The 450,730-nt window shown below is 71.5% G+C and carries 414 protein-coding genes, 3 tRNA genes, 2 pseudogenes and 1 riboswitch (1 of these 420 cut by a window edge); of the genes and pseudogenes, 176 read left to right on the forward strand and 243 right to left on the reverse strand.

Annotated elements, in window-relative coordinates; translation table 11 throughout:
* From AMK11_RS06085 to glgB, 4 genes and pseudogenes are all read left to right on the forward strand, one after another.
* A pseudogene (locus AMK11_RS06085) lies at positions 1-390 on the forward strand (alpha-1,4-glucan--maltose-1-phosphate maltosyltransferase); the annotation flags it as partial.
* The gene (gene treS / locus AMK11_RS06090) at positions 387-2,087 is read left to right on the forward strand and encodes a maltose alpha-D-glucosyltransferase (protein WP_073724014.1); all 1,701 of its coding nucleotides are present in this window, start codon (positions 387-389) and stop codon (positions 2,085-2,087) included. The pseudogene AMK11_RS06085 and the gene treS, both read left to right, overlap by 4 nt.
* 109 nt (positions 2,088-2,196) lie before the next feature.
* Complete coding sequence (locus tag AMK11_RS06095) at positions 2,197-3,597, forward strand: maltokinase N-terminal cap-like domain-containing protein (RefSeq protein ID WP_073724016.1); 1,401 nt, start codon at positions 2,197-2,199, stop codon at positions 3,595-3,597.
* 73 nt (positions 3,598-3,670) lie between these two features.
* Positions 3,671-6,067: a 1,4-alpha-glucan branching enzyme gene (gene glgB / locus AMK11_RS06100; RefSeq protein WP_073724018.1), complete on the forward strand. Its 2,397-nt coding sequence runs from the start codon at positions 3,671-3,673 to the stop codon at positions 6,065-6,067.
* Here glgB and AMK11_RS06105 read toward each other — a convergent pair.
* The 4 genes from AMK11_RS06105 to AMK11_RS06120 form a co-directional block, all read right to left on the reverse strand.
* Complete coding sequence (locus AMK11_RS06105) at positions 6,064-8,328, reverse strand: HelD family protein (protein WP_073724020.1); 2,265 nt, start codon at positions 8,326-8,328, stop codon at positions 6,064-6,066. The genes glgB and AMK11_RS06105 overlap by 4 nt on opposite strands.
* Positions 8,329-8,447: 119 nt before the next feature.
* A complete protein-coding gene (gene trxA, locus AMK11_RS06110; RefSeq protein WP_073724022.1) occupies positions 8,448-8,780 on the reverse strand; it encodes a thioredoxin in 333 nt (110 codons plus the stop codon).
* Positions 8,777-9,175, reverse strand: coding sequence for a MerR family transcriptional regulator (locus AMK11_RS06115; RefSeq protein ID WP_073724024.1), 399 nt, complete (start codon positions 9,173-9,175; stop codon positions 8,777-8,779). The genes trxA and AMK11_RS06115 overlap by 4 nt, the downstream gene beginning before the upstream one ends.
* Before the next feature lie 132 nt (positions 9,176-9,307).
* Positions 9,308-10,705 carry a cation:dicarboxylate symporter family transporter gene (locus AMK11_RS06120; RefSeq protein WP_073724026.1) on the reverse strand — a complete coding sequence of 466 codons (1,398 nt, stop codon included), beginning with the start codon at positions 10,703-10,705 and terminating at the stop codon, positions 9,308-9,310.
* Positions 10,706-10,859: 154 nt separating this feature from the next.
* Between AMK11_RS06120 and AMK11_RS06125 the strand changes: the two genes are divergently transcribed.
* From AMK11_RS06125 to AMK11_RS06150, 6 genes are all read left to right on the forward strand, one after another.
* Positions 10,860-12,656 carry a sensor histidine kinase gene (locus AMK11_RS06125; protein ID WP_073724028.1) on the forward strand — a complete coding sequence of 599 codons (1,797 nt, stop codon included), beginning with the start codon at positions 10,860-10,862 and terminating at the stop codon, positions 12,654-12,656.
* The gene (locus AMK11_RS06130) at positions 12,653-13,357 is read left to right on the forward strand and encodes a response regulator (protein ID WP_073724030.1); all 705 of its coding nucleotides are present in this window, start codon (positions 12,653-12,655) and stop codon (positions 13,355-13,357) included. The genes AMK11_RS06125 and AMK11_RS06130 overlap by 4 nt, the downstream gene beginning before the upstream one ends.
* A 100-nt stretch (positions 13,358-13,457) precedes the next feature.
* Positions 13,458-14,834, forward strand: coding sequence for an extracellular solute-binding protein (locus tag AMK11_RS06135; RefSeq protein ID WP_198941309.1), 1,377 nt, complete (start codon positions 13,458-13,460; stop codon positions 14,832-14,834).
* The gene (locus tag AMK11_RS06140) at positions 14,831-15,775 is read left to right on the forward strand and encodes a carbohydrate ABC transporter permease (protein WP_073724064.1); all 945 of its coding nucleotides are present in this window, start codon (positions 14,831-14,833) and stop codon (positions 15,773-15,775) included. Before AMK11_RS06135 ends, AMK11_RS06140 begins: the two co-directional genes overlap by 4 nt.
* Position 15,776: 1 nt before the next feature.
* Entirely contained in the window at positions 15,777-16,652 is an 876-nt protein-coding gene (locus tag AMK11_RS06145; RefSeq protein ID WP_073724066.1) for a carbohydrate ABC transporter permease, read from the forward strand.
* A 99-nt stretch (positions 16,653-16,751) separates the two neighbouring features.
* Complete coding sequence (locus AMK11_RS06150) at positions 16,752-17,456, forward strand: helix-turn-helix domain-containing protein (protein WP_198941310.1); 705 nt, start codon at positions 16,752-16,754, stop codon at positions 17,454-17,456.
* 20 nt (positions 17,457-17,476) lie between these two features.
* On the opposite strand, the gene AMK11_RS06155 is transcribed toward AMK11_RS06150, so the two are convergent.
* The gene (locus tag AMK11_RS06155; RefSeq protein WP_073724068.1) at positions 17,477-18,502 is read right to left on the reverse strand and encodes an ATP-dependent 6-phosphofructokinase; all 1,026 of its coding nucleotides are present in this window, start codon (positions 18,500-18,502) and stop codon (positions 17,477-17,479) included.
* Positions 18,503-18,698: 196 nt separating this feature from the next.
* Here AMK11_RS06155 and pta point away from each other — a divergent pair, with 196 nt between their 5' ends.
* The 3 genes from pta to pyk all read left to right on the forward strand — a co-directional run bounded on the left by pta (position 18,699) and on the right by pyk (position 23,529).
* On the forward strand, positions 18,699-20,792 hold the full coding sequence (gene pta, locus AMK11_RS06160) for a phosphate acetyltransferase (protein ID WP_073724070.1): 2,094 nt from the start codon (positions 18,699-18,701) through the stop codon (positions 20,790-20,792).
* Positions 20,789-22,024, forward strand: a complete 1,236-nt coding sequence (locus AMK11_RS06165; protein WP_073724072.1) for an acetate kinase — start codon at positions 20,789-20,791, stop codon at positions 22,022-22,024. The genes pta and AMK11_RS06165 overlap by 4 nt, the downstream gene beginning before the upstream one ends.
* A 74-nt stretch (positions 22,025-22,098) precedes the next feature.
* On the forward strand, positions 22,099-23,529 hold the full coding sequence (gene pyk / locus AMK11_RS06170) for a pyruvate kinase (protein ID WP_073724074.1): 1,431 nt from the start codon (positions 22,099-22,101) through the stop codon (positions 23,527-23,529).
* 79 nt (positions 23,530-23,608) lie between these two features.
* Here the strand turns inward: pyk and AMK11_RS06175 are convergent, their stop codons facing one another.
* The 4 genes from AMK11_RS06175 to AMK11_RS06195 all read right to left on the reverse strand — a co-directional run bounded on the left by AMK11_RS06175 (position 23,609) and on the right by AMK11_RS06195 (position 27,944).
* Positions 23,609-25,021 (reverse strand): hypothetical protein, encoded by a 1,413-nt coding sequence (locus AMK11_RS06175; RefSeq protein WP_073724076.1) that lies wholly within the window; start codon positions 25,019-25,021, stop codon positions 23,609-23,611.
* Entirely contained in the window at positions 25,011-25,583 is a 573-nt protein-coding gene (locus AMK11_RS06180; protein ID WP_073724078.1) for a DUF6114 domain-containing protein, read from the reverse strand. Before AMK11_RS06180 ends, AMK11_RS06175 begins: the two co-directional genes overlap by 11 nt.
* A gap of 117 nt (positions 25,584-25,700) precedes the next feature.
* On the reverse strand, positions 25,701-26,333 hold the full coding sequence (locus AMK11_RS06185; RefSeq protein WP_073724080.1) for a DUF6230 family protein: 633 nt from the start codon (positions 26,331-26,333) through the stop codon (positions 25,701-25,703).
* A 633-nt stretch (positions 26,334-26,966) separates the two neighbouring features.
* A complete protein-coding gene (locus tag AMK11_RS06195) occupies positions 26,967-27,944 on the reverse strand; it encodes a tetratricopeptide repeat protein (protein WP_073724082.1) in 978 nt (325 codons plus the stop codon).
* A 248-nt stretch (positions 27,945-28,192) separates the two neighbouring features.
* On the opposite strand from AMK11_RS06195, the gene AMK11_RS06200 reads away from it, so the two are divergent.
* Complete coding sequence (locus AMK11_RS06200) at positions 28,193-28,825, forward strand: TetR/AcrR family transcriptional regulator (protein WP_073724084.1); 633 nt, start codon at positions 28,193-28,195, stop codon at positions 28,823-28,825.
* Here the strand turns inward: AMK11_RS06200 and AMK11_RS06205 are convergent.
* The 5 genes from AMK11_RS06205 to AMK11_RS06225 form a co-directional block, all read right to left on the reverse strand.
* The gene (locus AMK11_RS06205) at positions 28,822-30,522 is read right to left on the reverse strand and encodes an acyl-CoA mutase large subunit family protein (RefSeq protein WP_073724086.1); all 1,701 of its coding nucleotides are present in this window, start codon (positions 30,520-30,522) and stop codon (positions 28,822-28,824) included. The genes AMK11_RS06200 and AMK11_RS06205 overlap by 4 nt on opposite strands.
* 93 nt (positions 30,523-30,615) lie before the next feature.
* A complete protein-coding gene (locus tag AMK11_RS06210; RefSeq protein WP_073724088.1) occupies positions 30,616-30,957 on the reverse strand; it encodes a DUF3817 domain-containing protein in 342 nt (113 codons plus the stop codon).
* 56 nt (positions 30,958-31,013) lie between these two features.
* Positions 31,014-31,523 carry a MarR family winged helix-turn-helix transcriptional regulator gene (locus tag AMK11_RS06215; RefSeq protein WP_073724090.1) on the reverse strand — a complete coding sequence of 170 codons (510 nt, stop codon included), beginning with the start codon at positions 31,521-31,523 and terminating at the stop codon, positions 31,014-31,016.
* Positions 31,524-31,600: 77 nt separating this feature from the next.
* Positions 31,601-31,894 carry an MTH1187 family thiamine-binding protein gene (locus AMK11_RS06220; protein ID WP_073724092.1) on the reverse strand — a complete coding sequence of 98 codons (294 nt, stop codon included), beginning with the start codon at positions 31,892-31,894 and terminating at the stop codon, positions 31,601-31,603.
* The gene (locus AMK11_RS06225) at positions 31,891-32,235 is read right to left on the reverse strand and encodes a DUF3817 domain-containing protein (protein ID WP_073724094.1); all 345 of its coding nucleotides are present in this window, start codon (positions 32,233-32,235) and stop codon (positions 31,891-31,893) included. The genes AMK11_RS06220 and AMK11_RS06225 overlap by 4 nt, the downstream gene beginning before the upstream one ends.
* A 186-nt stretch (positions 32,236-32,421) precedes the next feature.
* Here AMK11_RS06225 and AMK11_RS06230 point away from each other — a divergent pair, with 186 nt between their 5' ends.
* From AMK11_RS06230 to AMK11_RS06245, 4 genes are all read left to right on the forward strand, one after another.
* Positions 32,422-33,054: an AIM24 family protein gene (locus AMK11_RS06230; RefSeq protein ID WP_073724096.1), complete on the forward strand. Its 633-nt coding sequence runs from the start codon at positions 32,422-32,424 to the stop codon at positions 33,052-33,054.
* Between the two features lies 1 nt (position 33,055).
* Positions 33,056-33,706, forward strand: a complete 651-nt coding sequence (locus AMK11_RS06235; protein WP_073724098.1) for an AIM24 family protein — start codon at positions 33,056-33,058, stop codon at positions 33,704-33,706.
* Positions 33,703-34,479 (forward strand): AIM24 family protein, encoded by a 777-nt coding sequence (locus tag AMK11_RS06240; RefSeq protein WP_073724100.1) that lies wholly within the window; start codon positions 33,703-33,705, stop codon positions 34,477-34,479. Before AMK11_RS06235 ends, AMK11_RS06240 begins: the two co-directional genes overlap by 4 nt.
* 101 nt (positions 34,480-34,580) lie before the next feature.
* On the forward strand, positions 34,581-35,057 hold the full coding sequence (locus AMK11_RS06245; protein ID WP_073724102.1) for a MarR family winged helix-turn-helix transcriptional regulator: 477 nt from the start codon (positions 34,581-34,583) through the stop codon (positions 35,055-35,057).
* A gap of 19 nt (positions 35,058-35,076) precedes the next feature.
* Here AMK11_RS06245 and AMK11_RS06250 read toward each other — a convergent pair whose 3' ends face one another.
* Together AMK11_RS06250 and AMK11_RS06255 are read right to left on the reverse strand one after the other, a co-directional pair.
* Positions 35,077-36,492 (reverse strand): sensor histidine kinase, encoded by a 1,416-nt coding sequence (locus AMK11_RS06250; protein ID WP_073724104.1) that lies wholly within the window; start codon positions 36,490-36,492, stop codon positions 35,077-35,079.
* Positions 36,492-37,157: a response regulator transcription factor gene (locus AMK11_RS06255; RefSeq protein WP_073724106.1), complete on the reverse strand. Its 666-nt coding sequence runs from the start codon at positions 37,155-37,157 to the stop codon at positions 36,492-36,494. Before AMK11_RS06255 ends, AMK11_RS06250 begins: the two co-directional genes overlap by 1 nt.
* Positions 37,158-37,291: 134 nt before the next feature.
* On the opposite strand from AMK11_RS06255, the gene AMK11_RS06260 reads away from it, so the two are divergent.
* Positions 37,292-38,017 (forward strand): PepSY domain-containing protein, encoded by a 726-nt coding sequence (locus tag AMK11_RS06260; protein ID WP_073724108.1) that lies wholly within the window; start codon positions 37,292-37,294, stop codon positions 38,015-38,017.
* On the opposite strand, the gene AMK11_RS06265 is transcribed toward AMK11_RS06260, so the two are convergent.
* From AMK11_RS06265 to AMK11_RS06275, 3 genes are all read right to left on the reverse strand, one after another.
* Complete coding sequence (locus AMK11_RS06265) at positions 37,974-39,245, reverse strand: MFS transporter (protein WP_073724110.1); 1,272 nt, start codon at positions 39,243-39,245, stop codon at positions 37,974-37,976. The genes AMK11_RS06260 and AMK11_RS06265 overlap by 44 nt on opposite strands.
* A gap of 352 nt (positions 39,246-39,597) precedes the next feature.
* Entirely contained in the window at positions 39,598-40,554 is a 957-nt protein-coding gene (meaB, locus tag AMK11_RS06270) for a methylmalonyl Co-A mutase-associated GTPase MeaB (protein ID WP_073724111.1), read from the reverse strand.
* 55 nt (positions 40,555-40,609) lie between these two features.
* Positions 40,610-41,833: an acetyl-CoA C-acetyltransferase gene (locus AMK11_RS06275; protein ID WP_073724113.1), complete on the reverse strand. Its 1,224-nt coding sequence runs from the start codon at positions 41,831-41,833 to the stop codon at positions 40,610-40,612.
* A 149-nt stretch (positions 41,834-41,982) separates the two neighbouring features.
* On the opposite strand from AMK11_RS06275, the gene mce reads away from it, so the two are divergent.
* From mce to AMK11_RS06310, 7 genes are all read left to right on the forward strand, one after another.
* Positions 41,983-42,423, forward strand: coding sequence for a methylmalonyl-CoA epimerase (gene mce / locus AMK11_RS06280; RefSeq protein WP_073724115.1), 441 nt, complete (start codon positions 41,983-41,985; stop codon positions 42,421-42,423).
* Positions 42,424-42,658: 235 nt separating this feature from the next.
* Positions 42,659-46,642, forward strand: coding sequence for a polarized growth protein Scy (gene scy / locus AMK11_RS06285; RefSeq protein ID WP_073724117.1), 3,984 nt, complete (start codon positions 42,659-42,661; stop codon positions 46,640-46,642).
* A gap of 207 nt (positions 46,643-46,849) precedes the next feature.
* Complete coding sequence (locus tag AMK11_RS06290; protein WP_073724119.1) at positions 46,850-47,785, forward strand: DivIVA domain-containing protein; 936 nt, start codon at positions 46,850-46,852, stop codon at positions 47,783-47,785.
* A gap of 96 nt (positions 47,786-47,881) precedes the next feature.
* Positions 47,882-48,850, forward strand: coding sequence for an ABC transporter ATP-binding protein (locus AMK11_RS06295; protein ID WP_073724121.1), 969 nt, complete (start codon positions 47,882-47,884; stop codon positions 48,848-48,850).
* Complete coding sequence (locus AMK11_RS06300; RefSeq protein WP_073724123.1) at positions 48,847-49,623, forward strand: ABC transporter permease; 777 nt, start codon at positions 48,847-48,849, stop codon at positions 49,621-49,623. Before AMK11_RS06295 ends, AMK11_RS06300 begins: the two co-directional genes overlap by 4 nt.
* Positions 49,624-49,757: 134 nt before the next feature.
* Positions 49,758-51,002 (forward strand): ABC transporter ATP-binding protein, encoded by a 1,245-nt coding sequence (locus tag AMK11_RS06305; RefSeq protein ID WP_073724125.1) that lies wholly within the window; start codon positions 49,758-49,760, stop codon positions 51,000-51,002.
* Positions 50,999-51,868, forward strand: coding sequence for an ABC transporter permease subunit (locus tag AMK11_RS06310; protein ID WP_073724127.1), 870 nt, complete (start codon positions 50,999-51,001; stop codon positions 51,866-51,868). Before AMK11_RS06305 ends, AMK11_RS06310 begins: the two co-directional genes overlap by 4 nt.
* A 7-nt stretch (positions 51,869-51,875) precedes the next feature.
* On the opposite strand, the gene AMK11_RS06315 is transcribed toward AMK11_RS06310, so the two are convergent.
* Entirely contained in the window at positions 51,876-52,208 is a 333-nt protein-coding gene (locus AMK11_RS06315; RefSeq protein WP_073724129.1) for an ATP/GTP-binding protein, read from the reverse strand.
* A gap of 253 nt (positions 52,209-52,461) precedes the next feature.
* Between AMK11_RS06315 and AMK11_RS06320 the strand changes: the two genes are divergently transcribed.
* Complete coding sequence (locus AMK11_RS06320) at positions 52,462-53,490, forward strand: LLM class flavin-dependent oxidoreductase (protein ID WP_073724131.1); 1,029 nt, start codon at positions 52,462-52,464, stop codon at positions 53,488-53,490.
* Positions 53,491-53,566: 76 nt separating this feature from the next.
* On the opposite strand, the gene AMK11_RS06325 is transcribed toward AMK11_RS06320, so the two are convergent.
* Positions 53,567-53,959, reverse strand: a complete 393-nt coding sequence (locus AMK11_RS06325) for an SCO5389 family protein (protein ID WP_073724133.1) — start codon at positions 53,957-53,959, stop codon at positions 53,567-53,569.
* 278 nt (positions 53,960-54,237) lie between these two features.
* Between AMK11_RS06325 and nucS the strand changes: the two genes are divergently transcribed.
* Positions 54,238-54,909 (forward strand): endonuclease NucS, encoded by a 672-nt coding sequence (gene nucS, locus AMK11_RS06330; protein ID WP_073724135.1) that lies wholly within the window; start codon positions 54,238-54,240, stop codon positions 54,907-54,909.
* Between the two features lie 65 nt (positions 54,910-54,974).
* On the opposite strand, the gene AMK11_RS06335 is transcribed toward nucS, so the two are convergent.
* From AMK11_RS06335 to AMK11_RS06350, 4 genes are all read right to left on the reverse strand, one after another.
* Positions 54,975-57,632 carry an ATP-binding protein gene (locus AMK11_RS06335; RefSeq protein ID WP_073724137.1) on the reverse strand — a complete coding sequence of 886 codons (2,658 nt, stop codon included), beginning with the start codon at positions 57,630-57,632 and terminating at the stop codon, positions 54,975-54,977.
* 323 nt (positions 57,633-57,955) lie between these two features.
* On the reverse strand, positions 57,956-58,279 hold the full coding sequence (locus tag AMK11_RS06340) for an STAS domain-containing protein (protein ID WP_003973611.1): 324 nt from the start codon (positions 58,277-58,279) through the stop codon (positions 57,956-57,958).
* A gap of 197 nt (positions 58,280-58,476) precedes the next feature.
* Entirely contained in the window at positions 58,477-59,325 is an 849-nt protein-coding gene (locus AMK11_RS06345) for a 3-hydroxyacyl-CoA dehydrogenase family protein (protein ID WP_073724139.1), read from the reverse strand.
* Positions 59,326-59,461: 136 nt separating this feature from the next.
* Positions 59,462-60,103 (reverse strand): TetR/AcrR family transcriptional regulator, encoded by a 642-nt coding sequence (locus AMK11_RS06350; protein WP_073724141.1) that lies wholly within the window; start codon positions 60,101-60,103, stop codon positions 59,462-59,464.
* Between the two features lie 80 nt (positions 60,104-60,183).
* On the opposite strand from AMK11_RS06350, the gene AMK11_RS06355 reads away from it, so the two are divergent.
* The 3 genes from AMK11_RS06355 to AMK11_RS06365 are packed head-to-tail and all read left to right on the forward strand — an operon-like array spanning position 60,184 to position 62,321.
* Positions 60,184-60,966: an ABC transporter ATP-binding protein gene (locus AMK11_RS06355; RefSeq protein WP_073724143.1), complete on the forward strand. Its 783-nt coding sequence runs from the start codon at positions 60,184-60,186 to the stop codon at positions 60,964-60,966.
* Positions 60,967-60,985: 19 nt separating this feature from the next.
* Positions 60,986-61,735, forward strand: a complete 750-nt coding sequence (locus AMK11_RS06360; protein ID WP_073724145.1) for an ABC transporter permease — start codon at positions 60,986-60,988, stop codon at positions 61,733-61,735.
* 13 nt (positions 61,736-61,748) lie between these two features.
* Positions 61,749-62,321 (forward strand): cob(I)yrinic acid a,c-diamide adenosyltransferase, encoded by a 573-nt coding sequence (locus AMK11_RS06365; RefSeq protein ID WP_073724147.1) that lies wholly within the window; start codon positions 61,749-61,751, stop codon positions 62,319-62,321.
* Here AMK11_RS06365 and AMK11_RS06370 read toward each other — a convergent pair.
* Complete coding sequence (locus AMK11_RS06370) at positions 62,318-62,515, reverse strand: DUF5708 family protein (protein ID WP_073724149.1); 198 nt, start codon at positions 62,513-62,515, stop codon at positions 62,318-62,320. The two genes, AMK11_RS06365 and AMK11_RS06370, sit on opposite strands and share 4 nt — an antisense overlap.
* The gene (locus AMK11_RS06375; RefSeq protein WP_073724151.1) at positions 62,512-63,102 is read right to left on the reverse strand and encodes a hypothetical protein; all 591 of its coding nucleotides are present in this window, start codon (positions 63,100-63,102) and stop codon (positions 62,512-62,514) included. Before AMK11_RS06375 ends, AMK11_RS06370 begins: the two co-directional genes overlap by 4 nt.
* A gap of 152 nt (positions 63,103-63,254) precedes the next feature.
* Between AMK11_RS06375 and AMK11_RS06380 the strand changes: the two genes are divergently transcribed.
* From AMK11_RS06380 to AMK11_RS06390, 3 genes are all read left to right on the forward strand, one after another.
* Positions 63,255-64,451, forward strand: coding sequence for a sensor histidine kinase (locus tag AMK11_RS06380; RefSeq protein WP_073724153.1), 1,197 nt, complete (start codon positions 63,255-63,257; stop codon positions 64,449-64,451).
* A complete protein-coding gene (locus AMK11_RS06385; protein ID WP_073724155.1) occupies positions 64,448-65,089 on the forward strand; it encodes a response regulator in 642 nt (213 codons plus the stop codon). Before AMK11_RS06380 ends, AMK11_RS06385 begins: the two co-directional genes overlap by 4 nt.
* A 134-nt stretch (positions 65,090-65,223) precedes the next feature.
* Positions 65,224-67,047, forward strand: coding sequence for a glycoside hydrolase family 18 chitinase (locus AMK11_RS06390; protein WP_073724157.1), 1,824 nt, complete (start codon positions 65,224-65,226; stop codon positions 67,045-67,047).
* Positions 67,048-67,063: 16 nt separating this feature from the next.
* On the opposite strand, the gene AMK11_RS06395 is transcribed toward AMK11_RS06390, so the two are convergent.
* From AMK11_RS06395 to AMK11_RS06515, 25 genes are all read right to left on the reverse strand, one after another.
* Positions 67,064-67,510 (reverse strand): DUF2550 domain-containing protein, encoded by a 447-nt coding sequence (locus AMK11_RS06395; protein WP_073724159.1) that lies wholly within the window; start codon positions 67,508-67,510, stop codon positions 67,064-67,066.
* Positions 67,511-67,652: 142 nt separating this feature from the next.
* Positions 67,653-68,027 (reverse strand): F0F1 ATP synthase subunit epsilon, encoded by a 375-nt coding sequence (locus tag AMK11_RS06400; protein WP_073724161.1) that lies wholly within the window; start codon positions 68,025-68,027, stop codon positions 67,653-67,655.
* A gap of 130 nt (positions 68,028-68,157) precedes the next feature.
* Entirely contained in the window at positions 68,158-69,594 is a 1,437-nt protein-coding gene (gene atpD, locus AMK11_RS06405) for a F0F1 ATP synthase subunit beta (protein ID WP_073724163.1), read from the reverse strand.
* Positions 69,594-70,511 (reverse strand): F0F1 ATP synthase subunit gamma, encoded by a 918-nt coding sequence (locus AMK11_RS06410; RefSeq protein WP_073724165.1) that lies wholly within the window; start codon positions 70,509-70,511, stop codon positions 69,594-69,596. Before AMK11_RS06410 ends, atpD begins: the two co-directional genes overlap by 1 nt.
* Positions 70,512-70,532: 21 nt before the next feature.
* On the reverse strand, positions 70,533-72,122 hold the full coding sequence (gene atpA, locus AMK11_RS06415) for a F0F1 ATP synthase subunit alpha (protein WP_073724167.1): 1,590 nt from the start codon (positions 72,120-72,122) through the stop codon (positions 70,533-70,535).
* A gap of 183 nt (positions 72,123-72,305) precedes the next feature.
* Entirely contained in the window at positions 72,306-73,121 is an 816-nt protein-coding gene (locus AMK11_RS06420) for a F0F1 ATP synthase subunit delta (protein ID WP_073724169.1), read from the reverse strand.
* The gene (locus AMK11_RS06425; RefSeq protein WP_079187284.1) at positions 73,118-73,678 is read right to left on the reverse strand and encodes a F0F1 ATP synthase subunit B; all 561 of its coding nucleotides are present in this window, start codon (positions 73,676-73,678) and stop codon (positions 73,118-73,120) included. The genes AMK11_RS06420 and AMK11_RS06425 overlap by 4 nt, the downstream gene beginning before the upstream one ends.
* A gap of 42 nt (positions 73,679-73,720) precedes the next feature.
* On the reverse strand, positions 73,721-73,945 hold the full coding sequence (atpE, locus tag AMK11_RS06430) for an ATP synthase F0 subunit C (RefSeq protein ID WP_030545783.1): 225 nt from the start codon (positions 73,943-73,945) through the stop codon (positions 73,721-73,723).
* 73 nt (positions 73,946-74,018) lie between these two features.
* Entirely contained in the window at positions 74,019-74,858 is an 840-nt protein-coding gene (gene atpB, locus AMK11_RS06435) for a F0F1 ATP synthase subunit A (RefSeq protein ID WP_073724171.1), read from the reverse strand.
* A gap of 210 nt (positions 74,859-75,068) precedes the next feature.
* Positions 75,069-75,503, reverse strand: coding sequence for a hypothetical protein (locus AMK11_RS06440; protein WP_073724173.1), 435 nt, complete (start codon positions 75,501-75,503; stop codon positions 75,069-75,071).
* Positions 75,504-75,805: 302 nt separating this feature from the next.
* Complete coding sequence (locus AMK11_RS06445) at positions 75,806-77,101, reverse strand: MraY family glycosyltransferase (protein ID WP_073724175.1); 1,296 nt, start codon at positions 77,099-77,101, stop codon at positions 75,806-75,808.
* 130 nt (positions 77,102-77,231) lie between these two features.
* Complete coding sequence (glyA, locus tag AMK11_RS06450; protein WP_073724177.1) at positions 77,232-78,488, reverse strand: serine hydroxymethyltransferase; 1,257 nt, start codon at positions 78,486-78,488, stop codon at positions 77,232-77,234.
* Between the two features lie 238 nt (positions 78,489-78,726).
* On the reverse strand, positions 78,727-79,407 hold the full coding sequence (locus AMK11_RS06455) for an arsenate reductase/protein-tyrosine-phosphatase family protein (RefSeq protein WP_073724178.1): 681 nt from the start codon (positions 79,405-79,407) through the stop codon (positions 78,727-78,729).
* A complete protein-coding gene (locus tag AMK11_RS06460; protein ID WP_030187245.1) occupies positions 79,404-80,051 on the reverse strand; it encodes an L-threonylcarbamoyladenylate synthase in 648 nt (215 codons plus the stop codon). The genes AMK11_RS06455 and AMK11_RS06460 overlap by 4 nt, the downstream gene beginning before the upstream one ends.
* A gap of 50 nt (positions 80,052-80,101) precedes the next feature.
* Positions 80,102-80,947 (reverse strand): peptide chain release factor N(5)-glutamine methyltransferase, encoded by an 846-nt coding sequence (gene prmC / locus AMK11_RS06465; protein ID WP_073724179.1) that lies wholly within the window; start codon positions 80,945-80,947, stop codon positions 80,102-80,104.
* 51 nt (positions 80,948-80,998) lie between these two features.
* On the reverse strand, positions 80,999-82,075 hold the full coding sequence (prfA, locus tag AMK11_RS06470; protein ID WP_030402743.1) for a peptide chain release factor 1: 1,077 nt from the start codon (positions 82,073-82,075) through the stop codon (positions 80,999-81,001).
* Positions 82,076-82,183: 108 nt separating this feature from the next.
* Complete coding sequence (gene rpmE, locus AMK11_RS06475) at positions 82,184-82,408, reverse strand: 50S ribosomal protein L31 (RefSeq protein ID WP_018571447.1); 225 nt, start codon at positions 82,406-82,408, stop codon at positions 82,184-82,186.
* A gap of 123 nt (positions 82,409-82,531) precedes the next feature.
* Positions 82,532-83,680: an LCP family protein gene (locus AMK11_RS06480; RefSeq protein WP_073724180.1), complete on the reverse strand. Its 1,149-nt coding sequence runs from the start codon at positions 83,678-83,680 to the stop codon at positions 82,532-82,534.
* Between the two features lie 370 nt (positions 83,681-84,050).
* Positions 84,051-86,123: a transcription termination factor Rho gene (gene rho, locus AMK11_RS06485; RefSeq protein WP_073724181.1), complete on the reverse strand. Its 2,073-nt coding sequence runs from the start codon at positions 86,121-86,123 to the stop codon at positions 84,051-84,053.
* A gap of 410 nt (positions 86,124-86,533) precedes the next feature.
* Complete coding sequence (thrB, locus tag AMK11_RS06490) at positions 86,534-87,463, reverse strand: homoserine kinase (RefSeq protein ID WP_073724182.1); 930 nt, start codon at positions 87,461-87,463, stop codon at positions 86,534-86,536.
* Between the two features lie 337 nt (positions 87,464-87,800).
* The gene (thrC, locus tag AMK11_RS37330; RefSeq protein WP_073724183.1) at positions 87,801-88,859 is read right to left on the reverse strand and encodes a threonine synthase; all 1,059 of its coding nucleotides are present in this window, start codon (positions 88,857-88,859) and stop codon (positions 87,801-87,803) included.
* Between the two features lie 6 nt (positions 88,860-88,865).
* Positions 88,866-90,158, reverse strand: coding sequence for a homoserine dehydrogenase (locus AMK11_RS37335; RefSeq protein WP_073724184.1), 1,293 nt, complete (start codon positions 90,156-90,158; stop codon positions 88,866-88,868).
* Between the two features lie 192 nt (positions 90,159-90,350).
* Positions 90,351-91,742: a diaminopimelate decarboxylase gene (gene lysA / locus AMK11_RS06505; RefSeq protein ID WP_073724185.1), complete on the reverse strand. Its 1,392-nt coding sequence runs from the start codon at positions 91,740-91,742 to the stop codon at positions 90,351-90,353.
* 19 nt (positions 91,743-91,761) lie between these two features.
* Positions 91,762-92,796, reverse strand: coding sequence for an ArgS-related anticodon-binding protein NrtL (nrtL, locus tag AMK11_RS06510; protein WP_073724186.1), 1,035 nt, complete (start codon positions 92,794-92,796; stop codon positions 91,762-91,764).
* A gap of 103 nt (positions 92,797-92,899) precedes the next feature.
* Positions 92,900-93,364 carry a response regulator gene (locus AMK11_RS06515; RefSeq protein ID WP_073724187.1) on the reverse strand — a complete coding sequence of 155 codons (465 nt, stop codon included), beginning with the start codon at positions 93,362-93,364 and terminating at the stop codon, positions 92,900-92,902.
* A 227-nt stretch (positions 93,365-93,591) separates the two neighbouring features.
* Between AMK11_RS06515 and AMK11_RS06520 the strand changes: the two genes are divergently transcribed.
* Positions 93,592-93,663, forward strand: a tRNA-Arg gene (locus tag AMK11_RS06520).
* 156 nt (positions 93,664-93,819) lie between these two features.
* On the opposite strand, the gene AMK11_RS06525 is transcribed toward AMK11_RS06520, so the two are convergent.
* From AMK11_RS06525 to AMK11_RS06545, 5 genes are all read right to left on the reverse strand, one after another.
* Entirely contained in the window at positions 93,820-94,518 is a 699-nt protein-coding gene (locus AMK11_RS06525; RefSeq protein WP_241846909.1) for a hypothetical protein, read from the reverse strand.
* 45 nt (positions 94,519-94,563) lie between these two features.
* Positions 94,564-95,208, reverse strand: coding sequence for an Imm7 family immunity protein (locus AMK11_RS38375; RefSeq protein WP_241846910.1), 645 nt, complete (start codon positions 95,206-95,208; stop codon positions 94,564-94,566).
* Between the two features lie 191 nt (positions 95,209-95,399).
* Positions 95,400-95,756 carry a hypothetical protein gene (locus AMK11_RS06535; protein ID WP_073724189.1) on the reverse strand — a complete coding sequence of 119 codons (357 nt, stop codon included), beginning with the start codon at positions 95,754-95,756 and terminating at the stop codon, positions 95,400-95,402.
* 32 nt (positions 95,757-95,788) lie between these two features.
* Positions 95,789-96,340, reverse strand: a complete 552-nt coding sequence (locus tag AMK11_RS06540; protein WP_073724190.1) for a hypothetical protein — start codon at positions 96,338-96,340, stop codon at positions 95,789-95,791.
* A 347-nt stretch (positions 96,341-96,687) separates the two neighbouring features.
* Positions 96,688-98,502, reverse strand: coding sequence for an FAD-dependent oxidoreductase (locus tag AMK11_RS06545; protein ID WP_073724191.1), 1,815 nt, complete (start codon positions 98,500-98,502; stop codon positions 96,688-96,690).
* A gap of 308 nt (positions 98,503-98,810) precedes the next feature.
* Between AMK11_RS06545 and AMK11_RS06550 the strand changes: the two genes are divergently transcribed.
* The 10 genes from AMK11_RS06550 (at position 98,811) to AMK11_RS06595 (ending at position 107,104) form a co-directional block, all read left to right on the forward strand.
* Positions 98,811-100,043: a SchA/CurD-like domain-containing protein gene (locus AMK11_RS06550; protein ID WP_079187285.1), complete on the forward strand. Its 1,233-nt coding sequence runs from the start codon at positions 98,811-98,813 to the stop codon at positions 100,041-100,043.
* 260 nt (positions 100,044-100,303) lie between these two features.
* Positions 100,304-100,771: a cupin domain-containing protein gene (locus tag AMK11_RS06555; RefSeq protein ID WP_073724193.1), complete on the forward strand. Its 468-nt coding sequence runs from the start codon at positions 100,304-100,306 to the stop codon at positions 100,769-100,771.
* Positions 100,768-102,039 (forward strand): beta-ketoacyl-[acyl-carrier-protein] synthase family protein, encoded by a 1,272-nt coding sequence (locus AMK11_RS06560; RefSeq protein ID WP_073724194.1) that lies wholly within the window; start codon positions 100,768-100,770, stop codon positions 102,037-102,039. Before AMK11_RS06555 ends, AMK11_RS06560 begins: the two co-directional genes overlap by 4 nt.
* A complete protein-coding gene (locus tag AMK11_RS06565) occupies positions 102,036-103,313 on the forward strand; it encodes a ketosynthase chain-length factor (protein WP_073724195.1) in 1,278 nt (425 codons plus the stop codon). The genes AMK11_RS06560 and AMK11_RS06565 overlap by 4 nt, the downstream gene beginning before the upstream one ends.
* A gap of 77 nt (positions 103,314-103,390) precedes the next feature.
* Complete coding sequence (locus AMK11_RS06570; RefSeq protein WP_019326889.1) at positions 103,391-103,660, forward strand: acyl carrier protein; 270 nt, start codon at positions 103,391-103,393, stop codon at positions 103,658-103,660.
* Between the two features lies 1 nt (position 103,661).
* On the forward strand, positions 103,662-104,141 hold the full coding sequence (locus AMK11_RS06575) for an SRPBCC family protein (RefSeq protein ID WP_073724197.1): 480 nt from the start codon (positions 103,662-103,664) through the stop codon (positions 104,139-104,141).
* 22 nt (positions 104,142-104,163) lie between these two features.
* Positions 104,164-104,499, forward strand: a complete 336-nt coding sequence (locus AMK11_RS06580; protein ID WP_073724198.1) for a TcmI family type II polyketide cyclase — start codon at positions 104,164-104,166, stop codon at positions 104,497-104,499.
* A gap of 300 nt (positions 104,500-104,799) precedes the next feature.
* Positions 104,800-105,735: a DUF3152 domain-containing protein gene (locus AMK11_RS06585; RefSeq protein WP_073724200.1), complete on the forward strand. Its 936-nt coding sequence runs from the start codon at positions 104,800-104,802 to the stop codon at positions 105,733-105,735.
* Positions 105,736-105,787: 52 nt separating this feature from the next.
* Positions 105,788-106,222, forward strand: coding sequence for a PPOX class F420-dependent oxidoreductase (locus AMK11_RS06590; RefSeq protein ID WP_073724202.1), 435 nt, complete (start codon positions 105,788-105,790; stop codon positions 106,220-106,222).
* 135 nt (positions 106,223-106,357) lie between these two features.
* Complete coding sequence (locus tag AMK11_RS06595) at positions 106,358-107,104, forward strand: DUF4142 domain-containing protein (protein WP_073724204.1); 747 nt, start codon at positions 106,358-106,360, stop codon at positions 107,102-107,104.
* A 24-nt stretch (positions 107,105-107,128) separates the two neighbouring features.
* Here AMK11_RS06595 and AMK11_RS06600 read toward each other — a convergent pair.
* Positions 107,129-107,597: pseudogene (locus AMK11_RS06600) on the reverse strand (MarR family winged helix-turn-helix transcriptional regulator).
* A 256-nt stretch (positions 107,598-107,853) separates the two neighbouring features.
* On the opposite strand from AMK11_RS06600, the gene AMK11_RS06605 reads away from it, so the two are divergent.
* Genes AMK11_RS06605 through AMK11_RS06620 form a run of 4 tightly spaced genes read left to right on the forward strand, consistent with a single transcriptional unit; the run spans position 107,854 to position 110,593 of the window.
* On the forward strand, positions 107,854-108,384 hold the full coding sequence (locus AMK11_RS06605) for a hypothetical protein (RefSeq protein ID WP_073724206.1): 531 nt from the start codon (positions 107,854-107,856) through the stop codon (positions 108,382-108,384).
* 22 nt (positions 108,385-108,406) lie between these two features.
* Positions 108,407-109,054, forward strand: a complete 648-nt coding sequence (locus AMK11_RS06610) for a TetR/AcrR family transcriptional regulator (RefSeq protein WP_073725622.1) — start codon at positions 108,407-108,409, stop codon at positions 109,052-109,054.
* 20 nt (positions 109,055-109,074) lie between these two features.
* Positions 109,075-109,812: an ABC transporter ATP-binding protein gene (locus AMK11_RS06615; RefSeq protein ID WP_079187286.1), complete on the forward strand. Its 738-nt coding sequence runs from the start codon at positions 109,075-109,077 to the stop codon at positions 109,810-109,812.
* Positions 109,799-110,593 (forward strand): ABC transporter permease, encoded by a 795-nt coding sequence (locus AMK11_RS06620; protein WP_073724208.1) that lies wholly within the window; start codon positions 109,799-109,801, stop codon positions 110,591-110,593. Before AMK11_RS06615 ends, AMK11_RS06620 begins: the two co-directional genes overlap by 14 nt.
* 4 nt (positions 110,594-110,597) lie before the next feature.
* Here the strand turns inward: AMK11_RS06620 and ku are convergent, their stop codons facing one another.
* Entirely contained in the window at positions 110,598-111,701 is a 1,104-nt protein-coding gene (ku, locus tag AMK11_RS06625) for a non-homologous end joining protein Ku (RefSeq protein WP_073725624.1), read from the reverse strand.
* 41 nt (positions 111,702-111,742) lie between these two features.
* On the opposite strand from ku, the gene ligD reads away from it, so the two are divergent.
* A complete protein-coding gene (gene ligD, locus AMK11_RS06630; RefSeq protein WP_073724210.1) occupies positions 111,743-112,624 on the forward strand; it encodes a non-homologous end-joining DNA ligase in 882 nt (293 codons plus the stop codon).
* 75 nt (positions 112,625-112,699) lie between these two features.
* Here the strand turns inward: ligD and AMK11_RS06635 are convergent, their stop codons facing one another.
* Complete coding sequence (locus AMK11_RS06635) at positions 112,700-113,503, reverse strand: NERD domain-containing protein (protein WP_073724212.1); 804 nt, start codon at positions 113,501-113,503, stop codon at positions 112,700-112,702.
* 138 nt (positions 113,504-113,641) lie between these two features.
* On the opposite strand from AMK11_RS06635, the gene AMK11_RS06640 reads away from it, so the two are divergent.
* From AMK11_RS06640 to AMK11_RS06670, 7 genes are all read left to right on the forward strand, one after another.
* Positions 113,642-114,148 carry a protein-tyrosine phosphatase family protein gene (locus tag AMK11_RS06640; RefSeq protein WP_073724214.1) on the forward strand — a complete coding sequence of 169 codons (507 nt, stop codon included), beginning with the start codon at positions 113,642-113,644 and terminating at the stop codon, positions 114,146-114,148.
* A 77-nt stretch (positions 114,149-114,225) separates the two neighbouring features.
* Positions 114,226-114,978, forward strand: coding sequence for a hypothetical protein (locus AMK11_RS06645; protein WP_073724216.1), 753 nt, complete (start codon positions 114,226-114,228; stop codon positions 114,976-114,978).
* Positions 114,975-116,219 (forward strand): ATP-binding protein, encoded by a 1,245-nt coding sequence (locus tag AMK11_RS06650; RefSeq protein WP_073724218.1) that lies wholly within the window; start codon positions 114,975-114,977, stop codon positions 116,217-116,219. Before AMK11_RS06645 ends, AMK11_RS06650 begins: the two co-directional genes overlap by 4 nt.
* 116 nt (positions 116,220-116,335) lie before the next feature.
* Positions 116,336-116,800, forward strand: coding sequence for an SH3 domain-containing protein (locus AMK11_RS06655; protein ID WP_073724220.1), 465 nt, complete (start codon positions 116,336-116,338; stop codon positions 116,798-116,800).
* Between the two features lie 43 nt (positions 116,801-116,843).
* Complete coding sequence (locus AMK11_RS06660; protein ID WP_073724222.1) at positions 116,844-118,205, forward strand: FtsW/RodA/SpoVE family cell cycle protein; 1,362 nt, start codon at positions 116,844-116,846, stop codon at positions 118,203-118,205.
* A complete protein-coding gene (locus AMK11_RS06665) occupies positions 118,202-119,659 on the forward strand; it encodes a penicillin-binding transpeptidase domain-containing protein (protein WP_073724224.1) in 1,458 nt (485 codons plus the stop codon). The genes AMK11_RS06660 and AMK11_RS06665 overlap by 4 nt, the downstream gene beginning before the upstream one ends.
* Positions 119,660-119,704: 45 nt before the next feature.
* A complete protein-coding gene (locus AMK11_RS06670; RefSeq protein ID WP_073724225.1) occupies positions 119,705-120,211 on the forward strand; it encodes a DUF3291 domain-containing protein in 507 nt (168 codons plus the stop codon).
* Here AMK11_RS06670 and AMK11_RS06675 read toward each other — a convergent pair.
* On the reverse strand, positions 120,208-120,807 hold the full coding sequence (locus AMK11_RS06675; protein WP_073724227.1) for a Uma2 family endonuclease: 600 nt from the start codon (positions 120,805-120,807) through the stop codon (positions 120,208-120,210). The genes AMK11_RS06670 and AMK11_RS06675 overlap by 4 nt on opposite strands.
* Before the next feature lie 224 nt (positions 120,808-121,031).
* Between AMK11_RS06675 and AMK11_RS06680 the strand changes: the two genes are divergently transcribed.
* From AMK11_RS06680 to AMK11_RS06695, 4 genes are all read left to right on the forward strand, one after another.
* Positions 121,032-121,970 (forward strand): AurF N-oxygenase family protein, encoded by a 939-nt coding sequence (locus AMK11_RS06680; protein ID WP_073725628.1) that lies wholly within the window; start codon positions 121,032-121,034, stop codon positions 121,968-121,970.
* Positions 121,971-122,031: 61 nt separating this feature from the next.
* Positions 122,032-122,685 carry a TetR/AcrR family transcriptional regulator gene (locus tag AMK11_RS06685; RefSeq protein ID WP_073724229.1) on the forward strand — a complete coding sequence of 218 codons (654 nt, stop codon included), beginning with the start codon at positions 122,032-122,034 and terminating at the stop codon, positions 122,683-122,685.
* Between the two features lie 31 nt (positions 122,686-122,716).
* A complete protein-coding gene (locus AMK11_RS06690; protein WP_073724231.1) occupies positions 122,717-123,040 on the forward strand; it encodes a hypothetical protein in 324 nt (107 codons plus the stop codon).
* Between the two features lie 103 nt (positions 123,041-123,143).
* Entirely contained in the window at positions 123,144-124,301 is a 1,158-nt protein-coding gene (locus AMK11_RS06695) for a C40 family peptidase (RefSeq protein ID WP_073724233.1), read from the forward strand.
* Here AMK11_RS06695 and AMK11_RS06700 read toward each other — a convergent pair.
* The 5 genes from AMK11_RS06700 to AMK11_RS06720 are packed head-to-tail and all read right to left on the reverse strand — an operon-like array spanning position 124,265 to position 130,060.
* Positions 124,265-125,527 (reverse strand): styrene monooxygenase/indole monooxygenase family protein, encoded by a 1,263-nt coding sequence (locus AMK11_RS06700; RefSeq protein WP_073724235.1) that lies wholly within the window; start codon positions 125,525-125,527, stop codon positions 124,265-124,267. The genes AMK11_RS06695 and AMK11_RS06700 overlap by 37 nt on opposite strands.
* Positions 125,528-125,561: 34 nt before the next feature.
* Positions 125,562-126,203, reverse strand: a complete 642-nt coding sequence (locus AMK11_RS06705; protein ID WP_073724237.1) for a GTP-binding protein — start codon at positions 126,201-126,203, stop codon at positions 125,562-125,564.
* Complete coding sequence (locus AMK11_RS06710; protein WP_073724239.1) at positions 126,184-126,627, reverse strand: DUF742 domain-containing protein; 444 nt, start codon at positions 126,625-126,627, stop codon at positions 126,184-126,186. The genes AMK11_RS06705 and AMK11_RS06710 overlap by 20 nt, the downstream gene beginning before the upstream one ends.
* Complete coding sequence (locus AMK11_RS06715) at positions 126,624-127,127, reverse strand: roadblock/LC7 domain-containing protein (protein WP_073724241.1); 504 nt, start codon at positions 127,125-127,127, stop codon at positions 126,624-126,626. The genes AMK11_RS06710 and AMK11_RS06715 overlap by 4 nt, the downstream gene beginning before the upstream one ends.
* Entirely contained in the window at positions 127,124-130,060 is a 2,937-nt protein-coding gene (locus tag AMK11_RS06720) for a sensor histidine kinase (protein WP_073724243.1), read from the reverse strand. The genes AMK11_RS06715 and AMK11_RS06720 overlap by 4 nt, the downstream gene beginning before the upstream one ends.
* 450 nt (positions 130,061-130,510) lie before the next feature.
* Between AMK11_RS06720 and AMK11_RS06725 the strand changes: the two genes are divergently transcribed.
* On the forward strand, positions 130,511-131,302 hold the full coding sequence (locus AMK11_RS06725; RefSeq protein ID WP_073724244.1) for a protein phosphatase 2C domain-containing protein: 792 nt from the start codon (positions 130,511-130,513) through the stop codon (positions 131,300-131,302).
* Between the two features lie 31 nt (positions 131,303-131,333).
* Here AMK11_RS06725 and AMK11_RS06730 read toward each other — a convergent pair whose 3' ends face one another.
* Complete coding sequence (locus AMK11_RS06730) at positions 131,334-131,828, reverse strand: MarR family winged helix-turn-helix transcriptional regulator (protein ID WP_073724246.1); 495 nt, start codon at positions 131,826-131,828, stop codon at positions 131,334-131,336.
* A gap of 256 nt (positions 131,829-132,084) precedes the next feature.
* On the opposite strand from AMK11_RS06730, the gene AMK11_RS06735 reads away from it, so the two are divergent.
* Positions 132,085-132,912 (forward strand): lysozyme, encoded by an 828-nt coding sequence (locus AMK11_RS06735; RefSeq protein ID WP_073724248.1) that lies wholly within the window; start codon positions 132,085-132,087, stop codon positions 132,910-132,912.
* Between the two features lie 72 nt (positions 132,913-132,984).
* On the opposite strand, the gene lon is transcribed toward AMK11_RS06735, so the two are convergent.
* Positions 132,985-135,408 carry an endopeptidase La gene (gene lon / locus AMK11_RS06740; RefSeq protein WP_073724250.1) on the reverse strand — a complete coding sequence of 808 codons (2,424 nt, stop codon included), beginning with the start codon at positions 135,406-135,408 and terminating at the stop codon, positions 132,985-132,987.
* Positions 135,409-135,571: 163 nt separating this feature from the next.
* Here lon and AMK11_RS06745 point away from each other — a divergent pair, with 163 nt between their 5' ends.
* From AMK11_RS06745 to AMK11_RS06765, 5 genes are all read left to right on the forward strand, one after another.
* A complete protein-coding gene (locus AMK11_RS06745; RefSeq protein ID WP_073724252.1) occupies positions 135,572-136,264 on the forward strand; it encodes a spermidine synthase in 693 nt (230 codons plus the stop codon).
* A gap of 122 nt (positions 136,265-136,386) precedes the next feature.
* Positions 136,387-137,127, forward strand: coding sequence for a response regulator transcription factor (locus AMK11_RS06750; RefSeq protein ID WP_043380000.1), 741 nt, complete (start codon positions 136,387-136,389; stop codon positions 137,125-137,127).
* Positions 137,124-138,248 (forward strand): sensor histidine kinase, encoded by a 1,125-nt coding sequence (locus AMK11_RS06755; protein WP_073724254.1) that lies wholly within the window; start codon positions 137,124-137,126, stop codon positions 138,246-138,248. The genes AMK11_RS06750 and AMK11_RS06755 overlap by 4 nt, the downstream gene beginning before the upstream one ends.
* 281 nt (positions 138,249-138,529) lie before the next feature.
* Positions 138,530-142,366 carry a multifunctional oxoglutarate decarboxylase/oxoglutarate dehydrogenase thiamine pyrophosphate-binding subunit/dihydrolipoyllysine-residue succinyltransferase subunit gene (locus AMK11_RS06760; protein ID WP_073725630.1) on the forward strand — a complete coding sequence of 1,279 codons (3,837 nt, stop codon included), beginning with the start codon at positions 138,530-138,532 and terminating at the stop codon, positions 142,364-142,366.
* A 105-nt stretch (positions 142,367-142,471) separates the two neighbouring features.
* Positions 142,472-142,654: a DUF6104 family protein gene (locus tag AMK11_RS06765; RefSeq protein ID WP_003961784.1), complete on the forward strand. Its 183-nt coding sequence runs from the start codon at positions 142,472-142,474 to the stop codon at positions 142,652-142,654.
* Positions 142,655-142,696: 42 nt separating this feature from the next.
* On the opposite strand, the gene AMK11_RS06770 is transcribed toward AMK11_RS06765, so the two are convergent.
* A complete protein-coding gene (locus tag AMK11_RS06770; protein ID WP_073724256.1) occupies positions 142,697-143,506 on the reverse strand; it encodes a hypothetical protein in 810 nt (269 codons plus the stop codon).
* Positions 143,507-143,643: 137 nt separating this feature from the next.
* Here AMK11_RS06770 and AMK11_RS06775 point away from each other — a divergent pair, with 137 nt between their 5' ends.
* Positions 143,644-144,600 (forward strand): DUF4097 family beta strand repeat-containing protein, encoded by a 957-nt coding sequence (locus AMK11_RS06775; protein WP_158070970.1) that lies wholly within the window; start codon positions 143,644-143,646, stop codon positions 144,598-144,600.
* Between the two features lies 1 nt (position 144,601).
* Positions 144,602-145,669, forward strand: coding sequence for a PadR family transcriptional regulator (locus AMK11_RS06780; RefSeq protein WP_073724260.1), 1,068 nt, complete (start codon positions 144,602-144,604; stop codon positions 145,667-145,669).
* Positions 145,670-145,696: 27 nt separating this feature from the next.
* On the opposite strand, the gene AMK11_RS06785 is transcribed toward AMK11_RS06780, so the two are convergent.
* From AMK11_RS06785 to AMK11_RS06800, 4 genes are all read right to left on the reverse strand, one after another.
* Positions 145,697-146,269: a Clp protease N-terminal domain-containing protein gene (locus tag AMK11_RS06785; RefSeq protein ID WP_073724262.1), complete on the reverse strand. Its 573-nt coding sequence runs from the start codon at positions 146,267-146,269 to the stop codon at positions 145,697-145,699.
* Positions 146,269-146,478 carry an HTH domain-containing protein gene (locus AMK11_RS06790; protein ID WP_043383227.1) on the reverse strand — a complete coding sequence of 70 codons (210 nt, stop codon included), beginning with the start codon at positions 146,476-146,478 and terminating at the stop codon, positions 146,269-146,271. The genes AMK11_RS06785 and AMK11_RS06790 overlap by 1 nt, the downstream gene beginning before the upstream one ends.
* Positions 146,479-146,558: 80 nt before the next feature.
* Positions 146,559-147,524, reverse strand: coding sequence for a zinc-binding dehydrogenase (locus tag AMK11_RS06795; protein WP_073724264.1), 966 nt, complete (start codon positions 147,522-147,524; stop codon positions 146,559-146,561).
* 184 nt (positions 147,525-147,708) lie between these two features.
* Positions 147,709-148,935, reverse strand: coding sequence for an NAD(P)-dependent malic enzyme (locus tag AMK11_RS06800; protein WP_073724266.1), 1,227 nt, complete (start codon positions 148,933-148,935; stop codon positions 147,709-147,711).
* 641 nt (positions 148,936-149,576) lie between these two features.
* On the opposite strand from AMK11_RS06800, the gene AMK11_RS06805 reads away from it, so the two are divergent.
* The 3 genes from AMK11_RS06805 to AMK11_RS06815 are packed head-to-tail and all read left to right on the forward strand — an operon-like array spanning position 149,577 to position 152,274.
* Complete coding sequence (locus tag AMK11_RS06805; RefSeq protein WP_073724268.1) at positions 149,577-150,536, forward strand: ABC transporter substrate-binding protein; 960 nt, start codon at positions 149,577-149,579, stop codon at positions 150,534-150,536.
* 29 nt (positions 150,537-150,565) lie between these two features.
* On the forward strand, positions 150,566-151,516 hold the full coding sequence (locus AMK11_RS06810) for an amino acid ABC transporter permease (protein ID WP_073724270.1): 951 nt from the start codon (positions 150,566-150,568) through the stop codon (positions 151,514-151,516).
* Positions 151,513-152,274 (forward strand): amino acid ABC transporter ATP-binding protein, encoded by a 762-nt coding sequence (locus AMK11_RS06815; protein WP_073724272.1) that lies wholly within the window; start codon positions 151,513-151,515, stop codon positions 152,272-152,274. Before AMK11_RS06810 ends, AMK11_RS06815 begins: the two co-directional genes overlap by 4 nt.
* Before the next feature lie 71 nt (positions 152,275-152,345).
* Here AMK11_RS06815 and AMK11_RS06820 read toward each other — a convergent pair whose 3' ends face one another.
* A complete protein-coding gene (locus AMK11_RS06820; protein ID WP_073724274.1) occupies positions 152,346-153,131 on the reverse strand; it encodes a class I SAM-dependent methyltransferase in 786 nt (261 codons plus the stop codon).
* 100 nt (positions 153,132-153,231) lie between these two features.
* On the opposite strand from AMK11_RS06820, the gene AMK11_RS06825 reads away from it, so the two are divergent.
* Entirely contained in the window at positions 153,232-153,861 is a 630-nt protein-coding gene (locus tag AMK11_RS06825; protein WP_073724276.1) for a CGNR zinc finger domain-containing protein, read from the forward strand.
* On the opposite strand, the gene sodX is transcribed toward AMK11_RS06825, so the two are convergent.
* Complete coding sequence (gene sodX / locus AMK11_RS06830; protein WP_073724278.1) at positions 153,765-154,202, reverse strand: nickel-type superoxide dismutase maturation protease; 438 nt, start codon at positions 154,200-154,202, stop codon at positions 153,765-153,767. The two genes, AMK11_RS06825 and sodX, sit on opposite strands and share 97 nt — an antisense overlap.
* 145 nt (positions 154,203-154,347) lie before the next feature.
* Here sodX and sodN point away from each other — a divergent pair, with 145 nt between their 5' ends.
* Positions 154,348-154,743 carry a superoxide dismutase, Ni gene (sodN, locus tag AMK11_RS06835; protein ID WP_003973716.1) on the forward strand — a complete coding sequence of 132 codons (396 nt, stop codon included), beginning with the start codon at positions 154,348-154,350 and terminating at the stop codon, positions 154,741-154,743.
* A gap of 80 nt (positions 154,744-154,823) precedes the next feature.
* On the opposite strand, the gene AMK11_RS06840 is transcribed toward sodN, so the two are convergent.
* The 6 genes from AMK11_RS06840 to AMK11_RS06865 all read right to left on the reverse strand — a co-directional run bounded on the left by AMK11_RS06840 (position 154,824) and on the right by AMK11_RS06865 (position 161,212).
* A complete protein-coding gene (locus AMK11_RS06840; protein ID WP_073724280.1) occupies positions 154,824-156,368 on the reverse strand; it encodes a hypothetical protein in 1,545 nt (514 codons plus the stop codon).
* On the reverse strand, positions 156,365-157,000 hold the full coding sequence (locus AMK11_RS06845) for an ABC transporter ATP-binding protein (protein ID WP_073724282.1): 636 nt from the start codon (positions 156,998-157,000) through the stop codon (positions 156,365-156,367). Before AMK11_RS06845 ends, AMK11_RS06840 begins: the two co-directional genes overlap by 4 nt.
* 3 nt (positions 157,001-157,003) lie before the next feature.
* On the reverse strand, positions 157,004-157,588 hold the full coding sequence (locus AMK11_RS06850; protein ID WP_073725632.1) for a dihydrofolate reductase family protein: 585 nt from the start codon (positions 157,586-157,588) through the stop codon (positions 157,004-157,006).
* A gap of 53 nt (positions 157,589-157,641) precedes the next feature.
* Complete coding sequence (locus tag AMK11_RS06855; protein WP_073724284.1) at positions 157,642-158,247, reverse strand: GNAT family N-acetyltransferase; 606 nt, start codon at positions 158,245-158,247, stop codon at positions 157,642-157,644.
* A 333-nt stretch (positions 158,248-158,580) separates the two neighbouring features.
* A complete protein-coding gene (locus AMK11_RS06860) occupies positions 158,581-159,717 on the reverse strand; it encodes a family 2 encapsulin nanocompartment cargo protein polyprenyl transferase (protein ID WP_073724286.1) in 1,137 nt (378 codons plus the stop codon).
* Between the two features lie 88 nt (positions 159,718-159,805).
* Positions 159,806-161,212: a family 2B encapsulin nanocompartment shell protein gene (locus AMK11_RS06865; RefSeq protein ID WP_073724288.1), complete on the reverse strand. Its 1,407-nt coding sequence runs from the start codon at positions 161,210-161,212 to the stop codon at positions 159,806-159,808.
* A 328-nt stretch (positions 161,213-161,540) separates the two neighbouring features.
* Here AMK11_RS06865 and AMK11_RS06870 point away from each other — a divergent pair, with 328 nt between their 5' ends.
* Positions 161,541-162,119 (forward strand): N-acetylmuramoyl-L-alanine amidase, encoded by a 579-nt coding sequence (locus tag AMK11_RS06870; RefSeq protein WP_073724290.1) that lies wholly within the window; start codon positions 161,541-161,543, stop codon positions 162,117-162,119.
* A 37-nt stretch (positions 162,120-162,156) separates the two neighbouring features.
* A complete protein-coding gene (locus AMK11_RS06875; RefSeq protein WP_073724292.1) occupies positions 162,157-163,065 on the forward strand; it encodes a 1-aminocyclopropane-1-carboxylate deaminase/D-cysteine desulfhydrase in 909 nt (302 codons plus the stop codon).
* Positions 163,066-163,076: 11 nt separating this feature from the next.
* Here AMK11_RS06875 and AMK11_RS06880 read toward each other — a convergent pair whose 3' ends face one another.
* A complete protein-coding gene (locus tag AMK11_RS06880) occupies positions 163,077-164,669 on the reverse strand; it encodes a Na+/H+ antiporter (protein WP_073724294.1) in 1,593 nt (530 codons plus the stop codon).
* A gap of 61 nt (positions 164,670-164,730) precedes the next feature.
* On the opposite strand from AMK11_RS06880, the gene AMK11_RS06885 reads away from it, so the two are divergent.
* The 3 genes from AMK11_RS06885 to AMK11_RS06895 all read left to right on the forward strand — a co-directional run bounded on the left by AMK11_RS06885 (position 164,731) and on the right by AMK11_RS06895 (position 166,735).
* The gene (locus AMK11_RS06885; protein WP_073724296.1) at positions 164,731-164,991 is read left to right on the forward strand and encodes a UBP-type zinc finger domain-containing protein; all 261 of its coding nucleotides are present in this window, start codon (positions 164,731-164,733) and stop codon (positions 164,989-164,991) included.
* Between the two features lie 248 nt (positions 164,992-165,239).
* A complete protein-coding gene (locus tag AMK11_RS06890) occupies positions 165,240-165,653 on the forward strand; it encodes an anti-sigma regulatory factor (RefSeq protein ID WP_019326945.1) in 414 nt (137 codons plus the stop codon).
* Positions 165,650-166,735, forward strand: coding sequence for an RNA polymerase sigma factor SigF (locus AMK11_RS06895; RefSeq protein WP_079187290.1), 1,086 nt, complete (start codon positions 165,650-165,652; stop codon positions 166,733-166,735). Before AMK11_RS06890 ends, AMK11_RS06895 begins: the two co-directional genes overlap by 4 nt.
* 29 nt (positions 166,736-166,764) lie before the next feature.
* Here the strand turns inward: AMK11_RS06895 and AMK11_RS06900 are convergent, their stop codons facing one another.
* Entirely contained in the window at positions 166,765-167,211 is a 447-nt protein-coding gene (locus AMK11_RS06900) for a hypothetical protein (RefSeq protein WP_073725634.1), read from the reverse strand.
* 127 nt (positions 167,212-167,338) lie between these two features.
* Between AMK11_RS06900 and AMK11_RS06905 the strand changes: the two genes are divergently transcribed.
* Positions 167,339-168,307, forward strand: a complete 969-nt coding sequence (locus AMK11_RS06905; protein ID WP_073724300.1) for a diacylglycerol/lipid kinase family protein — start codon at positions 167,339-167,341, stop codon at positions 168,305-168,307.
* 319 nt (positions 168,308-168,626) lie between these two features.
* Complete coding sequence (locus tag AMK11_RS06910; protein WP_003973730.1) at positions 168,627-168,884, forward strand: WhiB family transcriptional regulator; 258 nt, start codon at positions 168,627-168,629, stop codon at positions 168,882-168,884.
* Positions 168,885-169,077: 193 nt separating this feature from the next.
* Here AMK11_RS06910 and AMK11_RS06915 read toward each other — a convergent pair whose 3' ends face one another.
* Complete coding sequence (locus AMK11_RS06915) at positions 169,078-170,553, reverse strand: sensor histidine kinase (protein ID WP_073724302.1); 1,476 nt, start codon at positions 170,551-170,553, stop codon at positions 169,078-169,080.
* A 364-nt stretch (positions 170,554-170,917) separates the two neighbouring features.
* The gene (locus AMK11_RS06920) at positions 170,918-171,559 is read right to left on the reverse strand and encodes a TetR/AcrR family transcriptional regulator (protein WP_073725636.1); all 642 of its coding nucleotides are present in this window, start codon (positions 171,557-171,559) and stop codon (positions 170,918-170,920) included.
* 97 nt (positions 171,560-171,656) lie between these two features.
* On the opposite strand from AMK11_RS06920, the gene AMK11_RS06925 reads away from it, so the two are divergent.
* Both AMK11_RS06925 and nagB read left to right on the forward strand, forming a co-directional pair.
* On the forward strand, positions 171,657-172,409 hold the full coding sequence (locus tag AMK11_RS06925; RefSeq protein ID WP_073724304.1) for an SDR family oxidoreductase: 753 nt from the start codon (positions 171,657-171,659) through the stop codon (positions 172,407-172,409).
* 143 nt (positions 172,410-172,552) lie between these two features.
* Positions 172,553-173,338 carry a glucosamine-6-phosphate deaminase gene (gene nagB / locus AMK11_RS06930; protein WP_073724305.1) on the forward strand — a complete coding sequence of 262 codons (786 nt, stop codon included), beginning with the start codon at positions 172,553-172,555 and terminating at the stop codon, positions 173,336-173,338.
* Positions 173,339-173,797: 459 nt separating this feature from the next.
* On the opposite strand, the gene AMK11_RS06935 is transcribed toward nagB, so the two are convergent.
* The 4 genes from AMK11_RS06935 to AMK11_RS06950 all read right to left on the reverse strand — a co-directional run bounded on the left by AMK11_RS06935 (position 173,798) and on the right by AMK11_RS06950 (position 178,626).
* Positions 173,798-175,288, reverse strand: coding sequence for a glycoside hydrolase family 3 protein (locus tag AMK11_RS06935; protein ID WP_073724307.1), 1,491 nt, complete (start codon positions 175,286-175,288; stop codon positions 173,798-173,800).
* Between the two features lie 8 nt (positions 175,289-175,296).
* Entirely contained in the window at positions 175,297-176,193 is an 897-nt protein-coding gene (locus AMK11_RS06940) for a carbohydrate ABC transporter permease (protein ID WP_383583917.1), read from the reverse strand.
* Entirely contained in the window at positions 176,190-177,182 is a 993-nt protein-coding gene (locus AMK11_RS06945; RefSeq protein WP_073724309.1) for a carbohydrate ABC transporter permease, read from the reverse strand. The genes AMK11_RS06940 and AMK11_RS06945 overlap by 4 nt, the downstream gene beginning before the upstream one ends.
* 139 nt (positions 177,183-177,321) lie before the next feature.
* Complete coding sequence (locus tag AMK11_RS06950) at positions 177,322-178,626, reverse strand: sugar ABC transporter substrate-binding protein (RefSeq protein ID WP_073724311.1); 1,305 nt, start codon at positions 178,624-178,626, stop codon at positions 177,322-177,324.
* A 453-nt stretch (positions 178,627-179,079) separates the two neighbouring features.
* On the opposite strand from AMK11_RS06950, the gene AMK11_RS06955 reads away from it, so the two are divergent.
* The 5 genes from AMK11_RS06955 to AMK11_RS06975 all read left to right on the forward strand — a co-directional run bounded on the left by AMK11_RS06955 (position 179,080) and on the right by AMK11_RS06975 (position 185,631).
* On the forward strand, positions 179,080-179,844 hold the full coding sequence (locus tag AMK11_RS06955) for a GntR family transcriptional regulator (protein ID WP_073724313.1): 765 nt from the start codon (positions 179,080-179,082) through the stop codon (positions 179,842-179,844).
* A 135-nt stretch (positions 179,845-179,979) separates the two neighbouring features.
* Positions 179,980-180,237, forward strand: coding sequence for a DUF3311 domain-containing protein (locus AMK11_RS06960; protein WP_073724314.1), 258 nt, complete (start codon positions 179,980-179,982; stop codon positions 180,235-180,237).
* Complete coding sequence (gene mctP / locus AMK11_RS06965; protein ID WP_073724316.1) at positions 180,234-181,844, forward strand: monocarboxylate uptake permease MctP; 1,611 nt, start codon at positions 180,234-180,236, stop codon at positions 181,842-181,844. The genes AMK11_RS06960 and mctP overlap by 4 nt, the downstream gene beginning before the upstream one ends.
* Positions 181,845-181,968: 124 nt before the next feature.
* A riboswitch (cobalamin riboswitch) is annotated at positions 181,969-182,112 on the forward strand.
* 124 nt (positions 182,113-182,236) lie between these two features.
* Positions 182,237-184,612 (forward strand): ribonucleoside-diphosphate reductase subunit alpha, encoded by a 2,376-nt coding sequence (locus AMK11_RS06970; protein WP_073724318.1) that lies wholly within the window; start codon positions 182,237-182,239, stop codon positions 184,610-184,612.
* A complete protein-coding gene (locus AMK11_RS06975; RefSeq protein WP_073724320.1) occupies positions 184,612-185,631 on the forward strand; it encodes a ribonucleotide-diphosphate reductase subunit beta in 1,020 nt (339 codons plus the stop codon). The genes AMK11_RS06970 and AMK11_RS06975 overlap by 1 nt, the downstream gene beginning before the upstream one ends.
* On the opposite strand, the gene AMK11_RS06980 is transcribed toward AMK11_RS06975, so the two are convergent.
* Entirely contained in the window at positions 185,544-185,789 is a 246-nt protein-coding gene (locus AMK11_RS06980; RefSeq protein WP_073724322.1) for a hypothetical protein, read from the reverse strand. The two genes, AMK11_RS06975 and AMK11_RS06980, sit on opposite strands and share 88 nt — an antisense overlap.
* 92 nt (positions 185,790-185,881) lie before the next feature.
* Between AMK11_RS06980 and AMK11_RS06985 the strand changes: the two genes are divergently transcribed.
* Positions 185,882-186,856 (forward strand): GlxA family transcriptional regulator, encoded by a 975-nt coding sequence (locus AMK11_RS06985; protein ID WP_073724324.1) that lies wholly within the window; start codon positions 185,882-185,884, stop codon positions 186,854-186,856.
* A gap of 3 nt (positions 186,857-186,859) precedes the next feature.
* Here the strand turns inward: AMK11_RS06985 and AMK11_RS06990 are convergent, their stop codons facing one another.
* The 10 genes from AMK11_RS06990 to AMK11_RS07035 form a co-directional block, all read right to left on the reverse strand.
* Positions 186,860-188,236, reverse strand: a complete 1,377-nt coding sequence (locus tag AMK11_RS06990) for a bifunctional albaflavenone monooxygenase/terpene synthase (protein ID WP_073724326.1) — start codon at positions 188,234-188,236, stop codon at positions 186,860-186,862.
* Positions 188,233-189,327, reverse strand: coding sequence for an epi-isozizaene synthase (gene cyc1 / locus AMK11_RS06995; protein ID WP_079187353.1), 1,095 nt, complete (start codon positions 189,325-189,327; stop codon positions 188,233-188,235). Before cyc1 ends, AMK11_RS06990 begins: the two co-directional genes overlap by 4 nt.
* A 249-nt stretch (positions 189,328-189,576) precedes the next feature.
* Complete coding sequence (gene def, locus AMK11_RS07000) at positions 189,577-190,227, reverse strand: peptide deformylase (RefSeq protein WP_073724329.1); 651 nt, start codon at positions 190,225-190,227, stop codon at positions 189,577-189,579.
* A 99-nt stretch (positions 190,228-190,326) separates the two neighbouring features.
* The gene (locus AMK11_RS07005; RefSeq protein ID WP_073724331.1) at positions 190,327-191,307 is read right to left on the reverse strand and encodes a tetratricopeptide repeat protein; all 981 of its coding nucleotides are present in this window, start codon (positions 191,305-191,307) and stop codon (positions 190,327-190,329) included.
* A 114-nt stretch (positions 191,308-191,421) separates the two neighbouring features.
* On the reverse strand, positions 191,422-192,675 hold the full coding sequence (locus tag AMK11_RS07010; RefSeq protein WP_073724333.1) for a metal-dependent phosphohydrolase: 1,254 nt from the start codon (positions 192,673-192,675) through the stop codon (positions 191,422-191,424).
* The gene (locus tag AMK11_RS07015) at positions 192,672-193,997 is read right to left on the reverse strand and encodes an HD-GYP domain-containing protein (RefSeq protein ID WP_073724335.1); all 1,326 of its coding nucleotides are present in this window, start codon (positions 193,995-193,997) and stop codon (positions 192,672-192,674) included. The genes AMK11_RS07010 and AMK11_RS07015 overlap by 4 nt, the downstream gene beginning before the upstream one ends.
* 100 nt (positions 193,998-194,097) lie before the next feature.
* Positions 194,098-194,409 carry a mycothiol system anti-sigma-R factor gene (rsrA, locus tag AMK11_RS07020; RefSeq protein WP_073724337.1) on the reverse strand — a complete coding sequence of 104 codons (312 nt, stop codon included), beginning with the start codon at positions 194,407-194,409 and terminating at the stop codon, positions 194,098-194,100.
* A complete protein-coding gene (sigR, locus tag AMK11_RS07025) occupies positions 194,406-195,089 on the reverse strand; it encodes an RNA polymerase sigma factor SigR (protein WP_019326972.1) in 684 nt (227 codons plus the stop codon). Before sigR ends, rsrA begins: the two co-directional genes overlap by 4 nt.
* Positions 195,090-195,346: 257 nt before the next feature.
* Positions 195,347-195,982: an alpha/beta hydrolase family protein gene (locus tag AMK11_RS07030; protein WP_079187291.1), complete on the reverse strand. Its 636-nt coding sequence runs from the start codon at positions 195,980-195,982 to the stop codon at positions 195,347-195,349.
* 22 nt (positions 195,983-196,004) lie between these two features.
* Complete coding sequence (locus tag AMK11_RS07035) at positions 196,005-196,820, reverse strand: SOS response-associated peptidase (protein WP_073724343.1); 816 nt, start codon at positions 196,818-196,820, stop codon at positions 196,005-196,007.
* A 50-nt stretch (positions 196,821-196,870) separates the two neighbouring features.
* Here AMK11_RS07035 and AMK11_RS07040 point away from each other — a divergent pair, with 50 nt between their 5' ends.
* From AMK11_RS07040 to AMK11_RS07055, 4 genes are all read left to right on the forward strand, one after another.
* Positions 196,871-197,593 (forward strand): M50 family metallopeptidase, encoded by a 723-nt coding sequence (locus AMK11_RS07040; protein WP_073724345.1) that lies wholly within the window; start codon positions 196,871-196,873, stop codon positions 197,591-197,593.
* Positions 197,594-197,725: 132 nt separating this feature from the next.
* The gene (gene aroA, locus AMK11_RS07045; RefSeq protein ID WP_073724347.1) at positions 197,726-199,042 is read left to right on the forward strand and encodes a 3-phosphoshikimate 1-carboxyvinyltransferase; all 1,317 of its coding nucleotides are present in this window, start codon (positions 197,726-197,728) and stop codon (positions 199,040-199,042) included.
* A 12-nt stretch (positions 199,043-199,054) separates the two neighbouring features.
* Positions 199,055-200,068 carry a ribosome small subunit-dependent GTPase A gene (rsgA, locus tag AMK11_RS07050; protein WP_073724349.1) on the forward strand — a complete coding sequence of 338 codons (1,014 nt, stop codon included), beginning with the start codon at positions 199,055-199,057 and terminating at the stop codon, positions 200,066-200,068.
* Between the two features lie 145 nt (positions 200,069-200,213).
* Positions 200,214-200,537 (forward strand): DMT family transporter, encoded by a 324-nt coding sequence (locus AMK11_RS07055; RefSeq protein ID WP_055417941.1) that lies wholly within the window; start codon positions 200,214-200,216, stop codon positions 200,535-200,537.
* Positions 200,538-200,553: 16 nt separating this feature from the next.
* Here AMK11_RS07055 and AMK11_RS07060 read toward each other — a convergent pair whose 3' ends face one another.
* A complete protein-coding gene (locus tag AMK11_RS07060; protein WP_198941312.1) occupies positions 200,554-201,153 on the reverse strand; it encodes a TetR/AcrR family transcriptional regulator in 600 nt (199 codons plus the stop codon).
* A 267-nt stretch (positions 201,154-201,420) separates the two neighbouring features.
* Here AMK11_RS07060 and hisN point away from each other — a divergent pair, with 267 nt between their 5' ends.
* Complete coding sequence (gene hisN / locus AMK11_RS07070) at positions 201,421-202,221, forward strand: histidinol-phosphatase (RefSeq protein WP_073724353.1); 801 nt, start codon at positions 201,421-201,423, stop codon at positions 202,219-202,221.
* 111 nt (positions 202,222-202,332) lie between these two features.
* A complete protein-coding gene (locus AMK11_RS07075) occupies positions 202,333-202,734 on the forward strand; it encodes a CBS domain-containing protein (protein WP_073724355.1) in 402 nt (133 codons plus the stop codon).
* A gap of 98 nt (positions 202,735-202,832) precedes the next feature.
* Here AMK11_RS07075 and AMK11_RS07080 read toward each other — a convergent pair whose 3' ends face one another.
* Positions 202,833-204,284: a catalase gene (locus AMK11_RS07080; RefSeq protein WP_073724357.1), complete on the reverse strand. Its 1,452-nt coding sequence runs from the start codon at positions 204,282-204,284 to the stop codon at positions 202,833-202,835.
* Positions 204,285-204,428: 144 nt separating this feature from the next.
* On the opposite strand from AMK11_RS07080, the gene AMK11_RS07085 reads away from it, so the two are divergent.
* Entirely contained in the window at positions 204,429-204,845 is a 417-nt protein-coding gene (locus AMK11_RS07085) for a Fur family transcriptional regulator (RefSeq protein ID WP_073724359.1), read from the forward strand.
* 106 nt (positions 204,846-204,951) lie between these two features.
* On the opposite strand, the gene AMK11_RS07090 is transcribed toward AMK11_RS07085, so the two are convergent.
* The 4 genes from AMK11_RS07090 to AMK11_RS07105 all read right to left on the reverse strand — a co-directional run bounded on the left by AMK11_RS07090 (position 204,952) and on the right by AMK11_RS07105 (position 210,378).
* A tRNA-Met gene (locus tag AMK11_RS07090) sits at positions 204,952-205,025 on the reverse strand.
* A 154-nt stretch (positions 205,026-205,179) separates the two neighbouring features.
* Positions 205,180-206,988, reverse strand: a complete 1,809-nt coding sequence (locus AMK11_RS07095) for a tetratricopeptide repeat protein (RefSeq protein ID WP_073724361.1) — start codon at positions 206,986-206,988, stop codon at positions 205,180-205,182.
* A gap of 239 nt (positions 206,989-207,227) precedes the next feature.
* Positions 207,228-207,301 (reverse strand) — tRNA-Met (locus AMK11_RS07100).
* Between the two features lie 74 nt (positions 207,302-207,375).
* Entirely contained in the window at positions 207,376-210,378 is a 3,003-nt protein-coding gene (locus AMK11_RS07105; RefSeq protein WP_073724362.1) for a UPF0182 family membrane protein, read from the reverse strand.
* Positions 210,379-210,542: 164 nt separating this feature from the next.
* Between AMK11_RS07105 and AMK11_RS07110 the strand changes: the two genes are divergently transcribed.
* Positions 210,543-211,085 (forward strand): PPA1309 family protein, encoded by a 543-nt coding sequence (locus AMK11_RS07110; RefSeq protein WP_073725643.1) that lies wholly within the window; start codon positions 210,543-210,545, stop codon positions 211,083-211,085.
* A gap of 27 nt (positions 211,086-211,112) precedes the next feature.
* Here the strand turns inward: AMK11_RS07110 and AMK11_RS07115 are convergent, their stop codons facing one another.
* The 4 genes from AMK11_RS07115 to AMK11_RS07125 form a co-directional block, all read right to left on the reverse strand.
* Complete coding sequence (locus AMK11_RS07115) at positions 211,113-212,207, reverse strand: YlbL family protein (protein ID WP_073724364.1); 1,095 nt, start codon at positions 212,205-212,207, stop codon at positions 211,113-211,115.
* Positions 212,208-212,256: 49 nt separating this feature from the next.
* Positions 212,257-212,421: a hypothetical protein gene (locus tag AMK11_RS38100; protein WP_198941314.1), complete on the reverse strand. Its 165-nt coding sequence runs from the start codon at positions 212,419-212,421 to the stop codon at positions 212,257-212,259.
* Between the two features lie 121 nt (positions 212,422-212,542).
* Complete coding sequence (locus AMK11_RS07120; RefSeq protein WP_043380156.1) at positions 212,543-213,004, reverse strand: molybdenum cofactor biosynthesis protein MoaE; 462 nt, start codon at positions 213,002-213,004, stop codon at positions 212,543-212,545.
* Between the two features lie 129 nt (positions 213,005-213,133).
* Positions 213,134-214,255, reverse strand: a complete 1,122-nt coding sequence (locus AMK11_RS07125) for an SDR family oxidoreductase (protein WP_073724366.1) — start codon at positions 214,253-214,255, stop codon at positions 213,134-213,136.
* 192 nt (positions 214,256-214,447) lie between these two features.
* On the opposite strand from AMK11_RS07125, the gene AMK11_RS07130 reads away from it, so the two are divergent.
* Together AMK11_RS07130 and AMK11_RS07135 are read left to right on the forward strand one after the other, a co-directional pair.
* On the forward strand, positions 214,448-215,893 hold the full coding sequence (locus tag AMK11_RS07130) for a zinc-dependent metalloprotease (protein WP_073724368.1): 1,446 nt from the start codon (positions 214,448-214,450) through the stop codon (positions 215,891-215,893).
* Positions 215,890-216,405 (forward strand): NUDIX hydrolase, encoded by a 516-nt coding sequence (locus tag AMK11_RS07135; protein ID WP_073724370.1) that lies wholly within the window; start codon positions 215,890-215,892, stop codon positions 216,403-216,405. The genes AMK11_RS07130 and AMK11_RS07135 overlap by 4 nt, the downstream gene beginning before the upstream one ends.
* Before the next feature lie 58 nt (positions 216,406-216,463).
* Here the strand turns inward: AMK11_RS07135 and AMK11_RS07140 are convergent, their stop codons facing one another.
* From AMK11_RS07140 to AMK11_RS07155, 4 genes are all read right to left on the reverse strand, one after another.
* Entirely contained in the window at positions 216,464-217,219 is a 756-nt protein-coding gene (locus tag AMK11_RS07140; RefSeq protein ID WP_073724372.1) for an AIM24 family protein, read from the reverse strand.
* Between the two features lie 17 nt (positions 217,220-217,236).
* On the reverse strand, positions 217,237-217,917 hold the full coding sequence (locus tag AMK11_RS07145; protein WP_073724374.1) for an AIM24 family protein: 681 nt from the start codon (positions 217,915-217,917) through the stop codon (positions 217,237-217,239).
* A gap of 13 nt (positions 217,918-217,930) precedes the next feature.
* Positions 217,931-219,703, reverse strand: coding sequence for a TerD family protein (locus AMK11_RS07150; RefSeq protein ID WP_073724376.1), 1,773 nt, complete (start codon positions 219,701-219,703; stop codon positions 217,931-217,933).
* 145 nt (positions 219,704-219,848) lie between these two features.
* Entirely contained in the window at positions 219,849-220,445 is a 597-nt protein-coding gene (locus AMK11_RS07155; RefSeq protein WP_073724378.1) for a M48 metallopeptidase family protein, read from the reverse strand.
* 240 nt (positions 220,446-220,685) lie between these two features.
* Between AMK11_RS07155 and AMK11_RS07160 the strand changes: the two genes are divergently transcribed.
* Both AMK11_RS07160 and AMK11_RS07165 read left to right on the forward strand, forming a co-directional pair.
* Positions 220,686-221,900 carry a TOMM precursor leader peptide-binding protein gene (locus AMK11_RS07160; protein WP_073724380.1) on the forward strand — a complete coding sequence of 405 codons (1,215 nt, stop codon included), beginning with the start codon at positions 220,686-220,688 and terminating at the stop codon, positions 221,898-221,900.
* Positions 221,893-223,290, forward strand: coding sequence for an ABC1 kinase family protein (locus AMK11_RS07165; protein ID WP_073724382.1), 1,398 nt, complete (start codon positions 221,893-221,895; stop codon positions 223,288-223,290). Before AMK11_RS07160 ends, AMK11_RS07165 begins: the two co-directional genes overlap by 8 nt.
* Positions 223,291-223,396: 106 nt before the next feature.
* On the opposite strand, the gene AMK11_RS07170 is transcribed toward AMK11_RS07165, so the two are convergent.
* From AMK11_RS07170 to AMK11_RS07185, 4 genes are all read right to left on the reverse strand, one after another.
* Positions 223,397-223,720, reverse strand: a complete 324-nt coding sequence (locus tag AMK11_RS07170) for a hypothetical protein (protein WP_073724384.1) — start codon at positions 223,718-223,720, stop codon at positions 223,397-223,399.
* Complete coding sequence (locus tag AMK11_RS07175) at positions 223,717-224,085, reverse strand: WhiB family transcriptional regulator (RefSeq protein WP_073724386.1); 369 nt, start codon at positions 224,083-224,085, stop codon at positions 223,717-223,719. Before AMK11_RS07175 ends, AMK11_RS07170 begins: the two co-directional genes overlap by 4 nt.
* 173 nt (positions 224,086-224,258) lie before the next feature.
* The gene (locus AMK11_RS07180; protein ID WP_073724388.1) at positions 224,259-224,591 is read right to left on the reverse strand and encodes a hypothetical protein; all 333 of its coding nucleotides are present in this window, start codon (positions 224,589-224,591) and stop codon (positions 224,259-224,261) included.
* A gap of 162 nt (positions 224,592-224,753) precedes the next feature.
* Entirely contained in the window at positions 224,754-226,955 is a 2,202-nt protein-coding gene (locus AMK11_RS07185) for an ATP-dependent DNA helicase UvrD2 (RefSeq protein ID WP_198941315.1), read from the reverse strand.
* A gap of 215 nt (positions 226,956-227,170) precedes the next feature.
* On the opposite strand from AMK11_RS07185, the gene AMK11_RS07190 reads away from it, so the two are divergent.
* Positions 227,171-227,413, forward strand: a complete 243-nt coding sequence (locus AMK11_RS07190; protein WP_055417962.1) for a mycoredoxin — start codon at positions 227,171-227,173, stop codon at positions 227,411-227,413.
* A gap of 85 nt (positions 227,414-227,498) precedes the next feature.
* Here the strand turns inward: AMK11_RS07190 and nudC are convergent, their stop codons facing one another.
* From nudC to AMK11_RS07215, 5 genes are all read right to left on the reverse strand, one after another.
* Positions 227,499-228,443, reverse strand: a complete 945-nt coding sequence (gene nudC / locus AMK11_RS07195) for an NAD(+) diphosphatase (RefSeq protein ID WP_073724392.1) — start codon at positions 228,441-228,443, stop codon at positions 227,499-227,501.
* Positions 228,444-228,599: 156 nt separating this feature from the next.
* Positions 228,600-230,003, reverse strand: coding sequence for a dipeptidase (locus AMK11_RS07200; RefSeq protein WP_073725645.1), 1,404 nt, complete (start codon positions 230,001-230,003; stop codon positions 228,600-228,602).
* Positions 230,004-230,013: 10 nt separating this feature from the next.
* On the reverse strand, positions 230,014-233,496 hold the full coding sequence (locus AMK11_RS07205) for a UvrD-helicase domain-containing protein (RefSeq protein WP_073724393.1): 3,483 nt from the start codon (positions 233,494-233,496) through the stop codon (positions 230,014-230,016).
* Positions 233,497-233,620: 124 nt separating this feature from the next.
* Positions 233,621-237,301 (reverse strand): UvrD-helicase domain-containing protein, encoded by a 3,681-nt coding sequence (locus tag AMK11_RS07210; RefSeq protein ID WP_443333923.1) that lies wholly within the window; start codon positions 237,299-237,301, stop codon positions 233,621-233,623.
* A 452-nt stretch (positions 237,302-237,753) separates the two neighbouring features.
* Entirely contained in the window at positions 237,754-238,140 is a 387-nt protein-coding gene (locus AMK11_RS07215) for an MGMT family protein (protein ID WP_338012640.1), read from the reverse strand.
* 185 nt (positions 238,141-238,325) lie between these two features.
* Here AMK11_RS07215 and AMK11_RS07220 point away from each other — a divergent pair, with 185 nt between their 5' ends.
* The 3 genes from AMK11_RS07220 (at position 238,326) to AMK11_RS07230 (ending at position 244,475) form a co-directional block, all read left to right on the forward strand.
* The gene (locus AMK11_RS07220; RefSeq protein WP_073724399.1) at positions 238,326-241,100 is read left to right on the forward strand and encodes a lysylphosphatidylglycerol synthase domain-containing protein; all 2,775 of its coding nucleotides are present in this window, start codon (positions 238,326-238,328) and stop codon (positions 241,098-241,100) included.
* A gap of 114 nt (positions 241,101-241,214) precedes the next feature.
* A complete protein-coding gene (locus AMK11_RS07225) occupies positions 241,215-242,780 on the forward strand; it encodes an alpha/beta hydrolase (protein WP_073724401.1) in 1,566 nt (521 codons plus the stop codon).
* 153 nt (positions 242,781-242,933) lie between these two features.
* On the forward strand, positions 242,934-244,475 hold the full coding sequence (locus AMK11_RS07230; protein ID WP_073724403.1) for an alpha/beta hydrolase: 1,542 nt from the start codon (positions 242,934-242,936) through the stop codon (positions 244,473-244,475).
* Positions 244,476-244,561: 86 nt separating this feature from the next.
* Here the strand turns inward: AMK11_RS07230 and moeZ are convergent, their stop codons facing one another.
* The 7 genes from moeZ to AMK11_RS07265 form a co-directional block, all read right to left on the reverse strand.
* On the reverse strand, positions 244,562-245,740 hold the full coding sequence (gene moeZ, locus AMK11_RS07235) for an adenylyltransferase/sulfurtransferase MoeZ (protein WP_073724405.1): 1,179 nt from the start codon (positions 245,738-245,740) through the stop codon (positions 244,562-244,564).
* Positions 245,741-245,803: 63 nt separating this feature from the next.
* Positions 245,804-246,562 carry a spherulation-specific family 4 protein gene (locus AMK11_RS07240; RefSeq protein WP_073724407.1) on the reverse strand — a complete coding sequence of 253 codons (759 nt, stop codon included), beginning with the start codon at positions 246,560-246,562 and terminating at the stop codon, positions 245,804-245,806.
* On the reverse strand, positions 246,550-247,608 hold the full coding sequence (locus AMK11_RS07245; RefSeq protein ID WP_073724408.1) for an NAD-dependent epimerase/dehydratase family protein: 1,059 nt from the start codon (positions 247,606-247,608) through the stop codon (positions 246,550-246,552). The genes AMK11_RS07240 and AMK11_RS07245 overlap by 13 nt, the downstream gene beginning before the upstream one ends.
* 98 nt (positions 247,609-247,706) lie before the next feature.
* Positions 247,707-248,864 (reverse strand): hypothetical protein, encoded by a 1,158-nt coding sequence (locus AMK11_RS07250; RefSeq protein ID WP_073724410.1) that lies wholly within the window; start codon positions 248,862-248,864, stop codon positions 247,707-247,709.
* The gene (locus tag AMK11_RS07255) at positions 248,861-250,828 is read right to left on the reverse strand and encodes a DUF3492 domain-containing protein (protein ID WP_079187293.1); all 1,968 of its coding nucleotides are present in this window, start codon (positions 250,826-250,828) and stop codon (positions 248,861-248,863) included. The genes AMK11_RS07250 and AMK11_RS07255 overlap by 4 nt, the downstream gene beginning before the upstream one ends.
* A 219-nt stretch (positions 250,829-251,047) precedes the next feature.
* Positions 251,048-252,754, reverse strand: a complete 1,707-nt coding sequence (locus AMK11_RS07260; RefSeq protein WP_073724412.1) for a DUF3152 domain-containing protein — start codon at positions 252,752-252,754, stop codon at positions 251,048-251,050.
* An 8-nt stretch (positions 252,755-252,762) separates the two neighbouring features.
* Positions 252,763-253,785, reverse strand: coding sequence for an alpha/beta fold hydrolase (locus AMK11_RS07265; protein ID WP_073724414.1), 1,023 nt, complete (start codon positions 253,783-253,785; stop codon positions 252,763-252,765).
* Positions 253,786-254,007: 222 nt separating this feature from the next.
* On the opposite strand from AMK11_RS07265, the gene AMK11_RS07270 reads away from it, so the two are divergent.
* From AMK11_RS07270 to AMK11_RS07285, 4 genes are all read left to right on the forward strand, one after another.
* Positions 254,008-254,229 (forward strand): hypothetical protein, encoded by a 222-nt coding sequence (locus AMK11_RS07270; RefSeq protein ID WP_073724416.1) that lies wholly within the window; start codon positions 254,008-254,010, stop codon positions 254,227-254,229.
* Between the two features lie 183 nt (positions 254,230-254,412).
* On the forward strand, positions 254,413-255,054 hold the full coding sequence (locus tag AMK11_RS07275; RefSeq protein WP_043383261.1) for a TetR/AcrR family transcriptional regulator: 642 nt from the start codon (positions 254,413-254,415) through the stop codon (positions 255,052-255,054).
* A 156-nt stretch (positions 255,055-255,210) separates the two neighbouring features.
* Positions 255,211-255,438 (forward strand): DUF3107 domain-containing protein, encoded by a 228-nt coding sequence (locus AMK11_RS07280; protein WP_073724418.1) that lies wholly within the window; start codon positions 255,211-255,213, stop codon positions 255,436-255,438.
* A gap of 202 nt (positions 255,439-255,640) precedes the next feature.
* Positions 255,641-255,910 (forward strand): hypothetical protein, encoded by a 270-nt coding sequence (locus AMK11_RS07285; protein WP_073724420.1) that lies wholly within the window; start codon positions 255,641-255,643, stop codon positions 255,908-255,910.
* Between the two features lie 146 nt (positions 255,911-256,056).
* On the opposite strand, the gene AMK11_RS07290 is transcribed toward AMK11_RS07285, so the two are convergent.
* Positions 256,057-256,803 (reverse strand): ferritin-like domain-containing protein, encoded by a 747-nt coding sequence (locus AMK11_RS07290; RefSeq protein ID WP_073724422.1) that lies wholly within the window; start codon positions 256,801-256,803, stop codon positions 256,057-256,059.
* A 518-nt stretch (positions 256,804-257,321) separates the two neighbouring features.
* On the opposite strand from AMK11_RS07290, the gene AMK11_RS07300 reads away from it, so the two are divergent.
* Positions 257,322-259,955 carry a DEAD/DEAH box helicase gene (locus tag AMK11_RS07300; protein WP_073724426.1) on the forward strand — a complete coding sequence of 878 codons (2,634 nt, stop codon included), beginning with the start codon at positions 257,322-257,324 and terminating at the stop codon, positions 259,953-259,955.
* Positions 259,956-260,113: 158 nt separating this feature from the next.
* Positions 260,114-261,010 (forward strand): alpha/beta fold hydrolase, encoded by an 897-nt coding sequence (locus AMK11_RS07305; RefSeq protein ID WP_073724428.1) that lies wholly within the window; start codon positions 260,114-260,116, stop codon positions 261,008-261,010.
* 15 nt (positions 261,011-261,025) lie between these two features.
* Here AMK11_RS07305 and AMK11_RS07310 read toward each other — a convergent pair whose 3' ends face one another.
* Entirely contained in the window at positions 261,026-261,925 is a 900-nt protein-coding gene (locus tag AMK11_RS07310; protein WP_073724430.1) for an NYN domain-containing protein, read from the reverse strand.
* A 247-nt stretch (positions 261,926-262,172) separates the two neighbouring features.
* Between AMK11_RS07310 and AMK11_RS36735 the strand changes: the two genes are divergently transcribed.
* Positions 262,173-262,325: a hypothetical protein gene (locus AMK11_RS36735; RefSeq protein WP_007444413.1), complete on the forward strand. Its 153-nt coding sequence runs from the start codon at positions 262,173-262,175 to the stop codon at positions 262,323-262,325.
* A 90-nt stretch (positions 262,326-262,415) separates the two neighbouring features.
* Here AMK11_RS36735 and AMK11_RS07315 read toward each other — a convergent pair whose 3' ends face one another.
* The 3 genes from AMK11_RS07315 to AMK11_RS07325 form a co-directional block, all read right to left on the reverse strand.
* Complete coding sequence (locus tag AMK11_RS07315) at positions 262,416-263,021, reverse strand: MarC family protein (protein WP_073724432.1); 606 nt, start codon at positions 263,019-263,021, stop codon at positions 262,416-262,418.
* Between the two features lie 55 nt (positions 263,022-263,076).
* A complete protein-coding gene (locus AMK11_RS07320) occupies positions 263,077-263,934 on the reverse strand; it encodes a PHP domain-containing protein (protein WP_073724435.1) in 858 nt (285 codons plus the stop codon).
* 130 nt (positions 263,935-264,064) lie between these two features.
* Entirely contained in the window at positions 264,065-264,706 is a 642-nt protein-coding gene (locus tag AMK11_RS07325) for a DUF6758 family protein (protein ID WP_073724437.1), read from the reverse strand.
* A 157-nt stretch (positions 264,707-264,863) separates the two neighbouring features.
* Between AMK11_RS07325 and AMK11_RS07330 the strand changes: the two genes are divergently transcribed.
* Positions 264,864-266,087 (forward strand): MFS transporter, encoded by a 1,224-nt coding sequence (locus AMK11_RS07330; protein WP_073724438.1) that lies wholly within the window; start codon positions 264,864-264,866, stop codon positions 266,085-266,087.
* A 23-nt stretch (positions 266,088-266,110) separates the two neighbouring features.
* Here the strand turns inward: AMK11_RS07330 and AMK11_RS07335 are convergent, their stop codons facing one another.
* A complete protein-coding gene (locus AMK11_RS07335; protein ID WP_073724440.1) occupies positions 266,111-266,707 on the reverse strand; it encodes a suppressor of fused domain protein in 597 nt (198 codons plus the stop codon).
* A 533-nt stretch (positions 266,708-267,240) separates the two neighbouring features.
* On the opposite strand from AMK11_RS07335, the gene AMK11_RS07340 reads away from it, so the two are divergent.
* Positions 267,241-268,356 carry a magnesium and cobalt transport protein CorA gene (locus AMK11_RS07340; protein ID WP_073724442.1) on the forward strand — a complete coding sequence of 372 codons (1,116 nt, stop codon included), beginning with the start codon at positions 267,241-267,243 and terminating at the stop codon, positions 268,354-268,356.
* A gap of 33 nt (positions 268,357-268,389) precedes the next feature.
* Entirely contained in the window at positions 268,390-268,905 is a 516-nt protein-coding gene (locus AMK11_RS07345; protein ID WP_073724444.1) for a hypothetical protein, read from the forward strand.
* Between the two features lie 6 nt (positions 268,906-268,911).
* Here AMK11_RS07345 and AMK11_RS07350 read toward each other — a convergent pair whose 3' ends face one another.
* Positions 268,912-269,649: a hypothetical protein gene (locus AMK11_RS07350; RefSeq protein WP_073724446.1), complete on the reverse strand. Its 738-nt coding sequence runs from the start codon at positions 269,647-269,649 to the stop codon at positions 268,912-268,914.
* A 246-nt stretch (positions 269,650-269,895) separates the two neighbouring features.
* Between AMK11_RS07350 and AMK11_RS07355 the strand changes: the two genes are divergently transcribed.
* Genes AMK11_RS07355 through AMK11_RS07365 form a run of 3 tightly spaced genes read left to right on the forward strand, consistent with a single transcriptional unit; the run spans position 269,896 to position 272,955 of the window.
* Positions 269,896-271,188, forward strand: a complete 1,293-nt coding sequence (locus tag AMK11_RS07355; RefSeq protein WP_073724447.1) for a magnesium transporter MgtE N-terminal domain-containing protein — start codon at positions 269,896-269,898, stop codon at positions 271,186-271,188.
* The gene (locus tag AMK11_RS07360; RefSeq protein ID WP_073724449.1) at positions 271,178-271,777 is read left to right on the forward strand and encodes a DUF1003 domain-containing protein; all 600 of its coding nucleotides are present in this window, start codon (positions 271,178-271,180) and stop codon (positions 271,775-271,777) included. The genes AMK11_RS07355 and AMK11_RS07360 overlap by 11 nt, the downstream gene beginning before the upstream one ends.
* 44 nt (positions 271,778-271,821) lie before the next feature.
* Positions 271,822-272,955, forward strand: coding sequence for an Mrp/NBP35 family ATP-binding protein (locus tag AMK11_RS07365; protein WP_073724451.1), 1,134 nt, complete (start codon positions 271,822-271,824; stop codon positions 272,953-272,955).
* A gap of 94 nt (positions 272,956-273,049) precedes the next feature.
* On the opposite strand, the gene AMK11_RS07370 is transcribed toward AMK11_RS07365, so the two are convergent.
* The 5 genes from AMK11_RS07370 to sigE form a co-directional block, all read right to left on the reverse strand.
* Positions 273,050-273,721 (reverse strand): hypothetical protein, encoded by a 672-nt coding sequence (locus tag AMK11_RS07370; protein WP_073724453.1) that lies wholly within the window; start codon positions 273,719-273,721, stop codon positions 273,050-273,052.
* Between the two features lie 221 nt (positions 273,722-273,942).
* Entirely contained in the window at positions 273,943-274,401 is a 459-nt protein-coding gene (locus AMK11_RS07375) for a sec-independent translocase (RefSeq protein WP_073724455.1), read from the reverse strand.
* 146 nt (positions 274,402-274,547) lie between these two features.
* Positions 274,548-276,587: a trypsin-like peptidase domain-containing protein gene (locus AMK11_RS07380; RefSeq protein WP_443333925.1), complete on the reverse strand. Its 2,040-nt coding sequence runs from the start codon at positions 276,585-276,587 to the stop codon at positions 274,548-274,550.
* A 570-nt stretch (positions 276,588-277,157) separates the two neighbouring features.
* Positions 277,158-278,147 (reverse strand): anti-sigma factor family protein, encoded by a 990-nt coding sequence (locus AMK11_RS07385; protein WP_073724457.1) that lies wholly within the window; start codon positions 278,145-278,147, stop codon positions 277,158-277,160.
* Complete coding sequence (gene sigE, locus AMK11_RS07390; protein WP_073724459.1) at positions 278,144-278,815, reverse strand: RNA polymerase sigma factor SigE; 672 nt, start codon at positions 278,813-278,815, stop codon at positions 278,144-278,146. The genes AMK11_RS07385 and sigE overlap by 4 nt, the downstream gene beginning before the upstream one ends.
* A 287-nt stretch (positions 278,816-279,102) precedes the next feature.
* On the opposite strand from sigE, the gene AMK11_RS07395 reads away from it, so the two are divergent.
* Positions 279,103-279,801 (forward strand): O-methyltransferase, encoded by a 699-nt coding sequence (locus AMK11_RS07395; RefSeq protein WP_073724461.1) that lies wholly within the window; start codon positions 279,103-279,105, stop codon positions 279,799-279,801.
* Positions 279,802-279,908: 107 nt separating this feature from the next.
* Here AMK11_RS07395 and AMK11_RS07400 read toward each other — a convergent pair whose 3' ends face one another.
* Complete coding sequence (locus AMK11_RS07400; RefSeq protein ID WP_018105485.1) at positions 279,909-280,076, reverse strand: DUF3117 domain-containing protein; 168 nt, start codon at positions 280,074-280,076, stop codon at positions 279,909-279,911.
* A gap of 366 nt (positions 280,077-280,442) precedes the next feature.
* Here AMK11_RS07400 and AMK11_RS07405 point away from each other — a divergent pair, with 366 nt between their 5' ends.
* A complete protein-coding gene (locus AMK11_RS07405; RefSeq protein WP_073724465.1) occupies positions 280,443-281,246 on the forward strand; it encodes an enoyl-CoA hydratase/isomerase family protein in 804 nt (267 codons plus the stop codon).
* Here AMK11_RS07405 and AMK11_RS07410 read toward each other — a convergent pair.
* Positions 281,231-281,869 (reverse strand): DNA-3-methyladenine glycosylase I, encoded by a 639-nt coding sequence (locus AMK11_RS07410; protein ID WP_073724467.1) that lies wholly within the window; start codon positions 281,867-281,869, stop codon positions 281,231-281,233. The two genes, AMK11_RS07405 and AMK11_RS07410, sit on opposite strands and share 16 nt — an antisense overlap.
* On the reverse strand, positions 281,866-282,249 hold the full coding sequence (locus AMK11_RS07415) for a DivIVA domain-containing protein (protein WP_073724469.1): 384 nt from the start codon (positions 282,247-282,249) through the stop codon (positions 281,866-281,868). The genes AMK11_RS07410 and AMK11_RS07415 overlap by 4 nt, the downstream gene beginning before the upstream one ends.
* Before the next feature lie 214 nt (positions 282,250-282,463).
* On the opposite strand from AMK11_RS07415, the gene folP reads away from it, so the two are divergent.
* Positions 282,464-283,324: a dihydropteroate synthase gene (gene folP, locus AMK11_RS07420; protein ID WP_073724471.1), complete on the forward strand. Its 861-nt coding sequence runs from the start codon at positions 282,464-282,466 to the stop codon at positions 283,322-283,324.
* A gap of 245 nt (positions 283,325-283,569) precedes the next feature.
* Here folP and AMK11_RS07425 read toward each other — a convergent pair whose 3' ends face one another.
* The gene (locus tag AMK11_RS07425) at positions 283,570-284,328 is read right to left on the reverse strand and encodes a TIGR00730 family Rossman fold protein (protein ID WP_073724473.1); all 759 of its coding nucleotides are present in this window, start codon (positions 284,326-284,328) and stop codon (positions 283,570-283,572) included.
* Positions 284,329-284,436: 108 nt separating this feature from the next.
* Positions 284,437-285,516, reverse strand: coding sequence for a succinyl-diaminopimelate desuccinylase (gene dapE, locus AMK11_RS07430; protein WP_073724474.1), 1,080 nt, complete (start codon positions 285,514-285,516; stop codon positions 284,437-284,439).
* A gap of 84 nt (positions 285,517-285,600) precedes the next feature.
* On the opposite strand from dapE, the gene AMK11_RS07435 reads away from it, so the two are divergent.
* Together AMK11_RS07435 and AMK11_RS07440 are read left to right on the forward strand one after the other, a co-directional pair.
* Positions 285,601-286,590 (forward strand): heavy metal transporter, encoded by a 990-nt coding sequence (locus tag AMK11_RS07435; protein ID WP_079187295.1) that lies wholly within the window; start codon positions 285,601-285,603, stop codon positions 286,588-286,590.
* 322 nt (positions 286,591-286,912) lie between these two features.
* Complete coding sequence (locus AMK11_RS07440; RefSeq protein ID WP_073724478.1) at positions 286,913-287,344, forward strand: ATP-binding protein; 432 nt, start codon at positions 286,913-286,915, stop codon at positions 287,342-287,344.
* A gap of 116 nt (positions 287,345-287,460) precedes the next feature.
* On the opposite strand, the gene AMK11_RS07445 is transcribed toward AMK11_RS07440, so the two are convergent.
* Together AMK11_RS07445 and fdxA are read right to left on the reverse strand one after the other, a co-directional pair.
* Positions 287,461-288,558 (reverse strand): bifunctional succinyldiaminopimelate transaminase/glutamate-prephenate aminotransferase, encoded by a 1,098-nt coding sequence (locus AMK11_RS07445; protein ID WP_073724480.1) that lies wholly within the window; start codon positions 288,556-288,558, stop codon positions 287,461-287,463.
* A gap of 97 nt (positions 288,559-288,655) precedes the next feature.
* Positions 288,656-288,973: a ferredoxin gene (gene fdxA / locus AMK11_RS07450; protein ID WP_004926152.1), complete on the reverse strand. Its 318-nt coding sequence runs from the start codon at positions 288,971-288,973 to the stop codon at positions 288,656-288,658.
* Between the two features lie 141 nt (positions 288,974-289,114).
* On the opposite strand from fdxA, the gene AMK11_RS07455 reads away from it, so the two are divergent.
* Positions 289,115-290,122 carry a GNAT family N-acetyltransferase gene (locus tag AMK11_RS07455; RefSeq protein WP_073724482.1) on the forward strand — a complete coding sequence of 336 codons (1,008 nt, stop codon included), beginning with the start codon at positions 289,115-289,117 and terminating at the stop codon, positions 290,120-290,122.
* A 30-nt stretch (positions 290,123-290,152) separates the two neighbouring features.
* Positions 290,153-291,043 (forward strand): transglutaminase-like domain-containing protein, encoded by an 891-nt coding sequence (locus AMK11_RS07460; protein ID WP_073724484.1) that lies wholly within the window; start codon positions 290,153-290,155, stop codon positions 291,041-291,043.
* Positions 291,044-291,130: 87 nt separating this feature from the next.
* Here the strand turns inward: AMK11_RS07460 and AMK11_RS07465 are convergent, their stop codons facing one another.
* The 4 genes from AMK11_RS07465 to AMK11_RS07480 form a co-directional block, all read right to left on the reverse strand.
* The gene (locus tag AMK11_RS07465; protein ID WP_079187296.1) at positions 291,131-293,356 is read right to left on the reverse strand and encodes a hypothetical protein; all 2,226 of its coding nucleotides are present in this window, start codon (positions 293,354-293,356) and stop codon (positions 291,131-291,133) included.
* A 155-nt stretch (positions 293,357-293,511) separates the two neighbouring features.
* Complete coding sequence (locus tag AMK11_RS07470; RefSeq protein WP_073724488.1) at positions 293,512-293,934, reverse strand: DUF6113 family protein; 423 nt, start codon at positions 293,932-293,934, stop codon at positions 293,512-293,514.
* Entirely contained in the window at positions 293,931-294,824 is an 894-nt protein-coding gene (gene mshB, locus AMK11_RS07475; RefSeq protein ID WP_073724490.1) for an N-acetyl-1-D-myo-inositol-2-amino-2-deoxy-alpha-D-glucopyranoside deacetylase, read from the reverse strand. The genes AMK11_RS07470 and mshB overlap by 4 nt, the downstream gene beginning before the upstream one ends.
* Before the next feature lie 63 nt (positions 294,825-294,887).
* Positions 294,888-295,082, reverse strand: a complete 195-nt coding sequence (locus tag AMK11_RS07480; protein WP_043380305.1) for a hypothetical protein — start codon at positions 295,080-295,082, stop codon at positions 294,888-294,890.
* A 186-nt stretch (positions 295,083-295,268) separates the two neighbouring features.
* On the opposite strand from AMK11_RS07480, the gene AMK11_RS07485 reads away from it, so the two are divergent.
* Positions 295,269-297,395: a S9 family peptidase gene (locus tag AMK11_RS07485; RefSeq protein ID WP_073724492.1), complete on the forward strand. Its 2,127-nt coding sequence runs from the start codon at positions 295,269-295,271 to the stop codon at positions 297,393-297,395.
* 128 nt (positions 297,396-297,523) lie between these two features.
* Here AMK11_RS07485 and AMK11_RS07490 read toward each other — a convergent pair whose 3' ends face one another.
* The 12 genes from AMK11_RS07490 to AMK11_RS07545 form a co-directional block, all read right to left on the reverse strand.
* On the reverse strand, positions 297,524-298,591 hold the full coding sequence (locus tag AMK11_RS07490) for an ABC transporter ATP-binding protein (protein WP_073724494.1): 1,068 nt from the start codon (positions 298,589-298,591) through the stop codon (positions 297,524-297,526).
* Positions 298,584-299,567, reverse strand: a complete 984-nt coding sequence (locus tag AMK11_RS07495; protein WP_073724496.1) for an ABC transporter ATP-binding protein — start codon at positions 299,565-299,567, stop codon at positions 298,584-298,586. The genes AMK11_RS07490 and AMK11_RS07495 overlap by 8 nt, the downstream gene beginning before the upstream one ends.
* 8 nt (positions 299,568-299,575) lie before the next feature.
* A complete protein-coding gene (locus tag AMK11_RS07500) occupies positions 299,576-300,559 on the reverse strand; it encodes an ABC transporter permease (RefSeq protein ID WP_073724498.1) in 984 nt (327 codons plus the stop codon).
* Positions 300,552-301,475, reverse strand: a complete 924-nt coding sequence (locus AMK11_RS07505) for an ABC transporter permease (RefSeq protein WP_073724500.1) — start codon at positions 301,473-301,475, stop codon at positions 300,552-300,554. The genes AMK11_RS07500 and AMK11_RS07505 overlap by 8 nt, the downstream gene beginning before the upstream one ends.
* 9 nt (positions 301,476-301,484) lie before the next feature.
* Complete coding sequence (locus tag AMK11_RS07510) at positions 301,485-303,113, reverse strand: peptide ABC transporter substrate-binding protein (RefSeq protein ID WP_073724502.1); 1,629 nt, start codon at positions 303,111-303,113, stop codon at positions 301,485-301,487.
* 237 nt (positions 303,114-303,350) lie between these two features.
* Positions 303,351-304,490, reverse strand: coding sequence for an ABC transporter ATP-binding protein (locus AMK11_RS07515; protein ID WP_073724504.1), 1,140 nt, complete (start codon positions 304,488-304,490; stop codon positions 303,351-303,353).
* A 27-nt stretch (positions 304,491-304,517) separates the two neighbouring features.
* Entirely contained in the window at positions 304,518-305,579 is a 1,062-nt protein-coding gene (locus tag AMK11_RS07520) for an ABC transporter ATP-binding protein (protein ID WP_073724506.1), read from the reverse strand.
* Between the two features lie 10 nt (positions 305,580-305,589).
* Positions 305,590-306,567, reverse strand: coding sequence for an ABC transporter permease (locus AMK11_RS07525; protein WP_073724508.1), 978 nt, complete (start codon positions 306,565-306,567; stop codon positions 305,590-305,592).
* Positions 306,568-306,680: 113 nt separating this feature from the next.
* On the reverse strand, positions 306,681-308,480 hold the full coding sequence (locus tag AMK11_RS07530; RefSeq protein WP_073724510.1) for an ABC transporter substrate-binding protein: 1,800 nt from the start codon (positions 308,478-308,480) through the stop codon (positions 306,681-306,683).
* A 112-nt stretch (positions 308,481-308,592) separates the two neighbouring features.
* A complete protein-coding gene (locus tag AMK11_RS07535; protein WP_073724512.1) occupies positions 308,593-309,624 on the reverse strand; it encodes an ABC transporter permease in 1,032 nt (343 codons plus the stop codon).
* Positions 309,625-310,477: 853 nt separating this feature from the next.
* Positions 310,478-312,385, reverse strand: coding sequence for a translational GTPase TypA (typA, locus tag AMK11_RS07540; RefSeq protein ID WP_073724514.1), 1,908 nt, complete (start codon positions 312,383-312,385; stop codon positions 310,478-310,480).
* Positions 312,386-312,541: 156 nt separating this feature from the next.
* Positions 312,542-314,836: an ABC transporter family substrate-binding protein gene (locus tag AMK11_RS07545; protein WP_073724516.1), complete on the reverse strand. Its 2,295-nt coding sequence runs from the start codon at positions 314,834-314,836 to the stop codon at positions 312,542-312,544.
* 306 nt (positions 314,837-315,142) lie between these two features.
* Here AMK11_RS07545 and AMK11_RS07555 point away from each other — a divergent pair, with 306 nt between their 5' ends.
* Genes AMK11_RS07555 through AMK11_RS07570 form a run of 4 tightly spaced genes read left to right on the forward strand, consistent with a single transcriptional unit; the run spans position 315,143 to position 319,017 of the window.
* Positions 315,143-315,433, forward strand: coding sequence for a hypothetical protein (locus AMK11_RS07555; RefSeq protein ID WP_073724518.1), 291 nt, complete (start codon positions 315,143-315,145; stop codon positions 315,431-315,433).
* A gap of 28 nt (positions 315,434-315,461) precedes the next feature.
* The gene (locus AMK11_RS07560; RefSeq protein ID WP_073724520.1) at positions 315,462-316,298 is read left to right on the forward strand and encodes a hypothetical protein; all 837 of its coding nucleotides are present in this window, start codon (positions 315,462-315,464) and stop codon (positions 316,296-316,298) included.
* On the forward strand, positions 316,298-318,253 hold the full coding sequence (locus AMK11_RS07565) for a fumarate reductase/succinate dehydrogenase flavoprotein subunit (RefSeq protein ID WP_073724522.1): 1,956 nt from the start codon (positions 316,298-316,300) through the stop codon (positions 318,251-318,253). Before AMK11_RS07560 ends, AMK11_RS07565 begins: the two co-directional genes overlap by 1 nt.
* Positions 318,250-319,017, forward strand: a complete 768-nt coding sequence (locus tag AMK11_RS07570; RefSeq protein WP_073724524.1) for a succinate dehydrogenase/fumarate reductase iron-sulfur subunit — start codon at positions 318,250-318,252, stop codon at positions 319,015-319,017. The genes AMK11_RS07565 and AMK11_RS07570 overlap by 4 nt, the downstream gene beginning before the upstream one ends.
* Here the strand turns inward: AMK11_RS07570 and AMK11_RS07575 are convergent.
* The 7 genes from AMK11_RS07575 to AMK11_RS07605 all read right to left on the reverse strand — a co-directional run bounded on the left by AMK11_RS07575 (position 319,014) and on the right by AMK11_RS07605 (position 326,816).
* Positions 319,014-320,114 (reverse strand): glycoside hydrolase family 18 protein, encoded by a 1,101-nt coding sequence (locus tag AMK11_RS07575; RefSeq protein ID WP_073724526.1) that lies wholly within the window; start codon positions 320,112-320,114, stop codon positions 319,014-319,016. The two genes, AMK11_RS07570 and AMK11_RS07575, sit on opposite strands and share 4 nt — an antisense overlap.
* A gap of 241 nt (positions 320,115-320,355) precedes the next feature.
* A complete protein-coding gene (locus AMK11_RS07580; RefSeq protein ID WP_073724528.1) occupies positions 320,356-322,938 on the reverse strand; it encodes a SpoIIE family protein phosphatase in 2,583 nt (860 codons plus the stop codon).
* 228 nt (positions 322,939-323,166) lie between these two features.
* Positions 323,167-323,577: an ATP-binding protein gene (locus AMK11_RS07585; protein WP_073724529.1), complete on the reverse strand. Its 411-nt coding sequence runs from the start codon at positions 323,575-323,577 to the stop codon at positions 323,167-323,169.
* A gap of 137 nt (positions 323,578-323,714) precedes the next feature.
* On the reverse strand, positions 323,715-324,137 hold the full coding sequence (locus tag AMK11_RS07590; protein ID WP_073724531.1) for a (deoxy)nucleoside triphosphate pyrophosphohydrolase: 423 nt from the start codon (positions 324,135-324,137) through the stop codon (positions 323,715-323,717).
* A gap of 69 nt (positions 324,138-324,206) precedes the next feature.
* A complete protein-coding gene (locus AMK11_RS07595; protein ID WP_073724533.1) occupies positions 324,207-324,398 on the reverse strand; it encodes an SPOR domain-containing protein in 192 nt (63 codons plus the stop codon).
* A gap of 369 nt (positions 324,399-324,767) precedes the next feature.
* Positions 324,768-325,520 (reverse strand): GntR family transcriptional regulator, encoded by a 753-nt coding sequence (locus AMK11_RS07600; protein ID WP_073724535.1) that lies wholly within the window; start codon positions 325,518-325,520, stop codon positions 324,768-324,770.
* A 147-nt stretch (positions 325,521-325,667) separates the two neighbouring features.
* Entirely contained in the window at positions 325,668-326,816 is a 1,149-nt protein-coding gene (locus AMK11_RS07605) for a DUF4190 domain-containing protein (protein ID WP_073724537.1), read from the reverse strand.
* 122 nt (positions 326,817-326,938) lie between these two features.
* On the opposite strand from AMK11_RS07605, the gene AMK11_RS07610 reads away from it, so the two are divergent.
* The gene (locus AMK11_RS07610) at positions 326,939-328,135 is read left to right on the forward strand and encodes a serpin family protein (protein ID WP_073724539.1); all 1,197 of its coding nucleotides are present in this window, start codon (positions 326,939-326,941) and stop codon (positions 328,133-328,135) included.
* 7 nt (positions 328,136-328,142) lie between these two features.
* Here the strand turns inward: AMK11_RS07610 and AMK11_RS07615 are convergent, their stop codons facing one another.
* Positions 328,143-329,735 (reverse strand): S8 family peptidase, encoded by a 1,593-nt coding sequence (locus tag AMK11_RS07615; protein WP_073724541.1) that lies wholly within the window; start codon positions 329,733-329,735, stop codon positions 328,143-328,145.
* A 238-nt stretch (positions 329,736-329,973) separates the two neighbouring features.
* Entirely contained in the window at positions 329,974-330,804 is an 831-nt protein-coding gene (locus AMK11_RS07620) for an oxidoreductase (protein ID WP_073724543.1), read from the reverse strand.
* A 109-nt stretch (positions 330,805-330,913) separates the two neighbouring features.
* On the opposite strand from AMK11_RS07620, the gene AMK11_RS07625 reads away from it, so the two are divergent.
* Positions 330,914-331,840, forward strand: a complete 927-nt coding sequence (locus AMK11_RS07625) for a LysR family transcriptional regulator (RefSeq protein WP_073725648.1) — start codon at positions 330,914-330,916, stop codon at positions 331,838-331,840.
* A gap of 21 nt (positions 331,841-331,861) precedes the next feature.
* Here AMK11_RS07625 and AMK11_RS07630 read toward each other — a convergent pair whose 3' ends face one another.
* Positions 331,862-332,437: a helix-turn-helix domain-containing protein gene (locus AMK11_RS07630; protein ID WP_073724545.1), complete on the reverse strand. Its 576-nt coding sequence runs from the start codon at positions 332,435-332,437 to the stop codon at positions 331,862-331,864.
* Here AMK11_RS07630 and AMK11_RS07635 point away from each other — a divergent pair.
* Complete coding sequence (locus tag AMK11_RS07635; protein ID WP_073724547.1) at positions 332,436-332,837, forward strand: PIN domain-containing protein; 402 nt, start codon at positions 332,436-332,438, stop codon at positions 332,835-332,837. The genes AMK11_RS07630 and AMK11_RS07635 overlap by 2 nt on opposite strands.
* Positions 332,838-332,986: 149 nt before the next feature.
* Here AMK11_RS07635 and ychF read toward each other — a convergent pair whose 3' ends face one another.
* Positions 332,987-334,075 carry a redox-regulated ATPase YchF gene (ychF, locus tag AMK11_RS07640; RefSeq protein ID WP_073724549.1) on the reverse strand — a complete coding sequence of 363 codons (1,089 nt, stop codon included), beginning with the start codon at positions 334,073-334,075 and terminating at the stop codon, positions 332,987-332,989.
* 171 nt (positions 334,076-334,246) lie between these two features.
* Between ychF and AMK11_RS07645 the strand changes: the two genes are divergently transcribed.
* Positions 334,247-334,879, forward strand: a complete 633-nt coding sequence (locus AMK11_RS07645; protein WP_073724551.1) for a DUF6542 domain-containing protein — start codon at positions 334,247-334,249, stop codon at positions 334,877-334,879.
* Positions 334,880-334,909: 30 nt separating this feature from the next.
* Here AMK11_RS07645 and ppgK read toward each other — a convergent pair whose 3' ends face one another.
* The gene (ppgK, locus tag AMK11_RS07650) at positions 334,910-335,674 is read right to left on the reverse strand and encodes a polyphosphate--glucose phosphotransferase (RefSeq protein WP_073724553.1); all 765 of its coding nucleotides are present in this window, start codon (positions 335,672-335,674) and stop codon (positions 334,910-334,912) included.
* A 29-nt stretch (positions 335,675-335,703) separates the two neighbouring features.
* Complete coding sequence (locus AMK11_RS07655; protein ID WP_079187297.1) at positions 335,704-336,720, reverse strand: 4-hydroxy-3-methylbut-2-enyl diphosphate reductase; 1,017 nt, start codon at positions 336,718-336,720, stop codon at positions 335,704-335,706.
* Positions 336,721-336,848: 128 nt separating this feature from the next.
* On the opposite strand from AMK11_RS07655, the gene AMK11_RS07660 reads away from it, so the two are divergent.
* Genes AMK11_RS07660 through AMK11_RS07670 form a run of 3 tightly spaced genes read left to right on the forward strand, consistent with a single transcriptional unit; the run spans position 336,849 to position 339,768 of the window.
* Positions 336,849-338,252, forward strand: coding sequence for an APC family permease (locus AMK11_RS07660; protein WP_073724555.1), 1,404 nt, complete (start codon positions 336,849-336,851; stop codon positions 338,250-338,252).
* 46 nt (positions 338,253-338,298) lie between these two features.
* A complete protein-coding gene (gene xseA / locus AMK11_RS07665) occupies positions 338,299-339,507 on the forward strand; it encodes an exodeoxyribonuclease VII large subunit (RefSeq protein WP_073724557.1) in 1,209 nt (402 codons plus the stop codon).
* Between the two features lie 9 nt (positions 339,508-339,516).
* Positions 339,517-339,768 carry an exodeoxyribonuclease VII small subunit gene (locus tag AMK11_RS07670; protein ID WP_073724559.1) on the forward strand — a complete coding sequence of 84 codons (252 nt, stop codon included), beginning with the start codon at positions 339,517-339,519 and terminating at the stop codon, positions 339,766-339,768.
* A 16-nt stretch (positions 339,769-339,784) separates the two neighbouring features.
* Here the strand turns inward: AMK11_RS07670 and AMK11_RS07675 are convergent, their stop codons facing one another.
* The 4 genes from AMK11_RS07675 to AMK11_RS07690 all read right to left on the reverse strand — a co-directional run bounded on the left by AMK11_RS07675 (position 339,785) and on the right by AMK11_RS07690 (position 344,691).
* On the reverse strand, positions 339,785-340,003 hold the full coding sequence (locus tag AMK11_RS07675; protein ID WP_073724561.1) for a DUF4287 domain-containing protein: 219 nt from the start codon (positions 340,001-340,003) through the stop codon (positions 339,785-339,787).
* 92 nt (positions 340,004-340,095) lie between these two features.
* Positions 340,096-341,619 (reverse strand): polysaccharide deacetylase family protein, encoded by a 1,524-nt coding sequence (locus AMK11_RS07680; protein ID WP_241846911.1) that lies wholly within the window; start codon positions 341,617-341,619, stop codon positions 340,096-340,098.
* A 109-nt stretch (positions 341,620-341,728) separates the two neighbouring features.
* Positions 341,729-343,183, reverse strand: a complete 1,455-nt coding sequence (locus AMK11_RS07685; protein WP_079187298.1) for a glycosyltransferase family 2 protein — start codon at positions 343,181-343,183, stop codon at positions 341,729-341,731.
* Positions 343,180-344,691 (reverse strand): nucleotide sugar dehydrogenase, encoded by a 1,512-nt coding sequence (locus AMK11_RS07690; protein ID WP_241846912.1) that lies wholly within the window; start codon positions 344,689-344,691, stop codon positions 343,180-343,182. The genes AMK11_RS07685 and AMK11_RS07690 overlap by 4 nt, the downstream gene beginning before the upstream one ends.
* 215 nt (positions 344,692-344,906) lie before the next feature.
* Here AMK11_RS07690 and AMK11_RS07695 point away from each other — a divergent pair, with 215 nt between their 5' ends.
* Positions 344,907-345,497, forward strand: a complete 591-nt coding sequence (locus tag AMK11_RS07695; protein ID WP_073724565.1) for a malonic semialdehyde reductase — start codon at positions 344,907-344,909, stop codon at positions 345,495-345,497.
* Positions 345,498-345,589: 92 nt separating this feature from the next.
* Here the strand turns inward: AMK11_RS07695 and AMK11_RS07700 are convergent, their stop codons facing one another.
* Positions 345,590-346,126 (reverse strand): DUF4245 domain-containing protein, encoded by a 537-nt coding sequence (locus tag AMK11_RS07700; protein ID WP_073724567.1) that lies wholly within the window; start codon positions 346,124-346,126, stop codon positions 345,590-345,592.
* Positions 346,127-346,251: 125 nt separating this feature from the next.
* Between AMK11_RS07700 and glpX the strand changes: the two genes are divergently transcribed.
* The gene (gene glpX / locus AMK11_RS07705; RefSeq protein ID WP_073724569.1) at positions 346,252-347,283 is read left to right on the forward strand and encodes a class II fructose-bisphosphatase; all 1,032 of its coding nucleotides are present in this window, start codon (positions 346,252-346,254) and stop codon (positions 347,281-347,283) included.
* A 240-nt stretch (positions 347,284-347,523) separates the two neighbouring features.
* Here glpX and AMK11_RS07710 read toward each other — a convergent pair whose 3' ends face one another.
* Positions 347,524-347,901 (reverse strand): WhiB family transcriptional regulator, encoded by a 378-nt coding sequence (locus AMK11_RS07710; protein ID WP_073724571.1) that lies wholly within the window; start codon positions 347,899-347,901, stop codon positions 347,524-347,526.
* Positions 347,902-348,005: 104 nt separating this feature from the next.
* Complete coding sequence (locus AMK11_RS07715; protein WP_073724573.1) at positions 348,006-348,710, reverse strand: DUF1707 SHOCT-like domain-containing protein; 705 nt, start codon at positions 348,708-348,710, stop codon at positions 348,006-348,008.
* A gap of 172 nt (positions 348,711-348,882) precedes the next feature.
* Between AMK11_RS07715 and AMK11_RS07720 the strand changes: the two genes are divergently transcribed.
* The 4 genes from AMK11_RS07720 (at position 348,883) to AMK11_RS07735 (ending at position 355,200) form a co-directional block, all read left to right on the forward strand.
* Entirely contained in the window at positions 348,883-350,550 is a 1,668-nt protein-coding gene (locus tag AMK11_RS07720; RefSeq protein ID WP_073725654.1) for a fumarate hydratase, read from the forward strand.
* Positions 350,551-350,628: 78 nt separating this feature from the next.
* On the forward strand, positions 350,629-352,032 hold the full coding sequence (locus AMK11_RS07725) for a class II fumarate hydratase (protein ID WP_073724575.1): 1,404 nt from the start codon (positions 350,629-350,631) through the stop codon (positions 352,030-352,032).
* Positions 352,033-352,131: 99 nt separating this feature from the next.
* Positions 352,132-352,833 carry a cytidylyl-2-hydroxypropylphosphonate hydrolase gene (fomD, locus tag AMK11_RS07730; protein WP_073724577.1) on the forward strand — a complete coding sequence of 234 codons (702 nt, stop codon included), beginning with the start codon at positions 352,132-352,134 and terminating at the stop codon, positions 352,831-352,833.
* 279 nt (positions 352,834-353,112) lie between these two features.
* Entirely contained in the window at positions 353,113-355,200 is a 2,088-nt protein-coding gene (locus AMK11_RS07735) for a SpoIIE family protein phosphatase (RefSeq protein ID WP_073724579.1), read from the forward strand.
* Between the two features lie 75 nt (positions 355,201-355,275).
* On the opposite strand, the gene AMK11_RS07740 is transcribed toward AMK11_RS07735, so the two are convergent.
* Positions 355,276-357,585, reverse strand: coding sequence for a transglycosylase domain-containing protein (locus AMK11_RS07740; protein ID WP_073725656.1), 2,310 nt, complete (start codon positions 357,583-357,585; stop codon positions 355,276-355,278).
* Positions 357,586-357,867: 282 nt separating this feature from the next.
* Here AMK11_RS07740 and AMK11_RS07745 point away from each other — a divergent pair, with 282 nt between their 5' ends.
* From AMK11_RS07745 to AMK11_RS07765, 5 genes are all read left to right on the forward strand, one after another.
* Entirely contained in the window at positions 357,868-358,815 is a 948-nt protein-coding gene (locus AMK11_RS07745; RefSeq protein ID WP_073724581.1) for an SPFH domain-containing protein, read from the forward strand.
* Positions 358,812-359,138, forward strand: a complete 327-nt coding sequence (locus tag AMK11_RS07750; RefSeq protein WP_079187301.1) for a hypothetical protein — start codon at positions 358,812-358,814, stop codon at positions 359,136-359,138. The genes AMK11_RS07745 and AMK11_RS07750 overlap by 4 nt, the downstream gene beginning before the upstream one ends.
* A gap of 160 nt (positions 359,139-359,298) precedes the next feature.
* The gene (locus AMK11_RS07755; RefSeq protein ID WP_073725660.1) at positions 359,299-359,823 is read left to right on the forward strand and encodes a PadR family transcriptional regulator; all 525 of its coding nucleotides are present in this window, start codon (positions 359,299-359,301) and stop codon (positions 359,821-359,823) included.
* A complete protein-coding gene (locus tag AMK11_RS07760) occupies positions 359,820-360,509 on the forward strand; it encodes an ABC transporter ATP-binding protein (RefSeq protein ID WP_073724583.1) in 690 nt (229 codons plus the stop codon). The genes AMK11_RS07755 and AMK11_RS07760 overlap by 4 nt, the downstream gene beginning before the upstream one ends.
* Before the next feature lie 98 nt (positions 360,510-360,607).
* Complete coding sequence (locus AMK11_RS07765; protein ID WP_073725662.1) at positions 360,608-362,917, forward strand: ABC transporter permease; 2,310 nt, start codon at positions 360,608-360,610, stop codon at positions 362,915-362,917.
* A 514-nt stretch (positions 362,918-363,431) separates the two neighbouring features.
* Here the strand turns inward: AMK11_RS07765 and AMK11_RS07770 are convergent.
* Positions 363,432-364,370: a LysR substrate-binding domain-containing protein gene (locus AMK11_RS07770; RefSeq protein ID WP_073724585.1), complete on the reverse strand. Its 939-nt coding sequence runs from the start codon at positions 364,368-364,370 to the stop codon at positions 363,432-363,434.
* Between the two features lie 138 nt (positions 364,371-364,508).
* Between AMK11_RS07770 and AMK11_RS07775 the strand changes: the two genes are divergently transcribed.
* Together AMK11_RS07775 and AMK11_RS07780 are read left to right on the forward strand one after the other, a co-directional pair.
* Complete coding sequence (locus AMK11_RS07775; protein ID WP_073724587.1) at positions 364,509-365,063, forward strand: peroxiredoxin; 555 nt, start codon at positions 364,509-364,511, stop codon at positions 365,061-365,063.
* A gap of 6 nt (positions 365,064-365,069) precedes the next feature.
* Entirely contained in the window at positions 365,070-365,606 is a 537-nt protein-coding gene (locus tag AMK11_RS07780; protein WP_073724589.1) for an alkyl hydroperoxide reductase, read from the forward strand.
* 106 nt (positions 365,607-365,712) lie between these two features.
* Here AMK11_RS07780 and AMK11_RS07785 read toward each other — a convergent pair whose 3' ends face one another.
* The 3 genes from AMK11_RS07785 to AMK11_RS07795 form a co-directional block, all read right to left on the reverse strand.
* Positions 365,713-367,152, reverse strand: a complete 1,440-nt coding sequence (locus AMK11_RS07785) for an AI-2E family transporter (RefSeq protein ID WP_073724591.1) — start codon at positions 367,150-367,152, stop codon at positions 365,713-365,715.
* A gap of 155 nt (positions 367,153-367,307) precedes the next feature.
* The gene (locus tag AMK11_RS07790) at positions 367,308-368,003 is read right to left on the reverse strand and encodes a transglycosylase SLT domain-containing protein (RefSeq protein ID WP_198941316.1); all 696 of its coding nucleotides are present in this window, start codon (positions 368,001-368,003) and stop codon (positions 367,308-367,310) included.
* Positions 368,004-368,405: 402 nt separating this feature from the next.
* Positions 368,406-369,731, reverse strand: coding sequence for a PhoH family protein (locus AMK11_RS07795; RefSeq protein WP_073724595.1), 1,326 nt, complete (start codon positions 369,729-369,731; stop codon positions 368,406-368,408).
* 1,023 nt (positions 369,732-370,754) lie between these two features.
* Here AMK11_RS07795 and AMK11_RS07800 point away from each other — a divergent pair.
* On the forward strand, positions 370,755-371,951 hold the full coding sequence (locus AMK11_RS07800; RefSeq protein ID WP_073724597.1) for a winged helix DNA-binding domain-containing protein: 1,197 nt from the start codon (positions 370,755-370,757) through the stop codon (positions 371,949-371,951).
* A gap of 7 nt (positions 371,952-371,958) precedes the next feature.
* Here the strand turns inward: AMK11_RS07800 and AMK11_RS07805 are convergent, their stop codons facing one another.
* The 7 genes from AMK11_RS07805 to AMK11_RS07835 all read right to left on the reverse strand — a co-directional run bounded on the left by AMK11_RS07805 (position 371,959) and on the right by AMK11_RS07835 (position 378,563).
* Entirely contained in the window at positions 371,959-372,750 is a 792-nt protein-coding gene (locus AMK11_RS07805) for a class I SAM-dependent methyltransferase (RefSeq protein ID WP_073724599.1), read from the reverse strand.
* Between the two features lie 47 nt (positions 372,751-372,797).
* Positions 372,798-373,691 (reverse strand): LLM class flavin-dependent oxidoreductase, encoded by an 894-nt coding sequence (locus AMK11_RS07810; protein WP_383583139.1) that lies wholly within the window; start codon positions 373,689-373,691, stop codon positions 372,798-372,800.
* A 42-nt stretch (positions 373,692-373,733) separates the two neighbouring features.
* The gene (locus AMK11_RS07815) at positions 373,734-374,402 is read right to left on the reverse strand and encodes a hypothetical protein (protein ID WP_073724601.1); all 669 of its coding nucleotides are present in this window, start codon (positions 374,400-374,402) and stop codon (positions 373,734-373,736) included.
* A gap of 704 nt (positions 374,403-375,106) precedes the next feature.
* Positions 375,107-376,465 (reverse strand): putative T7SS-secreted protein, encoded by a 1,359-nt coding sequence (locus AMK11_RS07820; RefSeq protein WP_073724603.1) that lies wholly within the window; start codon positions 376,463-376,465, stop codon positions 375,107-375,109.
* Entirely contained in the window at positions 376,462-376,683 is a 222-nt protein-coding gene (locus AMK11_RS07825; RefSeq protein ID WP_241846913.1) for a hypothetical protein, read from the reverse strand. The genes AMK11_RS07820 and AMK11_RS07825 overlap by 4 nt, the downstream gene beginning before the upstream one ends.
* A 201-nt stretch (positions 376,684-376,884) precedes the next feature.
* A complete protein-coding gene (locus AMK11_RS07830) occupies positions 376,885-377,916 on the reverse strand; it encodes a hypothetical protein (RefSeq protein WP_073724607.1) in 1,032 nt (343 codons plus the stop codon).
* Positions 377,904-378,563, reverse strand: coding sequence for a hypothetical protein (locus AMK11_RS07835; RefSeq protein WP_073724609.1), 660 nt, complete (start codon positions 378,561-378,563; stop codon positions 377,904-377,906). The genes AMK11_RS07830 and AMK11_RS07835 overlap by 13 nt, the downstream gene beginning before the upstream one ends.
* A gap of 255 nt (positions 378,564-378,818) precedes the next feature.
* Here AMK11_RS07835 and AMK11_RS07840 point away from each other — a divergent pair, with 255 nt between their 5' ends.
* On the forward strand, positions 378,819-379,220 hold the full coding sequence (locus tag AMK11_RS07840) for a DUF192 domain-containing protein (RefSeq protein ID WP_073725666.1): 402 nt from the start codon (positions 378,819-378,821) through the stop codon (positions 379,218-379,220).
* 53 nt (positions 379,221-379,273) lie between these two features.
* Here AMK11_RS07840 and AMK11_RS07845 read toward each other — a convergent pair whose 3' ends face one another.
* The 7 genes from AMK11_RS07845 to AMK11_RS38380 all read right to left on the reverse strand — a co-directional run bounded on the left by AMK11_RS07845 (position 379,274) and on the right by AMK11_RS38380 (position 383,250).
* On the reverse strand, positions 379,274-379,639 hold the full coding sequence (locus tag AMK11_RS07845; protein ID WP_241846914.1) for a VOC family protein: 366 nt from the start codon (positions 379,637-379,639) through the stop codon (positions 379,274-379,276).
* Positions 379,640-379,669: 30 nt separating this feature from the next.
* Entirely contained in the window at positions 379,670-380,419 is a 750-nt protein-coding gene (locus AMK11_RS07850) for a hypothetical protein (protein WP_241846915.1), read from the reverse strand.
* Positions 380,420-380,577: 158 nt separating this feature from the next.
* On the reverse strand, positions 380,578-381,090 hold the full coding sequence (locus AMK11_RS07855) for a hypothetical protein (protein WP_073724615.1): 513 nt from the start codon (positions 381,088-381,090) through the stop codon (positions 380,578-380,580).
* A 38-nt stretch (positions 381,091-381,128) separates the two neighbouring features.
* Entirely contained in the window at positions 381,129-381,893 is a 765-nt protein-coding gene (locus AMK11_RS07860; protein ID WP_143194565.1) for a hypothetical protein, read from the reverse strand.
* A gap of 42 nt (positions 381,894-381,935) precedes the next feature.
* Positions 381,936-382,379 carry a putative T7SS-secreted protein gene (locus AMK11_RS07865; protein WP_073724619.1) on the reverse strand — a complete coding sequence of 148 codons (444 nt, stop codon included), beginning with the start codon at positions 382,377-382,379 and terminating at the stop codon, positions 381,936-381,938.
* A gap of 7 nt (positions 382,380-382,386) precedes the next feature.
* Positions 382,387-382,683: a hypothetical protein gene (locus tag AMK11_RS07870; RefSeq protein ID WP_073724621.1), complete on the reverse strand. Its 297-nt coding sequence runs from the start codon at positions 382,681-382,683 to the stop codon at positions 382,387-382,389.
* Between the two features lie 264 nt (positions 382,684-382,947).
* Complete coding sequence (locus tag AMK11_RS38380) at positions 382,948-383,250, reverse strand: hypothetical protein (protein ID WP_241846916.1); 303 nt, start codon at positions 383,248-383,250, stop codon at positions 382,948-382,950.
* 680 nt (positions 383,251-383,930) lie between these two features.
* Here AMK11_RS38380 and AMK11_RS07880 point away from each other — a divergent pair.
* Positions 383,931-384,470, forward strand: a complete 540-nt coding sequence (locus AMK11_RS07880; RefSeq protein WP_241846917.1) for a hypothetical protein — start codon at positions 383,931-383,933, stop codon at positions 384,468-384,470.
* A 106-nt stretch (positions 384,471-384,576) separates the two neighbouring features.
* Here the strand turns inward: AMK11_RS07880 and AMK11_RS07885 are convergent, their stop codons facing one another.
* On the reverse strand, positions 384,577-385,068 hold the full coding sequence (locus AMK11_RS07885; RefSeq protein ID WP_073724627.1) for a sensor histidine kinase: 492 nt from the start codon (positions 385,066-385,068) through the stop codon (positions 384,577-384,579).
* A gap of 265 nt (positions 385,069-385,333) precedes the next feature.
* Between AMK11_RS07885 and AMK11_RS07890 the strand changes: the two genes are divergently transcribed.
* Together AMK11_RS07890 and AMK11_RS07895 are read left to right on the forward strand one after the other, a co-directional pair.
* Complete coding sequence (locus tag AMK11_RS07890; protein WP_073724629.1) at positions 385,334-386,185, forward strand: helix-turn-helix domain-containing protein; 852 nt, start codon at positions 385,334-385,336, stop codon at positions 386,183-386,185.
* 13 nt (positions 386,186-386,198) lie between these two features.
* Entirely contained in the window at positions 386,199-386,390 is a 192-nt protein-coding gene (locus AMK11_RS07895; RefSeq protein WP_107429653.1) for a hypothetical protein, read from the forward strand.
* 6 nt (positions 386,391-386,396) lie between these two features.
* On the opposite strand, the gene AMK11_RS07900 is transcribed toward AMK11_RS07895, so the two are convergent.
* The 14 genes from AMK11_RS07900 to AMK11_RS07965 form a co-directional block, all read right to left on the reverse strand.
* Positions 386,397-387,023: an OmpA family protein gene (locus tag AMK11_RS07900; protein WP_073724633.1), complete on the reverse strand. Its 627-nt coding sequence runs from the start codon at positions 387,021-387,023 to the stop codon at positions 386,397-386,399.
* 8 nt (positions 387,024-387,031) lie between these two features.
* Entirely contained in the window at positions 387,032-387,610 is a 579-nt protein-coding gene (locus AMK11_RS07905; RefSeq protein WP_073724635.1) for a hypothetical protein, read from the reverse strand.
* A gap of 34 nt (positions 387,611-387,644) precedes the next feature.
* Positions 387,645-388,247, reverse strand: a complete 603-nt coding sequence (locus AMK11_RS07910; protein ID WP_073725668.1) for a pilus assembly protein TadG-related protein — start codon at positions 388,245-388,247, stop codon at positions 387,645-387,647.
* Positions 388,244-388,438 carry a Flp family type IVb pilin gene (locus AMK11_RS07915; RefSeq protein ID WP_073724637.1) on the reverse strand — a complete coding sequence of 65 codons (195 nt, stop codon included), beginning with the start codon at positions 388,436-388,438 and terminating at the stop codon, positions 388,244-388,246. The genes AMK11_RS07910 and AMK11_RS07915 overlap by 4 nt, the downstream gene beginning before the upstream one ends.
* 132 nt (positions 388,439-388,570) lie before the next feature.
* Positions 388,571-389,365: a response regulator gene (locus AMK11_RS07920; protein WP_073724639.1), complete on the reverse strand. Its 795-nt coding sequence runs from the start codon at positions 389,363-389,365 to the stop codon at positions 388,571-388,573.
* Positions 389,366-389,406: 41 nt separating this feature from the next.
* A complete protein-coding gene (locus AMK11_RS07925) occupies positions 389,407-390,789 on the reverse strand; it encodes a sensor histidine kinase (RefSeq protein ID WP_079187303.1) in 1,383 nt (460 codons plus the stop codon).
* Between the two features lie 79 nt (positions 390,790-390,868).
* Positions 390,869-391,762 carry a DUF5936 domain-containing protein gene (locus AMK11_RS07930; protein WP_073724641.1) on the reverse strand — a complete coding sequence of 298 codons (894 nt, stop codon included), beginning with the start codon at positions 391,760-391,762 and terminating at the stop codon, positions 390,869-390,871.
* Positions 391,763-391,775: 13 nt separating this feature from the next.
* Positions 391,776-392,720, reverse strand: coding sequence for a type II secretion system F family protein (locus tag AMK11_RS07935; RefSeq protein ID WP_073724643.1), 945 nt, complete (start codon positions 392,718-392,720; stop codon positions 391,776-391,778).
* A gap of 13 nt (positions 392,721-392,733) precedes the next feature.
* A complete protein-coding gene (locus tag AMK11_RS07940; RefSeq protein WP_073724645.1) occupies positions 392,734-394,071 on the reverse strand; it encodes a CpaF family protein in 1,338 nt (445 codons plus the stop codon).
* An 18-nt stretch (positions 394,072-394,089) separates the two neighbouring features.
* Positions 394,090-394,467 (reverse strand): TadE/TadG family type IV pilus assembly protein, encoded by a 378-nt coding sequence (locus AMK11_RS07945; RefSeq protein WP_073724647.1) that lies wholly within the window; start codon positions 394,465-394,467, stop codon positions 394,090-394,092.
* A gap of 1 nt (position 394,468) precedes the next feature.
* Entirely contained in the window at positions 394,469-394,870 is a 402-nt protein-coding gene (locus AMK11_RS07950) for a septum formation initiator (RefSeq protein WP_073724649.1), read from the reverse strand.
* Positions 394,867-396,126, reverse strand: a complete 1,260-nt coding sequence (locus AMK11_RS07955; protein WP_073724651.1) for an AAA family ATPase — start codon at positions 396,124-396,126, stop codon at positions 394,867-394,869. Before AMK11_RS07955 ends, AMK11_RS07950 begins: the two co-directional genes overlap by 4 nt.
* 7 nt (positions 396,127-396,133) lie before the next feature.
* The gene (gene cpaB / locus AMK11_RS07960) at positions 396,134-396,841 is read right to left on the reverse strand and encodes a Flp pilus assembly protein CpaB (RefSeq protein WP_073724653.1); all 708 of its coding nucleotides are present in this window, start codon (positions 396,839-396,841) and stop codon (positions 396,134-396,136) included.
* A gap of 92 nt (positions 396,842-396,933) precedes the next feature.
* Entirely contained in the window at positions 396,934-397,845 is a 912-nt protein-coding gene (locus tag AMK11_RS07965) for a hypothetical protein (protein ID WP_073725672.1), read from the reverse strand.
* Positions 397,846-398,217: 372 nt separating this feature from the next.
* Between AMK11_RS07965 and AMK11_RS07970 the strand changes: the two genes are divergently transcribed.
* The gene (locus AMK11_RS07970; protein ID WP_073724655.1) at positions 398,218-399,954 is read left to right on the forward strand and encodes a chitinase; all 1,737 of its coding nucleotides are present in this window, start codon (positions 398,218-398,220) and stop codon (positions 399,952-399,954) included.
* Between the two features lie 139 nt (positions 399,955-400,093).
* Here AMK11_RS07970 and AMK11_RS07975 read toward each other — a convergent pair whose 3' ends face one another.
* Positions 400,094-400,522, reverse strand: coding sequence for a hypothetical protein (locus AMK11_RS07975; protein ID WP_073724657.1), 429 nt, complete (start codon positions 400,520-400,522; stop codon positions 400,094-400,096).
* Between the two features lie 201 nt (positions 400,523-400,723).
* Here AMK11_RS07975 and AMK11_RS07980 point away from each other — a divergent pair, with 201 nt between their 5' ends.
* Entirely contained in the window at positions 400,724-401,233 is a 510-nt protein-coding gene (locus AMK11_RS07980) for a SigE family RNA polymerase sigma factor (RefSeq protein WP_073724659.1), read from the forward strand.
* Positions 401,234-401,314: 81 nt separating this feature from the next.
* Positions 401,315-402,601: a hypothetical protein gene (locus AMK11_RS07985; RefSeq protein ID WP_073724661.1), complete on the forward strand. Its 1,287-nt coding sequence runs from the start codon at positions 401,315-401,317 to the stop codon at positions 402,599-402,601.
* A 24-nt stretch (positions 402,602-402,625) separates the two neighbouring features.
* Here AMK11_RS07985 and AMK11_RS07990 read toward each other — a convergent pair whose 3' ends face one another.
* The 6 genes from AMK11_RS07990 to AMK11_RS08015 all read right to left on the reverse strand — a co-directional run bounded on the left by AMK11_RS07990 (position 402,626) and on the right by AMK11_RS08015 (position 408,512).
* Positions 402,626-403,954 carry an Nramp family divalent metal transporter gene (locus tag AMK11_RS07990; RefSeq protein WP_073724663.1) on the reverse strand — a complete coding sequence of 443 codons (1,329 nt, stop codon included), beginning with the start codon at positions 403,952-403,954 and terminating at the stop codon, positions 402,626-402,628.
* Positions 403,955-404,034: 80 nt separating this feature from the next.
* Positions 404,035-404,613 (reverse strand): hypothetical protein, encoded by a 579-nt coding sequence (locus AMK11_RS07995; RefSeq protein ID WP_073724665.1) that lies wholly within the window; start codon positions 404,611-404,613, stop codon positions 404,035-404,037.
* A 64-nt stretch (positions 404,614-404,677) separates the two neighbouring features.
* Positions 404,678-406,177: a GntP family permease gene (locus tag AMK11_RS08000; RefSeq protein ID WP_073724667.1), complete on the reverse strand. Its 1,500-nt coding sequence runs from the start codon at positions 406,175-406,177 to the stop codon at positions 404,678-404,680.
* A 126-nt stretch (positions 406,178-406,303) separates the two neighbouring features.
* A complete protein-coding gene (locus tag AMK11_RS08005; protein ID WP_073724669.1) occupies positions 406,304-406,714 on the reverse strand; it encodes a RidA family protein in 411 nt (136 codons plus the stop codon).
* Entirely contained in the window at positions 406,711-407,475 is a 765-nt protein-coding gene (locus AMK11_RS08010; protein WP_073724671.1) for an IclR family transcriptional regulator, read from the reverse strand. Before AMK11_RS08010 ends, AMK11_RS08005 begins: the two co-directional genes overlap by 4 nt.
* The gene (locus AMK11_RS08015) at positions 407,472-408,512 is read right to left on the reverse strand and encodes a sugar kinase (protein WP_073724673.1); all 1,041 of its coding nucleotides are present in this window, start codon (positions 408,510-408,512) and stop codon (positions 407,472-407,474) included. The genes AMK11_RS08010 and AMK11_RS08015 overlap by 4 nt, the downstream gene beginning before the upstream one ends.
* 157 nt (positions 408,513-408,669) lie before the next feature.
* Between AMK11_RS08015 and AMK11_RS08020 the strand changes: the two genes are divergently transcribed.
* From AMK11_RS08020 to AMK11_RS08035, 4 genes are all read left to right on the forward strand, one after another.
* A complete protein-coding gene (locus tag AMK11_RS08020) occupies positions 408,670-409,971 on the forward strand; it encodes an amino acid deaminase (protein WP_073724675.1) in 1,302 nt (433 codons plus the stop codon).
* Between the two features lie 11 nt (positions 409,972-409,982).
* The gene (locus AMK11_RS08025) at positions 409,983-411,593 is read left to right on the forward strand and encodes an N-acyl-D-amino-acid deacylase family protein (RefSeq protein WP_073724677.1); all 1,611 of its coding nucleotides are present in this window, start codon (positions 409,983-409,985) and stop codon (positions 411,591-411,593) included.
* Positions 411,594-411,691: 98 nt separating this feature from the next.
* Complete coding sequence (locus AMK11_RS08030; RefSeq protein WP_073724679.1) at positions 411,692-412,903, forward strand: pyridoxal phosphate-dependent aminotransferase; 1,212 nt, start codon at positions 411,692-411,694, stop codon at positions 412,901-412,903.
* A 77-nt stretch (positions 412,904-412,980) separates the two neighbouring features.
* A complete protein-coding gene (locus AMK11_RS08035) occupies positions 412,981-413,403 on the forward strand; it encodes an SCO4983 family protein (protein WP_073724681.1) in 423 nt (140 codons plus the stop codon).
* A 381-nt stretch (positions 413,404-413,784) separates the two neighbouring features.
* On the opposite strand, the gene AMK11_RS08040 is transcribed toward AMK11_RS08035, so the two are convergent.
* Entirely contained in the window at positions 413,785-415,614 is a 1,830-nt protein-coding gene (locus AMK11_RS08040) for a phosphoenolpyruvate carboxykinase (GTP) (RefSeq protein WP_073724683.1), read from the reverse strand.
* 297 nt (positions 415,615-415,911) lie between these two features.
* On the opposite strand from AMK11_RS08040, the gene trhA reads away from it, so the two are divergent.
* Positions 415,912-416,616 (forward strand): PAQR family membrane homeostasis protein TrhA, encoded by a 705-nt coding sequence (trhA, locus tag AMK11_RS08045; RefSeq protein WP_073724685.1) that lies wholly within the window; start codon positions 415,912-415,914, stop codon positions 416,614-416,616.
* Positions 416,617-416,689: 73 nt separating this feature from the next.
* The gene (locus AMK11_RS08050; protein WP_073724687.1) at positions 416,690-417,421 is read left to right on the forward strand and encodes a Mut7-C RNAse domain-containing protein; all 732 of its coding nucleotides are present in this window, start codon (positions 416,690-416,692) and stop codon (positions 417,419-417,421) included.
* On the opposite strand, the gene AMK11_RS08055 is transcribed toward AMK11_RS08050, so the two are convergent.
* The 6 genes from AMK11_RS08055 to AMK11_RS08080 all read right to left on the reverse strand — a co-directional run bounded on the left by AMK11_RS08055 (position 417,418) and on the right by AMK11_RS08080 (position 427,152).
* Positions 417,418-419,856, reverse strand: a complete 2,439-nt coding sequence (locus AMK11_RS08055) for a galactose oxidase-like domain-containing protein (protein WP_073724689.1) — start codon at positions 419,854-419,856, stop codon at positions 417,418-417,420. The two genes, AMK11_RS08050 and AMK11_RS08055, sit on opposite strands and share 4 nt — an antisense overlap.
* A complete protein-coding gene (locus AMK11_RS08060; protein ID WP_073724691.1) occupies positions 419,853-421,046 on the reverse strand; it encodes a glycosyltransferase in 1,194 nt (397 codons plus the stop codon). Before AMK11_RS08060 ends, AMK11_RS08055 begins: the two co-directional genes overlap by 4 nt.
* A complete protein-coding gene (locus AMK11_RS08065) occupies positions 421,043-422,692 on the reverse strand; it encodes an ArnT family glycosyltransferase (protein ID WP_073724693.1) in 1,650 nt (549 codons plus the stop codon). The genes AMK11_RS08060 and AMK11_RS08065 overlap by 4 nt, the downstream gene beginning before the upstream one ends.
* Positions 422,689-423,951: a glycosyltransferase gene (locus AMK11_RS08070; RefSeq protein ID WP_073724694.1), complete on the reverse strand. Its 1,263-nt coding sequence runs from the start codon at positions 423,949-423,951 to the stop codon at positions 422,689-422,691. Before AMK11_RS08070 ends, AMK11_RS08065 begins: the two co-directional genes overlap by 4 nt.
* A gap of 207 nt (positions 423,952-424,158) precedes the next feature.
* The gene (locus AMK11_RS08075; protein ID WP_073724695.1) at positions 424,159-426,189 is read right to left on the reverse strand and encodes a thioredoxin domain-containing protein; all 2,031 of its coding nucleotides are present in this window, start codon (positions 426,187-426,189) and stop codon (positions 424,159-424,161) included.
* An 87-nt stretch (positions 426,190-426,276) separates the two neighbouring features.
* Positions 426,277-427,152 carry a LysR substrate-binding domain-containing protein gene (locus AMK11_RS08080; RefSeq protein ID WP_073724696.1) on the reverse strand — a complete coding sequence of 292 codons (876 nt, stop codon included), beginning with the start codon at positions 427,150-427,152 and terminating at the stop codon, positions 426,277-426,279.
* A gap of 169 nt (positions 427,153-427,321) precedes the next feature.
* Between AMK11_RS08080 and kdgD the strand changes: the two genes are divergently transcribed.
* The 4 genes from kdgD to AMK11_RS08100 all read left to right on the forward strand — a co-directional run bounded on the left by kdgD (position 427,322) and on the right by AMK11_RS08100 (position 432,902).
* On the forward strand, positions 427,322-428,248 hold the full coding sequence (kdgD, locus tag AMK11_RS08085; RefSeq protein WP_073724697.1) for a 5-dehydro-4-deoxyglucarate dehydratase: 927 nt from the start codon (positions 427,322-427,324) through the stop codon (positions 428,246-428,248).
* 64 nt (positions 428,249-428,312) lie between these two features.
* Positions 428,313-429,926, forward strand: a complete 1,614-nt coding sequence (locus tag AMK11_RS08090) for an aldehyde dehydrogenase (NADP(+)) (protein WP_073724698.1) — start codon at positions 428,313-428,315, stop codon at positions 429,924-429,926.
* 24 nt (positions 429,927-429,950) lie between these two features.
* Complete coding sequence (locus AMK11_RS08095) at positions 429,951-431,309, forward strand: enolase C-terminal domain-like protein (RefSeq protein WP_073724699.1); 1,359 nt, start codon at positions 429,951-429,953, stop codon at positions 431,307-431,309.
* A gap of 102 nt (positions 431,310-431,411) precedes the next feature.
* Positions 431,412-432,902 carry a GntP family permease gene (locus AMK11_RS08100; RefSeq protein ID WP_073724700.1) on the forward strand — a complete coding sequence of 497 codons (1,491 nt, stop codon included), beginning with the start codon at positions 431,412-431,414 and terminating at the stop codon, positions 432,900-432,902.
* Between the two features lie 110 nt (positions 432,903-433,012).
* On the opposite strand, the gene AMK11_RS08105 is transcribed toward AMK11_RS08100, so the two are convergent.
* The 4 genes from AMK11_RS08105 to AMK11_RS08120 all read right to left on the reverse strand — a co-directional run bounded on the left by AMK11_RS08105 (position 433,013) and on the right by AMK11_RS08120 (position 438,449).
* The gene (locus tag AMK11_RS08105) at positions 433,013-433,516 is read right to left on the reverse strand and encodes a nucleoside deaminase (RefSeq protein ID WP_073724701.1); all 504 of its coding nucleotides are present in this window, start codon (positions 433,514-433,516) and stop codon (positions 433,013-433,015) included.
* Positions 433,517-433,757: 241 nt separating this feature from the next.
* Positions 433,758-434,567, reverse strand: coding sequence for a xanthine dehydrogenase accessory protein XdhC (xdhC, locus tag AMK11_RS08110; protein WP_079187305.1), 810 nt, complete (start codon positions 434,565-434,567; stop codon positions 433,758-433,760).
* A gap of 1 nt (position 434,568) precedes the next feature.
* Entirely contained in the window at positions 434,569-436,986 is a 2,418-nt protein-coding gene (gene xdhB, locus AMK11_RS08115; RefSeq protein WP_073724703.1) for a xanthine dehydrogenase molybdopterin binding subunit, read from the reverse strand.
* Complete coding sequence (locus tag AMK11_RS08120; protein WP_073724704.1) at positions 436,983-438,449, reverse strand: xanthine dehydrogenase small subunit; 1,467 nt, start codon at positions 438,447-438,449, stop codon at positions 436,983-436,985. The genes xdhB and AMK11_RS08120 overlap by 4 nt, the downstream gene beginning before the upstream one ends.
* Before the next feature lie 534 nt (positions 438,450-438,983).
* Here AMK11_RS08120 and AMK11_RS08125 point away from each other — a divergent pair.
* On the forward strand, positions 438,984-442,193 hold the full coding sequence (locus tag AMK11_RS08125) for a tetratricopeptide repeat protein (RefSeq protein WP_073724705.1): 3,210 nt from the start codon (positions 438,984-438,986) through the stop codon (positions 442,191-442,193).
* 18 nt (positions 442,194-442,211) lie between these two features.
* Here AMK11_RS08125 and AMK11_RS08130 read toward each other — a convergent pair whose 3' ends face one another.
* Both AMK11_RS08130 and mca read right to left on the reverse strand, forming a co-directional pair.
* Positions 442,212-442,454 (reverse strand): hypothetical protein, encoded by a 243-nt coding sequence (locus AMK11_RS08130; protein WP_073724706.1) that lies wholly within the window; start codon positions 442,452-442,454, stop codon positions 442,212-442,214.
* Positions 442,447-443,307: a mycothiol conjugate amidase Mca gene (gene mca, locus AMK11_RS08135; RefSeq protein ID WP_073724707.1), complete on the reverse strand. Its 861-nt coding sequence runs from the start codon at positions 443,305-443,307 to the stop codon at positions 442,447-442,449. The genes AMK11_RS08130 and mca overlap by 8 nt, the downstream gene beginning before the upstream one ends.
* A 144-nt stretch (positions 443,308-443,451) precedes the next feature.
* On the opposite strand from mca, the gene AMK11_RS08140 reads away from it, so the two are divergent.
* Both AMK11_RS08140 and greA read left to right on the forward strand, forming a co-directional pair.
* Positions 443,452-443,850, forward strand: a complete 399-nt coding sequence (locus tag AMK11_RS08140) for a DUF4307 domain-containing protein (protein ID WP_073724708.1) — start codon at positions 443,452-443,454, stop codon at positions 443,848-443,850.
* Positions 443,851-443,992: 142 nt separating this feature from the next.
* On the forward strand, positions 443,993-444,490 hold the full coding sequence (greA, locus tag AMK11_RS08145) for a transcription elongation factor GreA (protein WP_073724709.1): 498 nt from the start codon (positions 443,993-443,995) through the stop codon (positions 444,488-444,490).
* An 82-nt stretch (positions 444,491-444,572) separates the two neighbouring features.
* On the opposite strand, the gene AMK11_RS08150 is transcribed toward greA, so the two are convergent.
* The 3 genes from AMK11_RS08150 to ilvA all read right to left on the reverse strand — a co-directional run bounded on the left by AMK11_RS08150 (position 444,573) and on the right by ilvA (position 447,833).
* Positions 444,573-445,439 carry an ABC transporter permease gene (locus AMK11_RS08150; RefSeq protein WP_073724710.1) on the reverse strand — a complete coding sequence of 289 codons (867 nt, stop codon included), beginning with the start codon at positions 445,437-445,439 and terminating at the stop codon, positions 444,573-444,575.
* Positions 445,436-446,443 carry an ATP-binding cassette domain-containing protein gene (locus AMK11_RS08155; protein WP_073724712.1) on the reverse strand — a complete coding sequence of 336 codons (1,008 nt, stop codon included), beginning with the start codon at positions 446,441-446,443 and terminating at the stop codon, positions 445,436-445,438. The genes AMK11_RS08150 and AMK11_RS08155 overlap by 4 nt, the downstream gene beginning before the upstream one ends.
* Before the next feature lie 160 nt (positions 446,444-446,603).
* Complete coding sequence (gene ilvA, locus AMK11_RS08160) at positions 446,604-447,833, reverse strand: threonine ammonia-lyase (RefSeq protein WP_073724714.1); 1,230 nt, start codon at positions 447,831-447,833, stop codon at positions 446,604-446,606.
* 162 nt (positions 447,834-447,995) lie between these two features.
* Here ilvA and AMK11_RS08165 point away from each other — a divergent pair, with 162 nt between their 5' ends.
* The 3 genes from AMK11_RS08165 to AMK11_RS08175 all read left to right on the forward strand — a co-directional run bounded on the left by AMK11_RS08165 (position 447,996) and on the right by AMK11_RS08175 (position 449,441).
* Positions 447,996-448,505: a MarR family winged helix-turn-helix transcriptional regulator gene (locus AMK11_RS08165; protein WP_198941333.1), complete on the forward strand. Its 510-nt coding sequence runs from the start codon at positions 447,996-447,998 to the stop codon at positions 448,503-448,505.
* A gap of 104 nt (positions 448,506-448,609) precedes the next feature.
* Positions 448,610-449,116 carry a sigma factor-like helix-turn-helix DNA-binding protein gene (locus tag AMK11_RS08170; protein WP_073724716.1) on the forward strand — a complete coding sequence of 169 codons (507 nt, stop codon included), beginning with the start codon at positions 448,610-448,612 and terminating at the stop codon, positions 449,114-449,116.
* A 67-nt stretch (positions 449,117-449,183) separates the two neighbouring features.
* Positions 449,184-449,441 carry a hypothetical protein gene (locus tag AMK11_RS08175; RefSeq protein ID WP_073724718.1) on the forward strand — a complete coding sequence of 86 codons (258 nt, stop codon included), beginning with the start codon at positions 449,184-449,186 and terminating at the stop codon, positions 449,439-449,441.
* A 13-nt stretch (positions 449,442-449,454) separates the two neighbouring features.
* Here AMK11_RS08175 and AMK11_RS08180 read toward each other — a convergent pair whose 3' ends face one another.
* Positions 449,455-450,609: a cystathionine gamma-synthase gene (locus AMK11_RS08180; RefSeq protein ID WP_073724720.1), complete on the reverse strand. Its 1,155-nt coding sequence runs from the start codon at positions 450,607-450,609 to the stop codon at positions 449,455-449,457.
* A gap of 97 nt (positions 450,610-450,706) precedes the next feature.
* Here AMK11_RS08180 and AMK11_RS08185 point away from each other — a divergent pair, with 97 nt between their 5' ends.
* Positions 450,707-450,730, forward strand: the 5' end (the start) of a protein-coding gene (locus tag AMK11_RS08185) for a hypothetical protein (RefSeq protein ID WP_073724722.1). 1,095 nt of this gene lie beyond the right edge of the window; only the first 24 of its 1,119 coding nucleotides appear in the window; the start codon lies at positions 450,707-450,709; its stop codon lies off the right edge, out of view.

Here is a 450,730-nt window from a genome sequence, read left to right on the forward strand (position 1 = left end):
CGCGAGGGCACCACCATCGCCCCCCTCATCACCCGCCTCAACACCATCCGCCGCGAGAACCCGGCTCTGCACCAGCTGCGCGATCTGCACTTCCACCGCACGGACAAGGAGGAGGTGATCGCCTACTCGAAGCGGCGGGGGTCGAACACGGTTCTGGTGGTCGTGAACCTCGACCCCCACCACACCCAGGAGGCCACGGTCTCGTTGGACATGCCGCAACTCGGCCTGGACTGGCACGAGTCGGTGCCGGTGCGCGACGAGCTCACCGGCGAGACCTACCACTGGGGCAGGGCCAACTATGTGCGCCTGGAGCCGGGCCGGACGCCCGCGCACGTCTGCACGGTTCTGCGACCGTCCCACCCGCAGATCGGAGGGTCACCCACCACATGATCTTCAACGAACCCGTGCCGGACACCTTCGAGGACACCCCGGCCAAGGACCGCGACCCGGACTGGTTCAAACGAGCCGTCTTCTACGAGGTCCTCGTCCGCTCCTTCCAGGACAGCAACGGCGACGGCATCGGCGACCTCAAGGGCCTGACCGCCAAGCTGGACTACCTGCAATGGCTGGGCGTGGACTGCCTGTGGCTGCCGCCCTTCTTCAAGTCACCGCTGCGCGACGGCGGCTACGACGTCTCCGACTACACCGCCGTGCTGCCCGAGTTCGGCGACCTGGCCGACTTCGTCGAGTTCGTGGACGCGGCGCACCAGCGCGGCATGCGCGTGATCATCGACTTCGTCATGAACCACACCAGCGACCAGCACCCGTGGTTCCAGGAGTCCCGGGCCAACCCGGACGGCCCGTACGGCGACTACTACATCTGGGCCGACGACGACAAGCAGTTCCAGGACGCGCGGATCATCTTCGTCGACACCGAGGCCTCCAACTGGACCTACGACCCGGTGCGCAAGCAGTACTACTGGCACCGGTTCTTCTCCCACCAGCCCGACCTCAACTACGAGAACCCGGCCGTCCAGGAGGAGATGATCTCCGCCCTGAAGTTCTGGCTGGACCTGGGCATCGACGGGTTCCGGCTGGACGCGGTGCCGTACCTGTACCAGGAGGAGGGCACCAACTGCGAGAACCTTCCGGCGACGCACGCCTTCCTCAAGCGGGTGCGCAAGGAGATCGACGCGCAGTACCCGGACACGGTCGTACTGGCGGAGGCCAACCAGTGGCCGGAGGACGTCGTCGACTACTTCGGCGACTTCGCCTCCGGCGGCGACGAGTGCCACATGGCCTTCCACTTCCCGGTCATGCCCCGCATCTTCATGGCCGTCCGCCGCGAGTCCCGCTACCCCGTATCCGAGATCCTCGCCAAGACCCCCGCCATCCCGTCCGGCTGCCAGTGGGGCATCTTCCTGCGCAACCACGACGAGCTGACCCTGGAAATGGTCACCGACGAGGAACGCGACTACATGTACGCGGAGTACGCCAAGGACCCGCGCATGCGCGCCAACATCGGCATCCGCCGGCGCCTGGCCCCGCTCCTCGACAACGACCGGGACCAGATCGAGCTGTTCACCGCGCTCCTCCTGTCCCTGCCCGGCTCGCCGATCCTCTACTACGGCGACGAGATCGGCATGGGCGACAACATCTGGCTCGGTGACCGGGACGCCGTACGGACCCCGATGCAGTGGACGCCCGACCGCAACGCCGGGTTCTCGTCGTCCGACCCCGGCCGGCTGTTCCTGCCCACGATCATGGACCCGGTCTACGGCTACCAGGTGACGAACGTCGAGGCGTCCATGGCCTCTCCGTCCTCCCTGCTGCACTGGACCCGCCGCATGATCGAGATCCGCAAGCAGAACCCTGCCTTCGGCCTCGGCACCTACACCGAACTGCCCTCCTCCAACCCCGCCGTACTGGCCTTCCTGCGGGAGTACGAGGACGACCTGGTGCTGTGCGTGCACAACTTCTCCCGGTTCGCGCAGCCCACCGAGCTGGACCTGAGCGCCTTCGAGGGGCGCCATCCGGTCGAGCTGTCCGGCGGGGTCCGCTTCCCGGCCGTCGGCGAGCTGCCGTACCTGCTGACCCTCGGCGGGCACGGCTTCTACTGGTTCCGGCTCCGCAAGGACGCCGTCTAGGGCCCGTCCAGGCCACAGGGCCCGATCCCCGGCGCGGGGCGGTTTCCGCCGCCCCGCCCGGGGCACGCATCAGTAACACCCCGACGACCCGGGGAAGGGACGCGACGCCATGTCGGAAGCCGTCACGAGCACCGTCACGAGCACGAGCCCACCGGGCCTCCTAGCGTCACTCGATCCACTCCTGCGGGACTGGCTGCCCCGGCAGCGCTGGTTCGCGGGCAAGGGGCGTCCGGTCACCGGGTTCTCACTGGTCGCCGCCACCGACCTGCTCCCCTCCGAGGCCCGCCTCGGCCTCCACCACGTGCTGGTCCGCGCCCACCAGCAGCCCGTCGCGGACCCGGGCGCGCCCGAGGAGCCCGGCGACTGCTACCAGCTCCTGATAGGCACGCGCGAGGCGCTGCCGCCCCGGCTGGCGCCCGCGCTGATCGGACACGTGACCGAGGGCCCGCTGGCCGGCCGCACCGCCTACGACGCCCTGTACGACACCCGGCCCGCCGAGGTGCTCCTGGAGGCGCTGCGCACCAGGGCCCGTATCGGCGGGCTCCGCTTCGAGCGGGAGGGGGAGGCGGAGATACGCACGGGGCTGGTGCCCCGGCTGATGACCGCCGAGCAGTCGAACTCCTCGCTCGTGTACGGAGATACGTTCATCCTCAAGCTGTTGCGCCGGATCGTGCCGGGCGTCAACCCCGATCTGGAGCTGCCCCTGGCGCTGTCCCGCGAGGACTGCCCCCGGGTGCCCGCGCCGGCGGGCTGGATGGTCGCCGACCTGACCGGCCGGACCTGGGTGCTGGGTGTGCTCCAGCCGTACGTGCAGGGCGCGACGGACGGCTGGGAGCTGGCCCTGCGGGAGCTGGCGAAGGGCGAGGACTTCGCCGCCGAGGCGCGTGCGCTGGGACGGGCCACCGCCGAGGTGCACACCGCGCTGGCCCGCGCGCTGCCGACCGTCACCCTCGGCCTCGGTCAGATCCGGCAGCTCGCCGACGGCATGACCGGCCGGCTGGAGGAGGCCGCGCGGGCGGTTCCGCTGCTGCGGCCGTACGCGCCCGCCCTGCGTACGGCGTTCACCGCACTGGGCGACCTGGCCGCCGAGGGCCGTACCTGGACCGCCCAGCGCGTCCACGGCGACCTGCACCTCGGCCAGTGCCTGCGCTCGCCCTCCGGGCAGTGGTCGCTGATCGACTTCGAGGGGGAGCCGGCGAAGCCCCTGGCCGAGCGCCGGATGCCGCAGCCGCCGGTGCGGGACGTCGCCGGGATGCTGCGTTCCTTCGACTACGCCGCGCACTCGGCCGGTGCCCCGGCGCCCGGCTGGGCCGAGTCCTGCCGGGCCGCGTACTGCACCGGGTACGCGGAGGCCGGCGGGCACGATCCGCGCACCGACCCGGTGATGCTGCGTGCCTGCGAGACGGACAAGGCGGTCTACGAGGTCCTGTACGAGGCACGGCACCGTCCCGACTGGCTGACGGTGCCCCTGTCCGCGGTGCGCCGCCTGTCCACGCCCGAACCGGCATGACGGCCACCTTTTTGCTCCTCCCTCTTGATCCCCCGCTTGCTCCCACTGCGACTGCGCCCAGGAGGCCCCGCCCGTGACCCCCCGCCCCTCGTCCAGCGGTCCCGACCCGGAGAAGACGGCCGCCAAGAAGGCGGCCGCGAAGGAGACGACCGGCAAGAAAGCGACAGCCAAGAAGACCGCGGCCAAGAAGACCGCGGCGAAGAAGGCCGCCGTCAAGAAGACCGTCGCCAGGAAAACCGTCGCCAAGAAGGCATCCGGCAAGCGGGCCGAGCCCCCCGTCTCCGTCACCCCCGCCCTGGACGCCGCCGACCGGGAGCGGCTGCTCGCCGGCACCCACCACGACCCGCACTCCGTGCTGGGCGCCCACCCGGTGCCCGGCGGGATCGCCGTGCGGGTCTTCCGGCCGTACGCCCTCGCGGTGAGCGTCCGGTCCGGGGAGCTGCGGGCCGAACTGCACGACGACGGGGACGGGTTCTTCTCGGGCCTGCTGCCGCTGGGCGACGTCCCGGCCTACCGGCTGCTGGTGACGTACGAGAGCACGGCCTCGGAGGCGGAGGACCCGTACCGCTTCCTGCCCACGCTGGGCGACCTGGACCTGCACCTGATCGGTGAGGGCCGGCACGAGCAGCTGTGGCAGGCGCTCGGCGCCCACCCGACGGTGCACGAGGGCGTGGCGGGCACCCGCTTCACGGTGTGGGCGCCGAACGCGCGCGGAGTGCGGGTGGCCGGCGGCTTCAACTTCTGGGACGGCACCGGTCACCCGATGCGCTCGCTGGGCGGCACCGGGGTGTGGGAGCTCTTCCTGCCCGGCATCGGCGCGGGCGAGCTGTACAAGTTCGAGATCACCCGGCCGGACGGCTCGCGCACCTTCCGCGCCGACCCGCTGGCCCGCCGTACCGAGGTGCCGCCGGCCACCTCCTCCGTCGTACACGCCTCCGACTACACCTGGGGCGACGAGGAGTGGCTGGCCCGGCGGGCGGAGGCGCCCGCGCACGAGGCGCCGATGTCGGTGTACGAGGTCCACCTGCCGTCCTGGCGGCCCGGACTGACGTACCGGGAGCTGGCCGAACAACTCCCCGCGTACGTCGGCGACCTGGGCTTCACGCACGTCGAGCTGATGCCGGTCGCCGAGCACCCCTTCGGCGGCTCCTGGGGCTACCAGGTCACCGGCTTCTACGCGCCCACGGCCCGGCTCGGCGACCCGGACGACTTCAAGTACCTGGTGGACCGGCTGCACCAGGCCGGGATCGGCGTCCTGATGGACTGGGTGCCGGCGCACTTCCCGCGCGACGACTGGGCGCTGGCCGAGTTCGACGGGCGGCCGCTGTACGAGCACTCCGACCCGCTGCGGGCGGCGCACCCGGACTGGGGGACGCTGGAGTTCGACTTCGGGCGCCGGGAGGTGCGCAACTTCCTGGTCGCCAACGCCGTGTACTGGTGCGAGGAGTTCCACATCGACGGGCTGCGGGTGGACGCGGTCGCCTCGATGCTCTACCTGGACTACTCGCGCGAGCCGGGCCAGTGGACGCCGAACGAGCACGGCGGCCGGGAGAACCTGGACGCGGTGGCATTCCTCCAGGAGGTGAACGCGACGGTGTACCGGCGGGTGCCGGGCGTCGTGACGGTCGCGGAGGAGTCGACGGCCTGGGACGGGGTCACCCGGGCCACCCACCACAAGGGGCCGAGCGGCTTCGGCGGGCTCGGGTTCGGGCTGAAGTGGAACATGGGCTGGATGCACGACTCGCTCCAGTACATGAGCCACGAGCCGGTGCACCGCAAGTACCACCACGGCGAGATGACCTTCTCCATGGTGTACGCGTACAGCGAGAACTACGTGCTGCCGATATCGCACGACGAGGTGGTGCACGGGAAGAGGTCGCTGGTGTCGAAGATGCCGGGCGACTGGTGGCAGCAGCGCGCCAACGTACGGGCGTACCTGGGCTTCATGTGGGCGCACCCCGGCAAGCAGCTGCTCTTCATGGGGCAGGAGTTCGCGCAGGGCGCGGAGTGGTCCGAGGCGCACGGGCCCGACTGGTGGCTGCTCGACCCGGAGTACGGGGCGGCGGCGGACCACCGGGGCGTACGGGACCTGGTCCGCGACCTGAACACCGCCTACCGGGCCACGCCCGCCCTGTGGCGGCTCGACACCCACCCCGACGGGTTCGCGTGGGTCGTCGGGGACGCCGCCGAGGACAACGTCCTCGCGTTCCTGCGCCTGGACGCCGACGGCACCCCGCTCCTCGCGGTGTCGAACCTCGCCCCGGTCGTCCGGCACGACTACCGCCTCGGCGTCCCGGACGACGTGCCCGCCTGGCACGAGGTGCTCAACACGGACGCCGTGCGGTACGGCGGCGGTGGCGTGGGCAGTCCCGACCCGGTCAAGCCGGAGGCGCGGGGGTGGCACGGCCGGGCGGCGAGCGTCCGCCTGACCCTGCCGCCCCTCGCGACGGTGTGGCTGCGTCCGGCCTAGGCGTCCACGAGGCCCTTCGGCAGCGGCTCGGTGTGCAGGACGCCGAGCCGCTGGGTGGCCCGGGTGAGGGCGACGTACAGGTCGCTGGTGCCGTAGCGGCCGGGCTCGACGACCAGGACGGAGTCGAACTCCAGGCCCTTGGACTGGCGCGGGTCGAGCAGGACGACCGTGTGGGTCAGGTCAGGCTCGGCGCCCGCCGTGACGCCGTCCAGCCGGGCGGCGAGCGCGGTGTGCAGCTCGCGCGGGGCGATGACGGCGAGGCGGCCCTCCTCGGGGGTCAGCTCGCCGACCGCCTCGGCTACCGCCGCCGGGAGGTCGTCCGTGGCGCGGACGAAGGGCCTCACGCCCGTGGACCGCACCGAACTCGGCGGTTCGAAGGAGGGGTCCTCGGCCCGGACCACCGCCGCCGCCACGTCCATGATCTCGGCCGGGGTGCGGTAGTTGACGCCCAGCCGGGTGTGCTCCCAGCGGTCCTCGACGTAGGGGGCGAGGATCTTCGACCAGGAGCCGACGCCGGCCGCCTCCGCGGTCTGCGCCGGGTCGCCGACCAGGGTCATCGAGCGGGTGGGGCAGCGGCGCATCAGCAGCCGCCAGGCCATCGGGGACAGCTCCTGCGCCTCGTCCACGATGATGTGCCCGAAAGCCCAGGTCCGGTCGGCCGCGGCGCGCTCGGCGGCGCTGCGGTGGTCCTCCGCCTCCTGGCGTTCGGCGAAGCGTTCGGCGTCGATGATGTCGTGGGCGAGGAGGACCTCGGCGTCCTCCTCGTCCTTGTCCTCGAACTCGTAGGTCCGGGACGCGTACGACACGTCCAGCACGCCCTGCGCGTAGGCGATCTGCGCCGCCCGCTCGCGTTCGGCGCGGGTGCGGGCGACGCGGTCGTCCACGCCGAGCAGTTCGGCCGCCTCGTCCAGCAGCGGCACGTCGGCGACGGTCCAGTGCCGGGTGACCGGGCGGCGGACGGCGGCGGCGTCCTCGGGGCTCAGGAAGTCCTCGGGGGCGGCGAGGAAGTCGGCGACCAGGCGGTGCGGGGTGAGGCGGGGCCACAGCTGGTCGACGGCGGACCAGACCTCGGGGTTCTCGGCGAGTTCGTCGCGGATCTGGGTGACGTCGCTCGCGTCGAGCAGGCTGGAGCCGTCGAAGGGGTCGGTGCCGATGCGCTCGGCGTACAGCTCGGTCAGCGTGTTGAGGATGTGCCCCTCGAAGTGCTCGCGGGCGGCGTTGTGCGGCAGCTTCGCGGCGCGGGTGCGTTCGCGGGCGACGCCGACGAGGCCGTCGTCCAGCATCAGGATCTCGCGGTCGTGCTCGATCGCGATCACCGGGTCGGGCAGCGCCTGCCGGTCGCGGACCACCTCGGCGAGTACGCCGGCCATGTCGGCGCGGCCCTTGACCGCCGCCGCCTCGGGAGTGTCCGTCGCGGTGGCCTTCACGCCGGGGAACAGTTCGCCGACGGTGGCGAGGAGCACGCCGGTCTCGCCCAGGGAGGGCAGCACCTCGCCGATGTAGCCGAGGAAGGCGGGGTTGGGGCCGACGATGAGGACGGCGCGCTTGGCGAGCAGTTCGCGGTGCTCGTAGAGGAGGTAGGCGGCGCGGTGCAGGGCGACGGCGGTCTTGCCGGTGCCGGGGCCGCCCTCGACGACCAGGACGCCGCGGTGCGGGGCGCGGATGATGCGGTCCTGGTCGGCCTGGATGGTCTGCACGATGTCGCCCATGCGGCCGGTGCGCGCCGAGTTCAGCGCGGCCAGCAGCACGGCGTCGCCGGACGGGTCCTCGTGGCCGGTGCGCGTCTCGTCGCCGACGTCGAGGAACTCGTCGTGCAGGGCGGTGACCCGGCGGCCCTCGCTGGCGATGTGCCGGCGGCGGCGCAGGCCCATCGGGGTGTGGCCGGTGGCCAGGTAGAAGGGGCGGGCGACGTCGGCCCGCCAGTCGATCAGAACCGGGGTGCGCTCGGCGTCGTCGGCGCGCAGGCCGATGCGGCCGATGTGGTGACCGGTACCGGAGGCGAGGTCGATCCGGCCGAAGCAGAGGGAGCCGTCCACCGCGTTGAGCGCGGCGAGCAGCCCGGAGCGCTCGGCGACCAGGATGTCCCGCTCCAGCCTGGCCTGCTGGGGGGTGTTGCCCTGCGCGAGCGCCTCGGTGACCGACACCTCGGCGTCGCCGCGCAGCGCGTCCACACGCGCGTACAGTCCGTCGATGAATTCCTGCTCGTGCCGCAATTCATCGTCCGGATATTCGGTGTTTGACAATTCCACTCCCGGCCGCATATACTGTGCCTACTGAACTTCTTCGCGACCTCTTTCTACTGAAGTCACGAATCATCGAATATACGCAGAGAAATCCCCCAGGCGCAATTGCCCGGGGGATTCTTTGTGCGGTGGTCCGGTCAGATCACGTCGGCCAGCTCCGCCAGCAGCCGCCGCTTGGGCCGCGCACCCACCATCGACTTCACCGGCTCACCCCCGCGGAAGACCATGAACGTCGGCATCGACAGCACCTTGTACGCGTTGGTGGTCGCCGGATTCCGGTCGACGTTCAGCTGCACCACCTTGAGCCGGCCGGCCTCCTCGGCGGCCACGGCCGCGAGCACCGGGGCCATCTGCCGGCACGGCGGGCACCAGTCCGCCGTGAACTCCACCAGCACCGGCAGCTCGCCGGCCAGCACCTCCTCGTCGAACTCCGCGTCCGTCACCTCCGGCACCCCGGTGACCGTCGTCATGCGTGTCCTCCCAGTTCGCATTTGGGCTCCGGACCCCCCGGAACCGCCGCCTCGGCCCGCGCGAGCTGCGCGCCCACCTGCGCCCGCACCGACGTCAGCTGCTCGATCAGCGTGTCCAGCTCCGCCAGCTTGCGCCGGTAGACCACGAGGGACGCCGGGCAGGAGTCGCCCTCGGGGTGCCCGGCGCGCAGGCACTCCACGAACGGGCGGGTCTCCTCCAGGTCGAACCCGAAGTCCTGGAGCGTCCTGATCTGCCGCAGCAGCTTCAGGTCGTCCTCGTCGTAGGTCCGGTAGCCGTTCTCGCCCCGCCGCGCGGGCAGCAGGCCCCGCGACTCGTAGTACCGCAGCGTCCGCGTCGTGGTCCCGGCGCGTGCGGCCAGCTCGCCGATTCGCATGCGGACGAACGTAAGCCTTGACGCGGACGTCAAGGCAAGAAGCCCCGCGCCGGGGGACGCGGGGCTTCTTCGGGGGACCGGGCGGCTGAGCAACGGGGGGAGCACCTCAGCCGCCCGGCGTGTGCGGCGCGGTCAGGCCCGCGCCAGCTCCTTCTCGCCGCCCTGCTCGGGCAGGTCGGGCGTGTCGCCGGCGTCGTCGTCGGCGCCGTGGTCGTCGTCCAGCAGGGTCTTCTCGTCGAACGGGATCCGGCCGGCGAGCACCTCGTTCACCCGGGCCTTGTCGATCTCCTTGGTCCAGGTGCCGATCAGGACGGTGGCGACGGCGTTGCCGCCGAAGTTGGTCAGGGCGCGGGCCTCGCTCATGAAGCGGTCGATGCCGACGATCAGGCCGATGCCGTCCACCAGGGCGGGCTTGTGCGAGGAGAGACCACCGGCCAGCGTGGCCAGACCGGCGCCGGAGACACCGGCCGCGCCCTTCGAGGCGACCAGCAGGAAGAGCAGCAGCGGGATCTGCTCGCCGATCGACATCGGCGTGCCCATGGCGTCGGCGATGAACAGCGAGGCCATGGTCATGTAGATCATGGTGCCGTCGAGGTTGAAGGAGTAGCCGGTCGGGACGGTGATGCCGACCACCGGCTTGCTGATGCCCAGGTGCTCCATCTTCGCGATGAGGCGCGGCAGCGCCGACTCCGAGGAGGAGGTGGACAGGATCAGCAGGAACTCGCGGCCCAGGTACTTGAAGAGCGAGAAGACGTTGACGCCGGCGATGACGCGCAGCAGCGTGCCCAGCACCACGAAGAGGAAGAGGACGCAGGTGACGTAGAAGCCGAGCATCAGGACGGCCAGGCTCTTGAGGGCGTCGACGCCGGCCGAGCCGGTGACGGCGGCGATGGCACCGAAGGCGCCGACCGGGGCCGCCCACATGATCATCGCCAGGACGCGGAAGACCAGCCGCTGGATGTGCTCGATGCCGCGCAGCACCGGCTGCCCGGCGTTGCCCATGGCCTGCAGGGCGAAGCCGCACAGCAGGGCGATCAGCAGGGTCTGCAGGACCTCGCCGGAGGTGAACGCCGACACGATCGTGGTCGGGATGATGCCCATCAGGAAGTCGACGGTGCCCTTGGCCTCCGCGTCGACCTGCGCCTGACCGGTCTCCTTGACGGCGTCGGTCACCGCGAGGCCGGTGCCCGGGTCGAGGATGTTGCCGACGACCAGGCCGATGGCGAGCGCCACCAGCGACATCACCAGGAAGTAGCCCAGCGCGATACCGCCGACCGCGCCGACCTTGGCGGCCTTGCGGACGGAACCGATGCCCAGCACGATCGTGCAGAAGATGATCGGCGAGATCATCATCTTGATCAGGTTCACGAAGCCGGTGCCGAGCGGCTTCAGCTCCGTCGCGAAGTCGGGCGCGATCAGACCGACGGCGATACCGAGGGCGACCGCGATGATCACCGCGATGTAGAGGTAGTGCGTGCGGTCCCGCTTGGCTTTGGGTGCGGCTGGTGCCGTAGCGGCGTTGCTGGTCACGGCGGCCCTCCTTGACGACGTCGTCGGCATCACCGGCGTGCGGCTCACGTCCGGGCGGTTGTTTCGGGGATGCGGCGACTATCTCCCGCGTTGTGAGCGCGGTCACCCTTGCGTTCATTTAGTTCACAATCCAGCCAGGAGGGAGACTTGCGGCATGCACCTCCGCGTCCCGAGACCCCGTAGCCTGGCCGGTCAGCTGTTCGCCATGCAGGCCGTGCTGATCGCGGTCGTCGTGGCCGGGTACGCGCTGTTCACCTACATCAGCGACCGGGGGCAGGCGCAGGACGCGGCCGGGCGGCAGGCCAGGGCGGTGACCCTGGCGATAGCCGACTCGCCGTCCGTGCTGGAGGCCATCCGCTCCCCCGATCCGACGGCGCGGCTCCAGCCGTACGCGGTGCGGGTCATGCGGGACACCGACGTGGACTTCGTGACGATCATGGATCCGGAGGGCATTCGCTGGACCCACCCGGACCCGAAACAAATCGGCCATCCCTTCCGCGGGCACATCGAGCGCGCGCAGCGGGGCCAGACCTTCACCGAGACCTATACGGGCACGCTCGGGCCGTCGGTGCGGGCGGTGACTCCGGTGCTGGACGACGGGCGGGTGGTCGGACTGGTCAGCGCCGGGATCAAGGTCGAGGAGATCAGCAAGCGGGCGCAGGAGCAGCTCACGGCGCTGCTCGGGGTGGCGGCCGGGGCGCTGCTGCTCGGCGCGGTCGGCACGTACGTGATCAACGCGCGGCTGCGCCGGCACACGCACGGGATGAACGCGGACGAGCTGAGCCGGATGCACGACTACCATCAGGCGGCGCTGCACGCGGTGCGGGAGGGTCTGCTCATGCTGGACGGGCAGTACCGTGTCGCGCTGATCAACGACGGCGGACGGGAGCTGCTCGGCGTGACCGGTGACGTGGTGGGCGCCTCCGTCGCGGACCTGGGGCTGCCGGCCCAGCTGACCGGGGCGCTGCTGGCGTCCGAGCAGCGGGTGGACGAGGTGCACCTGACCGACCGGCGGGTGCTGGTGGTGAACACCTCGCCGGTCTCCGGCGGCGAGCGGCGGGGCACGGTGGTGACCCTGCGGGACGTGACCGAGCTGCAGTCGCTGATGGGCGAGCTGAACTCGGAGCGCGGCTTCACGCAGGCGCTGCGTTCGCAGGCGCACGAGGCGGCGAACCGGCTGCACACGGTCGTCTCGCTGATCGAGCTGGGCCGCGCGGAGGAAGCCGTGGACTTCGCGACGGCCGAACTGGAACTGGCGCAGGCGCTGACCGACCAGGTGGTGGCCGCGGTGAGCGAACCGGTGCTGGCCGCGCTGCTGCTGGGCAAGACGGCACAGGCCAACGAGCGGGGAGTGGAGCTGGTGGTGTCGCACGACAGCCGACTGGACGACGGACTGCTGCCGCCGTCCCTGCCCGCCCGGGACCTGGTGACGATCCTGGGCAACCTGGTCGACAACGCGGTGGACGCGGCGCAGGGCCGGGTGCCGTCGCGGGTGACGGTGGCGGCGTACACGGAGGCGGTCGGGGGTGGCGGGGGTTCTGGGGCGGGTTCGGGGGTCGGCGGGGGCTCCGGGGCGGACTCAGTGGCCGGCGGCAGTCCCGGCCCGGACTCGGCGAGCGGCGGGAGTCCCGGCTCGGGCTCGGTCGTCGGCGGTGGTGGCTCCGAGCTGGTGCTGTGGGTGTCCGACACGGGTGCCGGGGTCGATCCCGCCCATGCCGACCTGGTCTTCCAGCGGGGTTACTCAACGAAGCCGGCCGGTGAGGGCGGCCGGGGTCTGGGGCTGGCGCTGGTCAGTCAGGCGGTGCAGCGGCACGGCGGCACCCTGACGGTGACGGAGGCGGACGGAGGCGGCGCCCGTTTCGAGGCGCGGCTGCCGCTGGACGCCCCCGGGGGCCGCACGCCGGTGCCGGAGGCCCTCGCGGGCAGACCGGAACCCGGGGGTGCCGTATGAGCGGCACCGCCGAGCAGCCCATCCGGGTCCTGGTCGTCGAGGACGACCCCGTCGCCGCCGACGCGCACGTGATGTATGTCGGCCGGGTGCCGGGATTCACGGCCGTCGGCAAGGCGCACACCGGGGTCGAGGCCCGGCGCATGCTGGACCGCACGCCGGTGGACCTGCTCCTGCTCGACCTGCACCTGCCGGACGTGCACGGGCTGCAGCTGGCCCGTTCGCTGCGGGCGGCCGGGCACCACACCGACGTGATAGCGGTGACGTCGGCGCGGGACCTGACGGTCGTACGGGAAGGGGTGTCGCTGGGCGTCGTGCAGTACGTGCTGAAGCCATTCACCTTCGCCACCCTGCGCGACCGGCTGGTGCGGTACGCGGAGTTCCGGGGTGCCGCCGGGGAGGCGAGCGGCCAGGACGAGGTGGACCGGGCGCTGGCCAGACTGCGGGCTCCCGGCCCGGCCGCGCTGCCGAAGGGCCTGAGCGGGCCGACGCTGGAGCGGGTGACGGGCGCACTGCGCGGCTCGGACGAGGGCCTCACGGCGGCGCGGGTCGCGGAGACGGTGGGCATCTCGCGGATCACGGCCCGCCGCTACCTGGAGCACCTGGTGGACGCGGGGCGGGCGGGACGGGCCCCGCAGTACGGGCAGGTGGGGCGGCCGGAGTTGGTGTACCGGTGGGTGCGGGAGAGCGAGCGGGGCCGTTGAACACGACTTGTCCACCGCACACTCATTGACCTGACTAGACCACTCCTCTTACGTTCGCGGAGCAGCCGTCCCGGCCACAGCGTCGTGCCCGCAGGAGGTCATGCCCGTGCGTCCCACCGTCCGGTTCACCGCCCTGTTCACCCTCACCGCGCTCGCCTCCACCGCCCTCGCCGCCTGCGGCAGCGGCTCCGGCGACGATCCGGACACGGTGAAGGTCTCCTTCAAGCAGTCGACGGACAACTCCATCAAGGTGATGGACACCTATCTCGCCGATATCAAGAAGCAGTTCGAGAAGGCCAACCCGGGGAAGAAGGTCGAGCTCGTCCCCATCAAGGCGCCGGACTCGGAGTACTACACCAAGCTCCAGCAGATGCTCCGCTCCCCCAAGACCGCGCCGGACCTGGTCTACGAGGACACCTTCCTCATCAACTCCGACATCACCAGCGGGTACCTGAAGCCCCTCGACGACTACCTGGCGAAGTGGAAGGACTGGGACCAGTTCATCGACACCGCGAAGGCGGCGGCCACCGGCGAGGACGGCAAGACGTACGGCGTCCCGGACGGGACGGACACCCGGGGCCTGTGGTTCAGCAAGGACGTGTTCGCCAAGGCGGGGCTGCCCGCCGACTGGCAGCCGAAGACCTGGGACGAGGTCCTGGACGCCGCCCGCACCATCAAGGAGAAGGTCCCCGGCGTCACACCGATCAACGTGTACACCGGCAAGCCCGCCGGCGAGGCCGCCACCATGCAGGGCTTCCAGATGCTGCTGTACGGCACGAACGACGGGACCAAGGACCCGCTGTACGACAAGGACAGCAAGAAGTGGATCACGGCGGGGCAGGGCTTCGAGGACTCCCTCGCCTTCGTCGAGACCGTGTACAAGGAGAAGCTCGGGCCGGAGGTCTCCGACGCGCTCGACCCCAACTTCGGGACCCGGGTGCGCGGTGAGCTGCTCCCGCAGGGCAAGCTCGGGATCGCGCTGGACGGCTCCTGGCTGCCGCAGGACTGGCTGGAGGGCAGCGGGCACGAGTGGCCCGAGTGGTCGCGGGAGCTGGGCCTCGCCGCCATGCCCACGCAGCACGGGCAGGCGCCCGGCAGGGTGAGCATGTCCGGCGGCTGGGCCTGGTCGATCCCGGCCCAGGCGAGCAACCCGGACCTGGCCTTCGAGTTCATCAAGACGATGCAGACCAAGGCCAACGCCCAGAAGTGGTACGTCGCCAACTCCGGCATCGCGGTCCGCGAGGACGTGGCGAACGATCCCGCGTACGTCGAGGCGCAGCCCGGCATCGAGTTCTTCACCGACCTCGTCGAGGTCACCCACTACCGGCCCGCCTACCCGGCGTACCCGAAGGTCTCCGTCGCCGTCCAGGAGGCGATGGAGGGCGTGACGACCGGTGACATGTCGGTCGAGGAGGCGGCGCGCGGATACGACGAGGCGCTCAGGGAGGCGACCGACAACCAGGTGGTGAGCAAGTGACGGCGACCGCGCCGCAGCACGCGGGGCCGGGGGTGCGGAAGGAACCGGCGTCCCCGGCCGCCTCCGGGGGGCGGACCGGCACCGTGCGCCGGTCCCTGTTCCGGGCCCTGCCCGTCTCCCCCGCCGTCGTCCTGCTGCTGCTCTTCCTCGCCGGCCCCATCGGCTACTGCGTGGTCATCGCCTTCACCGACCTCCAGCTCACCGGGCAGGCGGAGTCGTCCTTCGTCGGCTTCGAGAACTTCACCCGCGCGTTCCAGGACGAGGCGTTCCTCAACGCCGTGTGGCTGACCCTGGTCTTCACGGTGCTGTCGTCGCTGATCGGGCAGAACACCCTCGGCCTGGCGCTGGCCTCGCTGATGCAGCGGGCCTCGAAGCCGGTGCGTACGCTCACCGGCGGCATCGTTGTCACGGCGTGGGTGCTGCCGGAGGTGGTGGCTGGCTTCCTGCTGTACGCCTTCTTCCGTCGCGAGGGCACCCTCAACGCCATCCTGGACTGGCTCCATCTGCCGTCCCAGAACTGGCTGTTCACGCTGCCGATCCTCGCGGTGTCCTTCGCCAACGTGTGGCGGGGCACGGCGTTCTCGATGCTGGTGTACTCGGCGGCGCTCAACGAGATCCCCAAGGAGGTCACCGAGGCCGCCGAGGTGGACGGGGCGAGCGGCTGGCGCCGGATGTGGCACATCACGCTGCCGATGATCCGGCGTTCCATCGGCACCAACCTGATGCTCAACACGCTGCAGACCCTGTCGGTCTTCGGGCTGATCTGGGTGATGACGCGCGGCGGCCCGAGCGGCAAGAGCCAGACGCTGCCGCTGTTCATGTACGAGCAGGCCTTCCAGAACAGTCTGATCGGGTACGGCACGGCGGTGGCGCTGCTGCTGTTGCTGATCGGCTCGCTGTTCTCGGTCGTGTACCTGCGCCTGCTGCGGACGGAGGTCTGACATGGCGTCCACGGTCACGTCCCGTACGCCCCGCCGCGCCCCCGCCGCCCGGCGCAACCGGCGCAACCGGCGCCGCACCGCCGCCGACGCCGGGCTGCTGGCGGCCGCCGCCGCCTTCGTGCTGCCGCTGGCCTGGGTGGTGCTGTCCGCCCTGGACCCGCGCGCGAGCCTCAGGGTGAAGGTCCCCGACGGGGTGACGCTGGACAACTTCGACGCGATCCTCACCCCGGAGATCACCTTCACGCCGCTGCTGAACAGCCTGGTCCTGTGCGGCGGCGCGACGGCGCTGACGGTGGTGTGCGCGGCGCTCGCGGCGTATCCGCTCTCCCGTTTCCGGTCGCGGCTGAACCGGCCGTTCCTGCTGACCGTCCTGTTCGCGACCAGTCTGCCGATCACGGCGATCATGGTGCCGGTCTACGCCCTGTTCGTGCGGGTGAACCTGATCGACACCATGCACGGGACGATCTTCTTCTTCGCCGCCTCCCAGCTCCCGTTCGCCATCTGGCTGATGAAGAACTTCATGGACGGCGTGCCCAAGGAGCTGGAGGAGGCGGCCTGGACGGACGGAGCGTCGTCGTTCCAGTCGCTGCTGCGGATCGTGCTGCCGCTGATGGGGCCGGGCGTGGCGGTGGTGACCGTCTTCTCGTTCGTGATGATGTGGGGCAACTTCTTCGTCCCGTTCATGCTGCTGCTCACCCCGGACCAGATGCCGGCCTCGGTGAGCATCAACGACTTCTTCGGCAACCGGGGCATGGTGGCGTACGGGCAGCTGGCGGCGTTCTCGATCGTCTACTCGACGCCGGTGATCCTGCTGTACGTGCTGATCTCGCGGCGGCTGGGCGGGGGGTTCGCGCTGGGCGGGGCGGTCAAGGGGTGAGCGCGCGGGGACCGGGCGTGCGCCCGTAGGTTCGTACAATGCGTATCGCTGGCTGAACAGCCCGTAGTCAGGGTGCGCCCGTACCCCTACGGTGTGCGCGTGCGCCGACCCTCACCTCACCCGAACCAGTCGGGTCCCCCCTTCAACGCCCTCGCCGCCCGCCGGCTGCGTGCCGCCCTCAACATGGGGCCCGAGCACGTCGCCCACGGCATGCGGGTGTCGTACGGACTGCCGTACGTCACCCCCGACCACGTCATCGCCTGGGAGCGCGGCATCGCCTCCCCCGCCGGCTCCGAGCTCACCGCGCTCGCCGGGGTGCTGTGGTGCTCGCCCGGCGACCTGATAGGCCGGCCGCAGACGCTGCGCGAGCACCGCGTCGCGCGCGGTCTGGCGCCGGAGGACGTGGCCCGTGCCGCCGGGGTCGCGCTCGCGGCCTACCTGCGGATGGAGGAGACCGACGGCTGGCGCGGCACCGACCGCCAGTCCGCCGCGCTCGCCCACGTGCTGGACCTCGCGCTGCCCGACTTCGTGACCGTCACGGGGCGCGACGAGAAGCTCGCCGAGCTGCTGAGCAGTGCCGTCACCACCCGCTGGCAGGGGTACGTACGGCCGGTCGGCAAGATCGCGCCGCTGGACCGGCGGGTCCTGGAGAACGTGCTCCAGGTGCTGCACCAGGACTACCAGGGGCACATGACCGCCACCCTCAGCTGGGGCGGCGGCGGTCCCGACTCCAGCGCGGCGGGCCGGGACTTCCTGGACCGGATCGTGGAGCACTTCTGGGCGGCGGTCGAGAAGCACCCGTGACCCTCTGGGGCCTTCGGTGCCTAGAAGACGGACTCCGCCTCGTCCATCCGGTCCTTCGGCACCGTCTTCAGCTCGGTGACCGCCTCCGCCAGCGGCACCATGACGACGTCCGTGCCGCGCAGCGCGGTCATCCGGCCGAACTCGCCCTGGTGCGCGGCCTCCACCGCGTGCCAGCCGAAGCGGGTGGCGAGCACCCGGTCGTACGCGGTGGGCACGCCGCCGCGCTGGACGTGGCCGAGGATGACCGGCTTGGCCTCCTTGCCGAGCCGGCGCTCCAGCTCGTAGGCGAGCGCGGTGCCGATGCCCTGGAAGCGCTCGTGGCCGAACTTGTCGATGGCGCCCTTGCCGTAGTCCATGGAGCCCTCGACGGGGTGGGCGCCCTCGGCGACGCAGACCACGGCGAACTTCTTGCCGCGGGAGAACCGCTCCTCGACCATCTTGACCAGGTCGGCCGGGTCGAAGGGGCGCTCGGGCAGGCAGATGCCGTGGGCGCCGGCGGCCATGCCGGACTCCAGGGCGATCCAGCCCGCGTGGCGGCCCATGACCTCGACGACCATCACGCGCTGGTGGGACTCGGCGGTGGTCTTGAGGCGGTCCATCGCCTCGGTGGCGACACCGACCGCCGTGTCGAAGCCGAAGGTGCGGTCCGTGGAGGAGATGTCGTTGTCGATGGTCTTCGGCACGCCGACCACCGGCAGACCGGCGTCGGACAGCATCCGGGCGGCCGTGAGGGTGCCCTCGCCGCCGATCGGGATCAGCGCGTCGATGCCGAAGCTCTGGATCATGTCCCCGGCGTTCTCGCAGGCCTCGCGGAGCCGGTCGCGCTCCAGGCGGGAAGAGCCGAGGATGGTGCCGCCGCGGGCCAGGATGCCGCTGACCGCGTTGAGGTCGAGGGCGCGGTAGCGGCCGTCGAGCAGGCCGGCGTAGCCGTCCTCGAAGCCGATGACCTCGTCGCCGTAGTTGTCGACCGCTCGGTGCACGACCGACCGGATCACTGCGTTCAGGCCGGGGCAGTCGCCGCCTGCGGTGAGTACGCCGATACGCATCGTGCTGTGTCTCCTGCTCGCTGTTGACACCGGTGAGCCGATCCAATTGTTTCACGGTCCGGGCACGGGCGGGCACTGACGATTGCTGACGGGCGCCTTATCCATCGCCGGAGGTATTGTCAAGAGGGTTCCGCTCACCCCGGTGGGCGGTTTTTGTGCACGGGACAGCCGCCACCAGACGAAACGGAGAGCACGCGTGACGCGCAGCGTGTACGTGACCGGTATCGACCGCGGCGACGGCCGCCAGGTCGTCGAACTGGGGGTCATGGAACTCCTGACCCGGCAGGTCGACCGGGTCGGCGTCTTCCGTCCCCTGGTCCACGACGGACCCGACCGGCTCTTCGAGCTGCTGCGGTCCCGCTACCGGCTCGCGCAGGACCCCGCGACCGTGTACGGCATGGACTACCAGGAGGCGTCCGCCCTCCAGGCCGAGCAGGGCACGGACGAGCTGGTCTCCGCGCTAGTCGACCGCTTCCACCTGGTCGCCCGGGACTACGACGTCGTCCTCGTCCTCGGCACCGACTTCGCCGCCACCCAGCTCCCGGACGAGCTGTCGCTGAACGCGCGGCTCGCCAACGAGTTCGGGGCCTCGGTCCTCCCGGTGGTCGGCGGGCGGGGGCAGGCCGCCGAGTCGGTGCTCGCCGAGACCGTCAACGCCTTCCGCGCCTACGACACGCTGGGCTGCGACGTGCTGGCCATGGTGACCAACCGGGTCGCCCGCGAGGACCGGGACGAGATCGCCGGGCTGCTCGCGGGCCGCCTGCCGGTGCCGTGCTGGGTGGTGCCGGACGAGCCCGCGCTGTCCGCGCCGACCGTCTCGCAGATCGCGCACGCCCTCGGCGCCAAGGTGGTCCTGGGCGACGACTCGGGGCTCGCCCGGGACGCGCTGGACTTCGTCTTCGGCGGCGCCATGCTGCCCAACCTGCTCGCCGCCCTGACCCCGGGCTGCCTGGTGATCACCCCCGGCGACCGCGCCGACCTGGTCGTCGGCACCCTGGCCGCGCACAGCGCCGGCACCCCGCCGATAGCCGGGGTGCTGCTCACGCTGAACGAGGTGCCGGGCGACGGCATCCTCACCCTCGCCGCCCGCCTGGCTCCCGGCACCCCGGTCCTGTCGGTGACCGGCAACAGCTTCCCCACCGCCGAGCGCCTGTTCTCCCTGGAGGGCAAGCTCAACGCGGCCGCCCCGCGCAAGGCGGAGACGGCCCTCGGCCTCTTCGAGCGCTACGTCGACACCGCGGACCTCAGCAAGCGGGTCTCCGCGCCGAGCAGCGACCGCGTCACGCCGATGATGTTCGAGCACAAGCTGCTGGAGCAGGCCCGCTCGGACCTGCGCCGGGTCGTGCTCCCCGAGGGCACCGAGGAGCGGGTGCTGCACGCGGCGGAGGTGCTGCTGCGCCGGGGCGTGTGCGAGCTGACGCTGCTCGGTCCCGTCGAGCAGGTCCGCAAGAAGGCCGCCGACCTGGGCATCGACCTGGAGGGCGCCGAGCTGATCGACCCGGCCGTCTCCGAACTGCGGGACTCCTTCGCCGAGAAGTACGCGGCCCTGCGCGCCCACAAGGGCGTGACCGTGGAGCTGGCGTACGACGTGGTATCCGACGTGAACTACTTCGGCACGCTGATGGTGCAGGAAGGATTCGCCGACGGGATGGTGTCGGGGTCGGTGCACTCGACTGCGGCGACGATCCGTCCGGCCTTCGAGATCATCAAGACCAAGCCGGAAGCGTCGATCGTGTCGTCCGTCTTCTTCATGTGCCTGGCCGACAAGGTGCTGGTCTACGGCGACTGCGCGGTCAACCCGGACCCGGACGCCGAGCAGCTCGCCGACATCGCCACCCAGTCGGCGGCCACGGCGGCGCGGTTCGGGGTGGACCCGCGGATCGCGATGCTGTCGTACTCGACGGGCACGTCCGGTTCCGGCGCCGATGTCGACAAGGTGCGCGAGGCGACCGAGCTGGTCCGCGCCGGGCGGCCCGACCTGCGCATCGAGGGGCCGATCCAGTACGACGCGGCCGTGGAGCCGTCGGTCGCCGCGACCAAGCTGCCGGGCTCGGAGGTCGCCGGGCAGGCCAGCGTGCTGATCTTCCCCGACCTGAACACCGGCAACAACACCTACAAGGCCGTGCAGCGCTCGGCCGGCGCGATCGCCGTCGGCCCGGTCCTCCAGGGGCTGCGCAAGCCGGTCAACGACCTGTCCCGGGGCGCGCTCGTCCAGGACATCGTCAACACCGTCGCCATCACGGCGATCCAGGCCCAGCAGTCCCCGAGCGAGAAGGTCTCCGCCCAGTGAGTTCCACGCGTGTCCTCGTCCTCAACTCCGGCTCCTCGTCGGTGAAGTACCAGCTCATCGACATGCGCGGCGGCGAGCGCCTGGCGGCCGGGCTGGTCGAGCGCATCGGGGAGCAGACCTCGCGGCTGAAGCACACCCACGTGGCCGACGGCGACACCCGGGAGCAGCACGGCCCGATCGCCGACCACGAGGCCGCCCTCAAGGCGGTCGCCGCGGAACTGGGCCGGGACGGTCTGGGCCTGGACTCCCCCGAGCTGGCCGCGATCGGGCACCGGGTGGTGCACGGCGGCATGTTCTTCACCGAGCCCACCCTCATCGACGACAGCGTGCTCACGGAGATCGAGCGGCTGGTCCCGGTCGCGCCGCTGCACAACCCGGCCAACCTCACCGGCATCCGCACCGCGCAGGCACTCCGCCCCGACCTGCCCCAGGTGGCGGTCTTCGACACCGCCTTCCACACCACGATGCCGGAGTCCGCGGCGCGCTACGCGATCGACCCGAAGATCGCCGACCGGTACCGCATCCGCCGCTACGGCTTCCACGGCACCTCGCACGCGTACGTCTCCCGCGAGACCGCGCGGCTGCTGGGCAAGGACCCGTCGGAGGTCAACGTCATCGTGCTCCACCTGGGCAACGGCGCCTCGGCCTCGGCGGTCGAGGGCGGCCGGTGCGTGGACACGTCCATGGGGCTGACGCCCTTGGAGGGCCTGGTGATGGGTACGCGGTCGGGAGACCTGGACCCGGCGGTCATCTTCCATTTGGAGCGCGTTGGCGGAATGTCCACGGACGAGATCGACACTTTCCTCAACAAGAGGAGCGGCCTGTTCGGTCTGTGCGGTGACAACGACATGCGGGAGATCCGCCGCCGGGTGGAGGAGGGCGACGAGCGGGCGCGGCTGGCCTTCGACATCTACATTCACCGGCTGAAGAAGTACATCGGCGCCTATTACGCCGTCCTCGGACGGGTGGACGCGGTGGCCTTCACGGCCGGGGTCGGCGAGAACGCGGCGCCGGTGCGCCAGGCCGCGGTGGCGGGCCTGGAGGGGCTCGGCCTGACGGTGGACGGCGAGCTGAACGCCGTACGCGGCGACGAGGCGCGGCTGATCTCGCCCGCGGACGCGCGGGTGGCGGTGGCCGTGGTGCCGACCGACGAGGAAATGGAGATCGCGACACAAACCTACGCGCTGGTAAATGATTCCGGTGGTTCAGTTGCTTCGGGGAATCTCACCTGAGCGGCATCCCGCCCTTTTGTATTTTCCGCCAGACGGAATATTCCGCGCCGAAACAAACCGATAGGATGGCACCCATGCGCCGTTCGAAAATCGTCTGTACCCTCGGCCCCGCGGTCGACTCCCACGAGCAGCTCGTAGCGCTGATCGAAGCCGGCATGAACGTGGCCCGCTTCAACTTCAGCCACGGCACGCACGCCGAGCACCAGGGCCGTTACGACCGTGTCCGGGCCGCCGCCAAGGAGACCGGCAGGGCCATCGGTGTCCTCGCCGACCTCCAGGGCCCGAAGATCCGCCTGGAGACCTTCGCGGAGGGCCCCGTCGAGCTGGTGCGCGGTGACGAGTTCACCATCACCACCGAGGACGTGCCGGGCGACCGGACGATCTGCGGCACGACCTACAAGGGCCTGCCCGGTGACGTCACCAAGGGCGACCAGGTGCTCATCAACGACGGCAACGTCGAGCTGAAGGTCACCGAGGTCGAGGGCCCCCGGGTGAAGACGATCGTCATCGAGGGCGGCGTCATCTCCGACCACAAGGGCATCAACCTGCCCGGTGCGGCCGTGAACGTCCCCGCGCTCAGCGAGAAGGACGTCGAGGATTTGCGGTTCGCGCTGCGGATGGGCTGCGACCTGGTCGCCCTCTCCTTCGTCCGGGACGCCAAGGACGTCGCCGACGTGCACCGCGTGATGGACGAGGAGGGCCGCCGGGTCCCCGTCGTCGCCAAGGTGGAGAAGCCGCAGGCGGTCGAGAACATGGAGGACGTCGTGATGGCGTTCGACGGCGTGATGGTCGCCCGTGGCGACCTGGCCGTCGAGTACCCGCTCGAGAAGGTCCCCATGGTGCAGAAGCGGCTGATCGAGCTGTGCCGCCGCAACGCCAAGCCGGTGATCGTGGCGACCCAGATGATGGAGTCGATGATCACCAACTCCCGCCCGACCCGCGCCGAGGCCTCCGACGTGGCCAACGCGATCCTGGACGGCGCCGACGCGGTGATGCTGTCCGCCGAGTCGTCGGTGGGCGCGTACCCGATCGAGACCGTCAAGACGATGTCGAAGATCGTCGCCGCCGCCGAGCAGGAGCTGCTGTCCAAGGGCCTGCAGCCGCTGGTGCCGGGCAAGAAGCCGCGCACGCAGGGCGGTTCGGTGGCCCGTGCCGCCGCCGAGATCGCCGACTTCCTGGGCGGCAAGGGCCTGGTGGCCTTCACCCAGTCCGGCGACACCGCCCGCCGCCTCTCCCGCTACCGCGCGGCTCAGCCGATCCTGGCCTTCACCACCGACGAGTCCACCCGCAACCAGCTGGCGCTCAGCTGGGGCGTGGAGCCGCACGTGGTGCCGTTCGTCAACACCACCGACGAGATGGTCGACCTGGTGGACCAGGAGACGGCCCGCCTCGGCCGGTTCAGCGACGGCGACGTCGTCGTGATCACCGCCGGTTCGCCCCCCGGCGTGCCCGGCACCACCAACATGGTCCGGGTCCTGCACCTGGGCGAGACGCGGCGCGGCTGACACCCGCGCGGGTCTTTTCGTACGACGCCGAGGGCGCCCCCTGCGACAGGGGGCGCCCTCGGGTCAGTCCCGGAAGGTCTCAGGTGATGTACTGCTGCAGCCCGGGGATGTGCAGCGTGCCGCCGAACTGACCGGCCTGGACGACCGTCACCTTCGTGAAGTAGATGAGCGGGATGTCCAGCGGCGGCGGGTGCTCCGGGTCGAAGGTGATCGGGATCAGCCCGAGCAGGTTGCCCGAGATGCTCTCGGTGTACATCACCGTGTCGCCGTCGCGGATCGTGGACGTGGAGCCCTCGGCCGCCTGCACGTGGTAGGTCTTGCCGGACTGCTCGTCCTTGACCGTCTGGTGCAGGTCGCCGATGTCGGTGCCGTTGGAGATGACGTACTTCAGCACCTTCTTGGTGGTGCCGTTGGCCGTCTTCACCTCGACGACGCCCTTGTAGGAGGCGCCCTTCAGCAGCAGCGAACTGGCGTTGAGGTACCAGGGGTCGTCGGGCAGCGGCACCGTGTTGTCGACGCCGCCCTCCGCGTCCGTGGCGACCGGGCAGTCCTCCGGGTCGGGGCCGGCGCTCTCGGAGGCGCTGGGGGTGGGCGAGGCGGTGGCCTCCTGAGCCTCCTCCTCCGCCTTGTCCTTCGCTTCCTCCGCGGCCTCCTCGGCCTTCCCGGCCGCCTCGTCCACCGACTCCCCGGTGTCCTCGGCCGCCTTCGACGCCGCGTCGGTCGTGCCCTCCACGGCGTCCTTCGCCGTGCCGGTGGCCTTGTCGGTGGCCTCCTTCGCCGGGTCGCCCGCGTCCTCGCCGGTGCTGCCGCTCTGCGACGCCGAGGGGGACGGCGTGGGGCTCGGGGTCTCCTCGGCCTTGCCACCGCCGGTGAAGAAGTCCTCGATGGCGTCGCCGAGGCCTTCCAGCACTCCGCCCTTGGTCTCGGACTCGGACGGGGACGGCTCCGCGGCACCCGCGCCGGGCTTCTCCTGGCTCTGCGGCTCCGTGCTCCCCGACTCCTGGGAGGCGGAGGGGCTGGGGGCGGGATCGGCGGCCTGCTCGTCCTTGTCGTCGGAACCTGAATCCGGCGAAGAGGACTCACCCTTGTCCGTGCCCGCGTCACCCGCGGACTCGGAGGAGCCGGGCTCCGTCGTGCCGTCCTTGTCCTTGCCGTCCTCGCCTTCCGGGCCGGTCGCCGACGGTGACGGCGTGGGCGGGGCGGACGCGCCCTTCTCGGCGTTCTCCAGGGCCGCCACGCACTCCTTGTACTCGTCCGCGGTCAGACTGTTGGAGGTCGGCTTCGCAGCGTCGTTGCCGTCGGCGATGGCCAGAGTCGGAGTGAACCCCATCCCCATGAGGACGGCCGTGGGCATCGCCGCCAGGGCTATCGCCTTCCCGGCCGGCATGTGGAACCTGGTGAACAACGGCTTCTTGGGTGCCGCGTGGCGCGGCCCGGTTCTCACACGGAACGACTCCACGTCAGTCCCGCGGGTCACCTCGTCAGCCGGCACTGTGCCTCCCGTTCGCCCCGTTGGCCGGGCTCGTTCCTGACAGATCGTTCGGCTCTTCCGCCCCGTCGCGCGGCTGCGGCACCGTGGCGTCGGGGTCCGCGGGGACCACGCTCTCGGGCGCGTCGCCCGTTCCCTTGCCCTCCAGCGGCGGCTCGGCCTGCGGCGGCTCGCCCGGCACCCACGACACGGCCATCGCCCCGCCGATCAGCGCGAACAGGAAGCCGATGAGGAATCCGCCCAGATTGGACACGGGGATGGACACCAGCGCCAGCAGGATCGCCGCCACGCCCGCGAAGACCCGGACGTGCTTCTGGAACCACAGGCTGACGCCCAGGACGACCAGCAGCACGCCGATGATCAGGGAACCGGAGCCCGCGGTGGTGGCCATCGCCAGCGTCAGGTGCCCGATCTGGAGGTTCGCGTACGGGAAGTAGGCGATGGGGAGTCCGCCGAGCGCGACGAACAGGCCGGCCCAGAACGGCCGCGTGCCTCGCCAGGCACGGAACTGCAGCCTCCGGCGGGTGAACTGGCCGGGTGCGGCGGCAGGAGTCTCGGCGCTCATGGAAAACAGCTCCCTGGTACGGCTTTGCTGTGGTGGAGATGTGGGCCGTGTGCGACGACACGGCCGGAGAGTGGACGGGCGGGGGCGCCGCTGGCTCCCCCGCCCGTCACGGGGTGCTTAGTAGCACTCCTTGACACCCTTGGACAGCGACATCTTCAGACCGCTGAGCTTGAAGGTTCCGGCGGTGGTGGCCCACGCCGTCTGCTTCACGTCGGTCAGCGTGGCCGAGTCGGCCTGCTGCGCGAATCCGTTCGGGTTCGCGGTGTCGCCCTTCTGGATGCCGGGACCCTTGTTGGCGTCCTTGGCGGCCACACCGATGTCGATGTTGCGGAAGGTGGCGTCGGCCTCGAGCTGCTCGACGTCGATGTACAGGTTCTTCGCCTCGACCGGCTTGTCGCCGCCGCCCGCCTTGAGCATGAGGCTGACCGAACCGATCAGCGGGATGTCCGGGGTGACCACGGACTGGCACATGCCCTTGATGGTCGCGGACTTGAACGCCGAAACGGCGACGGGGTGAGCCGTCTTCTCGCCCTTCAGCGTGTAACCCGAGTCAATGGCCCCGTACTGGGAGAACCCCGTACCGTCGAGCCGGTCCGCCGTCACCTTGAACGACTGACCGGAGACGCTGAACGAAGCCGCCAGGGCACCCTGCCCCAGCGCGACGCCTATCGCCGCCGTGGCGGCAACGCTGGGCACCATCACCACAGCGAACCGCTTCCATCTGGTCCCGCCACGCACCTGGGACTCCATATTTCCTCCTTCTCGGACGTACATCTCCTGGCCTCGGCCAGCCCCCGGAGCGGCGGCTGGACCTGGCAGGGATGGGAGAAGTGCTACGTCCTCGGGAAGGAGAGCGCCCGCACTCGGCGGCACGTACGAAACGAGCCCGAATCACCGGCGATCACCCCCGAGCGACAACCACTGGTCGCGCCTGACACGCATCACGCACAACCCTGCTGGACAGGCTTCGCCGGGTGGACGAAGACCCCCCTGCCCAAGAGCCGGCGCCACTGCCGCCGGCTCTGCTCGGTGGGGACCCAGGAACCCCCGCGACCCGACTGGCTTTCGGGGTACGGGAATGGACCGAGCGTCGCCGATCGTGGTGCATTCTCGGCGCCGACACAAGGGGGTTCGTTACTCGCTGGTAACGGCTCAACAACCGGAGTACGACACACCGCCCCTGAACGGCGACGCTGGGTGTGTCATGCGGTCGGAACAAAACTATTGATCGCTGGACAGAAACCGACAGATCGGCGCCGCCGACTTACTGGCAGTAACAGCGGCCGCGATTACCAAGATTTGGTAAAGCGCGGCCGCAGTGACCTACCGGAGACAGCTCCTTCACACGGGCACCACCCGGACGAACGGGCGGTACCCCGCCCGCTAGAACAGGGCGCGGGCCAGCGCCCTGCGCGCCGTGGCCACCCGCGGATCGTCGGCGCCGACGACCTCGAACAGCTCCAGCAGCCGCAGCCGTACGGCGTCCCGGTCGTCGCCGGCCGTGACGCGGACCGTGTCGATGAGGCGCCCGAAGGCGTCCTCCACATGACCGCCCACCAGGTCCAGGTCGGCGGCGGCGATCTGCGCCTGGGCGTCGCCCGGCTTGTCGGCCGCGTCCTGACGGACCCGCTGCGGGTCGGCGTTCTGCACGCGCTGGAGCAACTCGGCCTGGGCGAGGCCCAGTTTGGCCTCCGTGTTGCCCGGGTCCTCGGCCAGCACGTTCTTGTACGCCTGGACGGCCCCGCCCAGGTCACCGGCGTCCAGCGCCTGCACCGCGGCCTCGAGCGCCGCGTCGTGCGGACCTGCGGGACGCTCGGGGGCGGCGGCCTGGGCGGTGCCCGGCTCCGCCTCGGGGTCGACGGCGAGACCGGTCAGGCCGAAGCGTTCCTCGGCGACCTGCACCAGCTGGTCGAGGGTCTGGCGGATCTGCGTCTCGCCCGCGGCGCCCTGGAAGAGCGGCAGGGCCTGGCCCGCCACGACCGCGAACACGGCCGGGATGCCCTGGACGCCGAACTGCTGCATCAGCATCTGGTTGGCGTCGACGTCGATCTTGGCGAGGAGGAAGCGCCCGCTGTACTCGACGGCGAGCCGCTCCAGGACCGGGCTCAGCTGCTTGCAGGGCTCGCACCACTCGGCCCAGAAGTCGATGACGACCGGGACCTCGGTGGACCGCTGCAGGACGTCGCTCTCGAAGCGGGCCTCGTCGACGTCGATGACGAGGTCGGCCGGGGAGACGGCGCCCGTCCCGCCGTTCCGGGCCGCCTCGGCGCGCGCCTGCTCCGCCTTCGCCTTGGCCTCCTGGGCCTGCTTCACCGCGGCGAGGTCGACGACCCCGCTCATGGACATGTTCCGTGGCTGCATGGGTCTATCCTCCCCCGTACCGCGCGTGTGCGTGAAAAGCGGGGTGAAAGCCCGCCTGGAAGTGTGCTGTTGGCAGTCGTGCCGGCGCCGGGTCCCCACCCCACGCCCGTGGTCGTCGCTGGGGCACGGGCGGACCCGTGCTTTCGCTACGACCCGTAGCGTAATGCCCGAGCGGGCCGCCGGAACAGCCCTCCTCCGTGATCTGCCTCACGGACGCCCGTTCGTTACCCGCCGGTTAAGGTCGGGGAATGCAGAGCAGCACCCACGCCGGCCGTGCCGGGCGCCCGCGCAGCGCCGCGGCGGACACCGCGATCCTGGCCGCGACGCGGGCGGCCCTGGTGGAACTGGGCTGGTCGAAGCTCACCCTGCAGGACGTCGCCACGCGGGCCGGGGTTGCCAAGACGACGCTGTACCGCCGCTGGACGGGCAAGAACGAACTGGTCGTCGACGCGGTCGCCGAACTCTTCGACGAGCTGCGGCTGCCCGACCGGGGCTCCCTGGCCGCCGACATCGAGGGCGTGGTCCTCCAGTTCGCGGCGATCCTGGCCCGACCGGAGGCCAAGAGCGGCCTGATGGCGGTGGTCGCCGAGTCCACGCGCGACGAGGCGCTGCGCGAGCGCATCCGCACGTCGATCGTGGAGCGGCAGAAGCGCCTGGTGCTGGAGGGCCGGGCACGGGCCCAGGCACGGGGCGAACTGCCCCCGGAGACCGACCCGGCCGAGGCCGCCCGTACCGCGGACCTCATCTTCGACGTGGTCGCCGGCGCGGTCGTCCACCGCACCCTGGTCAGCGCGGCGGCGGCGGACGGGGAATGGGTGCGCGGCCTCACGCAGGTGCTGCTGGGAGGGCTCGCCGCTCGACCCGCCGAGCCGGGGCCCTAGAACCCCGCCGGCTCCGTGTACACCCCCCACTCGTCCCGCAGCACGCCGCAGATCTCACCCAGCGTCGCCTCCGCGCGCACCGCGTCCAGCATCGGCTCGATCATGTTCCCGCCGGAGCGGGCGGCGGCCAGCATCGCGTCCAGCGCACCGCGCACGGCCGCGTCGTCCCGGGCCGTCCTGCGCTCGCCCAGCACCCGCACCTGCTCGCGTTCCACCTCGTGGCTGACGCGCAGGATCTCCAGGTCGCCGGTGACGGAGCCGGTGTGGACGTTGACGCCGACGACCTTCTTGTCGTCCTTCTCCAGGGCCTGCTGGTAGCGGAAGGCGGACTCGGCGATCTCGCCGGTGAACCAGCCGTCCTCGATGCCGCGCAGGAGGCCGGAGGTGATCGGCCCGACGGGGTGCTGCCCGTCGGGGTGGGCCCGCAGCCCCCGCTCCTTGATCTGCTCGAAGATCTTCTCGGCGTCGGCCTCGATCCGGTCGGTCAGCTGCTCGATGAACCAGGAGCCGCCCAGCGGGTCGGCGACGTTGGCGACGCCGGTCTCCTCCATGAGCACCTGCTGGGTGCGCAGGGCGATCTCGGCGGCCTGCTCGCTGGGCAGCGCGAGGGTCTCGTCCAGCGCGTTGGTGTGCAGGGAGTTCGTACCGCCGAGCACCGCCGCCAGCGCCTCCACCGCCGTACGCACCACGTTGTTGTACGGCTGCTGCGCGGTCAGCGAGACACCGGCGGTCTGCGTGTGGAAGCGCAGCCACTGCGCCTTGTCGGACTTCGCGCCGTACACGTCCCGCATCCACCGGGCCCAGATCCTGCGGGCCGCGCGGAACTTGGCGATCTCCTCGAAGAAGTCGAGGTGCGCGTCGAAGAAGAAGGAGAGGCCGGGCGCGAAGACGTCCACGTCCAGACCGCGGCTGAGCCCCAGCTCCACGTACCCGAAGCCGTCCGCCAGGGTGTACGCCAGCTCCTGCGCGGCCGTCGCCCCGGCCTCGCGGATGTGGTAGCCGGAGACGGAGAGCGGCTTGTAGGCGGGGATGCCGGCCGCGCAGTACTCCATCAGGTCGCCGATCAGGCGCAGGTGCGGCTCCGGCTGGAAGAGCCACTCCTTCTGCGCGATGTACTCCTTGAAGATGTCGGTCTGGAGCGTGCCGTTGAGCACGGACGCGTCGACGCCCTGGCGTTCGGCGGCGACCAGGTACATGCAGAACACGGGCACGGCGGGCCCGCTGATCGTCATCGAGGTGGTCACGTCACCGAGCGGGATGTCCTTGAACAGCACCTCCATGTCGGCGGCCGAGTCGATGGCCACGCCGCAGTGCCCGACCTCGCCGAGGGAGCGCGGGTCGTCGGAGTCGCGGCCCATCAGGGTCGGCATGTCGAAGGCGACCGAGAGCCCGCCGCCGCCGTTGCGGAGGATCATCTTGTAGCGCTCGTTGGTCTGCTCGGCGTTGCCGAACCCGGCGAACTGCCGGATGGTCCACGTGCGCCCCCGGTACCCGGTCGGATGCAGGCCGCGGGTGAAGGGGTACTCCCCCGGCCAGCCGATCCGCTCGAAGCCCTCGTAGGCGTCCCCGGGCCGGGGCCCGTACACCGGCTCCACGGGATCGCCGGAGAGCGTGGTGAAGTCGGCGTCGCGCTTGCGCGCCGCGTCGTACCGGGCCTGCCAGCGAAGGCGGCCCTCCTCTATGGCGTCAGCATCCATACCCTCGAATTTACTAGGACGTCCAAGTAAATGTCGATGGGGTGCCGCCGTACGGGTGTCCGTACGGCGGTGAAAGGGCTTGACAAGCCCCGCTTACGCCTTGGCGGCGGCGGGTGCCTCGGTCGTGGCGACCTTGGCGTCCAGTTCCCGGCTGATCCTGCGTTCCACGAAGAACGCGGCGGTCGGGACGGTCCCGGCCAGCAGCACCCACAGCTGCTTGCTGACCTTCCACTTCGCCTTGGCGCCCAGGTCGAAGGCGAAGACCAGGTAGATCACATACAGCCAGCCGTGCGCGATGCTGACGACGCGGGTGAAGTCGGCCGCGCCGTCCATGTCCAGCAGATACTTGGCGATCATGCCGAGGCAGAGCAGGATCAGCAGCACACCGGTGACGTACGCCATGACCCGGTAGCGGGTCAGCACGCTCTTTTTCATGGGAACGAGCGTAACCGTCCGTTTCGCGCGATCTTCGGGCGGGACCGGCGACTCGCTCAGGCCTCTTCGAAGTCGCCTGCGGCGACCCGCAGCGGCCTCAGCATCGCGAAGATCTCGCCGCACTCCTCGGCGTCGTACGCGCCCAGGCCGAAGTCCATCGCCATGAGGTCGCGGGTGGCCGACTCGACCACCTCGCGGCCCTTGTCGGTGATGGTGGCGAGGGTGCCGCGGCCGTCGTTGGGGTTGGGGCGCTTGTCGACCAGGCCGGACCTCACCAGCCGGTCGACGGTGTTCGTCACGGAGGTGGGGTGCACCATCAGACGCTCGCCGATCTTGGACATCGGCAGCTCGCCCGACTTGGAGAAGGTGAGCAGCACCAGCGCCTCGTAGCGCGCGAAGGTCAGCTCGTACGGCTTGACCACCGCGTCCACCTCGGCCAGCAGGATCTGGTGCGCCCGCATGATCGAGGTGATCGCGGCCATGGACGGCACGCCGCCCCAGCGCTGCTTCCACAGTTCGTCGGCGCGGGCGATGGGGTCGAAGGAGAGACTGAGGGGCTTCGGCACGGCATCAGACCCTACCGGCCGGTCATATCCCGGTCAGCCCCGTCTCGCCTTTCGATACCCCCACGTATGACTCGCGGCTATTCGGCGAGGTGCCGTTCCACGGTCTCCACCTTGGAGGTGAGACCGTCCGTCACGCCGGGGCGGATGTCCGCCTTGAGGACGAGGGACACGCGCGGCGCCCGGGCCTCGACGGCGGCGACGGCGCGCCGGACGACGTCCATGACCTCGTCCCACTCACCCTCGACGGACGTGAACATCGCGTCCGTGCGGTGGGGCAGGCCCGACTCGCGGACCACCCGGACGGCGTCGGCGACGTACTCCCCCACGTCCTCGCCGACGCCGAGCGGTGTCACTGAGAAGGCGACGATCATGCGCCCACGACCCCTTCCTGACGGGCGCGGGAGGCGATGACCGCGCTCTCGGCCTCGCGCTTGAGCCTGCGCTCGGCGAAGAAACCGCCGGTCGGCAGGACCGACATGACGAAGTAGAAGGCGGCGGTACCGAAGGACCACTTGGCGCGGTTCCAGGCGTCCGCCCAGAAGATCACGTACAGGACGAAGAGGAAGCCGTGGACCGCGCCCATCACGGGCACCGCGTTGAAGTCGGTGGTCCGCTTCAGCACGGAGCAGACCAGCAGCAGCAGGAACGAAATCGCCTCGGGGCTGGAGACCAGGCGGAGACGGCGGAGGGCGGAGGCGGTCTTGAGGTCCACGGGTCACCTTCGGTGGGAGAGTCGGTGGGAGAGGGGTCGGTACTCGGGGCACGCCCGACGAGCAGGCGGTTTGTGAACGAACGCACAAGCGCGCGTCCATTGTGGCAAACCCCCGACGCGCCCGGGCGAGGGGGTCGGAGACCTGTCGGCGGGGCCGCCCGGCGGGCTACCTTCACATTTGTGGCGATGTTCCGACTTCAGGGAAGCAAGGTACTCGCCGTCGACATGACCGGGGACGCCGTGAAGGCGAAGAACGGCTCGATGGTCGCGTACGACGGGGAGATGGCCTTCAAGAAGCTGAGCGGCGGCGGTGAGGGCATCCGGGGCATGGTGACCCGGCGGATCACCGGCGAGCAGATGACGGTGATGGAGGTGAGGGGGCACGGGACCTGCTGGTTCGCGGACCGGGCCTCGGAGATCAACCTCGTCGGCCTCCAGGGCGACAAGCTGTACGTCGAGTCGAGCAACTTCCTGGCGGCCGACGCCGGGCTGCGGACCGGCACCAGTTTCACGGGGGCGCGTGGCGCCTCGCAGGGCAACGGGCTGTTCACCACGACCGTGGAGGGGCACGGGCAGGTGGCGATCATGTCGGACGGGCCGGCGGTGGTGCTGCGGGTCAGCGCGCAGTACCCGCTGACCGTCGACCCCGGGGCGTACGTCGCGCACCAGGGGAACCTGCGGCAGTCCTTCCAGTCGGGTGTGACCTTCCGCACGCTGTTCGGTGAGGGCGGCGGGGAGGCCTTCCAGATCCGCTTCGAGGGCGACGGGCTGGTGTACGTGCAGCCGAGCGAGCGGAACACGATCGCGGGGGATGTGTGAGATGGCCTTCCGGGAGATCAACTCCAAGATGGTGCAGGCGACCGTGGCGCCCGGGCAGCGGCTGTTCAGTCAGCGCGGGGCGATGCTCGCCTACCAGGGGGACGTGTCCTTCACCCCGAACATGACCGGCGGGCGGGGCGGTGTGGTGTCGATGATCGGGCGCCGGGTGGCGAACGAGGACACGCCGCTGATGACCGTCGAGGGCAGCGGCACGGTGCTCTTCGGGCACGGCGGCCACCACGTGCAGGTGATCGAGCTCTCCGGCGACACGCTGTACGTGGAGGCGGACCGGCTGCTCGCCTTCGAGGGCACGCTGGAGCAGAACACCGTGTTCCTGGGCTCGCAGGGCGGGGTGATGGGCATGGTGCGGGGCCAGGTGAGCGGGCAGGGACTCTTCACGACGACGCTGCGGGGGCACGGCTCGGTGGCGGTGATGGCGCACGGCGGTGTCTTCGAGGTCCCCATCACCCCGCAGCGGCCGGTGCGCGTCGATCCGCAGGCCTACGTCGCCCACCACGGCGACGTGCGCAACAAGCTGTCCACGGCGCTGGGCTGGCGGGACATGGTGGGGCGCGGCTCCGGCGAGGCGTTCCAGCTGGAGCTGAGCGGCAGCGGCACCGTGTTCGTCCAGGCCTCGGAGGAGAAGCTGTGAGCACCGTTCATCACGACCCGGCGACGCTGCCGGCGGACGACAACGTCAATCCGTACACCTTCTGCGTGGAGCTCAAGGGGAGCCAGTGGTTCCTGCAGAAGGGGAAGATGATCGCCTACTACGGGACGATCGAGTTCAACGGGATCGGGCACGGGCGGATGGACCGTCTGATGCGTACGTCGTTCCATTCGCCTCTGCACGCGAGCGACTGGGTCGTCGCCGAGGGCTCGGGCAAGATGCTCCTCGCCGACCGGGCGTTCGATGTGAATTCGTATGACCTCGAGGACGGCAACCTGACCATTCGCTCGGGCAACCTGCTCGCTTTTCAGCCAAGTCTTGCTCTCAAACAGTCGATCGTGCCGGGTTTTCTGACCCTGATCGGAACCGGAAAGTTCGTGGCCGCGTCGAACGGTCCGGTGGTGTTCATGGAGCCGCCGATCCGGGTCGACCCGCAGGCCTTGGTCGGCTGGGCGGACTGCCCGTCTCCGTGCCACCACTACGACCACGGGTACATGACCGGCCTGCTGGGCGGTCTACGTGCGATGACGGGGCTCGGCGGGGCCTCCGGGGAGGAGCACCAGTTCGAGTTCGTCGGCGCCGGGACGGTGCTGCTGCAGTCGAGCGAGACGCTGATGCCGGAGCAGGCCACGGGGGTCGCTCCGCAGCAGGCGGGGGTGCCCGGAGGGGGTGCTTCCGGGGGTGCGGGAGGCCGGTCCGGGGTACCGGGGCTTCCCGGACAGCTGGGGGACCTCCAGCGCCGCTTCGGGCTGTGAGCGGTAATCTGCGGAGTGTGACGTCGAACGCGTGCGCACCGTCACCGTCACGGATCACCCCTCACTAGTTCGCCTTTCAACATTTTAGGTAGACTTCATACATGGAGACCGAGACGGCCACCCGCTGGCTGACCGATACGGAGCAGTGTGCTTGGCGCACCCACCTGGAGGTCAACAGGCTGTTGACGCACCAGCTCGAGAAGGACCTGCAGCCGTTCGGCCTGACGATGAACGACTACGAGATCCTGGTGAACCTCTCCGAGTCGGAGGGCGACCGCATGCGGATGAGCGACCTGGCCACCGCCACGATGCAGTCCAAGAGCCGCCTCTCCCACCAGATCACCCGCATGGAGAACGCGAACCTGGTCCGGCGGGAGAACTGCGAGTCCGACCGCCGCGGGCTCTACGCCGTCCTCACCGAGCACGGCCTGGAGACGATGCGGAAGGTCGCCCCGCACCACGTGGCGTCCGTCCGCCGGCACTTCATCGACCTGCTGGCCCCCGAGGCCCTGACGGAGCTGGACAAGGCGCTCAAGCCGATCGCGGAGCACCTGCGCGGACAGCGCGGGCGCCCTTGATCACGTCCGCAGAGATGGTCTAGGCACCCGGCAGGCGGAGCTCGAACAGGGCGCCGCCTGCCGGAGCGTCGTGAACCGTGAGCGTGCCGCCGTGCCGTACGGCGACGTCGCGGGCGATGGCCAGACCCAGCCCGGCCCCGCCGTCGTCACGGCTGCGGGCGGCGTCGAGCCGTACGAACCGCTCGAAGACCCGCTCCCGGTCGGCCGCCGGCACACCCTCCCCGTCGTCGGCCACCGCGACCACGGCCGCCTCCCCGTCCCGCCGCACGGACACCTCCACGGCCGAGCGGGCGTGCCGCTGGGCGTTGTCCAGCAAGTTGGACAGCACCCGCCCCAGCTGCCCGCGCGACCCGGCGACCGTCACGTCGTCCTCGGCCCGCACCCGCACCCCGGCCCGGTCCCCCGCCGCCTCCCGCGCCAGCCCGGCGAGGTCGACGCGCGCGTCTGCGGGCCGCTCCCCCGCGTCCAGCCGGGCCAGCAGCAACAGGTCGGCGGCGAGCCGCTGCAGCCGTACGGTGTCCTCTACGGCACCGTCCAGGTCCAGCAGCTCCGGGTGGGCGGCGGCCACCTCCAGCTGGGTGCGCAGCGAGGCGATCGGACTGCGCAGCTCGTGCGAGGCGTCGGCGACGAAACGCCGCTGCCGCTCCACCGAGGACTCCAGGGCGGCCAGCGTCTCGTTGGTGGTCGAGGCGAGCCTGGCCACCTCGTCGTGCGTGCCGGGCACCGGGACGCGGCGCGCCAGGTCCTCGCTGGCGGTGATCGCGGCCATCTCCCGGCGGATGCCCTCCACGGGCCGCAGCGCGCGCCGGGTGACCAGCCAGGTCACCCATCCGACGACCACGAGCAGCAGCGGGAAGCCGATCAGCATGACGGTCAGCGCGGTGTTCACGGCACCGTGCTCGGCGGAGAGCGGGGCGCCGGCCCAGACGGTGAGCCTTCCCTGCTCGTCGGTCTCGACGGGCACGGCGGCGAAGCGGTAGTCCTCCGTGTCGCCGTCGATCGTCGCCGAGCCGTCGCTGACGGTGGTCCGCTCGCCGATCTCACCGGCTTCGAGCGCCTCGGCGGAGTCGTCGTCATCGTCCGAGTCATCGTCGTCGGTGTCGCCGGTGGGGGCCGGCTGCGGCTTCACCGCGTCGACGCCGGTGCCGCTGATCCGTTCCAGGTCCTCGCTGGCGGCGACGAGCCTGCCGTCCTCGTCGACGATCTGCAGCGGGCGGTCGTCGACGTCCAGGGACAGCTCGCCGTACGGCGTCCCGATGGCCATTTCGGTGGCGACCTCGCGCGCGGAGCGTTCCGCCTGGGTGCCGGCCTCGCCGAGCAGGTTGGACCGCAGGGACAGCAGGACGGCGGTGCCGGCCGCGACCAGGGCGACGGCGACCACGAGGGTCGCGCCGAGCGTGGCGCGGGCCCGGACCGACCCGAAGAGGCGGCTCATCACTCGGCCTCCAGCCGGTAGCCGGCGCCGCGCACGGTTCGGATGAGGGCCGCGCGCAGCTTGCGCCTGAGGGCGCTGACGTAGACCTCGACGATGTTGGGGTCGCCGTCGTAGGCGAAGTCCCAGACGTGCTCCAGGATCTCGGCCTTGGACACGACCTGCCCGGCCCGCACCACGAGCTGCTCCAGGACGGCGAACTCCTTCGCCGTGAGGGTCACTTCGCGCTCGCCCAGGAAGACCCGGCGGGCGGCGGTGTCGACCTTCAGGTCGCCGTGGACGTGCACGGGCGAGGCGCCGGCTCCCTGAGTCCGGCGCCGCAGCAGGGCCTTCACGCGGGCGACGAGGACGACGTACGAGAAGGGCTTGGTGAGGTAGTCGTCGGCGCCCGTGTCCAGCCCCTCCGCCTCGTCGTACTCGCCGTCCTTGGCGGTGAGCATCAGGATCGGCACGTCGTGGCCGGCGGCGCGCAGGGCGGCGCAGACCCGGTAGCCGTTGAGGCCGGGCAGCATGATGTCGAGGATGACCAGGTCGTACACGCCCTCACCGGCCCGGTGCAGGCCCTCCCGGCCGTCGTGGACGACGTCCACGGCGTAGCCCTCGGCGGTGAGCCCCCTGGCGAGCGACAGGGCCAGCCGCTTCTCGTCCTCCACGATCAACAGGCGCATGCGTAAAGAGTCGCAAAACGTAGCTGAAGAAGCCTTCAGGTGGCTTCAGCTCCGCCTCAGCCTCCGTCCCCGACAGTGAGGGTGTCGAAAGCACAGCGACATCGAACGAACGTGTACGACTCGGAGGATTCCCTATGAAGCGCAACATCGTGATCGCCGCCGTCACCGCCGCCGCACTGATCGGGGGCGGTACGGCGACGGCGCTGGCGACCGCGGGGGACGACGACCCGGGTACGACGCGCCAGTCGGACGTCCGGGACCGGGACGACGACGCGAAGGGCGCCGCGGACGACGACGCGGACGACGGCGACGACTCCCGTGACCGTGACCACGACGACCGGGACGACGACCGCGACGACGCCGCCCGCGCGTCCTCCGCGAAGGTGACGGCGGCCGAGGCCGTCGCCGCCGCCCTGAAGGAGGCCCCGGGCACCGCCGTCTCCGCCGAGCTGGACGACGAGGACGGCGACGATGACGACGGCGACCGCGACGACCGCGAGCGTGCGGTCTGGGAGGTCGACGTCCTGGGCGGCGACGGCACCTGGCACAGCGTCCGGATCGACCCGGGCTCCGGCAAGGTGCTCGGCTCCGAGACGGACGACGAGGACGACACCGACGAGGTGCGGGCCGCGCTGAAGGGCGCCTCCGTGGACGCCGCCGAGGCCGCGAAGGCCGCCGCCGGCCGTGGGACCGTGACCGACGTGGAGCTGGACGAGGACGGCTACTACGGGGACGGCGAGGCCGCCTGGGAGGTCGAGACCACGTCCTCGGGCAAGGGCGAGCAGGACTGGCGCGTCGACCTGAGCACCGGCAAGGTCACGGCCGACCGCTCGCACCACTCGGACTCCGACGACGACTGACCGGGCCCTGTCGCCCGGCGGCCCCTCGGCGGCGGCGCCCCGGCACCAGCGCCGCCACCGCGGCGACCGCGCCGGACACCGCGAAGCACACCGGCAGGGGAAGGCGCTCCACCAGCAGCCCCACGGCGGCGGCACCGGCCGACATCCCGGCGTTCACGGCGGTGTTGCACCAGGTCCCGGCCCGGACCCGGAAGCCGGGGGCGGCGCTCTCGTCGGCGACGAGGTAGGACGTGGTCAGCGCCGGCGCCACGAACAGGCCCGCACACGTGACGGCCAGGACCAGCGTGCCCAGGCCGGGTGCGAGGCCCGCGGCGGCCAGGCAGACGCCGAGACCGGCCGCGAAGAACGGGAGCCGGGCGCGGGTGGGCGAACTCCAGGCGACGGCGCCGTTGACGAGACCGCCGACCGCGCTGCCCACCGACAGCGCCGCGAGCACCCAGGCGACGGCGCCGTCCCCGAGGCCGCGCTCCCCCGCGTAGGCGACGACGAGGAGGTCGACGGCGCTCACCGAGACACCGACGCACGCGGCGACGACGACGGGTTGCAGCAGAGCCCGGCCTTGTCCGGTGCCGCCCCTCCCGGGCGCGGGGGCGTCGCCCTTCTCCCGCTCCGCCGGACGCAGCAGGGCCGCCGCCGGTGAGGTGACGAAGGCGAGCGTGCCCACGACCACCAGGAACGCGCTGAGTACGAGGCCGGCGGCCGGCGGGGCGACGGCCACGACGGCGCCGACCAGGAGCGGGCCGGAGACGAAGAGCAGTTCTTCGGCGACGCCGTCCAGGCTGTAGGCCCGCTGGAGCAGGTGCCGGTCCGGCAGCAGTTCGGCCCACACCGCGCGCATCGTGGAGCCGAGCGGCGGCGTGCAGGCCCCCGCGAGCGCGGCGGCCCCGGCGAGCACGGCCCCGGGCACACCGGGGTGCCGGCACAGTTCCGCCAGAGCGCAGAGCAGGCCGCCGTAGAGCAGGGCCATGGGGGTCAGGGCCCGGCGCAGGCCGTGCCGGTCGACGAGTGCGGCGCGGTAGGGGGAGACGAGGACGCCGGTGCCGCCGAAGACGGCCATGACCGTGCCGGCCACGGCGTACGACCCGGTGGACCGGGTCAGGGAGAGCATCAGGGCGAGGGAGACCGTGCCGTACGACAGCCGGCCGACGAGGGCCGCCGCGAAGGTGCGGCGGGCATGGGGGACACGGAGCACGGCGGCGTACGAGGGCCGCGGAGTGGGCGTGGACACGCGAGGAGTTCCTCAAGAGGGAGGCAACGAGGGGACGCCGAGGCGCGCGACGGCCGGATGCGGCGGTCGCGTGCGGGGCGGGCCCTAGGCCAAGAGGAGGAACACGCGCGTCAACGTAGCAGCGCGACCCGGGAGCCGCACGCCTATTTCGGCACCGGCAACCGGCCGGTCACTCGTACGTGGGACCGGCCGAACGCCGGGCATGGCCAGGCACCCGCCCCCGCTCCGGCCCACCGACGCGGACCGGCTCGGTGGGGTGCGCCGGCACGGTCGCCCGGCTCGGCGCCGGACGGCCGGGCCCTGCTCGGCGGTCGTCACCGCGTCCGGTGCCGGGCCCGGCGCTCGGTCCGTGTCAGCCGTTCGTCAGGCCCGCCACCAGTTCGTCCGCGGCGCGGTACGGGTCCAGTTCGCCCGCGACGATGCGTTCCGCGAGGGCGCCGAGGCGGCGGTCGCCGTGGAGGTCGCCGATGCGTTCGCGCAGGGTGGTGACGGCGATGGTCTCGACCTCGCGGGCGGCGCGGGCGCGGCGGCGTTCGGCCAGGACGTCCCGTTCCTCCATCCAGGCGCGGTGCTTCTCCAGCGCCTCGACGACCTCGTCGACGCCCTCGCCGCGCGCGGCGACCGTCTTGACGATGGGCGGACGCCAGTCGCCGGGACCGCGGGACTCGCCGAGGCCCAGCATGTGGTTGAGCTCGCGGGCGGTCGCGTCGGCGCCGTCGCGGTCGGCCTTGTTGACGACGTAGACGTCGCCGATCTCCAGGATGCCGGCCTTGGCGGCCTGGATGCCGTCGCCCATGCCCGGGGCGAGGAGGACGACGGAGGTGTCGGCCTGGGAGGCGATCTCGACCTCCGACTGGCCGACGCCGACCGTCTCGACCAGGACCACGTCGCAGCCCGCCGCGTCGAGGACGCGGATCGCCTGCGGCGCCGCCCAGGCGAGGCCGCCGAGGTGGCCGCGGGTCGCCATCGAGCGGATGTAGACGCCCGGGTCGGAGGCGTGCTCCGACATCCGGACGCGGTCGCCGAGCAGAGCGCCGCCGGAGAAGGGGGAGGACGGGTCGACGGCGAGGACGCCGACCCGCCTGCCCTGCTTGCGGTACGCCGTCACCAGCGCCGAGGTGGAGGTCGACTTGCCGACGCCGGGGGAACCGGTCAGGCCGACGACGTACGCGTTGCCCGTGAGCGGCGCCAGCGCCTCCATGACCTCCCTGAGCTGCGGAGACGCCCCCTCCACCAGCGAGATCAGCCGGGCCACGGCCCGCGGCCGGCCTTCCCTGGCCTGGGCCACCAGCGAGGAGACGTCCTGCATCACAGCTCCGTTCAGTGAGAAGTCGTCACCCGGGTCCTTACCCGGTGACCCGAAGTCAGGCCTTGGGCACCCGCACGATCAGCGCGTCGCCCTGGCCGCCGCCGCCGCACAGCGCCGCCGCGCCGACCCCGCCGCCGCGCCGCTTCAGCTCCAGCGCCAGGTGCAGCACGAGGCGGGCGCCGGACATGCCGATGGGGTGGCCCAGCGCGATGGCGCCGCCGTTGACGTTCACCTTTTCGGTGGAGACGCCGAGGTCCTTCATTGACTGCACGGCGACGGCCGCGAAGGCCTCGTTGATCTCGATGAGGTCGAGGTCCGCGACGTCCAGCCCCTCCTTCTTCAGGGCGTGCTGGATGGCGTTCGACGGCTGCGACTGCAAAGAGTTGTCCGGGCCGGCCACGTTGCCGTGGGCGCCGATCTCCGCGATCCACTCCAGGCCGAGCTCCAGCGCCTTGGCCTTGCTCATGACGACCACGGCCGCGGCGCCGTCGGAGATCTGCGAGGACGAGCCCGCGGTGATCGTGCCGTCCTTGGAGAAGGCCGGGCGCAGCTTGCCCAGCGACTCGGCGGTGGTGTCGCCGCGGATGCCCTCGTCCTTGCTGAACAGCACCGGGTCGCCCTTGCGCTGCGGGATCTCCACCGGGGTGATCTCGGCCTCGAAGAGGCCGTTCTTCTGGGCGGCGGCGGCGCGCTGGTGGGAGAGCGCGGCGATCTCGTCTTGGGCGGGGCGCTCGATGCCGAGGCGGGTGTTGTGCTTCTCCGTCGACTCGCCCATGGCGATGTTCTCGAAGGAGTCGGTCAGACCGTCGTGCGCCATGGCGTCGAGCATCTGGACCGCGCCGTACTTGTAGCCCTCGCGGGACTTCGGCAGCAGGTGCGGGGCGTTGGTCATGGACTCCTGGCCGCCGGCGACGACCACGTCGAATTCACCGGCGCGAATGAGCTGGTCGGCGAGCGCGATCGCGTCCAGGCCCGAGAGGCAGACCTTGTTGACCGTGAGCGCCGGCACGTTCATGGGGATGCCGGCCTTGACGGCGGCCTGGCGGGCCGGGATCTGCCCGGCGCCCGCCTGGAGCACCTGCCCCATGATCACGTACTGGACCTGGTCGCCGCCGATCCCCGCGCGGTCGAGGGCGGCCTTGATCGCGAAGCCGCCGAGGTCGGCGCCGGAGAAGGCCTTCAGCGAGCCGAGCAGCCGCCCCATCGGGGTGCGGGCACCCGCGACGATGACGGAGGTCGTGCCGTTCTTTCCAGAGGTTTCGGAGTTTCCAGAAGACATGAGCTGCGATCCCCTTTTCCGGCCCGCACAGGCCGAGGAGTGAACGAGGGTTTACTCGAATGTACTGAGCGGTATCCCGCCCGTCACCCGGCGGTCGGTGTGATCGCGCGCACGTTGCGTAACCACCTCCGGAGCGCTGCACTGAATCCATGCTGACGCGAATCGACCACATCGGAATCGCCTGCCACGACCTCGACACGACCGTCGAGTTCTACCGTGCCACCTACGGCTTCGAGGTGTTCCACACCGAGGTCAACGAGGAGCAGGGCGTCCGCGAGGCCATGCTCAAGATCAACGATACGTCGGACGGCGGCGCCTCCTACCTCCAGCTCCTGGAGCCGACCCGCGAGGACTCGGCGGTCGGCAAGTGGCTCGCCAAGAACGGCGAGGGCGTCCACCACATCGCCTTCGGCACGGCGGACGTGGACGCCGACGCCGCCGGCATCCGGGACAAGGGCGTACGCGTTCTGTACGACGAGCCCCGGCGCGGTTCGATGGGGTCGCGGATCACCTTCCTGCACCCCAAGGACTGCCATGGCGTACTGACAGAACTCGTCACTTCGGCGGCCGTTGAGTCACCTGAGCACTGACCCTCGTACATATGGGCCGGTAGGGTTGGGTGCGGTCGCCGCTCAGTCCGGGGTGACCCGGTCCTGCCGTCTGTGGTGGCGGGACCGCCGGGGTCCGTGTTTCGGGGGGCGAACGCCGGGGCAGGAACACGTGCTCCGCCGTTGATCTGACACCATTCCCCCGGGGGCCCCGTCCGGCGGACGGACGGAGCTCGTTCGGAAGTTTTTGCGACCAGGGGACGGATGGGACCGCGCAGTGCGGGGCTACGAGAGCCAGGAGCGAGAGCCGGCGGCTGACGTCGACCACCTCTCTCGGTTCGAGGCCGAGATGAAGCGGCTGAAGACCGAGCGGGAAAAGGCGATCCAGCACGCCGAGGACCTCGGCTACCAGGTCGAGGTGCTGCGCGCCAAGCTGCACGAGGCGCGGCGCACCATCATGTCCCGGCCCGCCTTCGACGGCGGCGACATCGGGTACCAGGCCGAGCAGTTGCTGCGCAACGCGCAGACGCAGGCCGACCAGCTGCGCGCGGACGCCGAGCGGGAGCTGAGCGAGGCCCGGGCGCAGACGCAGCGCATCCTCCAGGAGCACGCCGAGCATTCCGCCCGGCTCCAGTCGGAGCTGCACCAGGAGGCGGTGACCCGGCGCCAGCAGCTCGACCAGGAGCTGGCCGAGCGCCGGCAGACCGTCGAGTCGCACGTCAACGAGAACGTGGCGTGGGCGGAGCAGTTGCGCGCCCGCACCGAGCAGCAGGCCCGCCGGCTGCTGGACGAGTCCCGCGCGGAGGCCGAGCAGGCCCTGACAGCGGCCCGCGCGGAGGCCGAGCGGCTGACCACCGAGGCCCGGCAGCGGCTGCGCAGCGACGCCGAGAGCGCCCGCACGGAGGCCGAGCAGATCCTGCGCCGGGCCCGCGCGGACGCCGAGCGGCTGCTGAACGCCGCCTCCACGCAGGCCCAGGAGGCCACCGACCACGCCGAGCAGCTGCGCAGCTCCACGGCGACCGAGTCGGAGGACGCGCGGCGCCGGGCGCAGGAGCTGAGCCGGACCGCCGAGCAGCGGATGACCGAGGCCGAGGAGGCGCTGCGCAAGGCGCAGACCGAGGCCGAGAAGCTGGTCGCCGAGGCCGAGGAGACCGCCGCCAAGGCCCTGGCGAGCGCCGAGCAGACCAACGAGCAGCGCACCCGCACCGCCAAGGAGCAGGTCGCCCGGCTGGTCGGCGAGGCCACCAAGGACGCCGAGACGACGAAGTCCGAGGCCGAGCAGCTGGTCGCGGACGCCCGCGCCGAGGCCGAGAAGATCGTCGCCGAGGCCGCCGAGAAGGCCCGCACGATCACCGCCGAGGAGTCGGCGACCCAGCTGTCCAAGGCGGCCAAGACCGCCGAGGACGTGCTGAACAAGGCGTCGGAGGACGCCAAGCGCACCACGAAGGCCGCCGCCGAGGAGGCCGAGCGGATCCGCTCCGAGGCCGAGGCCGAGGCGGACCGGCTGCGCGGCGAGGCGCACGACATCGCCGCGCAGCTCAAGGGCGCGGCGAAGGACGACACCAAGGAGTACCGCGCCAAGACGGTCGAGCTCCAGGAGGAGGCGCGCCGGCTGCGCGGCGAGGCCGAGCAGCTGCGCGCCGACGCGGTCGAAGAGGGCGAGAGGATCCGCGCCGAGGCCCGCAAGGAGGCCGTGGCGCAGATCGAGGAGGCGGCGAAGACCGCCGAGGAGCTGCTCGCCAAGGCCAAGGCGGACGCCGACGAGCTGCGGCAGACCGCGACGGCGGACGGCGAGAAGGTCCGTGCCGAGGCCATCGAGCGGGCGACGACCCTGCGCCGGCAGGCCGAGGAGACCCTGGAGCGCACCCGCGCGGAGGCCGAACGGCACCGCGCGGAGGCCGAGGAGCGGGCCGAGGAGCTCAAGGCTGAGGCCGAACGGGCCGCCGGCGAGCTGCGCGAGGAGACCGAGCGGGCCGTCGAGGCCCGCCGCGAGGAGGCCGCCGAGGAGCTGACGCGACTCCAGACGGAGGCCGAGGAGCGGCGCACGGCCGCCGAGCAGGCACTGACCGAGGCCCGCGAGGAGGGCGAGCGGATCCGCCGCGAGGCCGCGGAGGAGAGCGAGCGGCTGCGGAGCGAGGCCGCGGAGCGTATCCGTACGCTCCAGCAGCAGGCCGAGACGGAGGCCGAGCGGCTGCGCACCGAGGCCGCCGCGGACGCTTCCGCCTCCCGCGCGGAGGGCGAGGCCGTCGCCGTACGCCTGCGGTCGGAGGCCTCCAGTGAGGCCGAGCGGCTGAAGTCGGAGGCGCAGGAGAGCGCCGACCGGGTGCGGGCGGAGGCGCAGAGCGCCGCCGAGCGGATCGCCGCCGAGGCGTCCGAGACGCTGGCCGCCGCCCAGGAGGAGGCGGCCAGGCGCCGCCGCGAGGCCGAGGAGCTGCTCGGCGACGCCCGGCAGGAGGCCGACCAGGAGCGCGAGCGGGCCCGCGAGCAGAGCGAGGAGCTGCTGGCCTCGGCGCGCAAGCGCGTGGACGAGGCGCAGGCCGAGGCGGTCCGGCTGGTCGAGGAGGCCGACCGGCGCGCCACCGAGATGGTGTCGGCCGCCGAGCAGCACGCGACGCAGGTACGGGACTCGGTCGCCGGGCTGCACGAGCAGGCCCAGGAGGAGATCACCGGGCTGCGCAGCGCCGCCGAGCACGCGGCGGAGCGCACCCGGCGCGAGGCCGAGGAGGAGGCGGACCGCGTCCGCGCCGACGCCTACGCGGAGCGGGAGCGGGCGAGCGAGGACGCCGGGCGCCTGAGGCACGAGGCTCAGGAGGAGACGGAGGCCGCCAAGTCGCTGGCCGAGCGGACCGTGTCCGAGGCCATCACGGAGGCCGAGCGCATCCGCGCGGACGTCTCCGAGCACGCCCAGCGGGTGCGCACCGAGGCCTCCGACGCCATCGCCGAGGCCGAGCAGTCCGCGTCCCGCACCCGGGCGGACGCCCGCGAGGACGCCAACCGCATCCGGTCCGACGCGGCGACGCAGGCGGACACCCTGATCACCGAGGCGCGTTCCGAGGCGGAGCGCCTGACCACGGAGACGGTGACCGAGACCGACCGGCTCCGCACGGAGACGGCCGCCGAGGCGGAGCGCGTCCGCACCGAGGCGGCGAGCGAGGCGGAGCGCGTTCAGTCGGCGGCGGTCGAGGAGGCCGAACGGCTGCGGACCGAGTCGGTCGCCGAGGCCGACCGGGTCCGGACCGAGGCGGGTGCCCAGGCCGAGCAGCTGCTCTCGGACGCCACCGGCGAGGCCGAGCGGCTGCGCGCCGAGGCCGCGGAGACGGTCGGCTCCGCGCGGCAGCACGCCGAGCGCGTCCGCGTCGAGGCGGAGCGGGTGCAGGCTCAGGCCGCGGCGGAGGCCGAGCGGGTGACCGCGGCCGCCCGCGAGGAGGCCGAGCGCACCCTCGACGAGGCCCGCAAGGACGCCAACAAGCGGCGTTCGGAGGCGGCCGAGCAGGTCGACACGCTCATCACCGAGACCACCGCCGAGGCCGACAAGCTGCTCACCGAGGCCCAGCAGCAGGCCCAGAAGGCCACCGCGGACGCCGAGTCGCAGGCCGACACGATGGTCGGCGCGGCCCGCGCGGAGGCCGACCGGATCGTCCAGGAGGCGACGGTCGAGGGCAACACCCGGGTGGAGAAGGCCCGTACGGACGCGGACGAGCTGCTGGTGGGCGCCCGCCGGGACGCGACCGCCATAAGGGAGCGCGCGGAGGAGCTGCGCGAGCGCCTCACCTCCGAGATCGAGGAGCTGCACGAGCGCGCCCGCCGCGAGGCCGCGGAGACCATGAAGTCGGCCGGCGACCGCTGCGACGCGCTCGTCAAGGCCGCCGAGGAGCAGCTCGCCAAGGCGGAGGCGAAGGCCAAGGAGCTGGTGTCGGAGGCCAACTCCGAGGCCGGCAAGGTGCGCATCGCCGCCGTCAAGAAGGCCGAGGGGCTGCTCAAGGAGGCCGAGCAGAAGAAGGCCACGCTGGTCCGGGAGGCCGAGGAGCTGAAGGCCGAGGCCGTGCGCGAGGCGCGGGAGACGGTCGAGGAGGGCAAGCGCGAGCTGGAGATCCTGGTGCGGCGCCGCGAGGACATCAACGCCGAGATCTCCCGGGTGCAGGACGTGCTGGAGGCGCTGGAGTCCTTCGAGGCGCCCGCGGGCGGCGGCAAGGACAACGGGGTCAAGGCCGGGGCCACGGTGGGTGCCCCACGTTCGGGTGGCAAATCGTCAGACGGCTAGCGTCCGGGGCGGATTCGGTGTCTGCTGGAGATCTTTGGGGTACGACCGGACAAACCCTTGACCAAGACTTTGGCAAGCCGTCCGCGTGTCAGCCACCCGAAAGAGGTGTCATTCTCCGTATCAAACGTGCATCCGCTCGATGACACACCGCATCGGCGCCTAGGATTCCCTCTATCACCTCACCCGGTCTCTTTCGACAGGAACCCCATGAGCGACACTTCCCCCTACGGCTTCGAGCACGTGCGGCGTGGGTACGACCGCGCTCAGGTGGACGACTACATCGCCAAGCTCGTCTCCGACCGTGACAGCGCTCACTCCCGCATCACCGCTCTGGAAAAGCGCATCGAGGAGCTCCACCTCGAGACCCAGAACGCCCAGGCGCAGGTGAACGACGCCGAGCCGTCGTACGCCGGTCTCGGTGCCCGGGTCGAGAAGATCCTGCGTCTCGCCGAGGAAGAGGCGAAGGACCTGCGCGAGGAGGCCCGGCGCGCGGCCGAGCAGCACCGCGAGCTCGCCGAGTCGGCGGCCCAGCAGGTGCGCAACGACGCGGAGTCGTACGCCGCGGAGCGCAAGGCCAAGGCCGAGGACGAGGGCGTCCGGATCGTCGAGCAGGCCAAGGGCGACGCCGCGCAGCTGCGTTCCGAGGCGCAGAAGGACGCGCAGTCCAAGCGTGAGGAGGCCGACGCCCTCTTCGAGGAGACCCGCGCCAAGGCCGCTCAGGCCGCCGCCGACTTCGAGACGAACCTCGCCAAGCGCCGCGAGCAGTCCGAGCGCGACCTGGCCTCCCGTCAGGCCAAGGCCGAGAAGCGGCTCGCGGAGATCGAGCACCGCGCGGAGCAGCTGCGCCTGGAGGCGGAGAAGCTGCGCACCGACGCCGAGCGCCGCGCCCGCCAGACCGTCGAGACGGCGCAGCGCCAGGCCGAGGACATCGTGGCCGACGCCAACGCCAAGGCCGACCGGATCCGTTCGGAATCCGAGCGCGAGCTCGCAGCCCTCACCAACCGCCGCGACTCCATCAACGCGCAGCTGACCAACGTGCGCGAGATGCTGGCGACCCTCACGGGCGCCGCGGTGGCCGCCGCCGGCACGCCGGCCGACGAGGAGCCGGTCTCCCGCGGGGTGCCGGCCCAGCAGTCCCGCTGACGCGGGGCGTACACCGGCCGAACGGGCCTGGAACTCGGACGAAGCCTTCTGTCACCGGGGTGGCAGAAGGCTTCGCCCCGTTCTAGCGTGGTCGCCATGATCGAGCTCGAGGGGCTGACCAAGCGGTACGGCGAGAAGGTCGCGGTCAACAATCTCTCCTTCACCGTCAGACCGGGCATCATCACGGGCTTCCTCGGCCCCAACGGTGCGGGCAAGTCGACCACCATGCGGATGGTGCTGGGCCTGGACCGGCCGACGGCCGGGGACGTCCGGATCGACGGCAAGCACTACGACCAGCTGAAGGACCCGCTGACGTACATCGGCGCGCTGCTGGAGGCCAAGGCCTGGCACGGCGGGCGCAGCGCCTACAATCACTTGCTGTGCCTCGCGCAGAGCAACGGCATCCCCACCAGGCGGGTCCGCGAGGTCCTGGACACGGTCGGGCTCACGGCGGTCGCCAAGAAGAAGACCAAGGGGTTCTCCCTCGGCATGGGCCAGCGGCTGGGCATCGCCGCGGCGCTGCTGGGCGACCCGCGGATCCTGATGTTCGACGAGCCGGTGAACGGGCTCGACCCCGAGGGCATCCACTGGATCCGCAATCTGATGAAGACGCTGGCCTCCCAGGGCCGTACGGTCTTCGTCTCCTCCCACCTGATGAGCGAGATGGCGCTGACGGCGGACCACCTGGTCGTCATCGGGCAGGGCAGGCTGCTGGCGGACACCTCGATGGCCGACTTCATCGCGGAGAACTCGCGCAGCTACGTCCGCGTCCGCACCCCGCAGCGCGAGCGGCTGCTCGACGTGCTGCACGGCGAGGGCGTCACGGTCGTCGAGACCGGCGATGTGCTGGAGGTGGACGGCGACAAGGCGGAGGCCGTCGGCGAGCTGGCGGCGCGGCACCAGATCGTGCTGCACGAGCTGAGTCCGCAGCGGGCCTCGCTGGAGGAGGCGTTCATGCAGCTGACGGCGGAGTCGGTGGAGTACCACGCGCACGACGGACAGCCGGCCGGTCCGGTGCCGCCGGGGCAACAGCAGCAGTGGGGCAGCGAGTGGAGGAAGGGATGAGCATGGCGGCGACACAAATCGTCCGGTCCGAGTGGACCAAGATCCGGTCGGTCGCGTCCACGGTGTGGACGCTGGGCCTCGCCGTGGTCGTCACCATCGCCCTCGGCATGCTGATTTCGGCGCTGTCGAAGAGCGAGTTCGACAACATGGGCCGCGAGGACCAACTCGTCTTCGACCCGACCTTCATCAGCTTCGCCGGGACGAGCCTCGGCCAGCTGGCGATGATCGTGTTCGGCGTGCTGGTGGTGGCGAACGAGTACAGCACCGGCATGATCCGCACCTCGCTGGCCGCCGTGCCGAAGCGGGGCACCTTCCTGTTCAGCAAGATCGCGGTGGCCACCGCCCTCGCGCTGGTCGTCAGCATGATCACCAGCTTCGCCACCTTCTTCCTCGGGCAGGCGATGCTCGGCGACCTGAAGGCGTCGATCGGTGATCCGGGCGTACTGCGCGCGGTCATCGGCGGCGGGCTCTACATGACGCTGATCGCGATGTTCTCGATGGGCGTCGCCGCGATGCTGCGCTCGCCGATGCTGTCGCTGGGCATCCTGATGCCGTTCTTCTTCCTGATCTCCAACATCCTGGGCAACGTCCCCGCGACGGAGAAGGTCGGCCGGTTCCTGCCCGACCAGGCCGGCAGCAAGATCATGCAGGTGGTCGCGCCGCTCGACGACGACGTGCCCTACGGACCGTGGGGCGGACTCGGGATCATGGCATTGTGGGTGATCGCGGCCCTCGTCGGCGGGTACGTGGTGCTGAGGAAACGGGACGCCTAGTCACTGTCCGGCACGGTTTCGCGAAGGACCGGATTTTACCCGGGCTTGAACGGAACCGTCAGCGCCTCGATATCCTCCTAACCCTTACGGGGGCGTGCGCCCTGCTGTCCTGAACCTTCCGATGGGTGCGGAGCATGATCGAGGCTGTCGGCCTGACCAAGCGCTACGGCGACAAGACCGCAGTGCACAATCTGTCCTTCCAGGTGCGGCCAGGTGCCGTCACCGGCTTCCTCGGGCCGAACGGCTCGGGGAAGTCGACGACGATGCGCATGATCCTCGGCCTGGACAATCCCACCGCGGGACACGTCACCATCGGCGGTCACCCGTACCGCAGGCTGCCGAACGCACCCCGCCAGGTGGGCGCGCTGCTCGACGCCAAGGCGGTACACGGTGGCCGGTCCGCCCGCAGCCACCTGCTGAGCCTGGCCCAGCTCTCGGGCATCCCGGCCAGGCGGGTGGACGAGGTGCTCGGCGTGGTGGGCCTCCAGGACGTGGCCAAGCGGCGTTCCAAGGGCTTCTCGCTCGGCATGGGCCAGCGGCTCGGCATCGCCGCGGCCCTCCTCGGCGACCCCCAGGTGCTGCTCTTCGACGAGCCGGTCAACGGTCTCGACCCCGAGGGCATCCACTGGGTGCGCAACCTGATGAAGGCGCTCGCGGCGGAGGGCCGTACGGTCTTCGTCTCCTCGCACCTGATGAGCGAGATGGCGCTGACCGCCGACCACCTGATCGTCATCGGGCGCGGTCAGCTGATGGCCGACATGAGCGTGAAGGACTTCATCTCGGCCAACTCCGCCGACTTCGCGCGCGTGCGCACGCCGGACACCGAGCCGCAGCTGCGCGAGAAGCTGACGTCGGCGCTGACCGAGGCGGGCGGGCACGTGCTGCCCGAGCAGGACGGTGCGCTGCGGGTGACCGGGCTGGCGCTCCCCCGGATCAGCGACATCGCGCACGACACCGACGTACGGCTGTGGGAGCTGTCGCCGCACCAGGCGTCGCTGGAGGAGGCGTACATGCGGATGACGCAGGGCGCCGTCGACTACCGCTCGACCGCCGACCAGAAGGCGGCGCTCCAGCAGCCGCTGCCGCCCGGCGCGCAGCCGCCGATGCCGGTGCCCGGGCAGGGTCAGCCCGGCTGGTACGCCCCGCCGCCGCCCCAGCAGGGCGGCCAGCCCTTCGCGGCACCGCAGGGCGGCGCGCCGGGCCAGGCCCCGGCGGGACCGTACGGCGCCCCGGCCGCGCCCGGCGCGATGCCGGGCGGCGGGCAGCCCGCCAATCCGTACGCGGCACAGCAGCCCGCCCAGGCCCCGCAGGCGCCCGCTCCGGCCGCCCCCGCGCCCGCGCCCGCCACCGACCCGACCAAGCCCGAGGACGCCCGATGAGCACGCCCCAGCCCCCGATGCCGCAGGCCGCACCCGACTGGCAGGCGGCGCCCGGTTCGCCCTACCCCACGTACACGTCGCCGATCCCGGTGGTGCCCACGCACCTCGGGCACGCGGTCGCCTCCGAGTGGACGAAGATCAAGTCGGTGCGCTCGACGATGTGGACGCTGGGCGTCTTCGTCGTGCTGGTCGTCGGCCTTGGCCTGCTCACCGGCGCGGTGGTGGCGAGCTCGGACACCGACGTGGACGGTGAGAGCCCGCTCGCCCTCGGCTTCTTCGGCCTGCTGCTCGGCAGCATCTGCCTGATCACCCTCGGCGTGCTGACCACCGCCTCGGAGTACGGCACCGGCATGGTGCGCACCACGATGACGGCGTGCCCGAGCCGCAGCCGGGTCCTCGCGGCCAAGGCGATCGTGTTCTTCCTGGTGGCGTTCGTGGTGACGCTGGTGTCCGCCACGCTCGTCGCCCTGATGCACGTGACCATGCTGGAGGGCAACGGGGCCGGTGACCCCACCGGCGGCGAGTGGCTGAAAGGCACCGTCGGCGTCTCGCTCTACGTGGCGCTGCTCGGCCTGCTGTCGCTGGCCATCGGCTCGGTCATCCGCCACTCGGCGGGCGCCATCACCATCATGATCGGGGCCCTGCTCGCCCCGCTGGTGATCGCGCTCTTCATGTTCGCGGAGTCCCTGAAGGACGTGCAGCAGGCACTGTTCGAGTACTCGATCCCGAACCAGATGAGCATCTTCTACGCCAACTCGCTCAGCGACTCCGGCCCGTCCGGCTGGGACCCGCTGTGGATCATGCTCGGCGTGACGGCGGTCGCGTTCGCCGGTGCCTTCGCCCTGCTGCAGAAGCGGGACGTGTAGCCCGCGTTCAGAACCTCGGCGCGTTACGGGACCGCTGCACCCGCGTGGTGCGGCGGTCCTTCGCGTTCCAGCAGGACTTGTGCCAGTGCCGGCGCTCGTCCACGCCCGAGTGCGCCGGCCAGGCCACCACGTGCGGGACGCCGTCCGGGATCAGCTGGTCGCACCCCGGGCAGCGGTACGACTTCCCCTGCGCGCTCGCGCCCGCCACGTGCCGTACGCTCCAGTCCTCGCCCTGCCAGCTCTCCGACGACTGCCAGCCGCCGTAGCGGCCGGAGCCGTCGTCCTCGGCGCTGCGGCCGGACGACGCGGCTCCCTTGGGTCGGTTGCGACGCGGGGACACAGGACACCTCACGGAGCTATACAGGGAGTACGGACCGCATCCAGCCTACGCGGGACGGGCCGGGGTACCCGTACAGCACCAACCCCCACAACTCGCCCCGCAGGGACCTCCACCGGTGCTTTCCGCCCGGCCTCGACGGCCGATTCTGCAGACAATCCGCAAATCCCTCCGCCCGGCCGTGTCCTCGGCACGTGTCAGACGGTTATGCCCTGTGGGGGAGCTCCGTGTCGGAGCCGAGGAAGCAGGAAGAGCAATGCGCGTTGGAAGTTTCGTGTTGGGCGCCCAGTTCCCGGGCCAGGGTCACGGGGAAGCGCTGCACCGCGCGGTCCGCTCGGCCGAGGTCGCCGAGGATGCGGGGCTCGACGCGGTCTGGCTGGCCGAACACCACTTCGTCCCGTACGGCACGTGTCCGTCGGCCGTGACCCTGGCCGCCCTGCTGCTGGGCCGCACCCGCCGCATCCGGGTCGGCACCGCGGTCAGCGTGCTGCCCACCGCCCACCCCGTGGCGCTCGGCGAGCAGGCCGCGCTGCTGCACGTCACGAGCGGCGGCCGGTTCTCGCTGGGCGTGGGCCGGGGCGGCCCGTGGGTGGACCTGGAGGTGTTCGGCGCGGGCCTGGAGGCGTACGAGAAGCAGTTCCCGGAGTCACTCGATCTGCTGATGCGCTGGCTGCGCGAGCCGGCCGTCGGCGCCTCGGGCGACCGCTTCCGGTTCCGCGAGGTGCCCGTCGTCCCGCGGCCCTCGGAGTCCCTGTCGGAGGAGCCGGGTCCGGAGGTCGTCGTCGCCTGCACCTCCCCGGCGAGCGTGCGCACGGCCGCCGAGCGGGGGCTGCCGATGCTGCTCGGGATGCACGTCGGGGACGAGGAGAAGGCCGAGATGGTCGCCCTGTGGCGGCGGCACGCCCGCGCCGCCGGGCGGCCGTCGGCGGAGATCCACGGCGCGGCCCACGTGTCGGCCGGCGTCTGCCAGATCGCCGACCGGCGCACGGACGCGGCCGAGACCCTGCTCAAGGCCATGCCGGGCTGGCTGCGCCAGGGGCTGGGCGCCCACGTCACGGTCGACGGCCGCGCCCGGCGGATGCGCGACCCGTACGCCTACACCGAACTCCTCTGCGGGCTGCACCCGGTGGGCACGCCCCGCCTGTGCGCCGACCGGCTCGCGGCGACCGGCGAACGGACCGGGATCAACCGCTTCGCCCTGCTCGTCGAGGGGTCCGGAGACCTCGCGGCGACCGAGGAGAACGTACGGCGGCTCGGGGCCGAGGTGCTCCCCCAGCTCGGCTGAGGGAGCCGGCGGCGAGCCTGCCGCTCCGGTACGAACTGCACCTCCCGCGTACGGAGCGGCAAGCAGACGGTCGTCGTCAGCAGTCGCGGAATTCGGGCGACTGGTTCAACACCTGGCTGCGTACCGAGGTGAAGCGGCTCAGCTTCTCGTCGACGGAGGAGTCCAACGGGAACACCGCCACCCGGTGGCAGTTCTGGAAGGCCAGCCGCACACCGAAGTGCCGCTGCAGTGCACCGCGTATGGCGTCACTCGCCAGCGCACGCAGCAGCTGGCCGCGCGCCTGCTCGTCCGGCGGGGGCGTCTGGTTGTCGGCGAACGCACCGCCGTCGACCTTCAGCTGTGCCACCAGGGAGCTGACCATCTCCCATGCGTAAGGCAGGGAAGTCCGGACGCAGTCGACGAAGGCTGCTTCGTCGACCTCGCCTCGCTCGGCCTGTTCGAGTAGGGCCGGTGAGACGTCGAGCGACATGGGTTCTCCTCTCGCACCCCCGACTGGCAGGGGTTGCCGGACAGTTAGGGGAGTGCGCGATTCCGAACACGCTGCGTACACACATCGCGACCTCCCGTTCAATACCGTAAGCAACCGATCGTGACGGCACCAGGAGAATGCCCAGATGGGCACCAACCGGTAGGCGCACAATCGGCCAGTGCGCAAGACGGGGTCAATGGGAGAAGTGGGACGGGCCGCGGGGGCCCCGGCACGGGCGAATCGCGTCGGACCGGGCGCGTCGAGTAGCGTTGCCGACCATGCGTCTCGTCATTGCCCGCTGCTCGGTCGACTACGCCGGGCGGCTCACCGCCCATCTCCCCTCGGCTCCCCGCCTGATCCTGGTCAAGGCCGACGGCAGCGTCTCGGTCCACGCCGACGACCGGGCCTACAAGCCCCTCAACTGGATGTCGCCTCCGTGCACCCTCAAGGAGGGCACGGGCGAGGAGGAGGGCGTCTGGACCGTCGTCAACAAGGCGGGCGAGAAGCTCATCATCGCGATGGAGGAGATCCTGCACGACTCCTCGCACGAGCTGGGCGTCGACCCGGGCCTGATCAAGGACGGCGTGGAAGCACACCTCCAGGAGCTGCTCGCCGACCGCATCGAGACGCTGGGCGAGGGCTACACCCTCATCCGCCGCGAGTACATGACCGCCATCGGTCCCGTCGACATCCTGTGCCGGGACGCCGAGGGCGGGACCGTCGCGGTGGAGATCAAGCGGCGCGGCGAGATCGACGGTGTGGAGCAACTCACGCGCTACCTGGAGCTGTTGAACCGCGATCCGCACCTCGCCCCGGTGCGCGGCGTCTTCGCCGCCCAGGAGATCAAGCCGCAGGCCCGCGTGCTCGCCACGGACCGCGGGATCGGCTGCCAGGTGCTGGACTACGACGCCATGCGGGGCATCGAGGACGACAAGCTGCGGCTGTTCTGAGGGGGCGTCGGGCACGACGTGCGGAAGGGCCGGGTCGTGGACCCGGCCCTTCCGCGTGGCCGGCCTCAGATGATCAGGCCGTCCGCCGAGCCCGTGCCGCTCGGCGTCCCCGTGCCGGTGCTCGCGGTGCTGCTCTGCGTGGCGGTGGAGGGGGTGCCGGCGGGGGAGCTGGCGGTGGTGCTCGTCTCGCTCGGTCCGCTGGCGCTGGTGGACGTCTCCGGAGGAGTCGTCTCGGGGTCGGAGGTCGACGGCGGGGGCGTGGTGGGCTTGCTGGGCTCGCCGGTCGGCGTGGTGGGGTCGGGGTCCGGCTCCGTGTCGGTGGGCTTCGGCGAGGTCGGGTCCGGGTCGTCGGACGTAGCCGACTCGGACGGCGAGGTCGAGTCGTCCGGCTCGTCCGAGTCGCCCGGGTCCGGTGAGGTCGGGTCGTCGGGCTCGCCCGAGGTGCCGGTGCCGTCCGACGGCCGTGCCGACTCGCTGGGCGTCGGGTCGTCCGACGTGCCGACGGTGCCGTCCGGGCCCGGGTCGGTGGGCCGGCCGCCCTCCTCCGGGCCGGCACCGTCGTCCGAGGGCCGGTCCGCGCCCAGGCTGCCGTCGTCGACGCCCTGGCTGGCCGACGGGTTGACGCCGACCTCGTTGGAGGGAGTGCCGGCGTCGTTCTCGGAGGTGGCGCCGAGTGTCACCACGGTGCCGAGCACGGCGACGAGCAGCGCGCCCGCTCCGGCGGCCACGAGATTGCGCCGCGCGAAGCCCTTGATGCCGCCGCCGACCGTCCGGGACCGCTCCGTGGCGGGTTCCCGGCTGGTGACCAGGGTCGGGGACTGCGGGGACGGCTGGAGCGGCGGGAAGGGCGCGGGGACGCCCGCGGACGGCGACGCCGACTCCTCGTTGCGGGCGTCGGGCACCTCCTCCCCCGCGGTCGGGCCGAGGCCGAGGCCCACGCCGACGACGCCGAGTCCGGCAGCGGCCTCCGGGGCGCCGAACGCCCCCGCGCCGATGCCCGGCCCGGGGGTGTCCCCGGAGCGGTCGGTGACCAGGGCCAGGGCACGGCGGCCGGCGACGGCGCCGCGCTTGTCGGACAGGGCACCGCGCAGCCCGATGGAGGCCTCCAGCTCGGCGCGGGCCCGGTCGAGCTGTCCCTCGCACAGCGCGAGAACGCCGAGTTCGTGGTGGAAGTACGCCTGCTCGGCGACGTCACCGGCGAGCCGGGAGGCCTCGGTGCCGGAGCGCAGCGAACGCTCCCAGGCGCTCCAGTGCAGCCCGGCGGCGAACGCGGGCGCCGCGGTGCGGGCCAGCTGGACGGCGGGGCTCTCCTCGCCGTCCGCGGGCCGGGTCGTCGTCGGCACCAGCACGGCGAGGGCGGCCAGCACGGCGTCGGCCTCGGCGCAGACCCGCTCGGGGGTCACCGAGGGGTGTCCGGCCCACCAGGCATAGTGCTGGGCGGCGGCCAGAGCGCGCTCCGGTGTGCCGTCGGCGTACCCGGCGCCGTCCAGCTGGGTGAGCACCCCGGCGGCGAGCCGGTAGCGGGAGCCGACCGGCGAGACCAGTCCGCAGTCGGCCAGCTCGCCCAGGGCGGCGTCCGCGTGGGTGTCGCCGACCAGTGCGGGCAGGTGTGCCTGGTGCGGCACCTCGCCGCCGAGCGCGACGGCGAACCGCAGGGTGGTGCGGGCCGAGTCGCTGAGCCGGGAGGCGAGCAGCGGGGCGGGCGCGGCGGCCTCGCCGAGGGACGGCAGGGGTACGTCGTCGCTCTCGGCGGCGTCGCGGGGCGTGTCGTCGGCGGGGCCGGTGTCGGCGAAGACGCCGAACTCGTCGACGGCGTCGGCACCGGCCCGCTGCCGGTCGCGCCGGCGCAGCAGGGCACCGGCCTGGACGAAGCGCAGCGGCAGGCCCTCGGACTCGAACCAGAGGTCGCCGGCCCAGTTGGCCTCCTCCTCGGTGAGGGTGCGGCCGGCGGCGCGTTCCAGCAGCTCCACGCCGTCCGAGCGGTCCAGGCCGGTGAGGAAGACCTCCTCGACGGCCGAGTCGGCGGAGGGGGCGGGCACGTCCGGGGTGGCGCCGATGAGCCAGGCGCACTCGGGAGTGGCGTCCAGCAGCTCGTCGAGGGCGGTGCCGCCGAACTCGACGTCGTCCAGGACGACGACCGCGCCGACCTCCCGGAGCCGGGCGAGCAGTTCCTCGCGGTCCGGGCGGTGCAGGGGCGCGCGGTGGACGGCGTAGAAGAGGTCGTGGAGGAGGTCGCCTGCGGTGCGGTGGAAGCCGCTCAGGCGGACGACCCCGTCGGGGGCGAGGCCCGCGCAGTCCTCGGCGACGACGTCGAGGAGGCTGCTGCGGCCGGAGCCGGCCGGGCCGGTGAGGCGGACGGAGCGGCCGCGGGCGAGCAGCCGCACCAGGCGTTCGCGTTCGTCGTCGCGGGCCAGCAGTCCGAGCACGGTGCGGGTCGGGCCCGGCGGGACGGGCGGCCGGGCGGCCCGTTCCACCTCGGCGCGTTCGGCCGCGGTGAGCTTCTCGGGCCGGGCGGGCCGCTCGGCGGGCGGGCAGAGTTCGATCTCGCTGCCGTCGACCGGGTTGACGGTGAGCAGGAAGTCGCCGGAGACGAGCTGCACCGTCCGGGCGAGCGCCGGCGCGTGCTGTCCGAAGTCGGGCGTGAGAGGGTCCCTGGGCGGGCGCGGGCGCGGCGTGTCGCCGTCGTGGCCGTGCTCCTCGGGTCCCCGGTTGTTCGGGTCCATAGGTTCAAGCCCCCCAAAAGCGTCGTGTGCCGGTCCCCCGGTCGGGACCACCCTCCCGGCCTTGCCGCACACCGCGCTGTCGCTTCTGGTCCGGGCCCGCCGGTGGGTTGCGAAAGGGGCGGGCAGCCAGACCCTAAACCTTCGCTCAGTATCTCCGACAGTCCGGGGTGCCGACCCGTCCGAGACGTCACGGTCTCGTGAGGATTGCGTGTGCCGGGCGATTTCCGCGCGGTTCGGCGGGCGGTGTCCGGGTCTCCCCGGCCCGCCGGGCCACACGGGTCCGTGACGTCACACGGTCTGTGGCACCACACGGTCCGTCGCGGTCACACCCTGGGCAGGGTCTCCACGCCGATGCCGCCCTCAATGGCGAGGATCCGGTGCAGCCGGGTGGCCACCAGCAGGCGCTGCATCTGCGGCGGTACACCGCGCAGCACCAGCCGACGGCCGCAGCGGCCGGCCCGCCGGTGGGCTCCCATGATCACACCGAGCCCGGTGGCGTCCCAGGAGTCCAGTTCGGACAGGTCCAGCACCAGGTCGCCGACTCCGTCGTCGACGGCCGAGTGCAGGACCGTACGGGCGTCCGCCGCGCTGCGTACGTCGAGGCGGCCCCCGACGACCAGCTCGACGTGGTCGCCCCTGATGTGCATATGCGCTCCCCGGCGTGCTTCTTCGTCTACGTCGTCTTCGTCATCTGTGCGGTGCGGTGCGGCCCGGCGTTGTGGTCCATCGGCGGTATCAGGTGTTGCTACCTCTGACTGGCCGAAACGATCGGAGGTTGCCGCCTGTAAGCGAACCGATACCGAATTCACCCCGCCGTGTGATGTCCGGCGGGGCTGACGCGACCTCAGTGCTTGTAGAAGCCCTGCCCGCTCTTGCGGCCGATGTCACCGGCGTCCACCATCCGGCGCATCAGCTCCGGCGGGGCGAACTTCTCGTCCTGGGACTCGGTGTAGATGTTGCCGGTGGCGTGCAGCAGGATGTCGACGCCCGTCAGGTCGGCGGTGGCCAGCGGTCCCATGGCGTGTCCGAAGCCCAGCTTGCAGGCGAGGTCGATGTCCTCGGCGGTGGCGACGCCCGACTCGTACAGCTTCGCGGCCTCGACGACGAGGGCGGAGATGAGGCGGGTGGTGACGAAGCCGGCGACGTCGCGGTTGACGACGATGCAGGTCTTGCCGGTGGACTCGGCGAACTCCCGGGCGGTGGCGAGCGTTTCGTCGCTGGTCTTGTAGCCGCGCACCAGCTCGCACAGCTGCATCATCGGGACCGGCGAGAAGAAGTGGGTGCCGACGACCCGCTCGGGGCGCTCGGTCACGGCCGCGATCTTGGTGATCGGGATGGCGGAGGTGTTGGAGGCGAGGATCGCCTCGTCCTTCACCAGCTTGTCGAGCGCGCGGAAGATCTCGTGCTTGACCTCCAGCTTCTCGAAGACGGCCTCGACGACGACGTCCGCGTCACCGGCGGCGTCCAGGTCGGTGGTGGCGGTGATGCGCGCGAGGGCGGCCTCGGCCTCGTCGGCGGCGAGCTTGCCCTTGGCGACGAACTTGTCGTACGAGGCCTTGATGCCGTCGGTGCCGCGCCGCAGCGCCTCGTCGGTGACGTCGCGCAGAACGACGTCCCAGCCCGCCTGGGCGGAGACCTGGGCGATGCCCGACCCCATGAGACCGGCTCCGATGACGGCGAGCTTCCGTGCCACTGTGCGACTCCCCTGATACGCGCTGATTCTCGTCTCTCGGCCGGAGATTAGCGGGCGTGAGCCGCTGTGTGACCGGTTAGTAACGCGCGTCACGTCTCAGATGACGGACATCACACCACCGTGTGCCATTCGGGTGTCAGAGCGCGCCTCGTACGGCGTAGTTGAGCACCTTCTCGCTCAGCAGCTCCTCCATCTCGTCCAGCAGCAGGAGCACCTCGCGGGAGACCTCGGAGGGCTTTCCGCCGGCGATCATGCGCTGGCCGATGGTCGCGAGGACCGTGCTGTGCAGCCAGTTGATCTGACCGGCCATCAGGGCGGGTGCCATGTCGCCGTCCGCGCTGCCGGTCTCCTCGCGCAGGGTGTGCTCCAGGTTCAGGAGCACCTCCTGGCCGATCGCCCACATCCGCGAACGGAGGGCGGGCGAGTCCTGGACGACCTTCATGAACTTCGCGTAGCCGTCGATCAGGCCCACGCGGGGCGAGACCGTCTCGACCTCCTCGCGCAGCTCGCGCAGGACGGCGCGGGCCGCCGACTCCCCCTCGTGCCGCCCGCGCACCCAGCGGGAGAGCCGGTCGATCACGCCCTTGGACCGGTCGAGGAACAGGTCCTCCTTGGCCGGGAAGTAGTTGTAGACGGTGTTGACGGAGACGTTCGCGGCGTCCGCGACCTCGGCCACCGTCACGGCCTCGAAGCCGCGCTCCAGGAACAGTCCCGTGGCGACGTCCGAGAGGTACTGCCGGGTCTGCCGCTTCTTCCGTTCCCTGAGTCCCTCGGCCATGCCCGCATCCTAGCTTCGCTGGGGCTGGTGAAAACTTGGGGCCATTGCAAAATTTCAGTGTCTCTGTTTTTCTGGGACGCATGGCAATCATCAGTACGGCCGGACTGGCCCGTACCTTCTCGACGAAGCACGGCCCGGTGGAGGCCGTGCGCGGCATCGACCTGACCGTCCGCGAGGGCGAGATCCTGGGCTTCCTGGGCCCCAACGGCGCCGGCAAGACCACCACCCTCCGGATGCTCACGACCCTGCTCGCCCCCACCGGCGGCGCGGCCACCGTCGCCGGGCACGACCTGGCGACCGACCCGGCCGGCGTACGCGCGGCGTGCGGGTACGTGGCGCAGTCCGGCGGCGTGGACACGCAGATCTCCGTGCGGGAGGAGCTGGTCACCCAGGGCCGCCTGTACCGGCTGACCAGGGCTCGGGCCGCCGAGCGCGCCGACGAGCTCGCCCGCGACCTGGGCCTCACCGGGCTGCTGGACCGCAAGTGCGGCGCGCTCTCGGGCGGGCAGCGGCGCCGGCTGGACATCGCGATGGCGCTCACGCACCGCCCGAAGGTGCTCTTCCTGGACGAGCCGACGACCGGCCTCGATCCGGGCAGCCGCGCCGATCTGTGGGATCTGGTGCGCCGGCTGCGCGACGAGCACGGCACCACCGTCTTCCTGACCACCCACTACCTCGACGAGGCCGACGCCCTCTCCGACCGCCTGGTGGTCGTGGACGGCGGCGTGGTGGTCGCCGAGGGCACCCCGGCCGCCCTGAAGCTCCGGTACGGCGGCTCGCTCGACGCCTCCCTCCAGGACACCTTCCTGGCCGTCACCGGCCGCAGCGCCGCCGAGGCCGACCCCGCCCCCGTAGCCGTATAACCGCCCCCGAGGACCTCCGATGCTGCTCCACGACACCGGCCTCATCTACGGCCGCTACCTGCGCCAGTCCCTGCGCTCCCGGTTCGCGCTGCTCTTCGGCGTGCTGATGCCGCTGCTGTACCTGCTCTTCTTCGGCCCGCTGCTGACCGACCTGCCGCTCGGCGGGCAGGGCAGCTCCTGGCAGGTGCTGGTCCCCGGTCTGCTGCTCCAGCTGGGCCTGTTCGGAGCCTCCTTCGCGGGCTTCTCGATCATCATCGAGAACGGCCAGGGGGTGGTCGAGCGCATGCGGGTCACGCCCGTCAGCCGCCTGGCGCTGCTGCTGGGCCGGGTGCTGCGGGACGCCACGGTCTTCGCCTTCCAGGCGGTGCTGCTGGTCCTCGCCGCGCTCGTGATGGGCCTGCGCGCGCCCCTGCCGGGCGTGCTGATCGGCTTCGCGTTCGTCGCCCTGCTCACCGTCTCGCTGGCGTCGCTGTCGTACGCGCTGGCGATGAAGGTCCGCACCCCGCAGGAGTTCGGCCCGACGATCAACGCCCTCACCATGCCGTCGATGCTGCTGTCCGGCCTGATGCTGCCGATGACGCTGGGCCCGGCCTGGCTCGACGTGCTCTCGCACCTGATGCCGTTCCGCTACCTGGTCGACGCGGTGAGGGACGCGTACGTCGGCTCCTACGCCACGGCGCACATGCTCTACGGCACCCTGGTCGCCGTCGCCTTCACCGCGCTGGCCGTGACGGTGGGCACACGCGTGTTCCGCACCGCCGGAGCGTAACTACGCTGGCCCCATGGTCAACCTGACGCGCATCTACACCCGGACCGGCGACCAGGGCACCACCGCCCTCGGCGACATGAGCCGGGTCCCCAAGACCGACCTCCGCATCTCCGCGTACGCCGACGCCAACGAGGCGAACGCGGTGATCGGCACGGCGATCGCCCTCGGCGCCCTGCACGAGGAGGTCGTCAAGGTCCTCGTCCGCGTCCAGAACGACCTGTTCGACGTGGGCGCGGACCTGTCGACGCCGGTGGTGGAGAACCCGGAGTTCCCTCCGCTGCGGGTCGAGCAGTTCTACGTCGACAAGCTGGAGGCGGACTGCGACCGCTTCCTGGCCGAGGTCGAGAAGCTCCGCTCCTTCATCCTGCCCGGCGGCACGCCCGGCGCGGCCCTGCTGCACCAGGCGTGCACGGTGGTCCGGCGGGCCGAGCGCTCGACGTGGGCGGCGCTGGAGGCCCACGGCGACACGATGAACCCGCTCACCGCGACCTACCTGAACCGCCTCTCCGACCTCCTCTTCATCCTGGCCCGAGTGGCCAACAAGGAGGTCGGGGACGTGCTGTGGGTGCCGGGCGGGGAGCGCTAGCCAGCCGTGTGCCGGCGCGCCGACCGGAACAGGCCCCACACGGTCTGCGCGCCGCCGACGCACATCATCACGATGCCGGCCTTCGTCAGGTCGACGACGGGGACGTCCACGTCTCCCGCGAACATCCAGAGGACGAGGCCGGCCACGAAGGTGCCGCCGCCCTCCCACAGCGAACGTTCCGCCAGGCCCTTCATCGGCGCGCGCCCTCCCTTTCCTTCACCGTCTCCGACGCGGCCGGGGCAGTGCCCGCCGGGTCCTTCTTCGGCCAGATCAGGTATCCGAGGGCCACCAGGCCGTGGATGGCGAGGACCCGGATCGCCACCCACTGGAAGGCGCGCAGGGACGAGACGTCGCCCTCGTCGCCGACGTACCAGACCGCGCCCTGGAGCAGCGCGCAGGCCACGGCCGCGCCCAGCAGGGTGCGCAGCCACAGCCGGCCCTCGTGGGCCGCCCGCGCCCTGCCGTAGCGCGGGGGTTTGACCGGCGGCGGGCCGCCGGCCAGGCGGTGGGCGGCGTGGCCGTCGAGCCAGCGGATCGTGTAGTGGCCGTACGCGACCGTGTAGCCGATGTACAGCGCGGCCAGGCCGTGCTCCCAGCCCGGCTCGGCGCCGTTCTTCAGGTCCCATGCCGTCGCGGCGAACAGCACCAGTTCCAGCACCGGCTCGCACAGCAGCAGGAACACGCTGGTGCGACGCCACTTCAGCAGGTAGCGGGCGGCCAGCCCGAGGGCCAGCAGGACCCAGAAACCGACCTCGCAGGCGATGATCAACGCGACGACCACGACGCACTCCCTTCCTTCACCCTTCCAGGCTGCCGCCGGAAGCCGCCGCGTTCGTCGTCGCCGGGGGCGAACCTCCGGTACATCGAAAGATGCAGCGCGGGACCGTTCCGCGGGATCAGGCGCGCGGCGCGCGAGCCGTGTTGGATGGTGACATGGCCGTACGACTCCCCCGCCCGCACCGCATCGACGTGTACGCCGCGTCGGCGGGGCTGCTGGGCGGGCTGCTGCTGTGGGGCATCGGCCTGGGCGTGCGGCCCGCCGACGATCCGATCGTGCTGTTCGACGGCCGCTGGCCGCTGCTGGTCCCGCTCGCCGTCATGGCGGGCTGCGAGCTGCTGCGCCGGGCCGCGCCGCGCACGGGCCTGCTGATCGGTACCGCGGCGCTGATCGGGGACACGGTCACGCAGGGCAGCCTGGTCATGCTGATCATGTACTCCGACCTGATGTACGCCGCCGTGCTGTACGGCAAGCCCGCCTCGGCCCGCCGCATCCCGTGGATCACCGGGCTGGTCACCGTGACCGCGACGATCGTGCCGTTCGCCGTGTGGCGGGTGCCCGAGGCCCTGCTGATCGGTGTCGTCGTCGGGGTGGTGTCGTTCGCGCCCGCCTCCACCGGGCTGATCGTGCGCAACCACCGCGAGGCCGCCAACGCCGCCCTGCTGCGTGCCGAGCAGACCGCGCTGCTCGCGGAGATGGACCGGGTGCAGGCGGTGACCGCCGAGCGTGCCCGGATGGCCCGCGAGCTGCACGACATGGTCGCCAACCACCTTTCCGCGATCGCCATCCACTCCACGGCCGCGCTCTCCCTCGACGACCCGGCGACCACCCGGCAGGCGCTCGGCGTGATCCGCGAGAACAGCGTCGAGGGGCTGGCCGAGATGCGGCGGCTGATCGGCATCCTGCGGGACGACGGCGCCGGCACCGAGCCGGCCGCCGCCCCCACCCTCGACGGTCTCGGCGCGCTGGTCGACGGCGCCCGCGCCAACGGCCTCGACGTCACCCTGGAGTCGGCGCACGGCGAGGGGCTGCCCGCACCGGTCGAGCTGGCCGCGTACCGGATCGTGCAGGAGTCCCTCACCAACGCCCTCAAGCACGCGGCGCCGGGGACGGTGCGCGTCGGGCTCACCCGGTACGACGGGGCCCTGCACGTCCGGGTGACCAGCCCGTACGGCGACCGGGACACCCCGCGCGCCCCCGGCTCGGGTGCCGGTCTGGTCGGCATGCGGGAGCGGGCCGCGCTGCTGCACGGCACCTTCGAGGCCGGGCCGGTCGCGGACCCCGAGTCGGCGGGCGGCAAGATCTGGGCCGTACGCGCCGAACTGCCCCTGAACGAAGGAGACCCCGCATGATCCGCGTCCTCGTCGCCGAGGACCAGTCCGCCGTACGCGCCGGACTGGTGCTCATCCTCGGCAGCGCGCCGGACATCGAGGTGGCCGGGGAGGCCGCCGACGGGGAGCAGGCGGTGGAACTGGCCCGGGAGCTGCGGCCGGACCTGGTGCTGATGGACGTTCAGATGCCGCGGCTGGACGGGGTGTCGGCGACCCGGCGGGTGGTCGACGAGGGGCTCGCCGACGTGCTGGTGCTGACCACCTTCGACCTGGACGAGTACGTGTTCGGGGCGCTGAGGGCGGGGGCGGCCGGATTCCTGCTGAAGAACACCGAGGCGAAGGACCTCCTCGCGGCCGTGCGCACGGTGGCGGGCGGCGAGGGGATCGTCGCCCCGGCCGTCACCCGGCGGCTGATCGCCGAGTTCGCCGCGAAGCCGGTGCGGGAGCCGGCCGCGGAACCGGCGGCACTGGAGGAGCTGACGCGGCGCGAGCGCGAGGTGCTGTCCTGCCTCGGTGAGGGGCTGTCCAACGCCGCGATCGCCGAGCGGCTGGAGATGGCCGAGGCGACGGTGAAGACGCACGTCAGCCGCCTGCTGGGGAAGCTGGGATTGCGCAGCCGGGTGCAAGCCGCGGTGCTGGCGCAGGAGTTGGGGATCTAGTTCGTCCCTCAACGACGCTACTGCCCAGTGGTCCAGACCTATTGACCTATGGTCCAGACCTTTCTATTCTCGCGGCACTGCGGGCATGAGGCTCAGTCATGCCCACAACAACATCCCCACATAAGGAGGCGCACATGCGCTTCAGACACAAAGCCGCGGCACTCGCAGCGACCCTGGCGCTTCCCCTCGCCGGGCTGGTCGGGCTCGCGAGTCCGGCGCAGGCGGCCACGAGCGCGACGGCCACCTTCGCCAAGACCTCGGACTGGGGCAGCGGCTTCGGCGGCAAGTGGACGGTGAAGAACACCGGCACCACCACCATCGACTCCTGGACCGTCGAGTGGGACTTCCCCTCCGGCACCAAGGTCACCTCCGCCTGGGACGCCACCGTCACCAACTCCGGTGACCACTGGACCGCCAAGAACGTCGGCTGGAACGGCACCCTCGCCCCCGGGGCGACCGTCTCCTTCGGCTTCAACGGCAGCGGCCCCGGCTCCCCCTCCAACTGCAAGCTCAACGGCGGCAGCTGCGACGGAACCTCCGTACCCGGCGACGAGGCCCCCTCCGCGCCCGGCACGCCCACCGCCTCGGACATCACCGACACCTCGGTGAAACTGTCCTGGTCGGCGGCGACGGACGACAAGGGCGTCAAGAACTACGACGTCCTGCGCGACGGCGCCAAGGTCGCCACCGTGACGGGCACCTCGTACACGGACAACGGCCTCACCAAGGGCACCGACTACTCGTACAGCGTCCAGGCCCGCGACACCGCCGACCAGACCGGTCCGGTGAGCGGCGCGGTGAAGGTCACCACCACCGGTGACGGCGGCCCGCAGCCGCAGCCGGGCGAAGAGGTCAAGCTCGGCTACTTCACCAACTGGGGCGTCTACGGGCGCAACTACCACATCAAGAACCTGGTCACCTCCGGCTCCGCCGAGAAGATCACGCACATCAACTACGCCTTCGGCAACGTCCAGGGCGGCAAGTGCACGATCGGTGACGCCTACGCCGACTACGACAAGGCCTACACGGCCGACCAGTCCGTCGACGGCGTCGCCGACACCTGGGACCAGCCGCTGCGCGGCAACTTCAACCAGCTGCGCAAGCTGAAGGAGATGTACCCGCACATCAAGGTGCTGTGGTCCTTCGGCGGCTGGACCTGGTCCGGCGGCTTCCCCGACGCCGTGAAGAACCCGGCCGCCTTCGCGAAGTCCTGCCACGACCTGGTCGAGGACCCGCGCTGGGCCGACGTCTTCGACGGCATCGACCTGGACTGGGAGTACCCGAACGCCTGCGGTCTCAGCTGCGACGAGACCAGCGCCCCCAACGCCTTCAGCACCATGATGAAGGCCATGCGGGCCGAGTTCGGCGACGACCTGGTCACCGCGGCCACCACCGCCGACGCCACCGACGGCGGCAAGATAGAGGCCGCCGACTACGGCGCCGCCGCGCAGTACATCGACTGGTACAACGTGATGACGTACGACTTCTTCGGCGCCTGGGCGAAGAACGGCCCGACCGCTCCGCACTCGCCGCTGACCTCGTACGACGGTATCCCGCAGCAGGGCTTCAACTCCGCCGAGGCGATCGCGAAGTTCAAGGCAACGGGCGTGCCGGCCGACAAGCTGCTCCTCGGCATCGGCTTCTACGGCCGTGGCTGGACCGGCGTCACCCAGTCCGCGCCCGGCGGCACGGCGACCGGCCCGGCGGCCGGCACCTACGAGTCGGGCATCGAGGACTACAAGGTCCTCAAGAACAGCTGCCCGGCCACCGGCACCGTCGCGGGCACCGCGTACGCGCACTGCGGCAGCAACTGGTGGTCCTACGACACCCCGGCCACCGTCAAGTCCAAGATGGACTGGGCCGAGCAGCAGGGCCTGGGCGGTGCCTTCTTCTGGGAGTTCAGCGGTGACACCGCCGACGGCGAGCTGGTGAGCGCCATCGACAGCGGTCTGAAGTAGTACCTGAAAGAGTCACCTAAGCGACGTTGACGCGCTGACCGGGCGGGGCTGCTTCCAGCCACGCGAGGAATCCGGTCAGCGCGTCTTCGCTCATCGCCAGTTCGAGCCGGGTGCCGCGATGGAGACAGGCGAGCACCACGGCGTCCGAGAGCAACGCCAGCTCCTCCTCCCCCTCGGGCAGCCGGCGGCCGGCCACTTCGATGGCCGAGCGCTCCAGTACCCGGCGCGGGCGGGGCGAGTACGAGAAGACGCGGTACCACTCGACCCGGTCGCCGTTGTAGCGGGCCACTCCGTAGGCCCAGCCCTTGCCGCCGGTGTCGCCCTCCTTGGGGGCGTCCCAGCGCAGGGAGCAGTCGAAGGTGCCGCCCGAGCGCTGGATCAGCCGGCGGCGCAGACCGAAGACGAAGAGCCCGATCACCACCAGGGCCACCACGATTCCGCACACAGTCAGAGCGAGGGCCATCGACACCGACCTCCTCGTCTCCTAGGTAACGGAACGGAAAAAACACCCGGATCTGCCTCAGCCGCGGCCGGGTCCGGATCGCTCCGGTCCCAGCCGCGGCTGAGTGACGTCATGGCACGACGTTATCGCACAGTGCTGTGGATCAGCGTCCCGCCGCCGCGCGCAGACGGACGTCCGCGCGACGCTCGGCGTGGGCGTCGCCCTCCGCCTTCGCGCGCTCGAGCTCCCGCTCCGCGCGCTGGACGTCGATCTCGTCCGACAGCTCGGCGATCTCGGCCAGCAGGGAGAGCTTGTTGTCGGCGAACGAGATGAAACCGCCGTGCACCGCAGCGACGACCGTCCCACCGTCACTCGTACGGATGGTCACCGGGCCCGACTCCAGCACACCGAGCAGCGGCTGGTGACCGGGCATGACGCCGATGTCGCCGGACGTGGTGCGCGCGACGACCAGGGAGGCCTCGCCGGACCAGACCTCTCGGTCGGCCGCGACCAGCGCGACGTGCAGATCAGCAGCCAAGGTGGCTCCTCGGGTCACCACCCGGCCGGTCAGCCGGGTGTTGGTTACAAGTCTAAGGGGCGTGACGGAGGGGGCGGGACGTGCCCGCCCCCTCCGGTGTGAGCCCGGGGGCTCACGATGAGCACGGGGCTCAGGAGACGCCGAGCTCCTTGGCGTTGTTCTTCAGGTCCTCGATGCCACCGCACATGAAGAACGCCTGCTCCGGGAAGTGGTCGTACTCGCCGTCGCAGATCGCGTTGAAGGCCGCGATCGACTCGTCCAGCGGGACGTCCGACCCGTCGACGCCGGTGAACTGCTTGGCGACGTGGGTGTTCTGGGACAGGAAGCGCTCCACGCGACGGGCACGGTGGACGACGAGCTTGTCCTCCTCGCCGAGCTCGTCGATACCGAGGATCGCGATGATGTCCTGCAGGTCCTTGTACTTCTGCAGGATGTTCTTCACGCGCATCGCGGCCTGGTAGTGGTCCGCCGCGATGTACCGCGGGTCGAGGATGCGGGACGTCGAGTCCAGCGGGTCCACGGCCGGGTAGATGCCCTTCTCGGAGATCGGACGGGAGAGCACCGTCGTCGCGTCGAGGTGGGCGAAGGTGGTGGCCGGGGCCGGGTCGGTCAGGTCGTCCGCAGGGACGTAGATCGCCTGCATCGAGGTGATCGAGTGACCACGGGTCGAGGTGATGCGCTCCTGGAGGAGACCCATCTCGTCGGCCAGGTTCGGCTGGTAGCCCACCGCGGAGGGCATGCGGCCGAGCAGGGTCGACACCTCGGAACCCGCCTGGGTGAAGCGGAAGATGTTGTCGATGAAGAACAGCACGTCCTGCTTCTGGACGTCGCGGAAGTACTCGGCCATGGTCAGGCCGGCCAGCGCGACGCGCAGACGGGTGCCCGGCGGCTCGTCCATCTGACCGAAGACCAGCGCGGTCTTGTCGATGACGCCGGACTCGCTCATCTCGTCGATGAGGTCGTTGCCCTCACGGGTGCGCTCACCGACACCGGCGAACACGGAGACACCGTCGTGGTTGTTGGCGACGCGGTAGATCATCTCCTGGATGAGCACCGTCTTGCCGACGCCGGCGCCGCCGAACAGACCGATCTTGCCGCCCTTGACGTACGGGGTCAGCAGGTCGATGACCTTGACGCCGGTCTCGAACATCTCGGTCTTCGACTCGAGCTCGTCGAAGTTGGGCGCCTTGCGGTGGATCGGCCAGCGCTCGCCGGTGTACTCCTCGTCGACGTTCAGCACCTCACCGAGGGTGTTGAACACCTTGCCGGTGGTGAAGTCGCCGACCGGGACGGAGATCGACGTGCCGGTGTCGGTCACCGGGGCCTGGCGGACCAGGCCGTCGGTGGGCTGCATGGAGATGGTGCGGACCAGGCCGTCACCGAGGTGCTGCGCGACCTCGAGGGTCAGCGTCTTGAGCTCACCCTCCTTGGCCGGGTCGGCGACCTCGACGTGGAGGGCGTTGTAGATCTCCGGCATCGCGTCGACGGGGAACTCCACGTCGACGACCGGGCCGATGACCCGGGCGACGCGGCCCGTGGCCGTCGCGGTCTCAACAGTGGTGGTCATTAGTTGTCACTCCCCGCGTTCGCGTCGGCCAGGGCACTGGCGCCACCGACGATCTCGCTGATTTCCTGGGTGATTTCGGCCTGGCGGGCCGCGTTGGCAAGACGGGAGAGCGTGTTGATCAGCTCGCCCGCGTTGTCGGTGGCCGACTTCATCGCGCGTCGCGTGGCGGCGTGCTTGGAGGCGGCCGACTGCAGCAGCGCGTTGTAGATGCGGCTCTCGACGTAGCGCGGCAGCAGGGCGTCGAGGACGTCCTCCGCCGACGGCTCGAAGTCGTACAGCGGAAGGATCTCGTCCTTCGTCGCCGACTCCTGCGCGACCTCTTCGAGGCGCAGGGGCAGCAGCCGGGAGTCGACCGCCGTCTGCGTCATCATCGAGACGAACTCGGTGTAGACGATGTGGAGCTCGTCCACGCCGCCCTCGGCCGTGTCCTTCTCGATCGCCTCGATCAGCGGCGCCGCGACCTTCTTGGCGTCCGCGTACGAGGGCTCGTCGGTGAAGCCCGCGAACGACTCCGCGACCTTGCGCTCGCGGAAGTTGTAGTGGGCGAGACCGCGCCGGCCGACGATGTACGTGTCGACCTGCCTGCCCTCGCGCTCGAGGCGCTCGGTCAGCTGCTCCGCCGCCTTGATGGCGTTGGAGTTGAAGGCGCCGGCCAGACCGCGGTCGCTCGTGAGGAGCAGGACCGCGGCACGGGTCGGGTTGTCCGCCTCCGTGGTGAGCGGGTGCTTCGTGTTCGACCCGGTACCGACCGCCGTGACCGCGCGGGTGAGCTCCTGCGCGTACGGCGTGGAGGCCGCCACCTTGCGCTGCGCCTTGACGACGCGCGAGGCGGCGATCATCTCCATCGCCTTGGTGATCTTCTTGGTCGCGGTGACGGATCGGATGCGACGCTTGTAGACCCGGAGCTGGGCTCCCATGAGTCAGGTCCCTTCCTTACGTCACTTGGCGGCGGACGGGGCGTCCTCGCCGAGCAGCTTGCCGTCCGAGGTCTCGAACTGCTTCTTGAACGACGCGATCGCCTCGGCGACGGCCTGCAGGGTGTCGTCCGACATCTTGCCGCCCTCGCGGATGGAGGTCATGAGGCCCTGCTCCTGACGGTGCAGGTACTCCAGCAGCTCCTTCTCGAAGCGGCGGATGTCGGCGACCGGCACCTCGTCCATCTTGCCGGTGGTGCCGGCCCAGACGGAGACGACCTGGTCCTCGGTGGCCATCGGCTGGTACTGGTCCTGCTTCAGCAGCTCGACCATGCGCTGACCGCGCTCCAGCTGCGACTTCGACGCGGCGTCCAGGTCGGAACCGAAGGCGGCGAACGCCTCCAGCTCACGGAACTGGGCGAGGTCCACGCGGAGCCGGCCGGAGACCTGCTTCATGGCCTTGTGCTGGGCGGAGCCACCGACGCGGGAGACCGAGATACCGACGTTCAGGGCCGGACGCTGGCCGGCGTTGAACAGGTCGGACTCCAGGAAGCACTGGCCGTCGGTGATGGAGATGACGTTGGTCGGGATGAACGCCGACACGTCGTTGGCCTTGGTCTCGACGATCGGGAGACCCGTCATCGAACCGGCGCCCTCGGCGTCGGAGAGCTTCGCGCAGCGCTCCAGCAGACGGGAGTGCAGGTAGAAGACGTCACCCGGGTAGGCCTCGCGGCCCGGCGGGCGGCGCAGCAGCAGCGACACGGCGCGGTAGGCGTCGGCCTGCTTCGACAGGTCGTCGAAGATGATCAGGACGTGCTTGCCCTCGTACATCCACTGCTGGCCGATGGCCGAGCCGGTGTACGGCGCCAGGTACTTGAAGCCGGCCGGGTCGGACGCCGGGGCGGCCACGATGGTCGTGTACTCCAGCGCGCCGTTCTCCTCCAGCGCGCGGCGGACCGACGCGATGGTGGAGCCCTTCTGGCCGACGGCGACGTAGATGCAGCGGACCTGCTTGTTCGGGTCGCCGGTGCGCCAGTTGTCACGCTGGTTGATGATCGTGTCGACGGCCAGGGCGGTCTTGCCGGTCTGGCGGTCGCCGATGACCAGCTGGCGCTGGCCGCGGCCGATCGGGGTCATGGCGTCGACGGCCTTGTAGCCCGTCTCCATCGGCTCGTGCACCGACTTGCGCTGCATGACCGTGGGGGCCTGCAGCTCGAGGGCACGGCGGCCCTCGGTCTCGATCTCGCCGAGGCCGTCGATCGGGTTGCCGAGGGGGTCGACGACGCGGCCGAGGTAGCCCTCGCCCACGGCGACCGACAGGACCTCGCCGGTGCGGGTGACCGGCTGGCCCTCCTCGATGCCGCTGAACTCACCGAGGACGACGCAACCGATCTCGCGCTCCTCGAGGTTGAGGGCGAGGCCGAGGGTGCCGTCCTCGAACTTCAGCAGTTCGTTGGCCATGGCCGAGGGCAGGCCCTCGACCTTCGCGATGCCGTCGCCGGCAAGGGTGACCGTACCGACCTCCTCGCGCGAGGCCGCGTCCGGCTTGTACGACTGGACGAAGTTCTCCAGTGCGTCCCGGATCTCCTCCGGCCGGATCGTGAGCTCCGCCATCTGAGTTCCCTGCTCTCCTTGTTGGGCCCGAAGTTTCACTTGGGGGGTATTCCACGAGTCGGGACTCCCCCCAATGAGAGGTGAATCCTCTGCACGGCCCAACCAGGGCCGTCGTAAGTACGTACTGCTACTGCTCTACTGCTTGTTGTGCTGTTGTCGCGTGCTGTTGTCGCGCTGGAAGCGTCAGCTCGCCATCCGGCGGCCAGCGTCCTCCAGGCGGTCCGCGATGGAGCCGTTGATGACCTCGTCACCGACCTGCACCCGGATCCCGCCGAGGACCTCGGGGTCCACGTCGAGGTTGAGGTGCATCGGACGGCCGTAGACCTTCGCGAGGGCCGCGCCGAGGCGCTGCTTCTGCGTGTCGCTCAGCGGCACCGCCGAGGTGACGACGGCGACCATCCGGTCCCGCCGGTCGGCGGCGAGCTTGGACAGGGACTCGAGTCCCGACTCCAGGCTACGTCCCCGCGGCGCGGTGACAAGGCGCGTCACCAGTCGCTCGGTGGTCTGCTCCGCCCGGCCGCCGAGCAGGCCGCGCAGCAGCTCGCCCTTGGCCGCGGTGGTGGCCGAGCGGTTGGTCAGCGCCGCGCGCAGCTCGGTGTTCGAGGCGACGATCCGGCCGAACCGGAACAGCTCGTCCTCGACGCTGTCGAGCCGGCCCCGCTTCTGGGCGGCGGTGAGGTCGGCGGTGTTCGCCAGCTCCTCCAGGGCGTCCACCAGGTCGCGCGACTGCGACCAGCGGGAGCGCACCATGCCGGCCACCACGTCGGCGGTCGTACCGCTGACCTGGGTGCCGAGGAGGCGCTGGGCGAGTTCGGCCTTGGCCTCGCCGGCCTGCGCCGGGTCGGTCAGGACCCGACGCAGCGACACCTCGCGGTGGAGCAGCGCGGTGACGGCGGCCAGCTCGTCGGCGAGCGAGCCGGCGTCCACGGACGTGGAGTCCGTCAGCGCGTCGAGACGCTCGCGTGCGGCAGCCAGGGCCTCGCGGCTCGCTCCGTTCATCGGGTCGCCTCTGCCTTCGTCGCCTTGTCGTCCAGCTCGTCCAGGAAGCGGTCGATCACGCGGCTCTGGCGGGCGTGGTCCTCGAGGGACTCGCCGACGAGCTTGCCGGCCAGCTCGGTGGCCAGCGTGCCGACGTCCTGGCGAAGCGCGGACGCGGCGGCCTTGCGGTCGGCCTGGATCTGGGCGTGACCGGCGGCGATGATCTCCTCACGCTGCCGCTGGCCTTCCGCGCGCATCTCGGCGATGAGCGTGGCGCCCTGCTCCTGCGCCTCCTGACGCAGGCGCGCGGCCTCGTGCCGTGCCTCGGCGAGCTGTGCCTTGTACTGCTCAAGGACGCTCTGGGCCTCGGTCTGCGCGGCCTCGGCCTTCTCGATACCGCCCTCGATGGCCTCGCGACGCTCTTCCAGAACCTTGTTGATGTTCGGGAGCAGCTTCTTGGCGAGGAAGCCGAAGACGATGACGAAAGCGATGAGGCCGATGACAACTTCCGGCCACGGCGGAATGAGGGGATTCTCCTTCTCACCCTCAGCCGCCAGGAAAACCAGGGCGGAGTTCACATCAGTGCCTTTCGTCGAAAGGGTCGGTCGTCAGTGCTCGTCTTAGTAGACGAACGGCATGACGAGACCGATGAGGGCGAGCGCCTCACAGAACGCGAAGCCCAGGATCTGGTTGGCGCGGATCAGACCGGCCGCCTCGGGCTGGCGGGCGAGGGCCTGGGTGCCGTTGCCGAAGATGATGCCGACGCCGACGCCGGGGCCAATGGCGGCCAGGCCGTAACCGACGGAGCTGAGCGAACCTTCGACGGCAGCAAGGGTCTGGGACATGCCAGTTCTTCCTTCTCTTTACGGACCGGTGGGGGTTGGCCACCGGACGGCTGGGGGTGTGATGCGGGACGGCTCAGTGGTGCTCGGCGAGCGCGCCCTGGATGTAGGTGCAGGTCAGCAGCACGAACACGTACGCCTGCACGGCCTGGATGAAGAGCTCGAAGGCCGTCATGATGATCGTCATCACGAACGAGACGCCCGCGTAGGCGATGCCGATGCCGTTCAGCAGGTACCAGCTGGCGATCGTGAAGAGGAGCAGCAGCGTGTGGCCCGCGAACATGTTCGCGAAGAGCCGGACGGCGTGGGTGAAGGGACGGACCAGCAGGTTCGAGAAGAACTCGATGGTCATCGACAGCGGCAGCACCGCGCCGAGGGACTTGTCGTAGCCCGTCACGTTCTTGAAGAAGCCGACGAAGCCGTGGCGCTTGAAGGTGAGCGAGACCCACAGGACGTAGACGATCAGGGCCAGGACCATCGGGTAGGCGATGATCGAGGTGACCGGGAACTGGGCGACCGGGATGATCGACCAGAGGTTCATCATCCAGACGAAGAAGAAGAGCGTCACGACGAGCGGGACGTACTTCTCGCCTTCCTTCTTGCCGATGGTCTCGTAGACGACGCCGCGGCGGATGAAGTCGTAGCCGGCCTCGGCGACCATCTGGAGCTTGCCGGGGACGACCTTCGGCTTGTTGAAGGCGGCCCAGAAGAAGCCCACGATGATGACCGAGCCGAGCAGCGCGAGCAGCATCGGCTTGTTGAAGTACATGCCGTTGCCGTCTGCGTTGCCCCAGAGCGGCTCGAAGAGGAACGAGTGCAGGCCGGGAGCCGGGAAACCACAACCGTCGAAGATGTGGCAGTCGGTCTCGAAGGCGAGCACCTGCGTCGGGTCAGCACTCACCGCGGGCTCCTTCATCGTGGCGCATGGGTACGGCAACCTCGTTGTGTCGGCGCGGCGCGTGACCGCTGTTCGGCACGGGACTGGTGTTACGGATGTGGGGGCGGCTGTGGGGCATCTCGCCTCGCGAATGAGCAGGCGTCAGCTGGGATGCCCGCGCCCGCGATGCCGCAGTTGGCACCGGACGATAGCAGGACTTCACATGCCTCTTTATCCCGGCCCTACCCGTCACGACGAGCGGCCCGTCTTTTCGGACTTTTCGCTCGACGACTCGGGCTCGACGTAGAGAATCTTGGCCTTCATGTGCGCCCGCGTCTGCGCGGCGATCCACGTGAGCGTGGCGACGACCAAGGTGATCGCGAAGGACCGGGGGTTGAACAGCGTCGTGTTCTTGAACGCGGCCAGGAAGACGAACAGCAGCAGGATCTGTGCCGCGTAGAGCATCAGGCCCATCGCCTGGAAAAGGTGCGGAAGCGATTTGGCGGTGCGCTGCAGGACGTAGAGCCCGATTCCCATGAAGAGCATCGCCACCACGGTCGCGACGACGGCGCCGACCGCTCCCTTGCCGCCGGCGACCACGGCGCTGACGACGGCGGCTACTGCGCCGACGGCAGCCGTGGGCACGGCAGCCTGAAGCAAGGTCCGGACGTCATTGGACGGCATGGCGGCAACTCCGCTTTTTCACAGGGGGCAGGGTGTCGTCATGGACGAGCGTAGTCCCGGGCCGAACGGTGTCCTGACGCTCAAGAGACCGTCGCACTACGGTCCTTAAGCCTTACCCGGGGGTTCTCGTGAACCGTATCACAAACTATTTGATGAGGTCTTTACCTGAGGGTGTGCTTGCTGTCACACATGAGAGTGACGGTGCGCGTGTGTGCAATTACTGCGCCCACTTGTCTGGTAATGGGGCAGTTCGTTCCCCCACGAGTTGGCAATGCTCTAGTCAGATTCTTACCTTGTGCCTCTTACCTCGTGCGCGAACGGGGGCCGACGGCAGTGGCCCCGTTGACGCCCGAGACGCCGACGGCTACGGGCACGCGCTCCTCTTCCTCGTCCACCGCGGGCGCGGGCTCTGCCTCGACGGCCACGGCCTTGCGGCGGCGGTAGCGGGGCGGCACGAAGCGCTCGGCCCAGCGCGGGGCGCGCGGCGTGAAGCGCGGCAGCAGGAGCAGCACCAGCCCGACCGCGCTCAGCGCGACCACGCCCAGCACGATCCACATCGACGCCGAGTTGACGGAGTAGGCGAGCGCGCCGAAGGCGATCAGCGCCGACCAGAAGTACATGATCAGCACCGCGCGGCTGTGCGAGTGCCCCACCTCCAGCAGCCGGTGGTGCAGGTGCCCCCGGTCGGCGGCGAACGGCGACTGGCCGCGCCAGGTGCGGCGCACGATCGCGAGGATCAGGTCGGCGGCCGGGATGGCGATGATGGTCAGCGGCATCAGCAGCGGGATGTAGACGGGCACCATCTGGTGCACGGTGTTGCGCTCGGAACCGGAGAACAGCTTCATCACGTCCGGGTCGACCTGCCCGGTCACCGAGATCGCGCCGGCCGCGAGGACGAGTCCGATCAGCATCGAGCCGGAGTCGCCCATGAAGATCCGGGCGGGGTGCATGTTGTGCGGCAGGAAGCCGAGGCACATGCCCATGAGGATCACCGCGAACAGCGTCGCGGGTGCGGCGGCCTCGATGCCGTACGAGTACCAGATGCGGTAGGCGTACATGAAGAACGCCGCCGCCGCGATGCACACCATCCCCGCCGCGAGCCCGTCCAGGCCGTCCACGAAGTTGACCGCGTTGATGGTGATGACGACCAGCGCCACCGTCAGCAGCGTGCCCTGCCACTGGGTGAGCGCCACCGTGCCGACGCCCGGCAGCGGGATCCACAGGATGGTCAGACCCTGGACCACCATCACGCCGGCGGCGATCATCTGCCCGCCCAGCTTGATCAGGGCGTCGATCTCGAACTTGTCGTCCAGGACGCCGATCAGCCAGATCAGGGCGGCGCCGGAGAGCAGGGCGCGCGGCTCGTTGGACTTCTCGAAGACCTCACTGAGGTTGGTGAGGTGGTCGGCGACCAGCAGACCGGCGCACAGCCCGAAGAACATGGCGATACCGCCGAGGCGCGGAGTGGGTTCCCGGTGCACGTCACGTGCCCGGATCTCCGGCATCGCCCCCGCCACGATCGCGAACTTCCGTACCGGTCCTGTCAGCAGGTACGTCACCGCGGCCGTGATGCAGAGCGTCAGCAGGTATTCACGCACGGGCTTCCCCACAGGTCTCGCTGGCCATTCCCAGCCTCACACCCTAGCGATGCGCGCATACGGTTGAGGACTTCCGGGTAGCGACGATGGTTGCACGTGTGGCTGTGCACGTGCGTTCGCCTACCCCGCCTCAGTCCGGATACGGCGGGAACTGCGCGACCAGATCCCGTACGTCGTCCCGCGTCTTCGCCGGGTCCGTGCCGCCCCTGAGTACCTCGGCGAGCAGGGTGGCCACCGCCCGCATCTCCCGCTCCCCCATGCCCTGTGTGGTGACGGCGGCGGTGCCCAGGCGCAGCCCGCGGGCGTCCGCGTGCGGCAGGGCGCAGCAGTCCAGGACGATCCCGGCCGCGGCGAGCCGGCCCCGCGCGGTCCTGCCGTCGACGCCGAGCGGGGCCGGGTCGACGGTGAGCAGGTGGGTGTCGGTGCCCCCGGTCGTGACGGTGAGGCCCTCGGCGGCCAGGTGGGCGGCGAGGGTGCGGGCGTTGGCGATCACCTGATGGGTGTACGCGGCGAACGCCGGGGTGGCCGCCTCGCCGAAGGCGACGGCCTTGGCGGCGATGGTGTGCATCTGCGCGCCGCCCTGGGTGAACGGGAAGACGGCCCGGTCGACCCGCTCGGCGAGATCCGAGCCGCACAGGACCATGCCGCCGCGCGGCCCGCGCAGCACCTTGTGCGTGGTGGCGCACACCACGTCGGCGTACGGCACCGGGCTGGGCGCCGCTCCCCCCGCGACCAGCCCGATCGGGTGCGCGGCGTCCGCGACGAGGTAGGCGCCCACCTCGTCGGCGATGTCGCGGAAGGCCGCGTAGTCGGGGTTGCGGGGGTAGGCGATGGACCCGCACACGATCGCCTTGGGACGGTGCGTACGGGCCAGGGTGCGCACCTGGTCGTAGTCGATCAGCCCGGTCTCCGCGTCCACGCCGTAGCCGACGAAGTCGAACCAGCGGCCGGAGAAGTTCGCCGGGGAGCCGTGGGTGAGGTGGCCGCCGTAGGGCAGGCCGAGGGCGAGGACGGTGTCCCCGGGGCGCAGCAGGGCGGCGTAGGCGGCCAGCACGGCGGAGGAGCCCGAGTGGGACTGCACGTTGGCGTGCTCGGCGCCGAAGAGGGCCTGGGCGCGCTCCACGGCCAGCCGCTCGGCGACGTCGACGATCTCGCAGCCGCCGTGGTGCCGGGCGCCCGGGTAGCCCTCGGCGTACTTGTTGGCCAGCGGGGAGCCGAGGGCGGCCAGCACGGCGGGGGACGTGAAGTTCTCGGCGGCGATCAGCTGGAGGGTCGTCGACTGGCGGCGGCCCTCGGTGAGCAGGATCTCGGCGAGCTCGGGATCCTGGCGCAGCAGGACGCCGAGCGTGCTGTCATCGGCCTCGAGGATGTCGTGGGTGACCGACATGGTGCGCTCCGGGCGTGCGTCGACGGTGACGTACGACCAATGTAGGCCCGCCACGCGCATGCCGCCCGGCATCCCCGCACGACGGCGGCCCTACGTCCCTTGTGTATCTCGTCGCCGAGCGACCGGAAAGAAGGTCAGCGGCGCCCCGTACGGGCCCCGTCCCGGACGCGCCCGGCGGGTCTCCCGGGCATCGTGACGCCGCGGCGGCTCCGCCCGCCGGTCCGCGTCCCGCCCGGCCTCACGCCCGAGCGCGAACCCCCGTCAACGCCGTCACCACCGGGTCCAGCGCCTGGTGTATCTCGTCGCCGACCGAACGGAAGAAGGTCAGCGGCGCCCCGTACGGGTCGTACACCTCGTCCGCCTCCGCCGTGGGGGCCAGCAGCCATCCGCGCAGCGCCGCCGCCGCGCGCACCAGGGCGCGGGCGCGGACGACCACGCCGTCGTCCAGGGACGGCAGCGTCGCGGGGTCGATGGCGTTCACCAGGCGGGTGAACTCCTTGAGGGTGAAGGTGCGCAGCCCGGCCGAGTGGCCCATGGAGATGACCTGCGCGCGGTGGTCCCGGGTCGCGGTGAGGACCAGGTCGGCGCGGATCACGTGCTCGTCGAGCAGCTCGCGCCCGGTGAAGCCGGCCGCGTCCGCGCCGAAGTCGGCGAGGACCGTCTCCGCGTTCGCCTCCATGGGCGCGCCCTCGTGGCCCCAGGTGCCCGCGCTCTCCACGATGAGGCCGCCGCCCAGCACACCGAGCCGCTCCGTCACGAAATGCCGGGTCAGCCGCTCGGTGATGGGCGAGCGGCACACGTTTCCGGTGCTGACGTGGAGGATGCGGAAGCTGTCGCGCGGGAGACCGACGAACGTGGTCGTGATCTCCGCGGCGCGTTCCCCGTTGCCTATGCCACGCCCCGTCTCAGGGGCCGTCAATTCGCCACCTCGAGGTCGGGTACTACCTTCCGCAGCTCCTCGGCCGACAGCGCGCCCGCGCGCAGCAGCACGGGCACCTCGCGGGTGACGTCGACGATGGACGACGGGACGATGCCGGGGGTGGGGCCGCCGTCGAGGTAGACGGAGACGGAGTCGCCGAGCATCTGCTGGGCGGCGTCGCAGTCCTCGGGCGCCGGGTGGCCGGTGAGGTTGGCGGAGGAGACGGCCATGGGGCCGACCTCAGTGAGCAGCTCGATGGCGACCGGGTGCAGCGGCATGCGGACGGCGACCGTGCCGCGGGTCTCCCCGAGGTCCCACTGGAGCGACGGCTGGTGCTTGGCGACCAGCGTCAGCGCGCCCGGCCAGAAGGCGTCGACCAGCTCCCAGGCCATCTCGGAGAAGTCGGTGACCAGGCCGTGCAGGGTGTTCGGCGAGCCGATGAGGACGGGCGAGGGCATGTTGCGCCCCCGGCCCTTGGCCTCCAGCAGGTCACCGACGGCCTCCGCGGTGAAGGCGTCGGCGCCGATGCCGTACACGGTGTCCGTCGGCAGCACCACGAGCTCGCCACGGCGGACGGCGGACGCGGCCTCGCGCAGACCGGTCACACGGTCGGTCGCGTCGTTGGTGTCGTATCGCCGTGCCATCTAGCTGGCCTCCTCGTACACGTACTGCGGGGTTGAAGTCGGTTCGGTGCTCACGGCAGCGCCTTGCGGGCCGTCGCGAAGCGGGGGCGGTTGTTGAGGTCGGGGTGGTCGGCCGCGTCGGCCCAGCCCCGCTCCTCGGTGAAGATCCACGGCACCTGGCCGCCCTGGGTGTCGGCGTGCTCGACGACGACGACCCCGCCGGGGCGCAGCAGGCGGTGCGCGGTGCGTTCCAGGCCCCGGATCAGGTCGAGGCCGTCCTCGCCGGAGAACAGGGCCAGCTCGGGATCGTGGTCGCGGGCCTCGGGGGCGACGTACTCCCACTCGGTGAGCGGGATGTACGGCGGGTTGGAGACCACCAGGTCGACCTGGCCGTCGAGGTCCGGGAAGGCCGTCAGGGCGTCGCCCTGGCGCAGTTCCACCCTGGACCCCTCCATGTTCTTCCGGGTCCACTTCAGGGCGTCCTCGGACAGCTCCACGGCGTACACGCGCGAGCGCGGCACCTCCTGCGCGAGGGCGAGTGCGATGGCGCCCGAGCCGGTGCACAGGTCGACGATGCAGGGCTCGACGACGTCCATGGCGCGCACGGCGTCTATGGCCCAGCCGACGACGGACTCCGTCTCCGGGCGGGGCACGAAGACGCCGGGGCCTACCTGGAGCTCCAGGTAGCGGAAGTAGGCGCGGCCGGTGATGTGCTGGAGCGGTTCGCGCGCCTCGCGGCGGGCGACGACCTCCCAGTACCGGGCGTCGAAGTCCGCGTCCGGCACGGTGTGCAGCTCGCCCCGCTTGACGCCGTGCAGGTACGCGGCGAGCTCCTCCGCGTCGGTGCGCGGCGAGGGCACGCCGGCGTCGGCCAGCCGCTGGGTGGCCTGGGCCACCTCCATGAGCAGCAGGTTCACGCTGGTCCTCCGGGGCTGAGCTGTTGTCCGGTGCGGGTGGTGCGGCGGTTCTTACGCGGCGGCCAGCTTGGCGGCCGAGTCCGCGTCGACGCAGGCCTGGATCACCGAGTCGAGGTCGCCGTCCAGGACCTGGTCCAGGTTGTACGCCTTGAAGCCGACGCGGTGGTCCGAGATGCGGTTCTCCGGGAAGTTGTACGTACGGATCTTCTCGGAGCGGTCGACGGTGCGGACCTGGCTGCGCCGGGCGTCCGCGGCCTCCTTCTCCGCCTCCTCCTGCGCCGCCGCGAGCAGCCTGGAGCGCAGGATACGCATCGCCTGCTCCTTGTTCTGCAGCTGGCTCTTCTCGTTCTGGCAGGAGGCGACGACTCCGGTCGGGATGTGCGTGATGCGCACGGCGGAGTCGGTGGTGTTGACGGACTGGCCGCCGGGGCCGGAGGACCGGTAGACGTCGATGCGCAGGTCGTTGGGGTTGATCTCGACGTCGATCTCCTCGGCCTCGGGGGTCACGAGGACACCGGCCGCGGAGGTGTGGATGCGGCCCTGCGACTCGGTGGCCGGCACCCGCTGCACGCGGTGCACGCCGCCCTCGTACTTCAGGCGCGCCCAGACGCCCTGGCCGGGCTCGGTGGCGCCCTGGCCGCCCTTGGTCTTCACGGCGACCTGGACGTCCTTGTAGCCGCCCAGCTCGGACTCGGTGGAGTCGATGATCTCGGTCTTCCAGCCGACGCGCTCGGCGTAGCGCAGGTACATGCGCAGCAGGTCGCCGGCGAACAGGGCGGACTCGTCGCCGCCCGCGCCCGCCTTGATCTCGAGGATGACGTCCTTGTCGTCGCTGGGGTCGCGCGGGACGAGGAGCAGGCGGAGCTTCTCGGTGAGCTCCTCGCGCTGCTTGTCCAGTTCCTTGACCTCGGCGGCGAAGTCCGGGTCGTCGGCGGCCAGCTCGCGCGCGGTCTCGATGTCGTCGCCGGTCTGCTTCCAGGAGCGGAACGTGGCGACGATCGGGGTGAGCTCGGCGTAGCGCTTGTTCAGCTTGCGCGCGTTCGCCTGGTCGGCGAAGACCGACGGGTCGGCGAGCTTCTTCTCCAGGTCGGCGTGCTCGGCGACGAGTTCCTCGACGGCCTCGAACATCTTGGGCTCCTGCTTACTGCTTGGAAGGGGAAGGCGGGCGACCAAAAACGCCGGTCCCGGCGCTCCCCCGGCTGGGGGCGCGGCCGTGGACCGGCGATCGGTGGCTCGCTACTTCTTGGAGCCGGCGGCAGCCTTGCCGAAGCGGGCCTCGAAGCGGGCCACGCGGCCACCGGTGTCGAGGATCTTCTGCTTGCCCGTGTAGAACGGGTGGCACTCGGAGCAGACCTCGGCGCGGATGGTGCCGCTGTCGATGGTGCTGCGGGTGGTGAACGACGCGCCACAGGTGCAGCTGACCTGCGTCTCGACGTACTCGGGGTGGATGTCGCGCTTCAAGGGTGTCTCCTAGGTTCGGGAGGGCGCCGGGTCGCTGACGCGGGGTGCGGGAGCGTGAACCGGGGCCGACGGTCCAGTCTGCCAGGACTGGGTCCATCCCCCAAAACCGGGGGCCGCCGTCATTTATTCCGCCGCGTTCACGACACCCTTGGCCCCACCGGTGGCCGTTCCCTCCGTGGCCGACTCCGGGATCGGCCGGTCGTTCCTGAGGGCCGTCCACACCTGGTCGGCCTTGGCCTTCTCCAGCAGGACCCGGTTCGGGTCCGCGGGGTCGTAGACGACCGGCATCGTGACCATGTGCATGTTGTCGGGGGTGATGCCCTTCAGGCCGGTCGCGAAGGACATCAGGGAGTTCACCGAGCCCAGGTCGGAGTCGGTGGTCACGGTCTTGGTGGCGGTGTCGGCGATGTCGTACAGCTTCTTGGGGTTGCCGAGCAGGCCGATGTCCTTCACCTGGTCGACCAGTGCCTTGACGAAGGCCTGCTGGAGCTGGATGCGGCCGAGATCGGAGCCGTCGCCGACGCCGTGCCGGGTGCGGACCAGGCCGAGGGCCTGTTCGCCGTCGAGCGTGTGGGTGCCGGCGGGCAGGTCGAGGTGGCTGTCGGGGTCCTTGATGGCCTCGGTGGTGGTGATGTCGACGCCGCCGAGGTCGTCGATGAGCTGCTGGAACCCCTTGAAGTCGACCTCCAGGTAGTGGTCCATGCGCAGCCCGCTGACCGACTCGACGGTCTTCACGGCGCAGGCGGCGCCGCCCGTGGAGTAGGCGGAGTTGAACATCACGTCGTTCGCCGCGGGGTGCTCGTCGCCGTCGGCGCCGGTGCACTCGGGGCGGTCGATGAGGGTGTCGCGCGGGATGGAGACGACGCTGGCCTGCTTGTGGCCCTTGTAGACGTGCACGATCATCGCGGTGTCGGAGCGGGCGGTGCCGTCGTCGGTGCCGCCGCCGAGCTTCTCGTTGGCGCCGGCGCGGGTGTCCGAGCCGAGCACGAGGATGTTCTGCGACCCGTTGTCGGCCTTCTGAGGCCGGTCGGTGCCGAGCACCTGGTCGATGTCGACGCTCTGGAGGTTGCCGTTGAGCTTGAAGAGCACGACTCCGGCGCCGGTGCCGCCGAGGACCACGATGCCCGCCGCGCTCCAGGCCGCGATGAGCAGGGCCTTGCGCCGTTTGCCCGGGGGCTTGCGGCGGCGGCCCTTGCCCCGGCGGCCGGGTCCGGTGGTGCGGGACTGCCCGGGGCCGGGTATCGCGGGATCCGGCGTGCTCTCGGCTGACATGGGCTCCTCGGTGTTCGTACGGTCGGTTACCCCCTGCGCTCAGGGTCGGGCCGGTCGGCTCCGGCGGTTTTCCGCCGGTACCTCACCATCGTCCCTCCGTGTCTGAGACGGCGGAACTCGGGACAGGGTTGCACAACGGTCTGTGGCGACCAGGTGGGCAATCGGTCACGGACCGTACTCACCGCCCGCCGGACCCCGGCGCTGACCTGCGTGTCCGCGGCCACCCGGGAGAGTGTTCACGGACCGTCGCGGGGCGGTGGCCTGTGGCGAAGGTCGCAACACGAAGGGGCCGCCTCCCGGTGAGGGAGGCGGCCCCTTCGATGGCTTTCGAAGGCTTTCAATGGCCTTCGACGGAGAGCCCGGCGGTGACTCAGTCGCCGTTGCCCGGCGTCGGCGTCGTCTTCTGGATCTGCATCAGGAACTCGACGTTCGACTTGGTCTGCTTCATCTTGTCGAGGAGCAGCTCGATCGCCTGCTGCTGGTCGAGGGCGTGCAGCACCCGGCGCAGCTTCCAGGTGACGGCGAGCTCCTCGCTGCCGAGCAGGATCTCCTCCTTGCGGGTGCCGGACGCGTCGACGTCCACCGCCGGGAAGATGCGCTTGTCGGCGAGCTTCCGGTCGAGCTTGAGCTCGGCGTTGCCGGTGCCCTTGAACTCCTCGAAGATGACCTCGTCCATGCGGGACCCGGTGTCCACCAGGGCGGTGGCGAGGATGGTCAGCGAACCGCCGTCCTCGATGTTGCGGGCCGCACCGAAGAAGCGCTTCGGCGGGTACAGGGCGGTCGAGTCGACACCACCGGACAGGATGCGGCCGGAGGCCGGGGCGGCGAGGTTGTACGCGCGGCCCAGGCGGGTGATCGAGTCGAGCAGCACGACGACGTCGTGGCCCAGCTCCACCAGGCGCTTGGCGCGCTCGATGGCCAGCTCGGCGACCGTGGTGTGGTCCTCGGCCGGGCGGTCGAAGGTCGAGGAGATGACCTCGCCCTTCACCGACCGCTGCATGTCGGTGACCTCTTCCGGACGCTCGTCGACCAGGACGACCATCAGGTGGCACTCGGGGTTGTTGTGGGTGATCGCGTTGGCGATCGCCTGCATGATCATGGTCTTGCCGGTCTTCGGCGGGGCCACGATCAGACCGCGCTGGCCCTTACCGATCGGCGCGACGAGGTCGATGATGCGGGTGGTGAGGACGCCCGGGTCCGTCTCCAGGCGGAGGCGGTCCTGCGGGTACAGCGGGGTGAGCTTGTTGAACTCCGGGCGGCCGCGGCCGTGTTCGGGCGCCATGCCGTTGACGGAGTCCAGGCGGACCAGCGCGTTGAACTTCTCGCGGCGCTCGCCCTCCTTGGGCTGGCGCACGGCACCGGTGATGTGGTCACCCTTGCGCAGGCCGTTCTTGCGGACCTGGGCGAGCGAGACGTACACGTCGTTCGGGCCCGGGAGGTAGCCGGAGGTACGGATGAACGCGTAGTTGTCGAGGATGTCCAGGATGCCCGCGACGGGGATCAGGACGTCGTCCTCGGCGATCTGCGGCTCCTGCACGTCGTCGCGCCCGCGACGGCCCCGGCGGTCCCGGTAGCGGCCGCGGCGGCCGCGGCGGCCGCCGCCGTCGTCGTCGTAGCCGTCGTCCTGCTGGCGGTCCTGACGGCCGCCGCCCTGCTGGCGGTCCTGGCGTCCACCGCCCTGGTTCTGGTCGTCGCCCTTGCCCCGGCGGTCGCGGTCGCGGTCCCGGCCGCGGTCGCGGCGGTCGCGACGGCGGCCCTCGCCGCCCTCGCCGTCGGAGCGGGAGTCGCCCTGGCCCTGCTGGTGGCCCTGGCCCTGCTGCTGGGCCGACGACTCGGCCTTCGGCTCGCCGCGGGTCTCCACGGCCACGGTCTCGGTGGCCGCGGACGGGCTGCCCGCGTCGGCGGTGGCCCGGCGGCGCCGGCGCTCGGCGGGGGCCTCGTCACCGGCGGCACCGGCCGTCTCGCCCGAGGGCGAGACCTTGGGGGACGGCTGACCGGGGATCTCGATCTGCTGCTGGGCGGCGGCCTTGTCGGCGGCCGTCTTGTCCGCCTTCTTCCCGGCCTTCTCCGCCTTGCCGGACTTCTCGGCCTTCTCCGCCTTCTCGGCGGGGGCCTCGTCGCCCGTACGGGTACGGGAGGTGGTGCGGCGCTTCGGCTTGGTCTCGCCGGCGTTGTCCGCGGCGGGCGCGGCCTTGGCGGGGGCTCCCCCGGCGGCCTGCGCCTCCTTGATGACCTCGATCAGCTGGCTCTTGCGCATACGCGCGGTGCCCCTGATGCCGAGGCCGGATGCGACCTGCTGCAGCTCGGCCAGCACCATGCCCTCGAGGCCGGTACCGCGGCGCCGCCGGGAGCCGGCACCGGTGGCAGGCGCGGAGGCGTCCGTGGCGGGCGCGGCAGCGGTCTCCTCGACACGTGCGCCCATCAGATCGGTGGTGTCGCTCACGAAGGGTCCTTCCCTGGAGCGGACGTCGGCCTGTCTGGCTCGGCGACCGGTTGTGCTGTCCGGCTTCGGTCCTTGCTGTGCGAACCGTGCCGGGGCGGTGGTCCGCCTGAACGGCGGAAGAGATATCTGGTGATGGCGCGCCCCCTGGCCGTGGCACCCGGTGTCTGTGTCACGCGGCGTGGTCGCACCTGTTCCGAAACGTGCCCGGCGGGCCGCTCAGTGTCCGCGTCGGCCGTACTGACCACGTACGACGTCCACTGCACAATGCGGCTTGGGGGGCTCCCGGAAGAATGTCTGTCCCGGACGGGGACACGAGGCACCTCGCCATGGTGGGGTCGGGTGCAGACTTGAGGTTAACACTACCGGATCCAACAAACATTCCCCCTCTCGAAATCCGGCAACCCACGCGTCTAGTTGTCGCTGGAGGTCGCCAGGGGCAGGACGCTCGCGCCCTGCTGGTCCAGGTCGAGCCGGTTGGCCGCCCAGTCCGTGCCGGCCAGCGCCTCGACCTTGTCGGCCGTGTCGGCGTCGGCCAGTGCCATCACCGTGGGCCCCGCGCCGGAGATCACCGCGGGGATGCCGTCGGCACGCAGCCGCTCCACCAGCGCCGCGCTCTCCGGCATGGCCGGCGCGCGGTACTCCTGGTGCAGACGGTCCTCGGTGGCCGGCAGCAGCAGCTCGGGGCGCCTGGTGAGGGCCTCGACGAGCAGCGCGGCGCGGCCGGCGTTGGCGGCGGCGTCGACGTGCGGGACGGTGCGCGGGAGGAGACCGCGGGCGGTCTCCGTCAGTACCGGCTTTCCGGGCACGAAAACCACCGGAACGATGGAATCGGCGGGCTGCATCCGGATCGCCCTGGCGGCGCCGGACTCCATCCAGGACAGGGTGAAGCCGCCCAGCAGGCAGGCCGCGACGTTGTCGGGGTGGCCCTCGATCTCGGTGGCGAGGTCGAGGAGCGCGGCGTCGTCGAGGCGGGCCTCGCCGCCTATGGTCACCGCGCGCGCGGCGACGATGCCCGCGCAGATGGCGGCGGAGGAGGAGCCGAGGCCGCGGCCGTGCGGGATGCGGTTGGCGCAGACGATCTCCAGGCCGCGCGGCTGTCCGCCGAGGAGGTCGAAGGCGGTGCGCAGGGAGCGTACGAGCAGGTGCTTCTCGTCGCGGGGCAGCGTCTCGCTGCCCTCCCCGGCGATGTCGATGTGCAGCCCGGAGTCGGCCACCCGGACGACCACGTCGTCGTACAAGCCCAGCGCGAGGCCGAGGGCGTCGAAGCCCGGGCCGAGGTTGGCGCTGGTGGCGGGGACGCGCACCCTGACGGCGGCGGCGCGGAACGCTGGACCGGCCATCTCTCGATGACTCTCCTTGAGCTGCGTGACTGTCGAATGACATTCGATGACGTACGGGACGCTGGGGCTCGCCGCTTCCTGTCGAACGGCCGGCCGCTTCCCGACCGCGGAGACAGCGCGGCCCCACGGCATATGCGGCAGGCGGGTTCGGTACAGCCTATCGAAGGAAGGTTCTGTGGCGACATAGGGCGCACAGGAGGCGCACGATGCGTGTCGTAAGCCCCCTGTGCACCCCCCGTAAAGGACTTTCCCGGCCGAGCGTCGCTTACGCCCTCTTACGCCGGTGAGATGGGGCGCGACCTCGGGCCCGGCGGTCGTACCGGGCCCGGGAGGGCGCTCAGATCAGGCCGAGCCGCTCGGCGGCCGTCGCCGCGTCGACGGGGACGGTGACGGGCTGCGGGGCACCGGCGACGGCCCAGTCGGGGTCCTTGAGCCCGTTGCCGGTGACGGTGCACACGATCCGCTGCCCCGGGTCGACCTTGCCGAGCTCGGCGGCCTTCAGCAGGCCGGCGACCGACGCGGCGGAGGCGGGCTCGACGAAGACGCCCTCCTGGGAGGCCAACAGCCGGTAGGCACGCAGGATCTCACGGTCCGTCACCTCGTCGATGGCGCCGCCCGACTCGTCCCGAGCGGCGAGCGCGAGGTCCCAGGAGGCTGGGTTGCCGATGCGGATGGCGGTGGCGATGGTCGACGGGTCCTTGACGACCTCGCCGCGCACGATCGGGGCGCTGCCGGAGGCCTGGAACCCCCACATGCGGGGCGTCTTCGTGCTGACCCCGTCGGCGGCGTACTCCCTGTACCCCTTCCAGTACGCGGTGATGTTGCCCGCGTTGCCGACCGGCAGGACGTGGATGTCGGGGGCGTCGCCGAGCATGTCGACGATCTCGAAGGCGGCCGTCTTCTGCCCCTCGATGCGCACCGGATTGACCGAATTGACCAGCGCCACCGGGTAGTTGTCGCTGAGCGCGCGGGCCAGGGTGAGGCAGTCGTCGAAGTTGCCGTCGACCTGGAGGATCTTCGCGCCGTGCACGAGCGCCTGGCCCATCTTGCCGAGCGCGATCTTGCCCTGCGGCACGAGCACGGCGGACACCATGCCCGCGCGCACGCCGTACGCGGCGGCGGAGGCGGACGTGTTGCCGGTGGAGGCGCAGATGACGGCCTGCGCGCCCTCCTCCTTCGCCTTGCTGATGGCCATCGTCATGCCGCGGTCCTTGAAGGACCCGGTCGGGTTGGCGCCCTCCACCTTGAGGTGGACCTCGCAGCCCGTGCGCTCGGAGAGCACCTGCGCGGGCACGAGCGGCGTGCCGCCCTCGCGGAGCGTCACGACGGGCGTGCTGTCGGAGACGGGCAGCCGGTCCCGGTACTCCTCGATGATTCCGCGCCACTGGTGGGTCATTGCTGGTTACTCTCCTTCAACCCGCATGATGCTGGCGACACCCCGCACGGTGTCGAGCTTGCGCAGCGCCTCGACGGTACCGCCGAGGGCGGCGTCGGACGCACGGTGGGTGACGACGACGAGGGAGGCCTCGCCGTCCTTGCCGGACTGCCGCACGGTGTCGATGGAGACACCGTGCTCCGCGAACACGGTCGCGACCTGGGCGAGGACGCCCGGTTTGTCGGCCACGTCGAGGCTGATGTGGTAGCGCGTGACGACGTCGCCCATCGGCGAGACGGGCAGTGCGGCGTAGGCGGACTCGCCGGGCCCGGTGGCGCCGCCGATCCGGTTGCGGCAGACGGCCACCAGGTCGCCGAGGACGGCGGACGCGGTCGGCGAACCGCCGGCGCCGGGACCGTAGAACATGAGCTGCCCGGCGGCCTCGGACTCGACGAAGACGGCGTTGTACGCCTCGCGCACATTGGCCAGCGGATGGCTGAGCGGAATCATCGCGGGGTGCACGCGCGCGGTGACCGATCCCCCGTCCGCCGCCCGCTCGCAGATGGCGAGCAGCTTGATGGTGCAGCCCATCTCCTTGGCGGAGGCGAAGTCGGCGGCGGTGACCTCGGTCATGCCCTCGCGGTAGACGTCGTCGAGGCGCACGCGCGTGTGGAAGGCGATCCCGGCGAGGATGGCGGCCTTGGCGGCGGCGTCGAAGCCCTCGACGTCGGCGGTCGGGTCGGCCTCGGCGTACCCGAGGGCGGTGGCCTCGTCGAGCGCCTCCTGGTACCCGGCACCGGTCGTGTCCATGGCGTCGAGGATGAAGTTGGTCGTCCCGTTGACGATGCCGAGCACCCGGTTGACCTTGTCGCCGGCCAGCGACTCGCGCAGCGGCCGGATCAGCGGGATGGCACCGGCGACGGCGGCCTCGTAGTAGAGGTCCTTGCCGTGCTCGTCGGCCGCGGCGTGCAGCGAGGCGCCGTCCTGGGCGATGAGCGCCTTGTTGGCGGACACCACGGACGCGCCGTGCTCGACGGCGGTGGTGATGAGCGTCCGCGCGGGCTCGATCCCCCCGATCACCTCCACCACGACGTCGATGTCCCCCCGCTTGACGAGCGCGGTGGCGTCGGTGGTGACGAGGGCCGGGTCGATGCCCTCCCGCACCTTGTCGGGCCGCCGTACGGCCACGCCCGCGAGCTCCACCGGGGCCCCGATCCGGGCGGCGAGGTCGTCGGCGTGCGTCGTCATGATGCGCGCCACCTCTGAGCCGACCACTCCACAGCCCAGCAGCGCCACCTTCAGCGGACGCGTACGCATCATCCGACCTCGTTTCCTCTTACCGTCTACGGTTCGACCAGTCTCACGCACCGGACGGGATTTCCTGCCATTCGTCCGCATCATGAGACGTTTATTTCATTTTCGCGGGGCTGGCGGCGCAAGATCTTTCGCCGCCCGCCCCTGCTCCATCGTCCATGGTGCGGCGTGGGTGTCCGGCCCCGGAACGCGGACCCCTCACCCGACGTCGAGACGCAGCAGATCCTCCTCGGTCTCCCGCCGCACGACGACCCGCGCCTCACCCTCCCGCACGGCGACGACGGGCGGACGCAGCGCGTGGTTGTAGTTGCTGGCCATGGAACGGCAGTACGCCCCGGTCGCGGGTACGGCGATGAGGTCCCCGGGTGCCAGGTCCCCCGGCAGGAAGGCGTCCTTGACCACGATGTCCCCGCTCTCGCAGTGCTTGCCCACCACCCGGGTGAGCATCGGCTCGGCGTCGGAGGTGCGGGAGACGAGGGCGACGGTGTACTCGGCGTCGTACAGCGCGGTGCGGATGTTGTCCGACATGCCGCCGTCGACGGAGACGTAGGTGCGCAGCCCTTCGAGCGGCTTGACGGTGCCGACCTCGTAGAGCGTGAAGGCGGTCGGCCCGACGATGGCCCGCCCGGGCTCGACGGAGATACGCGGCGTCCGCAGCCGGGCGCCCTCACACTCCCGGGTCACGATCTCGGTCAGCGCCTTGGCGATCTCGTGCGGCTCGCGGGGATCGTCGTCACTGGTGTACGCGATCCCGAGCCCGCCCCCGAGATCGATCTCGGGCAGCTCGACCCCGTGCTCGTCGCGAATGTCCTTGAGCAGCCCGACGACCCGGTGCGCGGCGACCTCGAACCCGGACATGTCGAAGATCTGCGACCCGATGTGGGAGTGAATCCCGATGACCTCGAGCCCGTCCAGCTGAAGCGCCCGCCGCACGGCTTCGGCGGCCTGCCCCCCGGCCAGCGGAATCCCGAACTTCTGATCCTCATGAGCCGTGGCGATGAATTCGTGCGTGTGCGCCTCGACCCCCACGGTGATCCGGATCTGCACCCGCTGCCGCTTGCCCAGCGACTGGGCGATGTGCGCGACCCGCACGATCTCCTGGAAAGAATCGAGCACGATCCGCCCGACCCCGGCGCGCACGGCCCGCTCGATCTCCTCCGGCGACTTGTTGTTGCCGTGGAAGGCGATGCGGTCGGCGGGCATGCCGGCGGAGAGCGCCGTGGCCAGCTCCCCTCCCGAACACACGTCGAGGTTGAGCCCCTCCTCGTGCAGCCACCGCACGACGGCACGGGACAGGAACGCCTTGCCGGCGTAGAACACGTCGGCGTCCGTGCCGAAGGCGGTGCGCCAGGCCCGCGCCCGGGCCCGGAAGTCGGCCTCGTCGAGGACGTAGGCGGGGGTGCCGTACTCCTCGGCGAGCTGGGTGACGCTGATCCCGCCGACGGTCACGACACCGTCCTCGTCCCGGCCCACGGTCTGCGCCCAGACCTTGGGGTCGAGGGCGTTGAGGTCGGCGGGCGGTGCGGAGTAGTGGCCCTCGGGCAGGACATCGGCGTGGCGGGGCCCGGCGGGGTGTGCGGAACGGCTCATGACGTCTTCTGTGCTCTCTTCAGAGGTGGTCGGGTGCGTCGATACCGAGCAGGGTCAGGCCGCCGGCCAGCACCGTCCCGGCGGCTTCGGCGAGGGCGAGCCGGGCACGGTGGGCGGCCGAGGGTTTCTCCCCGCCCCGCGGCAGCACGGTGGTCAGGAAGGGAAGCGCGGCGTCGGCGACGGCGACGAGGTGCCGGGCGAGCCGGTCGGGCGCGCGGTGGTCCGCCGCGGCGGCGAGAACGCGGGGGTAATCACCGAGGGCGGCGAGGAGGTCCTGGCTCTGCACGGGACCGGGCCGGCCCTCGAATCCGAGATCGGCGGCGTTGCGGGTGAGGGCACGAGTCCGGGCATGGGCGTACCGCACCCGGAAGAGGGGGTTGCTCTCCCGCTGGGCGAGGTGTTCGTCGCCGATCCGGGGCCGGTCGTGGGCGGCCGGGTGGAGCAGGGCCCAGCGGGCGGCGTCGCGGCCCAGGGGCAGGGGGTCGGCGGGGGCGGGCACGGGACGGACGTTGACGGGCAGGCTCGCGGGCGCCGGTCCGACGCCGTCGGTGCGTACCCCGAGGACGGCCGTCCACTCGGGGTCGAAGCCCTCCGCCGTGGCACGCACCAGGGCGCCCTGGGAGCGCAGTATGCGGGCAGCGGCTTCGGCGACGACGACGGCACGGAGGTCGTACGGACAGTGCAGCTGCACGATCCGCCCATCGGGCCCGCCGGCGTACCCGTACCGTGTCCCGGCGCCGCGGATCTCCTCGACGAGCGCGGCGGGGGCGCCGCCACCGAGGCTGATGTTGAGGAACCCGGGCCCGGTGAGGACGACATCGGCGACGCCGTCGACCCCCACGAGGTACGGCCGCAGCACCTCGGCGACCCGGTGGGGCGGCTGCCCGGCCGGCCGGGCGAGCTGGAGGGCGATGTTGGTGGCGTAGTCCCCGCATCCCCCGGGCCCCGGCGGCGCGACCACGGCCCGCTCCGGGACGGTCACGTCCAGCTCCCCCGCGTCGACAGCGCGACGCACCGCGTGCAGCACGGTGCGGGAGAGCTCTGCGGGGGTCACGGGTCAAGCGTATGGGAGGAGGGGGGTGGGTAGGCGAACAGGTTTGGCGCCGGTCCCGACATGTGGACGACTCTGACGCTGATCTTGAACCGGAACTCGGCACTCACCCGGCCGGTTCGGCCTGCGCCGGCGACTCACTCTCCCCCGCCGCACCGAGCACGGCCCGCAACGCCGCCGCGCCGCCCCCGCTGACCTTGCGCTCGACCAACTGCCGCACGAGCGCGACGAGCTCGGCCGGCTCGAACGGCTTGGACAGAAAGGCGTCGGCCCCGGCCTCGAACCCGGCGTCGATCTCGTACTGCGTACAGGCACTGACGATGGCGATCGGAAGGTCCCGCGTACGCGGATCGGCACGCAGCCGGGCGGCGGTCCGCACCCCGTCCAGCCGAGGCATGACCACGTCCAGCGTCACGACGTCGGGCCGCACCTGATGGACGACTTCCAGACATTCGGCACCATCGCCCGCGGTCACGACCTCGAAGCCCTCCAGCTCGAGGTTGACCCTGATCAGCTGCCGGATGACCTTGTTGTCGTCCACAACAAGAACCCGGCCAGACGCCCTAGGCACAACTCGAGAGTAGGTCCGGACCGGCCACCGCGTCCGGGTTTTCCCGACTTCCACCCCGTGCGGGGGACGACGCCGTCGGGGCTGACGCCGGTGTTGCCCCGGTCGTGGCCTTCGCCCGGGGCGGGCGAAGGGTGCGGCACGACCCGCGGAAACCCGTTCATGACCACCCCGGGGGAGCTGGTAGTGTTCTACCCGTCGCCGCGAGCAACACCGAACGCGACTGACACGCCCCCGTAGCTCAGGGGATAGAGCAACGGCCTCCGGAGCCGTGTGCGCAGGTTCGAATCCTGCCGGGGGCACCCTGTATGAGGTGCCCAAAGACCCCGTCACCAGCGGAAACGCTGAGGCCGGGGTCTTCGCGTATGTGCAGGCGGGCGCCGCCGGAAGCCAGCCCTTGCCGTCACGCAGGCAATGTCTCGGCCTCATCCGGTGAGATCACGGCACGGTGAACGCACTCACTCTCCGAACGCGGCCGCAGTGACTTCGCGTTCCAGCCTCGCGCGATGGAACTCGTAGGTTCTGACGTCGGAGACCTTGATGACTACGCAGAAACGCTCCGCTGAGGACAACTGTCTGGCCACCTGCGCGTACTCGCGCCGCAGGAAGTGAATCGCGGCAAGGTTAGCCATCGGCGTCTGCCCGGCCACCAGAAATACCGGACAAGCGGACTCTTCGGGTGTGAACTTCGCGACGAGAGCGTGCTCCTGGTTGCCCTGGTCGAACAGGAATTTGTCCTCACCGACTTCGATGGCCACCGAGTCCGGACGAGTGCCGTCGTAGGGATGAAAGACGACGCCGGGCAGGTGTGCGGCGAGGTGGCCGCCGGTGCGGATGTTGGCGCCTCCGATGGGCCCGCCGACACAGAATTCAGTACGGTCCCCGTTGCCGCCGCGAAAGTCACCGGACTCCAGTGAGACATGGCAACCCAACTCAGCCGCGATCAGGGATATTTCCATAGCCGCCCGTATATCACGATACTGCGCGACGCCAGGTGAGTTGTGCTTGTTGCCCAGCACGACCAGACAGGTCTGTCCAGGCCGAACGCCGAAAAACGCCGCCCTCTTGTTCACCGCCCGAGCACGCTTGGCTCGCTCCCACAACCAAACAAACCCGCCCCCGAGCAAGCTGGTCACTAGCCCAATCACGATGTTCACAAGCGTCGACTGAATCTCGTCCCCCTCTTCCCGCCTGGCATCTTTTCACGGCTTGGTGACCTCGCACCATAAGATCTGCCTCGGTCTGCCCTCCATCGCCAGTGCAACGGCCGATCTCATCCGGGCCGCGGCGCCGTTCCCGGCCGAGCGGCAGGCCGGGAAACGCACCAAACGTCGCGAGGGGCCGGGCCATCTGATCACCGGACTACGCTCGAACCGTGCCCAACCGGCATCCCCCGAGAAGCGGTTCAGGCCGCACGCGCTTCCTGCCGGGTAGTCATAGGCGGTTCGGCCGTCGTGCCGCGTGGCTTCTTCCACGGTCGGGACGCAGGGGGACAACAGCGCCTCCGTGTGCTGCGTGACCATGCCTTGAACGAGCCTGAGCACGCGCACATCGTTCTCGTGTCCCTGTTCCTCGTCGTCGCGTATGTGCAGGAGCCCGTAGGAACCAGGGGCTACTGCGGCCACATGCTCGGACAGTTCGACCACGTCAGGCGACGATCGGTGATGTGAACAGCCTCCGAGGTGGATGAACGGCTCGCCGTTCATCCACCTGAGGTCAAGCAAGTACGGACTGTCCGTCCGGGCAACGTGAAGACGCAACTCGTCGACGACCTGCCGCAGTCGGGGCCCGTCGTCGTCACCGGCCGCGGTCTCCCTGACCGTGGTCCACCCGTGATACTCAAACATCCCGCGATCGCAGTGAGGCGGCCCGCTTCACCGCGCCGGCCGCGGCCCGTTCCGCCGGACACTCCTAGGGGCACGGATCGCTCGTCCGCCTGCTCGCCGTGCAGCGACCCGCCGGCTGGGCCCGCGACGATGAGGCCCTGCACGCCGCCGCCCTGGTCGGCGCCGAACTCGCCGCCCGTCCCCGCCCGCGGTCACAGCCCGTTGACGGTCAGTCCCGCCAGTACGCCGTATCCCACGGGCAGGACGTAGAGGGCTCGCGAGGCGGCGGTGCGGTTCCTGGTGAGTTCGATCAGCGCCGCCGTCGCGATGCCGAACATCGCGGCGAACAGGACGAGATCGGACCAGTCGACCGCCGGCCAGTGCCCGGAGGCAAGGGCGGTGACTACCATCGACCCGCCGAACAGCGCGCCGGCCGCCAGGGCTTCGTTCTCCACGACCGCCGGGCGCCCGGCCGCATCGGTGCGTACCGCCTGCCGCACGAGACGGACGGCCACCGCCACCGCGGTCAACGTCGCGATGACGAAGGAGAGCTGGAAGAACAGTGTCATGACGTGTGCCTCCTTCCGGGGCGCCGGGACGGTCAGCCGCAGGCCGTGGCCACGGCGCCGATGCCGGTGACCTCGCCGAACATCGACACGAGGGCCTTCAGGCGCTCTTCCTTGTTGCCCGCCCGCACGACGAGCTTGGCGCCCTTGTAGACACCGCCGAGCTTCTTCAGCTTCAGGACGAGTACGGCGTTGCCCGCCACGAAGCCGCCGATCGCGGCGACGCACTTCGTGACCTTCCACGTGGTCCCCCAGCCGCTGTAGGCCACCGGCGTGCTGTGCTCCGCGCCGATCGTCGCGATCACCTCGGCCTGCACGGCCTCGTCGTCCGGGTACATGGCGGCGACGACCTGGTCGAGGGTCGCGCCCGCGGGCAGATCGCCGAAGCGGTCCTCCAGTCCGTCGAGCCGGATGCGGGGAGCGCCTGCGTCGGTCCGGAAGGCCTTGGCGGCCGCATGCACCGTGGTCTGCGCCCGCTCGGCGCGGTGGTGGTCGTATGCGGTGGCGCCGGCCATGCCCGACGCCGCGCCCAGGGCGAGGGCCGTGGCGGCGACGACGGCAGCCGTACGGACGTGCCTGCGGTTCACGTAGCAATTTCCTTGCGTTATGCGCGCAAGGGCGGGGCGGGCCGGTCGTGCGCATCGTCGGGACAGAGCTTCGCAGGCATGGCCCGGCGATGCCGACTGTTCCCGTCCCCCCTTGCACAACTACTGACGTACGTGCCCGCCCCTCGGTCTGGTCTGGACCTCCGGCGGGCCCCAAGAACGTACCGATCGGCGGACAGATCCTTCAATCTCAAGCCAGGTGAGCATGATCACCTGTGAAGTCACGCTGCGGAGGCAACCTCTCCTTCGATGTTTCACTCGCAGTTGGCCGCCTGTCGTCGACGTGCGTGCCTCCCCGCCGGCCTGGGTGGGGAGGCACGTCGGTCATCTCACGTCAGGGCCAGTACCGTCCGTACGACCTGGCGCAGCATCGACTCCGGGTCCGGGGCGGGGCCCGGGGAGCGCCAGGCGACGAAGCCGTCGGGGCGGATCAGGACCGCGCCGCCGCGGGCGACGCCGTGGGACCTGGCCCAGTCGGTGTCCTCGTCGTCCGCGGGGGTCAGGTCGGCGTCCGGGCCGGCGCCCACGCGGTACGACTTGAGCGGGACGCGCAGGTCGGCCGCCAGGCGGGTGGCCGCCTCGTGCCAGCCGGTGGGCTGGGCGGCGTCGCTGAGCAGGACGAGGGAGTCCTCGTAGAGGTCGAGGGTGGAGATGCGGGCGGCGTCACCGTCGCCGGGGCGGTGGAGCCAGAGGTGGGGGGCGCGGCTGCCGGGGGCGCCGGTCAGGTCCAGGCCCTCGGGGACGACGGGGGTCGCCGGGTCGGCGCCGACCACCGCGCCCTGGGGGTAGCGGTAGCCGAGGGCGACGTTGAGGATGCCGCGCTGCGGGCCGCCGCCGGGACCACCCGGGCCGCCGGGACCGCCAGGGCCGCCAGGGCCGCCAGGACCACTGAGGCCGCCGGGACCGCCGGGTCCGCCGGGACCGCCGGGACCGCCGGCAGGCCCCTGGCCCGGGCCGCCTCCCATCCCCGGCGGCGGTGCGAAGCCCGGGTGGCTGTGTTCCACCGAGCGGCCGGCGGCTCGGGCGCTGGTGGCCTCCGCCACCGGACGGCGCTCGGTGTCGTAGGTGTCCAGGAGGCCGTCTCCCGCCCAGCCCTCCAGGACCGCGGCCAGTTTCCAGGCCAGGTTGTGGGCGTCCTGGATGCCGGTGTTGGAGCCGAAGGCCCCGGTGGGGGACATCTCGTGGGCCGAGTCGCCGGCCAGGAAGACGCGGCCCGAGCGGTAGCTGCGGGCGACGCGCTGGGCGGCGTGCCAGGGAGCCTTCCCGGTGACCTCGATGTCGAGGTCCGGGTCGCCGATCGCGCGGCGGATGTGGGCTGCGCAGCGCTCCTCGGTGAAGTCCTCGACCGTCTCGCCCTGTTCGGGGTGCCAGGGGGCGTGGAAGACCCAGTTCTCGCGGTTGTCCACCGGCAGGAGCGCGCCGTCGGCGTCCTCGCTGGTGAGGTAGCAGACGATGAACTGGCGGTCGCCCACGACGTCGGCGAGGCGGCGGGAGCGGAAGGTGAGGCTGACGTTGTGGAAGAGGTCGCCCGGACCGCTCTGGCCGATGCCGAGCTGCTCGCGGACGGGGCTGCGGGGGCCGTCGGCGGCGACCAGGTAGTCCGCGCGGATGGTGGTGTGCTCGCCGGTCTCCCGGCTCTTCACGATGGCCGTGACGCCCTCGGTGTCTGCTTCGAAGGAGAGCAGTTCGGTGCCGAAGCGCAGGTCGCCGCCGAGGTTGGTGGCGTGGGTGAGGAGTTCGGGCTCCAGGTCGTTCTGGGAGCACAGGCACCACGAACTCGGGCTGAAGCGGGCCAGCCCACCGCCCGCGTCCATTTCCTTGAACAACCACTCACCCGCGTCGCCGACCAGGGTGGGCGTCTGGAGGATGCCGTGGTTCTCGGCGAGGGTGGCGGCGGCCTTCCTGATGTCCGGTTCGGTGCCGGCCACGCGGAAGATCTCCATGGTGCGGACGTTGTTCCCCCGCCCGCGGGGGTGAATGGACGTGCCGGCGTGGCGTTCCACCAGGGTGTGCCGGATGCCCAGCCGCCCCAGGAAGACCGAGGTCGACAGGCCCACCAGGGACCCGCCGACGATGAGGACCGGGACGCGGTGGACCCCGCCCCCGGGGGCGGCCCCACCGGGCCGCTCGGCTCTTTCGTTCATTGATCGTCCTCCGTTGTGACGGATGTCGTCCTTCGCGGAGCGCGCGTTCGGGCTCCGTGCGTCGGACCTCGTCGCTGGACTCGTCCGGCGACAGGTGCGCGCCGGGGTCTACATGCATGCCCCCTGCGGCCCGGTGAGGCCCGCGACGGCGCAGGCTTCACCCGCTTAACCGTCCTGGTTCGCGGTCCCCGCGTGCACGGCTCACGATCGTGCTTACCGCGACCGCCGCACCACGCCGGACCAATCGCGCACGCCGCGACGATCGCGCCCCAGTCCACGAGGAAGTTCCCCGGAAAGAGGTGGGCCGGATGACGGTCTCTCCCGTCGTAGCGACGGATACCGTGTCGGCGGATGCCCAGACCACAGGAGTCACGGCGGTATCGGGCACCGTGTCCGCGGACACGGGCGGCGTGACGGTATCCGCGTTCGACGGATCCCGCGTGCGGGTCGTTCTGATGCTGGACATCCACGACGGAAAGCAGCAGGAGTTCCTGGACGCCTACGACGGCATCCGCGACCGGGTCGCCGCCGTTCCGGGACACGTCAGTGACCAGCTGTGCCAGTCGGTGGACAACCCCACCCAGTGGCTCCTCACGAGTGAGTGGGAGAGCGCTGAGCCCTTCCTGGCCTGGGTCAACAGCGAGGAGCACCTGGACACGGTGGAGCCCTTGCAGGACTACGTCAGGGACACCCACTCCCTGCGTTACAGCGTCCTGCGGGAAACCGCCGCGGAACAGCCCCCGTCCGCCGCGGACGGTGCGGCACCGCGGACCGCTCCCCGGGTCGGCGGCAACGTCGTACGGCACGCCCTGACCTTCACCGTGAGACAGGGCAGCGAGGAGGAAGTCGCCCGGCTGCTGGCCGGCTACACCGCGCCCGAGGCCCGCGTCGACGAATCCGGCCGGCTGCTGCGCACCTCGGTCTTCCTGCACGGCACTCGCGTCGTGCGGGCCGTGGAGGTGCGGGGCGACCTGCAGACCGCGCTGCGTCACGTCGCCCGGCAGCCCGCGGTACGGGCCGTCGAGGAGGCCCTCAACCCGTATCTGGAGCAGGAGCGGGACCTGCGCGATCCCCGTGCCGCCCGGCGCTTCTTCACCCGGGCCGCCATGCCGGCCGTCCACCACGTGGCCTCCGGCGACGGTGCCGGGGCGCGTACGCGGCGGGTGGCGCTGCTCTACCCGGTGCGGGCCGGCGCCGGTCCGGAACTGGCCCGGCTGCTCGCCCGCCAGGACGCGGTCGCCGCCCACACCCCGGACAGCCCGCTCCTCGCCGCCACCGTCTTCCACCGCGACGACCTCGTCGTACGGCTCGTCGACGTGGACGGCGAGCCGGAGGACTCGCCGGCGTTCGTCCTGGGGCTGCACGGGTCCGCCGGTGCCCCGGGCGGCTCCGGGGACGCCGGGGCCGCCGTGGCCGAGCGGCTGCTCGACACCGCTGCCGTCGGCATCGACGGCCCCCTGACGGAGGCCCGGACGCTGTCGCTGCTGCTCGCGCGGGCCCGCATGACGCCCCTGACCGACCGGCGCTCGCCCGCCACCTGAACCCCGCGCCGTCGGGACGCTGCTCGCCCGGCCCCGACCACCCCACCGGGCCGACGGCACCGGCCCCGCGCCGGACCGACGCGGCGACCGGCCTTCCGCGACCGCCCCCACGACCCGCCCGCGACCCGACCCGCGACCCACCCCGGCAGCCGACCCGGGCCCGACGACGCGCCCGCCACTGGCACGGCTGCCACGGGCTAAGGCCCGCGCACGGGTCGCCCCGACCTCCCCACCGCCTCCCCTCACCCGGAGTGAACGACATGACAGACCAGCAGGTACGCATCGTCTCCCTCGGCGACATCGCGCCGAACCGCCGCCGCGGCGGAGACCTCCGCGCCCTCCTCACGCCCACCACCGCCGGGTCCACCAGCGGCTTCATGGGCGTGGCCATCGTGCAGCCGGGCGAGCGCATCGCCGAGCACTACCACCCGTACTCCGAGGAGTTCGTGTACGTCACGGACGGCGCGCTGGAGGTGGACCTGGACGGTGTGCCGCACGCCCTCGGCACCGGGCAGGGTCTGCTGATCCCGCAGGACATGCGCCACCGCTTCCGCAACACGGGGGACACCGAGGCCCGGCTCGTCTTCCACCTGGGGCCGCTGGCCCCGCGGCCGGAGATCGGTCACGTGGACACCGAGGACGCGGCGGGCAACCCGCTGCCGCTCCCGGACCACGCGGGGTGCACCGGGCACGAGCGCCCCGCCGCCGCGGCCGAGGCGGTGTCATGACCCGGCGTCGGGTCGCCGTCACGGGCATAGGCGTCGTCGCCCCGGGCGGGATCGGCGTGCCCCAGTTCTGGGGGCTGCTGTCCGACGGCCGTACGGCGACGCGCCGCATCTCCCTGTTCGACCCGGCAGGGCTGCGCTCGCAGATCGCCGCCGAGTGCGACTTCGAGCCGCTGGAGCACGGGCTGGACCTCGCCACGGTCCAGCGCAGCGACCGGTACGTGCAGTTCGCGCTGGCCGCCGCCGCCGAGGCGGTGGGCGACGCCGGCCTCGACATGGCGCGGGAGGACCCCTGGCGGGCCGGTGCCACGCTGGGCACGGCGGTCGGCGGCACGACCCGGCTGGAACACGACTACGTGCTGGTCAGCGAGCGCGGCTCGCGCTGGGACGTGGACGAGCGGCGGGCCGAGCCGCACCTGGAGCGGGCCTTCACCCCGGCGACCCTGTCCTCCGCGGTCGCCGAGGAGTTCGGCGTGCGCGGGCCGGTGCAGACCGTGTCCACCGGGTGCACCTCCGGCCTGGACGCGGTGGGGTACGCCTACCACGCCGTCGCCGAGGGCCGCGTCGACGTGTGCCTGGCGGGCGCGGCGGACTCGCCGATATCGCCGATCACCATGGCGTGCTTCGACGCCATCAAGGCGACCTCCCCCAGCAACGACGACCCCGAGCACGCCTCCCGGCCCTTCGACGCCGATCGCAACGGCTTCGTCATGGGCGAGGGCGCCGCGGTGCTCGTACTGGAGGATCTGGACCACGCCCGGGCCCGCGGCGCGCACGTGTACTGCGAGATCTCCGGCTACGCCACCTTCGGCAACGCGTACCACATGACCGGGCTCACCAAGGAGGGCCTGGAGATGGCACGGGCCATCGACACGGCGCTGGACATGGCCGGGCTGGACGGCTCCGCCATCGACTACGTCAACGCGCACGGCTCCGGCACCCAGCAGAACGACCGGCACGAGACCGCGGCCGTCAAACGCTCGCTGGGCGAACACGCCTACGCGACGCCGATGAGCTCGATCAAGTCCATGGTGGGCCACTCGCTCGGCGCGATCGGCTCCATAGAGCTGGCCGCGTGCGTGCTCGCGATGCACCACCAGGTGGTGCCGCCCACGGCCAACTACACGACCCCCGACCCCGAGTGCGACCTGGACTACGTGCCGCGCGAGGCACGGGAGCGGACGCTGCGGCACGTGCTGTCGGTGGGCAGCGGCTTCGGTGGCTTCCAGTCCGCGGTCGTGCTGAGCGGCTGTGAAGGAGGGCTGCGATGAGCGGACCACAACGGACCGGGCAACGCCGTACGCAGGACGGCAGCAGGCGTGCCGTGGTCACCGGCCTCGGCGTGGTGTCGCCGCACGGCATCGGTGCCGAGGCGCACTGGAAGGCCGTCGCCGACGGCGCCAGCGTCCTCGGGCCCGTCACCCGCGAGGGGTGCGAGCACCTGCCGTTGAAGGTGGCGGGCGAGGTGCGCGGCTTCGACGCGGCGGAGACGGTCGAGGGACGGTACCTCGTCCAGACCGACCGGTTCACGCACTTCGCGCTGACGGCCACCGATCTGGCGCTGGAGGACGCCCGGTTCGGCCGGGCCGACGTCGAGTCGCCGTTCTCGGTCGGGGTGGTCACCGCGGCCGGTTCGGGCGGTGGCGAGTTCGGGCAGCGGGAGCTGCAGAACCTGTGGGGGCAGGGATCGCGGCACGTCGGCCCGTACCAGTCGATCGCCTGGTTCTACGCGGCCAGCACCGGCCAGATCTCCATCCGCAACGACTTCAAGGGCCCGTGCGGGGTCGTCGCCGCCGACGAGGCGGGCGGCCTGGACGCCCTGGCGCACGCGGCGCTGGCCGTGCGGGGCGGCACCGACACGGTGGTGTGCGGCGCGACGGAGGCTCCGCTCGCCCCGTACTCGATCGTCTGCCAGCTGGGCTACCCCGAGCTGAGCGCGGCCGCCGAACCCGACCGCGCCTACCGGCCGTTCACCGAGGCGGCCTGCGGGTTCGCGCCGGCCGAGGGCGGTGCCGTGCTCCTGGTCGAGGAGGAGCGGGCGGCGCTGGAGCGCGGGGCGGACGTGCGGGCGACGATCGCCGGGCACGCGGCGACCTTCACCGGGCCGTCCCGGTGGGCCGAGTCCCGGGAGGGGCTGGCGCGCGCGATCCAGGGCGCGCTGGCCGAGGCCGGGTGCCGGCCCGAGGAGGTGGACGTGGTGTTCGCCGACGCCCTCGGGGTGCCGGATGCCGACCGGGCCGAGGCCCTGGCGCTGGCCGACGCGCTCGGCCCGCACGCGCGGCGGGTGCCGGTCACCGCGCCCAAGACCGGTACCGGACGGGCGTACTGCGCGGCCCCGGTGCTGGACGTGGCGACGGCGGTGCTCGCGATGGAGCACGGGCTGATCCCGCCGACCCCGCACGTGTCCGGCGTCTGCCACGACCTGGACCTGGTCACCGGCCGGGCCCGGCCCGCCGAGCCGCGTACGGCACTCGTCCTGGGCCGCGGGCTCATGGGCTCGAACGCGGCGCTCGTCCTGCGGCGGGGCGGCACCCCGCCCGCCTGAGGACCGACCGACCAACGCCTGTCCGAGTGAGCGCCGGCCCCGGTGCCGGACGCCACCCCGAGTGAAGGAGGACCCGCATGACCGACCAACTGGACTACCAGGTGACCGTCGAGGAGCTGTCGGCGCTGATGAAGCGCACCGCCGGCGTGCACGTCGATCCGGTCACCCTCCGGCAGCAGGCCGACGACGGCTTCGACACCTTCGGCCTGGACTCCCTCGGCCTGCTGGGCATCGTGGCCGAGCTGGAGAAGCGGTACGGGCTGGGCCTGCCGGAGCAGGCCGAGCGCTGCAAGACGCCCGCGGATTTCCTCGCGCTGGTCAACGGCGCCCTGAAGACGGGAGTGTGAGATGGCAGGCCACACCGACAACGAGATCTCCATCGCCGCGCCGATGGAGCTGGTCTGGGACATGACCAACGACATCGACAACTGGCCGCGGCTGTTCAGTGAGTACGCCTCCGTGGACGTGCTGGAGCGCGACGGCGACCGGGTGACGTTCCGGCTCACCATGCACCCGGACAAGGACGGCAAGGTGTGGAGCTGGGTCTCCGAGCGGGTCGCGGACCCGGTGACCCGCACCGTGCGCGCCCACCGGGTCGAGACCGGCCCCTTCCAGTACATGAACATCGTCTGGGAGTACGCGGAGACCGCGGACGGCACGCGGATGCGCTGGATCCAGGACTTCGCGATGAAGCCGGACGCGCCGGTGGACGACGCCTGGATGACGGACAACATCAACCGCAACTCGCGGACGCAGATGGCGCTGATCCGGGACCGGATCGAGCAGGCCGCGGGCGAGCGGCGGACCGCCGCGGTACTCGCCGACTGACGTCGAGGAAGGGCATCTCTCCATGCACCACACCCTGATCGTCGCCCGGATGGCACCCGGGGCGGCACCGGACATCGCGAAGGTGTTCGCCGAGTCCGACAGCGGCGAGCTGCCCCACCTGGTGGGCGTCAACCGGCGCAGTCTCTTCGAGTTCGGTGACGGCGTGTACATGCACCTCATCGAGAGCGACGAGGACCCGGCCCCGGCGATCGGCCGGCTGACCGGGCATCCGGAGTTCCGCAGGGTCAGCGAGCGGCTGGAGCCGTACGTCTCGGCGTACGACCCGGCCACCTGGCGCGGCCCGAAGGACGCGATGGCGCGCTGCTTCTACCGCTGGGAGAGCGGCGCCGTCGGCTGACGGACCGGCGGTGGACGCACCGCGCCGGGGCCGGCCGGCTCACGCCGGGCGGCCCCGGCGCACGTGTGCGTGCCCGGCCGGACATCTGCGGTCGCCCGTTCTCCTGTCCGCCGCTCGCGGACCGCCCGGACCGCCCGAAGGTTGCCCCCCTGAACCGAACAGGCGTGTGAGAAGCCCCACTTCGGAGCCGGTGATGTTTCGGCACGTCCTTCCGCTTTGATCATCGTGGCGACAAAAGCACAGCGGAGTCCGCGGAGTCCACTGTGCGCGCCCCGCCGACCAGCAGAGAGGACGCACGCCGTGGGCCGATCCACCGCCCGCCAGACCCGCCGAAGAACCACGCCGGGCGGTGACCGGCGCGCCTCCCGCGCCCGCAGGAGGAGCCGCCGCCGGTCCGCCCGCCTGGTCCTGGGCGGCCTGACCTCCGGCGCCGTGCTGCTCGCGACCGGCGCCGCCGTCGCGCACTGGCAGCACACCCGGCCCACGGTGACCGACGACCAGGCGGCCGACGTCGCCGACGCCCTGGACGCCGCCGGGCCCACGGGCGCCTCCGGCACTCCGTCCGGGACGCCTTCCGGGCAGCCGTCCGGGACGACCCCGAGCCCCTCCGCGTCGCCGTCCGTCAAGGCGTCCCCCTCGCCGTCGCCCTCCCCCTCCGTCATCGCCGTTCCCGCGACCGGCCCCGGCACCTTCGTCACCGCCGAGGCCGACGGGTCGACCGTGGGCGACGGCAGCCGTGTGCGCCGTTACAAGGTGCTGGTGGAGGAGGGCATCGACATCCGGGCGGGCGCCGCCGCCGCCGAGATATCCGACGTGCTCGCCGACCGCCGCGGCTGGACCAGGGACGGGATCAACTCCTTCCGGCTGGTCAGCTCCGGCTCCTACGACTTCGTGGTGAAGATCGCCACGCCGGGCACCGTGGACGAGATCTGCGGCGCCTACGGCCTCAACACCCGGGGCGAGGTGAACTGCGCGGTCGGCACGGACGTCGTGGTGAACCTCAAGCGCTGGGTGCTCGGCTCGCCCCAGTTCGACGGACCGATCGGCGACTACCGGGCGCTGATCATCAACCACGAGGTCGGTCACCGCATCGGCCACGGCCACGAGACCTGCCCGGGCCCCGGTCTGCCCGCACCGGCGATGATGCAGCAGATCAAGGGCCTCAAGGGCTGCGTCGCCAACGCCTGGCCCTACGACCGGGACGGCGACTACCTCGGCGGGCCCTCGGTCGCCTGAGCGGCGGACGGTTCGGGGGACAGCGGACGGGGCCGGAGGCGATGATCGGCCCATGACCACCACACCGCGTTTTGACCCCCGCGCCCTGCTGGCGGAGAGCCGGCTCGGCGTACTCGCGACGATCAAGGCGGACGGCCGCCCGCAGCTCTCCCCCGTCATGCCCTCCTACGATCCGGAGGCGGACGTCGTCCGCGTCTCGACCCGCGACGGCCTGGCCAAGACGGCGAACCTGCGCCGGGACCCGCGGGCCGCCCTGGAGGTGACCGCCCCGGACGGCAGGTCCTGGGCCACCGCCGAGGGCGTCGCGACCCTCACCGGCCCGGGCACCGACCCGCACGGCCCGGAGGTCGAGGCGCTGGTGGAGTACTACCGCGCCGCCGCCGGGGAGCACCCGGACTGGGACGAGTACCGGATGACGATGGTGTCCGACCGGCGGGTGCTGCTCACCATCGCGGTCGAGCGCGTGTACGGGGCCGACATCGGGTGAGCGGGATCTCCCTGCGATCTCCTCGCCCTTTCCCCGCGATTTCCTCGCGGCGGCGGTGAAAGATCCGCGCGCCGTTTCCGTACCTCCTGGTGTACGCGCACACGTGCGAGTTCCTCGCGTCGCCCTGGAGGCATCATGCGGCTGTCCCGCAACAGGATCGCAGTCGTCGGCCTGTTCGGTGTGATGACCCTGACCCTCACCGCGCTGGCCTTCCCGGCCGTGCTCGGTCTGGACAAGGCCGACGGGAACCAGAACCGGGTCATCGCCAGTACGAAGTTCGGGCCGGTCACCGAGGCCGACCGGGACTTCGTGGTGAAGGTCCGGGCCGCCGGGCTGTGGGAGTACCCGCTGGGCGAGATGGTGATGGAGCGCGGCACGACGAAGGAGATGAAGACGGCCGGTGAGCACCTGGTCGTCGGGCACGCCGGGCTGGACGCGATGTGCCGGGAGATCTCTCCGGAGCTCGGCATCACGCTGCCCAACCGGGCCTCCCCGCAGCAGGAGGGCTTCGTGGCGACGGTGGACGCCAAGAGCGGCAAGGAGTTCGACTCGTCGGCCGTAAACATCATGCGGGTGACGCACGGCCAGATCTTCCCGGCCATCGCCAAGATCCGGGCCACCACGAAGAACACGCTCGTGCGGCAGCTGGCCGACCTGGCCAACGACACCGTGCTGGACCACATCACGGTGCTGGAGAAGACGGGACTCGTCGAGTACGACAAGGTCACCTTCCAGCAGACCGGGCCGGCGAAGCTGCCGAGGGAGAAGGTCACCCCTCCCCCGCCGCAGCCGGGCGAGCGGGTGCTGGTGCTCAAGCCGCGCCCCGACCTGGACGTGAACACCGCCTCACCGACGCCCACGCCGTCACCGGCGGCCGGGTGACCCGGGCGGCCCGCCGGACCGGCGTCAGGCGTCGCGGGCGGCGGTGACGTCCGTCGTCCGGCCCAGCGGGTGCGGTTCGGGGTCGTCCGGTGCCGGACCCAGTGGCTCGCCGCCCGCCTCGCTGAAGGCGGTGAGCGCCTCGACCAGGGCGGCCCGCTGGTGCGGCGCGAGCCGTTCGACGATCGTGGCGATCTCGGCGCGCCGCCGGGCACTGACGTTCTCGACGGTGCACCGGCCCTCGTCGGTGAGGCGCAGCAGGGTCTCACGCCGGTTGCCGGGGTTGGCCCGGCGGTCGGCGAGCCCCGCCGCGATCAGCCGGTCGACCATGCGCATCGCCGTCGACGGAGCGACCCGGAGGTGGCGTCACCCGCTCCTCCACCTCGGCGAGGGACCGTGCGGAGACCGCCACCAGCAGGCGTGAGGCGGCCAGTACCGCCCTGGTGACCGCGTCGACGTCGTCCAGGCCCTCGGCGGGCATCTCACGCTCCGGCATGGGTCCTTTCTACCGCGCCGGCTCCACGTGCCGAACCTCGGCCGGCGCCCGGGGAACGGCCGGCACCGCCTGTACATCTTTCCTGCTGTGCAAGGGTGGGGACGGATTCCCGGACCCGGAGGGCGGCGATGACGACAGGACGGACACCCGCGGTGGCACCGGGAACGGCCCGGAGTCCCCGCGCGTTCACGGGGTTGGCGGTGGACGGTCAGCGGGCGCCGCTGGGCGGGGCGAAGAAGGAAGGAAGAGCGGGATCATGACCGCTTCCGGGCCGAACGGCGGCGCGACGCCGAACGAGCCGGACGAGCCGGGCGGTGTGCCGCCCGTGTCCGAGGACGTCTGGCGGAAGTTCCTCGAGGACGACGAGCGCGCCATCCGCGCCTCCGCCTTCCGGGAACCCGCGGCGCGCGAACGGACGCCCGGATGGCGGCCCGTGCCGCCGCCCGCCGCGGTCGGCGAGCTGTGGCGCCCGGAGGACCCGTGGCCCGGACCGGGCTGGCGCGAGCTGGACGGCCGCGCCCGCGTCCGGCGCATCGGCCGGGTGATCGGCACGGCCGCCGCGGTGGCCCTCGCCCTGACCGCGTGGTCCCAGCTGTCCACCGGCCCCGGCACGCCGCCCGGCGGCGGACCGGCCGACACGATCGGGCGGCGCCTGGAGGAGAGCCCCGTGCTGCCCAGCGCCGCCACCCCCGCGCCGACGGCGTCCACCGCCACCACCCCGGCGGCCTTCGAGCCCGACCCGTCCGCCGTTCCCCGGGCGTCCCTCTCTCCCTGGACATACGACTGAACGCTCGTTTAGCATGTTGTACATGCGTTCAATCCCGGAGGACCGGACCACCCGGGCCCTCATCCGCGACGAGGCCCTCGGCCTGTTCGCCGCCCACGGGCCGGACTCGGTGACCGTGCGGCAGATCGCCACGGCGGCCGGAGTGTCGCCCGGGCTGGTGGTGCACCACTTCGGTTCGAAGGACGGGCTGCGCCAGGAGGTCGACCAGTACGTCGTGGCCGCCTTCGAGGCGATGCTGGGCGAACTGACCGGCGACGGGAGCGACGAGCAGCCGCTCGACGCCGGCGCCGGCGCCGCGTCCCTGAGCGCGGCGTTCACCCGTCACTTCCCGGCAGGCTCCCCGCTGCCCGGCTACCTCCGCCGCCTGCTGCTGGCCGACTCGGAGGCCGGACGACAGCTGTTCGGCCGCCTGTACGAGCTGAGCCGTGCCGCCCTGGACGACCTGGCGGCGGCCGGGCTGGCCGTACCGGGCCGGGACCCCGCGGCCCGCGCGGCCGTGCTGCTCGCCAACGACCTGGCCGTCTTCCTGCTGCGCGACCGCATCGGCGAGGTGCTGGGCACCGACCCCCTGTCGGCCGACGGCATGGCCCGCTGGGCGCCCGAGGTCCTCGGCATCTACACGGGCGGGCTGAACGCGCCACCTCCCCCGGAGGCCCCCCGAGAAGCCTAGGAAGGCAACGGTGACCGCACATGCCGACCGACCCGCCACCCGCACCGCGCACGCCGTCCACCCCGCACCCGCCGTCGGCACCGCGGCCGGCGTCCGCGCCCGCCGCGGCCGGCCCCGCCCCCTCCCCCGTGCTGCACGCCCGTGACCTGCACAAGGCGTACGGCAGCCACCGCGTCCTGCGCGGCGCCGACCTCACCGTCGCCCCGGGGCAGCTCGTCGCGGTCGTCGGTGAGAACGGCGCCGGGAAGTCCACCCTCCTCAGGGCGCTCGCCGGCACCCTGCCCCTGGACCGCGGCGAGGTCCGGCTGACCGGGACGCTCGGGTACTGCCCCCAGGACCCGGTCCTGAACGGCAGCCTGACGGTCGAACAGCACCTGCGCTACTTCGCCGCCGCCCACCGCCTCCCCGGCCTGGACCGCGCCCGGGACCTCGTCCGCGCCCTGGGCTATGAGCGCTACGAACGGACCCCCGCGGGCGAGCTGTCCGGCGGCACCCGGCAGAAGCTCAACCTCACCCTGGCCCTGCTGCACGACCCCGGCGTACTGCTGCTCGACGAGCCCTACCAGGGCTTCGACTGGGAGACGTACCTGCGCTTCTGGGACCTCGTGGAGGATCTGCGCACCCGCGGCAGGGCCGTCGTGGTCATCACCCACCTCGTCTTCGAGCAGGACCGGTTCGACCTGCTGGCCGACCTGGCCGAGGGCCGCCTCACCGCACGCGCGGCGGCCGGAAGGGAGCACCGCCGTGTCGACGCCTGACCTGACCACCCGTCCGGGACCGCTGTACCGGCAGTTCCCGACCGCCCTGCGCTTCTCGGTGCGCGACCAGACCCGCAACCGGCTCGCCGGTCTGCTGCTACTGGTGTTCGTGCCCGTCTGGTACCTGGTCATGAACGCGATGGCCGGGGGCGAGCCGCTGGACTTCAAGCTGTACGCCACCGGTGAGGTGCTGCACGTCGACGGCGGGCACCTCACCCTGATCACGGCGGGGCTGAACTCGGTGACGATGATCGCCGGCTTCGTCGTCTTCGACGCCGTGCGCAAGTCGCTCGCCTTCGACCGGCGCCTCGTCTTCGCCGGGTACCGGCAGTCCACCCTCATAGGTGCCAAGACCCTGGCGGTCGCGGCGGTCGCCACGGGTATCGCCCTCTACACCGCGCTGGCGGTACTGGTCTTCTGGCGCCCGGCGGTGGGCGCGTGGTTCGCCGTGCTCGCCGGGTTCACCGTCATCGCGCTCACCTACGGGGCGCTGGGCCTGCTCCTCGGCGTGCTGGTCAAGCGCGACCTGGAGGGCTTCTTCCTGATCATCATGGGCGGGCTGATGGACACGTTCCTCCAGAACCCGCTGGGCAACCCGCTCGCCAACGAGCCGATCCTCCAGTGGTTCCCGTCCTTCGGGCCCATGCAGTTCGCGGCCGGCGGCGCCTTCGCGGACGGCGCGCTGTGGGGGCACCTCGGGCTGGGGCTGGCCTGGGCCGGCGGGTTCAGCGCGGTGGGGCTGGTCATCTTCCGGCTGCGGACCCGCAACCGCGTCCGCTGACGCGTCAGGCGCTGCGCTTGCGGGACGCCGCCGTCTTCCTGGCGGTGCCCTTGCCGGCCGCATTCTTGCCGGTCGTCGTGCTCTTGCCGGCCGCGCTCTTGTCCGTCGTCCTTCTCGCGGAAGTCCGGTCCGTCGTCTTCTTCGCGGGCTGGGCGGACTTCGCCGTCGGCTTCCGGGCGGTCGACGACGCCGGCTTCTTGGCCGCCGTCTTCTTCGCGGCCGTCGACGTCGACTTCTTGCCGCCGGTCTCCTTGGGTGTCCGACGGGCCGGCCGCTCGCGCTGCGGCAGGGTCCTGACCTCGGCCTCCTCGGCCCGCCCCGTGCCTTGCCCGTCCCGGGACTCCCGGGCGGCCCGCACGCTGCCCTCCAGCGCGGCCATCAGGTCCAGGACCTTGCCGGGCGCCGCCTCCGCCGGGGCCCGCGGGGGTGCCTCGCCGGCCGCCTTGGCGGCGATGACCTCCTCCAGCGCCTCGCGGTACTCGTCGTGCAGGTCGTCCAGATCGATCTCGCCCAGCGTGTCCATCAGCGCGTCGGCGAGGTCCAGTTCCTGGTCGCGGACGGTGACGCCGGTGTCGGGGGCGACGCCCTCGGGGGCGCGCACCTCGTCCGGCCACAGCAGCCCGTGCATCACGATGGCGTCGCCGGCGACCCGGAGCATGCCGAGGCGTTCCCGGCCGCGCAGCGCGAACTTGGCGATGGCGACCCGGTCGCTGCGCCCCAGCGCCTCGCGCAGCAGGGTGTACGGCTTGGCCGCGGTCACGCCGCTCGCCGCGAGGTAGTACGCGGAACCCATCTGGAGCGGGTCGATGCGCTCCTGCGGGACGAACGCCACGATCTCGATCGTCCGCGCGGTCGGGACCGGCAGGTGGGACAGGTCCTCGTCGGTGATCGGGATCATCGAGCCGTCGGCGTCCTCGTAGGCCTTGCCGATCTCGGCCTGGCTCACCTCGCGGTCCTCCAGCTCGCAGACCTTGCGGTAGCGGATGCGGCCGCCGTCCTCCGTGTGGATCTGGCGGAAGGAGACCGAGTGGCTCTCGGTCGCGTTGATCAGCTTGACCGGGATGCTGACCAGGCCGAAGGAGATGGCGCCGTTCCAGATGGATCGCACGTGCCGCACCTTTCCTGCCAGTTTCGTGAGATTGTCATGGTATGGCGCCTATCACCGAGGTGGAGGGGCGGCGGGTCGCGCTCAGCAACCTGGACAAGGTGCTGTATCCCGAGACCGGCCTCACCAAGGGCGAGCTGCTGCACTACTACGCGACGACCGCCGGAGTGCTGCTGCCGCACCTGCGGGACCGTCCGGTCTCCTTCCTGCGCTACCCGGACGGTCCGGACGGCCAGGCCTTCTTCACCAAGAACGTGCCGCCGGGTACGCCCGACTGGGTCACCACGGCCGAGGTCCCCCGTTCGGAGGGGCCGGCCCGGATGGTGCTGGTGCAGGACCTGGCGAGCCTGATGTGGGCGGCGAACCTGGTGACCGAGTTCCACACCCACCAGTGGACCGCCGGCGACCCCGACGAGGCCGACCGGCTGGTCTTCGACCTCGACCCCGGGCCGCCCGCGACCGTCGTGCACTGCTGCGAGGTCGCGCTGTGGCTGCGGGAGCGGCTGGCGGCGGACGGGATCGAGACGTACGCGAAGACGTCCGGGGCGAAGGGGCTGCATCTGCTGGCGGGGGTGCGGGGGTCGTCCTCGGAGCGGGTGTCGGAGTACGCGAAGGCCCTGGCCGTGGAGGCGGAACGGGCCCTGCCGCGGCTCGTGGTGCACCGGATGACGCGCAGCCTGCGGCCGGGGAAGGTGTTCGTCGACTGGAGCCAGAACGCCGCCCGCAAGACCACGGCCACCCCGTACACGGTGCGGGCCCGCGCGGTGCCGGCCGTCTCCACCCCGGTGACGTGGGAGGAGGTGGCCGGGTGCCGGGGGGCGGAGCAGTTCGTCTTCCGGACCGGGGACGTGGGGCCGCGGGTGCAGGACCACGGCGACCTGCTGGCGCCGCTCTTCGACCGGCGGCGGGCGGCCCCACTGCCCTGACCCGCACTGCCCTGACCCGCACTGCCCTGACCCGCGGGGTCCCGTCCCGGGTGCCCCGCGCGCCTGGGCGGGTCCTCAGACGGGCGTCCAGGTGCCCCGGTCCCGGGCCATGGCGTGCAGGGCCTCCACGTCCGCCGGTTTGAGCATGCCGCCCAGGCGGGCCAGGCCCGGCAGCTCCCCGTCGGTGAGGACGCGGACCGAGCGCGGCGGCTCCTGGACGGTCACGTGTGCCGGGTCGACGAGGACGAGGACGGCGTGGACCTCGGCCGTCAGGGCGTGACCGGCGCGGTCGGCGTCGGCGCGGACCCGGCGCAGCAGGGGAAGGGGCTCGCGTCGGCCCAGCGCGACCAGGGGGCCGGTGACGCGGACGCGTTGCCGGCGGGCGGGCAGCGTGTGGACGGCGAAGAGGCCGCCGGGGCCGATGAGCAGGTGGTGGATGCGGTCGCCGCCGGGCAGCGGGACGGAGTGCAGGGTGCGCCAGCCGGCGCCGTCGAGGCGGTCCAGGGCCGCTCCCGCCGCCTGCTCGGCCGCCAGCGCCCGGCGCCGCGGGTCGGGGCGCAGCCGGTGCGGCGGGCCGGGCTCGCGCTCCAGGGCGACCAGGAGCTGCTCGCCGGGCCGGTTGGGGGCGAGGTCGTCGTCCGGGTGGAGGGTGAGGCGGGCCAGCTCGGCGGGGGTCGGGACCGGCGGCGGGCCGACCGTGACCGGGCCGGTGAGGAAGGGGCCCAGCGCCGCGAGGACCTCGCCCTCCCGGTCCTCGCGCAGCAGGTTGACGCGGGCCGTCTCGCGGTCGTACCAGGCGACGTTCCCGCCGTCCGGGAGGCAGACGTACAGCCGTTCCTGACCGTGCCGCCAGGCCGGTACGACGCGCAGTCCGTTCATGCACCATCACCCCACGACCATGGGAACAGGCGGGGTGCTGCCCGGGCAAGAACCGGGCTACCTTTGACAGCGGTTGGGAAGATCGGGGCCGGGGAGTCCCTCGGGCCGGTCTGCTCGGGCGGGTTTGGGGAGGCGCCGTTGCGTACGCGTGGGCAAGGACCCGACGTACCGGCTCCGGGCCGGCCGTGGACGGAGATCGTGCCGGGGCTGTGGATGGGCGGGCACGAGTGCCGGCGGCAGGCCGGGCGGGTGGGGCCCGTGGTCGTGCGGGACGAGTTCGATCTGGTGCAGACCCTGCTGCGGCTGCCCGGGCACGGGCCGGACCCCGGTGTCGAGCACCATGTGTGGCCGATCCCCGACGGCCCTCTCGACGGCACCCAGCTGGCGGGGGTGATCCGGCTGGCCCGGGCCGCGGGCGAGGCGCTGGACGCCGGCCGGACGGTCCTCGTCCGCTGCTTCCACGGGTACAACCGTTCCGGTCTCGTCGTCGCGCACACGCTGATGCGCCGGGGTGCCGACGCCGACGAAGCGGTCCGGCTGATCCGGGCCCGGCGCTCGCCGTGGGCGCTGCACAACGAGCTGTTCGTCGAGTACCTGCGGGCCGGCCTGGACACCGTGCGGCTGCTGGAGGAGCTGGCCGAGTAGCCCGCCGCGCGGGGCCGCGCGCAGAATGGACTCCCGTCCGAACGATCTACGAATGATCGCCGAACGCCAGGAGTGCAGTGGTCCCGAGCCGCCGTGGGCGTCGTCCCGCCCGCGTCCCAGCCGCCCTCGCGCTGCTCGCGGCGGTGACGGCGACCGGGGCGCTGGCCGCGTGCGGCGACTCGGGCGGGCTGCGCGGCGCGGGCGCGACACCGGCGGCGCAGAGCCCGGCCCGGCTCTGGCCCGACCTGACACCGGCGTCGAGTCCCGCCTACGACATCGGCGAGGTCGACCACGAGGCCGTCGAGGGCGTCGCGGTCCCCGGCGGCGACATCCGCCGGGCGGACCCGGTGGCCGTCGTGCGGGCCGAGATCGCCGCGCACCCCGGCGAGTACGAGGGCGCCGGGGCGCCGTACCGCGAGACGGCCGACCGGATGGCGGACTGCGGCGAGGGCGCCGGGAGCGGCCGGTGCCCGGTGCTCCGGCCGTATTACCGCGACCTGACCGGCGACGGGCGCCCCGAGATGGCCCTGGGCTTCCGGCTGCTGCCCGAGAAGCTGACCGCCGTGCGCGTCTACACCGTCGACGGGGACCGGCTGGTGCGGATCATGTCCTACGAGGACGCCGTGAGCGCGGTGGCGCTGGCCGGACGGAAGGTGATCGTCCGTTCTCCCTCGGAGGTCGCGGGCTACGAGTACCGGCTCCAGTGGACGTGGGACCCCGACGAGCGGGCCATGCTCCTGACCAGCGACGAGATGCTGCCCACGGACGAGGGCGGCAAGCGCACGGAGCGGCCCTCGGCGTCCGCGTCCCCGTCGGCGAGTGTCCGGTGAGGCTCGCGCTTCCCCGGTGGACCGGACCGCTCGCGGTGAAGGCGGCCGTCTTCATCACCGTGATGTGCTGCGCGCTCGCCGCGCTGCTCGGCGTCCTGGTGCACGTCTCGGTGACCAACCAGACCGTGGGGCAGGCCCGGGACACGGCCCTGGACCGGCTGCGGGAGGCCACCGAGGCGTACGAGGCCGGGGACCCGCTGCGGCGGAGCGCGGGCGTCGATCCGCCGGGGCTGCCCGGGTCGCTGCGGGAGCTGGCGGTGTCGGGCCGGCGCGGCACGGTGGTCGCCGAGTACGAGGGGCGCCCCACGATGTGGGCGGCGGGTCCGGTCGCCGGTGGCCGGGCGCTGGCGGTGCGGGTCGACCACACCCAGGGCGAGCGCACCATCGACGGTCTGGACGGCGCGATCGTGTGGTCGTCGGCGCTGGCGATCGGGGCGACGCTGCTGGTCGGCGCGTTCGCCGTGACGCGGGTGACCAGGCGGCTGCACGCGACGGCGCGGGTGGCCCGGCGGATCAGCGCGGGTGACCTCGACGCACGGGTCGGCGACCCTCGCGCGTCGGACCCGACCCGCCCGCAGGACGAGGTGGCCTCGGTCGCCGCCGCGCTGGACTCCATGGCGGCGTCGTTGCAGGGCAAGCTGCTCGCCGAGCAGCGGTTCACCGCGGACGTGGCGCACGAGCTGCGCACGCCGCTCACCGGCCTGCACGCGGCGGCCGAGCTGCTGCCGCCGGGCCGCCCGACCGAGCTGGTGCGGGACCGGGTGGCCGCCCTGCGCACACTCACCGAGGACCTGCTGGAGATCTCCCGGCTGGACAGCGGGCGGGAGCGGCTGGAGACGGAGCCGGAGGCGCTGGGCGACCTGGCCGCCCGGGTCGTGCGGGGCTCCGGCACCGGCACGCGCGTGGAGGTCGCACGGGACGCGCGGGTGGAGACCGACCGGCGGCGGCTGGAGCGGGTGCTGGGCAACCTGGTCGCGAACGCGCACCGGCACGGGCGGGCGCCGGTGGTGCTGACGGTGGACGGGCCGGTGATCACCGTACGGGACCACGGGGACGGCTATCCGGAGTACCTCCTCGTCCACGGGCCGCAGCGGTTCCGCACGGAGAGCGGGAGCAAGGGGCACGGTCTCGGGCTGACCATCGCCCTCGGGCAGGCGGAGGTGCTGGGGGCCCGGCTGGAGTTCGCGAACCCGCCGGACGGCGGGGCGCTGGCGACCCTGACCCTGCCCCGCAAGCCCTGACGCGACCCGTACGGACGGGACCGTGCCCCGATGGCGCAGTGCGACGGGCGGACCGTACCCGCCGCTCCTAATGTGGCGATCAGTCACGCCCCGTCCGCTGCCCGGGAGGTACTCCCATGTCCCTGCTGAACGCACTGTCCCCGCGCTCATCCCGCTTCCGCGGCCTGGCCACCGCGGTCGCCGCCGGGGCGCTCGCCACCGCCGTCGCCGTCACGCCCGCCGTCGCGAACGACGAGTGGGGCAGCGGCAACTCCGGCTCCGGCTCCGGCAGCTCCTCCGCCGGCCCCACCGGCGGGAACGGCGGCGGGAACGGCGGCGGGAACGGCGGCGACGGCCGCCACGAACAGGGCCGGTACCGGGGCGTGGTCACCGCCGACCGGCTCGCCCTGCGCACCTCGCCGACCCGCGGCGGGGAGGTCATCCGGTACGCCCACCGGGGCGAGACCGTGCACATCTACTGCAAGGCCCCCGGCGACAAGGTGAAGGGCAACCCCCTCTGGTACCTCCTCACGGACGGCACCTGGGCCTGGGGCGCGGCCCGCTACATCGACAACATCGGTCCCGCGCCGCGCTGGTGCTGATGCGAACGACCCCCACACCACACCATTTGGGTAAGTTCCGGACATGACGAAGGCCGGAACCGGAACCGGAATCACCGTGGCCCAGGCGGACACGCCCGCTCCCGTCGCCCGGCTCCCCCGGCGCCGGGGCATCGAACTCGCGCTGATCCTGATGGCCGTGCTGCTGTCGGTGTTCGGCTACTGCAACGTCGGTCTCGCCCAGCACGGCACCCTCCCGCCCGGCGCCGCCGGTTACGGCGCCGGGCTGGGCGTGCTCGCGCTCCTCGCCCACCTGGCGGTACGGTTGCGCGCCCCGTACGCCGATCCGCTGCTGCTGCCGATCGGCGTGCTGCTCAACGGCCTCGGCCTGGTGCTGATCTACCGGCTCGACCTGGAGACGCCGGGCGACCGGGCGGCCCCCACCCAGCTGGTGTGGTCGACCCTGGGCGTCGCGCTGTTCATCGTGGTCGTCCTGCTGCTGCGCGACCACCGCGTCCTGCAGCGCTACGCCTACGTCTGCGTCGCCGCCGCACTCGTCCTGCTCATCGTGCCGATCTTCTTCCCGGCGGTGAACGGTGCCCGGATCTGGATCCGGGTCGAGGGTTTCTCCATCCAGCCCGGCGAGTTCGCGAAGGTGCTCCTCGCCGTCTTCTTCGCCGCCTACCTGGCCGCCAACCGCAGCGCCCTGGCGTACGCGGGCCGCAGGGTGTGGCGGCTGCAACTGCCGACCGGGCGCGTGCTCGGCCCGATCGTCGCGGTGTGGCTGGTCAGCGTCGGCGTCCTGGTCCTGGAGCGTGACCTCGGCACCTCGCTGCTCTTCTTCGGCCTGTTCGTGGTCCTCCTCTACGTCGCCACCGGCCGCACCGGCTGGATCGCCGTCGGCCTGCTGCTGGCCTCGCTGGGCGCGGTCGCCGTGGGCTGGCTGGAGCCGCACGTGCACAGCAGGGTGGAGGACTGGCTGCACCCCTTCGCGTCCATCGAGGCCGGCGACGGGCCCAATCAGCTGGCGCAGTCCCTCTTCGCCTTCGCGGCGGGCGGGGTGACCGGCACCGGCCTCGGTCTCGGGCACTCGATCCTCATCGGATTCGCCGTCAAGTCGGACTTCATCCTGGCGACCGCCGGGGAGGAGCTGGGCTTCCTCGGCCTGACCGCGATCTTCCTGCTGTACGCGCTGCTCGTGGAGCGCGGCTACCGGGCGGGGCTGGCCGCGCGGGACCCCTTCGGCCGGCTGCTCGCGGTCGGCCTCTCCTCCATCGTGGCGCTCCAGGTGTTCGTCATCGCGGGCGGGGTGACCGGGCTGATCCCGCTGACCGGCATGGCGATGCCGTTCCTCGCGCAGGGCGGCTCGTCGGTCGTCACCAACTGGGCGATCGTGGCGCTGCTGATCCGGGTGAGCCACGCGGCGCGGCGCCAGGCGGGCCCGTGACCCGGCACATCCGGCACGCCGCCGTCTTCTGCGCCCTGCTGCTGGTCGCCCTGCTGGTGAACGCGGCCCGGGTGCAGATCGTCCAGGCCCCGGAGTACGACGACAACCCGGCCAACCGCCGCCCCGACATCGCCCGCTACCAGCAGCCGCGCGGCGACATCCTGGTCGGCGGCGAGCGGGTCACCGGCTCCCGGGACACCGGTGAGCACCTGCGCTTCGAACGGACGTACGCCGACGGGCCGCTGTACGCGCCGATCACCGGCTTCGCCTCGCAGGCGTACGGGACGACCCTGCTGGAGCACGCCGAGGACGGCCTGCTCTCCGGCGCCGACCCGCTGCTCGCGCCGCTCCCCTACTGGAACGACGTCACGGGCGCCCACAACCCCGGCGGTGACGTCGTGACCACGATCCACGAGGCGGCACAGCGGGCGGCCTTCGAGGGGCTCGGCGGGCGCAAGGGCGCGGTGGCCGCGGTCGAACCGTCCACGGGCCGGGTCCTGGCCCTGGTCTCCACCCCCTCCTACGACCCTCAGCTGCTGTCCGGCAACAGCGCGGACGCCACCCGGACCTGGGCCCGGCTGAACGGCGACCCGGACCAGCCGATGCTCAACCGGGCGGTTCGCCGGACCTACCCTCCGGGGTCGACGTTCAAGGTGGTCACCGCCGCGGCGGCCCTGGACGCCGGCGTCGTCCGGGACCTCGACACACCCACCCGCTCGCCCGACCCGTACACCCTCCCCGGCACCCGGACCAAGCTGACCAACGAGGCCGACGGCTGCCGGGACGCCACGCTGCGGGAGGCGTTCGAGTGGTCCTGCAACACGGTGTTCGCCAAGCTCGGTGTGGACGTCGGGGTGCGCGACATGGCGGCCACGGCGGAGGCGTTCGGCTTCAACGACGACGGGGTGCGCATCCCGTTCGCGGTCTCGCGGTCCACCTTCGACACCTCGGTGGACCGGGCGCAGCTCGGGCTCTCCTCGATCGGGCAGTACAACACGCGGGCGACCCCGCTGCAGATGGCGATGGTGGCGGCGGCGGTGGCCAACGGCGGTCAGGTGCGTTCGCCGTACCTGGTGGAGCGGACCCTGCGGGCGGGCGGCAGCCTCGTCGCGACCGCCGGTTCCCGGCCCTCCCGGGAGGCGATGCGGCCGTCCACCGCGGCGCGGCTCAAGGAGCTGATGCGCGGCGTGGTGGAGAACGGCACCGGCGCGAACGCGGCCGTCCCCGGCGCCGTCGTCGGCGGCAAGACGGGCACCGCCCAGCACGGCGTCGGCAACTCGGGCACGCCGTACGCCTGGTTCGTCTCCTGGGCGCAGGGCGAGGGGGACCTGGAGCCGAAGGTGGCGGTCGCGGTGGTGGTGGAGGGCTCGGCGGCGGACCGGGAGGACATCAGCGGGGGCGGGCTGGCGGCGCCGATCGCGCGGGGGGTGATGAAGGCGGTGCTCGACGGCTGAGACGGGGGTACCGCCGGCCCGGCACACCGACCTACCGTTCGGTACATGACTGAAGCCGTCGCGTACGAACTCGCCCAGGTCAACATCGCCCGCCTCAAGGCCCCGCTCGACACGCCCCTGTTGAAGGACTTCGTGGACTCGCTCGACCCGGTGAACGCCGACGCGGACGCGGCGGACGGGTTCGTGTGGCGCTTGCAGAGCGAGGAGGGGGACGCGACCGGCATCGCGGTCTTCGACGACTCCTGGCTGATCATCAACATGTCGGTGTGGCGGGACGCGAACGCGCTGACGGCGTTCATGTACCAGGGGCGGCACCGGGAGATGCTGGCGCGACGCCGGGAGTGGTTCGAGCGGGTGGCGGAGGCGATGGCGGCCCTGTGGTGGGTCCCGGCGGGACACCGGCCGACGGTCGCGGAGGCGGAGGAGCGGCTGCTCCACCTGCGGGCGCACGGGCCGACGCCGTACGCGTTCACGTTGCGGACGTCGTTTCCGGCGGGGGCGTCGGTGCCGGTCGCGGGTGAGGTGCCGGCCGGGTTGGGGTGCTCGGTCTAGCGGCGGCGGTGGACCGCGGTGAGGTCGATGTCGATGGGGAAGGGGACGGTGAGTTTGAGGCGGTTGTGGAAGATGCCTGTGGGCACGTAGGACTTGGTCATCGACTCCAGTTCATAGACGTAGACGACGGGAAGCCCGTTGCTCTCCTCGACCCGCCAGTAGTGCGTGATGCCCGCAGCGGCGTACTTGCGGGGCTTGGTCTCACGATCCCTGTCAACCGAGTCCTCGGAGACCACCTCGGCCGCCAGAAGGACGTCGCGGTGCAGAAGCCGGGTCTCCTTCGGTCCCAAGTCCGCACCCGCGCGGGCCACCAGTACGTCGGGTTCCGGACGGTTCCGGTCGTTGAGTGTCACAGTGAACTCGCGGTAGATCTCGAATTCATCCGGTGCCTGGTCAATGAGGGCACGGTCCAGCAAGCGGATCGTACGCATGTGAAATGCGGTCTGCGGACTCACGAAGACAAGGCTCCCGTCGATCAGCTCCGTGTGCGGAGGCAGGTTGGGAAGCTCGTCGAGGTCGTCCGCCGTCCAGCCGCCCTCCGGCGGACGGGGCCACTGGTAGTCGTCGTCCAGCCCGTAGTCGCGTGCGGCGCTCATGATCGCTCCCATGTGCCGGAGTCTGGCTGACGTGGCCAGCGTACCCAGGGCGAATGCCCGCGGAGCGCTCCACCGAGTGATCCCGCGCCGGACGATTGACGACCACACCACCTTTACTCCCGGTCAACAAGTCCCGCCCAAGGGATTGACGCGCTTGCTGACGCGCAGTCTCATAAGTCGGAGTGAGTCAGAGTGACCGCGGGTAACACGGCGAGGTGGACACCATGAGGACCCTGACCGAAGCCGACGCGCTCGACGGGCTGCGCGACGCGCTGGGCCTGCTCAAGGACCGGGAACAGGTGGCCGAGCGGCTGCTCGAATCCTCCGCCAGGCACTCCTTCGACCCGGACAGGGAACTGGACTGGGACGCGCCCTTCGAGGAGGGCAAGTGGTTCTGGCCGCCGGAACTGGTGTCGCTGTACGACACCCCGATGTGGAAGCGGATGGGCGAGGAGCAGCGCATCCTGCTCTCCCAGCACGAGGCCGCCGCGCTCGCCTCGCTCGGCATCTGGTTCGAGCTGATCCTCATGCAGCTGCTGGTCCGGCACATCTACGACAAGGCGGCGACGAGCGCCCACGTCCGCTACGCGCTGACCGAGATCGAGGACGAGTGCCGGCACTCGAAGATGTTCGCCCGGCTGATATCCCGGGGCGACACCCCGTGGTACCCGGTGAGCCCCGTCCACCAGCACCTGGGCCGCCTCTTCAAGACGATCTCCACCACGCCGGGCACCTTCACCGCGACCCTGCTCGGCGAGGAGGTCCTGGACTGGATGCAGCGGCTGACCTTCCCCGACGAGCGGATCCAGCCGCTGGTCCGGGGCGTCACCCGCATCCACGTCGTGGAGGAGGCCCGGCACGTGCGCTACGCCCGTGAGGAGCTGCGCCGCCAGATGGTGACCGCGCCGAAATGGTCGCGGGAGTTCACCCGGCTCACCTCCGGCGAGTTCGCCCGCGTCTTCTCCGTCGCCTTCGTCAACCCCGAGGTGTACACCAACGTCGGCCTGGACCGGCGCGAGGCCATGGCGCAGGTCAAGGCCAGCGGCCACCGCCGGGACATCATGCAGACCGGCGCGAAGCGCCTGACCGACTTCCTGGACGACATCGGGGTGCTGCGCGGGGCCGGGCGGCGGATGTGGCGGTCGTCGGGGCTGCTGGCGTAGTACGCCGGTCCGGCACTCCGGCGTGGGTGGCCGCGGGGACGTGCGGGTTACGCTGCGGGTCATGAGTCCGCAGGCCCCCACCCCCGCCTACCGCCGCCTCAGTGTCGAGGAGCGCCGCGTCCAGTTGCTGGAGGCCGCGCTCGCCCTCTTCGCGCACCGGCCGCCGGAGGAGGTCTCCCTGGACGACGTGGCCGAGCAGGCCGGGGTCTCGCGGCCGCTGGTGTACCGGTATTTCCCGGGCGGCAAGCAGCAGCTGTACGAGGCCGCGCTCCGGTCGGCCGCCGACGAACTCCGGCTGTGCTTCGACGAGCCCCGCGAGGGCCCGCTGCTGGCCCGGCTCTCCCGCGCCCTGGACCGCTACCTCACCTTCGTCGACGAGCACGACACCGGCTTCAGCGCCCTCCTGCGCGGCGGCAGCGTGGCCGAGACCTCCCGTACGTCCTCCATCGTGGACGGCGTACGCCGGGCCGCCGCCGAGCACATCATGAGCCACCTGGACGTCGCCGAACCGGGCCCGCGGCTCCACATGACCGTCCGGATGTGGATCACGGCGGTGGAGGCGGCGTCGCTGATGTGGCTGGACGAGGACAAGCAGCCGTCCCTCGACGAGATGCGGGACTGGCTGGTGGAGCAGTTCCTCGCCGTCCTGACGGTCACCGCCCGCCGGGACCCGCAGACGGCGGCGCTGGTCGAGGCGCTCGCGGCGGACCTCTGACAGCGGCCGGCGGATCACCGAGACTGGTGCCGTGAAGAGCGAAGACACCCCCTTCGAGGGCGGCCCCATGGACGGGCGGGTGCTGCCCGTGCTCGTCGGGATGACCGGGCACCCGCCGAAGACCTACCGCATCCCCGTACCCGACCCGGACGGCGGCCCGCACACCGTGCTCGTCTACCGGAGGGAGCCCCGGGACGCGCGGGGCGGACTGCGGTTCGCCCGCTGGAAGTACGTCCACGATCCCGAGGGCAAGAAGGCTTCCGGCCGGAAGTGGCCCTGGTCGAAGCCGGACCGCCCGGCGGCCGCCGATCCAGACGCCACGCCGGGTGGCAAGCCGGACGACGCCGACGGGTGACCCCGTTGCGCCGAACCGCGCACACTCGGCGCGCGGAGCCCGCCGGCCCGCCACATGCTCACCGTGCGGAGCGGACCCACCGCCCCGCACCGGAGGTGATGGCGTGTCAGGAAGGCTTCTGCGTCTGGTGTGTACGGCCGCGGTGGCGGCCGGGATCGTGCTCGCGCCCGGGCCCGCCGCGGCCGAACCCGCGCCCGGCGCGGCCGAGGACCGTTCCGTGGCAGGGCTGCTGACGGATCTTCAGCGGCTGTACCGGGAGGCGGAGAAGGCCACCGAGACCTACAACGGCACCGAGGAGCGCTTGAAGAAGCAGCGCGCGGAGGTGCGGCGGCTGGACGCCGAACTGGCGCGGACGCGTCTGTCCCTGCACGACAGCCGTGGCGCGGCCGGGCGGCTGGCCCGGCAGCAGTACCAGAACAGCGGCAACCTCTCCCCGTACCTGCGCCTGCTGCTGGCCCGCGACCCGCAGCACGCGCTCGACCAGGGCCGGGTGATCGGCCGGCTGGCCCGGGAGCGGGTCGAGACCGTGGGCCGTCTGACCGGCGCGGAGAAGAAGGCCGAGGAGCTGGCCCGCCGCTCGCGTCAGGCCCTGGACCGGCAGGTCGCCCTCGCCGAGAGCCAGGAGGAGCAGCGCGACGACGTGCGCGAGCGGCTGCGCGCCGTGGAGGAGCTGCTCGCCTCGCTCACCCCGGAGGAACTGGCCGCGCTGGCGGAGCTGGAGGAGAGCGGGATCGCCGAGGAGCAGGAGCGGTTCCTGGCGTCCGGCGCGCTCGGCGACGACGCCAAGCCGTCGGCCGGGGGCGAGCGGGCGGTGCGCTTCGCGGTGGAGCAGCTCGGCAAGCCGTACGAGTGGGGCGCGGAGGGCCCGGCGGCCTACGACTGCTCGGGACTGACCTCCGTGGCCTGGCAGCGGGCCGGGACGCCGATCCCGCGGACCAGCCAGGAGCAGTGGGCGCGGCTGGAGCGCGTGCCGCTGGACGAGCTGCGCCCCGGTGACCTGGTCGTGTACTTCCCCGAGGCCACCCATGTGGCGATGTACCTCGGCGACGGCATGGTCGTCCAGGCACCGCGCCCCGGCGCCGAGGTCAAGGTGTCACCGATCGCGGCCAACCCGGTGCTGGGCGCCGTACGGCCCGATCCCGGCGGGGAGCCGCTGCGGCGGTACACGCCACCGAGGCTCCCCGAGGGGGCGACGGACGGGTCCGACGAGGGGTACGCCGACGCCTACGCGCCCGCGGCGCCCGAGACCTCCATCAGGTAGCCCTCGGTCTTCGCGGGGTCGTAGAAGAAGTTCTCGAAGTCGGCCGGGTCGTTGAAGCCGTTGGCGAAGCGGTCGGCGACGGGCTGGAGCTGCATGCCGGCGCCGATCAGGTTCAGGACGTGCTCGGGCGGCGGGGCGAGCATGGTGTTCGTCCACTTGGTGACGTGCTGGGCCGTCTCCCAGTAGCGGTCGAAGGCCTGCTGCATCCAGGCCTCGTCGAACTCCTTGTCGCCGTGCTCGATGATCGACGCGAGGTAGGAGGCGGCGCACTTGGAGGCGGAGTTGGAGCCCTGGCCGGTGATCGGGTCGTTGGCGACGACCACGTCGGCGACGCCGAGGACCGCACCGCCGCCGGGGAGGCGGCCGACCGGGTTGCGGACGGTGGGGGCGTAGCGGCCGGCGAGGGTGCCGCCGGCGTCGGTCAGTTCGACCTTGGTGGCCCGCGCGTACTCCCACGGGAGGAACTTCTCCATGAGTTCCAGGGTCAGGGAGAGGTGCTCCGAGGGGTCCTTGACGTCCTTGAAGGCGTCCAGCGGGCCGCCGGGTATGCCCTCCCAGAACAGGATGTCGGCGCGGCCCGAGGTGGTGAGGGTCGGCATGATGAACATCTCGCCGACGCCCGGGACCAGGTTGCAGCGGACCGCCTCCGTCTCCGGGTGCTCCGGACGCGGGCCCATCCCGTGCACGTAGGCGACGGCGAGGGCGCGCTGCGGCTCGCTGTACGGGGACCTCTCCGCGTCGCGGCCGAACATCTGGACCAGCTCGCCCTTGCCCGCCGAGACCAGGACGAGGTCGTAGGCACGGGAGAAGTAGTCCAGGTCGCCGACGGCCGCGCCGTGGATGACGAGCTGGCCGCCGCGCTGGGCGAAGGTCTCCATCCAGCCGGCCATCTTCACCCGCTGGTCGACGGACTGCGCGATGCCGTCGAGGCGGCCCAGCCAGTCGATGGCGCGCTGCGAGGGGCCCGGGTCGAAGGAGCCGGGGGCCGCCACCGAGACGCCGAGTCCTTCGATCTTCGGGGCCTGGGACTCCCAGAAGTTCAGCTGGAGATCGCGCTCGTGCTGGAGTGCCGTGTGGAACATGCACTGCGTCGACATGACCCGGCCGGTGCGGATCTCGTCCGCGGTCCGGTTGGACATCAGGGTGACCTCGTAGCCGTGCGACTGCAGGCCGAGGGCGAGCTGGAGACCGGACTGGCCGGCTCCGACGACGAGTATCTTCCGCATGCGGGGGACGCTCCTAAGGGGACAGCTCGGGGGACTACTCGGGGGTTTCGTCGAGCGCGTGGCCCACGAGGGACAAGAGGGTCTCGATGGCCGAGATCCGGCGGCGCGCATCCATGATCATTACAGGTATGTGCGCCGGGATCGTCAACGCCTCCCGCACGTCCTCCGCCTCGAACAGCTCGCTGCCGTCGAAGTGGTTCACCGCGACGACGTACGGCAGTCCGCAGCTCTCGAAGTAGTCCAGGGCCGGGAAGCAGTCCTTCAGGCGGCGGGTGTCGGCCAGGACGACGGCGCCGATCGCGCCGCGCACCAGGTCGTCCCACATGAACCAGAACCGCTGCTGGCCCGGCGTGCCGAACAGGTAGAGCACCAGGTCGTCGTCGAGCGTGATGCGGCCGAAGTCCATGGCCACGGTGGTGGTCAGCTTGCCCGGCGTGGCGGTGAGGTCGTCGGTCTCCTCGCTCGCCTCGGTCATCAGCGCCTCGGTCTGCAGGGGCGTGATCTCCGAGACGGCGGTGACCAGGGTGGTCTTGCCGACGCCGAACCCGCCGGCCACCACGATCTTGGTGGCTATGGGCGCGCGCGTGCGGTCCGTCTGCCAGGGCTGCATGGTCTCGTCCGGGTCGACGAGCGGGGAGACGCCGGAGGCGGCGGCGTCAGAGACGACGGAGTCCACTGAGCACCCTTTCGAGCAGAGCGCGGTCCGGACGGCCCGTTCCGTGGCCGGTTCCGGTGCCGTACACACGGATCTTTCCCTGGTCCGCCAGGTCGCTGATGAGGACGCGGACCACGCCGAGCGGCATCTTCAGCAGCGCGGCGATCTCGGCCACCGTACGCATACGGCGGCACAGTTCGACGATGGCCCGCATCTCCGGCATCACGCGGGAGGTGAGGCTGCCGTTCGTCAGTTCCTTGCGCTCCTCGGCGGCTTCGAGCGCGGCGGTGCCGGCGGTGGCGCCGACGAACGTCTCGACGAGCAGGACGTGGCCGAAGCGGGTACGGCCGCCGGTGAGCGAGTAGGGGCGTACACGGGCGGGCTTGCGGTCGGCGCCGCGTACGGGGAGGTTTCCCCGGCCGTTCTTCTTGGGGGTGCTGCTCATCGGAGACTCCCCGTCGACTCGGACTCCAGGGACTGCCGCAGCTCGCTGCGGAGTTCGGGGGTCAGCACGTGGCCGGCGCGGCCGACGAAGAGCGCCATGTGGTACGCGACGACGCTCATGTCGCAGTCCGCGGAGCCGTGCACGCCGAGCAGCGAGCCGTCGCTGATCGACATCACGAAGAGACTGCCCTCGTCCATGGCGACCATCGTGTGCTTCACGTTGCCGTAGTCCATCAGCCGGGCGGCGCCGATGGTGAGGCTGCCGACGCCGGAGACGACCGTGGCGAGGTCGGCGGCGGAGCCGCGCGGTCCGGCGCGGCGCACGGCCTGTGCCTCGCGGGCCGCGTCGTTCCGCTCCTGGTCGGAGGAGAGGAGCAGCAGGCCGTCGGAGGAGACCACGGCGACCGATTGGATGCCGGGGACCTCCTCGACGAGGTTGGTCAGCAGCCAGTGGAGATTGCGGGCTTCACTGCTCAGTCCGAAGGTACTGGGCGCGGTCAACTGCTTGCCTCCTCGACAGTGCCCCCCGTGGCTTCTTCGGTTGTCCCCGCTGCGGCGGACGGCGCCTCGTGCTGCTCCGTCCGGTCGGCGATCTCCGCCTCGACGTCGCGCCGGCCGGCCTCCGCACCGCGGCGGAACCCTCCCAGGCGACGGCGGAGTGCCTCGGCGTCCACGGAACCCGAGGTGCGCGGCTTCGGTGCCGCGGCGGGGGTGGTGAGATTCGGGGTCCGCTTGGGCAGCCCCTTGGCGGTGACGGGCTCGGCGGGTTCGCCGCCGGCGTCCTCACCGGTACTCGACGGGCCCTCGTCCGGCGTGCGGTCGTGGGCCTCGGGGCCGATGGCGTACGGGTCGGGCGCGGACTCCGGGTCCGGGGCGCGCGTGGGCTCCGGTTCCGGCTCGGGCTCCGGTTCCGGCTCCGGTGTCCGGGCCTGGTGCCGGTCGTGGTCCTGGGGGCGCGTCTGGGCCGGGATCAGCAGGGCCATCGTGGAGTCGTCGGGGAGGTCGTGGCCCGGGGCGGGCGCGGTCTCCGGTTCCGTGGCCGTCTCCCGAACCGATGTCGGCTCCGTGTGCTGCGGCTCCCCGGCGGCCTCCGCCTCGTCCGCCGCGTCCGCCGCGACGGCGTCCGCGTCGGCCTCCGCCCGCCGTACGGCCTGCTCCGCCGACGCGACCAGTGGGTCCGCGTCCTTGTGCGCGCCCTTCTCCGCGCGCCCGTGCAGGACGTTGGAGTTGGCCTCCGCGTCGGCGCCCGGCAGCGAGAAGGACCCCGTGTCGGTCATCGGCACGCTCGGTGCCAGCGCCGCCGGCGGGGCCGCCGCGAGCAGCGGACCCGGGAGCACCACGACGGCCGCCACACCGCCCTGCTTCTGCTCCCGCAGCCGCACCCGCGCCGCGTGCCGGTGGGCGAGCCGGGCGACCACGTACAGGCCGAGGCCGAGACCCTCGTCGCCCTCCTGGTCGTAGGGCGCGTCCGGGTCGAAGTCGGTGAGGCGGGCGTTGAGGCGCTGGAGGCGTTCGGTGGCCATGCCGATGCCCTCGTCCTGGACGGAGAGCATCACCTCGCCGTTCTCCAGCAGCCAGCCGGAGACCTCGACGGGCAGGTCCGGCGGCGAGAAGGAGGTGGCGTTCTCCATCAGCTCGGCCAGCAGGTGGGAGAGGTCGTCGGCGGCGAAGCCGGCCACGTGCGCGTGCGGCGGCAGCGCGGCGATGCGGACCCGCTCGTACCGCTCGATCTCGCTGACCGCGGCCCGGACCACGTCGACCAGCGGCACCGGTGAGGCGCTGTGCTGGACGTGCTCGGTGCCGGCGAGGACGAGGAGGTTCTCGCTGTGCCGGCGCATGACGGTGGCGAAGTGGTCGAGCTTGAACAGGGTGGCCAGGCGGTCCGGGTCCTGCTCGCGCTCCTCCAGGCTCTCGATGACGGCGAGTTGCCGCTCGACCAGGCCGAGGGTGCGCAGCGCCAGGTTCACGAAGGTGGAGCCGATGCTCTTGCGGACGACGTCCAGCTGGGCGGCGGAACGGTCGAGTTCGGCGCGCAGTCCCTCGCGGGCGTCGGCCATCTTCTGCCGCTGGCCGACGAGGTGCTTGCGGTCCGACTCCAGGGTGTTGACGCGCTCGGCGAGGGTGACGGCGTGCGCGTGCAGGGCGTTGACGGAGCGGACGACCTGCGCGAACTCGTCGTCGCGGCCGGTGAAGGCGACGGCCTCCTCGGCCGTCGGGTCCTCGGCGCCCGCCAGCCGGGCCGAGCCGCGGCGCAACACCGACAGCGGGCGGGTGAGGGTGCGGGCCATGGCGGTGGCGATGCCCACGGCGACCAGGAGCAGGGCGGCGAGGGCGGCGATCCGGATCTCCAGCGCGGTGACGTCGTCGTCGCGCAGCTTCTCCAGGTCGGTGACGCGCTTCTCGTAGAGGGCGGACTCGGCGCCGCGCATGGCGTCGACGCGCGCGGAGAGCGCGGCGTCGAGCCGCTTGGTGCTGGTCTCCAGGTCGTCGTCGGAGAGCGTCGGCTCGTCGGTGAGACCGGCGAGGTACTTGTCGGCGGAGTTGATCTCGGGGCCGGTGACGGTGGCGTCGAAGCGGTCCCGCGCCTCCTTGGGCGCGCCCTCGCGGAAGTCGGCGAGGGCGGCGTCGGAGCGCACCCGGGCCTGCTGGGCGGCGGCGGCGAGCGCGTCGCGCTGCTCGGCGTCGGCGTCCGAGGAGGTGGTCGTCTCCGTCGGCAGCCCGGTGATCGGGTCGATGACGGTCTCGGTGGTGCTCGGCACGTTCAGGGCGGCGAGCAGCAGTCCGCGGGTGGCGGAGGCCTGCTGGACGGCGGTGTCCAGCTCGGCGAGGGCGTACGCCCCGGCCCCGGCGCGGGGCGGCATCCGCTCGGCCAGTTCCTCGGCCAGGGCGTGCAGTTCGGTGATCGCCTCCGAGTACGCCTCGTGCGCTTCGAGGGCGGTGCTCTTGCCGGTGAGGGCGGCCCGGCGCAGGGCGGCGATGGCGTCCAGGTCCTCGCGCAGGGAGGCGGGCGTGTCGGTGTCGGCGCGCAGCTCCTCGACCTGCCGGTCGACGCGGGCGCTGCGCTGCTCGGAGGGTGCCTTGGACTTGGGACGGCCGGCGGCGATGTAGGGGGTGACCTCGTCGCGTTCGTCGGCGAGGGAGTGGGCGAGGGTCAGCGCGCCCTGGGTCCGCTCGGCGAGCGTCACCAGTTCCTGGGAGTCGTGCAGCTGCCCGGAGGCGGCCACGACCGACGGGGCTCCGGCTCCGGCGACGGCGGCGGCCACGACCGCCACGGCGACGATGAGCCGGTTGCGTACGTGGGTGGGGCGGCCCTTGCCGACGGGGACCGCCGGCGGCGCCGGGGTGGAGGTGCCGGGGGTGCGCTCCGCGCTCCCCGCGGGGGCCGTCTGCTTGTCTGTGCGACGAGGCCGCGTCTTCTGCACCGGTGCTCGCATTCCTGACTCGTGTACCCGTGGGCGCGGGTGGCGCTCCGTCAACTGGCCGGCCGGCGCGTGCATCCTCCACCACGCTCCGGGCCGCTCCCCGGCCGCCGGCTGCGCGTCGGACGGGGGCACCGCGTGAGCAGGGCAGGCCCGCCACCGGTCCCCGACCTTCCCAGTGCCGGTGGGTGGTGGGCGCGCATCATCCGACCCGCCACCCGAAGGAGTGAACCCCGGACGGGAGTTGGTGGGCAAGTTCCCCCGGCTCGTGCGACTCGCCCGCGCGGCGCGCCGGTTGGACGTCTGGGACGCGCGGTGGCACTATGTGCCGCCACGCGTTGCCGGAGTGCCGAATTCCACCCCAAAAGCGGCGCCTGACCTGCGTCACCGCGCCGATTCCGGGAGAACTCGGGGAAGGTGCCAGCCTTTTGCGGACGCTGTGAAGGGGTCGTGCAGACTGGCCGGATGCGCACGGAACTCGCCTCGGAACCCGGACTCGCCGACCACCCCAACGAGGACTTCGCGAGCGTCGGACTACCGGCCTCGGGACAGGGTGGCTCGCTCGTCGTGCTGGACGGCGTGACACCACCGCGGGGTGAGACCGGATGCCTGCATTCCGTGCCCTGGTTCACCGCGCGCCTCGGTGGTGCGCTGACCGAACTGACCGTTTCAATGCCGGATGTTCCCCTCGACGACGCCCTGGCCCGCGCCATCGCGCGTACCTCGGCGGCACACGCGGAAACCTGTGAGCTTTCTCACCCCCGCACGCCACAGGCAACCGTGGTCGTCGCCCGCTGGTCCCCCGCGTCGGTCGAGTACCTGGTCCTGTCCGACTCCGCCCTGCTGGTGGAGGCGCCCGACGGCACGGTCACGGCCGTCCTGGACGACCGGCTGGCCCGGCTGCCCCGCTCGGCCCTCGCCACGGACGCGCTGGTGGACGCCCATTACCGCAACAAGGAGGGCGGCTTCTTCACGGCCGCGGCCGACCCGTCGGTGGCGGCGCGGGCGGTGACGGGGACACTGCCGCGGGGCGGGGTGCGGACGCTGGCGGCGCTGACGGACGGGGCCGGACGGTGGGTGGAGAAGTTCCGGGAGGGCGACTGGGCGGACTGCCTGACGCTGGTGCGCAAGCAGGGCGCCCAGGCGCTGGTGGACCGGGTGCGGGAGCTGGAGCGCGCCGACGCGGCGGGGGCCCGTTCGTTCCTGGGCCGCAGCAAGACGCACGACGACGCGACGGTGGTGTACGCCGAGTTGTGACCGCGCCGGAGGCCGGCCCCGCCCCGCGCCGCTACTTCTCCATCCCCCGGTTCAGTTCGTGCAGCAGCCGGGCCAGTTCGGTCACCTCGCGCGGGTCCCAGCCGGCGAGCCGGCGGGCGTACCGGGCACGGCGGGCATCCCGGACCCGGCCGACGCGGTCCTGGCCCTCCTGAGTCAGGGTGACCAGCCAGGCGCGGCCGTCCGCGGGGTCGGGTTCGCGGGCGACGAGGCCGAGTTCCTCCAGGGCGCGCAGCTGGCGGGACATCGTCGCCTTGCCGACGCCGATGTAGGCGGCGAGTTCCGTGGCCCGCTGCCCCCCGCACTCGCCGAGCCGCACGAGGAGGCCGTACGCGGACGACTCCAGGTCGGGGTGGACCTCGCGGGCCATCTCGCCCTGGTTGGCGCGGGCCCGCCGCAGCAGGACGGTCAACTCCCGCTCCAGCGCCAGGAACTCCGGTTGGTTCACACCACTGCCGGACACCGCGGATTCGACTCCGCGACCGTCGCCGTTCCCGTCCTCGTGCACGTCAGCCCCTGCCTCGATTTTCCCGGTCCTGAAAGTTTCCGCCACAAGGCGCCATCGCCGCAGCTCGGCAAGTATTTCGCAGGCTTAGACCAACGGCAGCTCCCGACCCCTCTTCCACCCGGCGTTCTACGTGCGTAGCGTTCCCTCCGGGACCGGCGAATGGCATGCGCACGCCAGCCCGGCGCGTACGCCTCGCACGGTCTCTCCCCACCCGCGCATCCCCCACCGAGCACCACCGAGCCATCGGAGGCACGTCATGCTCGTGCACAGATCGGGATCGGCCCGCGGGCGGCGCTTCGCCGTCACCGGGACTCTGCTCGCCGCGTTCTCCCTGCTGTTCACCGTCCCCGCCCACTCCGCGTCGGCCGCCGACACGCCGCCGCGCGGCTCCGCCCACATGGGCATGGGCGTCGTGGAGCACGACGGCCAGCACGGCACGCCCGTCCCCGGCCGCGCCGTCCAGACGGAGGGCGTGGACGTCTCCAGCCACCAGGGCAACGTCGCCTGGTCGACCCTGTGGAACAGCGGGGTCAAGTGGGCCTACGTCAAGGCCACCGAGGGGACGTACTACGAGAACCCCTACTTCGCCCAGCAGTACAACGGCTCGTACAACGTCGGCATGATCCGCGGGGCGTACCACTTCGCCACGCCGGACACGACCAGCGGCGCCGCCCAGGCCAACTTCTTCGTGGACAACGGCGGCGGCTGGTCCCGCGACGGCAAGACGCTGCCGGGCGCGCTGGACATCGAGTGGAACCCGTACGGGGCCACCTGCTACGGCAAGACGCAGAGCCAGATGGTCTCCTGGATCCGCGACTTCCTGAACACCTACAAGGCCCGCACCGGCCGCGACGCCGTGATCTACACGGCCACCAGCTGGTGGACCCAGTGCACCGGCAACTACGGCGGCTTCGCGGCGAACAACCCGCTGTGGATCGCCCGGTACGCCTCGACGGTGGGGACGCTGCCGGCGGGCTGGCCGTACTACACGATGTGGCAGTACACGTCGTCCGGGCCGACGGTCGGGGACCACAACAAGTTCAACGGGGCCCTGGACCGGGTCCGGGCGCTCGCGAACGGCTGACGCCCCCGGTGCGTACGGGGAAGGCCCGGGCCCCTCACGGGACCCGGGTCTTCGTGCTCCGGTTCACGTCCGTCACGCCGCGACCGGAACCTCCCGCTCGGCACCATTCGTCGCCGGTGCGAGGGCCAGCTCCAGGACCTGCCGGACGTCGGTGACCGCGTGGACGTCGAGCTTGTCCAGCACCTCGGCCGGGACGTCGTCCAGGTCGGGCTCGTTGCGCTTGGGGATGATCACCGTGGTGACGCCCGCCCGGTGCGCCGCGAGCAGCTTCTGCTTGACCCCGCCGATCGGCAGCACCCGGCCGGTCAGCGAGACCTCGCCGGTCATCGCCACGTCCGTGCGGACCAGCCGCCCGGAGAGCAGCGAGGCCAGCGCCGTGGTCATCGTGATGCCCGCGCTCGGCCCGTCCTTGGGGACCGCGCCCGCCGGGAAGTGGATGTGCACGCCCCGGTCCTTCAGGTCGGCCACCGGCAGCTCCAGCTCGGCACCCCGGCTGCGCAGGAAGCTCAGCGCGATCTGCGCCGACTCCTTCATCACGTCGCCCAGCTGGCCCGTGAGGGTGAGACCGGCCGCGCCCGTCTCCGGGTCGGCCAGCGACGCCTCGACGTACAGGACGTCGCCGCCCGCGCCGGTGACCGCGAGACCCGTGGCCACGCCCGGCACCGAGGTGCGGCGCTCGGCCGGGTCCTGGGCGGACTCGGGCACGTGGTGCGGCCGGCCGATCAGGGCGCGCAGGTCGTCCTCGGTGACCGTGAAGGGCAGCTCCCGCTCCCCCAGTTCGTGCTGGGCGGCGACCTTGCGCAGCAGCCGGGCGATGGACCGCTCCAGGGTGCGCACGCCCGCCTCGCGGGTGTACTCGCCGGCCAGCTTGCGCAGCGCGCCCTCGTCGACCTTCACCTCGTCCCCGTCGAGTCCGGCCCGCTCCAGCTGGCGCGGGAGCAGGTGGTCGCGGGCGATGACGACCTTCTCGTCCTCGGTGTAGCCGTCGAGGCGGACCAGCTCCATGCGGTCGAGCAGGGCCTCGGGGATGGCCTCCAGGACGTTGGCGGTGGCGAGGAAGACCACGTCGGACAGGTCCAGCTCGACCTCCAGGTAGTGGTCCCGGAAGGTGTGGTTCTGCGCGGGGTCGAGCACTTCGAGCAGGGCGGCGGCCGGGTCGCCCCGGAAGTCGGAGCCGACCTTGTCGATCTCGTCGAGGAGGACGACCGGGTTCATCGACCCGGCCTCCTTGATCGCCCGCACGATGCGGCCGGGCAGCGCGCCGACGTACGTACGCCGGTGGCCGCGGATCTCGGCCTCGTCGCGGACGCCGCCGAGGGCGACGCGGACGAACTCGCGGCCCATCGCGTGGGCGACCGACTCGCCCAGGGACGTCTTGCCGACACCGGGCGGGCCGACCAGGGCCAGTACGGCACCGCCGCGCCGTCCGCCGACGACGCCGAGGCCCCGGTCGCCGCGCCGCTTGCGCACCGCCAGGTACTCGGTGATCCGCTCCTTCACGTCCTGAAGGCCCGCGTGCTCGGCGTCGAGCACCGCCCGGGCGCCCTGGATGTCGTACGCGTCCTCCGTGCGCTCGTTCCACGGCATCTCCAGGACCGTGTCGAGCCAGGTGCGGATCCAGGAGCCCTCGGGCGACTGGTCGGAGGAGCGCTCCAGCTTGTCGACCTCCTTGAGCGCGGCCTCGCGGACCTTCTCGGGCAGGTCGGCGGCCTCGACGCGGGCGCGGTAGTCGTCGGACTCCTCGCCCTCCTGCTCGCCGTTGATCTCGCGCAGTTCCTTGCGCACGGCTTCGAGCTGGCGCCGCAGCAGGAACTCCCGCTGCTGCTTGTCGACGCCCTCCTGGACGTCCTTGGCGATGGTCTCGGCGACGTCCTGCTCGGCGAGGTGGTCGCGCAGCTGCCGGGTGGCGAGCCGCAGGCGCTCGACCGGGTCGGCCGTCTCCAGCAGCTCGACCTTCTGCTCGGTGGTGAGGAAGGGCGAGTAGCCGGAGTTGTCGGCGAGCGCGGAGACGTCCTCGATGGCCTGGACGCGGTCCACGACCTGCCAGGCGCCGCGCTTGCGCAGCCAGGCGGTGGCCAGCGCCTTGTACTCCTTCACCAGCTCGGCGACCTGGCCGGGCAGGGGCTCGGGAACGGTCTCGTCGACGCGGGTGCCCTCGACCCACAGGGCGGCGCCGGGACCGGTGGTGCCGGCGCCGATGCTCACCCGGTGCCGGCCGCGGATCAGGGCGCCCGGGTCGCCGTCGGCGAGGCGGCCGACCTGCTCGACGGTGCCCAGGACGCCGGTCCTGGCGTAGGTGCCGTCGACGCGTGGGACGAGCAGGACGCGAGGCTTGCCGGGCTCGGACCTCGCGGCGGCCTGGGCGGCCTCCACCGCGGCCCGTACCTCGGCGTCGCTCAGGTCCAGGGGGACGACCATCCCGGGGAGCACCACTTCGTCGTCGAGCGGCAGCACGGGCAGGGTGAGCGGTGTGAAGGCATTGGACTCAGCAGCCATGATCTCCCCTTCGGCAGTCAAGTTGAGTTACATCGACTCAATGAAAGGGAGTCCCGGAATGTTCCCCAAGGGCTGTTCGCTCTGAGCGATCAATCTCCACGGCGACCCGCCTTCCGGGAGAGCACCGTGGAACCGCCCGGCATTCCTTTGCCAGGATGGGCCGATGCCCCTCACTTCTTCCCACGACGCCCCCGAAGTGCTGGACCGCCGCGAGGGCCCGCACGGTGAGGTCGTCCTGCGCCGGCACGGGGCGCTGCTGCAGATCATCGCGAACGGCTGCTTCCTGATGGACACCTCCGACGGGCGCTCGGAGCGGCGACTGGTCGACGCGGCGGCCGAGGCGCTCACCGTCTCCGGCGGGCGGCCCGCGCCGCACCTGCTCATCGGCGGTCTCGGCGTCGGCTTCTCGCTCGCACACGCGGCCGCGGACCCTCGGTGGGGCCGGATCGCGGTCGTCGAGCGCGAGCGCGCCGTCATCGACTGGCACCGGGGCGGCCCCCTCGCGGAGCTGTCCGCCGAGGCGCTGGCCGACCCCCGCGCGGAGGTCGTCGAATCGGATCTGGTCCGTTACGTCAATGAGACTTCCGACACGTATGACGCGCTCTGCCTCGACATCGACAACGGGCCCGGCTGGACCGTCACCGAGGACAACGACGGGCTGTACGCGCCGGCCGGACTGGCGGGCTGCGCAAGGGCGTTGAGGCCCGGCGGGGTGCTCGCCGTATGGTCCGCCCAGCCCTCTCCGGAATTCGAAGAAACCTTGCGTAATGCCGGGTTCCAGCAGGTGCGTACCGAAGAGATCCCGGTTGCCCGGGGCGTTCCGGACGTCGTCCACCTCGCCGTCGGGCCTGGATAGCAAAGGCGCGGCCGATCCCCGTACGCTGCTGCCCTGACGCGGTCATTCAAGCGTCAATCGCAGTCATGCGCAGACGAGGGATCACCCCACTGATTCCGGTAAGCACACCTCAGGGGCGGGCGATGGAGCAGACACAGACCTCCCACAACGGCACGGCGACGGCGACCCAGGGCGCTCAGCGCCGGGTGCTGGTGGTCGAGGACGACCAGACGATCGTCGACGCCATCGCGACCCGCCTGCGCGCCGAGGGGTTCCTGGTGCAAACGGCGGGCGACGGGCCGGCCGCGGTCGACACGGCCGAGGCCTGGCAGCCCGACCTGCTGATCCTCGACATCATGCTGCCCGGCTTCGACGGCCTGGAGGTCTGCCGGCGCGTGCAGGCCCAGCGGCCGGTGCCGGTGCTGATGCTCACCGCGCGGGACGACGAGACGGACATGCTGGTCGGCCTCGGCGTGGGCGCCGACGACTACATGACCAAGCCGTTCTCCATGCGCGAGCTGGCCGCGCGCGTGCACGTGCTGCTGCGCCGGGTGGAGCGGGCCGTGGTGGCCGCCTCCACGCCGCGCAGCGGCATCCTGCGCCTCGGCGAACTGGAGATCGACCACGCGCAGCGCCGGGTGCGGGTGCGCAGTGAGGACGTGCACCTCACGCCCACCGAGTTCGACCTGCTGGTCTGCCTGGCGAACACGCCCCGCGCGGTGCTCTCCCGCGAGCAGCTGCTGGCCGAGGTCTGGGACTGGGCGGACGCCTCCGGCACCCGGACCGTCGACAGCCACATCAAGGCACTGCGCCGCAAGATCGGCGCCGAGCGCATCCGTACGGTGCACGGCGTGGGGTACGCGCTGGAGACGCCGACGCCATGAGCCGAGGGCGGGATGCCGCACGGAGGAGCCCCGGCCCCCGGAGAACCGGGGAACCCTGGGGCGGCGTACGCCCGTTCTCGATCAAGACCAAGCTGGGCGCGCTGGTCGTCACGTCGGTGCTGATCACCACCGGGCTGTCGGTGATCGCGGTGCACACCAAGACGGAGCTGCGCTTCATCACGGTCTTCTCGATGATCGCCACACTGCTGATCACGCAGTTCGTGGCGCACTCGCTGACCGCGCCGCTGGACGAGATGAACGCCGTGGCCCGGTCCATCTCGCACGGCGACTACACCCGCCGGGTGCGCGAGAACCGCCGCGACGAGCTGGGCGACCTGGCCGTCACCATCAACCGCATGGCCGACGACCTGGAGGCCCAGGACCTCCAGCGCAAGGAGCTGGTCGCGAACGTCTCGCACGAGCTGCGCACCCCCATCGCGGGCCTGCGCGCGGTGCTGGAGAACATCGTCGACGGGGTCACCGAGGCCGATCCGGAGACGATGCGCACGGCGCTCGGGCAGACGGAGCGGCTCGGCCGGCTGGTGGAGACGCTGCTGGACCTCTCCCGCCTGGACAACGGCGTCGTACCGCTGCGCAAGCGGCGCTTCGAGGTGTGGCCGTACCTCTCGGGCGTGCTGAAGGAGGCCAACATGGTCGCCTCCGCGCGCGCGGGCATCGCCTCCGGCTCCGGCAGCCACACCCGCACCGACGTGCACCTGGCGCTCGACGTCTTCCCGTCCGACCTCACCGTGCACGCCGACCCGGAGCGCATCCACCAGGTCGTCGCCAACCTCATCGACAACGCCGTGAAGCACAGTCCGCCGCACGGCCGGGTGACGGTCAGGGCGCGGCGCGGCGAGTTTCCCGAGTCGCTGGAGCTGGAGGTCCTCGACGAGGGGCCCGGCATTCCGCGCTCGGAGTGGCGCCGGGTGTTCGAACGGTTCAACCGGGGTTCGGTGTCCCGGCCGCACGGTCCGGGCAGCGACGGCGGCACCGGGCTGGGCCTGGCGATCGCGCGCTGGGCGGTGGATCTGCACGGCGGCCGGATCGGCGTGGCCGAATCCGAGCGGGGCTGCCGGATTCTCATCACTCTTCCGGGCCTGCCGACGGCTCCGAGTTGACGTAGGGTTCGAAGCGGAGCGCCAAGATCCACTGGCGTCCGCGCAGACGGACACGTGTGATCAGGCACAGGCCCGCGTTTTCCCGGCGCCGGGTCGCGGTCTCCCCTTCCCGCACGCAACGGAACCTCGCTTGTTTCCCGCCATTTCCAGCGCCGAAACGCAGTCTGCGATGTGACTTACGCGACGATGAACGGGCCCGGTCTGACCTTCCGGGTCGGGGAGGCGTAGCCTTGATTCCCGCTGTCCACCATCTTGTGAAGCGGAAGAGGGCGGTTCTCGCCGTGTCGCCACAGTCCCCCAGTAACTCGAGCATCTCGACCGACACCGACCAAGCGGGCAACGCGGGCAAGAACCCCGCGGCCGCCTTCGGTGCCAACGAATGGCTCGTCGACGAGATCTATCAGCAGTACCTCCAGGACCCGAACTCCGTGGACCGAGCCTGGTGGGACTTCTTCGCCGACTACAAGCCCGGAGCGGCCGCTGCCCAGTCCGCCTCCGGCACCGCGGCCACGGACTCCGGCAGCACCCCCCAGGCCTCCCCCGCGCCGCAGGCGCAGGCGCCCGCCCCGGCCCAGCCGCAGGCGGCGCCCCAGCAGGCGGCCCCCGCGAAGCAGGCCGCGCAGCCCGCCGCTGCCGCCCCCGCGGCTCCGGCCGCCCCGGCCGCGAAGCCCGCCGCCCCGGCCAAGCCCGCGGCCGCCAAGCCGCAGGCCAAGGCCGCCGCGCCCGCCAAGGACGCCGGCTCGGCGCCCGAGGGTCCGGAGACGGTGACCCTGCGCGGCCCCGCCGCCGCGGTCGCGAAGAACATGAACGCCTCGCTGGAGCTGCCCACGGCCACGTCCGTGCGCGCGGTCCCGGTGAAGCTGCTGTTCGACAACCGCATCGTCATCAACAACCACCTCAAGCGCGCCCGGGGCGGGAAGATCTCCTTCACGCACCTGATCGGCTACGCGATGGTGCAGGCCATCAAGGCCATGCCGGCGATGAACCACTCGTTCGGCGAGAAGGACGGCAAGCCGACCCTCGTCAAGCCGGCGCACGTCAACCTCGGCCTCGCCATCGACCTGGTCAAGCCCAACGGCGACCGCCAGCTGGTCGTCGCGGCGATCAAGAAGGCCGAGACCATGAACTTCTTCGAGTTCTGGCAGGCCTACGAGGACATCGTCCGCCGCGCCCGCGACAACAAGCTGACGATGGACGACTTCTCCGGCGTCACCGTCTCGCTGACCAACCCCGGCGGCCTCGGCACCGTCCACTCCGTGCCGCGCCTGATGCCCGGCCAGTCGGTCATCATGGGCGTCGGCTCCATGGACTACCCGGCGGAGTTCCAGGGCACCTCCCAGGACACCCTGAACAAGCTCGGCATCTCGAAGGTCATGACGCTCACGTCGACCTACGACCACCGGGTCATCCAGGGCGCCGCCTCCGGCGAGTTCCTGCGCCAGGTCGCCAACCTGCTCCTCGGCGAGAACGGCTTCTACGACGAGATCTTCAAGGCGCTGCGCATCCCCTACGAGCCGGTCCGCTGGCTCAAGGACATCGACGCCTCGCACGACGACGACGTCACCAAGGCCGCCCGCGTCTTCGAGCTGATCCACTCCTACCGGGTCCGCGGCCACGTCATGGCCGACACCGACCCGCTGGAGTACCAGCAGCGCAAGCACCCCGACCTGGACATCACCGAGCACGGGCTCACCCTGTGGGACCTGGAGCGCGAGTTCGCGGTCGGCGGCTTCGCCGGCAAGTCCCTGATGAAGCTGCGCGACATCCTCGGCGTGCTGCGCGACTCGTACTGCCGCACCACCGGCGTCGAGTTCATGCACATCCAGGACCCGAAGCAGCGCAAGTGGATCCAGGACCGCATCGAGCGCTCGCACACCAAGCCGGAGCGCGAGGAGCAGCTGCGCATCCTGCGCCGCCTGAACGCGGCGGAGGCCTTCGAGACCTTCCTGCAGACGAAGTACGTCGGCCAGAAGCGGTTCTCCCTGGAGGGCGGCGAGTCCGTCATCCCGCTGCTGGACGCGGTCATCGACTCGGCGGCCGAGTCCCGCCTGGACGAGGTCGTCATCGGCATGGCCCACCGCGGCCGGCTGAACGTCCTGGCCAACGTGGTCGGCAAGTCGTACGCGCAAATCTTCCGCGAGTTCGAGGGCAACCTCGACCCGAAGTCGATGCACGGCTCCGGCGACGTGAAGTACCACCTGGGCGCCGAGGGCACCTTCACCGGCCTGGACGGCGAGCAGATCGCGGTCTCGCTGGTCGCCAACCCCTCGCACCTGGAGGCGGTCGACCCGGTCCTGGAGGGCGTCTCGCGCGCCAAGCAGGACATCATCAACAAGGGCGGCACGGACTTCACCGTCCTGCCGGTGGCGATCCACGGCGACGCGGCCTTCGCGGGCCAGGGCGTGGTGGCCGAGACCCTGAACATGTCGCAGCTGCGCGGCTACCGCACCGGCGGCACGGTCCACGTCGTCATCAACAACCAGGTCGGCTTCACCGCCGCCCCGGAGTCCTCGCGCTCCTCGATGTACGCCACCGACGTGGCCCGCATGATCGAGGCCCCGATCTTCCACGTGAACGGCGACGACCCGGAGGCCTGCGTCCGGGTGGCGCGGCTCGCCTTCGAGTTCCGCCAGGCGTTCAACAAGGACGTGGTGATCGACCTCATCTGCTACCGCCGCCGCGGTCACAACGAGACCGACAACCCGGCCTTCACCCAGCCGCTGATGTACGACCTGATCGACAAGAAGCGCTCGGTGCGCAAGCTGTACACCGAGTCCCTCATCGGTCGCGGCGACATCACCCTGGAGGAGGCCGAGCAGGCGCTGCAGGACTACCAGGGCCAGCTGGAGAAGGTCTTCACCGAGGTCCGCGAGGCCGTCTCGCAGCCGGCCGCCTCGGAGCCCTCGGACCCGCAGGCGGAGTTCCCGGTGTCCGTGAACACCGCGATCACCGCGGAGACCGTCAAGCGGATCGCCGAGTCCCAGGTCAACATCCCCGACCACATCACCGTGCACCCGCGTCTGCTGCCGCAGTTGCAGCGCCGCGCGGCGATGGTCGAGGACGGCACGATCGACTGGGGCATGGGCGAGACCCTGGCCGTCGGCTCGCTGCTCCTGGACGGCGTCCCGGTCCGGCTGTCCGGCCAGGACTCGCAGCGCGGCACCTTCGGGCAGCGCCATGCGGTCGTCATCGACCGTGAGACGGGCGACGAGTTCACGCCGCTGCTGTACCTGTCCGAGGACCAGGCCCGGTACAACGTCTACAACTCCCTGCTCTCCGAGTACGCGGTGATGGGCTTCGAGTACGGCTACTCGCTGGCCCGCCCGGACGCGCTGGTGATGTGGGAGGCGCAGTTCGGCGACTTCGTCAACGGCGCGCAGACGGTCGTGGACGAGTTCATCTCGTCGGCCGAGCAGAAGTGGGCCCAGACCTCCGGCGTCACCCTCCTGCTGCCGCACGGCTACGAGGGCCAGGGCCCGGACCACTCCTCGGCCCGTATCGAGCGCTTCCTCCAGCTCTGCGCGCAGAACAACATGACGGTCGCGATGCCGACCCTGCCGTCGAACTACTTCCACCTCCTGCGGTGGCAGGTGCACAACCCGCACCACAAGCCGCTGGTGGTCTTCACCCCGAAGTCGATGCTGCGCCTGAAGGCCGCGGCCTCGAAGGCGGAGGAGTTCACGACGGGCCAGTTCCGCCCGGTCATCGGCGACGACTCGGTCGACCCGGCCGCCGTCAAGAAGGTCGTCTTCACCGCCGGCAAGGTCTACTACGACCTCGACGCCGAGCGGAAGAAGCGCGGTCTGACGGACACGGCCATCATCCGCATCGAGCGCCTGTACCCGCTGCCGGGTGCCGAGCTCCAGGCGGAGATCGCCAAGTACCCGAACGCCGAGAAGTACCTGTGGGCCCAGGAGGAGCCGGCGAACCAGGGTGCCTGGCCGTTCATCGCGCTCAACCTGATCGACCACCTGGACCTGGCGGTCGGCGCCGACGTCCCGCACGGCGAGCGCCTGCGCCGCATCTCGCGCCCGCACGGCTCGTCCCCGGCCGTCGGTTCCGCCAAGCGGCACCAGGCCGAGCAGGAGCAGCTGGTGCGTGAGGTGTTCGAGGCGTAGCTCCCCCGCGGCGGCGCGACACCGCCGCGCGGCGCGTCCGGGCCGGGCCGCATCTCCTCTTCGGGGGTGCGGCCCGGCCCTTTGCCTGCACTTATCCTTGACGGCATGTACTTCACCGACCGTGGCATCGAGGAGCTGGAGAAGCGGCGCGGCGAGGAGGAGGTCACCTTCGAGTGGCTCGCCGAGCAGCTGCGGACCTTCGTCGACCTGAACCCGGACTTCGAAGTGCCGGTGGAGCGGCTGGCCACGTGGCTGGCGCGGCTGGACGACGAGGACGAGGACGAGTAGGCACGCACAGCCCTTACGGGCCGACGGCGCCCCGGGATGCCGTCAGGAGCGCCTGGAGAGGCCGTACGCCGTCCCGAGCGCGCCGTGCGCGAGCAGCAGTGCCCCCGCGGTGGTCCAGCCGCCGCTGCGGCGCCGCAGGCCCCAGAAGGTGAGCGGCAGACCGGCCGCCATCTGCGCCAGGGCGCGGGCTCCGGGGCCGCCCACCCAGGGCATCCAGGCGGCGAGGCGGCTCTCGTCGGCGGTCGGACGGCGCCCGGGGGCCTCGGTCCGCCGGGAGCCGGGCAGGACGCCGGCGGCCGTTCCGAGGCGGTCCGCGCCTTCACCGGGGCCGAGCCCGGCGGGGAGAGTGATCCCCGCGCGCGTGAGCACCGCCAGCAGTCCCCGCAGCCTGGCGAGCGCGTCGGCCTCGCGGTCCCGGCGGGTCAGTCCGTCCAGCGCCTGGAGGTCAAGAACGGGGTCCAGCCCGAGCCGGACGGCGAACGTGCGCATGGCCTCCTCCTCGCCGGCCGGGGTGCCGTCCGCGAGCCACACGTAGCCGACGGGGCGGCGGAAGCCCGACGCGAGGGTGTAGCCGGCCCGGTCGGCGTCCCACCACAGGGCCAGTACGGGCCAGTCGGCGCCGACGGCGAGCGCCGCGGCCCAGCCGGTGACCACGCGGTCGACCGGTTCGCCGCCGTGCCGCCAGGGCCCGCCCTCCGGGACGAGCACGCTCCATCGCTCGCCGGCCGGGACCAGTGGCATGCGTTCGCCCAGCAGCGGGGCGACGGCGGCAACGGAGTCCGGACCGGCGCGGCACAGGAGCAGGGCGCCGGGGCCGACGGCGGAGTCGGGGGCGAACTCTTCTGTCGACATGCTCACAAACTAAGTCAAATCCCCATCGTCGGCCGGTCACGCATCACCGGAACGAGTGTCTTGACTTTCCGTGCCCGCGATATATCGTGAATAGTGAAGGACGCGATATGCCGCGTTCGGTCGAGGAGGTCTGCACCATGTCCGAGTGGTCCGTCGCGGAGCCCAGGAAGCTCACCTTCGACGAGTCCGTCAGCGAGCTCCAGGTACGCATCGTCCATGGAACAGTGAACGTCGTGGGCACGGACGAGGGTTCCGCCCGCCTGGAGGTCTCCGAGATCGAGGGGCCACCCCTGATCGTGACCCAGCAGGACGGCGTGCTCACCGTGGCCTACGAGGACCTGCCCTGGAAGGGCTTCCTCAAATGGCTCGACCGCAAGGGCTGGCGCCGCAACGCGGTGGTCTCCCTCGCCGTTCCGACCAGCACCCGCGTGGAGGTCGGGGTGGTCGGTGCGGCGGCCGTCGTCTCGGGGCTGGCGGGCCGCGCCGAGGTGAAGGGCGTCTTCGGGGACACCACGCTGGTGAGCCTCACGGGCCCGGTCCGCGCCGACACCGTCTCGGGGAACGTGGAGGCGCAGGCCCTCTCCGGCGACCTGCGCTTCAATTCGGTCTCCGGGGACCTCACGGTGGTGGAGGCGGGTTCCTCCGTGCGGGCCGACTCGGTGAGCGGTTCGATGGTCGTCGACCTGGACACGACGGGCGGGCCGACCGACATCAGCCTGAACAGCGTCTCGGGCGAGATCGCCATCCGGCTGCCGCAGCCGGCCGACGCGAAGGTGGAGGCCAACACGGCGAGCGGCTCCGTCTCCAACGCCTTCGAGGACCTGCGGGTGACCGGCCAGTGGGGCGCCAAGCGGATCACCGGCCGGCTCGGCGCGGGCAACGGCCGGCTGAAGGCCACCACGGTCTCCGGCTCGATCGCCCTGCTGCGCCGCCCGGCGACGGAGGAGGCGCCGTGGGAGGACGATGCGCCGGGTCCGGCTTCCGGCCCGGTGGGCGACGGGCAGGACGACTCGGGGGACAATTCCGCTTCCGGCCGGGACCACGGCGCCACCGGCGCCCCGGCCGACAGCACGACCGACAAGAAGGTGCTCTGACATGCCCCCCGTCTTCGCGCACGGCCGCCTCCGCCTCTACCTCCTCAAGCTCCTGGACGAGGCACCGCGCCACGGCTACGAGGTGATCCGCCTCCTCGAGGAGCGCTTCCAGGGCCTGTACGCGCCGTCGGCGGGCACGGTGTACCCGCGCCTGGCCAAGCTGGAGGCCGAGGGCCTGGTCACCCACACCACCGAGGGCGGACGCAAGGTGTACGCCATCACGGACGCCGGCCGTGCCGAGTTGTCCGACCGCAGCGGTGAACTGGCCGACCTGGAGCTGGAGATCCGCGAGTCGGTCGCCGAGCTCGCCGCCGAGATCCGGGCCGACGTCCGCGGTGCCGCGGGTGACCTGCGCCGGGAGATGCGCGCCGCGGCCGGCGCGGCACGCCGGGGCACCGGCTCCGGTGCGCAGGGCGAGGGGGACTCCTTCGCCACCGGCACCGCGGGCGCCGACGACAAGGAGGCCTGGCGCGCGGCCAAGGAGGAGATGCGGCGCGTCAAGCAGGAGTGGAAGGAGCAGGCCCGCCGCGCCAAGGACGAGAGCCGCCGCGCCCGCGAGGAGGCCCAGCGGGCCCGGCGCCAGGCCAAGGAGGCCCAGGAGCGGGCCCGGACGCAGGCGCAGGAGGAAGTGCAGCGCATCGCCCAGCGGGTCCAGGAACAGGTGCAGGACCACTTCGCACGGGGCGACTGGCCGACGGGGCTGCGCGAGGGACTCAGCGAACTGGCCAAGGAGGTCGGAGACTTCGGCAAGGACTTCGGGAAGGAGTTCGGCCGGGACTGGGGCTTCGGCCGCTCCGACGACGCCACGTCCGGGCACCGGGCCGAGTACTCCGCCACGCCCGAGGACTTCCCGGCCGGTTACGAGCCCGCCTGGGCCCACGAGGACACCGCGGAGTCCACCGGCGATCCCGCCCGTGACCTGGACCGGCTGCTCGACCGCTTCCGGGACGACATCCGGGACGCGGCCCGGGACCACGGGGTCACGGCCGACCAGCTCCGCGAGTCACGCCGGCACCTGTCGGCAGCCGCGGCTCACATCGGAGCGATACTGCGGGCCCCCAAGCCCTGAGCCCCGGGGGCCGCGGAGCCGCTTCCGTCAGGCGCAGGCCTCCCCCGAGTCGCCGCCCAGCACCCTGGTCAGCGACTCGTACGTCACTCCGTGGTCGGCGAGCACCTCGGCGGGCACACCGGGGCGGACGGTCAGGGCGAGGAGGATGTGCTCGTCCCCGATCCACCGGTCGCGCCGGTCGACGGCGACCCGGAGGGCCTGCTCCAGCGCCTCCTTGGCGCCCTTGCCGAAGCTGCGGTGTCCGGACCACCAGCGCCGGTCCTTCCGGTCACCGGACATCGCGCCGACGCCGTGGGTCTCCTCCACCCGGGCGACGATCTCGGAGACGTCGATCCCGAGCCCGGCGAGCGCGTCGGCCTCGGCCTGCGACAGTCCGGCACGGCGCCGGGCCTCCGCCAGCGCCTGCCGCACCGCGTCACCGCGCCCTCCGGCTCCGAGCACCCCCAGTGCCCGCAGCGCGAAGGAGCCGCAGCTGCCCTCCCGGTCGAGCAGCGCCAGCAGCAGGTGCTCGGGGCCGACGGTCTGCGCCCGCGCCTCCTCGGCGTGCCGGACCGCCTCCTGCACCACGTCCCGGGCGTCCTTCGTGAACCGATTGAACATCAATGCCTCCCGTACTTCTTGTGCACGGCCTGCCTGCTGACCCCGAGTTCGGTGGCGATCTCCTGCCACGACCACCCCTGGTTGCGTGCGCCGCGCACCTGCACCGCCTCGAGCTGCTCCAGCAGCCTGCGCAGTGCGGCGACGGCCCGCAGCCCGACCCGAGGATCGCGATCACCCGCGCGCGCGGCGAGATCGGTTGCTTCGCTCATGCAGTCAACATAGGTTGACGCCCGCGCCTTGTCAATGCTGGTTGACAAGGCGCGGGTGCGGGAGGCACCTGGAGAAGGCGTCAGGAGCCGCTGAGCACGATCTTGCCGAACTGCTCCCCGGAGGCCATCCGCTCGAATCCCTCGCGGGCCCGGTCCAGCGGGAGCACCTCGTCGATGACGGGACGGACACCGGTGGCGGCGCAGAAAGAGAGCAGGTCCTCCAGTTCCTCCTTGGTGCCCATCGTGGAACCGACGACCTTGAGCTCCAGGAAGAAGATGCGGGTCAGCTCGGCGTGGGAGGGCCGGTCGCCGCTGGTGGCACCGGAAATGACCAGGGTGCCGCCCGGCTTGAGCGACTTCACCGAGTGGGACCAGGTGGCCGCACCCACGGTCTCGATGACGGCGTCGACCCGCTGCGGCAGCCGCGCGCCCGTCTCCACGGCCTCCATGGCGCCCAGCTCCAGGGCGCGCTTGCGCTTGGCCTCGTCCCGGCTGGTGGCGAAGACCCGCAGCCCCGCCGCCTTGCCGAGCACGATCGCGGCCGTGGCGACCCCGCCGCCGGCGCCCTGCACCAGCACGGAGTCCCCGGGGCGCACCCCGGCGTTGGTGAACAGCATCCGGTACGCCGTCAGCCAGGCGGTCGGCAGACAGGCGGCCTCCGCGAAGGAGAGTTCCTTCGGCTTGGGCAGGACGTTCCAGGTCGGCACGGCGACCCGCTCGGCGAACGTGCCCTGGTAGCGCTCGGTGAGGATCGAGCGGGGCTCCTTCGGGCCGACGCCGTGACCGGTCTGGCCGATCACGGAGTGCAGGACGACCTCGTTGCCGTCCTCGTCGACACCGGCGGCGTCGCAGCCGAGGATCATCGGGAGCCGGTCCTCGGGGAGGCCGACGCCGCGCAGGGACCACAGGTCGTGATGGTTGAGGGAGGCGGCCCTGACATCGACGACACTCCAGCCGGGGCGGGCCTCGGGAGCCGGGCGCTCTCCCAACTCCAGGCCGGTCAGCGGCTGGTCGCGGTCGATTCGGGCGGCGTAGACAGCGAACATGACCTTGACGATAGGTAACACACCCGCCGACCGGAACCACGACACCGTGTGACACACGCCCTCTTGCCGCCGGCCACCCCGGCTGCGGGCAGCCCCCGGCCACACCGACGCCGCCCAGCCCGAAAAGCGAACGGCCCCGTCCGCCAGGGACGAGGCCGCTCACCACAAGCAAGGCGTCACACGGTCACCGCCGCGCGACCCCCTCCGCACGGGCCGCCGCCGCCACCGCCGCCGTGACCGCCGGCGCCACGCGCTCGTCGAACGGGGACGGGATGACGTAGTCCGCGGCGAGGTCGTCGCCCACCACGGAGGCCAGCGCCTCGGCCGCCGCGAGCTTCATGCCCTCGGTGATCCGCGACGCCCGCACCTGCAGCGCGCCCGCGAAGATGCCCGGGAAGGCCAGCACGTTGTTGATCTGGTTGGGGAAGTCCGACCGCCCCGTCGCCACGACCGCCGCGTACTTGTGCGCGACCTCCGGGTGCACCTCGGGGTTCGGGTTGGCCATCGCGAAGACGAAGGCACCCTTCGCCATCGAGGCCACCGCCGGCTCCGGCACCGTACCGCCGGAGACGCCGATGAAGACGTCGGCGCCCGCGAGGGCCGACTCCAGCGAACCGGACAGCCCGGCCTTGTTGGTGAAGGAGGCCAGTTCCTGCTTGACCGGCGTCAGGTCGTCCCGGTCGGCGGAGACCACACCCTTGCGGTCCGTGACCGCGACGTCCCCGATGCCCGCCTCGACCAGCATCTTGGCGATGGCGACACCGGCCGCGCCCGCACCCGAGATCACCGCCCGCAGCTCACCCAGCGTCCGCCCGCTCAGCCGCGCCGCGTTCCGCAGCGCCGCCAGCGTCACGACCGCCGTGCCGTGCTGGTCGTCGTGGAAGATCGGAATGTCGAGCCGCTCCTGGAGCTTGCGCTCGATCTCGAAGCACCGCGGCGCCGAGATGTCCTCCAGGTTCACACCGCCGAAGGAGGGCGCGAGCCGCACCACCGTCTCGACGATGTCGTCCGCATCCGTGCAGTCCAGCGCGATCGGAACCGCGTCCACGCCGCCGAACTGCTTGAAAAGGATCGCCTTCCCCTCCATCACCGGAAGGGAGGCCTCGGGGCCGATGTCCCCGAGCCCCAGAACCGCAGTACCGTCCGTCACGACCGCCACGACCGACGACTTCCACGTGTAGTCGTGCACCAGGTCGGGCTGCTCGGCGATCGCGCTGCACACTTTCGCGACGCCGGGCGTGTACGCCAGGGACAGGTCGTCCTTGTCGCGGACCGGCACGGTGGCCTGCACGGCCATCTTGCCGCCGCGGTGCAGCGCGAACGCTGGGTCGAAGGAGTCGAGGGGCTCCCCCGTCTCCTGCTCCGTACCGGCGTCGCTGTCGCTGCGAGGATTGACGATCTCCGCTGCCACTTGTCTTACCCCTTAAGAGTTCATGGTTTGAGGGTTTGTCCACTCCTGGTGAGGAATGGGCGGGCACCGCACAGGTGGATGGCCGTTGGGGCCACAGGGAGGCCTGCGCGACGGGCGCGCCGCACACGCGCCCTGAGCCCCTGATGAGGGGTGTAAAGAACCTTCTTACCCGACGGATGCCCCCTGCGACGAGTCGGATAAGGGCAAGCTCACATGCCGGACCTCGGTCGCCGCATGTCGGTGACATGACTCATAGGCGAGTATCCGGACAACTTCGCCGGAGCCCTTGACAGGCGTCGGCGACAAGCTCTTGACGGACACGCACACCGCCGGACTCTCTTCGCATTTCCAGGAATGCCGAAGATCTTTCGGCCGGAAGAGGAGATTCCCGTAAAGGTTCGGTCGTGTTGTACCGGCCTGGTGCGGTTCGGGGGGTCACCCGTTATCCGATTTTGACATGACGTCCCCCCTGAATGGCCGAGTCCGAATGGCAAGATGCCGTAATCACACGAGGTCGCGACACTCGAAGGCGTGTGCTCTCGTCGACCCACGGCGCCTGCCGGTCCCCCGGCAGGCGCCCCGCCCCACCGGAACTCCACCGTCCCCATCGGCATCTCCTTTCATCCGCCGGAGGAACCACCATGACCGCACGCTCCACCCGTCGTACGACCGCCGCGCACTCCCGGACAGCAGCGGTCGGTGCGATCGCGGTCGCAGGCGCCCTGCTGCTCGCCGGATGCGGCGACCAGACCGAGAACAGCGGCTCCGGCAGCGACGACCAGTCCGCCGTGGCGGCCCCGCTGGCCGACAAGCTGCCGCAGGAAATTCGCGACGCAGGCGTCATCAAGGTCGGTTCCGACATCGCGTACGCCCCGGTCGAGTTCAAGGACAAGTCCGGCAAGACAGTCGGCATCGACCCCGACCTCGCGGACGCCATGGGCAAGCAGCTCGGCGTGAAGTTCGAGTTCGCGAACGGCACCTTCGACACCCTGATCACCGGTCTGCGTTCCGGGCGCTACGACATCGCGATGTCGGCGATGACCGACACCAAGGAACGCCAGGAGGGCATCGACTCCGAGACCGGCAAGAAGGTCGGCCAGGGCGTCGACTTCGTGGACTACTTCACCGCCGGTGTCTCGATCTACACCAAGAAGGGCGACGACCAGGGCATCAAGACCTGGTCCGACCTGTGCGGCAAGAAGCTGGTCCTCCAGCGCGGCACGGTCTCCGAGGACCTCGCCAAGGCCGAGAACGAGAAGTGCCCGGCCGGCAAGAAGATCACCATCGAGCCCTACGACAACGACCAGCAGGCCCAGACCCGCCTGCGCGCGGGCGGCGCCGACGCCGGTTCCTCCGACTTCCCGGTCGCGGCGTACGCGGTGAAGACCTCCGGCGGCGGCAAGGACTTCCAGATCGTCGGCGAGCAGGTCGAGGCCGCCCCGTACGGCATCGCGGTCGCCAAGGACAACACCCAGCTGCGGGACGCCCTGAAGGCGGCGCTGGACGCGATCATCGCTAACGGCGAGTACGAGAAGGTCCTCGACAAGTGGGGCGTGGCGGAAGGCGCCGTCACCGAGGCCACCGTCAACGCCGGCAAGTGACACCCGGCGGGCGCTGAAAGGCAACATCCGTGACTGTTGACATCGACAAGACGGCGGGCGGCCCGGCCGACACCCCGCCGGCCGGGCCGGAGGCCATCAAGGCCATCCCGGTCCGGCACTACGGGCGGTATGTCTCCGCGACCGTGGCGCTCGCGCTGCTGGCCGCGGTCGTGTACGCGTTCTCCCAGGGCAAGATCAACTGGGGCGCGATCCCCGACTACTTCTTCGACGACCGGATCGTCTCCGGTGTGGGCAAGACGCTGCTGATCACCGTCCTGGCCATGGCGATCGGCATCTTCGGCGGCATCCTGCTCGCCGTCATGCGGCTGTCGAAGAACCCGGTGACCTCGTCCATCGCGTGGTTCTACATCTGGTTCTTCCGCGGCACGCCGGTCCTGGTGCAGCTGGTGGTCTGGTTCAACCTGGGCCTGGTCTTCGAGTACATCAACCTCGGCCCGGTCTACCGGGACGAGTGGTCGGACTTCATGACGCCGTTCCTGACGGTGCTGCTCGGCCTCGGCCTCAACGAGGCCGCGTACATGGCGGAGATCTGCCGGGCCGGTCTGCTCGCGGTCGACGAGGGCCAGACCGAGGCGGCGCACGCGCTGGGCATGAGCCACACCAAGACGCTGCGCCGGATCGTGATCCCGCAGGCGATGCGCGTGATCGTGCCGCCCACGGGCAACGAGGTCGTCAACATGCTGAAGACGACGTCACTGGTCTCGGTCGTCCAGTACCCCGAGCTGTTCCGCGCGGCCCAGGACATCGGCCAGACCTCCGGCGCACCGGCCGAGATGCTGTTCCTGGCGGCGGCCTGGTACCTGCTGCTGACCTCGGTCTTCAGCGTGGGCCAGTACTACCTGGAGCGGTACTACGCGCGAGGTTCGAGCAGGTCCCTGCCGGCCACCCCGTTCCAGAAGATCAAGGCGAACGTGCTGTCACTGTCCAGCCGCTCCAAGCCGACGGGAGGCACCGCATGACCGCCATGGTGAAGGCCGAGGGCGTCCACAAGTCCTTCGGCGCGGTCGAGGTCCTCAAGGGCATCGACCTGGAGGTGAAGCAGGGCGAGGTGTTTTGCCTCATCGGCCCCTCCGGCTCCGGCAAGTCCACCTTCCTCAGGTGTATCAACCACCTCGAGAAGATCAACGCCGGGCGTCTGTACGTCGACGGCGAGCTGGTCGGCTACCGCCAGAAGGGGGACAAGCTCTACGAACTGAAGGACAGCGAGGTCGCCCTGAAGCGCCGGGACATCGGTATGGTCTTCCAGCGCTTCAACCTGTTCCCGCACATGACGGCCGTCGAGAACGTCATGGAGGCTCCGGTCCAGGTCAAGGGCGTGAGCAAGGCGCAGGCCAGGGAGCGTGCCACCGCCCTCCTGGAGCGGGTGGGCCTCGGCGACAAGGCCGGCAACTACCCCTCGCAGCTCTCCGGCGGCCAGCAGCAGCGCGTCGCCATCGCCCGCGCGCTGGCGATGGACCCGAAGCTGATGCTGTTCGACGAGCCGACCTCGGCCCTCGACCCGGAGCTGGTCGGTGACGTCCTGGACGTCATGCGCGACCTCGCCGAGTCCGGCATGACGATGGTCGTCGTGACCCACGAGATGGGCTTCGCCCGTGAGGTCGGCGACAGTCTGGTCTTCATGGACGGCGGCGTGGTCGTGGAGTCGGGCAACCCGCGCGACGTCCTGACGGATCCGCAGCAGGAGCGGACCAAGGCGTTCCTGTCCAAGGTCCTCTGAGCACCCGCCCTTGCGCACGCCGGAGGGGGCGGTACGGACATCCGTACCGCCCCCTCCGGCATTGCCCCCGCCTACTTGAGCGCCAGCAGCAGCGTGTCCGACGGCGAGCACCACACCGGCCGCGCCTCGCCGAAGCCCTTTTCGCGCAGTACGCGCGCGTGCCACTGCGCCGAGGGCATGTCGCCGTCGGCGTGCTCGCCGTAGATCTCGAAGCGGCGGGCGGTGGGACCGGCGAGGACCGGGTCCTTGGCGGCGAGCTGCCACCACTCGGACCAGTCGAGCGCACCCCCCGCCTTGGCGGCGTCCATCCCCGCGTGCCGCTGCGCGCGCTCCGCCGCGTTGATCCGGGGCGTCGTCTCGTCGATCATGTGGTCGGCGTTCATGAAGACACCGCCGTCGCGGACGACCTCCGCGACCCGACCGTAGAGGGCCGCGAGGGGTTCGGAGTGGAGCCAGTGCAGGGCCGTGGCGGTCAGTACGGCGTCGTACGAGTCGTACGGCAGCTTCGCCGTCCAGTCGGGGTCCTTGAGGTCGGCGGTGACCAGGGAGACCCGTTCGTCGCCGGCGAAGGTTCTCTCGGCGATGGCGAGGAGCGCCGGGTCGAGGTCCACACCGGTGCTGGTGGCCTGCGGGAAGCGGGCCAGCAGGCGGGCCGTGATGGTGCCGGTGCCGCAGGCCAGGTCGAGCACCCGGGGCGCGGGCCCCACCAGCGCCTCGACCATGTCCAGCATGATCCGGAAGCGTTCCTCCCGGTCGGGCATGTACCACTCCTGCTGCCGGTCCCAGCTCTCCTGCCAGGCCTGCCAGTCGGCCGCCGGTGCGGGTGTGGTGGCCGTGGTGATGTCCGCGTCCGTCATCGAGCCCCTCCATCGCGTGCGTCACGTAATACCCTGTAAGCGCGATCAGTCATTACCTGACCGCAGGCACGACCATAGAGCCCCTTCGTAAGGACTACAAGTGGAACTGGCCTATTACTCGGACTACGCCGTGCGTCTCGTCAACACCGAGGAACCGGCCCGGGGGCAGGATTCCCTCACCTCGGTCGATGCCGTGCGCGAGCTCTTCGGCGCCAACCAGTCGGCGGCCCGGCGCGCCACGGACGCGGACGTGACCCGCTTCCGCTCGGTCCGCGGGCGGCTGCGCGCGGTCTTCGAGGCGGCCGATGGCGGCGACGAGACCCTCGCCGTGGACCTGCTCAACTCCCTCCTGCTGGAGTTCCCGGTGAGCCCGCAGATCTCCGGCCACGACCACCGCGACGACGACGGCAGCCCGCTGTGGCACATGCACCTGGCGGACCACCCGTCCAACGCGACCGCCGGTTTCGCCGCCATCGCGGCGATGGGCCTGGGCTTCCACCTCACCGAGTACGGCGTGGACCGTCTGGGCCTGTGCGAGGCGGCCCCCTGCCGCAACGCCTACCTGGACACCTCCACGAACCGCTCCCGGCGCTACTGCTCGGACCGCTGCGCCACCCGCGCCAACGTGGCGGCCTACCGCGCCCGCAAGCGCCTGGAGGCGGACCGGTCGGCCAGCACCGGCCGCAGCGCGGAGAGCGCCCAGCGGCCCACGGCGAACGGCGAGCGCTGACCCGGCTTCAGAGGCCGGTACCGCGCCCGAGCCCGCCCGAGCACCAGCTCCTCCGGGACGACCCCGTAGTCGGTGCTGTCACCGCCCGCGAAGGCGTTGTCGCCGAGCACCCACCAGCCGGCCCCGCGCCGCTCGACGGCCCGCTTGACCACCAGCAGGTCCTGCTGGAAGGGATGCCGCAGCACCACGACGTCACCCGGCCGGACCCGCGCACCCCAGTGCACGAGGAGCACGTCGCCGTGATGGAGCGTGGGCACCATCGACGGCCCGGTCACCTCGGCCGGGCCGAAAGGCAACGCCCCTCTCGGGCGTTCGGTCTCCTGCGACGACTGCTCCGGCATGACCCGGCACCTCCCCGGTGTTTCCTCCACCAGTCTCAGTCTCACCCCGGACTTTTGTCCTAAGCCCACGGGGGCACTCGCGAAATCGCGCCTCCCAGGGAGTAATGTCCCCCCTGAGAAGACGATCACGAGGAAGGAACGCTTCATGCTTTCCCGCCTGTTTGCCCCCAAGGTCACGGTCAGCGCCCACTGCGACCTGCCCTGCGGCGTGTACGACCCGGCCCAGGCCCGCATCGAGGCGGAGTCGGTGAAGGCCGTGCAGGAGAAGATGGCCGGCAACGACGACCCGCACTTCCAGACGCGCGCCACGGTCATCAAGGAGCAGCGCGCCGAGCTGGCGAAGCACCACGTCTCCGTGCTGTGGAGCGACTACTTCAAGCCGCCGCACTTCGAGAAGTACCCGGAGCTGCACCAGCTGGTCAACGACACCCTGAAGGCCCTGTCGGCCGCCAAGGGTTCGAAGGACCCGGCGACCGGCCAGAAGGCGCTGGACTACATCGCCCAGATCGACAAGATCTTCTGGGAGACCAAGAAGGCCTGACGCACGGTCTTCAATCCGCACCCGGTCCGCAGGACGCCGAGCACGGCGTCGTGGCGGTCCGGGTGCGGTCGTCTCCGCCCTCAGCCCCGCCGCAGGCGGGAGACCAGACCCCGGTGTGCCCATCCGGTCCTGCGCAGGCCCGTCCAGACGCAGTACGCGGCGACGGCGACCGCGAGCGCCGCGGCACCGGGTGCGGACGGAACAGCGTTCATCGCGGCGACGCCGAGCACCACGGCGACGAAGCCGTCGAACTGCCACGCCACGATCAGCAGGCCGGAGAGGTCGCCGAGCGGTGTGACGACCGGGAGCAGCAACGCGAGCGGCAGGTGCAGCTTCATCTCGCGCAGGAACCTGGCGCCGAGCACCAGCATCACCGACCCGGCGACGAGGAACACCGTGTCCGGCAGCCGCCCGCCGTACAGCGGCCACCGGGCCGCCACCGCCACTGCGCCGCCCAGCACGGTCCCGCCCGCCACGGCGACGACGGGCCAGGTCAGCGCCCGGGTGAGCGCCCCGCCCCACCCCTCGCCGAACAGCGGCGCCAGCGTCAACTCGTCGCGCAGGCCGCGCCATGTCTCGCCCACCCACCCGGACCCCAGGTACAGGCAGACGCAGCCGGCCGTCCACAGCGGCGCGGCGAGGCCGCCGTACGCCCCGGCCGTGCCGAGCGTCAGCGCGGCTCCGCCCGTCGGCAGGAGCACCAGGGCCGCGCCGGTGCGGCCCGGTGTGCGCAGCGCCCGGACCGCGCCCTGGCGCACGTGTCCGCGCAGGCGGCCGTCGGGCCGGAACAGGGCCGAGGTGAGGCCGCGCGGCTCCGGGCGGTAGAGGTCGAGCGCGTGGTGCAGCGTGCCCGTCAGCACATACGCCTGCGCCTGGGAGGCGCGTGCCGACTCGCGGGCCAGTCTGCTCAGGTCGACCGTGCTGACGGCCCGGAAGGCCGCCCGTCCCACGGCCGCGGCGGAGGCCGCCGTGACGGCGGCGACGAGCCAGAGAGCACCCGCTCCTTGGGGCACGGGACGGCTCGTCACCGCCACGAGGAGCGCCACGGCGCCCGCGGCGCAGGCGAGCACGAGGTTGTCGGCGACCGTCCGCACCTGGCCCCACAGCCACACCACCGCGGCGAGGGCACTGAGACCGGCGACGGCCGCCACCACTTGCAGCGCCGTGTCGAGGCGGCCGAACAGGTCGGTCGTGAGGTAGGCCGCCGTGCAGAGGGCCGACAGCAGGGCGGCGCCCGCGTACAGCAGCCGGCGGCGTGCGATCGTGCCGAGGTAGCCCGCCGGAGGCAGGTCCGTGGACATGAACACGTGCAGCAGGAAGGGCTGGAGCACCAGCGGCCCCCAGAACCTCGCGGCGAGCTGGGCCCCCCAGCACACCGTCACCGCGAGCGCGCAGGCCAGGGGCGTCGCGTCGGCGGGTGTCGCCACGGGGACGAGCGCGGGTGAGTCGGCGGCGGCGACCAGGGCCGGCACCAGGAAGAAGACACCGAAGAGCGCGACGAGGTAGGCGGTGTACGCGCGTCCGCCCGCCGAGGCACGGTCACCGCGGCGGGCGTACCGGCGCCACACGACACGGACGCGGTCCCCGACGCCGGCGTCGGCAGTCATGGTGTGCTGCGCCGTCATCCCAGCTCCACGCGGCCGTCGCACGCGTCCACCAGGGCCGGTTCGTGGGTGGCGACCAGGAACGCGGTGCCCGCCCCGGCCCGCTCGGCGAGCAGGCCGGCCACCAGCTCGACGCGGTCACCGTCCAGGTGGCGCTCCGGTTCGTCGAGCAGTACGGCGCCGGCGGGCCGGACGAGGGTCAGCGCGAGGCTGAAGAGCTGGGACTGGCCGGACGAGACCTGGTGGGGGAACCGTTCCCCCAGCGGGCACAGCCCCATTCGCTCCATGATCCGTCCGGCACCCTCGGTGGTCTCCGCGGAGTTGCCATACCAGGAGGCGGCGACCAGCGTCACCTGCTCGCGCAGCGTCATGTCCCGGGCGACCGGGACTGGTTCGACGAGCGAGGCCACGAGCCTGCGGTGCGAAGGCTTCGCCATGTCGGCGGGTTCCCCCCGGATCGAGCACGTGCCGGCGGTGAGGCTCCGGCTGCCCAGGAAGGCGCGCAGCAGAGTGGTCTTTCCACTCCCGTTACTTCCCGTGACGCACCAGAACTCGCCCGGCGGCACGTCGAACGTCGTCGGCGCGAGCAGGGTCGTGCCGTCCAGCGCGACCGTCGCACCGTCCGCCGCGAGCACGGGAGCGACCCCGGTCACCGGTCAGCGCTTCCTGCGGTACGTCCGCACCACGACGCCGTTGCCGAAGCTCCGCACCGACTGCGGGACGAATTCGGTGACGGCGAAGCCGGTCCCGAACATCGGCATGCCGGTGCCCAGCACCACGGGGTAGGTCTTGATGACCAGCTCGTCGACCTCGTCGAACAGCTCGCCGGCGACGGCCGATCCGCCGCACAGGTAGATGTCGAAGCCGGTGTCCTCCGCCTTGAGTTCGCGGACCTTGCCGACCAGGTCCGCCGAGACGATCTCGACGTTGGGATCGGGCGACTCCGTGAGCGTGCGGGAGGCGACGTACTCGCGCAGGTGTGCGTAGGGGCTGGTGACACCCTCCTTGAGGGCGAGGTCGTAGCTGGCCCGGCCCTGGACGATCGTGTCGAACCGCTTGTTGGGCAGGTCGTCGATGCCGAGCGGCCGACGGCCGTGGGTCGGCAGGGTCTCCGGGTACTCCGACTTCAGGAACGCGAGGAACTCCTCGTCGACGAACGGGACCATGAAGGCGGCGTCGCCGTCCGGGCCGCCGATGAAGCCGTCGATCGAGCAGGCGATGAAGTACGTGAGCTTGCGCAAGACGTTGCCCTCTCCCTTGATCACTCCACTCATAGTACTACGGGGGGAGTGGTTTAAGGGGTTTGTCGCGGCTCACGCCACATCGGCCACATCCGGGGGCCGTCCGGGAGGACCAGGGCCCGGCCGGTGAACTCGAAACCGAGGCGTTCGTACAGGCCTTTGCTGCGGTCACTGCTCGCCTCCAGATAGGCGGGCAGCCCCTCGCGGTCGCACCGGTCGAGGACCGTCCCGATCAGTGCGGTGCCCAGTCCCTCGCCCTGCCGGCCGGGGGCCACGCCGATCATCCACAGGTACTCGTGGGCCCGGCCCGAGGGGTGGATGCCCTCCGTCAGCCGGGCTATCAGCTCCACCCGCTCGTTGGCCGGATCGACGGCTTCGCGCACCAGGGCCGGGATGTCCTCGGCGCCGTCACCCGGCTGCTCACCGGCGGGCACGGGCAGCCAGAGCGCGCAGGCCGCGCCGTCCTCCGTGAGGTCGATGCGCCCGTCGGCGAGCACGGCGTCGGTGAAGGCGCCCATGAGCCGGTGGTGGGTCCGGCGGCGGTACTCCTCGCCGGGGAAGACCCAGCCGCTCACCGGGTCGTCCTGGAACGCCTCGTCCAGCAGCCGGACGACCAGTTCCCGGTCGCTCTCCCCCGCCGTCCGGATCGCCACACCCATGCCCCGCCCGCCCTCTCGCCTCAACCTCGCTCGTACGTACGCCGGTTGAGCCTAGGGCCTGTCCGGCGGATCATGCCGCAGACGCGGGGTCTGGCACGCCCATCTGCGGCGATCAGGCGCCGTCGGTTCCCTGCGACCTGACCGCCGGACAGGCCCTGGCCCGGCGAACGCCGAGAAGGCGGGCCCCGCACACCGTGGGGAAGTGCGGGACCCGCCGGGCCGGAGCCCTCGGCGGCGCGACCGTACGTCGGTCAGGTCCGTACGGCCCTGCGCGGGCTCCGGGGTCGTGCCCGGCCGTCCGGCGCTCGATCGCCGCCGGACGGCCGGGGAGGGTCAGGTACTGCGCCGGGTCACGAACTCGGCCAGCGCGAGCAGGCCGCCCGCCGCCTCCGGATCGGGCACCGCGCGGGCCAGTTCCTGCATGGCCCGGGCCATGTGGTCGGCGGCCTGGGCCTGCGCCCAGTCACGGCCGCCCGCCCGCTCCACGGCCAGGGCGCTGCGCTCCAGGTCCTCCTTGCCCTCGTCGTACGGTGCCGCGTACAGCTCGGCGAGTTCGGCGGCGGCCGGGGTGCCCGAGGTGAGGGCGGCGACCACCGGAAGCGACTTCTTCCGGGCGGCCAGGTCCGCGCCGGCCGGCTTGCCGGTGCGGCGCGGGTCGCCCCATATGCCGATGACGTCGTCGATGAGCTGGAACGCCAGCCCGGCCTCCCGGCCGAACGCGTCCAGGGCCTCGACCTCCTCGTCGGCCGCCCCGGCGTAGAGCGCGCCGACAGCACAGGCGCATCCCAGCAGGGCGCCCGTCTTGGCCTCGGCCATGACGAGCGTCTCCTCGAGAGTGACCTCGTCCGGGGCGCGCCTCTCCATGGCCGTGTCCGCGTGCTGGCCCTCGCAGAGTTCCATGACGCAGTCGGTGAGCCGGGCGGCGGCCGCCGCCGACGCCGAGTGCGGGTCCACGGCGAGCAACCGCAGGGCCAGCGCCTGGAGGGCGTCCCCGGCGAGGATCGCGTCGGCGTCGCCGAAGACGGTCCACGCGGTCGGCCGGTGACGCCGGGTGCTGTCGCGGTCCATCACGTCGTCGTGCAGCAACGTGAAGTTGTGGACCAGCTCCACCGCCGCCGCGGCCGGCACCGCCGCCGCCCGGGCCGCGGGGCCGCCGAGGGCGGCGGCCGAGGCGAGGACCAGCGCGGGGCGGATCGCCTTGCCCGCGTTACCGGACGCCGGTGTGCCGTCCGCGTGCTGCCAGCCGAAGTGGTAGAGCGCGACCCGCCGCATGCCTGCGGGCAGGGTCGCGATGGCGGACCGCAGCCCGGGGTCGACCGACGCCCGGGACTCCCGTAGGAGCACCGCCGCCTCGTGCCCGTCGGACAAGCCTTCCGGCTCCTCCCCCCGCTGTGTGCCGATGCGCTCGCCCCTTTCCAGCGTTCCGGTGGGCCGGCGCGCTCCACCGGTGCCGTGCGGAGCCTCCGTCATCGACTCGCCTCCCCCCGTGCGCCCGCGACCGTACCCCGGGGGTGTACCCGTCCGGGCGGGCGGGAACACGGCGTTCGGGAGACTGGCGTCACTGCCAGCGGCCGATCTCGACGTTCTCCAGCACGCCGAGCGCGTCCGGTACGAGGACGGCGGCCGAGTAGTAGGCCGTGACCAGGTACTTGATGATGGCCTGCTCGTTGATTCCCATGAACCGCACCGACAGACTCGGCTCGATCTCGTCGGGGATGCCGGTGGCGCGCAGCCCGATCACGCCCTGGTCCTGCTCGCCCGTACGCATCGCGATGATCGAGGACGTGCGGGCCTCGGTGACCGGGATCTTGTTGCACGGGTAGATCGGCACACCGCGCCAGGTCGGGATGCGGTTGCCGGCTACGTCGATCGTCTCGGGGACGAGTCCGCGCCGGTTGAACTCGCGGCCGATCGCGGCGATGGCACGCGGGTGGGCGAGGAGCAGCTTGGTGCCGCGCCGGCGGCTCAGCAGCTCGTCGAGGTCGTCCGGGCCGGGCACGCCGTCGTGCGGCTGGATCCGCTGGTCGTACTCGCAGTTGTGCAGCAGGCCGAACTCGCGGTTGTTGATGAGTTCGTGCTCCTGGCGCTCCTTCAACGCCTCGACGGTCAGGCGGATCTGCTGCTCCGTCTGGTTCATCGGCTGGTTGTAGAGGTCGGCCACGCGCGAGTGGATGCGCAGCACGGTCTGGGCGACGCTCAGCTCGTACTCGCGGGGCCGCGCCTCGTAGTCGACGAAGGTGTGCGGGATGTCCGGCTCACCGCTGTGGCCGGCGGAGAGGTCGATCGCCTTCTCGCCGTGCCTGTTGGTGGGCTGCTCGGGCAGCGAGCGGCGCTCCTCGAGGTGTGAGCGCAGGGAGTCCGAGCGCTCCGCGACCTGCTCCACCTCCTGACGCGGCAGCACCAGCACCGTGCAGGCGGTGACCGTACGGGCGGTGTACTCCCAGATGGCGTCCCCGTCCAGCAGCGCCTCGTCGCCGAAGTAGGCGCCGTCGGCGAGGACGCCGAGCACCGCGTCGTCGCCGTAGGGGCCGGTGCCGACCTTCTCCACCTTGCCGTGGGCCAGCAGGTACACCTCGTCGGCCTGGGCACCGAACGAGGCGATCACCTCGCCCGGCCCGAACTCCCGCTGCTCGCAGCGCTGCGCGAGCTCCGAGAGCACCTCCTCGTCCTCGTACGACCGCAGGGCCGGCAGTTCGCCCAGCTCCGCGGGGATGACCTCGACGCGGTCGCCGGTCTTCACGAACGTGACCCGGCCGTCGCCGACGGCGAAGGTCATGCGCCGGTTCACCCGGTACGTACCGCCCTGGATGTCGACCCAGGGAAGCGTGCGCAGCAGCCAGCGGGAGCTGATCTCCTGCATCTGAGGAACGGACTTGGTCGTGGTGGCCAGGTTCCGCGCGGCCGCCGTGCCGAGGCTCTGCTGCGGCCTGGTCTGCTCGGTGCGGACCTCTTCGCCTACCGACATAAGGAATTGCCCTCCCGGTCATGCCGGACGGCTGCGCCCGGCATCGATGTGCGTGGACCAGCCTTCCTCACGGAGCGTGCCGGTGCTATTACCCGAAAGAGCGGGAATGGATCACCGTCGGCCGGGGCAGACATGGGAGCTTGTCCGGCGTATCGCCGACTTGTCCGGCGCAGGTCAGAGCCGTTGGCCGGGATGACCTTGGCCGAAACGGCTCGCACGGGGACCGAACAAGTCGTAGGGAGCAGTCCGTTTCGGTAGAAGCACCGTACGAGGCGGTCGCGCCGGGCGGTCGTCGCGCAGCGTGAAGGAGTCGGCCGTGGCCTCACCCATGTCCGCGAGCAGTTTCCTCAAGGCACTGAAGGCGGAGGGCCTCACCGTCGTGCAGGTCGGCGACTGGCGGGATCACAACCGCAACCACAAGGGGCCCTGGGGTCCTGTGCACGGTGTGATGATCCACCACACGGTCACCAAAGGAAGCGCGCGGACCGTGGAGATCTGCCGCAAGGGTTACGAAGGGCTGCCGGGTCCGCTGTGCCACGGGGTCATCACCAAGGACGGCAAGGTCCATCTGGTCGGGTACGGGCGGGCCAACCACGCCGGCCTGGGCGACGACGACGTACTGCGCGCTGTGATCGCGGAGAAGGGGCTGCCCCGGGACAACGAGTCGAACACCGACGGCAACCGTCACTTCTACGGCTTCGAGTGCGAGAACCTGGGTGACGGGGACGATCCCTGGCCGGCCGCGCAGCTCGAGGCGATCGAGCGGGCCGCCGCCGCGGTCTGCCGCCATCACGGCTGGAATGAACGATCCGTCATCGGCCACCTCGAATGGCAGCCCGGGAAGGTGGACCCGCGGGGGTTCTCGATGGGGTCGATGCGGGAGCGGATCCGCGACCGGCTGAATTGAGGCGTGCGCCGGTAGCGCGCGGCGGGACAATGGCGGAGTGACCGGCACCTTCACCTCCGAGCTCTCCGCTCTGCGACCGCGTCTGCCCTCTCCCTTGCAGGAGGTCGCCGACGAGCGGTTCGAGCGGCGCGGGCTCCGGTTGCTGCTGAAGCGCGACGACCTGATCCATCCGGACCTGGTCGGCAACAAGTGGCGCAAACTCGCTCCGAACCTCGCCGGCGCGACCGGGAGCACCGTCGTCACGTTCGGCGGCGCGTACTCCAACCACCTGCGCGCCACGGCCGCCGCCGGCCGGCTGCTCGGGCTGCCCACGGTGGGCGTGGTACGCGGTCAGGAACTGGCCGGCCGGCCGCTCAACCCCTCGCTGGCCCGGTGCGCGGCCGACGGCATGCGACTGCACTTCACCGACCGCTCCACGTACCGCCGCAAGACCGAGCCCGACGTCCTGGCGGCGCTCCTGCGCGCGGTGGGCGCCGAGGACGCGGTCGTGGTGCCCGAGGGCGGCAGCAACCCGGCGGCCGTACGCGGCTGCCGGGCGCTCGGCGGGGAACTGGGCGAGCACGCCGACGTGGTCGCGCTCGCCTGCGGCACCGGCGGCACGCTCGCCGGGCTGGCCGCGGGGCTGCCCGCAGGACGGCGGGTGCTCGGCATACCCGTGCTCAAGGGCGGCTTCCTGACCGACGACATACGGCGGCTCCAGGACCGCGCGTTCGGCGGGCCGCGCGGCGACTGGAGCCTCGACGACCGCTTCCACTTCGGCGGCTACGCCCGCACCACCGCCGGGCTCGACGCCTTCGCCGAGGATTTCGAACGCCGCCACGGCCTGCCCGTGGAGCGCGTCTACGTCGCCAAGATGCTGCACGCCCTGGTCACCCTGGCCGAGGAGGGCGCCTTCCCGCGCGGGACGACCGTGGCCGCGGTCGTCACCGGCCGCCCCTTCCCCTGACCCCGGCCGGCCTACGTCGTCTCCCGGTATGCCGCCGCCTCCTCCAGGTCCAGCCGGCGCAACAGGGTCCGCAGCATCTCGTCGTCGATGTAGCGGCCGTCCCGCAGCCGCACGAAGACCTCCCGCTCGGCGCCGATCATCTCCCGCGACAGCCGCCGGTAGGTGTCGTCGACGCTCTCCCCGGTGACGGGGTTGACCTGGCCGAGCCGTTCCCAGACGGCGTTGCGGCGACGTTCCAGGACCGTGCGCAGACGGTCGGCGAGGGGGGTCGGCAGCGCGTTGCGCTCGTCGGCGAGGAGGTCGTCCAGGCGCTGCTCGGCGGCACGGGAGGCCTGCGCCTGGGCATTGGCCTCCGCCAGCGTCTCGGCCTGGACGTCGTGGGCGGGGAACTTCAGCAGGCGGATCAGCGGCGGCAGGGTGACGCCCTGGACGACCAGCGTGCCGATGACCGTGGTGAAGGTGAGGAACAGGATGAGGTTCCGCTCGGGGAAGGGACCGCCACCGTGCACCGTGAGCGGGATGGAGAAGGCGATGGCCAGCGAGACCACGCCCCGCATCCCCGCCCAGCCGATCACGAACGGCCCCTTCCAGGAGAGGTCCCCCTCGCGCGCGCGGACGCGTGCCGACAGGCGCGGCAGGAAGGTCGCCGGATACACCCACACGAAGCGGGTCACGGCGACCACCAGGAAGACGGCGACCGCGTACCAGGCGGCGTCGGTGCCCTCGTAGCCCCCGAGGCCCTCGAGCACCACGGGGAGCTGGAGGCCGATGAGCGCGAACACGGACGACTCCAGCACGAAGGCGACCATCTTCCAGACCGCGTCCTCCTGGAGGCGGGTGGCGAAATCGACCTCCCACGCGCGGTGGCCGAGGAACAGCGCGACGACCACCACCGCGAGCACCCCGGACGCGTGCACCTGCTCCGCGACCGCGTAGGCGACGAACGGGATCAGCAGGGAGAGCGTGTTCTGAAGAAGGGCCTCCTTCACGTGCGTGCGCAGCCAGTGCAGCGGCACCATGAGCACCAGCCCGACGCCGACGCCGCCGACCGCCGCGATCAGGAACTCGGCGATGCCGCCGGCCCAGGTCGCGCCCTCGCCGACCGCCGCGGCGAGCGCCACCCGGAAGGCGGTGATCGCGGTGGCGTCGTTCACCAGGGACTCGCCCTGGAGGATCGTGGTGATCCGGTTCGGCAGCCCCACCCGGCGGGCCACCGCCGTCGCCGCGACGGCGTCGGGCGGAGCCACCACCGCGCCGAGCACCAGGGCCGCGGTCAGGGGCAGGCCCGGCACGATCAGGTACGCGGCGGTGCCCACGACGAAGGTCGCGAAGAGCACGTAGCCGACGGAGAGCAGCGCGACGGGCCGCAGCTGCGCCCGCAGATCGAGGTAGGAGCTGTCGGTGGCCGCCGTGTGGAGCAGCGGAGGCAGCAGCAGCGGGAGGACGATGTGCGGGTCGAGGGTGTAGTCGGGCACGCCGGGCACGTAGCTCACGGCCAGGCCCACGGCCACCAGCAGCAGCGGCGCCGGCACCGGCAGCCGCCGGCCGGCCGCGGCGATCGCGGCGCTGCCCGCCACCAACAACAGCAGCGGCATCACGTCCATCGTCCTCGCCTGCCCTCGTCGTCCACGCGGTGATCCGCACGCCCGTCGTAACCTGGCAATCATGAAACAGTGCACGCACGCCGACGCGCTGCCGCACCCGGAACCGGAGCCGCTCGGCGATACCTGCCCGGAGTGTCTGGCCGAGGGGACGGACCCGGTGCAGCTCAGGTTGTGCCTCGTGTGCGGCCACGTCGGCTGCTGCGACTCCTCGCCGAGGCGGCACGCGACCGCGCACCACGAGGAGACCGGCCACCCGGTGATGCGCACCTTCGAGCCCGGGGAGGACTGGCGTTGGTGTTTCGTGGATCACGTACTCGTGTGACCTCGGCCAGGGACGGTTCGACCGTCTGAGGCCTGGGTACGTCAACCCGGCGCGCGCTCTTCCGATTTGAGCCCGCCGAACCCCTAGCCACTGTGCGTGTTCATGTGTTTACTATGAGTGACAGCAAGGGGTTGGGGTCTCGGGGACAGGAAACTTCGGAGCGCGATAACGTCACCGCTGAACCACGTATCGCGTTACCCCGAGATGGACCTCGGCCCTGTAACGCTTGTACCACCTTGGAGGTGAGGGTGTCCCAGATCGCAGGCGAGCCCGCGACCCAGGACTTCGTCGAAGTCCGGCTGCCGGCCGCGGGTGCCTACCTGTCGGTGCTGCGTACGGCCACGGCCGGCCTCGCGGCCCGTTTGGACTTCACCCTCGACGAGATCGAGGACCTGCGCATCGCAGTCGACGAGGCCTGCGCGATCCTGCTCCAGCAGGCCGTGCCCGGCTCGGTGCTCAGTTGCGTCTTCCGCCTCGTCGACGACTCGCTCGAGGTCACCGTCTCGGCGCCGACCACGGACGGACACGCCCCCTCGCGGGACACCTTCGCCTGGACCGTGCTGTCCGCCCTCGCGGGCAAGGTCTCCTCAGCCGTGGACGAGGACAACACCGTTTCGATCAGTCTCTACAAACAGCGCGGCGCGGGACCCGGGCCGGCGTGAGGAACGGGGACGGGCCGGTGCGGGACGAAGAGCGCGGCACACGGGAGCGGCCGGCCGAGGGCACCCGTGCCGGGAACGAGGCCCGAGGCATGGCGGACGGCATCGACGGCATCCCCGAGCAGGCCCGGCCGCATCCTCAGGACGAGGCCTCGCCCGAGGCCGTCGTCCCGGGCGACGGGCAGCGGAGCGGGGACACCCCCGTGCGGCCCGTCCGAGCGGAGGCGAAGGCTCGGGAAAGGGCAACGGGCGGGACGATGAGCGAGCACGAGCGACACGCCGAGGACGACGCGCCGGGTGCACGGGGCACGCAGGGCACGCGCCACGACCCGCAGGACCGCAGCGGGGCGCGCCTGATGTTCGCCGAGCTGCGCAACCTGGAGAAGGACAGCCCCGAATACGCGGAGCTGCGCAACCGGCTCGTCCGCATGCACCTCCCCCTCGTCGAGCACCTCGCGCGCCGCTTCCGCAACCGCGGGGAGCCCCTGGACGACCTCACCCAGGTCGCCACCATCGGACTGATCAAGTCGGTCGACCGCTTCGACCCGGACCGCGGGGTGGAGTTCTCCACGTACGCGACCCCCACGGTCGTCGGCGAGATCAAGCGGCACTTCCGGGACAAGGGCTGGGCGGTACGCGTGCCGCGCCGGCTCCAGGAGCTGCGGCTGGCCCTGACGACGGCCACCGCGGAGCTCTCGCAGCTGCACGGCCGCTCCCCCACCGTGCACGAGCTCGCCGAGAAGCTGTCGATCTCGGAGGAGGAGGTCCTGGAGGGCCTGGAGTCGGCCAACGCGTACTCCACCCTGTCCCTGGACGTCCCGGACACCGACGACGAATCCCCGGCGGTCGCGGACACCCTCGGCGCCGAGGACGAGGCGCTGGAGGGCGTCGAGTACCGCGAGTCGCTCAAGCCGCTGCTGGAGGACCTGCCGCCGCGGGAGAAGCGCATCCTGCTGCTGCGCTTCTTCGGCAACATGACCCAGTCGCAGATCGCCCAGGAGGTGGGCATCTCCCAGATGCACGTGTCGCGGCTGCTGGCCCGCACCCTGGCACAGCTGCGGGAGAAGCTGCTGGTCGAGGAGTAGCCGCGGCGGCGGAGAGCGCCGAGTGCCGGCTACTTCTGCGCGCTGCCGGGGCCCCGGATGCCGAGCGCCTGGGTGGTCGCGGGGTTCACCAGCAGCACCAGCGACGTGACCGCCACGACGGCGAGCGCGATGCCCGCCGGGATGGCGACGCTGTCGGCGGTCAGCATGTTGTAGGCCACGGGCAGCGCCATGATCTGCGTGACGATGGCGGGCCCCCGGCTCCAGCCCCGTCGCGCGAGCAGGCCGCGGGCGGCGAGCAGCGGCAGCAGGGCGAGGACGATCAGGGTGACGCCACCGGTGACGGCGGAGGTCCGGTCGTCGGGGTGGCCCATGAGACCACCCACCAGCATCCAGGCTCCGCCGACGACGAGCGCCAGCCCCTCCAGAGCGGCCAGGGCTGCGGCGGCGGTCAGCCGCCCGGGGCGGGGGCCCGCCTCTTCGGCGGCTTCGGGGGTGGGGTTCTGCTCGCTGCTCACCCCTGAAGGGTAGCCCTCGCCGGCACCGACGCCCGTGGGGGCGTCCGGCACGACGCGCGCACCGCGGCCCGCGGCGATCTTCCCCTCGGGCTGGGCCGGGTACCGCCCAGTAGGTACCCTGCACAGCATGCGTGCACTTCTCGTGGTCAATCCGGCGGCAACCACCACGAGCGCGCGCACGCGCGACGTCCTGATCCACGCGCTCGCCAGCGAGATGAAGCTGGAGGCCGTCACCACGGAGTACCGCGGGCACGCGCGCGACCTCGGCCGGCAGGCGGCGCTGAGCGACGACATCGAGCTGGTGGTGGCCCTCGGCGGCGACGGCACGGTGAACGAGGTCGTCAACGGCCTGCTGCACGCCGGCCCCGATCCGGAGCACCTGCCCGGCCTCGCGGTGGTCCCCGGCGGCTCCACGAACGTCTTCGCCCGCGCGCTCGGCCTGCCCAACCACGCCGTGGAGGCCACCGGCGCTCTGCTCGACGCGCTGCGCGACGGCAGCGAACGAACCGTCGGACTGGGTCTGGCCTCCGGCGCGCCCGGCACGGAGGACGAGGCGGTGCCGGCCCGCTGGTTCACCTTCAACGCCGGACTGGGCTTCGACGCCGGCGTGGTGGGCCGCGTCGAGCAGCACCGCGAACGCGGCAAGAAGTCGACGCACGCCCTCTACGTCCGCCAGGTGATGCGCGCGCTCATCGGCGAGCCGCACCGTCGCAGCGGGACGATCACCCTGGAGCGGGCGGGTGAGGACCCGGTCACCGATCTGGTGCTGTCCATAGTTTCGAACACGTGCCCCTGGACGTTCCTCGGCAATCGCCCGATCTACGCGTCGCCGAAGGCCTCGTTCGACACCGCGCTCGACGTCTTCGGCCTCAGCCGCCTGTCGACGGCCGCGGTCGCCCGGTATGGGACCCAGTTGCTCACTTCGTCCCCCGAGCGCGGACCCCGGGGCCGGCACGCCGTCTCCCTGCACGACCTGACCGACTTCACCTTGCATTCGAAGGTGCCACTGCCCCTCCAGATGGACGGTGACCACCTGGGGCTGCGGACCAGCGTGGCGTTCACAGGCGTACGCCGTGCACTGCGTGTGATTGTGTGAGCAGAAGGGGCTAAAGTCCTTTCACTCGAACGTTTAGACCAGGATCCACCCCCAGGAAGTACGGCTGTGACCTAGTCGACACCGATGAATCAAAAAAAACTTTCCGGAAGGGGTTGTATCCGCCGCCGAGGTTTGCGAGTCTCTTCTTGGCGATCGGAACGGCCCGCAAGACCGGCCTCCACAGATCACCAGAACCCCTCTTCAAACCACAGGACCACGCCGGGCAACCTGGCGGTAGGCCCTTCCCTTGTTGAGGGATTCGTGAAAGCGTTCACATTCACAAGCACCCTGCATGTCATACCAAGGAGAGGTAGCAGCCATGGACTGGCGTCACCGCGCCGTTTGCCGCGAGGAAGACCCCGAGCTCTTCTTCCCCATCGGCAACACCGGTCCCGCGCTGCTGCAGATCGAGGAAGCCAAGGCCGTCTGCCGTCGCTGCCCTGTCATGGAGCAGTGCCTGCAGTGGGCGCTCGAGTCCGGTCAGGACTCCGGCGTCTGGGGTGGTCTCAGCGAGGACGAGCGCCGCGCGATGAAGCGCCGTGCCGCCCGCAACCGGGCTCGTCAGGCTTCCGCCTGACCAGCCACCCCTGCTGACAGCCTGAGCTTGGCGGCGTGTACAGCGCGTACACAACCCCCGCTCCCGAGCCGCAGCGCGCAGTACCCCCGATGCGCATCGGACGATGGATCGCACGAGCACTGGCCTCGGACCCTCACGGGTCCGGGGCTTTTTGCTGTCCGGAGCGGTGCCGGGCCGGACCGCGGCCCTTCCGCTACTTCTGCGTGGGCACCGGGATGTCCAGGATCACCCGGGTGCCGCGCTCGGGGGCGGGGACCATGTCGAAACTGCCGCCGAGCTCGCCCTCGACCAGGGTGCGCACGATCTGCAGGCCGAGATTGCCCGAGCGGTGCGGGTCGAAGTCCTCGGGCAGGCCGATGCCGTCGTCCTGGACGGTGACCAGGAGCCGGGCCTCCTTGGTCGTGCCGCCGCGGACGGCGGAGACCTCGACCGTGCCGGTGTCGCTCTCCCGGAAGCCGTGCTCCAGCGCGTTCTGCAGGACTTCGGTCAGCACCATCGACAGGGGGGTGGCGACTTCCGCGTCCAGGATGCCGAAGCGACCGGTGCGCCGGCCGGTGACCCGGCCCGGTGAGATCTCCGCCACCATCGCCAGCACGCGGTCGGCGATCTCGTCGAACTCCACGCGCTCGTCCAGGTTCTGGGAGAGCGTCTCGTGCACGATCGCGATGGAGCCGACCCGGCGCACGGCCTCCTCCAGCGCCTCGCGGCCCCGGTCGGACTCGATCCGCCGCGCCTGGAGGCGCAGCAGGGCCGCCACGGTCTGGAGGTTGTTCTTCACCCGGTGGTGGATCTCCCGGATGGTGGCGTCCTTGGTGATCAACTCGCGCTCGCGGCGGCGCAGTTCCGTGACGTCGCGCAGGAGCACCAGCGATCCGATGCGGGTGCCCTTGGGTTTGAGCGGGATGGCGCGGAACTGGATGACCCCGTCGTGCGCCTCGATCTCGAACTCGCGGGGTGCCCAGCCGCTGGCCACCTTGGCGAGCGCCTCGTCCACCGGGCCGCGCGACGGCGCGAGTTCGGCGGTGGTCCGGCCGAGGTGATGGCCGACCAGGTCGGCGGCGAGGCCCATGCGGTGGTAGGCCGACAGCGCGTTCGGGGAGGCGTACTGGACGATGCCGTCGCCGTCCACCCGGATCAGGCCGTCGCCGACGCGGGGCGAGGCGTCCATGTCGACCTGCTGGTTCTCGAACGGGAAGGCGCCGGCCGCGATCATCTGGGCGAGGTCCGAGGCGCTCTGCAGGTACGTGAGTTCCAGGCGGCTCGGGGTGCGCACGGTGAGCAAGTTGGTGTTGCGGGCGATGACGCCCAGGACGCGTCCCTGACGCCGTACGGGGATGGACTCGACGCGGACCGGGACCTCCTCGCGCCACTCCGGGTCGCCCTCGCGCACGATCCGGCCCTCGTCCAGGGCAGCGTCCAGCATGGGCCGCCGGCCGCGCGGGACGAGGTGGCCGACCATGTCGTCCTGGTACGAGGTGGGTCCGGTGTTGGGGCGCATCTGGGCGACGGAGACGTAACGCGTGCCGTCGCGGGTGGGGACCCACAGGACCAGGTCGGCGAAGGAGAGGTCGGAGAGGAGCTGCCACTCCGAGACCAGCAGGTGGAGCCACTCGAGGTCGGAGTCGTCGAGTGCTGTGTGCTGGCGTACGAGTTCGTTCATGGAGGGCACGTGGCTGAGCGTACCTGGCGGTTTCCCGGGAACACCCGCGGGCCGCGGCGCCTGAGAGGGACCCTCAACCCTCCCGGCACCGCAGCCCGGAGCAACAACGGCCGTGGGGTGTGCGGTCCCGGTCGGCCGAAGGATGAGGAGCCGGGGCAGTCAGGGCAGAGAGCACCGGTTCCTCGGTCCGCCCTCCTGTGCGGGGAAGGCGGAAGCCTGACGATCACCTTGCGTGATACTCACGGCAAGTGTCTCAGTTGCCATTGTGGACTAGACCACTCGCCGTGTCCATGCGGTGAACGCCGTTCGTCGTTGTCGCGTCCACCGACTGCTCGGGCGTCCGAGCACCCGGCAGAAGCCTAACCCCGTTGGCTCAGGCACGGGGCCAGACGGCCAGGGCAATTTCCGCGAGGGCTTCCAGCTCGGTCCGGCTCGCGCCGTCGCGCGCCTGCTGGGACATGCCCTGGATCATGGCACCGGTGTACCGGGCGAGGGCGGCGGCGTCGGTGTCCGGGGGCAGCACTCCCGCGGCGACGTCGGTATCGATCCGGCTCTCGATCGCGGCGATGTTGGCGTTGCGCCGCCGGCGCAGGGACTCCTCGACCTCGGCGGTCGAGCAGTTGGCGGCCGCGTGGATGACGAGGCAGCCGTGCGGGCGCCCGGGCGCGGTGTACTCGGCCGCGGCCTCGCGCAGCATCCGCTCCACGCCCGCCCGTGCCGTCGGCTCTTCGGCGAGGGCGCGGTCCCCGAAGGAGCCGTACCGGGCGCCGTACTCCTGGACGACCTCCTCGAAGAGCGAACGCTTGTCGCCGAAGGCGGCGTAGAGACTCGGGGCGCCGATGTCCATGGCACGGGTGAGGTCGGAGACCGACGTCGCCTCGTACCCGTGCTCCCAGAAGGCCATCAGCGCCTTCTCCAGGGCCGTCGCGCGATCGAAGGAACGGGGGCGGCCACGGGTCCTGGCACTTCGGACCGGCGTCCCGGCCAGGTCGTTCTTCTCGTCACTGCTCACCATGGAGTGCATTTTATAGCGGCCACTAGAAAAATGGCGCCGGCCTGCTGTACGGTCTTCTCTGTAGCGACCGCTAGATAAATTCGGAGGGGGCGCCGACATGGGCGTGCTTACGGGCAGGACGGCTCTCGTCACGGGAGCGAGCAGGGGCATCGGGCGAGGGATCGCGGAGCGGCTGGGCCGCGACGGCGCCCGGGTCGCCGTGCACTACGGCAGGAACGGGGCGGCGGCGAAGGAGACGGTCGCCGCCATCGAGGCGGCGGGCGGCTCGGCGTTCGCGATCGAGGCCGACCTGCGCGCTCCCCGAGCGGCCGAGGCGCTGTGGGAGGAGTTCGACCGGCACGCCGACGGGCTGGACATCCTGGTGAACAACGCCGGGATCGGCAGTACGCGCCCCATCGGGGAGATAGGCGAGGAGGAGTACGACGCGGTCTTCGCGGTCAACGTGAAGGCACCGTTCTTCATCCTCAAGCACGGCATGGAGCGACTGCGCGACGGCGGCCGGGTCGTCAACATCTCGTCGGGACTGGCCCGCACCGCGGTGATGCCGGACAACATGGCGTACTCGATGACGAAGGGCGCGCTGGACGTGCTCTCGCGTGACCTCTCCAAGGTGCTGGGCACTCGTGGCATCACCGTGAACTCGGTGGCGCCCGGCATCATCGACACGGACAACACGGCCGAGATGCTGCACGGGAGCGCGGACGGCTGGGGCCGGGCGGCGGCGCTCTCCGCGCTGGGCGGGGTGGGGGCCCCGGCCGAGGTCGCCGACGTGGTCGCGTTCCTCGCCTCGCACGAGAGCCGGTGGATCACGGGGAGCTGGGTGGACGCGACGGGAGGTTCGCTGACGTGACCCCGGCGTGAGAGCGCCACCGTCAGGCCGCACCGCCCGACCGTTTCGACGCGCCCGCGGGGCCCCGCTCTGTTAGATTGGTCTAAACCACATAGCCAGTCCCGGACCCCGGGTGAGTCCTCTCTTCGAAACGGCAGGCAAGCGTGGAAGTTGTCATCGTTCCCGACGCCAGGGCAGGCGGCGAGTTGATAGCCGAAGCCATGGCGCAGTTGCTCCGGCGCAAGCCCGACGCCCTGCTCGGGGTGGCCACCGGCTCGACGCCGCTGCCGGTGTACGAGGCGCTGACCGCAAAGGTGCGCTCGGGTGCCGTGGACACCGCGCGGGCGCGGATCGCCCAGCTCGACGAGTACGTGGGGCTCCCGGCCGAGCACCCGGAGTCGTACCGCTCGGTGCTGCGGCGCGAGGTGCTCGAGCCGCTGGGCATCGGCATGGACGCGTTCATGGGCCCCGACGGCACGGCGGCGGACGTACAGGGCGCGTGCGAGGCGTACGACAAGGCGCTCGGCGCGGCCGGCGGCGTCGACCTCCAGCTGCTGGGGATCGGAACGGACGGGCACATCGGCTTCAACGAGCCGTGTTCCTCGCTCGCCTCCCGGACCCGGATCAAGACGCTCACCGAGCAGACCCGCGTCGACAACGCGCGCTTCTTCGACGGCGACATCGACCAGGTGCCGCACCACGTGATCACGCAGGGCATCGGCACCATCCTGGAGGCCCGGCACGTGGTGCTGCTCGCCACCGGCGAGGGCAAGGCGGACGCGGTGGCCGCGAGCGTCGAGGGGCCTGTCGCCGCCGTGTGCCCGGCCTCCGCGCTCCAGCTGCACCCGCACGCCACGGTGGTCGTCGACGAGGCCGCCGCCTCCAAGCTGAAGCTCGCCGACTACTTCCGGCACACGTACGCCCACAAGCCCGACTGGCAGGGGATCTGAGCGCACCCGGTCCCTCGCGACCGGACAGCCGCGTGCGGAGAGGGCGCCGTCCTGGGTGGACGACGCCCTCCGTCGTCTCCGGCCTGCAACGCGCGCTGCGCCGTCCCGACGGGTTGCGTCCTCCGCAGCTCCGGTGGGCGCCCTCGCGCTTCTCCGGCGGGCAGTTCCCTTCGCCGTCCCTGCGGGCGGTGCGCATCGCCGTCCCGGCGGACCGGCCTGTCCCGTTCCGCGTCGCGGAGGGCGGGACCGGGGCTGTGCGGCGGCGGGCTGGGCAGCGTCCGCCGGTACCTGCCCACGGACGCGCACCGGCACCACGCAACACCCCCCACTCCGTCCCACCGCACCGTCGGACACCCCACGCCGGACACACCGCCCCACCGCCGAACGCCCCGGACACGCCGAAGGCGCCGGTCCTCCCCCGAGGGGCCGGCGCCTTCGGCGTGCCGGTGGGTGTGCGTGCTACGCGCCCGTGACGGCCTCCGCCGCCGCACGGCCGCAGACGCGGGCCGCGCCGTGGGTGGCCAGGTGGAGGGAGCCGCGGGGTTCGGCGCGGGGGACGCCCATCTCGACCACGATCGTGTCGGGGCGGGCCGCCAGCAGAGTGTCCAGGGCCGCCGCCATCCAGGGGTGCCGGTGCTCGTCGCGGACGACGGCCACGATCCGGCGCTTCCCGGCGGCGGCCAGCACCTCTCCCCCGGCGTCCGGGCCGGTGAAGCTGCCGGTCTCCGTCCCGGGAAGCAGATGGGAGAGCTCGGCGGCGATGCCCCACGGCGTCTCGTCGCCGACCGCGATGTTCGCGACCGGCGTCAGCGCGGCGACGTACGGCGGCTCGGTGAGCGGTGTGAAGCCGTCGGCGCCGGTGAACCGCAGGGCACGGCGGGCGGCGCGCAGGCCCACCTCGGTGTCGGCGGTGTCCCCGGCCCCGTCGTCCGGACGGTTCGCCGCGGCCCAGCCGGCCAGGGCACGGACGCGTTCGGCCGCGTCGGCCAGGCGTTCCTCGGGCAGCTCGCCCGAGCGGACGGCCTCGACCAGGGCGTCGCTCAGCCGCCGTACCGTGTCCTCGTCGGAGAGCCCGCCGCCCACGCAGATCGCGTCGGCGCCGGCGGCGATGGCCAGCACGCTGCCGCGTTCGATGCCGTACGTGCCCGAGATGGCCCGCATCTCGATGCCGTCGGTGACGATCAGACCCTGGTAGCCCAGCTCGCCGCGGAGCAGGTCGGTGAGGATGCGCCGGGACAACGTTGCCGGACGGTCCGGGTCCAGTGCCGGGGCCAGGATGTGGGCGCTCATCACCGCGCGGCTGCCGGCGGCGATGGCCGCGCGGAAGGGGACCAGATCGCGTGCGGCCAGCACGTCGCCGTCCACGTCGATGCGCGGCACGTCGTGGTGGGAGTCGACGGCCGTGTCGCCGTGTCCGGGGAAGTGCTTGGTGCAGGCGGCCACGCCGGACGACTGCAGGCCGGTGACGTACGCGGCGGTGTGCCGGGCGACCAGGTCGGTGCCGGCGCCGAAGGAGCGCACGCCGATCACCGGGTTGTCCGGGTTGGAGTTCACGTCGGCGGACGGGGCCCAGTTGAAGTTGACTCCGCAGTCCGCGAGCCGGCGGCCCAGTTCCGCGGCCACCTCGCGGGTGAGCCCGACGTCGTCCACCGCGCCGAGGGCGAGGTTGCCGGGGAAGGAGGAGCCGGCACGCACCTCCAGACGGGTGACGTCGCCGCCCTCCTCGTCGATGGCGACGAGGACGTCCTCGCGCCCGGCGCGCAGCTGCGCGGTCAGCGCGGCCACCTGCTCGGGCGTGCTGACGTTGCGCCCGAACAGGGCGACGGAGGCCAGGCCCTCGTCGAGACGGCGCAGCAGCCAGTCGGGGGCGGTGGTTCCGGTGAAGCCGGGCTGGAGGACCGCGAGCGCGTCGCGCGTGAGGGTGTCGGTGGCCCTGGCGATGGTGGTCATCGGTGGCGTTATCCCTTCACGGCGCCGGAGGTGAGACCAGCGGCCATCTTCTTCTGGACGATCATGAAGAACGCGACGACCGGTATCGCGATCAGTGTCGAGGCGGCCATGAGCGCGCCGTAGTCGGTTCCGCGGTCGGTGGTGAAGTTCATGAGCCACACGTTGAGCGTGTACTTGTCGTTGTCCTGCAGCACGATGTAGGCGAGCAGGTACTCGTTCCACGCGTTGATCAGGGAGAAGATCGACGCGGCCGCCAGTCCGGGGGCGAGCAGCGGGAAGATCACCCGCCAGAAGGCGCCCATGCGGGAGCAGCCGTCCACCATGGCCGCCTCTTCGAGTTCCTTGGGGATGTTCACGACGAAGCCGCGGATCATCCAGGTCGCGAACGGAAGCGTGGAGACGAGGTAGATGATGATCACACCCCAGTACTCGTTGATCGCGCCCAGGTCGTTCAGCTGGATGTAGAGGGGGATGAGCATGGTGGTCGGCGGCAGCAGCTGCACCAGCAGCAGAATGATCATGAAGACCTTGCGGCCGGCGAACCGGAAGCGCCCGATGGCGAAGGCGGCGATCGTGGAGAGGATCATCGCGCCGACGACCGCGGTCACACAGATGATGAGGCTGGACTGGATCGCGGTGCCGAAGTTGGGCGCGTCGATCGCCCGGGAGAAGTTGTCCAGGGTGAAGGAGGACGGCCACAGCGTCTGGTCGTAGGACCGGATCTCGTGGTTGGGGCGCAGGGCGCTGATCACCAGCCAGTACACCGGGAAGGCCATCACCACGAAGGTGACGAGCCCCACGAGGTTGTAGAAGTGCCGGCTGCGCTTCTTGCGGTCGGGCCGCAGGGCGGTCTCCAGCGCGGGCTCCGTCGCGCCCGGGGCGGTCGTGGCGGTCGTGGTGCTCACTCGACGTCTCCGATCTTGATCAGCTGGCGCAGGTAGTAGACGGCCACGCCGGACAGGAGCAGCACGGTGATCAGCGCGATGGCGGCGCCCTGGCTGAAGGAGTTCGACTCGAAGGCCTTCTCGTAGGAGTACAGGCCGAGCAGGTTGTACTCCGGCTCCGGCTTGTTGCCGCGCATCAGGAAGACCTGGCCGAAGACGTTGAAGTCCCAGATCACGGAGAGCGTGGCGACCATCTGGAAGACCGGCTTGATGACGGGCCAGGTCACGTACCGGAAGACGCCCACGCGTCCGGCGCCGTCGAGTTCCGCGGCCTCCTCCAGCTCGGCGGGCACCTGGGTGAGCGCCGCGTACAGGGTGACGGCCACGAACGGCACCGCTCCCCACACCACCACGGCACCGATCACGATGAAGCCCTGTTTGGGGTCGAGGAACCAGTTGTGGCCCTGGAAGTCGAGACCGAGGTACTCGGTCAGCACCATGTTGGCGACGCCGTAGTCGGAGTCGGCGAACCAGCGGAAGATCGAGGTGGCCACGAGCAGCGGCAATGACCAGGCGGCGATGAGCGCGCCGGTCAGCAGCAGCCGTACGGCCTTGGTCATGCGCTGCATGGAATGGGCGAGGAAGAGCCCGATGGCCATGGTGGCGACGACGCATATGACCATGAACAGGACGGTGCGCCACAGGACGTCGTAGAACTCGCTCTCGCCCAGGATGTTGGTGAACTGCTCCAAGCCCACCCATTCGGCGGCCTGGCCGGTCCACAGTTCCCGTCTGCCCACGTCCTGGAAGGACATGATCACTGTCTTGATCAGCGGCCAGAGGAACACCGCGGCGAGTGCCACGGCGGCCGGTGCGATCAGGAGATAGGGCAGCAAAGGCCCGTTCGTCCACCGGCTTCGCCGGGGTGCGGACGGTGCCGGGCCGTCACCGGCGGGTGGCCGCGGGGCGGGCACCTCCGGGCCGGCGGTCTTGATGTCGGCGGCACTCACTGTGCTGGCCTTCCGTTCGAAGGGTTCTGCGTCGGAGCGGTGGCCGGTCCGCCTCAGGCGGGCCGGCCACCCAACCGGCCCTGCCCGGCCGCGTGGCCGGACAAGGCACCGGAGGTCAACGGGAGTCGAGCGGGGAGGCTCAGGCGCTCTCGTTGATCAACGAGTTGATCTCCGCGTCCGCCGCCTTGGTGGCGTCGGCGACCGACTTGCCCTTGAGGATGTCGAGCAGCATCGTCTCGAGCGTTTCCTTCTTCTCGATCGCGGCCCAGCCGGGGGCGATCGGGGTGAACCAGGCGTCGGGGACCGCGTTGGCGACCGGGGCCGTGTCCGGGTTGGCCTTCAGCGGCTCCAGCTGCTTGGTGTTGTTGGGCAGGATGTCCTTCTCGGCCCGCGCGGCCTGGGACTTCTCGTTGGTGAACAGCGCGATCCAGTCCTGCGCCATGTCCTGCTGGTCGGACTTGGAGATGGTGGCCAGGTCGGAACCGCCGATGAAGGAGGGCAGCGCCTTGCCGTTCGGGCCGGGCATGCCCGCCGTGGCGATCTTGCCTTCCAGCTTCGGGTTGCCGTTCGTCTTCGAGTCGACGACGCTGCCGGCTTCCCAGGCGTTGCCGTAGAGCAGGGCCGTCTTCTCGTTGGCCATGACGTTGGCGTGGTCCTGCTCGTCCTTGGTCTGGTCGCCGTGGTTGTACTTCTTGACCAGGTCGATGAAGTGCTGGATGCCCTTCTGCGCCTCCGGCGTCGACAGGGCGGCCTTCCACTCCTTGCTGCCCTCGTCGTACTTGGCGATCTCGCCGCCGTACGCGGCTACGTAGGACATGGCGGCGTACCAGTAGCGGCCCGGCAGGTACAGCGCCGAGAAGGCGTTGTCCGCCTTGTACTTGTCCTGGACCTTGTCGAGGGCCTTGAGCAGGTCCGCCTCGGTCGTCGGCAGCTTGTCCGACCCGGTGCCGGCCTTGAACATGTCCTTGTTGTAGACGGCGACGCGGGCACCCGCGTAGTACGGAACGCAGTACAGCTTGCCCTCGTACGTGCAGGTGTCCTCGAGACCGTCGATCCACGTGTCCGAGTTGTCGTACTTCTTGGCGTCGACCTCACCGAGGGCACCGTTGAGGATGTAGGTCATCGTCTCGGTGTTGCCGAGCTCGACCACATCGGGGAACGAGTCGCCGGACAGGGCCGCGTCGAGCTTCTTGGTCTTGTCCGCCCACTGCTGGTACTGGACGTTGACCTTGACGCCGGGGTACTTCTTGTTGAACTCGTCATTGGCCTGCTTGACCAGTTCCGGCCAGCTGCTCTGGGCGTCCACCATGAGCCAGACGGTGAGTTCGCCCTTGCGGTCCTTCGGGTTCTGATTGGACGAACCGTTGTCGTCGGAGCCCCCGCACGCCGCGACGGATGCCATCATGCCCGCGATACCGATCGCGGCTATCAGCTTGCGCTTCACGCCACCCTCCTCAGGGATGCCACAAACCCCCCTGCCTCCCTGCGGTTCAAGCGTGAACGCGTACCGCTCCTGGGGCCGGGACCTGGACCAATGGTGTAGACCAGTACGGGGAGCTTGGCCCAGACCAATAGGGCTGTCAAGGGTGTTCAACCACGCTCCCGGCGTCCGTGATGCGACCGAGATATGCAGGGACCTTTCATTGCGCAAGCGGCAGATCGGACGGACCGGGACCGGGTGTACCACTGCCCATCGAACGACGCGCCGGTACGGTTCCGAACGCGCGTACCAGCACCGTCCGGCGGTGCTGTGGACTAGACCAACAACGGTCCCGGAGGTATACAGAGGGGATCACGGAGCGTGCCGGACCATGCCGGCGCGGAGCCGTGCCACGATGTGAGCCGTGGCCGACAGGGATAGCGGTCGCTTCGGCACCCGGAGCCGGGAAGGCAGAGCATGAGCACCGACGTCAGCAGTGCGGAGAACGAGGGTGGGACGACGGTCCGTACCGCGCGCGTGCCCAAGTACTACCGCCTGAAGAAGCACCTGCTCGACATGACCCGCACCCAGGCCCCGGGCACCCCCGTCCCGCCCGAGCGCACCCTGGCCGCGGAGTTCGACACCTCGCGCACGACCGTGCGCCAGGCCCTGCAGGAGCTGGTCGTCGAGGGCCGCCTCGAGCGCATCCAGGGCAAGGGCACCTTCGTCGCCAAGCCGAAGGTGTCGCAGGCCCTGCAACTCACCTCGTACACCGAGGACATGCGGGCCCAGGGCCTCGAACCGACCTCGCAGCTCCTGGACATCGGCTACATCACCGCCGACGACCGGCTCGCCGGGCTGCTGGACATCACGGCCGGCGGACGGGTGCTGCGCATCGAGCGGCTGCGCATGGCCAACGGCGAACCGATGGCCATCGAGACCACCCACCTCAGCGCCAAGCGCTTCCCGGCCCTGCGCCGCTCCCTGGTGAAGTACACGTCGCTCTACACCGCGCTCGCCGAGGTGTACGACGTCCACCTGGCCGAGGCCGAGGAGACCATCGAGACCTCGCTGGCCACCCCGCGCGAGGCCGGCCTGCTCGGCACCGACGTGGGCCTGCCGATGCTGATGCTCTCCCGGCACTCGCAGGACCGGACGGGCCAGCCGGTGGAGTGGGTGCGCTCGGTGTACCGGGGCGACCGCTACAAGTTCGTCGCCCGCCTCAAGCGGCCCCAGGACTAGACCAAGCCCGCCCACGCGACCCTGACATTGCGGTTGGGGACCGATATGCGGACGAGGGCTTCCGCCGTCCTGAACCCGTCACCTACATTTCGTGCGCACTGCACGAGGTGATCAGCGAGGGGACGGAGCCGCCGCATGTCACAAGCACCACCACAGAGCAGAGACCCGGTGGTGACGCCGGTGCGCGTCGTCATCGGTCTCTGCCTTCTCGCACCGTTCGTCGCCATGCTCTGGGTCGGTTCGTACGCCAAGTCCGACCCGGCCTTCATCGGCATCCCGTTCTTCTACTGGTACCAGATGGCGTGGGTGGTCATCTCCACCGCGCTGACGATGGTCGCCTACAAGCTGTGGCAGCGTGACCAGCGCGCTCGCCGGGAAGGCGGTTCCCGGTGAACGACGGCGTGAACGGCGTCGCACTCGCCGTCTTCATCTTCTTCTTCGTGCTCGTCACCGCCATGGGCTTCCTGGCCGCCCGCTGGCGCAGGGCCGAGAACGAGCACAGCCTCGACGAGTGGGGCCTCGGCGGCCGCTCCTTCGGCACCTGGGTCACCTGGTTCCTCCTCGGCGGCGACCTGTACACGGCGTACACCTTCGTGGCCGTCCCGGCGGCGATCTACGCGGCGGGCGCGGCCGGCTTCTTCGCGGTGCCGTACACGATCCTCGTCTACCCGCTGATCTTCACCTTCCTGCCCCGCCTGTGGTCGGTCTCCCACAAGCACGGGTACGTGACGACCTCGGACTTCGTGCGCGGCCGGTTCGGTTCGAAGGGGCTGTCGCTGGCGGTCGCCGTCACCGGCATCCTCGCCACGATGCCGTACATCGCGCTGCAACTGGTCGGCATCCAGGCCGTGCTGGACGTGATGGGCGTCGGCGGCGGCGAGGACACCAACTGGTTCATCAAGGACCTGCCGCTGCTGATCGCCTTCGGTGTGCTGGCGGCGTACACCTACTCGTCGGGGCTGCGGGCGCCCGCGCTGATCGCGTTCGTCAAGGACACGCTGATCTACATCGTGATCGCGGTGGCGATCATCTACATCCCGATCAAGCTCGGCGGCTTCGACGACATCTTCGCCTCGGCGAACGACAAGTTCACCGAGGCCGGCAAGGGCGGTCTGATACCGGACCACGGCGGCCAGTGGACGTACGCCACCCTGGCGGTCGGCTCCGCGCTGGCGCTGTTCATGTACCCGCACTCGATCACCGCGACGCTGTCCTCGCGCAGCCGTGAGGTGATCCGCCGCAACACCACCATCCTCCCCCTGTACTCGCTGATGCTGGGCTTCCTCGCGCTGCTGGGCTTCATGGCGATCGCGGCCGGGGTGAAGGTGGAGAACGGACAGCTGGCCATCCCGCAGCTGTTCGAGAACATGTTCCCGGACTGGTTCGCGGGCGTGGCCTTCGCGGCGATCGGCATCGGCGCGCTGGTCCCGGCGGCGATCATGTCCATCGCGGCCGCGAACCTCTTCACCCGCAACATCTACAAGGACTTCATCAAGCCGGACGCCACCCCGGCCCAGGAGACCAAGGTCTCCAAGCTGACGTCCCTGCTGGTGAAGGTAGGTGCGCTGGTCTTCGTCCTCGGCATGGACAAGACGGTCGCGATCAACTTCCAGCTGCTGGGCGGCATCTGGATCCTGCAGACCTTCCCGGCCCTGGTGGGCGGTCTGTTCACCCGCTGGTTCCACCGCTGGGCGCTGCTCGGCGGCTGGGCGGTCGGCATGGTCTACGGCACGGTCGCCGCGTACGGCGTCGCCTCGCCGACGCAGAAGCATTTCGGCGGCTCGTCCGACGAGATCCCCGGCATCGGCGAGATCGGCTACATCGGCCTCACCGCCTTCGTGCTGAACGTTCTGGTCACGGTGGTCCTCACCTTCGTCCTGCGGGCGGTCAAGGCACCCGACGGCGTCGACGAGACCAAGCCGGGCGACTACACGGCGGACGCGGGCGACCCGGGCGTCCAGGTGGAACTGCCGCCGGCCACGGCGGGCTCCTCGCACTGACCCTCGTTCCGATGCGGGCCGCCGGAGGAATCCGGCGGCCCGTTGTCGTACCCATCGCGCGCGAGGCATGCGGCGCACCGGGACACAACATCTGGGGGTGCTCGCGCCGGTCGGCACAAGATGTATGCTCATGCTCGCTGTCGCCGCAGGGGAATCCGGTGCGAATCCGGAACTGTCCCGCAACGGTGTACATGCGTGCTTCCGTACGTCTCCGCACGTGCGCGCCCGCATGTCCAGTCCGAGGACCTGCCGACGGTGCGCCCGGCCGCCCTGGCCCGGGTGCCATGACGTCCGGGCCTCGTGGAGTGGGCCGGTGGACGCGACGCCGTGCGCGCTCGTGAGCTGCCCCCTGCCCTCCGCCAGGCCCCGTGCCGAGCGAGGGAGTGCTCCACGTGACCATCGCGCCAGCCGATCCGGCTTCAGCGACCCCGGTGACGGCGACCGGGGAACCCGACGGACCCGGTGCCGCGCTGCTGCGGACCCTGACCGGGCTGACCGCCGACCTCCCCGACGCCGACCCCGGCCGGGTCGCCGCCGCCGCGCTGCGCGGCCGGTCCGCCCGTGCGGACGAGGCCGAGCTGCGCGAACTCGCCACCGAGGCCGCGGCCGGGCTCATCTCCGAAGACCCGGTCTACTCGCGGCTCGCCGCCCGCCTGCTGGCCATCGGCATCCGCGCCGAGGCCGCCTCGCAGGGCGTCACCTCCTTCAGCGGCTCGGTCGCCACCGGCCATCGCGAGGGCCTGATCGCCGACCGCACCGCCGCGTTCGTACGGCTGCACGCGCAGCGCCTGGACGCGCTGGTCGACCCGGCCGCCGACGACCGCTTCGGCTACTTCGGTCTGCGCACCGTGTACAGCCGCTACCTGCTCCGGCACCCGATCACCCGCAAGGTCGTCGAGACCCCCCAGCACTTCATGCTGCGCGTCGCCGCCGGACTCGCCGAGGACGACACCGCGCGGTCCGTGGACGAGGTGGCCGACCTGTACGGCCTGATGAGCCGACTCGACTACCTGCCCTCCTCCCCGACCCTCTTCAACTCCGGCACCCGGCACGCCCAGATGTCGTCCTGCTACCTCCTGGACTCCCCCAAGGACGAGCTGGACTCCATCTACGACCGCTACCACCAGGTCGCCAACCTCTCCAAGCACGCCGGCGGCATCGGCATCGCCTACTCCCGCGTCCGTTCCCGCGGCTCCCTGATCCGCGGCACCAACGGCCACTCCAACGGCATCGTCCCGTTCCTGAAGACGCTGGACGCCTCGGTCGCCGCCGTGAACCAGGGCGGCCGGCGCAAGGGCGCGGCGGCGGTCTACCTGGAGACCTGGCACGCGGATGTCGAGGAGTTCCTGGAGCTGCGGGACAACACCGGCGAGGACGCCCGCCGCACGCACAACCTGAACCTCGCGCACTGGGTGCCGGACGAGTTCATGCGCCGGGTGGACGCCGACGGGCCGTGGTCGCTGTTCTCCCCGGCCGACGTGCCCGAGCTGGTCGACCTGTGGGGCGCGGAGTTCGACGCCGCGTACCGCAGGGCGGAGGCGGAAGGTCTGGCCCGCAGGACCCTGCCCGCCCGCGAGCTGTACGGCCGCATGATGCGCACCCTCGCGCAGACCGGCAACGGCTGGATGACCTTCAAGGACACCGCCAACCGCACCGCCAACCAGACCGCCGAACCCGGCCACGTCGTCCACTCCTCCAACCTCTGCACGGAGATCCTGGAGGTCACGGACGACGGCGAGACGGCGGTCTGCAACCTGGGCTCGGTCAACCTCGGCGCGTTCGTGGACCGCGCGGCCGGCGACATCGACTGGGAGCGGCTGGACGCGACCGTCCGCACCGCGGTCACCTTCCTGGACCGGGTCGTCGACATCAACTTCTACCCGACGGAGCAGGCGGGCCGCTCCAACGCCCGCTGGCGTCCGGTCGGCCTCGGCGCGATGGGTCTCCAGGACGTCTTCTTCCAGCTCCGGCTGCCCTTCGACTCCCCCGAGGCCAAGGCGCTCTCCACCCGCATCGCCGAGCGGATCATGCTCGCCGCGTACGAGACCTCCGCCGGCCTCGCCGAGCGGAACGGCCCGCTGCCGGCCTGGGAGAAGACCCGCACCGCCCGGGGCGTGCTGCACCCCGACCACTACGGCGTCGAGCACACCTGGCCCGAACGCTGGGCGGCGCTGCGCGAGCGCATGGCCGCCACCGGGCTGCGCAACTCCCTGCTCCTGGCGATCGCCCCGACCGCGACCATCGCCTCCATCGTCGGCGCCTACGAGTGCATCGAGCCGCAGGTGTCCAACCTGTTCAAGCGCGAGACGCTGTCCGGCGAGTTCCTCCAGGTCAACTCCTACCTGGTGGACGACCTCAAGCGGCTCGGCGTGTGGGACGCCCGCACCCGCGAGGCGCTGCGCGAGGCCAACGGCTCGGTGCAGGGCTTCACCTGGATCCCCGAGGACGTCCGCGCGCTGTACCGCACCGCCTGGGAGATCCCGCAGCGCGGCCTGATCGACATGGCCGCCGCCCGCACCCCGTACCTCGACCAGGCCCAGTCGCTGAACCTGTTCCTGGAGACGCCGACCATCGGGAAGCTCTCCTCGATGTACGCGTACGCCTGGAAGCAGGGCCTGAAGACCACGTACTACCTGCGCTCGCGCCCGGCGACCCGCATCGCCCGCGCCGCCGCCCGAGCCACCACCGTCCCCGTGCAGGCCACCCCCGACCCCGAAGCGGTCGCCTGCTCCCTGGAAAACCCCGAGTCCTGCGAGGCCTGCCAGTAATGACCACCGAGACCACCACCAAGAACCTGCTCGACCCGGGCTTCGAGCTGACCCTGCGCCCCATGCGCTACCCGGACTTCTACGAGCGCTACCGGGACGCCATCAAGAACACCTGGCACGTCGAGGAGGTCGACCTCCACTCGGACGTCGCCGACCTCGCCAAGCTCAGCCCCGAGGAGCAGCACCTGATCGGCCGGCTGGTGGCCTTCTTCGCCACCGGCGACTCGATCGTGGCGAACAACCTGGTGCTGACGCTCTACAAGCACATCAACTCCCCCGAGGCGCGGCTGTACCTGTCCCGGCAGCTGTTCGAGGAGGCCGTGCACGTCCAGTTCTACCTGACGCTGCTGGACACCTACCTGCCCGACCCGGACGACCGGGCCGCCGCCTTCGCGGCCGTGGAGAACATCCCCTCGATCCGCGAGAAGGCCGGGTTCTGCTTCAAGTGGATGGACTCGGTCGAATCGCTCGACCGTCTTCAGACGCGGGCCGACCGCCGCCGCTTCCTGCTCAACCTCGTCTGCTTCGCCGCCTGCATCGAGGGCCTGTTCTTCTACGGCGCCTTCGCCTACGTCTACTGGTTCCGCAGCCGGGGCCTGCTGCACGGCCTGGCCACCGGCACCAACTGGGTGTTCCGGGACGAGACGATGCACATGTCCTTCGCCTTCGACGTGGTCGACACCGTCCGCAAGGAGGAGCCGGAGCTCTTCGACGACCGGCTCCAGCAGGAGGTCACCGACATGCTGCGGGAGGCCGTCGAGGCCGAGCTGCAGTTCGCGCGCGACCTGTGCGGTGACGGCCTCCCGGGGATGAACACCGACTCGATGCGGCAGTACCTGGAGTGCGTGGCCGATCAGCGTCTGGAGCGGCTCGGCTTCGCCCCGGTGTACGGCTCCGAGAACCCCTTCTCCTTCATGGAGCTGCAGGGCGTTCAGGAGCTGACCAACTTCTTCGAGCGGCGTCCCTCGGCGTACCAGGTGGCGGTGGAGGGCACCGTCGACCTGGACGAGGACTTCTGAGTCTCCTTCCCCGTCCCCTCACCCTCCTGGGCCTCCCTGAGCTGACGGTCGATGCGCCTGTCGCGCACGATGCCGATCACCGAGGGGAGGACCATGAGGACCAGGAGTCCGAAGGTCACGAGCATTCCGATCAGGGCTTCGATCTGGTTGCCGGTCATGACACCACTGTCGCGCCGGATACTCCTTACCGGGAGTGGCAGGACTGCCGTAGGGCCTCGATTTCCTGCCACTTCCGAGGCACACTGGCGGCATGCTGCAGAACGTGGCCGCCGTGCTGCTGGACGGCGTGCATCCCTTCGAACTCGGCGTCGTCTGCGAGGTCTTCGGCATCGACCGGAGCGACGAGGGCCTGCCCGGGTACGACTTCGCGGTGGTGTCGGCGGAGGGCCCGGCACTGAGCACGCACGTCGGCGGGCTCACCGTCTCCACGCCCTACGGCCTCGACCGGCTGGAGGAGGCCGACCTGATCGCCGTACCGGCGGGCAGCGACTACGCCCGCCGGGAGTACCCGCCCGAGCTGCTGGCCGCCCTGCGGCGGGCGGTGGACCGGGGCGCGCGGGTGCTGAGCGTGTGCTCGGGCGTGTTCGTGCTGGGCGCCGCCGGGCTGCTGGACGGGCGGCGGTGCGCGGTGCACTGGCACCACGCCGAGGAGCTGGCCCGGCAGTACCCGACGGTAGCCGTCTCGCCCGACGTGCTCTACGTGGACGAGGACCCGGTGATCACCAGTGCGGGCACCGCCGCCGGCATCGACGCCTGTCTGCACATCGTGCGCAAGGAGCAGGGGCCGGAGGTCGCCAACCGGATCGCCCGGCGGATGGTCGTACCCCCGCACCGGGACGGCGGCCAGGCGCAGTACATCGAGCGGCCGCTGCCGCGCTCCTCCTGCGACACCGTCGGCGAGGTGCTGGCCTGGATGGAGCAGCACCTCGACGAGGAGGTCACCGTCGACCAGCTCGCGGCCCGGGCGCACATGTCCCCGCGCACCTTCGCCCGCCGCTTCCAGCAGGAGACGGGTACGACTCCCTACCGCTGGATACTGCGCCAGCGCGTGCTGCTGGCCCAGCGGCTGCTGGAGGCGACGGACGAGACGATGGACACGATCGCCTGGCGCACCGGCTTCGGTACGGCGGCGGCCCTCAGGCACCAGTTCGTCAGGGCCCTGGGGACCACGCCGCACGCCTACCGGCGCACCTTCCGGGGTCCGGAGGCGGTCACGGTCGCCTGAGCCTCACCGCACCACGGGCCTGACCAGCAGGTCGTGCGGCCGGAGCGTGATGCCGACGCGGACCGCGTCGTTCGAGCCGGTCACCTGCTCGAAGCGGTACTTGGTGGCGAGTGCCGCCGTGATCAGGGTCAGCTGCGCCATGGAGAAGTGGTCGCTGGGGCACTTCCGCTTGCCCGCGCTGAACGGCTTCATGGCGTATTTCGGCACGTTTCCGGCGCGTTCCGGCAGCCACCGGTCCGGGTCGAACTCCAGGTTGTCGGCGTACGACTTCGGATCGCGCTGGATTGCGTACGGACTGTAGATGATGTCCGACCCGGCCGGAATGCGATAGCCACCGAGTTCCGTCTCGACGACCGCGCGGCGCGTCAATACCCATACGGCGGGCCGCAAACGCATGGCCTCGATGATGACATTGCCGGTGTGGGTGAGCTTGCGGACGTCCTCGAATGCCACGGGACGCCCGCCGGTGACCGCTTCGACTTCGTCGCGTATGCGGTCGGCATGTTCCGGGTGGTCGGCAAGTGCCTGCAGCAACCACATGATCGTGGAGGCGATGGTTTCACTGCCGGGGGTGAGTATCGCGACCACTTGGTCGTGGATCTCCTGTTCCCCGATCGGGTCCCCATTGTCGTCCTTCGCCTCCAGCAATGCCGTCAGCAAATCGTCCGGCTTTTGACCGGATGCGCGGCGCTCGGCGATGATCTCGTCGACCAGGCGGTGCAGATCGGCCAACGCGTCGTTGAAGGCCCGGTTGGCCGGAAGCGGCAGCCGGTACAGCGGCCCCAGCGGGACCACCATCCGCCGGTACATGCCGCGGAAGACGGTGGCGAGTGCGGTGCACAGCCGCTCGGCCCGCTCGTCCATGTACTGGCCGCGCAGCAGGCAGCGGGCGGCGACCCGCACGGCGACGCGGAACGACTCCGAGGTGGCGTCGACGGTCCGTCCCGGCCGCCAGCGCTCGGTGAGCGCGTGCGCCTCCTCCTCCATGATCGGCCCGTAGGCGGGGATGGCGTCGAGCCGGAACGCCGGCTGGATGGTGCGCCGCTGGCGCCGGTGGAGCGGGCCGTTGGCGGTGGCCACGCCCTCCTTGCCGAGCAGGCCCTCCAGCGACTCCCACAGGGGGCCGGCTATGTGGTAGTCCGGGCTCAGCGCCAGGGCGCCGGTGAGGTCCGGGCTGGTGACCGCGTAGACGGTCTTGGGGCCCAGCTTGATGCGGACGATGTCGCCGTGGTCGCGCAACTGGGACATGAAGGCCAGCGGGTCGCGGGCCAGCCGCCAGCCGTGGCCGAGGAGCGGGACGCCGCCGCCCGCGACGGGCGGCTCGCGCAGCTCCGGTGCCGGACCGGTCCGGGTCTCGGGGTTGACGGACTCGACGGTCATTTCTCCTCACCTGCCGCTTCGTTGTTGACGTAGGGGGGCGTGGACCGGTCGTCCCAGCTGTCGACCATGTACCGGCCCGACTCGTGGTGGAACCAGTAGACGGAACTGAACCAGTTCCGCATATTGCCGACGCAGGCCCGTACGGCGCCGCTCAGTTCCTTTCCGCGCACGGTTCCGTCGGCGAGGGAGTCGGCGAAACGCAACGCGTCCTGTTCCACGACGAGGAATTCGGTGATGCATTCCTCAACGCGTCGCCTGACTTCCCCAATGGCTTCTTCGAGGGTCAGCGAGTGATGCGTGATGAGACTGATTCCGAGATTGTGGACCTCGTCACCCGCTATTTCCTTGGGCAGTGAGCAGAGGTCGTTGTACCAGGCGGCGAATTCCTGGCTCAGCAGGGCCGCCCGGCGATATGCCGGGTGCTTTCGAACGGCGTCCGGCAGTTCGCACGCCGCGCTCGGCTCCAGCAGGTCGGTCCAGATCCAGTGGGCGAAGGTGAGCCGACGCAGTTCGAGGTACTCCTCGACGCCGGGCACGATTCCGTGCGTGCGGTTGTGGAATTCGCGGTCGTACGCCTCGATCACCGCGTGGAAGTGCCGGGCGAACCGGGCGTTCCAGGTCGCCGACGCCGGCAGGAAGGAGTGCAGCCGCCGCACACTGTCGGCGAACCCGGCCACCAGGGTGTCCTCGTGGTGCAGGTGGTCCCCGGGTGAGTCGAGTGCCGTGTGCAGCCGGTCCCGCAGCCGCCGCCAGGCGGCGGGCCGGCCGTGGACGACATCCCGGTCGTGCCGGTCGTCCCAGACGAAGAACCAGGCGCTGTAGTCCGCTATCGCCTGCATGACCTCGTCGGGGGCGCCCAGGTAGTACCCCGCCATGAGGTCGGTGTAGCACAGGCCATCGGCATATTCCGCGACCTTGTCCGCCGGCATGAGCCGTTTTTCCAGCATCCAGGTGCGTGTCTTCTCCTGGAGCTTCGGCCAATACGGGTGCAGTTGCCGGGGAAATGCCGCCTCGATCACCGGAAGGCGGAGCGATGACGGTACCGCGATCGCGGTCGGTGTCGCTGTGGAGCCCTGTGAGAAAGCGTGCACGGACAAACCCCTCTCAGCCGCCGGTGGCGCACCCCCCGCACCGAGCGGGGCGTGCGCCGTTGCGTATCCCCGCACTTCCCATTCAGCACCACAACTGACCGTTCTGGGAATGGATTTGCTCCATTCACTACCCCAGCGTGCCGGAATTCTCCTGTTGTGTGGTGGCTTCAGGCAAACGAACGGCGCCCGCCGGGAGGTGACCCGGGCGGGCGCCGAACTCGTGTGAGGTGCGGGGCGGGTGACGCGACGTCAGTCGTTCGCGACCACGGGGTAGCGCGGCTCGTTCTCGGCCATCTGCCGCAGCGCGTCCTTGCGTTCGCGCTTGGAGAGCCGGTCGATGTAGAGGTACCCGTACAGGTGGTCCGTCTCGTGCTGCAAACACCGTGCGAAGTAGCCGGTGCCGCGCACCCGGACCGGGTTGCCCTGCTCGTCCTGCCCGGTCACCTCGGCGTAGTCGGGGCGGGCGAGCGGCGCGTAGGCGGTCGGCACGGACAGGCAGCCCTCGTTGCTGTCGTCCAGGCTGCGCCGGTCGGCGGGCAGCTCCACGAGCTTCGGGTTGCAGACCACGCCGACGTGGCGCACGCCCTGGTCGTCGGGGCAGTCGTAGACGAAGACCTTCTTCGAGACGCCGATCTGGTTGGCGGCCAGGCCCACGCCCTCGGCGGTGCGCTGGCTGGCGAACATGTCCGCGACCAGCTGCTGGAACTCCTCGCCGAAGTCGGTGACGTCCGCGCACTCCTTGTGCAGCACCGGGTTGCCGACCACCGTGATCGGCCGCGAGGTGCCGCGCTCACGCCATGCGGTCTCGCGCTCCTCGCAGTCCTCGGTGTCGACGACGAACCCCTCGTCGTCGACGGGGAGCACGCCCGCGTGCTGCTGATCGGTGTCCTGCTGGGCCATGACCGACGTTTGCCTTCCTCGTACAACCAAGGGGTGGTGCTGACGTGACTGCTGATGGTGACTGCTGCTGGAGCCTCCTGGTAAAGACTACGGGGCCGCTCAGCAGACCTCTTCCAGGTCCCGCCAGTCACGCGAATCCGGGCTGTCGGCCACCCACCCGTCCAGCAACCCCTTCACCAGACCCGCCGGCGCGGCCACCCCGCACTCCCGCTCCGGCACCCACAGCTGCCCGTCGGTGCGGTGGCCGAGCGGCCCCGGATGACCGGGCTCGCTGTGGTCGTGCGGGTCGAGGTGCTCGCCGTCGCCCTCGTCGGAGGGCATCCGGGACTCCGAGCACATCCGGCACAGCAGCCGCACGGACGACGACCAGTCCTCGGCGGCGAACCCGGCGTCGGCGGCGAGCTGCTCCAGGGCGTCCCGGTCGGACTCGGTGGCGGCCTCCAGGAGGACCACCCAGGTGGGCACGGGCGAGGGCGCCCACAGCTCGATCTCGTCGAAGACGGGGAAGGAGTGCCCGGCGGTGGTGGTCCGCTCCCCGTGCGGCACGCCGTCGTGCAGGACGACCTCGCCCCAGCGGCGCCCGGAGGACGGCAGCGGAATGGACAGCACCTCCATACGGGCGGGGTCCAGCCGCCGCCCCCACACGACCTCGGCCTCCCCTTCCGGGGACAGCCGTACGGCCGCGCTGCCGAGGTCCATGCCGAGCGGCTCCCCGGCATCGGTGGCGGCCCCCGGGGTGCGCAGTCCGTAGGCCTGCCAGGCGCGGCGGGCCAGCGGCCAGTCCTGGAGGGCGGTCGCGGCGATGCCCACGTTCCACCAGTCGGGCGCACCGGTGTCCCGGTCGAGCAGCGCCACGGCCCGCAGGCCCGCCGCTCTCGCCTGCTCCCAGTCGTGCCGGAACTTGTGCAGCAGCGCGAGGTTGAACCACGACTCCGACAGCCACGGTTCCAGGTCGGCGGCGCGCGTCAGCAGTGCGCCCGCGTCCTCGTAGCGACCGTCGCCGATCAGCGTGAACGCGCGGTCGGTGGCCTGCCGCCAGGAGGCGGAGGGCCGGTGCCGTCCCTTGCCGAAGATCCTCACGATTCCCGCCTGCCAGTTCCGTTCAGTGGGCTGGCTGTGCCTTTCCGCGCCCCCGGACACCTTCTCCTTCGCATCCAACCACGTACGGCCACGAGGTCGCTCATTACCCATGGGTTACCCAGCCGCGGGCACGCTAAGGCAGCCTCGTGACAGCACTCGGGCCAGTGCTTCCACGACGTCGGGAGCGTAGTCGTCCGCGGGGGCCAGCCGCAGCTCCTCCAGCGCCGTGAGGCCGCCGCCGGGACCCGCGCCCCGGGCCTTCTCCTCGTAGGCGTTGACGGCCCGCACGATGCGCGCGGCGACCGGCTGCTCCCGGCACGGGTCGGCCTGCCGCTCCACCACCACCGCGACCGCCGCGTCGACGCCGGTCTGGCGGACGACGGCCCCGCCGAGCAGCGCGATCCGCCGCTGCTCGGTGACGGGCAGGGCGGCGGTGGCTCCCGCCGGGACCGGGTCGACCAGGCTCAGCTGGCCGATGTCGTGCATGAGGGCCGCATACTCGAGGACGGTCAGCCCGGTGCCGGACAGCCCCAGTTCCCGTCCCACGGCGCTGCTGAGTTCGGCGACGCGGCGGGCGTGCCCGGCCGGGGTGTATCCGGCGATCTCGGTGGCGCGGGCCAGGGAGGCGATGGTCTGCCGGTAGGTGGCGCGGACGGCCGCGTAGCGCCGGTAGGACAGCTGAGTGAGCAGCAGCGGCACGCTGAAGACGGGCAGCGCCCACAGCCCGGCGACGGCCACCGCCAGCGCCATCACCGCGCCCGTGGCGCACACCGCGGAGGTGATGCCGAGCATGCCGCGCAGCTCCTCGCGCAGCAGCGGGCCGAAGGGCCAGCCGGTGCGGGCGTGCGCGGATGCCGCGGCGAGCAGGGCGTCGCACAGCGCGGTCAGGACGAGCAGCGCGATCAGCAGCAGCGCCTGGGCGGGGCCGCCCCAGTCGCGGGAGACGCCCTGGGTGGACAGCGGCTGGAAGCACACGGCGGCGAAGGCGGCGGTGAGTACGCGCCGCGCCAGGTGGTCGAGCACGGGTCCGCCGCCGCGCGCGATGTGCGGCACGCTGCCGAGCAGCGAGGCGGCGAGCACGACCGTGACGGTCTGGGCGACGCCGTGGTCGGCGGGCGTCCCGGCGACGTGCCCGAGCAGCGCGTACGCCAGCGCGCCGGCGGCCGCCAGGGGCGCGGCCTCCCGGGTGTCGGCACCGGTGCGCCGGGTGAGTTCGCCGAGGGCGACCAGGGCGGCGAAGGCGAGGGCGACGGGCCGCTGCGCGAGCCCCGACCAGAGCACGGAGCCGAGGCAGCCGAGCGCGAGGAGCCCCGCGCCGGCGGGTATCAGGAGGAGCGGCGCCGGACACCGCCGTCGGTCCGGCGTCACGACGCCCCCTTGCCCACGCCGTCCCGCGCCTCACCGGTACGGCCCGCGGGCACCCCGGCACGGAGCGGGGGCCCGCCGTCGGACGTCACCGCCGGACGCCAGCCGTGCCGGCCCAGGGCCCGGACCAGCGCCCCGACCATGCGCGGGTCGAACTGTGCCCCGGCGCACCGCTGGAGCTCCGCCACGGCCACCGTGACGGGCCGGGCCCTGCTGTAGGAACGCGTGGACGTCATCGCGTCGAAGGCGTCGGCGACGGCCACCACCCGGGCCGATTCGGGGATGCGGTCGCCGGCCAGTCCGTAGGGGTAGCCGCTGCCGTCCAGCCGTTCGTGGTGGTGGAGGACGGCGGCCCTGGCCTCCCCCAGGAAGCGGATGCCGCGCACTATCTCGTGCCCGTACTCGGGATGCAGTTCGATCACGCGGCGCTCCTCGGGCGTCAGCGGCCCGTCCTTGCGCAGCAGCCGGGTGGGCACCCCGAGCTTGCCCACGTCGTGCAGGATGCCGGCGAAGCGGAGCGTCTCGACGCGGTCGTCGTCCATGCCCAGTTCGCGGGCGATCATCATCGAGGCCTGGCCGACGCGCTCGCTGTGCCCGCGCGTGTAGCCGTCCTTGATGTCGACGGCCTGCACGAGGGCGCGGATGGTCGCCTGGTGCGCGGCCCGTTCCCGGTGGTACTGGGCGAACGCCCACCACGCCACGCACATCGGCAGCAGCACGAGCAGCGCGGCGACGGGGCCGTAGGGGCTGCGCCACAGGACGGCCATCATGAGCCCGGCGAGCCCGTGCACGGCGATCGGCCCGAGCGAACGGGAGAACAGCCCCCGCCAGGCCCGCCGCGCGGGCACCCGGTCGGCGAGGAACAGGATGCCGCCGTCCAGCACGGTCAGCACCAGGCAGAACGCCAGTACCGCGGCCCCGGCCGGGACGAGCGCGTAGGGGAAGTCGGGGGCGACGACCGCGTCCCGGCCGCCGCACTCCCAGTGCACCCGGGCGGCGGCCCAGACGGCGAGCGTCAGCTGCGCGGCCCGCCAGATCCGCCGGAGCACGAAGGGCCGCTGCGCCACCGGGGACAGCAGCGCCCCGGGCAGTGCCACGAGCGCGGCGGCCGGCGGCGGCAGCAGGAACGCCCCGGCGAGCAGCACGGGGTAGCAGGTCCCGACGAAACGGGACCGGGCGACGAGCTCCGAGCCCGCGTACAGCCCGGCGAGCAGGAGCACGGCCCACCACGGCGTGTGCGTCCGGGGCAGCGCGCACAGACTGACCAGCGCGGCGAGGACGACACCGGCGACGTACGCACGCGCCCGCACCGGTACCGCGTCCATGAGCCTCTCCCCCGGCCATGCCAGTCAGGCTCCGGAGCCTAGGGCGGTGGCGGGAGGGCGCGGGCAGATAACCCGCGGATTAGCACGTACGGGTGACGGTTCAGGACTCCTGCGGAGCCGGCGGCGAGGCCGTCACGTCGTGCTCGGGCACGGACTGCCCGGAGCGGATCAGGTCGATCCGGCCCATGACCTTGGAACGCAGGTCACCCGGCACGTCGTCCTGTCCGCAGCACCGCTTGACCAGCTTCTTCACGGCCTGCTCCAGCCCGTACTTCTCCAGGCAGGGCGAGCACTCCTCGAAGTGGTGCTCGAACTTCACGCAGTCCGAGTCCGGCATCTCCTGGTCGAGGAACTCGTAGAGATGATCGAGGATTTCGCTGCAATCCGTCTCGTGCGGCTCTCCGCAGCTCATGACCCCGAGCCTTTCGCTTCGTTCGACTTGCCGGCGCCGGCCGGGACCAGACCGCGGTCGCGGGCGTAGTCCTCCAGCATGCCGCGCAGCTGACGGCGTCCACGGTGCAGCCGGGACATCACCGTACCGATGGGTGTCCCCATGATGTCGGCGATCTCCTTGTAGGCAAACCCCTCGACGTCCGCCAGGTAGACGGCGATACGGAACTCCTCGGGGATGGCCTGGAGGGCTTCCTTGACGTCCGAGTCGGGCAGGTGGTCGAGCGCCTGGGACTCCGCGGAGCGCAGACCCGTCGACATGTGCGACTCGGCGCGCGCGAGCTGCCAGTCCTCGATCTCCTCGGCCGCGCTGCGCTGGGGTTCGCGCTGCTTCTTGCGGTACGAGTTGATGAAGGTGTTGGTGAGGATGCGGTACAGCCACGCCTTGAGGTTGGTTCCCTCGCGGAACTGGTGGAAGGACGCGTACGCCTTGGCGTAGGTCTCCTGCACCAGGTCCTCGGCGTCGGCCGGATTACGTGTCATGCGCAGCGCGGCCGAGTACATCTGGTCGAGGAACTCGAGCGCGTCCCGCTCGAAGCGCGCGCTGCGCTCCGCGGTCGACTCCGCGCCCGTTCCCCGGCCCTCGGGCTGCTCCGCCTGGCCGTGTTCGGTCCCTGCGTCGGTCCCAGTGACCGGACCCACCTCCTCCAAAGATGTCGCGAGACCGAGACCGGCCCCACTCGAATCGGAGGATAGACGACGATCCGGTCCGCCCGCCGCCCGAATAGGGGCGGTCTTCGCCGCGTGCAGCACCGTCCAGTCCAGGTCGGATCGGCTGCTACGACTCGGGCAGAAGGTCGAACCCATGCGGCGGACTTCCTCTCCTACGGCGTCGGTGCTGATTCTCAGCAACGTATGTCCGCCACAACAGCGGGCGCCCGCCGGTCATTCCCGGGCGTTCACCCGAGTGAGCCGACCCACTTCGCGACACCCTCGGTGATCAGTTCCAGGGCCCGCTCCTGCGTGATCTCCGCCCGCTTGGGGACGGCGAAGCCGTGGTCGCCGTACGGGATCTCGATCAGGTCGTAGGTCCTCTCAGGTGCCCCGGGGAATTCCTCCGGTCTGCCGAAGGGATCGTTGCCGCCCTGTACGACGAGGGTGGGGGCACCCGCGCCGAGCAGTTCGTCCGCGCGGGACTTCTCGGGCTTGCCCGGCGGGTGCAGCGGGAAGCTGAGGGCGAGCACGGCATGGGCGCCCAGTTCGGCGGCGGTGCGGCAGGCGACGCGGGCGCCGGCGCTGCGGCCGCCGGCGATCACCGGCAGGCCGGGCGCCTGGAGCGCGGGCCAGATCCCGCGCCAGCCGGTGTCCAGGGTCTTGGGCGCGGGCGCCAGCTTCTTCCCCGCCACCCGCCAGGGCTGCTCGACGAGGGCGACGGTCCCGCCGTGCGCGGGCAGCGCGGCCGCCAGTGCCCGCAGGTCGCGCGCCTCGACGCCGCCGCCGGCGCCGTGGCTCGCGGCGAGGACGAGGCGGGGTTTCCGGGCGTGGTGCCAGGTGATGCGAGCGGGGCCCGCGTCCGTCTCGACCGCCTCTGTCACTACCTCTGTCGCATCCGTCACGTCAGAAGAGTGTGCCCTCTTCGGGGCCCTCCAGCTCCTTCAGCAGCTCCGGCCCGTTGTTGCGGACGTTGCTCACGGCCGTGGAGACGGGGAACGCCCGCATCAGTCCGGCGGGCGGGGGCGTGAGGAAGGAGGTCAGCTCGTCGGGGTCGGTGCGCGCCGGGTCGAGCCAGTCGTCCCAGCGGTCCGGCGTGAGCATCAGCGGCATCCGGGGGTGGATGTCGGCGAGGGCGTGCGGACCGTCGGCGGGGGCGACGGCGAGCGGCGTGGTCTCGGCCTCCGTGGTGATCACCGAGCAGGTCACCCACCAGGCCTGCGGGTGGTCGTCCGGCAGGGTCCTGTCCCGCCAGAACTCGTACAGACCGGCCATCGCGAAGACCGTCCCGTCGGCCGGGGTCACGAAGTAGGGCTGCTTGCGCGGGCGCTTCTTGCGGCCCTCCACCTCCAGGTCGCGCTCCTGCCGGCCGGTGACCCACTCGTAGTAGCCGTCGGCGGGGAGGATGCAGCGCCGGGTGCTGAAGGCGCGTCGGAAGGAGGGCTTCTCGTGGACGGTCTCCGCGCGGGCGTTGATCATCCGGGCGCCGCCCTCGGGCGTCTTGGACCAGGAGGGGACCAGGCCCCACTTCAGCTTCCGCAGCTGGCGAACCGGCTTCGGGTCCTCGACGTCTTTCAGGGGACGGTCCAGGACGGCGTAGACCTCCTTGGTGGGGGCCACGTTGTAGTCGGGCTCCAAGGTCTCCTCGGGCTCCCACTTCTCGATCTCGAAGATTCCCGCGAGATCCTCGGGTCGACGACTCGCCGCATACCGTCCGCACATACGTGCCACACTGCCAGACCCCGCGTTCTCACGAGGAGCCCTCGCCCGAAATGGACCACCTCGCAACGGCCTCGCTCGCCTCCCTCTGGGACGAGGTCTCCGGTACCCAGCCCGATCCCGACCTCTGGGTGGTGATCGCCACCCTGGTCGCCGCGCTCGTAGTCGTCGTGCCGCACGGGCTGTGGCGGATAGCGCGCAACGCCGTCACCATCGCCCACGAGGGCGGCCACGGGCTGGTGGCGCTGCTGACCGGGCGCACGCTCACCGGCATCACGCTGCACTCCGACACCAGCGGCCTCACCGTCAGCCGCGGCAAGCCGCACGGGCTCGGGATGATCCTCACCGCGGTGGCCGGCTACACCGCTCCCCCGCTGCTGGGTCTCGGCGGGGCCGCGCTGCTGGGGGCGGGGCGCATCACGCTGCTGCTGTGGCTGGCGACGGCGCTGCTCGTCGCGCTGCTGGTGATGGTCCGCAACGCGTACGGGGTGCTGACGGTGGTGCTGACCGGCGGCACGTTCGTCCTGGTGTCGTGGCTGGCGGGTCCGCAGGTGCAGGCGGCGTTCGCGTACGCGGTGGTGTGGTTCCTGCTGCTGGGCGGGGTGCGGCCGGCCTTCGAGCTGCAGGCCAAGCGGGCGCGGGGCGGGGCCGGTGACTCGGACGCGGACCAGCTGGCGCGGCTTACGCACGCGCCGGCGGGGGTGTGGTTCCTCCTGTTCCACGCGGTGTCGCTGTGCTCGCTGATCGGCGGGGGCCGCTGGCTGCTGGAGCTGTGACGCCCGGGCACCCTCCTGCGGGCGCCGTGGTCGGCGCATATATGCACGGCAAGTGCACTGTCGCGATTTCGGTCCGGTTTCGACGCTTTTGATCAAGATCTCCGGTCGCGTTCAGCCATTAAAGTGGGGCCCATGACCGTGAACCCCGCGCACACCGCCCTCTGGCCCGCCCCGCACGCGAGCGGAGCCGTCGACGCGACCGTCCACGTGCCCGGATCCAAGTCGGTCACCAACCGCGCCCTGGTGCTGGCCGCCCTCGCCTCCGAGCCCGGCTGGCTGCGCCGCCCGCTGCGCTCCCGCGACACCGTGCTGATGGCCGAGGCGCTGCGCGCGATGGGCGTCGAGATCGAGGAGGGCGTCGGTCCGGACGGCACCGGCGAGTTCTGGCGGGTCATCCCGGCGGGCCTGCGCGGCCCGGCCACGGTCGACGTGGGCAACGCCGGCACGGTCATGCGCTTCCTGCCGCCGGTCGCCGCGCTCGCCGACGGAGCCATCCGCTTCGACGGCGACCCGCGTTCGTACGAGCGTCCCCTGCACGGCGTGATCGACGCGTTGCGCGCCCTGGGCGCCCGCATCGACGACGACGCGCGCGGCGCGCTCCCGATGACCGTGCACGGCGGCGGCGCCCTGGAGGGCGGGCCGGTCGAGATCGACGCCTCGTCGTCCTCGCAGTTCGTCAGCGCCCTGCTGCTGTCCGGCCCGCGCTTCAACCAGGGCGTCGAGGTCCGCCACACCGGCTCGGCCCTGCCGTCGATGCCGCACATCCGTATGACCGTCGACATGCTGCGCGCGGTCGGCGCCCAGGTCGACACCCCGGAGTCCGGCGGCGAGCCGAACGTCTGGCGGGTCACGCCGGGCGCGCTGCTCGGCCGGGACCTGACGATCGAGCCGGACCTGTCCAACGCCCAGCCGTTCCTGGCGGCGGCACTGGTGACCGGCGGCCGGGTCGTGATCCCCGACTGGCCGTCCCGCACCACCCAGCCCGGCGACCGGCTCCGTGAGATCTTCACCGAGATGGGCGGTGCCTGCGAACTGACGGACTACGGTCTCGTCTTCACCGGCTCGGGTGCCGTGCACGGCATCGACGTGGACCTCGGCGAGGTCGGCGAGCTGACCCCGGGCATCGCCGCCGTCGCCGCCCTCGCGGACTCGCCCTCCACCCTGCGCGGGGTGGCGCACCTGCGCCTGCACGAGACGGACCGCCTGGCCGCGCTCACCAAGGAGATCAACGAACTCGGCGGTGACGTCACCGAGACCGCCGACGGCCTGCACATCCGCCCGCGCCGCCTGCACGGCGGCGTCTTCCACACGTACGAGGACCACCGCATGGCCACCGCGGGCGCGATCATCGGCCTCGCGGTCGAGGGTGTGGAGATCGAGAACGTGGCGACGACGGCCAAGACGCTGCCCGAATTCCCCGACCTGTGGACCGGGATGCTCGGGGCGTAGGGACGGATCGCCATGCGCCGCTACGGCAAGCACACCGACGAGGACGACATCCGCTCGCGCCCCAACCGCAAGGGCAACCGTCCGCGCACCCACACCCGCCCCAAGCACGAGGACGCCGCCGAGGGGCTCGTCCTCACCGTGGACCGCGGCCGGCTGACCTGCCTCGTCGAGGACCGGGTCGTCATGGCGATGAAGGCCCGGGAACTGGGCCGCAAGGCGGCGATCGTCGGCGACCGGGTGGCGCTGGTCGGCGACCTCACCGGCAAGAAGGACACCCTCGCGCGCATCGTCCGCATCGAGGAACGCACCTCCGTCCTGCGCCGCACGGCGGACGACGACGACCCGTACGAGCGCGTCGTCGTCGCCAACGCCGACCAGCTCGCCATCGTCACGGCCCTCGCCGACCCGGAGCCGCGCCCCCGCCTCATCGACCGCTGCCTGGTCGCGGCGTTCGACGGCGGCCTCACCCCGCTGCTGGTGATGACCAAGTCGGACCTCGCCCCGCCCGACGAACTGCTGGAGCTGTACGGCGCGTTGGACATCCCGTACGTCGTCACCAGCCGCGAGGAGCTGGAGAACGGCGCGGCGGCCGACCTCGTACGAGAACACCTGGACGGCAGGATCACGGCGTTCGTCGGCCACTCCGGCGTCGGCAAGACGACCCTGGTGAACACGCTGGTGCCCGAGGACCGCCGTCGCGTGACGGGCCACGTCAACGCGGTGACGGGCCGCGGCCGGCACACGACGACCTCGGCCCTCGCCCTCCCCCTGTCCTCCGAGGCGGGCGGCTGGGTCGTGGACACCCCGGGCGTACGGTCGTTCGGGCTCGCGCACATCGACCCGTCGCGGGTGATCAACGCCTTCCCCGACCTGGTGCCCGGCACCGAGGGCTGTCCGCGTGCGTGCAGCCACGACGAGCCCGACTGCGCGCTGGACGCGTGGGTCGCCGAGGGGCACGCCGACCCGGCGCGGCTGTACTCGCTGCGCCGACTGCTCTCCACCCGGGAGCGGAAGGAAGGCGACTGACGTTCGCGTTGTTCGCCGTGCTGACCTTCGCGTTGTTTGCCGTGCGTGGGGACCGGTAAGGGCATAATCGCACCAAGCCGGATCCAAGCCTGAGCAAAACCGGACGCAGCGGTCACGGTACGACGGGACTACGGGAGGACATGACATGGCGTGGCTGCTGGTCATAGTGGCCGGGGTGCTCGAAACCGGATTCGCCGTCTGCCTGAAGCTGTCGCACGGCTTCACCCGCCTCTGGCCGACCGTCGCCTTCTGCGTGTTCGCGCTGGGCAGCTTCGGCCTGCTGACGATGTCGCTGAAGAAGCTCGACGTCGGTCCGGCGTACGCGGTGTGGACCGGCATCGGTGCGGCGGGCACCGCCATCTACGGCATGGTCTTCCTCGGCGACCTGGTCTCCACGCTGAAGATCGTCTCGATCAGCCTGGTCATCATCGGCGTGATCGGGCTGCAGTTGTCGGGCTCGGCACACTGACCACCCGGCGCCGGCGTCAGGACGCCGACCGGCGCGGCAGGACGGTGCGTACGAGTTCCGCCACGCCACCCTCGCCGGGCGGGGCCGCGACGCAGGACAGCGCGAGGCGTACGGCCAGTTCGCAGGAGCGGGCCAGGTCACCGGTGTCCGGTGACGGGTCGCCGTTCAGGGCGGCGACGGCACGGTCGCGGACCAGGGCGACGAAGTCGCGGGGCGAGGGCAGCGGGCCGTCGGCCCGGCGCTGGGCCGGCACGACGGACGAGGACGACACCGCCGTCAGGGGCGGGGCGGGCAGGCGCTCGCTCCAGCATCCGGTGAGCATCGCCCGGACCAGGGCGTTGTCACGGGCGACGGAGACGGTCCACTCGGCGGTCGCGGTGAGCCGGTCACGGCGGGCGCCGGCGAGCGCGCGCTCCACGCCGGCCAGGTACCCGTCCGCCTCCCTGCGGACGAGCGCCCGGGCGAGGCCCTCCTTGCTCCCGAACTCGTTGTAGAGCGTCTGCCGGGACACCCCGGCCGCCGCCGCCACGTCCACCATCCGCACGGCGGACCAGGGCCGACGCTCCAGGGCCAGGTAAGCGGCATCGAGCAGGGACTCCCGGGCTGCAGGCACCATCGCCTCCTCGGGCCGAGCGACTTGCCGCCCAGATTTGACGGGTATGCGCCCACTGTCAAGAGCCCTCGCGCCCGCGCCGCTGCGGGCAGTCGTCCCGCTGGGGCGGCACGGGTGGGCGCAGCGGCACCCGGTAACGCCGGGTTGCGCAAGCCACCCCCACGCCGGGTGACCTCCGCAGCCGGCCGGCCACCGCACCCACGACAACCTCGCCACGCCCGCCAAACCCCTGGTGGCCCCGCCCCACCCCCGCCCGATACCGTGACCCGCATGCCCGACTACCTCGACGACCTCCGCCTCGCCCACGTCCTCGCGGACGCCGCCGACGCCGCGACGATGGACCGCTTCAAGGCCCTAGACCTCAAGGTCGAGACCAAGCCGGACATGACCCCGGTGAGTGAAGCGGACAAGGCCGCCGAGGAACTGATCCGCGGTCACCTCGCCCGAGCCCGCCCACGCGACGCCGTCCTCGGCGAGGAGTACGGCACCGAGGGCACCGGCCCCCGCCGCTGGATCATCGATCCGATCGACGGCACCAAGAACTACGTCCGCGGCGTTCCCGTCTGGGCCACCCTCATCTCCCTGACGGAAGCGGGCGAGGGCGGCTACCAGCCCGTCGTCGGCCTCGTCTCCGCCCCCGCCCTGGGCCGCCGCTGGTGGGCGGTGAAAGACCACGGCGCGTTCACCGGCCGCAGCCTCACCTCGGCCTCCCGGCTCCAGGTCTCCCAGGTCTCGGCCCTCTCCGACGCCTCCTTCGCGTACTCCTCGCTCAGCGGCTGGGAGGAACAGGGCCGCCTCGACGGCTTCCTGGATCTGACCCGCGAGGTCTGGCGCACTCGCGCGTACGGCGACTTCTGGCCGTACATGATGGTGGCCGAGGGCTCGGTCGACATCTGCGCCGAACCCGAGCTCTCCCTCTGGGACATGGCCGCGAACGCGATCATCGTCACGGAGGCCGGTGGCACCTTCACCGGCCTGGACGGCCGCCCCGGCCCGCACAGCGGCAACGCGGCCGCGTCGAACGGCCGGCTCCACGACGAGCTGCTCGGCTACCTCAACCAGCGGTACTGACCGCCCTCTTGTTGACCCGCCCTTTACCTGCCACTCTGAGAGTCCCCCTACTTGTGAACTTGTGAATCCATGAACTAACTCATGGATCACCGGCAGGAGGTGGCTCCACCCATGCTCGTCCGCGAAGCCATGAGCACGGTCGCCCTCACCATCGGCCCAGCCCACACCCTCCGCCAGGCCGCCGCCCTGATGGCCGCGCGCCACGTCGGCGCGGCGGTCGTCCACGACCCCGACGCCGGCGGCATCGGCATCCTCACCGAACGCGACGTCCTGATCTCCGTGGGCCTCGGCCAGGACCCCGACACCGAGCGCGCCCACGCCCACACCACCACCGACGTCGTGTTCGCCGCACCGTCCTGGACCGTGGAGGAGGCCGCCCGGGCGATGGCGCACGGCGGCTTCCGCCACCTGATCGTCCTGGAGCGCGGCGAGCCCGCCGGCATCGTCTCGGTCCGCGACATCATCCGCTGCTGGGCCCCGGCCCGGGAGCGGACGCAACGAGTACCGGCCTGATTCCCCGCACACGGCACCCGGAACGCGAAGCGGGCCGGAACCCCCGTTCCCGGGGATTCCGGCCCGCCGCCACGACAAGCGGTCCAGTGCTGGTTGTGTCAGCCGCGCAGGGCCTGGACCGCGGCCTCCAGCCGCTTGCCGAAGTCACCGTCGGCCTGACGGAAGTTGTTGACCGCGCGCTCGATGATGTCGTCGCGCGAGACGCCGGAGAGGGCGCCGGCCAGGTTGTTGATCAGCCGCTCCTTCTCTTCGTCCGTCATCAGCCGGTAGAGGTTGCCCGCCTGGACGAAGTCGTTGTCCTCGGCGTGCGACGGAGTCGCGGTCTCGCCGGTGACGCCGGAGACGGCGACCGGCTGCCACAGGGGCTTGTCCGTCTGGAACGGGCCGCCGAAGCTGTTCGGCTCGTAGTTCTTCGCACCCTTGTGCCGGCCGTCGTACAGGTAGCCGTCACGGGAGTTGGTGCGCGCCTCGGTGGCGTGCGGACGGTTCACCGGCAGGTGGTCGGCGTTGATGCCGACGCGGTAGCGGTGGGCGTCGCCGTAGCCGAACAGGCGGCCCTGGAGCATCTTGTCCGGGGACGGGCCGATGCCGGGCACGAAGTGCGCCGGGGAGAAGATCGACTGCTCGACCTCGGCGAAGATGTTCTCCGGGTTGCGGTTGAGCTCCAGCTTGCCGAACCAGACGATCGGGTAGTCCGCGTGCGGCCACACCTTGGTCAGGTCGAACGGGTTGAAGCGGTACGTCGCGGCCTCGGCGACGGGCATGATCTGCACGCCGACGGTCCAGGACGGGAACTCGCCCCGCTCGATCGCCTGGCGCAGGTCGCGCTGGTGGGAGTCGGGGTCCTCACCGGCGAGCTTGTCGGCCTCGGCCTGCGTGAGGCACTTGATGCCCTGGTCGGTCTTGAAGTGGTACTTGACCCAGAAGGCCTCGCCGGCCTCGTTGTTCCACTGGAAGGTGTGCGAGCCGAAGCCGTCCATGTGGCGGTACGACGCCGGGATGCCGCGGTCGCCGAACAGCCAGGTCACCTGGTGCGTCGACTCGGGCGACAGGCCCCAGAAGTCCCAGACGTTGTCCATCTCCGTCGAGCCCGTGTAGGGGTCGCGCTTCTGGGTGTGGATGAAGTCCGGGAACTTGATGGCGTCCCGGATGAAGAACACCGGGGTGTTGTTGCCGACGAGGTCGTAGTTGCCCTCTTCGGTGTAGAACTTCAGCGCGAAGCCGCGCGGGTCGCGGACGGCGTCCGCCGCACCCAGGTTGCCGGCCACGGTCGAGAAGCGGAGGAAGGTCTCCGTCTCCTTGCCGACCTCGGACAGGAACTTCGCCCTGGTGTACTTGGTGACATCGGCGGTGACCGTGAAGGTGCCGTACGCACCGGCACCGCGGGCGTGCACGACACGCTCCGGGATGCGCTCACGGTTGAAGTGGGCCAGCTTCTCGAGGAGCAGCTGGTCCTGGACGAGCACGGGGCCGCCGACGCCCGCGGTCTCGCTGTTCTGGTTGTCGGCTACCGGAGCACCGGCCTCCGTAGTAAGCGGTCCCTGAGTCACGTACGCCTCCTGCGCCAATCCTGCAAAACCTGTCCCTTGGCTAATGCCGTCACCGATCCTACAATGGACATTGTCTAAGTCAAGTAAGACTCCAAAGTCACACACGTTCGGGACCTGGTCCCCCTTGCTGTTAGGCTGGTGCGTATGAGTGACCTACTGGAACGGCTGCGTGGACGCGGCTGGCGCATGACCGCGCAGCGGCGCGTCGTGGCCGAGGTCCTCGACGGCGAACACGTCCACCTGACGGCCGACGAGGTGCACGCCCGCGCCGTGGACAAGCTCCCGGAGATCTCCCGGGCGACCGTCTACAACACGCTGGGCGAGCTGGTCACGCTCGGCGAGGTGCTGGAAGTCGCGACGGACAAGCGTGCCAAGCGGTACGACCCGAACGCGCACCGGCCGCACCACCACCTGGTCTGCGCCCAGTGCGGCGCGATCCGCGACGTGCACCCGACCGGGAATCCGCTCTCCGACCTCCCGGACTCGGAGCGCTTCGGCTTCACCGTCTCGGACGTCGAGGTGACGTACCGCGGCACCTGCCCGAACTGCGCGGCGGCGTAAACCCTCGCACGACAAGCCCCGGCCCCGATGGGCGCCGGGGCTTGCTGCATGGGCGCCAACGCGTCGAGGGCCGGAACCCTTTCGGATTCCGGCCCTCGACCATCAGTAGCGGGGACAGGATTTGAACCTGCGACCTCTGGGTTATGAGCCCAGCGAGCTACCGAGCTGCTCCACCCCGCGGCGATGAACAAAACATTACGTCAACCCCACGACCAGAAGCAAATCGCTCCCCCTCCCCCAGCTGCGGGCAATCGTGCCGCTGGGGCGGCACGGGTGGGCGCAGCGGCACCCCGCCACGCCGGGCCGCGAAAACCCGCCCCAGCCCAGCGCAGCGTCACGCCGACAACTCCTGCCGCAACGCGTCCCGCAGCCGAGCCGCCCGCTCCCCCACTTCCCGCGGTCCCAGCGACACCGCCCGGTCGGCCCACCGCTGCCCCTCCGCCAGCTCTCCCCGCCGCGCGCACACCAGCGCCAGCCGCAGCGCCGCCCGCCCGTGCCCGGCGTCGGCGGCCCGCCGCCACCACACGACGGCCTCCGGCTCGCTCCCCTCACGGGCCAGCAGCAGCCCCAGGTTGAACGCGCCGTTGCGCGACCCGGCCTCGGCCGCCTCCCGGTACCACCGCGCCGCCTCCACCACGTCACCCCGCGCCGCGGCCATCATCCCGACCCGCACCTGAGCCCGCCGGTGTCCCTGGGAGGCCGCCCGCTCGTACCACTCCTCGCACTCGGACTTCTCCTGCGCCGGCTCACCGAGCTCGTGCTCGGGCGCCGGCGGCCGGCGCGCGTCGAGCACCGTCGCCAGCCGGTACGCGGCCTCGGCGCTGCCGCCGCCGGCCGCACACCGCAGGAACCGTTCGGCCTCGCGCTCGTCACCGCCGCGCAGGCGCGCCATCCCCACCTGCAGTGCCGCCTCCGTGTGCCCGGCGGAGGCGGCCCGCTCGTACCAGCGCAGCGCCGCCCGCTCCTCGCCCCGTCCGGCGTGCAGGATGCCGAGGTTGAAGGCGGCGTCGACGCTGCCCGCCTCGGCGGCCTTGGAGAACCACGGCTCGGCGCCCGTCTCGTCCCCGGCGCGCAGCAGCAGGATCGCGAGCGCGTTGGACGCCTCCCGGTGCCCGGCGTACGCGGCCCGCCGGTACCACTGCTCGGCCTGCGTGGTGCGGCCCTGGTCGGCGCAGAGGAGCCCCAGGTTGTACGCCCCGTTGTCGTCCCCGGCGTCCATCGCGGCGCGGTACCAGCGCTCGGCGGTCTGGGTCTCGCCGCGCTCCGCGTGCAGCGCGCCCAGGGCGTTGGCGGCGTTGCCGTCTCCGTCCTGCGCGGCTCGCAGCCACCAGACGGCCGCGCTCTCGGTGTCGCCGGCGTCCCGCAGCAGGAAGCCGAGGGCGCACGCGGCGCGGGCCTCGCCGTCCTTGGCGGACGTCAGGTACCAGCGGCCGGCCTCCTTGAGCTCGCCCCGCTTCTCCAGGATCGTCCCGAGGTGCAGCGCGGCCCGCCGGTGACCGCGTGCGGCGGCCTGGCGGTACCACTGCTCGGCCTCGCCTGCGGTGTCCGCGTCATCTTCGTCGCGCCCTCGCCCGGCGCACCGGTCCAGCGTCCGGGCCAGCCGGTACGCGGCCTCCCGGTGCCCGCGCTCGGCCGCGGCCCGCATCCACCGCTCGGCGCCGGCCTCGTCGCCACGGTGTTCCAGCAGGTCGGCGAGTGCGTAGGCGCCGAGAACGTGCCCCTGCTCGGCGGACTGGCACAGCCAGTACTCGGCGGCGGGCTCGTCCCCGCGCTCCCGGAAGTGGCGCCCCAGCGCGTGGGCGGCCGCGGCGGAACCGGCGACGGCGGCGATCCGCCACCATCCCGCGGCCTCGTCGGCGTATCCGCGCTGGTGCAGCAGGACACCCAGGTTGTTGGCGGCGGCCCGGTCACCGGCGGCAGTGGCGGCACGCAGGTGGGTCTCGGCTCCGTCGAAGTCGCCGCGGCGCAGCAGCATCGCGCCGAGGACGCTCATCGCCTCGACGTCACCGGCTTCGGCGGCCAGCCGTCGGCGTACTTCCTCGGCGGCCTCGTCGGCGGCCTCCTGAGCCTCGTCCGTGGCCTCCTCCTGATCGGACGGCTGCGCAAAACGCCCTGTCCCGAACAGATTTGCCATGTCCCCCATAACGTCCATCGTCGCACCACCTGCAACCTGGGTACATCCGGTATACCGCAGCCAGTGAGGTCACTTCAGCGTTTTGTCGACATGCCCACAGGGAGACAAGTCAAACACAGATCTCCCCAACTTCCCCTGGCGGCGCGGCCGTCGGCTTCACCGGCACATGCGTTCGCACATCACGAAGGCCCGGATTCCTTGAGGAATCCGGGCCTTCGTGGTCGTTCGCAAAAGCTCACGAACTTCAGTAGCGGGGACAGGATTTGAACCTGCGACCTCTGGGTTATGAGCCCAGCGAGCTACCGAGCTGCTCCACCCCGCGCCGTTGTGTTCACAACCGTATCACGGCGCGGGACGGTCCCTGACCAGCTCTGACGGCCGGCGGGAGCAGCTCGGTCAGCCGGTGTCCGAGCCTGAGCCGCCGGTGTCCCCGGTGGGCGTCGAGCTCGGAGCGGCCTCGCCTCCTTGGTCCTTGTCCCCGCTCTTGTCGTTTCCGTTCTTGTCGTCACCATTCTTGCCACCGGCGCCCTGGTCGGCCTGGGCCTGGGCCTTCTCGGCCCGCTTCAGCGCGTCCTCCAGGTCCTTCTGCGCCTCTGCGTACGCGGCGAGGTCCTTCTGCTCCAGCGCCTTCTGGCCGGCGTCGAAGGCCTTCTGCGCGTCGCTCAGCGCTTCCCGAACCGTCGGGTTGGTGGACGTCGGTGGCGGTTCGGTCGTGCCTTCGCCCTCGTCCGCCGGCGGATCGGTCTCGGCCGCCTGCTCTCCGAAGACCTTGTTGAGGGCCTCGTCGAGGGTGTTCTCGAAGGCGGTGTTGCCGCCGTAGCTCACCAGCACCTTGCGCAGCAGCGGGTACTTGAGGTCGCCACCGCGTACGTAGACCGGTTCCACGTACAGCAGTCCGCCGTCGAGCGGCACGGTCAGCAGGTTGCCGTACTCGACCTCGGAGTCGCCGCCTCTCAGCAGCCTGATGGTCTCGGCGATGTCCTGCTCCGAGTTCAACTGGCTCTGGACCTGTTTCGGTCCGTTGACGGTCGTACTCGTCGGCAGTTTCAGGATTCTGATCTTGCCGTAGCCCTCCGTCCCCGCCTCGGCGTCGACCGCCATGAACGCGCTGAGGTTGTCGCGTCCGTTGGGCGTGAACGTCGTCGTCAGCGAGAACGCCTGCTGGTCCTGGTCGGGCATCTTCATGCTCAGGTAGTACGGCGGCACCGCGTCACCAGACTTGTTGGTCGGGTCGTCGGGCACCTGCCACACCTCGCTGCCGCTGAGGAACGTGTTGGCGTCCTTCACGTGGTAGCGCGTGAGCAGCTCGCGCTGGACCTTGAACAGGTCCTGCGGGTAGCGCAGGTGCGCCATCAGCTCGTCGCTGATCTCGCTCTTGTCCTGGACCGTGTCCGGGAAGGCCTTCATCCAGGTCTTCAGGACCGGGTCCTTCTGGTCCCACTGGTAGAGCTTGACGTCACCGCTGTACGCGTCGACGGTCGCCTTCACCGAGTTGCGGATGTAGTTGACCTGGTTCTGCTGGGCCACCACCGCCCGCTGGTCGTTGGCCGCGGTCAGCGAGTCGGCGGTGGTGTCGCCGAGCGTCGTGCGGGAGGCGTACGGGTAGCCGTTCGTCGTCGTGTAGGCGTCGACGATCCACTGGATACGGCCGTCCACCACCGCCGGGTAGGCGTCGCCGTCGATGGTCAGCCACGGGGCGACCGCCTCGACGCGCTCCTTGGGCGTGCGGTTGTACAGGATGCGCGAACCCTCGCCGATGGCACCGGAGTAGAGGATCTGCGGCTCACTGAAGGCCGCGGCGTACGCCGCCCGGTTGATCGGGTTGGACAGGTCCACCCCGCCGTCGCCCTTGTAGCTGAAGGTCTTCTCTCCGGAGTCGTCGGAGTAGTCGATCTCCTTCTGGGGACCGCCGACGATCGAGTACGTGTTGGTCTTCTCGCCGTAGTAGATCCGCTGCTCGTACGTGCCGAGGTCGCCCTCGGACGGCAGGTTGGACTCGGTGAAGACCGGGCGCCCCTCGGAGTCCACCTCGGTGCCCTTGGCCGCGACCACGCCGTAGCCGTGGGTGTAGCGGAAGTGGTTGTTGATCCAGTTCTTCTTCGGGATGCCGGCCAGGTTCAGCTCGCGCAGGCCGATGACCGTGTCCTGTTCCTTGCCGTCCTTGGAGTAGCGGTCGACGTCCAGGTTGGTCGGGAACGCGTAGTAGTTACGCATCTGCTGGAGCTGCTGGAACGTCGGCGAGATGACGTTCGGGTCCATGATCCGGATGGACGCGGCGTCGTTCACGTCGTCACGGAGCTTGGTCGGGTCCTTGGTCTTGCTGACGCCCGGGTACTCGGTGACCTGGGTGCCCTCGATGCCGTAGGCCTCGCGGGTCGCCTTCAGGTTCTTCTCGACGTACGGCGCTTCCTTGGCCTGCTCGTTCGGCTGGACCTGGAACTTCTGGACCAGCGCCGGGTACAGACCGCCGATGAGGATCGCGGAGAGCACCATCAGACCGAAGCCGATCACCGGCAGCTGCCAGGTGCGGCGCCACAGGGTCGCGAAGAACAGCAGCGCGCAGATGACGGCGATGCAGAACAGGATCGTCTTGGCCGGCAGATAGGCGTTGGCGTCGACGTACCTGAGGCCCGTCCAGCTGTCGGTCGCCTTGAAGTCGCTGGACTTCACGGCCAGCCCGTACCGGTCCAGCCAGTAGGCGACCGCCTTGAGGGCGACGAAGACACCGATGAGTACCGACAGGTGCCCGGTGGCGGCGGCCGTGGCGCGGGCGCCCGGGCTGGTGACGCGCAGCCCGCCGTACAGGTAGTGGGTGAGCGCGGCGGCGATCACCGAGATGATCACGGCCGCGAAGCCGAAGCCGAGCAGGAACCGGTACCAGGGCAGGTCGAAGGCGTAGAAGGAGACGTCCAGCTTGAACTGGGGGTCCTTCTGCCCGAAGGAGACCCCGTTGACCCACATCAGCCAGGTCCGCCACTGACCGGAGGCGGAGGCGCCGGCGATGAGGCCGACCAGGGCGGTGATGCCGAGCAGCAGCCACTTCTTGTACGGGGCGATGCCCATCCGGTACCGGTCGAGGTTCTGCTGCTCCATCGACATGGCGCTCAGCGGCGGGCGCAGCCGGTGGGCCAGCCAGATGTTGAACCCGACGGCGAGCGCCATGAGCAGGCCGAAGACGAAGAAGAGACCGATCTTGGTCCACAGGGTCGTCGTGAAGACCGACGAGTAGTGGACCGACCGATACCAGAGCCAGTCCGTCCAGAATCCCGCGAACATGGTGAACGCCATGCCGAGCACGGCGAGGACACCAAGTGTCATCAGCAGGGTTCGGACGCGCCGGGACGGGCGGCCCACTCTGATCCGCGGCCCCGTCGGGGGGCCTCCGCCGCGGTCCGGCATCTGGAAAGCCAAGGTGCGCACCTCGAAGTTCGCTGTTGATCCGTCAGGCCCTCGGGTTCGTGGGCCCCCCGTGCGCCCCCGTGATCGTGGGCCCACACTTATGCAACTTACTCATCGTTTACTCGGTTCCCGATTCGGGCCAGTAACGAGGCAGGATTGTGACCATGTCCAACACCCCCATGGCAGCGAGCCCCCTCACCCGGGCCGTACTCGAGATCGACGAGTACGTCTCCGGACTCGGCTGGGACCAGCCCGCACGCCTCTTTGCACTTGTCGACACCGCGCGGCTGAGGGCCGATCAGCCCTCGCTCGCGGACCGGCTCGGTCTTCAGGACGAGCCGGAGAGCTCCGGCCTGACTCCGATCGAGCAGGACGAGATTCCAACGGACCAGGCGCTCGACGAGTTCCTGGGCACCATCGCCTGGCCGGACGCGGTGGTCGGCTGCGCCCTCGTCGTGGAGCGCCTGATGCTGCCGCCGTCCGCCGAGGCCCAGGTCCCGCAGGGCCTGAACGAGGCCAAGCTGGCGCAGTGGGTGGCGGAGCACCCGGACCGCCAGGAGGTCCGCATGACGGTCGCGGTGCTGCGCGACGGTGCCCGCGACTCCGCGCTGCGGCTGCGGGAGAAGGACTCCGCCACGGAGGTCCTCACCGGCTCCGACCTGGTGCCGGGTCTGGCCCAGGCGCTGACGGCGACCTTCGAGGAGTAGGTCCGGGCGTCCGGGCCGTCCGTCCGGTCAGCCCTTCGCGCACGTCGGCAGGTCGTCCGTCTTCCCGGAGCGGATGTCCTCCAGCGCGCCGAGGGCGTCGTCGATGGTGTCCACCTTCACCAGGGTGAGCCCGTCGGGGGTGTCCTCGGCGGCGGCCGCGCAGTTGTCCTTGGGCGTCAGGAAGTACCGGGCGCCCTTGTCGCGCGCGCCGATGGTCTTCATCCCGATGCCGCCGATGGGGCCGACCTCGCCGGTGTCGTCGATCGTCCCGGTGCCCGCGACGAACTTGCCGCCGGTGAGGTCGCCCGGCGTGAGCTTGTCGTAGATGCCGAGGGCGAACATCAGGCCGGCGCTCGGTCCGCCGACGTCGGCCAGCTTGATGTCGATGGTGAACGGGAACGTGTGGTCGGTCCCGGCGGAGATCCCCACGATGGCGCGCTTCTCACCGCCGTCGTCGGAGGTCGCGGTGGTGACCGTGACCTTCTCCGTCCTGGTGGGCGTCCGGCCCTCCTGCTCCGCGTCGGCCTGCTCCTTGGCGGGCACGATCGTGAAGACGACGTCCTGTCCGGGCTTGTGCTCGGTCACCAGGTCCGCCACGTCGGTGGGCTTCTTGACGGGCGTGCCGTCCACGGCCTTGATCACGTCACCGGCGTGCAGCCGGCCCTGCGCCGGGGAGTCCTTGACCACCGTGGAGACGACCACCCAGGACTTCACCGGGATGTCCAGGGCCTTGAGAGCGGCGACCTTGGCGCTTTCCTGGGACTGGCTGAACTCCTCGGCGTTCTCCTGGGTGGCTTCTTCCTCGGTCTTGCCGTCCGGGTAGAGGGTCTCGTGCGGCACCACGCGGTTGTCGTGGGCCAGCCAGCCGTAGACCGCCTCCACGAGGTTCATCTTGTAGTCGGCGCTGGTGACCCGCACGGTGGTCATGTTCAGATGACCGCTCGCCTCGTAGGTCTTGTGTCCGGAGATCTGCAGCACCGGCTCGCCGTCGTGATCGCCCAGCGTGTTCACCGTCGGCCCCGGGGACATCTCCGAGTACGGCACGGGGATGAACACACCCGCGCACAGGAGCGCGATCAGCATCAGGGTGGAGGCGAGCATCGTTGCGGTACGGCGTGGCATGGCACGACAGTACGGGACGCGGCTGTCAGAACACCGTCAGGGCGTTCGGTCAGGCTCCGGTGCGGGGACGTTCCATCGCCTCGCGGAAGCGGGCGTACCCGTCGAGTTCTGGACCGTCGCCACGGATCTTGCGGGTCCGGTTGGCCCAACTGCCCCACAGCCCCGCGCCGACAGCAGCCACAAGCGGAATCAGCAACCAGGCAAGCGCTGCCATGCCGACCTCCCAACCCCGTGAGCGTCCGCTACTGACTGATCAGCAGATTAACCATCCGCAGTGACAACGCTCACGCCGGGGGGTGGGTTACGCAACCGGAGCCACGGGGCCGGCACCGCTGTCAGCAGGCGCCCACCCACTCCTCGGTGCCGTCGGAGAACGTCTGGTGCTTCCAGATCGGCACCTCGTGCTTGAGGTCGTCGATCAGCTTGCGACAGGCCTCGAAGGCCTCGCCCCGGTGCGGGCAGGACACGGCGACGACCACGGCCAGGTCGCCGACCTCCAGATCCCCCACACGGTGGACCGCCGCGAGCGCCCGAACGGGGTACTCCGCGACGACCTTCTCGGCGATGCGCCGCATCTCGGCCTCGGCGCTCGGGTGACAGGAGTACCCGAGCCGGTCGACGTCGGTGCCGCCGTCGTGGTTGCGCACGGTCCCCACGAACAGCGCGGTCCCTCCGGCCGCGTCGTCCCCCACGGCCCGGAAGACCTCGTCCACGGAGAGCGGCGTCTCCCGGATGCCGATCAGCTTCACGGGGTCGGGGGCGGCCAGCTCTCCGGGGTGGTCGTTCGTGGTTGCCATGTGCCCATCGTGCCCCACGGCACGACGGCGCGGAATAGCGTGATCGCCCGGCACGCGCGCGTGCCGCCTTGGAGCCTCCTACAGCGCCGCCGCCCCGGGCGGTGGGGGGCGGACCGGCGGCCACCGCGATCAGATCCGGCGCCGGGCCTTCCGCGCCCGCCGCACCACCGCGGCCGCGCCCAGCAGCGCCACCGTCGCTCCGGCGGCTCCCGCGGCCGTCGCGTCCTTGCGCCCGAGGCGCCGCCCGGCGACCGTGTGCCGCCCGGAGACCTCTTCCAGCAGCTCCGCCAGCACCTCCTCGTTGGTGTACTTCGGCCGCCAGCCCGCGTCGTGCAGCCGACTGCCGCTCACCACCCAGGGGTACATCGTGTACGCGAGGTCCCCGGCCGGGGAGGGCGTCAGGCCGATGCGGTGGAGCCGGGCCGCCGCGCCGAGCGCGACCGCCGAGGGCAGCTCCATCCGGCGGATGCCGCTGAGCTCCTCGACCTCCTCCTGCTCCAGCCAGCCGTCGCACCCGACGGCCAGCTCGCCGTCGGCCTTCTCCAGAACGGCGTACTCCAGGGCGCTGCACAGGTCGTCGACGTGGCAGAACTGCCAGGCCGGCCGCGACCCGGCCACGACCAGCAGCCGGGGCGACTCGAAGTACCTGGTCAGCGCGGTGTCCATGCCTCCGACCAGGACGGCCGGCCGCACGACGGTCACATTGAGACCGGGATGCGCCCGCGGCGCGCGCCGCGCGAGCCGCTCGATCTCCAGCAGGTCGCCGACGCCCGTGGCCTCGGCCGTGGCGCGGAGCTCGGCGTCCTCGGAGAGCGGCAGCTCGTTGTCCGGTAGGGCGCCGTAGACCATGGCCGAGGTGCAGAGCACCACCCGGTGCACGCCGGCCGCCGCGGCGGCGGTCAGGACGGTCTGCGTCCCCCGGACGTTGTAAGCCGTCCGGGCCGCCGCGTCGGTCTCCAGGTCGAGGTCGAGGGCCAGGTGGACGACGACGTCCGCGCCGCGCAGTTTCTCGGCGATGGCCGGGTCCCGCACGTCCAGGACCTGCCACCGCGCCGCCGCGCACTCCCCACGCCGTTCGTCGATGGCCACGACCTGTCTGACCTCGTCGGACGCGGCCAGCCGCTCGGTGAGCAGCGCCCCGATCCCGGATGCGGCACCGGTGACCGCGACGACGGGTCCGCGCGCGCCGGGGCGTGCGGAACTGGTTGACTGGTTTCGCGCTGCGCGAACCTGCGGATCTGGGGAACTCACCGGGCGTCTCCAGCGGTTGTCTTCAGTACGGGCGCGCTCGACGCGTACGTACCAGGTGGCATCCATCCTGCCGCAGGCCGTCAGTCGGCGAAGCACCGAGGCCCGAACCGCCCCGGGTGTCTACGCTGGGTGGTGAAGTCGGGCAGCCGTGCCGCCGGAAAGAACCGGCGGCCTTACCAGCCGAGGAACCCCGTGAGTGACACCCCATTCGGATTCGGCCTTCCGCCGGAGGAGCCGGACGACGGCGACGAGGGCAAGAAGAAGGACCAGCAGAGCGGCGGTGGTCAGGGACCGGCCAACCCGTTCGGTTTCGGGATGCCCGGAGCCGGAGGCTTTGGCGGCCCGGGCGCGGACAACCCGTTCGCCGCCATGTTCGGCTCCATGAACCCCAACGACCTGGGCGCCGCGTTCCAGCAGCTCGGCCAGATGCTCTCCTACGAGGGCGGCCCGGTGAACTGGGACATGGCCAAGCAGATCGCCCGCCAGACGGTCGCCCAGGGCACGCCGGACGGCACCAAGGACGCCAGCGTCGGCCCCGCCGAGCGCAATGCCGTCCAGGAGGCCGTCCGCCTGGCCGACCTGTGGCTGGACGACGCGACGGCCCTGCCCTCGGGCGCGGGCACCGCGGTGGCGTGGAGCCGCGCGGAGTGGGTCGAGGCGACGCTGCCCGCCTGGCGGGAGCTGGTCGACCCGGTCGCCGAGCGCGTCGGCACCGCCATGGGCGACGTGCTGCCCGAGGAGATGCAGGCCATGGCCGGCCCGCTGATCGGCATGATGCGCTCCATGGGCGGCGCCATGTTCGGCACGCAGATCGGGCAGGCCGTCGGCGTCCTCGCCGGCGAGGTCGTCGGCTCGACCGACGTGGGCCTGCCGCTCGGTCCGGCCGGCAAGGCCGCCCTGCTGCCGGCGAACATCGAGGCGTTCGGCAAGGACCTCGGCGTGTCCCAGGAGGAGGTGCGGCTGTACCTGGCCCTGCGCGAGGCCGCCCACCAGCGCCTCTTCGCGCACGTGCCGTGGCTGCGCTCGCACCTGTTCGGCGCCGTCGACGGCTACGCCCGAGGCATCAAGGTGGACACGGCCAAGCTCGAGGACGTGGTCGGCCAGTTCGACCCGCAGAATCCCGAGCAGCTGCAGGAGGCTCTCCAGCAGGGCATGTTCCAGCCGGAGGACACCCCGGAGCAGAAGGCCGCACTGGCCCGTCTGGAGACGGCTCTGGCGCTCGTCGAGGGCTGGGTGGACGCGGTGGTGCACGCCGCCGCCAAGCCGCGCCTGTCCTCGGCCGACGCCCTGCGCGAGACGCTGCGCCGCCGTCGCGCCTCCGGCGGCCCGGCGGAGCAGACGTTCGCCACGCTGATCGGCCTGGAGCTGCGCCCGCGCCGCCTGCGCGACGCGTCCCGCCTGTGGGCGTCCCTGACGGACGCGCGCGGTGTCGACGGCCGGGACGGCCTGTGGGCCCACCCGGACATGCTGCCCACGGCGACCGACCTGGACGACCCGGACGGTTTCGTCCACCGCGAGCAGCTCGACTTCTCCGAGCTGGACAAGATGCTCGGCGAGGCGGCGGGCAAGCCCGACCTGAAGAAGAAGGACGAGAAGGGCTCCGACGAGGCCGACGGCAAGGGCGACGACAGCGAGTGAGCCTCCACGACGACGCCGTCCTGGTCCTCAAGGCGTACGAGGGCCAGGACGAGCTGCGCCAGACCTACCTGGACCATCTCGCGACGCACCCGGACGGCATGTGGAAGGCGTGCGGGGCCGGGCACGTCACGGCGAGCGCCATGGTGATCGACCCGTCCCGCGAGCGGGTCCTGCTGACCCTCCACAAGAAGATGCGCATGTGGCTGCAGATGGGCGGCCACTGCGAGCCGGCCGACGCGACACTGGCGCGTGCCGCGCTGCGCGAGGCCACGGAGGAGTCCGGCATCGCCGGACTGCATCTGCTCTCCGGCGGTCCCGTGCGGCTGGACCGCCACCACACACCCTGCGCCTGGCACCTGGACGTCCAGTACGCGGCGCTGGCACCGGAGGGGGCCGTGGAGGCGATCAGCGAGGAGTCCCTCGACCTGCGCTGGTTCCCCTACGCCGAGGTCGCGGACGTGGCCGACGACTCGGTCGTACGCCTGCTGGAGGCGACCCGCGCCCGCCTGTGACCGGTAAGGGGTGACCGCCTGGCGATCACCCCTTACCGGACAGTGGCCGTGCCCGCGCTCAGCTCCAGACGTTGCCCTGGTTCTGACCGCGCGCCCCCTGCTGGCCCATGCCGTACTGGGCGGCGAGGCCCGAGCCGATCTGCGCGTTCTGCGGCGGCAGCAGCTCGCTGGGCTGGACGAGCGCGAAGCCGCTGCCCATGAAGCTGAGCTCCCAGCCCTCCCCGGTGCTGCCCCGGCGCCGCCACACCCCGGAGGAGTGCGTCTGCGCCTGCATCTGCACGCGCAGGCCGGTGGACCAGGCGACGATCGCGTCGGCGTCGCAGTTGACGTACTTGTCGGGCGTCACCTGCATCATCAGCGGGGAGCCCGAGGTCATGAGGGCGACCTTGCCCCGTCCGGTGATGTTGAGCTGGTACTTCCCCGAGCCGGAGATGCCGTAGAGGCTGTCGACCGCGATGACCTCGTGGTGCAGGGACGAGTCCATCGCCAGCACGTAGCTGCTGTCGACGGTCAGGCCCTCCTGGTCGACGTCCATCACGTGGACGCACTGGGCGAGGTTGGCGAAGAAGACCGTGCCCTGCCCGTGGCAGCGCATCAGGTCCAGGCCCTCACCGGTGCGCGCACGCGCGCGTGACTGGTTGTTGCTCTGGTACTCGGCGTCGAACTCGACGAGTCCCTGGTAGGCGACCATCGTGCCCTTGCGGGCGAGAACGTCGTCGTGGCCCTCCAGGGCGACGCGGAGCATGTGCTTGTTCTGCAGGCTCCAGGCGTCCTGGGTCTGCTGGTCGTTGTAGGCGAAAAGCGGGCTCTGCATGGTGTTCTGGCTCCCCCTCAGCCCCGGACCCGGAGGCGGTCGGTGCTGTCCTCGCTGGGCTGGACGACGACGATGCCCTGACCGGAGAAGGCCATCTGGTAGGCCTCGCCGCTGCCGCGGCCGATCAGTGACTGCGCCTTGAAGCTGCGCTTGCCCTTCACCTTGAGGTTCGGGGACCAGGCGACGAGCGCGTCGGGGTCGACGTACGTCTCGTCCTCGCCACCGCCGCAGTCGACCACGATCGGCTTGCCCCGGGAGGTCAGGGCGACCCAGCCCTGTCCGGAGATCTTGGTGTTCCACAGGCCCTGCCCGGCGAACTTCGCCAGGCCTTTGACCCGCTCCACGCCCCAGGTGAGGTGGGCGTCGAAGGCGAGCAGGTTGGTGGCGTTGACGGAGATGCCGTCGCCGTTGAGGTTGATGACGACGACGTTCGCGCCGTAGTCGGCGAGGTACAGCAGTCCGTCACCGGAGCACTTCATCAGGGGCGCGCCCTCGCCGGTCATCCAGTCCTTGGCGATCTGGCGGACGGCCGGCGGGTTGGGCTCGTACTGGACGAAGCCCTCGTAGGCGGTCATCGAGCCCACGCGCGCGAGGAGGTCGTTCCCGGTCTGCATGGCGACCTTCAGCATGTGGTTGCCGTGGTTCTCCATGCGGGCGGCAACGGGTGCGGGAGCGTAGCCCGCGAGCGGCTGGTTCATGTCGGGCTCTCCCTCAGATCTCGTACGGCTGGACGATGATGAAATTGCCGGGCGCCGCCCGGAACTGCAGGTTGACGCTCTCGCCGGTGTCGCCCGCGTAGGAGTTGTGGCGCATCCGCACCTGGCTGGACACGACCACCTGGGCGGCGGCCGACCAGGCGACGACCGCGTTGCAGTCGGCGAAGGTGGTGGGCGTGACCGGCAGCACCACGGGCACGCCGTGCGTCTTGACGACGATCGTGCCGGTGCCCTGGAACTGCATCGTGAACAGCGCGCCACCGGGGATGCCGTGCCCCTCGATGCGGCGGACCTCGTACTGAAGGCTCTCGTCGAAGGCGAGGACGTTCTCCGCGGAGACGCAGATGGCGTCGCCCTGGAGCTCGATCGGGTGCAGCATCGCGGAGTTGTCGGCGAGGAACACCTGACCCTTGCCGGTGCAGCGCATCAGCTGCATCTCCTGGCCGGTGGCGTTGCCCACGACCCGGCCGGCGAATCCGGCGCCCTTGTAGCTGAAGTCGACCTTGCCCTGGTAGAGCACCATGCTGCCCTGCCGGGCGAGCACGGGCTGGCCGTCCGCGCCGAGGTCGACGCGGACCAGCTTCTTGTTCTGCTGGGTCCAGCGCTGCCCGGTCGCCGTCTCGCGGAACTGCTGGAGCGCGGCCGTCACACCGGCGCCCTGCGGGGCTCCCTGGGGCGCCGCGCCCGGCGTCATGCCCTGCGCGGCTCCGTAGGGTGCCTGCTGGCCGTAGCCGGGGGGCGGGGTCGGCTGGCCGTAGCCGGCGGGCGGATTCTGCTGGCCGTAGCCCGGAGGCGGGGTCGGCTGGCCGTAGCCGGGCGGCGGGGCCGGGGCCTGAGGCGGTTGAGGCGCCTGGGGCTGGCCGTAGCCCGGAGGCGGCGGGGCGGTCTGACCCGGCACCTGGCCGTGCGGCGGCTGCTGCTGGCCCGGCTGGCCGTACGGCGTGGGTGCCGGGGCGGGCGGAGGCACCGGGGAGCCGCCGGGCGGCGTGTTCATGGGCGCGACGATCGTCTGCGCGGCGTGCACATCGGAGCCGGGCGCGGGGGCGGGCGCCGGGGGCGGAGTGGCGCCGGCCGACGGGGCGAAGCCCTGCGGAGCGGGCTGAGGCGCGGGAGCCGGGACCGGTGCAGGGGCGGCGGGAGCGCCGAAGGCGGGCGGGGCCGCGGCCTGGGCCGGCGGCGCGAAACCCGGCGCGGCACCGTCGGCACCGGCCTGCGGCTGCTGCGGCGCCGGGGCCTCTTCCTCTGCCACCTCGCCGCCGAAGTTCCTCAGCAGCGCGTCCAGCCCGCCGTCGAAGCCCTGTCCGACGGCGGCGAACCGCCACACGTCCTTCAGGTAGAAGTCGCCCAGCATCACGGCGCGCTCGGTGGAGAACTCCGCACCGCTGAACGGGTACCGGGCCACCTCCTCACCGCCCGCGACGATCCGGATGTATCCGGAGGCGACCTGCGACATCTGCCCCGCGCCGTCGACCGTCGCCGTGAAGGACAGCTTCTGGATCTGCGGTGGAATCCTGTCGAGGGTGACACGGAACGACTCCGTGTCACCCGCCTGCGCACCCAGGAGCTGGATGGACTCCTCGGGGGTCTTCGGCTGGTTGAAGAACACGAAGTACCGGTCGTCCGACAATCGCTCGGCGGCGTCGAGACCGAAGCAGCTGATGTCGAAGCTCAGCCCGGGGCCCGAGATCTGCACGCCTACGTACAGATCCGTGCCCGCGGTGAGGTCACTGATCCTGGCCTTGTGGCCGCGTTGGAATTCCCTGGCCATGCGTTACGACCGTCCCCCATCCGAATGTGAGTGCGTCGCGCCAGGCTAACGGCAATCCCGGACAGTGGAAGAAGTCGGTACAGACCCGGTACAGAACCCGTGCGCCGCCGTGGCGGAGCCCTTACGGGGCGTACTCCGAGGCGCGTTACTCGCTGCGCGCTCCGGGTACGTGCGGCAGCCGGTCGGCGGCGACAACGCCCTCGAGGTACCCGCGGGCCCGCTCGGTCCGCGGGTACGCCTCCAGCAGCCGCCAGAACCGGGGACCGTGGCCGGGAACGAGCAGATGCGCCAGTTCGTGCAGGAGGACGTAGTCGACGACGTACTCGGGCATGCCCTGGAGGCGGTGCGACAGCCGGATGCTTCCCTCGGACGGGGTACACGAGCCCCAGCGGGTGTTCTGGTTGGTGACCCAGCGGACCGAGGTGGGCCGGGCCCGCCCCTCGAAGTACTGGCCGGACAGGCACTCGGCGCGCTCGGCGAGTTCGGCGTCGCCGAGAACGCGTTTGCTCTCCTGGGCGGCGAGCTTGTCCAGCATGACGCTCACCCAGCGTTGCTCCTCCGCCTCGGACATGCGGGCGGGGATCAGCACGACGGTGCGATCGCCCTCGCGGTACGCGGAGACCGTCCGGCGTCGCCGGGTGCTCCTGCGGACCTCGATCGCGCTCGTCGCCGAGCCGTTCGACGGCGGATTCGTCGGTGTGCGCTGGGGCGCCCCGGCGCGGTGCAGTGGGTCGGCGGACACGCCACGACGTTACCCGCTGCACACGGGGAAGTCCCGGCTCCGGGACGCTTCGGCCCCGATCCGGCACCCCTCACTCGGCGTGTACGACCGATTCGTATGACGAATACCCACCGCCTGTGGACAACTTTCGACGCCTCGGCGCGCATCCGGGCATGCTGGCACTCGCCGGCGCATCCGCGACCGACCACGCGGACCGGCACGTGCAGAGCTCGAAGACCGAAGACCCACGGGGGGCCTGGCATGCATCCGATGGTGAAGCCCGCGCTCAGGCGCGGCTGGCGTGATCTGAACACCGTGCAGTTCGGGATGACGCCCGCGCACGCGTTGACGCTCGGCCCGGTGGACACCGCCACGGGCAGCTTCCTGGACCTGCTCAACGGCACCCGCGGTCCCGCTCTCCTGCGCGAGGAGGGACGCCGCATGGATCTGCCGGACGGACATGTCGACTGGGTGGTCGAGGGGCTCGCCCGTGCCGGTCTCCTCGACGACTCCAGGGGCGGCGGGCCGGACGCCGACGCCCTGCGGGAGAAGAGCGAGGTGCTCGACCGGCTCCGCCCCGACCTGGCCTCCCTCTCCCTGACCACGTCCGTTCCGGGAGAGGCGATGAGACACCTGGCCGCACGACGGGCCCTGCGGGTCCGGGTGAAGGGTGCCGGACGGGTGGGCGCGGTGCTGGCCGGCCTTCTGTCGGGCGCGGGCGTCGGCGTGGTCGACGTGCTCGACGGCGGGTGCGTCGAGCCGTGGGACGTCACTCCGGGCGGGCTCCCCGCCGAGTCCGTCGGGAGCCGCCGGGACGAGACGGCCCGCCGAGTCGTCCGCCGGGCAGCCCCCGGCCGGCCACCGCGCCGTGGTCCCGCGACACCGTCCGAGGACGACGCCCCGGGGTTCTCCCTGGTGATCGTCGCCCCGCGCGACGACGTCGCGGTGCATGCCCCCGATCCCGCCGCCGCGGATTCACTCATGGCCTCCGGTACGCCCCACCTGTACGCCGGTGTCGTCGAGGGGACCGGTGTGGTCGGTCCGCTGGTCCTGCCCGGCGAGACGGGCTGCGCTGGGTGCCTTCACTCTGACCGCACCGACCGGGACCCGGCCTGGCCCCGTCTGGTGGCGCAGTGGCGCTCCGGCGGCCGCCGACAGGTTCCTCCCTGCGATCTCACGCTGGCCACGACGGTCGCCGGGCTGGCGGCGGCCCACGCTCTCGCGTTCCTGGACGGCGGTACGCCCTCCAGCATCGGCACCCGCTGGGAGGTGTCGCTGCCCGGACTGCGCTGGCACACGCGCCCGGTTCCCGCGCACCCCGCCTGCCCGTGCGAAGCCGCCGGAAAAGGTAAGCAGGAACACATCCCCGTGGAGGGGGAGCGGCGCGCGACAATGGCTGGGCAAGGGCCGTCAGCGGACGTTCGCCGTGAGGCAGAAGCCGCCCGGCCGGCTGGGACTTGGAGGGCGCATGTCTGATCTTCCGCGCAAGGCGGTCACCCGGACCGCCAAGCTCGCCGCGCTCCCGCTCGGCTTCGCCGGGCGGGCGACCTGGGGGCTCGGGAAGCGAATCGTGGGCGAGTCAGCGGAGATCGTCGGCCAGCAGCTGCAGCAGCGGACCGCTGAGCAGCTGTTCAAGGTGCTGGGCGAGCTCAAGGGCGGAGCGATGAAGTTCGGGCAGGCCCTGTCCGTCTTCGAGTCCGCGCTGCCCGAGGAGGTCGCCGGCCCGTACCGGGCAGCCCTGACCAAGCTGCAGGAGGCGGCGCCGCCCATGCCGACGGGCACGGTGCACTCCGTTCTCGCGGAGCGGCTCGGCGAGGACTGGCAGGACCTGTTCCTGGAGTTCGAGGACAAGCCGGCCGCGGCGGCGTCCATCGGCCAGGTGCACCGTGCGGTGTGGCACGACGGCCGCGAGGTGGCGGTCAAGGTGCAGTACCCGGGCGCCGGCGAAGCCCTACTGTCCGACCTGAACCAGCTCAGCCGCTTCGCCCGCCTGCTCGGCCCCCTGGTTCCCGGCATGGACGTCAAGCCGCTGATCACGGAGCTCAAGGACCGGGTCTCCGAGGAGCTGGACTACGACCTGGAGGCACAGGCCCAGCGCATCCACTCCGAGGAGTTCGCGGACGACCCGGACATCGTGGTGCCGGACGTGGTCCACCAGTGCGAACAGGTTCTGGTCACCGAGTGGATGGACGGCGTCCCGCTGTCGGAGATCATCGCGGACGGTACGCCGCGACAGCGCGACCGGGCCGGTCAGCTGCTGGCGCACTTCCTCTTCTCGGGCCCGGCACGGACCGGCCTCCTGCACGCCGACCCGCACCCCGGGAACTTCCGGTTGCTGCCGGGCGGACCGGACGGCGAGGACGACTGGCGCCTCGGCGTCCTGGACTTCGGCACGGTCGACCGGCTCCCGGGCGGCCTGCCCGAGCCCATAGGGCAGGCCCTGCGCATGACGCTGGACGGCGAGGCTGACGCCGTCTACGAGATGCTCTGCTCCGAGGGCTTCGTCAAGGAGTCGATAGAGCTGGACCCCGACGCCGTCCTCGACTACCTCCTGCCGATCATCGAGCCGGCCCGGGTCGACGAGTTCACCTTCACCCGCGGGTGGATGCGGAGCCAGGCTGCCCGGATCGGTGACCCGCGCTCCCCCGCCTACCAGCTGGCCAAGCAGCTCAACCTGCCGCCCGCCTACCTCCTGATCCACCGCGTGACCCTGAGCACCATCGGCGTGCTGTGCCAGCTGAGCGCGACGGTGCGACTGCGCGACGAGCTGGAGGACTGGCTCGTGGGCTTCCTCCCCGAGGACGACGAGGAGGACGGGTACGAGGTGGAGACGTACGACGTGGACGAAACGGCGGCGGAGGCCTGAGCCCCGGTCCTGACACGCCGTGGGGGCCGGTCCGTTCGAACGGACCGGCCCCCACGGGAAGAGGTTTCGCCTCCTGAGCCGGGAGGCCACCGCTTCGGGTGATCGGTTACTGCATCACGGCCATGGCGAGCGCCCGCCGGGCACGCAGCGAGGCGCGCTCGGCCCGGCGCTGCATCCGGCGAGCGGTCGCCAGGCGCAGGGCCCGGCGTTCCTGCTCGGCCTCGTGCAGCCGGTCGTGCATATGCGCACGAGCCAGGGCTTCTGGGATGAGTTGCATCTCACGGGTCCTGTTCTGACGCGAGTCCTTCGCGTCGCTGGTGGTGAAGTCTTCAGGCGCGGTGCCTGCGATGTCGTGGGTGGACGGCTTCATCGGGGCCTGCTTCTTGGGGTCGTGCGTGAGGGGGCGGTCGATCGTTCCTGCGGTGTTCATGCCGTGACCGGGTTCTTGCGCGGGCGACCACGGGGCCGCTTCCGGGCGACGACGACACCCTGGACGAACAGCTCGCCACCCCAGACGCCCCAGGGCTCACGCCGCTCCTTGGCACCGGCGAGGCAGGCCTCGATCAGCGGGCAGGTACGGCAGAGGGACTTGGCGTACTCGACGTCCGCCGGCGACTCCGCGAAGAAGACCTCCGGGTCGTAGGAGCGGCAGGGGACGGGCACGCCGAGGTTCTCGATGGCGTCGTCGAGCGCGGTGAGCGCGGTGAGCGGGGTCAAGGTGGGGTCCTCCGTGGGGCCGGGCTTGGGGATCGTGTCGGAAGGCGGTACGGACGGGGCGTGCGCTTCGAGTTGCACGGTCGGTCTTCCTCGTCTGGTCGTTCCGGCCGGTCGGCCGGGTGGCGGCTTGGTACCGGGTTCTCTTCTTTTCCCGAGGCTCCTTCGTGCCGTCGTCCCCGTTCGGGGACAAACAGAAGGGCCGCGGATCCCGGATGGGGTTCCGCGGCCCTGAAGGCGCCGGCCTGATCGAATCAGGCTGGATCACTCCAGGGTTCTGGCCCACGGAAGGCCCACATCAGGTGGTGCTGCGTCGTCTGCTTCCGGAATCCGGCACCGGTCGCCGTAAAGGCATAGGCCTGCGCCTGTGCCGCTACTGCTGCTTCCAGTGCCTTGGTCGGTCGCTCATTGCGCTCACGGACGGGAAGGCCCGCGGGGGCAACGGAGAGGGACGCCGGACGCACGGCACGAATGCCGGACAGACCGGTGCCCGGGTTCGAAGCGCCGAGCATGCACAGGGAGACGGCCGAGCGATCGGTCAATTTGGCGGTGGAGCTGACGGTGGAGCTGAAGTTGATGCTGATCACTGGACTCGCCTCCTCTCGGCGTCTAGGGGACTGGACGAACCAGTCCGCGGATATGCAAGTACAACACGGATTCAGGGCCTCCGGGAAGGCCGCTGTTCCCGTGACCAAGAACCTATGGGGATTCCCGGGGCATGCGCAAACTATTTTTTCGACGAGTTCGTTTCAGCCGTCCCCGTCAAGCCCCACGCCTTCCTGGCCTGCGCAGATGGCCAACACGTCGGCTCCGTAGCGGTTGAGCTTGCGCATCCCGACCCCTGGGATGCGTGCCAGCTCGTGCTCGTCCCCCGGGACGGACTCGGCGATCGCCATCAGCGTCTTGTCGGTGAAGACGCAGAACGCGGGCTGTCCGCTGAGCCCCGCCTGGACCGCACGCCACTCACGCAGCCGCTCGTAGACGCCCTCGTCCATGTCTGACGGGCAGCCCTCGCAACGCATCAGCTTCATCTCACCCGCGTCGGTGAGCGTGCGTCCGCAGACCCGGCAGCGAGCAGGTGTCCGACGCGTCCGTCTGGGAGCGACGGCCGTGGCGCCGTTGCTCCCGGAGCCACGCTCCACGCCCCCGGCGCCGCCGGCCGCCGCGCCCGCGCCGGACGGCCCTGATCCGGGCCGCAGCCCCTTCAGGAAACGGCTGGGGCGGCGGCTGGGCCGCCCGCCGGGTGAGCGGGCGAGCGCCCAGGAGAGATGCAGGCGCTCACGCGCGCGGGTGACGCCGACGTACAGGAGGCGGCGCTCCTCCTCGATCTGCTCGTCGGTCTTTGCGTAGGTGATCGGCATCATGCCCTCGGCCACGCCCACCAGGAAGACGACGTCCCACTCCAGTCCCTTGGCCGAGTGCAAGGAGGCGAGGGTGACGCCCTGGACCGTCGGGGCGTGCTGCGCGCCCGCCCGCTCGTCGAGTTCGGCGACGAGGGCGCTCAGCGTGGCGCCCGCCGCGGCCGCGGCGAAGTCCTGGGCGAGGCCGACCAGGGCGGCCAAGGACTCCCAGCGCTCGCGGACGGCGCCGGAACCGGCCGGCGGCACGGGCGTCCACCCCTCTCCTGACAGCACCGCGCGCACCTGGGAGGGCAGGTCCACGGCGTCGTCGAGCAGGGAGTCGTTGCTGCCGAAGCGTGCCGCGGCCCGCAGGGCGCTGTGGGCCTTGCGCACCTCAGGGCGGTCGAAGAAGCGCTCCGCGCCGCGCAGCTGGTACGGGACCCCGGCGTCGGCGAGAGCCTGTTCGTAGGTCTCCGACTGGGAGTTCGTGCGGAACAGGACGGCGATCTCGGCGGCCGCCACGCCCGCGTCGATGAGCTCGCGGATGCGGCGGGCGGCGCCCTCCGCCTCGGCCGGTTCGTCCGGGTACTCGGCGTAGACGGGTTCCGACCCGGCGGGGCGCTGGGAGACCAGCTCCAGACGGTGGTCGGCGGCCCGGCCATGGGCCTGGGAGAGCAGGCCGTTGGCGAGATGGACGACCTGCGGGGTGGACCGGTAGTCGCGGACCAGCTTGACGACGGTGGCGCCGGGGTGGCGGCTGCGGAAGTCGAGCAGGTGGTCGGGGGTTGCTCCCGTGAACGAGTAGATCGTCTGGCTGGCGTCGCCGACCACACAGAGGTCGTCGCGGTCCCCGAGCCAGAGCTCCAGCAGGCGCTGCTGGAGGGGGCTGACGTCCTGGTACTCGTCGACCACGAAGTGCTGGTACTGGGCTCGGACCTGTTCGGCGACGTCCTGCCGGTCCTGGAGGACCGCGACGGTCAGCAGCAGCACGTCCTCGAAGTCGATCACGCCACGCCCGCGCTTGAGGTCCTCGTAGGCGGCGTAGAGCTGGGCGATCTCCGCCGGGTCGCGGGGCGCCTCACGACCGGCCTTGGCCGCCGCGAGGGCGTAGTCGGCAGGGACGGTCTGGGTCACCTTGGACCACTCGATCTCGGCGGTCGCGTCACGCAGCTCGCCGCGGTCGAGGCGGATGCGGCACGCGGCCGCGGCGTCGGCGACGAGCTGGATCTTGCGGTCGACGAGCCTGGGCAGGGAGCCACCGATCGCTTTCGGCCAGAAGTACTGGAGCTGGCGCAGCGCCGCCGAGTGGAAGGTCCGGGCCTGCACGCCCGCCGCACCGAGCTGGCGCAGCCGGCCGCGCATCTCCCCGGCGGCTCGGTTGGTGAAGGTGACGGCGAGCACACTGGTGGGCTGGAGGATGCCGGCGCGTACCCCGTAGGCGATGCGGTGGGTGATCGCCCGGGTCTTGCCGGTACCGGCGCCCGCCAGTACGCACACCGGACCGCGCAGGGCGGTCGCCACCTCGCGCTGCTCGGGGTCGAGCCCTTCGAGCACCGCGTCGGCCGAGTCCGGTACCTGCGGGAAGAGGGTGGAGTGCGTTGCTGCTGTCACACCGCCATGCTGCCAGGTCGGGCGTGACAGGTGCGTCGGTTGTCCACAGGCACGCACCGATAGTCGTATCAATGCGCGTATCGCTGCGACAGGCGTCACACCACGGGCACGGTTCGGGCGTGCCCCGGGAATGGTGGGGCCACCGCGGACGTTCCCTTCGTGCGGCCCTCCAGGCGCCGCCGAATTTCCCGAGCCGCCGAAGGAGCACGAGAGACATGCCGGGCACTGTGACGATGTACAGCACCACGTGGTGCGGCTACTGCCGTCGGCTGAAGAGCCAGATGGACCGTGAGGGCATCGCGTACACCGAGATCAACATCGAGCAGGACCCGGAGTCCGCGGCGTTCGTGGAGAAGGCGAATGGCGGAAACCAGACGGTCCCGACCGTGCTCTTCCCCGACGGATCGACGCTGACGAACCCGTCGCTGGCGCAGGTGAAGCAGAAGGTCGGCGCGTAAGCGCACCGGCAGGACGTCCGACAGCGACAAGCAGAGGGTTGGTCCTCCCCCGCGGGGGAGGACCAACCCTCTGTCCGTTCTCGCCTCAGAAGGCGCCGCGCGTGGGCAGCGGCTTGCCGTACCAGAGCTCGATCAGGCGGGCCGCGATGGAGATGCCGTAGGGCGGAAGCACCTCGCCGGACTCGAAGGCGGCGTCCAGCTCGTCGCGGGAGAACCAGCGGGCCTCGTGGATCTCGTCGCCGTCGACGTCGATCTCGGTGGAGGTGGCGCGCGCCATGAATCCCAGCATCAGGCTCGACGGGAAGGGCCAGGGCTGGCTGGCGACGTACTCGACGGGACCGACGGTGACGCCGACCTCCTCCTGCACCTCTCGGCGTACCGACTGCTCGATGGACTCGCCGGGCTCCACGAACCCGGCGAGCGTCGAGAAGCGGCCCTCGGGCCAGTGGACCTGGCGGCCGAGCAGGAGGCGGTCCTCGTCGTCCGTCACCGCCATGATCACCGCGGGGTCGGTGCGCGGGTAGTGCTCCGCCCCGCACGCGGGGCAGCGGCGGATGTGGCCGGCCGCGGCGATGACGGTGCGTTCGCCGCAGCGGGAGCAGAACCGGTGCAGGCGCTGCCAGTTCTCCAGGGCGACCGCGTGGGCCATCAGGCCGGCGTCGCGGGGCGACAGGAGGAGGCCGGCCTCCCGCAGACCGGCCGGACGGGCGGACTGGTCCATGCGGCCGGGAAGGGAGTCCTTCTGGAGGGCGAAGTAGCTGACGCCGTCGTCGTCGGTGCCCAGAAAGTAGCGGTGTGCCTCGGTCAGCGGCGCCTCGAAGGACGGGGTCATGACGACTTCGGTACGTCCGTCGGGCGTCTCGTCGATCAGGACCTGACCGCCGGAGACCACGAAACAGCGCGTCGAGGGGTGGCTCCACGCCGCCGCGAGCCAGGCCTCGTCGAGGCGGTGGTGGGCGGCACGGTCGATGCCGCTCGGGGCGGTGAGCGAGATGGGACGGTCGGCGGTGTGGTCGGTCCAGGTGGTCACGGGTGCTTCCAACTCCCCCGGTGAGCGTTTCGGTTCGGCAGGCGGTTAGCGGTTCGTGCGGCGGGTGGCGACCGGGTCCGGGAGGGCTCGGGCGGTGCGGCGGCCTTTCCAGTGTGCCGCGCGCCGTGCCCGCCCGGTCCTGGGCCGAACAGCCGCTCAGGGTGCGTGGCGCCAGTACTCCGCCAGGTCACCCCACAGGTGGGCGGTTGTCTCGACGCCCTTGAGCAGCAGGTCCAGCTCCACCTTCTCGTCGGGGGCGTGCCAGCCGTCGGAGGGGACGGAGATGCCGAGGAAGAGCACCGGTGCGCCCAGCACCTCCTGGAGGTCGGCGGCCGGTCCGGAGCCGCCCTCGCGGGTGAAGCGGACGGGTTTCCCGAAGGCCCGGCCCATGGCGCGGACGACCGACTGGAGCGCCGGGTGGTCCAGGGGGGTCAGGCAGGGCCGGGTGGCCGCGCTGAAGCTGATCTCGCAGCGGATCCCGGCGGGTACCTGCTCGGCCGCCCAGGCGCGGACGGCCTTCTCGACGTGGTCGGGGTCCTGGCCCGCGACCAGCCGGAAGGACAGCTTCACCATGGCGGACGCCGGGATGATCGTCTTGCTGCCCGGGCCCTGGTAGCCGCCGCCGATGCCGTTGACCTCGGCGGTGGGACGGGCCCAGACCCGCTCCAGGGTGGTGTGCCCGGCCTCGCCGTGCGCCGCGCGGGACTTGGCCGTGCGCAGCCACTGTCCCTCGTCGAAGGGCAGCTCGGCGAAGAGGGCACGCTCGCGCTCGGTGAGCTCGATCACACCGTCGTGGAAACCGGGGATCGCCACGCGCGCGTGCTCGTCGTGCAGGGCGGCGACCAGGCGGGCGACGGCGGTGGCCGGGTTGGGGACGGCGCCGCCGAAGGAGCCGGAGTGGATGTCCTGGTCGGGTCCGTGCAGCCGGATCTCGCACTCGGCCAGGCCGCGCATGCCGGTGCACACCGTAGGAGTGTCCTCGGACCACATGCCGGTGTCGGAGACGACGACCGCGTCGGCACGGAGCCGGTCGGCGCGCTCCTCGACCAGAGCGCGGAAGTGCGGGGAGCCGGATTCCTCCTCGCCCTCGATCAGCAGCTTGAGGTTGACCGCGGGGGCGGTGCGACCGGTGGCCGCCAGGTGGGCGCGGACGCCGAGTGTGTGGAAGAACACCTGTCCCTTGTCGTCGGCGGCCCCGCGCGCGTAGAGGCGGTTTTCGCGGACGACGGGTTCGAAGGGCTCGCTGTGCCAGCCGTCCTCGCGGGCCGCGGGCTGCACGTCGTGGTGGCCGTAGACGAGGACCGTCGGTGCCTGCGGGTCGCCGGAGGGCCATTCGGCGAAGACCGCGGGGGCGCCCGGTGTGGGCCACACCTCGGTGGTCGGGAAGCCGGTCTCCTTCAGTTTGGCGGCGAGCCAGTCGGCGCTGCGGCGCACATCGGTCGCGTGGTCGGGCTGGGCCGACACGGACGGGATACGCAGCCACTCGACGAGGTCGTCGAGGAAGGCGGCGCGGTGGTGCTCGATGTACGTACGGACAGCGCTGTCCGGGGTCTCGCTCATGCTCACGAGCCTATCGGCCCGCACCGGCACCCTGACCGTGCGGTTCGTCACCGACCGGGTCGGCCAGCAGCAGGTGCTCCAGCGCGGCCCGGTCCGGCAGCCCGGCGGGCCGCACCACCTCGCCCGTGCGCACGTACAGGAAGGCGGCGGTGACCGATTCCAGGGGTACGCGCTGCTGCTCGGCCCAGGCGAGGCGGTAGAGCGCGAGCTGGAGCGGGTCGGCGGTGCCGGCCCGGCTCGTCTTCCAGTCGACGATCTCGTACGTGGTCGTCTGGCCGTCGCCCTCCTTGTAGACGGCGTCGATGCGGCCGCGTACGACTCGTCCCGCGAGCGAGAGCTGGAACGGCGCCTCCACGCGGTAGGGGGTGCGGCGGGCGTACTCGGTGCGTTCGAAGGCCTCCTTCAGGAACTCCAGGTCGCGTTCGTCGGCGATCTCGGCATCGCTGCCCGGCAGCTCCTCCGGTTCCAGCAGAGGCAGCGTCAGCGGTTCGAAGCGTGCCTCGACCCAGGCGTGGAAGCGGGTGCCGCGGCGGGCGGCGGGCTGGGGCGGACGGGGCATGGGTCTGGCCAGCTCCTGTGCGAAGCCGTCCGGGTCGGCGGCCAGGCTCAGCAGTTGGGACGCGGTCAGCGACGCCGGGAGCGGGACCTCGGTGACGCTTTCCCGGGCGCGCAGGAGTTCGCCGGTGAGGGCGTCGAGGTCGCGGTCCCAGGAGGCGACCGTGCGGGCTTCCTCCGGGGTGAGGCGGGCGGGGGCGGCGGCCCGGTCCGGGGGCGACGCCTGGTGTGGGACGGCAGGACGGGCCGGTGGCGTGATGGGGGCGGGGCGGTCCGTGCTCCAGGAGTCCCAGCCGGCGGGGTCGTCCTCCGTCCAGCCGGAAACGCGGGGGTCGTCCGCGTCCGGGAGTGCCTCGGCGTCGGGGGGCGGCGGCCAGTCGGGATCGTCGTAGGTGTCCGGGGCGTGGGTGGCGGCGGGGTGGCCGTCCTCTTGCGCGGCGAGGTCGTCCAGGTGGGCGAGGACCGTCTCGGCGGCGGCCCGGCGGCGGGCGAGGGCGTCCGCGTCGAGGGGCAGGGGCCAGGCGTGGTCGGCGGCGGCCTGGTGCAGGGCCGGGTTCTCCTCGTCCTCGGCGGGTTCGTCCGCCCATGCCTCGATCTCGCCGTGTCCGGCGGCGCAGTGCTCGTACAGGTCCATGAGGAAGCCGGACGGCCCGCGGGGCTTCTTCTGGGTGGGTCCCCACCAGTGGCCGGAGCCCAGCAGCAGGGAGCGGGGACGGGTGAAGGTGACGTAGCCGAGGCGCAGCTCCTCGGTGTGCTGGTGCTCCTTCATGGCCTCGTGGAAGGCCTTCAGGCCCCGCGAGTCCCAGGACTCGACGTCGGGCAGGGTGTCGGCGTCACCGCGCAGGCCGTGCGGCAGCACCTTGCCCTGGGCGGTCCACTTCTCGCGGCCCTGGCCGCTGGGGAAGGTGCCGCTGACCAGGCCCGGCACGGCGACGACGTCCCACTCCAGGCCCTTGGACTTGTGCGCGGTGAGCACCTTGACGGTGTTCTCGCCGCCCGGCAGGGCGTTGTCGAGGCCCTTCTCGTACTGGGCGGCGGTGCGCAGGAAGCCCAGGAAGGCGAGCAGGGTGGCCTCGCCGTCGCTCGCGGCGAAGGACGCGGCGACGTCCAGGAAGTTCGACAGGGTCTCGCGGCGGCGGGCGGCCAGGGCGTGGGGGGAAGCCGACAGCTCGACCTCCAGGCCGGTGACGGCGAGGACGCGGTGCAGTACGTCCATGAGCGGGTCGGCGAGTGCCCGGCGCAGGTCGCGCAGTTCGGTGGCCAGCCGCGCGAACCGCACGCGCGCGTCGGACGAGAACGGCAGGCCGTCGTCGTCCCCGCTGCAGTCCAGCGGGGTCTCCAGGAAGGTGTCGAGGGCGTCCGCGAGCGATATCACCTCGGAGGGATCGACGCCCTCGACGGCCGCGGCGAGCCGCCGGTCGGGGTCGTCGTCGCCGTCCACGCGCGCGTGGCTCACCAGGAGCCGGGCGCGGCGCCCCAGCAGGGCGAGGTCCCGTGGGCCGATGCGCCAGCGCGGGCCGGTGAGCAGGCGGACCAGGGAGGCGTTGGCGCCGGGGTCCTGGAGGACTTCGCAGACGGCGACCAGGTCGGCCACCTCGGGCAGGTGCAGCAGCCCGGACAGGCCCACGACCTCGACGGGCACGTCGCGGGCCACCAGGGCGCCCTGGATCTCGGCGAAGTCGGTCGCCGTACGGCACAGGACGGCGATCTCACCGGGCGCCGTGCCGGTGCGCACCAGGTGGGCGACGGAGTCGGCGATCCAGTCGATCTCCTCGGCGTGGGTGGGCAGCAGGGCGCAGCGGACCGTGCCGTCGCGTTCGGCGCCGGGGGCGGGGCGCAGGGCTTCCACGCCCGCGTGCATGGCGCGCAGGGGCTCGGCCAGGCCGTTGGCGAGGTCGAGGAGTCGTCCGCCGCTGCGGCGGTTCTCGCTGAGCGCCTGCCGGGCGGCGGGGCGGCCGTCGGCGTGCGCGAAGTGTTCGGGGAAGTCGTCGAGGTTGGCGACGGAGGCGCCGCGCCAGCCGTAGATCGCCTGGCAGGGGTCGCCCACGGCGGTCACCGGGTGGCCGGTGCCGGCGCCGAACAGACCGGCCAGCAGCATGCGCTGGGCCACCGAGGTGTCCTGGTACTCGTCGAGCAGTACGACCCGGAACTCGTCGCGCAGGACGCGGCCCACTTCCGGGAGCCCGGCCAGCTGTGCGGACAGGGCGATCTGGTCGCCGAAGTCGAGGAGGTCCCGTTCGCGTTTGGCGGCTCGGTAGCGGCTCACCAGGTCGGCGAGTTCGCGGCGCGCGGCCGCGGCCTCCGGGACCTTGCGCAGGTCGGCGTTGGTGAGCTTGACGCGCTGGAGGGAGCCGAGGAGACCGGCGTCCCAGGTGCGCAGCGCCCCGGGAGCGACGAGGTGCTCGGAGAGTTCCGCGTCGAGGGCGAGGAGGTCCGCGACGAGGTCGGGGAGGGATCGGGTGAGCGCCGGATAGGGGCCCGGCGCTTCGCGCAGGACCCGCGCGGCGAGCTGGTAGCGGGTGGCGTCGGCGAGCAGCCGGGAGGTCGGTTCCAGTCCGAGGCGCAGTCCGTGGTCGGTCAGGAGGCGGCCCGCGAAGGCGTGGTACGTCGAGATCACCGGTTCGCCGGGGGGATCGTCCGGGTCGATCGCGTCCGGGTCGGTGACGCCGGCCCTGATGAGCGCGGTGCGCACGCGTTCGGCCAGTTCACCGGCCGCCTTGTTGGTGAAGGTGAGGCCGAGTACCTGTTCCGGGGCGACCTGGCCGGTGCCGACCAGCCACACCACGCGTGCGGCCATCACCGTGGTCTTGCCCGACCCGGCGCCGGCCACGATGACCTGCGGGGCGGGCGGCGCGATGATGCAGGCCGTCTGCTCCGGGGTGAAGGGGATGCCGAGGAGCTCCTTGAGCTGCTCGGGATCGGTGAGATGGGCGGGCACGTCCAAGAGGCTAGCCGCGGGCACTGACAGCGGGTGTGCGAGCGCCGACGGAGTCGCCGGTAAGCGCAGGTCAGCTGGCGTGGTGCGACTTGTCACACCGGTCTCGGGCGTTGGCTGCGGCAGCTCACTCCACGACGTGCCGGCCCTCCGGCCGCGCGCTGCACGACGCGCGGAAGGCGCAGTGGGTGCAGTGCTGGCCCGCGGTCGGGGCGAACCGTTCGTCGAGGACCTTTCCGGCGGCCGCGGCCAGCAGGTCCCCGACCCACTCGCCGTCCGGTCCCTCCAGGGACTCCTGGGCCTGCACCCTGGGCAGGGTCTCGCCGCCGTCCCGCTTGGGCGCGCCCTGGCGCAGCTGGACGAGTTCGGCCCCGCCCGGTGCGGGACGGGTGCCGTCGAAGGCCTCGTCGACGGCACCCTCTCGGACGGCGAGCTGGTAGACGGCGAGCTGGGGGTGGTGGGCGACCTCTGCGGAGGTGGGTGCCTGTTTGCCGGTCTTGAAGTCGACGACATAGGCGCGGCCGTCGCCGTCGGTCTCCACGCGGTCCATCTGGCCGCGGATGCGCACCTCGTAGTCGCCCGCCTCCAGGGTCACGTCGAAGTCGTGCTCGCTGGCGACCGGCGTGCGTCCGGCGCGGTCCATCACGTGCCACTTCAGGAAGCGTTCGAGTGCCACGCGCGCGTTGGCCTTCTCCTGCGCCGACTTCCACGGCGCGTCGAAGGCGAGCGCGTTCCACACGGAGTCCAGGCGCTCCATGAGGACGGCGAGGTCGGCCGGGGTGTGCCCGGAGGCGACCTCGTCGGCGAGGACGTGCACCACGTTGCCGAAACCCTGTGCCGCGGTCGCGGGAGCGTCGGCCTTCACCTCCCGGCCCAGGAACCACTGCAGTGCGCAGGTGTTGGCCAGCTGGTCCAGGGCGCTGCCGGAGAGCGTGACGGGCTTGTCGCGGTCGCGCAGCGGGACCTTGCTCTCCGTCGGGTCCCACATGCCCCACCAGCGGTAGGGGTGGGCGGACGGCACCAGGGGGCGGCCGTCCTCGTCGGCGAGGGCGGCGAGGCGGGCCAGCCGGCGTGCCGCGGCCTCCCTCAGCGGTCCGGAGACGCGGGGGTCGACCGTGGTGGCGCGCAGCTCGGCGACGAGCGCCGCGACCGCGAGGGGGCGGCGGGGGCGGCCCGTGACGTCGACGGGTTCGACGCCGAGTTCGGTCAGGAAGCGGGAGGGCTGGTCACCGTCGTCGGCCGGTGCCTTGACGGCGGTCACGACGAGCCGTTCTCTCGCGCGCGTGGCGGCCACGTAGAACAGGCGGCGTTCCTCGGCGAGCAGCGCGCCGGGCGTCAGCGGTTCGGCGAGGCCGTCGCGGCCGATGCGGTCGGCCTCGAGCAGGGAGCCGCGCCGGCGCAGGTCCGGCCACAGCCCCTCCTGGACGCCCGCGACGACGACCAGCCGCCACTCCAGCCCCTTCGCGCGGTGGGCGGTCATCAGACGGACGGCGTCGGGGCGGATGGCACGCCGGGTGAGCGTGTCGGCGGCGATGTCCTCGGCGTCGATCTCCTCCAGGAAGTTCAGGACGCCCCTGCCGCCGGTGCGTTCCTCCGCGCGGGCGGCCGTCGCGAAGAGCGCGCACACCGCGTCGAGGTCGCGGTCGGCGTTGCGGCCGGCGGCGCCGCCACGCCGGGCGGAGCGCTCCAGGCGGGTGGGCCACGGAGTTCCCTCCCACAGGTCCCACAGCGCCTCCTCGGCGCTGCCGCCGCCCGCCAGGCGCTCGCGGGCCGTGCGGAGCAGCGCGCCGAGGCGCTGGGCGCCCCGCGCGTACGCGGGGTCGTGCACGGCCAGCCGTTCGGGCTCGGCCAGCGCCCGCGCGAGGAGTTCGTCCGAGGGCGGCGGCAGCGGATTGCCGGCGGCCCGCTCCTCCTCGCGCAGGGCACGGCCGAGGCGGCGCAGGTCGGCGGCGTCCATCCCGGCGAGGGGGGAGGTGAGCAGGGTGAGGGCGGTCTCGGTGGGGAGCCAGCACGACCCCTCCGCGCGGTGGGCGGGTTCACCGCGCGGGGAGGCTGCCGCGGTGTCCGCGCCGGCGTCAGCCACGGCTTCGGCCGCTGTGCCGGTGTCCGTGTCCGCCCCGGGCTCGGGCGCGGCTGCCTTCGTCTCGGTGTCCGTGTCCCCCTCGGGCTCGGGCGCGGCCGCCTTCGCCTCGGTCTCCGTGTCCCCCTCGGGCTCGCGCGCGGCCGCCTTCGCCTCGGCGTCCGTGTCCCCCTCGGGCTCGCGCGCAGCCGCCTTCGCCTCGGTCTCCGGTACGGCGTCCACGGCCGCCTCGGACTCGGGTCCGGCCTGCGCCACGGCTCCGGCACCCGGTACGCGCCCCGGACCGGCCGCGTCCTGGGGACCGGCCGCGGCCCGTACGTTCCCGGCCTCGTCGCCGCCCTCCTCGGATGCGGGCCCCCCGGCGTCACCGGCGCCCCCGCTCGATGCCGTGTCCCCCGCCCCGTCGGCGCCCCCGCTCGGCGTCGCGTCCTCCGCCTCGGGGGCGCCCGGCCGGGTCCTTCCTCCCGTCTCCGCCTCCGCCACGGCCCGCAGGGCCGTCAGCAGGGGCGCCACGGCCGGTTCGTGGCGCAGGGGGAGGTCGTCGCCGTCGATGTCCAGCGGCACGCCGGCCGCGGTGAGGGCACGCCGGACCGTGGGGATGCTGCGGGCACCGGCGCGCACGAGGACGGCCATCTCGCCCCAGGGAACGCCGTCCTCCAGGTGGGCCCGGCGCAGGATGTCGGCGACGTTGTCCAGTTCGGTGCCGGACGTCGGGTACGTGTACGCCTCGACGCGCCCGCCGTCCCGGACCGGGGCCAGTTCGCGGTGGGCCCGCACCTTGCCCGCGGGGAGGCGGGTCAGGGGCATGCGCTGGGTCAGCAGCCGGGTCGCGGCCAGCAGGGCGGCCCCGGAGCGGCGCGAGGTCCGCAGCACCTCGACCGGCGCCGGGCGGCCGTCCGCGCGCGGGAAGGCGGCCGGGAAGTCGAGGATGCCGTTCACGTCCGCGCCCCGGAAGGCGTAGATCGACTGGTCGGGGTCGCCGAAGGCGACGAGGGTGCGTCCGCCTCCGGCCAGGGCGTGCAGCAGCCGTACCTGGGCCGGGTCGGTGTCCTGGTACTCGTCGACGTACACCGCGTCGTACTGGGCGGCCAGCCGCGCGGCGACCTCGGGACGGCGCGCGAGGAGCACCGCGCGGTGGACGAGTTCCGCGTAGTCGAGTACACCCTGCAGGTCGAGCACGTCGAGGTACTCGGCGAGGAAGACGGCGGCGGCCCCCCAGTCGGGGCGGCCGATGCGCCCCGCGAACGCCTTCAGTGCCTCGGGGCCGAGGCCCAGCTCGCGGGTGCGGGCGAGCACCGCGCGGACCTCGTCGGCGAAGCCGCGGGTGGTCAGGCAGGCGCGCAGTTCGTCGGGCCAGCGCACGTGGGAGAGGCCGAACCGTTGCAGGTCCACCTGGCCGGCGAGTAGCTCGCGCACGGTCACGTCCTGCTCCGGGCCGGACAGCAGCCGCAGCGGTTCCACGAACAGGTCGCTGTCCTGGTGGGCGCGGACCAGGGCGTAACCGAAAGAGTGGAAGGTGGTAGCCCTGGGGGCCCGTGCGGCGCCCAGGCGCAGTGCCATCCGGTCGCGCAGCTCGACGGCCGCCTTGCGGCTGAAGGTCAGCACCAGGATCCGCTCGGGGTCGCCGCCGCGGGCGATCCGGTCCGCCACGGACTCCACCAGAGTGGTGGTCTTCCCGGTGCCCGGGCCCGCGAGGACGAGCAGCGGCCCGCTGCGGTGGTCAACCACGGCGCGCTGGGCGGCGTCCAGTCGAGGGGGGTCCGTTCGCGCCGGCGGGGTACGCACCAGCCGGTAAGCGCCACGGCTCCCCCGTCGCACCTGGGGGTGCGACGGGTGTCGGGTGGAGGAAGAGGAGCTCACGTGGTTCGCCGGTCCTGGTGGGTGTGCTGATGGACTGCCCGCGCCGCGGGCGCGGCGGTGGCCGCGGGACAAGGGGGACGCGTGCGGCCGACGCTACGCCGACGGGCGAGGCGGAAGCAGTGCTTCCGCTCCTTTCCTCAGGCCCCCCGCACACCTCGGGACCGCCAAGTCGCTCGGGTCCCTCTTGCCCGTCGGTTCGCTCGGGGCGCGTGTGTCCCCCGCCCCACGAACGTACGCCATACCATCGACATGCCCGAAGTGCCCCGTTTCCCTCATACGGATCACAGGTCACACACCAACGGGTCCGATGGCGGAAGCTTTCAAGTGTGACCCTGTGCGCGTTCGCCGCCGTCCCACCGCGCCCGCTTCAGGTCGAGGCGCGGCACGTGACCCTCCGCGGCTCTGCTCGCCTCCTTCAGGGGCGTGCCCTCCTCCCGGTAGCGGCCGAGCGCCTCCAGTTCCTGCCCCGCGAGCAGAACGCCGTCCGCGCGGACGACGCGCCACCACGGAACCCCTCCGCCGTACAGGGACATCACCCGACCGACCTGCCGGGGCCCGCCCTCCTCCAGGTACTCGGCGACGTCCCCGTACGTCATGACGCGGCCCGGCGGAATCATCTCGGTCACCTCGAGGACCCGCTCGGCGTACTCGGGCAGCGTGTCCGCGTGCTCCGAGCGGGCGCCGTCCGCAAAGTTCTGCTCGCTCATCCGCCCCATCCTGCCCCACCGCACCGACAGTGGGACGCGGTCCCGACGGTGCGCGCACCTCGCCCCCATGCGGCGCTTCCGGCAGACTGTGCGGCCCGCACGGACACCCTGATGCCTGCCGGGGCCGACGCGGCATGCCACCATCGTGCGGTCGGTGACCAGTGATACGAGAGCAAGAAGAGGCGATGAAACAGCAGGGTGTGCACCCCGAGGACGCCGAGGGCACCTCTGACTCTTCGTCGCGCCCGGATGACTCCCCGTCCCGCCCGGACACCGCGGTCCCGGGCCGGTCGGCGACGGCGGCCGACCCCGACGACGTGGCCCACATCGACGAGGTGGAGGGCGACGAACCGCTGCTCCCCGCGCGCGTGCACCGTCCTTCCGACCTGATGCGACTCCTGGTGGGCGTGCTCGCCGTCGCCGTACTGCTGGCCGTCGCCGCGTTCGCGCACGGCACCACCTCGGGTCTCGAACAGGACATCAGCAAGGGCACCGGACAGGCACCCGACCTGCTGATCAAGATCGCGGGGCTGGCCTCCAGCATCGCGATCCTCCTGGTGCCGGTCGCGTTCGCGATCGAGCGGCTGATCAAGCGGGACGGGCTGCGGATCGCCGACGGCGTGCTGGCGGCGGTCCTCGCGCACGGGGTGACCCTCGCCACGGACCTGTGGGTCGCCAAGGCGGCCCCGGGCTCCATCCAGGAGGCGCTCACCCAGCCGTCGCCGGGCGACGTCCACGCGCTGACCGACCCCGTGCACGGCTACCTGGCGCCGGTCATCGCGTACATGACGGCCGTCGGCATGTCACGCAGGCCCCGGTGGCGTGCGGTGCTGTGGATCGTGCTGCTCCTCGACGCCTTCTCGATGCTCGTCACGGGCTACACGACACCCTTCTCGATCATCCTGACGGTCCTCATCGGCTGGACCGTGGCCTACGGCACGCTGTATTCGGTCGGCTCCCCCAACGTCCGCCCCACCGGCCGGACGCTGATGGCGGGCCTGCGGACCGTCGGGTTCCACCCCGTGACCGCCGCCCGCGAGGAGGTGGCGTCGGACACCGCGGAGACCGGTGACCGCGGCCGGCGCTACTTCGTCACCCTGGAGGACGGCCGGCCCCTGGACGTGACGGTGGTGGACCGGGAGCAGCAGGCCCAGGGCTTCTTCTACCGAGCGTGGCGCAATCTCACGCTGCGCGGCTTCGCCACCCGCAGCAGCCTCCCCTCGCTGCGCCAGGCACTGGAGCAGGAGGCGCTGCTCGCCTACGCGGCGATCGCGGCCGGTGCCAACGCGCCCAAGCTGATCGCGACGTCCGAGCTGGGGCCCGACGCGGTGATGCTCGTCTACGAGCACACCGGCGGACGCACTCTCGACTCGCTGCCCGACGAGGAGATCACCGACGACCTGCTGCGGGGCGCCTGGGAGCAGGTACGGGCCCTGCAGTCCCGGCGTATCGCGCACCGCAGGCTGGTGGGCGACGCCATCCTGGTGGATCGTTCCGGCACAGTCATCCTCACCGACCTGCGCATCGGCGAGATCGCCGCCGGTGACCTGCTGCTGCGCATGGACGTCTCCCAGCTCCTGGTGACGCTCGGCCTGAGGGTGGGTGCCGAACGCGCGGTCGCCTCGGCGGTGGCCGTGCTCGGCCCCGACGCCGTGGCGGACTGCCTGCCGATGCTCCAGCCCATCGCGCTCAGCCGCTCCACCCGCGCGACCCTGCGCAGGCTCGGCCGGGAGCGCGCCCAGCGCGAACGTGAGGCCGTCCTGGAGTCGTCCCGGCAGGCGAAGCTCGCCCGCGCGGAGGCGGCGGGCGGCGATGACGCGCACCAGGCGCACGAGCAGACCGGCAGACCCGCCAAGTCCGCGAAACTCGAGAAGTCCGAGAAGAAGGCCGCGCGTGCCGAGCAACGGGCGGAGAAGCGGGCCGTGGACGAGGCGCTGGAGGAGGCACGCGAGGAGGACCTGCTCACGCAGATCCGGCACGCCGTGCTGCGCATCAGGCCGCAGGCCCCCGTCGAGCCGGCCCGGCTGGAGCGGGTGCGGCCACGTACGCTCATCAGCTTCATCGCCGGGGCCATCGGGGCCTACTTCCTGCTGACGCAGCTCACGCACATCGAGTTCGGGCCGCTGATCGCGAACGCCCAGTGGGGCTGGGTCGCGGCGGCCGTGCTGTTCTCGGCGGCGAGCTACATCGCGGCGGCCATGGCCCTGCTGGGCTTCGTACCCGAGCGGGTGCCGTTCCTGCGGACCGTTGCCGCGCAGGTCGCCGGGTCGTTCGTGAAGATCGTCGCGCCCGCGGCGGTCGGCGGTGTCGCGCTGAACACCCGGTTCCTGCAGCGCGCGGGTGTGCGGCCGGGGCTCGCGGTGGCGAGTGTCGGCGCGTCGCAGCTGTTCGGGCTGGGCTGCCACATCCTGATGCTGCTGGCCTTCGGCTATCTGACCGGCACCGAGAAGACCCCGTCGCTGACCCCCTCCCGGACGGTCATCGCGGGCCTGCTGACGGTGGCGGTGCTCGTGCTCGTGGTGACCTCCGTGCCGTTCCTGCGGAAATTCGTCGTCACGCGCGTGCGGTCGCTCTTCGCCGGGGTCGTGCCGCGCATGCTGGACGTGCTGCAGCGGCCGCAGAAGCTGATCACCGGCATCGGCGGCATGCTGCTGCTCACCGCCTGCTTCGTGATGTGCCTGGACGCCTCCATCCGGGCCTTCGGCGACGAGTCGGCGTCGATCAGCCTGGTGAGCGTCGCGGTCGTCTTCCTGGCGGGCAACGCACTGGGGTCCGCGGCACCGACGCCCGGCGGTGTGGGCGCGGTGGAGGCGACGCTGACGGTCGGCCTGATCGCCATGGGTTTGCCCAAGGAGGTCGCCGCACCCGCCGTACTGCTGTACCGGCTGCTCACGCTGTGGCTGCCGGTGCTCCCGGGCTGGCTGTTCTTCAACCACCTGACACGGAAAGAGGCGCTGTAGTGCTCCGGTGAGCGCTCCGTGACGCGGCACACGGCAGGCGCCGGCGAGCACGCGGCATACCTCGTACGGCTCGTGCCCCGAGCGCGCGGCCAGGCGCGGCCGCACGATGGACGCATGCCGAATCCATCCCGGCTGCGCGCCGCCGCCCTGGCCTCCGCTGCCTCCGTGGTCATGTGCACCACCCTCCTGTCCGGCTGCAGCGACGACTCCGGGAGCGGCACCGAGGGGAACGACGACCTGGCGGCCCAGAAGCTCGACTGGAAGGACTGTCCGGCTCCTTCCGAGGCCGAGGGCGGCGGTGCCGCGCCCTCTCCGCTGCCGGACGGGGACGAGTGGCAGTGCGCCACCATGAAGGCGCCGCTCGACTGGGACGATCCCCAGGGCGACACGATCGGCCTCGCGCTGATCCGGGCCGAGTCCAGCGGCCCGGCCGACCGGCGGATCGGATCGCTCGTCTTCAACTTCGGCGGCCCGGGCGGCTCGGGCGTCACCACGCTGCCCGCCTTCGGCCAGGACTACGCGAAACTGCGCACCCGCTACGACCTGGTCAGCTTCGACCCGCGCGGCGTCGGCCGCAGCGCCCCCGTGGAATGCCTGGACGACAAACAGCTCGACACCTACTTCCAGCAGGACGCCACCCCCGACGACGCCGCCGAGCGCCGGGAACTGGTGGACAACACGGAGGACTTCAACGCCGCCTGCGAGAAGCACTCCAAGAGGGTGCTGCCACACGTGGCCACGACCGACGCGGCCCGCGACATGGACCTGATGCGCCAGGTCCTCGGCGACGAGAAGCTGCACTACTTCGGCATCTCCTACGGCACCGAACTCGGCGGTGTCTACGCCCACCTGTTCCCGAAGCATGTGGGGCGCGCCGTCTTCGACGCGGTCGTCGACCCGACCGAGACCCCGGAACAGGGCTCACTGGGGCAGGCCGAGGGCTTCCAGCTCGCCCTCGACAACTTCGCCGAGGACTGCGTCTCGAAGACCGAGGAATGCCCCGTCGGGGACAGCGCCCAGGACGTCAAGGACCGCATCGCCCGGCTGTTGAAGGACCTCGACAGCAGGCCGATCCCCGGCATCTTCCCGCGCGAACTCACCCAGACCGCCGCCACCGGTGGCATCGCCCAGTCGCTCTACTCGAAGGACTTCTGGGAATACCTGACCGAGGGTCTCGTGCAGGCGTACGACGGTGACGGCACGATCCTCATGGCGCTGTCGGACTCGCTGAACGGACGCAACGAGAACGGCCAGTACAGCAACATCACCGCTGCCAACGTTGCCATCAACTGCGCCGACGACAAGCCGCGGTACGACCCCGCGTACGTGGAGAGCAAGCTGCCCGAGTTCCGGAAGGCCTCGCCGGTGTTCGGCGACTACCTCGCCTGGTCCATGCTCAGCTGCACCGACTGGCCGGTGCCCGGAGCCGCCGACCACCCCGACGTCAGCGCGCCCGGTGCGGCTCCGATCCTCGTGATCGGCAACACCGGTGACCCCGCGACTCCCTATGAGGGTGCCGGGAGGATGGTGGAGGCCCTGGGCAAGGGCGTCGGCGTGGAACTGACCTACAGGGGTCAGGGGCACGGCGCCTACGACAGCAAGAACAAATGCGTGCAGGACGCCGTCCACGGCTACCTGCTGGACGGCGAGGTCCCGGCCGCCGGCACGGTCTGCTCCTGACCTCTCCCGCGCCCGACGATCAGCATCCAGATCGAGCGAACGTGCAGGTCAGAGGGTTACCCACAGGGCGCGGCAGGCTCAGCGCACTCCGCCTACCATGGCATGACCGCCATCCGCCGCACGGCGCGGACGGCTCGCGAGAGGGGGAGAGTGATGACGCGTCTCGTACGGTGGACGGCTCTGACGGCCGCCGCGACACTGCTGACGGCAGGCTGCAGTGGCGGCTCGTCCGGAGAGGACGAGGGCGGCGGAGGAACGGACAGCCCCCGGCCTTCGGCGGCAGCGCCGTCGGGAGTGCCCGAGTCGCTGGCCTCCCAGGAACTCGACTGGGGCCGTTGCAAGGGCACCGCGGACTCCCCCGCCCCTGACGGCGACTGGCAGTGCGCCATGCTCAAGGCGCCGTTGAACTGGGCCGAGCCGGACGGCGACACGATCGACCTGGCGTTGATCCGGGCGAGGGCCACCGGCGACGAGCGCATCGGCTCCCTGCTGTTCAACTTCGGGGGCCCCGGCGGCTCGGGCGTCTCCATGATGCCGTCCTACGCCGACACGGTCTCCTCCCTGCACGAGCGGTACGACCTGGTGAGCTGGGACCCGCGCGGGGTAGCCGCCAGCCAGGGCATCCGCTGCCGCGGCGACGAGGCGATCGAGGACGCCGAGTCGGTGGACTCCACGCCGGACACCACCGCCGAGGAACAGGCGTATCTGAAGGACGCCGCCGACTTCGGCAAGGGCTGCCAGAAGTCCGCCGGCGACCTGATGTCACACGTGTCGACCACGGACACCGCCCGCGACATGGACCTGATGCGACACGTTCTGGGCGACGCGAAGATGCACTACTTCGGCATCTCCTACGGCACCGAACTCGGCGGCGTCTACGCCCACCTGTTCCCGAAGCACGTGGGCCGCATGACCCTGGACGCCGTCGTGGACCCGACCGCCGACACGATCGGCCACGCCGAGAACCAGGCCCGGGGCTTCCAGCGCGCCCTGGACGACTACCTGAAGTCCACCGGGCAGGACCCCAAGCAGGGGTCTCGGGAAATCGCCGACCTGCTGGAGCGGCTCGACGCCGAGCCGCTGCCGACGTCGCCACCGGGACGCGAGCTGACGCAGACCCTTGCCCTCACGGGCATCGTCCTGCCCCTCTACAGCAAGTCCGGCTGGCCGGCCCTGACCAGTGCGCTGGCGGCCGCCGAGGAGGGCGACGGCTCGGAACTGCTGGCACTCGCCGACGGTTACAACGAGCGCGACCCGTCGGGGCACTACGGCACGACGACCCACTCGCAGCGGGTCATATCGTGCCTGGACGACAAGCAGCGGCCGACCCTGGAGGAGACGAAGAAGCTGCTGCCGGAGTTCGAGGAGATCTCCCCCGTCTTCGGGCCCTTCCTCGGCTGGGACACGGCCGGCTGGTGCCACGACTGGCCGGTGCCCGGTCAGCACGAAACCCCGGAGGTGAGCGCGCCCGGTGCGGCTCCGGTCCTGGTGGTCGGCAACACCGGGGACCCGGCCACGCCTTACGAGGGCGCCCGCAGGATGGCGGACGAGCTGGGCGAGGACGTGGGTGTGGTCCTCACCTGGAAGGGCGAGGGGCACGGGGCGTACGGGAGCGGGAGCGACTGTGTCGACTCCGCCGTGGACGCCTATCTGCTGAAGGGCACGGTGCCGGAGGACGGCAAGATCTGCTCATGACGACGGCGGGGGCTCCGGGCACCTGCGGTGCGCGAAACCCCCGCCGTACGGGAAGCGTGGCCGTTGCCCGGCCTGCCGTGGCCCGGTCAGTAGACGGGCTTCTCCGGCTCGATCTGGTTGACCCAGCCGATCACGCCGCCGCCGACGTGGACGGCGTCGGAGAAGCCGGCGGACTTGAGGACCGCGAGGACTTCCGCACTTCGGACACCCGTCTTGCAGTTCAAGACAATCTTCTTGTCCTGCGGGAGGCTCTCCAGGGCGGAGCCCATGAGGAACTCGTTCTTGGGGATCAGCCGGGCGCCCGGGATGGAGACGATCTCGAACTCGTTCGGCTCGCGGACGTCGATGAGCTCGATGCTCTCGCCGTCGTCGATCCACTCCTTGAGCTGCTTGGGAGTGATCGTGGAGTCGGCGGCCGCCGCCTGGGCCTCTTCGGAGACGACGCCGCAGAAGGCCTCGTAGTCGATGAGCTCGGTGACGGTCGGGTTCTCGCCGCAGACCGCGCAGTCGGGGTCCTTGCGGACCTTGACCTGGCGGTACTGCATCTCCAGGGCGTCGTAGATCATCAGGCGACCGACCAGCGGCTCGCCGATGCCCGCGAGGAGCTTGATGGCCTCGTTGGTCTGGATGGAGCCGATGGACGCGCAGAGCACGCCCAGGACGCCGCCCTCGGCGCAGGAGGGGACCATGCCGGGGGGCGGGGGCTCCGGGTAGAGGCAGCGGTAGCAGGGGCCGTGCTCGGACCAGAAGACGGAGGCCTGTCCGTCGAAGCGGTAGATCGAGCCCCAGACGTAGGGCTTGTTGAGCAGCACGCAGGCGTCGTTGACCAGGTAGCGGGTCGCGAAGTTGTCCGTGCCGTCGACGATCAGGTCGTACTGGGCGAAGATGTCCATCACGTTGTCGGCCTCGAGCCGCTCCTGGTGAAGGATCACGTCCACGTACGGGTTGATGCCCTTGATCGTGTCACGGGCGGACTCGGCCTTGGGACGGCCGATGTCGGCCTGGCTGTGGATGACCTGACGCTGCAGGTTGGACTCGTCGACCTCGTCGAACTCGATGATGCCGAGCGTGCCGACACCGGCTGCCGCCAGGTACATCAGGGTCGGCGAGCCGAGGCCGCCCGCGCCCACGGCGAGCACCTTCGCGTTCTTCAGCCGCTTCTGCCCGTCCATCCCCACGTCGGGGATGATCAGGTGGCGGGAGTACCTGCGGACCTCGTCTACGGTGAGCTCGGCGGCCGGCTCGACCAGGGGTGGCAGCGACACGGGGACTCCGTTTGTCGGTCAGTAATTACGGTTGTTCTCCTCGCAACACTGCCACGGCCTTTTTCATTCCGAGACACCCGTCCCGATACGCGAGACGATTTCGTCCCAGTAGCCGGGCATCGTCTCCCAGGGGTCCACCCTGCCGCCCCCTCCGCCCCGGTCGGTGCGGTCGGTGAACCAGATCGTCGCGGCGCCCTGCCAGCGGGCGATGCGCAGCGCTTCCTCCAGGTGTCCGCGAGGCACTCCGTGGACGAAGTGGCAGAAGCGCTCGGGCGGGTAGTCGGCGCTCCACTCGGCCGCCTGCGACCAGCGGTAGTCGCTCCAGGCGCCCGAGAAGGTCACCAGTTGGTCGGCGTTCTCCGCGTACCCGGGGTGGGGGTGGGTGCCGTGGCCGAGCACGATATGGGCGTCGTCACGGATCACCCGCAGGGTGCTGATCGTGCGGCGGACCTCGGGGAGCGCGGCCCGTCCGGAGGGGCAGCGGTCGAGGAGGAAGCCGTCGACCCGGTACCAGTCGAGGTGGCGGTGCGCGTCGGAGATCAGCTCGCCGAAGCTCCGGGCTCCGTACGCGGCGTCGAGGTGGCCGAGGACGCGGACCCCCGCGTTGCGCAGCCGGCCGGCGGCCTCCAGGCAGTGCGGGTCGGGGTGGGCTCCGGGGCCGTCGGCGACGTTCAGCACGACCCAGTGCAGGGGAGTACCGGGCCAGGCCAGCTCCGCCCACTCGCCGGGGGCGACGAGGGGGTGGGCCAGCCCCGGAATGCCGAGGCCGGTACGGACGCCGGTGCTCGCGGTGCCCGCTGCGGTGCTGGTCAGATACGGCATGCCGCCTCCATCCAGATATCGGCGAGGGATTCCTCGAGCGCGATCCTGGGCCGCCAGCCGAGCCGGTCGCGTGCGGTGCGCACATCGGCCTGCTGCCAGCTGCCGCAGCCGTCCGGGTAGGGGTAGGCCACCGGGGCCACGTGCTCGGCGTCGGCGCGCTCGCCGCGGTGCCCGAGGGGCTCGGGGCGATGATGGCCGAGGGCGTCGGCGCGGTGGTGGCCGAGGGCGTCGACACGGTGGCCGACGGATTCGGTGCGCGGGTGGCCGATGGCCGGCCGGAGCGCGCCGGGCGGGCCGTCGAGTTCGTGCAGGGCACCGCCGTAGCCGGCCACGCGGGCGAGGGTCGCGGCGGCGTCGCGCAGCCGTACGGCACGGCCGGAACCGATGTTGATGACGCCCTGCGCCGCGGAGAGCGAGGCGGCGTGCACGGCGCGGGCGACGTCGCGGACGTCGATGAAGTCACGCTGCGCACCGAGGCCACCGAGCCTCAGCTCGCCGTCACCGGACTGCATCGCGCGGCGCATGGCCTCGGCGAGTCGGCCCAGCGGGGAGCCCGCGGGTGTGCCGGGGCCGGCGGGTGAGAAGACGCGGAGGACGACGGCGTCCAGGCCGGAGCCGAGGACGAGTTCGGTGGCGGCGAGTTTGCTGACGCCGTAGGGGCCGCCGGGGCGGGGCACGGCATCCTCCGCGGTGGAGGAGCCGGGCTGGCTGGGCCCGTACTCGGCGCTGCACCCGACCTGCACCAGCCGGGCGCCGCAGCCGCTGCGACGGAGGGCCTCGCAGACGGTGGCGACGGCGACGGTGTTGTGCCGGGTGAGGTCACGCGCGCCGCCCCGGGTGGCCCCCGCACAGTTGACGACGACGCCGGGGTGGACGGCATCGAGGAAGCGGGTGAGGGCGCCCGGGCTGCCGCTGGCGAGGTCGAAACGGACGTCGGCGTCGTCGCCGCGGCCCAGCGCGGTGAGCTGGACGGCCGGGTCGGCGAGCAGGCGTTCGGCGACGAAGCGGCCGATGTAGCCGTTGGCTCCGATCAGCAGGACTCTCATCGGACGGCTCCCGGTGCCGAGGCGTCGGGTCGGGAGGTGGTCATCTGGGGGCTCCTTCAGGGGGTGGTGCGGACGTGTGGGGGGGGCGGGGGGGGTGGTCAACGCGGGTGCTCCGGCGCCGCGTGAGCGGATGCCTTGGTCAGGCGGCGGGTCGCGTGGACCAGGAGGATCAGGGCTCCGGTGCCGCAGGCCGCCGTCGGGACGACGGCCGGGCCGAAGGCGGCGACCAGCGCCTCGACGGGGACGGCCAGGAAGCCGCAGCCGGGGAGGCGGGCGGCGAAGACCGTGGCCACCGCCCCCGCCTCCGCCAGGGCCGCGGCGGTGAGCATCAGCGCGGGGGCGTGCGTGTGGCCGTGCACGGTGAGCAGGCGGGCGAGCAGGAGGAGAGCGCCGAGGGTGAGCACCTGCGGGTGGGCGGCGGGTTCCCGGAGTACCGCGCCGGTCAGCGCCGCCAGCCCCGCGAGCGCGGCCATGAACAGGGTGAACGTGCCGAGCAGCAGAGGGCGTACGGAGGCGGAGAAGTCCGCCAGGCCCCGGCTGGCCGTCAGTCTGCGGCGGGCGCGCACCGCGAAGAGGCGGGCGCATCCGGCAGCGGGCGCACAGGCCAGGGCGAGGGCCAGCACGGGGGCAGCGGTGACGGGCCACGGTCCGTCGGCGGTCCCGTCGGGCAGGCCGTCCGGACCGCCGGAGAGAGCCGTGCGGAGCAGGCCGTCGCCGAGGAACGAGTAGCCGACGAGCCACCAGGTCCAGGTACCGGAGGTTCGCGTGCCGGCGCTCAACGGCCCTCGGCGCAGTACCGCGCGCAGGGCGAGGGCCACCGCGAGCGCTCCGACGGTGACCGCGATCAGACGCGGCCGGCCGTCGGTGAGGCGCAGGGCGGCCACGGCGGCGGCGCACAGGGCGCCCGGGAGCAGGGCGCGCACGATCCAGGCGAGTGGCGCCCGGGGGGCCGGCTGGTCCGCGGGGCGCGGGGGCCTCTCGGCGTCACGCGGGACGCGGGCGTACATCTCCTCCGCGAGGGAGAAGACGTCCCGGTGCCGGAAGCGTGCGGCGGTCCGGTCGGTGACGCCGTGGGCCTCCAGTCCGGCCGCGATCTCCAGCGGGTCCACGGCGCGTTCGCACAGCTCGCGGTGGCGGTGCATCAGGGCCTTCACCGGGTCCGCGGCGACGCGGCGAGCGGCGGACGGCGGACGCGTTCCGGCCTTCTCCGGCCCGGCCGCGGCCCAGTCACGGTCCAGTTCGTGGAGGCCGCTCATCGGGCCCCCTCGGTCGCTGAAACCGAGGCCGCGGCTCGGACTCCCTCGGCCACGGAAACCGAAGCCGCAGCTCCGCCCCCCTCGACCGCCGGCACCGCAACCGCAGCCCGCGCCCCCTCAGGCACGGAAACCGGAAGCCCACCCCGCGCCCCGTCGGTCGCCGACACAGGAACCGCAGCCCGGCCTCCCCCGGTCGCCGATGGTGAAGTCCCGGCTCCGGGCCCGTCGTCGGTGTCCGAGGTCCGGGTCGTGGCGCGGACGGGGGCGTCCGTCGCCCAGGCCGGGCCGCCCCGGGCCACGGCACGGGTCGTGGTGTCCGACCAGCGGCCGGGAACGTGCGCCTCTGCGGGTACGGAGAACGGAAGGGGCTCGCCGGTGTCGTCGAGGACGACGCGGCGTGCGGGGGTGCGCGAGAGGATGTCAAGGTAAATGCCGTGAAATGCCGCGACGTTCTGCTCGACGGTGAACAGTTCCAGTGCGCGGGCGCGCGCGGCGGCACCCAGGCGCGCACGGCGCTCGGGGTCACGCAGCAGGGCGACGCACGCCTCGGCGAGCGCCCGGGGGTTGCGCGGGGGCACGACGAGTCCGGTGCCACCGATGGCCTCCACCACCGCGCCGACGTCCGTGGACACCGTCGCCCGGCCGCAGAACATGGCCTCGACCAAGCCCGCCGGGAACCCCTCGACGACGCTGGAGAGGACCACCAGGGCCCCCGAGGCGTACGCGTCGGCGCGGGAGGGAAGTTCCGGCCCGCCGATCTCCTCGAAGGACACCGGGTTGCTGCCGACGGCGTGCGGTCCGTCGGCCTCGTCGGGGAAGAGCTGCGCGGCCAGGGCCTTGCAGTGGGCGAGGTAGGCCGCGCCCTCGGGCCCGCAGGGGCCGCCCACGATCCTGAGGCGGGCCTTGGGCTCGTCCTTGCGGATCTCCGCGAAGGCGTGCAGCAGCGAGACGAGGTCCTTGGCCGGCTCGACCCGGCCAACCCAGACCAGGGTGTGCGGATCGGCGCACTCCGGAGACTCCCCCGCCTCGGCGAAGGGGGTCGCGTCCATGCCCGGGTGGACCGTGCGGAGCTTGGCGCGGTCGGCTCCGCAGCGCTCCTGCCAGCGTCGGGCATGCGCGTTGCCGGGTGTGATGAGGGCCGCGCGCCGGTAGGTCTCGGCGGCCAGCCGGCCGTGGAAGGCGGCCAGCAGGAACCGTATGGAGGGCGAGGAGTCGGGTTCCGTGAGGTAGTGCGCCCGCAGCCGCACCCCGTACTCGGTCACCAGCAGGGGCACCTCGCAGAAGTGCCGGGCGAGCAGGCCCGGCAGGGCTGCTGTGCCGCCGGAGGCCGCGTGGCACAGGTCGACGGCGCCCAGTCCGTCGTCCTCGTACCAGTCGAGCGACAGGGGGCGCAGGAGGCGTTCGAGGCGCGCGACGACGGTGAGCAGATCGGGCACGCGCGCCCCGCGCACGGAGCGATGGGCGCCGGGCGCGCGACAGGCGCTTTCCAGCACGCGTACGGCGGTCTCCGAGCGCAGTGCGCGGGGCAGTCCGCCCTCGTCGCGGGCGAGTTCGGCGAGACCGTACAGGGCGTTGGCGAAACGGTCCGCCTCATGGGCGAAGCGGTCGCGGGCGCCCGTTGCGTCCGCTCGCGACGCCGCGGTCTCCGCCCGGCCGGAGGCTTCTTCGGGAACGGTCGCGCAGAGGATCGCGGCCAGGTCGCCGTAGTACCCGGCAAAGCGCCGGCGCGTGCGCCGTCCGTACACGACCCCGTCGTCCTCGGCGTCCCACAGCGACGCGGTACGCACCCGGCCGACCTGCGGCGGCAGCGGGACCCAGCCCTCGGCCTCCTGGTGCTCGCCGCGGGTGATCGCGTAGACGTCGAACTCGTGCTGCTCGAGCCCGCGCACGAGCCGGTCGCACCAGAGTCCGGGCTCACCGTTCACATACGGATAGCCACCCTCCGTAAGCAGTCCGATGCGCACGCGCGCACCCCCGATCTCCCGTTGGGGGAGCCGCCGTTGGCCCGGCGGCTCGCAGCGGGACGAACGTATGCGGACAAGGCGGTGGCGCGATGGACGGTTGTCCATCGCGCCACCAAAAGGGGTGAACGGTCGTAACTTTCCTGTGCGGAACGCGTTCGGTCGCGCTAAGGGATCAAGTAGTCACGAAGGGTGACGCGATGGCCGCGGCTCACCGCTCGCTCAGCTGTTTGGGTAGGCCCAGGGGTTGGGACGGCAGTCGATTCCATCGTGGTCGACGAACTTCGTCTGCTGCTGCATGACCGGGGCGAGTTCGCCGTCCTTGTCGCAGGTGACGTGGTTGTGGCCGATGCGGTGGCCGACCTCGTGGTTGATGAGCATCTGCCGGTAGCCGAGGATGTCGTCGCCGTACGGCTCGGCGCCCTGCGCCCACCGGTAGGCGTTGACCATCACGCGCTTGGTGGCGGCCGAGTCGCAGGACACGTTGTCCACGGTGGTGTCCAGGCCGGACTTGGCGCACCATTCGGCGGTGGTGCCGGGGCTGGCCAGCGTGATCACGAATTCGGGGTCCCCGGAGTAGATGCGCGTGAAGGTGTGGGCGCCGTTGTGAGCCCAGCTCCGGTCGTCGTTGAGCGTCTTGTGGATGGCCTCGGCGAAGAGTTCGCCGTCGAGCCCCAGCCCCTGCTCCACGTCCACGCGATAGGTGTGCCGCTCCCCCTTCTCCGGTCCCTTGGCGATGCCGGCGATGGCCTCGAACTTCCCGGAGCCGTCGAGCGTGGCGTCGAGCGGGTACGTCTTGCTCATCTTCTGCTCGTACGTCAGCGGCTTCGCGGACTCGGGCGCGGAGGGCTTCGGCCGGTCCTCGTCCCGCGACGCGGAGTCGTGGGCACCGCGGGCCTGGTCGGTGGCGGACTGCGACCGCACGCCCTCGCCGTCCGAGCCGTCGGCGACCTGCCCGGCCACGACGACCGCCAGCACGGTGGTGACGGCTGCCGCGGCGATGCCGGTGAAGGTCTTGCCCTTGCCGCCCTTGGCCGTCGCGGGTTCGCCCGTGGGCGGCACGTCGTCGGCATGGGCAGCGGTCTCGGGGCCCGGGCCGCCGGGTCCGTCGCCGGCGCTCCAGTCGGTGACGGAGGCGTAGGGGTCGGCGGGCTGCGCGGGGACAGGGGTACGACGCTGGGGACGGGGCGCGAAGACGTCGCCGTCGACGTCACCGTCGAAGGCGTCCAGGTATTCCTGCCGCGGCCCGCCCGGCGGTGCCTGCCGCTGGCGCGGGAAGGGCGTGCCGGGTCCGGCGGACCCGCCGGGAGGCCCCGGGTGCGTGCGCCTGCCGCCGGACGGTGCGGCAGGTGTGCCGTGCCCGGCGCCGGCGCCGGCCTGCCCACTCAACTCGCCCCATCCGCCACCGGGTTCACGCTGCTCGGGGTGACCACCCCGAACCCGCGGCACGCCGTGCGCCGGCGTGCCGTCGGGGAACCCGGGCACACCGCGCGCGGGCGTACCGTCCGCGCCGCCCGGAAAACCGCGCCCCGACAGGCCGTCCGCGACCCGCGGAAAGCCCTGCGCCGGCGTACCGTCCGCAGCCCGCGGAAAGCCGTGCGCCGGCGTCCCGTCCACGTCCCGCGGAAAGTCCCGCCCCGGGGCTCCGCCGGGAACAGGCGGGAACCCGTGCGCCGGAGCGCCTTCCCCCGGCCTCCACCTCGGTCCCGGTCCCGCGTACCCCTGCCGCCCGCCGCCGCCGTCCAGGGGGCCGCCCGGTGCTCCATGGGGAGCGGCGCCGGGGGCTCCGTTCACCGGCGGTGGCGTCTGATCCCCGGCCGGGGGCTCGGCTGCGCGGCGCCGGCCCAGCAGGCCGGACCGGCTCCCCCGCGCGGCGGTGTCCGCACCGGTGGGCTTGGGGGCGGGTCCGCGTCGGCTGTGGCGTCCCACGTCGCGCCTCAGCCTCCTGTGCTCTGGTTGGCGGTCTCGTCCTCGACGGCCGCGTCGGTCCGCTCGTCGGCCGCCGGCTCCCCGGTGTCCGCGAGGAGTTCGCGGAACGCCGTGGCCACCGTCTCCGGATACTCCATCATCGCCACGTGACCCGCGTCCGGCAGGGTGAGCAGCCGGGAGTCACGGAAGGCGCGGGCGGCACGCTGGGCCATGCGGTAGCCGACGAGTTGGTCCCGTCCACCGTAGACCAGGAGCGTGGGTGCGAGAACCCGTTCGGCCTGCCGCCACAGCGCGTGCTGGCCGCCCAGCGTGTACGCGTTGACGATGCCACGCGCGGAGCGCGCCATCGCGTCCCAGAAGTACGGCAGTTGCAGCCGCCGCTCCATCTCCTCGACGGCGTTGCGGAAGCCCTCCTCGCTCACTCTCCCTGGATCGCCGTAGCAGAGCGCCGTCACGCCGCGCACCCGCTGCTCCGCGGTCCACTCCCGGGTGAGCCGGGTGAACAGTGCCGCCACCCCCGGCACCGCCAGGAGCCCCGTCGGCACGGCGCTGCGCTGCACGCGGATCTCCGGCAGCGCGGGCGACACGAGGGTCAGCGTCCGCACCAGGTCGGGCCGCACCGCGGCGACACGGGTGACGACGGCGCCGCCGAGCGAGTTGCCGAAGAGGTGCACGGGCCCGCGCCCGGAGGCGTCGAGGTGGCGGATGACCGCGCGCGCGTGGCCCGTGATCGAGTAGTCGCCGTCGTCCGGTGGCGGGGAGTCGCCGAAGCCCGGCAGATCGACGGCCTCGTTGTCGACGACGCCGTCCAGCAGCGGCATCAGCGCCGACCAGTTCTGCGACGAGCCGCCGAGGCCGTGTACGTAGAGGGCCGGCGGCAGCCCCGCGCGGGCGGGCGGGCGCGAGCGCACTGTCAGGGTGATGCCGGACAGGTGGACCGACCGGAGACGCTCACCGTCCGCGACCTTGACGGCCGCGACCTTCGGCAGCACGTTGGCGGGCGAGGCGGACGGCGGCTCGGTCGAAGACATGCGGCAATATTACGAGATGATCACACAACGGTTCATGTGTTCGCCATCACAGGGATCACCGGGACCACAGGAACCACAAGGACGAGTGCGCCCGCGCCGGACGGCCCCGGACGGCCGCTGACGACGCATGGCGTCCGGATCGGGTGTCTCCTACGCTCATGAAGTGGGCACCCGCGTGTGGCCCCTGCACCTTCAGGGACGTTCGTAGGAAGGGAGCCCAGCATGACCGTCGACCCGACCGACCCGGAGACCTTCGAGTACGAGACACAGGAAGCGGAGGAGTCCGACGTCGAGGCACCGGACGCCGACGCCGCCGAGCAGAAGGCGGACATCGCGCCGGAACGCGACGATCCGCTCACCGGCCACGACCCGGACCGCGCCAACGAGGCCGACCTGGCGGAACAGGCCAGGGTCGTCTCCCACGACGAGGACGACTACCGCTGAAAGGCTCGCCGAGCAGGAAGGAGGTCGATCCCTGCCCGGCCTGGACCCTTTTGAAACCTGTTGTGCGGCTTTCGCCACCGTCCGGTCCGTGAAATTCTGCGCTCGCACCGCACACACCACGGTTACCGAAAAGTACGATGGCGGCGCGGCGCACACCGCACGAGGACGACTATGGGAGGCGGCGTGACAGCCATCGAGCAGACAGAGGCGGTACGCCCGCGGGGCACACGCCTTCCCCGCCGAGCCCGACGCAACCAGCTGCTGGGCGCCGCACAGGAAGTGTTCGTGGCCCAGGGCTACCACGCGGCCGCGATGGACGACATCGCCGAGCGGGCCGGTGTCAGCAAGCCGGTGCTCTACCAGCACTTTCCGGGCAAGCTCGACCTGTACCTCGCCCTGCTGGACCAGCACTGCGAGGCCCTGATCCAGTCGGTGCGCCACGCGCTGGCGTCGACCACCGACAACAAGCAGCGCGTCCGGGCGACGATGGACGCCTACTTCGCCTACGTCGAGGACGACGGCGGCGCCTTCCGCCTGGTCTTCGAGTCGGACCTGACCAACGAGCCCGCCGTGCGCGAGCGCGTCGACAAGGTCACCAACGAGTGCGCCGAGGCGATCTGCGACGTCATCGCCGAGGACACCGGCCTCTCGCGCGCGGAGTCGATGCTGCTGGCCTCCGGTCTGGGCGGGCTCGCGCAGGTGGTGGCCCGCTCCTGGCTGCACAGCGACCGCAGCGTGCCCCGCGACCAGGCGGTGCAGCTGCTGACCTCGCTCGCCTGGCGCGGCATCGCCGGTTTCCCGCTGCACGGCACCGAGCAGCACTGACCGGCACGTCCGCGGGACTCACGGGACTCCTGTTCCCGTCCGCTGTTCGCTCCTGGCGTTCTCCGGCGGAGCGTGTACGTCCCCTCACCGGGCTAATGTGTGCTGGGTACGGCGCGGAAGATCGCGCACTTCACTGACCGTCGGAGGGACATAGCCGTGGAGGTCAAGATCGGCGTGCAGCACGCGCCCCGCGAGATCGTTCTGGAGAGCGGTCAGAGTGCCGAGGAGGTCGAGCGCGTGGTCGCCGAGGCACTGGCCGGCAAGTCGCAGCTGCTGAGCCTCGTGGACGAACACGGCCGCAAGATCCTGGTGCCGGCCGACCGTCTCGCCTACGTCGAGATCGGCGAGCCGTCCCCGCGCAAGGTGGGCTTCGGCGCGCTGTAGCCGGCGGACGCGGGACGACGGACGCAGTCGCGGGAGGGGCCCGGCGGTGACTCACCGCCGGGCCCCTCCCGTACGTCCCCCGTACCTCCCGTGCACGGGTGGAGCACAGTTCACCCACAGGGGGAGGGTTGCATTCCGCAGGTCAGGGGTAAGACGGCTGTGACCGTTTCGGGCAGGCCGGCCGCGTGGGAGGGACCCCGACATGCTCTTGGAAGCGCTCAGCGCCGCGATCCTCGGCCTCGCCCTGGCATGGGCCGCAGCCCACCGTCTGCCACACCGGCTGCCGGCCCCCGTCCTGGTGTTGCCGACGGGCATCGCCGGGGCGCTCTTCGGGGCGTTCGTCACGCACACCGCGCTGGGCGCCGGCGGTTTCGCGCTGGTCCTGCTGGGCTCGGCGGCTCTCTCCGCGGCCTCGCTGTCGCTGCTGCTGCGTCCCGCGGCGAGACTGCGCCGACGCTCGGCCACCGCCTGAGCGACCGCCCGGCCGTCTCTGCCGACGGCCGCCGATCACCGGACCGCCCGGCTGCACCTGCCGACGACCGCCCGCCGCGACGCATCCGCCCGCCACCCGCGCGCCCCCAGCACCCACGCCCGCCCCGGCGCCCGCGCCCGCCTCGGTCAGGCCGCCAGCCCCAGGGCCGCCATCCGCTTGGTGTGGGCCTCGGTGATCCGGGAGAACATCTTGCCGACCTCGGCGAGGTCGAAGCCGTCCGCGACGCCGCCCACCAGCATCGTCGACAGCGCGTCCCGGTCGGCGACCACACGCTGGGACTGGGACAGGGCCTCGCCCATCAGCCGCCGCGCCCACAGCGCGAGCCGCCCGCCCACGCGCGGGTCCGCGTCGATCGCCGCGCGCACCTTCTCCACGGCGAAACCGGCGTGCCCGGTGTCGTCGAGCACCGCCAGCACCAGTTCGCGGGTGTCGGTGTCGAGACGGGCCGCGACCTCGCGGTAGAAGTCACTGGCGATGGAGTCGCCGACGTAGGCCTTGACCAGCCCCTCCAGCCAGTCGGAGGGGTCCGTCTGCTTGTGGAAGCCGTCGTAGGCGGCCACGAACGGCTCCATCGCCGCCGTCGGCTCCTCGCCGATCCCGGCGAGCCGGTCGCGCAGCCGCTCGAAGTGGTGGAACTCCGCCGACGCCATCTTCGCCAGCTCCGCCTTGTCCGCCAGCGTGGGCGCCAGCTTGGCGTCCTCCGCCAGCCGCTCGAACGCCGCCAGCTCGCCGTACGCGAGTGCGCCGAGCAGATCCACGACAGCGGCGCGGTACTGCGGGTCGGCGGCGGCCGTCGCCCAGTCCCGGGCGGCGACCGAAGTGGGTTCGGCGGTGGCGTCTGCGGCGTTGCCAGGCTTGTCAGAGCTCGTCATGCAGCGCACAATAGCTCGCCCGCCGCGCACCGGAAGGCCCCCGGTGGCCCCCGGCCGGCCCCGGGTGGATCAGTGTGACGACGACTACGTGTCCAAATCGGCCATCGCGTGTGCGCGAATCCGGGGTATGGTGGTAATGCGCCTGCCGAGTATGTGACGTACGGGTACGTGACATCTTCGTCGGGCCGCACGCATGAGGATGCCCGGTCGGTGGCCCGATCGGCTCCGACCCGACAGCCCTCCCTGCCGTACGCCACACTGCGTACGGAATCCGGAGGGGGACCCTCAGTGGTACGAGCGCTGGAGCGTCGACAGAGGTCCCGTGTCCTACGGCTCACCCGTCCGTAAGGCAGCCGACGTCCCCGACACGGTCCGGCACGACCCGCGCGCTCGCCTCGCACCACGTACACAGAAGAGGCAGCACCCTGACTACGACGTTCCGATCCCTCGGGATCCTCCCCGAGACCGCCGAAGCCCTCGAAGCCGTCGGCATCACCACTCCCTTCCCGATCCAGGAGCTGACGCTCCCCGTGGCCCTGTCCGGCACGGACGTGATCGGCCAGGCCAAGACCGGCACCGGCAAGACGCTGGGCTTCGGCCTCCCGCTCCTCGAGCGCGTCACCGTCCCCGCCGACGTCGAGGCGGGCCGCGCCGCTCCCGAGGCCCTGACCGACGCCCCGCAGGCCCTCGTCGTCGTCCCGACGCGCGAGCTGTGCCAGCAGGTCACCAACGACCTCCTGACCGCCGGCAAGGTCCGCAACGTGCGCGTCACCGCCATCTACGGCGGCCGCGCGTACGAGCCCCAGGTGGAGGCCCTGAAGAAGGGCGTCGACGTGATCGTCGGCACCCCGGGCCGGCTGCTGGACCTCGCGGGCCAGAAGAAGCTGAGCCTCAAGCACGTCAAGTGCCTGGTCCTCGACGAGGCCGACGAAATGCTCGACCTGGGCTTCCTGCCCGACGTCGAGAAGATCATCAACATGCTGCCGGTCCGGCGCCAGACCATGCTGTTCTCGGCCACCATGCCGGGTGCGGTCATCGGGCTGGCCCGCCGCTACATGTCGCAGCCGACGCACATCCGCGCCACCTCGCCGGACGACGAGGGCGCGACGGTCGCGAACACGAAGCAGTTCATCTACCGCGCGCACAACATGGACAAGCCCGAGATGGTGGCGCGCATACTGCAGGCCGAGGGCCGGGGCCTGGCCATGGTCTTCTGCCGCACCAAGCGCACGGCGGCCGACCTGGCCGACCAGCTCAAGCAGCGCGGCTTCGCCTCCGGCGCGGTCCACGGCGACCTCGGCCAGGGCGCCCGCGAGCAGGCGCTGCGCGCCTTCCGCAACGGCAAGGTCGACGTGCTCGTCTGCACCGACGTGGCCGCCCGTGGCATTGACGTCGAGGGTGTGACGCACGTCATCAACTACCAGTCGCCGGAGGAGGAGAAGACGTACCTGCACCGCATCGGCCGCACCGGCCGCGCGGGCGCCAAGGGTACGGCGATCACCCTCGTCGACTGGGACGACATCCCCCGCTGGCAGCTGATCAACAAGGCGCTGCAGCTGGACTTCAACGACCCGCCGGAGACGTACTCCACCTCCCCGCACTTCTACACCGACCTCGGCATCCCCGAGGGCACCAAGGGTGTGCTGCCGCGCTCGGAGCGCACCCGTGCCGGGCTGGACGCGGAGGAGCTGGAGGACCTGGGCGAGCCGGGCGGCCGCGGTGGCCGCACGCGTGGCGACCGGGGCGGCCGGGGCGGCCGGGACGAGTCCCGTTCCGCCGACCGCGAGCGTGCGCCTCGTACGCCGCGACGCCGCCGCCGGATGCGCGGCGGTGCGCCGGTGGACGCCGACGCCGCCGCGACCACCGCACCCGGGGCCGTGACCGGCGGTGCGGACAGCGCCGCCGACGCCGGCCAGGACGCCTCCCAGGGTCCCCGCACGCTGCGCCGTCGGCGCCGTACGCGCGGTGGAGAGCCGGCCCAGCAGCCGGTGACGCCGGCGACGGCCGACGCCCCTGCCGCACCGGCCGTGGCGGACACCGCGCCCGTGGTGCCGGATGCCGCGGACGCGACGGAGGCTCCCGCGAAGCCGCGCCGCCGCCGTACCCGCAAGTCGGCCGAGGCGCAGGTCACCGCGGTCGAGGCCACCCCGGTGGCCGAGGCGCCGGTCGTCGAGGCCGCTCCGGTGGCCGAGGCCCCGGCACAGAAGCCGCGCCGCCGCACCCGTAAGGCCGCGGCCACCGCCGAGACGGTGGTCGACGCGGCGGAGGCGGCGACCGAGGTCGCGCCCGAGCCGACGGAGGCCAAGCCGCGCCGAGCCCGCAAGACGGCCACCACGAAGGCGGCCGCCACCGAAACGGCCGAGGCCATCGGCACCGCGGTCCAGGCACCGGAAACCGCCGAGCTCAAGCCGCGCCGTACCCGCAAGACGGCCGCCGCCAAGGCGGAGACCGCCACGGACACGGCCGAGGCCACCGAGGCCAAGCCGAAGGCCCGCCGCACCCGCAAGACCGCGGCGGCCACCGAGGGCGCCGAGGCCACCGCCGAGATCCCCGCCCAGTCGGCACAGGAGCCGGAAGCGGCCGAGGCCAAGCCCCGGCGCACCCGGAAGACGGCCGCCGCCAAGGCGGAGACCGCCGCCGACACGGCCGAGGCCACCGAGGCCAAGCCGCGCCGTACCCGCAAGGCAGCCGCCACCAAGGCGGAGACCGCCACGGACACGGCCGAGGCCACCGAGGCCAAGCCGAAGGCCCGCCGCACCCGCAAGACCTCGGCGGCCACGGAGGCCACCGAGGCCGCGGTCCAGGCACCGGAAACCGCCGAGGCCAAGCCGCGCCGCACCCGGAAGACGGCCGCCGCGAAGACGGAGACCGCCGCCGACACGGCCGAAGCCGAGGCCAAGCCCAAGGCCCGCCGCACCCGCAAGACCGCGGCGGCCACCGAGGGCGCCGAGGCCACCGCCGAGATCCCCGCCCAGTCGGCACAGGAGCCGGAAGCCGCGCCGCGGCGCCGGACCCGTAAGGCCGCGACGACGGTGGAGGCGCCCGCGGAGGCCGCCGACACGGCCGAGGCCAAGCCGAAGGCCCGGCGCACCCGCAAGACGGCCGCGGCCGCCACGCGTCCCGCGGACTCACCGGAGTCCGGCGAGAGCTGACCAGCGCCGCCTCACCCAGCCGTCGGCCCGGCCCCGCAACGAACGCGGGCCGGGCCGACGGCGTTCCCGTCCCCGAACGGGGAACTCCTCAGAACTCCTCAGAACTCCTGCAGAACTCCTCCGGACTCCTCCCCCGCCCCGCCCGATAGCCTCTGCCCGTGAGCAGGAACGCCGCCTTCATCCCGCCCTCCGACGCCCGTGCGTACCGGCTGCGTACCGGGCGCGGTGAGTTCGCCGTCGTCGACTCACCCGCGGCCGACGGGGTCGAACCGCGGGGAACGGTGCTGATGCTGCCCGGGTTCACGGGGAGCAAGGAGGACTTCACCCTGCTGCACGAGCCGCTCGGGGCGCGCGGGTACCGGACGGTCGCCGTGGACGGGCGGGGACAGTACGAGTCCGACGGGCCCGAGCACGACGAGGCGGCCTACGCGCGGGACGAGCTGGCCCGGGACGTGCTCGCGCAGGCCGGTGCCCTCGGGACGCGGGTACATCTCCTCGGGCACTCCCTGGGCGGGCAGATCGCCCGGTCGGCCGTCCTCCTCGACCACGCCCCCTTCGTGTCCCTCACGCTGATGTCCTCGGGCCCGGCACGGATCTCCGCCTCCCAGCAGCAGCGGGTGAAACTGCTGCGCGACGCGCTCGGCACCATGACGATGGCCGAGGTCTGGCAGGTGATCCAGGCGATGGGACCGCCCGAGGAGGTCGGCGCCCCCGCCCCCGCCCACGGCCCGGAAGACCCGGAGCGGCTGCGTGACCGCTGGCTGGGCACCAGGCCGGCGCAGCTGCTCGCCACCGGGCGGCAGCTGTGCACCGAGCCGGACCGGGTCGCCGAACTCGCCGCCACGCCACTTCCGTGCCACGTGCTGTCGGGCGCCTACGACGACACCTGGCCGGTCCCCCTGCTGGACGAGATGGCCGTACGGCTGGACGCGCGCCGGACCGTGATCGACGGCGCCGAGCACTCCCCGAACACCGACCAGCCCCTGCCGACCGCCCGCGCCCTCGCCGGTTTCTGGGACGACGTCGCTCCGCGGTCACGGCCCGGCGGACCGTAGGGACTGTCCAGCCTGCTAGTACTGCGCCCGCAGATGCTCCCAGAACCCGTCCCGCAGCGCCCGCCGCAGGTCGGCCTGGCCACGCAGCGAGTACTGCAGCAGGCCCTCGGCCTCCACCAGCAGGTCCTGGTCGACCGAGCCGGGGAGGTAGGGGTGGCCGGGGAGGAGTTCCACCAGTGACTCGCGGCCCCGGGAGGCCAGCCACTTCGCCGCGATCTGCGCGCCGACGAAACGGACGTCCTCTCGGGCGGGGCGGGCGGCGGCGCCGGTCGTCTCGTAGGCCTGGGCCGTGCGCCGGGAGACGTACGGCTTGAAGAAGTCCAGGTCGAAGGTGCGCTGGCTGTCGACCTCCCAGAGCAGCGGGTCGGCCTGGTTGCGGCCCTCGGGGGCCTCGACGCCCCACAGGTGGACGCGGGCGCCGTAGCCCTGGGCGGCCTCGACCGCCGACACCAGGTCCTCGTCGCCGCCGAGCAGGGCCGCGTCGCTGATCGCCCGGTGCCGGGCGAGGGACTCCAGGTCCGAGCGGATGAGGGAGTCGACGCCCTTCTGCTGGTTGTTGGCGTTGAGGTTGCCCAGGCGGACCTTGACGTCCGGGAGCTCGGCGATGGACTGCTGCTCGGCGGTGTGGATGCGGCGCCGGGCGCCGTCGTACCAGTAGACCCGCAGGAGACGGCTGTCCGCGAAGATCGTGCGCGCCTTGTCGATGAGGGCGTCGATCAGGCCTTCCGCGTCCAGGTCGAAGGCCCGGCGGTCCTCGGTCCCCGCCACCAGACGCCCCGCCGCCGCGTAGAGGTACCCGGCGTCGACGAAGATCGCGTGGGTCGAGGGCGTCTTCGCCACCTCGGCGAGCATGCGCTGCAGCAGCTCGTTGGTGCGATCGATGCGGGCGCTCAGGGACGCGAGGTCGTCGTTCATCGCCTCCCATTGTCCCGGCGGTCACGCTGCGAACACAACCGGTCCCGGTCAGTCTGGTTCCGGGCATCCGGCGGTGCCGTAACGATCGGCTTACCTGTCAGTAATTAGCAGTTCGAAAAATTTCCTTAGCGTAGGGAATGTTTGTACCACGCACCCCGTTGACAATGAACGACTCCCCGGGCACCGACGACCCGGGAGCCGCACCAGTAGTTCTCCTCAGGAGGATGACCAGATCAAGGGAGAGGCCATGCGCTTTGAAGTCATGCGACTCGACGACGTCGACGGAACCCCCGTGGACACGACCGTCGTGGACGCCGCCTCCGTGAACCGCATCGTCCAGCAGGCCGCCGCCATCGGGCAGCGCCTGTGGATCCGCCCCGCCGACACCTCGGCGTTGTAACGCCTTGTAGCGCGGACGACCGCACGCACGCACCAGGGCCCCCGCACACGCCGTGCGGGGGCCCTGGCTCTATCGGTCAGGGACGTCGCGTCACGCGCCCTGGATCACCTGCGTGACCCCGTTGATGATCTGCTGCACGGCGATCGCGGAGAGCATCATGCCCGCGAGACGGGTCACCAGGACGACGCCGCCGTCCTTGATGACGCGGATGATCAGCAGCGAGTACCGCATCACCAGCCACAGCACCACGTGGATCGCGAGGATCGCCGTCCACACCGACACCTGCGCGGTCACGCTGTCGGCCTTCTCCACGGCCAGGATGACCGACACGATCGCGCCGGGCCCGGCGAGCAGCGGCATGCCGAGCGGTACGAGTGCGACGTTGACGTCCTTGGTCTGCTTCGGCTCGTCCGTCTTGCCGGTGAGCAGGTCGAGCGCGATCAGCAGGAGCAGCAGCCCGCCCGCGATCATCAGCGCGGGCACGGACACGTGCAGGTAGTCGAGGATCTGGTGCCCGAGGAGACCGAACACGGTGATCACGCCACCGGCGACGCAGACGGCCTGGAAGGCCATCCGCTTCTGCGCCTTGGCGGGCCGCCCGGAGGTCAGCCCGAGGAAGATCGGGGTGATCCCGGGGGGATCCATGATGACAAAAAGGGTCAGGAAGAGGGAGCCGAAGACGGCGATGTCGAACATGGGTGAGCTACTGGCCTTGCGGGAGAAGTGAAGGTGGGCGGGCGGGGAGTACGGCTCAGACTCCGCCGGCTCCCGGCACCGGGAAGGCCCCGAACGCCCGCCGCGTGATCTCCCCGTACACCTCGGGGTCGGTCGTGTACTCGCCGAGCAGACAGGTCTTCCGGCTGCCGTGGTAGTCGCTGGACCCGGTCACCAGGAGCCCCAGCTCCTTGGCGAGCCCCCGCAGCCGCGCCCGCGCGTCCGCGTCGTGGTCCATGTGGTCGACCTCGATGCCGTCGAGCCCGGCGGCGGCCAGGTCGGCGATCGTGGCCTCCGGCACCGTACGCCCGCGCTTGGCGGCGGCCGGGTGCGCGAACACGGCCACACCGCCGGCCGCCTTGATCAGCCGCAGCGCGTCGAAGGGGTCGGTCTCGTGCTTCTCCACGAAGGCCCGGCCGCCGTCGGCCAGCCAGTCCCCGGTGAAGGCGTCGCCCACGGTCGGTACGACGCCGAGCTCGACGAGGGCGGTGGCCACGTGCGGCCGTCCGACCGAGCCGTCGCCCGCGATGCGCGCGACCTGCTCCCAGGTGACCGGCACGCCCAGCGCGTTCAGCTTGGCGACCATGCCCTTGGCGCGCGGCACCCGGTCGTCCCGGACCAGCTCGCGCTCGGCGAGCAGGGTGGGCTCCTCGGGGTCGAAGAGGTAGGCCAGCATGTGCATGCTGATGCCGTCGACGCGGCAGGAGAGCTCGGCCCCGGTGACGAGGGTGAGCCCCTCGGGCAGCGCGGCTACGGCCTCGGCGTGCCCCCGGGTGGTGTCGTGGTCGGTCAGCGCGACGACGTCCAGCCCGGCCGTGGCGGCCTTGCGGACCAGCTGGGACGGGGTGTCCGTGCCGTCGGACGCGGTGGAGTGGGTGTGCAGATCGATGCGCACGACGCTGACTCCAAGCGGTGACGGGACGGAAGGGGACGCTCAAGGATAACCGGAACTCGGACCACCACTGTCACACCCGAACGGGGCCGGCGCCCACTACACACCGGCTCTCGCCCACCGACCCCGAGGGCTACGGCTGAAGCAGCCGCGGCGACAGCGCCCCGCAGGGCACCAGGTCCACCTCGGCGCCCGCGTCCCGCAGGTCGGTCAGCACCAGTTCCTCGTACATCAGAAGCGCGGCCTGCTCCGGCCACGCGACGGCCCACAGCCACATCCCGAGGGCCTCCCCGGCGAAGACCGCGCGGTCGACGGGGGCTCCGGAGACGTGCCAGAGGGGGGTGGGGCGGCCGGCGGCCAGCACCTTCGCCTGGGGCGGTTTCTCGACGTTCATGTACGGCCCCGGGTCCGGCGCGTCGAGGCCCGCGTACCGCGCACCGAGGCCGACGCCGAGTTCCTCGGCGACCAGGATCAGCTCTCCGGCACCGCCGAGCGGACCGGGGCCGGAGCAGGCCACGGCGGTCGCCCGGCCGCCACTGCGGTCGTCACCCGCGCAGGCCACGCCGGTGAACAGCCAGCCGACCGGCAGCGGCCACGGCATCCACACCGGCACCTGCGTGCGGTGCACGACGACGCCGAGCGCCTCGACGCTGGGCGGGAGCACGGGCTGCAACGGGTGCACCGTGCCGTGCAGGTCGCACTGCCAGGTATCGGCGAAGAGGCCGGGAGCCCTGACCCGGCCACCACACTTCGGGCAACTGGGTTCGCCCCTCATAGAGCCCCACGGTCCTACCCTCGCTCCCCCACGTCAAGGACGATCACCCATCCGGGCGGCAGGGCTGACCGGCCGAAACTAGATGTATCTTGCATTAATTAGCATCGCTAACTTACTATGTGTATACACCAACCAGACGTCGGCATTGGAGCACTGCATGGACCCCTTCGACTCGGGTGCGGGCGGCATCCTGCGGCAGCCCAAGGCGGTGTGGGCGACCGCCGGCGCGTCCGTCGTGGCCTTCATGGGCATCGGGCTCGTCGACCCGATCCTGCCGTCCATCGCCAAGGGCCTGGACGCGAGCGCCAGCCAGGTCTCCCTCCTGTTCACCTCGTACTTCCTCATCACCGCCCTCGCCATGCTGGTCACCGGCTTCGTCTCCAGCCGCATCGGCGGACGCAGGACGCTGCTGCTCGGGCTCGCCTTCGTCGTGGTCTTCGCGGGCCTGGCGGGCACCTCCGACACGGTCGGCCAACTCGTCGGCTACCGGGCCGGCTGGGGTCTGGGCAACGCGCTGTTCGTCTCGACGGCCCTGGCGGTGATCGTCGGCGCGGCGGCCGGCGGGAGCGCCGCGGCGATCCTGCTGTACGAGTCGGCCCTCGGCCTCGGCATGGCCTGCGGCCCACTGCTGGGCGCGCTGCTCGGCGACGCCAGCTGGCGCTATCCGTTCTTCGGCACGGCCTTCCTTATGGCCATCGGCTTCCTGTGCATCACGGCGTTCCTGAAGGAACAGCCGAAGCCGGCCCGCAAGACCTCGCTGCTGGACCCGGTCAAGGCGCTGGGCCACGGCGGGCTGGCCTCCGCCGCGGCCTCGGCGTTCTTCTACAACTACACGTTCTTCACGGTGCTGGCCTTCACCCCGTTCGTGCTGAACATGACGCCGTACAAGTCCGGCGCGGTGTTCTTCGCGTGGGGCGTGCTGCTCGCCGTCTTCTCGGTCCTCGTGGCGCCGCGGATGCAGAAGCGGTTCGGCTCGCTGAAGGTGCTCGGCGGCTCGCTGGTCCTGCTCGCCGCCGACGTACTGGTCCTCGGCTACGGCAACCACACCACCGCGATCGTCTGCACGATCCTGTCCGGCGCGTTCATCGGCGTGAACAACACCGTCTACACCGAGCTGGCCCTCGGGGTGTCGGACGCGCCGCGTCCGGTGGCGAGCGCGGGCTACAACTTCGTGCGCTGGTTCGCGGCCGCCGCGGCGCCCTACTTCGCGCCGAAGATCGAGGAGTGGACCGACATCCACGTCCCGTTCGTGGTGGCGGCGGTCACCGCGGTGCTCGGCGCGGTCGTGGTACTCGTACGGCGCCGGGCGCTCACCAGCGAAGCGGAGGAGCTGGAGCCGAAGCACGCGACCGAGGACGGGGTCACCGTCTTCGCCAACTGACCGACGACAGCCGGTGAGTTGTGTCACTCCAGCGGGACGGACCTGCGGGACGGATCCCGCAGGTCCGTCCCCTGGGTGAGCCAGCGCTCCTGGAGGGCCTGGGCGCCGTGCACGCGCTTCCAGGCGGCCTCGTTCGGCGTCATCGGCAGCAGCGGCAGGAACCGCACGGGGTCCAGCGGGGCGTCCAGCTCCAGGTCCTCCACCAGGCCACCGGGCTCGGCGACGAGGCACGAGGTGAAGGGCGCCCCCGGCCACAGCGGCTCGCCGACGTCCAGTGACGCACCGGGCGCCACGACGACCCCTTCCACCTGCGGCGAAGCCGCCAGTACGGCGAGCGGGCGGAGCACCTTGTCGGTGTCGGCGCGACCGGAGCGCACCGAGAGGACCAGCTCGGCGCGCGGCCCCTTGACCGGGTCGGCGAGCACCGCCGTGGGGTCGGCCATGGGCTGCGCGGACATGCCCAGGGTGGCGTAGCGGACGATGTCGCCCTCCTGACCGCCGCCCGGGAAACGCAGCACCTCGATGCGGTCGGTGCCGAGGAAGGTGACCGCCGCACGCGCGTCCGGTTCGCCCAGTGCGCTCAGCAACCGGGCCTCGACCAGAGGAAGAACATCAGCCATGCGGCGAGCATAGAACTCGTCAGTACAAGGCAAAGCGGCGCCTTGACACGTCGGGTGACTGATACTCTGGGCCAGCGGCTCGGGGCAGCGCGCTGAAGCGCAGCGATCAAGACCCCGGCGCCTGAAGACTTCCCTACGGGGAGCCCTCCCAAACGAGGGAATCGATCGTCCCTCACGAGGGACCGGCCGGAGGAGGTGGGCGGCATGGACCGAAGTCGACCGTGCAGTACCACCCGCTCTTCCGGCCGCTGACGCGGCCGCCCCGGCTCACCGCCCCCGCGGCTCCCCGTCTCCCGCGCGCCCGCACACGGAAGAGCACTTCGTCTCGTTTTGCCTGATCCGGCCCGTCGGCCTCGTCGACGACGTCGACCGATCCGGGTCAGCCGCTGAATCAGCAGCGAAGCCGGCCACCGCGACGGTGCGGTGCTCCCCGCTTTGTGGACGTGCCGAGCACGTACGGCCAGGACGTCCTCATTCCGGGTGGTTCCACCCGCCGCCGGCCCCGCTCGCTGCCCGTCGCGAAGGAGCCTGCCATGTCGATGATCCGTGACCTGCGCGCCGCGGTCCGCCCGTCCCGCGTCTCGCTGCGCAAGGACAACGGCGCCTACGACACCACCCGTGACCCGGCGACCGCCACCGCCGTCGTCGACTGCGCCGTCTACCGCGACGGCGCCCGCGTCGAGACCGAGGCGCCGCTGAGCCCGCACCGGGCGATGCGCCAGGTACGCCGCGACGGCGGGTTCGTGTGGATCGGTCTGCACGAGCCGACCGAGGACGAGTTCGCCGGTATCGCCCGGGAGTTCGGCCTGCACCCGCTGGCCGTGGAGGACGCCGTCCAGGCCCACCAGCGGCCGAAGCTGGAGCGCTACGACGACTCCCTGTTCACCGTCTTCAAGACCATCCACTACGTCGACCACGACGAGCTGACCGCCAACAGCGAGGTCGTCGAGTCCGGCGAGGTGATGTGCTTCACCGGCCGGGACTTCTTCATCACCGTCCGGCACGGCGGGCAGGGCTCGCTGCGCGCACTGCGGCACCGGCTCCAGGAAGACCCCGAGCTGCTGATCAAGGGTCCCTCCGCGGTGCTGCACGCCATCGCCGACCACGTCGTCGACGGCTACATCGCGGTCGCCGACGCGGTGCAGGACGACATCGACGAGGTCGAGACGGAGGTGTTCTCGCCGGGCCGCAAGGGCAGCCCGCGCGGCACGGACGCCGGCCGGATCTATCAACTCAAGCGCGAGGTACTGGAGTTCAAGCGCGCCGTCGCCCCGCTGCTGCGGCCCATGCAGCTGCTCAGCGAGCGGCCGATGCGGCTGATCGACCCGGAGATCCAGAAGTACTTCCGGGACGTCGCCGACCACGTGGCCCGGGTGCAGGAGCAGGTCGTCGGCTTCGACGAGCTGCTGAACTCCATCCTCCAGGCCAACCTCGCCCAGGCGTCCGTGGCGCAGAACGAGGACATGCGCAAGATCACCTCGTGGGCGGCGATCATCGCCGTACCGACGATGGTGTGCGGGGTGTACGGCATGAACTTCGACCACATGCCGGAGACGCACTGGAAGTACGGATACCCCATGGTCATCGGCGTCACCGTGGCCATCTGTCTGGGCATCCACCGCACGCTCAAGCGCAACGGCTGGCTCTGAGCCGGCCACGGCACCCGTGGATAGGCTGAGCGCATGACAAGCGAGCTGCTCGACCAGGCCCTCGTCGAGGAGGCCACGAAGAAGTCCGGCCTCATCTGGGTCCGGGGGCCGGGCGTGCCCGCCCGCGCGCTGTGGCACGTCTGGCACGAGGGCGCGGCGCTCGTCGTCGGCGACGGTCCCGGCGAGCAGCCGCTTCCGGGGCTGGCCGACGGGGCCGCGGCCGAGGTGACCGTGCGCAGCAAGGACAAGGGAGGCCGACTGGTCTCCTGGGCGGCACGGGTGGTGGAGCTGCCGTCCGGGTCCGAGGCGTGGCAGGCGGCGGTCGCCGGCCTCAAGGGCAAGCGGCTGAACGCCCCGGACGGCGAGGCGATGACCGACCGCTGGGCCCGTGAGTGCCGGGTACTGCGCCTGGAGCCGACGGGGGCCACGGCGCCGCTGCCCGACGCTTCGCTGGCCGAGGCCCCGCTGCCGACCCCGGCGACGACGCGCGGGCCGGTCCCGGCGGGGCTGCCGCGGCTGCTGCTGCTCAAGCGCCGCAAACGCCGCTAGCCCACCTCACGACGTCGGCAGCTGCTTGCCGTAGTCCAGGGTGTCGTCCTTCGCCGGCTCCTCGAGGGCGAAGTCCTTGTTCCAGTCCGAGAAGCTGAGTGTGCCGGCGCTGCCCGCGCGGACCAGGCGCAGCGGGTACGGGGTGCCCTCCAGGGAGACGTCCAGCGAGCCGCCGGCGCCCTGGTCGCCGGTGATGCGGATGGTGCGCACGCCCGCCTGCTCGTGGCGGCCGTCGGTCTCCACCGTGCCGTGCAGGGCCAGCAGACCGCCCAGGAGGACGTCCTTGTCCGTGAACCCGCTGAACTTCTTGTACACGGGGTCGCTCTCCGGCACCTTCACGTACTTGCCGGCCAGTTTCCCGGCGGCCTTGGCGTCCCCGCCGTCGTGGCTCCAGAACCCGGCGTCGGCCTTGAGGAAGAGCTGGTCGCCGACGCGCAGCAGCCCGAACGTCGCACCCTCGGCGGCCACGGACCCGGTCCCGCCGTCGGACTTCAGCCGCATGTCGAGGGTGTACGTGCCGCCGCCGGCCTCCACGGACCCGTGCAGGCGCACCGCCTCGGCGGCACCGGCGGCCGAGCGGGCCTTCGCGTGGATCTTGTCGGCGGGGAGCTTGCCGAGGCCGTTGGTGCCCGCGTCGGGATCCTCGCTGCTGCATCCCGTCAGCCCCGCTCCCGCCACCGTCAGGGCGCACACGGCGCCGATCAGTGCGGCCCTGCGGAATCGGCGCCGGGGAGTCACGAACACAGAAGGGGCTGCCTTTCTGACACGGGCGGACAAGGAGCCGGCCGGGCACCCGGGAGCTGTCGCACAGGCCCTGGCGGCGTACCGCAGCGTACCGGGGCCCCGGACGGCGAACGGAGCCAGTCCGTCCGGACCGGCCACCAGGGCGGAGCCGTTCGGGACGGGCTAGCCTGAAGCCCGTCCGAGCGGGCAATTCGGAAAAGAGACACCGTACGAAACAGCTCTCACACAGGAAAAGGAGCCGCGGCCATGGCAGCGGGCGCCCCCCGGATCTTCGTCTCCCACCTCTCCGGCATCGCCGTCTTCGACCCGGCCGGCGACCAGGTGGGGCGTGTCCGCGATCTGGTCGTCATGCTCCGCGTCGGCCGCAAACCCCCTCGGGTGCTGGGCCTGGTCGTCGAACTCACCACGCGCCGCCGCATCTTCCTGCCCATGACCCGGGTCACCGGTATCGAGTCCGGCCAGGTCATCACCACCGGCGTGCTGAACGTCCGGCGCTTCGAGCAGCGCCCCACCGAGCGCCTGGTCTTCGGTGAACTGCTGGACCGGCGGGTCACCCTCACCGAGACGGGTGAGGAGGTCACCGTCCTCGACCTGGCCGTGCAGCAGCTGCCGGCCCGCCGGGACTGGGAGATCGACAAGGTCTTCGTCCGCAAGGGGAAGAAGGGCGGCACCTTCCGGCGCAACAAGGGAGAGACGCTCACCGTGGAGTGGTCCGGCGTCACCGGCTTCTCCATGGAGGAGCAGGGGCAGGGCGCCGAGAACCTCCTCGCCACCTTCGAGCAGCTGCACCCCGCCGACCTCGCCAACGTCCTGCACCACCTGTCGGCCAAGCGCCGCGCCGAGGTCGCCGCCGCCCTCGACGACGACCGCCTGGCCGACGTGCTGGAGGAGCTGCCGGAGGACGACCAGATCGAGATCCTCGGCAAGCTGAAGGAGGAGCGGGCCGCGGACGTCCTGGAGGCGATGGACCCCGACGACGCGGCCGACCTGCTCGGTGAGCTGCCCGAGGACGACAAGGAACGGCTGCTGAGCCTGATGCAGCCCTCCGACGCGGCCGACATGCGGCGGCTGATGGCGTACGAGGAGCACACGGCCGGCGGTCTGATGACGACCGAGCCGATCGTGCTGCGTCCCGACGCCACCGTCGCCGACGCCCTGGCCCGCATCCGCAACCCCGACCTGTCCCCGGCGCACGCCGCCCAGGTCTACGTCTGCCGCCCGCCCGAGGAGACCCCGACCGGCAAGTACCTGGGCACGGTCCACTTCCAGCGCCTGCTGCGCGACCCCCCGTACACCCTGGTCGGCTCGATCATCGACGACGACCTGCAACCCCTGGACCCGGACGCCGCGCTTCCCGTGGTCGCCGGGTTCTTCGCCGCGTACGACATGGTCGCGGCGCCCGTCGTCGACGATTCCGGGTCGCTGCTGGGCGCGGTCACCGTGGACGACGTACTGGACCACATGCTGCCCGACGACTGGCGGGAGACCGAGTACCACCTGGAGGAGACGGCGGGGGAGGTGGGCGCCGATGGTGCCTGAGCGCGAGACGACGACCCGTGAGCGTGCCGCGTCGGGAGCGACCGCGTCCTCCCGGGTGCGGGCCCGGCTGGACCAGCCCCGCCCGCCGCGCCGGCGGCTGCTGCCGGAGTGGGACCCGGAGTCCTTCGGCCGGCTGTCGGAGCGCGTCGCGCGCTTCCTGGGCACCGGGCGGTTCATCGTCTGGATGACCGTCGTCATCATCCTGTGGGTGGTGTGGAACGTGTCCGCGCCCAGCGGCCTGCGCTTCGACGAGTACCCGTTCATCTTCCTGACCCTGATGCTGTCGCTCCAGGCCTCCTACGCCGCCCCGCTGATCCTGCTCGCGCAGAACCGGCAGGACGACCGGGACCGGGTCAACCTGGAGCAGGACCGCAAGCAGAACGAGCGGTCGATCGCCGACACCGAGTACCTGACCCGGGAGATCGCCGCGCTGCGCATCGGGCTCGGCGAGGTGGCGACGCGGGACTGGATCCGCTCGGAGCTCCAGGACGTGCTCAGGGACCTGGAGGAGCGGCAGAACGGCCATCACCCCGACCGCGGGGTATTCCCGGCGGATCGGTCTCCGGGGCGTGACGTACACGACCGCTGACGGGGCTTTCCGTGCCCCGTGGGCGGCGCCGTACCATCGACCCTATGGCTACGGAAGACGCGGTGCGCGAAGCACTGGCGACGGTGAACGACCCCGAGATCAACCGTCCCATCACCGAGCTCGGGATGGTCAAGTCGGTGGAGATCGGCGCGGACGGAGCGGTCGCGGTCGCCGTGTACCTGACGGTCTCCGGCTGTCCCATGCGGGACACCATCACGCAGCGCGTGACGGACGCGGTGTCGCGGGTCGAGGGTGTCACGCGCGTCGACGTCGAGCTGGACGTGATGAGCGACGAGCAGCGCAAGGAGCTGGCGAACGCCCTGCGCGGCGGCCAGACCGAGCGCGAGGTGCCCTTCGCCAAGCCCGGCAGCCTCACCCGCGTCTACGCGGTCGCCTCCGGCAAGGGCGGCGTCGGCAAGTCCTCGGTGACGGTCAACCTGGCCGCGTCGATGGCGGCGGACGGCCTCAAGGTCGGTGTCGTGGACGCCGACATCTACGGCCACTCCGTGCCGCGCATGCTGGGCGCCGACGGGCGGCCCACCCAGGTCGAGAACATGATCATGCCGCCTTCGGCCAACGGCGTGAAGGTCATCTCCATCGGCATGTTCACCCCGGGCAACGCGCCGGTCGTCTGGCGCGGCCCGATGCTGCACCGCGCGCTCCAGCAGTTCCTGGCCGACGTGTACTGGGGCGACCTGGACGTCCTGCTGCTCGACCTGCCGCCCGGCACCGGTGATATCGCGATCTCCGTCGCCCAGCTGGTGCCGAACGCCGAGATCCTGGTCGTGACGACCCCTCAGCAGGCCGCCGCCGAGGTGGCGGAGCGGGCGGGCGCCATCGCCGTCCAGACCCACCAGAAGATCGTCGGCGTGGTCGAGAACATGTCCGGGCTGCCCTGCCCGCACTGCGGCGAGATGGTCGACGTGTTCGGCACGGGCGGCGGCCAGCTGGTGGCCGACGGCCTGACCCGCACGACCGGCGCCTCGGTCCCGGTCCTCGGCTCCATCCCGATCGACGTCCGGCTGCGCGAGGGCGGCGACGAGGGCCGGCCCGTCGTGCTGTCCGACCCGGACTCCCCGGCCGGCGCGGCGCTGCGCTCGATCGCGGGGAAGCTGGGCGGGCGTCAGCGCGGTCTCTCGGGGCTGTCGCTGGGGATCACGCCGAAGAACAAGTTCTGACGTTCCGTACGGGACCGTACGGCTCCGTACGAAGGCGGGGGCGCTGTCCGGGTGGACGGCGCCCCTTTCGCGCGTCGAGCTCGGACGTCCGGGGTCAGGCGTAGTCCGCGATGTCCTTCACCACGGCGAAGGCCAGCCCGTACGCGCTCATCCCGCGCCCGTACGCCCCGAGGTGGACGCCCTGCTCGGTGGAGCCGGCCAGCACCCAGCCGAACTCGGACTCCCGGTAGTGGAAGGACGTGGGCACGCCGTCCACGGGGAGGGAGAGCGTCGTCCAGTCGGCCCCGTCGAGGTCGTCCGCGAGGACCCACGCGGTCTCCGTCTGCTGCTCCAGCCAGTCGTCCCGCAGGGCGTGGTCCATCTGGCCGGGCCAGGTGAAGGACAGCAGCCCCACCCCGGCCAGCCAGGCCGCGGAGGACACCGAGGTGGCCTCCAGCAGTCCCGTGCCGTCGGCACTGCGCCGGTCGGGGTTGGCCGCGACGGTCACGACGACCGCGAACTTCTCCTTGGCGTCCTGGTCGTCACCGGACACGTGCTCGTTGCGCACCGACGGTTCGTCGCCGTGCCCGATCGAGCCGTGCTCCACGGTTCCGTCGGCCGCCGTGCCGACCTGCATCAGCCAGCGCCGCCCCGTGAAGGCCTCGTCGAGGCCGTACCACGGGAAGGGCGCACGCAGGTAGCCGTCGATCGTCCGCCGGGCGGAGGGGACCTCTTGTCCATCCTCCGCGCCCGGCGTCTGCGCGACCGCCTGACTCGTCGTCTCCATGTGCCCGGACGCCTCCTCGCTCTCGTCGGTCCGGAAGGCCCGCCCCCCTTCGGGCGCACTCGTCCGGTCCGCACAACAACTCGGGCAGCATAGCCACCTAACCGGCGGCAACCGGGAAACCGCCCGGCGCGTGGGTCGCGCGGGCGTCGTCTTCGGGCCTCGTACGCCCCGTCCCGTACGTGATACGTGTCACGTACGGGGTGGGTGGTGCGGGAGTCGGCTCAGGTGGCGTCGGCGTCGAAGGGCGGGCGGTCGTCGCGGGCGGGGGCCTCGGGCTTCTTCGACATGTCGACACGGCCACCCGTCGAAGTGGAACCGGACGAGGACGACGAGGAGGAGGCGGACGACGACTCCGGCTCACGGCCGTGCACCGAGTCGGCGACCTCGGCCATCTCCTTCTTCAGGTCGAAGCCGTTGCGGATCTCCTTGAGCCCCAGCTCGTCGTTGTCCAGCTGCTTGCGGATGAACGTCTTGGGGTTGAGGTCCTCGAACTCGAAGTCCTTGAACTCGGGGCCCAGCTCCTGCCGGATGTCCTGCTTGGCGCTGTCCGAGAACTCCCGGATCTTCCGGATGGTGCGGGTCACGTCCTGGATGACCTTGGGGAGCTTGTCCGGGCCGAACACGAGCACGGCGAGGACGACGAGTGTCACCAGCTCGAGTGCGCCTATGTCATTGAACACCTGAAGCTCCTTGGGATGTCCGGGCCGCCACCACGGTACCCGTCGATCCCGTCCGACCGGTACCGTCCCGTGAGCCCCGAGTGGGTGTATGCGGGCGCTTTCCGAATTGTTTGCCTTCCTGGTCCCTTGTCGGGACCGCGAGGCGGTCAGTCACCGCCGGAGGAGCCGAGGACCAGTGAGACCTGCGTCTCCTTGCCGTCGCGTTCCAGCGTCAGTTCCAGGCGGTCGCCGGGGCGGTGGGCGCGGGTCTTGACGATGAGTTCCTCGCCGGAGTGCACGCGCCGGCCGTCGACGGCGGTGATCACGTCGCCGGCTTCGATGCCGGCCTTGTCGCCCGGGCCGCCCACAGTGACCGGAGGGCCGCCGTCGCTGCCCTTGGCGGCCACCCGGGCGCCGTCGCCCGCGTAGGCCATGTCGAGGGTGATGCCGATGACCGGGTGGGTGGCCTCGCCGGTGTTGATCAGCTCCTCGGCCACGCGCTTGCCCTGGTTGATGGGGATGGCGAAGCCGAGCCCTATCGAGCCGGCCTGACCGCCGTCCGGTTCGACGCCGCCGCCGTCGGCGGACCGGATGGCGGAGTTGATGCCGATGGCCCGGCCCTGAGCGTCCAGGAGGGGGCCGCCGGAGTTGCCCGGGTTGATCGGCGCGTCGGTCTGCAGGGCGTCGACGTACGACACGTCGCTGCCGTCGCCCTCCTCGCCGCCCGCGGTGATCGGCCGCTCCTTGGCGCTGATGATGCCGGAGGTGACGGTGCCGGCCAGGTCGAAGGGGGCGCCGATGGCGACCACGGGGTCGCCGACCCGGACGTTGTCGGAGTTTCCGAGGGGCATGGGGGTGAGGCCGCTGACGCCCTTCACCTTCACCACGGCGAGGTCGTACCCGCCGTCCCGGCCGACGACCGTGGCCTCGGCGGTGTCGCCGCTGTTGAAGGTGACGGTGATCTCGCCGCCGGAGCCGGCGGGCTCCACGACGTGGTTGTTGGTGAGGATGTGGCCGCGGTCGTCGAGGACGAAGCCGGTGCCGGTGCCCGCGCCGTCACTGCCGCTGACGTGCAGGGTCACCACGCTGGGCAGGGCACGGGCGGCGATCCCGGCCACGCTGTCCGGCGCCCGCTCGGCCGATTCCTTCCCGGCCTGCGGGAGCTCCACCGTGCCCACGCCGCCGTTGCGTTCGAGGTAGGCGCCCACGACGCCGCCGATGCCGCCGGAAACGAGCGCGATGACCAGCGCCCCGCCGACGAGCGTCTTCCTGGCCCGCCTGCGCCGCCGGTCCCGCGTGGGCACGGCCGCGCCGTTCTGCTGGAGGGAGGCGGCGGCCGAGGCGGCCCAGGGGTCGTAGCGCCCCCAGGGGCCGGGGTCCGTTCCGTCCCCGCCGCTCCCGGCTCCCGCCGGGACGCCGGCGGACGCCGGGTCGGACAGCGTGTCCGGGGACGGCACCGCGGGGGCGAGGGGTGCGGCGGGTTCGGCCGGCACCTCGGACACCGGCGCCGGCTGCCTCGCCGACGGCACGGGCGGCGGGGCATCGGCGAACGCCGGGTCGGGCGCCGCCGCCAGGGGCTGGGCCGGGGACGGCACCGCGGGGGCCGGAGACGCGCCGGAAACGCCGGACGCCTGCGGTACGGGCGGCGGGGCATCGGCGAACGCCGGGTCGGGCAGCGCGCCGGGGGGCGGTGCCACGGGGCCGGCGGTGGTGCGGGACGCCGCCGCCACCGTGCCGTGCGCCGGCGTGGTCGCCGGATGCTGCACCGGCGGTGCGGGGGCCCAGGGGCCGGGCTCGCCGTACGGAGGGGTGCTGTACGGGTCGGGGTCGTGCAGCGGCCTGGGGCGCTCGGCCACCGACGCCTCACCAGCGAGGTCACCGGCCGCTCCAGCGCCGTTATCCGTGCCGGTGGGGCGGGCGGCTTCGCCGTTCACGTCGCTGCGGGCGGGAGCGCCACCGGGGACCGCCGTGCGGGCGGGGGCCTCGGCGGGCACCGCCGTGCGGGCCGGGGCATCGGCAGGCGTGGCCGCGTGCGCGGGAGCATCGGCGGGCACCACCGTGCGGGCGGGAGCGTCGGCGGGCACCACCGTGCGGGCGGGAGCGTCGGCGGGCACCGTCGTGCGGGCCGGGGCATCGGCAGGCGTGGCCGCGTGCGCCGGGGCGTCGGCGGGCACCGCCGTGCGGGCGGGAGCATCGGCGGGCACCACCGTGCGGGCCGGGGCATCGGCAGGCGTGGCCGCGTGCGCGGGAGCATCGGCGGGCACCGTCGTGTGTGCTGCCGTGTCGCCCGGCGCGGCGCTGGGCGTGGCGGTGGTCCCGGTGGCTCGTGGGTCGGCGTCGGTGGCCGTGCGGGTGCCGGTGCTCGTGCCGGCGCCGCTGGTCGCGCTTACGCCCGTGTCCTCGATGCCGGTCCGGCGTGGGTCGGCATGCGGGGCCGTGGCCGCACGCGGGCTCGCGTCGGCGGAGCCGTCCGGCACGGCCGTCGGCCGGTCCAGCTCGTAGTCGCCCGCGGCGGCTGCCGGGCGTTCGAGCTCGAAGTCGCCCTCGCCGGCCGCCTCGTCACCGGTGACGGTGGCGCGGGCCGTGCGAGGGCGTTGCAGCTCGAAGTCGCCGTCGGTCGCGTCGTCGGACGAGCGGGGACGGCTCCACCACTTCGCCTTCGTGGGCTTCCCCTCGTTCATCTTCTCCCCCACAGCTGGCCGCAGATCGTCGGCTCCAAGGGCTCTGGTGCCGTCCCGGGATTCAATCAGGTTCCCGGGCCGGTGCGCAGATCCCGGTCAGGGGGCCGGACGGTGGGAGGCGGCAGGGGTCGCCCCGGGGTAGGGGGACGCGAGCGGGTCGGGGACGGGCGCGGCGAGCAGACCGGGCGGCCTGACGTCGGCGGCGGCCCAGGACGTCAGGGCGAGCGGCGGAACCGCTTCGAGCGGACGTATCAGCGGGGACACGGCGGCGGCACCGGCCGTCATCGGAGTGGTCAGCGCGCGCACGGTCTGCTCCCGGGGATCGGCTCCCGCGGGGGCCGGCAGTCCGGGCAGCAACGGCGCGGACACCTCGGTGGGGGCGACGGGGGTGTCGCCCAGCGCCCCCTGCCCCTGGCCCTGCGCGAGCAGCGGCGTGCCCGAGCGGCGGCGCTGGCCCTCCGAGGTCGTGGCCGCGCCGGCGCCCTGGCTGCGCGCCGGGGTCGCATTGCTGCCGCTGCCGGAGCCGCGGGCCTCCGTGGTGGTGTCCGGGGTGCCGACGGTGACACCGCCCAGCGCGATCGCGGCCAGCGACACCGCTCCGGCGGCGGCGAACGCGAACCGCAGGCCGCGCGAGGACGACCGCTCGGCCTCGTGCCTGCTCACGTCGTGGATGCGGAAGCCGCGCCCCAGCGAGGGCGGCGCCGGCAGGGGGGAGTGCGGCCGGGCGGGGACGTAGCCGAACTCGAACCGCTCACCCCGCTTCGTCCCGAAGACGCCGTCGAAGCCCGCGGAGAATCCCGGGCCGTCCAGTGGCGAACCACCGCCGTCCGTGTCGCCTCCGCCCGGCAGCCCCTGGAGGCGGGCCAGGAAGCTCTCGGACGGAGCCGGTGGTGCCGCTTCGGCGAAGACGTTCTTCAGCCGGCGCTGCGCGTCGACCTCCGCCTTGCACTTCGGGCAGGTGGCGACGTGCGCGAGTACGCGCTCACGCGCGTCATGACCGAGCTCCCCGTCCACCAGGGCGGAGAGTCGGTCTCCCAGATGCTGCTCTGCGAGGTGTCCCTCGGCTTCAGGACGTGACCCACTCACGCGCTCGTGCCCCCTCCTCCCAGTGCGGGAACACGGGCCGCGAACGAGCGACGCCCGGCACGCGCCTCGGGAGAGCGGTGCGCGAGTGCCTTGCGCAGCTGGGAGCGGCCGCGGTGGATCCGGGAGCGGACCGTGCCGAGCTTGACGCCCAGGGTCGCGGCGATCTCCTCGTACGACAGCCCCTCGATGTCGCACAGGACGACGGCCGCGCGGAACTCGGGCGCGAGGGTGTCCAGGGCCTGCTGGACGTCCGCGTCGAAGTGGGCGTCGTGGAAGACCTGCTGCGGGGTGGGCTCCTTGCTGGGCAGCCGCTCGGCCGCGTCGTCGCCGAGGGCGTCGAAGCGGATGCGCTGCTTGCGGCGGACCATGTCCAGGAAGAGGTTGGTGGTGATCCGGTGCAGCCAGCCCTCGAAGGTGCCCGGCGTGTAGGTCGACAGGGACCGGAAGACGCGGACGAAGACCTCCTGGGTGAGGTCCTCGGCGTCGTGCTGGTTGCCCGTGAGGCGGTACGCGAGGCGGTAGACGCGGCCGCTGTGGGTGCTGACGATCTCCTCCCAGGTGGGCGGAGTCCACGCCTGCCCGTCCGCGTCGCTGGTGAAGGTCGCGGTCTGGGTGTGTCCCGTGCCGGGACGGTCGGCGTGGCTGTGGTCAGCAGCGGTGTCGTTCACGGATTTCGGCCTGCCTGCCGATCCGAGGAAGCGCCGCAGCACTCCTCCCCGATCCGCGGGTGCGGCCGCACCTCCCCTGTCGGCTCTGGTGGTGTCCAGTGGAGCCCCTACCATAGCCACCTCGCCCGTTAGCTCCGGATAAGCGGTTTTACGAAAATTTGATCTGGGCTGACACGGCTCGTACGGCTGCGTCAGCACTTGCTCGGCACACTGGCCCACTTCGCTGCCCCCGTCGCGTCCGGCCGTCCGGTCGTCCCTGTTTGCTCTCCCCTTAAACGACCGGTCCCATCTGCGGGTTCCCGACGCCAACGGATACAGTCACGCCGAGGCAACGACGGGGACAGGAGAGGGTCATTACCGGCAACCGGCAGACGAGCTGGGCGTTCGCCGACGCCTATGTCGCCGAGGACGACGCGCTGCTCTGGGCACGCGACCGGGCCCGCGAGGCGGGCCTGCGCTCGGTGACCCCGGGCACGGGCTCCGCGCTGGGACTGCTCGCCGCCGCCGTGGACGCCAAGGCGGTCGCGGAGATCGGCACCGGCTGCGGCGTCTCCGGTATCCATTTGCTGCAAGGAATGCGGCCGGACGGCGTACTGACCACGGTCGACCCGGAGCCGGAACACCAGCAGTTCGCCCGGCAGGCCTTCCGCGCCGCCGGCTTCGCCAGCAACCGGGCCCGGTTCATCCCGGGCCGCGCCCTGGACGTCCTGCCCCGGCTCGCGGACGCCGGCTACGACCTCGTCTTTTGCGACGGCGACCGTCTGGAGTACCTCGACTACCTCGCTGAATCGTTGCGCCTGCTGCGCCCCGGAGGCCTCGTCGCCTTCGAGGGCGTCTTCGGCACCGGCCGGACGATCGACTCCGGACCGCAGCCCACCGAGGTACTGCGGCTGCGGGAACTCCTGCGCGCGGTCCGGGAGAGTCAGGAACTGGTGCCGTCACTGCTGCCGGTGGGCGACGGCCTGCTGTGCGCCGTCAAAAGGTGAGTCACCGCCCGTACGGCCCATGAGAACGGCCCGGGGAGAGCGGAACGCAGTCGCCCCGGCACCGCGTGCGGCACCGGGGCGACTGAACGGGTATGGTCGCTCGCGCGTCAGCCGACGACCTGCTTGAGGGCGTCGCCGAGCGCGTCGGCCTCATCGGGGGTCAGCTCGACGACGAGCCGCCCGCCGCCTTCGAGCGGAACGCGCATGACGATGCCCCGCCCCTCCTTGGTCACCTCGAGCGGGCCATCGCCCGTCCGCGGCTTCATGGCCGCCATGCTCGTTCCCCTTCCTGATACCAGCTCACCGTCACCGCCGACGGCCCGTGAGGGCACGCGCAATCCGGCCCGGACGCGCGACACCGGCATCGAACACATTGCTTCCCAGCCATTATCCCGCATCCCACGACCCGATGACCAACATCGGTCGGCATCGCTTGGGCAACGCGCGCGAGCAAAACCACTCAATTCGGCGATGTGACTGCGATACTGCGCGCCCCCGCCCACTTCCGCCGAATGGATACGGACCGGAATCCTTTGACGCAGGTCACATCCGTGGAGCGATCCACTTCCGGTGATCTCGGTCATGCTGAGTGCCGGACACACACGTACGACCACGACCGTCTACGACGCGGAGGGGAATCCATGGCCGACACCGTGCTCTACGAGGTGAGCGACGGGCTCGCGACGATCACGCTGAACCGCCCCGAGGCGATGAACGCGTTGAACATCGAGACCAAGGTCGCGCTCCGCGACGCGGCGCGTGCCGCGGCGGCCGACGACGCCGTACGGGCGGTGCTGCTGACGGCGGCCGGGGAGCGGGCGTTCTGCGTCGGGCAGGACCTCAAGGAGCACATCGGGCTGCTGGCCGCCGACCGGGAGACGGGCTCGGGCCAGACCATGAGCACGGTGCGCGAGCACTACAACCCGATCGTGCGGGCGCTGGCGGGCGCGAGCAAGCCGGTGGTCGCCGCCGTGAACGGCGTGGCGGCCGGGGCGGGCTTCGGCTTCGCGCTCGCGGCGGACTACCGGATCGTCGCGGACACGGCGTCGTTCAACACGTCCTTCGCCGGTGTCGCCCTCACCGCCGATTCGGGGATCTCCTGGACGCTGCCGCGCGTCGTCGGCCCCGGGCGCGCCGCCGACCTGCTGCTCTTCCCGCGCGGCATCAAGGCGCAGGAGGCGTACGAGCTGGGGATCGCCAACCGGGTCGTGCCCGCCGCGGACCTGCGCGCCGAGGCGGAGAAGGTGGCCCGGACGCTGGCCGAGGGGCCGACCGTCGCCTACGCGGCACTGAAGGAGTCGGTGGCGTTCGCGCTGACGCACTCGCTGGACGAGGCCCTGGAGAAGGAGGAAGAGCTGCAGTCCCGGGCCGGGTCCTCCGAGGACCACGCGATCGCCGTGCGGGCCTTCGTGAACAAGGAGGCGCCGCGCTACCTGGGCAAGTGATCCGGTGACCCTTCCGGGGGCTGCCGCACGCCCCCGGACGGGTTGCCACGCGCCACGCACGTCTCCAGGTGGTCGTCCACCAGCCCGCACGCCTGCATCAGCGCGTACGCCGTCGTCGGGCCGACGAAGCGCAGGCCCCGCTTCTTCAGCGCCTTGGACAGCGCCGTGGACCGAGGTGTGACGGCCGGGACGTCGGCGAGGGTCTTCGGGACCGGGCGGCCTGCGGGGTCCGGGGCGTGGGACCAGATCAGCTCGTCCAGCTCGCCGGGGGCCCAGTCGGCCAGCACGCGCGCGTTGGCCAGGGTCGCGTCGATCTTGGCGCGGTTGCGGATGATGCCGGTGTCGGCGAGCAGGCGGTCGCGGTCCTCGTCGGTGAAGGCCGCCACCTTGGCGATCTCGAAGCCGGCGAAGGCGGCGCGGAAGCCGGGGCGGCGGCGCAGGATGGTGATCCAGGACAGGCCGGACTGGAAGGCCTCCAGGCTGAGGCGTTCGTAGAGGGCGTCGTCACCGTGGACCGGGCGGCCCCACTCCTCGTCGTGGTACGCCACGTAGTCCGCGGTGGACAGGGCCCAGGGGCAGCGCGGCGCCCCGTCGGGCCCGGCGATCGCCTCCCCGGCGCTCACTGCTGCTCCTCAGGACCCGGCTTCTCCATGGAGACGTGCTGATGGCTCTCCATGGAGACGTGCTGGTGGGCGGCGGCGGCCCGGGCGCCGGCCAGCGCGGACTCCAGGTCGGCGATGCGGGCGTCGCGCTCGGCCAGTTCGGCGCCTAGGCGGCCGAGGGCGTCGTCGACGTCCGCCATGCGGTAGCCGCGGGCGACGAGCGGGAAGCGGAGCCGCTCCACGTCCGCGCGGCCGACCGGACGGTCCGGGGGCAGGGAGTCCCGCAGCCGCTCGGGCGCGGCGTCGGGCAGCGACCCGCTGTCGCCGCCGCTCACCACGGCGAGCGTCACCGCGGCGACCACGACGGCCAGCGCGACGACGAGGAACAGGAACATGACCATCGCTGGGCCCCCATGGTCGGGTAGTCGGATCGGGTCCCGGTCCGGTGCGGGTCCGGGTGGACTCGAAGCCGGAGTCGGTTGTGCCGGGTCCGATCGTGCCATGCGAGTCTGACAGTCGGGGCCGCAGGCGGTCCAAGGCCGGGTGTCCGGCCCGGTTCGCCGCGCTCGGTTCAGTGGACGTGAGAAGGATGTGGACGAGGAGATGTCACAGGGGATGCTCAGACTGGGCAGGCGTGAATTCGCGGCGCACGAGCCGGTGATCATGGCGATCGTGAACCGGACCCCGGATTCCTTCTACGACCAGGGGGCGACCTTCCGCGACGAGCCCGCCCTCGCGCGCGTGGAGCAGGCGGTGGCCGAGGGCGCCGCGATCATCGACATCGGCGGGGTGAAGGCGGGCCCCGGGGACGAGGTCTCGGCGGAGGAGGAGGCGCGGCGGACGGTGGGGTTCGTCGCGGAGGTGCGGCGGCGGTTCCCGGACGTCGTGATCAGTGTGGACACCTGGCGGCACGAGGTCGGCGAGGCCGTGTGCGAGGTGGGCGCGGACCTGCTGAACGACGCGTGGGGCGGGGTGGACCCCAAGCTCGCGGAGGTCGCCGCGCGGTACGGGGTGGGGCTGGTGTGCACGCACGCCGGCGGCGCGGAGCCGCGGACGCGGCCGCACCGGGTGACGTACGACGACGTCATGGCCGACATCCTGAAGGTGACGGTGGGGCTGGCCGAGCGGGCGGTGGCGCTCGGGGTGCCGCGGGAGTCGGTGATGATCGATCCCGGGCACGACTTCGGGAAGAACACGCGGCACAGCCTGGAGGCGACGCGGCGGCTCGGGGAGATGGTGGAGACGGGGTGGCCGGTGCTGGTGTCCCTGTCGAACAAGGACTTCGTCGGGGAGACGCTGGACCGGCCCGTGAAGGAACGGGTGCTGGGGACGCTGGCGACGACGGCGGTGTCGGCGTGGCTGGGGGCGCGGGTGTACCGGGTGCACGAGGTGGCGGAGACGCGGCAGGTGCTGGACATGGTGGCGACGATCGCCGGGCACCGGGAGCCGGCGGTGGCTCGGAGGGGGCTGGCGTAGCGCCGGGGTGGGGTGGCGGGGCTGGGCGGCGGGCGGGCTGGCGGCTGAGCGACCGAGAGGGCTTACTCGCCCCCGCCGCCCCTACCCGTTCCCGTCCCCAGGGACTTCGCCCCTTCGACCCCACCAGGGGCTCCGCCCCTGGACCCCGGCGGGGGCTTTGCCCCCTGCACCCCGGGGCCCCGGACGCACCCGCACCCCGGAGCCCGCGCCCCGGAGCCCGCACCCCAAGGTCGGAACCGCCCTTTCTAGCGCCCCGCCTCCTTGGAGACCAGGGCCACCGCCTCGTCCACGTCGTCCGTGACGTGGAAGAGCATGAGGTCCTTCTCCGCGGCCTTGCCCTGGGCCACCAGGGTGCCGCGCAGCCAGTCGACCAGGCCGCCCCAGTACTCGGAGCCGAAGAGGACGATGGGGAAGCGGGTCACCTTCTGGGTCTGGACCAGGGTGAGCGCCTCGAAGAGTTCGTCGAGGGTGCCGAGGCCGCCGGGCAGGACCACGAAGCCCTGCGCGTACTTCACGAACATCATCTTGCGGACGAAGAAGTAGCGGAAGTTCAGGCCGATGTCGACGTACGGGTTGAGCCCCTGTTCGAAGGGCAGCTCGATGCCGAGGCCGACCGACGTGCCCTTCGCCTCCAGCGCGCCCTTGTTCGCCGCCTCCATGGCACCCGGCCCGCCACCGGTGATGACCGCGAAGCCCGCCTCGACCAGGCCCCGGCCCAGCCGGACGCCGGCGTCGTACTCCGGTGAGTCCACCGGTGTGCGGGCGGAGCCGAAGACGCTGATCGCGGGCGGGAGTTCGGCGAGCGTGCCGAAGCCCTCGATGAACTCCGACTGGATGCGCAGGACGCGCCACGGGTCGGTGTGCACCCAGTCGGTCGGAGCGCGCTCGTCCAGCAGGCGCTGGTCCGTGGTGCTCTGCTGGACCTGACCCCGCCGCCGGAGGACAGGGCCCAGGCGCTGCTCCTCCGGTGGCCGCTTCTTGCCCTCGGGGTTGCCGGTAGCCATGCGCGCTCCCTCCAGTTGCAGGTTCTTCCACCTCAGCGTAGATCTACGCGGGTTACGTACGAGGGACCTCAGCATGTCCGCCACGCAGCGGGCTAAACCCGCGCCGGATCACGCCGTCAGCCAGGACCGCAGGCGCTCCTCCCCCGCGAGGATCTTCGCCGTCTCCACCCGCTCGTCACGCTTGTGCGCCAAGTGGGGGTTGCCGGGGCCGTAGTTGACGGCCGGTACACCGAGCGCCGAGAAGCGGGACACGTCCGTCCAGCCGTACTTGGGCTGCGGGGTGCCACCCACCGCCTCGATGAAGGCCGCCGCGGCCGGGTGGGACAGACCGGGCAGGGCCGCCCCGCTGTGGTCGTCGACGACGAACTCCGACACCCCGCAGTCCGCGAAGACCTCCCGCACGTGGGCGAGGGCGTCCTCGGGGCCGCGGTCGGGGGCGTAGCGGAAATTGACCGTGACCACGCACTCGTCGGGGATGACGTTGCCCGCGACCCCGCCCGTGATGCCGACCGCGTTCAGGCCCTCGCGGTACTCCAGGCCGTCGATCACCGGGTAGCGCGGCTCGTACGCCGCCAGGCGGGCGAGGATCGGCGCGGCGGCGTGGATGGCGTTGGAGCCCATCCAGGAGCGCGCCGAGTGCGCCCGCTCGCCCGTCGTCTTCAGCAGCACCCGCAGGGTGCCCTGGCAGCCGCCCTCCACCTGGCCGTCGGACGGTTCGAGGAGCACGGCGAAGTCGCCCTCCAGCCACTCGGGGTGCGCCTCGGCGACGTGCTTCAGGCCGTTCAGCTCGGCGGCGACCTCCTCGTTGTCGTAGAAGACGAAGGTCAGGTCGCGGTTGGGGGCCGGGACGGTGGCGGCGATGCGCAGCTGCACGGCGACGCCCGCCTTCATGTCGCAGGTGCCGCAGCCCCACAGCACGCCGTCCTCGTCCAGCCGGGACGGCACGTTGCCGGCGATCGGGACGGTGTCGATGTGGCCCGCCAGGATCACGCGCTCCGCCCGCCCCAGGTCGGTGCGGGCCACCACGTTGTTGCCGTACCGCTCGACCGACAGGTGCGGCAGGGCGCGCAGGGCGCTCTCGATCGCGTCCGCCAAGGGCTCCTCGGTGCCGCTCTCGGAGGGGAAGTCGACGAGCCGCGCGGTAAGCTCCGCGGCGTCCAGCGTGAGGTCAAGCGGGGTATCGGCCATGGCTTCGACCCTAGCGCCCCCGCCCTCGCGGGCATTGCTCGTACCCGGCGGACAGCAATGGCTACCCTCCAGTACCTTGTACGCGTGCTTCAGCCGTCACCCGCCCGCAAACGCCGTGGCCGCCTTCTCCGTTCGGGGGCGGCCTTCGTGGTCCTGCTCTCGGTCGCCGGTTACGTGGCGGTGCAGTACGTCACCGGGGGCGGGGGCGCTCCCGGATGCAAGGTGGTCTCGGCCGAGGACGGCGGGGCGACCTACGAGTTCACGCCGGAGCAGGCGGTGAACGCGGCGGCGATCACCGCGGTGGGCACCGCGCGCGACCTGCCCGAGCGGGCGGTGACGATCGCGCTGGCGACCGCGCTGCAGGAGTCGACGCTGCGCAACATCGACCACGGCGACCGCGACTCGCTCGGCCTGTTCCAGCAGCGCCCCTCGCAGGGCTGGGGCACGCCGGAGGAGATCATGGACCCCGCGTACTCGGCGGGCATGTTCTACGACCACCTGGTCGAGGTGCCCGGCTACACCCGTCTCCCGCTCACCGTCGCCGCCCAGCGCGTGCAGCGCAGCGGCTTCCCGGACGCGTACGCCAAGCACGAACCGGACGCCACGCTCCTGGCCGCCGCGCTGACCGGGCGGTCCGCGGCGACGCTGACCTGCCAGGGCCGCCCGGGCGCCACCCGGGACAAGGGTCCCGACGCGGTCCGCGCGGCGCTCGTACGGGACTTCGGTCACGATGTGCTCCAGCCGGCCGGCGCGGAGGCGGGCAGCGGCGACGCCGCCACCCCGCACTCCACGTCCTCGCCGGCCGCCGGCGGCTCCGCCGACGCCGACCGGACCGTGACGCTGCCGGTCGCCGCGGCCGGTTCGGGCACGGAGGCGAGCCCGGAGCGGCGCGGGTGGCAGCTGGCGCACTGGGCGGTGGCCAACGCCTCCTCGCTGCACATCCAGCGGGTCTCCTACGCGGGCCGGCAGTGGACGGCGGGGAACACCGACAGCAAGTGGCACCCGACGGGCGAGGGCGGCACGCGGGGCGCCGAGCGGGCCGCGGGCTCGGTCCGGATCACCACCGCGCGGTAGCGCCCGCCCGTACGACTCGTCACCCGTGGGGGCTACTCGTGGCGGCGCCGTGTCGACGCGACGCCCGCACTTCCGGAGCCTCGGCGCCCTATCCGCCGGAGCCCAGGAAAATCAAGGGCTGTAAGGATTCGGCAGACTTTCCGACCGACTCCCTTTTGCCCGTTTTTATGGGCACCCGATAATGCGACGCATTACCAACTCTTTACGTTGTGCGTCCGCAACCTTCGTCGTCCTCGAGCGGTAGTCACTGCGTCCGAGCCCGGTCGATCACTCGCCGGGCACGGTCGGATCACCCATCGTTGACTTCCGTCGAAGGAGCATCATGTCCCTCCCCCTGACCCGCCGGATCGCCCGTGCCGCGCTGCTCGTCGCTGCGGGAGCGGCTGCCGGGGTCGGTGCGGCCGGCTCCGCCAGCGCGGCTCCCGAACTGCCCGCCACCCCGAACCTCGGGGGACTGACCGCGCTGGACGGGGCGAACGTCGGCAACACCGTCGACGCCGCGGCCCAGAACGTCACCGAGACCGCGGGCGACACCGGCAGCAAGGCCGTCAAGAAGACGGTGCCGGCCGCGGGCAAGACCGGCGGCTCGCTCGTCAAGAAGACCACGCCGGTGGCGCAGAAGACCGCCGGTGACGCGGCGGGCTCCGCCGGTGAGGTCGTCGGTGACACCGCGTCGACGGCCACGGAGAGCGGGCTGCCGACGGACGCGCTGGGCAAGGGCGGGCTGCCGGTGCAGGGTCTGCCGGTCGGCTAGCGCCGGGCTTGTACGGCGCCGGGTCCCCAGGGGTGTTTCCCTGGGGACCCGGCGTTTTGCGTGTCTGCGTCGGTACGGTGGGCGTTTGTTGGCCGGGTGCCCGGCGTTGGGGGCTGTCAGGCCGTCAGGCGGGATACGGCTGCCTGAACTCGTTCGTCCGTGGCCGTGAAGGCGACGCGGATGTGGTTGGCGCCCGCGGGGCCGTAGAAGTCGCCGGGGGCGACCAGGATGCCGTGGTCGGCCAGGTGGGCCACCGTGTCCCAGCAGGACTCGTCGCGGGTCGCCCAGAGGTAGAGGCTGGCCTCGCTGTGCTCGATGCGGAAACCGTGGCCGAGGAGCGCCTCGCGCAGGGCCGTGCGGCGGGCCGCGTAACGCTCGCGCTGGACGCGGACGTGCTCGTCGTCGCCGAGGGCCGCCACGACCGCCGCCTGCGTCGGCGCGGACGTCATCATGCCGCCGTGCTTGCGGATCTCCAGGAGGGGCCCCAGGACGCCCGGGTCACCCGCCAGGAAGGCCGCGCGGTAGCCCGCGAGGTTGGAGCGCTTGGAGAGCGAGTGGACGGCGACCAGGCCGTCGTACGAGCCGCCGTTGACGTCCGGGTGCAGGACGGAGACCGGGTCGGCCTCCCAGCCCAGCTCCAGGTAGCACTCGTCGGAGACGACGAGGACGCCGTGTTCGCGGGCCCAGGCCACGATGCGGGACAGGTCCGCCTTGGACAGGACCTTGCCGGTCGGGTTCGACGGGGAGTTGAGCCACAGGAGCCTCAGGCCCGTCGGGTCCAGGTCCGTGGGGTCGTCGTACGCCTCGTACTCCGCGCGGGCCAGGCGCGCGCCGACCTCGTACGTCGGGTAGGCCAGGCGCGGGAAGGCCACCTTGTCGCCGGGGCCGAGGCCGAGCTGGGTCGGGAGCCAGGCGACGAGTTCCTTGGAGCCGACGATGGGCAGGACGTGGCGGTGGGTGACGTCGCGGGCGCCGAGGCGGCGCTCGACCCAGCCGTTGATCGCGTCGCGCAGTGCCGGGGTGCCCCAGACGGTCGGGTAGCCCGGGGAGTCCGCCGCGTCGACCAGGGCCTTCTGGATCAGGTCGGGGACGGGGTCGACCGGGGTGCCGACGGAGAGGTCGACGATGCCGTCCGGATGCGCGGCGGCCGTCTTCTTGTACGGCTCCAGCTTGTCCCAGGGGAACGTGGGGAGGCGGTCGGAGACTGCGGACACGGTTGGTGGCTCACTTTCGTCGGTACGGCGAACGCCTCGGCCCCGTACGGCGCCGATCGGGTGACCGGGCCGTACGGGACCGAGGCGGCGCGGGTGCTTACGCCTGCGGCGGCAGCGCGGCGATGAAGGGGTGGTCGCGCTCGATCAGCCCCAGCTTGCTGGCGCCGCCGGGCGAGCCCAGCTCGTCGAAGAACTCGACGTTCGCCTTGTAGTAGTCCTTCCACTCCTCCGGAGTGTCGTCCTCGTAGAAGATCGCCTCGACCGGGCAGACCGGCTCACAGGCGCCGCAGTCGACGCATTCGTCCGGGTGGATGTACAAGGACCGCTGGCCCTCGTAGATGCAGTCGACCGGGCACTCCTCGATGCACGCCTTGTCCTTGACGTCGACACAAGGCTGCGCGATGACGTAGGTCACGCTGTCGTTCCTCCTCGATACGGGCGCTGGCGGGCCTCCTCAGGCTCCGCCGCCTGGCGCGCGGGAGCGCGGCGTCGTCGATGCCCACCCCTAGTATCTCCGTTCTTGGGCATGATCCGAACAGGAGGGGTGCACCGACCCGTGGAAATCTCTGCCGCAGGCCGTCTCGAAGTCCGCATCACCGCTGCTGACGTGGGCAAACGGGTCTCCGTACGGCGCTTGAACGATGCTGGTGGCGCGGCGGAGAAGTTCACCGACACGGTCGGTGTTCTCACATCATGGGACGATGGTGTGCTGCTGATCACACGGAAGAGTGGCGAGAGCGTCCGCATATCCGAATCCTCGCTGGTCGCGGGGAAGGTCGCGCCGTCCGCCCCGGCGCGTCGGCGCGGCCCCGCCGCCTCCTACGAGGAGCTGGCGCGGGTCGCCTCGCGGGCCTGGCGGCCGGTGGAGAGCGAGTGGCTCGGCGACTGGGAGCTGCGGGCGGCCGGCGGGTTCACGCGGCGGGCCAACTCCGTCCTGCCGCTCGGTGATCCGGGGATGCCGCTCGACGAGGCGCTGACGGCCGTACGGCGCTGGTACGGCGAGCGCGACCTGCCCGCGTACGTCCAGACCGCCACCGGCGCCGAGGGCACGCAGGAGCCGCTGTGCGCCGAGCTGGAGCGGCGGGGCTGGGTGCGGGAGGTGACGGCCGAGGTGTGGACCGGCGGGCTCGCGCCGGTCGCCGACCGGGCGGAGGGCGCCGGCGTCGGCCTGGCCCGGGAGGCGGACGAGGCGTGGCTGTCGCGCTATCAGCGCAAGGGCGTGAGCGACGTGGCCCTGCGGGTGCTGGGCTCCGGGCCGTCGGTGTGGTTCGCGACGGTGCCCGGCGCCGACGCCCCCGCGGCCGTCGGGCGGTGTGTCGTGGACGGGCGGTGGGCCTCCTTCGCGGCCGTCGAGGTCGACCCCGCGCAGCGGCGCCGGGGGCTCGCCACCGCCGTGATGGCCGCGCTGGCCCGGCGGGCGCTCGACGAGGGCGCGTCGGCGGCGTGGCTCCAGGTGGAGGCCGACAACCCGGCGGCGCGGGCGCTGTACACCGGGATGGGCTTCGCGGCACACCACGCGTACCACCACTACCGGGAGCCGGCGGACGCCGGTACGGACCGGTAACCGATCGCCGTGGAAGGGCACGAGCCAGTCATGCGTCATCCTCGTTCTCCGCAGCCCCCGTCGCCGGAACGCTCCGCCGAGGTGCGGCGGCGGTTCGCCGAAGAGGCGCGTTCCGAGCGGCCCGACCTGTCGGCACTGTGCCTGCTGGTGGGCGCGGAGGCGGACGGGGCGCTGGACGACGCGGGTCTGGACGCCGCTCAGGTGGAGCTGGACCGGCTGGCCGGGGAGCTGCCGTTCCGGCCGGGTTCGCCGCGGGCCTGGGCGGTGGCGCTGCGGGACCTGCTGGGCGAGCGGTACGGGTTCCACGGGGCCGCCGCGGACTACCAGCGGCTGGAGTCGTCGCTGCTGCACGAGGTGCTGCGGCGCCGGCGCGGGCTGCCGATCCTGCTGTCGGTGGTGTGGCTGGAGGTGGCCCGGCGGGCCGGGGCTCCGGTCTACGGCGTCGCGCTGCCGGGGCACTTCGTGGTCGGCTTCGGGTCGGAGCTGGGCCCGGCGTTCGGGTCAGAAGAGGACGAGGAGCGGGTGCTCGCCGATCCGTTCGACGGAGGCCGGCTGCTCGAGGGGAACGACGCGGAGGTGCTGGTCGCCGGGGCGACGGGGGCGGCGTTGCGGCCGTCGATGCTGGAGCCCGCGGCGCCGTTGGACGTGGTGGCGCGGGTCCTGAACAACATCCGGGCGTGGGCGGCGGCGCGGCCGGAGCAGTCGGCGGTCGGGCTGTGGGCGATCGAGCTGGCGCTGCTGCTGCCGGCGCATCCGGCGCGGCTGCGGTACGAGCGGGCGCGGCTGCTGGTGCAGCGAGGGGAGTTCTCGGCGGGGGCCGGAGAGCTGGAGGCGTACGCGGAGGTCGTGGCGGCGGTGGACGAGGAGGCCGCGGAACGGGTCCGGGAGGAGGCGCGGGGGGCTCGGGCGATGCTGAACTGAACGCCGGCGGGCCCTGGGGGGCGGCCGTCGTACGACGCGAGGGGCGCCCGGCGAGTGCCGGGCGCCCCTCCTTCGCGCGGTGGGTCGTCAGCTGGGGTCGGTCTCGATGACCGCGACGCGGTCGGTCTTGCTCTTCAGGGCCTGGCGCAGGGCGCCGTAGACGTCCTGGGGGGTGACAGGCGTCTTCTCACCGCTGGCGCGGGTGATGAGCACGCCGTCGAACGCCCCGCCGTAGAGCTCTTCGAGGGCGTTCAGGTCGGGCTTGTCGACAAGCTTGCCGTTGACGGCCGTGACCCTGAGGAACTTCCACAGCGACTTCTCCGGGCTCATGGGGACGGAGTGCGCCGGGTCCGTCTGCACGGTCACCTTCGCCGACATCGCCGGCTCGGCGAACTCCTTCATCATCCGGTCGACCTCGGCCTTGGAGACCGTGGGCTGCTGGGTGGTCGTCGGCACGTTCACCGGGGTGGCGGTGCCCGTCTCGACCTGGGCGCGGTACGCCTCCCGCACGGCCTCGGTGGACTTGGCGACGTCGATGCCCTTGCCCGGCTTGCCGTACACGGGGACGGCCTTGCCGGACTCGAACTCGATCGTGCCCTCGGTCACCGATCCGGCGCCGCCCGCGGCGTCCTCCAGGGCTGCGTGCAGCTTCTCCTCGTCGACGGGCATCTCCGGCTCGACGACCCGCTCCTGGCCGAAGAGCGAGCCGATCACGGAGACCGGGTTGTAGTCGCTGGTCGCCGCGTTGCTGGCCGTGGCCTGCGTGTCGAGCTGGAGCCCCGCCTGGTCCGGCTTCAGGGAGACGGTGTCGCCGCCCACCGTGAGCTTGAGCGGCTTGGCCGCGCGGGCCCCGAGGACGTCGTCCAGCTTCTCGACGGCGTCGTCTCGCGTGCTGCCGCCGATGTCGACGCCGAGCACGGTGGTGCCCTTGGGCACGTCGGAGCGGTTCATGAGCAGACCGGCGCCGTAGGTGACACCGGCGACGACGACCAGGCCGCCGACGAGCAGCGGAAGCTTCCCGCGTCCCTTCTTCTTGGCGGGCTTGGCGGAGCTCGCCGGGGGCGCGGAGACCGGCTCGGGCAGCTTCGGGGGCGTGTGCGGCGACGTTCCGTCGACGGGCGCGCCCCGGAACGGCGCGGTGTGTTCCGCCGGTACGACCGGGATGCCGCTGGTGACGGTGTTGCCGGAGACGTTGTCCGGGTTGCCGTGGCCGCGGGTGCCGGGCTCGGGGGCGGGCTTCTGCGGGGTGAGGATCGCGGTGTCGTCGCTGAGCCCGCCGCCGGGACCGGGCCGGGCGGTGCCGGGACCGGCGCCGGGGCCCTGCGGCCTGCCCGGGCCACCCGGACCGCGCAGGCCGTTGGGTTCGGGACCGCGCTGTCCGCCCGGCACGCCGGGGCCGCCGGCCGGCGGTGCCAGCGGGCTGTCGCCGGTGACCGGTCCGCCCGTCGGGCCCGCGGGACCCTGCGGGCCGCCGTACGGGGACTGCCCGTTCGGTCCGTGCTGCCCCGGGCGGGGACCGGGAGCCCGGCCGCCCTGCCCGTCACCCGGAAGGTACGGCTGGTCGTCGCCGCCCGGACGGGTGCCGTTGCCGTTGCCCAGCGGTCCCGCCGCCAGCGCCTCGGTGACGTCGAAGGAGCCGGTGCCGCCGCCGTGGCCGGGCGCCACCGGTCCGCCGGTCGCACCGGAACGGCCGGCGCCGCCCGCGGCACCGGACCGGGAGCCGCCGGGGGCGTTCATGGAACCGACGACGCCACCGGGACGGCCGCTCCCGCCGCCCGGCCGCGTGCCCGCACCGGAAGCACCCGCACCCGCACCCGGACCGGAGGCGCCGGGCGCACCGGGCGCGGCCCCCGAACCACCGGCCGTACCGGCGCCGTTGGCGGAGCCGCCTCCCTGAGCACCCTTGCCCGGACCGGACTTGCGCGGCGCGAACCAGTCGCTGGCCGGCTTGTCCTCGGCGGGCCTGGCGTGCTGCTCGGGCTCGGCGGGAGCCTCCGCGAGGCCGGGGGCCGGCGTGGAAGCGGTCGGCTCGGTCCGGCCGGCCGGCTCCGCGTCACCGGCGTCGCCCTCGGTGTCCGCGACGGGCTTGCGCACGACGACCGGCGGGATGGGACGCGACCCGGGGATGTTGATCTTGATGCGGGTCGTCAGCGTCGTCTCGGTCTTGCGCTCCTCGGGCCGCGAGGCCGAACGGCCCGCGTCCGCACCGGCGTCGGAAGCCGTGGGTGTCCCGTAGGGCGGGGTGCCCGACGGGTAGGCGGCTCCGCCGCGCCCGTGGGGCCCGGAGGACGAACTGTCAGTTTCACGACTCAAGGCAGGTTCTCCCGGTTGGCTCCGCCGCCCGTCACACCTTCAGCGGGCGGCTCGGCGGCGCGCACCACCATACTGGCCGCCTCTCGCGTGTATCCCGTGACCGCTGGGGAAACCCACACCGGACTCGCACGCCGACGCCACGGCGAAGCGGTACGTCACTTGCGAAGTCGGACGGCGTCGCCGTCCGGTTGCCGCGCCGGTGCGAGGGTGGCGCACATCACAGCGATGGCGATGCCGCCGAGCAGGAAGAGATAGGAGCCGCTGCCGGCGGCGAAGAGGAAGTCGCCCTCCGGCCGGCTGGTGGTGAGCAGGACCACGGCGAGCGCCCAGCCGGCGGCGGGCGCGACGGCTGCGCCCCGGCGTCCCACGGCCCGGCCCGCGCCGAGGCAGAGGCCCGCCTCGGCGGCCAGCGCGAGCAGCAGCCCGCCCGGGAACCACGCCGGCTGCACCAGCGCGCCCGCCACGCCGACCACGGCACCGAGCACGAAGAGCCCGAGGTAGAGGGCGGCCCGCCCGAGGGACGGCGGACGCAGCGGCTGGGCCAAGGCGGAGTTCGTCGGTTCGGTACGGCCGCTCACGACGCCTCCTGGAGGCCGGTGCCGTTCTCGATTCCGGCGAAGAGGTCACTCTCGCGCCCGTCGTCGCCGTCGCCCGGCCCGCGCTCACCGCGCACCAGTTCGTAGTACTCGGTGGTGAAGAGCGGCTGGGCCAGTTCGTTGGAGAGGACGAAGTACGGCCCGTCCACGGTGATCTGCGTGGCGTGCGCGCGCATGGCGGCGGCCTTGGCCGCGTGCGTGAAGCCCTCGCCGCGGATCTCGGTGCTGATCAGCTCGTCGTCCACGACGCCCGGTACATCCCCGATTCCGGCCGCCTTCTCGAAGGGCAGGAGCGGCAGCTCCTCGTCCAGGCGGGCGAAGGCGTCCTCGGCGACGGAGCGCGGGACGCGGTTCCAGTAGACCTTGGCGACGGGGCACCCGGCGTCGGCCGCCAGCTCCACCGCCCGCATCGCGATGCGGTGGGCCTGGATGTGGTCGGGGTGGCCGTAGCCGCCGTCCGGGTCGTAGGTGACGAGGACCTGCGGCCGGACCTCGCGGATCACCTCGACGAGCAGTTCGGCGGCCCGGTCGACGTCGGCCTGCCACAGACAGCCGGGGTCGTCGTTGTCGGGCAGGCCCAGCATCCCGGAGTCCGCGAACCGGCCCGGCCCGCCGAGCAGCCGGAAGTCCTCGACGCCGAGCGCGCGCATGGCGGCGGCCAGCTCCTCGCGGCGGTGTCCGCCGAGGGCGGCGCCGGTCAGGTGCGCGAGCCCGGGCGGGATGACCTCGCCCCGCTCACCGAGGGTGCAGGTCACCAGCGTCACGTGGGCGCCCTCGGCCGCGTACCTGGCCATGGTGACGCCGTTGTTGATCGACTCGTCGTCCGGGTGCGCGTGCACCAGCAGCAGACGCCGGGAGGGCAGTTCCGTCATGGGCTCCACCCTATGAGGCCGCCGCCCCGACCACGACACGCCCCGATCGCGGCCACCCGGCCGTCAGAAGCTGATGCTCCCGATCATCCCCGCGATGTTCGTCGTCAGCTCACTGATCGTGGGCGCGACGGTCGAGGAGGCCAGGTAGAAGCCCAGCAGCATGCAGACGACCGCATGCCCCGCCTTCAGACCTGACTTCTTGACCAGCAGGAAGACGATGATCGCCAGCAGCACAACCGCCGAAATCGAGAGTGCCACGGCGGCTCACCTCCAATAGGCCCAGGGACATGGGGAGTCGGACGCAGTCGAACCTTGGGACAGATAAATCCACGCAGCGGGCACCTGGTTGATACCCACTGTGCGCTAGTGATCATAACTATCCGTGCGCGCGCATCTCTCGGCGCACGGCCGCACAAGGGGGCGCATGGCCAATATGGTCAAGGCATGACGACCGAGTCCGACTCCTTCCCCAAACGGCACGCCCGCACCCAGCGGTTCACGCTCGGCGCGCCGCGTTCGTTCACCGTGGCGCCCGACGGTTCACGGGTCGCCTTCCTGCGCTCCGGTTCCGGCACGGACCGGGCCAACGCCCTGTGGATCCTCGACGTCGACGAGGGCGGGGAGCGCGTCGCCGCCGACCCGCGCGCCCTCCTGGGCGGCGCCGAGGAGCATCTGCCGCCCGAGGAACGGGCGCGCCGGGAACGCAGCCGCGAGGGCGGCGCCGGCATCGTCGGCTACGCCACCGACTCGGCCCTGGAGCTGGCCTCCTTCGCCTTGTCCGGGCGCCTCTTCACGGCCGAGCTGCGGGCCGGGACCGCCCGCGAACTGTCCGTCCCCGGACCGGTGATCGACCCGCGCCCCTCCCCCGACGGCCGGCACGTCGCCTACGTCGCCCGGGGCGCCCTGCGGGTCGTCGGCTCCGAGGGGGACGACGACCGGGCGCTGGCCGAGGCGGACGCGGAGGGCGTCACGTACGGGCTCGCCGAGTTCATCGCCGCCGAGGAGATGGGCCGCAGCCGGGGCTTCTGGTGGGGGCCGGAGTCGGACCGGCTGCTGGTGGCGCGCGTGGACGACACGCCGGTGCGGCGGTGGTGGATCTCCGATCCCGCCCATCCCGACCGTGATCCACACCACGTGCCGTATCCGGCGGCGGGCACCGCCAACGCGGACGTACGGCTGTTCGTGGTCGGGCTGGACGGGGGGCGCACGGAGGTTCTGTGGGACCGGGCGCGGTACCCGTATCTGGCGCGAGTGCACTGGTCAGCGGCGGGTGCCCCGCTCCTTCTCGTACAGGCGCGCGACCAGCGCAGCCAGTTGTTCCTGGCCGTGGACACCGAGTCCGGGGCGACCCGGATGGTGCACGCCGACGAAGATCCAGTTTGGCTGGAACTCTTCCCCGGCGTCCCCTGCTGGAGTCCCTCCGGACAGCTCGTGCGGATCGCCGACGAGGGTGGCGCGCGGGTTCTGGCGGTCGGTGAACGCCCGCTCACCGGAGCCCAGTTGCACCTGCGGGCCGTACTCGACGTGTCCGGCGACGACGTGCTGGTCTCCGCGTCGGCCGGCGAGGAGGCGGAGGGTCCCGAGACGGGCGAAGTGCACGTCTACCGGGTGAACGAACTCGGCGTGGAGCGCGTCTCCCAGGAGCCCGGCGTGCACTCCGCGGTGCGCGCCGGGAACGTGACCGTTCTGGTCTCGGCGACGCTCGACCGGCCGGGGGCCCGGGTGCAGGTCCTGCGCGACGGGAAACCGGCGGCGACCGTCGCCTCGTACGCCGAAGACCCCGGTTTGTCCCCGCGCCTGACGCTCACCCAAGGGGGCGCACGCCGTGTCCCGTGCGCCGTGCTTATGCCAAGGGACTACCACGGTGACACCCCCCTCCCCGTCCTCCTGGACCCGTACGGTGGCCCGCACGGCCAGCGCGTCGTGGCCGCGCACAACGCCCACCTCACCTCGCAGTGGTTCGCCGACCAGGGGTTCGCGGTGGTCGTCGCCGACGGACGGGGCACCCCGGGCCGCTCCCCCGCCTGGGAGAAGGCCGTCAAGGACGACATCGCCGCCGTCGTCCTCCAGGACCAGGTGGACGCCCTGCACGCCCTCGCCGCCGACTTCCCGCTGGACCTGGACCGGGTGGCCATCCGGGGCTGGTCCTTCGGCGGCTACCTGGCGGCGCTGGCCGCGCTGCGCCGGCCGGACGTCTTCCACGCCGCCGTCGTCGGCGCTCCGGTCACCGACCTGCGGCTGTACGACACCCACTACCAGGAGCGCTACGTCGGCCACCCCGACGAGCAGCCGGAGGTCTACCGCCGCAACTCGGTCATCGACGACGCGGGACTCGTCGACGCCGCCGAGCCGCACCGGCCCATGATGGTCGTCCACGGGCTGGTGGACGACAACGTCGTGGTCGCCCACTCCCTGCGGCTGTCCTCGGCCCTGCTGGCCGCCGGCCGCCCGCACGAGGTGCTGCCGCTGTCCGGCGTCACGCACATGACCCCGCAGGAGTCGGTCGCCGAGAACCTGCTGCTGCTCCAGGTGGACTTCCTCAAGCGGTCGCTGAACATGCAGCGGGCCTGAGATCACCCGTGTGCGCCAACCGCTTTAACACGCGGGCAACTTCACCGACGCGGTCCCGATATACGGACACGGCACGCTGATCGGCGTACGGCCGTGCGGGTGCCGTAAGCGGGCCGGGGAGCGCCATGTCACCCCGGCCCGCTGCCGTGTCCGCCGTCTTCCGTCTCCGGCACCACCTGCTTCTCTTCGGCGAAGTGGCACGCCGAGTCGTGGGCGGCGGGCCCCTGGACGCCCCGGAACTCGGCCGGCACCGCGAGCGCCGGCACCTCCAGGGCGCAGCGCTCCCGTGCCTTCCAGCAGCGGGTGCGGAAGCGGCAGCCGGACGGGATGTTGGTCGGCGACGGGACGTCACCGGCCAGGATGATCCGCTCACGGTGCTCCCGGGCCTCCGGGTCGGGCACGGGCACGGCGGACAGCAGCGCCTGGGTGTAGGGGTGCGTCGGGTGGTCGTAGATCTCGGCGTCGCGGCCGGTCTCCACGATGCGGCCGAGGTACATCACGCCGACCCGGTCGGAGATGTGCCGGACGATCGACAGGTCGTGGGCGATGAAGATGTAGGAGAGGTCGAACTCGTCCTGGAGGCGGCCCAGCAGGTTGATCACCTGGGCCTGGACGGAGACGTCCAACGCCGAGACCGGCTCGTCGGCGACGATGATCTCGGGGCGCAGGGCGAGGCCCCGCGCGATGCCGATGCGCTGGCGCTGGCCGCCGGAGAACTGGTGGGGGTAGCGGTTGATGTACTCCGGGTTGAGGCCGACCACGTCCAGCAGGTGCTGCACCCGCCCGCGCCGGTCGCCCTTAGGGGCCACCTCCGGGTGGATGTCGTAGGCCTCCCCGATGATGTCGCCGACCGTCATGCGCGGGTTCAGGGAGGTGTAGGGGTCCTGGAAGACCATCTGGATGTTGCGGCGTACGGCCTTCAGGGCCTTTCCGGACAGCCGGGTGATGTCCTCGCCCTTGTAGCGGATCTCGCCGGCCGTCGGCTTCTCCAGGTTGACCAGCATCTTGGCGACCGTGGACTTGCCGCAGCCGGACTCGCCGACGATGCCCAGGGTCTCCCCGCGGGCCAGCGTGAAGTCGACGCCGTCGACGGCCTTCACCGCGCCGACCTGCTTCTTGAAGAGGATGCCGGAGGTCAGCGGGTAGTGCTTGACCAGACCGCGGACTTCGAGGAGCGGCTCGGTGGTCTCAGCCATGCAGGCACTCCCTCCAGAAGTGGCAGGCGCTGCCCCGCTCGACGTCGGACTCCGTCACCTCGTACAGGGGCGGTACGTCGGTGCGGCAGACGTCCTGGGCCATCGGGCAGCGCGGGTGGAAGGCGCAGCCGGGCGGGATGCGGGTGAGGTTGGGCGGCAGGCCCTTGATGGCGTACAGCTCCTGGCCCTTCTGGTCCAGGCGCGGGATCGACTCCAGCAGGCCGCGGGTGTAGGGGTGGGCGGGCGCCTTGTAGATGTCGTGGACGGGGGCGGTCTCGACGATCCGGCCCGCGTACATCACCGCGATCTTGTCGGCGACGTCGGCGACGACGCCGAGGTCGTGGGTGATGAGGATCAGGCCCATGTGCAGCTCGCGCTGGAGTTCCGCGAGCAGGTCCATGACCTGGGCCTGGACGGTGACGTCGAGGGCGGTGGTGGGCTCGTCGGCGATGATGAGCTTCGGCTCCAGGGCCATCGCCATGGCGATCATGATGCGCTGGCGCATGCCGCCGGAGAACTGGTGCGGGTACTGCCGCACCCGCTCCCGGGCGGCCGGGATGCGCACCCGGTCCATCAGCTCGACGGCCTTGGTGTGGGCGTCCTTGCGGGACATGCCGCGGTGCACGGTGAACATCTCGGCGAGCTGGGCGCCGACGGTCAGGACGGGGTTGAGCGAGGACAGCGCGTCCTGGAAGATCATCGCCATCTCGGCGCCGCGGACCTTCCGGCGTTCCTCCTCCTTCAGCTTCAGCAGGTCCCGGCCCTCGAAGAGGACCTCGCCGGCCGTGATCCGGCCGGGCGGCGTGTCGAGGATGCCCATGACCGTCTGGGCGGTGACGGACTTGCCGGAGCCGGACTCGCCGAGGACGGCCAGGGTCTCGCCCGCGTCCACGCCGTAGCTGACGCCGTTGACGGCCTTGGCGACGCCGTCCCGGGTGTGGAACTCCACGTGCAGGTCGCGCACTTCGAGCAGCATGCGGCGGCTCACCTCAGCTTCGGGTCGAGGGCGTCGCGCACCGCGTCGCCGAGCATGATGAACGCGAGGACGGTGATGGCGAGGGCCCCGGAGGGCCAGAGCAGGGCGTGCGGGGCGTTGCGTACGTAGGGGGCGGCGGCGGAGATGTCGATGCCCCAGGAGACGCTGGGCGGCTTGAGGCCGACGCCGAGGAAGGACAGGGTCGCCTCCAGGGAGATGTAGGTGCCGAGCGCGATGGTGGCGACGACGATGACCGGCGCGATCGCGTTGGGCGCGATGTGGCGCAGCAGGAGGCGGGAGTTGGAGGCGCCGAGCGCGCGGGCCGCCTGGACGTAGTCGTTCTGCTTGGCGGTGATGACGGAGCCGCGGGCGATGCGGGAGATCTGCGGCCAGCCGAGCAGCACGATGAAGCCGATGACCGGCCAGACGGTGTTGCTGGTGATGACGGAGAGCAGGACCAGGCCGCCGAGGACGACCGGGATCGCGAAGAACACGTCGGTGATCCGGGACAGGATCGCGTCGCCCGCGCCGCCGAAGAACCCGGCGAGCCCGCCCAGCACGCTGCCGAGGACGGCGACCCCGAGCGTGGCGAGGACACCGACCGCCACCGACGTACGGGCGCCGTAGACGGTGCGGGTGTAGACGTCGCAGCCCTGGCCGTTGAAGCCGAAGGGGTGGCCGGACTGGGAGCCCTCCTGGGCCTTGGCCAGGTCGCACTTGAGGGGGCTGCCGGAGGCGATCAGGGACGGCCAGATGGAGATGACGATCAGGAAGAGGATCACCAGGGCCGAGATGATGAAGACGGGGTTGCGGCGCAGGTCGTGCCAGGCGTCGGACCAGAGGCTGCGGGGCTTGTCCCGGGGGTCCGCCCCGTCCGGTCCCGGCGGCTGCTCCAGGGTGACCGCCTCGCTCGCGCCCAGGTCCATCTGCCCGCCCATGCCGGTGCCGGCGACGGCGCGCTCGGGCTCGTAGGGCTGCTGCTGGTCAGGCATAGCGGATCCTCGGGTCGAGTACGGCGTACAGGAGGTCGACGAGGAGGTTGGCGACGAGGAAGACGAGGACCAGGACGGTGACGAAGCCGACGACGGTCTGGGTGTTCTGGCGCAGGATGCCCTGGTAGAGCTGGTAGCCGACGCCGTGGATGTTGAAGATCCGCTCGGTGACGATGGCGCCGCCCATCAGGGCGCCGATGTCGGTGCCGATGAAGGTGACGACGGGGATGAGGGAGTTGCGCAGCAGGTGCCGGGTGATGACCCGGTGCCGGGGCAGGCCCTTGGCGATGGCGGTGCGCACGTAGTCGGAGCGCCGGTTCTCCGCGATGGAGGTGCGGGTCAGGCGGGTGACGTACGCCAGGGAGACCGAGGCGAGGACCAGTCCGGGGACGATCAGCTCGCGGAAGGGGGCCTCGGTGGAGACGGCCGGGTCGATCCAGCCCCACTTGACACCGAGGAGGAGCTGGAGGAGGAGGCCGGTGACGAAGGTGGGGACGGAGATGACGACGAGGGTCAGGAGCAGCACCCCGGTGTCGACGGGGCGGCCGCGGCGCAGACCGGTGACGACGCCCAGGACGATGCCGACGACGATCTCGAAGAGGATCGCCACGATGGTCAGCCGGATGGTGACCGGGAAGGCGGTGCCCATCAGCTCGGTGACCGGCTGGCCGTTGAAGGCGGTGCCGAAGTCGCCGGTGAAGAGGTTGCCCATGTAGGTGACGTACTGCTGCCACACGGGCTGGTCGAGGCCGAACTCGTGCCGCAGCTGCGCCGCCGTCGCCGGGTCGCACTCCCGGTCGCCGCAGAGTCCCGCGATGGGGTCGCCCATCACGTTGACCATCAGGAAGATCAGCAGCGTGGCCCCGATGAAGACCGGGATCATCTGGAGCAGCCGCCGGACGACGTAGCGTCCCATGGCGCCCCCTCAGCCGACCTTGATCTCGTTGTAGACCGGGACGCTGAACGGGTTGAGCTCCACGTTGGACAGCCGCTGCGAGTAGCCGGCGCTGCCGTTCTGGTACCAGAGCGGGATGGCGCCCATCTCGTCCCTCAGGACCTCCTCGGCCTGCTGGAAGAGGCCGATGGCCTTGGCCGTGTCGGTCTCGGCGTTGGCCTGGTCGACGAGGTCGTCGAACTTCTCGTTGGACCACTTGCCGTCGTTGGAGGAGGCGTTGGTGTAGTAGAGCGGCTGGAGGAAGTTCTGGATGAGCGGGTAGTCCATCTGCCAGCCGGCGCGGAACGGGCCGCTCATCTTCTGGTCGGTGATCTGGTTGCGGAAGTCGGCGAAGGTGCCGACCGGGTTCCCGACGCAGGCGCGGTCGTTGTCCAGGGCGTTGTTGATGGAGTTGCAGACCGCGTCGACCCACTGCTTGTGGGAGCCGGTGTCGGCGTTGTACGTGATCTTGACCTGGCCACCGGGGAGGCCGCCGCCGTCCTTGATCAGCTGCTTGGCCTCGTCGGGCTTGTACTCGCAGGCCTCGCCGCACAGACCGGCCTTGTAGCCGCCGTCCTCGCCGAGGACGGGCGAGGTCCAGTCGGTGGCCGGGGTGCGGGTCTGCTGGAAGATCGTGTCGGTGATCTGCTTGCGGTCGATCGCCATGGACAGGCCCTTGCGGACCTTCTCGGCGCCGGGCTTGCTCCAGTCGTTGTCGTAGAACGGGAAGGCGATGGTCTGGATGATGCCGGCCGGGGTGTTGATGTACCGGTCGCCGAGGTCGCTCTTGACGTTTTTGAGCTGGGCGGCGGGGATGTCGTCGACGAGGTCGAGGTTGCCGGCCATCAGGTCGGTGTAGGCGGTGTTGTTGTCGGTGTAGACCTTGAGGTCGACGCCGCCGTTCTGCGCCTTGTCCGGGCCGGGGTACTCCTCCCACTTGCGCAGCGACATCTGGGAGCCGCGGGTGTAGTTGTCCACCATGTACGGGCCGTTGCCGATGGGCTTCTTCAGCCAGGCGTCGTGGTCGTCGAAGAAGGCCCGGGGCAGCGGCGCGAAGGCCGGGTAGCCGAGGGTGTCGGGGAAGGTGGAGAACTTCTGGCTGAGCTTCACGGTGAAGGTGAGCGGCCCGGTGACCTTCAGCCCGGAGAGGGTGTCGGCGCTCTGCTCACCGCTTTCGGGGTGCACCTTGTCGTAGCCGTCGATGTACGCGAAGAAGTACGCGTTGCGCTGGTTGTTCTTCAGGCTCGCGCCGTAGTTCCAGGCGTCCACGAAGGACTGGGCGGTGACCTTCTCGCCGTTGGAGAAGGTCCAGCCGTCCTTGACGGTGATGGTGAAGTTCTGCGAGTCGGAGGTCTCGATCTTCTCGGCGAGCATGTTCTGCGCCTCGCCGGTCTCCGGGTCGTACTTCTTCAGCCCCCGGAAGATCATGTCGAGGACCTTGCCGCCCTGCACCTCGTTGGTGTTGGCCGGCTCCAGCGGGTTCTGCGGGTCGCCCCAGGAGGAGCTGAGCACGGCGCCCGCGTCTCCCCCGCCGCTCCCGCCCCCGCCGCCGCAGCCCGCCGCCGCGAGGACTGCCACCGCCGCGCAAACGGCCCATCTGGCGTGCCCGACTCCGCGCATGGGGTGCCTCCTCGTGCCCTGACCCGTCCGGCTCGTTCCCCGACGCGTCCGCTGATCTCTCCGCTGATCCATTACCGGCCAGCATCAGGGGGCGGGCACGAAAACGCCCGTTCGTCCGGTCCGTACGGGTACGGCACTGCTCCGGACGGGGGGGACAGAACACACGGGGACACACGAGAACCGGGGCGGGAGCCCGTGCTCCCGCCCCGGTTCCGGGGTGCCGTGCCGGCGGCCGGCTCAGCCCTTGGCGAGCTTCGCGCCGTCGCCGTCCTCCAGGGCCTTCAGCCCCGGGTCCATCACGACGTCCTCGGCCCGCGCCTCGATGGTCGGCTCCTCCGGGAAGTGACAGGCGGTCAGGTGACCCGCCTTGCTGCCCTCGATGCGGACCAGCGGCGGCTCCTCGGTCGCGCACTTGTCCTGTGCCTTCCAGCACCGGGTGCGGAACCGGCAGCCGGACGGCGGGGCGATCGGCGAGGGGACGTCGCCCTCCAGGCGGATGCGCTCCCTCTTGTCGCCGTCGATGTCGGCTTCCGGCACCGCGGACAGCAGCGCGTGGGTGTACGGGTGCCGGGGCCGGGTGTAGATCGACTCGCGGTCCGCGATCTCCACGATCTTGCCGAGGTACATCACCGCGACGCGCTGCGAGAAGTGGCGCACGATCGCCAGGTCGTGGGCGATGAAGACGAAGGCGATGCCCATCTCCCGCTGCACTTCCTGCAGCAGGTTCACCACCTGGGCCTGGATCGACACGTCCAGCGCCGAGACCGGCTCGTCGGCGACGATCAGCTTGGGCTCCAGGGCGACGGCGCGCGCGACGCCGATGCGCTGGCGCTGACCGCCGGAGAACTCGTGCGGGAAGCGGTTGTAGTGCTCCGGGTTGAGACCGACGATCTCCAGGAGCTCCCGGACGCGCTTCTCACGGCCGCCGGGCGGGTTGATCCCGTTGATCTCCATCGGGCCCGAGATGATCGTGCCGACCGTCTGCCGCGGGTTCAGCGACGCGTACGGGTCCTGGAAGATCATCTGGATCTCGGACCTGATCGGCGCCAGCTGCCGCCGGTTGGCGCGGGTGATGTCCTGGCCCTTGTACTGGATGTTGCCCTGAGTGGGCTCGTACAGCCGGGTCAGCAGCCGGCCGGTGGTCGACTTGCCGCAGCCCGACTCGCCGACCAGGCCGAGGCTCTCGCCCGGGTAGACCTCGAAGTCGACGCCGTCGACGGCCTTGACGTGGCCGACGGTGCGCTTGATCGGGAAGCCGCCCTTGATCGGGAAGTGCTTCGTCAGGCCGCTGACCTTGAGGAGCGGTCCGCCGTCGCCGTCCCGCTGCTGCGGGATCGGGTCGGCCACCGCCGTGGTCGTCTTGCTGTTGTCGCTCATGGTGATGCCCCAGTCGCCGGTTTCCGCTCAGCCCAGCCGGGGCTGAATCTTCTCGATGAACGCCTGCTGCCGCTGTTCCCCCGTCAGGTGACAGGCCGCGGCCCGCCCGGCGGCGAGTGTCGGCCGCTCACCGGAGCAGCGGCCCCCGGACACCTTGTCGGTGAAGGCGCACCGCGGGTGGAACGCGCAGCCCGAGGGCGGGTTGAGCAGCGAGGGCGGCGACCCGGGAATGGGCAGCAGCGGCTCGTCCACGTCGGACGCGAGCCTCGGCATGGAGCCGAGCAGCCCCCAGGTGTACGGGTGCTGAGGCGTCTTGAGCACCTCGCGCACCGACCCGCGCTCCACGGCCCGGCCCGCGTACATCACGAGGATGTCGTCGGCCATGTTGGCGACCACGCCGAGGTCGTGGGTGATCATGATGATGGCGGAGCCGAACTCCTGCTGCAGGTCCTTGAGCAGGTCGAGGATCTGCGCCTGCACCGTCACGTCGAGTGCCGTGGTCGGCTCGTCGGCGATGAGCAGGTCAGGGTCGCAGGCGAGCGCCATGGCGATCATGGCACGCTGCCGCATACCGCCGGAGAACTGGTGCGGGTAGTCGTCGACCCGCTTCTGCGGGTGCGGGATGCCGACCTTCTCCAGCAGGTCGATGGCGCGCACCCGGGCGTCCTTCTTGGAGGCGCCGGTGTGCTTCATGAACGGCTCGCCGATCTGCCGGCCGACCGTGTAGTACGGCGACAGCGCGGTCAGCGCGTCCTGGAAGATCATCGCCATCTTCTTGCCGCGCAGCGTCTCCAGCTGCTTCTCACCGGCGCCGGTCAGCTCCTGGCCGTCCAGCGTGATCGACCCGTCGATGGCGGTCTTGCGGCGGTCGTGCAGGCCGAGGACGGCCAGGTTGGTCACCGACTTGCCGGAGCCGGACTCGCCCACGATGCCGAGGGTCTTGCCGCGCTCCAGGTCGAAGGAGAGCCCGTCCACCGCCTTGACGACGCCGCCCTCGGTGGAGAAGTGGACCTTGAGGTCGCGCACCGAGAGGAAGGCGTCCCCCGAGGCGGCGGCAGCGGCCTCTTCGGGCTTGGTCTGAGTGGTCACGGTGGTTCTCCTAGGACAGGCGCACGCGCGGGTCGATGACGGCGTACATGGCGTCCACGATCAGGTTGAAGACGATGATGAGCGCGGCACTGACGAGCATGACGCCCATCAGCATCGGCAGGTCCTTGTTGGTGACGGAGTCCAGTGCGAGCCGGCCGATGCCGGCCAGACCGAACGTCATCTCCGTGACCATGCCACCGCCCATGAGCGCCGACAGGTCGATGCCGAGGATGGTGACGATGGGGATGAGGGAGCCGCGCCAGGCGTAGCGGAAGAAGGTGTAGTTGCCCGACATGCCCTTGGCGCGGGCCGCTCTCACATGCTCTTCCTGTAGCTGCTCGATCATCGACGAGCGGCTCATCCGGGTGTAGTTGGCGGTGAAGATGGTCGCCATGACCAGCCAGGGGATCAGCAGACCCATGAACCAGCCGCCGAGGTCCTCGGAGAAGGGCACGTACTTCGGCTTCTCCAGCCAGCCGGTGGAGTACACCAGCGGGATCATCACCAGCGGGCCGAGGAAGTAGATCTGCAGGGAGCTGATGACCAGCGAGCTGGAGCTGAAGGTCTTGTCGATCCAGGTGCCGCGGAACTTGGCGGCCAGCAGGCCGGCGCCGAGGCCGACGGTGAGGAAGACCAGGAGGCTGCCGAGGGTCAGCGAGATGGTCAGCGGGAAGCGGTCCAGGATCGTGTCCCAGACGTTCTGGTCGTTGGCGAAGGACACACCGAAGCAGGGGGCCGGGCAGTGCCCGACGGCGAAGTCGCGGCCGGCGAAGATCCCGACCATGAAGTCCCAGTACTGGACGGTGACCGGCTTGTCGAGGCCCAGGTTCTTGTGGATGATCGCCAGCGCGTCCGGAGTGCAGTTCTTGCCACAGGCCAGCATGGCCGGGTCCTGCGGGATCGCGAAGAACATGAAGAACGTGAACGCACTGATCAGCAGAAGGATCAGCGCCGCGCCGAATGTCCGGCGAATGAGGAATTGAAGCATGGCAGACAGCTGCTCTCAGGACGGCGGCAGTCGGGTGGGAGGTCTGGGAGGGGTCCGGGGCCGGTGGTGGGCGCTCCGCCGCGCACCCACCACCGGACTCCCGACCGAGCGGGCTACTTCTTCAGGAAGATCCGCGTCACGTCCACGTAGCTGGTGTCGTGGCTGTAGCGGATGCCGCCGATGTTCGAACCGAAGATCTGGAAGACCTTGGTGTAGTACAGCGGGGCGGCCGGGTTGATCTCCGTGGAGATGTACTTGGCCAGCTCGGCCCACGCCTTGGTGGCCTCGGCCGTGTCCGTGATCTTCTCGATGCGCTTGATCTCGGAGTTGACGTGGTCGTCGTTGATGTGCGAGTAGTTCGACGCGCCGTCCTGGATCTGCGTGCCGTCGTACACCGGCGGGATGACCGTGGAGGCGGACGGCCAGTCCTGGCCCCAGCCGGTCATGTACAGGTCGTAGCCGTTCTTGACCTTACCGACCTGCTCGTACCAGGTGGCGGAGTCGATCTCCTTCTTCTGGATGTCCAGGCCGATCCTTTCCAGCGCGTCGGCGATCAGAACGGCCTGCTTCTGACGGGTCGGCGTGTTGGCGTAGGCGTAGACGAGGCTCTTGCCCTCGAAGCCGCCTTCCTTGATCAGCTTCTTGGCGGCCTCGATGTCGCCGTTGGGCTTCTTCAGGCGGTTGAACGGGTCGAACTCCGCGTCGTAGCCCGGAGTGGTGGGCGAGATCAGCGAGTTGGCGACCTCACCGCCGTAGGCACCGCCGTCGGCCTTGAAGACGGAGTCGGAGGGCATCGCCAGGGTGATGGCATCGCGGAGCTTCTTGTCCTTGATGCGGTCCATGTTGAAGTTGAGCTGCCACACGTAGGGCGCGTAACCCTGGATGGTGCGCTTCATCGCCTCCTTGTTGCTCACCACCTTCTGGAGCTGGGTGGTGGCGACCTGACCCGTGAACATCATGGCGTTCTTGGCGTCGCCCTGGTCCGCGAGGAGGGTCTTGGTCTGGCTCTCGTCGTCGGCGTTCATCGAGATGTTGAAGCCGTCGACGTACTGGTGGCGCACGGAGTCGGACTTCGCGGTCCACTGGTCGTTCTTGACCAGCTTCATGGACTTGCCCGGCTTGAACTCGGCGATCTTGTACGGGCCGACGGCGACCGGGTCGGAGTCGTACTTCTCCTTGGTGTCCGTCTCCTCCGGGACGACGCTGTAACCGGGCATGGTCAGCATCTGCGGGAGGTCGGGACGCGGGGTGTTGAAGTGGAAGACGATCGTCTTCTCGTCCGGCGTCTCCAGGACGGAGTCGGGCAGGTGCTTGCCCTTGTCCGGGCCCGCGTACGCGTCGCGGTAGGTGGTGCCGGCGCCGGACAGCCACTGCTGCAGGTAGGTCGGGCCGTCGGTGATGTAGTTCGAGTACAGGCGCTCGACCGTGTTGCGGATGTCCGCGGAGTTGATCGGGTTGCCGTTCTCGTCCTTCAGGTCGTCCTTCAGGGTGTACGTCCAGGTCTTGCCGCCGTCCGACGACTTGCCCGAGTCGGTGGCGAGGTCGCCCACGACGGTCAGGTTGCCCTGGTCGTCCTCGGCGTACTGGGTCAGGCCGCGGAAGATGAGGCGGCTGAGCAGCTTGCCGTCCGAGACGTAGATCTGGCCCGGGTCCAGGTGCGAGAAGTCCGCCTCCTGGTAGACCGTCACGGTGCCGCCCGGCTTGGCGCCCGGCACCTCGGGGGCCGGACCGGTCGACGCCTGCGCGTCACCGATCTGGACCGGCTTCGACTGCGACTTGGCGTCCTCCTTGGTCTTGCTCTTGTCCTTGGAGGAGCTGTCGCTGCCGCCACCACCGCAGGCGGTGAGAGTCAGGGCGCCGGCCGCGACCGCGACTATCGCGGCCGTGGCGGTGCGGTTACGGAAGATGCTCATAGGGACGAATCCACCTGCCTGTGAGTAGTGAACACTGCTGGTACGTGGCCGGGGGCGGGCTGAGCGGCGCCGGGCCGGCCGGGCGGGGGTGTGGGGGGATTCCCCTGGGGGATCAGCGGCTCGACTTGGGATCGAAGGCGTCCCGCACCGAGTCGCCGAGGAGGTTGAAGGCCACCATGAAGACCACCATGGCCACTCCGGGGAAGAGCATGTAGTACGGGTCCTGCTCGACGATGTTGGCGCCGATGGCGAACATCCGTCCCCAGTCCGGCGTGGGCTCGACGTAGCCGACGCCCACGAAGGAGAGGAAGGCGATGCTGAGGATGGTGCTCGGCAGCGTCAGCGTCGCCTGTACCAGCGTGGGAGTGACGATGTTGGGCAGCAGTTCCTTGCGGATGATGCGCCAGGGCGAGGCCCCGGAGATGCGCGCCGCCTCGACGAACTCCCGGTCGCGCAGGGAGAGGGTGGCGCCGCGGACGATGCGGGCCATGCTCATCCAGCCCAGGAAGGAGAGGACGATGATGATGGCGGAGGCCCGCACGTAGGTGGGCGTCTCCTTGTCGGGGGCGACGAAGACCGTGGTGATGACGGGCATCGCGGCGACGAAGAACAGCTGGCTGGGCAGGGCCATGAAGAAGTCGGTCACCCGGCCGAGCCAGTAGTCGATCTTCCCGCCGAAGTAGCCGCCGGTGAGACCGATCAGCACGCCCAGGATCGTCATGATGAGGGTCGCGGCCAGGGCGGTGGCGATCGAGTTGCGCATGCCGTACAGCAGCTGCGTGAACACGTCGCGGCCCAGGCCCGGTTCGATGCCGAACCAGAACTCGCCGGTGATGCCGCCGAACGGCGCCGCCGGCATGGTGAACATGTCCAGCAGCTCGGGCCGCTCCTGCCCGTAGAGCGTGTACGGGTCCTTGCCGTAGACCTTCGAGATCAGCGGCGCCGCGGCGGAGATCACGAAGAAGAAGAGGACGACGCATGCCGAGATGACACCGGCCCGGTCGCGCTTGAAGCGCGCCCACATCAACTGCCCGGGCTTCTGCCCCGCCGGCTCCTTCGGCTTGTCGGCGTCACCCTTGGGCGCGCTCTCCTTGTCCAAGACGGAAGAGGCTTCAGCACCCTCAAGCTCGATTGGACTCGTCATGATTCGTCCGTTTCACAGGTTGGAGGTCGTCGGGGATGCACTGCGGTCCGACGGCCTTCGCACGGCGTACGTCATTCGCAGCGCGCGAGGGGAACAACGACGGAGGGGCGTCACCACCCCTGGGGAACCCTGGCTCGCGGTCGGGGCCTACCGACCGACGGAACGAGTCGTCAAGGGAGTTCGCGACGTCGCGTCGCTACCGCAACCACCGTGACGGCACAGGACGCGCCCGCGGGGCCTTCAGCCGCCATCGGGGACGATGCGACCCATATGGCGCTTGTGGCACCTCGCATGGGTTCCTCCTCATGAATCCGCTGGTTCACCGCAAAGGGGAGCACACGACACATCCCGGCCACCTCGCGGTGCCTGAATTCGTCTGGTGCCCCCGCGCTCGCGAGCCTTCGCCGTCAGCGCGTGACCCGTTTATCCGAGCTCTACGCGCCTAACTATCTGCCATCCGCAGGGGAACGAACCACACTCTTGAGGTCTCGGTTCGATCACAGATAGGGGCTAGATCTTTCAAAATCCGGACAAAGGGTTTGGTGAGAGATCGCTGCGAAACGGACTTGTTACACATCTGGCGGTGCCCACTGTCCGCATACCGAACACCGGTGTGACGAAAAGTGATTGCGCGTAACGCGTCCGCAGTGCAGAGTCCCGTACAGGTCTGTCCTGCGCCCGGCGCACACCGCGACGGCCGGCGTGCCGGGCGGAATGCTCTCGCGGAGGTTAGTGCGGTTCCGGCCGCCCGGCGGTGTTTCGCCGCCGAATCGAGGGTTTTCCCTAAAGTTGACCCGAAAACGGCGCCGGGCCCCACGTGAACACGTGGGGCCCGGCGTTTCGGAACGGGGTGTCAGCCGTGCTTGGCGCGGCTCGCGGCGCGGGCGCGCTCGCGGGCGTCCAGGTTCACCTTGCGGATGCGGACGGCCTCCGGGGTGACCTCGACGCACTCGTCGTCGCGGCAGAACTCCAGCGACTGCTCCAGCGAGAGCTTGCGCGGCGGGACGATCGACTCGGTCACATCGGCCGTGGACGACCGCATGTTGGTGAGCTTCTTCTCCTTGGTGATGTTGACGTCCATGTCGTCGGCGCGGGAGTTCTCGCCGACGATCATGCCCTCGTACACCTCGGTGCCGGGCTCGGTGAAGAGCACGCCGCGCTCCTGGAGGTTGGTCATCGCGAACGCGGTGACGGCACCGGAGCGGTCGGCGACCAGCGAGCCGTTGTTGCGGGTCTGCAGCGTGCCGAACCAGGGCTCGTGGCCCTCGTGGATGGAGTGGGCGATGCCGGTGCCGCGGGTCTGGGTCAGGAACTCCGTCCGGAATCCGATCAGACCGCGGGACGGCACCACGAACTCCATGCGGACCCAGCCCGAGCCGTGGTTGGACATGTTGTCCATCCGGCCCTTGCGCACGCCCATGAGCTGGGTGACGGCGCCCATGTGCTCCTCGGGCACGTCGATCGTCATCCGCTCGACGGGCTCGTACGTCTTGCCCTCGACCTCCTTGGTGACGACCTGCGGCTTGCCGATGGTCAGCTCGAAGCCCTCGCGGCGCATCTGCTCGACCAGGATGGCCAGCGCCAGCTCGCCGCGGCCCTGCACCTCCCAGGCGTCCGGGCGGTCGGTGTCCAGGACGCGGAGCGAGACGTTGCCGATCAGCTCGCGGTCCAGGCGGTCCTTGACCTGACGGGCGGTGACCTTGCGGTCCTTGACGGCCGCCTTGTTGTCCGCGCCCTTGCCGGTGGCGCCGCGGCCGACCAGCGGGGAGGTGTTGGTGCCGATCACCATGGAGATCGCGGGCTCGTCCACCGTGATCAGCGGCAGCGGGACCGGGTTCTCCTGGTCGGCCAGCGTCTCGCCGATCATGATGTCCGGGATGCCGGCGACGGCGCAGATGTCACCGGGGCCGGCCTTCTCGGCGGGCTTGCGGGTGAGCGCCTCGGTCATCATCAGCTCGGAGATGCGCACGTTGCTGACCGAACCGTCGCGCTTCATCCAGGCGACCGTCTGGCCCTTCTTCAGCTCGCCCTGGTGGACGCGGAGCAGGGCGATGCGGCCGAGGAAGTTGTCGGCGTCGAGGTTGGTCACGTGTGCCTGGAGCGGGGCGCCCTCGTCGTAGGTCGGCGCGGGGATGTGCTCCAGGATGGTGGAGAAGAACGGCTCCAGGTTGGTGGAGTCCGCGGGGACCGTGCCGTCGTCGGGCTTGGTGAGGGAGGCGACGCCGTCCCGGCCGCAGGCGTAGACGATCGGGAACTCGATCTGCTCCTCGTCGGCGTCCAGGTCGAGGAAGAGGTCGTAGGTCTCGTTGACGACCTCGTCGATCCGGGCGTCCGGACGGTCCGTCTTGTTGATGCACAGGATGATCGGCAGCCGCTGGTGGAGCGCCTTGCGCAGCACGAAGCGGGTCTGCGGCAGCGGACCCTCGGAGGCGTCCACGAGCAGCACGACACCGTCGACCATCGACAGACCGCGCTCGACCTCGCCGCCGAAGTCGGCGTGGCCGGGGGTGTCGATGATGTTGATCGTGATCGGGTCCCCGCCGTCCTTCGGGTGGTACTTCACCGCGGTGTTCTTGGCGAGGATCGTGATGCCCTTCTCACGCTCCAGGTCGTTCGAGTCCATCATGCGGTCGTCGACGGAGTCGAGCTGGTGCGCGGCGAAGGCGCCGGCCTGCTTGAGCATTCCGTCGACGATGGTGGTCTTGCCGTGGTCGACGTGGGCGACGATGGCGACGTTGCGGATGTCGTGGCGCGTGGCCATATGAGGCGTACTCCCGGAGGGTGTGAGATGGGCCCTCGCGTACGTCCTTGTCACTCGGGCCTGCCGGGCGGTACATGCCACGGCCTCACCCCATCGTACGGGGCCCCGGGGGCTGCGGCTTGCCGGGGCGGGGGCGCACGGGCCGGGGACGCCCGCTCACTTCGACGGACTCGGCCGGGCCTCGGCGCCCCGGGCGCCCTTCTTCAGATAGCCCATGTCCTCGTAGACCGGGGTCTCGAAGCCGAAGGCGCCCGCGTTGGCGAGGTTCTCGCGGGCCGCCACGAGCTGGGGGCGCTGGTAGAGGGGGATGGAGCCGGCCGCCGCCCAGATCCGCGAGTCGGCCTTGCGCAGCAGGTCCCGCGCCTTGTCCTGGTCCAGGGTGCCCATGGCCTGGTCGAAGAGCTGGTCGACCTGGTCGGTGCCGACCCGGGTGTAGTTCTGCGCCACGTTCAGGGAGCCGTCGGCGGCCGGGACGGGCTTGGCGTAGATGGGGCGGGCGTCGGTGGCGGGGAAGGCGGAGGCGGGCCAGGAGTAGAGCGCCAGGTCGTACTCGCCGGAGGCGACGTGGTCCTTGAAGTAGCTCTCGTCCGGGACCTTGGTGATCTCGGTGCCGATGCCGATCTTCTCCAGCATGTCCGAGATGCGGTCGGCCACGGTGCGCAGGGCCTGGGAACCGGGGCCGGAGGGGACCACGAAGCTGAGGGTGAGCGCCTTGCCGTCCTTGGCGACGGGGGCCGCCGCGGCGCCGGCCGGGGCGGCGGTGCCCTTGGGGGCGTAGGCGCCGGGGGCGCCGCCCTGCGCGGTGTTCTTGCCGCTGCTGTGCTTCTCGCCGGTCTCCTGGTCGCTGTCGCCGCCGTCCTTGCCGTCGGCGTCGTTGCCGTCCTTGCCGTCAGTGTCCTTCTCGTCCGTGTTCTTGTCGTCCGTGGCCTTGTCGTCCTCGCCGACGATGTACGTGCCGTCGTCGCCGCCGTCGGACTTCTTCTCGTCCTTCTCGTCCGCGGACTTCTCCGCGCCGGCCGCCTTCTCGCCGTCCTCGGTCTTCTTCACCGGTCCGCCGGGCACCCACCCGGCGTCCGCCAGGAGCGCCCGCGCCTCCTTGGCGTCCTGGTCGCCGAGGGCGCCGCTGCCGTCGGCGTAGACGGGCTGGCCGGACAGCGCGAGGTGGCTGCCCACCGGCTCGGCGGGCAGTCCCAGCGGCTTCAGCACCGCCTCCGCCAGCTTCTCCCGGTCCAGGGCCCGGGCCACCGCGCGGCGGACGCGTTCGTCGGCGAGGGGGCCGTCGGCGCCGTTGAGGGCGAGCTGGGTGTAGGCGGGCTCCAGTGACTTGCGGACCTCGAAGCCGCTCAGGGCCTTGCGCCGGCGTTCCGCCTTGGCCTCGGCCTTGCGCCGCTTCTCACGGGCGAGGATCTCCTCCTCGGCCGCCTCCTCGTCGGAGCCGTTGGCGACGGCCCAGGAGCGCAGCGCCTCGGCGGCGGACCTGCCCTGCGGGCCGGGGAGCCCGGACCCGCCCGAGCCTGCGGCCGGGGTGCCGTCCGGGCCCATGAGCGGGGTGCCGGTGCCGGCGTCCCGGGGGCCGGCTGCCACGGCGACCTGCTCGGCGGTGTCCGGGTCGATCTCGGCCAGGTCGAGCTCGCCGGCGACCAGCTCGGCGACCCGGTCCTCGCGCGGCACGGCACGCAGGACGATCTTGTCCAGCTTGGCCGGCTCTCCCCACCAGCGGGGGTTGCCGGTGAGGACCACCTCGTCGGCCTTGGTGTCGACCTTCTTGACGGTGAAGGGTCCGGCGGTCACCTCGAGCTCCCGCCGGGCGCCGTCGTTGAAGGCGTCGGGGGTGCCGGTGACGTCCTTCGGGTACAGCGGCGTGAACAGCGACTTCCAGTCGGCGTAGGGCCGGTCGAAGGTGACCCTGACCTCCAGGTCGTTCGCCCCGCGCTCGATCTTCTCGATGCGGTCGTAGCCGGCGTTGCGGGCGGTCCAGTAGGCGGTGTCCTTGCCGGACAGGGCGCGCCACTGGGCGGCGAAGTCGGCGGCGCCGATCTCCCGGCCGTCGCTCCAGACGGCCTGCTGGTTGAGCTTGTAGACGACGACCTGCTTGGGCTCGGTCTCCACGACCTCGGCCGACTCCAGGTAGTCGGGGTTGCGCACCGGGCGGCCCCGCTCGTCCGTCCGGTACAGGGAGGGCAGCACGGCCTGGGCGACGGTGGTGGTGGTGGCGTCGGCGTCGGACTGGAAGGCGTTCAGCGTCTCCGGTACGGAGTCCACGGCCCAGCGCAGGGTGCCGCCGTCGGCGATCCGGGCCCGGGCCGCGGCGGCGACGTCCTGCTCGGCGAGCGGCTTGCCCGCCGGGTCCTCGGAGGTGCAGCCGGCCAGCGCGGGGAGGGCGAGCGCACCCGCGGCGAGGAAGGCGACCGAACGCATGACCGCTCGCGGTCCGACGCGGACGTGGGACATCACTGCTACCTCCGGAAGGCCGCGGGCGTTGTGGTCGCTTTTGGCGGTATTTGGAGTTGATCATTTGTATTCGGGCGGGGATGCGGCCACTGAAGAGGAAACGGTTCCGCCACGCCGGGAGACACGGCGGTGACGGTGCGTAAGCCCACCCGTGCGGCGCAACACCACCCGCGGTGCACCGACACGCCCCGGCCAATCGGTGCACGTCCCTTCCCAGCGACGGGTGTGACGCGCGACACTCTCAGGCGCATGAACGTCACCACCCAGGCCGTACCGCATCGCGCCCGGCGGAAGCGAGGTCACGTCATGTCCGTGCACGACGACCTGTCATCGATCCAACGCAGTCTCGACGACCTCTCCCGGTCGGTGGCCCGGCTGGAGCAGCAGCTGGGCAGCGGCGGCCTGGAGGTCCGCCGGGTCCGCACCGACACCGACCACCTGCGCGACAGCGTCGCGCTGCTGCGGGCGGCGGCAGCCGCGCCGGACGCGCCCAGGCGTCCCGACCTCGTCACGATCCCCGACACGCCGTACGACGGCTCGCTGTGGACGGACTCGGACGACGAGGGCCTCGGCGCCCGCGACCGCCGCGCCCCCTGAACCCGACCCGACCGACCGGAGTCGCCCAGTGGCCACTGGTACGGAACCCCCAGCCACCGACCCCCGTCCCCCGGGCGGCGGCGTCCACACCCCGACGCGCGCCGCCATCCGCGCCCCGCACCTGCGCACCGACCGCTGGTGGCTGGCACCGGCCGCCACCGCCGCCGGACTGCTGGCCTTCGTCGTGTACTCGACCTGGCGGGCCTTCGCCAACGCGGACTACTACGCGGCCCCCTACGTCTCGCCCTTCTACTCCCCCTGTCTGGCGGAGAACTGCGAGCCGATGCGCGCGGGGCCCAACTGGGAGATCTTCGGCAGCTGGTGGGGCATCTCCCCCGCGATCATCATCCTGATCTTCCCGCTCGGCTTCCGCCTGACCTGCTACTACTACCGCAAGGCCTATTACCGGGGCTTCTGGGCGTCCCCGCCGGCCTGCGCGGTGGCCGAGCCGCACAAGAAGTACTCCGGCGAGACCCGCTTCCCGCTGATCCTGCAGAACGTCCACCGGTACTTCTTCTACGCGGCCCTCCTGGTCGCGCTGATCCTCACCTACGACACGGTGCTCGCCTTCCGCGACGAGAACTACGCGTGGGGCCACATGGGCCTGGGCACCCTGGTGTTCCTCGCCAACATCGTGCTGATCTGGGCGTACACCCTTTCCTGCCACTCCTGCCGGCACATCGTCGGCGGCAAGCTCAAGCACTTCTCCCGGCACCCCGTGCGCTACCGGATGTGGCAGTGGGTCGGGAAGCTCAACGCCCGACACATGCAGCTCGCCTGGGCGTCGCTGGTGAGCGTGGCGCTCGCCGACTTCTACGTGTATCTCGTCGCGTCCGGTGCCTTCGACGATCCGAGGTTGTTCTGATGTCCGTGGTCGACCGGCAGGAATGGGACGTCGTCGTGGTGGGCGCGGGCGGTGCGGGACTGCGCGCCGCCGTCGAGGCCCGCGAGCGGGGCGCCCGTACGGCCGTGATCTGCAAGTCCCTGTTCGGCAAGGCGCACACCGTGATGGCCGAGGGCGGCATCGCGGCCGCCATGGGCAACGCCAACTCCGGCGACAACTGGCAGGTCCACTTCCGCGACACCATGCGCGGCGGCAAGTTCCTCAACCAGTGGCGGATGGCCGAGCTGCACGCCCAGGAGGCGCCGCAGCGGGTGTGGGAGCTGGAGACCTGGGGCGCGCTGTTCGACCGCACGGACGACGGCCGGATCTCGCAGCGCAATTTCGGCGGCCACGAGTACCCGCGCCTCGCCCACGTCGGCGACCGCACGGGCCTGGAGCTGATCCGCACCCTCCAGCAGAAGATCGTCTCGCTCCAGCAGGAGGACTTCCGGGAGACCGGCGACTACGAGTCCCGGCTGAAGGTCTTCCAGGAGTGCACGGTCACCCGCGTCCTCAAGGAGGGCCGCCAGGTCTGCGGCGTCTTCGGCTACGAGCGCGAGTCGGGCCGCTTCTTCGTGCTCCAGGCGCCCTCGGTGGTGATCGCCACGGGCGGCATCGGCAAGTCCTTCAAGGTGACGTCGAACTCCTGGGAGTACACCGGCGACGGCCACGCCCTGGCGCTGCTGGCCGGGGCGCCGCTGCTGAACATGGAGTTCGTGCAGTTCCACCCGACGGGCATGGTCTGGCCGCCGTCGGTGAAGGGCATCCTCGTCACCGAGTCGGTGCGCGGCGACGGCGGGGTGCTGAGGAACTCCGACGGCAAGCGGTTCATGTTCGACTACGTCCCGGACGTCTTCAAGGACAAGTACGCGGTGACGGAGGACGAGGCCGACCGCTGGTACGACGACCCGGACCACAACCGGCGGCCCCCGGAGCTGCTCCCCCGGGACGAGGTGGCGCGGGCCATCAACGCCGAGGTGAAGGAGGGCCGGGGCTCACCGCACGGCGGCGTCTTCCTCGACGTGTCGACCCGGATGCCCGCCGAGGTGATCAAGCGCCGGCTGCCGTCCATGTACCACCAGTTCAAGGAGCTGGCCGACGTCGACATCACGGCCGAGCCGATGGAGGTCGGGCCCACCTGCCACTACGTGATGGGCGGCATCGCCGTCGACTCCGACACGGCCGCCGCGCGCGGGGTGCCGGGGCTGTACGCGGCCGGTGAGGTGGCCGGCGGCATGCACGGCTCCAACCGGCTCGGCGGCAACTCGCTCTCCGACCTGCTGGTGTTCGGGCGCCGTGCGGGCCGGCACGCGGCCGAGTACGCGGCGGGGCGGGACGCCGGGGCGCGGCCCCGGGTGGCCGACGCACAGGTCGACGCCGCCGCCGCGGAGGCCCTGCGGCCGTTCTCGGCGGAGGTCTCCACGGAGGCGGAGGCGGCGGAACCCGACGACGGCCCGCCGGAGAACCCGTACACCCTCCACCAGGAACTCCAGCAGACCATGAACGACCTGGTCGGCATCATCCGCCGCGAGCCGGAGATGAAGCAGGCCCTGGAGAAGCTGGCCGAGCTGCGGCTGCGGGCCCGCCGGGCGGGGGTGGAGGGGCACCGGCAGTTCAACCCGGGCTGGCACCTCGCTCTGGACCTGCGCAACATGCTGCTGGTCAGCGAGTGCGTGGCGCGGGCCGCGCTGGAGCGCACCGAGTCGCGCGGCGGGCACACCCGTGAGGACCACGCGGCGATGGACCGCTCCTGGCGGGGCGTCAACCTGCTGTGCGCCCTCACCGATCCGACCGGGGGTCTGGCGGCCACCGACCCGGTGCGCGGCCAGATCGCCCTGACCCGCGAGGCCACCGAGCCCATCCGTCCCGACCTGCTCGCCCTCTTCGAGAAAGAGGAGCTGGTCAAGTACCTCGCCGAAGAGGAGCTGTCCGAATGAGCGGCTACGAGGCCCGCTTCAGGGTGTGGCGGGGTGACGTGGAGGGCGGCGGCCTGGAGGACTTCCGCGTCGAGGTGAACGACGGCGAGGTGGTCCTCGACATCATCCACCGCCTCCAGGCCACCCAGGCCCCCGACCTCGCCGTGCGGTGGAACTGCAAGGCGGGCAAGTGCGGTTCGTGTTCGGCGGAGATCAACGGGCGTCCGCGGCTGCTGTGCATGACCCGCATGTCCGTCTTCACCCCCGAGGAGACGATCACCGTCACTCCGCTGCGGGCCTTCCCGGTGATCCGGGACCTGGTGACGGACGTCGGTTTCAACTACACCAAGGCCCGGGAGGTCCCGGCCTTCGTGCCGCCCGCCGACCTGGGGCCGGGCGAGTACCGGATGATGCAGGAGGACGTCGACCGCTCGCAGGAGTTCCGCAAATGCATCGAGTGCTTCCTGTGCCAGGACACCTGCCACGTCGTCCGTGACCACGAGGAGAACAAGCCGGCCTTCGCTGGCCCGCGTTTCCTGATGCGCGTCGCGGAGCTGGACATGCACCCGCTGGACGCGGCCGAGGACACCGGCCTGGACCGCGGACGCACGGCCCAGGACGAGCACGGCCTCGGCTACTGCAACATCACCAAGTGCTGTACGGAGGTCTGCCCCGAGGGCATCAAGATCACGGACAACGCCCTGATCCCGCTGAAGGAACGGGCCGTGGACCGCAAGTACGACCCGCTGGTGTGGCTGGGGTCGAAGATCCGGCGCCGGTCCTAGTTCTTGTCCTGGCGGACCCAGCCCTCTCGGTACTCCTTCCAGTTCGTCTCCGTCGCCGCGAAGTCGATGTACGGGGCGACACCGAAGAGCTCGCGGTCGGCGTCCGTCCGGGAAAGGCCGAGGCGGACGCCGCGGACGGCGGCTTCGACGGTCTCGGCGTGGCCCCAGTGGTCGAAGTTGCTCTCGTGGTAGAAGGGAAGGCCCATCAGCAGGTGGGTGGTGGGCGGGGTGACCTCCAGCGCGAGGGACGTCTGCTGGGCCACGTAGCCGCCGTAGGTGCCCTCCAGGGGCTGCGCGGTGTCGTACGACATCACCGCGATCTGGTCGACGCGGCGGGCGACCTGGCCGAAGAACTCCTGCGACCACCACTTGGGGTTCTCCGTGAAGACGCCGAAGACCTCGTGGAGGGCGGGCAGCGGGTCGATCTGGTGGGCGGCGACGGACAGCTGGGCGCCCTCCGCGCGGGTGACGGCGCGCAGGTCGTCCAGGAGGGAGAGGTAGTTCCGGTCGTCCGAGTGCAGGGGCTCCAGGTCGAGGTGGACGCCGTCGTAGCCGGCGTCGAGGACCTGGCGGGCGGAGTCGACGACGGCGGCGCGGGTGTCCGCGCGGTCCAGGTGCATGCCGTCGGGGCCCTCGGTGACGAGTACGTCACCGAGGAAGGCCTGGACGCGGACGCCGGGCAGTTCGCGGTGCACGGCGTCGATCAGCCAGCGGGCCTTGGGGTAGCGGGCCTTCGGCAGGGTGCCGTCGTGTTCCAGCGGGCCGGTGTGGACGTACAGGTCGCGGATGCCGGTGGTTTTCAGTCGGGCGGCGAAGGCGTCGAGGTCCGCGTCGTCCTTGCGGCCGTCGACCCAGGCGTGGCCGAGCCACATGGCGTCGCGGTTGCGGGTGTGGGTGCCGTCGGCCGGGTCGCCCATGTAGTTGACGCGGAGGGCGGTCTCGGCGGTGAGCAGGGGGAGGAGCAGGACCAGGAGGACGGCCAGGACGATACGGCGTGTGCGCCGCAGCCGCCCCTTCCTCTGCTGTGGGGGCTGATCGCCGTCGGCGGCTGCCGGCTCGGCTTTCGGGTCGGTGCTTCTCGGCTCCGTGTCCTCCACGGTGTCCCCTCCCTGTGGCCCGTCCCCGGTCGCGGTGGCCGGTTCACGTGCATACGCTCGCTGCGTGTTGCCAGCGGGGACGACTCGAACCGGTGTTCCGGTTGCGGTCGGAGGTGCGTGGCGGTGATCTCCGCCGATCTGGTGCCGCCCCTGGCCGCGGCCGGGGCGGCCCTGCTGCTGGCCGGGTACGGCCGTGCGCGCCGCACCCGGCGGGCCCGGAGCCGTACGACTCCGGGCCGGGTCAGAACAGGCTCAGCAACGCCTCCGCCGGGTCGGTGAGCCGGGTGTCGTCGCCCGGCAGGGGCAGCTCGAACCAGACCGTCTTGCCGCGCGGCGTACGGCGTGAGCCCCAGGCCGCGCTGAGCAGACCGACCAGTTGCAGTCCGCGGCCGCCCTCGTCGGTGTCGCGGGCGCGGCGCCTGCGGGGCTGGACCAGGCCGGAGTCCCAGACCTCGCAGACCAGGGTGCGGTCGAGGAGGAGCCGGAGCCTGATCTCGCCCTCGCCGTACCTGAGAGCGTTGGTGACCAGTTCGCTGACGAGCAGTTCCGTGGTGTCGACCAGCGGTTCCATGTCCCAGTCGAGCAGCTTGGCGCGGGCCAGTTCGCGGGCCCGGCCGACGCTGCGCGGCTCGCGGGGCAGGGTCCAGTCGCCGACGGACTCGCTGGGCAGCCCCTGGACGCGGGCCATGAGCAGGGCGAGGTCGTCCTCGCCGTGGTGGCTGCCGAGGGTGTTGAGGACCTGGTCGCAGACGTCCTCCAGGGGGCGCGCGGGGTCGGTGAGCGCGCCGACGAAGGCCTGGAGCCCTTCGTCCAGGGGATGGTCGCGGCTCTCGACCAGGCCGTCTGTGTAGAGGGCGAGCAGGGCGCCCTCGGGCAGTTCGACCTCCACCTCCTCGAAGGGCTCGCCGCCGACGCCGAGCGGCAGGCCCGGCGGTACGTCCAGCATCAGCGCGGACTCGCCGGGCTCGACGAGGACGGGCGGCAGGTGGCCGGCGTTGGCGAAGGTGCAGCGCCGGGTCACCGAGTCGTAGACGGCGTAGACGCAGGTCGCCAGGTAGACCTCGGAGAGGTCGGCCTCGCGGGGGCGACGGGCGGCGCGGGTGGCCTGCTGGACGCCTCCGGGCGCGCCGAGGCCGCGGGCGATCTCGTCGAGCTGGGAGAGCACTTCGGCCGGTTCGAGGTCGAGTCCGGCGAGAGTGCGGACGGCCGTGCGGAGTTCGCCCATGGCGACGGCGGCGCGCAGGCCGCGGCCCATGACGTCGCCGACGACCAGCGCGGTGCGGTGGCCGGGCAGCTCGATGACGTCGAACCAGTCGCCGCCGACCTCGCTGGGCCGGCCGGTGGCCGCGTTGCCGGGCAGGTAGCGGCAGGCGATGTCGAGGCCGGACGCCTCGGGGTCGCCGGGCGGGAGCAGGGACCGTTGCAGTATCAGCGCCCGCTCGTGCTCGCGCCGGTAGAGGCGGGCGTTGTCGATGCAGACGGCGGCGCGCGCGGCGAGTTCCACGGCGAGGTCGCGGTCCCGGTCGCCGAACGGCTCGCTGCCCTTGGTGCGGGCGAACTGGGCGAGCCCGACGACGGTGTCGTGGGCGACCATCGGAACGGCGAGCGTGGACTGCACGAGACCGCCGTCCTCGGCGGGGACCGTGCGCGGCCGGGCGGTGCGCAGGGCGTCCGCGCAGGGCGAGTTGAACGGGTAGTGGTGGACGGCGCCGAGCTTGACCCGCTCGCCGGTGCCGTGGAAGGGCACCTCGGAGACGGCGCTGGAGAAGGCGACGCGGCGCAGTTCGGCGCTGCCGTCGGCGAGTCCGGGCGGGGTCTCGTCGCCCACCAGCAGGCCCTGGTAGAGGTCGACGGTGGCCAGGTCGCAGAAGCCGGGGACGACGACGCCGAGGAGTTCGCGGGCGGTGGTCTCCAGGTCGAGGGAGTTGCCGATGCGGGCACCCGCCTCGTTGAGGAGGGCGAGGTTGCGGCGGGCGGCGGCGGCCTCGCGGGCGGCCTCGCGGCGGGCGGTGATGTCGGTGCCGAGCCAGGCCACGCCGATGGGGCGCCCGGAACCGCTGTGCACGCGGTAGAGGTTGACCGACCAGTGGCGGCGGTCCTCGGTGCCCGGTGTGAAGCCGGTGACGTGCATGTCGGTGATGGACTCGCCGGTTTCCAGCACCCGGCGCAGGGTCGCGGAGACCCGGTCGGCCTCGGCGCGCGGCAGGTAGTCGTGGACGCCCTTGCCCCGGTGGTCGTCCGGGGTGCCGCCGAAGACGGAGGCGAACCGCTCGTTGGCGCGGCGCACCCTGAGGTCCGGGTCGATCAGGAGGAAGCCGAACGGAGACTGGCCGAATATGGCCTGCGAGGCGGCGAGGTCGGTCTCGATGCTGCGCAGCACACGGACGTCGACGACGATGCAGACGGCGGCCTTCTCCCCGTCCTCCGTCCGCGTCGGCATGACGTACACCTCGGCGAGCCCGCGCTGTCCGCGGCGGCCGCCGTCTCCGGCGCGGCCGTCCGGCACCCGGAAGGGGACCACGCCGGTCCACTCCCGCCCGTCGAGGATCTCGGCCATCTTGCGCTGGCCCCGCTCCCGCAGGTCGGGGTCGATGAAGGCCTCGATGGGGTCGGTGCCGACGGCCTGCCCGGCCTGGATGCCGAGCAGTTGCTCGGCGCGCAGGCTCCACTGGTCGACGAGACCGTCGGGGCCGATGGAGAAGGACGCGACCTTGATGTAGTCGTAGATGGAGCCGGGCGGGCTGCTCTGCCACACCGCGTCACCGAACGGCGCGCCGTCCGACGGGCCCTCGGACCCCGTGGCCCTCGCTGGTATCTCGCTCACGCGAACCGTCCCCTCCAGCTCACCGCGTCCGGCACCGGTCACCGGCAGCGGCTGCCCGCAGTATCCAGCACTACGGCGCCGCACGACACGGTGTTCACGATCACAGCACGGTCCCGATGCTTTTCGGTCCGGACCGTGACAACACTTCCAGTCTTCTAACCAGCGGACACGACATCGAATCACGCAGTTCGACAACTGCCACTGGCCTGAACCAGTTGGTGTGCGGAGTCACTCGGGCACGGCGAGTTCGAACCAGACCGTCTTGCCCACCTCTCCGGGGCGGGTTCCCCAGCGGTGCGCGGAGGAGGCCACGAGCTGCAGGCCGCGGCCGTCCTCGTCGCCGGGCCGGGCGACGCGGGCTCGGGGCGGGTCCGGAAGCGGGTCGGAGACCTCCACCAGCAGGACGCCGTCCGGCCCGGCCCGGTGGCGCACCAGGCGGACGCCGATGGGGCCGGTGGCGTGCCGCAGGGCGTTGGTGACCAGCTCGCTGACCAGGAGGGCGGCGATGTCGCCGACGTGGTCGAGGCCCCATTCGCGAAGGGCGCCACGGACGCGGGAGCGGGCGGTCCGCACGGCGTCCGGTGCCGCGGGAAAGACCCACTCGGCACAGCCGTCCTCGCTGTCGATCACGCCGATCACTTCCCCGGCCGGCGACCCCCACTCATGTCCGGTTTCGTGGGGTTAATGGGCACATACCCGATTCCCGGGCGCCGGTACCGTCGGAGAGGGCGCACAGTTGCACTCACGGCGCACGAGGCGCTCACGCCGGGCCGTTCTCACGCGCCGCGCGCGTCCGGCGCCCCCAGTCCGAGGTGGGCGAGCGCCCGCTCGACGGCCGGTACGTCCTGGTCGAGCCACGGCACGTCCCAGACCTCGGCGGGGGCGAGCCAGCGCAGGTCGTCGTGGTCCTCGAGCGGTGCGGGGGCCGCGGAACCGGGGAGCAGCCGCGCGGTCCACACGTGCAGCACGAAGGGGGCTCGCAGGGGCCACTGCCCCGGGACCCGTTCACCGGGCTCCGCCGTCACGCCCAGCTCCTCGCGCAGCTCGCGCACGAGAGCCGCCTCCGGCGCCTCCCCCGCCTCGACCTTGCCGCCGGGAAGCTCCCAGCGTCCGGCCAGCTCGGCCGGTGCGCTGCGGCGCGCGGCGAGCAGGCGTCCGTCGTCGACCAGGGCGGCGCCCACCACGATCCGTTCCGTCATGCGCGGGAGCCTACGGCTCTTTCCGGGGCGACGGCCCGTCGGCCCCGTCCGGCCGCTCGGGCGGCGCGGTCAGTCCGCCGCGCCCGTGCCGCCCGCGCCGAGCTTCTCGACCCAGTAGAGCTGCTGGTGACCGCGACCGTCGAGGGTGTCCGCGATCCGCTGGGCCTCGGCCCGGGTCGCGTACCTGCCCACGCGGTAGCGGTTGCCGTTGTCGTCCTGCCGGAAGACCAGCCAGGGAAGAGTGACCGTGCCGTCGTTCATCGCGCCCCTCCACTTCCCGTCCACGGCCGGTGCCGTGCCCCGCCTGCTAAGGAAACCGCAATCCGCATATGCCCGAGCCTACGCCTAACCTTCACGCAGCGAATACGGCTTTACACAAAGAGGTACCCAACCGGCCAGAACGGAGGGGGCGCACAACGCGGAGTGCGCCGTGCACGCGCCGATGCTTCAGGTCGGAGTCGTGCCGAGCACGCGGAGACGACCTGCGGGAACGGCCGGTTCGCGGCACCACGCGGACGTCGGCGAGGGGCGGGACGTCTGTGCGGACACGGAAAAGGGGCGCGGGAGGCGCACGAGAGGCGTGCGCCATCTCACACCACCGGGGACACGCGAAGTCCCCCGGCGGCGCCGCTACTTGACGGGCAGGTGGTACGCCACCCGGTATCGGTCGGCGGGGACCACCACCTCGGCCGTCTCGACGGCCCGGCCCGAGGCGTAGAAGGTGCGCTGGACGACCAGCACCACGTGCCCGGGGACGCCGCCGAGCGCGAGCAGCTCCTCCGCGAGGCCGGGGCGGGCGCCGACCTCCTCCGTCACGTTGTCGACGACGACGTCGATGGCGGCCATCCGCTCGACCACGCCCATGCCGCCGAGCGGTCCCTCCTCGGGCAGCATCACCGGTGTGCGGCCGGTGAGGTCCAGCGGCTCCCAGGAGGTGGAGAGCATCATGGCCTCGCCGCCGTCCCGGAAGACGTACCGCGTGCACATCACCCGGTCCCCGGGTTTGATCCCGAGCCGCTCGGCGACGGCGCCGCTCGCCTCGGCCTGCTCGCTGCGCGACTCCCACGTGCCGCGCGCCTCACCGTCAGCCTGCTCCTGCCTGAAGGGCGTGGCACCGCCCGCCGGCCGGAACCCCGACCGGGCGATGCGCCGGGGCACGGGCCGCTCCCGCACATACGTCCCGGAGCCGGAGCGGCCCTCGACCAGCCCCTCGGCCATCAGCACCTTGCGCGCCTCGAGCGCCACGGTGTCCGAGACGCCGTACTCCTCGCGGATGCGCGCCTGGGACGGAAGGCGGGTGTGGGGCGGCAGCAGTCCGTCGGTGATCTTCTTGCGGAGATCGCCCGCGACGCGGAGATACGCCGGCTGCTCACCGAATGTCACTGGCCGCTCCCATCAGGTTGTACAGACAGCAACAGCGTGGCAACCGTAGGTTGTGCCAGGCAAGCAAAGGCCAGAGAATCACTCGAAGTGATGACTTGTGCCGTCGGAGGGCTTTACGCAGGCACTTTCTCCCCGCTATAGCCGCCGTCACACCTCCTTGCCGGGGCTCTCTCCCCCACCGTCACCGGACTCGTCGTAGACCGGCGGCGTGGTGTCCAGGCCCAGGGACTCGCGGGCGGTGACCGTGCTGTCGCCCTCGACGAGCGAGAGGGCCTTGTCGAGGTGCAGGTAGTACGTGCCGGCGTCGGCCGCCCCGGAGGCGAGGCCGAACTCCTCCCGGGCGGTCTCCAGGTCCTCGACCAGGCCGGCGACCGGCTGCTCCGCGCCGGCGGGCCAGCTGTGCCCGCGCAGCATCCCGGTCTCCCGGTCGAGCGCCGCCGACATCCGTGCCGCCCAGTGCTGGTATCCCGCGAGGTCCTCCTCGACCGTCCGGTCCACGGGCATCTCGTCCATCGCCAGGTTGAGCTGGAACTCCGCCGTCAGATAGGTGTGCTGGTCGGGGTCGAGCGTCGTACCGTCGGTGCGCAGGGAGCCGGTCAGCGTGCCCCGCTCGTCCGTGTTCCCGAACAGGCAGGTGACCTCCCGGTCGCCGCCGCGCCAGCTCCGCGCGGTCGGCGTCAGGTAGTACACGTCCACGTCGGCCGGCAGGGCCCAGCGGTCCATGGCGTAGGAGTCCTGGAGGGCGTAGCACCGTTCGTCGGCGGCCCGGGTGATCTCCGCCTCTCCGGGGTAGGTGCCGCCGGGCAGGTCGAAGGCGGCGAACACCTCGCCGTCGTGCTCCCGCGCGCAGGGCACCTGGTCGACGTCGTACGTCACGCCCTGCAGGGAGCCGCTGGGGGTGGTGAAGCACTCGCCCTTCTCGAGCGCGTACGCGGTGCCCTCGCCCCGCACGGCGTCCCGGAAGCCGTCCCAGAAGTCCGCGGCGGCACCCGTGGAGAGCGTCACCGCCCACAGGACCAGCCCCACGGAGGACAGCACGGAACCGGCCACCGCGAAGCCCTTGCCGCGCTCGCCCCGCTTCCTGATGCGGGCCAGCGCGACCAGACCCAGCACCAGCCCGACCGCGGGCACGCAGCAGAGGACGCCCAGCACGAACGCGGCGATGGCGAACCCGTTGACGGGCGGCCGGCCGGGGTAGGTCCCGTAGGGCTGCCCCCAGGGCCCCTGGTGGTACTGCTGCGGGTACTGCCCCTGGGGGAAGGGCTGTTGGGGGCCGGGCGGCGGCGGTATGGACACGTGTACCGTGCTCCTGTTTCGGGCGGTGACGCTGAAGCGCCGCGGGGCTGGGGGCGGGCCTTCCCCTCGGGTGGCCGGCCGATCACTGAGCGCATGGTAGGCGCGCGGAGGGCGGGGACGGCATGCGGGTCACGGGCACGACGGTCCGGGCGGTGAACGGGCTCACGGCACGCTGGGCGGCCGGCACCGACGGGGGCACGGTGTTCTCTGCGGTGGGCGTGTGGCCCCTGCTGGCCCTGCTCGCCGACGGCGCGGCGGGCCCGGTCCGGTCGGAGCTGGAGGAGGCGGTGGGCGTGCCCGCCGGCCGGGCGGCTCCGGCGGCCCGCGAACTGCTCACCGGCCTCGGCTCCGTACGCGGCCTGGAGAGCGCCCTGGGGCTGTGGACCAAGCGCACGCTGGAACTGCGCGAGCGGTGGGAGGCCGGGCTGCCCGCCGACGCGCACGGCGTGCTCACCGGCGACGTGGAGGCCGACGGGGCGGCACTGGACGCCTGGGCGGCGAAACGCACGGACGGGCTGATCGAGCGCATGCCGGTGCGGACGACGCGGGACACCGAGATGGTGCTGGCGAGCGCGCTGGCGTTGCGCACCCGGTGGCTGAAACCCTTCGACGAAGGGTGGCTCACCCCGGAGACCGGCCCCTGGGAGGGGCGTGAGCTGGCGGGCCTGTGGCGCCAGAGCGCGCTGCTCGACCGGATCGGCGTGGCGGACACGCCGGACGGCCACGTCACCGAGCTGAAGGTACTGGGCGACACCGCCGTGGACGTCCATCTGCTGCTCGGCGAGGAGACCATGACGCCCGGACAGGTGCTCGGGGCGGGGATCGGTGTCCTCGCGCGCCGGCACCCGGTGACGCCGGGTTCGCGCCTGCCGTACGGGGAGGCGGGCCCGGGTGTCGAGGTGGTGCGGGAGCGCACGATGCGGCCCGAGCCGCCGACGCTGGACGTGACGTTGCCGCCGTACGCGGTCACGTCCGAGCACGACCTGCTGGACCGCCCGGAGCTGTTCGGACTGACGACGGCGCAGCTGCCGGTGCGCGGCCACTTCCCCGGCATCAGCCCGCACCACCTGCGTGTCGGGTCGGCCCGGCAGGCCGCGCTGGCCCGGTTCGGCGCCCGGGGGTTCGAGGCCGCCGCGGTGACGGCGATGGGCGCGGCGGGCGCCGGGATACCCGAGCTGCGCTGGCTGCGCACCACCGTACGGGCCGTCTTCGACCGCCCCTTCGGCTTCCTCGCCGTCCACCGGCACACGCGCCTCGCCCTCGCGGCGGGCTGGGTCACCGACCCGGAGCCGTTCCGCGAGGACGAGGATCAGTACTGACCGCAGGTCAGAACTGCAGGGCCCAGGCGTCGATCCGCCCGGTGTCCCACGACGCGTTGTCGCTGACGCGCAGCTTCCACGTGCCGTTCGCGCTCTCCGAGGAGGCGTTGACGGTGTACGTGGTGTTGATGTCGTTGGCGCTGCCGCCGGTGCCGTACGACTTGAGCGTGTACGCCGTGCCGTCCGGGGCGACCAGCTGGACCCGGAGGTCGCCGATGTAGCTGTGGACGATGTTCACGTCGACGGAGAGCGCGGAGGGGGCGTTGCCCGAGACGCCGGAGACGGTCACCGGGGACTCGACGGTGGCGTTGTCCCGGATGGTGTAGTCACCGGTGTTCTCGAAGCGGTCGCCGGGCGGGGGCGTGGTGCCGCCGTCGCCGACGTTCAGCAGCCGGTTGGGCGAGCCGCTGCCCGGGTCCGAGACGGCGCCGGTGGTGGCGGCGGACGTCAGCGCGGAGGCGACCTGGGCGGGGGTGGCCGAGGGGTTGTCGGCCAGGTGGAGGGCGGCGGCCCCGGCGACGTGCGGGCTCGCCATGGACGTACCGGAGATGGTGTTGGTGGCCGAGTCGCCGCTGTTCCAGGCCGAGGTGATGGACGAGCCGGGCGCGAACAGGTCGAGGACCGAGCCGTAGTTGGAGTAGTAGGCGCGGGCGTCGCTCGAAGTGGTGGCGCCGACCGTGATCGCCTCCGTCACCCGGGCCGGGGACTTGGTGGAGGCGTTGGTGGACTCGTTGCCGGCCGCGACGACGAAGGTGACGCCGGAGGAGATGGCGTTGCGGACGGCCGTGTCCAGGGCGCTGTCGGCGCCGCCGCCGAGGGACATGTTGGCGACGGCGGGCTTCACGGCGTTGCGGGCGACCCAGTCGATGCCGGCGACGACCTGCGCGGTGGTGCCGGAACCGGAGTTGTCGAGGACCCGGACGCCGACGATGTCGGCCTGCTTGGCGACGCCGTACGCACTGCCCGCGACGGTTCCGGCGACGTGGGTGCCGTGGCCGTGGCCGTCCTGGGCGGTGTTGTCGTTGTCGATGGCGTCGTAGCCGTAGGAGGCGCGGCCGCCGAAGTCGTTGTGGGTGATGCGGACGCCGGTGTCGATCACGTACGCCGTCACGCCCTGTCCGGCGCTGTCCGGGTAGGTGTAGGAGTCGTCCAGCGGGAGGTCCTGCTGGTCGATGCGGTCCAGACCCCAGGAGGGCGGGTTGGGCTGGGTGCCGGTGACGTGGAAGGTGCGGTTCTGGACGACGGAGGCGACGGCCGGGTCGGCGGCGAGACGTTTCGCCTCCGTCTCCGAGGCCTCGACCGCGTAGCCGTTGAGGGCCTTGGTGTAGGTGCGCTCGATGTCGGCGCCGTACTTCTTCGCGACGGCGCGGCCCTCGGCGGAGCCGGACCTCGCCTCGTCGGCCTTCAGGGTCACGATGTAGCTGCCGGCGACCGCGTTCGCCGCGCCCTGGTACTGGATGCGGCCCTCCGCCGCGGCCGGGGCGGCACCCGCGGGGAGCGCGGAGACGAGGCTCGCGGCGAGGGCCGCGGTGGCCGCGGCGCTGACGGCGGCCAGTCTTCGCCGGGTGGTGCGGTGGGGGTGGTGACGCAGCACTGCCATGTGAGGGGTCCTCCTCGGTGGGGGTGGTGCATGGTGGGGTTCGTGCACGCCGAGCAGGCCGCCCGCAGGTCACGGACAGGACATGGATAAGTCATGCCCATGACAACGCGGGGCGGCTTTTGTGCGTCAGCCGAAAGATTGAGGCTTCCAGAGGAATTGCACAAGGGCCCTGCACGGATGTGCGGGCCCTTGGCCGTTTGAGCGGAGCACCTCACGTCCGCTCTTGCTGACCCGCCGTTCAGTCCCCGAAGGCGGTGGCCCGGGTGTGCTTCTCCCACGCCTCGACGTCCTCGCGGACCTGGTCGAGGTGGCCGAGAACCGCGCTGACGCCGTCGTCGCCGAGGGGCAGGCGCAACGGGGTGCGCTCGGCCGCCAGGGCCGCGAGGACGAGGGCCGCCGCCTTGGCGGGGTCGCCCGGCTGGTTGCCGTCGCCGCCGGAGACGAGCCCGCGGGTTTCGGTCACCTTGGCGTACACGCCGCTGTCCGCGCTCATCCCGGCGCTGCCGGCCCCGAACAGCCCGGTGCGGAAGGCTCCCGGCTCGACGATCAGAACCTTGATGCCGAACTCCCGCACCTCGTCCGCGAGCCCCTCGGACATGCCCTCCAGCGCGAACTTCGTCCCGCTGTACGCCGAGAAGCCCGCGAAGGACAGCTGCCCGCCCATGCTGCTCATCTGCACGATCGCCCCCGAGCGCCGCTCCCGCATGTGCGGCAGCACGGCCCGGGTCAGTGCGGCCGGCCCGAAGACGTGCACGTCGAACAGGGCGCGCAGTTCGTCCTCACCGGTCTCCTCGAAGGCACCGACGTGCGTGCGGCCGGCGTTGTTGACCAGGACGTCGATCCGCCCGTGCCGCGCGACCACGTCCCGCACCGCGTCACCCGCGGCGGCCGTGTCGGCGACGTCCAGGCGCAGCGCCTCCATCTGGTCGGGGTGCGCGGCCACGAGGCCGTCGAGCGCCTCGGGCCGGCGCGCCGCACCCACGACCACGTCACCGTCGGCGAGAGCCGCCTCGGCGATCGCCCTCCCGAAGCCGCTGCTGGCGCCGGTGATCAGCCACACCTTGTTCATGCCGACTCCCTCATGTCCGTGTCCGTGTCCGTGTCCGTGTCCGTGACGTCAACTACCTTTGCCGACGGTTGTGTTGTAGGTCCAAGACCCGCGGTGATAGCCAGTGGTCATGACGACGACGGACGTGCACGTGCGGGAGTTGCGGTACTTCGTGGCGGTGGCCGAGGACCTGCACTTCACGCGGGCGGCCGAGCGCCTGTACGTGTCCCAGCCCGCGCTGAGCAAGCAGGTCCGGGCGCTGGAGAGGCAGTTGGGCACTGACCTGTTCCGGCGTGGGCCGCGGGGCGTGACGCTCACCGAGGCGGGCGTGGCACTGCTGCCGCACGCCCGTCAGGTGCTCGCCGAGTGGGCCTCGGGCGCGGCTGCGCTGGACGCCGTGCTGGCCGCACGGCGCGGCACGCTGACCGTCGGCATGAGCACCAGCCCGGGGCGCGGAGGCCTGCTGCCCGCGATCCGTTCCCGCTTCACGGCCGCCCACCCGGACACGGTCGTCCGGCTGCGGCAGATGAGCTGGGAGGACCCGACGGCGGGGCTGGCCGACGGCACCTCCGACCTCGCCTACGTGTGGCTCCCGCTGCCCGGGGCCGACCGCTACGCGTGGACCGTGGTCGCCGAGGAGCCCCGCCTGGTCGCCCTCCCCGACACCCACCCCCTGACCGCGCGCCCGGAGGTCGACTTCGCCGACCTGGCCGACGAACCGTTCCTCGCCCTGCCGCCGGAGGCGGGCGTCCTGCGCGACTTCTGGCTGGCGCTGGACGAACGGCGCGCACTGGGCGGCCCCGCGGCGGGCCCACCGCGCGTCGGCGCGGAGATCGCCGGTACGGAGGAGACGTACGAGGCCCTCGTCGCCGGCCTCGGCATCTGCTTCGTGGCCACGGGCAACGCCCCGCTGATCACCCTGGGCGGCGTGACCACCCGTCCGGTCCGCGGTCTGAGCCCCAGCCGCTACGCCCTGGCCTGGCGCCGGCAGGACGAGGGGCGGGCTCTGGTGCGGGGGTATGCGGAGGCGTGCCGACGGGTGGTGGAGCAAGGGTGAAGCGGGAAACGCCGCCCCCGCTCAACCGCTGCGCACATGCGCCCGTACCCCTTGCAGCCCGAACAGGACGAGCAGTTCGACCGCACCGCCGTCGGCGCTGCCCAGCCAGTGCGGCAGGGAGGTGTCGAACTCGGCCGCCTCACCGGGCGACAGGGTCAGGTCGCGCTCCCCGACCAGCAACCGCAGCCGGCCGCTGAGCACGTAGAGCCATTCGAAGCCCTCGTGGGTCTGCGGGGTCGGTTCGAGCGGTGCCGGGCGGCTCGGAATCATCATTTTGAAGGCCTGCGTGCCGCCCGGCCGTCGGGACAACGGCACGAAAACCATCCCGAACCGCCGGATCGGCTTCAGGTGGATCCGGGGGTCGCCCGTGCGCGGGGCGCCGACGAGGTCGTCCAGGGGGACGTCGTAGATCCTGGCTAGCGGCAGCAGCAGTTCCAGGGTCGCCCGGCGCTGTCCGCTCTCCAGCCGGGACAGGGTGCTCTCCGACACGCCGGTCGCCGCGGAGAGGTGGGCGAGGGTGATACCCCGCTCGCGGCGCAGGGCGCGCAGGCGCGGGCCCACGGCATCGAGTACGTCGTCCGTTCCGGCGTCACCCATGGGGCCAGCTTGCCACCACGGCAAGTTCGCGTGCCGGGTGTCGCTGCTGCTGCGCGACGATCGCCCGATGATCACCCGGATCGAGGCCGCTCGACGCGTGGGCGTGCCCGTCCTCGTGTCAGCGCTGACGGTGGTGGAGGCCGTCTACGGCAAGATGGACAGCGCTCGGCTGCACTGGCTTCTCTCCCGGCTTCAGGTCCAGGACGTCACCCGGGCAGACAGCATCACCGCGGTGCAGCTGCTGAGCGACGCCGGCGGCCTGCACGGCCACAAGTACGCCATCGACGCCCTCGTCGCCGCGATGGCGCTCCGCTCCCCGGCGCCCGCGCTGGTGCTGACCTCGGACCGCGACGACTGGTCGAGACTGTGCGGCGACCGCGTACAGATCAAGGACGTCTGACCTCGTCGTTCGCTCAGAGCTCACGAGCGAGCTGTCGACCGGGATCGCCTGCACCGCATCCCCGGAAAAACCAAGGGTCCGACCCCGAAGAGTCGGACCCTCTCTGACCTGCATGTGTGCCAGATCAGCGAAGTGCTGTCATGTCACGGCTACACGTTGAAGCGGAACTCCACCACGTCCCCGTCCCGCATCACATAGTCCTTGCCCTCCATGCGCGCCTTGCCCTTCGCGCGGGCCTCGGCGACCGAGCCCGTCTCGACCAGGTCGTCGAAGGAGATGACCTCGGCCTTGATGAAGCCCTTCTGGAAGTCGGTGTGGATGACACCGGCGGCCTCGGGGGCGGTGGCGTCCTTCTTGATGGTCCAGGCGCGGGATTCCTTGGGGCCGGCCGTCAGGTAGGTCTGCAGGCCGAGGGTGCGGAAGCCGACGTGGGCGAGGGTGGCGAGGCCGGGCTCGTCCTGGCCGACGGACTGGAGGAGTTCGAGGGCCTCGTCCTCGTCCAGCTCGGCGAGGTCCGCCTCGAGCTTGGCGTTGAGGAAGATCGCCTCGGCGGGGGCGACCAGGGCGCGCTGCTCGTTCTTGAAGGCTTCGTCGGTCAGCTCGTCCTCGTCGACGTTGAAGACGTAGAGGAAGGGCTTCGTCGTGAGGAGGTGGAGGTCGTGGAGGAGTTCCGCGCGCTCGGTGCCCTGGACGATGCCCTGGGAGAAGAGCGTGTCGCCCTTCTCCAGGATCTCCTTGGCCTCCTCGACCGCCTTGACCTTGGGAGCCACGTCCTTCTTGATGCGCGACTCCTTCTGGAGGCGCGGGAGGACCTTCTCGATGGTCTGCAGGTCGGCGAGAATCAGCTCGGTGTTGATCGTCTCGATGTCGTCCTTGGGCGAGACCTTGCCGTCGACGTGGACGACGTTCTCGTCCGCGAAGGCGCGGATGACCTGGCAGATCGCGTCGGACTCGCGGATGTTGGCCAGGAACTTGTTGCCCAGGCCCTCGCCCTCGCTCGCGCCGCGCACGATGCCCGCGATGTCGACGAAGTCGACGGTGGCCGGGAGGACCTTCTCCGAGGAGAAGATCTCGGCCAGCTTCGCCAGGCGGGGGTCGGGGACGCCGACCACGCCGACGTTGGGCTCGATCGTGGCGAACGGGTAGTTGGCCGCGAGCACGTCGTTCTTGGTCAGGGCGTTGAACAGGGTCGACTTGCCGACATTCGGCAGACCGACGATTCCGATCGTGAGCGACACGTTGCGACTTCCCGTACGTGAGGATGCGGAGGGGGCGGGCCAGGCGGGCCGATCCACCAGTCTACGGGGTGGCCGGTACGGCCGGTGCGCCCTGTCGAACGCTTGGCCAAGCTCTCCCCCACGGCGTGTCTGTCGGCCTATTCGGCACATAAACCGACCTAAGTTGGTCCAGTGGAGCAACACAGGACGCGACCTGCGCAGTACGGACCGCGACGGGGCCGGGCGCCGCTGCCCCCGCAGGGGCGGGGACCGGCGGGCGGCGGACCGGCGGGCGGCGGGGTGCGCAGGCAGGCCTCCGCGCGTCCGGTCCCGGCACGTCCCGTGCCGGGACGTGGGCCGGTGGCGCGGCCCGCACCGAGGCCCGGTCCGCCGGTGGCGCGGGCGGTGCGGGCCCTGCGCCGGATGCCCAATCCGCGGCTGACCGGGCTGGGCAGCGGACTGTTCTGCGCGGCGGTGATGCTGGTGCTCGGGTTCCTCGACCAGGCTCTGTTCGGTGCGTCGCTGACGGTGTACGGCGTGCTGTTCCTGCCGGTGTGCCTGCTCACCGCGCTCTGGGTGCGGCGGGGGGACCTGCTCACCGCGCCCGTCGTGGTCCCGATCGCCTTCGCCGTGGGGCTGGTGGCCGTCGCCGAGAGCGGCACGGGGGTGGGCGGGCGCCTGACGGGGCTGGTGACCGCCCTGGCCACCGAGGCCGGCTGGCTGTACGGCGGGACCCTGGTCGCCGGGTCGACGGTGCTGGTACGCCGGGTGCGGATGCTGCGGCGGCGTCGGGCCGCCGCCGCCCGGGGTCGTACCCCCGCGTGAGGGCCGCGCTACGGCGCCGGGTCGGTCGGCTCAGCCCGCGGCGGGACGGCCGGCTCTCTCCGCGGCGCGCATCGCCGCACCCACGATCCCCGCGTTGTTCTGCAGCTCGGCGGGGACGATCTCCGCACGGATGCCCTCGATGTGGTCCAGGAACTTGTGGGCCTTGCGGCTCACCCCGCCGCCGATGATGAAGAGCCGCGGTGAGAACAGCATCTCGACGTGTGCGAGGTACTTCTGCACGCGGTGCGCCCACTGCTCCCAGGACAGGTCGTGGTCCTCCTTGACCTTGCTGGAGGCGCGCTTCTCCGCGTCGTGGCCGTCCAGCTCCAGGTGGCCCAGCTCGCTGTTGGGGACGAGGACGCCGTCGGTGAAGACGGCGCTGCCGATACCGGTGCCGAAGGTGAGCAGGACGACGGTGCCCTCGCGGCCGCGGCCGGCGCCGAAGTGCATCTCGGCGACGCCCGCGGCGTCCGCGTCGTTGACCACCGTCACGTCGAGCCCGCCCAGCCGCTCGCCGAACAGGGCCCGCGCGTCGGTGTCCACCCAGCTCTTGTCGACGTTGGCCGCGGTGCGGACCGTGGCACCGTCCGTCACCACGCCCGGGAAGGTCAGCCCCACCGGCCCGGTCCAGCCGAAGTGCTCGACGACCTGCCTGACGCCGTCGGCCACGCCGTCGGGGGTCGCCGGGTGCGGGGTCAGTACCTTGCAGCGCTCCTGGGCCAGGTCGCCCCTGTCGAGGTCCACAGGGGCGCCCTTGATCCCGGATCCGCCGATGTCCACGCCGAAGATCTGCATGGCACCACGTTACGGCCTGCGACTGACAGTCACGCCCCGGCCGTACCGGAGCCGCCCCGCTCCGCCACCAGGGACGCGGCCTCCTCGCGGAGGTCCCGGCGGAGCTCCTTGGGCAGCGAGAAGATGATCGACTCCTCGGCGGCCTTGACGATCTCCACGTCCGCGAAGCCGCGCTGCGACAGCCACTCCAGGACCTGCTCGACCAGCACGTCCGGGACGGAGGCGCCGGAGGTGACGCCGACCGTGGTCACGCCCTCCAGCCAGGCCTCGTCGATCTCGTCGGCGAAGTCCACCAGGTACGCCGCGCGGGAGCCGGCCTGCTTGGCGACCTCGACCAGGCGCTTGGAGTTCGAGGAGTTGCGGGAGCCGACGACGATCACCAGGTCGGCCTCGGCGCCCATCTGCTTGACCGCGAGCTGGCGGTTCTGCGTGGCGTAGCAGATGTCGTCGCTCGGCGGGGAGATGAGCTGCGGGAACTTGTCCTTGAGGGCGTCGACGGTCTCCATGGTCTCGTCGACGGAGAGGGTGGTCTGGGAGAGCCAGACGACCTTGGACGGGTCGCGGACCTCGACCTTCGCCACGTCCTCGGGGCCGTCGACGAGCTGGATGTGGTCGGGGGCCTCACCGGAGGTGCCGATCACCTCCTCGTGGCCCTCGTGGCCGATCAGGAGGATGTCGTAGTCGTCGTTGGCGAAGCGGACGGCTTCCTTGTGCACCTTGGTGACGAGCGGGCAGGTGGCGTCGATGGTGGCGAGCTTGCCGCGCTCGGCCTCTTCGTGGACGACGGGGGCCACGCCGTGCGCGGAGAACATGACGATGTTGCCCGGGGGGACCTCCTCCGTCTGCTCGACGAAGATGGCGCCCTTCTTCTCCAGGGTCTGGACGACGTACTTGTTGTGGACGATTTCGTGGCGGACGTACACCGGAGCCCCGTACTGCTCCAGGGCTTTCTCGACGGCGATCACGGCGCGGTCCACACCCGCGCAGTAACCACGGGGGGCGGCGAGCAGGACACGGCGGCCAGGCGAAGCAGTCATGGCACCCATCGTAAGGCCGCGTTCGGCGGGTCAGAGATCGCGTGGGTGCGGGTTCGCCGGAGAGACTGACGGGGACGTGGACGGGAACGTTCCGGTGCGGAGTCCGGGGCGGAGTCCGAGGCGCTGGCGGAGGCACGATGTCCGAGACCGGTACGGCGGCCCAGGGGCCCGGTGGCGAACACCACGGGCGCCGGGAGCACCAACAGGAACAGCGGCTGCAGCGCAGCCTGGGCTTCAGGGACCTGGTCGTCTACGGGCTGCTCTTCATCGCGCCCATGGCCCCGGTGGGCGTCTTCGGCACCCTGGACGCCAAGTCGCACGGCGCGGTGGCGCTCGTCTACGTCGTCGCCACGATCGCGATGGCGTTCACCGCGTTCAGCTACGCCCAGATGGTGCGGGTGGTCCCCCAGGCGGGGTCGGTGTTCGCGTACGCGCGCGTGGGGCTCGGCAACGGGGCCGGGTTCGTCGCCGGCTGGATGGCGATGCTGGACTACGTCCTCATCCCGGCCGTGGCCTACCTCTTCTCCGGCATCGCGATGGAGGCGCTGGTCCCCGAGGTGTCGCGGTGGGTGTGGACGGCGCTCGCGGTGGTCGTCACCACCCTGCTGAACCTGTGGGGGGTCCGCGCGGCGGCGCGGGTGGGCTTCCTGGTGCTCGCCATGGAGATCGTGGTCCTCGTCGTCTTCGTGGTGGCGGCGATCGTGGTCCTCGCGCGGGACGGGGCGGCGCGCGACTGGCTGTCGCCGCTGTCCGGGGACGGCACGCAGGGGGCGTTCGCGCTGTCGGCGGTGGTCGGCGCGGTGTCGGTGGCGGTGCTGTCGTACCTGGGCTTCGACGCGATCGCGACCTTCGCGGAGGAGGTCACCGGCGGCTCGGCGAAGGTCGCGCGGGCGCTGCTGTTCTGCCTGGCGCTGGCGGGCGTGCTCTTCGTGGCGCAGACGTATCTGGTGGCGCTGCTGGAGCCGGTGTCGTCGGCGCAGCTGGCGGCGGAGCCGGAGCGGCAGGGTTCGGCGTTCTACGACGCCGTGGACGCGTCGGTCGGGACGTGGCTGCACGACCTGGTGGCGGTGAGCAAGGCGATCGGCGCGGCGTTCGCGGCGCTGGCCGGGCAGGCGGCCGCCGGGCGGCTCCTGTTCGCGATGGGCCGTGACCGGCGGCTGCCGGGGGTGCTGGCGCGGACGGATTCCGGAGTGCCGCGCGTGGCGCTGCTGGTCTCCGCGGTGGTCACGATGGTGGCGGCGGTGTGGGCGGCCCGCAGGGACGACGGCCTCGACCACTTGGTCTCGGTGGTCGATGTCGGCGCGCTGACCGCGTTCACGCTGCTCCACGCGAGCGTGGTGGGCTGGTTCGTGTTCCGTCGCGGCGGGGGCCCGGTGAGCTGGTGGCGCCACGCACTGGTGCCCGTGCTCGGCGCGGCGATCACCATCGCCGTGATCGTGGAGGCGTCGGGTACGGCCCAGGTGGTGGGGGCGATCTGGCTGGCGGTGGGGCTGGCGGTACTGGCGGCCCAGGCACGCGGGAGGCGAACGGCGGGGGTGTGAGGCGGGCCGGCCGGGGTTGTCGTACCCGGCCGTTACGCTCGGGCGCATGGCTGTTAACTCGACTCCCGAAAGCCCACTGCCCGTGGGTGAGGTGTCACGGCTGATCGGGGGCTGGATCGACCGGCTCGGCGCGGTGTGGGTCGAGGGGCAGATCACCCAGTTGTCGCGGCGGCCGGGCGCGGGGGTCGTGTTCCTGACGCTGCGCGACCCGTCGTACGACATCTCCGTGAGCGTGACCTGCTACCGGCAGGTGTTCGACGCGGTGGCGGACGTGGTCGGCGAGGGTGCGCGGGTCGTCGTGCACGCCAAGCCGGAGTGGTACGCCCCGCGCGGGCAGCTGTCGCTGCGGGCGGCCGCGATCAAGCCGGTAGGCGTCGGGGAGCTGCTGGCGCGGCTGGAGCAGCTGAAGAAGTCGCTCGCGCGGGAGGGGCTGTTCGCGGCGGAGCGGAAGAAGCCGCTGCCGTTCCTGCCGCAGCTGATCGGTCTGGTGTGCGGGCGGGCCTCGGCGGCCGAGCGGGACGTCCTGGAGAACGCCCGGCACCGCTGGCCCGCCGTCCGCTTCGAGGTGCGCAACGTCCCCGTGCAGGGCGTGCACGCGGTGCCGCAGGTGGTGCAGGCGGTGAAGGAGCTGGACGCGATCGACGACGTCGACGTGATCGTCGTCGCCCGCGGTGGCGGCAGCGTGGAGGATCTGCTGCCGTTCTCCGACGAGCAGCTGGTGCGGGCGGTCGCCGCCTGCCGTACGCCGGTCGTCTCGGCGATCGGGCACGAGCCGGACAGCCCCCTGCTGGATCTGGTCGCCGATCTGCGCGCGTCCACCCCGACCGACGCCGCGAAGAAGGTCGTACCGGACGTCGGCGAGGAGTACGAGCGGGTCCGGCAGCTGCGGGACCGGGCGCGGCGGTGCGTGGCCGCGTTCGTCGACCGGGAGGAGCGGGGCCTGGCCCACGCGCTCGCCCGGCCGTCGATACAGGACCCGCACCGGATGATCGACGAGCGGGCCGAGCAGGTGACGGCCCTGCTGGAGCGGGGCCGCCGCACACTGCGGCACCACCTCGACCGGGCCGACTCCGAGCTGACGCACACGCACGCGCGCGTGGTGGCCCTCTCCCCCGCCGCGACCCTGAAGCGCGGGTACGCCGTGCTGCAGCGGGCCGACGGGCACGCCGTCCGTGACCCCGGCGAGGTGGAGCCGGGCGAGGCCCTGCGCGCCCGCGTGTCCGAGGGCGATTTCTCCGTACGAGTCGATACGTAAGGTGAGTGGATGACCAGCGAGGTGGAGCAGCCGACGGCCGTGTCCGAGGCGCTCGGGTACGAGCAGGCGCGGGACGAGCTGATCGAGGTCGTACGGCGGCTGGAAGCCGGCGGTACGACGCTGGAGGAGTCCCTCGCCCTGTGGGAGCGGGGCGAGGAACTGGCGAAGGTCTGCCGCCGCTGGCTGGACGGCGCCCGCGCGCGCCTGGACGCGGCGCTGGCCGAGGAGGCGGAGGCAGAGGCGGACGAGGAGACCCCCTAGCCGCGCGGGGCGCGGCTCACTTCGCGCTGTCCTCGGCGAGCGTGTGCGCGACCAGTGCGCCCGCGTGTCCGTGGCCCAGGCCGTGCTCGGTCTTGAGCCAGGAGACGAGCTCCATGTGCTTGGTGAGCGGCGAGGAGCGGATCAGCTCCTTCCACTCCGCGATCGGGCGGCCGTACTTCTTCTCGATCGACGGGAAGTAGGAGGCGGGGCCCTTGGCGGCGGCGCTGCTGGTCATGGCGGGTGCTCCCTCGGTGCGGGTGGTGGGCGCTTCACCCTGTACGACCGGCGCCCGGACGGGGAGTGATCGCCGGGCGCCTGTGATATGCGTCACTCGACCTTCAGGGCGGTGAAGCGGGGCCACCGCCCGTCGGGCCCGTCGGTGCGCACGCTGAGGGAGAAGCCCCCCGCGCCCTCCGCCTCGGGCCATCCGCCCGCGCGCGCCGTCGCGCAGTGCCGCCCGTCCACCTCGACCCGTACCCGCTCGGGTGTCACCGAGACGTCGACGTCGTGTCCGGCGGCGGGGTCGAGCCCGCACGACGACCGGTCGTCCGTGCCGGCCCTCCCCCTCGCGGTGAGGCTCGCCGTGTTGCGGCCGACCGAGAGCGTCACCGGGTGTCCGCTGCCGGACCGTACGGTGATGCCGACGCTGTTGGTGGTGCCGCGCAGCCCGTCGGCGGTCGCCCGCAGGCGGTAGTCGGTCCAGTCCGCGGTGGCGATCGGGCGGTGGGCGGCCGAGACGTAGTCGGTGTCGCCCGGCCGGCGTCCCTCGCCGGTGAGCGCCCCCAGTCCGACCGGCTCGGCGCCACCGGTCACCCGCCACTGCTCCGCGCGGGACAGCGGCCGGCCGACGCCGGACGGCGCCACCGGTGTCCAGCGGGCGAGGTCCCGCAGCAGGGCCTCGGGGGTCGTCTCCCGGGTGACTTCCAGGCGCTGCACCTTCCCGGCGGCCGCTGCCCGCGGGCCCGCGGGCAGCGGCCGGTCGGCACTGTTGGTGAGGGTGGCGGTGAAGCGGGCCCGCAGCAGTGACCGCAGGGCGTCGGCGCCGCGCGGACCGAGGTTGGACTCCTCCAGCCGTTCCGAGAAGGGGTAGGCGAACAGCCGTGGTGCGGGCAGGCCGCGTGCGGTGAGGTCGCGCACCGACCGGTCGAGGTCGGCGGCGATGCGGCGGCGGTACTCGTCCCGGGTCTCGACGCGCTCCTCGTCCGGCAGCCAGAGGCGGTTGGTGAACGCCGAGCGCTGGTGCCCGGCCGCGTCCACCGCGGCGCGGTGGTGGCTGAGATGGGTGTGGGCCTGGAAGTCCCAGCGGCCGGAGTCCGCCATCCGCTCGATCTCCGGCCAGGAGAGGTAGTACGGCCGGTGGGTGCCCACCTGGCCGGTGATCAGGTAGGCCGCCGCCTTCATCCGGTACCTGGCCAGGATCGGGTCGGCGTGCACCCACAGCCCGTGCGTGCCGTCGTCGAAGGTGAGGTAGACGCTGCGGCTCGCGGGCGCGCGGCCGGTGCGCAGGAACTCGGTGAACTCCCGGGTGGACAGGGTGCGGTACTCGGCCGCGTCCAGGGCGCGCAGCTGCGCGTCGAACCGCTCCGGGGTGACGGTGTAGCGGCTGCGGGCGTCCGGGCCGACGTCGTGGTACGCGAGGACGACCGGCGCGCGGCCGGCGGGGGGCACCTTCGCCTCGGCGCCCGCGGCCCCGGTTGCCGGCACCGCAGGGGGCGCGGCCTGGTGCGACACCGCCCGCCGGAACGCGTCGTACTGCCAGGCGACGGTGAAGGGCAGCGCGAGCACGCCCAGGGTGAGCAGCGCGAGGACGGCGCGCAGCGGCCGGCGGCCGCCGGTGACCGCGCGCCTCACAGGGGACGTCCCCGGGTGATGACGAACAGGTAGACCAGCGCGATCACGGCGCACGTGACGCCGACGGCGAGCGCCCGGCCCAGCCCGTGCAGCAGACTTCTCGGACTCCTCATGCGGCACTCCTCGACCAGACGTCGCGGCGCAGGGTGAGCAGGGCGTACGGCAGCAGCCAGGCCAGTACGCAGCAGGACAGCAGGCTCATCAGGGGCCGGCAGCGCCAGGACCGGTCCCCGGGGTGGTCGAGCCGGTAGGCGATGCCCCAGACGCAGCCCTTGAGGACCACCCCGGACAGGTACAGCAGGGTCAGCAGCCCGGCCAGGTGCAGCGGTGCCCACACCAGGTGCCGTACGACCAGGACCGGGGCCGCGATCACCCACAGGGCGTGCCCGTAGTACAGCGCGGCGGCGGCCGGGCCCCGGCGCCACATGAAGCGGCCGGTGAAGAAGAGGTTCCTGACGAAGCTCTTCTTCCAGCGGATCTGCTGGCGCAGGAAGGAGGCCGGCCGGGAGGGCACCCGGGTCCACACACGGGCGGCGCGGGTGTAGCCGACCTCCCAGCGCAGCTCGGGGTGGTCGTGGTCGCGGACGAACGGGGAGTCGGCGTGCCGCTCCTTGAGCGCGCGGCCGTGCCAGGCCTGGCCGAGGACGTAGCCGGTGAGCTGACGGTCGGTGGCGAAGCGGAACGGGGCGCCGAGGAAACGGTCCTCGGCCCACGCCGGCAGGTAGTTCCAGATGGCCTCGCGGCGGAACGCGGCGAGCGGGCCGGAGACGCAGCACACCGAGCCGAAGGCGGCCTCGGCGGCCTTGGTGATCCGGAACTGGCCCTCGTACCAGACGTCCTGGACACGGGCCAGCAGACCGGCGTCGGCGTTGAGCGCCCGGCAGTGGCCGCTGACCGCGCCCAGCTCCGGGTGGCGGACCAGGGCGGTGACGCAGTGCCGCACGGCGTCCGGTGCGACGACGCAGTCGGAGTCGGTGAACAGCAGGACGTCCCCGTCGGCGACGGCGCAGGCGCGGACCAGCGCGCCCTTCTTGCCGAGGTTCTCGTCCAGCCGGAGGAGGGTGAGCGGCAGCTCGGCGGCGAGGCGTTCCAGTACGTCCGCCGTGCCGTCGTCGGAGGCGTCGTCGACCACGACGAGCTGGAGGTCGGGGTAGTCGACGGCGGCCATGGAGCGCACGCACGCCTCGATGTGCTCCCGTTCGTTGCGCACGGCCAGCAGGAAGCTCACCCGTGGCCGCGCGGGCAGGGCCGGGAACGCCTCGGCGTGGCGGGGGCGCCGGCGCAGGGGGCGTACGGCCGGGTCGTCGTAGCGGCTGTAGGCGAGGTGGAGGAGGCAGACGGTGCCGGCCAGGACGGTGAGGCCGTAGAGCGTGAGCAGGTCGAAGCCGTGAGGCAGGCGGACGGCGCGGCGGGCCAGGAGCAGCAGGAGCGGCAGCAGGGCCAGGAGGCTGAGCAACCGTACGACGTCACGGCGGACGCCGGGATCGAGGACGTCCAGCCGGTGGCCGAGGCCCGTGCGGGCCGGGTGGGCGGGCGGTACGCGGCCCGGGCGGAGGACGGTCATGCCGCGGCCTCGGCCCCTGCGGCGGCGGCACTCCCGGTCCGGGATCCGGCGTCGGTGCCGCTCCCGGCCGGCGCTCCGGCAGCGGCGCTCCCGGCCCGGCCCACGGCGTCGGCGCCGGTCCCGGCCGACGGTTCGGCAGCGGCACGCCGAGCCGGGCCCCCGGCAGCCCGGCCTACGGTGCCGACACCTCCGGCCCGGGCCCCGACGATGCCGCCCCCGGCGTCCGCACCCGCACCCGCACCCGGCAGGGTTCCGCGCTGCCGGGTGTCGAGGACGGGTGGGGCGTCGGCGGTGCGCAGCCACGTCAGGTCGTGCACGGGGTGGACGGTGTGCAGGACGACCAGGTCCCACGGGCGGGTGTGCGGGTCCGGCACGTGGTGCAGCACGCCCGTTTCCAGGGTGACCGACGGCACCATGGGGTCGCAGTAGGCGACCCGTGCGCCGGCCGCGGCCAGTCCGCCGAGGATCTCCAGCGCGGGGCTCTCCCGGACGTCCGCCACGCCCTCCTTGTAGGCGACCCCCATCAGCAGCACCCGTGCGTCACGGGCGGGGACGGCGGACCGGGCGAGCAGGTCCAGGGCGCGTTCGGTGATTCGCGCGGGCCGGCCGCCGTTGGCCGCGAGCGCGGTCGCCACGACCGGGGCCTGCTGCCGGATCCTGCCCAACTGCCACAGCAGGTAGTGGGGGTCGCACGGGATGCAGTGACCGCCCACGCCGGGTCCCGGGTAGAACGGCATGAAGCCGTACGGCTTGGTCGCCGCCGCCTCGATGACGGGGACCGGCGCCAGGCCCAGGGCGTGGCAGGCGTCGGCCAGTTCGTTGGCGAGGGCGATGTTGACGGCGCGGTAGGTGTTCTCCCAGAGCTTCGCCATCTCGGCGGTCTCCGGGTCGGCGACGGTGCGGATGGCGGAGGCGGTCGGCGCGAGCAGTGCGGCGGCGGCGCGGGTGCTGTGCGGGCCGGCGCCGCCCACCAGGCGCGGGGTGCGTTCGGGGGTGTGGCGTTCGTTGCCGGGGTCGATCCGCTCGGGGGCGAAGGCCACGTACACGTCCTCGTCGGCGCTCAGGCCTCGGGCCCGCAGCGGTTCGACGAGCAGGTCCCGGGTGGTCCCGACGTAGCTGGTGGAGGTCAGGACGACGAGCTGGCCGGGCACGGTGTGCTCCACCACCGAGGCGCAGGCGGCTGCCAGCGCCGTGAGGTCGGGTTCGCGCCGGGCGTCGACGGGGGTCGGGACGCAGATGATCACGGCGTCCGCGGCGCCGACCGCCGCGGCGTCCGTGGTGAGCCGGAAGCCGTCGCCGGCCGTGGCGCAGGCCAGCTGTGCGTGGTGCAGCGGGAGCAGGTCCACCTCTCCCGTGGCGATGGCGCGCAGGCGGGCGGGATCGCAGTCGATGCCGATGACCGTCGCGCCGGCGTCCGTGAGGGCGAGTGCGGTGGGCAGGCCCACGTAGCCGAGCCCCACGACCGCGACGGTGAGTCCGGTTACGTCACGCTGTGCGATGAATTTCACATCGTCATATAGGCGTACTCCTCGCGATCACCCCTCTCCCGACACGCCCACCGCTCCCCCGACTCGCGGGGCTCCGTCACGCGGGCGGCCCTGTGAAGCGGATCACCGCACCCGGCTTTGGTTGAAGGTTGAACTTCTTTCGCGTAGCGTCGTCCTCGTCAACGGCTCCCCGCCGACCCGTGCGGAGCCGACGCACCCCCCGAGGAAGATCACGTATGTCTCTCGTCCTTGACCCCGCCGCCCAGGACCTGCTGTTCCGCGAGGCCCGCACCGCGAACACCTTCACCGACGAGCCGGTGACCGACGAGCAGGTGCAGGCGATCTACGACCTGGTCAAGTACGGCCCGACCGCCTTCAACCAGTCGCCGCTGCGCATCACCCTGGTCCGCTCCCCCGAGGCCCGCGAGCGCCTGGTCCAGCACATGGCCGAGGGCAACCGCCCCAAGACGGCCACCGCCCCGCTGGTCGCCATCCTGTCGGCGGACAACGAGTTCCACGAGGAACTGCCGCAGCTCATGCCGCACGCTCCGCAGATCAAGGACGCCTTCTTCAGCGAGCGCCCGGTGCGCGAGGGGGCCGCCGGTCTGAACGCCGCCCTGCAGGCCGCGTACTTCGTCATCGGCGTCCGCGCCGCCGGGCTGGCCGCCGGCCCGATGACGGGACTGGACTTCGAGGGCGTCCGCAAGGAGTTCCTCGACGACGACCACACGCCGCTGATGGTCGTCAACATCGGCCGTCCCGGCCCGGACGCCTGGTTCCCGCGCTCCCCGCGGCTGGCGTACGAGCAGGTCGTCACCACGGTCTGAGTCCGGCGCTCCGGCGCGGACACGGCGAAGCCCCCGGTGCGTCACCGGGGGCTTCGCCGTGTGCCCGTCGTGGTGCGGAGTACGGCGCCGGCTCAGGCCAGCTTCAGCGCCGCCGCCATCCTGCCCAGCTGCTCGAAGGATCCCGTGCCGGCCACGACCGTCGTCGCGCCCTTCACTCCGTCGGTGTCGTGCAGCACCAGCGCCTCGTACCGGCCACCCGTGTACCGGGTCCACGTCCGGCCGCCGATCTCCTCGGTGGCCTCGGTCTTCCGCGCGCCCTGGCTGGCCTCCTCGATGAACTCGGCCGGCTTCCGCGTCGACTGCTCGACCGCCACGTACGCACCGTCGGGGGCGTGGTAGCCCAGGTGCCAGGCGTTGTCCTCGGCGCCGCGGTAGCGGACGGAGGTCGGCTTCCACTCCTGGGGCAGCCCCTTGGGAGCCGCCACCGGGTACGGTGCGGCGCGGCGTGCGGTGGTCAGCTCGACCGTGTAGTCGACCCGCCTGAGGTCGGGACCGCCGTCGTCGTCGTGCGGGATGAAGAGATACATGACCAGTCCCGCGAGAACGATGACGCCCAGGGAGAGCACCATGTCCCGGGCCGTCTTCTGCTTGCCGTTCGTACCTGCCACGCCCCTATCGTCGCAGGTCCCCGATGTGCTCATACGTGGGGTCCCCTGCTCATTTTGTCGGACTGACGATAGAGTCATGGCCACACCCTCATCCGGCCGTCGTCGTATCAGAAAGGTGCGTTCCGATGACCGAGCATCATCTGCCCTCCGAGCTGGACGTTCCCTCGGAGGCCCCTGACCGCAACCTCGCCATGGAACTGGTGCGGGTGACCGAAGCCGCGGCGATGGCCGCCGGCCGCTGGGTCGGGCGCGGAGACAAGAACGGCGCCGACGGTGCCGCGGTCCGCGCCATGCGGACCCTCGTCCACACCGTCTCGATGAACGGCGTCGTCGTCATCGGTGAGGGCGAGAAGGACGAGGCCCCGATGCTCTTCAACGGGGAGCGGGTCGGCGACGGCACCGGCGCCGAGGTGGACATCGCCGTGGACCCGATCGACGGGACCACGCTGACGGCCAACGGCATGACCAACGCCATCGCGGTGCTGGCCGCGGCCGAACGGGGCTCGATGTTCGACCCGTCGGCCGTCTTCTACATGGACAAGCTGGTCACCGGCCCGGAGGCCGCCGACTTCGTCGACATCAACGCGCCCGTGTCCGTGAACATCCGCCGGATCGCCAAGGCCAAGCGGCGCACTCCCGAGGACGTCACCGTCGTCATCCTCGACCGGCCCCGCCATCAGGGTCTGATCAAGGAGGTGCGGGAGACCGGCGCGCGCATCAAGCTGATCTCCGACGGCGACGTGGCCGGCTCCATCCTGGCGCTGCGCGAGGGCACCGGCATCGACCTGCTGCTCGGGGTCGGCGGCACGCCGGAGGGCATCATCTCGGCCTGTGCGGTGAAGTGCCTGGGCGGCACCATCCAGGGCAAGCTGTGGCCCAAGGACGACGAGGAGCGGCAGCGCGCGATCGACGCCGGGCACGATCTGGACCGGGTGCTGACCACCGACGACCTGGTCTCCGGGGACAACGTGTTCTTCGTCGCGACCGGCATCACCGACGGTGAGCTGCTGCGCGGGGTGCGGTACCGGTCCGAGACGGCGACGACCGACTCGATCGTGATGCGGTCGAAGTCGGGGACGGTGCGGCGGATCGACTCCGAGCACCGGCTGAGCAAGCTGCGGGCGTACAGCGCGATTGATTTCGACCGGGCGAAGTGACTCCGTCGGTTGTGCGGGGCGCCCGCTGAGGCGGGGGTGACCGTTGTTCGGTGAGTGCGGGTGCGTCGTGGCTGGTCGCGCAGTTCCCCGCGCCCCTGGGTTGGCTGTAGCGACCGGCATGAGACAGACGCCGTCGGTCGCGCCCGCGCGGCGGAGCCGCAGATCGGACACAGCCCCGCGCCCCCCGTGTGAAAAGGGCACCCTCTGTGCGGAGAGGGTGCCCTTTTGTTTGCCCGGAGGTCAGCCGGCCGCCGCTATGCGGCCCGTCGTGCTGGCGGCCTTCTTCAGTTCCAGGTCGCGACGGCGGCGGCGGGCCAGGACCACGCGGCGTTCGGCGGCGGTGAGGCCGCCCCAGACGCCGTAGGGCTCGGGCTGCAGGAGGGCGTGCTCGCGGCACTCGACCATGACCGGGCAGCGTGCGCAGACCCGCTTGGCCGCCTCCTCGCGGGAGAGCCGGGCCGCGGTGGGTTCCTTGGAGGGGGCGAAGAACAGTCCGGCCTCGTCGCGCCGGCACACCGCCTCGGTGTGCCAGGGAGCGTCCTGGTCCCTGTGCCGCACAGGCACCCGCTGGGCCGGGACGGCAGCTACCTGCAGGGACGAATGCGGCGGTTGCAGCACGGTCTACTCCTGACGACGGCTTCGCGAGCGAGAGAACGATGCGTCAGGCTTACCCGTTGTGCGCGCGCCTATGCACAGGGTTCCCAACCGGCGCGCGAGTCGCGCTACAGGTGCTTGCGCAAACCCTTCTCGACCTTGCGGTGCACCCGGTCGAGGATGTCCGCGACGAACTTGCCCCGCTTCGGCCGGGCCTCGACGCTGCCCAGCACCGCCCAGCCGTCCACGTACACGACGGGGGCGTCGGCCTCGGCGGAGTCGACGGCGTCCACCTCGAAGCTGCCGAGCACACCGCCGCCGGCTCCACGCAACGACACGTTCTCCGGGACCCGCACCTCGACGCTGCCGAAGACGGAGAACGCCTTGATCACGACCTGCTGGTGCTCGAAGAGCGCCTCGCTGAGATCGATCTCCACGCTGCCGAAGACCGCGTACGCGTGGATGCGGCGGCCGGCCCGCCAGCGGCCCTTGCGGACGGCGCCGCTGAAGACCGCGACCACGTTCTCGTCGGGGTCCGCCGGGACGGTGCCGGCGGTGGGGCGGTGGGGAGCCGGAGCGGCGCTGGGCCGCCCCGCGTGCGCGGCGGGCAGGTCGCGCACGAAGGCGTCCAGCTCGCCGACCGTTCTGGTGGCCAGCACGCCCTCGACGCGCTCGGCGTGCTCCTCGGCCGTCAGCCGCCCCTCGGCGAGGGCGTCGCGGAGCATGTCGGCGATGCGGTCACGGTCGGCGTCCGAGGCGCGCATCTCGGAGACGCTCGGCGCGGTGCCGCGCGCTGCCGCGTCCTGCGTTGGGGCGTGCTTCTGAAGGTCCACGGCAACAGAGTAGCGAAACGCGATAGATCGCGACTAGCCCTGTGGACGACCTTCTCGCGGAACGGCCGCGGACTTACTGAGCCTTACCTCACAGGCTCGGCGCCGCGGGCAGGTTTTACGCTGGTTGGCGCTGCCAACGGAGGCCAGCCATGTCTAGTGAGGAATGGGCGAGATGCCTGAGTTCGCGTACACCGATCTGCTCCCCCAGGGTGAGGACACCACTCCGTACCGGCTGGTGACCGCCGAGGGTGTGTCCACCTTCGAGGCCGACGGGCGGACGTTCCTCAAGGTCGAGCCGGAGGCGCTGCGCAAGCTGGCCGAGGAGGCCGTCCACGACATCCAGCACTACCTGCGCCCGGCCCACCTGGCGCAGCTGCGCCGCATCATCGACGACCCCGAGGCGTCGGGCAACGACAAGTTCGTGGCGCTGGACCTGCTGAAGAACGCGAACATCGCGGCGGCGGGCGTGCTGCCGATGTGCCAGGACACCGGCACGGCGATCGTCATGGGCAAGCGCGGGCAGAACGTGCTGACGGCGGGCGGCGACGAGGAGGCCCTGAGCCGGGGCATCTACGACGCCTACAAGAACCTGAACCTGCGCTACTCGCAGATGGCTCCGCTCACCATGTGGGAGGAGAAGAACACCGGCTCCAACCTCCCGGCACAGATCGAGCTGTACGCGACCGACGGCGGCGCCTACAAGTTCCTGTTCATGGCCAAGGGCGGCGGCTCGGCCAACAAGTCCTTCCTCTACCAGGAGACGAAGGCCGTCCTGAACGAGTCCTCCATGATGAAGTTCCTGGAGGAGAAGATCCGCTCGCTCGGTACGGCCGCCTGCCCGCCGTACCACCTGGCGATCGTGGTCGGCGGCACCTCCGCCGAGTACGCGCTGAAGACCGCGAAGTACGCCTCCGCGCACTACCTGGACGAGATCCCCGCCGAGGGGTCCGAGCTCGGCCACGGGTTCCGGGACAAGGAGCTGGAGGAGAAGGTCTTCGAGCTGACGCAGAAGATCGGCATCGGCGCGCAGTTCGGCGGCAAGTACTTCTGCCACGACGTGCGCGTGGTGCGCCTGCCCCGGCACGGGGCCTCCTGCCCGGTCGCCATCGCCGTGTCCTGCTCGGCGGACCGGCAGGCGGTCGCCAAGATCACCGCCGAGGGCGTCTTCCTGGAGCAGCTGGAGACCGACCCGGCGCGGTTCCTGCCGGAGACCACGGACGAGCACCTCGACGCCGACGGTGACGTCGTCAAGGTCGACCTCAACCAGCCCATGGACGACATCCTGGCCGAGCTGACCAAGCACCCGGTCAAGACCCGGCTGTCCCTGACCGGCCCGCTGGTCGTGGCCCGCGACATCGCGCACGCCAAGATCAAGGAGCGGCTGGACGCGGGCGAGGGGATGCCGCAGTACCTGAAGGACCACCCGGTGTACTACGCGGGTCCGGCCAAGACGCCCGAGGGGTACGCCTCCGGGTCCTTCGGGCCGACGACCGCCGGGCGCATGGACTCCTACGTGGAGCAGTTCCAGGCGGCGGGCGGCTCCAAGGTGATGCTGGCCAAGGGCAACCGGAGCAAGCAGGTCACCGACGCGTGCGACACGCACGGCGGCTTCTACCTCGGTTCGATCGGCGGTCCGGCGGCGCGCCTCGCGCAGGACTGCATCAAGAAGGTCGAGGTCGTCGAGTACGAGGAGCTCGGCATGGAGGCGGTCTGGAAGATCGAGGTCGAGGACTTCCCGGCGTTCATCGTGGTGGACGACAAGGGCAACGACTTCTTCCAGGACCCGGCGCCGGCGCCCACCTTCACGTCCATTCCGGTACGCGGTCCCGGACTCGCCTGAGCCCCGGCCGTGACGATCCGCCTCCACGGGGAACAGTGGTCCCGGCGCGGACGCTGTGACACGTGGAGGTGATCGTCGATGGCCGACGAGCAGGACAGGACCGAGTACCGCACCGAGCACGACTCCATGGGCGAGGTGCGGGTGCCCGCCCACGCCAAGTGGCGGGCCCAGACACAGCGGGCGGTGGAGAACTTCCCCGTCTCCGGGCAGCGCATCGAGCGCGCGCACATCGAGGCGCTCGCCCGGATCAAGGGCGCGGCGGCCAAGGTCAACGCCGAGCTGGGCGTCCTGGACGAGGACGTCGCGGCCGCGATCCAGGAGGCGGCCGGCGAGGTCGCGGAGGGGAAGTGGGACGCGCACTTCCCCGTGGACGTGTTCCAGACGGGGTCGGGCACCTCGTCCAACATGAACACCAACGAGGTCGTCGCCACGCTGGCCAGTGAGCGCCTGGGCCGGGACGTGCACCCCAACGACCACGTCAACGCCTCGCAGTCCTCCAACGACGTCTTCCCGTCCTCCATCCACATCGCCGCCACCGCCGCCGTCACCCGTGACCTGATCCCGGCCCTCGACCACCTCGCCGGCGCCCTGGAGCGCAAGGCGGAGGAGTTCGCCGACGTGGTGAAGTCCGGGCGTACGCACCTCATGGACGCCACTCCGGTCACCCTGGGCCAGGAGTTCGGCGGGTACGCCGCCCAGGTGCGGTACGGCGTCGAGCGGCTTCAGGCGTCGCTCCCCCGGCTCGCCGAGCTGCCGCTGGGCGGCACCGCGGTCGGCACCGGCATCAACACCCCGCCCGGCTTCTCCGCCGCCGTCATCGCGGAGGTGGCCCGCGCCACGGGGCTGCCGCTGACCGAGGCGCGCGACCACTTCGAGGCGCAGGGCGCCCGGGACGGCATCGTCGAGACCAGCGGGCAGCTGCGGACCATCGCGGTCGGACTGACGAAGATCGCCAACGACCTGCGCTGGATGGCGTCCGGTCCGCGCACCGGGCTGGCGGAGATCTCGCTCCCCGACCTCCAGCCCGGGTCGTCCATCATGCCCGGCAAGGTCAACCCGGTGATCCCGGAGGCCGTGCTCATGGTCGCCGCCCAGGTCACCGGCAACGACGCGACCGTCGCCGCCGCCGGAGCGGCCGGCAACTTCGAGCTGAACGTCATGCTGCCGGTCATCGCCAAGAACGTGCTGGAGTCGGTGCGGCTGCTCGCCAACGTCTCCCGGCTGCTCGCCGACCGGACCGTCGACGGGGTCGTCGCGCACCGGGACCGGGCCCGGGAGTACGCCGAGTCGTCGCCCTCCGTCGTCACGCCGCTGAACAAGTACATCGGGTACGAGGAGGCCGCCAAGGTCGCCAAGAAGGCGCTCGCGGAGCGGAAGACGATCCGTCAGGTCGTGCTCGAGGGCGGGTACGTCGAGCGCGGCGACCTCACGCACGAGCAGCTGGACGAGGCGCTGGACGTGCTGCGGATGACCCGCCCGTGACCGGACGGCCCCGGCCCGGAAGCGCGGCGGCCGTCCCGCGCGGGGGTGCTCCTCGCGATCACCGGCGCGTCGGATGGCCGGGGCACCTAATATCTGCCCATGGCAGACGGTGAGACGGTGAGCGCGGCGGAGGCGGACGGGCCGGCGGCCCCCGCGGAGTTCTGGACCCCGGGGAGCCACATCCTGTGGCGCTACCGGGAGAACGGCGGCCCGCACGTGCACATCGCACGCCCCGTCACCGTCGTACGGGACGACGCGGACCTGCTCGCGGTCTGGCTGGCGCCCGGCACCGAGTGCGTGAAGCCGGTCATCGCCGACGGCACGCCCGTGCACCTGGAACCGCTGGTGACGCGCTACACCAAGCCGCGCACGGTGCAGCGCGACCGGTGGTTCGGCACGGGCGTGCTGAAGCTGGCGCGGCCCGGTGCGCCCTGGTCGGTGTGGCTGTTCTGGGACCCGGGCTGGCGGTTCAAGAACTGGTACGTGAACCTGGAGGAGCCGCTCGCCCGCTGGGAGGGCGGCGTCGACTCCGAGGACCACTTCCTGGACATCTCGGTGCACCCGGACCGCGGCTGGCACTGGCGGGACGAGGACGAGTTCGCGCAGGCCCAGCGGGACCGGCTGATGGACGCCCGGCTGGCCGAGCGGGTGCGGCAGGCGGGACGGGCCGCGGTGGCGGAGATCCGCGCCTGGGAGTCCCCGTACGCGGACGGCTGGGAACACTGGCGACCGGATCCGTCGTGGGAGGTACCGTCGCTCCCCGGGGACTGGGACCGCACACCCGCGCATGTGTCCTCATGAGACCCTTGATGCGCCCCCGGGCAGGAAACGTAGGATCGTCCTCCGCAACCAGCAGGGCAGCAACCAGCGGGGCGTGCACCGTGCTTGACCGATCGTCACCGAGGGGCGGCAGGACGTGAGCGAGAGGTACGCAGACAACACGGGCATGGGCCGCGGACGGTCCGCCGGTGACACAGGAACAGCCTCTGACCACGCGGGAATCCCGTTCCCGGGGCACGTATTCCGGGTATCGGGATTTCTGCGGGACGAACTGCACGCGCCGCGCGCAGTCCCGGACGGATGGATTCGACACGCGTGACGGAGCACCCGACCTCCTTCGACCGCCCGACGGCGGGCGGTGACCCCGCGGACCCCCGCGGGGCGCTCCTGCGTACCCCCGTGCCGCCGCGCGCCTCCGGGTCCGCGTTATCGGCACAGGGGCGCGCCGGCCAGACGCCGCCGACCTCCGGCACGGGCGCCTTCGAGCACTCCCAGCCCGGCACCGAACCGGCCACCGGTTCCGACACCCACCGGCCGCGGCCCACACCCGACGGCGTCCCGGTGCAGCCGGGGGGCGCGCAGACCGGTGCGGGAGCCGGGCCCGGGCCCGACGGTGCGGGGACACCGGCGCGGGCCGAGCGCCGTACCGGGCAGGTCACCTCGCCCGGCCGGCCCACGCCCATGCGGCGGGACGGGGACCGGCTGCGCTTCGTGGGGGCCGCGACCCGGCGGATCGCGCGGGGCATGGACCTCGACGAGATCGTGATGGGGCTGTGCCGGGCCACCGTGCCGACCTTCGCGGACGCGATCCTCGTCTACCTGCGCGAGCCGTTGCCGGTCGGCGACGAGCGGCCCACCGGCCCGCTGGTGCTGCGGCTGCGGCGCACCGACCGCATACCGGCCGAGCGGGACACCGAGACGGGGTTCACGCCCGCGGTCCAGCCCGAACCCTCGGAACTGGAGACGGTCGGCTCCGAGCTGTGCGAGGTGCGGCCGGGCAGCGCGCTCGCCGAGGTGCTGCGCGGGGTGCGCCCGGTCTTCACGGACACCCCCGCGGCCCGCGCCGCCCTGCCCGAGCTGCTCGGGGACGGCGGCGGCTTCGCCGTGCCCGACGGGCAGCGGGCGATCCTCGCGCCGCTGCGCGGCCGGCGCAGGGTGATCGGGGCCGCCCTCTTCCTGCGCGGCCCCGAGCGCGTCGCCTTCGAGGCCGACGACCTGCTGGTCGCCGCCCAGCTGGCCACGCACAGCGCGCTCGGCATCGACAAGGCGGTGCTGTACGGCCGTGAGGCGTACATCGCCGACGAGCTGCAGCGCACCATGCTCCCGGAGAACCTGCCGCACTGCACCGGCGTGCGGCTCGCCTCCCGCTACCTCCCGGCCGCGGAGACCGCGCGGGTCGGCGGCGACTGGTACGACGCGATCCCGCTGCCCGGCAGCCGCGTCGCGCTGGTCGTCGGCGACGTGATGGGCCACTCCATGACGTCGGCGGCCATCATGGGCCAGCTGCGGACCACCGCGCAGACCCTGGCCGGGCTCGACCTGCCGCCGCAGGAGGTGCTGCACCACCTCGACGAGCAGGCCCAGCGCCTGGGCACCGACCGCATGGCGACCTGTCTGTACGCCGTGTACGACCCGGTCTCGCACCGCATCACCGTCGCCAACGCCGGCCACCCGCCGCCCGTACTGCTGCACCTCGGCGGTCACGCGGAGGTGCTGCGGGTGCCCGCGGGCGCCCCGATCGGCGTGGGGGGCGTGGACTTCGAGGCCGTGGAGCTGGACGCCCCCGCGGGCGCCACGCTGCTGCTCTACACCGACGGGCTGGTCGAGTCCCGCCTGCGCGACGTGTGGACCGGCATAGAGCAGCTGCGGGAGCGCCTCGCCGTCACCGCGCAGCTCACCGGCCCCGACCATCCGCCGCCCCTGGAAGCCCTGTGCGACGAGGTGCTGGACATGCTCGGGCCGGGCGACCGGGACGACGACATCGCGCTGCTCGCCGCCCGCTTCGACGGCATCGCGCCCAGCGACGTGGCGTACTGGTTCCTGGAGCCCGACGACACCGCTCCGGGACGGGCCAGGCGGCTGGCCCGCCGCGCCCTCGGCCGCTGGGGCATGGAGGACCTGACCGACTCCGTGGAGCTGCTGGTCAGCGAGGTCGTGACCAATGCCGTGCGGTACGCCACCAAGCCGGTCACCCTGCGGCTGCTGCGCACGGACGTGCTGCGCTGCGAGGTCGGCGACGACGTGCCGCAGCTGCCGCGACTGCGGCAGGCGCGGGCCACCGACGAGGGCGGGCGTGGGCTGTACCTGGTCAACCGGCTGGCCCGGCGCTGGGGAGCGACCCGGCTGAGCACCGGGAAGGTGGTCTGGTTCGAGCTGAACCGGGGCTGAGCCCCCGTACAACTGGAAGGGCGCCCGGTGCTCACCGGGCGCCCTTCCGCGTACCTGCTTCCGCTGCCTGCGCTCCTACCGCTCCTGCCGGTCCACGTCCGGGAAGAACGGGTTCTCCGGTTCCGTGGACGCCCCGCCGGTCGGCGGCGCCTCGGACGACGGGCTGCCGGACGGCGACTCGGACACCGACTCCGACGGCGACTCGCTCACCGGCGGCTCGGACGTCGGGTCCTCCGTCTCCGGCTCCTCGCTCTCGGGCGGCTCGGGCGTCTCCTCCTGGGACGGCGACTGGGACGGCGACTCGCTCGGCGACGGGGTGGTGCTCGGCTTCACCGCGTTGCCCTGCTTGGTCTCCAGCTCGAACTCGCTGACCTCGTCCATGACGCCGAAGGTGTACGCGGCCCAGATCTCCGCCGGGAAGCCACCGCCGTTGACGCGGTAGTCGACGCCGCCGGCCTTGTACATCGGGACCTGGGCGTGGGTCTTCGGGTCCTCGCCGAACAGGCCGACCGAGGTGACCAGCTCGGGCGTGTACCCGCTGAACCAGGCCGACTTGTTGTTGTCGGACGTGCCGGTCTTGCCGGCGACCGTCTGGCCGTCGCGCAGCGGGTTGTTCCGCACGGACGTCTTGGCCGTACCGTCATCGACCACGCCGGTGAGCACGGAGGTCACCGTGTCGGCGGCCTCGCGGCTGATGACCTGCTCGCCGATCGGCTCGGGGAACTCCACCGTGCGGTCCTTGTGCTCGACCGACTTGACGATGGCCGGCGTGACCTTCTTGCCGTGGTTGTCGAGGGTGGCGTAGACACCAGCCATCTCCAGCGGGCTGGCGCCCATACTGCCCAGGGTCTGGGCGGGCACGGCCTGGTCGCCCTCGGTGTTCATCCCGAGGTCGCCGGCGACCTTCATGACCTGCTCCATGCCGACGTCGACGCCCATCTGCGCGAAGGCGGAGTTGACGGACTTGTTCATCGCCTCCTGGACGGTGATGTCCCCGTAGCTCCTGTCGTCCTCGTTGGGCGGTGCGAAGCCGACCTCCCGGTCGCCGTCCATGACGGGGCGCTCGCTGGTGCCGTCGTAGATCGTGTTGGCCGTGATGGGGTCGCCGTCCTGGGTCTCGGCGTCCTGGTCGACGGCCGCGGCGAAGATCACCGGCTTGAAGGTGGAGGCGGGCTGGTAGTCGTCGCGGGTGGCGTTGTTCGTGTAGTGCTTCACGTAGTCCACGCCGCCGTACATCGCCACGACGCCGCCCGTCTTCGGGTCGACGGAGACGGCGCCGGCCTGGACGTCGGCGTCGACGTCGCGCTTCTCGGGGTCGAGCTTGCTGGTGAGCTTGGCCTTGACGGCCTTCTCCAGCTCCGCCTGCTTCTCCTTGTCGATGTTGAGGGTGACGGTGTAGCCGCCGAGGTCCAGAAGGGCCTTGGCCTGCTCCATGTCCTCGGCCGCGCCCTGCTCGACGAGCTGCTTCTTGATCTCGTAGTCGGCCGCGGTCACCAGGTACCCGGTCTGGCCCTGCATTCCCGCTGCGGCCTTGGGCTCCTTCGGCTCCGGGAACTTCATGCCCTGGCGATCGGACTGGCTCAGCCAGTCCTCCTCGACCATATTGTCCAGGACGTAGTTCCAGCGCTCCTGGACGAGCTTCTTGCCGGTGTCGCTGGCGATCGCCCAGTCGTACTGGTTCGGTGCCTGGAGCAGCGCCGCGAGGTACGCGCCCTGCTCGACCGTAAGGTCCTGGGCGTCGACGCGGTAGTAGGCCTGCGCGGCGGCCTGAATACCGTAGGCGCCGCGGCCGTAGTAGCTGGTGTTGATGTAGCCGGCCAGGATGTAGTCCTTGGACTTCTCCCGGTCCAGCTTCAGGGAGATGACCAGCTCCTTGAGCTTGCGCGTGACCGTCTGTTCCTGGGACAGGTAGTAGTTCTTGACGTACTGCTGGGTGATGGTCGAGCCGCCCTGCGCGCCCTTGCCGGAGAGCGTGTTGAGCAGGCCGCGCGCGGTGCCCTTGAGGTCGACGCCGGAGTCCTTGTAGAAGGTCTTGTTCTCGGCGGCGACGAAGGTGCGCTGGACCTCCTTGGGCACCTTGGCCAGGTCGACGATCTCGCGGTTGCGGTCGCCGGTGCGGGTCATGATGCTGCCGTCGCTGTACTTGTAGACGTTGCTCTGCAGCTCGGCCTCGGGGTTGCCCTCGGGGATGTCGATCACCATGTACAGCACGATGAAGGCGCCCATGCCGAGCAGGCAGAGGCCGAAGAACGTGCCGAGGATCTTCTTCCAGGTGAAGAACCTGCGTATGCCGCTCTTCTGGCCGGCCCCCGACGAACGGCGGGTTTTCGGCGCCGCGCGGCGGCCACCGCGCTGTCGCGCTCTTCTCTCTTCCGCTCGCCCCATGGGTCCGATCCGCTCCGCTTCCTTCATCTGTGGGCACGCTCTGCTCACGTGTCACACAGGTTCGTCGCTCAGGTCAGCTCAGAAAGCTAACACCGGGAGATAAGACAAACGCCTGCCGATCCGGCCTTGTACGGACGTGAGAATCAGCACCCGTTCCCCTGGAACCGACGTACGAGAGGGGTTCAGGGTTGCCGTTCGAGGGTAAAGTGATATCACTTAGATAGACCTGAGATAGACGTCCGGGCGCGTCCGAGCGCGCCCGCCGAGAACGGGGGACTCGCCATGTCCACGCACGACACGCACGACACTTCGCAGGTCAGGGCGGACGTACCGGAGATGCCGGCGCCACGGGTACGTGAGACGCAGGCGCACAGCATCGGTGGCGGGATGGCGCTGCTGCTGGGTCTGGTGGGGCTGGTGGCCGGGGCCGGCCTGATCGCCGCCGCCACCGCGGTCTCCTCGGCCGGGGGCAAGGCGGCGCTGATCGTCGCGGGGATCGTGATCGCCCTGGCGGCCTTCCTCGCGATGTGCGGGCTGAACATGGTGGCGCCGGGCGAGGCCCGGGTGGTGCAGCTCTTCGGGCGGTACCGGGGGACGATCCGGCAGGACGGGCTGCGCTGGGTCAATCCGCTGACCTCGCGCACCAAGATCTCGACGCGGGTGCGGAACCACGAGACGGCCGTCCTGAAGGTCAACGACGCCTACGGCAATCCCATCGAGCTGGCGGCCGTGGTGGTCTGGCGGGTGGAGGACACCGCGCAGGCCAGCTTCGAGGTGGACGACTACGTCGAGTTCGTCTCCACCCAGACCGAGGCGGCCGTGCGGCACATCGCGATCGAGTACCCGTACGACGCCCACGAGGAGGGCGGCCTCTCCCTGCGGGGCAACGCCGAGGAGATCACCGAGAAGCTCGCCGTCGAGCTGCACGCGCGCGTGGAGGCGGCCGGCGTGCAGATCGTCGAGTCCCGCTTCACGCACCTCGCGTACGCGCCGGAGATCGCCTCGGCGATGCTCCAGCGGCAGCAGGCGGGCGCGGTGGTCGCGGCGCGGCGGCAGATCGTGGACGGGGCGGTCGGCATGGTGGAGGCGGCGCTCGCCCGGATCAGCGAGCAGGACATCGTGGAGCTGGACGACGAGCGCAAGGCCGCGATGGTGTCCAACCTGATGGTCGTGCTCTGCGGGGACCGCGCCGCCCAGCCGGTCCTGAACACCGGGACGCTCTACCAGTGACGGCCCGGTCCGAGGGCACGCCGTCCGAGCCGCCCGACGAAACCCCGCCCGAGGGGTCCGACTCCGGGGGTCCGGCCGCCCCGAAGCGCAGGTCGCCGCAGCAGCGCAAGCAGGTGCTGCTGCGGCTGGACCCCCAGGTGTACGAGGCGCTGGCCCGGTGGGCGGGCGACGAGCTGCGCTCGGCCAACGCCCAGATCGAGTTCCTGCTCCGCCGGGCCCTGGCGGAGGCGGGCCGGCTGCCCGGCGAGGCCGGACCGCTGCCTCGGCGGGGGCGCCCGCCCCGGCGGCCCGGACCGGGGTCCACGCCACCGCCACCGCCGTAGAGGAGTCGGCGAAGCCGCGTCACCGCACACTGCGGAGGCGCGGCTTCCGTCGTGGCGGAACCGTGACAATCGCCTCCGACCTGGGCTCCCGTACACGCGGCCATCAGCTCTGCACCGCGCGTATACATGACACGTATACACCGTGTGTAGAGTGCTCGGCATGTCCATCGGTCACACCCTCCTCGGGCTCCTGGAGTCCGGGCCGCGCCACGGTTACGACCTCAAGCGCGCCTTCGACGAGAAGTTCGGTCACGACCGGCCGCTCCACTACGGCCAGGTCTATTCGACGATGTCCCGCCTGCTGAAGAACGGCCTCGTCGTCGTCGACGGCATCGAGACCGGCGGCGGCCCCGAGCGGAAGCGGTACGCGATCACCGACGCGGGGATCACCGACGTACAGCGGTGGCTCGCCACGCCCGAGAAGCCCGAGCCGTACCTCCAGTCGACGCTCTACACGAAGGTCGTCCTCGCGCTGCTCACCCGACGCGACGCCGCCGACATCCTCGACACCCAGCGTTCGGAGCACCTGCGCAGCATGCGCATCCTGACCGACCGCAAGCGCAAGGGCGACCTCGCGGACCAGCTGATCTGTGACCACGCCCTGTTCCATCTGGAGGCCGACCTGCGGTGGCTGGAGCTCACCGCGGCGCGCCTCGACAAGCTCCGTGAGGCGGTAACCCGATGACTCCTCCCGCAGGTTCGCTGCTCTCGGCCGAGCAGCTGCGCAAGGCCTACGGCCCGACCCTCGCCCTCGACGGCGCCGAGTTCTCCATCCACCCCGGCGAGGTCGTCGCCGTGATGGGACCCTCCGGGTCGGGCAAGTCGACGCTGCTGCACTGCCTCGCCGGGATCGTCCCGCCCGACTCGGGCACGATCATGTACGGCGGGCGGGAGCTGTCCGCCATGGGCGACGCCGAGCGCAGTGCGCTGCGCCGCTCCGACTTCGGGTTCGTGTTCCAGTTCGGGCAGCTGGTGCCGGAGCTGACGTGCGTGGAGAACGTCGCCCTGCCGCTGCGGCTGAACGGCACCTCCCGCAAGGAGGCCGAGCGGGCCGCGCTGACCTGGATGGAGCGGCTGGAGGTCGACGGCCTGAGGAAGAAGCGGCCCGGTGAGGTCTCCGGCGGCCAGGGGCAGCGGGTCGCGGTGGCGCGGTCGCTGGTCACCAACCCGCGCGTGCTCTTCGCCGACGAGCCGACCGGCGCGCTGGACTCCCTCAACGGCGAGCGCGTCATGGAACTCCTCACGGACGCCGCCCGCTCCACCAACGCCGCCGTCGTGCTGGTCACGCACGAGGCACGGGTGGCCGCCTACTCCGACCGCGAGATCGTCGTACGGGACGGCAGGTCCCGGGACATGGAGCGGGTCGTATGAGCGTGCCCACACGCGAGAGGCCGCCGAGCCTGGCCGCAGGAGAGGTCCGGCGCGAGCGGGGCCGCGGCCGGGTCCGGGCAGCCGCCGCCGACCTGGCCATGGGGGTCCGCTTCGCCTTCACCGGCGGGCGCGAGGGGTGGACCCGGGCGGTGCTGACGGCGGTCGGCGTCGGGCTCGGCGTCGCCCTGCTGCTGCTGACGACGGCGATCCCCAACGCGCTCGACGTCCGGCACGAGCGGGAGGCCGCGCGCACCGACATCACCTTCACCGACGAGCAGCCGGCCAAGGCGGACGACACGCTCGTGGTCGCCAACGTCGGTACGGACTTCCGCGACGACACCGTCCGGGGCCGGGCCCTGGAGCCCGAGGGGCCGCGGGCGCCGCTGCCACCGGGGGTGGAGGAGTTCCCGGCGAAGGGCGAGATGGTGGTCTCCCCCGCGCTGAAGGAGCTGCTGGAGTCGGACTCCGGCGCGCTGCTGCGCGAGCGGCTGCCGGACCGGATCATCGGCACCATCGCGGAGGAGGGGCTGATCGGCTCGGCCGAACTCGCCTACTACCAGGGCGCCGAAGGGCTCGCGCCGCACATCGACAGCGGCCGGATCGTCCGTATCGACCGGTTCGGGGATCCGAATCCGGGTTCCGAGCGGTCCGACCCGGTGCTGCTCCTGCTGATCCTCGTCGTCTTCGTGGTGCTGCTGATGCCGGTCGCGGTCTTCATCGCGGCGGCCGTGCGGTTCGGCGGGGAGCGGCGGGACCGGCGGCTGGCGGCGCTGCGGCTGGTGGGCTCCGACAGCGGGATGACCCGGCGGATCGCCGCCGGTGAGGCGATGGCGGGCGCGGTGCTGGGGCTGGTCTTCGGTGCCGGGTTCTTCATGATCGGGCGGCAGCTCGCGGGGACCGCCGAGGTGTTCCGCATCAGCGTGTTCCCGAGCTACCTCAACCCCTCGCCGCTGCTCGCCCTGCTGGTCGCGGTGGCCGTGCCGGCGGCGGCGGTGCTGGTGACGCTGTTCGCGCTGCGCGGGGTCGTCATCGAGCCGCTCGGCGTGGTGCGCGCGGGCCGGCCGCCCCGGCGCCGGCTGTGGTGGCGGCTGCTGCTGCCGCTGGCCGGACTGGCGATGCTCTACCCGATGATCGGCAACGGGCGGGACAACGGCGACTTCAACCAGTACCTGGTGACCGGTGGTGTCGTCCTGCTCCTGGTCGGCGTGACCGCGCTGCTGCCGTGGATCGTGGAGGCCGTCGTCGCCCGGCTCGGTGCCGGTGGCGTGGCCTGGCAGCTGGCCGTGCGCAGGCTGCAGCTGAGCAGCGGTACGGCGGCCCGCATGGTCAACGGCATCGCGGTGGCCGTCGCGGGCGCGATCGCGCTGCAGATGCTCTTCGCGGGCGTGGAGGACGACTACACCCGGCCCACCGGGCAGGACGTGTCGCTGGCGCAGATGGAGGTGACCCTGCCGGACGGGATGCCGGTGACGTCGGCGGCCGGCAAGCTCCGTGACACCGAGGGCGTGAAGGAGGTCTACGGCTACTCCGAGGGCTACCTCGGCGACCGTGCCCTGGAACCGGAGGCGATGACGTCCGTGACGGTGGGCGACTGCGCCGCGCTGCGGGAGATGGCCGACCTGCCCTCGTGCGCCGACGGGGACGTGTTCGCCGTCCACGGCGCCGAGTGGGACGCCGGGGTCGACATGGCGAAGCTGGCCGAGCCGGGACGGAAGCTGTACCTCGACCCGTCGTACGAGGGCACCCCGAAGAGCCTGGAGATCCCCTGGACGGTGCCGCAGGGCGTGAAGGCGGCGGAGCCGCGCCGCGGTCTGCTGGCCGGGATCGACCGGGGCGGCTTCCTGATCACGCCGAAGGCGATGCCGGACTCGCTGGTGCCGGCCCTGGCCGGGCACGCCTATCTCAGGCTGGACGAGTCGGTGCCGGACGTGCACGACCGCGTACGGAACACCGCGGCGGCCGTCCACCCGCTGGCTGACGCCATGGTGTGGGCGGCGACGGAGCGCACCGGCCGGTTCGACGCCATCCGCACCGGTCTGTTCGTCGGGGCGGCGTGCGTGCTGGCGCTGATCGGCGCGAGCCTGCTCGTCTCCCAGCTGGAGCAGCTCCGCGAGCGGAAGAAGCTCCTGTCGGCCCTGGTCGCCTTCGGCACCCGGCGCCGCACGCTGAGCTTGTCGGTGCTGTGGCAGACGGCCATTCCCATCGTGCTGGGCCTGCTGCTGGCCATGGTGGTGGGCCTGACGCTGGGCACGGTCCTGCTGAAGATGACGAACACCCCGGTCAGCGTCGACTGGACCGGCGTCCTCGCCATGACCGGCATCGGCGCCGCGGTCGTCCTGGTGGTGACCCTGCTGAGCCTGCCGCCACTGCTGCGGCTGATGCGGCCGGAGGGGTTGCGTACCGAGTAGGGCCGCGCCCCGCCCCGGGCAGGCCGGGCGGCCCGGGGCGGTGCTGCCCGTCCGGGGCCGCCCGTCCGGGGTCGGCAGTCCGAGGCCGGCAGTCCGAGGCCGGCAATCCGGGGCGGAGGCTCCGAGGCTGACGGCCCGGGGCCCACGGCCCGAGGCGCACGGCCCGAGGCCGACGGTGGCGGGCGATCCGGGGCGGGCAGCCGGAGACGGGCGATCCAAGACGTCCGCCCCAGAGCGTGCGCCCCGGGGGCGGACGGCCGGGGCGCACGATCCGGATCGGACAGCCCGAGGCGGGCGCCTCTGGGCAGACGCCCCGGGGCGCACGACCCGAGGCGGGCGGTCGCAGGCGGACACCCCTGATCGGACGACCCACATCGGGCAGCCCCGGACACACGAACCTGGGCAGATGATCCGGAACCGACGACCCAGGAGGGACGAACCGATGCGGGCGGTCCTGGGCGGGCGGCCCGACGCACACGACCCGGGCGCACGACCCGAGGCGGGCGGGGCCGGTTCAGGCCCCGAGCGTCCGCACCGGCAGGTCCGTCATCGCCTCCCGCAGCGCACCCGCCAGTTCCTCGTACTCCGCGGAGCGGGCCGCGCCCGTGCGCATGGCGAGGGCGATGCGGCGGGTGGGGGCCGGGTCGGCGAAGGAGCCGGTGAGGAGCTGGCTGGAGCGGGAGGTCTCCACGCGGACCGCCGTGCGCGGCAGCAGCGTCACGCCCAGGCCGCCCGCCACCAGCTGCACCAGCGTCGACAGCCCGGCGGCCGTCGTGGTCGCGGGGACGTCCGCGCGGCCGGCCTCCCGGCAGATGTCGAGCGCCTGGTCGCGCAGGCAGTGTCCCTCGTCGAGGAGCAGCAGGTTCAGCTCGCGCAGCACCGAGCGCTCGATGCCCTCCCGCCCGCCGAGCCGGTGGTCGAGCGGCGTGACGAGCACGAAGTCCTCGTCGAAGAGCGGGACCTCGGCGACGCCGGGGACGCCGAGCGGCACCGCGAGCAGCAGCAGGTCGAGGCGGCCGGTGGACAGCCCCTCCAGCAGGCTCGCCGTCTGCTCCTCGTGGACCTGGAGATCCAGGTCCGGGTAGCGGTCCTGCACCAGGCGCAGCACGGTGGGCAGCAGGTACGGTGCGACGGTCGGGATGACGCCGAGCCGCAGCGCGCCGGTGAACGGTGCCCGTACCGCCTCCGCCTCCTCCAGCAGCGCGCCGACCTCCGCCAGTACCGCCTTCGCCCGCACCGCGAGGCGTTCCCCCGCCGGAGAGAGCAGTACCTTGCGCGTCGTACGCTCCAGGAGGGTGACACCCAGTGCCTCCTCCAGGGCGGAGACGGCGCCCGAGAGCGCGGGCTGGCTCATGCCGATCGCGGCGGCGGCGTCGCGGAAGTGCAGGTGCTCCGCGACCGCCGCGAAAGCCCGCAGCTGGGCGAGGCTGGGCTGTCTCTTCCTGCCCGACATTAATAGCCACCTCCGATCAACTCGACCGAGTGTAGCTATTTCCGTAATCAATGCACCCTGTGCCAACATCAATAACGTCCAACCCATGGGAAACACTCGCAAAACGGGTGTTTTCTCGCTGCGTTATTTGGAGAGCGTGTGCTCACTGTCGGTGACAAGTTCCCCGAGTTCGAACTGACCGCCTGCGTCTCGCTGGAGAAGGGCAAGGAGTTCGAGCAGATCGACCACAAGACCTACGAGGGCAAGTGGAAGGTCGTCTTCGCCTGGCCCAAGGACTTCACCTTCGTGTGCCCGACCGAGATCGCCGCCTTCGGCAAGCTGAACGACGAGTTCGCCGACCGTGACGCCCAGATCCTCGGCTTCTCCGGCGACTCCGAGTTCGTGCACCACGCCTGGCGCAAGGACCACCCGGACCTCACCGACCTGCCCTTCCCGATGCTGGCCGACTCGAAGCACGAGCTCATGCGTGACCTCGGCATCGAGGGCGAGGACGGCTTCGCGCAGCGTGCGGTCTTCATCGTGGACCAGAACAACGAGATCCAGTTCACGATGGTCACCGCCGGCTCCGTCGGCCGTAACCCCAAGGAGGTCCTGCGGGTCCTCGACGCCCTGCAGACCGACGAGCTCTGCCCGTGCAACTGGAGCAAGGGCGACGAGACCCTGGACCCGGTCGCGCTGCTGTCGGGGGAGTGAGCTGACATGTCCCTCGACTCCCTGAAGTCCGCCGTACCGGACTACGCCAAGGACCTGAAGCTCAACCTGGGCTCGGTCATAGGCAACTCCGACCTCCCGGCGCAGCAGCTGTGGGGCACCGTGCTGGCGACCGCCATCGCCTCGCGCTCCCCCATCGTCCTGCGCGAGCTGGAGCCGGAGGCGAAGGCGAACCTCACGCCCGAGGCGTACTCGGCCGCCAAGTCGGCCGCCGCGATCATGGCGATGAACAACGTCTTCTACCGCACCCGGCACCTGCTGTCGGACCACGAGTACGGCACCCTGCGCGCCGGTCTGCGGATGAACGTCATCGGCAACCCGGGCGTCGACAAGGCCGACTTCGAGCTGTGGTCCTTCGCGGTGTCCGCCATCAACGGCTGCGGCATGTGCCTGGACTCGCACGAGCAGGTGCTCCGCAAGGCCGGTGTGGACCGCGAGACGATCCAGGAGGCGTTCAAGATCGCCGCCGTGGTCGAGGCCGTCGGCGCCACGCTGGACGCGGAGGCCGTGCTGGCCGCGCAGTAGTCCCCCGCGGAAGGCTGCCCACGCACGACGACGGGCCCCGCTCACCGACTCGGTGAGCGGGGCCCGTTGCGTCGCCACACCGGGGCCAGTGCTCCCGCGGTCGTCGCTACGCCGGGGAGGTGCCCGTCGGCGGTCCGTCCTCCGCCGTGTCCTTCACCGCCGGTTCCGTGCCCGCGCCCGCCGCGGTTTCAGGGGAGCCCGGGGTTCCGGAGCCCCCGGAACCGCCCGGCGTCGCCGCGGCCGCGTCCGTGGACGTCGCGCCGCGTGGCTTCGGGGCCTGTCGTACGGCGGCCTCCCGGGAGTAGGCCCGCAGATAGCCGACGACCGTGTTCGTCACCGCCACCAGCGGTACGGCGACCACCGCGCCGCCGATGCCGGCCACCATGCCGCCCGCGGCCACCGACAGCACCACCGCCAGCGGATGGACCCGCACCGCGCGCCCCAGGATGAACGGCTGGAGGATGTGCCCCTCGATCTGCTGTACCGCCAGCACCACGACGAGCGTCATGACGGCCGCGAACACCCCCTGCGTGACCAGCGCCACGACCACCGCGAGCGCTCCCGAGATCACCGCGCCGACCAGCGGGATGAAGGCGAACAGGAAGATGAACACGGCCAGCGGGACGGCCATCGGCACGTCCAGGAAGTAGATGCCGAGACCGATGAAGATGGCGTCGATCAGCGCCACGATCACCGTGCCCCGCACGTACGCGGTCAGCGTCCGCCACGCGCGCGGACCGGCACCGGCCACGCCCGGCCGGGCCGCCGCCGGCACCAGCTTCAGCGTCCACTGCCAGACGCGCTTGCCGTCGTAGAGCAGGAAGAGCGTCGAGAAGGCGGCCAGCAGGATGCCGGTGAGCGCCTCGACGACGACCGTGACGCCCTCCAGACCGGCGGACGTTATCTGGTCGGTGTTGGCGCCGACCGCTTCCCGCAGGTTCTTGGCGATCTCGTTGATCTGCTTGTCGGTGACGTGGAAGGGGCTGTTCAGCAGCCAGTTGCGCAGTTCGTCGATGCCGTCCTGGACCTGGTCGGAGAGGTTGTCGATGTTCTCCATGACCTGCCAGGTCACGAACCAGCCGATCAGCCCCATCACCACGAACCCGAGGATCGCGGTCAGCGCGGTGGCCGGCCCCCGCGGCACCCCGAGCCGCCGCAGCCGTGCCACGGTCGGCTGGAGCAGCGCCGTGATCAGCAGCGCGGCCACGAACGCCAGCACCACCAGCTGGACGGCACTGATCACCCGCATCAGCACCCACACGGTCCCCGCGAGGACCAGCAGCCGCCACCCGGCCTCCGCGGCGACCCGTACGCCCCAGGGGACGGCCTGCGCGGGATCGGGACGGTTCTGGACCACGAGCTGGTGCTGCGGTGCGGTGTCGTGCTCCGGGGGCGGGTCCTGCCGCGACGGCGGCGCGTGGTGGGCGGCCGGTGACGGTTCGCCGTCGGGGCCCTCTTCCCGCGCCTCGCGGCGCTGCTCCAACCGCTCGCTCATCTGCGTCAGTCCGGCGCCGAGCCGACCGAGCCACCCTGGCACTCGCGACATGATCCGTCCTCTTCCCCCGTCTTTCCCCACCACTCCCCCCTGGAGTCGTTCCGGTCCGACCGTACATCGCGGGCACGCGAAAGCCCCTCACCGAAGGACGGCGAGGGGCTTCGCGAGGTTGAGCGGTGGGGCAACCGGTCTGTGCCGGGCGGGACTCAGTACCAGTGGTTGGCCTGCCAGAAGGCCCAGGCGTCGCACGGGCTGCCGTAGCGGTTGTCCATGTAGTTGAGGCCCCACTTGATCTGGGTGGCCGGGTTGGTCCGCCAGTCGGCGCCCGCCGAGGCGTACTTGCCGGCCGGGAGGGCCTGGAAGAGGCCGTAGGCACCGGAGGAGGGGTTGACGGCCTTGTAGTTCCAGCTGGACTCGTGGTCCACGATGTTGCTGAAGCACTGCCACTGGCCGCTCGGCACCATCTGACGGGCCATCGCCTGGATCTGGCCGATGCTGTAGGAGCTCTGGACGGAGAAGCTGGTGGCCTCGCGCTGGGCGTCGCGGCTGGCCGCTTCCTTCGCCGCCTCGCGCTTCTTCGCCTCCTCGGCCGCCTCCTTGGCCTTCTCCTGCTTGGCCACGGCGGTCTCGGCGGCTGCCTTGCGGGCCGCCTCCTCGGCGTCCTTCTTGGCGCTCGCGTCCGCGGCGATGGCCTGCGCGTCGGCCTGCTGCGTCAGGGACGCGGTCTGCACCTGCGCCTGCTCGCCCATGGGGATGTCCGCAAGCAGCGTCGTGCCGGCTGCTGTGGCTTCCGCGTCGTTGTTCTGCGCGGTGCTGCCCGAGGCAACGCCGACGACACTTCCGACAGCGGTGACCGCCGTGGCCGAGGCCACTGCGAATCCCCGGACCGAGATCCGGCTCACACGGTTTCCTTCCAGCATCGCCCGCTTCGGTGACCCTCGCGGACGCAATCGTGCCCCTGGCACTGGCCTCCCCAACTACGGGTCACGGGAGGCACGGGCCCGGTGGACAACTCCCCGTCAAGGGAGCGCCGCGTGGTGCTCGGGCGGCATACGACGCTGCTATGGAGTTGAGACTGGTGCTTCTGTCGTGCTGCCGTACCGCTGGGGGTACAGCTGTGTCGTATGCGGGGCCTGACAGGAACGAGACTCTGCCGTAACCCGACGGGGTGAGGCAATTCTGTGTTGCGTGTGAAAGCTCACATCCCGTTTGGCCCAGGGGATTCCCGGAAAGCCACACACGCCGAGGCGCCGCCCGGCTAGGCTCTTCGCCTTCCGGACGGCGCCCACGTCACGCGATATGCCTCAGATGTGGCCGTCCTCCAGCATTTCGGTCACGAGTGCCGCGATCTGCGACCGCTCGGACCGGGTCAGGGTGACGTGCGCGAAGAGCGGATGCCCCTTCAGCTTCTCGACGACGGCGACGACACCGTCGTACCGCCCCACCCGCAGGTTGTCCCGCTGCGCCACGTCGTGGGTCAGTACGACCCGCGAGTTGGCCCCGATGCGGGAGAGCACGGTCAGCAGGACGTTCCGCTCCAGCGACTGGGCCTCGTCCACGATCACGAACGCGTCGTGCAGCGAGCGCCCCCGGATGTGGGTGAGCGGCAGCACCTCCAGCATCCCGCGCGCGGTCACCTCCTCGATGACCTCCCGGCTGGTGACCGCCGACAGCGTGTCGAAGACCGCCTGCGCCCAGGGGCTCATCTTCTCGGCCTCGGAGCCGGGCAGATAGCCGAGTTCCTGTCCGCCGACCGCGTACAGCGGCCGGAAGACCATCACCTTCTGGTGCTGCCGCCGCTCCAGCACCGCCTCCAGCCCCGCGCACAGCGCCAGCGCCGACTTGCCGGTGCCGGCCCGGCCGCCCATCGACACGATCCCGACGTCGGGGTCGAGGAGCAGGTCGAGCGCGATCCGCTGCTCGGCGCTGCGCCCCTTGATGCCGAACGCCTCCCGGTCGCCGCGCACCACGCGGACGCTGCCGTCGGGCGTGACCCGGCCGAGCGCCTTGCCGCGCTCCGACTGGATGGTCAGCCCGGTGTGCACGGGCAGCTCGGATACCTCGGGGACGTAGACCCGCCCCTCCTCGAAGAGGATGTCCACCTGCTCGCCGGGCAGCGTCAGTTCGGACATGCCGGTCCAGCCGGAGGCGTCCGTGATGGCGAGCTCGGCGCGGTACTCCTCGGCGAGCAGGCCGACGGAGGACGCCTTGATCCTCAGCGGGAGGTCCTTGGACACGACGGTGACGTCGTATCCCTCCGCCTGGAGGTTGCGGGCTACCGCGAGGATACGGGAGTCGTTGTCCCCCAGGCGGTAGCCGGTGGGCAGCACGCTGGGGTCCGAGTGGTTGAGCTCGACACGCACGGTGCCGCCGAGATCTCCGATCGGAATGGGGGCGTCGAGGCGACCGTGCCGTACGCGGAACTCGTCGAGCAGGCGCAGGGCCTGCCGGGCGAAGTAGCCGAGTTCGGGATGGTGCCGCTTGGCCTCCAGCTCCGTCACCACGACGATGGGGAGCACGACCTCGTGCTCGTCGAAGCGGTTCAGGGCGTTCGGATCGGCCAGCAGGACGCTGGTGTCGAGAACGTAGGTGCGCCTGTCTGGCTTGTGGCGCTTTGTGCTGGTCACCACGGAAGGACGTACCCCCTCGGATGAGGTCGGGGAGCGACGGAGTGGACGCTGGGCCGGGAGAGCGGGAACGAACCGGCCGGCCGACGGCCGCCCTGCACTGACGAGTCGGCCGGTCGGCGGCCGCCCCGGACGGGCGCGGGCCGCGAGCCGGCCCTCCGCCGCGTCTTCCGTGCCGTGACCGCACGGTGGGGCTGGTGCAAAGGGCCTCCCGGGCGGACGGCTCCGTGCCGTCCGCTGAGATACGACACCCGTGGTTCGGGCGTCGACCTGCTTGGTTTATGCCCTCGAACAAGCGCCGCCATGCCACGGCACAGGACGACGCACCGGTGAACTCCTCATGACGCGCGCCCCTCGGGCGTCCGCCGGACGCCCCTGCCGAATGCGGGCAGAAAAACGGGCCGGTCCGTGGGGGGGATACGGACCGGCCCGAGGGGGGGGTTCCACCATAACCCTTCGTAAGGGATGTCGGGTGCATCGGCGTGCCACAACTACTCTCCGAAATCGCCCGGCGACGCCCGGGTGGCCGTGGAAGCACCCATTCCGCCATGAATCATGGCCGGAACGGAGCGGGCGGGAGAGAGAAAACCGCGCCCCCGGCGCACTGGAGGGACGGTCCGGCAACATCCCGCGCGCGCCGGCGCCCGCACGGCGGACCACCCGCGCTTCCCTCCACCGGGTGACCCCACCGGCGAACCCCCGTTTGACCGGGCACCGCGCAGCCCCCTCCACTGCGCGGTGCCACACGCGCAGCTTTGCTCACGCGAATTACCTGGCACCGAACTTACGTGATCGGGCGGGGCGAATTCGACGCGGTAAGGACAACGATGAATAACGATGTGGAAACCCTGTGAGGATCGCCGGGCGATTCCGCACCCTCCCTCCAGGCACGCGGATATTTGCGGAGGTGGGCCATATATGCCCAGAAGATCCCGCACCACCCCGGCCCCGCGGAGGCACGCACGGAAGCCACCGCCGGTTCCATCTAGGCCACATACTGGCCTACTGCTCCCCTAACGTCGCCTCATGACGAAGAGGACGGCCATCACTTGGGACGCGGCGAGCGCACGCCGCCTCGAACGACAGTTCCTCGCCAACTCCGCCCGAACGGGCACGCCGGTCGCCGAAGCGGCCGGTGCGATGCTCGGCGTCCACGCCCAGGTCCTCTCCGCGGCGGAGTTGTCGGTGGGCATCCGGGTCGACGGCGTGACCCGGACGGACGTACGGACCGCACTGTGGCCGGCCGGATCGCCCGCCACCCCGCCCTCGCTGATCAAGACCCACGGCCCGCGCGGCACCGTCCACCTGCTCCCGGCCCGCGACCTGCCCATGTGGTGCGCCGCGCTCCCCGCCGTCCCCGCCGGACCGGCCTCCTTCCCGCCCGGCATACGGCTCACCGAGGACCAGGCGGCACAGGTCGTGACGGCCATCGGCGACGCACTGGACGGCGCCTTCCTCACCATCGACGAACTGGGCGAGGAGGTCGTCGCCCGCACCGGTCCGTGGGCCGGCGACCTGGTGATGCCCGCGTTTCAGACCATGTGGCCGCGCTGGCGCCAGGTCCTGCACCGGGCCGGCCAGCGCGGCGCCCTGTCCTTCGGCCCCAACCGCGGCCGCAAGGTGACGTACACCCGCCCGCCGCACTTCACCCCGCTGCCCCCGAATGAGGCGCTGCACCTCCTCGTACTCCGCTACCTGCGCGCCTACGGCCCGGCCACCCCGCAGCACTTCGCCAGGTGGCTGGCGGCTCCACCCGCCTGGGCGCGCACTCTGTACGAGGACCTGGCCGCCGCGGGCCAGATCGAGGAGGTCGACTTCGAGGGGGTGCCGGCGTGGGTGGCGGCGGGCGACACGGACTTCCCCCGCGGCGCCGAGCGCGACGACCTGCTGCGAGGGCTGCACCTCCTGCCGTACTTCGACGCGTACCTGATCGCCGCTCAGCCGCGGGAGCTGCTCTTCCCGGGAGCGGCGTACCAGCGGGCGCTGGCGGGCGGGCAGGCGGGCAACTTCCCCGTGCTGCTGGTCGACGGGGTCGCGGCGGGCGTGTGGCACCAGCGGCGCCGGGGACGGCGTACGACCGTCACGGTCGAGCCCGTGGGACGACGAGGTCTGGCGGCATCCCGGCAACGGGAGCTGGAGGCACGGGTGGAGCGGGTGGGAGAGGTGCTGGAGGCACGGGCGGAGCTGGTGGTGGGCGAGGTGACGACCGGCCCCCACGCGTGAGCGACCCCTACTGTCGCGGTTTCCGGGCCTCGAAGAGGTGCCGCGCACTGTGGGCCACGAAGGGCCCCTCCGCCGCGATGCGCTCATGCATCTCCCGCAGCCGGTCCCGGTACGCCTCGACGGTGAACCCCGGGACCATCCACACGACCTTGCGCAGGAAGTGGACGACGGCCCCGACGTCATGGAACTCCATCCGCAGCCGCTCCGCCCGCAGGTCGACGACCTCCAGCCCGGCAGCCTCGGCGTCGGCCCGTTCCCGGTCGGGGTGCCGGGCGTTCCGGCTCTCCTCCGGCTGCGGCCCCAGGAAGAACTCGACGACCTCGAACACGCTCGCCGGCCCGACATGCTGGGCGAAGTACGTACCGCCGGGCGCGAGGACCCGGGCGATCTCCGACCAGTGCGGCACGACGGGATGCCGGCTCACGACCAGGTCGAAAGCCCCGTCGGCGAAGGGGAAGGGCGCGTCGTCGGACGAGGCGACCACGGGGACGCCGCGGGGGCGGAGCAGTTCGGTGGCCTTCGCGACGTTGGGCGGCCACCCTTCGGTGGCGACGAGGAGGTCGGGCCGCCCGGGCGCCGCTGCCCCGAGGGCGAAGTCCAGCACCTCCCCTCCCCCGGTCTGCACCTCCAGTACGGCACCGGCCCCGGCGAGCCGCGCGCCCATGGAACGGGCGTACCCCCAGGAGGGCCGCGCCTCGGTGGCCCGCCCCTCGAACCAGGAGAAGTCCCAACCTTCGGTGGGGACGGCGGCGCCTTCGGCTACGAGGTCGTCGAAGGTGCCGGGGGTTGGGGGTGCCATGGGAGTCCCATCGGTGTCGGTACGTGTGTGGGTCGGGGAGCGGTGCTTCACGCCACCAAGGGGCGGACCTCCTCGGCGGCGAACCGTACGAAGCCCTCCGGATCGGGCTCGTCACCCGTCGGCTGGAGGATCACGGAGTCCGCACCGGCCTCGGCCAACCGCCGTACGGCGCCGGCAACGGCCTCCGCGTCCCCCGCGACACCAAGACCCGGAACCCCCTCGTCCCCCTCGGCGACCAGCTCGGCCCGCACCCGCTCGTGGGCGCCGGCCCCGGTGGCGGCGAGCAGATAGACGACGACCTTGTGCGCGTCCGTCCGCCCGGCCGCCGCACGCCCCTCGTCGATCAGCCGCCGGGCCCGGCGTACGCCGTCCGGCGGGGTGGACGCGGTGAGAACGGTCCCGTCGGCGGCCTCACCGGCCAGCCGCAGCGAACGCGGGCCGGTGGCACCGGCAAGCACGTCGACGCCCTGCCCAGGCGGCCAGTCCAGCGCCACGCCGTCGAGCCGGACGTACCGCCCCTCGGTCGTCACCCGCTCCCCTGCCAACAGGGCCCGCAGGGCGAGAAGGTGTTCCCTCAGCAGGGTGACAGGCGACTCCACCCGCGCCCCGACCTGCCCCATCCAGTCCTGCACGCCGTGGCCGACGCCGAGAATCGCGCGGCCGGGGAACATCCGGTGCAGGGTGGCAGCCTCCATCGCGGTGATCGCCACGTTCCGCAGGGGCACGGGCAACAGCCCGACCCCGACCCGCACCCTCTCGGTCCACGCGAGCGCGGCGGCGGCGGTGGAGATCCCACCCTCACGGAAGCAGTCCTCCCAGAGCCACAGTTCCTCCAGCCCCGCCTCGTCGGCGACACGAGCGACGGCACGCAGCCGCTCGGGGGCGAGCTGGGGGCGGAACACGGCGCCGAGTGCGATCGTCATGGGGGTCGTGGGGGCCATGAAGGTCTTCCTACCCGCGCCTCCGCCCACCGGACAACCGCTTTACGGGGCGTCCCCCAAGGGCTTCTCGAAACGGACCGTCTCCACCACTTGGCGCAGGATCGCCCGGTACTCCTCCCTCCGGGCGGTGGCTGTGGTGCTGAGGGTGAGGACGGCGAGGCGGGTGCAGTCGGGGTGGGGGAGGTGGGCGTGGATCTGGAGTAGGGGCTGCGGCGGGAGACCGCTTCCTTCGGCACCTTTCAGCGCGGTCTCGCTCAGAACACCCGGCCCGCACGGCAGTTCGAGGAGGGTGACATGTGTGTGTCCCTTGCCCGATGTGACCGCCAGCGCTGCTGTGACACCGCGCGGAGCCACGCTCGTTTCACGCCAGGAGATGGTGAAGAGGGAGAGCAGAGGGGAACCCACATTGGTTGCATCGACGTCGTCGCGATGTAAGCCCAGCGAACAAAAGACGGTGCCTGCTTCGCATAGGGCTGCCAACATCTGCTGTCCTGCGGCGAACTGTGCAATGAAGCGTTCGCGCTGTACGCCATCCGGCATCGATTCGAGCAAGGGAGCGACAGTCTCTTGCATCATCACGGCGGCAGACGAATCAGGCTCGGCAAGCAGGACGTCCAATGGAAGTGCCATGAAACCGGCTGGTTCGGCAAACCACAGCTCCGCGCAGAGGTCTTCGACGGACTCGTGAAGGATGATTGGCGGGGCACTCACGGCAACCTTCTCTCAGCGGTCCGAGGAGCGACCGGGCGTACGCCCGCGCGTCGGCCACGCTCGATGTCATCTGCCGTCGCGCACCAGTCACTGAACCGCTGACCACTCCGCTCATCGATTCGCTGCTCGACAATGTGCAGGCGTCGAGGTGTGGTGCCCTTCCCAGCGGGAGCAGCCACAACCCCAACGAAACGGCAGTCACCGGCGAACCAGACCGTCTCGATTTGCGCCTTCAAGCGAGGGCTCGCACGAGGAACCATGCGTCTGACCCACCACCGAGTGCGGAGGTGCGTCGAGAAGACCATCGGAAGCCACTGACCCTCACACGCCGGATTAGGGAACTCAAACCATCCGAATTGACTACCCTCTACCTCTGGCCGATCGACGATACCCCGCGGCACATCACGCATGATCCGCCACGAGTACGTACGCAGAATTCGCCGCATCATCAACGCTCCGAGGACGTTCTTCACCTGGGCAGCCACTCGATAAGGACCGTAGATAAAGTACGGCATGAAAACCCATACCACCCATTGAGGCGTATAGGTAGAGATACCCAGTAGCAGAATCCAACAGGCGGCCCAACCTAAAGCTGCGAGGACATTACTCAACACGTGCCAGGCCCAGAACCGTCGCGTCGGAGGATGGCCCCAGGCAGAAGGGCAGAGGGTAGCGTGCACAGTTTAATTCTCCACTCAATGGCCTCAGAAGACGTGTCGGACCAGACCAATGATCCCGCCGCTATCGAGGATGAGACGAGATCCGTCGATTCCCGCGACAGTGCCACTCTTGATACCGTCTTCCTCCGCATCAACTGCCTTGCTGTACAAGCCAAAACCACCAGTGACTACGCCGGTCACAGCTGACGTCGCGACTACGGCGTTTGCCGCCTTATCAGGATCGCTGAACCCACTTACAGCTCGCGCGACGAGCGGATTTTCCAGTCCAGCAACGTGTCTTGCTTCCTCAAAGGACTTCGACCCGTAGGTGGCTGCCTTCTGCCAGAACCCGATCGACTGACTACCCGTCCGGATGGCGCGAGTGGCCTTGATGCTGCCGTTCACCACCGCCCCCAGTCCTGGCAACGCGCCCACAGAATCCGCCCCCACCGAGACAGCGTTGCTCCAGAAGTCGGCATCGAACTCTCCCTTAGTGAAACCGTCCACTAGCGAAGCTCGGATCTCCGGGTCGCTCAGCCGAAGAGCAAGTGCTGTGAGGCTCAACCCCGAAGCCGTGAGCATCAGCGCCGCTGCGGTCGCCAGGCCCCACCCCAGCGGTCCCGACAAGAGAAGAGCCACCACACCGATGAGCCCCGCCGTGAAGCTCAGGATGTCCGGCAGGTTGTCGCCCAGCCAGTCCAGTGCCTCGTCGAACCACCCTGGCTCCTGTGGCGCCAGCTTCTCCGTGGCGTCGCGGATCTTGCCGGCCCGGTACCCGGCCTTCTCCTCGTGCTCTTCGGCCAGGCTCTTCGCCCTGCCGATGATCTTCCGCAGTTCGGTCTCGGCGTCGTCCAGGTCACCGTTGGCGCGCGTCAGCGCCTTCTGCGCGGCCTCACGGTCGGCGCCTTCCGCCTTGAGGCCGGGATCCTCACCCGCCTCGTCCGCACGCCCCCGCGCACGGTCGACCGCGGCCCGGGCCTCCTTCGCTTCCTCCTCCAGCCTCTTGGCACGCCGCTGGAAGTCGTCGAGTTCACCCTCCCAGCGGCTCAGCTGCGTGGCCGCCTTGCGGATGGAGTGTGCCGCGTTCTTGAGGTTGAGCGGCAGTGGGCCGCCGTCGAGCTGCTCGCGGAAGGCGACCGCGGCATCGCCCTTCCAGTAGCTGCCGTCCAGCAGCTTGGTGACCGTGTCGTAGGTGTCCTGAAGCACCTTGGCGCAACCGCTGAGCTTCTTCTGCAAACCCCGCACGGACTCCGTGTCGCCCGGTACGGGGTCGAAGCCGAGGTGCGGGTAGTCGGGGTTGGGAATGCACGGCGCCGACTTGAGGCCCTGCGGCTTGCCCAGGTCGGCCCGGGAACGCGGGTCCAGGGCGGCCCCGTCCTGGTCCTGTCCGGCGGTGGCGGTCACTTCTTGCCGCCGCCCTCGGCCTCGCGTGACTTCCGTACCGCCTCCTCAAGCGCCTTGTCGACCTCGAGGTAGCTGTCCTTGCTCTTGCCGATGATGTCGGCGAGATCCTCCGTCTGCTTGCCGATCTCCTCGGAGCCGTACTTCCAGTCTTCCTGGAAGTACTCGCACGCCGAGTCGAGGTCGTCGGTGCCGAGGCCGGTGATGCTCGCGTCCGACAACGCTTTGCGGACCCCTTTGAGTGATGTCGACGACTTCCTCAGCGACTTCATAAAGCGCCCGAGCTCGTCACCGTCCACGGCAAGCCGCCCCGCCATGTGTCCGTCCCCTCTCCGGTCCACCTACACCGAAGAGGGGAACGACACCATTTGGTTTTCGTGGCGTGCGCAGGGACTCTTACGCACAGAGGGCTGGCGCCGTCGTCAGCGGTTGACGGCCTGGATCTCCTGGACGACGACGTCCTGTGTGGCGCCGAACGTGCCGTCGGGAAGGTCACCGCCCGCACCGCCGCTGCCGGTCCAGTGAATCTCCCAAGTGACCGTCGCCTGCAGCGGGAACGTGCCGTCGCCCGAGGAGCGGAGGTACTTCACTCCGCACGGCGGTGTGTCGTTCGCCTTGCCCTTCTCGTACGGCTCACCGATGCGGCCGTCATTGATCTCGCAGACACCCGAGGCCGGGTAGACCTCCGCGTCCGGCGTGCCCGGCTCGATCTGCAGCGAGACCGGCTCCGCCGTGGCCGTCGCCTCGATACCGATCGCCTCCACGGACGCGGTGACGGAGACCGGCTTGAACTCGGCACCGTCGAGCCATGCCCACGTCGGGAGGTTCACTTTGGTTGCCTCGTCGGGGGCCAGGGTCACCTCGGTGCCGGGGACACGGATCTCCGCGTAGGCGAGTTCCGCGAGGATCTCAGGGGTTACCGCGTTCTCGATGTCAGCGGGAGGGGCGTCACCCGTGTCCACCCAGAAGTAGTCCTTGTCGCAAGAGTCCCAGCCGGGTGGGTAGCTCTTGTTGACGTACGAGTCCCACCAGTAGCCTTCGCCGGCCTTGTCCTTGTTGAAGCCCTTTTCCTCGTCGTTGGCGTTGTACTTCTCCCGCTGCTCGGCATCCCACTGGTGCCCCGTGGAGCCTGCTTCCCAGATGGGTTCCAGGTAGTTCTGCAGCTGTTCCGGGGTGTACTTGGGGGCGTACCAACAGGGTGGCGGACTCCACGACGTGGATGACGTCAAGGCCCCGACGGAGTCTCCGCTGCCGTTCTTCGAACGGTCGAAGACGACGCCTCCTACGGTGACCGAAACGGTGCCTTTACCGTCCGTTTCGGCCTGTTGCTCCGTGGAGCCGCGGGTGCCGCCTTCACCACGCCCGCCGGCGAGCGCGGTGGGGGCCGCGATCAGCGGAACGCTGGCAAGCGCGACAAGAGTTGCGACCCTCAGGCTGTTCCTCACGGCTGGCACGCCTTGCTCCCCCGTTCCGACGCAATGTCGGTGGTCTGCCAAACGCCCTCTGCGTTCTTCGCGAGTTTGGTGTTGTAGAGGACGTAGCTGTCCGCCGTCGTCGGCGTATCGTCGACCTTGCCTGTCTTCTTGTCCTTGATGAATGACTTGCTCTCGTCCGAGCAGTAGGTCACGTATGCCTGGTCGTCCTTGACGAGGTTTACCTTGTAGTCGAAGTACCGGGTCTCACCGACCCACGTGCGCTTCTTGTCGACGTACCCATTGACATACGTGATCGAGTCGCTCAGGGCTGACTCGGCGTTGTAAAAGCCGAGGGCCTTGGTGTCCGTGCTGGCCTTGAAGATGGCCTCGTCTACGGAGTTGACACTCAACGTGCTGTCCGCGAGGACAGCATCCTTCGCCGCGTCTCCGGTCTTCTGATAGTCGAAGACATTCTTGGCGTCGGCCGGGAAGGTGATCTCCGGGCGGCCGCCGGTGTCCGACGCGCTAGGGCTGGGGGAGGCCGAGGTCTCACTGCCCGTGTCCGCCCCCGCGATCTTGTCATTGTCGCCGGAGGCGCTGTCCTCGCTTCCGCACGCGGACAGCGTCAGCGCCGCTGAGGCGGTCAGCGTGAGCGCTGTGAGGAGGGTGGGTCGGCGGCGAATCACGGTCGGCTCCTGGTGGGGCGAGGCTTCTCTCGAGCGAAGCCACGCTATCCAGGGGATCACGGCGGCACCAGGGCGAAACCTGTCTCTCCGCGGAGCTCACGGGACTCAAATCAGCCTTACGTGTGCCTTCTTGGGCAGTAACGGTTGCGTAACGCGTGAGCGCGGCTGCAAAGGAGCCACGCGGTCGGGTCGTGACCGATACGTTCGGTCGGTCGGCCGGGGCAGCGGAACTGCGGGGTGCGGGAGGAGTTCGGTATGGGGCGGCGATGGCGGGACGGTGTCGGAGAGTTGGTCGTGGGTGGGGAGAGACACGAGGGCAGAGCTGTCCGCGTTCCGCTGGAGATCGCCGGGTCGTACCGTGCCCGCACGCGAGGGCTGCTGGGGCGGGACTCGCTCGACGGGGCGATGCTCTTGTCGCCTGCCAACAGCGTGCACACCTTCCGCATGCGGATGCCCATCGACGTCGCCTACCTGGACCGGCGGCTGGTCGTCATCGCGGTGCGCACCATGCGGCCGGGCAGGCTCGGGCTTCCCCGGGTGCGTTCCCGGCATGTGTTGGAGGCGGAGGCCGGGGCGATGGCCGGGTGGGGCGTTCGAGCCGGCGTGCGGGTGGGGGTGGAGGTCGTGGGAGGGGATGTGGGGACGGCGAAGGCGTGAGCCGGTCTGCTGTGCGTGGCGGTCAGGGCAGGGCCCCGGGCCGCAGTGCTTCTTCACGGCCAGGTGTTGGCCCGCGCCAGGAACACGTCGGGTTCGCTCTCCACGGGCAGGACGCAGACCAGGTGGCCACCGGGGACCCGCAGCACGCGGCACTCCTCCCACTGCGAGACCTGCTCCGCGCCCAGGGCGGTCAGACGCGCGGCCTCCGCTTCGGGATCGTCGGTCTCGATGTCCAGGTGGATACGGGGTGCGTCGTCGACTGCCTGCACCGCGGTGACCAGCCCGGGCAGCGCCTCGTGAAGCGTGGTGAACTGCGGTTGCGGAGGGAAGGGGCGGGCCGCCACGCCGAGTGCCGCCGCCCAGAAGTCCGCTGCCCGAGCCGCCTCCTCTTCAGGTGCGTCGATCAGAACGGCGTACACGCGGCTTCTGTGCATTTTCCTCTTTCCAGGTCATGGGCGAGGACGCATCAAGTCCAGGTCCTCGCCCCAGTCGTCCAGGACCGGTCCATGGCCGGCCTCTCGTGCCACCGCTTCGACCTGGCCGAACAGTTGTCGTTGCAGACCCGCGTCGCCGTGTGCCGCGATCCGGCCGATCGTGGCCAGGAGCTCGGACGCGTCCCAGCGCGGTAGTGGAAACCTTTCGAGTTCCCAGGTCAAGTACTTGTTGTACGGACGGGGGCGGCGGTCGAGAGCGAACAGGAACTCCAGCAGGAAGCCGATGCTGTCGGCCGCGTCGAGGTGGGCGGCGAGCGGCTGGCCGTCGCGGGCGTTCTTCACCGACCGGTAGTGCGAGTTCGCGTAGGCGTCGAGCCAGGCGGCTGCCGCGCGGGACGCCTCCTCGGCCTCCAGTCGTCCCTTCGCGGCGACGATCGACGCGATCTCACCGTCCAGCCGGTCGAGGAGCACTCGGCCGCGAGCGATTCCGTAGCGTTCCAGGCCATCGAGCTGTCGGAAGCCCTCCACCGTCGTGACGACGAGGTCCAGATCGGCGGTACGGCAGTCCCCGAAGCCCGCGAGGGCGGCTTCCTGTTCGTCGGAGACGATGGCGTACACGTCGTGGTCGGAGCGCACGGTGACCATGCCCTCGTGTGCGTGGGAACCCTTGAGGACGAGGCCCAGGATGGCGGGGACACTGGAGGCCTGTCCCGTCAATGACGCGTAAGTCGTGAGGCGGTGGGGCGGTTGGGGGATCTCCGGCACGTTCAGAACGCTATCTGCTTCGATCACCCGAGTCAGCTCGTTTTCTGACGCCCCTAGCTCGCGGGTGCGCCCTGCCCAGGGCGCGTCACCTGTTGACGACGAGCCCGGGAGGTGCCCAGCCAACACTGGCAGCGGTTGTGATCAATCCACTCTGTCCCTCAGTCGTGCGGAACTTCCTCGATCACGTTCTCCGCGAATCGCCAGTCCAGACCAAAGAGGACGCCGGGTATCTGGAGGTTCAAGTCACGTATACAAACGGCTGAAATGCCGTACGGCAACATGACGAGCCCGACTTCTGCATCCGGGTACAGACTGCGCCATTGGGTGGCCGTACGCTTCGCGGAGCCCTGTCTGTCCTGGTTCTGCGGGCCAGTATCCGTTCGTTCGACAATCACGCAGAGCGTGCCCTGGGACAGCGTGTCACCGGGCATGCGCAGCAAGCAGCTTGAGACATGCTCGGCACCCCCGGCGATCATGGTCTGGAGGATGTACTCACCGGACACCACGACGCTGAACTTCTGTTCCGGCGTGGCGCCACCGAAGACCAGGTCAGCCACTTCCGTCATCCGCAACAAGCGCGACTCGGCTTCCTCGCTCAGATCGAACTCCATGAAACCCGGGGGCAACTCGAACCAGAAGTCGGCTGCGTCGGCAGGAGCAACAGTTGTCATCGGAGCCGCGATTGTGGCTGACGTGTCAGTATGTTCCATCAGTCCGTCAGCTCCCAGGCGCCGAGACCGATGGCGCTGCCTACAGCAACTATCCCGCCGACCTTGCCGCCTCCCCCGCCCGTGGCAATGTTGGCCACCCCGGTACCCCAGGTAGCGGCGTCGTACCGGCCGGCGCTCGTTTCGTAGGCGTTGATCGCGGTAGGCGCTGTCCATGCGAGCTGCGCAGCAGCCTGGATACCTTCAGTAGCCGTGAGAGCGGCGCCACGCGAGACACCCAACTTGCCGGCGACAGCCATCACGGGAGCATCGATCACCTTGACGACGGGGTCGGCCGCCTTCATGAGGTTCTTGGCTGTGGCACCAGCCGTCTTGATGCCGACCTTGGTACCGGCGACAACGCCTCCAGCGGCACGTCCAGCCTTGACGCCCGCTTTAACACCATGGAATGCCGCTCCGACACCGGGCACCATGCCGAGCGCGTCACCGCCCAGTGTGAGCCAGTTCCCGATCCGCTCACCGGTCGGCGGCCAGAGTCCTTCCACGCCGTAGGCCGAAGCATGAGCGGCAAACGCCACCGCACTCAGGCCGATGGCCAACGGAGCGAGAACCGGACAGAAGATGGCGACAACGCCGATGACAGAAGCAGCGACGGTGATCCAGTCGGCGTGGCTCTTGATCCATTCCCCTACTTCGGCCAGGAGCTCCCCGACCTGGCCCGGAAGGTCGGCCAGGGCCTCGCCCAGATCAGCGATGGCATCTCCGAGCTTGTCCCACATGCCTGGCTCATTCGGGGCGATGTCCATGGCCTTCTTCAGACGGTCCGCTATATCCTTGCCGTACGCCTGTTAATTCCCGGACATTTTGCGACCTTGCCGCCGGATCTCCTCCAGTTCAAGATTCCTGGCGTTCGCCTCTCGCCCTGCGTCCTGAACCTTGTCCTTGTGGTCCTGGGTATCTTTCTTGCTATCATCCGCGTTTTTGAGCTTGTCAGCCGTCGCCCGCGCCTTACTCAGTTGCTCATCGACCTCGGCTGCCCGCGCCTCCAGCCGCACGGCGTCCGCCTGCTTGGCCTCCATGTGGGCAGCCCAGTCCTCAAGGATGGTCGCAGCATCACGGAAGGAATCACGCGCATCGTCCATGCGCGGGCGGAACTCGTCATCGAACTTCTCTCGAAATACTTCCGCCGCCTTTCCCTTCCAGTCCCCCACACCAGTGCCGTGCAGGACCTGGGATATCTCATCGAGAGCCTTCGCCGTCCTGCGCACTGTCTTGGCGACGTCGTCGGCCATCGATTGATCACCCGGGCAAGGAACAAACCCTCGCCTCGGCGAGTTCATCGTCCAACTTCTCGAAGGACTCTTTGACCGTGAGAAGCGCTTTGGATGCCTTCTCCGAGAACTTCGTGAGCTGCTTGATCCCGTACGACCACTCGTCACCGAAGTCGTCCATGCGCCTGGCGAGCTCCGGAACTCCCATGGAGTCGCCAGTCACTTCTGCCATCTCCCGACCAGGCTTCTTCATCAGCTCCGCTATGTGGTCGAGATTGTGTCTCACTCGGTTCAACACCACATAGTCAGCGGTCAGATCACTCACGAGCTCCCCCTTCCCACACTCACGACGTGCTGCTCAGGCCGACATCCATCGATGACTTCGCCCCTATTTCTCACCGAGGGGATCGGCGCCTCAGCTGATATGTGGCGGCTCCCCTCAAGCGAGCAAGGCTATCCAGGGGCATCGAGCGAACACCAGTTGGACCGCCTCCACGGCCGTTGCCCGCCGAAGCGTCGTCATGCCCCACAGCTGCCTGCCGCTGTCCGCGAGGCCATTGCAGGGCGGTCGGCCGGTTTCTCCGAAGTATCAGCCGGAGACGATGTCGAGGACGGCCGTGCCATCCTCTCCCGCCGTTGCTTGAATCACCACGGCGTCAGCAGGGGGACTCGGCCTGGCATGGTCGTTGCCCACGCCGCCGCAGGAGTTGCCGCTTCCGTTGGTGCGGAGGACGGTGATGCACCCTTGCCCCGGGCCACGGGCGCTGCCCTTTGACTGGCTTTGGGGGGACTTCACCGCGTAGGCGACCTCGTTCGGGCCGACTTCCGTCACGTCGAGCGTCACCGCCATGCCAGTAGGTCCCTTGAACCGGATCGTGACCGGCTCGGTCACCAGGACCTGGCAGTCACCGTCCTTGCAGGCATCCAAGTCTCGGCCATCCGCGGCCGACGGCGGCGGCGCCGGCCGCTTCGTGGTGGCGGGGGGACTGGGAGCAGGCTGAGAGGGTCGTGACGCGCCAGGTTCTGTCGTACGGGCACCGTTCGAGGGCGTTCCGTCGGCCTCGCCCGAGTCGCCGCAACCGGTCGCCGTCGCCAAGGACAACAGGATCGCGACGGCGAGAAGCCGGGCCGTTGACGTCGCTGCCACAGTGATCTCCCCACCATGTCATCCCAGTAGGGCGGCTGGCCTCTCGTCGACCTACCTCAGCCCTCCCCGCCCATGCTTCCCTCGCCACTCGGACACCATGCCAGGCGTCACAGAGTCCGCTGATGCCAGGAATGCGTGACCCGCTTGGTCCGAGTACGCGATCGCTCCCGAGGGGCGCGCGGTGATAGCCGGAGGAGGAGGAACGGTGGCCGTGAAGCAGGCAGGGTGAAGCGGGGAACACATGCTTTGACGCACCTTCGGGCTTGAGTACCTTCGCAGCGTCTGGCACACGTCCCGGTCGGGCAAACAGGAACAGGAGAAACGTGAGCCTCCGACGGCACCTCAGGAAGCTCCTGGCCGAGACCGAAGGGGGTGGTCGGCCTCACGGGTCTCGTCACGTCTCGAGCGTCTCGGACGAGGCCGAGGTGTCCTTCACGACAGAGGTCCCGTGGCCGTCGCTGTGGAAGTTCGCGCAGTTCGCGTACATCGCCGAGCAGTACGGCTACCTCTACTCCGGCCTGGATCCTGAACTGCGGGACCTCGGAACACCGTTCTTCGTCTTCCGGCCACTGCCAGACGCGCGCGAGCGCTCCGCTCGTACGAGGGAGCGCTTTCCCGGCGCCCTCGACGGCGGTCGGCTGCCCGGTATGCGCGCATGGCCCGTGCCCATACTGACGCTGCCGAAGGCACGCAAGGAGGTCAAGCTGCTACATGCCCGGATCGCCATCGACTACTACGGTGCGCTGGGGCAGCAGCGTATGCGTCCGTGGCTCATCGGCATCCCCGGGGCGTTCTTGCTCTTCCTGCTGGTGAACGGCGAGCTGCACGGGACCGGACTGCGTGTCGCGGCCAGCATGGTCGCGGCGCTGCTCATTGCGTTGGCGGTTTCCCGCGCCTTCGTGCGCCGTCGCCGTGCGGCGTACCAGCGGCTGCTTGACCGGTCCGGTGTCCGTTGGCCTCCATGACCGCGTTGGGGGCGTCGAAGATACACGTCCGCCCGATGTGTGCGAGGCGTTCACTACCCCGACGGCCATGGACAGGCGGGAACCCCCCCACGGCCGACGGCAAGGTTCACACCAGGTAGTAGCGCGCTCTGTCCTTCGGCAGCACGGCCCACATCCGCGTGCCACCACCGGGTTCGCGAGCGTCGCCGAAGCCCCAGTCCCCCTGGCAGGCTCGTACGACGCAGGCCATGACCCTGAGCGCTGACCTGCGCCGGGCTTCGCATGCGGCCGCGAGGCGGGGGTGGGTGTGGCGGGCGTGGCCGTCGTAGAGGATGACGCAGAGTGCTTCGTCGCGGTAGCGCAGGGCCATGTACACCTCGGGAGTGGGGGTGAAGCGGCAGGCGCAGGTGACCAGTTCGCTCATGACCTGTACGGCGGCCTCCGTCATGTTCTCCAGGTCGTGCGCCTGGAGGATGGTGCGGGTCGCCGCGCGAGCGATGGCCGGGCTCTGCGGGGCGGCGGGGAGAGTGAGGCTGTAGGTCAGGTTCTCCGGTGCGGGTGGGGTGGAGGGGTGGGCCGTGGCTACTTGCCCCAGGCAGGTCGTGAGGGACGGAGGCATGGCAGCTCCTCGGTTCGAGGGTGATGGTTGTCGTCGGCCCGGTGGCTCGTCTCCCTGACACGGTCCGCCCTCCCAGGGCAGGAGGACACAGGCAGGCACGTGCGAATGCCCTTCCGGGACGAGCGTTGCGTGTTCACTCCGTGACTGAACGTAGAGTCGGTGGGGTCACCGTGTCCACGGTTCTAGAGATAATTACCCCTAGCGTGGTGGACTTGCCTGCCATGCGTCGGCAGACTGAGGCCTCGAACGCGCGGAGAAGGGCAGCATGGCCACGAGAAGTACGCCGACAGAGCGACAGAAGCGCCTGGGTGCGGAGATGCGGAAGATGCGGCTCGCGTCCGGCGTCACCACGGAGTACGCCGCCGGGCTTCTCGGCATCGACCGGACCCGGCTGTCCAACATGGAGTCGGGGATCCGCCCCTTCTCGGGCGAGCGAGTCCGCACCCTTGCCTGCAATTTCTCATGTGCGGACCAGGACTACGTCGAAGCGCTGGTCGCCATAGCCGAGGACAAGGAACGTGGGTGGTGGGAACAGCACCGGGGCACCTTGCCGGCTGGGCTTCTGGACATCGCCCAGCTCGAGTGGCACGCGACGCGAGTACGGACCGCGCAGGTCATGCACGTACCAGGGCTGCTGCAGACCGAGGAGTATGCCCGCGCCGTCTTCGCCGCCGTCCTCCCCGCGCTGAGCCGACTCGAGGTGGAGCTGCGCGTGGCCCATCGCATGCAGCGTCAACAGGTGTTCTCGCGCGGACAGCCGTTGTCGTACCTCGCCTACGTCCACGAGGCCGCACTGCGCATGCCCTATGGCGGGCGCGAGACCGCACGTCAGCAATTGGAGCACCTGGTGGAACGGTCCGAGCAGCGGAGTACTGAGGTTCGGGTGATCCCCACGTATGTGGACGGCTTTCCGGGAGCTGGGCATGCGCTTCTCTACGCCCATGGCGCCGTCCCCCAACTCGACACCGTTCAACTCGACTCCGCACACGGGCCGGAATTCACCGGCGCGGAAGCCCAGCTGACCAAGTACCGTGCCCACTTGGGATGGATGGAGGACGCCGCGCTGTCAGCGTCAGCGTCGCGTGATCTCATCCGCCGTGTTGCCCGTGAACTCTGAGGAGATGGCCACTGTGTCAGGCATCGACTGGGAAGAGCCCTTCTGCGGTGAGGGCAACAACTGTTTCCGCATAGGCACGGACGACCAAGGCAACGCCTACATCGCCGTCGCCGGGCAGGAGGACCGTCCGCTCGTCGACAACCACGCGGCCCTCCGGTCGCTCATCCTGGAGATCAAGGCGGGCAAGGCGGATCATCTCCTCTGAGTGCGGTCAGCTCTCCGTGCGCGGGAAGGAGACTTCCACCCTGCGGTTCTTCTTGCGGCCGGCTTCGGTGGAGTTGTCGGCGATGGGGTACTGCTCGCCGTAGCCGCGGACCTCGTAGGTGATGCCGGCGTCGTTCAGGGTCTCGGTGAGGATGTCGTGTACGGCATTGGCCCGCTTCTTGGAGAGTACGTCGCCGTGGGCCGAGGAGCCGAGGTTGTCGGTGAAGCCGAAGACTCGGACGCGGGTGGCGTTCTGGGTCTTGATCTCCTCGGCGATACCGGTGATCCGGGACTTGGCCTCGGCGCCGAGCTTCGCGCTGTCCTTGCCGAACAGCACCTCTGCCTGTAGCGCGAAGGTCACGCTGGTGTTGGTGTCCTCGCGGCGCTCGTCACCGCTCTGGTCCTCCACGACCGACTTGATGTCCAGCACCTTCGCCTGCGCGAGCGTGGCGCCGTCGGGGAGCTTGAGGTCCGGGTCGGCGGGGTCGACCTTTACGGGGGCGGCTGCGGAGGGGTCGGTGCCTGGGGGGTCGTTCGGGTCGTCGTCGGCGGCGTGGGCCGACGTTGTCCCCACGATGCCCGTTGCGATGAGCAGGGAGGCAGTGAGGAGCACTGTCAGGCGGTTGTGGAGCATCGGTGGCCTCACCCGGAGATCTCAATGGGAGCGGCCGCGAAGGTCGGAAGCTGGAAGGTGACCTTCGTCGTGTCGGCAGGTGGTGCCGGGAACTGCATGAAGACGGGAATGGAAGCGCCGGGTTTGATGCGGGGCATATCCGTGGTCGTCAGAGGGCGGCCGTCGGTGTCACGCAAGACGTAGTAGCGCTTCTTGTTGCCGGAGTCCACGAGGGTTGCTCCACCGAGCGACGCACCGTGCCGCATGATTTCGGTTTCGTCGCCCCTGGTCCGAATCGGCACACGCGTCGCTTCAGCTCCGTCGTTCTTGATTTCGCCGCTTACGGTCACGAATCCGCCCGCGTCTCTGGCTGCGGAGTCGATCGTAAGGACCAGGCCCTCCTCCCCCTTGACCTCGGCCAAGGCCTCGTCAGAACCCTGTTGGGCGCTGGGGCCCGCCTCGCCACCCGAGGAGGCAGAGGTCGACGCCTCCGGCTTCTTATCGTCGTTGCCGCCACCACTACACCCGGCAACGCCTAGGGACAGTCCGGCTACAACGGTCAACGCAGCCACCCCCCTGCGGACCTTCGCCGTGAACCGAATACTCATGACTCCGCTTCCTTCGTCTCTCGTCGCGCGCTTGTCAGTCGGCCAGGTGCACGTCGAACAGCTCCTGAGGTTCTGGCAACTCGGGAAGATCGTCCAGGTCTAGGTCCCAGGACCGCTCCTTGCAGGTGAGCCTCGGGAGCACATCACCAGCTTCCGCACCACCCTCGGGAAGCTCGAACGTGCAGTTCGACTCGATCACCGCGACAGCTGACGCCTGCGCGTAGCGGTCCTCCGTGCCCGGCACTATCGAGTCCCCGACCGGCTCGTCCGACGTGACCTCGACCGAGTACCGGAGCGGACCGTCCATCGTGCAGTCGTCGACGTGCGCCTCGTTCTCCGCTGCAAGTTGATCCGCTCGCCAGCATGAATCGTCGAGGCCGGTCACTGCTCCGTCGAAAATGGTGTCCCAAGAGGTGGGATCTCCCACGTTCTCCGCCCACTCACCAGCCAGCTGGTCCCTGGTTTCCTGCGCCGCCGCGAGCGCCGCCGCATCGGCCGCAGTTTGGGCTCCGTTACGGTTTGCTGCGGCTTGACCGACCGCGAGATACGCGAACGCGAGAAAGAGCAGACCCGCCACCACCGTGATGTAGATGGGGAAGGCCTGCCCTGCGTCGTTGCGGTGAGGCTGCGAGGTCAGCCGATGAGTTCGTCGATCTGATCCGTGATCGCCTCGTAGATGGTCTCCCCGATATCCGTCCCCGTAATAGCCAACACAATCGCCACCACCACCGCGATGATCCCCAGGTACTCCACCGCCGTCTGCCCCTCGTCGTCGCGGGCGGTGCGGGTCTGAAGGTGGGCGGCGATGGTGTGGAGCCAGTTGGTCATGGTGTTCCCCTCCAGGGTGGGCGGTGCCGCGGTGGTCGTCTGGAAGGTACGGCGGGAGGGTGTTGGGGGCCGAGGGCCCGTGGGCCCAATCGGGGGCCCAATCGCGGAGCTGGCGGCGGTTGTTCATCGCGGTCACCCCAGGCCCAGCCACTTGGCGGTGGCCTCTGAGCGGCTGGTGCTGTGGAGCTTGGCGAAGATGCGGTTGATGTGGTTCTTGACCGTCTTCTCGCTGATGAAGCAGGTGCCGGCGATCTGCTGGTTGTTCATGCCGGACGCGATCAGATCCATGATCTCCCCCTCCCTCGCGCTCAGTTGGAACCTCGACCTGTCGGGAGCACCTGAGGAAGACTCTGCCATAGATGGTTGCAGTTGCGAAAGGTTTTGAGTCAGAGAAGGCCATGTAGGTTGTCTTGTGGCGGGCGTTGACTCGTTCCGTGCGTGTGCAGTCGCGTTCGCTTCGGGTGTTCCCCGCAATTGCTCCAGCAGGGCCCCCGCCGCCGTCGGCGTGACATGGGCCCTGCCCTGTCTGACGTCCCGTACCGCCGTCACCAGCTGCTCCGCCGTGAACTCGCCGTGGACCAGGTAGCCGCCCGCCCCGCGTCGCAGGGCCTCCTGGATGATGTCCGACTCCCTGCTGTACGTCAGCATCATCACCGGAGCGATATCCACCAGGTACGGGAGGGCCGAGATGCCGTCCACGCCGGGCATGCGTACGTCCAGCAGGACCACGTCGGGGCGGTGCAGCCGGGCGGCGTCGCAGGCCGCGCGGCCGTCGGCGGCCTCTGCCACGACCGTGATGTCCGCGCGGCCGGAGAGCAGGGCGGTGAGGCCGGCGCGGACGACCGGGTTGTCGTCCGCCACGACGACCCGTAGCGGTGCAGGGGGGTCGGGGGTGGTGGTGGCCGGCAGGGGTTCGTCGTCGCGCATTGGGGGCCTCCCTCCTGACGTGAGCGGTGGTGTGGTGGTGGTCACGGGGTTCTCCCGGCCGGTGTCAGCGCGGCCAGGGGCAGGTCCACCCGTACCTCCGTGCCGTGCGCGTGCTCGCCCCGGCCGATGCGGATGCGGGCGCCCACCGAGGCGGCCCGCTCGACCATGCCGACCAGGCCGAAGTGGCCCTCCTTGCGGAGCTTTTCCAGGCTCGTTGTCTCCGGGAGGCCGCTGCCGTCGTCGTACACGGTGATGCGCAGGTGGCCGCCGTGGACGCCCGCGCGTACCTCGACTCGGGTCGGTGACGCGTGACGGTGGGCGTTCTCCATCGCCTCCGAGGCGATCGTGAGGAGTTGGCGGGCCACGGAGGGAGGGATGGGGGGTACGGGTACAGCTTCCGTGTGTGCGAACGTGGCGGGGACGCCCGTGCGGGTCGTGAAGTCGGCCGCGCGCGCGGCCAGTTCCGCGCGTACGTCCGTGCCGTGGGCCGGGTCCGTCTCGCGGCGCAGGTCGGTCAGGAGTTCTCGGGACTCGGCGGCCGCCCTGCGGGCCGAACGTGCGATCAGTTCGGCCTGGCGGCGTGCGACTGCCGGGTCCATGGCGTCGTTGCTCGCCGTGGCGGCCAGGCCCTCGGCCGCCAGGGCCACGCCGTGCAGGGTCTTGGCCACGGAGTCGTGCAGCTCCCGGGCGAGGCGGGCCCGTTCCGCGCTCACCGCCTCCGTGACGGCCAGGCGGGCCTGGACCTCGGTCAGGGCCCGGGTGGCGGCGCCGAAGCGGAGCAGCAGGTTGCGGAGGGTGGAGCCGATGGCTCCGGTGATGACGCACAGGCCGGGCAGGAGGAGTGACTCCGCCGGGTCGGGGTGCGGTGGGTCGTCGTTCAGCGTGGCGTGCAGCAGGAGCAGGAGCAGGATCTGGAGGGAGGCGAAGAACGCCGCGCCGCGCCAGCCATAGGCCAGGCCGGCCAGGAGCGGGGTGCAGACGCTGACGTATGCCAGCGTGGTGTCCGGGCCCGCCGAGATGAGGAGCAGGAAGCCGAAGAGGGTGTCCACCGCCAGGAGGGTGGGGTGGCGCAGGAGGAGGGGGCCGAATCGCTCCCAGTCCCGGAAGAGGACGTACGAGCCCATGAAGGTGACGACCACCGCGGCGCCGACCAGCTTGACGCCCAGGCCGGGGCCCGCGTTGAGGAGGGCGGCGGGGGCGGCGACCGCGATCATGGCCAGGCGGAAGCCGAAGACCTGTCGGCACAGGGCTTGCAGGGCGTTCACCTGGACGGGGATGGCTGGGGGCGCGGGTGGGGGCGCGGGTGGGGGCGCCTGCCCTGCGATCGAGGGGCTCCCCGCGGGGGTGGTGGCCGGCGGCTGCGGTGCGGCTTCCCATCCCGGTGGGAGAGTCGGGAGTGTCATCGGTGGGTTCGTGATCGTCATGCCGTGCTCGTCCTCCTTCCCTGCTCACCCATGTCCCGTGTGCGCTGTTCGTCTCGTTCGTCTCGTTCGTACCGGGCGGCTACTCGCCCGTGATCGTTCCGAAGTCCGTTCCCGAGCCCAGGATCAGGCCCGCGCCGAGGAGGAGCATCGTGGCCGGGACCATGAACGTCGTGATCATCATCGTGGCCTTGGGGACGGCGCGGGCGGCCTTGCGGCGGGCGTTCTGGGCGTCGGTGCGGCGCATGTCCTTGGCCAGGGAGACCAGGGTGTCGACGATGGGGGCGCCCAGTTCCTCGCCCTGCTGGAGTGCGGTCACGAACATCGCCACCTGTTCGGAGTCGTTGCGCCGGCGCAGTTCCGCGAAGGCCTGGCGGCGGCCCATGCCGAGGTCCATCTGGCGCAGGGTGATGCGCAGTTCGTCGGCCCAGGGGCCCTCGTAGCGCGTCGCCACGCGGTCCAGGGCCTGACGGAAGCCGAGGCCGGCGCTGACCACCACCGCCAGGACGTCCAGGAAGTCGGGGAGCGTGCGCTCGATCTCGTCCTTGCGGATGCGGATCGCCGACCAGATGCCGACCTCGGTCCAGAAGGCGCCGAAGGCCAGCAGGAGCAGCGCGACGACGAACTGGCCGCGGAGGAGGAAGACCAGGAAGCCGACCGCGCCCAGGAAGCCGTAGACCGCGCGGCGGGCGGCGTAGCGGTCGATGGTGAGGCCGCCGGGGTTGCCGGCCAGGTCGATCCTGCGGCGGTACTTGGCGACCAGGGCGGGGCCCATGACGCGCAGTACGGCGGGGGCGTAGCGCATGCCCATGCGGTCGACGAGGGAGTCGACGGCGCCGGTGCGGGTGGAGCCGACCTCCAGGGCGAGGGCGAGGTCGCCGGGGAGCTTCGCCTCCGCCCGGTACATGCGGATGCCGGCGAAGACGCCCCACACGCTCAGGGCCGCCAGCAGTGCGAGGAGCAGTCCGATACCCATTGCGGCTCCCTTCTCAGACGTCGATGCGGGACAGGCGGCGGATGAGGACGAAGCCGACGGCGTAGAGCGCGAAGGCGACGACGACGGCGACCTGGCCGGCCGGGGAGCCGGTCATGCGTTCCAGGGCGCCGTCCTTGACCCCGTTCATGAGGAACAACGAGCCGACACCGAGGACGGGGACGGCGTACGAGGTCATGCTGACCTGGGAGAGCTGGGTGCGGACCTCGCGGCGGGTCTCCTTGCGCTCCTCCAGGGTCTCCGTGAGGTTGCGCAGGGCGCTGACGACCTGGCCGCCCGCCCGGTTGGAGAGGACCAGGGTGGTGACCAGGACGACGAGTTCGCGGGAGGGGAGGCGGTCGGCGAGTTCGCCGAGGGCGTCGTCCATCGAGGCGCCGATGGCGAGCTGGTCGGCGACCTTGCCCAGTTCCTCGCCGGCGGGGGCCTCCAGCTCCTCCGCCGCCATGCCGATGGCGGTGCGCAGGGCGAGGCCGGCCTGGGTGGCGTTGGCGAGGATGCGGGCGAGTTCGGGAAGCTGGTTGATGAACTTCTCGATGCGTTTCTGGCGTTGCCAGTTGAGGAACTGGACGGCCACGCCTATGCCCAGCAGGCCGGCGAGCGGGCCGAAGAAGGGCGCCAGGGCGGCCTGGCCGATCAGCCAGAGGCCGGCGACGGTGGCGAGCATGTAGGCGAAGAACTCGCCGGGGGTGAGGTCCAGGCCGGTCGCCGCCAGGCGCAGTTCCAGCTTGCGGCCGAGTTTGGTGCGGCGCAGGCGGCGGTCCAGGGTGCGGAAGCGGCGTCTGCGGCCGGCGGGCGGGAGCTGTCCGGCGGCGGAGAGGCGGTCCACCAGGGCCTGGCGCTGGGCCTTGCCGGCGGCGTAGGAGTGCACGCCGGCCACCGCGAGGGCGCAGGTCAGCAGCGTGATGCCGGTGGTGAGGGTGACGAGGTTGTCGAGTTCCATCGGGCGGTCCGTCCTACCTGGCTTCCCGGGTGGCGAGCTGGTCGGTGGTGTGGGCGACGCCGAAGGCCTGGGGGACGGGCTGGTTCGCCATGTAGAGGCGCTCGGCGGTGCGGCGCGGCAGCGGGTGGTACTCGAAGGCGCCGTGGATACGGCCGTCGGGAGTCATCGGGCGGGCGCCGAAGCGGGCGACCGTGGCCAGGCGGTACGGCTCCCCGCCATGGCTGTCGAGCAGCGCGATCTCGGTGATGCGGCGGGCGCCGTCGGCGAAGCGGGTGAGCTGGACGATGACGTCGACCGCGCTGTTGATCTGGTCGTGCAGGGCGACGAAGGGCACCTCGACGTCCGACATGGAGGCGAGGGTCTGGAGCCGCATCAGGGCGTCCTCGGCGCTGTTGGCGTGGACGGTGGCGAGGGAGCCGTCGTGGCCGGTCGACATGGCCTGGAGCATGTCCAGGGACTCGCCGCCGCGGACCTCGCCGACGACGATGCGGTCGGGGCGCATGCGCAGCGAGTTGCGGACGAGGTCGCGGATGGTGACGCGGCCCTGGCCCTCGACGTTCGGCGGGCGGGACTCCAGGCGGATCACGTGGGCCTGCTGGAGCTGGAGTTCCGCCGAGTCCTCGATGGTGATGATGCGCTCGTGCTCCGGGATGAGGCCGGAGAGGGCGTTGAGGAGGGTCGTCTTCCCGGTGCCGGTCGCGCCGGAGACGATGATGTTGAAGCGGGCCTGCACCAGGCCGGCCAGCAGGTACAGCATGTGGTCGTCGAGCGAGCCGAGGCCGATCAGTTCGTGCAGGGTGAAGGAGCGCGGGAAGCGGCGGATGGTGAGGGTCGCGCCGGTGAGGGAGAGCGGCGGGATGATGACGTTGACGCGCTCGCCGGAGGGGAGTCGGGCGTCGACCATGGGGTTCGACTCGTCCACGCGGCGGTTGACCGTCGACACGATGCGCTCGATGGTCTGCATCAGCTGGTCGTTGGAGGCGAAGCGGAGGGGGAGCTGTTCGACCCGGCCGCCGCGTTCGACGAAGATCGCGTCGGGGCCGTTGACCATGATCTCGGTGATCGACGCGTCTTCGAGCAGGGGTTCCAGGATGCCGAGGCCCAGCGCCTCGTCGACGACCCGCCGGATGAGCTGGGAGCGTTCGACCGTCGACAGGACAGGGCCCTCGCGGCTGATGATGTGGCCGAGGACGCGTTCCAGGCGGGCCCGGCGCTCGGCCGTCGCCAGTGAGCTCATCTCGGCGAGGTCGATCTCCTCGAGGAGCTTGGCCCGGTAGGAGGCGACGAGGTGTCCGTCCTCGCCCCGGCTGCCGTGCTCCTCGGGGGAGTGGATGCGTGCGCGCAGGCTCATGCGTCCTCGGCTCCTCGGTCAGTGGTCGATCGGCATGGTGGCCGTCTTGGTGGCGTTCCCGAAGTCCCAGCCGGGGACGATCGAGGGGATGTCGACGGTGGCCGTGACGGTGACCTCGTCGCCGCCCTCCGCCGCCCCGCAGTCCGTGCCGCCGGCCAGCCAGTCACTGACCGCCGCGTCGCACGCCTGCCCGGCGCCCTCGTCGAGGGAGGCGCTGCGGGCCCCGGCGCGGGCGGCGGTGCCGGCCTGCTGGGCGGTGTAGGCGATCAGGCCGAGCTGTACGGCGGCCAGGGCGACGACGATCAGGATCGGGAGGAAGCCGAGGTACTCGATGGCGACCTGGCCCCGGTCCCTCGTAGGAGCCCTTCGGGCGGAGTTTCGGGCGGAGTACGGCATCTCAGTCGGTCTCCTCCTCCACGGCCCCCGCGTGACCCCGCACGTCGAAGGGGAAGCTGACCGTGCCCGGGAAGAGGATCGGGACCCTGATCTCGACGTCGGCCGTGACGAAGCCGCCCGCCGTGCCGCAGTCCACACCGGCGCCCCCCTCCCACGCGCCCGGCAGCTTGTCGCGGCCCGCCTCCTCGCAGGCCCCCTGCCGTGCCCCCCGTTCGGCGGCCGTCGCCGCCCGTACCGCCTCGTCGGCAGCATTACCCGCGAGCGTGAACGTGTATCCCACGAGCACGAGCTGCCACAGCACCACCAGCGTGACGATGATCGTCGGCAGCATGCCGAGGAACTCGACGGTGACCTGGCCCGAGTCGCGCCCCCTGCCCCGTACCCGTGCCCGTAACGCGCTCATCCCCCACCGTCCTTCCGCCGCCGGAAGCTCACCGACCCCCGGTCGCCGCGGAACCGGCCGCCGCCCTTCCTGTGGTCCGCCTCCGGCGCCCTGACCAGGCGCAGTTCGCCCGCGAGGGTCCACAGGGCCTGCTTCACCGTGCTCTTGGCGTCCAGTTCGTGGACGCGGCCGGCGTCCACGGCGCCCTGGAGTTCCTTGAAGTTGGCGGGGACGGTGGTGCCGGCGACCGGCGTGCCGGTGATCTTCTCGATCAGGGCGGGCTGGATCTCGGTGCCCCGCGTGTGCCGGTTGACGACCACGGTCGTCTCCTCGGCCTTGCGGATCTGCAGCCGGTCCCACATCCGCACCGCCCGCTTGGCGCCCCGTACGGCGACCACGTCGGGGGTGGTGACCAGCAGCGCGGAGTCCGCCATCTCCACGGCCGCCGCGCCGGCCCCGCCGAGCTGGGCGCCGCAGTCGATGACGACGACCTCGTAGCGGGAGCGCAGGGCGCTGACGATCTGGCGGGCGGCGCGGTCGGTGACCTCCTCGCCGCGTTCGCCCTCGCCGGGGGCGAGCAGCAGGGCCAGGCCCGTGTCGTGGCGGAAGACCGCGTCGGCCAGTACGCGCGGGGAGATGTCGTTGATGGTGGCCAGGTCGACCACCGAGCGGCGGAACTGGACGTCCAGGTAGGAGGCGATGTCACCGGCCTGGAGGTCCATGTCGACCAGGGCGGTGGGCCGGCCCGACGCCTGTGCGGCCAGCGCCAGCTGGATGGCCGTCAGGGTGGCCCCCACACCGCCCTTCGCGCCGCCGACCGTGACGACGGTGCCGCCGACGCCGGTGAAGACGTCGCCGCCGCTGCCCAGGTGCCGGCGTACGCCCACGGACCACTGGGCGACCGCCTGGACGCGGCTGGCGAGTTCCTCGTAGCTGAGCGGCAGGGCGACCAGGCCGCGGGCGCCGTAGTCCATGGCGGCCTGGAAGAGGCCGGGGCCGGGGTCGGAGGTGACGAGGATGACGCCGACGGCGGGGAAGCGGAGGGCTACCTCGCGGATCAGCTCCAGGGCCGGGACCGGGCCGATGCGCTCGTGGACGACGACGACCTCGGGCAGTTCGTCGACGGACTCGGCGGCGAGGCGGGCGAGGGTGTCGACGAGCTGGGTGGAGTCGACGACCGGGGCGACGGGTTCGGCGTCCGGCAGCTGGCTGAGCAGGGTCGTGATGGACCGTGCGGCGTCCGCGTCGCCGACCGCCGGGAGAATCCTCGTGGGCATACGGGGCTCACTTGTCCTTCGCGAGTTCGTACGTCCGGTCCTCGTCCGGGACCGTGGTGTCGCTGCCGGGCGCCACCAGCGCGAGCCGGACCCGCTGGGCGAACGACTCGGCGTAGGTGATGCGCTGTGCGTCGATGGTGGACAGGGCGAAGGTGATGGGGACGGCGTCGGTGGGTTCGCGGTCGCGGCTGTTCTCGTCGGGCTCCAGCGAGGTGAGGTCGCCGACGTCGATGACCTTGGCGTTCGTCACGATGATCTTGGACTGGGCGGGATCACCCTCCCGCTGCCCCTCGAAGGTGGCGTACACGTTGACGGAGGAGCCCGGTGTGATCTTGCCGGCCACGCCGGTCGCCGCGTCGATCATGATGGCGACCTCCTGCTGCCCCGGCCGCAGGGCGGGCTGGTCGACGATCATGTCGCTCTGCAGCAGTGAGCCCGCCTTCAGCGTCGTCACGGCGATCTTGCCGCGGACCTGGCCGAGATCCGTGACGGCGTTCTTCGACAGCCAGCGCTCGGGCATCTCGATCTTCTCGAACTGCCGCGCGCTCAGCGGCGTGTAGGGCTCCACGTCGGTCTTGAGCCGGTACGCGGTGACCTCGGGTCCGACCTTCGACTTCACGTCGTTGACGACGGACAGCACGCCGGCGAAGACGCCGAGGGCGCAGAGGACCGACAGGATCAGCAGGATGATGCCGCGGCGCTGACGGGAGTTCATGTGCCGTGCAACCTCATTGGGGGAATCGGTCGAGCCGGATCGGATGGCGGGGCGGGCGGGGCGGTACGGGCCTACCCCGGTGGCGGTACGGCCTACCCCGTGAGGGCGCGTCTCTCACGGCGCCGGCCGAGCGCGGGGCCGCGGCGCTCACCGGGGCCCCCGCGCTCACCGAGGGCGCGGCGCTCGTCGAGAGCCCGGCCCCGGCCCGGGTCGGCGTCGTACTCCGGCGGTGTCGCGGAGCAGAACACGCACCGGTCGCCGATGACGTCGATGCCGCACCAGTGGCACCTGCTCTGCCGCACGGACGCGACCAGCTGGTAGAGGACCGACAGGTCGGGCAGGTAGGCGCAGAACTCGGTCAGCTTGCCGGTGCCCCACCAGCCCGGGGAGTCGGCGGGCAGCGGCAGCTCGCGCAGGCCCTGCACCCGCCAGGACGGGGCGAGGGTGCCGGTGACCCAGTCGGGTGCGAGCTGCCCCTTGGCGACCAGCAGCCAGGTCCCGAACTCCGGCCCGTCGAGGGCGGCGTCCGGCCCGATCCGCACCAGTTGCGGGACGGGGTGGGCGACGACACCGAACTGGCTTCCCGGCATCCATGACCTGGCGTGCGACTTGAGCCCCACGGGGACGTGGTCCAGCCGGGCGACCGAGCCGAGGAGCGCGCCGGCGTGGATGTAGTGGGTGAGGAGGCGGCCGGCCGAGGCGAGGACGCCGGGGCTGAGGTCGCAGGAGGCGAGCTGGCGCAACTGGCGGGCCAGCACCGCGAGTCCGAGCGGGGGCAGGGGCGGCCGGAACAGGGCGATCCGGTCGGTCTCCAGGAGGGCGCGGACGGTGTGCAGCCGGCGTTCCACACTCGCCGGGAGGACCTGCGAGCACACCACGATCACATGGCCGTGCTGCTCGACCAGCCCCTGCAGCTCGGCCAGCACCTGCTCCAGCGGACGCTGGTCGACGTCCTGGAGCACGGTCGCGGGCAGCGTCCGATCGTCCTGCGGCGGCAGTGCCATGTCGGCACTGGTCACGGCAATGGCAGTTGGCACGCGCGGCTCCCCGTCTCCCCATGCCCGTCGGCGTGCCGGTGTTACTCCGGCACACCCGGATGACTTCACTGCGTGACTACCTGAGCACTGTATCCACGCGTCTGTGACCGGAGAACAGCGTTTCTGTAGCTGTGGAACAACTTGTGTGGCACAAGTTGCGTCAAAACGGGGCAGGTTGAGCATTTCCCGGTCACGGCTCGGGCGGCACGCGACCTCATCTCGGACGCCGCCAAGTCCGCGAGGCGGCACCGAACTTGGTCCGTACCTACCTCTTGACACCTTCAATTGGTCTGGACCACCTTGTATCTCACTGCCCCCATCTCCCCACCGGAGGCCCCCATGGACCCCGTACGCCGACGTACCGGCGGACAGACCGGCAGACAGTTCGGCAGACGGACGAAGTTCTGGGCGGGTGCCGTCACCGCCGCGCTCGCCCTCTCCGTCACCGCCGTCGGCCAGGCGTCCGCCGCCGACGTCAACAACGCGAGGAACGCCGGCTTCGAGGCCGGACTGAGCGACTGGACCTGCTCGGCGAACAGCGGTACGACCGTCTCCTCCCCGGCACACGGCGGCTCCGCCGCGCTGAAGGCGACGCCGAACGGGCAGGACAACGCCCGCTGCTCCCAGACGGTGAAGGTCAAGCCCGGCTCGACGTACGACCTGAGCGCCTGGGTGCAGGGCGGGTACGCCTACCTGGGCGTGACCGGCACGGGCACGACCGACGTCTCGACGTGGACCCCGGACTCGACCGCCTGGAAGCAGCTGCGGACGACCTTCACCACGGGCTCCTCCACCACCTCCGTGACGGTCTACACGCACGGCTGGTACGGGCAGTCCGCCTACTACGCCGACGACCTCTCCGTCTTCGGCCCGGACGGCGGCGGCGGTGACGACGGCGGCCCCGAGCCCACGGTGCCGGCCACCCCGGCCGGCCTGAGCGTCTCCGGCACGACCTCCACCTCCGCGTCCCTCGCCTGGAACACGGTCTCCGGCGCCACCGGCTACAACGTCTACCGCGACGGCACGAAGGTGACGGCGGTGACCGGCACGTCGGCGACCGTGACCGGCCTCGCGGCCTCGACGTCGTACTCCTTCCAGGTCACGGCCACCAACGCGGCCGGTGAGTCGGCGAAGTCGGCGGCGGTCACGGCCCGCACCACGGCGCCGGACGACGGCGGCGGCGACGGCGACCTGCCCAAGCACGCGGTGACCGGCTACTGGCAGAACTTCGACAACGGCGCGGAGGTCCAGCGGATCTCGGACGTCTCCTCCCAGTACGACATCATCGCGGTGGCCTTCGCGGACGCGACCGGCACTCCGGGCGCGGTGGACTTCAACCTCGACACGGCCGGCCTCGACGGCTACACGGTCGACCAGTTCAAGGCGGACGTCCGGGCCAAGCAGGCGGCCGGCAAGAAGGTCATCATCTCGGTGGGCGGCGAGAAGGGCACCGTCTCGGTGAACGACGCGGCCTCCGCGACCAACTTCGCGAACTCCGTGTACGCGGTGATGCAGGAGTACGGCTTCGACGGCGTCGACATCGACCTGGAGAACGGCCTCAACGCGACCTACATGACGCAGGCCCTGCGCGCCCTGTCGGCGAAGGCGGGCCCGGACATGATCCTGACGATGGCGCCGCAGACCATCGACATGCAGTCGACGTCCGGCTCGTACTTCCGGACGGCGCTGAACGTGAAGGACATCCTCACCGTCGTCAACATGCAGTACTACAACAGCGGCACGATGCTGGGCTGCGACGGCAAGGTGTACGCGCAGGGCACGGTCGACTTCCTCACCGCCCTGGCCTGCATCCAGCTGGAGAACGGCCTCGACCCGTCCCAGGTGGGCCTCGGCCTCCCGGCCTCCACCCGCGCGGCCGGCGGCGGCTACGTCGCCCCGTCGGTGGTCAACGCCGCCCTGGACTGCCTCACCAAGGGCACGAACTGCGGCTCCTTCAAGCCGTCGAGGACGTACCCCGACCTGCGGGGCGCGATGACCTGGTCCACGAACTGGGACGCGACGTCGGGCAACGCGTGGTCCAACGTGGTGGGACCGCACGTGGACGCGCTGCCTTAGCGTCGGCCGAACCGGTTCCGGCTCCTGCCCACGCAGGGCCGCGGGGGTCACCGTTCCCCGACAGGGTTGAGCTGAGCGCAGAACCGCCAGGAGCCCGCCCCGGCACGAATACCGGGGCGGGCTCCACCTCATGTGATCGTCAGCGCAGCGCTTCGAGCTCGCGCATGGGGAAGGGGTGGCCCCACTCCTTGAGGTAACGGGCTTCGCCGAATTCGACGAGGAGTTGCTCCGCCATCGAGCGGACTTCGTCGATGAAGCCTGCGGTGGACACCCGCCCGGCCCAGATCGGTTTGCCGCCGGCCCACCGGTTCACGGTCGACTGGACGTTGGAGAAGCAGACGATCTGCACGTAGACGTCTTCTCGGGCATCGGAAAAGAACACCCGGGTGCCACTGGGCTCGTCCTCCAGAACCACGAAGGACGATCTGGACCCGATCTGGAGGTCGCGGGTGGATCGCAGGAGACTTTTCAGTGCGTCACCCAGGTAGGTGGTCTGGATCTCCAGGTCCTTCCCTGCGGCACTCCAGTGCCAAGTGGCGGTTCCCGGGCCCATCAATTTCCAGTACATCGCTCTATCAGCTCCTTAGTCCAGCTGGTCGGGATCGAGCGGACTGCCTGGCTCCGCCGCGGTCAGAGGTCAAGGGGACCACGGCCGGTCGAGGCACGGCTCACAGGACCTGTGAAGCCCGTATGAAACATTTCCAGAGGCCCACCGCATCAGTGAGGTGAAGGCAGTACACGGCAGCGGTGAGTGCGGGGGAACGCGAGTATGAGACAGGCGCGGGCGGACGAGTACGCCGAGTTCGCGGTGGCGCGGGCCGGACACCTGTACCGGTCCGCCTGTCTGCTCACCGCCGGGGACACGCACCTGGCCGAGGACCTCGTCCAGGAGACCTTCGGGCGGCTGTACGTCCGCTGGGGACGCGTGTCCCGGGTGGGGAACCCCGCCGGGTACGCCCAGACCGTGCTCACCCGCGTCTTCCTCGCCCACCAGCGGCGGCGCAGCAGCCGGGAACGGGCCACCGACGTGTTCCCGGACCTGCCCGGCGCCGGGGACGGCGACGCCTCGCTGCGGCTGACGCTGCTGGACGCGCTGGCGCGGCTGCCCGCCAAGGACCGGGCCGTGGTCGTCCTGCGGTACTGGGAGGACCGGTCGATCGAGGAGACCGCCGACGTCATGAACGTCAGCTCGGCGGCCGTGCGGACCCGGTGCTCCCGGGCGCTGGGCCGGCTGCGTGACCTGCTCGGCGAGGAGCTCGCGGAGTACGCCAGATACTGACGTAACCGATCTCGTTCCCCCGATCCCACTCCCCCACTTCGGCTCTCACTTCTCCCATCCATGCGGAAAGGGTGGTTCGCCATGCCCGAAAACCAGGACCAGGAAATCTTCGAGGAGCGGCTCTCCGCCGCCCTGCACCAGACCGGCGGGGGTTTCCACGCCGACCGTTCGGCCCTCGTCACCGGCGGGCGGGTCCGCGGGCGGCGGGCGCTGACGCGGCGCCGGGCCGGGGTGCTGGGCGGGGTGGCCGGGGTCGCGCTGGTCGGGGTGGGCGGGGCGATGCTGCTGCCGCAGGGGAACGCCGACGGACGGGACGTCTCCGCCGCGACCACCGGGGCCACGTCACAGCCCTCGGCCTCGGCCACGACGCCCGCTCCGCCTCCCGTCTCCGGCGACACCATCCTCGGTGAGCTCAAGAAGCTGCTTCCCGAGGGTGAGTTCAGCCAGGAGGACGCCCGGGGGTCGGCCGACCAGCCTTCGCCGTACGCGTATGTCGTGTACGACGACGGGGAGGGGGCCGCCGCGATCAGCATGGGCCTCTACCGGGTGGAACCGGGCAGCGCTCAGGTCCGCCAGCTCATGGAGTGTCCCGACGAGACGTTCGTCCCGCACGACTCCTGCTCCTCCACCCGACTGCCCGACGGCTCGCTGCTGCGGCTGTTCAAGGGCTACGAGTATCCCGACAAGCGCGTCGAGACCAAGCTCTGGACCGCCGACCTGGTCACGGACAAGGGGCAGCACGTCAGCCTGAGCGAGTGGAACGCGCCCGCGCAGAAGGGCGCGCCCGTCTCCCGTGCGGAGCCTCCGCTGTCGGCCGAGCAGCTGAAGGAGGTCGTCACGGCGGAGGTGTGGCGCCAGGTCGTGGACGCGATTCCCAAGGACCCGAAGTCCGTCGAGCCCACCAAGGCCGCCCCGCCCGCCGGCGAACCGCCTGCCCCCGTCTCCGGCAAGGACGCCAACGAGACGCTGGTCGGACTGCTCCCGGAGGGGCTGGACGTGGTCAAGGAGGGCGGGCAGGAGAGCGGGTTCACCTACGTCGTCGTCGATGACGGGCAGGGTGAGAGCCTCGTCCAGGTCAACGTCCAGTACGGGATGGACGACGTCGCCGGCCAGCTCTACGGCGGTGGGGAGGAGCTTCCCGACGGCACCCTGGTCAAGACACGGCAGGGAATCGGGGACGACCGGGTCCCGGGGGTGCTCATGTGGACCGCCGACACCCTGCGGCCCGGCAAGGACGGCTTCCGCGTGGTGATCAGCGCCTTCAACAACGGCGCCGCGCACGCCGAGCCGTCCCGTGCCACTCCCGCGCTGACCATCGACCAGCTGCGGGAGATGGCGCTCAGCCCGGAGTGGGACAAGCTTCGGTAAGGACGGCGACGGTCCGGGCGGCGGTCAGAAGAAGTTGGCCCAAGGCTGGTCCCAGACCTCCTTCACGCACAGCACCAGGAACAGCAGGCCCGCGATCGTGAGCATGCCGTTGCTGAGCCAGCCGTTGCGCCACTCGGCCGGTGTGCGGGAGGAGTTGAGGAGCCAGACCAGGGTCAGGGCGAGGAAGGGCATGAAGGCCGCGCCCAGGACGCCGTAGATGATGACCAGGCGGAAGGGTTCGCCCTGGAAGAGCAGGACGATGGGCGGGAAGGTCAGCCACAGGAGGTACGCGCGGAAGGGCCAGGAGCGCTCGTGCTCACCGGTGGCGATCTCCTTGGCCTTGCCCGCCCGCTTGTCCCGCAGCCGGCTCACGAAGTCCGCGAACATCAGGCTCACACCGTGCCACACGCCGATGAGCGAGGTGAACGACGTGGCGAAGAAGCCGATCAGGAAGAACTTGGCCGTCGCCGTGCCGTACTCGTCCTCCAGGATGTCGCCGAGCTGCACCAGGCCCTTGCCGCCGCCGGAGAGGGCGATGTTCGCGGCGTGCAGCAGCTCCGCGCCGACGAAGAGCATGGCGACGACGAAGACGCCGGTGGTGATGTAGGCGACCCGGTTGTCCAGCCGCATCACCTTCATCCAGCCGGTGTTGGCCCAGCCCTTGGCGTTGACCCAGTAGCCGTAGGCGGCGAGCGTGATCGTACCGCCCACGCCGCCGATCAGGCCGAGGGTGTTGAGGACGGAGTCCTCTCCGTCGGGGATGACGGGGAGGAGGCCGGCGAAGGCGTCGCCCAGGTTGGGGGCGACCCGGATCGCCAGGTAGACCGTCACCACGAACATGACGCCGACCAGGACCGTCATGACCTTCTCGAAGACGGCGTACTTGTTGAACCAGACGAAGACCAGGCCGACCACGCCGCAGGCCACGCCCCACCATTCGAGGTCCATCACGCCGGGGAAGAGGGCCTGCAAGGGCAGGGCGCTGGACGACATCGCCGCCGCGCCGTAGGAGAAGCCCCAGATCACGACGTAGAACGCGAAGAACCACGTCGTCCAGCGGCCCAGGCTGGCCCAGCCGTCGAAGAGGGTGCGGCCGGTGGAGAGGTGCCAGCGGCCCGCCGCCTCGGCCAGGGAGATCTTGACCAGGCAGCCGAGGACCGCCGCCCACAGCAGGGTGTAGCCGAAGTTGCTGCCCGCGATCAGGGTGGCCACGAGGTCGCCGGCACCGACCCCGGTCGCCGCGACGACGATGCCGGGGCCGATGTAGCGCCAACTGGATTTGCGGGGTGCCGAGTCGGGGCCGTGTGGTGTCCCCGTGGCCTTGTCACTGGTGTTGCCCGTGGTGTCCGCCATGCGGGTCAAGAAAGCCCATGGTGGACGCTGGGACAAGAGGACGTGCGGGGATCTTCACTCGAAGGTGCCCGACCGGGGCCCTACTTCGCGTCGGCCGGCTCTTTTTCCTCGTCCGGCTCGGCCCGCTCCTCGCCGTCCTCGAAGTACGTGTCCAGGACTTCGTCCAGGGCTGCTTCCCACTCCTTGAAGCGGCTCCGGGACGTCGCCTCGATCTCGATCGGGTACCAGCGGCGGTCCGGCGTGTGCACCGTGACGGTGAACCGCTTGCCGAAGCGGCCGGTCTCCGTTTCGACGGCACCGACCTCGTCCCAGCGGAACTCGCAGCTCTGGTCGTCGAGGGCGAGACGTACGCCCTTGTGGTCGGCGACGATCCGGGCGCGGCGGTCGGCGGCCTCGAAGACGGGGCCGTCGGGGGCCTCCGCCTCCTCGTCCTCGTCCGGTTCGTCCGTCCGCTCGGCGGTCTCCTCCGGCTCGCGGGCGTCCTCGGCCTCGGACGCGGCGTCGGACGCCTCGGCGTCCGCCTTCTCCTCGGTCGTTTCCTTCGCCGGTCTCGCGTCCTCCGGCTCACCGGTCACGGGCGCGGTGAGCCCGGGGATGAAGGCCGGGTCGAATCCGGCGCCTTCCAGGGGCTGGCTGGTCGATCCTCTGCGCTGCTCCACAGCGGGCAGTATGGTCGACGAACCTGTGCCGGACACAGCCAGCCCCAACTTCGTTATCAGACGCCTACACGAACAGGCTCAGCACCGCCGCGACCACGAACCCGGCGACCGACAGCACGCTCTCCAGCACGGTCCACGTCTTGAGCGTGTCCCGTTCGCTGATGCCGAAGTACTTGGCGACCATCCAGAAGCCGCCGTCGTTGACGTGCGAGGCGAAGATGGAGCCCGCCGAGATGGCCATGATGACCAGGGCGACGAACGCCTGCGAGTGGTCGCCCTCGGCGAGCAGCGGCGCCACGATGCCCGCCGTCGTCACGATGGCCACCGTCGCCGAGCCCTGCGCGACCCGCAGCACCAGGGAGATCAGGTAGGAGAGGACGATCACCGGCAGGCCGACGTCGTTGAAGGTGTCGGAGAGGGCCTGGGCGACGCCGCTGGCGCTGAGGACGGCACCGAAGACGCCGCCCGCGCCGACGACCAGCAGGATGTTGCCGACCGGCTTCAGCGAGGCCGTCGAGACGGTCTCCAGGGACTTGCGGGACCAGCCGCGCCGGATGCCGAGCAGGTAGTAGGCGAGCAGCAGGGCGATGGTCAGGGCGACGAACGGGTTGCCGAAGAACTCGATCACCGAGCGGAGCGTGGACTCGTCCAGGGCGATGGAGGAGAAGGTCGCGGCGAGGATCAGCACCAGCGGGGTGCCGATGATGCCGAGGACCGTGCCGAGCGCGACGGGGCTCTCGTGCGGTGCGACGCCGGCCTTGGACTGCTCGTCGATGACGGCCTGCTTGGCCTCCTCGGCGGCCTCGACCATGTCCTGCGGCACCGGTACGAAGATGCGGCGGCCGATCCAGGCGGAGAACGCCCAGGCGGCGAGCACGGCGGGGATGCCGCAGACGATGCCCATGAGGATGACCCAGCCGAGGTCCACCTTCAGCAGTCCGGCGGCGGCCACCGGGCCGGGGTGCGGCGGCAGGAAGGCGTGGGTCATCGACAGGCCGGCCAGCAGCGGCAGGCAGTAGAGCAGGACCGACTTGCCGGAGCGCTTGGCGGCGGCGTAGACGATCGGCGCGAGGACGAAGATGCCGACGTCGAAGAAGACCGGGATGCCGAAGATGAGGCCGGTGAGGCCCATCGCGAGCGGGGCGCGCTTCTCGCCGAAGAGGCCCAGCAGGCGGGAGGCCAGGACCTGGGCGCCGCCGCTGACTTCGAGGATGGCGCCGAGCATGGTGCCGAGCATGGTGCCGAGGCCGATGATGATGGCGACGTGGCCGAGGATGCCGCCCATGCCGGACTCGATGGTGGAGACGGCGTCGGACTTCTGGACGGTGCCGAAGAGTTCGGTGACCGAGAGGCCGGCGAGCAGGCCGACGGCTATGGAGACGGCGAGCAGCGCGACGAAGGGCTGCAGCCGGACCTTGATGATCAGGAAGAGCAGGAGCGCGATGCCGATCGCGGCGACGGTGAGCAGTCCCGCCGTGCCGTCGATCAGGGTGAGCAGGCCGCCGGTGTGCAGTGGGGTCTCCGGGGCGGAGGCGGCGGCGAGCTGGAGGGATGGAAAGGACATACGGGGGTCCTCTGGGTAAACACATACTGCTTTCGGGCAGGGCGGGGCGCGGCACGGCGCCCGGAAGGGGAAGAGCGCCGTGCCGTGCGACAGGTGAAGAAGAGAGAAGGTGCGGCCGGGGGCGGGTCAGCCCAGGACGGCCAGCGCGTCGATCTCGATGAGGAGGCCGGCGGGCAGACCGACGTAGACGGTCGTGCGGGCGGCCGGGGGCTGGGTGAGGCCCTGCTCCTCGAAGTAGGCGTTGTAGATCTCGTTCATCTCCGCGAAGTGGTCCACGTCGGTGAGGTAGACGCGGAGCATCATCACGTCGTCCCAGGAGGCGCCGCCCTCCTCCAGGATCGCCTTGACGTTGGCGAGGGTCTGGAGGGTCTGCTCGCGCAGGGTCGGGCCGGCCGGGGTGGGGGCCTTGCCGTCCTCGTGGGGGAGGAAGCCGACCTGGCCGGCGACCTGGAGGATGTTGCCCTTCTTGACGCCGTGGCTGAACTTCGCCGGGGGGACGGTGTGGGTCGCGGGGGTGAGAGCGATCTTGTCGGTCATGCGGTGACTTCCTTGACTGGGGTCCTGCCGGAGTACTCGCCGCTGATCGCGTCCGCCGTACGGCGGACCAGCGGGAGCAGGGTGAGGAGTTCGTCGGCGGTGACGACCACGTTCGGCGCGGAGACCGACATCGCGGCGACCACCCGGCCGTCGGCGCCCCGGATGGGCGCGGCGACGCAGTTGATGGACTCCTCGTGGCCACCGAGGTCGGTGGCCCAGCCCTGTTCGCGCACCTTGGCCAGCTCCGCGAGGAAGCCGTCAGCGTTGGGTGTCGAACGGGCCGTGTACATGGGGTAGTCGAGCTTCTCCACGACCGCTCGGCGTTCGTTCTCGGGGAGGTCGGCGAGGAGCAGCTTCGCCACGGCCGCCACCGTTATGGCGACGGGCTTGCCGATCCGCGAGTACATGCGGACCGGGTAGCGGCTCTCCACCTTGTCGATGTAGAGGACCTCGTTCTCCTCGTACACGGCGAGGTGGACGGTGTGGCCGCACTGCTCGTTGACGCGTACGAGGTGGGGGTGGGCGATCTCGCGGACGTCCAGGTTCTCCATCGCCTCCTGGGCGAGGGCGATGAGGCGGGCGCCGAGGCGGTAGCGCTGGTCCTCCTGGCGGTAGACGAAGCCGTGTTCGTGGAGGGTGCGCAGCAGGCGCAGGGCCGTGGACTTGTGGACGCCGAGGCGGTCGGCGACCCGGCCCAGGTCGGCGGGGCCCTCGGCGAGCAGCGGCAGGATGCTCAGCGCGCGGTCGACGGTCTGGCTCATGGGGTGCGTACCTCCTCCTCGGCCCTCGCGTCGGCCTGTGTCCAGCCGGGGCCGAGTCGAAGTGTCCCCCACGCGTCGTCGTCGAGGGCGGCCAGGCGGTCGGCGTGGCCGCGGGCCGGGGGTGTGGCGAGGTCGCCGGGGACGGTGAGGGCGGCGGCGGCCATCAGGTGGCCGTGGCGCAGGCGCTCGCGCACGGGCAGGTCGCGCAGGGTGGCGGAAAGGAACCCGGCGGCGAAGGCGTCGCCCGCGCCGACGGCGGCGACGACGTCGACGGTGAGGGCGGGCACGGAGACGGCCTCACGCCCGTGGAAGGCGGTGGCGCCGCTCGCGCCCTGCTTGACGACCAGCACCTCGGGTTCGGGCAGCGCGGCGCGCACGGCTTGTGGACCGCCCAGGTCCCAGGCCTCGTCCTCGCCGACGAAGACGAGGTCGGCGCCCCGGGCCAGGTCGAGCAGCACGCGCGCGCCGTCGGTGTCGCCGCGCCAGAGGCCGGGGCGGTGGTTGACGTCGAAGGAGACGAGGGGCCGGCCGGGGCGGCGGGCGGTCAGCTCGCGCATCAGATCCAGGCAGTCGGCGGAGAGCGCGGGCGTGATGCCCGAGAGGTGGAGCACGCGGCCGGAGCGGATCGCGTCGAGGTCCATGGTGCCGGCGGACATCGCGGAGGCGGCGGAGCCCGCGCGGTAGTAGGCGACCTCGTGGGCGTCGGTGGCGCGGTCCCCGGCGGTGCGGAAGTAGACGCCGGTGGGGCGGTCGGGGTCGCGGCGCACGGCGGAGACGTCGACCCCGTAGGCGCCGATCGCCTCGACGAGGTGGTCGCCGAAGCCGTCCGCGCCGACCCGGCTGATCCAGCGGGCGGTGTGTCCGGCGGCGGCGAGCACGCAGGCCACGTTGGACTCGGCGCCGCCGATGGCGCGGTCGAAGGAGGGGACGTCGGCGAGGCGGCCGGGTACGGAGGGGAGGAAGGTGACCATGGACTCGCCGAGCGCGACGACGTCCACGACGTCGGGGGTGGTGCCACGGGGTCGTTCGACGGTCACGATGGTCTCGGCTCCTGGTCGCGTCGCTCGGGCGGGGGCTCCGTTGACCCCGCGTTCGCCGAGATGTTAGACAGCAGTAAGCGATATGCGCAACGGTCGTTGCAAGTGTTGCAACGCGCCCGCAACGCTTCAGATCAGGTTCAGATCAGGAGGCTCCATGGCCCTCGACACCGGCTCCGCGAACGGCCGCGACGCCCTCGCCAGACTGGCCGAGGAGCACGTCGACCACCGCTTCAAGGGCCTCCCGCCGGACGCGTACGGCCTGACCGTCGCCGAGCTGGCCGGACAGCGCCGCAACCTCTTCACCGGCGGCTTCACCACGCCCGTGCTGGCCCTGTCCGCCGAGCGCCTGGAGCACAACCTGAAGCTCATGGAGACGTACTCCGCCCGGCACGGCCTCGCCTTCGCGCCGCACGGCAAGACCTCCATGGCCCCGCAGCTCTTCCACCGCCAGATCGAGCACGGCGCCTGGGGCATCACCCTCGCCGTGCCGCACCAGGTGCGGGTGGCGCGGGCCTTCGGCATCCAGCGGGTCTTCCTCGCCAACGAGCTGGTCGACGCCGCCGCCCTCAGCTGGATCTCCGCCGAGCTGGACGCCGACCCGGACTTCCGCTTCGTCTGCTACGCCGACTCCGTGCAGGGCGTCCATCTGATGGACGCGGCGCTGACCGAGGCGGGCGCCTCCCGCCCGGTGGACGTCGTGGTGGAGCTGGCCGCAGGTGAGGGCGCGCGGACCGGCGTGCGCACCGAGGCGGAGTGCGCGGCGGTCGCCGACGCGGTGGCCGGGGCGCGAACGCTGCGGCTCGCCGGTGTCGCCGGGTACGAGGGCGAGGTGCCGGACGCCGACCCGGAGAAGGTGCACGCCTGGCTGCGGCGGCTGGTCACGCTCGCCGCCGACTTCGACAAGGGCGGGCGGTTCGACGGGCTGGAGGAGATCGTGGTGAGCGCGGGCGGCAGCGCCTGGTTCGACGCGGTGGCCGACGTGTTCGCCGAGGTCCCCGGCCTGTCCCTGCCGGTGCTGAAGCTGCTGCGCTCGGGCGCGTACGTCTCCCACGACGACGGCCACTACCGCGAGGTGACCCCCTTCAACCGGGTCCCCGAGGAGGGCGCCCTGGAGCCCGCCTTCCGCCTGTGGAGCCAGGTCGTCTCCCGCCCCTCCCCCGAGCAGGCGTTCACCAACGCGGGCAAGCGGGACGCGGCCTACGACCTCCACCTGCCCTTCGCCCAGGTCGTGCGCCCCGCCGACGGCGGCGCGGAGCGCCCGGCGACCGGCATCACGGTGACCGGCCTGTCCGACCAGCACGCCTGGCTGCGCACGTCCGCCGAGGCGGACCTGGAGGTGGGCGACTGGCTCGGCACCGGCCTGTCGCACCCGTGCACGTCCTTCGACAAGTGGCAGCTCATCCCGGTCGCCGAGGCGGACGGGACGGTCGTCGACTACATCCGCACGTTCTTCTAGAGGAGGCTCCGGTGGAAGAGCTGGTCATCAGGGACGCGGACGTCGTCGACGGCTCCGGCGCGGACGCGTACCGCGCGGACGTCGTGGTCGACGGGGGCCGGATCGTCTCGATCGTCAAGGAGGCGGCGGCCGCCGGCTGCCAGCGCCCCAAGGCGCGCCGCGAGCTGGACGCCGAGGGCCTGGTCCTCTCGCCCGGCTTCATCGACATGCACGCCCACAGCGACCTGGCGCTGCTGCGGGACCCCGACCACAGCGCCAAGGCCGCGCAGGGCGTCACCCTGGAGGTCATCGGCCAGGACGGGCTGTCGTACGCGCCGGTCGACGACCGCACCCTCGGCGAGGTGCGCCGCGCGATCGCCGGGTGGAACGGCCCCGGCGACGACGTCGACTTCGACTGGCGGTCGGTCGGCGAGTACCTGGACCGGCTCGACGCGGGCATCGCGGTCAACGCCGCCTACCTGATCCCGCAGGGCACGGTGCGCGCCCTCGCGGTCGGCTGGGACGACCGGGAGGCGACCGGGGCGGAGCTTGAGCACATGCGGCGGCTGGTCGTCGAGGGCATGGAGCAGGGCGCGGTCGGCATGTCGTCGGGGCTGACGTACACGCCGGGCATGTACGCCAAGGACGCCGAGCTGACCGAGCTGTGCCGGGTGGTGGCGTCGTACGGCGGCTACTACTGCCCGCACCACCGCTCGTACGGGGCCGGGGCGCTCCAGGCGTACGAGGAGATGGTGGAGCTGACGCGGGAGGCGGACTGCCCGCTGCACCTCGCGCACGCCACCATGAACTTCGGCGTCAACAAGGGCAAGGCGCCCGAGCTGCTGACGCTGCTGGACGGCGCGCTCGCCGCCGGTGCCGACATCACGCTCGACACGTACCCGTACACCCCCGGCTGCACCACCCTCGTGGCCATGCTGCCGAGCTGGGCGAGCGAGGGCGGCCCGGAGCAGATCATGAAGCGGCTGGCGGACGACGACACCGCCGAACGCATCCGCCACCACATCGAGGAGATCGGCTCCGACGGCTGCCATGGCGTGCCCATGGAGTGGGACACGATCGAGATCTCCGGCACGGGCGACCCGGCGCTCGGCGAATACGTCGGCCGTACGGTCATGGAGTCGGCGCGGCTGCACGGCGAGACCCCGTGGACGACCGCCCGCCGCCTGCTCCTGACGGACCGGCTGGCGCCGACCATCCTCCAGCACGTCGGCCACGAGGAGAACGTCCGCGCGATCATGCGCCACCGCGTCCACACCGGCGGCTCGGACGGCATCCTCCAGGGCGCCAAGCCGCACCCGCGCGCCTACGGCACCTTCCCGCACTACCTCGGGCACTACGTGCGCGAGCTGGGCGTGCTCTCCCTGGAGGAGTGCGTCGCGCACCTCACCTCCCGCGCGGCGGCCCGGCTGCGGCTGCCGGACCGGGGGCTGGTGCGGGAGGGGTACCGGGCCGACCTGGTGCTCTTCGACCCGGCGACGGTCGCGGCGGGCAGCACGTACGAGAACCCGCGCGTGCTGCCTACGGGCATCCCGTACGTGCTGGTCGACGGGCGGTTCGTGATGGAGGACGGGCGGCGCACGGACGTACTGGCGGGGCGGTCGGTGCGGCGCACTCCCCGGTAGCGCGGCCCGCGCCGGGTGACGAAACCCACCCAAAGCGACCGTCTCAAGTGGCGGATAACACCACCCATGGAACGTAACCGGGTCGTAAGCTCACGCACATGCAGGTGATCCAGTCGACCAAGCTCGCCAACGTCTGTTACGAGATCCGGGGCCCGGTGCTCGAGGAGGCGATGCGGCTGGAAGCGGCCGGGCACCGCATCCTGAAGCTGAACACCGGCAACCCGGCCGCGTTCGGGTTCGAGTGCCCGCCGGAGATCCTGGAGGACATCCTCCGCAACGTGTCGACGGCCCACGGCTACGGCGACGCGAAGGGTCTGCTGGCGGCGCGCCGGGCCGTGGTCATGCACAACCAGACCCTCGGCATCGAGACGGACGTCGAGCACGTCTTCATCGGCAACGGCGTCTCCGAGCTGATCGTGATGGCGATGCAGGGCCTGCTGGACGACGGCGACGAGGTCCTCGTCCCGGCGCCCGACTACCCGCTGTGGACGGCCGCCGTGTCGCTCTCCGGCGGCACGGCGGTGCACTACCGCTGCGACGAGCAGTCCGACTGGATGCCGGACCTCGCGGACGTCGAGCGGAAGATCACCGACCGCACCAAGGCGCTCGTGATCATCAACCCGAACAACCCGACGGGCGCGGTCTACGACGAGGCGATGGTGCGCGCGCTGACCGACATCGCCCGCCGCCACAACCTCCTGGTCTGCTCCGACGAGATCTACGACAAGATCCTGTACGACGAGGCCACGCACACCCCGACCGCCGCGGTCGCCCCGGACCTGCTCACCCTCACCTTCAACGGCATGTCGAAGGCGTACCGGGTGGCCGGCTACCGCGTCGGCTGGATGTCGATCTCGGGACCACGCGCGCACGCCGAGTCCTACATCGAGGGCCTGACGGTCCTCGCCAACATGCGGCTGTGCGCCAACATGCCGGGCCAGCACGGTGTGGTCGCCGCGCTCAGCGGGCGGCAGACCATCAACGAGCTGGTCCTGCCGGGCGGGCGGCTGCGGGAGCAGCGGGACGCCGCGCACGAGGCGCTGACCAGCATCCCGGGCGTGACGTGCGTGAAGCCGAAGGGGGCGCTGTACCTCTTCCCCCGGCTCGATCCCAAGGTCTTCAAGATCAAGGACGACCGGCGGATGGTCCTGGACCTGCTGCGCCAGGAGAAGATCATGGTCGTCCAGGGCACCGGCTTCAACTGGCCCGAGCCCGACCACTTCCGCGTGGTGACCCTGCCGACGGCGAGCGACCTGCGCGAGGCCGTGGGGCGGATCGGGAACTTCCTGGACGGGTACGGCCAGCCCTGAGCCAATCTCCGACGACCGACAACTTTAGATTGAATCCAATGTAGGATGGTTTCCTGAAGCACTCAGGAGGCCGTCCCATGTACGAACCGATCCGCACCAAGTCGGTCCACAGCACGATGGCCGGCGACACCTCGGACTTCCCCCACCGGTCCCGGAAGGAAGAGCTGGACATCCAGCTCGCGGGCCACCTCGCGGCACTGCTCGCCGTCACGGACGAGCTGCGCACGCTGGCGCCCGACACCGACCTGGACACCGCCGCCGACCGGCTCGCCGAGCAGGTGACCCGGCTGCGGGGAGGCCAGGCGCCGGTCCGCGTGCCGGTGACCGCGGCCCGCCCCTCGGCCCGTCTGGCGGCCCTGCACCGCCGGGCGCACACCCTGGCGGGCCGCGCCCTGGTGGTGGCGGCCTCCCGCGCCGACACGGCGGTCGCGATCCTGACCGCAGAGCGCATGGACGCGCACGCCGCGGCCCTCGAGCCGCGCGAACTCGCGTCCCACTGAGCCCTCCGGGCTCCCCGTACGGCCCCGGCCCGCGCGCACCCGCAGCGACGCGCGGGCCGGGTGCCATTCACTGCGTTGGCTTCAGCGGCGGTTCGCGTGTGCGCCGTGGGGCGGCTGGTGGTTGGCGGCTTTCCGTTGTTGGTGGTTGCTCGCGCAGTTCCCCGCGCCCCTTTGAGGGCGCGGATCTCACCGGCGTTTTGAAATGTTGAAGGGCCGGGTCAGTCGCACGCCTTTGTGCGGTGACCCGGCCCGGGTGGGAACTCCCCGTGCTCCGGGTACTGCTGAGCTACTGGAGCGTGGGGAGGTCCCCTCGTGGCCGGCCTTCGTGACGACTTCGCGGGTCAGGGCTAGTCGGACCGGCCACGGAGACTGCGGGGGACGTCAGCCCAGGCGCTGCACCAGGGCCCGGTACTGGTCCCACAGCTCGGCGGGGGTGTGGTCGCCGAAGGTGTTCAGGTGCTCGGGGACGAGCGCCGCCTCCTCGCGCCACACCTCCTTGTCGACGCTGAGCAGGAACTCCAGGTCCGCGTCGGCGAGGTCGAGACCGTCGGTGTCCAGGGACTCCTTGGTCGGCAGCACGCCGATCGGGGTCTCGACGCCGTCCGCCTTGCCCTCCAGGCGCTCCACGATCCACTTCAGGACGCGGCCGTTCTCACCGAAGCCGGGCCAGACGAACTTGCCGTCGTCGTCCTTACGGAACCAGTTGACGTAGTAGATCTTCGGCAGCTTCGACTGGTCCTTGTCCTTGGCCACGTCGACCCAGTGGCCCATGTAGTCGCCCATGTTGTAGCCGCAGAACGGCAGCATGGCGAACGGGTCGCGGCGCAGCTCGCCGACCTTGCCCTCGGCGGCGGCGGTCTTCTCGGAGGCCACGTTGGCGCCGAGGAAGACGCCGTGGTTCCAGTCGAAGGACTCGGTGACCAGCGGTACGGCGGTGGCGCGGCGGCCGCCGAAGAGGATCGCCGAGATCGGCACGCCCTTGGGGTCCTCCCACTCCGGCGCGATGATCGGGCACTGCGCGGCGGGGGTGGTGAAGCGGGCGTTGGGGTGCGCGGCGGGCGTGCCGGACTCGGGCGTCCAGTCGTTGCCCTTCCAGTCCGTGAGGTGGGCCGGGGTCTCCTCGGTCATGCCCTCCCACCACACGTCGCCGTCGTCGGTGAGGGCGACGTTGGTGAAGACGGAGTTGCCCCACAGGGTCTTCATCGCGTTGGCGTTGGTGTGCTCGCCGGTGCCGGGCGCGACGCCGAAGAAACCGGCCTCGGGGTTGATGGCGTACAGGCGGCCGTCCTCGCCGAAGCGCATCCAGGCGATGTCGTCGCCGATGGTCTCCACGGTCCAGCCGGAGATCGTGGGCTCCAGCATGGCGAGGTTGGTCTTGCCGCAGGCCGACGGGAAGGCGGCGGCGACGTACTTGGGCTCGCCGGTGGGCGGGGTCAGCTTCAGCACCAGCATGTGCTCGGCGAGCCAGCCCTCGTCGCGGGCCATGACCGAGGCGATGCGCAGGGCGTAGCACTTCTTGCCGAGCAGGGCGTTGCCGCCGTAGCCGGAGCCGTAGGACCAGATCTCGCGGTCCTCGGGGAAGTGCGAGATGTACTTGGTGCTGTTGCAGGGCCACGGAACGTCCCGCTGACCCTCCTCCAGAGGGGCGCCGAGGGTGTGCACGGCCTTGACGAAGAAGCCCTCGTCGCCCAGCTCGTCCAGGACCGGCTGTCCCATGCGGGTCATGGTGCGCATGGAGACGGCGACGTACGCGGAGTCGGTGATCTCGACACCCAGCGCGGAGAGCGGGGAGCCGAGGGGGCCCATGCAGAAGGGCACGACGTACATGGTGCGGCCGCGCATGGAGCCGCGGAACAGGCCGCCTTCACCCTTCTCCCCGGTGAAGATCTCCCGCATCTCGGCGGGGTCCTTCCAGTGGTTGGTCGGGCCGGCGTCCTCCTCCTTCGCGGAGCAGATGAAGGTCCGGTCCTCGACGCGCGCGACGTCGGAGGGGTCGGAGGCCGCGTAGTACGAGTTGGGGCGCTTGATGGGGTCGAGCTTGCGGAAGGTGCCCTTCTCGACGAGCTCCCCGCACAGGCGCTCGTACTCGGCCTCGGATCCGTCACACCAGACCACCTGGTCCGGCTGGGTCAGTTCGGCGATCTCGTTCACCCACGAGATCAGCTCATGGTGGTTGGTGGGGACGGGGGGAGCAGCGATGTCGCGCGCCACGATTGCTCCTAAATGAGGGGTTTTTTGTTTGGGGGCCCCGTGGGGGCTGCGACCCGGATGCGTGACGTTGTCCTCTTGGGCGCTCATCCGGTGTCGACCGCACTCATTTGATCATCCGACGTAAGCGCCCATCTGTCCAGAGGGCGTCACACCTGAGCGGCGTGAGGATCGCCACGTGCCCGCATCGGGGATTTTGGGGGGATGCGCGGCCGGGTACCCCGTGAGACGATGACCACTCAGGAACGTCCAGGCTCCGTACTGATACGTAACTTACGGTCCCGTAGGTACGATGCGCCCATGACTGCGTCCGTCCCCGACGCGCCCGAGGACACGCCGGCCGCCGGCCGCGGTCCCGTGGCGCTCTCCCTGCCGCATCCGGTCAAGCCCAAGCTGCGCGGCTGGCTCCACCTCGGCATGTTCCCGGCCGTGCTGGTGGCGGGCCTGGTGCTCACCGCCCTCGCCGAGTCCCCCGAGGGCCGCATCGCCTGCGGGATCTACGTCCTGACGGCCTGCCTGCTGTTCGGCGTCAGCGCCCTCTACCACCGGGGCAACTGGAGCCCGCGCATGGACGGCGTCCTGCGCCGTCTCGACCACGCCAACATCTTCCTGATCATCGCGGGCACCTACACCCCGCTGACGATGCTGCTGCTGCCCGAGGCCAAGGGCCAGTGGCTGCTGTGGGGCATCTGGGCGGCCGCCGCGGCGGGCATCGTCTTCCGCGTCTTCTGGGTCGGCGCCCCGCGCTGGCTCTACACCCCCTGCTACCTCGCCATGGGCTGGGCCGCCGTCTTCTACCTCCCCGAGTTCATGCGGGCGGGTGGCATCGCCGTCCTGGTCCTGGTGATCGTGGGCGGTCTGCTCTACAGCGCGGGCGGCGTCATCTACGGCATCAAGCGCCCCAACCCCTCACCCCGCTGGTTCGGCTTCCACGAGGTCTTCCACTCCTTCACGCTGGCCGCCTTCATCGCGCACTACGTGGGGATCTCGCTGGTCGCGTACTAGCTGGTCGCGGTGGCCCACCGGACGTACGGAAACCCCCGGGCCCGCGCCCCACTCCCCGTGGCATCCTGACCGCGTGAACGGACCCGAGATCCACGTCGAATTCGCCCCCGAACTGCACCTGTTCGTCCCGCGGGCCCGCCCCACCGGCGCCACCCGCGCCGCCACCGACGGCGTCTCCACCCTCGGCCACGTCGTCGAGTCCCTCGGCGTCCCGCTGACCGAGGTCGGCACGCTCCTCGTCGACGGCCGTGAGGTGGCGCCCGGACACGTGCCGGCCGGCGGCGAGTCGGTGAGCGTGCGTGCCGTCGAGCGCCCGCAGCGGGTCCCGGGCGCTCCCCTGCGCTTCCTGCTCGACGTGCACCTGGGCACCCTCGCCCGCCGGCTGCGACTGCTCGGCGTGGACACGTCCTACGAGTCCACCGACCTCGGCGACCCGGCGCTCGCCGCGCTGTCGGCGGCCGAGAAGCGGGTCATGCTCAGCCGCGACCGGGGCCTGCTGCGCCGCCGCGAGCTGTGGGCCGGCGCCTACGTCTACAGCACCCGCCCCGAGGACCAGCTCCGCGAGGTGCTGGACCGGTTCCGGCCCGAACTGCGCCCGTGGACGCGGTGCACCGCCTGCAACGGGCTGCTGAGGAAGGCGTCCAAGGACGAGGTGGCCGACCAGCTCAAGGGCGGCACTCAGCGGTCGTACGACGTGTTCGCGCAGTGCCGGGAGTGCGGGCGGGCGTACTGGAAGGGCGCGCACCACGAGCAGCTGGAGGCCATCGTGGAGCGCGCCCTCACCGAGTCGCGGCGCGAGCGTTAGCGCTTGCCGCGCACGTCGCCCTTTCCGCAGGCCACGCCGTCGCGGTTGCGGTCCAGCTTCAGCGGGTCGTCCTTGCCGTTGACCTTCAGGCGGCCGTAGTCGTGCTCCTTCAGCCAGGTGCAGCGGTCGGCCGTCGTCGCCTTCACCTCCTCGGGGAAGGCGGTCGGCACGCACACGTTGGCGGAGCCGTAGTGCCGGTCGCAGCCGGAGACGGTGGGGCTGACCGGCTGGGAGGCGCGCTTGTCGCCGGGCCCGGTCACCTTGCCCTTCGGGGCGTCGGCGAAGGAGTGGACGTGGGCGGAGGCGTCCTTGGTGCTGAGCGCCTGCGGGCCGTCGAGGTGCACCCACTCCGCCACCGAGGGCACGCCGTTGGCGTCGACCGCGAAGAGCATGTACCAGCCGGGCGGGGCCAGGTTGGGGTTGCTGGTGACGTTGAGATCGACGTTGTCGCCGTCGACGGACAGCGGCAGGTCGACGAAGCGCTGGTTCGGGTCGGAGGAGTGGGTGACGGCGGCGGGGCGGATCAGCTCGGCCTTGGCGATCGGCCGGTCGACGGTGATCCGCTGTGTGTCGCCGTAGTTCCACTCGGTGTCGATGACCGAGGTGATCGTCGGACGCTCGCCCTTGAGCAGGTAGGGCGGGGTGTAGATCGACACGTCGTGGTTCCAGGAGCCGTTGCCCGGGTTGTCGCCCGTCGTCATCACGCGGCCGTCGGGGAGGAGGAAGGCCGAGGAGTGGTAGCCGCGGGCCTCGGGGTCGACGGCCACCGGGTCGAAGGTCTCGGTCGCCGGGTCGAAGATCGACGTCTCGAAGACCGGGTTGGCCCGGTTGTGCAGGGCGCCGCCGGTCTCCAGGACCTTGCCGTCGGGCAGCAGCACCGCGGAGACGTACATCTTGCCCTGGTCACCGGTCTGCGGGACGGGACCGTTGCCGAGGTCGACGGTGCCCTGCGGGAGCGGCGGGCCGGCGACATACGTGGGGTTGGGCTGCTTGAGGTCGATGATGTCGGTGAGGCGGTTGGCGTCCGGGTTGGAGTCGATGTTGCCGCCGCCGATGGTCAGCACCTTCTGATCCTGCGCCGGGGGCAGCAGCACGCTCATCGACTGGTCCCGCTCGTCCTTGCGCTGGAGGCCGGGGACCTCGGTGATGGTGTTGGCCTCGTAGTCGTAGATCGCCGAGCCGGTGCCGGGGATGTTGTTGCCGAAGACGTGGCTGCCGGAGTAGAAGAGGCGGCCGTCCTGCATGAGGATCATCGACGGGTACAGGCCCCAGTAGGACCAGGTCTGGTTGACCTGCCAGGTCGGCAGCCACTTCTGCTGCTCGTCCGACCACAGGTCCGCCGTCACCGAGCCGGTGGAGTCCTCGCGCAGGCCGCCGAAGGAGATGACGTCGCCGTTGCCGAGGATGGTCGCCGACGGGTACCAGTGGCCGTCGTTCATGTCGTTGGTCTTGAGGTAGGTCTCGGTCTCCGGGTCGAAGATGTACGAGTCCTTGTAGCCCTGGTAGCCGATCGTGCCGTCCGCCGACGGGTAGCCGGCGTTGCCGCTCATGACCAGGACGCGGCCGTCCTTGAGCTGGACGTGCCCGGCGCAGAACATGTCCTTGGGCGTCGGGATCGTCTTGTAGTCGCCGGTCTCAGGGTCGTACACCGCCGACGTGAAGGTGCCCGCCTCGAACATCTCCGGGTCGTTGCCGGAGCCCGCGATCAGCAGCACCTTGCCGTTGTGCAGGACGACGGAGTGCATGGAGCGGACCGGGTTCTTCGTGGGCAGCACGTCCCAGCGGCCGTTGGCGCACTCCTCGGCGGTGGCCGTGCAGTCCGGGTCCGGGACCGGGTCGGCGACCTGCTCCATCGTGTAGTCGTCCGTGGTCACGGAGCCGGTGCCGTAGACGGAGACGCCCCAGCTGATGCGGTCGGTGCCGGCCGGGACCTCGGGGGTGCGGACGCTCGCCTCGGTCCAGCCGGCCGCCATGTCCAGGGTCTTGAGGTCGGTCCAGTACTGCCAGCCCGCGGTGGTGTCGTGCCGGAAGAGCGTGAGGGAGGCGTCCGGGGTCGTCGACTTGTACCAGAGGGACAGGTCGTACTGCTTGCCCTCCGTCACCACCGGCGCGCACTCGGCGGACTCGGTGATCAGGGCCTTGCGGTCGCCGTCGGTCCGGCGGGTCAGCTCGACCTTCATGGCCTTGGTGCCGGAGTGGGCGTCGGCGACCGTCTCGAAGGTGAAGTCGTTGTCGCCCCAGCCGGACTTCTCCCAGCAGTACGGCATGTCGCCGGTGCCGGCGGTCTCGAAGCCGGGGTTGGTGATCAGGTTGGCGGCGGAGGCGGACTGCGGCGCGGTCAGGAGGAGGCCGCCGGTGAGGGCGGACACCGCCAGGAGGGCGGAGGTCCGGCGTCCAGGGGTCCGGCGCGCGAATCTTCGCGGTCTGCTTCTCATGCGTCACTCCTTGCTGTGCGGGCTGCCGTACGGCGTCGGCGCGGGAGGTACACGAGCGCTTCGGTCCCGGCGAAGCGCAGGACGAAGGTGATGACGAGGGCGAGGGCGGTGGCGGGCAGCACCGCCAGCCCGAACTGGCCGACGAGCAGGGCGATCAGCGGGATGCGCAGCACCAGGTCGGCGTTGGCGATCAGCGCGAACCGCGCGGTCCGGTCGGCCCAGTGCCGGTGCCGGCGCCGGTCGCGGAAGAGCAGCCGCTCCAGGAGCAGGAAGTTCCAGGCGACGCCGAACTGGTTGGCGGCGATCTCGGCGGGCAGGTAGTGCACGCCCGCCTCGGTGAGCGCCCACAGGGCGGCCAGGTTCGGTACGAAGCCGCTCAGCCCGATCAGCCCGAAGACGACCATGCGGGCCAGCGGTGAGGCGGTGCGGAGACCGGCCAGGTGGCGCAGGAAGCGCACGCCCTCCCGCGCCGTGGACTTGGACTCGCCCGCGAAGCGCTCCTCGAAGACGAACGGCACCTCGGTGACGGTCTGGGGGCGGCTGCGGACGGCCAGTTCGAGGAGGATCTTGTAGCCGAGCGGCTTGAGCACATCGGCGGTGACCTCGCTGCGGCGGATGGCGAAGAAGCCGCTCATCGGGTCGCTGATGCCGTGCAGACGGCGCGGGAAGAGCGCCTTGGTCAGCCAGGTCGCCGCGCGCGAGACCGCGATCCGGTAGCTGCCCGCGAGTCCGGCGCGGCTGCCGCCCTTGACGTAGCGGGAGGCGACGACGAGCCCGGCGTTCGCCCGTTCGCCGGTGGCGACCAGCTCCGGCACCAGGGACGGCGGGTGCTGGCAGTCGCCGTCCATGACGACGATCCAGTCCGACCCGGCCGCCCGCATGCCCTCGACGACGGCACCGCCGAGCCCGCCGGAGGGTTCGTCGCGGTGCAGGACGGTGACCGGGAAGGGGCAGTCGGGGGCCGCCGCGCGGATCACGTCCGGGGTGTCGTCGGTGGAGTCGTCCACGAAGACGACCTCGCAGGGCAGCCGCGCGGGCACCGACTCGGTGATCAGGCCCAGCAGCCGCCGTACGTTGCCGGACTCGTTGAAGGTCGGTACGACGATGGTGACGGCGCCCGGCTCGGGCACCTCCGAGGCGCTGACGGCCGGAGTCCCCAGCTCGCCGGGGACGGTGGACTCGTGGCTCATCGGGCGGCTCCGGAGGGCTGGACGCGGCGGATCTCGATACGGTCCGCACCGGTGCCGAAGACGGCGACCGGAGCCGAGTGGTTCATGGCGGCCTTCACGTTGGGCAGGTCGACCGCGTCGCGCCGCACCGTCGGGGAGGCGACCACGTAGTCGATGTCCCGCCAGCCGCCCGGCATCGTCTCGGTGACGGCCGGGTCGAGGTCCGCCTTGTAGAACCAGATGACGCCGAGCCCGGGTTCGTACCCGGCGTGCACGAGGTCCAGCCAGAGCGCGTCGTCCACGAGGACCCGGGTGTCCTCCGGGTTCTCCACCTCCGTCGCCATCCAGTCGGCGGCGGCCTCGTAGGGGGCGTTGGCGTCGGCGGTGACGGCGGTGCGGTCCCCGTCGTACCAGCGGGGTACGACGTAGGCGCCGGCGGCGAGCACCAGGACGCCGGCGAGGGCGTACCGGCCGAGGGTGACGCCCCGTTTCTCGGCCTCGGTGCGCCATCTGCGCAGCACGGCGTGGGCGACGCTCGCCGCGCCGCCGGCCAGCACCAGGGCGAGGAAGGGCAGCGCCTGGATGACGTACATCGCGGGCAGGTAGCCGCTGGGGCGCAGGGCGAGGGCGGCGAGGATCGCGACCGTGAGGGCCGGACCGGCCAGGGCGCGGGCGGTGACCGACCAGCGCCAGGTGGCGAGCAGCAGCAGCGCGCCCGCGAGTCCGCCGAGCGGGAGGACCCGGTCGTAGTACAACCAGGACTGGAGGACGCCCCACGAGCCGGAGCCCTCGTCGAGGATGAAACCGGAGCCGGGACGGGTGAGCTGGTACTCGATGCCCTCCCACAGCGAGACGTGCCCGTCGCCCGGCAGCAGCTCGCCCTTGAGCAGGGCGAACAGTGGGTACGAGAACCCGATGAGCGCGCAGGCCGTGACGGCGCCGGTCAGCGCGAACTTGCGGGTGTCCTGGTGGCTGTGCCGCCAGGCGGTGACGAAGAGGGCGGGCAGGACGACGAGCATCGTCTCCTTGGTGAGCACGGCCGTGGCGGCGGCGATGCCCGCGCCGAAGTGGTGCCACAGGTGCTTGCTCGGGGAGGCGGCCAGCGCGAAGGCCAGCAGCGTCCACATCACCGCGAGGTTGTCGAGGAAGATCTCCCGCTGGAGGACGACGGACAGCGGGGAGAGGCCGAAGAGGGCCATGGCCAGTCCGGCCGCCCAGCGGGGCAGGGACATGCGGCGGGCGATGACGTAGACGAGGACCGCGGAGACGGCGCTGATCAGCAGCATCACGCCGCGCATGGTGCCGACGGTCATCGACTCCGGGCTGAGCAGCGCGGGTATCCAGGTCAGCACGGCTATCTGGATCCAGCCCAGCGGCGGGTGGTCGTACCAGTAGGTGTAGTGGGCCAGGCCCTCGCCCTGCTGGACGGCCCAGGCCTGGGCGAGGTAGGTGCCCTCGTCGTCGCTGAGGGTCGGGTAGGAGGAGATGTTCCAGCCCTGCACGAGCATGATCGCGACCAGGAGCGTGCCGCAGAGCAGGAGGTCGGGGCGCGAGGAGCGGAGCCGGCCCGGTGGTGCCGAGCTTCGGGCGGGCGGGTCGGTGTCGTGGGCAGGCCGGCGCTGCGCGGGGACCTGGGTGCCGGTCGCCGCGGGGAGGGTGGAGGTCACGCGGGAACGTCCTCTCGGTCCACCGGCGCGAGATGGGCGCCGACATGGCTGGTCAACTCCCAGTCGGTGCGGCCGCGTTGCTCGCGCCACACGGCGCGGACGGCTGCCCCGGCGAGGAGCACCTGGTAGAAGGGGCCGCCGACGATCAGCTTCACGTAGTGGATGAAGCGGACGCGCAGGCCGTACTGCTTGCCGAAGTCGTGCAGGCCGACGACCTCGAAGACGAAGGTGACCAGGGCGGTGACGGCAGGCAGGAAGGTCACGAAGGCGATGCCGACGGGCACGTCCAGCAGCAGCGCGATGGCCGCGTTGAGCGGGATGATCACGCCGGTGAAGGCCTGGAAGAACGGCGTCATCAGGGTGTAGCGGGCCAGCAGCCGCTGGGTGAAGGTGGGGAGCTGCTTCCAGTCCTTCTTCCGGTACACCTGGAGGAATCCCTGGTTCCAGCGGGTGCGCTGCTTCAGCAGGGAGACCAGCGAGCCCGGGGTCTCCTCGCGGGTGACCATGTCGGAGTCGTAGGCGACGACGACCTTCTTGCCGATGCTGGAGAGCCGGACGCCGAGGTCGCAGTCCTCGGCCAGGCACTCGGGGTCCCAGCCGTCGGCCGCCCGCAGCACGTCCGTGCGGACGAAGACGGTGTTGCCGCCGAGCGGGATGAACCCCTTCTGCGCGTGCAGGTGCAGCCGCGAGCGGAACCAGAAGAAGTACTCCAGGCAGTTGCGCAGGCTGTACCAGCTGGAGTGGAAGTTGATCAGCTGGACGCCACCCTGCACGACGTCGGCGCCGGTGGTGCGGAAGGCGTGGTCGACGTGGGCGAGCAGCTCGGGGTGGACCTGGTCCTCGGCGTCGAAGACCCCGACGACGTCGCCGCGGCAGTGCGGCAGCGCCGTGTTCATCGCCTTCGGCTTGTTCTTCTTCTCGTGGGTGTCGACGACGACCCGCACACGCGGGTCACGGTCGGCGGCCCGCTCGGCGACGGCGGTGGTCTCCGGATCGTCGTGCCCGACGATCACGATGATCTCGAAGTCGGTGTGGGACGAGGTGAGCAGCCGCTGGATGGTGTGGTCCAGTACCGCCTGCTCGTGCCGCGCGGGCACGAGCAGCGAGAACGACACGTGCTCGTCCCCGTCCGGCGGGCTGAACCGGGTGGAGGCGAGAACCTCCGGCGTGCGCCAGGCGTGCATCTGCCACCACAGCGTGAACGCCGCCATCCAGAAGAGCGCCAGTGAAACGGCAGCGATGAACACGGACGTCAGCAAAAGATCCCCCCAGATCCTTGAACTCCCCCTGCCGCGGCGGCGCGCCCGAACCCGGACGACCACTCCGCCGCGTCACGGTGAAGAGGCTAAGGGCAATCTGTGAAACACATAAGGTGGTTGGGTGAAGAGCGTGTTTCCTCACAACGAGGACCGGGTCTGAACATTTCACCCACCGGTCTCGTTCCCGTTCTTTCTCTTTATGTCGTTTCAGCTGTTCAGGCGGGCACGCAGCCGTTCCGGATCCGTGGTCGGCGCGTCACAGGTGAAGTTCCGGCAGACGTACGCCGCCGGCGCCCCGCCCACCAGTGGCCGGTCGGCGAGCAGGGGGAACTCGTCGCTCCCCTCGACGCCGACGGCGACGACCGCACCGGGCGCCGTGCCGAGGAGCGCCGTGCGGTGCAGCCCCCTGGTGGCGGCGTCGCCCGGCTCCGGCCCCACGACGGCCACTTCGCGGGGACCGTCGAGCAGCGCCTCGGCGGCGGCCAGTCCCCAGCCGATAAAGCGCGGGACCCGCGGTCCGAGCGCCTTCACCACGCCGAGCGCGTGCTCGGCCGCGCTGCGGTGGGGCCCGGAGCCGGTCTGGGCGGCGTAGGAGAGCAGGGCGTTCGCGGCGGCGGTCCAGCCGGACGGGGTGGCGTTGTCGGTGGGGTCCTGGGGGCGCCGGATCAGCCGCTCGGCGTCGGAGGCGGTGTCGTAGAGGGAGCCGGAGTCGTCCCGGAAGCGGGTGAGGACGTGGTCGAGCAGCAGCCCGGCGAAGTCCAGCCAGACGCCCTCGCCGGTGACCGACGCCAGCGCGAGAAACCCCTCCGCCACGTCGGCGTAGTCCTCCAGCACCCCGGCGTGGGCGCCCGCGCGGCCGTCCTTGCTGGTGCGGAAGAGCCGGGCGTGGTCGTCGAGGTGCAGCCGTACGAGCAGGTCGGCGGCGGCGACGGCGGCGTCCACCAGGTCGGGGCGCTCGAAGTAGGCGCCGGTCTCGGCGAGCGCGGCGATCGCGAGCCCGTTCCAGGCGGCGACCACCTTGTCGTCCCGGCCCGGGGCGGGGCGGCCGTCGCGGGCGGCCAGCAGCCGCTCCCTGACCGACGCGATCCGGGCGGCGTCGAAGACGCCCTCCTGCTGCGGCAGTTGCAGCACGGACGAACCGTGCTCGAAGGTGCCCTCGACGGTCACGCCGAAGTACTGGGCGGCCAGCTCGGCGTCCTCGGCCCCCAGCACCTCGGTGAGCTGCGCGGGCGTCCACACGTAGTAGGCGCCCTCGACGTGCTTGCCGGTGCCGTCGTCGCTGTCCGCGTCCAGCGCGGAGGCGAAACCGCCCTCGGCGGTGCGCAGTTCGCGGACCATGAAGTCGGCGGTCTCCAGGGCGACCCGGCGGGCGAGGTCGGAGCCCGTGGCCCGCCACAGGTGGGCGTAGACGCGGCACAGCAGGGCGTTGTCGTAGAGCATCTTCTCGAAGTGCGGCACGACCCAATCGCGGTCGACGGAGTAGCGGGCGAAGCCGCCGCCGAGCTGGTCGTAGATGCCGCCGCGCGCCATCCGCTCGCAGGTGTCGGCCGCCATCTGGAGCGCGCCCTCGGCGCCGGTGCGGGCGTGGTGGCGCAGCAGGAACTCGACCACCATGGACGGCGGGAACTTCGGCGCCCCGCCGAATCCGCCGCGCTGCGGGTCGTACTCCCGGGTGAGCCCGAGCAGCGCCTGCCCCAGCTCCGCCTCGCCGGGCGGCTGGGCGTCGCCGTAGGAAATCTCCCGCCCGGCGAGGTCCCGCACGATCTTCCCCGCGACCTCGGTGACCTCGCCGCGCCGCTCCGCCCATGCCTGGTGGACGCCCTGGAGCACCTGGCGGAAGGAGGGCATGCCGTGGCGGGGCTCGGGCGGGTAGTAGGTGCCGAAGTAGAAGGGCTCGGCGTCCGGCGTGAGGAAGACGGTCATGGGCCAGCCGCCCTGCCCGGTCGCCGCCTGTACGGCCTCCATGTAGACGGCGTCCACGTCGGGCCGCTCCTCACGGTCGACCTTGACGGACACGAAGTGCCCGTTCATGAACGTGGCGGTGTCGTCGTCCTCGAAGGACTCGTGCGCCATGACGTGGCACCAGTGGCACGCGCTGTAGCCGACGCTCAGGAGGACGGGGACGTCGCGCCGCCGGGCCTCCTCGAACGCTTCGGCCTCCCACGGCCACCAGTCGACGGGGTTCTCCGCGTGCTGGAGGAGGTACGGGGACGTCGCCTGCGCAAGTCGGTTGGCCATGTCTCCATCCTCGCGCACGTGCCACCGCCGCGCCCGTACGCCACGGGGTGAGGCGCACGGGCCCGGCCGGGCCGGCGGAGCCCGGTGTCAGAGGTGCTGGAGCAGGACGTGCAGCGCGGGATTGTCGTTGTTCTTCCGCCAGACCAGGTTCAGCTCGACCGAGGCGGGAGCGGCCAGGCCCACCGGCCGGAAGACCACACCCGGGAAGCGCGCCTGCGCTGCGGTTTCGGGAACGAGTGCGGCGCCCCAGCCCGCGTTGACCATGGCCAGGATGCTGTGCACCTGCGTGAGGTAGTGGGTGAACTCGGGTGTGACGCCCGCGGCCCGGAAGACACTGATCAGCAGCTCGTGGAAGTAGCGCGCCTCGACGGGCGCGTACATCAGCAGCTCCTGCCCGTCGAAGTCGGTGATGTGCAGGTCCCCGCTCTGTTCGGCCAGCCGGTGGCCGACCGGGAGGGCGGCCAGCAGGGCCTCCCGGGCGGCCGGGCGGGAGGAGAGTTCGGCGCCGGTGGCGGCGGGACGGACCATGCCCAGGTCGAGAGCGCCTTCGGCGATGGCCTCCAACTGGTCCCGGGTGACCATCTCACGCAGCACGATGTCCGCGTCCGGGACGGCGCCGCGCGCGGTTTCGAGGAGTCGGCCGAGGCTCGAGTAGGCGCTCGCGGCGGTGAAGCCCACGGCCACCACCCCGGCCTGCCCTGCGGAGACCTGACGGACGGCGAGGGATGCGTCGTGCGCCTGGCGCAGGATGCGGCGGGCCTCGTTGAAGAAGGTGCGCCCGGCGGGGGTCAGCCGGACCGAACGCGTCGTGCGGTCGAGGAGCTCCACCCGCAGTTCGCTCTCCAGCAGCTGGATCTGGCGGCTCAGCGGCGGCTGGGTCATCCGGAGGCGCTCGGCCGCCCGCGTGAAGTGCAGCTCCTCGGCCACGGCGACGAAACTGGTCAACTGCGCGAGGGTGAACATTCATGCTCTCCGAGTATCACTGGATCCAAAAGTGATGTTGGACGTGGATCAGAAACGACCTTAACTTCGTCGGAACGCCGACGGCGAGACCCGTCCGGACACCACCACCGACACCGCGCGCCTTCCCGCCGGTGATCCCCCTCCCGTCCACACCTGGAGCATCGCAGCCATGTCCTCCTTCTCCCCCGTCGAACTCGGCCGCCGTATCGGCTCCGGCTTGCTGTCGTTCCCCGTCACGCACTTCGCGGACGACCTCTCCTTCGACGAGGACGCCTACCGCGCGAACATCGCCCGGCTCGGGAAGTACCAGGTCGGGGGCCTCTTCGCCGCCGGCGGAACCGGTGAGTTCTTCTCGCTCACTCCCGGCGAGGTCGAGCAGGTCACCGCCGCCGCCGTGCAGAGCGCCCCCGAGGAGACCCCGATCCTCGCGCCCGCCGGCTACGGCACCCGCACCGCATGCGAGTTCGCCGCGGCCGCCGAACGCGCGGGCGCCGACGGCATCCTGCTCTTCCCCCCTTACCTCACCGAGGCCTCCCAGGAGGGGCTGGCCGCCCACGTCGAGGCCGTCTGCCGCGCCACTTCCCTCGGCGTCGTCGTGTACGGGCGGGCCAACGCCGTGTACGGCGCCGACACCCTCGCGCGCGTCGCCGAGGCGTGCCCCAACCTGATCGGCTACAAGGACGGCATCGGCGACGTCGAGGCCATGACGCGGATCCACACCCGCCTCGGCGACCGGCTCACCTACATCGGCGGGCTGCCCACCGCCGAGCTGTTCGCCCTGCCGTACCTCGAACTCGGCGTCACCACCTACTCCTCGGCCGTCTTCAACTTCGTACCGGAATTCGCCCTGTCCTTCTACGACGCGGTGCGGGAGCACCGCCGCGAGGACGTCGCACGGATGCTGAACGACTTCGTGCTGCCGTACACGGAGATCCGCAACCGGCGGTCCGGCTACGCGGTGAGCATCGTCAAGGCGGGCATGACGGCCGTCGGCCACGGGGCCGGCCCCGTGCGCCCGCCGCTCACCGACCTCACGGCGGAGGAGCTCGCCGAACTCTCGGCGCTGATCGGGCGGCTGCCCGGCCACTCCGCCTGACCGGCGTCCCGCTCCCCTCCCCCCTCCTTTCCCCAGGCCCGCACGCTCCGTACGGAAGGACCGCATGCCTTCGCCAGCCTCCGAAAAAGCCCCCGAGACCGAACCACAGGGCACGATGTTCCTGGGAGCGAGCCGCGTCACCGGCGGTGGCGCCGAGGTCCGCTCCGTGAACCCGGGCACCGGCAAGCCGCTCGACCCCGCCTACCACTACGGCGACGCCGGGGACGTCGACCGCGCCTGCCGGCTCGCCGAGGACGCCTTCGACACCTACCGCGCCACCACCCCCGAGGAGCGCGCCCGCTTCCTGGAGTGCGTCGCCGGCAAGCTCACCGCGCTGACGGACGCCGTCGTCGAGCGCGCCCACCTGGAGAGCGGGCTGCCCGTGGCCCGTCTGACCGGCGAGGTGGGGCGGACCACCGGACAGCTCCGGCTGTTCGCCGCGGAGCTGCGCGAGGGCAGCTGGCAGGGGGCCCGCATCGACCCCGCGCTGCCGGAGCGCACCCCCCAGCCGCGACCCGACATCCGGCAACGGCGCATTCCCCTCGGACCCGTCGCCGTGTTCGGGGCGAGCAACTTCCCGCTGGCGTTCTCCGTCCTCGGCGGCGACACCGCGTCAGCGCTCGCCGCCGGGTGCCCCGTCGTCGTCAAGGCGCACGACGCGCACCTGGGCACGTCCGAACTGGCGGCCGGAGCCCTGCGCTCGGCCGTCGAGGAGTGCGGGCTGCCGGAGGGCGTCTTCTCCCTCCTGATCGGTGACGGTCCCACCCTCGGTGCCCGGCTCGTGGCCGACCCGCGCATCCGGGCCGTCGGCTTCACCGGCTCCCGCGCGGCCGGGCTCGCGCTGATGCGGACCGCCGCCGAACGCGACGTGCCCGTCCCGGTGTACGCCGAGATGAGCAGCGTCAACCCCGTCGTGCTGCTGCCGGGCGCGCTGGACGAGCGGGCTCGGGAGCTCGCCGAGGGCTTCGTGGGCTCGCTGACGCTGGGCGCCGGGCAGTTCTGCACCAACCCGGGGCTGGTCCTGGCGGTGGACGGTCCGGGACTCGACACGTTCCTCGCGGCGGCGGCCGGGGCCGTCGAGGGGCACACCGGGGCCACGATGCTCACGCCGGGCATCGCCGCGTCGTACCGCACGCGGACCGAGGAGGTCGCCGGGCACCCCGCCGTGACCCGCCTCGCTCAGGGGGTGCCCCCCGAAGGCGCCAGCCCGTGCCAGGCCCACCTGTTGGCGGTCGGCGCGGACGACTTCGTCGCCGAACCGGCGTTGCAGCAGGAGATGTTCGGCGCCGCCGGGCTCGTGGTGCGCTGCCGCGACCTCGGGCAGGTCGCGGACGTGCTGCGCTGTCTGGAGGGGCAGCTCACCGCGACCGTGCACACCGCCGACGGCGACCTGGACGCCGCACGCGAGCTGCTGCCCGTCCTCGAGCGGGGCGCCGGCCGGCTGCTGTTCAACGGCTGGCCGACCGGGGTGGAGGTCGGCCACGCGATGGTGCACGGCGGTCCCTTCCCCGCCACGTCCGACGGCCGCAGCACCTCGGTCGGCTCCCTCGCCATCGAGCGCTACCTGCGCCCGGTGGCGTACCAGGACCTGCCCGCCGAGCTGTTGCCCCGTCCGCTGGCGGACGGCAACCCCGATGGTCTGTGGCGCCGCGTCGACGGCGTACCGGGCCGGCACTGAGCCCACGTGGAAGCGGAGAAAGACATGGCAGTCACAGACCACGGGCCGACCGTCGCCTCGGTGCGCGTCGTCCCGGTCGCGGGCCGGGACAGCATGCTGCTCAACCTGAGCGGCGCCCACGGCCCCTACTTCACCCGCAACCTGGTGATCCTCACCGACTCGGACGGCAGGACGGGGCTCGGTGAGGTCCCCGGCGGCGAGGCGATCCGGCGCACGGTGGAAGCGGCCGCGGAGCTCGTCGTCGGCAGGCCGGTGGCCCGGCTGCGCTCCCTCGTCTCGCAGGTGCAGGCGAGGTTCGCGGACCGCGACTCGGGCGGGCGCGGGGCGCAGACCTTCGACCTGCGCGTGGCCGTGCACGCCGCCACGGCCGTCGAGTCGGCGCTCCTGGACCTGCACGGGAAATATCTGGGCGTGCCGGTCGCCGAGCTGCTCGGCGACGGGCAGCAGCGCGCCGAGGTGCCCGTGCTGGGCTATCTCTTCTACATCGGCGACCGCGACCGCACCGACCTCGGCTACCTCGGCCCGGGGGACGAGCGCGACACCGGGGACCCGGCGGACGCCTGGCTGCGGCTGCGGCACGAGGAGGCGCTCACCCCGCAGGCCGTGGTGCGGCTGGCGGAGGCCGCGCACGCGCGGTACGGGTTCCGCGACTTCAAGCTCAAGGGCGGAGTGCTGCCCGCCGAGGAGGAGGCCGCGGCGGTCACCGCGCTCGCGCGGCGTTTCCCCGAGGCACGCGTCACCCTCGACCCCAACGGTGCCTGGCGGCTGGCCGAGGCCGTCCGGGTCGGCCGCGGGCTGCGGGACGTCCTCGCCTACGCGGAGGATCCGTGCGGCGCCGAGGAAGGTTACTCGGGCCGGGAGACGATGGCGGAGTTCCGGCGGGCCACCGGCCTGCCCACCGCCACCAACATGATCGCCACGGACTGGCGGCAGCTCACCCACGCGCTGCGCACGGACGCCGTGGACATCCCGCTCGCCGATCCGCACTTCTGGACGATGAGCGGCTCGGTGCGGGTGGCGCAGCTGTGCCAGGCCTGGGGACTCACCTGGGGCTCGCACTCGAACAACCACTTCGACGTGTCGCTGGCGATGTTCACCCACGTCGCCGCCGCGGCGCCCGGCGAGATCACGGCGATCGACACGCACTGGATCTGGCAGGACGGCCAGCGCCTCACCCGCGATCCGCTCACCATCCGCGACGGGCTGCTGCGCGTCCCCGAGGCTCCCGGCCTCGGCGTCGAGCTGGACGAGGAGCAGGTCGCGGCCGCGCACGAACTGTACGAACGCGAAGGACTCGGCGCCCGCGACGACGCGGTGGCGATGCGCTACCTCGTGCCCGGCTGGTCCTTCGATCCCAAGCGCCCGGCCCTCGACCGGGACTGAGCTTCCCGCGGGGCCGGCAGCCGTCGGCCCCGCGCCGTCCTCGGCCCGGCAGGCGAGCCGCTCACGGCCTGCCGAGTCATCCATGCCCGACAGGAGGCGACGATGCCTACTGCACCATCGGATCTGATATCCCCGCCGCACTGGGCCACACTGGCGGCCGACGCGCCGGCCACCACGTGGGACCTGCCGCCCTGGGCGCTGCTGCTGCTGGTGGCGGGCGGGGTCGCGCTGCTGCTCCTCCTCGTGATCAAGGTGAAGCTGCACGCCTTCCTGGCCCTGCTCGTGGTGAGCATCGGCTTCGGCGCCGCCGCCGGGATCAGTCTCGACGAACTGCCCGGCGTCCTCGAACAGGGTATGAGCGACACCCTGGGCGAGATCGCCGTCATCGTCGCCCTCGGCGCGATGCTGGGCCGGGTCATGCAGGAGTCCGGCGCCGTGCAGGTGCTCTCCGGGAGACTCCTCGCGGCCTTCGGGGAGAAACGGGCCCCGCTCGCCGTGGGACTCACGGCACTCCTGGTGGGTGTGCCGGTCTTCTTCGACGTCGGCTTCATTCTGCTGATCCCGCTGATCTACGCGGTCGCGGAGCGTTCGGGCCGGTCACTGATCAGTGTGGCGCTGCCCGCCGTGGGCGGCCTGGCCATCATGCACGCGGTGCTGCCTCCGCACCCGGGTCCCGTCGCCGCCGCCGGGCTGCTCGGCGCCAGCCTGGGCTGGGTGACCGTCATGGGCCTGATCTGCGGCATCCCCGCCTGGTTCGTCGGGTCCTACCTCTTCGGGATCAAGATCGGTGACAGGTTGAACATCCCGGTCCCCGAGCACGCGCGCGTGCTGTCCTCGGAGTCGGGCTCCGGGGAGAAGGGTCTTCCGGCGGGGGACGACGCGCAGGGGCCGGAGGCGCGGGACGCGTCGCGGTCACAGCCCTCGCTGGGCGTCACCGTCGTCGTGATCCTCCTGCCGGTGCTGCTGATCATGCTGCACACCTTCGCCGGCCTGGTCTTCGACGAGGGCGCGCTGCGCACGGCGCTCGAGTTCATCGGCTCCCCGATCATCGCCCTGACCGTCGCCACGCTGCTGTCGATCTGGGTGCTCGGCATCCGGGGCGGCATCAGCATGGAGCGCATCGAGAAGGCGGCCTCGGCGTCGCTGGGCCCGGTGGCGCTGGTGCTACTGGTGACGGGCGCGGGCGGTGTCTTCGGCGCCGTACTGGAACGGTCGAACGCCGGGGACGCCCTGGCGGACCTGATGGGTTCGACCGCGCTGCCGGCCGTGGTTCTGGCGTTCCTCATCGCCACGATCCTGCGGGTGGCGCTCGGCTCGAAGACGGTCGCGATCGTGACCACGGCCCCGATCGTCGCGCCGCTCATCCGCGAGTCGGACCTCTCCCAGCCGGAGATCGCGCTCGTCGTCGTGGCGGTGGCTGCCGGCGGCACGGTGCTGTCGCACGTCAACGACTCCGGTTTCTGGCTCTTCAACCGGTACATGGGCATCGACATCCGCACGACGCTGAAGAGCTGGACCCTGATGGAGACGTTCCTGGGCCTGACCGCGTTCGCCATCGCCGCCGTCCTCAGCGGCGTCCTGGCCCTGGCCTGAACAACCCGGCCCGGCCGCGCCGGGGCCTTGGACATGGTGGTGAGGGCGGTGCGCCGACCGGCGGCACGGCCCTCACCATCGGGTTCTTGTGCCCGGGCCCGGAAGACCCGTCAGTAGTCGATCCGGTCCGTCTTGGCGATCCAGGCGTCGAACGGCTGGGTGCGGTGGGACAGGTCGAGGTGCTCGACGGACATCGGCCACAGCTCCTGGGGCCGCTTCTCGAACAGGTCGTAGAACTTGCGGTCGTCGAAGCCGGCCACGGCGGCGTCGTGGCGGTCGGCGGAGTAGATCAGCCGGTCGACGCGCGCCCACAGGGAGGACGACAGGCACATCGGGCAGGGCTCGCAGGACGTGACGAGGGTGCAGCCCTCCAGGCTGAAGGTGCCGAGCTTCTGGCAGGCGGCGCGGATGGCGCTGACCTCGGCGTGCGCGGTGGGGTCGAGGCTGGAGGTGACCTTGTTGTTGGCGAGCGCCACGATGTCGCCGTCCTTGGCGATGAGCGCGCCGAAGGGGCCGCCGCCGTTCGCGACGCTGGTGGTGGCCAGCTCGATCGCCTGGTTCATCCAGGCGCGCTCGTCCTCGCGGATGCCGGTCTCGGCGGTGTGGGTGGTCATGGCGGCTCCTCGGCTGGTGTGTGGGTGGACCTGCGGCTGCAACCCGTATGGGGAGTACACAGGCTGCGGGCCGGTACCGGCCAGGGACCGAAGGCACGAACAACGAGCAGGCTGTTACCAGCGCTTCGTAGTTTCACACAAAGGCTATTCATACTTGCGGCGCCGGCCTGCGAGGACGCCGAAGGGGTGCCCCGCCCGCATGGTGCACGCGGGCGGGGCACCCCTGGGTACCGGCCGGGGGTCAGTCCCCCGCCGACTCGAAGGTGCGCAGCAGGTCGGCCGCGACGCTCACGGCGATGGTCGCGGGCTCCTTGCCGTTGATGTCGGACAGCCCGATCGGGGTCTTGATCCGGTCGATGGCGGCGTCGTCGTGACCGCCCTCGGTGGACAGTCGCTTGCGGAACCGCGTCCACTTCGCCGCCGACCCGATCAGCCCGATGGAACCGAGGTGGCCGGTGCGCAGGGCGGCGTCGCACAGGGCGGCGTCCTCGGCGTGGTCGTGGGTCATGATCAGGACGTGGGTGCCGGGCGGCAGCTCGGCCAGCACCTCCTCCGGCAGCAGCGGCGTGTGGTGCACGTGCACCTGCGCCACCGCGTCCGCCAGCACCCCGAGCCGCTCCTCGGCCAGGAGGTCGGCGCGGCTGTCGACCAGGTGGAGGTCGAGGTCCTGGCGGGCCAGGATGCGGGCCAGTTCCAGCCCGACGTGCCCGACCCCGAAGACGGCCACCGCACGGACCACCGGAAGCGGTTCGAGCAGCACCGAGACCGTGCCGCCGCAGCACTGCACGCCGTGCTGGTTGGTCACCTTGTCGTTCAGCGCGAAATCCATCAGCTCGGGCTTCGGTTCGGACGCGGTGATCATCTCCCGGGCCCGGTCGATCGCGACGGCCTCGACGTTGCCGCCGCCGATCGAGCCCCACGCCCCGGTCCGCCCCACGACGAGTTTCGCACCGGCGTCGCGCGGGGCGTGGCCGCGCACGGTCGCGACGGTCACCAGCACGCCGGGTTCCCGGCGTGCCCGCAACCGCGCGACCGCGGCGATCCACGTCATGTCAGGCACCGCTCAGCGCTTCCGCGCCGGTGCGGACGCCGCCGGCACCGGCGGCCGCGCTCCGGGCCCCGTCGTTCCCGGCCGCGTCGGCCTGCCGGGCCGCCTCGATCGCCCAGTACACCGCCTCCGGCGTCGCGGGCGAGGCCAGCTCGACGCTCACGCCGCCCGGTCCGAACGCGGCGGCGGCCTGCCGCAGCGCCTCCCGCACCGAAAACGCCAGCATCAGCGGGGGCTCGCCGACCGCCTTGGAGCCGTAGACCGCGCCCTCCTCGGTGGCGTTCTCCAGCAGGTGGACGTTGAATTCCTCGGGCATCTCCGAGAAGCTCGGCAGCTTGTAGGTGCTGGCGGCCTGGGTGAGCAGCCGGCCGCGGTGCGGGCCGTCGCCGGTGTCCCAGCGCAGGTCCTCCAGCGTCAGCCAGCCCGCGCCCTGCACGAAGCCGCCCTCGACCTGACCGATGTCGATCATCGGGGAGAGGCTGTCGCCGACGTCGTGGACGATGTCGACCCGCCGGATGCGGTACGCGCCGGTGAAGCCGTCGACCTCCACCTCGGTCGCCGCGGCGCCGATCGCGAAGTACTTGAACGGGGAGCCCCGGAAGCTCTTCGCGTCCCAGTGCAGCCCCTCGGTCCGGTAGTAGCCGGCCGCCGACAGCTGGACCCGCTGGAAGTACGCGGTGTGCACCAGGTCGTCCCAGGCGAGCTCCTTGTCGCTGCCCAGGGCGCGGGCGACCCCCTCGACGATGCGCACGTCGGAGGCGTTCGAGCCGAGCTGCGAGGCGGCCACCTGGAGCAGCCGTTCGCGCAGTTGCTCACAGGCGTTCTTGATCGCCCCGCCGTTGAGGTCCGCGCCGGAACTGGCGGCGGTGGCCGAAGTGTTGGGCACCTTGTCGGTCCGGGTGGGCGCCAGGCGCACCTTGTGCAGGGGGATGCCCAGGGTGGTCGCGGCCACCTGGAGCATCTTGGTGTGCAGGCCCTGGCCCATCTCGGTGCCGCCGTGGTTGATCAGGACGGAGCCGTCCTTGTAGATCAGGACCAGTGCGCCGCCCTGGTTGAAGGCGGTGAGGTTGAACGAGATGCCGAACTTGACGCCGGTGACCGCCAGGGCCCGCTTGGTGTGCGGGTGCGCGGCGTTGAAGGCGGCGATCTCGCGCTTGCGGTCGGCGATGCCGCCGTTGTCCCGCACCTGCTCCCAGACGGTGGAGATCCGCTCGGGCTGGGTGACCGGCTGCCCGTACGGCGTGGTCTGGCCCTGGCCCGGCCGGTAGAAGTTGCGCTCGCGCAGCTCCATGGGGTCCAGGCCGAGCCGCGGCGCGCAGCGGCCGAGGATGTCCTCGATCACCAGCATGCCCTGCGGTCCGCCGAAGCCGCGGAAGGCGGTGTTGGAGACCGTGTTGGTCCTGGCGATGCGGCCGGCGACGCGCGCGTTGGGAATCCAGTACGTGTTGTCGATGTGGCACAGCGCCCGGGCCAGCACCGGCTCGGACAGGTCCAGGCTCCAGCCGCCGTCCGCGGTCAGCGTGGCGTCCAGGGCCTGGATGCGGCCCTCGGTGTCGAAGCCGATCTTCCAGGTGGCGTGGAAACCGTGCCGCTTGCCGGACATGGTGAGGTCCTGGGTCCGGTTGAGCCGGAACCGGACCGGGCGGCCGGTGAGCTTGGCGCCGAGCGCGGCGACGGCCGCGAAGCCGTGCGGCTGCATCTCCTTGCCGCCGAAGCCGCCGCCCATCCGCAGGCACTGCACGGTCACCTCGTGGGAGGGCACCCCGAGCACGTGCGCGACGATCTCCTGGGTCTCCGACGGGTGCTGGGTGCTGGACTGGATGAACAGCTGCCCGTTCTCGTCGACCTGGGCGAGCGCCGCGTGCGTCTCCAGGTAGAAGTGCTCCTGGCCGGAGAACTGGAACTCGCCGGTGAACACGTGCGCGGAGTCGGCGAAGCCCGCGTCGGTGTCGCCGTGGGTCATGACGGGGCGGGCGCCGTGGTAGCTGTCCGCCGCGATCGCGTCCTGCACCGTGATCACGGAGGGCAGTTCCTCGAGGTCCACCTCGACGGCCGCCGCGCCGAGCCGGGCCGCCTCCAGGGTCTCGCCGAGCACCCAGGCGACGGCGTGGCCGTGGAACATGACCTCGTCGGGGAAGAGCGGCTCGTCGTGCTTCATCCCGGCGTCGTTGACACCGGGCACGTCGGCGCCGGTCAGGACGCGGACCACGCCGGGCACGGCGAGCGCGGGCCCGGTGCGCAGCGCGGTGATCCGGCCGCGGGCCTTCATCACCTGGACGGGGTGGGCGTGCAGCACGTCCTTGGTGCGCTGGACCAGGTCGTCGGTGTAGAGCGCGGTGCCCGTGACGTGCTGGTAGGCACTCTCGTGGGGCAGCGAGACGCCGACGGCCGGCTTCTCGGGACGCTCGGACAGGTGGCTCATGACGGCACCGCCTCGGTGGTCTGGGCGTACAGCTTCAGCAGGCTCTGGCCGAGCATCGCGGAACGGTAGAGGGAGCTGGCGCGATGGTCGTCCATCGGGGTGCCCTCGCCCCGCAGCACCCGGGCCGCGGCCTCGGCGGTCTCCGCCGTCCACGGCCGGCCCTCAAGGGCGGCCTCGGTGGCGAGCGCGCGGACCGGGGTGGCGGCCACGCCGCCCAGGCCGATCCGGGCCTTGCGGACGACGCCTTCCTCGACGTCGAGGGCGAAGGCGACGGCGACGCTGGAGATGTCGTCGAAGCGCCGCTTGGCGATCTTGTGGAAGGCGGTGACCGGCGACAGCGGCAGCGGGAGGCGCACCGCGCGGATCAGCTCACCGGGACGGCGCACGCTCTGCCGGTAGCCGGTGAAGTACTCGGCCAGCGGGACCTCGCGCTCACCGTCGGCGTCGGCGAGGACCAGCGACGCCTCCAGCGCGAGCAGCACCGGCGGGCTGTCACCGATGGGCGAGCCGGTACCGAGGTTGCCGCCGAGGGTGGCGCCGTTGCGGATCAGCCGGGAGGCGAACTGCGGGAACAGCTCCGCCAGCAGCGGTACGGTGCCGTCGAGGCGGCGTTCGATCTCGGTGAGCGTGAGGGCCGCGCCGATCTCGATGCGGTCGTCCTCCACGCGCAGTTCCCGCAGTTCGGGCAGCCGGTCGACGGCGACCACGCAGTCCGCGCGGCGGGAGCGGATGTTGACCTCCACGCCCCAGTCGGTGCTGCCGGCGACCACCACCGCGTCGGGCCGCTCGCGCAGCAGCCGCAGGGTCTCGGCCAGGGTGTCCCGGCGCAGGAACGCGGTGTCGTCCTGGGTGTACTCGGTGGCGACGGCCGCCGGCGGGGCCTGCTCGCGGCGCTGGGCCAGCGGGTCCTCGTCGGTGGGCGCGCCGACGGCGAAGGCGGCGTCGCGGATCGGGCGGTAGCCGGTGCAGCGGCACAGGTTGCCGCTGAGCGCGTGCAGGTCGAAACCGTTGGGGCCGTGCTCGGCGTCGGCCGGCTCCTCGTCCGCGCCCGCGTGCCCGCAGCGGCCGGGCCGGTAGTACTCGGCGGCCATGCTGCACACGAACCCCGGTGTGCAGTAACCGCACTGGGAGCCGCCGCGGACCGCCATCTCCTCCTGCACCGGGTGCAGGGCGGCCGGCGTACCCGGTTCGCCGGCGGTGGCCAGGCCCTCGGAGGTGACGACCTCCTGGCCGTCGAGTGCCGCGACCGGGACCAGGCAGGCGTTGACCGCGACCCAGTCGGTGGGCTTGTTCACGCCGGGGCGGGCCACCAGGACGGAACAGGCGCCGCACTCGCCCTCCGCGCAGCCCTCCTTGGTGCCGGTGAGGCCGCGCTCGCGCAGGAAGTCCAGCACCGTGGTGTGGGGCGCGACGGGGGCGATCGGCTCTTCTTTCCCGTTGACGGTGATGCGTGCCGCTACCATGCCAGGCCTTCATTTCGGTTTCGGGCAGGTCGATTCATCATGTTCGCCAATTCCAGGCAGCTTTCTGTGTTCGGAACGCGCGCGTCAGAGCGCGGGCGCACACCGGCACGCGACAGGGGCATGCCGTGAAGTGAAGAAGGGGAAAACCCGAAATGTGCCACGCGGAGGCACAGCGGAACGGCTACTCAGCAGCCGTGCGCGACCCGACCGGAAACCCAGACCGTACGGCGGGCGAGGCGACCGAGATCAGAGTTGGTGTACATCTGCCCGTCGCCTCCTTTCGATGATTATGGGTCTGCTTCCTTCGCAAATTAGTGGCTGCGGTCACCCGGGTCAAGGGGTGCGGGACAACACGGGCCAACGGGACAACGGAACAACGGAACGACGGGACGACGCGGGGTCTCCCCTCGGTCTCCCCCGCGCAGGACACTTGACCGACGCACAACCGGGGAAGGACCCGGGGATGGGCCGGGAGAGCTCCCCAGTGGTCCGGGGACACCCGGGTGACACCGATGCCGCCGGAGGGGGCGCGACATGCGGGACAGTCATCGGTCGGAGGCCGAGCGGCTACTGGGGCGGGCCGTGGAGGAGGAGGTACGGCGCTCGGGCGGGCGCACGGACGGCAACGTGCTGCTGTCCCGGGCCCGCGCCTCCCTGGACGCGATGGCGGGCACGGCCGCCGAGGAGTACGAGGCCTACACCCGTGCACTGGACGAGGCGGCGGCCGGCCAGCTGACCTTCCGGCAGCGGTACGCCCGGGAGGGCGCCGGCACTCCCCTGCTGGTGGCCGCCGTGGCGGCGGTCGCCGCGGTGGTGGCCGACATGGCCCTCGGCACCGGCGCGGGCACCGCGGTGGGCGCGGGCGTGACCGTCGGGGTCGTCGGTGCCGCGGCGACCGTGGTGAAGGTCGTCGGGTCCCACGTGCCGGCCGCCCACCACCGCGCCGGTGCCGTCAGCCAGCCCGGCGGGCCCGAGCAGCTGCGGTTGCAGTGGCTGACGGCGTTGGAGGTGCGGGGCATCCGGCCGTTCCTGGACCAGCAGCGGATGCTCGCCGCGTCGACCGGTCCCAAGAAGGCGGGGCCCAGGCTGCGGGGCGCCGACAAGAGCGCGGCGGCCCGTGGACGCAGCGCGCTGGAGCAGTCGTTCGCGCAGCTGCCGGAGCCGGAGGCCACCTTCGCGGGCCGGCGGCAGGAGATGGCGCGGCTGCGGCAGTGGGTGCAGGCGGCCCGCGCGAGCGCGCAGACGCAGCCGACGGTGGTGGTGCTGCACGGGGTGCCGGGCAGCGGCCGCACGACGCTCGCCGTGCGCGCCGCCCACGAGCTGCGGGACTACTTCCGCGGGGCCTGCGTGGTCGACCTGCGCGGGGACGGTCCCGTCCCGGGCGGCGAGTCCCCGCTGAGCACCCGGGACGCCCTGCTGCACCTGCTGAACCGGCTCGGGGCGCCCCGCGAGCAGCTGCTGTTCCGGGAGCGTTCCTCGGCGGCCCAGCAGGTCAAGCGGCTCAGCGAGCTGTACCACCAGCACCTGACGGGCGTACCGGTCACCATCGTGCTGGACGACGCCTCGGACGCCGAGCAGGTGCGCACGCTGGTGCCGGAGCGGTCGGACAGCCTCGTGCTGGTCACCGCGCGGGAGCCGCTCCGGCTGCCGCCCGACCTGCCGGCGCGGGTGTACGACCTGCCCGTCGGGGCGCTGGACGCGGTCGGCGCGGAGGAGCTGCTGTCCGCCTGCGCGCAGGACAGCTCGGGCCCCTACGACGCCGACTCCAGCGACCGCATCCGGGAGCTGTGCGGCGGCCTGCCGCTGGCGGTGCGCGTCGCCGGGTCGTCGCTGGGCCCGCGCTCGCCGCGCGCCCTGGCGACCGACCTGGGCGCGTACGGGCCGGTGGAACCGGTGGAACGGGCCCTGTGGCTGCGCTACACCGACCAGCCGGAGCCCGCCCGGCGGCTGCTGCGCCGGCTGGCGCTGGCCGGGCGGACCTCGCTGGGCGCCCCGGCCGCCGCCGCGCTGCTGGCCACGGACGAGACGGAGGCGGCCCGGCAGCTCGCGGAACTGTCGCGGGCGGGCCTGCTGGACCACGTCCGGGGCAGCCGTTACCGGCTGCACGACGTCGTGCGGGCCTTCGCCCTGGCCCGGCTCGCCGACGAGGAGGAACCCGGCGAGCGGGCCGCGGCGCAGGAACGGCTGATCGCGAACTACGCCGAGCTGGCCGACTCGGTGCTGCGCATGGTCGACGGCAACATGTCGACCCGCTCGGACCGGTTCGGGCAGTACGGCTTCACGTCCCTGGACGAGGCGCTGCGCTGGCTGGACGACGAGTCGAGCTTCATCACGGCCGCGCTGCGGCACGCGGAGGGCGTCGACCAGGGCGCGGTGCTGAACCTGCTGGGCGCGCTGTGCGACTACTGCCTGCTGCGCGGCGACCTGTACCGGCTCGGTGAGATCAGCGAGCTGGCGCAGTCCGTGGACCAGGGGCTGCTGGTGCGTTCGGTGCAGTGGCGTACGGGCATCGCGGCGCGGCAGCTGGGCGAGCTGGACACGGCGCGGACGACGCTCAGCTCCGTGGTCGACCTGTACATGGAGGCCCACCACGACGCGGGGGCGGCCCGTGCCCTGTGCTCGCTGGGCATCACGCTGCACCACCAGGGCAACCTGACCGAGGCGGCGGCGAAACTGCGGGAGGCGCTGGACCTGCAGGCATCGCCCGGGCTGGCCACGGACCGGGCATGGACGCTGCACGCGCTGGCGGCGGTGCAGCGGGACCGGGCGCGGCTCGCGGAGGCCATGGACCTGCTCACCGAGTCGCTGGTGCTGCACCGCGCGGGCGAGTCGGTGCACGGCCAGGCGTGGGCCCACTTCCAGCTCGGCCAGCTGCACCTGCGCATGGGGGACGTACCGCGGGCCGAGACGGACCTGCGCACGGCGCTGGAGCTGTACGGCCGCACCCAGGACGCCCGCGGCGAGGCCTGGGCACTGACCCAGCTGGCGCGGGCCCGGCTGGTGGACGGTGACGTGTCCGCGGCGGTGGAACAGCTGCGGCGGGCGGCGACCCGGCACCGCGAGAACGAGGACGCGCGCGGCAAGGCGTGGAGCATCTACTACCTGGGCCAGGCGCTGGAGGAGACGGGCGCCCTGGACCAGTCGGTGCGTGCGCTGGAACGCTCCCGCACGATGTTCTCCCGGATGCGGGACGTGTACGGGCTGGCCTGCGCCCGGCACCACTCGGCCCGCGTCACCCGCGACCAGCGCGCCGTCCAGACGGGCTCGCTGCGCAACTCCGGTTTCGCCCGCCAGCTCCTGGTCGACGCGCGCGCCGACTTCCAGCGCATCGGCGTCGGCCACGGGGAGGCGTGGACCTGCCTGGAGCTGGCGGTCGTGGACGCGGGCAACGCCCGTACGCCGCAGGCACTCGCCCTGTGCGACGAGGCGGCGGCGCTCTTCGCGGCGTACGGCGACCGGCGGGGCGACGACTGGGCCCGCTTCCTGCGCTGCACGCTGCTGCCGTACGCCGCTCCGGGGGGCGTGGAGGTCGGCACGGCGGTGGCGCAGGAGGAGCTGGCCCAGCTGTCCCGCGCCCCCCATCCGGCCCGGGACACCAAGCTGGACGACTACATCGAGGCCTACCAGCTGCTCCTGGAACGCGGCGTCCAACTGGAGTCCGGCTGGCAGGCCTGGCACCTGGGCATGGTCCCGAACCGCCAGGCCCGGGAGGTGATGGGGGTGGCGGTCACGGCGACGCCGTGACCGCGGGCCCGCCCCGGGTCACCCCTTCTGCGGCTCCGCCCGGCCGGAGGTCTCCGCCTCGGCCCCCGGCTCCGGCGACTCTTTGAAGTCCACCTTGCCCATGTGCCGGCTCATGGACCGCATCAGCCCCCACACCGCCAGGGCCATCACCGCGAAGACGATGAACCCGAGGACACCGGGCGTGACCTTGTCCTCGTCCAGCTCGGCGAGAGTGACGAGGTGCGTCATTGCCATGCTTGCGCTTGCACTCATGTCAGGCATTGTCCCGGACGCCCGCGAAGAGGTCGTCCTCGGGGAGGGAGGTTTCCACGAGGGACTTCGCGAGCTCGTACTCCTCGGTGGGCCAGACCTCCTTCTGGATCTCCATCGGCACCCGGAACCACCCGCCGTCGGGGTCGATCTGCGTGGCGTGCGCGATCAGCGCCTTGTCGCGGACCTCGAAGAAGTCGGCGCAGGGCACGTGCGTGGTGAGCGTGCGCTCCTTGCGCTCGAACTCCGACCACCGCTTGAGCCAGTCCTCGTAGGGCGACTCCAGCCCGCGCTCCAGCAGCGCGTTGTGCAGCGCCTGAGTGCGGGGCCGGTTGAAGCCCTGGTTGTAGTAGACCTTCACCGGCTGGTACGCCGCCCCGTACTCCGCCTCCGGGTACTTCTCGGTGTCGGCCGCGCCCTCGAAGGCCACCATCGTGATCTTGTGGGTCATGATGTGGTCGGGGTGCGGGTAGCCGCCGTTCTCGTCGTAGGTGGTGATCACCTGGGGACGGAAGGAGCGGATCTTCCGCACCAGCTCGCCGGCCGCCTTGTCGACGTCCTCCAGGGCGAAGCAGCCCTCCGGCAGGGGCGGCAGCGGGTCGCCCTCGGGCAGCCCGGAGTCGACGAAGCCGAGCCATTCCTGCCCCACGCCCAGGATCTCCCGGGCCTCGTCCATCTCCTTCTTGCGCACCTCGTGGATGTGCTCCTCGATGTACGCGTCGCCCTGGAGCCTGGGGTTGAGGATGGAGCCGCGTTCCCCGCCCGTGCAGGTCACCACCAGCACGTCCACCCCCTCGGACACGTACTTCGCCATGGTGGCCGCGCCCTTGCTCGACTCGTCGTCGGGGTGGGCGTGGACGGCCATCAGTCGCAGCTGGTCAGTCAAGACTCAATCCTCGGTCAGTCGGCGCCCTCGTGCATCGGCGCAATCGGCGGCTTCTATAGTGACCGAATCGGGGGGCGAATAATTCCATGCCCCGGATGACCGGCGCCTGCCGAGAGGACGATCATGAGTACGGCGAGCACACGAGCGCCCGAGAGCCGCTACGGCCGCTCCTCGGACGAACGCGCCGACCGCACACTCAAGATCGTCGGCGCCGTGCTCGGCGCGGTCCTGCTCGCGGTGATCGGCTGGTTCGGCTACCACTACGTCGGCCAGAACAAGATCAGCGGTGAGCTGATCGGCTTCGAGCTGGCCGAGGACTCGGTGCAGGTGCACCTGGAGGTCCGCAAGGACGCCGGGGTCAGCGGCTACTGCACGGTCCGCTCCCAGGCCGAGGACGGCGGTGAGGTCGGCCGGGCCGACTTCCGCTTCGACGGGGACGGCACCCGCATCGACAAGGTGGTCACCCTGCGCACCAAGGCCGCGGGTACCACGGCCGAGCTCCTCGGCTGCCACGCGGACTGACCTGCGGGGTCATGAATCTGGTGGCTTATGTCCTCCCCCTTTGGCCACTCAATTGTTAGGCTCGTGGTTTCGCCCTTCCGTGAAGGAACATCCTTCTGGGTAGGGCGTTGATTTGTATTCCCAGTACCAACGAGGAGCACCCGTGACCCAGACCAGCGAGAACGTCACCTGGCTGACCCAGGAGGCGTACAACAAGCTCAAGGAGGAGCTTGAATACCTTACTGGTCCTGCGCGCACCGAGATCTCTGCCAAGATCGCCGCGGCGCGTGAGGAGGGGGACCTGCGCGAGAACGGCGGATACCACGCGGCGAAGGAGGAGCAGGGCAAGCAGGAGCTCCGCGTGCGCCAGCTGACCCAGCTGCTGGAGAGCGCCAAGGTGGGTGAGGCCCCGGCCGCCGGCGGCGAGGTGGCTCCCGGCATGGTGGTCACGATCGCCTTCGACGGTGACGAGGACGACACGCTGACCTTCCTGCTCGCCTCGCGCGAGTACGCGAGCTCGGACATCGAGACCTACTCGCCGCAGTCCCCGCTGGGCTCGGGCGTCATCGGCCACAAGGTCGGCGAGGACGCGGAGTACGAGCTGCCGAACGGCAAGCTGGCCTCCGTGAAGATCCTCAAGGCCGAGCCGTACAACGGCTGACCCGGCCGACGGCCCGGGCCGGAGCGCCCTGCCATCCGCTTCCGTACGAGCCCCCGGCGTCCTGGTGACGCCGGGGGTTTCGTCATGCGGCGGCCGAGCGGTACTTGCGCACCGCCAGCGTGCGGAAGACCGCGATGATCAGCACGGACCAGATGATCGACGCCCAGACGGGATGCTGCATCGGCCAGGCGTCGGACTGCACGACGCCCGGGTTGCCGAACAGTTCGCGCGTGGCCTGCACCGTGGCGCTGAACGGGTTCCACTCGGCGATGTGCCGCAGCCAGGGGGTCATCTGGCTGGAGTCCACGAAGGCGTTCGACACGAACGTCACCGGGAACAGCCAGATGATGCCGCCCGAGGTGGCCGCCTCGGGGGTGCGCACGGACAGGCCGATGAGTGCTCCGATCCAGGTGAACGCGTAGCCGAGCAGGAGGAGCAGGGCGAAGGCGCCCAGGACCTTTCCGGCGTTGGTCGGCTCGGCGGATCCGGTCCGCCAGCCGACGAGCAGGGCGACGATCGCGAGGACGAGCACGGTGATGCACGTCTGCACGAGGTCGGCGACGGTCCGGCCCGTCAGCACGGCACCGCGCGCCATGGGCAGTGACCGGAACCGGTCGACGAGCCCCTTCTGCATGTCGTCGGCGATGCCGGCGGCCGACCCGGCGGTGGCGAAGGTGACGGTCTGGGCGAAGATGCCCGCCATCAGGAAGTCCTTGTAGACGTCGGGGTCGGTGCTGTTCCCGATCTTCATCGACCCGCCGAAGACGTAGGTGAAGAGGACGACGAACATCACCGGCTGGATGACCCCGAAGAGGACCATCTCGGGGATCCGGGTCATCCGGATCAGGTTCCTGCGGGCGATGACCAGCGAGTCCCGTACGGACTGGCCGACGGAACTCCCGGAACCGGCGGGCGCCGCGGTCTGGGCGGCTTCGGTGGCGGCGCTCACTTGGCGGCCTCCTTCTCGGGCTGGTGACCGGTGTCTGTCTCGGCGTCGCCCTCTTCGGCCCGGGTCTCGGCCGCGTGGCCGGTGAGGGAGAGGAAGACATCGTCGAGGGTGGGACGGCGCAGGCCGATGTCGTCGATCTCGATGCCGCGTATGTCGAGCTCGCGGATGACCTCGGCGAGCAGCTTGGCGCCGCCGGTGACGGGAACGGTGAGCTTGCGGGTGTGCTCCTCGACGGTGGTGGAGCCCTTCCCGAAGCCGGCGAGCACTTCGGATGCCGTCGTCATGTGCTCGCGCTCGTGGACGACGACCTCGACGCGCTCTCCGCCGGTGCGGGCCTTGAGCTGGTCGGAGGTGCCGCGGGCGATGACGTGCCCGCGGTCGACGACCGCGATGTCGTGCGCGAGGTGGTCGGCCTCCTCCAGGTACTGCGTGGTCAGCAGGAGGGTCGTACCGCCGGAGACCAGCTGTTTGATGACTTCCCAGAGCTGCTGGCGGTTGCGCGGGTCGAGGCCGGTCGTCGGTTCGTCCATGAACATCACGGGCGGGGAGACGACCAGGGCGGCGGCCAGGTCGAGCCGTCGGCGCATGCCTCCGGAGTAGGTCTTGGCGGGACGGTCGGCGGCGTCCGAGAGGTGGAACTGCTCGAGCAGCTCGACGGCGCGTGCCTTCGCGGCCTTGGCCCGCATCTGGTAGAGCTGGCCGACCATCTGGAGGTTCTCCCGGCCGGTCAGGTACTCGTCGACCGCGGCGAACTGGCCGGAGAGGCCGATCGAGCGCCGGACCTCGTTGGGGTGCTTGAGCACGTCGATGCCCGCGACGACCGCCTTGCCGCTGTCGGGGCGCAGCAGGGTCGTCAGACAGCGGACGGCGGTGGTCTTGCCCGCGCCGTTCGGCCCGAGCAGGCCGAGGACGGTGCCCTCGGGAACGTCGAGGTCGACGCCGTCCAGAGCCCTTACGTCACCGAAGGTCTTCACCAGGCCTTCGGCATAGATGGCGCCTGGCATATGAGTCTCCACGTCGTCGGGGATTCTTCGAAAAGCCTAGGTTTGTGCATTTCGCTCGGCTCAGCGAGCGATTCACGAGACACCGTAACGCGATGTATCGCGTCTCACAATGCGATTGCCCGCACTGTTACTCGAACGAGTGACGAAGCGATGGCCCGGCTCAGCCGATGACGGGATACCCCGCGTCGTGCAGCGCCCGGCCGACCTCGGCACAGTGCTCCGGACCCTTCGTCTCCAGGTGCAGCTCGACCTCCGCCTCCGTGAGCCCGAGCCGTGGATCGGTCCGCACGTGGCTCACATCGAGGACGTTAGCGTCCACCACTGACAACACCCCGAGAAGCGTGGCGAGGGCGCCGGGCCGGTCCGTCAGCCGCAGCCGGACCGCCAGGTAGCGGCCCTGCGCGGCCATGCCGTGCCGCAGCACGCCCTGCATCAGCACCGGGTCCACGTTCCCGCCGGACAGCACCGCCACGACCGGCCCCGCGAAGGCGCCGGGATCGCTCAGCAACGCCGCCACCGGGCTCGCCCCGGCCGGCTCCACGACCAGCTTGGCCCGCTCCAGGCAGAGCAGCAGGGCCGTGGACAGCTCGTCCTCGGACACCGTGCGCACCTCGTCCACCAAGTCGCCGACGATCCCGAACGGCACGTCACCGGGCCGCCCCACCTTGATGCCGTCGGCCATGGTCGACGGGTTCTCGACGGCCACCGGGCGCCCGGCGGCCAGCGAGGGCGGGTACGCCGCCGCGCCCTCGGCCTGCACGCCCACGATCCGCACGTCCGGCCGCAGCGCCTTCACCGCGACCGCGATCCCGGCCGCCAGCCCTCCCCCGCCGATGCCGACCACGACGGTCCGCACCTCGGGGCACTGCTCCAGGATCTCCAGCCCGACCGTGCCCTGCCCCGCGATGATGTCGGGGTGGTCGAAGGGGTGGATGAACACCGCGCCCGTCCGCTCCGCGTACTCCTGCGCCGCGGCCAGCGTCTCGTCGACCACCTGGCCGTGCAGCCGCACTTCCGCGCCGTAGTCCCGGGTCGCGCTGATCTTGGGCAGCGGCGCGCCCTTCGGCATGAACACCGTCGAGTGCACCCCGAGCAGCGACGACGCCAGCGCCACGCCCTGGGCGTGGTTCCCCGCGCTCGCCGCGACCACGCCGGCGGCCCGCTGCTCGGGCAGCAGACCGGCGATACGGACGTAGGCGCCGCGCAGCTTGAACGAACCGGTCCGCTGCAGGTTCTCGCACTTGAGGTGCACCGGCGCGCCGACCAGCTGCGACAGGTGCCTGCTGCCCTCCATCGCGGTCACCCGCGCCACGCCCGAGAGCATCTTCTGCGCCCCCCGCACGTCGTCGAGGGTGACGGGAGCGGCAGGGGTGACCGTGCGGTAGCTCATGTCTCCAGCATCGCAGTTCACGGGCGTCCGGGGCCGTTGTGACCAACCTCCGAGACCCGCTTTGCCCGGCGCAGGTACGGCTCGCCGCCCGGCCGCGTACCCTGTCCCCCAATTAGCAGCCCTCCACGAAGTGAGCCCCCGGCCATGCCCACAACACCTGAAATGTCGATGGACATGACGACCGCCGGTGACACCGGTCTTCTCGAGACGCTCCAGCACGAGGTCGCGCTCTTCGCCCGTCGTGCCGAACAGACCCGGCTCGGCGGCGTCGGGCAGGTGCGCAACTCCATGGACCGCGCCGCCTACCTGCTGCTCAACCGCCTCGACAAAGAGGGCCCGATGGGCGTGAAGGCGCTCGCCGCGAGCATGGGGATCGACTCCTCGACGGTCACCCGGCAGGTGGCCCCGCTCGTCGACACCGGCCTCGTCAAGCGGACCTCGCACCCCGAGGACGGCCGCGCGGTGGTCCTCCAGCTGTCCCCGCGCGGCGTGTCGCGCCTGGAGGAGGTCCGCTCCTCCAGGCGTCAGCTCATGGCCGAGCTGACCCACGACTGGGCGCCGGAGGAGCGCGAGGCGTTCTGCGCGCTCCTCGCGCGCTTCAACGGCGCTTTGTCCGCCCGTATGGCGCCGTCGGGCATGGCGGCGGGCCAGGAGGCCCCGTCGTCCAGCTGAGACAGCCGCCAGGGCTTTCGCGAGCGGATCCGCACCGGACTCTTGACCGGCGGGCCACCCCTGTCCTGATATGAGACCTCAGGGGTCTCGGGGCGGGAGGCGCGGTGCGAGACAGGCAGGCGTCCCACAGCGCCCGCCGGGCCCGCGAGTTCGAGGCGTTCGTCGCGGGCGCGGCAGGGCGGCTGCTGCATGCCGCCACCCTGCTCACGGCCGAACCGCCGGACGGCAATCCGCACGCGCGGCGCCTGCTCGCCCTCTCGCTCGCCCACACGTACGCGTCCTGGGACCGGCTGCACGGCGAGGACCCGTACGACCGCGCCCGCCAGTACCTGGCCACCCGCTTCGCCCGCGGGGCCTGGCACCGGCACGGCGCCGTCCTCGCCCGCGCCCGCAGGCGCCCCGTCGGCCCCCTGCGCGGACTCGCCCCGCAGGAGCGCCTGATCCTGGTGCTCAGGCTCTACGAGGGCGTCGCGGAGGAACAGACGGCTGCCCTGCTGGGCCTGCCCGTGGAACGGGTACGGACGATCTGCGAACGCGCCACGGCCGCCCTGCTGCACCCGCCCGCGGAACGGTCCCGCCCGGTGCCGGAACCGAAGGCGGCGACGTCATGACGGGCGCCCCCGCGCGGCGAACGGCGAGTGCGACCAGGACGCCCGCGCGGAGGACGGGGAGGCTCCGGTGAACCGGCTGCAACGAGAGGCGGCGGCTCGGCGGATCATGGAGCAGTCGCCGCCGCCGGTGCCGCCCGGGCTGTACGCGGACGCCGTGCGCCGCGGAAGCCGCATGCTGCGCCGCAGGACGGCCGTCCGCCGCGTGATGTGGCTGCTGCTGTGCGCCGCGGCCGTGGCGTTCACCGTGTGGGCGCTGACCGTCCAGCCCTGGGTGGAGCCGCCATCGGAGACGACCCCACCCGTGACGGGCTGGGAGGGCTGGTGAGCCGTTCTCCCGGCTAGCCCAGCGCCTGCTGGAGGTCGGCGAGCAGGTCGTCGACGTTCTCGATGCCGACCGACAGCCGCACCAGGTCGGCGGGCACCTCCAGGGCCGAGCCGGCCGCGGAGGCGTGCGTCATGCGGCCCGGGTGCTCGATCAGCGACTCGACGCCGCCCAGGGACTCGCCGAGCGTGAAGACCTTCGCGCGGTTGCAGACCTCGACGGCCGCCTCCTCGCCGCCCTCGACGCGGAAGGACACCATGCCGCCGAACGCCTTCATCTGCTTGGCGGCCACCTCGTGCCCCGGGTGCTCCGGCAGCCCCGGGTACAGGACGCTCGTCACGCGCGCGTGCCGGGTGAGCATCTCGGCGACCTTGGTCGCGTTCTCGCTGTGCCGGTCCATGCGCACCGCGAGGGTCTTGGTGCCGCGCAGCACCAGCCAGGAGTCGAAGGGACCGGCGACGGCGCCCATGGCGTTCTGGTGGAAGGCCAGCTCCTCGCCCAGCTCCTGGTCGTTCACGATCAGCGCGCCGCCGACGACGTCCGAGTGGCCGCCCATGTACTTGGTCAGGGAGTGCACGACGACGTCCGCGCCGAGCGCCAGCGGCTGCTGGAGGTACGGCGTGGCGAAGGTGTTGTCGACGACGAGCCGCGCGCCGGCGTCCCGGGCGACCTGGGCGACGGCCGCGATGTCGGTGATGCCGAGCAGCGGGTTGGACGGCGTCTCCACCCACACGGCCTTGGTCTTCGGCGTGAGCGCCGCGCGTACGGCCGCCGGGTCGCTCGTGTCGGCCACGGACCATTCCACGCCCCACCGCGTGGCGACCTTGGCGAACAGCCGGAAGGTGCCGCCGTACGCGTCGTTGGGGATGACGACGTGGTCGCCGGGGCGCAGCAGCGCCCGCAACAGGCAGTCCTCGGCCGCCAGTCCGGACGCGAACGCGAGACCGCGGCGGCCGCCCTCCAGGGCGGCCAGGTTCTCCTCCAGGGCCGTGCGCGTCGGGTTCGCGCTGCGGCTGTACTCGTAGCCGCCGCGCAGCCCGCCCACGCCGTCCTGCTTGTACGTCGACACCTGGTAGATCGGCGGGACCACCGCGCCGGTCTGCGGATCGGCGGTGTTGCCCGCGTGGATCGCGAGCGTCTCGAAGTGCTGACTGATGTGCCTGTCGCTCATGGGCCCCGAGCGTAGCGGCGCGGACGGCTCCGTGCGTTTTCCACAGGCTCACGGGGCAGGTTGGCCAATTGTCGGCGCGGTCTGGTTCGCTTGAGACATGGAGATTCTCTGGGTCCTGATG

The sequence above is a fragment of the Streptomyces sp. CB02414 genome (genome assembly GCF_001905385.1).
GTDB lineage: Bacteria > Actinomycetota > Actinomycetes > Streptomycetales > Streptomycetaceae > Streptomyces.

What these genes read in the sequence shown, in the direction of transcription:
- folP (WP_073724471.1), top strand. Translation starts at nt 282,464, where the DNA reads ATGCTCAGACTGGGCAGGCGTGAATTCGCGGCGCACGAGCCGGTGATC.
- AMK11_RS07940 (WP_073724645.1), bottom strand. Translation starts at nt 394,071, where the DNA reads ATGAGCCTGCGCGCACGCATCCACTCCCCCGAGGAGCACGGCAGCCGG.
- AMK11_RS07765 (WP_073725662.1), top strand. Translation starts at nt 360,608, where the DNA reads ATGGGGGTCCGCTTCGCCTTCACCGGCGGGCGCGAGGGGTGGACCCGG.
- AMK11_RS07545 (WP_073724516.1), bottom strand. Translation starts at nt 314,836, where the DNA reads ATGTCCCACGTCCGCGTCGGACCGCGAGCGGTCATGCGTTCGGTCGCC.
- AMK11_RS38100 (WP_198941314.1), bottom strand. Translation starts at nt 212,421, where the DNA reads ATGGCAGCGCTTGCCTGGTTGCTGATTCCGCTTGTGGCTGCTGTCGGC.
- rsrA (WP_073724337.1), bottom strand. Translation starts at nt 194,409, where the DNA reads ATGAGCTGCGGAGAGCCGCACGAGACGGATTGCAGCGAAATCCTCGAT.
- AMK11_RS06220 (WP_073724092.1), bottom strand. Translation starts at nt 31,894, where the DNA reads ATGATCGTCGCCTTCTCAGTGACACCGCTCGGCGTCGGCGAGGACGTG.
- AMK11_RS06135 (WP_198941309.1), top strand. Translation starts at nt 13,458, where the DNA reads ATGCCCGTGCGTCCCACCGTCCGGTTCACCGCCCTGTTCACCCTCACC.
- AMK11_RS08020 (WP_073724675.1), top strand. Translation starts at nt 408,670, where the DNA reads ATGGCCCTCGACACCGGCTCCGCGAACGGCCGCGACGCCCTCGCCAGA.
- atpA (WP_073724167.1), bottom strand. Translation starts at nt 72,122, where the DNA reads ATGGCGGAGCTCACGATCCGGCCGGAGGAGATCCGGGACGCACTGGAG.
- AMK11_RS07890 (WP_073724629.1), top strand. Translation starts at nt 385,334, where the DNA reads ATGGCCACGAGAAGTACGCCGACAGAGCGACAGAAGCGCCTGGGTGCG.
- AMK11_RS06290 (WP_073724119.1), top strand. Translation starts at nt 46,850, where the DNA reads ATGAGCGACACTTCCCCCTACGGCTTCGAGCACGTGCGGCGTGGGTAC.
- AMK11_RS07955 (WP_073724651.1), bottom strand. Translation starts at nt 396,126, where the DNA reads ATGCCCACGAGGATTCTCCCGGCGGTCGGCGACGCGGACGCCGCACGG.
- atpD (WP_073724163.1), bottom strand. Translation starts at nt 69,594, where the DNA reads ATGACCACCACTGTTGAGACCGCGACGGCCACGGGCCGCGTCGCCCGG.
- lysA (WP_073724185.1), bottom strand. Translation starts at nt 91,742, where the DNA reads ATGAGCCGTTCCGCACACCCCGCCGGGCCCCGCCACGCCGATGTCCTG.
- AMK11_RS06765 (WP_003961784.1), top strand. Translation starts at nt 142,472, where the DNA reads ATGTACTTCACCGACCGTGGCATCGAGGAGCTGGAGAAGCGGCGCGGC.
- nucS (WP_073724135.1), top strand. Translation starts at nt 54,238, where the DNA reads ATGCGTCTCGTCATTGCCCGCTGCTCGGTCGACTACGCCGGGCGGCTC.
- AMK11_RS07035 (WP_073724343.1), bottom strand. Translation starts at nt 196,820, where the DNA reads ATGTGCGGACGGTATGCGGCGAGTCGTCGACCCGAGGATCTCGCGGGA.
- AMK11_RS08010 (WP_073724671.1), bottom strand. Translation starts at nt 407,475, where the DNA reads ATGAGCCAGACCGTCGACCGCGCGCTGAGCATCCTGCCGCTGCTCGCC.
- AMK11_RS07315 (WP_073724432.1), bottom strand. Translation starts at nt 263,021, where the DNA reads ATGTTCGACATCGCCGTCTTCGGCTCCCTCTTCCTGACCCTTTTTGTC.
- AMK11_RS06920 (WP_073725636.1), bottom strand. Translation starts at nt 171,559, where the DNA reads ATGGTGAGCAGTGACGAGAAGAACGACCTGGCCGGGACGCCGGTCCGA.
- AMK11_RS07570 (WP_073724524.1), top strand. Translation starts at nt 318,250, where the DNA reads ATGAGCGGCTACGAGGCCCGCTTCAGGGTGTGGCGGGGTGACGTGGAG.
- AMK11_RS06770 (WP_073724256.1), bottom strand. Translation starts at nt 143,506, where the DNA reads ATGTCGACAGAAGAGTTCGCCCCCGACTCCGCCGTCGGCCCCGGCGCC.
- AMK11_RS07950 (WP_073724649.1), bottom strand. Translation starts at nt 394,870, where the DNA reads ATGAGCGCGTTACGGGCACGGGTACGGGGCAGGGGGCGCGACTCGGGC.
- AMK11_RS07565 (WP_073724522.1), top strand. Translation starts at nt 316,298, where the DNA reads ATGTCCGTGGTCGACCGGCAGGAATGGGACGTCGTCGTGGTGGGCGCG.
- AMK11_RS07720 (WP_073725654.1), top strand. Translation starts at nt 348,883, where the DNA reads ATGCCTGAGTTCGCGTACACCGATCTGCTCCCCCAGGGTGAGGACACC.
- AMK11_RS07855 (WP_073724615.1), bottom strand. Translation starts at nt 381,090, where the DNA reads ATGACAACTGTTGCTCCTGCCGACGCAGCCGACTTCTGGTTCGAGTTG.
- AMK11_RS06710 (WP_073724239.1), bottom strand. Translation starts at nt 126,627, where the DNA reads ATGAGCAGCACCCCCAAGAAGAACGGCCGGGGAAACCTCCCCGTACGC.
- AMK11_RS06245 (WP_073724102.1), top strand. Translation starts at nt 34,581, where the DNA reads ATGGAGACCGAGACGGCCACCCGCTGGCTGACCGATACGGAGCAGTGT.
- AMK11_RS07485 (WP_073724492.1), top strand. Translation starts at nt 295,269, where the DNA reads ATGACGACCGAGTCCGACTCCTTCCCCAAACGGCACGCCCGCACCCAG.
- ligD (WP_073724210.1), top strand. Translation starts at nt 111,743, where the DNA reads ATGGCGCCTATCACCGAGGTGGAGGGGCGGCGGGTCGCGCTCAGCAAC.
- AMK11_RS07935 (WP_073724643.1), bottom strand. Translation starts at nt 392,720, where the DNA reads ATGGAACTCGACAACCTCGTCACCCTCACCACCGGCATCACGCTGCTG.
- kdgD (WP_073724697.1), top strand. Translation starts at nt 427,322, where the DNA reads ATGTCCTCCTTCTCCCCCGTCGAACTCGGCCGCCGTATCGGCTCCGGC.
- AMK11_RS06925 (WP_073724304.1), top strand. Translation starts at nt 171,657, where the DNA reads ATGGGCGTGCTTACGGGCAGGACGGCTCTCGTCACGGGAGCGAGCAGG.
- AMK11_RS06360 (WP_073724145.1), top strand. Translation starts at nt 60,986, where the DNA reads ATGCTGCTCCACGACACCGGCCTCATCTACGGCCGCTACCTGCGCCAG.
- AMK11_RS06855 (WP_073724284.1), bottom strand. Translation starts at nt 158,247, where the DNA reads ATGGGTGTGGCGATCCGGACGGCGGGGGAGAGCGACCGGGAACTGGTC.
- AMK11_RS06990 (WP_073724326.1), bottom strand. Translation starts at nt 188,236, where the DNA reads ATGACCGTCGAGTCCGTCAACCCCGAGACCCGGACCGGTCCGGCACCG.
- AMK11_RS08155 (WP_073724712.1), bottom strand. Translation starts at nt 446,443, where the DNA reads ATGCCAGGCGCCATCTATGCCGAAGGCCTGGTGAAGACCTTCGGTGAC.
- AMK11_RS07510 (WP_073724502.1), bottom strand. Translation starts at nt 303,113, where the DNA reads ATGCGCGGAGTCGGGCACGCCAGATGGGCCGTTTGCGCGGCGGTGGCA.
- AMK11_RS06320 (WP_073724131.1), top strand. Translation starts at nt 52,462, where the DNA reads ATGCGCGTTGGAAGTTTCGTGTTGGGCGCCCAGTTCCCGGGCCAGGGT.
- AMK11_RS06395 (WP_073724159.1), bottom strand. Translation starts at nt 67,510, where the DNA reads ATGGCCCTCGCTCTGACTGTGTGCGGAATCGTGGTGGCCCTGGTGGTG.
- AMK11_RS06365 (WP_073724147.1), top strand. Translation starts at nt 61,749, where the DNA reads ATGGTCAACCTGACGCGCATCTACACCCGGACCGGCGACCAGGGCACC.
- AMK11_RS07920 (WP_073724639.1), bottom strand. Translation starts at nt 389,365, where the DNA reads ATGCGCGACGACGAACCCCTGCCGGCCACCACCACCCCCGACCCCCCT.
- thrC (WP_073724183.1), bottom strand. Translation starts at nt 88,859, where the DNA reads ATGACCCACCAGTGGCGCGGAATCATCGAGGAGTACCGGGACCGGCTG.
- AMK11_RS06235 (WP_073724098.1), top strand. Translation starts at nt 33,056, where the DNA reads ATGGCCTTCCGGGAGATCAACTCCAAGATGGTGCAGGCGACCGTGGCG.
- AMK11_RS06390 (WP_073724157.1), top strand. Translation starts at nt 65,224, where the DNA reads ATGCGCTTCAGACACAAAGCCGCGGCACTCGCAGCGACCCTGGCGCTT.
- trhA (WP_073724685.1), top strand. Translation starts at nt 415,912, where the DNA reads ATGACTGCGTCCGTCCCCGACGCGCCCGAGGACACGCCGGCCGCCGGC.
- AMK11_RS07630 (WP_073724545.1), bottom strand. Translation starts at nt 332,437, where the DNA reads ATGGGTGACGCCGGAACGGACGACGTACTCGATGCCGTGGGCCCGCGC.
- AMK11_RS07240 (WP_073724407.1), bottom strand. Translation starts at nt 246,562, where the DNA reads ATGCCGTATCTGACCAGCACCGCAGCGGGCACCGCGAGCACCGGCGTC.
- AMK11_RS06685 (WP_073724229.1), top strand. Translation starts at nt 122,032, where the DNA reads ATGAGTCCGCAGGCCCCCACCCCCGCCTACCGCCGCCTCAGTGTCGAG.
- AMK11_RS07085 (WP_073724359.1), top strand. Translation starts at nt 204,429, where the DNA reads ATGAGTGACCTACTGGAACGGCTGCGTGGACGCGGCTGGCGCATGACC.
- AMK11_RS06795 (WP_073724264.1), bottom strand. Translation starts at nt 147,524, where the DNA reads ATGTTCGCTGTCTACGCCGCCCGAATCGACCGCGACCAGCCGCTGACC.
- AMK11_RS07105 (WP_073724362.1), bottom strand. Translation starts at nt 210,378, where the DNA reads ATGCCGGACCGCGGCGGAGGCCCCCCGACGGGGCCGCGGATCAGAGTG.
- AMK11_RS07885 (WP_073724627.1), bottom strand. Translation starts at nt 385,068, where the DNA reads ATGCCTCCGTCCCTCACGACCTGCCTGGGGCAAGTAGCCACGGCCCAC.
- AMK11_RS07760 (WP_073724583.1), top strand. Translation starts at nt 359,820, where the DNA reads ATGACTCCTCCCGCAGGTTCGCTGCTCTCGGCCGAGCAGCTGCGCAAG.
- AMK11_RS07530 (WP_073724510.1), bottom strand. Translation starts at nt 308,480, where the DNA reads ATGAGCATCTTCCGTAACCGCACCGCCACGGCCGCGATAGTCGCGGTC.
- AMK11_RS06755 (WP_073724254.1), top strand. Translation starts at nt 137,124, where the DNA reads ATGAGCCGAGGGCGGGATGCCGCACGGAGGAGCCCCGGCCCCCGGAGA.
- AMK11_RS06565 (WP_073724195.1), top strand. Translation starts at nt 102,036, where the DNA reads ATGAGCGGACCACAACGGACCGGGCAACGCCGTACGCAGGACGGCAGC.
- AMK11_RS07860 (WP_143194565.1), bottom strand. Translation starts at nt 381,893, where the DNA reads ATGGACATCGCCCCGAATGAGCCAGGCATGTGGGACAAGCTCGGAGAT.
- AMK11_RS08130 (WP_073724706.1), bottom strand. Translation starts at nt 442,454, where the DNA reads ATGCCTGACATGAGTGCAAGCGCAAGCATGGCAATGACGCACCTCGTC.
- AMK11_RS07525 (WP_073724508.1), bottom strand. Translation starts at nt 306,567, where the DNA reads ATGCTTCAATTCCTCATTCGCCGGACATTCGGCGCGGCGCTGATCCTT.
- AMK11_RS06210 (WP_073724088.1), bottom strand. Translation starts at nt 30,957, where the DNA reads ATGAAAAAGAGCGTGCTGACCCGCTACCGGGTCATGGCGTACGTCACC.
- AMK11_RS06590 (WP_073724202.1), top strand. Translation starts at nt 105,788, where the DNA reads ATGACCACCACACCGCGTTTTGACCCCCGCGCCCTGCTGGCGGAGAGC.
- typA (WP_073724514.1), bottom strand. Translation starts at nt 312,385, where the DNA reads ATGGCCACGCGCCACGACATCCGCAACGTCGCCATCGTCGCCCACGTC.
- AMK11_RS08030 (WP_073724679.1), top strand. Translation starts at nt 411,692, where the DNA reads ATGCAGGTGATCCAGTCGACCAAGCTCGCCAACGTCTGTTACGAGATC.
- AMK11_RS06860 (WP_073724286.1), bottom strand. Translation starts at nt 159,717, where the DNA reads ATGACGGAGGCTCCGCACGGCACCGGTGGAGCGCGCCGGCCCACCGGA.
- AMK11_RS06535 (WP_073724189.1), bottom strand. Translation starts at nt 95,756, where the DNA reads ATGACACTGTTCTTCCAGCTCTCCTTCGTCATCGCGACGTTGACCGCG.
- AMK11_RS06410 (WP_073724165.1), bottom strand. Translation starts at nt 70,511, where the DNA reads ATGGGAGCCCAGCTCCGGGTCTACAAGCGTCGCATCCGATCCGTCACC.
- AMK11_RS07060 (WP_198941312.1), bottom strand. Translation starts at nt 201,153, where the DNA reads ATGGTGCCTGCAGCCCGGGAGTCCCTGCTCGATGCCGCTTACCTGGCC.
- AMK11_RS07495 (WP_073724496.1), bottom strand. Translation starts at nt 299,567, where the DNA reads ATGCTGCTCGAAGTGCGCGACCTGCACGTGGAGTTCCACACCCGGGAC.
- AMK11_RS38375 (WP_241846910.1), bottom strand. Translation starts at nt 95,208, where the DNA reads ATGTTTGAGTATCACGGGTGGACCACGGTCAGGGAGACCGCGGCCGGT.
- AMK11_RS07150 (WP_073724376.1), bottom strand. Translation starts at nt 219,703, where the DNA reads ATGGCCAGGGAATTCCAACGCGGCCACAAGGCCAGGATCAGTGACCTC.
- AMK11_RS06310 (WP_073724127.1), top strand. Translation starts at nt 50,999, where the DNA reads ATGAGCACGCCCCAGCCCCCGATGCCGCAGGCCGCACCCGACTGGCAG.
- AMK11_RS07365 (WP_073724451.1), top strand. Translation starts at nt 271,822, where the DNA reads ATGGCTACGGAAGACGCGGTGCGCGAAGCACTGGCGACGGTGAACGAC.
- AMK11_RS07145 (WP_073724374.1), bottom strand. Translation starts at nt 217,917, where the DNA reads ATGAACCAGCCGCTCGCGGGCTACGCTCCCGCACCCGTTGCCGCCCGC.
- AMK11_RS06145 (WP_073724066.1), top strand. Translation starts at nt 15,777, where the DNA reads ATGGCGTCCACGGTCACGTCCCGTACGCCCCGCCGCGCCCCCGCCGCC.
- AMK11_RS07250 (WP_073724410.1), bottom strand. Translation starts at nt 248,864, where the DNA reads ATGAGCGGCCTCCACGAACTGGACCGTGACTGGGCCGCGGCCGGGCCG.
- AMK11_RS07695 (WP_073724565.1), top strand. Translation starts at nt 344,907, where the DNA reads ATGTCTCTCGTCCTTGACCCCGCCGCCCAGGACCTGCTGTTCCGCGAG.
- AMK11_RS08140 (WP_073724708.1), top strand. Translation starts at nt 443,452, where the DNA reads ATGAGTACGGCGAGCACACGAGCGCCCGAGAGCCGCTACGGCCGCTCC.
- AMK11_RS06195 (WP_073724082.1), bottom strand. Translation starts at nt 27,944, where the DNA reads ATGCAGCCACGGAACATGTCCATGAGCGGGGTCGTCGACCTCGCCGCG.
- AMK11_RS06550 (WP_079187285.1), top strand. Translation starts at nt 98,811, where the DNA reads ATGACGGTCTCTCCCGTCGTAGCGACGGATACCGTGTCGGCGGATGCC.
- AMK11_RS07075 (WP_073724355.1), top strand. Translation starts at nt 202,333, where the DNA reads ATGCTCGTCCGCGAAGCCATGAGCACGGTCGCCCTCACCATCGGCCCA.
- AMK11_RS06340 (WP_003973611.1), bottom strand. Translation starts at nt 58,279, where the DNA reads ATGCACATCAGGGGCGACCACGTCGAGCTGGTCGTCGGGGGCCGCCTC.
- xdhC (WP_079187305.1), bottom strand. Translation starts at nt 434,567, where the DNA reads ATGACGTGGATCGCCGCGGTCGCGCGGTTGCGGGCACGCCGGGAACCC.
- AMK11_RS08125 (WP_073724705.1), top strand. Translation starts at nt 438,984, where the DNA reads ATGCGGGACAGTCATCGGTCGGAGGCCGAGCGGCTACTGGGGCGGGCC.
- AMK11_RS06905 (WP_073724300.1), top strand. Translation starts at nt 167,339, where the DNA reads ATGCGTGCACTTCTCGTGGTCAATCCGGCGGCAACCACCACGAGCGCG.
- AMK11_RS06655 (WP_073724220.1), top strand. Translation starts at nt 116,336, where the DNA reads ATGTCCCTGCTGAACGCACTGTCCCCGCGCTCATCCCGCTTCCGCGGC.
- AMK11_RS06745 (WP_073724252.1), top strand. Translation starts at nt 135,572, where the DNA reads ATGCCCCTCACTTCTTCCCACGACGCCCCCGAAGTGCTGGACCGCCGC.
- AMK11_RS07505 (WP_073724500.1), bottom strand. Translation starts at nt 301,475, where the DNA reads ATGGGACGCTACGTCGTCCGGCGGCTGCTCCAGATGATCCCGGTCTTC.
- ilvA (WP_073724714.1), bottom strand. Translation starts at nt 447,833, where the DNA reads ATGAGCTACCGCACGGTCACCCCTGCCGCTCCCGTCACCCTCGACGAC.
- AMK11_RS07245 (WP_073724408.1), bottom strand. Translation starts at nt 247,608, where the DNA reads ATGAGAGTCCTGCTGATCGGAGCCAACGGCTACATCGGCCGCTTCGTC.
- AMK11_RS07265 (WP_073724414.1), bottom strand. Translation starts at nt 253,785, where the DNA reads ATGTCTTCGACCGAGCCGCCGTCCGCCTCGCCCGCCAACGTGCTGCCG.
- sodX (WP_073724278.1), bottom strand. Translation starts at nt 154,202, where the DNA reads ATGCCGGAGCAGTCGTCGCAGGAGACCGAACGCCCGAGAGGGGCGTTG.
- AMK11_RS06840 (WP_073724280.1), bottom strand. Translation starts at nt 156,368, where the DNA reads ATGACGGCGCAGCACACCATGACTGCCGACGCCGGCGTCGGGGACCGC.
- AMK11_RS06955 (WP_073724313.1), top strand. Translation starts at nt 179,080, where the DNA reads ATGAGCACCGACGTCAGCAGTGCGGAGAACGAGGGTGGGACGACGGTC.
- AMK11_RS06700 (WP_073724235.1), bottom strand. Translation starts at nt 125,527, where the DNA reads ATGCGGAAGATACTCGTCGTCGGAGCCGGCCAGTCCGGTCTCCAGCTC.
- AMK11_RS06820 (WP_073724274.1), bottom strand. Translation starts at nt 153,131, where the DNA reads ATGACGGACGCGGACATCACCACGGCCACCACACCCGCACCGGCGGCC.
- AMK11_RS07660 (WP_073724555.1), top strand. Translation starts at nt 336,849, where the DNA reads ATGTCCGAGACCGGTACGGCGGCCCAGGGGCCCGGTGGCGAACACCAC.
- AMK11_RS06275 (WP_073724113.1), bottom strand. Translation starts at nt 41,833, where the DNA reads ATGTCTTCTGGAAACTCCGAAACCTCTGGAAAGAACGGCACGACCTCC.
- AMK11_RS06300 (WP_073724123.1), top strand. Translation starts at nt 48,847, where the DNA reads ATGAGCATGGCGGCGACACAAATCGTCCGGTCCGAGTGGACCAAGATC.
- AMK11_RS07620 (WP_073724543.1), bottom strand. Translation starts at nt 330,804, where the DNA reads ATGAACAAGGTGTGGCTGATCACCGGCGCCAGCAGCGGCTTCGGGAGG.
- AMK11_RS06105 (WP_073724020.1), bottom strand. Translation starts at nt 8,328, where the DNA reads ATGCGGCCGGGAGTGGAATTGTCAAACACCGAATATCCGGACGATGAA.
- AMK11_RS07925 (WP_079187303.1), bottom strand. Translation starts at nt 390,789, where the DNA reads ATGACGATCACGAACCCACCGATGACACTCCCGACTCTCCCACCGGGA.
- AMK11_RS06935 (WP_073724307.1), bottom strand. Translation starts at nt 175,288, where the DNA reads ATGACCACCATCGCCAGGGCCACCGACACCCTCACGCGCGACGCGCTC.
- AMK11_RS06255 (WP_073724106.1), bottom strand. Translation starts at nt 37,157, where the DNA reads ATGCGCCTGTTGATCGTGGAGGACGAGAAGCGGCTGGCCCTGTCGCTC.
- AMK11_RS08165 (WP_198941333.1), top strand. Translation starts at nt 447,996, where the DNA reads ATGTCGATGGACATGACGACCGCCGGTGACACCGGTCTTCTCGAGACG.
- AMK11_RS07230 (WP_073724403.1), top strand. Translation starts at nt 242,934, where the DNA reads ATGACGCGTCTCGTACGGTGGACGGCTCTGACGGCCGCCGCGACACTG.
- AMK11_RS07740 (WP_073725656.1), bottom strand. Translation starts at nt 357,585, where the DNA reads ATGGGGCGAGCGGAAGAGAGAAGAGCGCGACAGCGCGGTGGCCGCCGC.
- AMK11_RS07120 (WP_043380156.1), bottom strand. Translation starts at nt 213,004, where the DNA reads ATGGCAACCACGAACGACCACCCCGGAGAGCTGGCCGCCCCCGACCCC.
- AMK11_RS07985 (WP_073724661.1), top strand. Translation starts at nt 401,315, where the DNA reads ATGCCCGAAAACCAGGACCAGGAAATCTTCGAGGAGCGGCTCTCCGCC.
- AMK11_RS07595 (WP_073724533.1), bottom strand. Translation starts at nt 324,398, where the DNA reads ATGAACGACGGCACGGTCACTCTTCCCTGGCTGGTCTTCCGGCAGGAC.
- AMK11_RS07310 (WP_073724430.1), bottom strand. Translation starts at nt 261,925, where the DNA reads ATGAACGACGACCTCGCGTCCCTGAGCGCCCGCATCGATCGCACCAAC.
- AMK11_RS07735 (WP_073724579.1), top strand. Translation starts at nt 353,113, where the DNA reads ATGGATTCGACACGCGTGACGGAGCACCCGACCTCCTTCGACCGCCCG.
- AMK11_RS07140 (WP_073724372.1), bottom strand. Translation starts at nt 217,219, where the DNA reads ATGCAGAGCCCGCTTTTCGCCTACAACGACCAGCAGACCCAGGACGCC.
- hisN (WP_073724353.1), top strand. Translation starts at nt 201,421, where the DNA reads ATGCCCGACTACCTCGACGACCTCCGCCTCGCCCACGTCCTCGCGGAC.
- AMK11_RS07345 (WP_073724444.1), top strand. Translation starts at nt 268,390, where the DNA reads ATGACAAGCGAGCTGCTCGACCAGGCCCTCGTCGAGGAGGCCACGAAG.
- AMK11_RS07415 (WP_073724469.1), bottom strand. Translation starts at nt 282,249, where the DNA reads ATGGTCATGTTCCTGTTCCTCGTCGTCGCGCTGGCCGTCGTGGTCGCC.
- AMK11_RS07655 (WP_079187297.1), bottom strand. Translation starts at nt 336,720, where the DNA reads ATGGGTGCCATGACTGCTTCGCCTGGCCGCCGTGTCCTGCTCGCCGCC.
- AMK11_RS06885 (WP_073724296.1), top strand. Translation starts at nt 164,731, where the DNA reads ATGAAACAGTGCACGCACGCCGACGCGCTGCCGCACCCGGAACCGGAG.
- AMK11_RS07590 (WP_073724531.1), bottom strand. Translation starts at nt 324,137, where the DNA reads ATGACGGAACGGATCGTGGTGGGCGCCGCCCTGGTCGACGACGGACGC.
- AMK11_RS07905 (WP_073724635.1), bottom strand. Translation starts at nt 387,610, where the DNA reads ATGAGTATTCGGTTCACGGCGAAGGTCCGCAGGGGGGTGGCTGCGTTG.
- AMK11_RS07400 (WP_018105485.1), bottom strand. Translation starts at nt 280,076, where the DNA reads ATGGCGGCCATGAAGCCGCGGACGGGCGATGGCCCGCTCGAGGTGACC.
- AMK11_RS08090 (WP_073724698.1), top strand. Translation starts at nt 428,313, where the DNA reads ATGCCTTCGCCAGCCTCCGAAAAAGCCCCCGAGACCGAACCACAGGGC.
- AMK11_RS06370 (WP_073724149.1), bottom strand. Translation starts at nt 62,515, where the DNA reads ATGAAGGGCCTGGCGGAACGTTCGCTGTGGGAGGGCGGCGGCACCTTC.
- AMK11_RS07975 (WP_073724657.1), bottom strand. Translation starts at nt 400,522, where the DNA reads ATGTACTGGAAATTGATGGGCCCGGGAACCGCCACTTGGCACTGGAGT.
- AMK11_RS07965 (WP_073725672.1), bottom strand. Translation starts at nt 397,845, where the DNA reads ATGGCACTGCCGCCGCAGGACGATCGGACGCTGCCCGCGACCGTGCTC.
- aroA (WP_073724347.1), top strand. Translation starts at nt 197,726, where the DNA reads ATGACCGTGAACCCCGCGCACACCGCCCTCTGGCCCGCCCCGCACGCG.
- AMK11_RS07355 (WP_073724447.1), top strand. Translation starts at nt 269,896, where the DNA reads ATGGCAGCGGGCGCCCCCCGGATCTTCGTCTCCCACCTCTCCGGCATC.
- AMK11_RS06335 (WP_073724137.1), bottom strand. Translation starts at nt 57,632, where the DNA reads ATGGACCCGAACAACCGGGGACCCGAGGAGCACGGCCACGACGGCGAC.
- AMK11_RS07555 (WP_073724518.1), top strand. Translation starts at nt 315,143, where the DNA reads ATGTCCGTGCACGACGACCTGTCATCGATCCAACGCAGTCTCGACGAC.
- AMK11_RS06555 (WP_073724193.1), top strand. Translation starts at nt 100,304, where the DNA reads ATGACAGACCAGCAGGTACGCATCGTCTCCCTCGGCGACATCGCGCCG.
- AMK11_RS06750 (WP_043380000.1), top strand. Translation starts at nt 136,387, where the DNA reads ATGGAGCAGACACAGACCTCCCACAACGGCACGGCGACGGCGACCCAG.
- treS (WP_073724014.1), top strand. Translation starts at nt 387, where the DNA reads ATGATCTTCAACGAACCCGTGCCGGACACCTTCGAGGACACCCCGGCC.
- trxA (WP_073724022.1), bottom strand. Translation starts at nt 8,780, where the DNA reads ATGACGACGGTCACCGGGGTGCCGGAGGTGACGGACGCGGAGTTCGAC.
- AMK11_RS07770 (WP_073724585.1), bottom strand. Translation starts at nt 364,370, where the DNA reads ATGTCGGGCAGGAAGAGACAGCCCAGCCTCGCCCAGCTGCGGGCTTTC.
- AMK11_RS07685 (WP_079187298.1), bottom strand. Translation starts at nt 343,183, where the DNA reads ATGACCGTCCTCCGCCCGGGCCGCGTACCGCCCGCCCACCCGGCCCGC.
- AMK11_RS07635 (WP_073724547.1), top strand. Translation starts at nt 332,436, where the DNA reads ATGGGGCCAGCTTGCCACCACGGCAAGTTCGCGTGCCGGGTGTCGCTG.
- AMK11_RS06095 (WP_073724016.1), top strand. Translation starts at nt 2,197, where the DNA reads ATGTCGGAAGCCGTCACGAGCACCGTCACGAGCACGAGCCCACCGGGC.
- AMK11_RS06560 (WP_073724194.1), top strand. Translation starts at nt 100,768, where the DNA reads ATGACCCGGCGTCGGGTCGCCGTCACGGGCATAGGCGTCGTCGCCCCG.
- AMK11_RS07810 (WP_383583139.1), bottom strand. Translation starts at nt 373,691, where the DNA reads ATGGCCCCCACGACCCCCATGACGATCGCACTCGGCGCCGTGTTCCGC.
- AMK11_RS07325 (WP_073724437.1), bottom strand. Translation starts at nt 264,706, where the DNA reads ATGAGGGGCGAACCCAGTTGCCCGAAGTGTGGTGGCCGGGTCAGGGCT.
- AMK11_RS07190 (WP_055417962.1), top strand. Translation starts at nt 227,171, where the DNA reads ATGCCGGGCACTGTGACGATGTACAGCACCACGTGGTGCGGCTACTGC.
- AMK11_RS06805 (WP_073724268.1), top strand. Translation starts at nt 149,577, where the DNA reads ATGACCGCACGCTCCACCCGTCGTACGACCGCCGCGCACTCCCGGACA.
- AMK11_RS08060 (WP_073724691.1), bottom strand. Translation starts at nt 421,046, where the DNA reads ATGAGCCACGAGTCCACCGTCCCCGGCGAGCTGGGGACTCCGGCCGTC.
- AMK11_RS06205 (WP_073724086.1), bottom strand. Translation starts at nt 30,522, where the DNA reads ATGGATGCTGACGCCATAGAGGAGGGCCGCCTTCGCTGGCAGGCCCGG.
- AMK11_RS06125 (WP_073724028.1), top strand. Translation starts at nt 10,860, where the DNA reads ATGCACCTCCGCGTCCCGAGACCCCGTAGCCTGGCCGGTCAGCTGTTC.
- rsgA (WP_073724349.1), top strand. Translation starts at nt 199,055, where the DNA reads ATGCGCCGCTACGGCAAGCACACCGACGAGGACGACATCCGCTCGCGC.
- AMK11_RS07290 (WP_073724422.1), bottom strand. Translation starts at nt 256,803, where the DNA reads ATGACGAGCTCTGACAAGCCTGGCAACGCCGCAGACGCCACCGCCGAA.
- AMK11_RS07405 (WP_073724465.1), top strand. Translation starts at nt 280,443, where the DNA reads ATGGCCGACACCGTGCTCTACGAGGTGAGCGACGGGCTCGCGACGATC.
- xseA (WP_073724557.1), top strand. Translation starts at nt 338,299, where the DNA reads ATGGCTGTTAACTCGACTCCCGAAAGCCCACTGCCCGTGGGTGAGGTG.
- AMK11_RS06815 (WP_073724272.1), top strand. Translation starts at nt 151,513, where the DNA reads ATGACCGCCATGGTGAAGGCCGAGGGCGTCCACAAGTCCTTCGGCGCG.
- AMK11_RS07440 (WP_073724478.1), top strand. Translation starts at nt 286,913, where the DNA reads ATGTCCCTCCCCCTGACCCGCCGGATCGCCCGTGCCGCGCTGCTCGTC.
- AMK11_RS07500 (WP_073724498.1), bottom strand. Translation starts at nt 300,559, where the DNA reads ATGCCTGACCAGCAGCAGCCCTACGAGCCCGAGCGCGCCGTCGCCGGC.
- AMK11_RS07285 (WP_073724420.1), top strand. Translation starts at nt 255,641, where the DNA reads ATGCTCTTGGAAGCGCTCAGCGCCGCGATCCTCGGCCTCGCCCTGGCA.
- glpX (WP_073724569.1), top strand. Translation starts at nt 346,252, where the DNA reads ATGACCGAGCATCATCTGCCCTCCGAGCTGGACGTTCCCTCGGAGGCC.
- AMK11_RS06305 (WP_073724125.1), top strand. Translation starts at nt 49,758, where the DNA reads ATGATCGAGGCTGTCGGCCTGACCAAGCGCTACGGCGACAAGACCGCA.
- AMK11_RS06660 (WP_073724222.1), top strand. Translation starts at nt 116,844, where the DNA reads ATGACGAAGGCCGGAACCGGAACCGGAATCACCGTGGCCCAGGCGGAC.
- AMK11_RS07800 (WP_073724597.1), top strand. Translation starts at nt 370,755, where the DNA reads ATGACGAAGAGGACGGCCATCACTTGGGACGCGGCGAGCGCACGCCGC.
- AMK11_RS07865 (WP_073724619.1), bottom strand. Translation starts at nt 382,379, where the DNA reads ATGGCCGACGACGTCGCCAAGACAGTGCGCAGGACGGCGAAGGCTCTC.
- AMK11_RS06985 (WP_073724324.1), top strand. Translation starts at nt 185,882, where the DNA reads ATGCTGCAGAACGTGGCCGCCGTGCTGCTGGACGGCGTGCATCCCTTC.
- AMK11_RS06775 (WP_158070970.1), top strand. Translation starts at nt 143,644, where the DNA reads ATGTCCGAGTGGTCCGTCGCGGAGCCCAGGAAGCTCACCTTCGACGAG.
- meaB (WP_073724111.1), bottom strand. Translation starts at nt 40,554, where the DNA reads ATGCAGGACGTCTCCTCGCTGGTGGCCCAGGCCAGGGAAGGCCGGCCG.
- AMK11_RS06960 (WP_073724314.1), top strand. Translation starts at nt 179,980, where the DNA reads ATGTCACAAGCACCACCACAGAGCAGAGACCCGGTGGTGACGCCGGTG.
- AMK11_RS07015 (WP_073724335.1), bottom strand. Translation starts at nt 193,997, where the DNA reads ATGGACGCGGTACCGGTGCGGGCGCGTGCGTACGTCGCCGGTGTCGTC.
- AMK11_RS08105 (WP_073724701.1), bottom strand. Translation starts at nt 433,516, where the DNA reads ATGACCACCCACACCGCCGAGACCGGCATCCGCGAGGACGAGCGCGCC.
- AMK11_RS06420 (WP_073724169.1), bottom strand. Translation starts at nt 73,121, where the DNA reads ATGAACGGAGCGAGCCGCGAGGCCCTGGCTGCCGCACGCGAGCGTCTC.
- AMK11_RS07170 (WP_073724384.1), bottom strand. Translation starts at nt 223,720, where the DNA reads ATGAACACCGCAGGAACGATCGACCGCCCCCTCACGCACGACCCCAAG.
- AMK11_RS06680 (WP_073725628.1), top strand. Translation starts at nt 121,032, where the DNA reads ATGAGGACCCTGACCGAAGCCGACGCGCTCGACGGGCTGCGCGACGCG.
- atpE (WP_030545783.1), bottom strand. Translation starts at nt 73,945, where the DNA reads ATGTCCCAGACCCTTGCTGCCGTCGAAGGTTCGCTCAGCTCCGTCGGT.
- AMK11_RS06185 (WP_073724080.1), bottom strand. Translation starts at nt 26,333, where the DNA reads ATGGAGTCCCAGGTGCGTGGCGGGACCAGATGGAAGCGGTTCGCTGTG.
- AMK11_RS07675 (WP_073724561.1), bottom strand. Translation starts at nt 340,003, where the DNA reads ATGACCAGCAGCGCCGCCGCCAAGGGCCCCGCCTCCTACTTCCCGTCG.
- AMK11_RS06780 (WP_073724260.1), top strand. Translation starts at nt 144,602, where the DNA reads ATGCCCCCCGTCTTCGCGCACGGCCGCCTCCGCCTCTACCTCCTCAAG.
- atpB (WP_073724171.1), bottom strand. Translation starts at nt 74,858, where the DNA reads ATGAAGGAGCCCGCGGTGAGTGCTGACCCGACGCAGGTGCTCGCCTTC.
- AMK11_RS07270 (WP_073724416.1), top strand. Translation starts at nt 254,008, where the DNA reads ATGACCGTCGACCCGACCGACCCGGAGACCTTCGAGTACGAGACACAG.
- AMK11_RS06975 (WP_073724320.1), top strand. Translation starts at nt 184,612, where the DNA reads ATGACCACCGAGACCACCACCAAGAACCTGCTCGACCCGGGCTTCGAG.
- AMK11_RS07615 (WP_073724541.1), bottom strand. Translation starts at nt 329,735, where the DNA reads ATGGCAGTGCTGCGTCACCACCCCCACCGCACCACCCGGCGAAGACTG.
- AMK11_RS07115 (WP_073724364.1), bottom strand. Translation starts at nt 212,207, where the DNA reads ATGCCACGCCGTACCGCAACGATGCTCGCCTCCACCCTGATGCTGATC.
- AMK11_RS07990 (WP_073724663.1), bottom strand. Translation starts at nt 403,954, where the DNA reads ATGGCGGACACCACGGGCAACACCAGTGACAAGGCCACGGGGACACCA.
- AMK11_RS08095 (WP_073724699.1), top strand. Translation starts at nt 429,951, where the DNA reads ATGGCAGTCACAGACCACGGGCCGACCGTCGCCTCGGTGCGCGTCGTC.
- mce (WP_073724115.1), top strand. Translation starts at nt 41,983, where the DNA reads ATGCTGACGCGAATCGACCACATCGGAATCGCCTGCCACGACCTCGAC.
- AMK11_RS06670 (WP_073724225.1), top strand. Translation starts at nt 119,705, where the DNA reads ATGACTGAAGCCGTCGCGTACGAACTCGCCCAGGTCAACATCGCCCGC.
- AMK11_RS07900 (WP_073724633.1), bottom strand. Translation starts at nt 387,023, where the DNA reads ATGCTCCACAACCGCCTGACAGTGCTCCTCACTGCCTCCCTGCTCATC.
- AMK11_RS07490 (WP_073724494.1), bottom strand. Translation starts at nt 298,591, where the DNA reads ATGGCTGAGACCACCGAGCCGCTCCTCGAAGTCCGCGGTCTGGTCAAG.
- AMK11_RS07915 (WP_073724637.1), bottom strand. Translation starts at nt 388,438, where the DNA reads ATGACCAACTGGCTCCACACCATCGCCGCCCACCTTCAGACCCGCACC.
- AMK11_RS07980 (WP_073724659.1), top strand. Translation starts at nt 400,724, where the DNA reads ATGAGACAGGCGCGGGCGGACGAGTACGCCGAGTTCGCGGTGGCGCGG.
- AMK11_RS06480 (WP_073724180.1), bottom strand. Translation starts at nt 83,680, where the DNA reads ATGTCAGCCGAGAGCACGCCGGATCCCGCGATACCCGGCCCCGGGCAG.
- AMK11_RS07055 (WP_055417941.1), top strand. Translation starts at nt 200,214, where the DNA reads ATGGCGTGGCTGCTGGTCATAGTGGCCGGGGTGCTCGAAACCGGATTC.
- AMK11_RS07805 (WP_073724599.1), bottom strand. Translation starts at nt 372,750, where the DNA reads ATGGCACCCCCAACCCCCGGCACCTTCGACGACCTCGTAGCCGAAGGC.
- dapE (WP_073724474.1), bottom strand. Translation starts at nt 285,516, where the DNA reads ATGGCCGATACCCCGCTTGACCTCACGCTGGACGCCGCGGAGCTTACC.
- mshB (WP_073724490.1), bottom strand. Translation starts at nt 294,824, where the DNA reads ATGACGGAACTGCCCTCCCGGCGTCTGCTGCTGGTGCACGCGCACCCG.
- AMK11_RS08035 (WP_073724681.1), top strand. Translation starts at nt 412,981, where the DNA reads ATGTACGAACCGATCCGCACCAAGTCGGTCCACAGCACGATGGCCGGC.
- AMK11_RS07110 (WP_073725643.1), top strand. Translation starts at nt 210,543, where the DNA reads ATGTCCAACACCCCCATGGCAGCGAGCCCCCTCACCCGGGCCGTACTC.
- AMK11_RS06260 (WP_073724108.1), top strand. Translation starts at nt 37,292, where the DNA reads ATGAAGCGCAACATCGTGATCGCCGCCGTCACCGCCGCCGCACTGATC.
- prfA (WP_030402743.1), bottom strand. Translation starts at nt 82,075, where the DNA reads ATGTTCGAGGCCGTCGAGGAACTCGTCGCCGAGCACGCCGACCTGGAG.
- AMK11_RS06230 (WP_073724096.1), top strand. Translation starts at nt 32,422, where the DNA reads ATGTTCCGACTTCAGGGAAGCAAGGTACTCGCCGTCGACATGACCGGG.
- AMK11_RS07515 (WP_073724504.1), bottom strand. Translation starts at nt 304,490, where the DNA reads ATGAGCGACAACAGCAAGACGACCACGGCGGTGGCCGACCCGATCCCG.
- AMK11_RS07040 (WP_073724345.1), top strand. Translation starts at nt 196,871, where the DNA reads ATGGACCACCTCGCAACGGCCTCGCTCGCCTCCCTCTGGGACGAGGTC.
- ppgK (WP_073724553.1), bottom strand. Translation starts at nt 335,674, where the DNA reads ATGCAGATCTTCGGCGTGGACATCGGCGGATCCGGGATCAAGGGCGCC.
- AMK11_RS06440 (WP_073724173.1), bottom strand. Translation starts at nt 75,503, where the DNA reads ATGCCGTCCAATGACGTCCGGACCTTGCTTCAGGCTGCCGTGCCCACG.
- AMK11_RS07425 (WP_073724473.1), bottom strand. Translation starts at nt 284,328, where the DNA reads ATGGCTACCGGCAACCCCGAGGGCAAGAAGCGGCCACCGGAGGAGCAG.
- AMK11_RS06980 (WP_073724322.1), bottom strand. Translation starts at nt 185,789, where the DNA reads ATGACCGGCAACCAGATCGAAGCCCTGATCGGAATGCTCGTGACCTTC.
- AMK11_RS06635 (WP_073724212.1), bottom strand. Translation starts at nt 113,503, where the DNA reads ATGAACGGACTGCGCGTCGTACCGGCCTGGCGGCACGGTCAGGAACGG.
- AMK11_RS06130 (WP_073724030.1), top strand. Translation starts at nt 12,653, where the DNA reads ATGAGCGGCACCGCCGAGCAGCCCATCCGGGTCCTGGTCGTCGAGGAC.
- AMK11_RS07785 (WP_073724591.1), bottom strand. Translation starts at nt 367,152, where the DNA reads ATGTCGCGAGTGCCAGGGTGGCTCGGTCGGCTCGGCGCCGGACTGACG.
- AMK11_RS06605 (WP_073724206.1), top strand. Translation starts at nt 107,854, where the DNA reads ATGACCGCTTCCGGGCCGAACGGCGGCGCGACGCCGAACGAGCCGGAC.
- AMK11_RS07360 (WP_073724449.1), top strand. Translation starts at nt 271,178, where the DNA reads ATGGTGCCTGAGCGCGAGACGACGACCCGTGAGCGTGCCGCGTCGGGA.
- AMK11_RS07460 (WP_073724484.1), top strand. Translation starts at nt 290,153, where the DNA reads ATGCGTCATCCTCGTTCTCCGCAGCCCCCGTCGCCGGAACGCTCCGCC.
- AMK11_RS36735 (WP_007444413.1), top strand. Translation starts at nt 262,173, where the DNA reads ATGCGCTTTGAAGTCATGCGACTCGACGACGTCGACGGAACCCCCGTG.
- AMK11_RS06575 (WP_073724197.1), top strand. Translation starts at nt 103,662, where the DNA reads ATGGCAGGCCACACCGACAACGAGATCTCCATCGCCGCGCCGATGGAG.
- AMK11_RS06200 (WP_073724084.1), top strand. Translation starts at nt 28,193, where the DNA reads ATGCAGAGCAGCACCCACGCCGGCCGTGCCGGGCGCCCGCGCAGCGCC.
- AMK11_RS07095 (WP_073724361.1), bottom strand. Translation starts at nt 206,988, where the DNA reads ATGGGGGACATGGCAAATCTGTTCGGGACAGGGCGTTTTGCGCAGCCG.
- pyk (WP_073724074.1), top strand. Translation starts at nt 22,099, where the DNA reads ATGCGCCGTTCGAAAATCGTCTGTACCCTCGGCCCCGCGGTCGACTCC.
- AMK11_RS06580 (WP_073724198.1), top strand. Translation starts at nt 104,164, where the DNA reads ATGCACCACACCCTGATCGTCGCCCGGATGGCACCCGGGGCGGCACCG.
- AMK11_RS06545 (WP_073724191.1), bottom strand. Translation starts at nt 98,502, where the DNA reads ATGAACGAAAGAGCCGAGCGGCCCGGTGGGGCCGCCCCCGGGGGCGGG.
- AMK11_RS06870 (WP_073724290.1), top strand. Translation starts at nt 161,541, where the DNA reads ATGTCCGCGAGCAGTTTCCTCAAGGCACTGAAGGCGGAGGGCCTCACC.
- AMK11_RS06570 (WP_019326889.1), top strand. Translation starts at nt 103,391, where the DNA reads ATGACCGACCAACTGGACTACCAGGTGACCGTCGAGGAGCTGTCGGCG.
- AMK11_RS07610 (WP_073724539.1), top strand. Translation starts at nt 326,939, where the DNA reads ATGCGGGTCACGGGCACGACGGTCCGGGCGGTGAACGGGCTCACGGCA.
- AMK11_RS07215 (WP_338012640.1), bottom strand. Translation starts at nt 238,140, where the DNA reads ATGAGCGAGCAGAACTTTGCGGACGGCGCCCGCTCGGAGCACGCGGAC.
- glyA (WP_073724177.1), bottom strand. Translation starts at nt 78,488, where the DNA reads ATGTCGGTCACCCACGACATCCTCGAGGCCGATGACAGCACGCTCGGC.
- AMK11_RS06790 (WP_043383227.1), bottom strand. Translation starts at nt 146,478, where the DNA reads ATGAGCGAAGCAACCGATCTCGCCGCGCGCGCGGGTGATCGCGATCCT.
- AMK11_RS07335 (WP_073724440.1), bottom strand. Translation starts at nt 266,707, where the DNA reads ATGGCTGATGTTCTTCCTCTGGTCGAGGCCCGGTTGCTGAGCGCACTG.
- AMK11_RS06380 (WP_073724153.1), top strand. Translation starts at nt 63,255, where the DNA reads ATGGCCGTACGACTCCCCCGCCCGCACCGCATCGACGTGTACGCCGCG.
- AMK11_RS07330 (WP_073724438.1), top strand. Translation starts at nt 264,864, where the DNA reads ATGGACCCCTTCGACTCGGGTGCGGGCGGCATCCTGCGGCAGCCCAAG.
- AMK11_RS08100 (WP_073724700.1), top strand. Translation starts at nt 431,412, where the DNA reads ATGCCTACTGCACCATCGGATCTGATATCCCCGCCGCACTGGGCCACA.
- AMK11_RS07340 (WP_073724442.1), top strand. Translation starts at nt 267,241, where the DNA reads ATGTCGATGATCCGTGACCTGCGCGCCGCGGTCCGCCCGTCCCGCGTC.
- AMK11_RS07945 (WP_073724647.1), bottom strand. Translation starts at nt 394,467, where the DNA reads ATGCCGTACTCCGCCCGAAACTCCGCCCGAAGGGCTCCTACGAGGGAC.
- lon (WP_073724250.1), bottom strand. Translation starts at nt 135,408, where the DNA reads ATGGCTGCTGAGTCCAATGCCTTCACACCGCTCACCCTGCCCGTGCTG.
- AMK11_RS08055 (WP_073724689.1), bottom strand. Translation starts at nt 419,856, where the DNA reads ATGAGAAGCAGACCGCGAAGATTCGCGCGCCGGACCCCTGGACGCCGG.
- AMK11_RS08005 (WP_073724669.1), bottom strand. Translation starts at nt 406,714, where the DNA reads ATGACCGACAAGATCGCTCTCACCCCCGCGACCCACACCGTCCCCCCG.
- AMK11_RS08000 (WP_073724667.1), bottom strand. Translation starts at nt 406,177, where the DNA reads ATGTCCTTTCCATCCCTCCAGCTCGCCGCCGCCTCCGCCCCGGAGACC.
- AMK11_RS07970 (WP_073724655.1), top strand. Translation starts at nt 398,218, where the DNA reads ATGGACCCCGTACGCCGACGTACCGGCGGACAGACCGGCAGACAGTTC.
- AMK11_RS07745 (WP_073724581.1), top strand. Translation starts at nt 357,868, where the DNA reads ATGTCCACGCACGACACGCACGACACTTCGCAGGTCAGGGCGGACGTA.
- AMK11_RS06785 (WP_073724262.1), bottom strand. Translation starts at nt 146,269, where the DNA reads ATGTTCAATCGGTTCACGAAGGACGCCCGGGACGTGGTGCAGGAGGCG.
- AMK11_RS06460 (WP_030187245.1), bottom strand. Translation starts at nt 80,051, where the DNA reads ATGGCACGGCGATACGACACCAACGACGCGACCGACCGTGTGACCGGT.
- AMK11_RS06180 (WP_073724078.1), bottom strand. Translation starts at nt 25,583, where the DNA reads ATGAGCGCCGAGACTCCTGCCGCCGCACCCGGCCAGTTCACCCGCCGG.
- AMK11_RS06325 (WP_073724133.1), bottom strand. Translation starts at nt 53,959, where the DNA reads ATGTCGCTCGACGTCTCACCGGCCCTACTCGAACAGGCCGAGCGAGGC.
- AMK11_RS07755 (WP_073725660.1), top strand. Translation starts at nt 359,299, where the DNA reads ATGTCCATCGGTCACACCCTCCTCGGGCTCCTGGAGTCCGGGCCGCGC.
- AMK11_RS08180 (WP_073724720.1), bottom strand. Translation starts at nt 450,609, where the DNA reads ATGAGCGACAGGCACATCAGTCAGCACTTCGAGACGCTCGCGATCCAC.
- AMK11_RS37335 (WP_073724184.1), bottom strand. Translation starts at nt 90,158, where the DNA reads ATGATGCGTACGCGTCCGCTGAAGGTGGCGCTGCTGGGCTGTGGAGTG.
- AMK11_RS07780 (WP_073724589.1), top strand. Translation starts at nt 365,070, where the DNA reads ATGTCCCTCGACTCCCTGAAGTCCGCCGTACCGGACTACGCCAAGGAC.
- fomD (WP_073724577.1), top strand. Translation starts at nt 352,132, where the DNA reads ATGGCAGACGGTGAGACGGTGAGCGCGGCGGAGGCGGACGGGCCGGCG.
- AMK11_RS07840 (WP_073725666.1), top strand. Translation starts at nt 378,819, where the DNA reads ATGGGGCGGCGATGGCGGGACGGTGTCGGAGAGTTGGTCGTGGGTGGG.
- AMK11_RS07200 (WP_073725645.1), bottom strand. Translation starts at nt 230,003, where the DNA reads ATGAGCGAGACCCCGGACAGCGCTGTCCGTACGTACATCGAGCACCAC.
- AMK11_RS08080 (WP_073724696.1), bottom strand. Translation starts at nt 427,152, where the DNA reads ATGTTCACCCTCGCGCAGTTGACCAGTTTCGTCGCCGTGGCCGAGGAG.
- AMK11_RS07160 (WP_073724380.1), top strand. Translation starts at nt 220,686, where the DNA reads ATGCATCCGATGGTGAAGCCCGCGCTCAGGCGCGGCTGGCGTGATCTG.
- AMK11_RS06115 (WP_073724024.1), bottom strand. Translation starts at nt 9,175, where the DNA reads ATGCGAATCGGCGAGCTGGCCGCACGCGCCGGGACCACGACGCGGACG.
- AMK11_RS06910 (WP_003973730.1), top strand. Translation starts at nt 168,627, where the DNA reads ATGGACTGGCGTCACCGCGCCGTTTGCCGCGAGGAAGACCCCGAGCTC.
- AMK11_RS08120 (WP_073724704.1), bottom strand. Translation starts at nt 438,449, where the DNA reads ATGGTAGCGGCACGCATCACCGTCAACGGGAAAGAAGAGCCGATCGCC.
- AMK11_RS07535 (WP_073724512.1), bottom strand. Translation starts at nt 309,624, where the DNA reads ATGACGAGTCCAATCGAGCTTGAGGGTGCTGAAGCCTCTTCCGTCTTG.
- AMK11_RS07670 (WP_073724559.1), top strand. Translation starts at nt 339,517, where the DNA reads ATGACCAGCGAGGTGGAGCAGCCGACGGCCGTGTCCGAGGCGCTCGGG.
- AMK11_RS07725 (WP_073724575.1), top strand. Translation starts at nt 350,629, where the DNA reads ATGGCCGACGAGCAGGACAGGACCGAGTACCGCACCGAGCACGACTCC.
- AMK11_RS06155 (WP_073724068.1), bottom strand. Translation starts at nt 18,502, where the DNA reads ATGCGTATCGGCGTACTCACCGCAGGCGGCGACTGCCCCGGCCTGAAC.
- AMK11_RS07625 (WP_073725648.1), top strand. Translation starts at nt 330,914, where the DNA reads ATGACGACGACGGACGTGCACGTGCGGGAGTTGCGGTACTTCGTGGCG.
- AMK11_RS06615 (WP_079187286.1), top strand. Translation starts at nt 109,075, where the DNA reads ATGCCGACCGACCCGCCACCCGCACCGCGCACGCCGTCCACCCCGCAC.
- AMK11_RS06350 (WP_073724141.1), bottom strand. Translation starts at nt 60,103, where the DNA reads ATGGCCGAGGGACTCAGGGAACGGAAGAAGCGGCAGACCCGGCAGTAC.
- AMK11_RS06355 (WP_073724143.1), top strand. Translation starts at nt 60,184, where the DNA reads ATGGCAATCATCAGTACGGCCGGACTGGCCCGTACCTTCTCGACGAAG.
- AMK11_RS07220 (WP_073724399.1), top strand. Translation starts at nt 238,326, where the DNA reads ATGAAACAGCAGGGTGTGCACCCCGAGGACGCCGAGGGCACCTCTGAC.
- AMK11_RS06720 (WP_073724243.1), bottom strand. Translation starts at nt 130,060, where the DNA reads ATGCGAGCACCGGTGCAGAAGACGCGGCCTCGTCGCACAGACAAGCAG.
- AMK11_RS07370 (WP_073724453.1), bottom strand. Translation starts at nt 273,721, where the DNA reads ATGGAGACGACGAGTCAGGCGGTCGCGCAGACGCCGGGCGCGGAGGAT.
- AMK11_RS07930 (WP_073724641.1), bottom strand. Translation starts at nt 391,762, where the DNA reads ATGGGTATCGGACTGCTCCTCGCACTGCTGGCGGCCCTGAGCGTGTGG.
- AMK11_RS08075 (WP_073724695.1), bottom strand. Translation starts at nt 426,189, where the DNA reads ATGGCCAACCGACTTGCGCAGGCGACGTCCCCGTACCTCCTCCAGCAC.
- AMK11_RS06725 (WP_073724244.1), top strand. Translation starts at nt 130,511, where the DNA reads ATGCGCACGGAACTCGCCTCGGAACCCGGACTCGCCGACCACCCCAAC.
- thrB (WP_073724182.1), bottom strand. Translation starts at nt 87,463, where the DNA reads ATGGCCGGTCCAGCGTTCCGCGCCGCCGCCGTCAGGGTGCGCGTCCCC.
- AMK11_RS06735 (WP_073724248.1), top strand. Translation starts at nt 132,085, where the DNA reads ATGCTCGTGCACAGATCGGGATCGGCCCGCGGGCGGCGCTTCGCCGTC.
- AMK11_RS06865 (WP_073724288.1), bottom strand. Translation starts at nt 161,212, where the DNA reads ATGTCGGTAGGCGAAGAGGTCCGCACCGAGCAGACCAGGCCGCAGCAG.
- AMK11_RS06880 (WP_073724294.1), bottom strand. Translation starts at nt 164,669, where the DNA reads ATGGACGTGATGCCGCTGCTGTTGTTGGTGGCGGGCAGCGCCGCGATC.
- AMK11_RS07165 (WP_073724382.1), top strand. Translation starts at nt 221,893, where the DNA reads ATGTCTGATCTTCCGCGCAAGGCGGTCACCCGGACCGCCAAGCTCGCC.
- xdhB (WP_073724703.1), bottom strand. Translation starts at nt 436,986, where the DNA reads ATGAGCCACCTGTCCGAGCGTCCCGAGAAGCCGGCCGTCGGCGTCTCG.
- AMK11_RS06675 (WP_073724227.1), bottom strand. Translation starts at nt 120,807, where the DNA reads ATGAGCGCCGCACGCGACTACGGGCTGGACGACGACTACCAGTGGCCC.
- AMK11_RS06250 (WP_073724104.1), bottom strand. Translation starts at nt 36,492, where the DNA reads ATGAGCCGCCTCTTCGGGTCGGTCCGGGCCCGCGCCACGCTCGGCGCG.
- mca (WP_073724707.1), bottom strand. Translation starts at nt 443,307, where the DNA reads ATGGCCGTCCACGCCCACCCCGACGACGAGTCGAGCAAGGGCGCGGCC.
- AMK11_RS06295 (WP_073724121.1), top strand. Translation starts at nt 47,882, where the DNA reads ATGATCGAGCTCGAGGGGCTGACCAAGCGGTACGGCGAGAAGGTCGCG.
- AMK11_RS06385 (WP_073724155.1), top strand. Translation starts at nt 64,448, where the DNA reads ATGATCCGCGTCCTCGTCGCCGAGGACCAGTCCGCCGTACGCGCCGGA.
- cpaB (WP_073724653.1), bottom strand. Translation starts at nt 396,841, where the DNA reads ATGAACTCCCGTCAGCGCCGCGGCATCATCCTGCTGATCCTGTCGGTC.
- sodN (WP_003973716.1), top strand. Translation starts at nt 154,348, where the DNA reads ATGCTTTCCCGCCTGTTTGCCCCCAAGGTCACGGTCAGCGCCCACTGC.
- AMK11_RS06610 (WP_073725622.1), top strand. Translation starts at nt 108,407, where the DNA reads ATGCGTTCAATCCCGGAGGACCGGACCACCCGGGCCCTCATCCGCGAC.
- def (WP_073724329.1), bottom strand. Translation starts at nt 190,227, where the DNA reads ATGGCCCAGCAGGACACCGATCAGCAGCACGCGGGCGTGCTCCCCGTC.
- AMK11_RS07225 (WP_073724401.1), top strand. Translation starts at nt 241,215, where the DNA reads ATGCCGAATCCATCCCGGCTGCGCGCCGCCGCCCTGGCCTCCGCTGCC.
- AMK11_RS06595 (WP_073724204.1), top strand. Translation starts at nt 106,358, where the DNA reads ATGCGGCTGTCCCGCAACAGGATCGCAGTCGTCGGCCTGTTCGGTGTG.